The sequence below is a fragment of the Pseudomonas sp. FG1 genome, from assembly GCF_034313875.1.
In the GTDB taxonomy this organism is placed as follows: Bacteria; Pseudomonadota; Gammaproteobacteria; order Pseudomonadales; family Pseudomonadaceae; genus Aquipseudomonas; species Aquipseudomonas veronii.
Window position 1 is genome coordinate 5,824,967 of the sequence record NZ_JAVIWP010000001.1, and the last position, 461,373, is coordinate 6,286,339.

Annotated in this window: 413 protein-coding genes, 3 tRNA genes, 1 other RNA gene, 20 pseudogenes and 1 riboswitch (2 of these 438 only partly in view); of the genes and pseudogenes, 174 read left to right on the forward strand and 263 right to left on the reverse strand. The window is 61.1% G+C overall.

The window, feature by feature from the left end; translation table 11 throughout:
• Positions 1-205, forward strand: the 3' end of a protein-coding gene (gene dmeF, locus RGV59_RS26740) for a CDF family Co(II)/Ni(II) efflux transporter DmeF (RefSeq protein ID WP_102618557.1). The gene continues 716 nt to the left of window position 1, outside the view; the window shows 205 of its 921 coding nt (coding positions 717-921); its start codon lies beyond the left edge, outside the window; it ends in the stop codon at positions 203-205.
• A gap of 24 nt (positions 206-229) precedes the next feature.
• On the opposite strand, the gene RGV59_RS26745 is transcribed toward dmeF, so the two are convergent.
• From RGV59_RS26745 to RGV59_RS26770, 6 genes are all read right to left on the reverse strand, one after another.
• Positions 230-1,027, reverse strand: a complete 798-nt coding sequence (locus RGV59_RS26745; RefSeq protein WP_102618558.1) for a DNA/RNA non-specific endonuclease — start codon at positions 1,025-1,027, stop codon at positions 230-232.
• Positions 1,028-1,195: 168 nt separating this feature from the next.
• The gene (locus tag RGV59_RS26750; protein WP_102618559.1) at positions 1,196-2,161 is read right to left on the reverse strand and encodes a fimbrial protein; all 966 of its coding nucleotides are present in this window, start codon (positions 2,159-2,161) and stop codon (positions 1,196-1,198) included.
• 13 nt (positions 2,162-2,174) lie between these two features.
• Positions 2,175-4,724, reverse strand: coding sequence for a fimbria/pilus outer membrane usher protein (locus RGV59_RS26755; RefSeq protein ID WP_256580885.1), 2,550 nt, complete (start codon positions 4,722-4,724; stop codon positions 2,175-2,177).
• A 113-nt stretch (positions 4,725-4,837) separates the two neighbouring features.
• Positions 4,838-4,957 carry a hypothetical protein gene (locus RGV59_RS26760; protein ID WP_322247122.1) on the reverse strand — a complete coding sequence of 40 codons (120 nt, stop codon included), beginning with the start codon at positions 4,955-4,957 and terminating at the stop codon, positions 4,838-4,840.
• Between the two features lie 32 nt (positions 4,958-4,989).
• A complete protein-coding gene (locus RGV59_RS26765; RefSeq protein WP_322247123.1) occupies positions 4,990-5,517 on the reverse strand; it encodes a molecular chaperone in 528 nt (175 codons plus the stop codon).
• 94 nt (positions 5,518-5,611) lie between these two features.
• Positions 5,612-6,133, reverse strand: a complete 522-nt coding sequence (locus RGV59_RS26770) for a fimbrial protein (protein WP_017845895.1) — start codon at positions 6,131-6,133, stop codon at positions 5,612-5,614.
• A gap of 462 nt (positions 6,134-6,595) precedes the next feature.
• Here RGV59_RS26770 and arsA point away from each other — a divergent pair, with 462 nt between their 5' ends.
• A complete protein-coding gene (arsA, locus tag RGV59_RS26775; protein WP_126587174.1) occupies positions 6,596-8,356 on the forward strand; it encodes an arsenical pump-driving ATPase in 1,761 nt (586 codons plus the stop codon).
• A gap of 147 nt (positions 8,357-8,503) precedes the next feature.
• Here the strand turns inward: arsA and RGV59_RS26780 are convergent, their stop codons facing one another.
• A complete protein-coding gene (locus RGV59_RS26780; protein WP_017845893.1) occupies positions 8,504-8,779 on the reverse strand; it encodes a hypothetical protein in 276 nt (91 codons plus the stop codon).
• Positions 8,780-9,078: 299 nt separating this feature from the next.
• On the opposite strand from RGV59_RS26780, the gene RGV59_RS26785 reads away from it, so the two are divergent.
• Positions 9,079-9,309: a hypothetical protein gene (locus RGV59_RS26785; RefSeq protein ID WP_017845892.1), complete on the forward strand. Its 231-nt coding sequence runs from the start codon at positions 9,079-9,081 to the stop codon at positions 9,307-9,309.
• A gap of 221 nt (positions 9,310-9,530) precedes the next feature.
• On the opposite strand, the gene RGV59_RS26790 is transcribed toward RGV59_RS26785, so the two are convergent.
• The 3 genes from RGV59_RS26790 to RGV59_RS26800 form a co-directional block, all read right to left on the reverse strand.
• Positions 9,531-10,544, reverse strand: coding sequence for an isocitrate dehydrogenase (locus tag RGV59_RS26790; RefSeq protein ID WP_079444408.1), 1,014 nt, complete (start codon positions 10,542-10,544; stop codon positions 9,531-9,533).
• Positions 10,545-11,092: 548 nt separating this feature from the next.
• A complete protein-coding gene (locus tag RGV59_RS26795; RefSeq protein WP_017845890.1) occupies positions 11,093-12,337 on the reverse strand; it encodes a malic enzyme-like NAD(P)-binding protein in 1,245 nt (414 codons plus the stop codon).
• A 485-nt stretch (positions 12,338-12,822) separates the two neighbouring features.
• On the reverse strand, positions 12,823-13,053 hold the full coding sequence (locus RGV59_RS26800) for a hypothetical protein (protein ID WP_017845889.1): 231 nt from the start codon (positions 13,051-13,053) through the stop codon (positions 12,823-12,825).
• A 141-nt stretch (positions 13,054-13,194) separates the two neighbouring features.
• Here RGV59_RS26800 and RGV59_RS26805 point away from each other — a divergent pair, with 141 nt between their 5' ends.
• The gene (locus RGV59_RS26805) at positions 13,195-14,856 is read left to right on the forward strand and encodes a SulP family inorganic anion transporter (RefSeq protein WP_026139891.1); all 1,662 of its coding nucleotides are present in this window, start codon (positions 13,195-13,197) and stop codon (positions 14,854-14,856) included.
• Positions 14,857-14,916: 60 nt separating this feature from the next.
• Here RGV59_RS26805 and RGV59_RS26810 read toward each other — a convergent pair whose 3' ends face one another.
• From RGV59_RS26810 to RGV59_RS26820, 3 genes are all read right to left on the reverse strand, one after another.
• Positions 14,917-15,102 (reverse strand): ribbon-helix-helix protein, CopG family, encoded by a 186-nt coding sequence (locus RGV59_RS26810; RefSeq protein WP_017845887.1) that lies wholly within the window; start codon positions 15,100-15,102, stop codon positions 14,917-14,919.
• Between the two features lie 131 nt (positions 15,103-15,233).
• Positions 15,234-15,401, reverse strand: a complete 168-nt coding sequence (locus RGV59_RS26815; protein ID WP_017845886.1) for a hypothetical protein — start codon at positions 15,399-15,401, stop codon at positions 15,234-15,236.
• A gap of 295 nt (positions 15,402-15,696) precedes the next feature.
• On the reverse strand, positions 15,697-17,082 hold the full coding sequence (locus tag RGV59_RS26820; RefSeq protein ID WP_046483922.1) for a PLP-dependent aminotransferase family protein: 1,386 nt from the start codon (positions 17,080-17,082) through the stop codon (positions 15,697-15,699).
• A gap of 416 nt (positions 17,083-17,498) precedes the next feature.
• On the opposite strand from RGV59_RS26820, the gene RGV59_RS26825 reads away from it, so the two are divergent.
• Genes RGV59_RS26825 through RGV59_RS26835 form a run of 3 tightly spaced genes read left to right on the forward strand, consistent with a single transcriptional unit; the run spans position 17,499 to position 20,113 of the window.
• A complete protein-coding gene (locus tag RGV59_RS26825) occupies positions 17,499-18,524 on the forward strand; it encodes a TauD/TfdA family dioxygenase (RefSeq protein ID WP_126587175.1) in 1,026 nt (341 codons plus the stop codon).
• 28 nt (positions 18,525-18,552) lie between these two features.
• Positions 18,553-19,338 carry a sulfite exporter TauE/SafE family protein gene (locus RGV59_RS26830; protein WP_017845884.1) on the forward strand — a complete coding sequence of 262 codons (786 nt, stop codon included), beginning with the start codon at positions 18,553-18,555 and terminating at the stop codon, positions 19,336-19,338.
• Positions 19,339-19,360: 22 nt separating this feature from the next.
• Positions 19,361-20,113, forward strand: a complete 753-nt coding sequence (locus RGV59_RS26835) for an SDR family NAD(P)-dependent oxidoreductase (protein WP_046483925.1) — start codon at positions 19,361-19,363, stop codon at positions 20,111-20,113.
• Positions 20,114-20,437: 324 nt separating this feature from the next.
• Here RGV59_RS26835 and RGV59_RS26840 read toward each other — a convergent pair whose 3' ends face one another.
• Positions 20,438-21,379, reverse strand: coding sequence for an aromatic alcohol reductase (locus RGV59_RS26840; RefSeq protein ID WP_046483927.1), 942 nt, complete (start codon positions 21,377-21,379; stop codon positions 20,438-20,440).
• Between the two features lie 97 nt (positions 21,380-21,476).
• Here RGV59_RS26840 and RGV59_RS26845 point away from each other — a divergent pair, with 97 nt between their 5' ends.
• Positions 21,477-21,890 carry a winged helix-turn-helix transcriptional regulator gene (locus RGV59_RS26845; RefSeq protein WP_046483929.1) on the forward strand — a complete coding sequence of 138 codons (414 nt, stop codon included), beginning with the start codon at positions 21,477-21,479 and terminating at the stop codon, positions 21,888-21,890.
• Positions 21,891-22,094: 204 nt separating this feature from the next.
• Here the strand turns inward: RGV59_RS26845 and RGV59_RS26850 are convergent.
• From RGV59_RS26850 to RGV59_RS26875, 6 genes and pseudogenes are all read right to left on the reverse strand, one after another.
• Positions 22,095-22,173: transfer RNA gene (locus RGV59_RS26850), tRNA-Asn, on the reverse strand.
• A 199-nt stretch (positions 22,174-22,372) separates the two neighbouring features.
• Positions 22,373-22,756 carry a hypothetical protein gene (locus RGV59_RS26855; RefSeq protein WP_126587176.1) on the reverse strand — a complete coding sequence of 128 codons (384 nt, stop codon included), beginning with the start codon at positions 22,754-22,756 and terminating at the stop codon, positions 22,373-22,375.
• Between the two features lie 503 nt (positions 22,757-23,259).
• Complete coding sequence (locus tag RGV59_RS26860) at positions 23,260-24,273, reverse strand: IS110 family transposase (protein ID WP_126587177.1); 1,014 nt, start codon at positions 24,271-24,273, stop codon at positions 23,260-23,262.
• Between the two features lie 102 nt (positions 24,274-24,375).
• Positions 24,376-24,558, reverse strand: a pseudogene (locus RGV59_RS26865) (hypothetical protein); the annotation flags it as partial.
• Between the two features lie 175 nt (positions 24,559-24,733).
• Complete coding sequence (locus RGV59_RS26870) at positions 24,734-25,003, reverse strand: hypothetical protein (protein ID WP_260473907.1); 270 nt, start codon at positions 25,001-25,003, stop codon at positions 24,734-24,736.
• Between the two features lie 253 nt (positions 25,004-25,256).
• A complete protein-coding gene (locus RGV59_RS26875) occupies positions 25,257-25,901 on the reverse strand; it encodes a ParA family protein (RefSeq protein WP_260473908.1) in 645 nt (214 codons plus the stop codon).
• Between the two features lie 146 nt (positions 25,902-26,047).
• Here RGV59_RS26875 and istA point away from each other — a divergent pair.
• Positions 26,048-27,561 (forward strand): annotated as a pseudogene (gene istA / locus RGV59_RS26880) (IS21 family transposase).
• Positions 27,562-27,580: 19 nt separating this feature from the next.
• Positions 27,581-28,336 carry an IS21-like element ISPsy14 family helper ATPase IstB gene (gene istB, locus RGV59_RS26885; protein ID WP_057711072.1) on the forward strand — a complete coding sequence of 252 codons (756 nt, stop codon included), beginning with the start codon at positions 27,581-27,583 and terminating at the stop codon, positions 28,334-28,336.
• Between the two features lie 102 nt (positions 28,337-28,438).
• Here the strand turns inward: istB and RGV59_RS26890 are convergent.
• The 3 genes and pseudogenes from RGV59_RS26890 to RGV59_RS26900 form a co-directional block, all read right to left on the reverse strand.
• Positions 28,439-28,550: pseudogene (locus RGV59_RS26890) on the reverse strand (ParA family protein); the annotation flags it as partial.
• 122 nt (positions 28,551-28,672) lie between these two features.
• Positions 28,673-28,748: transfer RNA gene (locus RGV59_RS26895), tRNA-Asn, on the reverse strand.
• An 83-nt stretch (positions 28,749-28,831) separates the two neighbouring features.
• On the reverse strand, positions 28,832-29,716 hold the full coding sequence (locus RGV59_RS26900) for a LysR family transcriptional regulator (RefSeq protein ID WP_126586528.1): 885 nt from the start codon (positions 29,714-29,716) through the stop codon (positions 28,832-28,834).
• A 101-nt stretch (positions 29,717-29,817) separates the two neighbouring features.
• On the opposite strand from RGV59_RS26900, the gene lldD reads away from it, so the two are divergent.
• A complete protein-coding gene (gene lldD, locus RGV59_RS26905) occupies positions 29,818-30,960 on the forward strand; it encodes an FMN-dependent L-lactate dehydrogenase LldD (protein WP_126586527.1) in 1,143 nt (380 codons plus the stop codon).
• Positions 30,961-31,263: 303 nt separating this feature from the next.
• On the forward strand, positions 31,264-32,190 hold the full coding sequence (locus tag RGV59_RS26910) for a GGDEF domain-containing protein (RefSeq protein ID WP_126586525.1): 927 nt from the start codon (positions 31,264-31,266) through the stop codon (positions 32,188-32,190).
• A 21-nt stretch (positions 32,191-32,211) separates the two neighbouring features.
• Here RGV59_RS26910 and RGV59_RS26915 read toward each other — a convergent pair whose 3' ends face one another.
• The 5 genes from RGV59_RS26915 to RGV59_RS26935 form a co-directional block, all read right to left on the reverse strand.
• The gene (locus RGV59_RS26915; RefSeq protein ID WP_186355089.1) at positions 32,212-32,982 is read right to left on the reverse strand and encodes a TenA family transcriptional regulator; all 771 of its coding nucleotides are present in this window, start codon (positions 32,980-32,982) and stop codon (positions 32,212-32,214) included.
• Between the two features lie 78 nt (positions 32,983-33,060).
• Entirely contained in the window at positions 33,061-35,523 is a 2,463-nt protein-coding gene (locus tag RGV59_RS26920) for an EAL domain-containing protein (protein WP_126586523.1), read from the reverse strand.
• 71 nt (positions 35,524-35,594) lie between these two features.
• On the reverse strand, positions 35,595-37,412 hold the full coding sequence (locus RGV59_RS26925) for an ABC transporter ATP-binding protein (protein WP_046382588.1): 1,818 nt from the start codon (positions 37,410-37,412) through the stop codon (positions 35,595-35,597).
• Positions 37,405-38,007 (reverse strand): DsbA family protein, encoded by a 603-nt coding sequence (locus RGV59_RS26930; protein WP_169883702.1) that lies wholly within the window; start codon positions 38,005-38,007, stop codon positions 37,405-37,407. Before RGV59_RS26930 ends, RGV59_RS26925 begins: the two co-directional genes overlap by 8 nt.
• A 36-nt stretch (positions 38,008-38,043) precedes the next feature.
• Complete coding sequence (locus tag RGV59_RS26935) at positions 38,044-38,985, reverse strand: rhodanese-related sulfurtransferase (RefSeq protein WP_017845867.1); 942 nt, start codon at positions 38,983-38,985, stop codon at positions 38,044-38,046.
• 86 nt (positions 38,986-39,071) lie between these two features.
• Between RGV59_RS26935 and RGV59_RS26940 the strand changes: the two are divergent.
• Positions 39,072-39,194, forward strand: a pseudogene (locus tag RGV59_RS26940) (outer membrane lipoprotein carrier protein LolA); the annotation flags it as partial.
• A 17-nt stretch (positions 39,195-39,211) separates the two neighbouring features.
• Here RGV59_RS26940 and RGV59_RS26945 read toward each other — a convergent pair.
• Together RGV59_RS26945 and RGV59_RS26950 are read right to left on the reverse strand one after the other, a co-directional pair.
• Entirely contained in the window at positions 39,212-39,505 is a 294-nt protein-coding gene (locus RGV59_RS26945) for a BolA family protein (RefSeq protein ID WP_026139887.1), read from the reverse strand.
• A 6-nt stretch (positions 39,506-39,511) separates the two neighbouring features.
• Positions 39,512-40,030, reverse strand: coding sequence for a DUF2059 domain-containing protein (locus tag RGV59_RS26950; protein ID WP_010567461.1), 519 nt, complete (start codon positions 40,028-40,030; stop codon positions 39,512-39,514).
• A gap of 193 nt (positions 40,031-40,223) precedes the next feature.
• Between RGV59_RS26950 and RGV59_RS26955 the strand changes: the two genes are divergently transcribed.
• Complete coding sequence (locus tag RGV59_RS26955; RefSeq protein WP_017845865.1) at positions 40,224-41,612, forward strand: class II fumarate hydratase; 1,389 nt, start codon at positions 40,224-40,226, stop codon at positions 41,610-41,612.
• Between the two features lie 516 nt (positions 41,613-42,128).
• Here the strand turns inward: RGV59_RS26955 and RGV59_RS26960 are convergent.
• The 3 genes from RGV59_RS26960 to pap form a co-directional block, all read right to left on the reverse strand.
• Entirely contained in the window at positions 42,129-43,085 is a 957-nt protein-coding gene (locus RGV59_RS26960) for a DMT family transporter (RefSeq protein ID WP_017845864.1), read from the reverse strand.
• Positions 43,086-43,193: 108 nt separating this feature from the next.
• The gene (locus RGV59_RS26965; protein WP_046483950.1) at positions 43,194-44,378 is read right to left on the reverse strand and encodes a thiolase family protein; all 1,185 of its coding nucleotides are present in this window, start codon (positions 44,376-44,378) and stop codon (positions 43,194-43,196) included.
• A 92-nt stretch (positions 44,379-44,470) separates the two neighbouring features.
• On the reverse strand, positions 44,471-45,988 hold the full coding sequence (pap, locus tag RGV59_RS26970; protein WP_017845862.1) for a polyphosphate:AMP phosphotransferase: 1,518 nt from the start codon (positions 45,986-45,988) through the stop codon (positions 44,471-44,473).
• A gap of 141 nt (positions 45,989-46,129) precedes the next feature.
• Between pap and mnmC the strand changes: the two genes are divergently transcribed.
• From mnmC to RGV59_RS26995, 5 genes are all read left to right on the forward strand, one after another.
• The gene (gene mnmC / locus RGV59_RS26975; RefSeq protein WP_126586521.1) at positions 46,130-48,115 is read left to right on the forward strand and encodes a bifunctional tRNA (5-methylaminomethyl-2-thiouridine)(34)-methyltransferase MnmD/FAD-dependent 5-carboxymethylaminomethyl-2-thiouridine(34) oxidoreductase MnmC; all 1,986 of its coding nucleotides are present in this window, start codon (positions 46,130-46,132) and stop codon (positions 48,113-48,115) included.
• A 284-nt stretch (positions 48,116-48,399) separates the two neighbouring features.
• The gene (locus RGV59_RS26980) at positions 48,400-50,172 is read left to right on the forward strand and encodes an N-acetylglutaminylglutamine amidotransferase (RefSeq protein WP_046382581.1); all 1,773 of its coding nucleotides are present in this window, start codon (positions 48,400-48,402) and stop codon (positions 50,170-50,172) included.
• Between the two features lie 3 nt (positions 50,173-50,175).
• Complete coding sequence (ngg, locus tag RGV59_RS26985; protein ID WP_126586519.1) at positions 50,176-51,921, forward strand: N-acetylglutaminylglutamine synthetase; 1,746 nt, start codon at positions 50,176-50,178, stop codon at positions 51,919-51,921.
• Between the two features lie 75 nt (positions 51,922-51,996).
• Positions 51,997-53,181 (forward strand): osmoprotectant NAGGN system M42 family peptidase, encoded by a 1,185-nt coding sequence (locus RGV59_RS26990; protein WP_102618589.1) that lies wholly within the window; start codon positions 51,997-51,999, stop codon positions 53,179-53,181.
• Between the two features lie 59 nt (positions 53,182-53,240).
• Positions 53,241-53,468, forward strand: a complete 228-nt coding sequence (locus RGV59_RS26995; protein ID WP_003236706.1) for a YheU family protein — start codon at positions 53,241-53,243, stop codon at positions 53,466-53,468.
• Between the two features lie 9 nt (positions 53,469-53,477).
• Here the strand turns inward: RGV59_RS26995 and csrA are convergent, their stop codons facing one another.
• Positions 53,478-53,675, reverse strand: coding sequence for a carbon storage regulator CsrA (gene csrA, locus RGV59_RS27000; RefSeq protein ID WP_017845857.1), 198 nt, complete (start codon positions 53,673-53,675; stop codon positions 53,478-53,480).
• A gap of 169 nt (positions 53,676-53,844) precedes the next feature.
• Complete coding sequence (locus RGV59_RS27005) at positions 53,845-54,660, reverse strand: SDR family oxidoreductase (protein WP_126586517.1); 816 nt, start codon at positions 54,658-54,660, stop codon at positions 53,845-53,847.
• A 331-nt stretch (positions 54,661-54,991) separates the two neighbouring features.
• Between RGV59_RS27005 and RGV59_RS27010 the strand changes: the two genes are divergently transcribed.
• Positions 54,992-55,144: a DUF3309 family protein gene (locus RGV59_RS27010; protein ID WP_010208879.1), complete on the forward strand. Its 153-nt coding sequence runs from the start codon at positions 54,992-54,994 to the stop codon at positions 55,142-55,144.
• Positions 55,145-55,198: 54 nt separating this feature from the next.
• Here the strand turns inward: RGV59_RS27010 and RGV59_RS27015 are convergent, their stop codons facing one another.
• From RGV59_RS27015 to RGV59_RS27035, 5 genes are all read right to left on the reverse strand, one after another.
• Positions 55,199-57,286 (reverse strand): LTA synthase family protein, encoded by a 2,088-nt coding sequence (locus RGV59_RS27015; RefSeq protein ID WP_046382577.1) that lies wholly within the window; start codon positions 57,284-57,286, stop codon positions 55,199-55,201.
• 414 nt (positions 57,287-57,700) lie between these two features.
• The gene (locus RGV59_RS27020) at positions 57,701-57,892 is read right to left on the reverse strand and encodes a PLDc N-terminal domain-containing protein (RefSeq protein ID WP_010567448.1); all 192 of its coding nucleotides are present in this window, start codon (positions 57,890-57,892) and stop codon (positions 57,701-57,703) included.
• A 67-nt stretch (positions 57,893-57,959) separates the two neighbouring features.
• Positions 57,960-58,490, reverse strand: coding sequence for a hypothetical protein (locus RGV59_RS27025; protein WP_046483965.1), 531 nt, complete (start codon positions 58,488-58,490; stop codon positions 57,960-57,962).
• A 41-nt stretch (positions 58,491-58,531) separates the two neighbouring features.
• Positions 58,532-59,047, reverse strand: a complete 516-nt coding sequence (locus RGV59_RS27030; protein ID WP_126586515.1) for an ankyrin repeat domain-containing protein — start codon at positions 59,045-59,047, stop codon at positions 58,532-58,534.
• 111 nt (positions 59,048-59,158) lie between these two features.
• Complete coding sequence (locus RGV59_RS27035) at positions 59,159-60,985, reverse strand: long-chain-acyl-CoA synthetase (RefSeq protein ID WP_126586513.1); 1,827 nt, start codon at positions 60,983-60,985, stop codon at positions 59,159-59,161.
• Positions 60,986-61,380: 395 nt separating this feature from the next.
• Here RGV59_RS27035 and RGV59_RS27040 point away from each other — a divergent pair, with 395 nt between their 5' ends.
• Positions 61,381-61,659 (forward strand): DUF3509 domain-containing protein, encoded by a 279-nt coding sequence (locus RGV59_RS27040; RefSeq protein ID WP_016970113.1) that lies wholly within the window; start codon positions 61,381-61,383, stop codon positions 61,657-61,659.
• A gap of 55 nt (positions 61,660-61,714) precedes the next feature.
• Here the strand turns inward: RGV59_RS27040 and RGV59_RS27045 are convergent, their stop codons facing one another.
• The 4 genes from RGV59_RS27045 to aroC all read right to left on the reverse strand — a co-directional run bounded on the left by RGV59_RS27045 (position 61,715) and on the right by aroC (position 65,026).
• Positions 61,715-61,981, reverse strand: coding sequence for a response regulator transcription factor (locus RGV59_RS27045; protein WP_017845849.1), 267 nt, complete (start codon positions 61,979-61,981; stop codon positions 61,715-61,717).
• A 210-nt stretch (positions 61,982-62,191) separates the two neighbouring features.
• Entirely contained in the window at positions 62,192-62,722 is a 531-nt protein-coding gene (locus tag RGV59_RS27050) for an acireductone dioxygenase (RefSeq protein WP_017845848.1), read from the reverse strand.
• Positions 62,719-63,882, reverse strand: coding sequence for an MFS transporter (locus RGV59_RS27055; protein WP_017845847.1), 1,164 nt, complete (start codon positions 63,880-63,882; stop codon positions 62,719-62,721). Before RGV59_RS27055 ends, RGV59_RS27050 begins: the two co-directional genes overlap by 4 nt.
• A 52-nt stretch (positions 63,883-63,934) precedes the next feature.
• Positions 63,935-65,026: a chorismate synthase gene (aroC, locus tag RGV59_RS27060; protein WP_126586511.1), complete on the reverse strand. Its 1,092-nt coding sequence runs from the start codon at positions 65,024-65,026 to the stop codon at positions 63,935-63,937.
• A gap of 142 nt (positions 65,027-65,168) precedes the next feature.
• Between aroC and RGV59_RS27065 the strand changes: the two genes are divergently transcribed.
• Positions 65,169-66,131: an alpha/beta hydrolase gene (locus tag RGV59_RS27065; protein WP_126586509.1), complete on the forward strand. Its 963-nt coding sequence runs from the start codon at positions 65,169-65,171 to the stop codon at positions 66,129-66,131.
• Between the two features lie 99 nt (positions 66,132-66,230).
• Complete coding sequence (locus RGV59_RS27070; RefSeq protein WP_017845844.1) at positions 66,231-67,037, forward strand: hypothetical protein; 807 nt, start codon at positions 66,231-66,233, stop codon at positions 67,035-67,037.
• 105 nt (positions 67,038-67,142) lie between these two features.
• Here the strand turns inward: RGV59_RS27070 and prmB are convergent, their stop codons facing one another.
• Positions 67,143-68,051 carry a 50S ribosomal protein L3 N(5)-glutamine methyltransferase gene (prmB, locus tag RGV59_RS27075; RefSeq protein ID WP_017845843.1) on the reverse strand — a complete coding sequence of 303 codons (909 nt, stop codon included), beginning with the start codon at positions 68,049-68,051 and terminating at the stop codon, positions 67,143-67,145.
• A 240-nt stretch (positions 68,052-68,291) separates the two neighbouring features.
• On the opposite strand from prmB, the gene RGV59_RS27080 reads away from it, so the two are divergent.
• The 5 genes from RGV59_RS27080 (at position 68,292) to RGV59_RS27100 (ending at position 71,072) form a co-directional block, all read left to right on the forward strand.
• Entirely contained in the window at positions 68,292-68,882 is a 591-nt protein-coding gene (locus RGV59_RS27080; RefSeq protein WP_026139885.1) for a cysteine hydrolase family protein, read from the forward strand.
• Between the two features lie 140 nt (positions 68,883-69,022).
• Complete coding sequence (locus RGV59_RS27085) at positions 69,023-69,343, forward strand: hypothetical protein (RefSeq protein WP_046382569.1); 321 nt, start codon at positions 69,023-69,025, stop codon at positions 69,341-69,343.
• Between the two features lie 75 nt (positions 69,344-69,418).
• Positions 69,419-69,976, forward strand: coding sequence for a Smr/MutS family protein (locus tag RGV59_RS27090; RefSeq protein ID WP_017845840.1), 558 nt, complete (start codon positions 69,419-69,421; stop codon positions 69,974-69,976).
• Positions 69,977-70,054: 78 nt separating this feature from the next.
• The gene (folE, locus tag RGV59_RS27095) at positions 70,055-70,600 is read left to right on the forward strand and encodes a GTP cyclohydrolase I FolE (protein WP_017845839.1); all 546 of its coding nucleotides are present in this window, start codon (positions 70,055-70,057) and stop codon (positions 70,598-70,600) included.
• Positions 70,601-70,700: 100 nt separating this feature from the next.
• Entirely contained in the window at positions 70,701-71,072 is a 372-nt protein-coding gene (locus RGV59_RS27100; protein WP_017845838.1) for a glutathione S-transferase N-terminal domain-containing protein, read from the forward strand.
• 16 nt (positions 71,073-71,088) lie between these two features.
• Here the strand turns inward: RGV59_RS27100 and RGV59_RS27105 are convergent.
• From RGV59_RS27105 to RGV59_RS27120, 4 genes and pseudogenes are all read right to left on the reverse strand, one after another.
• Positions 71,089-71,214, reverse strand: a pseudogene (locus RGV59_RS27105) (outer membrane lipoprotein carrier protein LolA); the annotation flags it as partial.
• A complete protein-coding gene (locus RGV59_RS27110; RefSeq protein ID WP_046483978.1) occupies positions 71,184-71,501 on the reverse strand; it encodes a hypothetical protein in 318 nt (105 codons plus the stop codon). The gene RGV59_RS27110 and the pseudogene RGV59_RS27105, both read right to left, overlap by 31 nt.
• Entirely contained in the window at positions 71,498-72,823 is a 1,326-nt protein-coding gene (locus tag RGV59_RS27115; protein WP_126586507.1) for an acyclic terpene utilization AtuA family protein, read from the reverse strand. Before RGV59_RS27115 ends, RGV59_RS27110 begins: the two co-directional genes overlap by 4 nt.
• A 1-nt stretch (position 72,824) precedes the next feature.
• A complete protein-coding gene (locus RGV59_RS27120) occupies positions 72,825-74,117 on the reverse strand; it encodes a CitMHS family transporter (RefSeq protein ID WP_102618018.1) in 1,293 nt (430 codons plus the stop codon).
• A 111-nt stretch (positions 74,118-74,228) separates the two neighbouring features.
• On the opposite strand from RGV59_RS27120, the gene RGV59_RS27125 reads away from it, so the two are divergent.
• Entirely contained in the window at positions 74,229-75,125 is an 897-nt protein-coding gene (locus RGV59_RS27125) for a LysR family transcriptional regulator (protein WP_102618019.1), read from the forward strand.
• 42 nt (positions 75,126-75,167) lie between these two features.
• Here the strand turns inward: RGV59_RS27125 and RGV59_RS27130 are convergent, their stop codons facing one another.
• Together RGV59_RS27130 and RGV59_RS27135 are read right to left on the reverse strand one after the other, a co-directional pair.
• The gene (locus RGV59_RS27130; protein ID WP_017845833.1) at positions 75,168-75,770 is read right to left on the reverse strand and encodes a glutathione S-transferase family protein; all 603 of its coding nucleotides are present in this window, start codon (positions 75,768-75,770) and stop codon (positions 75,168-75,170) included.
• Between the two features lie 10 nt (positions 75,771-75,780).
• Complete coding sequence (locus RGV59_RS27135; protein WP_126586505.1) at positions 75,781-76,947, reverse strand: PLP-dependent aminotransferase family protein; 1,167 nt, start codon at positions 76,945-76,947, stop codon at positions 75,781-75,783.
• Between the two features lie 81 nt (positions 76,948-77,028).
• Between RGV59_RS27135 and RGV59_RS27140 the strand changes: the two genes are divergently transcribed.
• The 3 genes from RGV59_RS27140 to RGV59_RS27150 all read left to right on the forward strand — a co-directional run bounded on the left by RGV59_RS27140 (position 77,029) and on the right by RGV59_RS27150 (position 79,684).
• Positions 77,029-77,463, forward strand: a complete 435-nt coding sequence (locus tag RGV59_RS27140; RefSeq protein WP_046382563.1) for a MarR family winged helix-turn-helix transcriptional regulator — start codon at positions 77,029-77,031, stop codon at positions 77,461-77,463.
• A 196-nt stretch (positions 77,464-77,659) separates the two neighbouring features.
• Complete coding sequence (locus RGV59_RS27145) at positions 77,660-78,991, forward strand: NCS2 family permease (RefSeq protein ID WP_167331342.1); 1,332 nt, start codon at positions 77,660-77,662, stop codon at positions 78,989-78,991.
• Positions 78,992-79,057: 66 nt separating this feature from the next.
• Complete coding sequence (locus tag RGV59_RS27150; RefSeq protein ID WP_126586503.1) at positions 79,058-79,684, forward strand: LysE family translocator; 627 nt, start codon at positions 79,058-79,060, stop codon at positions 79,682-79,684.
• On the opposite strand, the gene RGV59_RS27155 is transcribed toward RGV59_RS27150, so the two are convergent.
• The 8 genes and pseudogenes from RGV59_RS27155 to uraH form a co-directional block, all read right to left on the reverse strand.
• Positions 79,674-81,308: a hypothetical protein gene (locus RGV59_RS27155; protein ID WP_322247124.1), complete on the reverse strand. Its 1,635-nt coding sequence runs from the start codon at positions 81,306-81,308 to the stop codon at positions 79,674-79,676. The two genes, RGV59_RS27150 and RGV59_RS27155, sit on opposite strands and share 11 nt — an antisense overlap.
• Positions 81,305-84,943, reverse strand: coding sequence for a dermonecrotic toxin domain-containing protein (locus tag RGV59_RS27160; RefSeq protein WP_322247125.1), 3,639 nt, complete (start codon positions 84,941-84,943; stop codon positions 81,305-81,307). The genes RGV59_RS27155 and RGV59_RS27160 overlap by 4 nt, the downstream gene beginning before the upstream one ends.
• Before the next feature lie 588 nt (positions 84,944-85,531).
• Complete coding sequence (locus tag RGV59_RS27165; RefSeq protein ID WP_126586500.1) at positions 85,532-87,877, reverse strand: T6SS phospholipase effector Tle1-like catalytic domain-containing protein; 2,346 nt, start codon at positions 87,875-87,877, stop codon at positions 85,532-85,534.
• Positions 87,865-88,377: a DUF3304 domain-containing protein gene (locus tag RGV59_RS27170; protein WP_126586498.1), complete on the reverse strand. Its 513-nt coding sequence runs from the start codon at positions 88,375-88,377 to the stop codon at positions 87,865-87,867. Before RGV59_RS27170 ends, RGV59_RS27165 begins: the two co-directional genes overlap by 13 nt.
• Before the next feature lie 154 nt (positions 88,378-88,531).
• Positions 88,532-89,494: an IS30-like element ISPsme1 family transposase gene (locus tag RGV59_RS27175; RefSeq protein ID WP_017846754.1), complete on the reverse strand. Its 963-nt coding sequence runs from the start codon at positions 89,492-89,494 to the stop codon at positions 88,532-88,534.
• A gap of 78 nt (positions 89,495-89,572) precedes the next feature.
• Positions 89,573-90,304: a DUF4123 domain-containing protein gene (locus RGV59_RS27180; RefSeq protein ID WP_322247126.1), complete on the reverse strand. Its 732-nt coding sequence runs from the start codon at positions 90,302-90,304 to the stop codon at positions 89,573-89,575.
• 291 nt (positions 90,305-90,595) lie between these two features.
• A pseudogene (locus tag RGV59_RS27185) lies at positions 90,596-90,703 on the reverse strand (IS110 family transposase); the annotation flags it as partial.
• 129 nt (positions 90,704-90,832) lie between these two features.
• Complete coding sequence (gene uraH, locus RGV59_RS27190; RefSeq protein ID WP_017845823.1) at positions 90,833-91,186, reverse strand: hydroxyisourate hydrolase; 354 nt, start codon at positions 91,184-91,186, stop codon at positions 90,833-90,835.
• 31 nt (positions 91,187-91,217) lie between these two features.
• Between uraH and RGV59_RS27195 the strand changes: the two genes are divergently transcribed.
• From RGV59_RS27195 to RGV59_RS27225, 7 genes are all read left to right on the forward strand, one after another.
• Entirely contained in the window at positions 91,218-91,355 is a 138-nt protein-coding gene (locus tag RGV59_RS27195) for a hypothetical protein (protein WP_185833601.1), read from the forward strand.
• 221 nt (positions 91,356-91,576) lie between these two features.
• Entirely contained in the window at positions 91,577-92,503 is a 927-nt protein-coding gene (gene puuE, locus RGV59_RS27200) for an allantoinase PuuE (protein WP_126586496.1), read from the forward strand.
• Positions 92,500-93,015 (forward strand): 2-oxo-4-hydroxy-4-carboxy-5-ureidoimidazoline decarboxylase, encoded by a 516-nt coding sequence (gene uraD, locus RGV59_RS27205; RefSeq protein WP_126586494.1) that lies wholly within the window; start codon positions 92,500-92,502, stop codon positions 93,013-93,015. The genes puuE and uraD overlap by 4 nt, the downstream gene beginning before the upstream one ends.
• Positions 93,016-93,056: 41 nt before the next feature.
• The gene (gene alc, locus RGV59_RS27210) at positions 93,057-94,058 is read left to right on the forward strand and encodes an allantoicase (protein ID WP_017845820.1); all 1,002 of its coding nucleotides are present in this window, start codon (positions 93,057-93,059) and stop codon (positions 94,056-94,058) included.
• A 141-nt stretch (positions 94,059-94,199) separates the two neighbouring features.
• Positions 94,200-94,703, forward strand: a complete 504-nt coding sequence (locus RGV59_RS27215) for an ureidoglycolate lyase (RefSeq protein WP_126586492.1) — start codon at positions 94,200-94,202, stop codon at positions 94,701-94,703.
• A gap of 51 nt (positions 94,704-94,754) precedes the next feature.
• A complete protein-coding gene (locus RGV59_RS27220; RefSeq protein WP_104902724.1) occupies positions 94,755-96,038 on the forward strand; it encodes a urate hydroxylase PuuD in 1,284 nt (427 codons plus the stop codon).
• Positions 96,039-96,539: 501 nt separating this feature from the next.
• Entirely contained in the window at positions 96,540-97,325 is a 786-nt protein-coding gene (locus RGV59_RS27225; RefSeq protein WP_104902723.1) for an outer membrane protein OmpK, read from the forward strand.
• A 46-nt stretch (positions 97,326-97,371) separates the two neighbouring features.
• Here RGV59_RS27225 and RGV59_RS27230 read toward each other — a convergent pair whose 3' ends face one another.
• Entirely contained in the window at positions 97,372-98,526 is a 1,155-nt protein-coding gene (locus RGV59_RS27230) for a patatin-like phospholipase family protein (protein WP_126586490.1), read from the reverse strand.
• A 30-nt stretch (positions 98,527-98,556) separates the two neighbouring features.
• The gene (locus RGV59_RS27235) at positions 98,557-99,492 is read right to left on the reverse strand and encodes a lipid A biosynthesis lauroyl acyltransferase (RefSeq protein ID WP_046382554.1); all 936 of its coding nucleotides are present in this window, start codon (positions 99,490-99,492) and stop codon (positions 98,557-98,559) included.
• 119 nt (positions 99,493-99,611) lie between these two features.
• On the opposite strand from RGV59_RS27235, the gene minC reads away from it, so the two are divergent.
• From minC to RGV59_RS27270, 7 genes are all read left to right on the forward strand, one after another.
• Positions 99,612-100,349: a septum site-determining protein MinC gene (minC, locus tag RGV59_RS27240; protein WP_017845814.1), complete on the forward strand. Its 738-nt coding sequence runs from the start codon at positions 99,612-99,614 to the stop codon at positions 100,347-100,349.
• Positions 100,350-100,549: 200 nt separating this feature from the next.
• Complete coding sequence (gene minD, locus RGV59_RS27245) at positions 100,550-101,362, forward strand: septum site-determining protein MinD (protein WP_003209098.1); 813 nt, start codon at positions 100,550-100,552, stop codon at positions 101,360-101,362.
• 3 nt (positions 101,363-101,365) lie between these two features.
• Complete coding sequence (gene minE / locus RGV59_RS27250; protein WP_003175252.1) at positions 101,366-101,620, forward strand: cell division topological specificity factor MinE; 255 nt, start codon at positions 101,366-101,368, stop codon at positions 101,618-101,620.
• A gap of 96 nt (positions 101,621-101,716) precedes the next feature.
• Positions 101,717-102,352 carry an RluA family pseudouridine synthase gene (locus tag RGV59_RS27255; RefSeq protein WP_015885133.1) on the forward strand — a complete coding sequence of 212 codons (636 nt, stop codon included), beginning with the start codon at positions 101,717-101,719 and terminating at the stop codon, positions 102,350-102,352.
• A gap of 161 nt (positions 102,353-102,513) precedes the next feature.
• Positions 102,514-103,803, forward strand: a complete 1,290-nt coding sequence (locus tag RGV59_RS27260) for a M18 family aminopeptidase (protein ID WP_046382553.1) — start codon at positions 102,514-102,516, stop codon at positions 103,801-103,803.
• A 143-nt stretch (positions 103,804-103,946) separates the two neighbouring features.
• Entirely contained in the window at positions 103,947-104,123 is a 177-nt protein-coding gene (locus RGV59_RS27265) for a hypothetical protein (protein WP_017845812.1), read from the forward strand.
• Positions 104,124-104,195: 72 nt separating this feature from the next.
• On the forward strand, positions 104,196-106,364 hold the full coding sequence (locus tag RGV59_RS27270) for a mechanosensitive ion channel family protein (RefSeq protein ID WP_104902721.1): 2,169 nt from the start codon (positions 104,196-104,198) through the stop codon (positions 106,362-106,364).
• A gap of 72 nt (positions 106,365-106,436) precedes the next feature.
• On the opposite strand, the gene RGV59_RS27275 is transcribed toward RGV59_RS27270, so the two are convergent.
• From RGV59_RS27275 to RGV59_RS27295, 5 genes are all read right to left on the reverse strand, one after another.
• Positions 106,437-106,658 carry an MbtH family protein gene (locus RGV59_RS27275; RefSeq protein ID WP_017845810.1) on the reverse strand — a complete coding sequence of 74 codons (222 nt, stop codon included), beginning with the start codon at positions 106,656-106,658 and terminating at the stop codon, positions 106,437-106,439.
• 82 nt (positions 106,659-106,740) lie between these two features.
• Positions 106,741-108,153: an aspartate aminotransferase family protein gene (locus RGV59_RS27280; RefSeq protein WP_046382551.1), complete on the reverse strand. Its 1,413-nt coding sequence runs from the start codon at positions 108,151-108,153 to the stop codon at positions 106,741-106,743.
• A 174-nt stretch (positions 108,154-108,327) separates the two neighbouring features.
• On the reverse strand, positions 108,328-109,095 hold the full coding sequence (locus RGV59_RS27285) for an N-acetylmuramoyl-L-alanine amidase (RefSeq protein ID WP_046382550.1): 768 nt from the start codon (positions 109,093-109,095) through the stop codon (positions 108,328-108,330).
• 124 nt (positions 109,096-109,219) lie between these two features.
• On the reverse strand, positions 109,220-110,539 hold the full coding sequence (locus RGV59_RS27290; protein WP_046382549.1) for an ATP-binding protein: 1,320 nt from the start codon (positions 110,537-110,539) through the stop codon (positions 109,220-109,222).
• The gene (locus RGV59_RS27295) at positions 110,539-111,219 is read right to left on the reverse strand and encodes a response regulator (RefSeq protein ID WP_046382548.1); all 681 of its coding nucleotides are present in this window, start codon (positions 111,217-111,219) and stop codon (positions 110,539-110,541) included. Before RGV59_RS27295 ends, RGV59_RS27290 begins: the two co-directional genes overlap by 1 nt.
• Positions 111,220-111,395: 176 nt before the next feature.
• On the opposite strand from RGV59_RS27295, the gene dsbD reads away from it, so the two are divergent.
• The 3 genes from dsbD to dsbG are packed head-to-tail and all read left to right on the forward strand — an operon-like array spanning position 111,396 to position 114,720.
• Positions 111,396-113,123 (forward strand): protein-disulfide reductase DsbD, encoded by a 1,728-nt coding sequence (gene dsbD, locus RGV59_RS27300; protein WP_126586489.1) that lies wholly within the window; start codon positions 111,396-111,398, stop codon positions 113,121-113,123.
• On the forward strand, positions 113,123-113,983 hold the full coding sequence (locus RGV59_RS27305) for a TlpA disulfide reductase family protein (protein WP_046382546.1): 861 nt from the start codon (positions 113,123-113,125) through the stop codon (positions 113,981-113,983). The genes dsbD and RGV59_RS27305 overlap by 1 nt, the downstream gene beginning before the upstream one ends.
• The gene (gene dsbG, locus RGV59_RS27310; protein ID WP_017845803.1) at positions 113,959-114,720 is read left to right on the forward strand and encodes a thiol:disulfide interchange protein DsbG; all 762 of its coding nucleotides are present in this window, start codon (positions 113,959-113,961) and stop codon (positions 114,718-114,720) included. The genes RGV59_RS27305 and dsbG overlap by 25 nt, the downstream gene beginning before the upstream one ends.
• A 114-nt stretch (positions 114,721-114,834) precedes the next feature.
• Here dsbG and RGV59_RS27315 read toward each other — a convergent pair whose 3' ends face one another.
• Together RGV59_RS27315 and RGV59_RS27320 are read right to left on the reverse strand one after the other, a co-directional pair.
• Entirely contained in the window at positions 114,835-127,731 is a 12,897-nt protein-coding gene (locus tag RGV59_RS27315) for a non-ribosomal peptide synthetase (RefSeq protein WP_126586488.1), read from the reverse strand.
• Positions 127,732-127,776: 45 nt separating this feature from the next.
• Positions 127,777-128,529, reverse strand: coding sequence for a thioesterase II family protein (locus RGV59_RS27320; protein ID WP_017845801.1), 753 nt, complete (start codon positions 128,527-128,529; stop codon positions 127,777-127,779).
• 303 nt (positions 128,530-128,832) lie between these two features.
• Here RGV59_RS27320 and RGV59_RS27325 point away from each other — a divergent pair, with 303 nt between their 5' ends.
• Positions 128,833-129,384: an RNA polymerase factor sigma-70 gene (locus RGV59_RS27325; RefSeq protein ID WP_017845800.1), complete on the forward strand. Its 552-nt coding sequence runs from the start codon at positions 128,833-128,835 to the stop codon at positions 129,382-129,384.
• Positions 129,385-129,420: 36 nt separating this feature from the next.
• On the opposite strand, the gene RGV59_RS27330 is transcribed toward RGV59_RS27325, so the two are convergent.
• Together RGV59_RS27330 and RGV59_RS27335 are read right to left on the reverse strand one after the other, a co-directional pair.
• Positions 129,421-130,209 (reverse strand): substrate-binding periplasmic protein, encoded by a 789-nt coding sequence (locus RGV59_RS27330; protein WP_102618026.1) that lies wholly within the window; start codon positions 130,207-130,209, stop codon positions 129,421-129,423.
• Positions 130,210-130,301: 92 nt separating this feature from the next.
• Positions 130,302-130,925 (reverse strand): TetR/AcrR family transcriptional regulator, encoded by a 624-nt coding sequence (locus RGV59_RS27335; RefSeq protein ID WP_046484016.1) that lies wholly within the window; start codon positions 130,923-130,925, stop codon positions 130,302-130,304.
• Positions 130,926-131,079: 154 nt separating this feature from the next.
• Here RGV59_RS27335 and RGV59_RS27340 point away from each other — a divergent pair.
• From RGV59_RS27340 to RGV59_RS27370, 8 genes and pseudogenes are all read left to right on the forward strand, one after another.
• Positions 131,080-132,857 (forward strand): annotated as a pseudogene (locus RGV59_RS27340) (acyclic terpene utilization AtuA family protein).
• A 75-nt stretch (positions 132,858-132,932) separates the two neighbouring features.
• Positions 132,933-134,549 (forward strand): geranyl-CoA carboxylase subunit beta, encoded by a 1,617-nt coding sequence (gene atuC / locus RGV59_RS27345; protein WP_126586484.1) that lies wholly within the window; start codon positions 132,933-132,935, stop codon positions 134,547-134,549.
• 529 nt (positions 134,550-135,078) lie between these two features.
• Positions 135,079-136,236 carry a citronellyl-CoA dehydrogenase gene (gene atuD, locus RGV59_RS27350; RefSeq protein WP_108524677.1) on the forward strand — a complete coding sequence of 386 codons (1,158 nt, stop codon included), beginning with the start codon at positions 135,079-135,081 and terminating at the stop codon, positions 136,234-136,236.
• Positions 136,233-137,000, forward strand: a complete 768-nt coding sequence (locus RGV59_RS27355; protein WP_102619012.1) for an enoyl-CoA hydratase/isomerase family protein — start codon at positions 136,233-136,235, stop codon at positions 136,998-137,000. The genes atuD and RGV59_RS27355 overlap by 4 nt, the downstream gene beginning before the upstream one ends.
• A pseudogene (locus tag RGV59_RS27360) lies at positions 136,997-138,265 on the forward strand (acetyl-CoA carboxylase biotin carboxylase subunit); the annotation flags it as partial. The gene RGV59_RS27355 and the pseudogene RGV59_RS27360, both read left to right, overlap by 4 nt.
• 282 nt (positions 138,266-138,547) lie before the next feature.
• Positions 138,548-138,910 (forward strand): annotated as a pseudogene (locus RGV59_RS31865) (biotin/lipoyl-containing protein); the annotation flags it as partial.
• Between the two features lie 73 nt (positions 138,911-138,983).
• The gene (locus RGV59_RS27365; RefSeq protein WP_017849401.1) at positions 138,984-139,526 is read left to right on the forward strand and encodes an exonuclease domain-containing protein; all 543 of its coding nucleotides are present in this window, start codon (positions 138,984-138,986) and stop codon (positions 139,524-139,526) included.
• Positions 139,527-139,590: 64 nt separating this feature from the next.
• Positions 139,591-139,875 (forward strand): pyrimidine/purine nucleoside phosphorylase, encoded by a 285-nt coding sequence (locus RGV59_RS27370; RefSeq protein WP_017849400.1) that lies wholly within the window; start codon positions 139,591-139,593, stop codon positions 139,873-139,875.
• A 65-nt stretch (positions 139,876-139,940) separates the two neighbouring features.
• Here the strand turns inward: RGV59_RS27370 and RGV59_RS27375 are convergent, their stop codons facing one another.
• Together RGV59_RS27375 and RGV59_RS27380 are read right to left on the reverse strand one after the other, a co-directional pair.
• Positions 139,941-140,747 carry an MOSC domain-containing protein gene (locus RGV59_RS27375; RefSeq protein WP_126586480.1) on the reverse strand — a complete coding sequence of 269 codons (807 nt, stop codon included), beginning with the start codon at positions 140,745-140,747 and terminating at the stop codon, positions 139,941-139,943.
• Positions 140,748-140,786: 39 nt separating this feature from the next.
• Positions 140,787-141,722, reverse strand: coding sequence for a chemotaxis protein CheV (locus RGV59_RS27380; protein ID WP_017849398.1), 936 nt, complete (start codon positions 141,720-141,722; stop codon positions 140,787-140,789).
• Between the two features lie 552 nt (positions 141,723-142,274).
• Between RGV59_RS27380 and RGV59_RS27385 the strand changes: the two genes are divergently transcribed.
• The 3 genes from RGV59_RS27385 to RGV59_RS27395 all read left to right on the forward strand — a co-directional run bounded on the left by RGV59_RS27385 (position 142,275) and on the right by RGV59_RS27395 (position 144,553).
• Positions 142,275-142,724, forward strand: a complete 450-nt coding sequence (locus RGV59_RS27385) for a hypothetical protein (RefSeq protein WP_173677847.1) — start codon at positions 142,275-142,277, stop codon at positions 142,722-142,724.
• Between the two features lie 279 nt (positions 142,725-143,003).
• Complete coding sequence (locus RGV59_RS27390; RefSeq protein WP_017849396.1) at positions 143,004-143,897, forward strand: sensor histidine kinase; 894 nt, start codon at positions 143,004-143,006, stop codon at positions 143,895-143,897.
• A complete protein-coding gene (locus tag RGV59_RS27395; RefSeq protein ID WP_017849395.1) occupies positions 143,894-144,553 on the forward strand; it encodes a response regulator transcription factor in 660 nt (219 codons plus the stop codon). The genes RGV59_RS27390 and RGV59_RS27395 overlap by 4 nt, the downstream gene beginning before the upstream one ends.
• Here the strand turns inward: RGV59_RS27395 and yegS are convergent.
• The 19 genes from yegS to RGV59_RS27490 all read right to left on the reverse strand — a co-directional run bounded on the left by yegS (position 144,512) and on the right by RGV59_RS27490 (position 162,204).
• Complete coding sequence (gene yegS / locus RGV59_RS27400) at positions 144,512-145,432, reverse strand: lipid kinase YegS (RefSeq protein ID WP_046382530.1); 921 nt, start codon at positions 145,430-145,432, stop codon at positions 144,512-144,514. The two genes, RGV59_RS27395 and yegS, sit on opposite strands and share 42 nt — an antisense overlap.
• Positions 145,433-145,605: 173 nt before the next feature.
• On the reverse strand, positions 145,606-145,998 hold the full coding sequence (locus tag RGV59_RS27405; protein WP_046484827.1) for a DUF2802 domain-containing protein: 393 nt from the start codon (positions 145,996-145,998) through the stop codon (positions 145,606-145,608).
• Positions 145,999-146,481 (reverse strand): chemotaxis protein CheW, encoded by a 483-nt coding sequence (locus RGV59_RS27410; protein ID WP_017849392.1) that lies wholly within the window; start codon positions 146,479-146,481, stop codon positions 145,999-146,001.
• Positions 146,482-146,561: 80 nt separating this feature from the next.
• Positions 146,562-147,374 carry a CheW domain-containing protein gene (locus RGV59_RS27415; protein WP_126585466.1) on the reverse strand — a complete coding sequence of 271 codons (813 nt, stop codon included), beginning with the start codon at positions 147,372-147,374 and terminating at the stop codon, positions 146,562-146,564.
• Positions 147,374-148,162: a ParA family protein gene (locus RGV59_RS27420; protein ID WP_017849390.1), complete on the reverse strand. Its 789-nt coding sequence runs from the start codon at positions 148,160-148,162 to the stop codon at positions 147,374-147,376. The genes RGV59_RS27415 and RGV59_RS27420 overlap by 1 nt, the downstream gene beginning before the upstream one ends.
• 50 nt (positions 148,163-148,212) lie before the next feature.
• On the reverse strand, positions 148,213-149,100 hold the full coding sequence (gene motD, locus RGV59_RS27425; RefSeq protein WP_017849389.1) for a flagellar motor protein MotD: 888 nt from the start codon (positions 149,098-149,100) through the stop codon (positions 148,213-148,215).
• On the reverse strand, positions 149,097-149,237 hold the full coding sequence (locus RGV59_RS27430) for a hypothetical protein (RefSeq protein ID WP_158243623.1): 141 nt from the start codon (positions 149,235-149,237) through the stop codon (positions 149,097-149,099). The genes motD and RGV59_RS27430 overlap by 4 nt, the downstream gene beginning before the upstream one ends.
• Before the next feature lie 5 nt (positions 149,238-149,242).
• Positions 149,243-149,983 (reverse strand): flagellar motor protein, encoded by a 741-nt coding sequence (locus tag RGV59_RS27435; RefSeq protein ID WP_017849387.1) that lies wholly within the window; start codon positions 149,981-149,983, stop codon positions 149,243-149,245.
• The gene (locus tag RGV59_RS27440) at positions 149,983-151,107 is read right to left on the reverse strand and encodes a protein-glutamate methylesterase/protein-glutamine glutaminase (RefSeq protein ID WP_046382527.1); all 1,125 of its coding nucleotides are present in this window, start codon (positions 151,105-151,107) and stop codon (positions 149,983-149,985) included. The genes RGV59_RS27435 and RGV59_RS27440 overlap by 1 nt, the downstream gene beginning before the upstream one ends.
• A gap of 48 nt (positions 151,108-151,155) precedes the next feature.
• On the reverse strand, positions 151,156-153,411 hold the full coding sequence (locus tag RGV59_RS27445) for a chemotaxis protein CheA (RefSeq protein ID WP_126585467.1): 2,256 nt from the start codon (positions 153,409-153,411) through the stop codon (positions 151,156-151,158).
• A gap of 11 nt (positions 153,412-153,422) precedes the next feature.
• Positions 153,423-154,211 carry a protein phosphatase CheZ gene (locus RGV59_RS27450; protein WP_017845401.1) on the reverse strand — a complete coding sequence of 263 codons (789 nt, stop codon included), beginning with the start codon at positions 154,209-154,211 and terminating at the stop codon, positions 153,423-153,425.
• A gap of 18 nt (positions 154,212-154,229) precedes the next feature.
• Entirely contained in the window at positions 154,230-154,604 is a 375-nt protein-coding gene (locus RGV59_RS27455) for a chemotaxis response regulator CheY (RefSeq protein WP_003192908.1), read from the reverse strand.
• Positions 154,605-154,772: 168 nt separating this feature from the next.
• Positions 154,773-155,513 (reverse strand): RNA polymerase sigma factor FliA, encoded by a 741-nt coding sequence (fliA, locus tag RGV59_RS27460; protein ID WP_017845400.1) that lies wholly within the window; start codon positions 155,511-155,513, stop codon positions 154,773-154,775.
• Positions 155,510-156,343 (reverse strand): flagellar synthesis regulator FleN, encoded by an 834-nt coding sequence (gene fleN / locus RGV59_RS27465; protein ID WP_003192912.1) that lies wholly within the window; start codon positions 156,341-156,343, stop codon positions 155,510-155,512. The genes fliA and fleN overlap by 4 nt, the downstream gene beginning before the upstream one ends.
• A 105-nt stretch (positions 156,344-156,448) precedes the next feature.
• Positions 156,449-157,765, reverse strand: a complete 1,317-nt coding sequence (gene flhF / locus RGV59_RS27470; RefSeq protein ID WP_126585468.1) for a flagellar biosynthesis protein FlhF — start codon at positions 157,763-157,765, stop codon at positions 156,449-156,451.
• Positions 157,766-157,776: 11 nt separating this feature from the next.
• A complete protein-coding gene (gene flhA / locus RGV59_RS27475) occupies positions 157,777-159,891 on the reverse strand; it encodes a flagellar biosynthesis protein FlhA (RefSeq protein WP_017845398.1) in 2,115 nt (704 codons plus the stop codon).
• A gap of 263 nt (positions 159,892-160,154) precedes the next feature.
• Positions 160,155-160,616 carry a DUF6392 family protein gene (locus RGV59_RS27480; protein WP_017845397.1) on the reverse strand — a complete coding sequence of 154 codons (462 nt, stop codon included), beginning with the start codon at positions 160,614-160,616 and terminating at the stop codon, positions 160,155-160,157.
• A complete protein-coding gene (locus tag RGV59_RS27485) occupies positions 160,616-162,082 on the reverse strand; it encodes an S-type pyocin domain-containing protein (protein WP_126585469.1) in 1,467 nt (488 codons plus the stop codon). The genes RGV59_RS27480 and RGV59_RS27485 overlap by 1 nt, the downstream gene beginning before the upstream one ends.
• Positions 162,079-162,204 (reverse strand): hypothetical protein, encoded by a 126-nt coding sequence (locus RGV59_RS27490; RefSeq protein WP_256580924.1) that lies wholly within the window; start codon positions 162,202-162,204, stop codon positions 162,079-162,081. The genes RGV59_RS27485 and RGV59_RS27490 overlap by 4 nt, the downstream gene beginning before the upstream one ends.
• Before the next feature lie 446 nt (positions 162,205-162,650).
• On the opposite strand from RGV59_RS27490, the pseudogene RGV59_RS31870 reads away from it, so the two are divergent.
• Positions 162,651-162,812 (forward strand): annotated as a pseudogene (locus tag RGV59_RS31870) (DUF6124 family protein); the annotation flags it as partial.
• Between the two features lie 105 nt (positions 162,813-162,917).
• On the opposite strand, the gene RGV59_RS27495 reads toward RGV59_RS31870, so the two are convergent.
• From RGV59_RS27495 to RGV59_RS27665, 35 genes are all read right to left on the reverse strand, one after another.
• Entirely contained in the window at positions 162,918-163,121 is a 204-nt protein-coding gene (locus RGV59_RS27495; RefSeq protein WP_017845394.1) for a cold-shock protein, read from the reverse strand.
• Positions 163,122-163,499: 378 nt separating this feature from the next.
• Complete coding sequence (gene flhB, locus RGV59_RS27500; RefSeq protein WP_017845392.1) at positions 163,500-164,636, reverse strand: flagellar biosynthesis protein FlhB; 1,137 nt, start codon at positions 164,634-164,636, stop codon at positions 163,500-163,502.
• A gap of 3 nt (positions 164,637-164,639) precedes the next feature.
• Positions 164,640-165,425 (reverse strand): flagellar biosynthetic protein FliR, encoded by a 786-nt coding sequence (gene fliR / locus RGV59_RS27505; protein ID WP_017845391.1) that lies wholly within the window; start codon positions 165,423-165,425, stop codon positions 164,640-164,642.
• A 4-nt stretch (positions 165,426-165,429) separates the two neighbouring features.
• On the reverse strand, positions 165,430-165,699 hold the full coding sequence (fliQ, locus tag RGV59_RS27510) for a flagellar biosynthesis protein FliQ (RefSeq protein WP_003175300.1): 270 nt from the start codon (positions 165,697-165,699) through the stop codon (positions 165,430-165,432).
• A 4-nt stretch (positions 165,700-165,703) separates the two neighbouring features.
• The gene (gene fliP / locus RGV59_RS27515; protein WP_126585470.1) at positions 165,704-166,447 is read right to left on the reverse strand and encodes a flagellar type III secretion system pore protein FliP; all 744 of its coding nucleotides are present in this window, start codon (positions 166,445-166,447) and stop codon (positions 165,704-165,706) included.
• Positions 166,447-166,890, reverse strand: a complete 444-nt coding sequence (gene fliO, locus RGV59_RS27520; RefSeq protein WP_026139822.1) for a flagellar biosynthetic protein FliO — start codon at positions 166,888-166,890, stop codon at positions 166,447-166,449. Before fliO ends, fliP begins: the two co-directional genes overlap by 1 nt.
• A gap of 1 nt (position 166,891) precedes the next feature.
• Positions 166,892-167,359: a flagellar motor switch protein FliN gene (fliN, locus tag RGV59_RS27525; protein ID WP_017845388.1), complete on the reverse strand. Its 468-nt coding sequence runs from the start codon at positions 167,357-167,359 to the stop codon at positions 166,892-166,894.
• Between the two features lie 56 nt (positions 167,360-167,415).
• The gene (fliM, locus tag RGV59_RS27530; protein ID WP_017845387.1) at positions 167,416-168,384 is read right to left on the reverse strand and encodes a flagellar motor switch protein FliM; all 969 of its coding nucleotides are present in this window, start codon (positions 168,382-168,384) and stop codon (positions 167,416-167,418) included.
• Between the two features lie 9 nt (positions 168,385-168,393).
• Positions 168,394-168,894, reverse strand: coding sequence for a flagellar basal body-associated protein FliL (fliL, locus tag RGV59_RS27535; protein ID WP_017845386.1), 501 nt, complete (start codon positions 168,892-168,894; stop codon positions 168,394-168,396).
• Between the two features lie 290 nt (positions 168,895-169,184).
• Positions 169,185-170,561, reverse strand: a complete 1,377-nt coding sequence (locus RGV59_RS27540) for a flagellar hook-length control protein FliK (protein ID WP_102618113.1) — start codon at positions 170,559-170,561, stop codon at positions 169,185-169,187.
• Between the two features lie 98 nt (positions 170,562-170,659).
• Positions 170,660-171,004 (reverse strand): Hpt domain-containing protein, encoded by a 345-nt coding sequence (locus RGV59_RS27545; protein WP_017845384.1) that lies wholly within the window; start codon positions 171,002-171,004, stop codon positions 170,660-170,662.
• Positions 171,005-171,034: 30 nt separating this feature from the next.
• On the reverse strand, positions 171,035-172,753 hold the full coding sequence (locus tag RGV59_RS27550) for an ATP-binding SpoIIE family protein phosphatase (protein WP_102618112.1): 1,719 nt from the start codon (positions 172,751-172,753) through the stop codon (positions 171,035-171,037).
• Positions 172,750-173,055 (reverse strand): STAS domain-containing protein, encoded by a 306-nt coding sequence (locus tag RGV59_RS27555; protein WP_017845382.1) that lies wholly within the window; start codon positions 173,053-173,055, stop codon positions 172,750-172,752. Before RGV59_RS27555 ends, RGV59_RS27550 begins: the two co-directional genes overlap by 4 nt.
• 118 nt (positions 173,056-173,173) lie before the next feature.
• Positions 173,174-173,623, reverse strand: a complete 450-nt coding sequence (gene fliJ, locus RGV59_RS27560; protein WP_017845381.1) for a flagellar export protein FliJ — start codon at positions 173,621-173,623, stop codon at positions 173,174-173,176.
• A gap of 3 nt (positions 173,624-173,626) precedes the next feature.
• The gene (fliI, locus tag RGV59_RS27565) at positions 173,627-174,985 is read right to left on the reverse strand and encodes a flagellar protein export ATPase FliI (RefSeq protein ID WP_017845380.1); all 1,359 of its coding nucleotides are present in this window, start codon (positions 174,983-174,985) and stop codon (positions 173,627-173,629) included.
• Complete coding sequence (fliH, locus tag RGV59_RS27570; protein WP_017845379.1) at positions 174,975-175,739, reverse strand: flagellar assembly protein FliH; 765 nt, start codon at positions 175,737-175,739, stop codon at positions 174,975-174,977. The genes fliI and fliH overlap by 11 nt, the downstream gene beginning before the upstream one ends.
• A 10-nt stretch (positions 175,740-175,749) precedes the next feature.
• A complete protein-coding gene (gene fliG, locus RGV59_RS27575; protein WP_010563975.1) occupies positions 175,750-176,769 on the reverse strand; it encodes a flagellar motor switch protein FliG in 1,020 nt (339 codons plus the stop codon).
• Entirely contained in the window at positions 176,762-178,540 is a 1,779-nt protein-coding gene (fliF, locus tag RGV59_RS27580; RefSeq protein ID WP_017845378.1) for a flagellar basal-body MS-ring/collar protein FliF, read from the reverse strand. The genes fliG and fliF overlap by 8 nt, the downstream gene beginning before the upstream one ends.
• Before the next feature lie 16 nt (positions 178,541-178,556).
• A complete protein-coding gene (gene fliE / locus RGV59_RS27585) occupies positions 178,557-178,886 on the reverse strand; it encodes a flagellar hook-basal body complex protein FliE (protein ID WP_046382518.1) in 330 nt (109 codons plus the stop codon).
• Between the two features lie 131 nt (positions 178,887-179,017).
• Positions 179,018-180,394, reverse strand: a complete 1,377-nt coding sequence (locus RGV59_RS27590) for a sigma-54-dependent transcriptional regulator (protein WP_017845376.1) — start codon at positions 180,392-180,394, stop codon at positions 179,018-179,020.
• A 6-nt stretch (positions 180,395-180,400) separates the two neighbouring features.
• Positions 180,401-181,612: a sensor histidine kinase gene (locus RGV59_RS27595; RefSeq protein WP_126585528.1), complete on the reverse strand. Its 1,212-nt coding sequence runs from the start codon at positions 181,610-181,612 to the stop codon at positions 180,401-180,403.
• Positions 181,613-181,723: 111 nt separating this feature from the next.
• The gene (locus tag RGV59_RS27600) at positions 181,724-183,199 is read right to left on the reverse strand and encodes a sigma-54 dependent transcriptional regulator (protein WP_017845374.1); all 1,476 of its coding nucleotides are present in this window, start codon (positions 183,197-183,199) and stop codon (positions 181,724-181,726) included.
• Positions 183,200-183,369: 170 nt separating this feature from the next.
• Positions 183,370-183,666, reverse strand: a complete 297-nt coding sequence (locus RGV59_RS27605; RefSeq protein WP_057003867.1) for a hypothetical protein — start codon at positions 183,664-183,666, stop codon at positions 183,370-183,372.
• Positions 183,667-183,690: 24 nt separating this feature from the next.
• Positions 183,691-184,095, reverse strand: a complete 405-nt coding sequence (fliS, locus tag RGV59_RS27610) for a flagellar export chaperone FliS (protein WP_102618111.1) — start codon at positions 184,093-184,095, stop codon at positions 183,691-183,693.
• A gap of 140 nt (positions 184,096-184,235) precedes the next feature.
• Positions 184,236-185,639 carry a flagellar filament capping protein FliD gene (gene fliD, locus RGV59_RS27615; RefSeq protein ID WP_126585471.1) on the reverse strand — a complete coding sequence of 468 codons (1,404 nt, stop codon included), beginning with the start codon at positions 185,637-185,639 and terminating at the stop codon, positions 184,236-184,238.
• 80 nt (positions 185,640-185,719) lie between these two features.
• The gene (locus tag RGV59_RS27620; RefSeq protein WP_126585472.1) at positions 185,720-186,070 is read right to left on the reverse strand and encodes a flagellar protein FlaG; all 351 of its coding nucleotides are present in this window, start codon (positions 186,068-186,070) and stop codon (positions 185,720-185,722) included.
• 73 nt (positions 186,071-186,143) lie between these two features.
• On the reverse strand, positions 186,144-187,559 hold the full coding sequence (locus RGV59_RS27625; protein ID WP_057003863.1) for a flagellin: 1,416 nt from the start codon (positions 187,557-187,559) through the stop codon (positions 186,144-186,146).
• A 277-nt stretch (positions 187,560-187,836) separates the two neighbouring features.
• A complete protein-coding gene (locus tag RGV59_RS27630; protein ID WP_126585473.1) occupies positions 187,837-188,766 on the reverse strand; it encodes a ketoacyl-ACP synthase III in 930 nt (309 codons plus the stop codon).
• A 279-nt stretch (positions 188,767-189,045) separates the two neighbouring features.
• Positions 189,046-190,647 (reverse strand): flagellar hook-associated protein 3, encoded by a 1,602-nt coding sequence (locus RGV59_RS27635; RefSeq protein ID WP_057003861.1) that lies wholly within the window; start codon positions 190,645-190,647, stop codon positions 189,046-189,048.
• Positions 190,648-190,661: 14 nt separating this feature from the next.
• Positions 190,662-192,704 (reverse strand): flagellar hook-associated protein FlgK, encoded by a 2,043-nt coding sequence (gene flgK / locus RGV59_RS27640; RefSeq protein ID WP_102618108.1) that lies wholly within the window; start codon positions 192,702-192,704, stop codon positions 190,662-190,664.
• Positions 192,705-192,714: 10 nt separating this feature from the next.
• Positions 192,715-193,980: a flagellar assembly peptidoglycan hydrolase FlgJ gene (gene flgJ, locus RGV59_RS27645; RefSeq protein WP_017845365.1), complete on the reverse strand. Its 1,266-nt coding sequence runs from the start codon at positions 193,978-193,980 to the stop codon at positions 192,715-192,717.
• A gap of 4 nt (positions 193,981-193,984) precedes the next feature.
• Positions 193,985-195,073 (reverse strand): flagellar basal body P-ring protein FlgI, encoded by a 1,089-nt coding sequence (locus tag RGV59_RS27650; RefSeq protein ID WP_162231513.1) that lies wholly within the window; start codon positions 195,071-195,073, stop codon positions 193,985-193,987.
• Between the two features lie 27 nt (positions 195,074-195,100).
• Positions 195,101-195,796, reverse strand: a complete 696-nt coding sequence (flgH, locus tag RGV59_RS27655; protein ID WP_017845363.1) for a flagellar basal body L-ring protein FlgH — start codon at positions 195,794-195,796, stop codon at positions 195,101-195,103.
• Positions 195,797-195,849: 53 nt separating this feature from the next.
• Entirely contained in the window at positions 195,850-196,635 is a 786-nt protein-coding gene (gene flgG / locus RGV59_RS27660) for a flagellar basal-body rod protein FlgG (RefSeq protein ID WP_017845362.1), read from the reverse strand.
• A 67-nt stretch (positions 196,636-196,702) separates the two neighbouring features.
• Entirely contained in the window at positions 196,703-197,443 is a 741-nt protein-coding gene (locus RGV59_RS27665; RefSeq protein WP_026139820.1) for a flagellar basal body rod protein FlgF, read from the reverse strand.
• Positions 197,444-198,039: 596 nt separating this feature from the next.
• Between RGV59_RS27665 and RGV59_RS27670 the strand changes: the two genes are divergently transcribed.
• Positions 198,040-198,828, forward strand: a complete 789-nt coding sequence (locus tag RGV59_RS27670) for a hypothetical protein (RefSeq protein WP_126585474.1) — start codon at positions 198,040-198,042, stop codon at positions 198,826-198,828.
• A 43-nt stretch (positions 198,829-198,871) separates the two neighbouring features.
• Here the strand turns inward: RGV59_RS27670 and RGV59_RS27675 are convergent, their stop codons facing one another.
• Positions 198,872-200,455 carry a sigma-54-dependent transcriptional regulator gene (locus RGV59_RS27675; RefSeq protein ID WP_102618106.1) on the reverse strand — a complete coding sequence of 528 codons (1,584 nt, stop codon included), beginning with the start codon at positions 200,453-200,455 and terminating at the stop codon, positions 198,872-198,874.
• Positions 200,456-200,711: 256 nt separating this feature from the next.
• Between RGV59_RS27675 and phhA the strand changes: the two genes are divergently transcribed.
• From phhA to RGV59_RS27690, 3 genes are all read left to right on the forward strand, one after another.
• Positions 200,712-201,503 carry a phenylalanine 4-monooxygenase gene (phhA, locus tag RGV59_RS27680; RefSeq protein WP_046382503.1) on the forward strand — a complete coding sequence of 264 codons (792 nt, stop codon included), beginning with the start codon at positions 200,712-200,714 and terminating at the stop codon, positions 201,501-201,503.
• Positions 201,504-201,608: 105 nt separating this feature from the next.
• Positions 201,609-201,965, forward strand: coding sequence for a 4a-hydroxytetrahydrobiopterin dehydratase (locus RGV59_RS27685; RefSeq protein WP_017845357.1), 357 nt, complete (start codon positions 201,609-201,611; stop codon positions 201,963-201,965).
• Complete coding sequence (locus tag RGV59_RS27690) at positions 201,965-203,161, forward strand: amino acid aminotransferase (protein ID WP_126585475.1); 1,197 nt, start codon at positions 201,965-201,967, stop codon at positions 203,159-203,161. Before RGV59_RS27685 ends, RGV59_RS27690 begins: the two co-directional genes overlap by 1 nt.
• Before the next feature lie 130 nt (positions 203,162-203,291).
• Here the strand turns inward: RGV59_RS27690 and RGV59_RS27695 are convergent, their stop codons facing one another.
• Positions 203,292-204,101, reverse strand: coding sequence for a UDP-2,3-diacylglucosamine diphosphatase (locus RGV59_RS27695; RefSeq protein ID WP_017845355.1), 810 nt, complete (start codon positions 204,099-204,101; stop codon positions 203,292-203,294).
• 137 nt (positions 204,102-204,238) lie between these two features.
• Here RGV59_RS27695 and RGV59_RS27700 point away from each other — a divergent pair, with 137 nt between their 5' ends.
• The 3 genes from RGV59_RS27700 (at position 204,239) to RGV59_RS27710 (ending at position 206,381) form a co-directional block, all read left to right on the forward strand.
• Complete coding sequence (locus RGV59_RS27700; RefSeq protein WP_126585476.1) at positions 204,239-204,991, forward strand: AraC family transcriptional regulator; 753 nt, start codon at positions 204,239-204,241, stop codon at positions 204,989-204,991.
• A gap of 96 nt (positions 204,992-205,087) precedes the next feature.
• Complete coding sequence (locus RGV59_RS27705; RefSeq protein ID WP_126585477.1) at positions 205,088-205,972, forward strand: DMT family transporter; 885 nt, start codon at positions 205,088-205,090, stop codon at positions 205,970-205,972.
• A 127-nt stretch (positions 205,973-206,099) separates the two neighbouring features.
• Positions 206,100-206,381: a hypothetical protein gene (locus RGV59_RS27710; RefSeq protein ID WP_017845352.1), complete on the forward strand. Its 282-nt coding sequence runs from the start codon at positions 206,100-206,102 to the stop codon at positions 206,379-206,381.
• Positions 206,382-206,422: 41 nt separating this feature from the next.
• Here the strand turns inward: RGV59_RS27710 and RGV59_RS27715 are convergent, their stop codons facing one another.
• Positions 206,423-206,710, reverse strand: coding sequence for a SelT/SelW/SelH family protein (locus tag RGV59_RS27715; RefSeq protein ID WP_017845351.1), 288 nt, complete (start codon positions 206,708-206,710; stop codon positions 206,423-206,425).
• Positions 206,711-206,794: 84 nt separating this feature from the next.
• On the opposite strand from RGV59_RS27715, the gene RGV59_RS27720 reads away from it, so the two are divergent.
• Positions 206,795-208,984, forward strand: a complete 2,190-nt coding sequence (locus RGV59_RS27720; RefSeq protein WP_126585478.1) for a patatin-like phospholipase family protein — start codon at positions 206,795-206,797, stop codon at positions 208,982-208,984.
• Between the two features lie 136 nt (positions 208,985-209,120).
• Here the strand turns inward: RGV59_RS27720 and RGV59_RS27725 are convergent, their stop codons facing one another.
• Together RGV59_RS27725 and recQ are read right to left on the reverse strand one after the other, a co-directional pair.
• The gene (locus tag RGV59_RS27725; protein ID WP_017845349.1) at positions 209,121-209,555 is read right to left on the reverse strand and encodes a MarR family transcriptional regulator; all 435 of its coding nucleotides are present in this window, start codon (positions 209,553-209,555) and stop codon (positions 209,121-209,123) included.
• Between the two features lie 121 nt (positions 209,556-209,676).
• Positions 209,677-211,803, reverse strand: coding sequence for a DNA helicase RecQ (gene recQ / locus RGV59_RS27730; RefSeq protein WP_017845348.1), 2,127 nt, complete (start codon positions 211,801-211,803; stop codon positions 209,677-209,679).
• A gap of 275 nt (positions 211,804-212,078) precedes the next feature.
• Between recQ and RGV59_RS27735 the strand changes: the two genes are divergently transcribed.
• The 3 genes from RGV59_RS27735 to RGV59_RS27745 all read left to right on the forward strand — a co-directional run bounded on the left by RGV59_RS27735 (position 212,079) and on the right by RGV59_RS27745 (position 216,673).
• Positions 212,079-212,666 carry a YecA family protein gene (locus RGV59_RS27735; RefSeq protein ID WP_017845347.1) on the forward strand — a complete coding sequence of 196 codons (588 nt, stop codon included), beginning with the start codon at positions 212,079-212,081 and terminating at the stop codon, positions 212,664-212,666.
• A 20-nt stretch (positions 212,667-212,686) separates the two neighbouring features.
• Complete coding sequence (locus RGV59_RS27740; protein WP_026139819.1) at positions 212,687-213,070, forward strand: YbaN family protein; 384 nt, start codon at positions 212,687-212,689, stop codon at positions 213,068-213,070.
• A gap of 132 nt (positions 213,071-213,202) precedes the next feature.
• Positions 213,203-216,673: a PAS domain-containing hybrid sensor histidine kinase/response regulator gene (locus tag RGV59_RS27745; protein WP_017845345.1), complete on the forward strand. Its 3,471-nt coding sequence runs from the start codon at positions 213,203-213,205 to the stop codon at positions 216,671-216,673.
• An 8-nt stretch (positions 216,674-216,681) separates the two neighbouring features.
• Here the strand turns inward: RGV59_RS27745 and rmuC are convergent, their stop codons facing one another.
• Positions 216,682-218,046: a DNA recombination protein RmuC gene (gene rmuC / locus RGV59_RS27750; protein WP_164887036.1), complete on the reverse strand. Its 1,365-nt coding sequence runs from the start codon at positions 218,044-218,046 to the stop codon at positions 216,682-216,684.
• A gap of 175 nt (positions 218,047-218,221) precedes the next feature.
• Positions 218,222-218,545: a hypothetical protein gene (locus tag RGV59_RS27755; protein ID WP_032804218.1), complete on the reverse strand. Its 324-nt coding sequence runs from the start codon at positions 218,543-218,545 to the stop codon at positions 218,222-218,224.
• Positions 218,546-219,002: 457 nt separating this feature from the next.
• Between RGV59_RS27755 and RGV59_RS27760 the strand changes: the two genes are divergently transcribed.
• The 4 genes from RGV59_RS27760 to RGV59_RS27775 all read left to right on the forward strand — a co-directional run bounded on the left by RGV59_RS27760 (position 219,003) and on the right by RGV59_RS27775 (position 222,171).
• Positions 219,003-219,308 carry a hypothetical protein gene (locus RGV59_RS27760; RefSeq protein WP_102618102.1) on the forward strand — a complete coding sequence of 102 codons (306 nt, stop codon included), beginning with the start codon at positions 219,003-219,005 and terminating at the stop codon, positions 219,306-219,308.
• A 443-nt stretch (positions 219,309-219,751) separates the two neighbouring features.
• Positions 219,752-219,976 (forward strand): hypothetical protein, encoded by a 225-nt coding sequence (locus RGV59_RS27765; RefSeq protein ID WP_017845341.1) that lies wholly within the window; start codon positions 219,752-219,754, stop codon positions 219,974-219,976.
• A 280-nt stretch (positions 219,977-220,256) separates the two neighbouring features.
• Positions 220,257-220,739, forward strand: a complete 483-nt coding sequence (locus tag RGV59_RS27770) for a hypothetical protein (RefSeq protein WP_017845340.1) — start codon at positions 220,257-220,259, stop codon at positions 220,737-220,739.
• A 145-nt stretch (positions 220,740-220,884) separates the two neighbouring features.
• Positions 220,885-222,171 (forward strand): OmpP1/FadL family transporter, encoded by a 1,287-nt coding sequence (locus tag RGV59_RS27775; RefSeq protein WP_026139818.1) that lies wholly within the window; start codon positions 220,885-220,887, stop codon positions 222,169-222,171.
• Between the two features lie 64 nt (positions 222,172-222,235).
• On the opposite strand, the gene RGV59_RS27780 is transcribed toward RGV59_RS27775, so the two are convergent.
• The 14 genes from RGV59_RS27780 to cobO all read right to left on the reverse strand — a co-directional run bounded on the left by RGV59_RS27780 (position 222,236) and on the right by cobO (position 233,576).
• Positions 222,236-222,787, reverse strand: coding sequence for a glutathione peroxidase (locus tag RGV59_RS27780; RefSeq protein ID WP_017845338.1), 552 nt, complete (start codon positions 222,785-222,787; stop codon positions 222,236-222,238).
• A 34-nt stretch (positions 222,788-222,821) separates the two neighbouring features.
• On the reverse strand, positions 222,822-222,944 hold the full coding sequence (locus RGV59_RS27785; protein ID WP_256588351.1) for a hypothetical protein: 123 nt from the start codon (positions 222,942-222,944) through the stop codon (positions 222,822-222,824).
• Entirely contained in the window at positions 222,941-224,140 is a 1,200-nt protein-coding gene (locus RGV59_RS27790; protein WP_162231515.1) for an MFS transporter, read from the reverse strand. The genes RGV59_RS27785 and RGV59_RS27790 overlap by 4 nt, the downstream gene beginning before the upstream one ends.
• Positions 224,141-224,203: 63 nt before the next feature.
• Positions 224,204-224,608: a MarR family winged helix-turn-helix transcriptional regulator gene (locus RGV59_RS27795; protein ID WP_017845335.1), complete on the reverse strand. Its 405-nt coding sequence runs from the start codon at positions 224,606-224,608 to the stop codon at positions 224,204-224,206.
• Positions 224,609-224,650: 42 nt separating this feature from the next.
• Complete coding sequence (locus tag RGV59_RS27800) at positions 224,651-225,379, reverse strand: adenosylcobinamide-GDP ribazoletransferase (RefSeq protein WP_046488297.1); 729 nt, start codon at positions 225,377-225,379, stop codon at positions 224,651-224,653.
• A 2-nt stretch (positions 225,380-225,381) separates the two neighbouring features.
• The gene (gene cobC, locus RGV59_RS27805; protein WP_102618100.1) at positions 225,382-225,957 is read right to left on the reverse strand and encodes an alpha-ribazole phosphatase family protein; all 576 of its coding nucleotides are present in this window, start codon (positions 225,955-225,957) and stop codon (positions 225,382-225,384) included.
• A complete protein-coding gene (gene cobT / locus RGV59_RS27810) occupies positions 225,954-227,009 on the reverse strand; it encodes a nicotinate-nucleotide--dimethylbenzimidazole phosphoribosyltransferase (protein WP_102618099.1) in 1,056 nt (351 codons plus the stop codon). The genes cobC and cobT overlap by 4 nt, the downstream gene beginning before the upstream one ends.
• On the reverse strand, positions 227,006-227,527 hold the full coding sequence (cobU, locus tag RGV59_RS27815) for a bifunctional adenosylcobinamide kinase/adenosylcobinamide-phosphate guanylyltransferase (RefSeq protein ID WP_102618098.1): 522 nt from the start codon (positions 227,525-227,527) through the stop codon (positions 227,006-227,008). Before cobU ends, cobT begins: the two co-directional genes overlap by 4 nt.
• A 91-nt stretch (positions 227,528-227,618) precedes the next feature.
• Positions 227,619-229,070 (reverse strand): cobyric acid synthase, encoded by a 1,452-nt coding sequence (locus tag RGV59_RS27820; protein WP_102618097.1) that lies wholly within the window; start codon positions 229,068-229,070, stop codon positions 227,619-227,621.
• Positions 229,067-230,056 carry a threonine-phosphate decarboxylase CobD gene (cobD, locus tag RGV59_RS27825; RefSeq protein WP_017845329.1) on the reverse strand — a complete coding sequence of 330 codons (990 nt, stop codon included), beginning with the start codon at positions 230,054-230,056 and terminating at the stop codon, positions 229,067-229,069. The genes RGV59_RS27820 and cobD overlap by 4 nt, the downstream gene beginning before the upstream one ends.
• Positions 230,049-230,957, reverse strand: a complete 909-nt coding sequence (gene cbiB / locus RGV59_RS27830; protein ID WP_046382488.1) for an adenosylcobinamide-phosphate synthase CbiB — start codon at positions 230,955-230,957, stop codon at positions 230,049-230,051. The genes cobD and cbiB overlap by 8 nt, the downstream gene beginning before the upstream one ends.
• Positions 230,954-231,604 carry a 5,6-dimethylbenzimidazole synthase gene (gene bluB, locus RGV59_RS27835; protein ID WP_017845327.1) on the reverse strand — a complete coding sequence of 217 codons (651 nt, stop codon included), beginning with the start codon at positions 231,602-231,604 and terminating at the stop codon, positions 230,954-230,956. Before bluB ends, cbiB begins: the two co-directional genes overlap by 4 nt.
• Entirely contained in the window at positions 231,601-232,968 is a 1,368-nt protein-coding gene (locus RGV59_RS27840) for a cobyrinate a,c-diamide synthase (protein ID WP_102618096.1), read from the reverse strand. Before RGV59_RS27840 ends, bluB begins: the two co-directional genes overlap by 4 nt.
• Entirely contained in the window at positions 232,965-233,576 is a 612-nt protein-coding gene (cobO, locus tag RGV59_RS27845; protein ID WP_046382485.1) for a cob(I)yrinic acid a,c-diamide adenosyltransferase, read from the reverse strand. The genes RGV59_RS27840 and cobO overlap by 4 nt, the downstream gene beginning before the upstream one ends.
• Positions 233,577-233,655: 79 nt before the next feature.
• Positions 233,656-233,900, reverse strand: a riboswitch (cobalamin riboswitch).
• 99 nt (positions 233,901-233,999) lie between these two features.
• On the opposite strand from cobO, the gene RGV59_RS27850 reads away from it, so the two are divergent.
• The gene (locus RGV59_RS27850; protein WP_102618095.1) at positions 234,000-235,313 is read left to right on the forward strand and encodes a PQQ-dependent sugar dehydrogenase; all 1,314 of its coding nucleotides are present in this window, start codon (positions 234,000-234,002) and stop codon (positions 235,311-235,313) included.
• A gap of 133 nt (positions 235,314-235,446) precedes the next feature.
• Here the strand turns inward: RGV59_RS27850 and RGV59_RS27855 are convergent, their stop codons facing one another.
• The 5 genes from RGV59_RS27855 to RGV59_RS27875 form a co-directional block, all read right to left on the reverse strand.
• The gene (locus RGV59_RS27855) at positions 235,447-235,983 is read right to left on the reverse strand and encodes a C40 family peptidase (protein ID WP_017845323.1); all 537 of its coding nucleotides are present in this window, start codon (positions 235,981-235,983) and stop codon (positions 235,447-235,449) included.
• Positions 235,984-236,127: 144 nt separating this feature from the next.
• Positions 236,128-236,757, reverse strand: a complete 630-nt coding sequence (locus tag RGV59_RS27860) for a C40 family peptidase (protein ID WP_046382483.1) — start codon at positions 236,755-236,757, stop codon at positions 236,128-236,130.
• A 212-nt stretch (positions 236,758-236,969) separates the two neighbouring features.
• Positions 236,970-237,674 carry a DnaA regulatory inactivator Hda gene (hda, locus tag RGV59_RS27865; protein ID WP_017845321.1) on the reverse strand — a complete coding sequence of 235 codons (705 nt, stop codon included), beginning with the start codon at positions 237,672-237,674 and terminating at the stop codon, positions 236,970-236,972.
• Positions 237,675-237,877: 203 nt separating this feature from the next.
• The gene (locus tag RGV59_RS27870) at positions 237,878-238,951 is read right to left on the reverse strand and encodes an AI-2E family transporter (protein ID WP_046488315.1); all 1,074 of its coding nucleotides are present in this window, start codon (positions 238,949-238,951) and stop codon (positions 237,878-237,880) included.
• 43 nt (positions 238,952-238,994) lie between these two features.
• Positions 238,995-240,035 (reverse strand): DUF2066 domain-containing protein, encoded by a 1,041-nt coding sequence (locus RGV59_RS27875; RefSeq protein WP_102618094.1) that lies wholly within the window; start codon positions 240,033-240,035, stop codon positions 238,995-238,997.
• A 355-nt stretch (positions 240,036-240,390) separates the two neighbouring features.
• On the opposite strand from RGV59_RS27875, the gene purM reads away from it, so the two are divergent.
• The 7 genes and pseudogenes from purM to RGV59_RS27910 all read left to right on the forward strand — a co-directional run bounded on the left by purM (position 240,391) and on the right by RGV59_RS27910 (position 248,927).
• Positions 240,391-241,449, forward strand: coding sequence for a phosphoribosylformylglycinamidine cyclo-ligase (purM, locus tag RGV59_RS27880; protein ID WP_017845318.1), 1,059 nt, complete (start codon positions 240,391-240,393; stop codon positions 241,447-241,449).
• Positions 241,449-242,099, forward strand: a complete 651-nt coding sequence (purN, locus tag RGV59_RS27885) for a phosphoribosylglycinamide formyltransferase (protein WP_017845317.1) — start codon at positions 241,449-241,451, stop codon at positions 242,097-242,099. The genes purM and purN overlap by 1 nt, the downstream gene beginning before the upstream one ends.
• An 8-nt stretch (positions 242,100-242,107) precedes the next feature.
• Positions 242,108-242,821 (forward strand): DUF3108 domain-containing protein, encoded by a 714-nt coding sequence (locus RGV59_RS27890; protein WP_017845316.1) that lies wholly within the window; start codon positions 242,108-242,110, stop codon positions 242,819-242,821.
• A 278-nt stretch (positions 242,822-243,099) separates the two neighbouring features.
• Positions 243,100-243,288: a hypothetical protein gene (locus RGV59_RS27895; protein WP_017845315.1), complete on the forward strand. Its 189-nt coding sequence runs from the start codon at positions 243,100-243,102 to the stop codon at positions 243,286-243,288.
• Between the two features lie 381 nt (positions 243,289-243,669).
• A pseudogene (locus RGV59_RS27900) lies at positions 243,670-245,594 on the forward strand (IucA/IucC family protein).
• Positions 245,584-246,795 carry an MFS transporter gene (locus RGV59_RS27905; RefSeq protein WP_102618093.1) on the forward strand — a complete coding sequence of 404 codons (1,212 nt, stop codon included), beginning with the start codon at positions 245,584-245,586 and terminating at the stop codon, positions 246,793-246,795. The pseudogene RGV59_RS27900 and the gene RGV59_RS27905 overlap by 11 nt, the downstream one beginning before the upstream one ends.
• A gap of 11 nt (positions 246,796-246,806) precedes the next feature.
• On the forward strand, positions 246,807-248,927 hold the full coding sequence (locus RGV59_RS27910) for a TonB-dependent receptor (RefSeq protein ID WP_102618092.1): 2,121 nt from the start codon (positions 246,807-246,809) through the stop codon (positions 248,925-248,927).
• 66 nt (positions 248,928-248,993) lie between these two features.
• Here RGV59_RS27910 and RGV59_RS27915 read toward each other — a convergent pair whose 3' ends face one another.
• The 13 genes and pseudogenes from RGV59_RS27915 to RGV59_RS27960 form a co-directional block, all read right to left on the reverse strand.
• Positions 248,994-249,539: a DUF2058 domain-containing protein gene (locus tag RGV59_RS27915; RefSeq protein WP_017845310.1), complete on the reverse strand. Its 546-nt coding sequence runs from the start codon at positions 249,537-249,539 to the stop codon at positions 248,994-248,996.
• A gap of 25 nt (positions 249,540-249,564) precedes the next feature.
• Positions 249,565-250,398: a nucleoside triphosphate pyrophosphohydrolase gene (gene mazG / locus RGV59_RS27920; RefSeq protein WP_017845309.1), complete on the reverse strand. Its 834-nt coding sequence runs from the start codon at positions 250,396-250,398 to the stop codon at positions 249,565-249,567.
• 153 nt (positions 250,399-250,551) lie between these two features.
• A pseudogene (locus RGV59_RS31875) lies at positions 250,552-250,686 on the reverse strand (hypothetical protein); the annotation flags it as partial.
• Positions 250,679-250,762, reverse strand: a pseudogene (locus RGV59_RS27925) (nucleoside triphosphate pyrophosphohydrolase); the annotation flags it as partial. The pseudogenes RGV59_RS31875 and RGV59_RS27925, both read right to left, overlap by 8 nt.
• 153 nt (positions 250,763-250,915) lie before the next feature.
• Positions 250,916-251,050, reverse strand: a pseudogene (locus RGV59_RS31880) (hypothetical protein); the annotation flags it as partial.
• Positions 251,043-251,126, reverse strand: a pseudogene (locus RGV59_RS27930) (nucleoside triphosphate pyrophosphohydrolase); the annotation flags it as partial. The pseudogenes RGV59_RS27930 and RGV59_RS31880, both read right to left, overlap by 8 nt.
• 152 nt (positions 251,127-251,278) lie before the next feature.
• Positions 251,279-251,398, reverse strand: a pseudogene (locus RGV59_RS31885) (hypothetical protein); the annotation flags it as partial.
• Positions 251,399-251,630: 232 nt separating this feature from the next.
• Entirely contained in the window at positions 251,631-253,874 is a 2,244-nt protein-coding gene (gene relA / locus RGV59_RS27935; protein WP_017845308.1) for a GTP diphosphokinase, read from the reverse strand.
• 134 nt (positions 253,875-254,008) lie between these two features.
• A complete protein-coding gene (rlmD, locus tag RGV59_RS27940) occupies positions 254,009-255,361 on the reverse strand; it encodes a 23S rRNA (uracil(1939)-C(5))-methyltransferase RlmD (RefSeq protein ID WP_046382479.1) in 1,353 nt (450 codons plus the stop codon).
• Complete coding sequence (gene cysM, locus RGV59_RS27945; protein WP_017845306.1) at positions 255,361-256,263, reverse strand: cysteine synthase CysM; 903 nt, start codon at positions 256,261-256,263, stop codon at positions 255,361-255,363. Before cysM ends, rlmD begins: the two co-directional genes overlap by 1 nt.
• A gap of 106 nt (positions 256,264-256,369) precedes the next feature.
• Positions 256,370-262,240: an NEL-type E3 ubiquitin ligase domain-containing protein gene (locus RGV59_RS27950; RefSeq protein WP_126585479.1), complete on the reverse strand. Its 5,871-nt coding sequence runs from the start codon at positions 262,238-262,240 to the stop codon at positions 256,370-256,372.
• A 71-nt stretch (positions 262,241-262,311) separates the two neighbouring features.
• On the reverse strand, positions 262,312-262,902 hold the full coding sequence (locus RGV59_RS27955) for a tRNA-uridine aminocarboxypropyltransferase (RefSeq protein ID WP_126585480.1): 591 nt from the start codon (positions 262,900-262,902) through the stop codon (positions 262,312-262,314).
• A gap of 6 nt (positions 262,903-262,908) precedes the next feature.
• Positions 262,909-263,802: a LysR family transcriptional regulator gene (locus RGV59_RS27960; protein ID WP_017845303.1), complete on the reverse strand. Its 894-nt coding sequence runs from the start codon at positions 263,800-263,802 to the stop codon at positions 262,909-262,911.
• 149 nt (positions 263,803-263,951) lie between these two features.
• Between RGV59_RS27960 and speB the strand changes: the two genes are divergently transcribed.
• The 4 genes from speB to RGV59_RS27980 are packed head-to-tail and all read left to right on the forward strand — an operon-like array spanning position 263,952 to position 268,273.
• The gene (gene speB, locus RGV59_RS27965; protein WP_017845302.1) at positions 263,952-264,902 is read left to right on the forward strand and encodes an agmatinase; all 951 of its coding nucleotides are present in this window, start codon (positions 263,952-263,954) and stop codon (positions 264,900-264,902) included.
• Entirely contained in the window at positions 264,902-265,324 is a 423-nt protein-coding gene (locus tag RGV59_RS27970; protein WP_057003843.1) for a YybH family protein, read from the forward strand. The genes speB and RGV59_RS27970 overlap by 1 nt, the downstream gene beginning before the upstream one ends.
• Positions 265,325-265,345: 21 nt before the next feature.
• Positions 265,346-266,857, forward strand: coding sequence for a purine-cytosine permease family protein (locus RGV59_RS27975; protein ID WP_126585481.1), 1,512 nt, complete (start codon positions 265,346-265,348; stop codon positions 266,855-266,857).
• Positions 266,858-266,890: 33 nt separating this feature from the next.
• A complete protein-coding gene (locus RGV59_RS27980) occupies positions 266,891-268,273 on the forward strand; it encodes a sodium:solute symporter (protein WP_126585482.1) in 1,383 nt (460 codons plus the stop codon).
• A gap of 158 nt (positions 268,274-268,431) precedes the next feature.
• On the opposite strand, the gene RGV59_RS27985 is transcribed toward RGV59_RS27980, so the two are convergent.
• A complete protein-coding gene (locus RGV59_RS27985) occupies positions 268,432-268,554 on the reverse strand; it encodes a PA1414 family protein (protein ID WP_017737772.1) in 123 nt (40 codons plus the stop codon).
• Positions 268,555-268,693: 139 nt separating this feature from the next.
• On the reverse strand, positions 268,694-269,587 hold the full coding sequence (gene ptrR / locus RGV59_RS27990) for a putrescine utilization regulator PtrR (protein ID WP_046382475.1): 894 nt from the start codon (positions 269,585-269,587) through the stop codon (positions 268,694-268,696).
• Positions 269,588-269,692: 105 nt separating this feature from the next.
• Here ptrR and RGV59_RS27995 point away from each other — a divergent pair, with 105 nt between their 5' ends.
• Positions 269,693-270,910: a YbfB/YjiJ family MFS transporter gene (locus RGV59_RS27995; protein ID WP_126585483.1), complete on the forward strand. Its 1,218-nt coding sequence runs from the start codon at positions 269,693-269,695 to the stop codon at positions 270,908-270,910.
• Here the strand turns inward: RGV59_RS27995 and RGV59_RS28000 are convergent.
• Both RGV59_RS28000 and RGV59_RS28005 read right to left on the reverse strand, forming a co-directional pair.
• Positions 270,822-272,264: an NCS1 family nucleobase:cation symporter-1 gene (locus RGV59_RS28000; RefSeq protein WP_104902685.1), complete on the reverse strand. Its 1,443-nt coding sequence runs from the start codon at positions 272,262-272,264 to the stop codon at positions 270,822-270,824. The genes RGV59_RS27995 and RGV59_RS28000 overlap by 89 nt on opposite strands.
• A 372-nt stretch (positions 272,265-272,636) precedes the next feature.
• Positions 272,637-273,473: a S1 RNA-binding domain-containing protein gene (locus tag RGV59_RS28005; protein ID WP_028617391.1), complete on the reverse strand. Its 837-nt coding sequence runs from the start codon at positions 273,471-273,473 to the stop codon at positions 272,637-272,639.
• 322 nt (positions 273,474-273,795) lie between these two features.
• Here RGV59_RS28005 and RGV59_RS28010 point away from each other — a divergent pair, with 322 nt between their 5' ends.
• The 3 genes from RGV59_RS28010 to RGV59_RS28020 all read left to right on the forward strand — a co-directional run bounded on the left by RGV59_RS28010 (position 273,796) and on the right by RGV59_RS28020 (position 275,839).
• Positions 273,796-273,975: a hypothetical protein gene (locus tag RGV59_RS28010; RefSeq protein WP_003193095.1), complete on the forward strand. Its 180-nt coding sequence runs from the start codon at positions 273,796-273,798 to the stop codon at positions 273,973-273,975.
• Positions 273,976-274,183: 208 nt separating this feature from the next.
• A complete protein-coding gene (locus tag RGV59_RS28015) occupies positions 274,184-274,906 on the forward strand; it encodes a TorF family putative porin (protein ID WP_017845294.1) in 723 nt (240 codons plus the stop codon).
• Positions 274,907-274,972: 66 nt separating this feature from the next.
• A complete protein-coding gene (locus RGV59_RS28020; protein WP_126585484.1) occupies positions 274,973-275,839 on the forward strand; it encodes a DUF6279 family lipoprotein in 867 nt (288 codons plus the stop codon).
• Between the two features lie 34 nt (positions 275,840-275,873).
• On the opposite strand, the gene RGV59_RS28025 is transcribed toward RGV59_RS28020, so the two are convergent.
• Both RGV59_RS28025 and RGV59_RS28030 read right to left on the reverse strand, forming a co-directional pair.
• The gene (locus RGV59_RS28025) at positions 275,874-276,263 is read right to left on the reverse strand and encodes a transcriptional regulator (protein ID WP_126585485.1); all 390 of its coding nucleotides are present in this window, start codon (positions 276,261-276,263) and stop codon (positions 275,874-275,876) included.
• Positions 276,264-276,477: 214 nt separating this feature from the next.
• Positions 276,478-277,824 (reverse strand): DEAD/DEAH box helicase, encoded by a 1,347-nt coding sequence (locus RGV59_RS28030; protein WP_017845291.1) that lies wholly within the window; start codon positions 277,822-277,824, stop codon positions 276,478-276,480.
• Between the two features lie 193 nt (positions 277,825-278,017).
• Between RGV59_RS28030 and RGV59_RS28035 the strand changes: the two genes are divergently transcribed.
• The 6 genes from RGV59_RS28035 (at position 278,018) to RGV59_RS28060 (ending at position 284,399) form a co-directional block, all read left to right on the forward strand.
• A complete protein-coding gene (locus RGV59_RS28035) occupies positions 278,018-279,307 on the forward strand; it encodes a mechanosensitive ion channel family protein (RefSeq protein ID WP_017845290.1) in 1,290 nt (429 codons plus the stop codon).
• Between the two features lie 440 nt (positions 279,308-279,747).
• Positions 279,748-280,971 carry an iron-containing redox enzyme family protein gene (locus RGV59_RS28040; protein WP_260473866.1) on the forward strand — a complete coding sequence of 408 codons (1,224 nt, stop codon included), beginning with the start codon at positions 279,748-279,750 and terminating at the stop codon, positions 280,969-280,971.
• 12 nt (positions 280,972-280,983) lie between these two features.
• Positions 280,984-281,298 (forward strand): Rieske 2Fe-2S domain-containing protein, encoded by a 315-nt coding sequence (locus tag RGV59_RS28045; RefSeq protein ID WP_017845288.1) that lies wholly within the window; start codon positions 280,984-280,986, stop codon positions 281,296-281,298.
• 8 nt (positions 281,299-281,306) lie between these two features.
• Positions 281,307-282,488, forward strand: a complete 1,182-nt coding sequence (locus RGV59_RS28050) for a hypothetical protein (protein ID WP_126585486.1) — start codon at positions 281,307-281,309, stop codon at positions 282,486-282,488.
• A gap of 11 nt (positions 282,489-282,499) precedes the next feature.
• On the forward strand, positions 282,500-283,717 hold the full coding sequence (locus RGV59_RS28055; RefSeq protein WP_046382467.1) for an ATP-grasp domain-containing protein: 1,218 nt from the start codon (positions 282,500-282,502) through the stop codon (positions 283,715-283,717).
• A gap of 4 nt (positions 283,718-283,721) precedes the next feature.
• Entirely contained in the window at positions 283,722-284,399 is a 678-nt protein-coding gene (locus RGV59_RS28060) for a phenylalanine--tRNA ligase beta subunit-related protein (protein WP_017845285.1), read from the forward strand.
• A 37-nt stretch (positions 284,400-284,436) separates the two neighbouring features.
• Here the strand turns inward: RGV59_RS28060 and RGV59_RS28065 are convergent, their stop codons facing one another.
• The 4 genes from RGV59_RS28065 to RGV59_RS28080 all read right to left on the reverse strand — a co-directional run bounded on the left by RGV59_RS28065 (position 284,437) and on the right by RGV59_RS28080 (position 287,065).
• Positions 284,437-284,853, reverse strand: a complete 417-nt coding sequence (locus RGV59_RS28065) for an Lrp/AsnC family transcriptional regulator (protein ID WP_017845284.1) — start codon at positions 284,851-284,853, stop codon at positions 284,437-284,439.
• Between the two features lie 68 nt (positions 284,854-284,921).
• On the reverse strand, positions 284,922-285,797 hold the full coding sequence (locus RGV59_RS28070; protein WP_017845283.1) for a carboxylate/amino acid/amine transporter: 876 nt from the start codon (positions 285,795-285,797) through the stop codon (positions 284,922-284,924).
• Positions 285,798-285,999: 202 nt separating this feature from the next.
• Positions 286,000-286,599: an FMN-dependent NADH-azoreductase gene (locus RGV59_RS28075; RefSeq protein WP_046489439.1), complete on the reverse strand. Its 600-nt coding sequence runs from the start codon at positions 286,597-286,599 to the stop codon at positions 286,000-286,002.
• Positions 286,600-286,750: 151 nt separating this feature from the next.
• The gene (locus RGV59_RS28080; RefSeq protein ID WP_026139816.1) at positions 286,751-287,065 is read right to left on the reverse strand and encodes a hypothetical protein; all 315 of its coding nucleotides are present in this window, start codon (positions 287,063-287,065) and stop codon (positions 286,751-286,753) included.
• 49 nt (positions 287,066-287,114) lie between these two features.
• Between RGV59_RS28080 and RGV59_RS28085 the strand changes: the two genes are divergently transcribed.
• The 5 genes from RGV59_RS28085 (at position 287,115) to aqpZ (ending at position 292,217) form a co-directional block, all read left to right on the forward strand.
• Entirely contained in the window at positions 287,115-288,038 is a 924-nt protein-coding gene (locus RGV59_RS28085) for a LysR family transcriptional regulator (protein WP_017845280.1), read from the forward strand.
• A gap of 14 nt (positions 288,039-288,052) precedes the next feature.
• Complete coding sequence (locus tag RGV59_RS28090; protein ID WP_046489437.1) at positions 288,053-288,856, forward strand: alpha/beta fold hydrolase; 804 nt, start codon at positions 288,053-288,055, stop codon at positions 288,854-288,856.
• A gap of 3 nt (positions 288,857-288,859) precedes the next feature.
• Positions 288,860-289,423, forward strand: coding sequence for a peptidylprolyl isomerase A (locus tag RGV59_RS28095; protein WP_017845278.1), 564 nt, complete (start codon positions 288,860-288,862; stop codon positions 289,421-289,423).
• A gap of 83 nt (positions 289,424-289,506) precedes the next feature.
• Complete coding sequence (locus RGV59_RS28100; RefSeq protein WP_046382464.1) at positions 289,507-291,339, forward strand: ABC transporter ATP-binding protein; 1,833 nt, start codon at positions 289,507-289,509, stop codon at positions 291,337-291,339.
• A gap of 176 nt (positions 291,340-291,515) precedes the next feature.
• A complete protein-coding gene (aqpZ, locus tag RGV59_RS28105) occupies positions 291,516-292,217 on the forward strand; it encodes an aquaporin Z (RefSeq protein ID WP_046382463.1) in 702 nt (233 codons plus the stop codon).
• Between the two features lie 12 nt (positions 292,218-292,229).
• On the opposite strand, the gene RGV59_RS28110 is transcribed toward aqpZ, so the two are convergent.
• The gene (locus RGV59_RS28110) at positions 292,230-293,354 is read right to left on the reverse strand and encodes a GNAT family N-acetyltransferase (protein ID WP_126585487.1); all 1,125 of its coding nucleotides are present in this window, start codon (positions 293,352-293,354) and stop codon (positions 292,230-292,232) included.
• Positions 293,355-293,638: 284 nt separating this feature from the next.
• On the opposite strand from RGV59_RS28110, the gene RGV59_RS28115 reads away from it, so the two are divergent.
• Positions 293,639-294,961 (forward strand): putative porin, encoded by a 1,323-nt coding sequence (locus RGV59_RS28115; protein ID WP_017845274.1) that lies wholly within the window; start codon positions 293,639-293,641, stop codon positions 294,959-294,961.
• A 120-nt stretch (positions 294,962-295,081) separates the two neighbouring features.
• Here the strand turns inward: RGV59_RS28115 and RGV59_RS28120 are convergent, their stop codons facing one another.
• From RGV59_RS28120 to aceK, 5 genes are all read right to left on the reverse strand, one after another.
• A complete protein-coding gene (locus tag RGV59_RS28120) occupies positions 295,082-295,315 on the reverse strand; it encodes an anti-sigma factor family protein (RefSeq protein ID WP_017845273.1) in 234 nt (77 codons plus the stop codon).
• A complete protein-coding gene (locus tag RGV59_RS28125) occupies positions 295,309-295,923 on the reverse strand; it encodes an RNA polymerase sigma factor (RefSeq protein WP_017845272.1) in 615 nt (204 codons plus the stop codon). Before RGV59_RS28125 ends, RGV59_RS28120 begins: the two co-directional genes overlap by 7 nt.
• Positions 295,924-296,008: 85 nt before the next feature.
• A complete protein-coding gene (locus RGV59_RS28130) occupies positions 296,009-297,130 on the reverse strand; it encodes a beta-ketoacyl-ACP synthase III (RefSeq protein ID WP_017845271.1) in 1,122 nt (373 codons plus the stop codon).
• A 228-nt stretch (positions 297,131-297,358) separates the two neighbouring features.
• Positions 297,359-301,270 (reverse strand): ATP-dependent RNA helicase HrpA, encoded by a 3,912-nt coding sequence (hrpA, locus tag RGV59_RS28135; protein WP_126585488.1) that lies wholly within the window; start codon positions 301,268-301,270, stop codon positions 297,359-297,361.
• Positions 301,271-301,340: 70 nt separating this feature from the next.
• Entirely contained in the window at positions 301,341-303,062 is a 1,722-nt protein-coding gene (gene aceK, locus RGV59_RS28140; protein ID WP_046489433.1) for a bifunctional isocitrate dehydrogenase kinase/phosphatase, read from the reverse strand.
• 257 nt (positions 303,063-303,319) lie between these two features.
• On the opposite strand from aceK, the gene RGV59_RS28145 reads away from it, so the two are divergent.
• On the forward strand, positions 303,320-304,216 hold the full coding sequence (locus tag RGV59_RS28145) for a DMT family transporter (RefSeq protein WP_017845268.1): 897 nt from the start codon (positions 303,320-303,322) through the stop codon (positions 304,214-304,216).
• A 32-nt stretch (positions 304,217-304,248) separates the two neighbouring features.
• Here the strand turns inward: RGV59_RS28145 and RGV59_RS28150 are convergent, their stop codons facing one another.
• Positions 304,249-305,109, reverse strand: a complete 861-nt coding sequence (locus RGV59_RS28150) for a DMT family transporter (protein ID WP_046382460.1) — start codon at positions 305,107-305,109, stop codon at positions 304,249-304,251.
• Between the two features lie 426 nt (positions 305,110-305,535).
• Between RGV59_RS28150 and RGV59_RS28155 the strand changes: the two genes are divergently transcribed.
• Both RGV59_RS28155 and RGV59_RS28160 read left to right on the forward strand, forming a co-directional pair.
• Positions 305,536-306,327, forward strand: coding sequence for a CPBP family intramembrane glutamic endopeptidase (locus tag RGV59_RS28155; RefSeq protein ID WP_102617639.1), 792 nt, complete (start codon positions 305,536-305,538; stop codon positions 306,325-306,327).
• A gap of 73 nt (positions 306,328-306,400) precedes the next feature.
• The gene (locus RGV59_RS28160; RefSeq protein ID WP_079444491.1) at positions 306,401-307,966 is read left to right on the forward strand and encodes a methyl-accepting chemotaxis protein; all 1,566 of its coding nucleotides are present in this window, start codon (positions 306,401-306,403) and stop codon (positions 307,964-307,966) included.
• A gap of 218 nt (positions 307,967-308,184) precedes the next feature.
• Here RGV59_RS28160 and RGV59_RS28165 read toward each other — a convergent pair whose 3' ends face one another.
• Positions 308,185-308,877: an alpha/beta family hydrolase gene (locus RGV59_RS28165; protein WP_046382458.1), complete on the reverse strand. Its 693-nt coding sequence runs from the start codon at positions 308,875-308,877 to the stop codon at positions 308,185-308,187.
• A gap of 79 nt (positions 308,878-308,956) precedes the next feature.
• Between RGV59_RS28165 and ccoN (RGV59_RS28170) the strand changes: the two genes are divergently transcribed.
• The 14 genes from ccoN (RGV59_RS28170) (at position 308,957) to hemN (ending at position 323,137) form a co-directional block, all read left to right on the forward strand.
• Positions 308,957-310,381, forward strand: coding sequence for a cytochrome-c oxidase, cbb3-type subunit I (ccoN, locus tag RGV59_RS28170; protein ID WP_017845263.1), 1,425 nt, complete (start codon positions 308,957-308,959; stop codon positions 310,379-310,381).
• A 10-nt stretch (positions 310,382-310,391) separates the two neighbouring features.
• Complete coding sequence (ccoO, locus tag RGV59_RS28175) at positions 310,392-311,000, forward strand: cytochrome-c oxidase, cbb3-type subunit II (RefSeq protein WP_017845262.1); 609 nt, start codon at positions 310,392-310,394, stop codon at positions 310,998-311,000.
• Between the two features lie 3 nt (positions 311,001-311,003).
• Positions 311,004-311,210: a cbb3-type cytochrome oxidase subunit 3 gene (locus RGV59_RS28180; RefSeq protein WP_017845261.1), complete on the forward strand. Its 207-nt coding sequence runs from the start codon at positions 311,004-311,006 to the stop codon at positions 311,208-311,210.
• Positions 311,207-312,154 carry a cytochrome-c oxidase, cbb3-type subunit III gene (gene ccoP / locus RGV59_RS28185; protein ID WP_017845260.1) on the forward strand — a complete coding sequence of 316 codons (948 nt, stop codon included), beginning with the start codon at positions 311,207-311,209 and terminating at the stop codon, positions 312,152-312,154. Before RGV59_RS28180 ends, ccoP (RGV59_RS28185) begins: the two co-directional genes overlap by 4 nt.
• A 483-nt stretch (positions 312,155-312,637) precedes the next feature.
• Complete coding sequence (gene ccoN, locus RGV59_RS28190) at positions 312,638-314,080, forward strand: cytochrome-c oxidase, cbb3-type subunit I (protein WP_017845259.1); 1,443 nt, start codon at positions 312,638-312,640, stop codon at positions 314,078-314,080.
• On the forward strand, positions 314,080-314,688 hold the full coding sequence (gene ccoO / locus RGV59_RS28195) for a cytochrome-c oxidase, cbb3-type subunit II (RefSeq protein ID WP_017845258.1): 609 nt from the start codon (positions 314,080-314,082) through the stop codon (positions 314,686-314,688). Before ccoN (RGV59_RS28190) ends, ccoO (RGV59_RS28195) begins: the two co-directional genes overlap by 1 nt.
• Before the next feature lie 6 nt (positions 314,689-314,694).
• Positions 314,695-314,880 (forward strand): CcoQ/FixQ family Cbb3-type cytochrome c oxidase assembly chaperone, encoded by a 186-nt coding sequence (locus tag RGV59_RS28200; RefSeq protein WP_016775513.1) that lies wholly within the window; start codon positions 314,695-314,697, stop codon positions 314,878-314,880.
• A complete protein-coding gene (ccoP, locus tag RGV59_RS28205; protein ID WP_017845257.1) occupies positions 314,877-315,854 on the forward strand; it encodes a cytochrome-c oxidase, cbb3-type subunit III in 978 nt (325 codons plus the stop codon). Before RGV59_RS28200 ends, ccoP (RGV59_RS28205) begins: the two co-directional genes overlap by 4 nt.
• A gap of 343 nt (positions 315,855-316,197) precedes the next feature.
• Positions 316,198-317,613, forward strand: a complete 1,416-nt coding sequence (gene ccoG / locus RGV59_RS28210; RefSeq protein ID WP_017845256.1) for a cytochrome c oxidase accessory protein CcoG — start codon at positions 316,198-316,200, stop codon at positions 317,611-317,613.
• A gap of 15 nt (positions 317,614-317,628) precedes the next feature.
• A complete protein-coding gene (locus tag RGV59_RS28215; RefSeq protein ID WP_017845255.1) occupies positions 317,629-318,168 on the forward strand; it encodes a FixH family protein in 540 nt (179 codons plus the stop codon).
• Between the two features lie 115 nt (positions 318,169-318,283).
• Complete coding sequence (locus RGV59_RS28220) at positions 318,284-320,734, forward strand: heavy metal translocating P-type ATPase (RefSeq protein ID WP_046382457.1); 2,451 nt, start codon at positions 318,284-318,286, stop codon at positions 320,732-320,734.
• Between the two features lie 22 nt (positions 320,735-320,756).
• Positions 320,757-320,975: a cbb3-type cytochrome oxidase assembly protein CcoS gene (gene ccoS / locus RGV59_RS28225; protein WP_057003824.1), complete on the forward strand. Its 219-nt coding sequence runs from the start codon at positions 320,757-320,759 to the stop codon at positions 320,973-320,975.
• Complete coding sequence (locus RGV59_RS28230) at positions 320,968-321,651, forward strand: sulfite exporter TauE/SafE family protein (RefSeq protein WP_017845252.1); 684 nt, start codon at positions 320,968-320,970, stop codon at positions 321,649-321,651. Before ccoS ends, RGV59_RS28230 begins: the two co-directional genes overlap by 8 nt.
• Positions 321,652-321,754: 103 nt before the next feature.
• Complete coding sequence (hemN, locus tag RGV59_RS28235; protein WP_017845251.1) at positions 321,755-323,137, forward strand: oxygen-independent coproporphyrinogen III oxidase; 1,383 nt, start codon at positions 321,755-321,757, stop codon at positions 323,135-323,137.
• A 5-nt stretch (positions 323,138-323,142) separates the two neighbouring features.
• On the opposite strand, the gene RGV59_RS28240 is transcribed toward hemN, so the two are convergent.
• Positions 323,143-323,640 carry a hypothetical protein gene (locus RGV59_RS28240; RefSeq protein ID WP_126585489.1) on the reverse strand — a complete coding sequence of 166 codons (498 nt, stop codon included), beginning with the start codon at positions 323,638-323,640 and terminating at the stop codon, positions 323,143-323,145.
• A 155-nt stretch (positions 323,641-323,795) separates the two neighbouring features.
• Here RGV59_RS28240 and fnr point away from each other — a divergent pair, with 155 nt between their 5' ends.
• Together fnr and RGV59_RS28250 are read left to right on the forward strand one after the other, a co-directional pair.
• Positions 323,796-324,530, forward strand: a complete 735-nt coding sequence (gene fnr, locus RGV59_RS28245; protein ID WP_017845249.1) for a fumarate/nitrate reduction transcriptional regulator Fnr — start codon at positions 323,796-323,798, stop codon at positions 324,528-324,530.
• A gap of 81 nt (positions 324,531-324,611) precedes the next feature.
• Entirely contained in the window at positions 324,612-325,160 is a 549-nt protein-coding gene (locus RGV59_RS28250; RefSeq protein WP_126585490.1) for an adenine phosphoribosyltransferase, read from the forward strand.
• A 70-nt stretch (positions 325,161-325,230) separates the two neighbouring features.
• Here RGV59_RS28250 and recR read toward each other — a convergent pair whose 3' ends face one another.
• The 4 genes from recR to dnaX all read right to left on the reverse strand — a co-directional run bounded on the left by recR (position 325,231) and on the right by dnaX (position 329,557).
• Positions 325,231-325,833, reverse strand: a complete 603-nt coding sequence (recR, locus tag RGV59_RS28255; RefSeq protein ID WP_017845247.1) for a recombination mediator RecR — start codon at positions 325,831-325,833, stop codon at positions 325,231-325,233.
• Between the two features lie 66 nt (positions 325,834-325,899).
• The gene (locus RGV59_RS28260; protein WP_104902655.1) at positions 325,900-326,934 is read right to left on the reverse strand and encodes an NADP-dependent oxidoreductase; all 1,035 of its coding nucleotides are present in this window, start codon (positions 326,932-326,934) and stop codon (positions 325,900-325,902) included.
• A gap of 171 nt (positions 326,935-327,105) precedes the next feature.
• Complete coding sequence (locus RGV59_RS28265; RefSeq protein WP_017527493.1) at positions 327,106-327,444, reverse strand: YbaB/EbfC family nucleoid-associated protein; 339 nt, start codon at positions 327,442-327,444, stop codon at positions 327,106-327,108.
• 43 nt (positions 327,445-327,487) lie between these two features.
• Positions 327,488-329,557, reverse strand: coding sequence for a DNA polymerase III subunit gamma/tau (gene dnaX, locus RGV59_RS28270; protein WP_126585491.1), 2,070 nt, complete (start codon positions 329,555-329,557; stop codon positions 327,488-327,490).
• Between the two features lie 133 nt (positions 329,558-329,690).
• On the opposite strand from dnaX, the gene RGV59_RS28275 reads away from it, so the two are divergent.
• Together RGV59_RS28275 and RGV59_RS28280 are read left to right on the forward strand one after the other, a co-directional pair.
• The gene (locus RGV59_RS28275) at positions 329,691-330,452 is read left to right on the forward strand and encodes a substrate-binding periplasmic protein (RefSeq protein ID WP_126585492.1); all 762 of its coding nucleotides are present in this window, start codon (positions 329,691-329,693) and stop codon (positions 330,450-330,452) included.
• A 51-nt stretch (positions 330,453-330,503) separates the two neighbouring features.
• Positions 330,504-330,875 (forward strand): VOC family protein, encoded by a 372-nt coding sequence (locus RGV59_RS28280; protein WP_057003821.1) that lies wholly within the window; start codon positions 330,504-330,506, stop codon positions 330,873-330,875.
• Here RGV59_RS28280 and RGV59_RS28285 read toward each other — a convergent pair.
• Positions 330,789-331,754, reverse strand: a complete 966-nt coding sequence (locus RGV59_RS28285; protein ID WP_126585493.1) for a DMT family transporter — start codon at positions 331,752-331,754, stop codon at positions 330,789-330,791. The genes RGV59_RS28280 and RGV59_RS28285 overlap by 87 nt on opposite strands.
• 102 nt (positions 331,755-331,856) lie before the next feature.
• Between RGV59_RS28285 and RGV59_RS28290 the strand changes: the two genes are divergently transcribed.
• Positions 331,857-332,726: a LysR family transcriptional regulator gene (locus RGV59_RS28290; protein WP_017845241.1), complete on the forward strand. Its 870-nt coding sequence runs from the start codon at positions 331,857-331,859 to the stop codon at positions 332,724-332,726.
• Positions 332,727-332,733: 7 nt separating this feature from the next.
• On the opposite strand, the gene RGV59_RS28295 is transcribed toward RGV59_RS28290, so the two are convergent.
• Both RGV59_RS28295 and RGV59_RS28300 read right to left on the reverse strand, forming a co-directional pair.
• Positions 332,734-333,324, reverse strand: a complete 591-nt coding sequence (locus RGV59_RS28295) for a hypothetical protein (RefSeq protein ID WP_104902651.1) — start codon at positions 333,322-333,324, stop codon at positions 332,734-332,736.
• 1 nt (position 333,325) lies between these two features.
• The gene (locus tag RGV59_RS28300; protein ID WP_126585494.1) at positions 333,326-334,372 is read right to left on the reverse strand and encodes an N-acetylmuramidase family protein; all 1,047 of its coding nucleotides are present in this window, start codon (positions 334,370-334,372) and stop codon (positions 333,326-333,328) included.
• Between the two features lie 341 nt (positions 334,373-334,713).
• On the opposite strand from RGV59_RS28300, the gene RGV59_RS28305 reads away from it, so the two are divergent.
• On the forward strand, positions 334,714-336,090 hold the full coding sequence (locus RGV59_RS28305; protein ID WP_026139811.1) for an AAA family ATPase: 1,377 nt from the start codon (positions 334,714-334,716) through the stop codon (positions 336,088-336,090).
• The gene (locus RGV59_RS28310) at positions 336,087-336,812 is read left to right on the forward strand and encodes a retron system putative HNH endonuclease (RefSeq protein WP_232590389.1); all 726 of its coding nucleotides are present in this window, start codon (positions 336,087-336,089) and stop codon (positions 336,810-336,812) included. The genes RGV59_RS28305 and RGV59_RS28310 overlap by 4 nt, the downstream gene beginning before the upstream one ends.
• Positions 336,813-337,112: 300 nt before the next feature.
• Here the strand turns inward: RGV59_RS28310 and ffs are convergent.
• From ffs to RGV59_RS28340, 6 genes are all read right to left on the reverse strand, one after another.
• Positions 337,113-337,209: signal recognition particle sRNA small type (gene ffs / locus RGV59_RS28315), an RNA gene on the reverse strand.
• 133 nt (positions 337,210-337,342) lie between these two features.
• Positions 337,343-338,512, reverse strand: coding sequence for a zinc-binding metallopeptidase family protein (locus RGV59_RS28320; protein WP_017845236.1), 1,170 nt, complete (start codon positions 338,510-338,512; stop codon positions 337,343-337,345).
• Between the two features lie 117 nt (positions 338,513-338,629).
• Positions 338,630-340,996, reverse strand: a complete 2,367-nt coding sequence (ligA, locus tag RGV59_RS28325; protein WP_104902649.1) for an NAD-dependent DNA ligase LigA — start codon at positions 340,994-340,996, stop codon at positions 338,630-338,632.
• A gap of 86 nt (positions 340,997-341,082) precedes the next feature.
• Positions 341,083-341,946 carry a cell division protein ZipA gene (zipA, locus tag RGV59_RS28330; RefSeq protein ID WP_017845234.1) on the reverse strand — a complete coding sequence of 288 codons (864 nt, stop codon included), beginning with the start codon at positions 341,944-341,946 and terminating at the stop codon, positions 341,083-341,085.
• A 259-nt stretch (positions 341,947-342,205) separates the two neighbouring features.
• Positions 342,206-345,694, reverse strand: coding sequence for a chromosome segregation protein SMC (smc, locus tag RGV59_RS28335; protein ID WP_126585495.1), 3,489 nt, complete (start codon positions 345,692-345,694; stop codon positions 342,206-342,208).
• 2 nt (positions 345,695-345,696) lie between these two features.
• Entirely contained in the window at positions 345,697-346,356 is a 660-nt protein-coding gene (locus RGV59_RS28340; RefSeq protein WP_017845232.1) for a GntR family transcriptional regulator, read from the reverse strand.
• A gap of 280 nt (positions 346,357-346,636) precedes the next feature.
• Here RGV59_RS28340 and xdhA point away from each other — a divergent pair, with 280 nt between their 5' ends.
• The 4 genes from xdhA to guaD all read left to right on the forward strand — a co-directional run bounded on the left by xdhA (position 346,637) and on the right by guaD (position 352,821).
• Positions 346,637-348,082 (forward strand): xanthine dehydrogenase small subunit, encoded by a 1,446-nt coding sequence (xdhA, locus tag RGV59_RS28345; RefSeq protein WP_017845231.1) that lies wholly within the window; start codon positions 346,637-346,639, stop codon positions 348,080-348,082.
• Complete coding sequence (gene xdhB / locus RGV59_RS28350; protein WP_322247128.1) at positions 348,075-350,474, forward strand: xanthine dehydrogenase molybdopterin binding subunit; 2,400 nt, start codon at positions 348,075-348,077, stop codon at positions 350,472-350,474. Before xdhA ends, xdhB begins: the two co-directional genes overlap by 8 nt.
• Positions 350,475-350,664: 190 nt before the next feature.
• On the forward strand, positions 350,665-351,504 hold the full coding sequence (xdhC, locus tag RGV59_RS28355) for a xanthine dehydrogenase accessory protein XdhC (RefSeq protein ID WP_017845229.1): 840 nt from the start codon (positions 350,665-350,667) through the stop codon (positions 351,502-351,504).
• Between the two features lie 12 nt (positions 351,505-351,516).
• Positions 351,517-352,821: a guanine deaminase gene (gene guaD, locus RGV59_RS28360; protein WP_126585497.1), complete on the forward strand. Its 1,305-nt coding sequence runs from the start codon at positions 351,517-351,519 to the stop codon at positions 352,819-352,821.
• Between the two features lie 127 nt (positions 352,822-352,948).
• Here the strand turns inward: guaD and RGV59_RS28365 are convergent, their stop codons facing one another.
• Positions 352,949-353,713: a GntR family transcriptional regulator gene (locus RGV59_RS28365; protein ID WP_046382440.1), complete on the reverse strand. Its 765-nt coding sequence runs from the start codon at positions 353,711-353,713 to the stop codon at positions 352,949-352,951.
• A gap of 226 nt (positions 353,714-353,939) precedes the next feature.
• On the opposite strand from RGV59_RS28365, the gene RGV59_RS28370 reads away from it, so the two are divergent.
• Positions 353,940-355,130: a benzoate/H(+) symporter BenE family transporter gene (locus tag RGV59_RS28370; protein WP_046489409.1), complete on the forward strand. Its 1,191-nt coding sequence runs from the start codon at positions 353,940-353,942 to the stop codon at positions 355,128-355,130.
• Positions 355,131-355,167: 37 nt separating this feature from the next.
• Here the strand turns inward: RGV59_RS28370 and RGV59_RS28375 are convergent, their stop codons facing one another.
• Positions 355,168-355,512 (reverse strand): YggL family protein, encoded by a 345-nt coding sequence (locus RGV59_RS28375; protein WP_046382438.1) that lies wholly within the window; start codon positions 355,510-355,512, stop codon positions 355,168-355,170.
• 237 nt (positions 355,513-355,749) lie between these two features.
• On the opposite strand from RGV59_RS28375, the gene dacB reads away from it, so the two are divergent.
• Positions 355,750-357,210, forward strand: a complete 1,461-nt coding sequence (gene dacB / locus RGV59_RS28380; RefSeq protein WP_079444502.1) for a D-alanyl-D-alanine carboxypeptidase/D-alanyl-D-alanine-endopeptidase — start codon at positions 355,750-355,752, stop codon at positions 357,208-357,210.
• 57 nt (positions 357,211-357,267) lie between these two features.
• Here the strand turns inward: dacB and RGV59_RS28385 are convergent, their stop codons facing one another.
• Both RGV59_RS28385 and rlmKL read right to left on the reverse strand, forming a co-directional pair.
• On the reverse strand, positions 357,268-359,652 hold the full coding sequence (locus RGV59_RS28385) for a diguanylate cyclase (protein WP_126585498.1): 2,385 nt from the start codon (positions 359,650-359,652) through the stop codon (positions 357,268-357,270).
• A 139-nt stretch (positions 359,653-359,791) separates the two neighbouring features.
• On the reverse strand, positions 359,792-362,062 hold the full coding sequence (rlmKL, locus tag RGV59_RS28390; RefSeq protein WP_017845222.1) for a bifunctional 23S rRNA (guanine(2069)-N(7))-methyltransferase RlmK/23S rRNA (guanine(2445)-N(2))-methyltransferase RlmL: 2,271 nt from the start codon (positions 362,060-362,062) through the stop codon (positions 359,792-359,794).
• 530 nt (positions 362,063-362,592) lie between these two features.
• On the opposite strand from rlmKL, the gene rmf reads away from it, so the two are divergent.
• On the forward strand, positions 362,593-362,808 hold the full coding sequence (gene rmf, locus RGV59_RS28395) for a ribosome modulation factor (protein WP_002553055.1): 216 nt from the start codon (positions 362,593-362,595) through the stop codon (positions 362,806-362,808).
• A 124-nt stretch (positions 362,809-362,932) separates the two neighbouring features.
• Here rmf and RGV59_RS28400 read toward each other — a convergent pair whose 3' ends face one another.
• From RGV59_RS28400 to sctC, 5 genes are all read right to left on the reverse strand, one after another.
• Positions 362,933-363,961: a quinone-dependent dihydroorotate dehydrogenase gene (locus RGV59_RS28400; RefSeq protein ID WP_017845221.1), complete on the reverse strand. Its 1,029-nt coding sequence runs from the start codon at positions 363,959-363,961 to the stop codon at positions 362,933-362,935.
• Positions 363,962-364,047: 86 nt separating this feature from the next.
• Positions 364,048-364,509 carry a transglycosylase SLT domain-containing protein gene (locus RGV59_RS28405; protein ID WP_126585499.1) on the reverse strand — a complete coding sequence of 154 codons (462 nt, stop codon included), beginning with the start codon at positions 364,507-364,509 and terminating at the stop codon, positions 364,048-364,050.
• A 7-nt stretch (positions 364,510-364,516) separates the two neighbouring features.
• Complete coding sequence (locus tag RGV59_RS28410; RefSeq protein WP_026139810.1) at positions 364,517-364,894, reverse strand: winged helix-turn-helix domain-containing protein; 378 nt, start codon at positions 364,892-364,894, stop codon at positions 364,517-364,519.
• Positions 364,895-365,062: 168 nt separating this feature from the next.
• Complete coding sequence (locus tag RGV59_RS28415) at positions 365,063-365,278, reverse strand: FliM/FliN family flagellar motor switch protein (RefSeq protein WP_017845218.1); 216 nt, start codon at positions 365,276-365,278, stop codon at positions 365,063-365,065.
• 14 nt (positions 365,279-365,292) lie between these two features.
• Positions 365,293-366,759: a type III secretion system outer membrane ring subunit SctC gene (gene sctC, locus RGV59_RS28420; RefSeq protein ID WP_126585530.1), complete on the reverse strand. Its 1,467-nt coding sequence runs from the start codon at positions 366,757-366,759 to the stop codon at positions 365,293-365,295.
• Positions 366,760-367,032: 273 nt separating this feature from the next.
• Between sctC and RGV59_RS28425 the strand changes: the two genes are divergently transcribed.
• The 5 genes from RGV59_RS28425 (at position 367,033) to cobA (ending at position 372,735) form a co-directional block, all read left to right on the forward strand.
• Complete coding sequence (locus RGV59_RS28425) at positions 367,033-368,259, forward strand: CmpA/NrtA family ABC transporter substrate-binding protein (RefSeq protein ID WP_126585500.1); 1,227 nt, start codon at positions 367,033-367,035, stop codon at positions 368,257-368,259.
• Positions 368,260-368,272: 13 nt separating this feature from the next.
• Entirely contained in the window at positions 368,273-368,848 is a 576-nt protein-coding gene (locus RGV59_RS28430; RefSeq protein WP_017845215.1) for an ANTAR domain-containing response regulator, read from the forward strand.
• A gap of 235 nt (positions 368,849-369,083) precedes the next feature.
• Positions 369,084-370,295, forward strand: a complete 1,212-nt coding sequence (locus RGV59_RS28435; protein WP_017845214.1) for a nitrate/nitrite transporter — start codon at positions 369,084-369,086, stop codon at positions 370,293-370,295.
• Positions 370,295-371,965 (forward strand): bifunctional protein-serine/threonine kinase/phosphatase, encoded by a 1,671-nt coding sequence (locus RGV59_RS28440; RefSeq protein ID WP_126585501.1) that lies wholly within the window; start codon positions 370,295-370,297, stop codon positions 371,963-371,965. Before RGV59_RS28435 ends, RGV59_RS28440 begins: the two co-directional genes overlap by 1 nt.
• Before the next feature lie 26 nt (positions 371,966-371,991).
• Entirely contained in the window at positions 371,992-372,735 is a 744-nt protein-coding gene (gene cobA, locus RGV59_RS28445) for a uroporphyrinogen-III C-methyltransferase (protein ID WP_126585502.1), read from the forward strand.
• Between the two features lie 60 nt (positions 372,736-372,795).
• On the opposite strand, the gene RGV59_RS28450 is transcribed toward cobA, so the two are convergent.
• The 8 genes from RGV59_RS28450 to ppsA all read right to left on the reverse strand — a co-directional run bounded on the left by RGV59_RS28450 (position 372,796) and on the right by ppsA (position 380,895).
• Complete coding sequence (locus tag RGV59_RS28450) at positions 372,796-373,779, reverse strand: OmpA family protein (RefSeq protein WP_017845211.1); 984 nt, start codon at positions 373,777-373,779, stop codon at positions 372,796-372,798.
• 107 nt (positions 373,780-373,886) lie between these two features.
• A complete protein-coding gene (gene sigX, locus RGV59_RS28455; protein WP_017845210.1) occupies positions 373,887-374,477 on the reverse strand; it encodes an RNA polymerase sigma factor SigX in 591 nt (196 codons plus the stop codon).
• 87 nt (positions 374,478-374,564) lie between these two features.
• Positions 374,565-375,389, reverse strand: coding sequence for a mechanosensitive ion channel family protein (locus RGV59_RS28460; protein ID WP_017845209.1), 825 nt, complete (start codon positions 375,387-375,389; stop codon positions 374,565-374,567).
• A 2-nt stretch (positions 375,390-375,391) separates the two neighbouring features.
• Complete coding sequence (locus RGV59_RS28465; RefSeq protein ID WP_005790375.1) at positions 375,392-375,637, reverse strand: hypothetical protein; 246 nt, start codon at positions 375,635-375,637, stop codon at positions 375,392-375,394.
• Between the two features lie 86 nt (positions 375,638-375,723).
• Positions 375,724-376,719, reverse strand: a complete 996-nt coding sequence (locus tag RGV59_RS28470; RefSeq protein WP_017845208.1) for a zinc transporter ZntB — start codon at positions 376,717-376,719, stop codon at positions 375,724-375,726.
• Positions 376,720-376,744: 25 nt separating this feature from the next.
• Positions 376,745-377,236 carry a ribonuclease E activity regulator RraA gene (rraA, locus tag RGV59_RS28475; RefSeq protein ID WP_017845207.1) on the reverse strand — a complete coding sequence of 164 codons (492 nt, stop codon included), beginning with the start codon at positions 377,234-377,236 and terminating at the stop codon, positions 376,745-376,747.
• 188 nt (positions 377,237-377,424) lie between these two features.
• Positions 377,425-378,414: an alpha/beta fold hydrolase gene (locus tag RGV59_RS28480; protein ID WP_126585503.1), complete on the reverse strand. Its 990-nt coding sequence runs from the start codon at positions 378,412-378,414 to the stop codon at positions 377,425-377,427.
• A 105-nt stretch (positions 378,415-378,519) separates the two neighbouring features.
• Positions 378,520-380,895 (reverse strand): phosphoenolpyruvate synthase, encoded by a 2,376-nt coding sequence (gene ppsA / locus RGV59_RS28485; protein ID WP_026139809.1) that lies wholly within the window; start codon positions 380,893-380,895, stop codon positions 378,520-378,522.
• Positions 380,896-381,073: 178 nt separating this feature from the next.
• On the opposite strand from ppsA, the gene RGV59_RS28490 reads away from it, so the two are divergent.
• The gene (locus RGV59_RS28490; RefSeq protein WP_017845204.1) at positions 381,074-381,892 is read left to right on the forward strand and encodes a pyruvate, water dikinase regulatory protein; all 819 of its coding nucleotides are present in this window, start codon (positions 381,074-381,076) and stop codon (positions 381,890-381,892) included.
• Between the two features lie 110 nt (positions 381,893-382,002).
• Here RGV59_RS28490 and RGV59_RS28495 read toward each other — a convergent pair whose 3' ends face one another.
• Entirely contained in the window at positions 382,003-383,427 is a 1,425-nt protein-coding gene (locus tag RGV59_RS28495; protein ID WP_046489386.1) for a PLP-dependent aminotransferase family protein, read from the reverse strand.
• Between the two features lie 160 nt (positions 383,428-383,587).
• On the opposite strand from RGV59_RS28495, the gene RGV59_RS28500 reads away from it, so the two are divergent.
• From RGV59_RS28500 to RGV59_RS28520, 5 genes are read left to right on the forward strand one after another with little or no spacing between them, the layout of a single operon-like run.
• Positions 383,588-384,481 carry a DMT family transporter gene (locus RGV59_RS28500; RefSeq protein WP_162231523.1) on the forward strand — a complete coding sequence of 298 codons (894 nt, stop codon included), beginning with the start codon at positions 383,588-383,590 and terminating at the stop codon, positions 384,479-384,481.
• 23 nt (positions 384,482-384,504) lie between these two features.
• Positions 384,505-386,367, forward strand: a complete 1,863-nt coding sequence (moeB, locus tag RGV59_RS28505; RefSeq protein WP_126585504.1) for a molybdopterin-synthase adenylyltransferase MoeB — start codon at positions 384,505-384,507, stop codon at positions 386,365-386,367.
• A gap of 23 nt (positions 386,368-386,390) precedes the next feature.
• Entirely contained in the window at positions 386,391-387,305 is a 915-nt protein-coding gene (locus RGV59_RS28510) for a PLP-dependent cysteine synthase family protein (protein WP_126585505.1), read from the forward strand.
• A gap of 37 nt (positions 387,306-387,342) precedes the next feature.
• The gene (locus RGV59_RS28515; protein WP_017845199.1) at positions 387,343-388,335 is read left to right on the forward strand and encodes a serine O-acetyltransferase; all 993 of its coding nucleotides are present in this window, start codon (positions 387,343-387,345) and stop codon (positions 388,333-388,335) included.
• 2 nt (positions 388,336-388,337) lie between these two features.
• Positions 388,338-389,066: an alanyl-tRNA editing protein gene (locus RGV59_RS28520; protein WP_126585506.1), complete on the forward strand. Its 729-nt coding sequence runs from the start codon at positions 388,338-388,340 to the stop codon at positions 389,064-389,066.
• A gap of 73 nt (positions 389,067-389,139) precedes the next feature.
• Here RGV59_RS28520 and RGV59_RS28525 read toward each other — a convergent pair whose 3' ends face one another.
• From RGV59_RS28525 to RGV59_RS28575, 11 genes and pseudogenes are all read right to left on the reverse strand, one after another.
• Positions 389,140-390,171, reverse strand: coding sequence for a DUF4200 domain-containing protein (locus RGV59_RS28525; RefSeq protein ID WP_126585507.1), 1,032 nt, complete (start codon positions 390,169-390,171; stop codon positions 389,140-389,142).
• Positions 390,172-390,359: 188 nt separating this feature from the next.
• The gene (gene prpD / locus RGV59_RS28530) at positions 390,360-391,844 is read right to left on the reverse strand and encodes a 2-methylcitrate dehydratase (RefSeq protein ID WP_017845196.1); all 1,485 of its coding nucleotides are present in this window, start codon (positions 391,842-391,844) and stop codon (positions 390,360-390,362) included.
• Between the two features lie 199 nt (positions 391,845-392,043).
• A pseudogene (locus RGV59_RS28535) lies at positions 392,044-392,226 on the reverse strand (PrpF domain-containing protein); the annotation flags it as partial.
• Between the two features lie 257 nt (positions 392,227-392,483).
• Positions 392,484-392,666, reverse strand: a pseudogene (locus RGV59_RS28540) (PrpF domain-containing protein); the annotation flags it as partial.
• Positions 392,667-392,923: 257 nt separating this feature from the next.
• Positions 392,924-393,106, reverse strand: a pseudogene (locus RGV59_RS28545) (PrpF domain-containing protein); the annotation flags it as partial.
• Between the two features lie 256 nt (positions 393,107-393,362).
• Positions 393,363-393,476, reverse strand: a pseudogene (locus RGV59_RS28550) (PrpF domain-containing protein); the annotation flags it as partial.
• A 271-nt stretch (positions 393,477-393,747) separates the two neighbouring features.
• Positions 393,748-394,938, reverse strand: coding sequence for a 2-methylaconitate cis-trans isomerase PrpF (prpF, locus tag RGV59_RS28555; protein ID WP_322247129.1), 1,191 nt, complete (start codon positions 394,936-394,938; stop codon positions 393,748-393,750).
• Positions 394,939-394,949: 11 nt separating this feature from the next.
• Positions 394,950-397,544, reverse strand: coding sequence for a Fe/S-dependent 2-methylisocitrate dehydratase AcnD (gene acnD / locus RGV59_RS28560; RefSeq protein ID WP_046489377.1), 2,595 nt, complete (start codon positions 397,542-397,544; stop codon positions 394,950-394,952).
• A gap of 129 nt (positions 397,545-397,673) precedes the next feature.
• Entirely contained in the window at positions 397,674-398,801 is a 1,128-nt protein-coding gene (prpC, locus tag RGV59_RS28565) for a 2-methylcitrate synthase (protein ID WP_017848473.1), read from the reverse strand.
• Positions 398,802-398,842: 41 nt separating this feature from the next.
• A complete protein-coding gene (gene prpB, locus RGV59_RS28570; protein ID WP_017848474.1) occupies positions 398,843-399,736 on the reverse strand; it encodes a methylisocitrate lyase in 894 nt (297 codons plus the stop codon).
• Positions 399,733-400,455, reverse strand: a complete 723-nt coding sequence (locus tag RGV59_RS28575) for a GntR family transcriptional regulator (protein WP_017848475.1) — start codon at positions 400,453-400,455, stop codon at positions 399,733-399,735. The genes prpB and RGV59_RS28575 overlap by 4 nt, the downstream gene beginning before the upstream one ends.
• Before the next feature lie 272 nt (positions 400,456-400,727).
• On the opposite strand from RGV59_RS28575, the gene RGV59_RS28580 reads away from it, so the two are divergent.
• From RGV59_RS28580 to RGV59_RS28605, 6 genes are all read left to right on the forward strand, one after another.
• Positions 400,728-401,276, forward strand: coding sequence for an ATP-dependent zinc protease (locus RGV59_RS28580; RefSeq protein ID WP_026140213.1), 549 nt, complete (start codon positions 400,728-400,730; stop codon positions 401,274-401,276).
• A gap of 5 nt (positions 401,277-401,281) precedes the next feature.
• Positions 401,282-402,814, forward strand: a complete 1,533-nt coding sequence (locus RGV59_RS28585) for an inactive transglutaminase family protein (protein ID WP_046382414.1) — start codon at positions 401,282-401,284, stop codon at positions 402,812-402,814.
• Positions 402,814-403,800: an alpha-L-glutamate ligase-like protein gene (locus RGV59_RS28590; protein WP_017848478.1), complete on the forward strand. Its 987-nt coding sequence runs from the start codon at positions 402,814-402,816 to the stop codon at positions 403,798-403,800. Before RGV59_RS28585 ends, RGV59_RS28590 begins: the two co-directional genes overlap by 1 nt.
• A gap of 99 nt (positions 403,801-403,899) precedes the next feature.
• The gene (gene pabB / locus RGV59_RS28595; protein ID WP_046489374.1) at positions 403,900-405,243 is read left to right on the forward strand and encodes an aminodeoxychorismate synthase component I; all 1,344 of its coding nucleotides are present in this window, start codon (positions 403,900-403,902) and stop codon (positions 405,241-405,243) included.
• Positions 405,244-405,470: 227 nt separating this feature from the next.
• Positions 405,471-405,773 carry a type II toxin-antitoxin system HigB family toxin gene (locus RGV59_RS28600; RefSeq protein ID WP_046489372.1) on the forward strand — a complete coding sequence of 101 codons (303 nt, stop codon included), beginning with the start codon at positions 405,471-405,473 and terminating at the stop codon, positions 405,771-405,773.
• The gene (locus tag RGV59_RS28605) at positions 405,773-406,129 is read left to right on the forward strand and encodes a helix-turn-helix domain-containing protein (protein ID WP_017848481.1); all 357 of its coding nucleotides are present in this window, start codon (positions 405,773-405,775) and stop codon (positions 406,127-406,129) included. Before RGV59_RS28600 ends, RGV59_RS28605 begins: the two co-directional genes overlap by 1 nt.
• Positions 406,130-406,244: 115 nt before the next feature.
• Here the strand turns inward: RGV59_RS28605 and thrH are convergent, their stop codons facing one another.
• Positions 406,245-406,862: a bifunctional phosphoserine phosphatase/homoserine phosphotransferase ThrH gene (thrH, locus tag RGV59_RS28610; RefSeq protein ID WP_017848482.1), complete on the reverse strand. Its 618-nt coding sequence runs from the start codon at positions 406,860-406,862 to the stop codon at positions 406,245-406,247.
• 152 nt (positions 406,863-407,014) lie between these two features.
• On the opposite strand from thrH, the gene RGV59_RS28615 reads away from it, so the two are divergent.
• The 3 genes from RGV59_RS28615 to RGV59_RS28625 all read left to right on the forward strand — a co-directional run bounded on the left by RGV59_RS28615 (position 407,015) and on the right by RGV59_RS28625 (position 410,422).
• The gene (locus tag RGV59_RS28615; protein WP_017848483.1) at positions 407,015-407,749 is read left to right on the forward strand and encodes a phosphoadenylyl-sulfate reductase; all 735 of its coding nucleotides are present in this window, start codon (positions 407,015-407,017) and stop codon (positions 407,747-407,749) included.
• A gap of 408 nt (positions 407,750-408,157) precedes the next feature.
• Positions 408,158-409,687 (forward strand): NCS1 family nucleobase:cation symporter-1, encoded by a 1,530-nt coding sequence (locus RGV59_RS28620; RefSeq protein WP_126585508.1) that lies wholly within the window; start codon positions 408,158-408,160, stop codon positions 409,685-409,687.
• A gap of 12 nt (positions 409,688-409,699) precedes the next feature.
• Positions 409,700-410,422 (forward strand): aspartate/glutamate racemase family protein, encoded by a 723-nt coding sequence (locus RGV59_RS28625; protein WP_017848485.1) that lies wholly within the window; start codon positions 409,700-409,702, stop codon positions 410,420-410,422.
• Positions 410,423-410,437: 15 nt separating this feature from the next.
• On the opposite strand, the gene RGV59_RS28630 is transcribed toward RGV59_RS28625, so the two are convergent.
• The gene (locus tag RGV59_RS28630; protein WP_017848486.1) at positions 410,438-411,361 is read right to left on the reverse strand and encodes a LysR family transcriptional regulator; all 924 of its coding nucleotides are present in this window, start codon (positions 411,359-411,361) and stop codon (positions 410,438-410,440) included.
• A gap of 126 nt (positions 411,362-411,487) precedes the next feature.
• Between RGV59_RS28630 and RGV59_RS28635 the strand changes: the two genes are divergently transcribed.
• Complete coding sequence (locus RGV59_RS28635; RefSeq protein ID WP_017848487.1) at positions 411,488-412,234, forward strand: 3-oxoacyl-ACP reductase family protein; 747 nt, start codon at positions 411,488-411,490, stop codon at positions 412,232-412,234.
• An 18-nt stretch (positions 412,235-412,252) separates the two neighbouring features.
• Here RGV59_RS28635 and RGV59_RS28640 read toward each other — a convergent pair whose 3' ends face one another.
• Positions 412,253-412,942: an HAD-IA family hydrolase gene (locus RGV59_RS28640; protein WP_017848488.1), complete on the reverse strand. Its 690-nt coding sequence runs from the start codon at positions 412,940-412,942 to the stop codon at positions 412,253-412,255.
• A 90-nt stretch (positions 412,943-413,032) separates the two neighbouring features.
• Positions 413,033-414,001, reverse strand: a complete 969-nt coding sequence (locus RGV59_RS28645; RefSeq protein WP_057003798.1) for an NAD-dependent epimerase/dehydratase family protein — start codon at positions 413,999-414,001, stop codon at positions 413,033-413,035.
• A gap of 93 nt (positions 414,002-414,094) precedes the next feature.
• Here RGV59_RS28645 and RGV59_RS28650 point away from each other — a divergent pair, with 93 nt between their 5' ends.
• From RGV59_RS28650 to RGV59_RS28675, 6 genes are all read left to right on the forward strand, one after another.
• Positions 414,095-414,979, forward strand: coding sequence for a LysR family transcriptional regulator (locus RGV59_RS28650; protein ID WP_126585509.1), 885 nt, complete (start codon positions 414,095-414,097; stop codon positions 414,977-414,979).
• A gap of 54 nt (positions 414,980-415,033) precedes the next feature.
• A complete protein-coding gene (locus RGV59_RS28655) occupies positions 415,034-415,612 on the forward strand; it encodes a DUF4337 domain-containing protein (RefSeq protein ID WP_017848491.1) in 579 nt (192 codons plus the stop codon).
• A 77-nt stretch (positions 415,613-415,689) separates the two neighbouring features.
• The gene (locus RGV59_RS28660) at positions 415,690-416,349 is read left to right on the forward strand and encodes a M24 family metallopeptidase (protein ID WP_046489354.1); all 660 of its coding nucleotides are present in this window, start codon (positions 415,690-415,692) and stop codon (positions 416,347-416,349) included.
• Positions 416,350-416,367: 18 nt separating this feature from the next.
• Complete coding sequence (locus RGV59_RS28665; protein ID WP_017848493.1) at positions 416,368-416,721, forward strand: gamma-glutamylcyclotransferase family protein; 354 nt, start codon at positions 416,368-416,370, stop codon at positions 416,719-416,721.
• Between the two features lie 93 nt (positions 416,722-416,814).
• Complete coding sequence (locus RGV59_RS28670) at positions 416,815-417,150, forward strand: hypothetical protein (RefSeq protein ID WP_046382401.1); 336 nt, start codon at positions 416,815-416,817, stop codon at positions 417,148-417,150.
• 77 nt (positions 417,151-417,227) lie between these two features.
• On the forward strand, positions 417,228-418,268 hold the full coding sequence (locus RGV59_RS28675; protein WP_057003797.1) for a DMT family transporter: 1,041 nt from the start codon (positions 417,228-417,230) through the stop codon (positions 418,266-418,268).
• Here the strand turns inward: RGV59_RS28675 and RGV59_RS28680 are convergent.
• Positions 418,265-419,857, reverse strand: coding sequence for a sensor domain-containing diguanylate cyclase (locus RGV59_RS28680; protein WP_126585510.1), 1,593 nt, complete (start codon positions 419,855-419,857; stop codon positions 418,265-418,267). The genes RGV59_RS28675 and RGV59_RS28680 overlap by 4 nt on opposite strands.
• A gap of 419 nt (positions 419,858-420,276) precedes the next feature.
• Here RGV59_RS28680 and RGV59_RS28685 point away from each other — a divergent pair, with 419 nt between their 5' ends.
• The 4 genes from RGV59_RS28685 (at position 420,277) to RGV59_RS28700 (ending at position 423,456) form a co-directional block, all read left to right on the forward strand.
• The gene (locus tag RGV59_RS28685) at positions 420,277-421,761 is read left to right on the forward strand and encodes a site-specific integrase (RefSeq protein WP_126585511.1); all 1,485 of its coding nucleotides are present in this window, start codon (positions 420,277-420,279) and stop codon (positions 421,759-421,761) included.
• A 529-nt stretch (positions 421,762-422,290) separates the two neighbouring features.
• Positions 422,291-422,545 carry a hypothetical protein gene (locus tag RGV59_RS28690; RefSeq protein WP_126585512.1) on the forward strand — a complete coding sequence of 85 codons (255 nt, stop codon included), beginning with the start codon at positions 422,291-422,293 and terminating at the stop codon, positions 422,543-422,545.
• Positions 422,546-422,547: 2 nt separating this feature from the next.
• Entirely contained in the window at positions 422,548-422,841 is a 294-nt protein-coding gene (locus tag RGV59_RS28695) for a hypothetical protein (RefSeq protein ID WP_126585513.1), read from the forward strand.
• A gap of 246 nt (positions 422,842-423,087) precedes the next feature.
• Positions 423,088-423,456 carry a Rap1a/Tai family immunity protein gene (locus tag RGV59_RS28700; protein WP_126585514.1) on the forward strand — a complete coding sequence of 123 codons (369 nt, stop codon included), beginning with the start codon at positions 423,088-423,090 and terminating at the stop codon, positions 423,454-423,456.
• Positions 423,457-423,739: 283 nt separating this feature from the next.
• Here RGV59_RS28700 and RGV59_RS28705 read toward each other — a convergent pair whose 3' ends face one another.
• Positions 423,740-424,294 (reverse strand): tyrosine-type recombinase/integrase, encoded by a 555-nt coding sequence (locus RGV59_RS28705; protein ID WP_126585515.1) that lies wholly within the window; start codon positions 424,292-424,294, stop codon positions 423,740-423,742.
• 155 nt (positions 424,295-424,449) lie between these two features.
• Positions 424,450-424,587, reverse strand: coding sequence for a multidrug transporter (locus RGV59_RS28710; RefSeq protein WP_126585516.1), 138 nt, complete (start codon positions 424,585-424,587; stop codon positions 424,450-424,452).
• A 441-nt stretch (positions 424,588-425,028) separates the two neighbouring features.
• Between RGV59_RS28710 and RGV59_RS28715 the strand changes: the two genes are divergently transcribed.
• The gene (locus RGV59_RS28715; RefSeq protein WP_126585517.1) at positions 425,029-425,895 is read left to right on the forward strand and encodes an AbiJ-NTD4 domain-containing protein; all 867 of its coding nucleotides are present in this window, start codon (positions 425,029-425,031) and stop codon (positions 425,893-425,895) included.
• 1,414 nt (positions 425,896-427,309) lie between these two features.
• Here the strand turns inward: RGV59_RS28715 and RGV59_RS28720 are convergent.
• From RGV59_RS28720 to RGV59_RS28755, 8 genes are all read right to left on the reverse strand, one after another.
• Entirely contained in the window at positions 427,310-427,522 is a 213-nt protein-coding gene (locus RGV59_RS28720; RefSeq protein WP_126585518.1) for a hypothetical protein, read from the reverse strand.
• Positions 427,519-427,836, reverse strand: a complete 318-nt coding sequence (locus RGV59_RS28725) for a hypothetical protein (RefSeq protein ID WP_126585519.1) — start codon at positions 427,834-427,836, stop codon at positions 427,519-427,521. Before RGV59_RS28725 ends, RGV59_RS28720 begins: the two co-directional genes overlap by 4 nt.
• A gap of 55 nt (positions 427,837-427,891) precedes the next feature.
• The gene (locus tag RGV59_RS28730) at positions 427,892-430,096 is read right to left on the reverse strand and encodes a hypothetical protein (RefSeq protein ID WP_126585520.1); all 2,205 of its coding nucleotides are present in this window, start codon (positions 430,094-430,096) and stop codon (positions 427,892-427,894) included.
• Positions 430,093-430,473 (reverse strand): hypothetical protein, encoded by a 381-nt coding sequence (locus tag RGV59_RS28735; RefSeq protein ID WP_126585521.1) that lies wholly within the window; start codon positions 430,471-430,473, stop codon positions 430,093-430,095. The genes RGV59_RS28730 and RGV59_RS28735 overlap by 4 nt, the downstream gene beginning before the upstream one ends.
• Entirely contained in the window at positions 430,473-430,799 is a 327-nt protein-coding gene (locus RGV59_RS28740; protein ID WP_126585522.1) for a hypothetical protein, read from the reverse strand. Before RGV59_RS28740 ends, RGV59_RS28735 begins: the two co-directional genes overlap by 1 nt.
• Positions 430,799-431,353 (reverse strand): hypothetical protein, encoded by a 555-nt coding sequence (locus RGV59_RS28745; RefSeq protein WP_126585523.1) that lies wholly within the window; start codon positions 431,351-431,353, stop codon positions 430,799-430,801. Before RGV59_RS28745 ends, RGV59_RS28740 begins: the two co-directional genes overlap by 1 nt.
• On the reverse strand, positions 431,350-431,634 hold the full coding sequence (locus RGV59_RS28750; RefSeq protein WP_126585524.1) for a hypothetical protein: 285 nt from the start codon (positions 431,632-431,634) through the stop codon (positions 431,350-431,352). The genes RGV59_RS28745 and RGV59_RS28750 overlap by 4 nt, the downstream gene beginning before the upstream one ends.
• Before the next feature lie 611 nt (positions 431,635-432,245).
• Positions 432,246-432,335: transfer RNA gene (locus RGV59_RS28755), tRNA-Ser, on the reverse strand.
• Positions 432,336-432,655: 320 nt separating this feature from the next.
• Between RGV59_RS28755 and RGV59_RS28760 the strand changes: the two genes are divergently transcribed.
• The 3 genes from RGV59_RS28760 to RGV59_RS28770 all read left to right on the forward strand — a co-directional run bounded on the left by RGV59_RS28760 (position 432,656) and on the right by RGV59_RS28770 (position 435,324).
• On the forward strand, positions 432,656-433,348 hold the full coding sequence (locus RGV59_RS28760) for a crotonase/enoyl-CoA hydratase family protein (protein WP_017848500.1): 693 nt from the start codon (positions 432,656-432,658) through the stop codon (positions 433,346-433,348).
• A 215-nt stretch (positions 433,349-433,563) separates the two neighbouring features.
• The gene (locus RGV59_RS28765; protein ID WP_017848501.1) at positions 433,564-434,310 is read left to right on the forward strand and encodes a lysophospholipid acyltransferase family protein; all 747 of its coding nucleotides are present in this window, start codon (positions 433,564-433,566) and stop codon (positions 434,308-434,310) included.
• Between the two features lie 42 nt (positions 434,311-434,352).
• The gene (locus tag RGV59_RS28770; protein ID WP_026140214.1) at positions 434,353-435,324 is read left to right on the forward strand and encodes a magnesium and cobalt transport protein CorA; all 972 of its coding nucleotides are present in this window, start codon (positions 434,353-434,355) and stop codon (positions 435,322-435,324) included.
• Here RGV59_RS28770 and RGV59_RS28775 read toward each other — a convergent pair.
• From RGV59_RS28775 to RGV59_RS28785, 3 genes are all read right to left on the reverse strand, one after another.
• Positions 435,302-436,045 (reverse strand): amidotransferase, encoded by a 744-nt coding sequence (locus RGV59_RS28775; protein ID WP_017848503.1) that lies wholly within the window; start codon positions 436,043-436,045, stop codon positions 435,302-435,304. The genes RGV59_RS28770 and RGV59_RS28775 overlap by 23 nt on opposite strands.
• Before the next feature lie 85 nt (positions 436,046-436,130).
• Positions 436,131-438,278 (reverse strand): 3-hydroxyacyl-CoA dehydrogenase NAD-binding domain-containing protein, encoded by a 2,148-nt coding sequence (locus RGV59_RS28780; RefSeq protein WP_126585525.1) that lies wholly within the window; start codon positions 438,276-438,278, stop codon positions 436,131-436,133.
• Positions 438,279-438,293: 15 nt separating this feature from the next.
• Positions 438,294-439,499 carry an acetyl-CoA C-acetyltransferase gene (locus RGV59_RS28785; protein WP_017848505.1) on the reverse strand — a complete coding sequence of 402 codons (1,206 nt, stop codon included), beginning with the start codon at positions 439,497-439,499 and terminating at the stop codon, positions 438,294-438,296.
• Between the two features lie 640 nt (positions 439,500-440,139).
• Between RGV59_RS28785 and RGV59_RS28790 the strand changes: the two genes are divergently transcribed.
• Complete coding sequence (locus RGV59_RS28790; RefSeq protein ID WP_126585526.1) at positions 440,140-440,946, forward strand: c-type cytochrome; 807 nt, start codon at positions 440,140-440,142, stop codon at positions 440,944-440,946.
• Position 440,947: 1 nt separating this feature from the next.
• On the opposite strand, the gene RGV59_RS28795 is transcribed toward RGV59_RS28790, so the two are convergent.
• The 14 genes from RGV59_RS28795 to RGV59_RS28860 form a co-directional block, all read right to left on the reverse strand.
• Positions 440,948-441,751, reverse strand: coding sequence for a transglutaminase family protein (locus RGV59_RS28795; protein ID WP_017848508.1), 804 nt, complete (start codon positions 441,749-441,751; stop codon positions 440,948-440,950).
• Positions 441,748-442,698 carry an alpha-E domain-containing protein gene (locus RGV59_RS28800; RefSeq protein WP_026140215.1) on the reverse strand — a complete coding sequence of 317 codons (951 nt, stop codon included), beginning with the start codon at positions 442,696-442,698 and terminating at the stop codon, positions 441,748-441,750. Before RGV59_RS28800 ends, RGV59_RS28795 begins: the two co-directional genes overlap by 4 nt.
• A gap of 4 nt (positions 442,699-442,702) precedes the next feature.
• Positions 442,703-444,112 carry a circularly permuted type 2 ATP-grasp protein gene (locus RGV59_RS28805; protein WP_046382394.1) on the reverse strand — a complete coding sequence of 470 codons (1,410 nt, stop codon included), beginning with the start codon at positions 444,110-444,112 and terminating at the stop codon, positions 442,703-442,705.
• Positions 444,113-444,559: 447 nt separating this feature from the next.
• On the reverse strand, positions 444,560-444,901 hold the full coding sequence (locus RGV59_RS28810; RefSeq protein WP_003193463.1) for a ribonuclease E inhibitor RraB: 342 nt from the start codon (positions 444,899-444,901) through the stop codon (positions 444,560-444,562).
• A gap of 213 nt (positions 444,902-445,114) precedes the next feature.
• A complete protein-coding gene (locus RGV59_RS28815; protein ID WP_046382393.1) occupies positions 445,115-445,351 on the reverse strand; it encodes a hypothetical protein in 237 nt (78 codons plus the stop codon).
• 103 nt (positions 445,352-445,454) lie between these two features.
• The gene (locus RGV59_RS28820) at positions 445,455-446,060 is read right to left on the reverse strand and encodes an START domain-containing protein (protein ID WP_104902629.1); all 606 of its coding nucleotides are present in this window, start codon (positions 446,058-446,060) and stop codon (positions 445,455-445,457) included.
• A gap of 40 nt (positions 446,061-446,100) precedes the next feature.
• Positions 446,101-446,355: a YkgJ family cysteine cluster protein gene (locus tag RGV59_RS28825; RefSeq protein WP_017848513.1), complete on the reverse strand. Its 255-nt coding sequence runs from the start codon at positions 446,353-446,355 to the stop codon at positions 446,101-446,103.
• A 162-nt stretch (positions 446,356-446,517) separates the two neighbouring features.
• Positions 446,518-447,009 carry a translation initiation factor 2 gene (locus RGV59_RS28830; protein ID WP_126585527.1) on the reverse strand — a complete coding sequence of 164 codons (492 nt, stop codon included), beginning with the start codon at positions 447,007-447,009 and terminating at the stop codon, positions 446,518-446,520.
• A 104-nt stretch (positions 447,010-447,113) separates the two neighbouring features.
• On the reverse strand, positions 447,114-448,553 hold the full coding sequence (locus tag RGV59_RS28835; protein WP_017848515.1) for a PLP-dependent aminotransferase family protein: 1,440 nt from the start codon (positions 448,551-448,553) through the stop codon (positions 447,114-447,116).
• A gap of 204 nt (positions 448,554-448,757) precedes the next feature.
• Positions 448,758-449,573 (reverse strand): OmpA family protein, encoded by an 816-nt coding sequence (locus tag RGV59_RS28840; RefSeq protein WP_046489324.1) that lies wholly within the window; start codon positions 449,571-449,573, stop codon positions 448,758-448,760.
• Positions 449,570-449,932 (reverse strand): DUF4398 domain-containing protein, encoded by a 363-nt coding sequence (locus RGV59_RS28845; protein WP_026140217.1) that lies wholly within the window; start codon positions 449,930-449,932, stop codon positions 449,570-449,572. Before RGV59_RS28845 ends, RGV59_RS28840 begins: the two co-directional genes overlap by 4 nt.
• Before the next feature lie 9 nt (positions 449,933-449,941).
• A complete protein-coding gene (locus tag RGV59_RS28850; protein WP_046382389.1) occupies positions 449,942-450,760 on the reverse strand; it encodes a substrate-binding periplasmic protein in 819 nt (272 codons plus the stop codon).
• A gap of 67 nt (positions 450,761-450,827) precedes the next feature.
• A complete protein-coding gene (locus tag RGV59_RS28855; protein ID WP_017848519.1) occupies positions 450,828-451,757 on the reverse strand; it encodes an electron transfer flavoprotein subunit alpha/FixB family protein in 930 nt (309 codons plus the stop codon).
• 2 nt (positions 451,758-451,759) lie between these two features.
• Positions 451,760-452,509 (reverse strand): electron transfer flavoprotein subunit beta/FixA family protein, encoded by a 750-nt coding sequence (locus tag RGV59_RS28860; protein WP_017848520.1) that lies wholly within the window; start codon positions 452,507-452,509, stop codon positions 451,760-451,762.
• Between the two features lie 530 nt (positions 452,510-453,039).
• Between RGV59_RS28860 and RGV59_RS28865 the strand changes: the two genes are divergently transcribed.
• Complete coding sequence (locus RGV59_RS28865) at positions 453,040-454,704, forward strand: electron transfer flavoprotein-ubiquinone oxidoreductase (RefSeq protein WP_017848521.1); 1,665 nt, start codon at positions 453,040-453,042, stop codon at positions 454,702-454,704.
• A gap of 180 nt (positions 454,705-454,884) precedes the next feature.
• Here the strand turns inward: RGV59_RS28865 and RGV59_RS28870 are convergent, their stop codons facing one another.
• Positions 454,885-455,778 carry an AraC family transcriptional regulator gene (locus tag RGV59_RS28870; protein WP_017848522.1) on the reverse strand — a complete coding sequence of 298 codons (894 nt, stop codon included), beginning with the start codon at positions 455,776-455,778 and terminating at the stop codon, positions 454,885-454,887.
• Positions 455,779-455,959: 181 nt separating this feature from the next.
• Between RGV59_RS28870 and RGV59_RS28875 the strand changes: the two genes are divergently transcribed.
• Entirely contained in the window at positions 455,960-457,012 is a 1,053-nt protein-coding gene (locus RGV59_RS28875) for an NAD(P)-dependent alcohol dehydrogenase (RefSeq protein ID WP_017848523.1), read from the forward strand.
• On the opposite strand, the gene RGV59_RS28880 is transcribed toward RGV59_RS28875, so the two are convergent.
• The 4 genes from RGV59_RS28880 to RGV59_RS28895 form a co-directional block, all read right to left on the reverse strand.
• Positions 457,013-457,816 carry an IclR family transcriptional regulator gene (locus tag RGV59_RS28880; RefSeq protein ID WP_046382387.1) on the reverse strand — a complete coding sequence of 268 codons (804 nt, stop codon included), beginning with the start codon at positions 457,814-457,816 and terminating at the stop codon, positions 457,013-457,015. It lies immediately after the preceding gene.
• A gap of 188 nt (positions 457,817-458,004) precedes the next feature.
• On the reverse strand, positions 458,005-458,973 hold the full coding sequence (araH, locus tag RGV59_RS28885; protein ID WP_046489319.1) for an L-arabinose ABC transporter permease AraH: 969 nt from the start codon (positions 458,971-458,973) through the stop codon (positions 458,005-458,007).
• Positions 458,974-458,982: 9 nt separating this feature from the next.
• Positions 458,983-460,485 (reverse strand): L-arabinose ABC transporter ATP-binding protein AraG, encoded by a 1,503-nt coding sequence (gene araG, locus RGV59_RS28890; RefSeq protein ID WP_126587407.1) that lies wholly within the window; start codon positions 460,483-460,485, stop codon positions 458,983-458,985.
• A protein-coding gene (locus RGV59_RS28895; RefSeq protein WP_104902625.1) for a substrate-binding domain-containing protein crosses the window boundary here: on the reverse strand, positions 460,482-461,373 show its 3' portion. Its footprint extends 95 nt past the window's final position; the window shows 892 of its 987 coding nt (coding positions 96-987); its start codon lies off the right edge, out of view; its stop codon occupies positions 460,482-460,484. The genes araG and RGV59_RS28895 overlap by 4 nt, the downstream gene beginning before the upstream one ends.

The following is a 461,373-nucleotide window of genomic DNA, read 5'->3' on the forward strand; positions in this document are numbered from 1 at the left end:
GGAGATCCGGGAGCTGGTGGAACAACCGGGCGACGCGACGATTACCGACTTGCACGTCTGGCAGGTAGGGCCCGGTGTGCATGCGGCAATCGTGAGCGTTGTCGGCCGCTCCACAGCGGATGCCGACAGCATTCGCGAGCGCCTCAAACCGGTGCATGAAGTGAGTCACCTCACCGTCGAGTTTCGCACGCTCGATGTGGCGTAGCGCGACGCCGGGTGACGCCCCCTCTTACGTGCGCCCTACTGACCCGGAGACCGGAAGATTACCGAGCAACTTCAGCCCGGTACTCTTCACGAACGCGTCATAGTCCATTGGCCGCTGGATGCGCGTCTGCGCGTTGGGCAGCACGTAAGCCCAGGCGCGTTTCGACGAAGCGTCGTACACCAGCTTGAACAGGCGCGTCGGCACCCAGACCTGGTTGTCGCCGATGGTGCCGTAGCCGGGGTCAAACAACGGGCCGGTGAACACAAACACATCACCGCCAGCGCGCTTGGCGAACTTGCGCACATCCGCCTCGACCTTGCTCCAGATCTTACGGTTGTTGGTAGGGTCTTGCGGCACCATGTTCGACAGTGCAAACGACTGCGCCATGGCATGGGCGTTCGGTGCGTCGGCGGCCGGCGACTGGTGGCCACGGTCGAAGGCCGGATGCTGGCTGTGGTAGTCACTCAACTCTGCACGGCCATCCTTGGGGATGCGCGGGTCGGGGTAGAACAGGTTGGTGCGCTCCTCGCCCTTGGCATCCTGCAATTGCTCGGCGTTCAGGCGCTCGACCACCACCAGCGGCGTCTTGCTGGTCTGCGAATAGAGCACCGCAAAATTGTCCGAACACAGGGCCAGGGGCCGCATGCTGGCGGGCACGGTGGCAGTGTTGATGGGTTTGGCGGCGGGGAAAAGATCGGCACAGCCATCAAAGGAGGCACGTTGTTCGGTGGCCGTGTAGAGGTCAGGCAGACTGCGGGCATGGGCCGCGGTCGAGAGTAAAACAAGGGCCGACAGCCCGACTGCAATGTTGCGTAGGTACATGTTCTAGATCTTTTGGCTGAGGATAAACCGACAACCATCAACGATGGTGCGGGGGCTGTTGACCGTGAAAAACCAGGTTAGTGCCGCAGGGCTGCGCCTGCTCTAGCCCCGGCATTACAGCAGAAAATTCCGACACCCCGCAGCGCTACGTCCGACCCTCGGGTTTGGTCAGTTGTAGGTCATGGTAAACGTCGCGGTGCTGTTGGCCTGGCCGGCGGTAACGCTGGCATCGGTCTGGTAGTAACGTGCCACCAACGGGATTGCATAGGGGCCGTCGCTGACCGTAGTGCCCGCGGCAATCGGCGTTCTAAGCGTGACGGGGGCATTGTTGTAGTAGAGCCTTACGCCAACCCCGGTTGCGGCGGTAGGAGACGCATTCAGTGCCAGCACCCCAGCAATCCCGGAGCTGTGGGCGTTGCCATCCAGGGCAACTTTGACCCGTGTATTGGCATCGCAATCGAGCGGGATGGAAAAGTTGATTTCATCTCCCGCGCTTCCCGGGCCGGTGAACTGGCTTCGCGGCACATTGCCCATGGGCACAGGGATGGACGTATTGGAGACCGAACAAGCGACGGGAATGATGGTATTGGTGCCGGACAGGCTGGCGTAAGCAGCATAAAAATAATTAACGATACTGCCTGAGGCGAGTCTTCCATTCGTCAGAACACCGGCCCCAACTGCCCCCGAAGTGGTTTTTACCAACTGCACGGTAATTCCGGGTTCAGGCAGCGCAACAGTGCTGGGCCCGTTAAAGTTGACATCGTAAGGCATAGCGCCGCCGAAGAATAATACACGAATCCCCACACCCGCTATATTGGTGTTGTATACGTTATTCCCATATGCACTGATGACTCTGAACTGTTCCATTGCAAAGCGATGCACATAATTCACACTGCAGCCGTAAAAATACCGGCCACCATTGTAGGCGCCGGTATTGGCGGTTGCCAAAACCGTGCCGATGGGAGTATCACGCTGGACAATCAACGTTCCAAAATTTACCGTTCGCGTCAACGCCGACGACACGCCATTGTAAAAACGGCACGATGCCAATGCGTTATTCGATAACACCGTTAAAGCCCATGCCGCACTGCCAAAACAGAAAAACCTAATCAGCGTCCGTTGTACACCCAGCATAAAAAGCCCTCGATTAATTGCATGACACCGATAACGTCCTGATGATTGAAAAAGGCTGCGACCCTTCAATGGATATCGGTAAAACAAAAGCTGCCGTGCATTGTTGGTCCGCTTGCTCGCCCCACTGAACCTTCACTTCACCCTGTTCCGGCATGCCGCTTAGATAAACCTCCCCTTCCAGGCCGACAATGCCGCTGCTGGCAAACGTCGTCGACTCTTGCACCAGCGTTGCGCTGGCGCCGAACGTGACGGGTTTTCCCTGATATGTGAGGGCCATCAGTACCCGGCTGCCGACGCGGGTCTGGAAATCCGCGAGCACCAAGGCGCCACGGGTCGGGATGACCGATTGGGTATTGGCCTCGATGTCGATGTCATCGGCCAGTGTTTCGGTGCTCAACGCAATGCGGTTGCGACGATAGGTGCTGACATGAGGAACCAGCGCATAACCGCGCCAATCGGTATTGACCCCAGTGTTGTTTTGCACTTTGACCCCGGCAGCGCCAGGCGCGCGCACCAGCGCCATGGTTTCGCCCTGGGGTTGGGAGAAGGTGATGCCGAACGGGTGCGCAACGACGCCACCCTGTGCGCCATAGTTGAGTTGTCGGGAGTGTCGCTCGTAGTTGTAACCGAGCTTGGTTTCCGCGTAAGCGCCTTTATACGTCGCGTGAGCATTGCCGCTGTTGCCTTGCCCTGGGCTGGCATAGCCCTGGCTGACGCTGTAGATCAGATTATCGTCCGGCAGCGTCGCGCCACTGAGCCCCAGTTCGTGGGCGGTCTTTCCCTGTGCATCGGTATTCAGGTTGTAATTCACCCAGCTATTACGCAGAGCACTCCCCAACGGCAACTGGATATTGAATGCCAGTTGCTGGTCATTGCGCTTGCGCCCGTTATACGCGGGGGTCTGCGTGTAGGCATAACTCAAACCGTAGGTCACGCCGCCCCGGCTCAGGTTATAACCGGCACTCAGGCTCCGTTCGTAACCGGTTTGTCGCCAGAAGTCCTGCTGATAGCCATTGATATAAAAGTTGCCGTATTCGCCCAGGGACTGGTTGATATTGAGTTGCGCACGGCTGCGCCGGTTATACAGGCGTCGCCAGTCATTGAAGTTGCCGGGGTCGATCTCATTGGCTTCCTGGAAATCGTAATAACCGCTGGTGGAATAACGGTAACCGGCCAGGGTGAACGTGGTGTTGGTGGCCGCGATATCCTTCGCATATTGAAAGCGCACCGACTGGCCATCGTGCCGGGAACCCTGGCGCAACTCGGTGCGGGCCTGGCTCACATCCATGGAAAGCGAGCCCCATTCGCCAAACCCGTGGCCGACGCCCAAGGACGTCGCCGAATACTTCGCCGAGGCAAGGACACCCGTGTACACGGTGGTGTCGCCGGGCAACCCGTAAATCAGCGTACCCTGGGCAAATGCGGGGGTGCTGCTCTTGCTCGCCGTCGAACGGTATTCGCCCGCGACCAGCGAATACTTGAAGCGCCCTTCCCGGACCATCACCGGCACCGCCGAAAAAGGCTGAATCGAGCTGCGCACGCTGCCATCGGCCTCAGTGATGGTGACTTCCATATCGCCGCTGGAAGACGTGGGGTACAAATCCGTGATTTCGAATGCGCCGGCGGGCACATAAGTCTGATAGATGATGTAACCGTTCTGGCGCACCGTCACCTGGGCGTTGCTGCGGGCGATGCCTCTCACCACCGGAGCGAACCCACGCAGGCTGTCGGGGTACATGTTGTCGTCCGAGGCCAATTGAATGCCCTGATACTGCACGCTGTTGAACAACTCCCCCGGCGTGAAGCTGTCCCCCACGACCAACTGGCTCTTCAACGAATGCACATCACGCTGAAGGTACGTATTGAGGCTGGCCCATTGGGCTCGGCTGTCACCTTGGGTGTAAGTCGAGTAGTTACGTAGCCGCCAGGCGCCCAGGTTCAACCCGCTGCGCAGGTTCAGGTAGTAATTGTCATCGCTGCCGGAACGCCCTTCGCGCCGGGTGTTCGCGCCGCTGAAACTGTAATTGAGCAGCGCGGCCGGCAGGCCTTGGTCCCACTGTTCAGGATCAATCTGCCCGCGTGCTTCACGGGTGAGCGCCGCTTGGGGAATGCTGATGTCCAGACGGCGCTGATGAAAGTTGAACACGCTGCCCGCATCTGGAATGTATGCCTGCAGGTTGCTGATGGGGGTTTCCTGGGGCAGTTCGCGCAACGCAGGAAACGCCTGCAACTTGACGCCCATCTCCTGTAATTGTCGTGGGGTAAGTTCAGGTTGCAACAGACCGTCCAGCGCAACGAAGTTAATATCGCGACTGGCTATTCGTCGGTCGTTCAAGTAGAGGTCCACTGAATAACTTCCAGGCAACTGCCCGCCCTGATTGGAGAATGCGTCGAGGTCGACCCACGTTTGTTCTGCATTGTCGATCTCCAAGGCACTGGCATTGAAATACTCACGCGCCAGCGCATTGGACGAACACAGCGTAATGCCTATCATGCATTTGAGTGCATGCGCGGCCAGCACCTTTAGTTTCAGGCGTAGCATTCCATTATTTATAGCGTTCATATAAGAAGCCCCGCAATCCGGGCAACACAGTGCCCGCCACCCCAACACCAAAGGGCGGTTGATCCAACGCATTAACGAAACAGGTAGCCGTTAAAACTAACAGCCCTTATGAATTAGAGTGGCGCACTGGCCTGCGGCGTAATACCGCCATAATCATTGATGGCTTGCCAACTGACGGCTCCACTTGCACCTTCCGGCATCGACCAGGCCAATGTACTTTTGGGAGCAACCATACCGGCATCGTTAATAACCTGGTCACCCACGCTCACGCGAAAAAAGACACGTGATACGCCGTAGGGTTGTTGACCTGCAACGCTTTACCTACCCGCGTAAAGACCAGTGCCTTATAAGCATTCAGCGACTCTCCTGGCATTCCCGGCGGGCGATAGAAGAGTTTTATCCGACTCTTCACAGAAATCAGCAGTTGGTTTTCTTCGGTTTTTTCCGAGGCGGGAATCGACTTGATATTCACCCAGAACACCGACTCTCTGTCCTGCGGAAAATCCCCTCCGGTGCGAATGATGCGCAGCACATTCTCCTGCTCGGCATCCAGCCGAAACAGCGGCGGCGTCATGATAAACGGCGCCTTGCCAGGTGCAGTCTGCGCCCCGTCATCAACCCATGACTGAATCAGATACGGTTTGGTCTTCTCGGTGTTTTTCACCGAAATCGAGGCTTCTTTCCTTGAGCCGTCGTACACCACCCGCGTGCCCCCCACCACCACACCCGCAATAGCCGTATGCACCGTACCGACCAGCAGGCCGGCGGTTAACATGTATTTCAGCCACCCCATCGACGTATCTCCTACCGACGCTTTGCTCAAGCCTGCACGTGAGCAAACCCACTTGTTGAGAAGGCCGAGCAGCGTGCCCGGCCTGTCTTAGTGATCAGTTATAAATAACTGTGAAATCACTGACGGCGTTGCCGGAACCGGCCACCACTGGAGCGGTTGCCACATATTTGGCGAAGAAGTTGAAGGTGGTGTCGGCTACCGGAGAAAGAGGCTTGCTGACGGACGGGGAGCCCACGGGAATCAACGTAGCGGCATCCCCCTCATACACACCGATCGCCACACCCTCGGCGGTTCCAGCCCCACTCGTCAGGGCAATCAAACTGCTGTTATTCCCGTCGGTCGGGCCATCAAACTTTACGACCGCGCTGGTGGCCGTGGCCGGGCAGTTAGTCAGGACGATATCGAACCGGGTCGGGGCTGCGGTATCGCCGACATTGGCCAATGCCGTTGAACTGACCGTCCCCATTGTCACCGTCTGATTGGCAGTACCGGGTGTAACAGTACACGCGGCATCGGTGATCGTACCGGTGAAGTTAATAGTGCCGTCCGCCGCATGGCTGAGCGCCGAAAATGCAGAGCACGCCAACAATGTGCATACGATTAATTTTTTATTCACACGACTATTCCTTATCACGTCAAGTTATGCAGGCATTCAACTAACTACTGGGGAGCAAGTCTCAATGCCAACCTTTTTCTAGAGCAAACAGCTCCACAGGCGGATGACTGTCAGCCAGCTCGTCTTTGCTTTTCAGATTTGCCCTCTTGTTGTGAGAGAGCGGCGTCGATGATCAAGGCTTTTTAAAGAAATACCTACGTCGAAAAATCGGCGTGTGCTGTGGGGCTTTTCTCTGTTTTCCAATTATTTGAATTGCAGCACGCTCGACGATGTGATCCGCAGGGCAAAAACCAGCCAAACAGGCTGTTCACTTGGGCTGTGGATTACTGCCCTCTTCCGACAGAACACTCCTCTATCAGGACGGTAAAAATTACCGTTTGATTGATATGACCCCATTGGCGATTCTGAACATCGGTCTAAACTGCAAAACCCAGTCATGCTCCGCAAGGGAGTCAGCGCGCCATGCAGCCCACCCTCAAATTGCTCGATCAACCCACCCGATATATGTTCTTCACCGGCAAGGGCGGTGTCGGCAAAACGTCGGTCTCAACCGCGGTATCACTCGCACTGGCCGAGGCCGGCAAGAAGGTACTGCTGGTCAGCACGGACGCCGCCTCGAACCTTGACGAGATGCTCGGCGTCGAGCTGAGCAATCAGCCTGTCGCGGTGCCGCACGTGCCTGGAATGTTCGTGCTCAATATCGACCCAGGGACCGCAGCAATTGACTATCGGGCCCGGGTGATCGAGCAAATGGGCGACCATGCCCGCGATGAAGACATCGCCTTGGTGCGTGAGCAACTCTCCGGGGCATGCACGACCGAAATCGCAACCTTCGATGAGTTCTCCCACCTGCTGTCGCAGGGCAGCGCGGCGTATGACCACATCGTGTTCGATACCGCGCCCACGGGGCACACGCTCAGATTGTTGAGCCTGCCAAAAGCGTGGAGCGGCTTTCTAAAAGGCAACGATCGTGGCGCATCATGCCTGGGGCCGCACTCGGGCTTGAAAATGCAGGAGCAGTTGTTCAATCAGGCATTGGTGGCGCTCAATGATCCAGCCCTGACCACCGTTGTTCTGGTGACGCGCCCTGATAAAGGCGCGCTCAGCGAGGCTGCACGCTCCAGCGACGAACTCCGTGAACTGGGCTTGAACCACCAGCGCCTGGTGGTCAATGCTGTATTTAAACGCAGCGACTTGAATGACCCGATCGCCGCCGCGATCGAAGCTATGGGCCAGCAAGCGCTCGACGAGATGCCCGCGTCACTGCGCCAGCTTTCAGCCGACTACATCCCACTCAAGGCCGTGGATTCGGTTGGCTTGCCCGCGCTTCGCGCACTGCTGACACCCGAGCTTGCTGTCCCAGCCAGCATTGCAAACCCAGTACCGTCGCGCCTGGAATATCCCGCACTCGCGGAATTGATCGCCGAGTTAGCCCACGACCAGCGCGGCCTGATCATGGTCATGGGCAAAGGCGGTGTGGGCAAAACCACCATTGCCGCCGCCATCGCCCTGGGACTGGTACAGCATGGCAAGTCCGTACACCTGAGTACGACAGATCCTGCGGCGCATCTGGCGGTCACCCTCAATGCCGATGTGCAGGGACTCAGCGTCGGCCGCATCGACCCTAAGGTCGAGACCCAAAAATACGTGGACAAGATCGTCGCCTCCCGCGCGCCAAGCCTGACGGAAGACGAAACCGCCTTGCTCATCGAGGATCTGCAATCCCCGTGTACCGAAGAGGTCGCGGTGTTCCACGCATTTTCCCGCGTGGTTGCGCAAGCCAGAAGCGCGTTCGTGGTACTCGACACGGCCCCCACAGGTCACTCCCTGCTCCTGATGGACGCCACAGGCGCCTATCACCGCCAGATGGTTCGCGAATTCAAAGGCAAAGCCTCGGACCACATCGTCACGCCGTTGATGCGCCTGCAAGATGCCGACTACACCAAGATCATCCTCGTCACGCTGCCCGAAGCCACCCCGGTGTCGCAGGCGGCAGCGCTGCAGGATGACTTGCGCAGGGCCGACATCGAACCGTTTGCCTGGGTGGTCAATAAGTCGTTGCTGGCCACCGATACGACAGACCCGCTGCTACGAGCGCGCCTGGATAGCGAGCGCAAACAAATGGTGAGAGTGGCCGAAGAAACCAACCATGCTGTCATCGTAGTGCCGTGGACGGCGGAGCCGCCGGTTGGCGTCGCCGGGTTGAAGCGCTTGCTGGATTGAAGTGTCGCTCGGCTTGCTCACACCGTGCGCCTGGATGACTGGAACGACACCAGCAAAAAAGCCTGCATGGCTGCAGGCTTTTCTCTATCTGGCACGACCTGGCTGCGCTCAGCCAAGCGTACTGTCGATCAGAGCCGTGACTGCCCGTCAGTCTTCAGACCCTGCTCTCAGCACCGAGACAAAGCGTTCCAATGAAGGATCTTGCTCAGCGTGCCGCTTAATCCGGCCGATGAACATCCACTCATATTCCGCCCAAAAAACCCGAGCAGTCTTGGGGGCTTTGCAGTCGAATACAACTTGATAGATCCCTGTTTCTCGCTGCCGAACGACGACGCATTGCTCAAGGCCAACCAACAGTCGCTGCCCTGGCTCCAGGGGTGGAGCATTCAGCGCAAGGCGTTTCTCAATTGCTGTTTTGCGCATGATGACTGTCGTCCTTAAAATTCAGAAACCTTATGCATTGAATCAAAAGCAAAGCCAGCCGCATGGCGGTGTGCCTTGAACGCCAGGGCATCGGGCGGACCCGCGTGGCTCAGGCGCTTCGACAGCTCTGCACACGACTATCCTCCACTGGATCATATGTGCATAATATTATCATGCAGTGATAATAGAAAGGCAATCGACGTCGCCCTGGCCTCAGGCCCGGACGAGGTCTTTTGATTGATTGCCAGGAGGCAGAGACATGCATGAAAGCAGCACTACGTGAGCGCTTGGAGACCCGTATGAAACGTGAAGACGTAAAAACCAAATACGCTGAAGGCATTCAGTTTGATACCCATTTGATTGCCAACCCGGCCAACACCCAGGAGTGGATCGTCTTCTTTAAAAAGGATGCCGGAAGAAGCTTCTTCCTAGTCAATGACAACGAAGAAATCGAACCTTTTCGGTACCTTGATGATTTGATTCATGAGCTGCGCGAAATCGGTATCAAGGTAGCTGAAATTCATTTCTGAATTGTTTCCTTGGCACCTCGCGCATCTACAAGTGCGATCGCAGCAAATAATGATGTTGGATTAACGTCTATTAACGCCAACGTTACGGCAACAAAAGACTGCTGGAGGACTCGAGTATCGGAAGGTTTTCCAGCCAGCGGCCCTACGGGCAGGTCCGCGTGGAGCACACGTAGAAAGTCGCCAGCTCGCAGTGAGCTGGCGCGCGTTTCCTGACGCTCTACTCAGGCACGCAAGTAGGCCACCAAGGCATCGGCGAAGGACTCAGTGGTACCGGCCCCGCCCATATCGGGTGTCACTTGGTCACGGGAGTTTTCCAGAACAACGCGGATAGCGGTACGAATGCGCGTGCCCTTGTCCACCATGCCCAGGTAATCAAGCATGTCTGCGGCGGCCAATAACAATGCACACGGGTTCGCGATGTTCTTGCCGGCGATGTCCGGTGCCGAACCGTGGACCGCTTCGAAGATGGCTGCATCGGCACCGATGTTGGACCCCGGCGCCAAGCCCAACCCACCGACCAGGCCTGCGCACAGGTCTGAAAGGATGTCGCCAAACAGGTTGGTGGTGACGATGACATCGAATTGATGGGGATTCATCACCAACTGCATACAGGCATTGTCGACGATCATCTCGTGGAATTCGATTTCCGGATAATCCTCGGCGACCTCACGCGCCACGTCAAGGAACAGCCCGGAGCACGACTTGATGATGTTGGCCTTGTGTACCGCGGTCACTTTTTTGCGACCTTTGCTACGAGCCAGCTCGAACGCGTAGCGCACGATGCGTTCGGAGGCTGTGCGTGTTACGCGAATGCTTGCCAGAGCGACTTCGCCGTCTTCCGAAATACTTTGCCCTTCTGGCAGGTACGCCCCTTCGGTATTTTCACGCACCGTGATGATATCGATACCTTCGAAGCGCGAACGAGTGCCGGGGAAACTGATCGCCGGTCGGACGTTGGCGTAGAGATCGAAGTGGCGGCGAAGGTGGACGTTGATCGAGGAGAAGCCGCGGCCAATCGGCGTGGTCAGAGGGCCTTTGAGTGCGACGCCGTGTTTGGCGATCGTATCGATGGACGCGGGCGGCATCAGCTGCCCATGCTGCTGCAAGGCCTCCAAGCCGGCCTCAACGAAGTCGTACTGAAGATTGCAGTCAAGGGCATCGAGTACGCGTAGCGTCGCTTGCATGATCTCAGGGCCGATGCCGTCACCCTTGATGATTGCGATGGTTTTGCTCATGGTCTCTTCCTTAACAGCGCTGTGTCAGCCTGCTGTATTGATGGGGTCACTGAGACTGGTGTCACGAGTCTGCTGATAGGCATTGACTGTCTGACGGCTTTCACCGCGGCAGAGTGCTATGTTTCATCCTCCGCGCCGTGACCGCGCAGGTCATTGCGGATCAATTGACGAGCGACCTGAACGGGTGTCAGCTCTCGCTATGGATGCGGCGGTTACAGGTGAGCGCCCGGATCAAGCGTGCAGTCATTTGCTCCATCGATGACGCGCATAACATTAACATACAATGCTAATTCCACGTGGTAGAAAGCAGCGTTTTCCGGATGATACCAAGGTCTTAGAACGCCTGTGCGTGACAGGGTGAGATCGCTTTTAGGCAGGCATAAAAGGAAGACGGGTTGTGGCTCGGATCATTCAAGAACGGATGATCTTGCAAATGGCGGGCTGTCGATGTTCAGGGGCTGCGGCGGCCGGATGTCCGCCGAGTGCGACAGCTGCCAACCGTGCAAAAGGTCGTGCAACTGCCGCACATCAGCCTGATTGACCTCCGCTTACAGCGGGTAGTGCGCCGGGTAATGCAGCTTCGCAACACCGGTGTCGATAGCGGCCTTGGCCACTGCGCCGGCGATTGCCCCGAGCAGGCGAGCATCGAGCGCTTTGGGGAGAATGTAATCGCGCCCAAACTCAAGCTTGTCGACGTTGAACGCTCGCAGCACTTCCACAGGGGTTGGCTCTTTGGCCAATTGGCGCAGTGCTTCCACTGCCGCAATTTTCATCGCTTCGTTGATCCGGGTTGCCCGAACATCCAGGGTGCCGCGGAAGATGAATGGAAAGCCCAGAACGTTATTGACCTGGTTCGGGTAGTCGGAGCGACCGGTCGCCATGATCAAGTCATCACGCGTGGCCATGGCCAACTCGTAGCTGATTTCAGGATCGGGGTTCGAGCAGGCAAACACGATCGGCTTGGGAGCCATCGCCGCCAGCGCTTCAGCCGGAAGCAGATTGGCGCCAGACAACCCCACGAACACATCGGCACCGTTCATGGCTTCCATCAACGTGCGCGGGCCACCGTCGTTAACGAATTGTGCTTTGTATTGGTTGAGGTCTTCGCGCGCCGAGTGGATGACACCGGTGCGATCGACCATGTACAGATTGCTTTTTTGCGCGCCAAGGCTGAGCAGCAGGCGCATGCACGCCGTGGCTGCGGCACCGGCGCCGAGGCAGACGATTCTCGCGTTCTCCAGCGTTTTGCCCTGAATCTCCAGCGCATTGAGCATGCCGGCCGCGGTGACGATGGCGGTGCCGTGCTGGTCGTCATGGAAGACCGGGATGTTGCACTGTTCGATCAGTGCGTCCTCGATTTCAAAGCACTCAGGGGCTTTGATGTCTTCCAGATTGATCCCACCAAAGGTGTCGGCGATACGCACGACGGTGTCGATAAAAGCCTGGGAACTCTCGGCATTGACTTCGATATCGATCGAGTCGATACCGGCAAAACGCTTGAACAGCAACGCTTTGCCTTCCATGACCGGCTTACTGGCCAAGGGGCCCAGATCGCCGAGACCCAAAATGGCCGTACCGTTTGTGATCACGGCCACCAGATTGCCTTTTCCGGTAAAGCGATAGACGTTCTCCGGGTCCTTCGCGATTTCGCGAACGGGCTCGGCCACGCCAGGGCTGTACGCCAGTGCGAGTTGAGCGGCGGTATCGGCAGGCTTGGTCAGCGCGATGCCGATTTTTCCTGGGGTCGGGAATTCATGGTAATCCAGTGCAGCCTTCTTGAAGTCGGTAGTCATGCGAGCCCCTAATTAGACGTTGATTACAATATTATGTTAACACTATTATAATACAAGGCAACGAGGTCCTGAGCCACAGACCAGGATCGAGTTGCCGGCTTGAATGCTGTTGACGAAGGGGTTTGTCAGCCAGCAGACCAACGCTATTGGCCCTAAGACTTCAGGGCGGGCCTGTATTTTTTGGCCAATAGAGCCCTCCTATGCTTGAACCCGTTTAGGCCACCTTGCGTGGCCTTTTTTTGCGCGCTCGAAAGCCCGGCGCGCTACGCACCAAGCACGACACACTAGGACTCGGGGGTTTGCTTATCGCGTCTTGGAGCCGCCCTACGCACTTCGACAATCGCGTAAGGGCGTCGACGCGGCTCATGGGGCCGGATCAGCGTTGATCCGTGTCAGGCGATCGCGAAAAAGGATGGGGGGCGTCGATTCTTTCTTTAACAGAACTCAATCTTTACTGACCTGCTCAACGTTTCTGAGGGTGGCTGTCAGAAATGTACTTCGGCAGATTTGATACCCAGCTCGCGAAGCTCATGGATCAGATCATCGAGGCGTCCAAATGACTCCACTTCCTCGTTGTCATTGACCAGAAAATAGCTTCTCCCGGCATCCTTTTTGAAAAGAATGATCCACTCGTGCGTGTTGGCCGGGTTGGCTATCACATGCGTGTCAAAGTGCATGCCTTCCCCGTGTTTGGTTTTGACATCTTCGCGTTTCATGCGCGGTCTCCGAGCATAGGGTTCAGCTCTCTGAGCACTGAATCTAGAGCGTCGCCGGTGTTGTACCGAGGCTAGGCCAATTGCTTTGCTATTATCATAACGTGTGAATAGTATGCACATGCCACCAGAACGAGGCTAGTCATGATTGCGATACGAGAAGCTTGGAAAGCGGGCTTGTTAGGGCGCGAGCATTGGCTTGGAAATATCGTCTCAGGGATCATCGTCGGCGTCGTGGCGCTGCCCTTGGCCATGGCATTTGCGATCGCCTCCGGCGTCAAGCCGGAACAGGGGATCTACACGGCCATTGTGGGTGGTTTGCTGGTTTCGCTGTTCGGCGGAAGCCGGCTGCAGATTGCGGGCCCCACAGGCGCATTCATCGTCATTCTGGCCAGCGTGACAGCCAAGTACGGCGTTGATGGCTTGCAGGTCGCGACAATGATGGCCGGGGCAATTTTATTGCTGCTCGGCATCACCAAACTTGGCGCACTCATCAAGTTCATCCCTGACCCGGTGATTGTGGGATTCACCGCCGGCATCGGGGTGATCATTTGGGTCGGGCAATGGAAAGACTTTCTGGGCTTGCCGAAAATCAGTGGCGAGCACTTCCACCAGCGGCTGTGGCACCTCATCCAGGCATTCCCCAACCTTCATGTACCCACGACACTGTTGGCCCTGCTGAGCCTGGCGCTGGTGATCCTTGCACCTAAACTGCCGGGTTTAAAGCGTGTTCCCGGCCCGCTGATCGCGATGGTCGTGGTCACGGCATTACATGCCTATTTTCAGTTCGACGGCGTGGCCACGATCGGCAGTGCATTTGGGGGCATTCCTCAAGGCCTTCCCCAAATCGGCCTTCCAGCAATAACGCTGCCCCAGGTCATTGAGTTGATTGGCCCTGCGTTTGCAATCGCGATGCTTGGGGCTATCGAGTCACTATTGTCGGCAATTGTCGCCGACGGGATGGCCGGCACCAAACATGACTCCAATCAGGAGTTGATCGGACAAGGCATTGCCAACCTGGTCACCCCTCTGTTCGGTGGCTTCGCTGCGACAGGGGCGATCGCTCGAACGGCCACCAACATCCGCAATGGCGGCAATAGCCCAATCGCGGGTATTGCCCACTCCCTCACGTTGATTTTGCTGATCTTCTTTCTGGCGCCGCTGGCTTCGGATATCCCGCTTTGCGCATTGGCGGCGATCTTGTTCGTGGTCGCTTACAACATGAGCGAACTGAAGCACTTCAAGCGCATGGTCAAACGCGCGCCCAAAGCCGACGTTGCCATCCTGCTAATCACCTTCGGCCTGACCGTTTTCAGTGACCTGACGATCGCCGTGAACATTGGGGTGATTCTCGCCATGCTGCAATTCATGCGTCGCATGGCGTCCTCTGTCGAGGTACAGCTAATGGTCGAAGATGAGCTGGAGGCAGAGTTGCGTACAAATGGACATGCACATCTTCCTCCCGGTGTTTTGGTCTACACCATCGAGGGGCCTCTGTTCTTTGGCGCCGCAGAAACCTTTGAACGTGTTTTGGCGCAAACGCACACCGATCCCAGAACGTTGATTATTCGCCTGAAGCGCGTGCCGTTCATGGACATCACGGGCTTGCAAACGCTGCTCGAAGTCATTGAGCAACTGCACAAGCGCGGCATTGTCGTAAAGCTGTGTGAAGCCAATGAGAAAGTGCTTGGCAAACTCGACCGGGCCGGGATTCTTCAGGTGCTCGGTTCACAGCATTATCATGCGGACTTCAATGGCGCACTGGTCAGTCATACCCAGATCAACGAGAGTCAGGGCGAGACGTAGGAGACAGTGAATGACGCGCGATGAGCAGGCACTTGTCGTGCCCGCTCATACAGGGATGAATTACTTGGCATTGGCCGCAATTTTGCTTTTGGTCGCGTAGGACACGCCATGCGTCTCGAGATAGTCCCGAATCAGCTGACGAACGACCTGAGAAGGTGTCAGGTCCTGAGACGCGCAAAGCTCCTCAAGGGCTTTTTTCTTGACGGGATCAATGAGCACAGTCAGTCGTGCAGTCTTGTTTTCCATGGAATTGCCTGTCGCCTAAATCGATCAATGATAATCAAATTATAATAGCAGGGCATTCATTTGTCACCGCTTAGGTTCGCCGCTGCACTGTTCGATCCGAAAGCCCGAGCACCTTCGAAAACACATGGTGGTCACGTAGCGGGGGCGATTACCAACTCCGACGGAAATCCTTTCTCCATCATCGAATGAAGCTCAAATGCGCTGGTGGTCTTGAGTTTCGTGCCTTCACCAAACAGCAGCGGTAAAGGCCTGGCCGGATCGTATGCTGTTGCTTGTAGGGTTTTGCTCGCCGGAATCATGCCCTCCCCCCTCCGCCATATGGCTAAAAAAAAACGCCAACGGCAAAGAAAGCCATCCGACGATGGGCAGCCAGATCACACGAACGCTAAAAAACCGCGAGGCCGAATGGGTGACTGGCCGCGCAAGGTTTTGGGCGAGTCGTATCATGAAAGGACTAGGCTGACATCCGGTTTGCCAACTCTCGCGGCAGAGAAGGTGAGCCGAGGAACGTCGCACGAGCGGCGCTCAATCTTGAGAGCGCAAAAGACCTCAAGACAATCGCCTTCAGGCCTCCCGCCGACCTCCCCACAACAATCAATAAAACAACCGCGGCTCCGGCGCAGCCAGCAGGCTGACCAACTTGGTCAACGCAAACCCCAACTCCGCACGGCTAGGGCCCATCAGGGCGATGCGTACCCCACGGGTGCTGGCGCTGCGCTGGGCCAGGAACTGGCTGCCACTGACCACGATCACGCCGTTGGCGCGCGCGAGGTTGGCGAACTCGTCGCTGGTCCAGGGCTCGGGCAATTCGAGCCACACATGGAAGCTGTTGGGTTGGGTGCGAATGTCGTACGAGCCCAGTAGCTGCCGCGCCAGGCGCTGGCGCTCCGCGGCTTCCTCCTGCTGCACCCGCACCAATTGCGCCCCACGGCCACTGGTGATCAGGTTGCTGGCCAATTGAGCCATCAACGGCGACGGCATCCACACACTGCTGCGCACCATGGACGACAGCCGCGATAGGGTTTGCGGCGGCGCGTACAGGTAACCGATGCGCAGGGCCGGTAACAAGCTCTTGGACAGGCTGGTCAGGTATACCGAGCGCTCCGGGGCATAGGCCGACAACGGTTTGTGCGCGGGGCGTGTCTCAAGAAAGCCGTAGATATCATCATCGATGATGTACAGGTCAAACTCGCGGGCGATCTCGGCGATTTCCAGGCGACGCGATTCGGGCATGATCGAGTTGGTGGGGTTCTGGTGCGTGGCCACCGTCACCAGCAGCGTGGGCCGGTGCTCGATGCACGCGGCCCGCAGCGCCGCCGGTACCAGGCCGTACTCATCGACCTGCACCCCGTGCAGGCGACGGCCTAGGCTGTGGGCCAGGGAGATGATCCCCGGATAGCAATATTCCTCACACAGAATCATATCGCCGACGCTGGACAGGCCGCCGATGGCCACCAGCAAGCCGTGTTGGGCACCGGCCGTCAACACGATCTGTTGGGCGTTGGCGTCCGGCAGGCAGCGCTGCACCCACAACGCCCCGGCCTCCTTATGCACGGAATGGCCGCCGTCGGTGACGTAATCCAGGATCGACCCCAACTCGGGCGCCTGCGCCAACTCCTCGATTGCTCCTCGCAGCCAGTCGCTCATGCCGGCGTCGCAGGGCTTGATGATCGACAGGTCTATCTGCCCGGTATCTACCTTGGAGGCAACGCCGAGTCTGGCCACCGGCGCCAAGACACCGCGGGTCGGCAGCACGAAGGTGCCTCGCCCCACTTCCCCGATCACCAGGCCGCGCTTGGCCGCCTCGTCGTAGGAGCGGCCGATGGTGCCCGGCGTCACTTTCAACGCCTCAGCCAGCTCCTTGAGGGTAGGCAGGCGCTCGCCCGCGGCCAAGTGCCCGGAAGCGATGTCACGCGCCAGTGCGTCGGCGATCATCAAGTAAACCGGCTGGCCATGGCCGCTGTATTCAGGAACCCACATAGGAACGACACCAGAAACAACTGAAGCGCGAAATCCTACCATGAAATTTTTCATAAGCGTAATCGCACAACAATCGACTCAATATTAGTCGATTCAAAACATTACACCGATCAAATGCATGTCATTTATTTTCTACCGAAACACAAGACTTCAGCCGTCACCGCAAGGCAACGCGACCGAATTTTGCACGGAGCATCTGCACCATAGGGGAGGGAAAGTGCAGTCCGGCAGCAGCTGCTGCAGATTTTATTGCCAATTAAAATCAATAAAATCATCAGGTTATGATCAGTCAAGCGAAACAATGTCAATTTAGGTATCAAAAACATATTGAGTCGATTTATTTCAAGGAATTAGAATTATTGCATCGATTCAATATTTTTTACCCATCCACATCAAAATATGGAACTTCACCTGAAATGGAAAGCGCAAACCTCAAGACCGCAGTCGACGCCACCACAGCCCTGGAAATCCGACTGCCTTGGGTCATAGCCAGCGCCTGGCAAGCGGTGCTGAATCAGACGCCACTTGAGTTCGAACACAACCGGGACATCTACTTCCAACTCAAAGAGCAGGCGCAGGACGTGCTGGGCACGACGCTGACCGAGCAGATTCGCTCCTTTGTCGATAACCCGCAGTTGGCCGCGCTGACCATCCGCAACTGCCCTCGTGATCGGGACACACCGCCAACGCCCTACTCCGGGGTCTTGAGCCCGCGCAGCACACCCATCGCCTGCCTGGTCAGCCTATCGATTCACAGCTTGCTAGGCATTAACCCAGTGGTATACGAAGGCGAGAATGACGGCCGTCTGTTCCGCCACGTGATCCCGTCGCGCAACGCTTCGAGCCAGAAAAGCTCCCACGGGTCGCGCCTGCGCTTCTCCTACCACGTCGACAATCCAGACCTCCCGCTATCTTCGGAAAACGTCGACACGCTCTCCTGCTGCCCCGAATACCTGTCGTTCTTCGGCATGCGCTGTGACCCACGCATCAACACGACGCTGGTCAATGTCGACGAGCTGGTGGCTGCACTGCCTGCCAGCACGGTTAGTGAACTGACCGCGCCACAGTTCGTGATTCATCGCCCCGACTCCTTCACCAGCAACCGTCGCAAGACCGCCGAGCTACCCGTGCTGGTGCGCGGCTTGAGCGGCGAATGGCTGTGCCGCATGGACTGCGAAAACACCCACGCAATTAGCCTCAAAGGCGAGTGCGCGCTGAACACACTCAAAGCACTGCTCAACTCTCGCCAGTTCGATGAGCCACATCTGCTGCTGCCCGGCGACTTCATGATCTTCAAGAACCAGCGCGTGCTGCACGCCCGCGACGGTTTCGAGCCGCAGAACGACGGCGCTGATCGCTGGCTGATCCGTCTGTTCGCGGTCAACGACCTGACCCGTGTGCGCCACAGCCGCGCCGACCACCTTTACGAAGTCCTTTCCTGACCGCCACATTGACTAAACAGGTACCACCATGGAATTACTCGGATCGTTCTGGGCCCAGCACTGGATACTGGCCATCATGCTGCTGGGCACAATCGCTTTTGTCGCCGGCTTCGTAGACAGCATTGCCGGGGGGGGCGGGCTGTTCCTAGTGCCTGGTTTCCTGCTGGTGGGGCTGCCGCCGCAGGTAGCGCTGGGCCAGGAAAAGCTGGTCAGCACCCTAGGCACTCTGGCCGCCATCCGCAACTTCTTCGCCAACAGCAAGATGGTGTGGAAAGTGGCTCTGGTGGGCGTGCCGTTCGCGCTGCTGGGCGCTTACATGGGCGCCCACCTGATCGTGTCGATTTCCCCGGAAACCGTGGGCAAGATCATCCTGGCGCTTATCCCTCTTGGCATCTTGATCTTTCTCACGCCCAAGGACCGGCCGGTACAAGAGCACACACTCAGCAACCGCATGCTCTTCACCGTAGTGCCCCTGACCTGCTTGGTCATCGGTTTCTACGACGGCTTTTTCGGGCCGGGTACTGGCAGCATGTTCATCATCGCCTTCCACTACCTGCTGAAGATGGACCTGGTGTCCAGCTCGGCCAACTCGAAAAGCTTCAACTTCGCCTCCAACATTGGCGCGCTGGTCGCCTTCATTGTGGCCGGTAAGGTGGTGTACCTGCTGGCCCTGCCCCTAGTGGCCTGCAACATCCTGGGCAACCACATAGGCAGCGCCCTGGCCATCCGTAAAGGTAACGATGTTGTGCGCAAGGTGCTGGTGCTTTCGATGCTTTGCCTGTTCGCCAGCCTTGGCGTGAAGTACCTGGCTTGATTCAACCCTCAAGGAGAACCTGATGAAAACTGCATTTGTGACCGGCGCTTCCGCTGGCTTCGGCAAGGCCATCTGCCGCGCATTGATCGCTGACAATTACCGCGTGATCGGCGGCGCCCGCCGCGCAGATAAATTGGCGGAACTGAAGCGCGAACTGGGCGAGCACTTCATTGCCCTGCCCCTGGACGTGACAGACGCCGCCTCGCTGGACGCGGCTTGCGAATCGATTCGCGACGCGTCGCTGCACATCGACCTGCTGGTGAACAACGCCGGCCTGGCACTGGGTATCGACCGCGCCCAGAGCGCCGATGCCAAGAACTGGGAACGCATGATCGCCACGAACGTCACCGGCCTGGCCATGGTCACCCACAAGCTGCTGCCGGCCATGGTGGAAGCTAACAACGGGCTGATCATCAACATCGGCTCCATTGCCGGCACGTATCCCTACCCGGGCGGCAACGTATATGGCGCCAGCAAGGCCTTCGTTAAACAGTTCAGCCTGAACCTGCGCGCAGACCTCGCAGGCACCAGGGTACGGGTCAGCAACATCGAGCCGGGGCTGTGCTCGGGCACGGAATTTTCACTGGTACGCCTGGCCGGTGACCAGGACGCGGTGAACGCGCTGTACCGCGACGTGGAGGCAATCCGCCCTGAGGATCTGGCCAACACGGTGGTGTGGATCGCAGGCCAGCCGCCGCACGTGAACATCAACTCGGTGGAAATCATGCCGGTAGCCCAGAGTTACGCTGCGCTGAACATCGCCCGCAACCTGTAGCCCGGGCATGCCGGTGGCTGGCACCAGGGCAGGGATTTATGCCGGGCCAAGCGTTGCTATAACGCGCCACTACCCATGAAGGAGTCTTATGGATACCGCGCGACACCGCCAATACCCAGCTCACTTTCCGGTAGTCGCCCGTAAGTGCAGCTTTACCAGGTGAAACGACTGCAGTGACTTTCATGGGGCTTACCTCTGAATCGAAGGATCAGAGACAGCTTCATGCAAATCACGCTGGGCGCTTTGGTTGTTGGGTCAACCCTGTCTAGTCCTGAAATAGGTGTAAACCTATTTCAGGACTAGACATCTGGCAGCCCCTCCCATTCACTTCAGGTTCTGCTCAATCCAACCGGCCGTCGTCGTCAGATCAATACCGTGTGCGGCGTTGAAGGTCTGACTCTTATCCCAAGCGACTCCTTTACCTTCAGCGAACACAGCCCGGTACTTGCTTAGCTGGTCATTCGGAGCAGCATCGAGATCGTTCTTCAATTTGGGAACGCTCCATTCGATGCGAGATACCGTGCGGTTGAGTCTTGCATCAATCGCATCCGCCAACTGTGCGTAGGTCAGAGTGTCTCCGGCCACGAAGACCACCTGATTGGCAAGGCGAGGCTTGGCGAACACAATCTTCGCCGTCAGCATCCCTATATCTTCTGGCGTAGTAACGGTGACCTGAGTATCCCAACTGCCTAGCGCATGAACAGTGTTTTTTGCCAGGTCAACCACGCCAAACGCTGGCTCGAACAAGAAGCTTGTAAACATCCCTGTGGAGACGATGATCCATTCGGTTGTGCGCTGCGCACGCAGTAGTTCACGGACCTCAAGTTGCTCATCAAACAAATCCTGCGCACTGCCTTTGCCAATCACGTCGTAGTCCACGCCAAACTGCCACGGCACGTAGCGTTTTACACGTGCCTGAAGCACAGCACGGGTGAGTTTCAGCTGGGTGCCGGCACCGGCGATAAAACCTACGCAACTGATGATCGTGTCGAATCGGGCGAAATGCTCGGCAAGCTCCTCAACTGAATCGTTAATGACGTCAGCCTGCAAAATGGATACGCCTAACCCACGGAGTTCTTCAATGGCCTGCGCTTTAGAAGCGTCTTGAATCACGGCCACGGGTGGACGCAGAAGCACGCTAAGACGAACGCCTGCATCCTTCTTGTTTGGCACAGCCCTGGCCAACTCGCGCAGCACGGACATGCCGAGTTCACCGGCCCCCAGCACCAGAATGTTGTCGGTTTCCACTGGTTTTGGCGCTTGCATGAATGTTCTCCAATGTGCAGATCAACGTGAGTGAGCGTTATCCTGTCACCATTGGAGCCTGCCCATAAGTAGGTACACGAGTGATCCTGGGGGGCGAATGGACAACGAAGAAATCATTAGGCAGTCGCAAGCTGCATGCGAAGCGCTCAGCGCAGAAGATGATGGTTTGAAGCGGGAAGTTCTCACCCATGCAGGTAATCGCTGGTCGCTGGGAATCGTCCACACACTAGGAGTGGAGGGACGGCTGCGGCATGCGGAGATAGCCAGGCGCATGAGTGGCGTGACGCAGCGGATGTTGACCCGCAGCTTGCGCCAGCTGGAAAGAGACGGCCTGGTTCTACGCCGGGATTACAACGAGGTGCCGCCACGTGTCGACTACGAATTATCCGAGCTGGGACGGGGCCTGCTAGCGCGGATGATTCCATTGTGGATGTGGGTAGCAGAGAACGCCGAAGGTTTTCGCGATGCTCGTATTCTCTACGATTCTGACATTTCGAATGATATTAAGTGACAGCTTCTGGCTGATCTCTGCCTGTCGCGACTGACAGTTTTACCCGGCCTGTCTTTGGTTGAAACGACTGCGGCGACTTTCATGATATTTACCTCTGAATCGTAGGATTTGAGATGCATTCATGCTGGTCACGCTGTGCGTTTTGATCGCCCCGGGAAATCCAAGGCCAAAAAAAGCCTGCATCGCTGCAGGCTTTTCTCTATCTGGCTCACGACCTGGACTCGAACCAGGGACCCAATGATTAACAGTCATTTGATCGCAACGGTGCCACGGAAGAACGTGGTAGAGATGTAAGGATGCTGCGTAGCGTGAGCCGCATGAGCGAGCACGCCAGGAAAGTTAGTCGTGTTGGATTAGCTTGTCAAAGCGTGGCAAAGCAATGAACTGCAGGAAAAGGAGGCGGCCGAAGTCAGCTCATGGACCGGCGCGCGCCCCTGTGTTTCGATGGCAGAACATTCACGTAAACACCACTCGGCCCAGCGTCACTGACGCGACTTGCAGCTTACAACTGAAAATCCTCGAGCAAGCACTTCAAACCCTGTGCCTCCATAGTCTTTCAGCCTGTATTTAACGCCCTCAAGCTGATCAGCTGAGACATCTTCCATTTCAAGTTCGCTTAAGTAAAAACTTCCACACACATCAGGAACTTTTAAGCGACGAACCCCCGTAAACGCTAAAACAACTTCAAACTCCGACTGTTCAGACGCATAAAGCATCTCCAGACTAACCTTGTAAGTTTCAATTGCCTCTCCCGTATTTTCACGCTGCAAGCTGAGCCCCTGCATCAGATTTAGATTATAAAAATCAAAATCGGAAATAATGGAAAGCTTTTCAACGCCCTCAAAAGCCCTTTCAACTGCCCGCATATTTCCTCCTCGTCATCAGGACGCATATCAGGCCTGATCCCTTAGCATTCTAATATCTCTCCAAACCTGAAGCGGAGCAAAAGCAGCAAAAGGAGACACCCATTAGCCGGTCTCAAGTCAAGGCTAAAAGCCAACTCGCCCTGCAGCTTTTAACTGTAGGGTTTCCCTTTGTCTCAACCTGCTCGGTTGAACCCGTCGTACCCGTTTTCTCATCAATGGCTACGACCGAGTCGTGCCTGACACCCATATGGATCAAGCGGTAGCAACACAACACGCACCGCCCTGGCAGTGAACTGCCCCAGAGAAACGTTGGTACCGCCAATGTGTCCAAAACGTGTCACAGAACTGTGGCTCGTGCGCAAAGCGCACGTCCAGTCTCTACTGGCTCACTTAGCGGACGACCCGGTTACAACGCACTCAGGCGGTGATGATCGGACGCCACTCGGATTTTTGGCTCACGTCCAGTCCCCTTTCGGTTGCCCGATCATCACCTGACTCGCCCTTCAGGCGAAACAGCGTTTAGCGTCAAAAGGCTGCTTCTCCTTAAGGATGTGGTAGGTCGCTCGCGCTAGCTTGTGAGCCAGTGCTTTAGTCGCCACCACGCCATTGGTCTTGGCTTTCTTTTTCTCAAAAAAACGTTTGGCATCGTCACTAAATCGCCGCGCAAAATTGGCCGCTTCAATAAAGGCCCAGATCAGGTACGCGTTACCGTTTTTGGCGTTGCCTTCACCCTTCTTTTTGCCGTTGGAGTAGCGCGCACTTTTTACGCACCGAGCATAGGAGGCAAAGTGACCGACCTCTGCAAAACGTCCTATGTCACCGGTTTCCAACATGATGACTGTTGCCAGTACTTCACCGACGCCTGGCATCGTTTTTAGCAACAAATACTCAGGTCGTAATTTGGCCTGTTGAAGCAGTCGCGCTTCAAGCCCGGCGATCTGCGCTTCAAGCGTCTGGATGACCGCCACATTGGCGTTCATTGCCAAAGCCACATCTGTTGGCAGGCCCAGCCTGTCAACGGATGCGGCAGAAAAGCCTTTGATTTCATTGCAGCTAAAACCATGGCCGAACTGGCGTGCGGCAATGTTCTCGACAGCCAGGATATGCTGGGTTCTTGTGCGCACCAGTTGAATGCGTTTACGCGCCAAGTCTCTCAACGCACGCTCCTGAGGCGGATGAATATAGCCCGTCGGTAGAATCCCGAGTCGCAGCAAATGCGCGAGAAATACCGCATCATCCTTGTCGTCTGAATGCTTCAAACCGTCGTAGCGCCTCATCGCCACCGGGTTTGCCAGTTTAACGTCCATGCCCGCGGCCATAAGGCCATCGACCAGCCAATACCAGTTGTACGTCGACTCGACCACCACACCGACCAACTCGTCACGGTGTGGTTCGAGCAGTGAGAGGATCGGCGTGAGCTCATTGGGACAGCGTCGGCTCACCAAGACTCTGTCCGTTTCGTCGGTTACCACGACAACGCTGTTGTTCGAATGCAGGTCTATGCCACAGAATTTCATCACGGCCTCCTCAGCAAAAGTCTAAGTTCGCACGTTGAATTTTGCGCCACCTCCGTGAGGTGGGGAGGCCGGCCAGATGATTCTCAGTTTTATTTAAATTCCGATCAGGCCGCTGTTGGAAAGGTCGTTGCTGGAATTCGCCGACAGGTTATTGGTAGCACACGGCGCGCCGGCGTTAAGCAGATCTTCACCGGCTATCAGGTTCGGATTGTTACCGGCGATCAACCCGCCCCTCGGCGCGAGGCGATTGTCGGCCCGGGCTAGATAGAGCACCGGCACTAGGATTTGCGCGTCATCTACCTCGTTCTTCCTTTCTCCATAATTACTACTCACTTAACTTCTTAGCCAATGTAGTCTTCATTAGCTTTAACGTTCGATTCCCTTCCTTAAAACCCTCATTTAGAGCGAGTATGGCCTGCGACTTATCGAAAATATAGCCAGCTAAAAAAATTGATTCAATTTATTCAATTGCATGAATGACAACCGATTCCTCCTCAGCCTTTAGAAGCGCTAACAGAATACGCAGAGCCCGCTCATCATTCGAGTCCCCAAGGGACTCCGCGCACCGACCTCGCCACATTTCAGACTTCACTGAAAGCGCATACTCAAGTTCACCCCAACTCAAACTATCAAACTGAGAGATTTTGGAGGCTGCGATATCAATACCTACATCCGACCAATAATCTTCTGACCCTATCGAATCCAGCAAAAATTCATACTCTTTAAACATATTTCACCTATCAAAATTTCGTTGGATCCGTGCATCCTCTGCCACAAGGATAGCCAGCAGTAACGCGATCCCCCACCTTGATCACCTCAACTTTAACACCGTTAACTGTCGTTTGATGCAACGAGGCACCATCGGATCTAGTCGCGAGCGCCGGGCCATTTCCGGTAGCCCGAACAGCACTCATAGTTTGCGCTGTAGTGGTCTAATGAAACCGGACACCCATTTAGGCGAGAATGCTCGCCAGAACGAGGTGTCAGATGACCAAACAACGCCGTACCTTTTCCCCTGAATTCAAACGCGAGGCGGCCGGGATCGTGGTCTGGATCATCTGGACCTTCGGATGATCAGAAAAAGTTTCGGTTAGCGTGTGATAGATCAGGTTTGCATCGTTGGTTGCATCAAGCTTGTTGATCACGACATTCAACATTGGCGTCTCTGCACCCAGCGCTGCCAACGGCTCAAGATCTCGATAGAGCTGGAGCATTCCACGCTGAAACTCTCGTGCAGTCAGCATATCCGGGGTGATGGGCGAAATAGCCATTTGTGCCCCAAGCAAGGCCATCTCCAGCACGATGGAGCGAGCTCCTTGGGTATCGATCAGAATCAGATCAAAGTCCTGCTCGAAAGCCGGCAGCAGATTCTTGAGACGAAGGCGCCCGTCAGCAGCATGGAGCAACAAATTTCCCAGCTGATTGAACGGATCATTGGAATGGATCAATGAGAGATTAGGAATGCAGGTCTGCGAAATGACCTGGTCGGCCCGAGTCTCGTTATTCGCGATCAGTTGATAGGTTCCACCAGGCGCCTCATGCGATAGCGCATAGAATGAGGACAGAGACGGCTGATTATCCAGATCAATGAGCTGCGGATTCCACGGGCATCCGGCCACCCATTCCATGAACATCCGGCCACTGATTCCACGATGATCCGGCCACCCGTTCCACGGCCATCCGGCCACCCACAAGGCAGGCAGCAACGCAGGATTAATTCACTACCATCGACCTCTTTTATCGAAGCAGAGAGGTCGTCGTGGAGCGGTTATCCATGCGTAAAATTAAGGAAGTGCTACGTCTCAAGTTTGAGGTCGGCCTATCTGCTCGCCAGATCGCTGTCAGCTTGCAGGTGGGTCGCGCAACTATCGGTGAGTACCTCAATCGCTTTGCTGCCAGCGGGCTGACTTGGCCGTGTGCGGCGAGCGAGGCGCAGTTGCAGCAGCGTCTTTTTCCGCCACCACCCGACGTCCCCAGCGATCAACGTCCGATGCCGGACTGGACTCATGTCCACGCAGAGTTGCGCCGCCCCGGCGTAACCCTGGCCCTGCTTTGGCAAGAATATCGACTCGCCCATCCGCAAGGCTTCCAATACAGCTGGTTCTGCGAGCACTACCGGCTCTGGGCCGCCAAGGTCGACGTGGTCATGCGCCAGGAACATCGCGCCGGCGAAAAGCTGTTCGTCGATTACGCGGGTCAGACCGTGCCGATCATCGACCGGCGAACCGGAGAGATCCGCCAGGCCCAGATCTTCGTCGCCGTCCTCGGCGCCTCCAGCTACACCTTCGCCGAGGCGACCTGGTCGCAGAAACTGCCCGACTGGCTGGGCTCGCATGCCCGCTGTTTTGCTTTTTCGGCGGCACCGCACAGATCCTGGTGCCCGACAATCTGCGCAGTGGCGTGACCAAGGCGCACCGTTACGAGCCCGATATCAACCCCAGCTACCGCGATCTGGCCGAGCACTACGGCGTCGCCGTATTGCCCGCTCGCTCACGAAAACCCAAGGACAAAGCCAAGGTCGAAGTCGGTGTTCAAGTGGTCGAGCGCTGGATCCTGGCGGTGCTGCGCAATCGGCAGTTCTTTTCGCTGGGTGAACTCAACACCGCCATCGGACTGCTGCTGGATCGCCTCAATCAGAAGCCCTTCAAGAAACTGCCCGGCTCACGCCGCTCGGCCTTCGAGACCATCGACCAACCCGCGCTGCAACCGCTACCAGAACATCCGTATGTCTACGCCGAATGGAAAAAGGTGCGAGTCCACATCGACTACCACGTCGAAGTCGACGGCCATTTTTACTCCGTGCCGTACCAACTGGTGAAACACCAACTCGAAGTACGCCTGACCGCGCAGACCGTCGAGTGCTTCCACGCCAACCAGCGCGTGGCCAGCCATCTGCGCTCGCCGCACAAAGGCCGCCACACTACCCACACCGAGCACATGCCCAAAAGTCACCGCGAACACGCCGAGTGGACGCCCCAGCGGCTGATCCGCTGGGCTGAGCAGACGGGCCCGAATACGGCCGGTGTCATCGCCTACATCCTCGAACGCCGAATCCATCCGCAGCATGGCTTCCGCGCCTGTCTGGGCATCCTGCGCTTGAGCAAACAGCACGGCGAAGAGCGGCTGGAAGCCGCTTGCCAACGTGCGCTGGCCCTAGGCGCATGCAGTTACAAGAGCCTCGAATCGATCCTGCGCCAAGGCCTGGAACGGCTACCTCTTGCCCAGCAAAACCTGCCGTTACTGCCCGATGAACATATCAATCTGCGCGGCCCTGGCTACTACCACTGACTGAAAAAGGAGCACGAACATGCTGCCTAACCCGACCCTCGACAAGCTGCAAATCCTACGCCTGCACGGCATGATCAAGGCGCTTGGCGAACAACACGCAACGCCCGACATCAACGATCTCAGCTTCGACGAACGCCTCGGCCTGATGGTCGACCGCGAGCTGACCGAGCGCGAAGACGCCCGCCTGACGACTCGCCTCAAAGCCGCACGACTGCGCCATAACGCCTGCCTGGAAGACATCGATTACCGCAGCCCTCGTGGCCTGGACAAGGCGCTGATCCTGCAACTGGGTAGCGGCCAGTGGCTGCGCGATGGCCTGAACCTGATCATCGGCGGGCCGACGGGCGTAGGCAAAACCTGGCTCGCCTGCGCGCTGGCTCATAAAGCTTGCCGCGACGGTTACAGCGTGCGCTATCTGCGCCTGCCGCGCTTGATGGAAGAACTGGGCCTGGCACACGGCGACGGCCGCTTCGCCAAGCTAATGGCCGGCTACGCCAAGACCGACCTGCTGATCCTGGATGACTGGGGCTTGGCGCCGTTTACCGCTGCTCAGCGGCGCGACATGCTTGAACTGCTGGACGACCGCTACGGCAACCGCTCGACGCTGGTAACCAGCCAGATGCCGGTGGACAAATGGCACGCACTGATCGGCGATCCGACCCTGGGCGATGCGATCCTCGACCGGCTGGTACATAACGCTTATCGGATCGAACTGAAGGGCGAATCGATGCGCAGACGCGCAACGAAATTGACGGCGACAGAGACTTCAGACTAACAATGCAAGCCTGCGTCGCTGCGCTCCGACTGCCCGGCCGGATGAGCGTGGAATAGGTGGCCGGATGTTGGTGGGCTGGGTGGCCGGATGGCGTGGAATGCGCATCAATGAGCAGGGTGCGGATCCCTGCATCGGCGCAGAACGCGCCCAGATTGACGCCGACCGTGGTTTTACCCGGCCCGCCTTTGGTTGAAACGACTGCAGCGACTTTCATGATATTTACCTCTGAATCGTAGGATTAGAGACGCATTCATGCTGGTCACGCTGTGCGCTTTGATCACCCCGGAAAAATCCAAGGCAAAAAAAAGCCTGCATCGCTGCAGGCTTTTTCCTATCTGGCTCCACGACCTGGACTCGAACCAGGGACCCAATGATTAACAGTCATTTGCTCTACCAACTGAGCTATCGCGGAATTCACCGTATGTTACTGATTAAAAAGGACAAGTCAAGCACTACCTGGCATTGCCGAACGCAATCGGATAACCCGTTCGGCTTTTACCCTGCATGGGCCATTTCCTTGGCCAGGTCCAGCCAGGCGCGCGCTGCGGGTGGCAGGTGAGCGCTGGCGCGCCAGGCCAGGGCGATGTGCCAGTCGGTGTGGGGTTCGTCCAAGGGGATCAGGGCGATGCCGGCGTGCTGGTGCTTGTGCGCGAGCATGCGTGGCAGGAAGGCGACGCCCAGCCCTGCCGCCACCAGGTCGACGATGAAGTCGATCTGCCCACTACGGGCGGTGACGCGTGGCGTCACGCCCTTGCGTTCGCAGGCGGCGAGGATTAATGCGTTCAGGGCAAAACCGGCTTCGAACAGAATGAACGGTGAATCCGCGAGGTCGGTGAAGTCGATGCGCTTGCGCCGCGCGAGCGCATGGCTCATGGGCAGCACGGCCATCAGCGGCTCATTGCGCACGGGCTGGTAGTCGAAGCCATCGTCTACCGGCAGCAACAGGGCCGCCAGGTCGACCTCCCCGGCTTCCAGGCATTCGTGCAGTTTTTTGCTGCCGTGCTCGGTGAGTTCGATATCGATGTCCGGGTAGCGGTTGCGGTAGGTGGCGAACATAGACGCGAACAACACGCCGCATCCCACCGGCGGCAGGCCGATGCGCAGCACGCCGCGCTTGAGGTCGCACAGGTCGTTGATCTCGGCGACCAGATCGCTGCGTTCGGCGAGCAGCACCAGGGCGCGGCGGTAGGCAATTTCGCCTGCGGCGGTAAGTTCGTTCTTGTGTCCAAGACGATTAAGCAGCGGCGCGCCCAGTTCTTCTTCCAGGGTCTTGACGGCCTTGCTCACCGTCGACTGGGTCAGCGACACCACCTGCGCCGCCTGGGAAAACCCGCCCTGGCGCACCACCTCAACGAAGACACGCAGTGTTCTCAGGTTCATCGGTATTCCTTTTGCGACTGGGCACTAGCGATAAAAGTTGTTTTTATCATGCCAGAAGTTTGCTTACCGTAACCCCCCTTTGCCCTGTGGAGTCACTGCTCATGATCATTTCGTCGGCATCCGATTACCGTGCCGCCGCCAAGCGCAAGCTGCCGCGCTTCCTGTTCGACTACATCGACGGTGGCGCCTACGCCGAACACACGATGCGTGCCAACAGTTCGGACCTGGCCGAGATCAGCCTGCGCCAACGCATTCTGCGCAACGTGGATAGCCTGAGTTTGAAGACCACGCTGTTCGGTCAGGAACATGCCATGCCGATCATCCTCAGCCCCGTTGGCTTGACCGGTATGTACGCACGGCGCGGCGAGGTGCAGACGGCCAAGGCGGCGGCCAACAAGGGGATTCCCTTCTGTCTGTCGACGGTGTCGGTGTGTTCGATCGAGGAAGTGGCGTCGCAAAGCGCGCAGTCGATCTGGTTCCAGCTCTATGTGCTCAAGGACCGCGGCTTTATGCGTAACGCGCTGGAACGGGCGCAGGCCGCCGGGGTGACGACGCTGGTGTTCACCGTCGATATGCCGACGCCGGGCGCGCGTTACCGCGACGCACACTCGGGCATGTCCGGGCCGTATGCCTCGGCGCGCCGGATGCTGCAAGCCGTCACCAAGCCACAATGGGCCTGGGATGTCGGCGTGCTGGGCCGCCCGCACGACCTGGGCAATATCTCCAAGTACCTGGGCAAGCCCACCACCCTCGAAGATTACGTCGGTTGGCTGGCCAACAACTTCGACCCGTCGATCAGTTGGAAAGACTTGGAGTGGATACGCGAGTTCTGGAAAGGCCCGATGATCATCAAGGGCATCCTCGACCCGCAGGACGCCAAGGACGCAGTGAGCTTCGGCGCCGATGGTATCGTGGTCTCCAACCATGGCGGCCGCCAGTTGGACGGCGTGCTCTCCACCGCCAAGGCACTGCCGCCCATTGCCCAGGCAGTCGGCGATGACCTGACGGTGCTGGTGGACTCCGGCATCCGCTCCGGGCTCGACGTGGTACGCATGCTCGCCCTGGGCGCCAAGGCATGCCTGTTGGGACGTTCGACCGCCTATGCGTTGGCCGCCGATGGCCAGCACGGGGTGGAAAACCTGTTGGATATCTTCGCCAAGGAAATGCGTGTGGCCATGACGCTGACCGGCGTGACGTCGATCGAGCAGATCGACGCCACCACGCTGGTTCAGTACGGCGGGTAAACCGCCGTCACCTGCCAAATAACTGACATCCTTTCGCCATGGCTGTTTTTTACCCCATAAACAGCCTTTGATTTATAAGGATTTTATTCAAAATAAAACAAAGTGGCATGAATCTCGCTCTAGCCCTTTCAAGCAGGTTAAGCGATGACAAGACGTGTGGCAGTGCCCAAGGGTTATAACCCCTGGCAAAGCGGTTTAAACTGTTTCCAATGTTTTACGGAACTGAAGGAACAGTAAGACGCTTGGCACTCGCCACTCTCATCGAGCCTGTAAGACAGCTAAGTGCTTAGAGGCCGACTGCTTATGAAAACCCCGCCCCAGCTCCACGCAATTGACTTCGACAGTGCCAAATTGCAACGCCTGGGCTTTAGTCAGCCATCCCCTCTCTCGCACCGCCCCACCACGGTTGCTCAACTGCGCCAACAACTGGGCCTGCAACTGCAGACCAGCCTGGAACCGCAACGCATCCTCGGTCTGTTCTTTCGCGAGATCCAGCGCCTGGTGCCCCTGGACGCTCTGCACTACAGCCATCAGGCCAGTGACCTGCGCCTGGAATTCGGCCATCGCGGCCATCATTCGGTGAGCTACGCCTTGAGCCATGAAGGCGAACATCTGGGCGAGCTGGTATTCCGTCGCAACCAACGCTTGATGGAAGAAGAACTGAGTCAACTCGAATCGCTGCTGGCCACCCTGCTCTACCCGATGCGTAACGCCCTGCTCTATCGCGCCGCGACCCGCAGCGCCCTGCGCGACCCGTTGACCGAAACCGGCAACCGCATCGCCATGGACCAGACCCTGCAGCGGGAAATCGACATGGCGCGGCGACACTCGACCCCGTTGTCCCTGCTGATGCTCGACATCGATCACTTCAAACGCATCAACGACACTCACGGCCACGCGGCCGGCGACAAGGTACTGCGCGTCGTGGCTGCGTCGATCAAGGGCCAGTTGCGCAATGTGGACATGGTGTTCCGCTTTGGCGGGGAAGAGTTCCTGATCCTGCTCTCCAACACCGGCCGGGATGCGGCGGCGGTCGTCGGCGAGCGCCTGCGCCAGGCGGCACAGGCCCAGGAATATTGGGCGGATGACATACGCATCGATCTGACGGTGAGTCTGGGCTGCTCGACGTTGTTGCCTGCCGAGTCTGCCGAAAGCCTGTTGCGTCGGGCCGACAGCGCCTTGTATGTGGCCAAGCGCGAAGGTCGCAACCGCTTGGCAATGGCGGGGTAAACCCCCGCCACGCGTTTTACATCACGCTTCGCTGGCGACGCGCACCAGGCGCTCGCGAACAGGCGCGGCCGCCGGTTTGTCTTTCTCCAGGCGCATGCAGTTTTCCAGGAACAGGTACATGTAGTTGTAGCTCTTGCACACGGCCTGGCGCAGCTCTGCCTGCAGTTGTCGGCTGGGGTTCGTACCGGCCAGGGTGCAGACGATTTCCAGCGCTTCCCAAGGGTGGGCGTCGTCGTACTGGGCATGCATCTTCAGCCACTTCATCGCGCGCTTGCGGTCTTCCTCGGGGAAGGCTGCCGCATAAACGCCGGTGGAGCACACCAACGCGGACCACTCCCCCGTCGCGCCCTCGATAGCATAGTTGGTGGCGGCGATCGCAACGATCAACGAATCGGCCGAACTGGTGTGCCAGCACCAATGGCTCAGTGCATGCAATTCCGGGGGTACGTTCTGTGCTTGCAGGTCTTCGAGGCTGACGCCGTGGGCGCGGGCCCAATGCAGCCAGTAATCGGCGTGGTTCAATTCCACCCGAATATTGCGCATCAGCCAACGCCGCGCCATATCCTCGCCAGGATGACGGGCAAACTTGGTCTTGGTGAGGTTCTGTGCCATATATAAGGCAAACTGTTCGACCACCGGCCAGCCACCGATCAGGTATTGGCGCATGGTCTTGGCGCTCAGCGTGTTATCACGCATGCGCTGATACAGTTCGTGTTCGACAACTCGGCGCTTGCTCTCGCTACAGTCCTGGATCAATTGCTGAGCCCAGGCGGGGTAACTCGAGGCTTCCATAAGCGGGCCGGTTCGGTTGAAGGTGTCGATCACTGTAAGGCTCCTTTTTAAGTGTGATTGTACAGACCAGCAAATGTTTCAGCGGAATGTGCCGGGCGCCTTGAATAACAGAGGCTGCGGCCGCACAGGTCGACACTGCAAACTATCAAAGGTAAACAATTGCGGGCGTTCAATCACATAGCCCTGAGCGTAATCCACACCAATCTCAAGCAATGCCTGTTCGATGTGCGGCGTTTCAACAAACTCAGCAATTGTGCGCTTACCCATGACGTGGCCGATGTGGTTGATCACTTCGACCATGGCGCGGTTAATCGGGTCGTCCAGCATATCCTTTACGAAACTTCCATCGATCTTCAGGAAGTCTACAGGTAAATGTTTCAGATAAGCGAATGAGGACATTCCGGCGCAGAAGTCATCCAGTGAGAAATGGCAACCTAAGGCTTTGAGTTCATTAATAAAGCGAATCGCACTGCCCAAATTGGCAATAGCGCAGGTCTCAGTTATTTCAAAACAAATCATTTCTGGCGGAACACTGTAAGCCGCGAACTTCTCGCGCAAAAAACCGAGAAAAGCGTCATCACCAATCGTTATGCCTGACAGATTAATCGCACACATTGCCATGGGCCGGCCCGGACGCTCATGCATGCAACGGGCAATCAGGTTGAACACGTTGTCCACCACCCAGCGATCCAGGGAACTCATCAACCCGTAACGTTCGGCGGCCGGAATGAAACTGTCGGGCAGAATGATGCGGCCGGCCTCGTCATGCAGGCGCAGGAGGATTTCAATGTGCCCATTGTCGGCGTCGGTGGGCCCCAGGGGCGCGATTTCCTGGGAGTACAGGCAAAAGCGGTTTTCTTCCAGGGCCATGTGCAGGCGCTGCACCCAGGCCATCTCGCCAAAGCGCAAGGACAGCTCGGAGTCGTCCGCGTGGTAGACCTGCACGCGGTTGCGGCCCTTTTCCTTGGCCATGTAGCAGGCCATGTCGGCGGCGCGCAGCGACGTTTCCAGGGTGGTCGGCACCTGGGAGATATGCACCAGGCCAATGCTGACGGTGGTCATGAACGGCCGGCCCTTCCACACGAAATGCAGGTTCTGCACCGTGTGGCGCAGGCTTTCGGCGATTTTTTCCGCCACCGACGCCGGGCAGTTCTCCAACAGGATGCCGAACTCGTCGCCCCCCAGTCGCGCCAGGGTGTCACCTTCACGCAGATCCGATTGCAGCAGTGCGCAGATATGCCGCAACAGCTCGTCGCCTGCCGCATGGCCGCAGGTGTCGTTGACCAGCTTGAACTGGTCCAGGTCGAGGAACATCAAGGCATGCCGCCCGCTGTGCTCACGCGCGACTTGTTGCAGCACCTGTTCCAGGCGGAACTCGAACTCGCGACGGTTGGCCAGGCCGGTCAACGCGTCATGGGTCGCTTGCCACGACAGGTTGGCGATGTACTGACGTTCCTGGGTCATGTCGTGCAGCACCAGCACCGCGCCGCTGACTTTGCCGGCGCTGCGGATCGGCGCGCCCACCAGGGTCACCGAAACAGTGCTGCCATCCAGACGCTGGATGGTTTTGGAGTGTTCGCTGCCGCCGCTCAAACGGCCCTTGGTGATGTGCTCGATCAGCGCAAAACCATCGGGCTGAGCATTTTCATCCAGCAGGTTGAACAGTGCCGCCAGGGGCAGGCCCTGGGCATGGGCCGACGTCCAGCGCGTCAGGGCCTCGGCGGCCGGGTTCATGTAGGCAATGGCGCCATCGACATCGGTGGTGATCACCCCATCGCCGATCGACTCCAGGGTGATCTGTGCCCGCTCCTTCTCCACTTGCAGGGCATCGGCGAACGCGTGCCGCTGCGCCAACAACTTGTGGGTACGCAGCAGCGCCAGGGCGATCAGGCACAAGGCCGTGGCCAGGTTGGTGATCAGCAACAGCCGCAGGACGACGCGCGAGCCTTCACCCAAGGCATCGCTGAACGCCTTGGCCGCCGGCGTCACGCCGTCGTTGATGGCAAAGATATGCGCCTTCCATTGCCGCACATCGTCGTCATGGACCTGACCCGCGGTGATCGCCTGGTGCATAGACCGGGCCAAATCATCCAGCTGGACCAGGTAGGCATCGCCCACGGTCCACAGTTCGATGGCTTTTTCCAGGTAGCTGAAATGGCGAAAGTTGAGGTACAGCCAGATCACGCTGGAGACGTCGTCCGGGTGGTTGCCACCCTTGATGATCCCCAGGCGCGCCGCCTTGAGGTCGGGGGCTGGATTGTCCAGGGCGACACGCAGCTCATGCCCGCCCTGGGGCACGGCAATGGCTTGCTGGTATTTGAGGTAGGTGGCTTCGTCGCGATTATCGGCGTACAGCGTCAGATAGTAGATGGCGTCTTTCTGGCCCTTGGACCACAGGCTTTCGCCGCCCACATAGACGCGCACCGCTGAAAGCACATACAGACTGACACAGCCTAATAATGCCTGGAACAATACGACGGCAATAAAGGGCCAGACAATGCCCAACAACCTTGGCGTTCCGAGAGTCCGCTTCTGCTTCATGAAGTCCCTTGCACATGCACAGCTGAATACGCACGCGAACATCCGCTCCTAATAGCACAGCGTAGGCTAAATCAACGCACTTGTTGCAAGTGCCCGTAAAGTTTGGCGTACAAGCCACCCTCCGCGATCAGTTGCTGATGGTCGCCGTCCTCGGCGATATGCCCACCGTCGAACACCAGCACCCGATCAGCTTGTTTCACCGCCGAAAGCCGATGGGCAATGATCAGTGTAGTCCGCCCACTGAGAAACCGCGCCAACGCCTGGTGCAGGTTGTACTCGGTGGCGGCGTCCAAGGCCGAGGTTGCCTCATCCAGGATCACCACCTTCGGCTCGGCCAAGACCATGCGCGCAATCGCCAGCCGTTGGCGCTGGCCGCCGGAAAAGCGCACGCCAGAGCGCCCCACCACACTGTCCAGGCCCAGGGGCAACGCCTTGACGGTCGCCTCCAACTGGGCGATTTCCAGGGCCTGCCAACACGCCTGGTCACTGCGGTTGCGGCCCATGGTCAGGTTGGCACGCACGGTATCGTTGAACAGCGCGGGGTGTTGCAGCACCACCGCGACGTGCTCGCGGATGGTCTCCAGGCCGATTTCCTGCTGGGTTGCACCACCGAAACGAATACTGCCGGCCTGCGGTGTGTACAGCCCCAGCAGCAGTTGCACCAGGGTACTTTTACCGCCGCCGCTGGCGCCGACAATCGCGACCTTCTCACCAGGTTCGATGCTGAGGTTCAACTGGTCGAGCACCCGCTCTTCGCCATAGCCGAACGTCAGGCCACGCACGTCGATGCCGACCGTTTCGCGCCCAGTGAACGGGTCTGCGCCGCCGACATATTGCGGCTCATCGGCACGGGCGAGCAGCTCGTTGATTCGCGTCAGCGCCCCGCCCGCTGCGTAGTAGGCATATTGCAGGTTCAACAACTGCTCCACCGGGCCGATCATGAACCACAGGTAGCTGAACACGGCGAGCATCTGGCCGATGGACAGGTCGGAAAACAGCACGGTGAGCATGGCCGCCGCGCGAAAAATATCGATGCCGAACTGGAACAGCAAACCGCTGGCGCGGCTGGAGGCGTCGGTTTTCCATTGGGAGTGGATCGCATAGTCACGCACTTCCTGGGCGCGCTGGCCGAGGCGCCCGAGGAAAAAGCCCTGGCGATTGCCGGCGCGCACTTCCTGGATGGCGTCGAGGGTTTCGGTCAACGCCTGGGTGAAGCGCGAGGTGCTGTCGTTTTCCAGTTTTTTCAGGTGTTTGACGCGCTTGCCCAACTGCACCGTGGCATAGATCACCAGCGGGTTGAACAGCAGGATCAGCAACGCCAGTTGCCAGTGCATCCACACCAGAATCGCCGAGGTGCCGACCAGGGTCAGCATGGCCACCAGGAAACGGCTGAGGGTTTCGCCGACGAATTTGTCCAGCGTGTCCAGGTCGGTGACCAGGTGCGTGGTGACGGTGCCGCTGCCGAGGCTTTCGTACTCGCCGAGGGAAATACGCTTGAGCCGCTCGATCAGACGCACGCGGATGCGGTAGACGATGTCCTTGGCCAGCCGCGCAAACAAGCGCGCCTGCACCACGTTGAACACCAGCGCACCACAGCGCAGGGCCAGCGTCACCAGCAGCATCAGGCCGATATAACCGGCGGCTTTCTGCCAGCCCAGGGGCAGCGCGTGGTTCATTACCTTGAGCGCGGCATCGCCATGGCCCAGCAGCACTTCGTCGACCAGCAAGGGCAACAACAGGGGGATGGGCACGCTGCAGAGGGTCGCCAGTACGGCGACACCATTGGCGATCCACAGGGATTTCTTGTGACGCAAGGCCAGGCGGCGGATTTCCGCCCAGGTCAGTCGATCGACGCGGTGGGAGGGCTCTGTGTCAGGCTGATCAGGCACAGGCGGCTCGCTCCAGCCAGCGGCCGAGCAGCGGTGACAGCTCAGACAGCGGCTGGTAGCCATTGGTCAGCAAGGCCAACTGGCCATTGCGCTCGGCCAGCAACGTCGGAAAACCGGCGATCCCCAAATCCTGCACCCAGGTGAAATCGGCGGCGGTGGCGGCGTGCTGCTCAGCACGGTCAAACGCCCCGGCGAACTCGATACGCGGTATGCCGGCTTTTTCCGCCAGCTCCACCAGAATACTGGCGAGGGTCACGTCGCGCCCCTCGACATAAAACGCATGCTGGATCAGCCCCAGCAGCTTCCACGCGCAATCCGGCGCCAGGCTGCGTGCGGTGACGATGGCGCGGCACGCCGGCTCAGTGTCGTAGACAAAACCGTCGGGCAGCGCGCCTTCATGCTTGAACGTCTGCCCGGTGGCGTCGGTGACCGCCTGCCAGTGTTCCAGGATATAGCGCCGGGTCGACGGGTCCAGCGCCGCGCCGCTGCCGGTGCGCAAGCCGCCCACCACCAGGTGCAGCTCCACGCCGGCCGCCCGGGCCTGCTCGACCAACGCCTCGGCTACCGGAGCAAAGCCCCAGCACCAGGAACACATCGGGTCCATTATGTAGAGCAGGCGCGCGGACATGGTTCAGGCCTCGGAAGGGGTTTGCTTGTAGTTGTAGCCAATCGGGTGCGGCATATTGCGAGCCTTGGCCAGTTCAATCTGCTTTTGCCGGTCGATCGCGCTGCGGCGGGTTTTCTCCGGCAGCTTATCCCAGCAATGCGGACAACTGATGCCCGCCACGTAGTGCTCGGATGCGCGGTCTTCCACACTAACCGGTGTGCGACAGGCATGACATTGATCGTAGTCGCCTTCGCTCAAGTCGTGGCGCACAGTGACGCGGTTGTCGAACACAAAGCAGTCGCCCTGCCATTTGGTCTCGGCCTGCGGTACCTCTTCGAGGTACTTCAGGATGCCGCCCTTGAGGTGGTAAACCTCATCGAAGCCTTCGCTGAGCATATAGCTGGAGGCCTTCTCGCAACGAATGCCGCCAGTGCAGAACATGGCGACTTTCTTGTGCTTGGCCGGGTCGAAGTTGGCTTTGATGTAGTCGGGAAATTCGCGAAAACTGGTGGTTTTCGGGTCGATCGCGCCTTCAAAGGTGCCGATGGACACCTCATAGTCGTTACGCGTATCGATCAACAGCACTTGCGGGTCGCTGATCAGCGCGTTCCAGTCCTGCGGCTCGACATAGGTGCCGACTTTTTTGTTCGGGTCGACGCCTTCGACGCCCAGGGTCACGATCTCTTTCTTGAGCTTGACCTTGGTGCGATAGAACGGCTGCTCGTCGCAGTACGACTCTTTGTGGTCGATATCGACCATGCGCGGGTCGTTCTTCAGCCAGGCCATCAAGCCATCAATGCCTTCGCGGCTGCCGGAAACGGTGCCGTTGATGCCTTCTTCGGCGATCAACAAGGTGCCTTTGATGCCGTTGTCGACCATCGCCTGCAGCAAGGGCTCGCGCAGGGCGACGTAATCTTCGAGGGTGACGAACTTATACAGTGCCGCCACGACAATCGGTTGAGTCATGGGTGTTCTCTCCAGGTGGCTACCCTCGTAAGGGGTGAACCGGATGCAAAAAAAACGCGCCGGCTAAGCGGCGCGTTGCGGATTCTATCAGGGATGAACCGTTAACTGTAGGAGCGAGCTTGCTCGCGAAGGTCGTGAACGATGACACGGATAACCTGACGCCCAGCGGCGCTCTGAGTTTTTTCGCGAGCAAGCTCGCTCCTACAGTAGATTCAACATCAACCCGTCAATGGCCGCCAGCGCAGGTCGGCGAGGCCGGGGCTGCGTCGGTTTTCGCCCATTCCTCAGGCGTATAGGTATGCAGCGCCAGCGCATGAAACTCGCTCATCAGGTCACCCAGGGTGGCGTAGACCTTCTGGTGGCGCTTGACGCGGTTAAGCCCTTCGAACTGCTGGCTGACCAGCACGGCCTTGAAGTGGGTCTGCAACCCACGGCTGTGCATGTGGCTTTCGTCCAGCACGCTCAGGTGGTCCGGGCCCAGGGCGGCAAGCGCCGTTTCGATACGCTGTTGCATGGTCATTCCTGCTTACTTCTTCTTGGCCGGTGCGGCGGCTTTAGGTGTCAGCTCGTTGGTCATGTCTTCCAACAACTTGTTCACCACCGGCACGGCGCTTTCCAGCTTGGCCTGGGTCATCTGGGCCGATTGCTGGGTCAGTTGCGGCATTTTTTCCAGGACTTTCTTGCCCAGCGGCGACTGGTAGAAGGCAACCAGATCCTTGAGTTCGGATTCGCTGAAGTTGCTGGTGTAGAGCTTGACCATGTCCGGTTTCAGTTTTGGCCAGCCGATGGCCTGGTCCAGGGCGGCGTTGGCCTTGGCCTGGTAGCTGTCCAGTACGGACTGCTTGGCGGCAGGCGCTTTGGTCTGTTCGAAACGCTGGGCGAACATTTGCTGCACTTGCATGTACACCGGGGTCCCCAGCTTGTCAGCGTGGGCCAGGGTAAGGAAGGCTTCGGCACTGGCGTTGTGGCTGGCGGTATCGGCAAAAACCTGGCCGCTGGCGCAAACCAGAGCAACCGCGGTACAGATGGCACGAAGACGAGTCATCAAGTTTCCTTTTCTAGCAGGCGAGGTAAGACCCCAAGGGCGCCCATTCTGCGCCTAAAAAACGCCATGGCTCAACCCCACCGCTTGTCAGGCATGGATTTGCGGTGGATGAATCCGATGAAACGGCTTTTATGGAACCCCAAGGGCCGATCACGGCCTAAACTGCGCAAACGAACCTGAAGGAGTGTGCCCGATGAGCCGTATCGAAACCGACAGCCTGGGAGAAGTCCAAGTCCCGGATGACGCTTACTGGGGCGCGCAGACCCAACGCTCGCTGGTGAACTTCGCCATCGGTGAGCAGCGCATGCCCCTGGCGGTGTTGCACGCCCTGGCCCTGATCAAGAAAGCCGCCGCCCGGGTCAACAGCCGCAACGGCGACCTGCCCGCCGACATCGCACGCCTGATCGAACAGGCCGCCGACGAAGTGCTCGACGGCCAGCATGACGACCAGTTCCCGCTGGTGGTGTGGCAGACCGGCAGCGGCACCCAGAGCAACATGAACGCCAACGAAGTGATCGCCGGGCGTGCCAACGAGCTGTCGGGCAAGACGCGCGGCGGCAAGAGCCCGGTGCATCCGAACGACCATGTGAACCGCTCCCAGAGTTCCAACGACTGCTTCCCCACCGCGATGAACATCGCGGCGGTGCAGGCGGTCAACCAGCGACTGTTGCCAGCGATCACGCACCTGTCCGGCGGGCTGGCGGAATTGTCGGCGCGGCATATGAAGCTGGTGAAGACCGGTCGCACCCACATGATGGATGCCACGCCGATCACCTTTGGCCAGGAACTCTCGGCGTTCATCGCCCAGCTCGATTACGCCGAACGCGCGATCCGCAGCGCCCTGCCCCAGGTGTGCGAGCTGGCCCAGGGCGGCACCGCCGTCGGCACCGGGCTCAATTCGCCCCATGGCTTTGGCGAGGCGATTGCCGCCGAGCTGGCAGCCTTGTCGGGTTTGCCGTTCGTGACCGCACCCAACAAATTCGCCGCCCTCTCCGGCCACGAACCGCTGGTGACGCTGCACGGCGCCCTGAAAACCCTGGCCGTGGCCCTGATGAAAATCGCCAACGACCTGCGCCTGCTCGGCTCCGGCCCGCGCGCCGGGCTGGCGGAAGTCAAACTGCCGGCCAACGAACCGGGCAGCTCGATCATGCCCGGCAAGGTCAACCCGACCCAGTGCGAAGCGCTGTCGATGCTCGCCTGCCAGGTCCTGGGCAACGACGTAACCATCGGCATTGCCGCCAGCCAGGGGCATTTGCAATTGAACGTGTACAAACCGGTGATCATCCACAACCTGCTGGAATCGATCCGCTTGCTGGCCGACGGCTGCAACAACTTCCAGGAACACTGCATCACCGGCCTCGAGCCCGACGCCGAACAAATGGCCGCGCACCTGGAACGCGGGCTGATGCTGGTGACCGCGCTCAACCCGCACATCGGCTACGACAAATCGGCGCAGATCGCCAAAAAGGCTTACGCCGAAGGCCTGACCCTGAGGGAAGCCGCGCTGGCCCTGGGCTACCTCACCGACGAACAGTTCGACCAATGGGTACGCCCGGAAAACATGCTGGAGGCCGGACAATAAGCGCATAGCACGTGCTTTTGCTTTGCTCTTGATCTTGATCTTGATCTTGATCTTGATCTTGATCTTGATCTGCTTTTGATCTTAGGCGCCCCGTTAAACCACGCTGGCCGAACGCAGGTTTGAATCCGTGGGTAACCCGGCAGGACGCCGGGTTAGCCGTCCTGGGCCAGGGATGGCCCATGACGGCGGCCCACGGATTCAAGCCTGCGTTCGGGCACACCGAGCCTAGGCGAGGTGCCGAGTGGTGGGGCAAGAGCCCTTTTGGTTACTTTTGGGGCTCTTTTCCAAAAGTGACCCGCTGTAAGAGCGGAACCCATAGCAGCCGTTACCAAAGAAACGGATATGTACTCAACCCAAAAAAATGGTCGGCCCAGAGGCCGCCATCGGGGGCAAGCCCCTCCCACATTTGGAACGAGGTGAACCTGTTGGATATGTATCGGCTGTCAGGTCGCCATCGCAAGCAACCCCCCTCCCACACTTAGGCCCGCATACACCCGATAAAAACACCTGGGCCAATCAAGACACCAACCGCGCCCGCCGCGCCTTGAGCCCCGCAAACAACGACGGCGCCAACGCCACGGTCGCCGACCCCAACACCACCACCAACGCCCCCACATACCCCAGCGCATTGATCTCTTCAGCCTGCACAAAATCCGGCCACCACCACGCCGCCAGGGCCACCGCCACAAACGTCACCAAGGGCGTCAGCGCCAGGGTCGCACTCACCCGCGAGGCTTCCCAATGGGCCAGGGCCTCGGCAAATGCGCCGTAGGCCACCAACGTGTTCATGCAGCACGCCAGCAGCAGCCAGCCTTGCAGCGGGCTCAGCTGCAGGGCCTCCAGCGGATGCGCCCAAGGCGTGAGCAACACCGCGCACGACAGGTAGATCACCATCATCACCTGCAGCGAATTCCACACCGTCAGCAATTGCTTCTGGCCCAAGGCGTAGAACACCCAGATAGTAGTGGCGAGCAGAACCGTCAGTACCCCGGCGGTGTAGGTGCCCAGGGACGTCAGCAACTCCACCAGACGCTGGTTGAAGAACAGGCCAAAGCCGATGACCAGCACCACCAGGCCCAACACCTGGCCCAGGCTGAAGCGCTCTTTAAACACAAACACGCTGGCGACCATCAGGAAGATCGGCCCCATCTGCACCACCAGTTGCGCCGTGCCGGGGCTGAGCATGTTCAGACCCACCAGGTACAGCACGTAGTTGCCCACCAGCCCGCACACGGCCATCGCCACCAGCCAACCGCGGCGCGGCCCGAGCACGCGCAGGCTGGGCAAGCGCTTGACGGCGGCGAGGTAGACGAACAGGCAACTGCCGGCGACCGTCAGGCGAAACCAGGTGACGGTGATCGGGTCCATCACCTGCAACACTTGTTTGAGTTTGACTGGAAGAATGCCCCAGAGCAGCGCGGCCAGCAGGGTCAAGCAAAAGCCATAGACCCAGCGGCCGGAAGAGATGTGCATGAGTGCCCCAGAAGCCAGAGGAAGTGGAACCGGCATTCTAGGGGCAAGTACACGGATTGGGATACGGCACTGTGCAAGTGCGGGAGCCGGCCGGCCCCCACAGTGGGCTCAGCGCACAGCTTCGAACAGCCCGGTCGCCCCCATGCCGCCGCCCACGCACATAGTGACGATGCCGTAACGCAGATTACGCCGCTGCAACTCACGCACCAGGTGCCCGACTTGCCGCGAGCCGGTCATGCCGAACGGGTGGCCGATGGAGATCGAGCCGCCGTTGACGTTGTATTTGGCATTGTCGATTTCCAGGCGGTCGCGCGCATACAGGCATTGGGAGGCGAACGCTTCGTTGAGCTCCCACAGGTCGATATCCGCCACCTGCAAGCCCTTGGCCTTGAGCAACTTGGGCACCGAGAACACCGGGCCGATGCCCATCTCGTCGGGCTCGCAGCCAGCCACGGCAAAGCCACGGAAAAACGCCTTGGGCTTGAGCCCCAGGGCCAGGGCTTTTTCCAGGCTCATCACCAGGGTCATCGAGGCGCCGTCGGACAATTGCGAAGAGTTGCCCGCGGTCACCGAGCCGTCTTCGGCAAACACCGGCTTCAAGCCCTGGAGACTGGCCAGGGTGGTGTCGGGGCGGTTGCAGTCGTCGCGCTCGACCACACCGTCGAGCACCTGCACGGCGCCGCTGTTCTTGTCCTCGACGGCGTACTTGACCGCCATCGGCACGATTTCATCGTTGAACAAGCCATCGGCCTGGGCCTGGGCGGTGCGCTGCTGGCTTTGCAGGGCATACCGGTCCTGGTCCTCGCGGCTGACGTGATAGCGGCGCGCAACGATTTCGGCGGTCTGGCCCATGGGAAAATAGAGGCCCGGCACCTGCGCTTTGAGCAACGGGTTGATCAGGTTGTCGGTGTTGACGCTTTTCATGGTCAGGCTGATGGACTCGACGCCGCCGGCGACAATGATATCGCTGCAGCCCGAGGCGATCTGGTTGGCCGCGATGGCAATCGCCTGCAAGCCCGAGGAACAGAAACGGTTGAGGGTCATCCCCGCCGTGCCGGTGCCCAGTTGCGACAGCACCGCGACGTTGCGCCCGATGTTGTAGCCCTGAGCGCCCTCGTTGGAGCCCGCGCCGACGATACAATCTTCCACCGTGGCCGGGTCGATGCCGTTGCGTGTCAGCAGCGCGTTGACGCAATGGGCCGCCATATCATCCGGTCGGGTCTGGTTGAACTTGCCGCGAAAGGACTTGGCCAGGCCGGTTCGCACGCTGTCGACGATCACTACTTCACGCATGGGGCTACCTCGATCTTGTCGTTGTTGGGAGAGCACTCGAGAATAAATCCAGGCCCGCCCAACCGCGATGATCATTCACCCCGCCTATAGGCCTACTTCTTCTTGCCTTTCTGGTCGTGCTTGTCGGACTGGGCGAACGCCTCCTCCAACGCCAGGTTGATAGTGCGCAACACCTTGACCCGCGCCCAGCGCTTGTCATTGGCTTCGACCAGGGTCCACGGCGAGACCTCGGTGCTGGTGCGGTCGACCATATCGCCCACGGCGGCACGGTATTCGTCCCACTTCTCGCGGTTGCGCCAGTCGTCGTCGGTGATCTTGAAGCGTTTGAACGGGATCGCTTCACGGGCCTGGAAGCGCTCCAGTTGGGTCTGCTTGTCGATGGCCAGCCAGAACTTGACCACGATCACTCCGGCATCGCGCAGTTGCTCTTCGAAATCATTGATCTCGCCATAGGCGCGCATCGAGTCCATCGGGGTGCAGAAGCCTTCGATGCGCTCCACCAGCACACGGCCGTACCAGGAGCGGTCAAACACGGTGAACATGCCCCGTGCCGGAATCTGCCGCCAGAAACGCCACAGGTAAGGCTGGGCGCGCTCGTCTTCGGTGGGCGCGGCGATCGGCACGATGCGGTACTGACGAGGGTCGAGGGCTGCGGCGACCCGGCGGATCGCGCCCCCTTTGCCGGCCGCATCGTTGCCTTCGAATACCGTGATCAACGCGTGCTTGCGCATGCGCTTATCCCGCATCAGGCCGGAAAGACGCGCCTGCTCGGTGATCAACTGCTCTTCGTAGTCTTCTTTTTCCAGGCTCAGGGTCATGTCGAGACTGTTGAGCAGGCTCACTTGGTCCACGGCCGCCGGCAACGGCGCCGGGTTCATCCCGCTGACTTTGCCCTTGGGTTGTCTCAGGGCGTTTTGCAGGCCCTCGAGCAGAATCTTGCCGACGGTGAGACTGCGGTAATTGCTGTCGACCCCTTCGATCACATGCCAGGGCGCGTAGTCGCGGCTGGTGCGACGCAGCATACGTTCGCCGAAGTGAACGAACTTGTCGTAGGTCTTGGACTGCTGCCAGTCCAGCGGGCTGATCCGCCAACTGTGCAGCGGGTCGTCGGCCAGGGCCTTGAGCCGCGCCTTCATCTGTTTCTTGGACAGGTGAAACCAGAACTTGAAGATCACCGCGCCTTCGTCGCAGAACATCTTCTCCAGGCGTTCGGCGCCGGCGATGCCCTGGTCGAGCCGGGCGTCCTTGATTTCGCCCTGCACCCGGCTCTGCAGCATCTGGCTGTACCAGTTGCCGAAGAACACCCCCATGCGACCTTTTGCGGGCAACTGCCGCCAGTAACGCCAGGCAGGCGGGTGGGCCAGTTCTTCGTCGGTCTGCTGGTCGAAGGTACGCACTTCGATCAGACGCGGGTCCATCCATTCGTTGAGCAGTTTGACCGTCTCGCCCTTGCCGGCACCTTCGACGCCGTTGATCAGGATGATCACCGGGAAACGTTTCTGCTGTTGCAGCTCGAACTGCACTTCCAGCAAGGCTTCGCGCAGGGCCGGTACTTCGGTGTCGTAAGTGTCTTTGTCGATGGCATGACCGATTTCAGCGGATTCGAACATGAGCAGCTCCGTTTCAAGATCGCTCAAGACTAGCGGATTGAGCAGCAACACGCGGGAGGAAATTCCACGTGCGCTTGCCGTGGGTCAATTCATTGCCGGTTGATCGGCTAGAATGGCCACCTTGCCTTTGCCGAGTCGCCCATGAACCCTGTAACCCACGCCCAGCTCGACTGGGATGACCAAGGTCGCCCGCATTCGCGGGTCTTCGACGATGTGTACTTTTCCGACCAGTCGGGCCTTGAAGAAACGCGCTATGTGTTCCTCGAACAGAACCGTTTGCAGGCACGGTTTGCCGCCTTGCCGGCGGGCGGGCGCCTGGTGATCGGCGAAACCGGGTTCGGCACCGGGCTGAATTTTCTCTGCGCCTGGCAGTTGTTCGAACAACACGCGGTGGCCGGCGCGCGCCTGCATTTTGTCAGCGTGGAAAAATACCCGCTGAGCCACGCCGACCTGCAACGCGCCCTACTCCTCTGGCCGGAACTGCAGCCGTTCGCTGCGCAATTGCTGGCGCAGTACATCGCCATCCACCCAGGCTTCCAGCGCCTGGTGCTGGATAACGGCCGTGTGACCTTGACCCTGCTGATCGGCGATGCGCTGGAGCAGTTGCCGCAGTTGGATGCACAAATCGACGCGTGGTTTCTCGACGGTTTCGCCCCGGCGAAGAACCCCGACATGTGGACCGCCGAGCTGTTTGCCGAACTGGCGCGCCTGGCGGCCCCGGGGTCGACCATCAGCACCTTCACCAGCACCGGCTGGGTACGGCGCCTGATCAATGCCGCCGGGTTCAAGATGAAGCGCACGCCGGGCATCGGGCATAAATGGGAAATCCTGCGCGGTGAATTCCTCGGCTGGCCGGCCGAGACGCCGTTGCCTGCCGCGGGTAAACCGTGGTTCGCCCGCCCGGCGCCGCTGCACGGCGAACGCAGCGCCCTGGTGATCGGCGGCGGCCTGGCCGGCTGCACCACGGCGGCCAGCCTCGCCGCGCGCGGCTGGAACGTCAGCCTGCTGGAACGCCATGCCCACCTGGCCGAGGAAGCCTCGGGTAACCCGCAAGGGGTGCTGTACCTCAAGCTGTCGGCCCACGGCACCGCCCTTTCGCAATTGATTTTGAGCGGGTTCGGCCACACCCGGCGCCTGCTCGAACACCTGCACAGGGGCGTCGACTGGGACGGTTGCGGCGTGTTGCAACTGGCGTTCAACGCCAAGGAAGCCGAGCGCCAGGCACAGCTGGCCGCGGCGTTTGCGCCCGGTCTGCTGCAGCCGTTGGACCAGGCCCAGGCTCAAGCGCGCGCCGGGGTGGCGCTGGAACACGGCGGGCTGTTTTTCCCCGAAGGTGGCTGGGTACACCCGCCGGCCTTATGCGAATGGCAAGCCCGGCACCCGTTGATCAACGTGCTGACGCATCACGAGGCCCTTGAGTTGCAACGGGTCGACGGGCAATGGCAAGCCCTGGCCGGCGACACCCTGCTGGCCAGCGCCACGGTGGTGGTGCTGGCCGGCGCGGCCGAGATCAAGCGCTTCCCGTTCAGCGCCGAGCTGCCCCTCAAGCGCATTCGCGGGCAAATCACCCGCCTGGCGCAAACCCCAGACAGCCAGGCGCTGGCCACCGTGGTCTGTGCCGAGGGCTACGTGGCTCCGGCGCGCCTCGGCGAGCACACCCTGGGCGCCAGCTTCGACTTCAAGAGTGACGACCTGACGCCGACAGTCGCCGAGCATGTCGGCAACCTGGAGATGCTGCAGGAAATCTCCGTCGACCTGGCCCACCGCTTGAACGCCGACACACTGGCCGCCGATCAGCTCGAAGGCCGCGCCGGGTTCCGCTGCACCAGCCCGGACTACCTGCCGATTATCGGGCCGCTGGCCGATCGCGCCCTCTTCGACCAGGCCTACGCCGCGCTGCGCAAGGACGCCCGTCAGCCCCCCGAAGCCGAGTGCCCGTGGCTCGACGGCGTGTACATCAACAGCGGCCACGGCTCACGCGGCCTGGTGACCGCGCCGCTGTGCGCCGAACTGCTGGCGGCCTGGCTGGACGATGAACCCCTGCCGCTGCCCAGAAGCGTGGCCGACGCCTGCCACCCCAATCGATTCGCCGTGCGCGCGTTGATTCGCGGCACCGGCGGGTCATAACAACGGCGCGGTCAAGCGTCCGAGCGACACACTGTTGGCCCTCTTCAAACAGCCGGTCCACAACGGCAAACCGCGCAAAACTTGTATATTCACCAAGCCTATTTACCACCCGCAAATCCGCCGCCACACGCGGCGCAGGCTCACGTCCGAACAGTCAAGGCGGTTTGCCTTATAACAGATTGATCTAAAACTCCACTGATAGCCGTGTGTCAGTTTCTGGGTACGCGCCTTTTGGGCGTATTGAGTATTGACCCCTCCCCAACGGAAAAACCGGTAAGGAATTTATGTGCGGATTAGCTGGAGAACTACGTTTCGATGCCCAACCTGCCGACCTGGCTGCGATTGAGCGCATCACCCATCACTTGGCCCCACGCGGCCCCGACGCCTGGGGCTTCCATGCCCAGGGGCCGATTGCCCTGGGCCATCGACGCCTGAAAATCATGGACCTGTCGGACGGTTCTGCCCAACCGATGGTCGATGCACAGCTGGGGTTGTCCCTGGCCTTCAACGGCGCGATCTATAACTTCCCGGAACTGCGCCAGGAGCTCGAAGCCCTGGGCTACGCCTTCTATTCCGGCGGCGACACCGAAGTGCTGCTCAAGGGCTATCACGCCTGGGGCGAAGCTCTGCTGCCCAAGCTCAACGGCATGTTTGCGTTTGCGATCTGGGAGCGCGATGCCCAGCGTCTGTTCATCGCCCGTGACCGTCTCGGCGTGAAGCCTTTGTACCTGTCGCGCACCGGCCAGCGCCTGCGCTTTGCCTCGACATTGCCGGCCCTGCTCAAGGGCGGCGATATCAACCCGGTGCTCGATCCGGTGGCGCTCAACCACTACCTGAACTTCCACGCCGTGGTGCCCGCGCCGCGCACGCTGCTGGCCGGCATCGAAAAACTGCCGCCAGCCAGCTGGATGCGTATCGACGCCCACGGCAACACCGAGCAGAAAACCTGGTGGACCCTGCCTTACGGCCCGCGTGAAGATGAGCAGCACCTGACCCTCGAAGACTGGACCGAGCGCGTACTCGACAGCACCCGCGCAGCCGTGGCGATCCGCCAACGCGCCGCGGTGGATGTCGGCGTGCTGCTGTCCGGCGGTGTCGATTCGAGCCTGCTCGTCGGCTTGCTGCGCGAGGTCGGTGTGCAGGACCTGTCGACCTTCTCCATCGGCTTTGAAGACGCCGGTGGCGAACGCGGCGACGAGTTCCAGTACTCGGACCTGATCGCCAAGCACTACGGCACCCGGCACCACCAACTGCGCATCGCCGAGGGCGAGATCATCGAGCAACTGCCAGCGGCGTTCCGCGCCATGAGCGAGCCGATGGTCAGCCACGACTGCATCGCCTTTTACCTGCTCTCGCGGGAGGTGGCCAAGCACTGCAAAGTGGTGCAGAGCGGCCAGGGCGCCGATGAACTGTTCGCCGGTTACCACTGGTACCCGCAGGTGGACGGCGCCAGCGACCCGTATGCGGCGTACCGCGAAGCGTTTTTCGACCGCAGCCATGACGACTACGCAGCCACCGTCGCGCCGAAATGGCTGACCGCCAATGACGCCGCCGGCGACTTCGTGCGCGAACATTTCGCGATGCCGGGCGCGGACGCCGCCGTGGACAAGGCGCTGCGCCTGGACAGCACGGTGATGCTGGTCGACGACCCGGTCAAGCGCGTCGACAACATGACCATGGCCTGGGGCCTGGAAGCGCGCACACCGTTTCTCGACTACCGCCTGGTGGAACTGTCGGCCCGCGTACCGGGCAAATTCAAATTGCCCGATGGCGGCAAGCAGGTCCTCAAAGAGGCGGCGCGTCGGGTCATCCCGAGTGAAGTCATCGACCGCAAGAAAGGTTACTTCCCGGTGCCCGGCCTCAAGCATTTGCAAGGCGATACCCTGAACTGGGTCCGCGAGTTGCTGCTAGACCCGAGCCAGGACCGCGGCCTGTTCAATCCGGCCATGCTCGACCGCTTGCTCACCGACCCACACGGTCAACTCACCCCGCTGCGCGGCTCCAAGCTGTGGCAACTGGCGGCGCTGAACCTGTGGCTCAGCGAACAAGGAATCTGATCGATGAAACCTCTCGCAGCGGCTTACAGCCAACGCTTGCTCAAAGGCCAGGCGCCGACCTACGAGCGCCTGCAAGCGCGCCTGGCCGAAGACGGCAGCCCACTGGCCGCCGAGCCGATCGCGGTGCATTGCGGCTGGGGCCGGTTGTTGATCGGCCACACGTTTCCCGACCCGGCCAGCCTGGCCGAGGAACTGCTCAACGAGCAGGCCGGCGAGCGCGACATCGCACTGTACGTGGCGGCGCCCCAGCAGATCCTCGGGATCGACCCGCAGCAACTGTTCCTCGACCCGTCCGACACCTTGCGCCTGTGGTTCTCTGACTATCGTCCGTCGACCCGCGTGTTTCGTGGCTTCCGTATTCGCCGCGTCCAGACCGCGGCCGATTGGCAGGCGGTCAACCAGCTCTACCAGGGACGCGGCATGCTGCCGGTCGACGCCGAGCGCCTGACGCCCCGCCACGCGGGCGGCCCGGTGTATTGGCTGGCCGAGGACGAACACAGCGGCTCGGTGATCGGCAGCGTGATGGGCCTCAACCATCAAAAAGCCTTCCACGACCCGGAACACGGTTGCAGCCTGTGGTGCCTGGCGGTCGACCCGCACTGCACGCGCCCAGGCGTTGGCGAAGTGCTGGTGCGCCACCTGGTGGAACACTTCATGAGCCGTGGCCTGAGCTACCTGGACCTGTCGGTGCTGCACGACAACCGCCAGGCCAAGAGCCTCTACGCCAAGCTCGGCTTTCGCGCCCTGGCCACCTTTGCGATCAAGCGCAAGAACGGCATCAACCAGCCGCTGTTCCTCGGCCCGGGCCCGCAGGCGGGGTTCAACCCCTACGCGCGGATCATCGTCGAAGAAGCCCATCGCCGCGGCATCGACGTGCAGGTGGACGACGCCGATGCCGGCCTGTTCACCCTCAGCCATGGCGGGCGCCGCGTGCGCTGCCGTGAATCGTTGAGCGACCTGACCAGCGCCATCAGCATGACCCTGTGCCAGGACAAAAGCCTGACCCACAAGGTGCTCAAGGGCGCCGGATTGAAACTGCCGGCGCAACAGCGGGCGGGCAGCGCCGACGACAACCTGGAGTTCCTCGACCAACACCAGCGCATCGTGGTCAAACCGCTGGATGGTGAACAGGGCCAGGGCGTGGCGGTGGACCTGCAGACCATCGAAGAGGTGCAACAGGCTATTGAAGCAGCGCGTCAGTTCGACAGCCGGGTCTTGCTCGAAAGCTTCCACGAAGGCCTGGACCTGCGCATCCTGGTGATCGGCTTCGAGGTGGTCGCCGCGGCGATCCGCCGCCCGGCCGAAGTGGTCGGCGACGGCCAGCATTCCATCCGCGCCCTGATCGAGGCGCAAAGCCGCCGGCGCCAGGCCGCCACCGACGGCGAAAGCAAAATCCCGCTGGACGCCGAAACCGAACGCACCCTGCACGCGGCCGGTCATGACTACTCCAGCATCCTGCCCCGTGGCGCGCAATTGGCCGTGCGCCGCACCGCCAACCTGCACACCGGCGGCTGCCTGGAAGACGTCACCGGCATCCTCCATCCGACGCTGGTCGACGCCGCCGTGCGCGCCGCGCGTGCCCTCGACATCCCGATGGTCGGCCTCGACCTGATGGTGTCGGCCGCCGATCAACCGGAGTACGTGTTTATCGAAGCCAACGAACGGGCCGGGCTGGCCAATCATGAACCGCAGCCAACGGCAGAACGGTTTGTCGATTTGTTGTTTCCGCACAGTCAGCCCAGCGCCTGAACGAAGTATTGCCTGGGCCGGCGCCGCTCCACCCTCATCGAAACCATCGATGCCCTCAACCCATCAGGAGTTTCCATGACCCGAACCATTCCCGAACCGGACCTCAACTACCTGCAAAAAGTGCTGCTGGAAATGCTCGCCATTCCCAGCCCGACCGGGTTTACCGACACCATCGTGCGCTACGTCGCCGAACGCCTCGAAGAACTGGGCATCCCCTTTGAAATGACGCGCCGCGGCACCATCCGCGCCACCCTCAAGGGCCAGAAAAACAGCCCCGACCGCGCAGTGTCGGCGCACCTGGACACCATCGGCGCCGCCGTGCGCGCGATCAAGGACAACGGTCGCCTGACCCTCGCTCCGGTGGGCTGCTGGTCGAGCCGCTTCGCCGAGGGCAGCCGCGTCAGCCTGTTCACCGACAACGGCGTGATCCGTGGCAGCGTGTTGCCGCTGATGGCTTCAGGGCATGCGTTCAACACCGCCGTGGATGAAATGCCGGTGAGCTGGGACCATGTCGAACTGCGCCTGGACGCGTACTGCGCCACCCGCGCCGATTGCGATTCCCTGGGGATCGGCATCGGTGACTATGTGGCGTTCGACCCGCTGCCCGAGTTCACCGAGAGCGGGCATATCAGCGCGCGTCACCTCGACGACAAAGCCGGTGTCGCCGCGCTGCTCGCCGCCCTCAAGGCGATCATCGACAGCGGCGCCCCCTTGCTGATCGACTGTCACCCGCTGTTCACCATCACCGAGGAAACCGGCAGTGGCGCGGCCGCCGCCCTGCCCTGGGACGTCAGTGAGTTCGTCGGCATCGACATCGCCCCGGTCGCCCCCGGCCAGCACTCCAGCGAACACGCGGTCAGTGTGGCGATGCAGGATTCCGGCGGGCCGTATGACTATCACCTGTCGCGCCACCTGCTGCGCCTGGCGGCGGATAACGACCTGCCGGTACGCCGCGATCTGTTTCGTTATTACTTCAGCGACGCACACTCGGCGGTCACCGCCGGCCACGACATCCGCACCGCCCTGCTGGCGTTCGGGTGCGATGCGACCCACGGCTACGAGCGCACCCACATCGACAGCCTCGCGGCCCTCAGCCGGTTGTTGAGCGCTTACATTCTCAGCCCGCCGGTGTTCGCCAGCGACGCGCAACCGGCGCAAGGGTCACTGGATCGGTTCAGTCATCAGATCGAGCACGAGACCCAGATGGAGAGCGATACCCGCGTGCCGTCGGTGGACAGCCTGGTCGGCCAGAAGTCCTGACACTGGCAACAACGGTCCCGGCGCAGTAGCATCGCCGGGACTTAACCCCAGAGGCTTGTATGCTGATTCCCTACGACGCACTTGAAGTCGACACCCTGACCCGCCTCATCGAAGACTTCGTGACCCGCGACGGCACCGACAATGGCGACGACACGCCCCTGGAAACCCGCGTACTGCGCGTGCGCCAGGCACTGACCAAGGGCCAGGCATTGATCGTCTTCGACCCCGACAGCGAGCAATGCCAGTTGATGCTCAAGCACGACGTGCCCAAGCACCTGTTCGACTGAAGGTGCAGTTCAGGGATTGGGCAGCGGATGGCTGGCGGTGTCCTGGCGTTCGACGATCTTCTGGTACACCTCGGCGCGGTGGACCGACACCTCGGCCGGGGCTTGAACCCCGAACTTCACCTGGGAACCGTTGAGTTCGAGGATGTGCAAGGCGATGTCATCGCCGATGGAAATGATTTCGCCTACGGTGCGGCTTAAGACCAGCATGGCGGTTGTCCTTTTCGAGTGACAGGACCCCGACCTTGCGCGCTTGGGTGATGCTCAGCAACGGCTTGCGGTCAAATCAGGCACCACCTACAACAGTAGGTAACTTGCCTGACAGACCACATGTTTTTTTGCGCCGAGCCCCGCTCCGACATTTACGACCGTGCCCCACTCAGCCTTTAATCGCCTGGGCCTTGGCGCGCATTTTGTCGGCCATCACGGTCATCTCGTCATACAGCAACTGCGGTTTTTTCTGCTTCAACGCCCAAGCCATCCGCCCTTGCTCGTGGGGCAGGATCATGAACTCGCCCTCGGCCACCCGCTGATAGATGTAATCGGCGATATCCGCCGCCGAGATCGGCGAGCTTTCCAGCAGCTTGCCCACCTGCGCCTTCATCGCCGGGGTCGGCCCACGGAACGAGTCCAACAGGTTGGTCTGGAAGAACGACGGGCACACCACGTGAACCCCGATTTCCTGTTGTTTGAGTTCCACCAGCAGGCTCTCCGACAACGCCACCACGCCCGCCTTGGCCACGTTGTAGTTGCTCATCGCCGGCCCTTGCATCAGCGCCGCCATCGAGGCGATGTTGATGATGCGGCCCTTGCTCTTTTCCAGCAGCGGCAGAAAGGCCTTGCAGCCCTTGACCACGCCCATCAGGTTGATTGCGATCTGCCAGTCCCAGTCTTCCAGCGACAGTTCGGCGAAGAACCCGCCGGAGGCCACGCCGGCATTGTTGACGATCACATCGATCCCGCCCAGCTTGACCTCGCAGGCCTGGGCAAAGGCGGTGAGCTGGCTGTAGTCGCGCACATCGCAGCGCTGGACAAAGCCATCGCCACCCGCCTCGCGCACCAACCTGAGAGTCTCTTGCAAGCCTGGCTCGCTGACATCCGACAAGGCCAACTGCCAACCCTCGCGGGCCCAGCGCAGCGCGATTTCGCGACCCAGGCCGGACCCGGCACCGGTGATCATCATGCGATTTTGCATAGGAAAATAGCCTTGTGGTTCACAGAAGAAGTGATCGGCAGTGTAGCGAAGGTTTTTCCTACACCCACGCACCATCCAATTGATGAATGCCCCGAGCAAACCACGGGCCGGGTCGGATACCACGGCACGCCCTAAGTTCAATCTTTTTCAACTAAGCGCAGGCGTTCAGCGATGCATTTAAAGAAATAAGCAGGTCTTCGAAATGCTTTAAAAAAACACGGAATTTTCTGCGAAGCGGCACAGTCGGAGTTATTAAGGCGTCCGCGATTAAACCCACGGGCCTAACTTTAAACAACCGGTCCTTGCAGAAGGCCTATAAGGAAATACAATTATGAGCCTCATTTTAATCATCATCCTGATTCTCCTGCTGGTCGGCGGTTTGCCAGTGTTTCCACACTCCCGTAGCTGGGGTTATGGTCCGTCGGGTATTCTCGGCGTAGTCCTGGTGGTGCTGCTGGTGCTGTTGTTACTCGGCAAGATATAAACGCCGGACAAAAAAAGAGGCCTTCATGAAGGCCTCTTTTTTATTGCCGGTCAATCAGTCCGGCTTGCCATCGACAACACCGGCGGTGTTATCCAGCAAACTTTTGGTCGCGGTCTGCAGGAACGATTCGAGCTTCTGTTTCAGCCCTGCCTCGTCCGGCGATTCCGCGATCACTTTACCGGTCGGCTCGGCGCCCAGTTCGTATTCCCACAGCTTCGGTGGCATTTCCTTAGGCAATACCAGCACGCGGTCGCCGGTGACCAGCGCCACGGTCTGATCGCTGCCCGAAGGCTTGATCACGCCGAAACCCTTGTCGCCTTCCGGCAGGTTGAGCAGGTCACGCCCCCAGCACTGGTGCAGGGTGTCGCCACCCAGACGGCCCATGATGGTCGGCACGATGTCGATCTGGGTGCCCACGGTGTGGTCACGCACGCCGAACTTCTCTTGCATGCCCGGAGCAATCATCAGCATCGGCACGTTGAAGCGGCCCAGGTCCATCTCGGTGATCTGCTGCTCGTTGCCGAAACCGTGGTCGCCCACGATCACAAACAGGGTTTCCTTGAAGTACGGCTCCTTGCGGGCCTTTTCAAAGAACTGGCCGAGAGCCCAGTCGGAGTAGCGCATCGCCGTCAAATGCTCGTTGAGGCTGCCACGGTCGGTGACTTTCTCCACCGGCAACGGGGTCGGCAAGGCATACGGCGTGTGGTTGGACAGGGTTTGCAGCAGGGCGTAGAACGGCTTGCCGCCTTCACGCGCTTTCAGTTCTTCCAGGCCACGGTTGAACATGTCCTGGTCGGACACGCCCCAGGTTGGGTCGGAGAACACCGGGTCGACAAAGTCGTTGCGGCCGATGAAGTTGGTCATGCCCTGGTTGCTGAAGAAACCCGACTGGTTGTCCCAGGCGAAGTCGCCGTTGTAGACATACACGTCGTCAAACTTGCGCGCACTGAGCAGCTGCGGCAGGCCCGACAGCTTGTGGCTGCCTTCCGGGGTCTGCATCAGGTATTCGAAACCCGGCAGGTTCGGGAAGCACGCCATGGTGGCAAACATACCCTGGTGGGTGTGGGTGCCGTTGGAGAAGAAGCGGTCGAACAGCAGGCCTTCTTTGGACAGTTTGTCGAAGTACGGCGTGATATTGCCCGGACGCCCCAGGGCGCCCACCGAGTGACCGGCGAAGCTCTCCATCAGGATCACCACGACGTTCTTGATCGGCAGGGTTTTCTCGGCCGGTGGCGTGAAATCACGGCGCACGGCGGCGGTGTCGGTATCCACCAGCTTCTCTTGCGGCAACACCAGCATGTCGCGCACGGTCTGGGTGGCCAGTGGTTGTTCCAGGGTAGCCTTCCAGATGTTGGTGCGTTCTTCGGAGAAGCGCGACTTGGCCGCGGCGATCAACGACAACGTGCCATTGAGGCCCAATTGGTTGGCGAAGTTCGAGTCGGTGGTGTAGACGTCACCCCAACGCAGCGGCGGGCCCTGGCGCAGGGTGCCGCGAGCGGCGACCACGGCGACCAGCAGGCACACCACAAACACCGCGATGCGCGAATACCACGGCGCCACCTGGCGGGTGCCGATACTGCCGCCGCTGAACGGGCCGCGTGGGCGCGTCGCCCGGTCGGCGCCCTTGAAGGCCACGCTCAGAATCAGCGTGCCGACGGCCCAGGCCAGCAGGTAGCGCACCACCGGGAAACCGTACCAGAGCATGCTCATCACGGTTTTCGGGTCTTCCTTCACGTACTGGAAGACCAGGCCGTTGAGGCGCTGGTGGAATTCGCGGTAGAAGTCCATCTCCATCAGGCCCAGGAACAGCGCGATGCTGGAGGCAAGGGTCAGCCAGAAACGGAAGAACCCCCGCGCGGCCATGGCCCGCACGCTGAACAGTGACAGCAGCAAGGGGATCGTCAGGTACACCACCAGGCGAATGTCCAGGCGCAGGCCGTTGGCGAACGCTTCCAGGAAGGTCGAGGCCGGTGTGTCGAGGATCATCTCGCGGTTGTAGGCCAGCAGCGCCAGGCGCAGCAGGGAGAACATCACCATCATGACCAGTGCACAAAGCAGCGTGTATGCCAGATGGGATTTGACGGTCGGTTGCAGCAGGCGATTAGAAGCTCGCTGCTGATTCAGGGCGTCCGGGTTTGCCATGTCGTTTCAGGACCCATTGGAGGTTTAAGTTGCGAAAAAGAGTGCAGTGGCGTCCGGCCCTCGCCCAGGCTGGCTGGGGTAGGCGGTAAACGCGATGGCGCAAATGGTGCCCGATCACTGCCGGCAACGCCATTAATTACTGAACGCGTGCCGCAAACCTGCAACTGGCGGTGCTTGAGATAGAGCCGTTGCAGGGAGATAAAGCCGGCGAATTGTCTTGGATGAGATGTGAAAATTTCGTACAGCGAATATTTCGACACACAATATCAAGGCATTTGCTGAAACCATTGTGGGAGGGGGCTTGCCCCCGATAGCGGTGGTTCAGTCACTGTTGTAACGACTGATACACCGCTATCGGGGGCAAGCCCCCTCCCACATTTTCCGTGCCCGCTTCAGCTTGAGTGAAGCTTGCGCTCAGAACCGCACGTTGCCCCGCGGCCCGGCAATCGCCCAGATGATCAGGCCCAGGACCGGCAGCAGCAGGATCAACAGAATCCACAACACCTTGGCACCGGTGCTCGCGCCGCTTTTGAACACATTGATGATCGCCCAGATATCCAGCGCGAGGATGATCAGCCCGACCAGACCGTTGAAAGTGGAACCCATGGTGTCGCTCCTAAGTGAGGGCATGCCCTTGTAGGATAGCCAGCCCTGGCCGGGGTTCCGTTTTATTTCAGACGTGGACCGCGACCCGCAGGGCTTCCAGGGACGGTTCGCCGTGGATGCCGACTTCGGCGCACAGTTCCAGCACGCGCGGCAGGTCGTTGCCGAACACCAGCACGGCCTGGATCTCGTCATCCAGCGGCTGGCTGAAGTTCAGCAACACATAACCACCGTCTTGCGGGCTGAGCGCACTCATCTGGATCTGGATGCGATTGAGCGCGGTGAGGGCTTCGGTCTTGGCCAGTTGCTTGGGCTTGAGGTTGAACGCCACGCCGGGGCCGAACGAGGCGACGATCTGCGCAAACAGGTCGCCATAGGTGTCGGCCTGGAACAGCACCGTGTCCGGCAGGCTGCCGACCACCACCCACTCGCCCAGCGGAATCGGGAAAGTATCGTCGTAGTTGATGTCCGGGTTCGCCGCCAGAAAGGCCACCGGGTCGGCGTAGGCCTGCGCCGCTTCCTCGGCGATGCGCGCCACCTCGTCGTCGCCCATGACGCCGGCGCTGATTTTACGGATGAGTTCGACGAGGGCGTTTTTCATGAAGGGGTCCTGTGGCGGGCGGGTTTTCGAGGGCGCGTAGCCTACACCAGTTTCTGCAACTGCGCCGCCGTATCCACCGCGCCCATGGTCTGTGCCGCAGCCAATGCCGTGGCGCCCTGGGCGTCGGCAGTCTTGGGGTTGGCGCCCTGGCTGAGCAGGTAGTCGACCATTTCGACGCGGTTGAACATCGCAGCCATCATCAATGCCGTGCGGCCGTCGGACGACGACGCGTCAACCGGCGTGCCGCCTTCGATCAGCGCCTTGACCACGGGCAAGTTGCCCTTGAACGCCGCGCCGGCGATCGGCAGTTGATGCTTGTCGTTGGCGATCTGTGGGTCGGCCTTGAACTCCAGCAGCACTCTGACCGCGTCGGCGTGGCCGTGGTAAGCGGCCAGCATCAGCAAGGTGTCGCCATTGTGGTTACGCAGGTTGGCTGGCAAGCCCTTGGCCAGCAGCGCGGCAAGCAAGGCGGCATCGCCTCTGCGCGCGACGTCGAAGACCTGCTCGGCAAATTCGGCGGCTTCGTCTTCGGTCATTTGTTTGGCATGGTCTGACATGTGGGGGCTCCTTGTCGGGTACGGCTTCGGGTACTGAAGAGTAGGCGCCCAGTGTCGCGAGGGAGTTCCCCACTGTCATGGTTTTTTTGTCAACAGCCACCATAGGCAGAATCAATAGCGGAACTGTCCGCCCTGGATCTGCGCCAACAATTGCCCGGTGACCGGCACATAGCAATCCGAACCGGGCAGCCAGGCGTAGACCGGGTCGTTGCCGGCCTTGGCCGGGTCGAACGCTTCTTCCTTGAGCCGCACTTTCTGGTATTTGAACGTGCCCGTTGTCTCCATCTTCATCTTGATCCGCAGGAACAGCGGCACCGCATAGTGCGGCAACTGGCCATGAGCGAACTGCAGCAACTCGCGCATATCCAGGGCGGCCAGGGATTCGCTGGGAGTGATGGCGACCATGCCGGCGCGGCCATTGGTGTTTTCGATCTCGACACCGTAGGCCACCACTTCGGCGATCTGCGGGTGTTGCAGCAGGATGTTCTCGACCTCGGTGGTGGAAACGTTTTCGCCTTTCCAGCGATAGGTGTCGCCCAGGCGATCGACAAATTGCGCATGGCCGAAACCGATGCTGCGCAGCAGATCGCCGGTATTGAAGTAGCGGTCGCCCTTTTCGAACACATCGGTCAGCACCACCTTGCGGTTCTTTTCCGGGTCGGTGTAACCGTCGAACGGGGCCTTTTCATCGATCCTCGCCAGCAACAGGCCCTGCCCGCCCGTTTGCACCTTGCGCATGAAACCATCGGCGCCACGCAGCGGCTCACCGTTGTCGTGGGCGTAGTCCACCAGCGCCCAGCGCTGCAGGCAGAAGCCGATGGTGTTGTCGAAATTCAACACATTGGTGAAGCCGATATTGCCGTCACTCGCGGCATACAGCTCACAGATATGCTCGACGCCAAAGCGTTGCTTGAACTGCGCCCATACACCGGGCCGCAGGCCATTGCCGACCATCTTGATCACCCGGTTGTCACGGTCCTGGGCGCTGGCCGGCTGGTCGAGCAGGTAACGGCACAGCTCACCGACATAACCCAGGGTGGTCGCGTTGAACTTGCGCACATCGCCCCAGAACTGGCTGGCGCTGAATTTGCGGCGAATCGCGAACCCCGACGCGCCGACGATCGCCGAGCCCCAGCACACGCAAAGGCCGGTGGCGTGGTACAGCGGCAAGGTGCAATACATGACGTCGGCGGGGCCCATGTCGAGGGCGATGCTGGCGAAGCTGACCGCGGTTTTGGTCCAGCGGCCATGTTTCATGATGCCGGCCTTGGGCAAGCCCGTGGTGCCGGAGGTATAGATATAGAAGCACGGGTCGTTGAAAAAGATCTGCCGGGAACTGGCCGGGTTGTCCAGCGCGCACTCGGCGCTGGCCGCCATCAGGTCGACATAGCCGGCAGGCACCGCGCTGCTGGGTTGATCCGCGACAAACCAGGTGCGATCGGCCGCGATCACCACTTGATCGCGCACCGCTGTGTAGGCCTCCACCAACTCCGCCCCCACCACAATCGCCACCGGGTTGACCAGATTCAGGCTGTGTACCAGCGCCGCCTGGGTTTGCGAGGTATTGAGCATGGCGCAGATGCCGCCCAGCTTGGCCACGGCCAGCACGTTGAGCAGCAATTCGGGGCGATTTTCAATAAACAGCGCCACCACATCGCCTTTGCGGATGCCCTGGCTCTGCAGGTGGTGGGCGATGCGGTTCGCACGCTGGTTGGCATCGCGGTAACTGAGCACGCTGTCGCCGTACAACAACGCCGCGCCGTCAGGGTTGCGCAGAGTGGCTTGCTCGAAATGCCAGCCCAGGCCACAGGGCTGCGCGGGGTCGGTGACATTCGCGGCACGCATGCCGCGGACCACCCGTGGCAAGGCGCGGACGATGGCGGGCACCTTACGCAGCAGCATGCTCCAGGTAATCATGTCGTTTTGCGGATGGCGCATGGAGGAACGTCCTTTTTCTTATTCTTCGTCGGGGCCAGAAACTCCGGCATTTTTTGCAGGCAGGAAGCCAAATGCTCAGGGGAAAATACGCCAGCGGTTCTTCGACTGTACACGCGGGATTTGAAATGTTTTGTATCCCGAAGCCGCAACCGCCCCACAGGGAATTTTGCGACACATCGGCAGTCCCTATCAGTGACGAGGCGCCCGCCCGGCCGGATCGAGTAGCGCAAAATGCAGGATGCATGATGGCCATTCATGCAATTTGCACGAAATCAAAAATCCTGACTTTTTACAAGTTATTGATTTTTAAAGACTTTATATAAAAACGCGAGATGGCACAATCACTGCACCTATCACTCCATGCTTGCCAACTTGAGCCAACGGAGCTGATAGACATGAGCCTGATCCAAGATAAATTCGCCTCAGTATTCTCCCAATACGACGTCACCACTCAGCCACGCCCGGACGGCGGTATCCTGCTGACCCTGCGCAACAGCGAAGGCAAGCAGGTCAAGCGCTCGATCTCCTACCAGCAACTGCACACGGCCGATCAGCTCACCTGGGTGATCAGCGCCATTCGCCGCGACCTGGCCGAACAAGCCAGCGAACTGCCGCAGATTTCCATGCTGCAGAGCCAGAACCGCTTTGCCCTGCCGACTTACCATTCGGCCTAAGACACACAAAAAAGGGCCGCGACGCCATCCAGCGTCGCGGCCCTTTTTCATGGGTTCAGGAAAGGCCCAATCGGGCGGCTTCATTCATCGCTTGTACACGATTGCTGACTTGCAACTTGCCATAGATGTTACGCAGGTGGAATTTCACTGCGGCTTGGGACGTTTCACGAATCCGGCTGATTTCCCAGATGGTCTTGCCTTCGGAGGCCCAGCGCAAGATCTCCAATTCGGTCGGAGTCAGGGGCTTGCCGGACAAGGCCAAGCGTTTTCTGACATCGGTGGGCACGCTCAACGGCGCACCTGACGCCTCTGGATCACTCATCGCTTTCTCTCCTTATTGTTGGCTGATGCTTATCGCCTTTCGGATTCCTCCTATTGACAGGCGATACAAACATTAAGACCGGAGAGAGTTACATAATGGAGCGCGTCAAAGCGTAAGGCCGGCGATAAACAGCCAGGCCTTACAGATAAATAAGCTTCTTCCCACAACAACTTCCAACTCGTCGGGGTTGAAGATTCAAGTCGATTAAGCCTAGTCATCCAACCCAGGGAAACCAGCGGCGATATCGTCCCCGCTGAATTCAGGCACCCCGCCGCCTGCCGCATGGGACAGGCGCAGCGTCACAAAATGTGGGTGCTCGCCCATATCGAACCAATGGGGCATGCCGGCCGGGATCAGCAGCAGGTCATTTTTTTCACAGCGCACGCCGTACACATAGTCACCAATGTGCAAGGCAAACAGGCCTTGGCCGGCGATGAAAAAGCGCGCTTCATCTTCGCTGTAACGCCGTTCGGCAAGGAACTGATCGCGCAATGCCGCCTTCTGCGCAGGATCGCCGGGGGCATGCAGCACCTCGACGCAGGCGTAGCCGAGGGCGTCGATGCGTGGCTGGTACGCCGCGATCATGGTGGCGTCGTCCGCGCCTTTTTCAATAACGGCGGGCTGCCAGCGCTCGAATCGCACGCCATGCTCGGCCAGGGTCGACGCGATATCGTCGAAGTGGGTCAGGACTTTGTTCGGTGTATCCGGTGTGGCGACGTGGTAAACGGCTACATAACTCATAGGACGGTTCCTTGGTTCTGCTCGTGCAATCGAAAACCGATGATAAGGGCGGCGGCCAGGGCCGCGACGCTGGCGATACTGAAGGTCAGGGCCGGCCCCAACAGGTTCCAGCTGTAACCGGCGTACAGCGCGCCAAGCGCGCCGCCGGTGCCGGCCAAGGCCGCGTATAACGCCTGGCCCTGACCTTGCTGGCGGGCGCCGAAGCTGCGCTGCACAAAGGCAATCGCCGCCGCATGAAAACTGCCGAAGGTCGCCGCGTGCATCACCTGCGCCAGCAGCAGCACCCAGAAAAATTCCGCGAACGCGCCCAGCAACAACCAGCGCAGCGCCGCCAACAGGAAACTCGCCAGCAGCACCCGGCGCACCGAGAAACGCGTGAGGATGCGGCTCATGCCCAGGAACATCAACACTTCCGCCACCACCCCGAGGGCCCACAGCATGCCGATCACGCCACGGCTGTAGCCCAAGTGTTCCAGGTGCAGGGTGAGAAAGGTGTAATACGGGCCATGGCTCATTTGCATCAACGCCACGCAGGCGTAAAACGCCAGGACGCCGGGGCTGCGCAACTGCTTGAGGAAGCCCTCGCCCGCCAGGCGGGGGCCGTGGTTCGCCGGCTGCGCATTCGGCACCCACAGGCTGGCACCGATGATCCCGGCCATGATCACCACGACCACCACCGGGTAGATATCCAGGCTCAGCCAGTCGAACAGGCGGCCCATGATCACCACCGTGAGGATGAAGCCGATGGAGCCCCACAGGCGGATCTGGCTATAGCGCGAGGTCTGCTTATGCAGATGGGCCAGGGTGATCACTTCAAACTGCGGCAGCACCGCATGCCAGAAAAACGCATGCAGGGCCATGACCAGGGCCAGCCAGGCATAGGTCTTGCTGACGAAAATCAACGCAAAACTCACCAGCGTACACAGTGCGCCCACACGCACGATGGCCAGGCGCCGGCCGGTATAGTCGCCCAGCCAGCCCCACAGATTGGGGGCCACGCAGCGCATCAGCATGGGGATGGCCACCAGTTCGCCGATACGCGCGCTGGAGAACCCCAGGTGATCGAAGTACAGCGCCAGGAACGGCGCCGTGGCCCCCAGCAGGGCGAAGTAGAAGAGGTAGAAGCTGGAGAGTCGCCAGTACGGAAGTGCTGGAGTCATGCAAGAGGCCGCTTTGCGGCAAGGCGCGAGCAAGCTCGCGCGCCACACACCGTCACAACTGGCCCAGTACCGGAGTACTCACGCGCACATCGGCGTTTTGCCCACGGTTGCGCAGCAGGTGGTCCATCAACACGATCGCCATCATCGCTTCGGCGATCGGCGTGGCGCGGATGCCGACGCACGGGTCGTGACGGCCCTTGGTGATCACGTCCACCGGGTTGCCGTGTACATCGATCGAACGGCCCGGGGTGGTGATGCTCGACGTGGCCTTGAGCGCCAGGTGCGCAACGATCGGCTGGCCGGAGGAAATACCGCCGAGGATGCCGCCGGCATTGTTGCTGAGGAAACCCTGCGGGGTCAGTTCGTCGCGGTGCTCGGTGCCGCGCTGGGACACGCAGGCGAACCCGGCGCCGATTTCCACGCCTTTGACGGCGTTGATGCTCATCAGCGCGTGGGCCAGTTCAGCGTCCAGACGGTCGAAGATCGGCTCGCCGAGACCCGGTTTCACGCCCTCGGCGACCACGGTGATTTTCGCCCCGACCGAATCCTGGTCGCGGCGCAACTGGTCCATATAGGCTTCCAGGTCCGGCACTTTGTCCGGGTCCGGGCTGAAAAAGGCGTTGTCGTCGACGCTGTCCCAAGTCTTGAACGGGATTTCGATCGGGCCCAGCTGGCTCATGTAGCCACGGACGACGATGCCCTGGGTCGCCAGGTATTTCTTGGCGATGGCACCGGCAGCCACGCGCATCGCGGTTTCGCGGGCCGAGCTGCGGCCGCCGCCACGGTAGTCGCGCTCGCCGTATTTGTGGTGGTAGGTGTAGTCGGCGTGGGCCGGGCGGAACAGGTCCTTGATCGCCGAGTAGTCCTTGGACTTCTGGTCGGTGTTGCGGATCAACAGGCCGATGGCGCAGCCGGTGGTGCGGCCTTCGAACACACCGGAGAGGATCTCGACTTCATCGGGTTCCTGGCGCTGGGTGGTGTGGCGGCTGGTGCCGGGCTTGCGGCGGTCGAGGTCACGTTGCAGGTCTTCCAGGGACAGCTCGAGGCCGGGCGGGCAGCCGTCGACAATGGCGACCAACGCCGGGCCATGGCTTTCGCCCGCGGTGGTGACAGTGAACAGCTTGCCGAAGGTATTGCCGGACATGCAGGGCGCTCCGTGAAATCAGTTGTAATCACTCAGCGGTGATAACCAAGCGCACCAGTATACGCGGGCCAACCGACTAGTTCATCCTCGAAACCTTACCGGTAGACGTTGGTCGAACCGGCACCTCCTGAATAATGGCCCGATGATGCTTCGAGTTTTGCTGTTTACCCTCACCCTGTTCACTGCCGTAGCCCATGCCGCGTCCTCCGTGGTGTTGCAACGGCCCATCAGCCTCGACACCGGCAGCGGCGAGCTGTTCGGCTCGCTGCTGCTGCCGCAGTCCGACAAACCGGTGCCGGTGGTGCTGATCATTGCCGGCTCCGGCCCGACCGACCGCAACGGCAACAGTGCCGACGGCGCGCGCAACGACAGCCTCAAGCGCCTGGCGTGGGTGCTGGCCCGGCATAACATCGCCAGCGTGCGCTACGACAAGCGCGGCGTGGCGGCCAGCCTGGCCGCCACGCCCGACGAACGCGACCTGACCCTCGACGCCTACGTGGCCGACGCCGTGGCCTGGGGCAAGCTGCTCAAGGCCGACAAGCGCATGGGCCCGCTGATCGTCCTGGGCCATAGCGAAGGCGCGCTGGTGGCAGCCCTGGCGGCACCGCAACTCGACCCGGCCGGGGTGATTTCCCTGTCGGGCAGCGCCCGCCCGGTCGACCAGGTGATCCGCCAGCAACTGGCCGGTCACCTGCCCCCGGCCCTGCAGTTGCGCAGCAATGAAATCCTCGATCACCTCAAGGCCGGCCAAGTGGATACCGATGTGCCTGGCCCGCTTGAAGGGATTTTCCGACCCAGTGTGCAACCGTATCTGATCAGCCTGTTTCGCGCCGACCCGTCGGCCGCCTTTGCCAGACTGCGCATGCCCGCGCTGATCATCCAGGGCACCAACGATATCCAGGTGGGTGTGGGCGATGCGCGGCAATTGAAGAACGCCAAGCCCGATGCCGAGCTGACGGTGATCGAAGGCATGAACCATGTGATGCGTATCGTGCCCAAGGAGGTGAAGCAACAGTTGGCGTCCTACAACGACCCGCGATTGCCCCTCGCCGCCGAGCTGGAAACCTGCCTGGTTGGCTTTATCGACGGACTTCAGCCCCGTTAACCGACTAATTGCCTCCAGTACTGGGAAAAACGGCCGATAAGCCGAAAGTCGACAGCAAAAAGCCTGTCGACTGGCTGGGCTAGGACAGGATCGCGCCGCATGACTAACACCGAAGCAACACCAGAACCTACCGCCGACACCCCGGCGGAACACACCGAGGTCGTCGACGCGGCGCCCCTGCCGTGGGCGGACGTACAGGCCGAACATTTCAAAATGCTGCGCCTGGCGCCCCTGCCCACCGACCGCTCCACCGGGGTACGCCCCTTGCGGTTTGTGCAATTTGGCTATGTCGAACGCCACGACCACCATCACAGCCTGTTGCGCATGGTCATCCAGTTGCCGGGCCAACGGGTGCGCCGCGAGCAGAATCACCTGGATATCTGGGTCGATCACGCTAAACACCGTGTGCATTTCGGCCCGGGCAACAGCCTGGAAATCGAACCGGCCAACCGTGGCATCGGCCGTTTCCTGGTGGCCCAGGGCGCCGCGTGGGCGAAGAAGAAGTGGTCGCACTACCGCGTCGACGGGGTGGACCTGGCCAACAAGGACGCCCTCAACGAAGCCACACGCCTGCGCCGCGATCACTTCCTGCGTATCCAGGGCTTTGATGTGGCCTACGCCGACGTGCAGCATCTGAAGGGCAACGTGCAGCCCGGCAAGGTCAGCGACGTGCTCGATAGCTGGAACACCGAGAAAGTGCAGTTCGTGGAAATCCTCGAAGCCGCGCAAATGCTGCAACAGGCCGAGCAGAACCTGACGGAGCAGGAAGTGAAGCTGCGCAAGGAAGAGGAAAAGGTCACCAAGTTCAAGCGTGAGGACAGCGGGCTACGCTTCACCATCACCTGTCTGGTGGCGTTTACCGTGTTTCAGGCGGGGTTGTTGATCTGGATTGCCACCCATCGGTGATGTGGGAGCGGGCTTGCTCCCGATAGCGGTGCATCAGTCAATGCATTCAGTGACTGACACGCCCTCATCGGGCGCAAGCCCCCTCCCGCACGTCAGAGCGGTCGATTAAACCCGGGCGGCGAATACCGCCTGATGGTTGCGGCACTGCTCGGCCGTGAGCATGAACACACCGTGCCCGCCGCGCTGGAACTCCAGCCAGGCGAAGTCGACTTCCGGGTACAGCGCCTCGACATGCACTTGGCTGTTACCCACTTCGACGATCAACAAGCCCTTCTCGGTCAGGTGGTCCGCCGCTTCGGCGAGCATCCGCCGGACCAGGTTCAAGCCATCGTCGCCGCAAGCCAGGCCCAGTTCCGGTTCGTGCTGGTACTCGTCCGGCATGTCGGCGAAGTCTTCAGCGTCCACATACGGCGGGTTCGACACGATCAAGTCGAAACGCTGGCCCGGCAGCCCGTCAAAACCGTCGCCCTGTACGGTATACACACGCTCGTCGACGCCATGGCGCTCAATGTTCTGATTGGCCACTTCCAACGCTTCGAACGACACGTCACCCAACACCACTTCGGCGTCCTGGAACTCGTAGGCACAGGCGATGCCGATGCAACCGGAGCCGGTACACAGGTCGAGAATGCGTGCCGGCGGCTGGGCCAGCCAGGGTTCGAAGCGGTTTTCGATAAGTTCGCTGATCGGTGAACGCGGGATCAGCACGCGCTCGTCGACGATAAACGACATGCCACAGAACCAGGCTTCGCCAATCAAGTAGGCTGTCGGCACCCGCTCATGAATGCGACGGTGCAGCAGCCGTTGCAAGTGGGAAACTTCCTCTTCTTCCAGGTTGCAATCCAGGTAGCTGTCGGCAATTTCCCAGGGCAGATGCAAGGCGCCGAGCACCAATTGCCGGGCGTCGTCCCAGGCGTTGTCGGTACCGTGCCCGAAAAACAGCTCTTCCCCATGGAAACGGCTGACAGCCCAACGGATATGGTCGCGCAAGGTGCGCAGGCGGGAAGTGATCACGGGGGCAGACTCCTGGAAAAAACGACTGGCGATTCTAACAGCCTTCGTCTGTAGCGACGACGTGCGAAGAGCCTCAACCGTATGTCGGATTTCATCCAATTTGCCATCATTGCGTCAAACAACCGCACCGCTTGACACGGCTGCACGCCAGCAACGGCGTAGCTTACGATGGAAGCGATTCACAGAACCGCTCAGCCAGTGGACAATGGCGCAAAAGCCCCCCTCACAGGAGCCCCCAGAATGTCCGTTCCAAAGACGATGTTTCAAATCAGCGGTCGAGGTTATGCAGCGGCCAATCTCAGCCATGCGACCCTCGTGATCATCGACGCCCAGAAGGAATACCTCAGCGGTCCACTCGCCCTCGCGGGCATGGATGCGGCGGTGGGCAATATCAAGCAACTGGTCGCTGCGGCGCGCAACGCCGGTCGCCCGATCGTGCATGTGCGCCACCTGGGCACCGTCGGCGGCCTGTTTGACCCACAAGGCGAGCGCGGCGAATTCATTCCCGGCCTGGAGCCAATGGGCAACGAAACCATCATCGGTAAACTGCTGCCCAGCGCGTTCCACGGCACCGGCCTGGAAAAACACCTGCAGGACCTCGGCTCCCTGGACCTGATCGTCTGCGGCTTCATGAGCCACTCCAGCGTCAGCACCACCGTGCGCGCCGCCAAGAACCTGGGCTTTCGCTGCACCCTGGTGGAAGACGCCTGCGCCACCCGCGACCTGCCTTACAAGGGCGGTGTCCTGAGTGCCGAGCATGTGCAACAAACCGAAATGGCCATCATGGCCGACAACTTCGCCACCCTCGCCTTGACCAAAGACCTGATCTGATTGCCCCGAAATGAGCGGTGCGGCCGATTCGAGGCCCCGCTCATCTGCAAATGCCTGTCATTTGCTGCAATTACCTCTGGCGCCGGAACAACCTGTGTATCTTCCGGTCGAAGGGCCGATACCCTGGAGGAAAGGTCGGAATGAAGATATCCGATGGTTTTGATGCTCGTCGCTTGCGCCCCAAGGGCCCGAGCAACTGGCGTCTGCGCCTGGTAGCCGGCATTGCCGCGCTGCTGGCGATCATAGGTGTGCTGCTGGCGGTCGCCGGTGGCGCGGGCTTGTCGGGGCATTCCCCGGCGCTGGGCGAACTGAATGCCAGCCCCGGTGGCTCGGCGATGCTGTTGGTGGGCGGCCTGCTGGTGCTGTGGTTCGGCGTGTGGTTATGGCGCCGCAGCCGGCGGCGGATGCGCCAGCCGTTGTCGCTGAACATCGCCTCGCACCTGATGAAAAAGCACGACTGATGGCGCTTGGATAGCGTTTCCTGCGCCCCGGCCGCCGCGATTTAGGTAAACTGCCCGCCCCTCGCGGAGGCTGACATGCAAGACGACGATTTTTCCCTGTTCAAAAACGAGCTGCGCGGCGTCAAGCCGATCAAGCACGACCGCGCCGACACCGGCAAACCCAAGAGTGACCGAGCGCAGATCGCCAAGCTGCGCCAGGCCGCGACTGTACGCACTGACGCCACCACCGTGGACGGTCTGTCGGACCAGTTCGTGATTGACGTCGGCCCCGAAGACGAGCTGATGTGGGCCCGCGACGGCGTGCAGGAAAGCCAGATACGCAAGCTCAAGACCGGCCAGATCCCCTTCGAAGGCAGCCTCGACCTGCACGGCATGAGCGTGGAAAAAGCCCGGGAAACCCTCTGGGCCTTCCTCGCCGAAGCCACCCGGTTCGAGATCCGCTGCGTGCGCGTCACCCACGGCAAGGCCGTGCGCCTGGATGGCAAGCGGCCGATGATCAAGAGCCACGTCAACACCTGGCTGCGCCAGCATGCCCAAGTACTCGGCTTTACCTCCTGCCAGCCCCGCCACGGTGGCGCCGGCGCGGTGTATGTGATGCTCAAGCGCACCATGCTGGAAGGGCGCGACGAGTAACCCGTGCCATCGTCAGGCTTGCAGCGATGGGTCGGCCACCGTACCCTTGCGCTTTGCGAAAATCCCACAGGTAGTTTCATGTCCCTGGAACAGAATTACACCGCGATCCTCGGCCAACTCGGCGAGGACGTTACCCGCGAGGGCCTGCTCGACACGCCAAAGCGTGCCGCCAAGGCGATGCAGTACCTTTGCCGCGGCTATGAACAGACACTGGAAGAAGTCACCAACGGTGCCTTGTTCAGCTCCGACAACAGCGAAATGGTGCTGGTCAAGGACATCGAGTTGTACTCGTTGTGCGAACACCACCTGCTGCCGTTTATCGGCAAGGCCCACGTCGCGTATATCCCGAGCGGCAAAGTGCTGGGCCTGTCGAAGGTCGCGCGGATTGTCGACATGTATGCGCGCCGCCTGCAGATCCAGGAAAACCTCAGCCGCCAGATCGCCGATGCCGTGATGCAAGTGACCGGCGCCCTGGGCGTGGCCGTGGTGATCGAAGCCAAGCACATGTGCATGATGATGCGCGGTGTGGAGAAACAGAATTCGTCGATGATCACCTCGGTGATGCTGGGTGAGTTCCGCGAAAACGCGGCGACCCGCAGCGAATTCCTCAGCCTGATCAAATAACCGGTCGGGTAGGAAAAAGCCGGCGTTCATCGCCGGTTTTTTTTCGCCCCCACAAATCAAGTAAGATGCGGCCCTCTGTTCTGGGCAAGAGGTTTCAGCCATGTTCGTCAAAGCACTTCGAGTGGGCCTCGGCCACGTCATCATCGCGGGCGACTACATTACCCGTCCACGCAAAAAGCAGCGCCCCGCCGAGCAGCAAGCGCAGGTCAACGCGGCCGCCAAGGAACTGACCCTGTATCAGTTCCACGCCTGCCCGTTCTGCGTGAAGACCCGTCGCACCCTGCATCGCCTGAATGTGCCGGTAGCGTTGAAGGATGCGAAGAACAACGAACAGGATCGCCAGACCCTGCTGGAGCAAGGCGGCAAGATCAAAGTGCCGTGCCTGCGCATCGAAGAGAATGGCCAGACCACCTGGATGTATGACTCCAAGGTGATCATCGATTACCTGGACAAGCGCTTCGCCGCCGCCTGACAAACGCCCTCTCCTCTGTAGGAGCGAGCTTGCTCGCGAAAAACCTGAGGACGCCGCTGGGTGTCAGGTTCCCCTCGTTATCGTTGACGATTTTCGCGAGCTGGCTCGCTCCTACAGAGCGGGGATTTCCATGTCCAGTAATGCGGAGCCCAGGCACTTGCCATGGGCGTCCAGCGCCAGCGAACGGGTCACGCCGCCGCGCAAGATCCCCGGCAACACGAAGTTCAGCGCCTGCACGTTGGGCAATTCATAGCGTCGCACCGGCGCCGCCCCCGGCTCCAACAGCCCGGCGAAGAATGCCGCCACGCGCGCGGCCGTGAGCTGTTCGCAGAGCAGCGGATAATCCTCAGGGCGATAGGCAATGATCGAAATGTTCGAGGTGTCGCCCTTATCCCCGGTGCGGGAATGGGCCAGGGTATGCAGCTTCATGCTTCGATCCTCGGGTTGACGGCGTCACGCGGCAACAACAACGAGGCTACCGCCACCACCTGACGCACGCTCTTGCTGGCACCGCCGCCGCCGGACGGGCCGTTGGTGTAGAGGGTTTCCACTTCATTGCCGACCCGCACCGCTTCGCTGCGTTCCTCACAACGCGCAGCGACGCGCAGGCGCACTTCCCACGGCTCGACGCGGCTGCGCGGGCCGTGCAGCGAGTCCATGCCGATCAACTCGGCGCGCACGTCCTGCATCTTCACCCCCATCAGTTCCAGGCGCTTGAGCACCACCTCCCGCGCCAGTTGGGCGCGTGCGACGGCTCCCGGCCCGCCGTAGGACATCTGCCCCTCGCCGATCCAACCGTCCAGGTAACCCACGCTGACTTTCAACCGTTCCGGCCGCGCCCGTCCCGCAGCGCCCTGGGCGCGTACCCGGTCGACGCTTTCCTCGACAAAGCTCACCTGGGAAAAGTCGGCCGTCACGTCCGGCGTCAGATAGGCCGCCGGGTCGTGTACTTCGTAGATCAATTGTTCAGTACACGTAGCGCGGCTGACGCGCCCGCCCGACCCGCTCACTTTGGTGATCACGGCGTAGCCCTCGGCATCGATCTCGGCCAGGGGGAAGCCGAGGCGCGCCAGGTCGTCTACGTCCTTGAACCCGGGATCGGCGAAATAGCCGCCGCTGACCTGCCCCGCGCATTCGAGCAAATGCCCGACCAGCGTGCCACGCCCCAGGCGCAACCAATCGTCAGCCGCCCAGCCGAACGCAAACATCTGCGGCGCCAGAAATAGCGACGGGTCGGCCACGCGCCCGGTGATCACCACATCGGCCTCGGCGCGCAACGCCTGCAGAATGCCGTCGACGCCCAGGTAGGCGTTCGCGGAAATCAGCCGCGCACCCAGCGAGCCAAGGGTCTGGCCGTTATCCAACACCTGCTCGGGGCGCAACACGTCGAGCACATCATCGCCCACCACCGCCACGACCTTGAGGCTCAGGCCCAGCTCATTGGCAATGCGCCGCACTTCAATGGCCGCCGACACCGGGTTGGCCGCGCCCATATTGGTGATCACGCGCAAGCGCCGACGACCTGCCTGCTCACCGACAAAGGGCAGCACCCGGCGCATGCGCTCACTCAGCAACGGGTCATACCCGCCCTGCGGATCGCTGATGCGTGCCTGTTGCGCCAAGGCGATGGTGCGTTCGGCCAGGCATTCGAAGACCAGGTAATCGAGGTCGCCCTGTTCGGCCAGTTCCACGGCAGGTTCGATGCGGTCGCCGGAATAGCCGGCGCCGGAACCGATGCGCAAGGTTTTCATCTCAAAATACTCCCAGGAGCAACGCGGTCAGGGTCATCAACACCGACGCGGCGAACAGAAACGGAATAGTGAAGCGCTGGTGATCGGCCAGCTCGATCTTGCACAGCCCCACCAACAGGAAGGTCGCGGGGGTCAGCGGGCTGACCGGGAAACCGGTGGTGTGTACACCCAGCAACGACGCCTGGGCCACTTGCAGCGGGTCGACGCCCAGGGCCTTGCCGACTTCGGCGATCACCGGCATCACGCCGAAATAGTAGGAATCGGGGTCGAACAACATGCTCAGCGGCATGGAAATAAAGCCCACCACTGCCGGGATCAACTTGCCGTGGCCGGCCGGAATCTGCGCCACCGCCACTTCGGCAATCGCCTTGAGCATGCCGGTGCCTTGCATGATGCCGGTGAACACGCCGGCGGCGAGCAGGATACTGGCCATGGTCAGGGCGGTCTTGGCATGGGCGTCGATGCGTGCGCGCTGGGCGTCGACATCCGGGTAGTTGATGCACAGTGCGACCACGGTGCCGAGCATGAACATCACCACCGGGTCGACCCAGCCGGCGATCATCACCACCATCACCAGCACGGTGAGCATCAGGTTGACCCAGAACAGCCGCGGGCGTCGCAGCTTGATGTCGTCGTCGCTGAGCACCCGTTGCGGCACGGCATCCACCGTCGAACCGGCGCCCAGGCCAAGGCGTTTTTCTTCACGATGGCCGAGCCACCAGGCGCAGGCGAAGACAAAGATCAGGCCGACGATCTGCACCGGGATCAGCGGCTGGAACAGATCCGCCACCGGCACATGCAACGCCGCCGACGAGCGCAGCACCGGGCCGGTCCACGGCAGGAAGTTGACCCCGGCAGCCATCGCGCAGACGCAGGCGAGGATGCGTTTGTCGATGCCCAGCCGCGTATACAGCGGCAGCATCGCCGGCACCGTCACCAGAAACGTCACCGCGCCGGAACCGTCCAGGTGGACCAGCAAGGCGAGGGTCGCGGTGCCAACGACAATTCGTGTAGGACGCGTCCCTACCGTGCGCAGGATGCGATCAATGATCGGGTCAAGCATGCCGGCATCGGTCATGATCCCGAAAAACAGAATCGCGAACACAAACATGCCCACCACCGGGGCAACGTTCTTGATCCCGGTAATGATGAAGGCACTGGTTTGCAGGCCGAACCCGCCGAGCAGCGCAGCGATGATCGGCAAGGCGATCAGCGCCACCAGGGGCGAGAGGCGTTTGCTCATGACGGCAGCGAGCAAGCAAAGGATGGTAATGACACCCAGGGTAGCGAGCATGGGTTACTCCAGAGCGGCCTTGGTGGCCGGTTATTGTTTTCCCTGGAGTATTGGAAACGCGTTAGTCTTTGTAAATTGGAATATTCACCAGCTAGCGTTCGGAAAAACAAAATGAAGAACTCTATCCAACACATCCAAGCCTTCCTCGCTGTCGCGCGCACCGGCAGCTTTACCAAGGCAGCCAACGAACTGCATCTGTCGCCGTCCGCGCTCACCGTGCAGGTTCAGCAACTCGAGGACTGGCTCGGCGTCGCCCTGCTCGACCGCAGCCCGCGGCATGTCAGCATCACGGCCGCCGGCCAGGAAGCGCGCGGGCCGATGGAAAAGCTGCTGCTGGACCTGGACAACATCGTCACCGGCTCCCGCGACCTCGCGGCGTTACGTCGTGGCGTGGTGACCATCGCCGCCCTGCCCTCGGTGTGCGCCGGCGCCCTGCCGCCCGCGCTGCGCCTGTTTCGCGAACGCTTCGGCGGGATCGAAGTGCGCCTGCATGACCTGGTGGCCCATCGCATTCATGCCCAGGTGCGCTCGGGCGAGGTGGACTTCGGCATCGGCGTGCGCGCACGGCTGAACCACGGGCTGGCGTTCGTGCCGGTATTGAATGATCGGCTGTGCGCGTTCGTACCGCAGGATCATCCCCTCGCCCGCTATCCAGCGCTGACCCTGAAGCAACTGGCGGATCAGCCGATCATCCTGACCGGGCGCGACAGCAGTGTGCGCGAACACGTCGAAGCGCTATTTGATGAGACACGCCTGACGATGAACGCGGGGATGGAGGCCAACTACATGTCGACGGTGTTGGCGCTGGTGCGTCAGGGCTTGGGGATCAGTGTGCTGCCGGAGTCGGCGGCGGACAGCCTGGAGGGGTTGAAGCGCATCAGCATCGATCATCCCGGCGTGAACCGCGAGATCGGGTTGATCAGTCGCAACGCGATGGCGCTGAGCCCGGCGGCGCAGCGCTGTTTCGACTTGCTGCATGAAAAATTATCCGACACACCACTGAGCTAAATGCGGGAGGGGCTTGCCCGCTCCCACAATTGACCGAGTGAGTCAGTCGAGCATCGCCACATGTCTGGGATGGCTGGCCACACGCTTCAGCCATGCCTGCAGCGCCGGGTAAGGCGTCAAGTCAAAACCGCCCTCATGCGCCACGTGGGTGTAGGCATATAGCGCAATATCCGCAATCGAATACTGCTCGCCCACCAGGTACGGCGTGCTTTGCAGTTGGCGCTCCATGACCTTCAACGCCTTGTAACCGCCCTTGTGGGTGGTTTTGTATTCGTCGAGGCGATCCTCTGGCATCCCCAAGTACAGTTGGATAAAGCGCGCCACCGCAATGTACGGCTCGTGGCTGTACTGCTCGAAGAACTGCCACTGCAACACTTGGGTGCGCAAGCGCGGTTCGGTCGGCAGAAACTCGCTGCCATCGGCGAGGAAGTTGAGGATCGCATTGGATTCCCACAGGCAGGTGCCGTCTTCGAGCTCCAGCACCGGGATCTTGCCGTTGGGGTTCTTGGCCAGGAATTCGGCGGTCTGGGTGTCGCCCTTGAGGATGTCGACATCCACCCATTGATACGGGATGCCCAACAGGTTGAGCATCAATTTGACCTTGTAGCAGTTGCCCGACTTGTAATCGCCATAAACCTTGTACATGGGGCTCCCCTTATGCCGCTCGCGCGTGCTGTGCTTGACGGACCACCGCGGCCAGGCGCTTGAGACCTTCGTCCAGACGGGACGGGTCGATATGGCTGAAATTGAGCCGCAGTGAGCCAAGGTGCTGGTCCGGCTCGGAAAAGAACGGTTCACCGGGCATGAACGCGACGTTCTGATCGAGCGCAGGAGCCAACAAGGTGCGGGTGTCGAGCGGCTGTTTCAAGGTCAACCAGAAGAATAATCCGCCCTGGGGCACTTGCCAGTCGGCCAATTCGCCGAAATGCCGCTCGAGCGCCGCCTGAAAAGCATCCCGGCGCGCGCGATAGAAACCGCGCAGCTCGACCAGATGCTGTTGATATTTTTCGCTGCCGAGCCACTGCATCGCCTGCCACTGGCCGACGCGGTTAGTGTGCAGGTCGGCCGACTGCTTGAGCTTGAGCAAGTGCGGGAACAGGTCGGGGCTGGCGATCAGGTAACCGACGCGCAGGCCGGGCAACAAGGTTTTCGACACGGTGCCGGTGTAGATCCAACTGGCCTTTTTCAGGCGGCCGGCGATGGGCTGCGCGCTGCCGCCGTCGAAGGTCAGTTCGCGGTACGGTTCGTCTTCGATCAGGGTCACGCCGAACTCATCGAGCAGCGCCGCGACGGCTTCGCGCTTGGCCTCGCTGTAACGCACGGCCGACGGGTTCTGGAACGTCGGGATCAGGTAGATGAACGCCGGGCGGTAGCGTTCGAGACGTGAGCGCAACGCGGCCAGGTCCGGGCCGTCGGCTTCCAGTTGTACGGTGAGGCACTCGGCGCCGAACAGTTGGAAAATCTGCAAGGCCGCCAGGTAGGTCGGGCCTTCCAGGAGGATGTTCGTGCCCTTGTCGATATACAGCTTGGCCGCCAGGTCCAGGGCCTGCTGGGAACCGCTGACCACCAACACCTGGCTGGCCTGGCACGGCACACCCAATGCACGCGCCTCGGCGGCGAGCAATTCACGCAGCTGCGGCTCGCCTTCGCTCATACCGTATTGGCCGATGTTCACCGGCATGTCGTCCCAGTTCAACGCAGGCAACATCGCTTCGGCCGGCAGCCCACCGGCGAACGACATCATTTCCGGGCGCTGGGCCGCCGCGAGGATTTCACGGATCAAGGAGCTTTTGAGGCGCGTAACACGTTCTGAGAAGGCCATAGGGTCACCGGTAGCAAAGCCTGTGGGAAATACGTCAAACTGGTTGACCGAAATTACGACGACTTGCGTGGATACGTCAATATGCTTGACCTTAAAAACCAGACCAGCCAGCAAACCGCCATGGAAGCGTTCTTCTTCGGCTACCAGGCGTTCACCGCCAAGGCCGACGAAATGCTGGAGCGCCGTGGCCTGAGCCGGGTGCATCAGCGCATCGTATTTTTTATCGCGCGCTACCCCGGCCTGAGCGTGAAGGAACTGCTGGAATTGCTCGGCGTGAGCAAGCAGGCGCTGAACATGCCGCTGCGCCAATTGCAGGAAATGCACCTGGTGCAAAGCGTCGCGTCGGAGACCGACAAGCGCAAACGCCTGCTGGAATTGAGCGCCGAAGGTCTGCGTTTCGAGCAGTCCTTGCGCCGCGAACAGGTGAAGTTGTTGCAGCGCGCCTTCAATGAAGCGGGGGAAGCCGCGGTGAACGGCTGGCTGGCGGTCAATCAGGCGTTGAGTGCGGTGAATTAGCCTTTCATCCTTTTTTGCGCAGACAATCGAAAACATTATTTGCTTTTTTTGTATACAAAAGCATAATTCGCTTCGTGCGAGTTCCTGACCTATCAGTCAACAAACCCGCCAGTAACTCACAGCGCCTGCGCGCTGACCATAACAATAAAATGCTTGAGGAGTACTTGCTGTGGATAGCCGCAAATCCGAAGCCCCGCTGGACCTCGCCGCGCCGAACCTCTCCGCCGCCGACAGCGGTTGGCTCGAACGCCTGTTCAAACTGCGCGTGCATGGCACCACAGTGAAGACCGAGTTGATCGCCGGCCTCACGACGTTTATCACCATGGCCTACATCATCTTCGTCAACCCGAACATCATGGCCGATGCCGGTATCGATCACGGCGCCGCCTTTGTCGCCACGTGCATCGCTGCTGCGCTGGGGTGCCTGTTGATGGGCCTGTATGCCAACTGGCCGGTGGGTCTGGCGCCGGGCATGGGCTTGAACGCGTTCTTCACCTACACCGTGGTCGGGACCATGGGCTACACCTGGGAGACGGCCCTCGGCGCGGTGTTTATCTCCGGCGTGTTGTTCATGGTGCTGACGCTGTCGCGCATCCGCGAATGGCTGCTCAACAGCATTCCGGTGAGCCTGCGCCATGCGATGGGCGCCGGTGTCGGCTTATTCCTCGGGGTAATCGGCCTGAAAACCGCTGGCATCATCGTCGACAGCCCGGCCACCCTGATCAAGCTCGGTTCGCTGCACGAGCCGGCACCGTTGCTGGCGGCCATCTGCTTTCTACTGATTGCCATCCTCAGCTACCACCGGGTGTTCGGCGCGATTCTCATCAGCATCATCGCCGTGACCCTCGCCGGCTGGGGCCTCGGGCTGGTGCATTACAACGGCATCCTCTCCACCCCGCCGAGCCTGGCACCGACCTGGTTAGCCATGGACGTGATGGGTGTATTCAATGTGAGCATGATCAGCGTGGTGTTCGCCTTTCTGTTTGTACACATGTTCGACACCGCTGGCACCCTGATGGGCGTCGCGCAACGGGCCGGGCTGGTCAACCCCGACGGCAAGATCCACAACCTGTCCCGTGCGTTGAAGGCCGACAGCGCCTCCAGCGTGTTCGGCGCCATGGTCGGCGTGCCGCCGGTGACCAGCTATGTGGAAAGTGCCGCCGGTGTCGCCGCCGGCGGCCGTACCGGGCTGACCGCCGTGACCGTGGGCGTGCTGTTTGTGGCGGCGATGTTTTTCGCGCCGCTGGCGGGCATGATTCCTGCGTATGCCACCGCCGGCGCGCTGATTTATGTGGCGATGCTGATGATGGCGAGCATGGCCCATATCAATTGGGACGACGCCACCGACAGCATTCCGGCGATCGTCACCGCGATCATGATGCCGCTGACCTTCTCGGTCGCCGACGGGATCGCCCTGGGCTTTATCACTTACGTGGCGCTCAAGGCCGGCAGCGGCAAGTACCGCGAAATTTCCGTCAGCCTGTGGGTGCTGTGCGCGATCTTTATCGCGAAATTCATCTTCCTCTAGGTCGGCAACCCCCGAAGAAACCGCCTCACCGTTGGGTGAGGCTTTTGCGTGAAAGGAGCACTGTGAATGAACCTGGAAACCTGGCTGCTGTTCAGCGGCGCCGCGCTGGTGGTGATCCTGATCCCCGGTCCCCTGTCGTTGCTGATGATCAGCAACAGCTTGAACTACGGCCTGCGCCGTTCGTACCCGGCGTTCCTCGGCGGCGTGTTCGCCTCGATCTGCCTGTTGAGTGCCTCGGCACTCGGCCTGGGTGCGCTGTTGCTCGCGTCGGAACAATTGTTCAGCGCCTTGAAGATAGTCGGCGCGCTCTACCTGTTTTACCTCGCCTGGCAGAGCTGGCAGCAATCGCGCCAACCGGCCCACGGCGCAGTGGTGCCCCTGGCCGTCGCCACGCCGCGTTTTCGCGCCTTGTTTGGCCGTGCGTTTGTACTGGGCGCCAGCAACCCCAAGGACATCCTGTTCTTCGCCGCCTTCCTGCCGCAATTCCTCAGCAGCCAGCAGCCGTTTCTGCCGCAACTGCTGGTGATGATCGCCACCTGGTCCGTGCTCGACCTGTTGTGCAAGCTCGCCTACGGCCTTGGCGCCCACGGCGCGGCACGCTATCTGCGCAGCGGCAACGGCCAGAGCTGGTTCAACCGCACCAGTGCCGGGCTGTTCGGGGCGGCTGGCGCGGTCTCGCTGCTCAATGTCTGAGCGGGGTCACTTTGACAAAATACACGCTGGGGCGGACCGACCCCGTCGACTGCCACTGAATGCCGGCGGCGATCCGAACCAGACGGTTTTCCCGCAGCGCACTCTTGACCGCAGCCAACGCCAGCGAGGTCGGGTGTCTGATGATCGCGGCATTGAACCAATGGTCTGTCAGGCGGTTTTCCAACGGTACAGAGCCGCGCCCAAGCCAATGCAACGACACGTAGTACAGTTTGTTTGAACCGCAGCGCGAATGTGTCACGAGCAATTCATGGCTGGGCTTTTTGCCGCGCATGACCTGCAGTTCCTGCACGTCGAAGCCCTGCTGTTCGAGCACGCGCTTGACGGCTGCGCGCTGTGCAATCTCCCGCTGCGGCGCACGCGCGCGGCCGCCGGTGCGCAGGGTCGGGTCCAGGCCGGCGACGTTGAAGTCGACGCGAGTGAAGCCCGGTGCCTTGCCGTCGAAGCCGATATAGATCGATCGGCCGCTGCTTTCGGTGGGCCGCAGCATTCTCAGCAAATCATCGGTCTGGCCCAGCCGGTTGGCGGTGGGGGTCAACCAATTGTCCAGCGCTGCACGCACATTGAGCAGGTGGCTGGCCGTCGCCGAGCGAGAAGTATCGGCCAGTTCGACCAGCCGGGCGACGGCCATGCTGCGGCTATGGGTAGTAAGGTTCGGGAACGCCGTGGCGACAGATCGTTCCAACGGCGTGTCGAACAACGGCGCATGGAGCTGCCACTCGCCCGCCTGGGTGCGTGATACCGGGATGGGCTGTTCCTCCAGCGCAGTGTCTGTCCAACGCTCAAGGTCCGCCCGGGCCAGTGACACCAGCGGTTCATCCTTGGTAATGAATGCAAGGCCGCTCCAGGGCGCACTGTCCCCCGGCGCCAGCACCCGGTAATAGCCCACCCCCGATGCCGTCGGGCGGTCGTACTGGGCGCCGATATAGATGACATCGTAGGGAAACCCCGGCGGGTCCATATGCACATGAAACGTGCCGAACGCCGAGGAGCCAGGCACTTGGCCCGTGGGCACGCGCGCGCGCCAGGCGAACCACTCGGTGTTCGGCGCAGACGAGCGATAAATGCGGCTTTCCGTAGCGGCGCGCACCGTCGGTGGGCGCCAGTCCGGTGGCGGCGTCACGGGTGGACGCCATGGGTTGAGCACCCCGGAACTGGTGCCCGCGACCGGTTGCGGTGCATCCGCGCCGAGTAACCATTCCTTGGACTGGTGGATGTGCAAAATCAGTTCGTCCTGCCCCGGTGTCTGCGGGTTCTTCAGGCGGAACGCCGGTTCGTCTCCACGTCGGTAAAGGGGGTAAGTGTGGGTGTCGTCCGCCACAAAGAGCTCACCGTGTTTCACCTGCACGCCTGCCGTGTCCGGCCCTTTCAGCGCAACGGCGCCCTCAGGCACGCCGTTGATTTTGAAGCGTTCCAAGGCCTTGAGCCGAGTCACGGGCGGCGTTGCCACGCGGGAAACCCCGGCATCCGTCGCCATCCGTAAACGATGTAGCCGCCCCAGCACGGCCCTCAGCGCCGGCCGCGCGACACCTGCGCCGACACGTCCGACTTTCCTGGGGCCGGGGACAAAGTTCAGCAACACGTCGATCACCATAAAGGCGCTCATGAAACCCACATCGACCGCGTCCCGGGGGTCGCCGAAACGGTGATAACGCCGTGACACCAGCAGCAGCTCATGGAAGTCATTGAACGTCCCGTACAACGGCGAAAAAACCCCACCAGCGCCCGTGCGCGGGTATCACCCTGCTCATTCAGGCGCTGGTTCCGATAGTGCTCCAACGCCTTGCCGGAATGACTGGCCGCTTGAGTGCGACGTTGCAGCTCCTGCACGCTGGCGTGGTAGAGCAATGCCTGGGCGTTGCAGTGGGGCACGGCCACAAGCGCGAGCCAGTCCTGCGGAGCACTGGCGATCTGTTCAAGGGTCTGGGCTTCGATCTCCTCGAGCACCACCGCAGGTTCCAGGTGCTTGATGCCGAATGAGCGCACGAAGTCGATCCCCCGCCAGATGCCCTTCATCATGAAAAACGCCGGTATGGCTTTCAGCGTTTTGGCGGCCTGGGCGCGCGCATCGACCCCCTCCGGTGGCTGGGGGAGCGCCTCGAATGCCCAGCCCGGCGCGACCTGCCGCGCCAGTGTCTTGACGTTATCCGCTAACGCACCGATGCGGTTCAATGCAGCATGGGCCTGTTGCAAGCTGCCGTACTCGGTCAGGACCAGGGCCGGCGGCGCATCGGGCCAGTAAACCACGCACAGGTCGGTACGCGGGTCATGTACCGCGACGATCCCTGCGACATAGCGATCATGCTGCAGGGTGTGGCCGACCAGATGGACCACATACAACTGCAGCGGGTGCTGACTGCTCGACAGGTCCTGCGGCGTGCGTGCCGCCATCGCCGTCTTGAACAGGCTTTGTGCCGTTGCCGTCAGCCCCCGTTGCACCGCATCGAACAGGTGATATGCAGCGCCCGCTTGCAAGGCGCGATTCAATAACCCAGGGATACGTCCGTTGCTGAGCACACGGTCGGTTTCACGACGGGGATAATAAACTTGGTGGATCAGGGCATCGTAGCGGCCACCGATGTCCAGCGAAGACACCAGCCCGATCAAGTAAGCCGCATTGAGGCGCTGCTTCCACTCGGGTTGCAGATAACGCGCATGATCGAATCGCCACTGCGTCCAGGGTGCCAGCGGGTCCAGGTTATGCAGCGCCAGTTGCAGCAAGCTGAAGGAGGTGCGCGTCGCGGTCGGGGTCAGCACGATGCGGCGATCGCCCACGGCGCAGCCACTGGTCCAGCCACAGAAAGCGCCGTGGACATCATCGGGCATCTCGATCAACGCTTGGTCGATATCCAACTGCGGAAAAAAACCGTCCTCGCGCAAACGGGCGATCAAGGCGCGCCGGGCAAAGGTGTTCAGATCAGGCAGGCATTGCTCCAGCCGGCTTTTGAAGGCCAACGCGTTGCCCAGGTACAAGCGCAGCAAGCGCTTGAAGTGTTGACGCTGGGCCCGTGGTGCGTGCGCGAGCCAGGCGGGCAGGGTTTTCGCCTCAGACGCCGCCGTGCGCAGCAGCTCAATATTGGCCAGCGCCTGGCTCAGGGCATTATTGGGCGGGATCTTCAACTGCGCGTCCAGATCGACCATCAGCAGCGCGCGGCTCAGGTCGGCATCCGTCACTTCGCTGAACACCCGAGTGATGTCCTCGTTGCTGCGGTGTAAGCGGTCGTAGCTCCCCAGCAGTTTCTTGAGCGCGGCCAGCGCGGGCTTGCCGTTGATTTCAACGTAGCGCACGTCGAGTGTTTGCGCGGCGGCATGGGCGCGCAGGTCGGCGCGTTTATCGTGCTCGACGCAGCGCCACAACACCGAGTCGTCTGGGCTGTTCAGGCTTGCCTTGAGGCTGCGGGTCAACGCGTCCAGCCCGGCAAACGCCTTGATCCCACCCTCCACGCCGAAAGCGTAAAGCACCACCGGCAGTTGGCGCGACGAGCGCTCTGGCGCCGCAGCCGTGGTCACTACCCACACGTTATGGAGCGGGTAGAAAGCGTCCGGCGCGCTGCCCACCGCGATCGACAGCACTTGGGCAAGACTGCCCGGGCGACGGCTGGCCAACGGTTGGTCGACCACCTCGATCATCAGGTCGCGATGCGCCGTACTGATCAGCTTGAGGCGGTGTTGCAACTCCACCTCGCAACGCAGGGCCGCGGTTTGGGCCTGCATAAACAACGACACGCGCCTGGGCGTGCCCGCTCCCCCCGGACGTTCAGCCCAAAAAGCCAACTCAAGCAGCCGTTGCCCGGCATCTTGCATCAACGTATTCAACGCTTGGATATGCACGTCAATTTGGCTCATCAGCGACGCAATGACCCGATACGCCAGGGTATCCGCGCTGGGATCAGCCGGGACCAGCAGCGCGAGCAGCGCATCTTCGTAGCGTGCGACCTGACGCTGCGCCGTGTGCAGGGCCAGGCCGGAGGCCGTGCTGGCGAAGATGATTTCTGCGCCTCGGCGTTGCCGGTCCCACTTGAGTAATTGCGCGCCGATCACGCCAAGCCGAGCGCCGCCGACCCATTGCTGCCTCGCCCCTTCGACCGCGGCCAGAAACGGTGCGGCATCCGGCAGTCGAGGCCGCCCTTCGGAAAACACGTAGCCGTCATTCATCTTCGCCGCACACGCCAACTCGTTGCTCCATTGCCCACTCAGCAAGGCCTCGGCACCCAGCGCCAGCGCATCGGCCATCAGCGGCAGGCCGCGCATAAAGGCGCTCGTCGCAGACAAGGCAGCGGGGCGGTACACGTTATCGCGCCGACTTAACGGCAGGCACTGCCAGAGCGCGTGGAACCGCGACCGGTCCAGCGCCAGCAGGCCGTCCTGCAGGGCGGCGAAGGACGGGTACTCGTAGAAGTTGCGGCCCCCACCCGGCAGGTAAACCACATGCGGCGCATCGCTGGGGTCGCCCTCGCGATACAGATGCAGTGCCCCTGGGATCGCGACCGCCGATACCCCCGGCCACAGCAACTGGCCGACGCGCAGCGTAGCCCAAGCCCCGCCCGCACGTCGGCGCGCCTCGGCGCTGGGCGCATCGATCAGGGCCTGAACCATGGCGAATCCCGCACGCGATAGCTCGTCCAGTTGCCACGCCAAAAAGGCCCGGTCCGCAAACAGCTCCGTGTGCAACTCGACCCAGCGTTCCCGGCGTGTGAGCCAGGTGCCCTGCGCCAGGCAGTCCCAGTAGGCGCTCACCGCATGGGCGAGCCGCTCGAACAGCTGCAGCGCGACGACGCGGCGCAGGGCTTCCAGCGGCGTATACGGCAAGTGCCGTTCCGGCGCGTCTTTGACACTCAGGGCGGTGAATTGATTGACGTTGATCAGCACCGTCGGCAGAACCAGCAACGCCAGCGCCCGCTCGGTCAGGCTCTCGACTTTGCGCGGCGCGGCGGGCGGCTTGGGCTCGCTGAACAAGAGGTGGTCCGGGTCCATTTCGAACGCTTTGCGCAGCTCGGCGCGGATGACCGTCAAGACTTTCGGCGAACGGCCTATCAGCCGCGCCAGTGCGCGTGTCGCGGCGACGCAACGCGCGTCGGCAAGCGCAATTCGATTGATCAGGCGACTGGGGTGCGTGTAGGCGTTAATCCGCCGTATCAGTTGCTCGCGAATCGCCTGCGTTTGTACTTGGACGGCAAGGTCCGGGTCGTCGGCATTAACGGTGTCGGGTGAAGCACTCGCGTGATCGGGGGACGAGGTCATGGGGTTTTCTTCTGCATGAGGAAAACACCCAGCCTAGGCAGCGCCGCAGGGCAAAAGGCGCTAGATAGTTGCATGCGCAAGCGACATAAAAATCTATGGTCACCCCCATTTTTGCAATACTGATTAACGGGTGGTCCAGACAAAGCGTCAGCCAAGAGAGTTCGAATTCCCTACGGTTATTGAAGTCACCGAGTTCCTCGCGATATGTCAGCGCTTGAACATCCCCTCCGATATTGCTCCCATCGCAGAACATTGCGCAGTGGTTATCGAGCCGACGTCCATATATCTGGCAACTGCTCGCAGATCGACAGCAGGAAGTCGCTGATGACAATGCGATCCGCATTTTGCTTGAACAGCTACACAGCCCTGAAGGTTTGCCGCCCAAGGCCGACAGCGTCTGCCATTTGATCAATCAGCATCTGTTGGAACACCCTCAACTGCTCTGGCCAATTGGTTGGGCAGCCGAGAACAGTTGCGGGCTGATTGGGGTGGGAAGCGAGAAGGTGCAGCTCGATTATCAAAGCCATCAGTTGAAGTTGGAACTGAGGTTTGTAGGGTAATCGACCAGAATGATTTATTTTTCGCGTCTTAAACGACACTATCCGGTTCGAACAAGCTGCCCGTCTTGCGCAACATGGCGGTGGTTCGTTCCATGCGTCGGGCAAAGTCATCCAGTTCAATCTGATGCTTCTGCTCCGACGCGATCTGACCCACACGGCTGCTTGGTTGCAGGAGTTGTTCCGCGCCTGGCAAGAACGGTACCACTAGGCCAGTGGCCTTATCGATCACCTGGTAGCCGATGGTCGCCGCCCCAATGCCCGCCGCCAGTCCGCCAACACCACCTAATACACCACGGCGCTTGATGCCATACACCGTAGCCCCGGCAATCATCGCCACGCCCAATATGCGACCGGCCACTACGACTGGGGACAGATCACGGCTATTGTCATTGCCGAAATAGGTCATGCGGTAAAAGAAATAACCGGCCCACAACTCCCTCGACTTCAACTTGTCGTGCATGAACCAGGCCCGCGAGTCGTGTATCTGGTCATCGAACAACGCCACCAGTAGGGCCATCTCAGGGTCTGCACCGGACGTGCCTTGAGCATCACGGAACAGTTGCTTACTGCGCAGATCACCTGCCGTCTTGAGGGCGTCATGGTCCTTGGACTCGTCATTCTCGTTAAGTAAATAGATCGCATCGCGTAACACCACGTCGGTCACCGTGCCTTGCCAACTGGATTGCTCACGCTTCTGGCCGGTGTAGTCAGACTTGAATTCCTCGGCAGCTTGGCTGAGTTGGGTCTGATCAATCTGCGGTTCATAGATTCGTGGGCCGGGATACTGAGGGTTCTCCCGCCGCATTTTCACGGCATCAGCCTGGTCTTTTTTATACTGTTCGCGCTCAGTAGTTTCCTGATAGGGCGTCGCCTCTTTGGCTTGGGTGAAAAAAGGCTGGCGCTTATAGCTGTCGTTATTACCTTGAGGATCATTGACGTAACGACCAATACGCCAACCGGTGATCCAGCCCAGTTGATCGGCAAGGGTGTCTTCTACGGTGGTGTTCAGACGCAGCGGCTTATAGGCCGAGTCCTCGACGGATTTGTCAGCCGCAACACCTGGTAGGGTTTTGAGGCGCCAGGCGTTGAAACGATCCACTACATGGGGGCTCATATCGAACTCCTCTCTTGTATCTCGTTCCAACTTTCGCCACAACTTCTCCGAGCTATTATTAAACGTGTCCGGCAGTACCTCTTCTGGCACTTGCAGAGGGGCACCCGCTGCAAAAGCAGCGGCATACAAGTCGTGCAAGACAATCTGCGACACCAGCTCATGAGTACCTTCACGAGCTTTGCCCTGGTCATTTTTCGGGTAGCCGCCGCCCACATCCGAATGCACACCGGGGTACACCACTTCGTAGGTACTGGCCGGATACTGGCCGTTTTCGTTACGAATCGAATCCAACGGAAAGCATGAGCGTTGCTCGAAGCCCGCGACAAAATGCCGACAACACTTGACCAGTTCCGGGAACCGCTGCGCATCCGGTAGCAACTGGGTGTTATCGGCCCAGTCCATATGCCCAGCAAAGAATGGGGCTACATGGGCAATACCCACCGAGGCCACCGTGTCCAGCACGCCAAGAAACTCGACGCTGACAGGCAAGCCCAACAGTTCCTGTTTTGGCAGTTCATCCCCTTCTGGGGTGTCGAACAACTGACTCAACCAGGTAACAAAAGTGCGAGCCTCTGCCGCTCCCCGAGAGAAACCGTACACGTACAGTTTGACCGCCAGCACTTTAGGCTGGGCCTCGTCCTTGCGAGCGTGTAAAGGGGCCAGCAGCTCTTTCATGATTCGGCGGCGATTGCCTTCACCCAGAGCACTCATCAGCGGTGCCTTCCAGGTGCTCATGGCCTCGACCTTGGTCTTGGCGACAATGTCATCAATTCCGCTTTTATTGTTCAGAGCATAAGATAACGCGCTGGCCACCTGTACCAAGGCCCAGTTGATCCGGTCTTCCCCCCCAGTGGCATATTGCAGCCCGCTATCGCTGTAATCCAGTTCGCCAACTTCGGGGAATGGCGTGCCGACACCGGGCATGTAATACGAAAAATAACCCTGCCCCATCGCGTCTTTACCTCGTAGTGAGGCATGAAACAGCTTGGCGATATTAGTGGGATGCCCCTCCTGGGTGTCGCTCTTTTCGTTATTGTTGGTGCCATCGAAAAACAGACTGATATGCAGGCTATGACAACAGGTAAAACGCTGTGTGCGACGCCCTTGATCGTCACGTTTTTGTTGAAGCCGATTTTGCTCAGCAATTTGCTTATTGTAGTTATCTGTCACATCCGATGTTTTCGTCGGAAAACGCCCCGTAGCAGGAAAAACTGGCGGCCCCCAAGCTTTGTCTTTTGAATTATTGTTCACTTCGGACATACGGCCGGCTCCTTCATTTGCGAGGGTTCTTTAATCGGGTAATGCTCTGAGTTAAATGCCCAACATGAACTCGTAACCTTGATCTGGTTACAAACCAAAAAGTGTACCTTCAAGCCACATCGTTCCGTCCCAGGCCACTCTGGAATGTCCACGGTGGTGTTGTGGCGCTGATAGTTGGCTTTATGTTTAACCATAAAAGCTCTGAACTCGTCCGTTCCTAAAGGCGGCGTGGGCCCAAATGGCTCAGGATCGACCTCCCATTCAATCTGGGCCTTTAAGCCAGGACGCCATTTGACGGGCATGATGATGCAACACGAGCTTCCACCACCACCGTCCGCTCGGTAACCATTGACCGACATCCAGTTAATACCGTGCATGGTATGGTTGATGGCTTGCAGGTTTCCCCCAGCCATTTCATTGTTCGCTGAAGAACACCCAGATAACGCGAATCCCAACAAGTAAAACGCGACTTTTTGTGTTTTTTTTATTATCGATTGCATCGCTATCAACTTCCTTGCTGATCACCTTGATCGCGTAAACCATTCAAACCACTTGTGCATGCAATACACTCTTGTCCCAGCGCAAAGTGGCTATCCAAGCACCTAGGTTCTGCTTAAGTTCTGTTTCACATACTCGGTCAAATCGCCCCTGAATTCAACACATAAGTGCAACGCTCACCCCTGCATAAACTTCGTACGGCGTCTTCCAGCCCAGGCGTTTTCGCGGGCGTAAATTGATCTTCGTTACCACGCGACTGACCGCCTCGACGGTCAGCTTGCTGAAGTCGCCGCCCTTGGGAAAATACTGCCGGAGCAGGCCGTTGGTATTTTCATTAGTGCCTCGCTGCCAGGATGAATAGGGTTCTGCAAAAAAGACTTGGCACTGGCTCCGATGCGCAATGCGTTCATGCCCGGCAAACTCCTTCCCGTTATCCAGCGTCAGCGTGTGAACAGCATGCCCCTTGAGCAACAGATTGATCGCCCGCGTTACCTGCCGGCGCGTCCTGCGCTTGACCGGATAGGCGCTCAGGTAGCCGCTTTTACGATCAACCAGCGTGACCAGATTGCCGCCTACGCCATGCACCGTGTCACCCTCCCAATCACCTAGACGCTCGCGGGCTTCGACCTCAGCAGGGCGCTCGGTTATCGATACGCGATTACGCAACTGTCCGCGCCGGTCGTGGCTTCCGTAGCGTTTTCGGTACAGCTTCCTGCGGTGCCGCAAATACTTGTATAACTCGCCACCTGCGTGTTTGTCGGTGGCGATAAACCGATAAATCCACTCGTGACTGACCGCGCGCTCCGGCTGCTCTTGCTTCAGGCGCTGAGCAATCTGCTCCGGGCTCATACCGTGTTTTAGCCAGAGCGGCAGATAATGGCTGAACCACGTTAATGGCTTGCAGTGCTTGCGCGCCTGCGCTCGACGGGCATCACTTTCATGGGTCGCAGCAACCGCTTTGTAGGTCTTCTGGGAGCTGTTGCGGCGAACCTCACGACTGATCGTCGAGGGATGTACGCCAACCTGTTTCGCGATGCTTGCCTGGCTTTTTCCGGCGCTCAGACCGGCCTCAATCTGGTAACGTTGGCCCTGAGTCAGCTGCCGGTAATGCGTAGTCATCTGCGCTTGAATCCTTCGGTGTGAGAGCCTGGATTCTACCGGTGGCTGACTCTCTGCCTATCGTTTCAAACGTTGCACTTATTCTATGAATTCAGGGCCGAAATAATTTTCCTGACCCGCTTGCACAACAAGTGAGTGAATTAGCGCGAAACGCCGCTCTCGGCTCTCATCCAGGAAATCAAAGTTTTTGCCATTTAACAGTTGCTGTGCATCGCTGATACAACCCAGCAGGTCAAATTGTTGATCGTTCATTTCCACGAAGGGACTGACCTGGATATTGCTCTGATGGGTGAGCCTCGTGCCTTGTAACCACTGCGGCTGGTTATCCCGATCAAGCCAGCCCCAATAAGCAGCGGCTTGCAGAAACTCGGCGCGCTGCTGATCGGTGAGGATCGAGGACATCAGCAGGGGAAAGATGCGTGAGTCGTAATACCGTAACAAACCGGTTTGTCCACCCCAAGCCAATTGCGAAAACCCTTGCAGGGCTTTACTCAAAACTTCGAAGGGCAATGACGAGATCACCACCATTAGGCGGCCATCGGTGGCATGCTCCACCAACTGTTCCAGCCAGGCCTTATGTCGCCACTGCGTCAAGTCCAGACGCATCAACAGAGGGGCCTGATCCAACAGGTTTTGCTCTGACGTGCCGGTGAACAACGAGAACCAGGGGACTTTTGGCGTTAGCATCTCCAAGGCAGGCACAGCACGGTGGCTCCATCCTGCTTGGTCGAGCAGTAAGTCAATCTGGCTTATGCCAATGTGGGCGCAAACATGTTCGATCTGTTCTTGCCATTGAGTGGGCATCGTCATGTCCATATTCCCTCGATTAATTATCGCGGATCAGTCCGGTCGAGGTTCTCGCGTCGGCGGGCAGACGCTCAAACAATGCGCCAAAGGCTGCACACATAAAAATCGAGAGTAAATAGGACATTTCCCAAAGATGAGAGCCTAGTCATGCAAAATATTTCATGGCGATCACACTGGAAACTACTCCCTGATGCAATTGCCACAAAGCAGCACTGATGTACTTAGCGTGTCAGAAAGTCGATGAATGCGAGTCGCATATTTTTCAAGCGCGAACCGTTACAAGTAGGCAGAATTTTGGTGTGAGCATTTTCTGCGAAAGACCTCGCGGCCCAACTTATCCTCGCCGTGCAGGTGGAAAGTGTGTTTACCGAGACCGATACCGATCAGTGCTGACTCGCTCATGATGATGGCCTCCGAAAACAAAACACCCCGTGAAAGCGTAGCCCTCACAGGGTGTTGGGGGTGACCATCTCATTAGCCCGCAGTGTGGGCGGGCAAAAAAACCAACGAAGAGCGTCGAGGGGATGATGCTCAGCTACCGCGATAGGTGGAATAGCTGTAGGGCGAAATCAACAGCGGCACATGGTAGTGCTCCTGTTCGGCGCTGATGCCGAAGCGCAGCACCACCACGTCGAGGAACGCCGGCTCCGGCAATTGCACGCCGCGCGCCCGGTAATAGTCGCCGGCGCTGAATTGCAGTTGGTACACACCGCTGCGGTAGGCGTCGCCTTGCAGCAACGGTGCGTCGCAGCGGCCGTCGCTGTTGGTGACGGCAGTGGCGACCAGTTCCAGTTGCGCGCCGTCGACGCGGTACAGCTCAACCGTGATGCTGCTGCCGGGACAGCCGTGAGCGGCGTCCAAAACGTGTGTGGTCAAACGTCCCATGGCGTGTACGCGCCTCCCGAGGTCAGTAGAAATGAGTGCCGCACTTTTTCAGGGCAGCGAAAAAGCTGGTGCCGGGCCGATTAAGACACTTTTAAAAAAAATTGTACACAATAAAAATCACAAACCTTGCGATCCTTCCACTGGCCTGGCACGACCGGCCGATTCATGAGTCATCCTTGCTTTTAAACGACCTTTTGTCCATTAGCTGACCAGCCAGGCAAGTTTCTTGCTACACCCTTGAAGGTGAGCGTTGCGGAAAAAATGCAGAAATCCGGGCTTACAAAGTGGCGAATAAGTTGTATACAATCACTCATCGCTGTGACGCCACTCAGTCTTTTCACTGCCCGGCCGCCACACCCACCGCTACCACGCACAAGAAGGAAGACTGCAGTGAGCGCTGACTACCCACGCGACCTGATCGGTTACGGCAGTAACCCTCCTCACCCCCACTGGCCGGGCAAGGCACGCATTGCGTTGTCTTTTGTACTCAACTACGAAGAAGGCGGCGAGCGCAATATCTTGCACGGTGACAAAGAGTCCGAAGCCTTCCTTTCGGAAATGGTCTCGGCCCAGCCGCTGCAAGGCGAGCGCAACATGAGCATGGAGTCGCTGTACGAATACGGCAGCCGTGCCGGCGTGTGGCGCATCCTCAAATTGTTTAAAGCATTCGATATCCCGCTGACCGTCTTCGCCGTGGCCATGGCCGCCCAGCGCCACCCGGACGTGATCCGCGCGATGGTCGCCGCCGGCCATGAAATCTGCAGCCACGGCTACCGCTGGATCGACTACCAGTACATGGACGAGGCCCAGGAGCGCGAGCATATGCTCGAAGCCATCCGCATCCTCACCGAACTGACCGGCGAACGCCCGCTGGGCTGGTACACCGGCCGCACCGGTCCGAATACGCGGCGCCTGGTGATGGAGGAAGGCGGCTTCCTCTACGACTGCGACACCTACGACGACGACCTGCCCTACTGGGAACCCAACAACCCCACCGGCAAGCCGCACCTGGTGATCCCTTACACCCTGGACACCAACGACATGCGCTTCACCCAGGTGCAAGGCTTCAACAAGGGCGATGACTTTTTCGAGTACCTCAAAGACGCTTTCGACGTGCTCTACGCCGAAGGCGCCGACGCGCCGAAGATGCTTTCCATTGGCCTGCACTGCCGCCTGATCGGCCGCCCGGCGCGCCTCGCGGCGTTGCAGCGCTTTATCGAATACGCCAAGGGCCATGAGCAGGTGTGGTTCACCCGCCGGGTCGACATCGCCCGCCACTGGCACGCCACTCACCCTTATAAGGGTGCGGCGCAATGATCAGGTTCCAGACCGTCAAACCGTCGACCTTGAGCCGCGATGCATTCATCAGCGCCTTTGCCGACATCTACGAACATTCGCCATGGGTGGCCGAAAAGGCCTTCGACCTGGGGCAGGACGCTTCGCTCGACGAGATCGAAACCCTGCACCAGCGCATGCGCGATATCCTGCTCAGCGCCGATCACGCCACGCAACTGGCGCTGATCAACGCTCACCCGGACCTGGCAGGCCGTGCAGCCGTCCAGGGCCAACTGACCGAAGCCAGCACTCATGAACAAGCCGGCGCCGGTATTCACCAATGCACGGCCGAAGAGTTCTCACGCTTCACCGAGCTGAATGAGGCCTACAAGGCCAAGTTCAAGTTTCCCTTCATCATGGCGGTAAAAGGCAGCAACCGGCATCAGATCATCAAAGCGTTCGAAACGCGCATCCACCACCCGGTCGACACCGAGTTCAAGTGCGCGCTGGACGAGATCAACAAGATCGCGTTGTTCCGCTTACTGACCCTCTAAACGACCATCCCCAGCCACTCTATCCAAGGCAGACAAGAAGAATGAAAGCGCAACCCGTACCTTTCGAGAAGTTCGTCAACCTGGCCGACGCCCGCCTCGGCACCAAAATCATCTCGGTGACCGATGACTGGTTCGCCGACGCCAACCGCCTGTTCCAGCCAACCCCGGCTGTGTGGAAGGAGGGCGTTTTCGATGACAACGGCAAGTGGATGGACGGCTGGGAGTCGCGCCGCAAGCGCTTCGAAGGCTACGACAGCGCGGTGATCCGCCTGGGCGCACCCGGCTCGATCAAAGGCGTGGACATCGACACTTCATTCTTCACCGGCAACTTCCCGCCGTCGGCCTCCCTGGAAGCCTGCTTCCTCGCCTCGGGCGAGCCGGATGACAGCACCCAGTGGGTGGAAGTGCTGTCGGCCGTCGAGCTGCAAGGCAACAGCCACCACTACCACGCAATCAACCATGACCAGGCGTTCAGCCACCTGCGCTTCAACATCTACCCGGATGGCGGCGTGGCCCGTCTGCGCGTGTACGGTGTGCCGTTCCGCGACTGGTCCGCGGTGGGCGACAACGAACAGGTCGACCTGGCGGCGGCGCTGAACGGCGGTCGCGCCCTGGCCTGTTCCGACGAACACTTCGGCCGCATGGGCAACCTCCTCAACCCCGGCCGTGGCGTCAACATGGGCGACGGCTGGGAAACCGCGCGGCGTCGCACGCCAGGCAATGACTGGGTGATCGTCGCGCTGGGGCATGCGGGCGAGATCGAGAAAGTCATCGTCGACACCCTGCACTTCAAGGGCAACTACCCGGACACCTGCTCGATCCAGGCCGCGTTCGTGAAAGGCGGCACCGACAGCCAGATCGAAACCCAATCGCTGTTCTGGCGCGAACTGCTGCCGGCGCAGAAGCTGGAAATGCACGCCGAACACACCTTCGCCGAGCAGATCAAGGCGCTGGGGCCGATCACCCACATCCGCCTGAACGTGTTCCCGGATGGCGGTGTGAGTCGCCTGCGCGTCCTGGGCAAGGTCGCCAAGTCATGCTGAACCTGTAGGAGCGAGCTTGCTCGCGAAAAACTCAAGGACACCGCGTTCATTCAGGATGCACGCGTTATCGTTGATGACCTTCGCGAGCAAGCTTGCTCCTACAACGGTCCATCAATAACCCAACAGATTAAGAAGCCAGCCATGCGCACACTGATGATCGAACCCCTGACCAAAGAAGCCTTCGCCCCCTTCGGAGACGTGATCGAAACCGACGGCAGCGAGCACTTCATGATCAACAACGGGTCGACCATGCGTTTTCACAAGCTGGCAACGGTGGAAACCGCCCAGCCGCAAGACCACGCCATCATCAGCATCTTCCGCGCCGACGCGCTGGAAATGCCACTGACCGTGTGCATGCTGGAGCGACACCCGCTGGGCAGCCAAGCCTTCATTCCGCTGCTCGGCAACCCCTTTCTGATCGTGGTCGCGCCACTTGGCGATGCACCTGTATCAGGCTTGGTCCGCGCCTTCGTCACCAACGGCAGGCAGGGCATTAATTACCATCGCGGCGTCTGGCACCACCCGGTGCTGACGATCGAAAAGCGGGATGACTTCCTGGTGGTTGATCGCAGTGGCACAGGCAATAACTGCGATGAGCATTTTTTCAAAGAGGATGAGCGGTTGGTCCTCGCCCCCCACCAATAAGAGAAGGCCGGATCACCCGACAACAAGGGTGACAGGCGAGAGGTAAAGACTGTGGAAGCACATCTGTTGGAATGGCTGAACCTCAGCGTGCGCTGGGTTCATATGATCACTGGCGTGGCCTGGATCGGCGCGTCGTTTTACTTCGTCTGGCTGGAAAACAACCTCAACCGCGTCAACCCCAAGGACGGCCTGTCCGGTGACTTGTGGGCGATCCACGGTGGCGGTATCTACCACCTGGAAAAATACAAACTGGCCCCGCCGACCATGCCGGACAATCTGCACTGGTTCAAATGGGAAGCCTATTTCACCTGGATGTCGGGCGTCGCGCTGCTGTGCGTGGTGTTCTACCTCAACCCGACGCTGTACCTGCTCGCCCCCGGCAGCAGCCTGAGCGGCACCGAAGGCGTGTTGCTGGGCATCGGCTCACTGTTCGCCGGCTGGTTCATCTACTCCTTTCTCTGCGACTCGGCCCTGGGCAAACGCCCGGCCCTGCTCGGCTTGATCCTGTTCGTGCTGTTGATCGCGGCGGCATACGGCTTCAGCACAGTGTTCAGCGGCCGGGGCGCGTACCTGCATGTGGGGGCGATCATCGGCACCATCATGGTGGGCAACGTGTTCCGCATCATCATGCCGGCACAACGCGCGCTGGTGGCGGCGATCGCGGAGCAGCGCACGCCGGACCCGGCCCTGCCGGCCAAGGGCTTGCTGCGTTCACGGCACAACAACTACTTCACCTTGCCAGTGCTGTTCATCATGATCAGCAACCACTTCCCGAGCACCTACGGCAGCCACTACAACTGGCTGATCCTGGCGGGGATCGCCGTGGCGGCGGTGTTGGTGCGGCATTATTTCAACACCCGGCACAACAGCCAGAAATATGCCTGGACCTTGCCGGTGGGCGCGTTGGCGATGATTTGCCTGGCGTATGTCACCGGGCCCAAGCCGATCGCCGAAGTGGCCAAGGCACCGGCGGCCATCGAGTACCAGCCGTTGCCGGAGACCGCATTGGGCGGCGGCGAGAAACCCGTCGCACCGGCCGCCCCCGCTGCGGCACCCGTGCCGGCCCAGGCGACGGTCGACTTCGACAAGGTGCATGGGGTGATCCAGGCACGCTGCGCCGTGTGCCATTCAGCCAAGCCCACCAGCCCGCTGTTCAGCACCGCACCGGCGGGGGTGATGTTCGACACGCCGACGCAGATCCAGCAACAGGCCGCGCGCATTCAGGCGCAGGCCGTGGCGAGCCAGATCATGCCGTTGGGCAACATCACCCAGATGACCCAGCAGGAACGCGACCTGATCGGCACCTGGATCAACCAGGGCGCCCGCACGAACTGACTGACTCACACAGATCCCAATGTGGGCGGTTCTGAACGACCCGCCGTCGCCCACACTCATTGATTCCTTCGTCACAACAAAAACAATAACGAACAGGGAACGCCCACATGTACACCTTTGACCTGGGGACGGCCACGAGCCGTGCCCCATTCTCGCCCCACGCGCGCTCTAACAGCGCACTTGAGCCAAGGCTTTGGAGCCAGTATTCTCCGCGCCCGCTCGAATCGACTGAAAAAAAAAACAGCGAATGTAAAAGCTGACTGCAAGGCCAACTTATCCCGGCCTGCGGGCAGCGGCCCAAGTGCGCAAAAGCCCTCTGAATTCGACTGCAGCCGTTGCAGCCGACGGGGATTTTTTTGGCTTTTTTTACACCTTGGCGCAGCTCTTGCTAAAAGCATTAAAGCTGACCGAACAGACGATTTTTTCAGCGAACCAAAAGGCGCCACACCAGAGCGCCTGCTTAGAAGAAAAACCATAAAACTTTAACTCGGGAGCAACCGAATGAAACCTATGTTCAAAGGCCTGATGCTGGCGGGAACCCTGCTGGCGGGCGGCCAAGCCGTTGCCGGCGACTTGTTGCAGTGGCAGAACAACAGCCTGACGTACCTGTGGGGCAAAAACTTCACCGTCAACCCGCAGATCCAACAGACCGTCACGTTTGAACACGCCGATGCGTGGAAGTACGGCGACAACTTCTTTTTCCTCGACCGCATCTTTTACAACGGCAAGGAAGACGGCAACGTCGGCCCCAGTACTTACTACGGCGAGTTCAGCCCGCGTCTATCGTTCGGCAAGATTTTCGACAAGGACTTGTCCTTCGGACCGATCAAAGATGTATTGCTGGCATTCACTTATGAGTTCGGCGAAGGCGATAACGAATCGTACCTGCTGGGCCCGGGCTTCGACCTGAACATCCCTGGTTTCGACTACTTCCAGTTGAACTTCTACCAGCGCCAGACCGAAGGCAATCGCCCGGGCGACGGTGTGTGGCAGATCACCCCGGTGTGGTCATACACCCTTCCCGTGGGCAACTCCAACATCCTGATCGACGGCTATATGGATTGGGTGGTCGACAACGACAAGAACGCCCGTGGCACTTATCACGCCAACCTGCACTTCAACCCACAAGTCAAATATGACCTGGGCAAGGCGTTGAACTGGGGCGAGAAACAGCTGTACGTCGGTTTTGAATACGACTACTGGAAGAACAAGTATGGGATCGAAGATTCCGGCGCGTTCAAGACCAACCAGGATACGGCGAGCTTTTTGGTCAAGTACCACTTCTGACCACACCGCCGGCCTGATGGGGGAGCTGGCGTGCCTGCTCCCAAATTCAGCTAGGGGACAGCCCCAAAAACCGGGTTATCTCCTCGCGCTTGGCCAGCGCATCACTGCGCCCCAACTCGATCAACTCACTGCAATACCCCGCCTCGAACAGCAAGTAACTGAGCACCCCCGCCCCGCTGGTCTTGGTCGCACCTGGCCCGCGCAGGAACAGGCGCAACGCCGCGGGCAATTCCTGCCGATGCCGCGCCGCGATTTCATCGATCGGCTGACTCGGCGCAATCACCAGCACATCCACCGGCGCCAAGCCCCGGGCCGCGCTGTCGGCGGGCTGGAAATGGCTGAACTGGTTCAAGCGCTCCAGCAACTCGATATCGCTTTCCAGGCTGTCAATGAACGTGCTGTTGAGCATGTGCCCACCGATCTGCGCCAGGGTCGGCTGCTGGCCGGTGTAGGCGCGCTGCGAGGCGTGTTCATGCTCGACGCCGCGCGGGTTGCCGCTGACACCCACCACCAGCACGCGGCTGGCGCCCAGGTGCAAGGCCGGGCTGATGGGGGCCGATTGCCGCACCGCGCCATCGCCGAAATATTCCTGGTCGAGCTTCACCGGAGCAAACAGCAAGGGGATCGCCGAACTGGCCAACAGGTGTTCGACCGTGAGTCGGCTGGGCACACCGATACGCCGATGGCGCAGCCAGGCATCGATGGTGCCGCCGCCCTGGTAAAAGGTCACTGCTTGCCCGGACTCGTAACCGAAGGCCGTGACCGCCACCGCCTTCAGGTGTTTTTCGCGGATGGCCTGGTCGATGCCATCCAGGTGCAGCATCTCGTGCAGCAGATCCCGTAGCGGCGCGCTGTTGAGCAGCGCCACCGGGACCTGGGCGCCCAGGCCGAGCAGGCTGTGGAAACAGAAACGAGCGGCCTGGTGAATCACCCCCGGCCAATCGCTGCGCAGCACCAGGTGGCTGCGAAAGCCCTGCCAGAACGCCGCCAGACGCTCGATCGCCGCGCTGAAGTCCATGGCGCCGCTGGCCAGGCTCACCGCGTTGATCGCGCCGGCCGATGTGCCGACGATCACCGGAAACGGATTGGCCGCGCCCGGCGGCAGCAACTCGGCAATCGCCGCCAGTACCCCCACCTGATACGCCGCACGCGCCCCGCCGCCGGAAAGAATCAAGCCTGTAACCGGTTCAGCTGGGCGCATTGCGTCACTCCATGTAGAGAAAGGCGGGTCTTACCGACGGCGTTTTTCGTACAACCTGGGCTCACCCGGCGGCCGGCTCTTGAAGCGGCGATGGGTCCACAGGTATTGCTCGGGGCATTCGCGCACCGAGGTTTCGACCCACTGGTTGATGCGCAGGCAATCGATCTCATCGGTTTCGCCGGGGAAATCGCTCAACGGCGGATGGATCACCAGGCGATAACCGCTGCCGTCGGCCAGGCGTTCCTGGGTAAACGGCACCACCAGCGCCTTGCCCAGGCGGGCGAACTTGCTGGTAGCGGTCACGGTGGCGGCCTGGATGCCGAACAGCGGCACGAAGATACTTTGCTTGGCGCCGTAATCCTGGTCCGGCGCGTACCAGATGGCGCGGCCGGCGCGCAGCAGCTTGAGCATGCCGCGCACGTCTTCACGCTCCACGGCCAGGGAGTCGAGGTTGTGGCGCTCGCGGCCACGGCGCTGGATAAAGTCGAACAGCGGGTTGCCGTGCTCGCGGTACATGCCATCGATCGTGTGTTTTTGCCCGAGCAGCGCCGCGCCGATTTCCAGGGTGGTGAAATGCAGGGCCATGAGGATCACGCCCTTGCCGTCCAACTGAGCCTGCTTGAGGTGCTCCAGGCCTTCGACGTGGGCCAGCCGCGCCAGGCGCTGGCGCGACCACCACCAACTCATGGCCATTTCAAAGAAGGCGATGCCGGTGGAGGCGAAGTTTTCCTTGAGCAAATGTTTACGCTCTTGCGCGGACTTTTCCGGGAAGCACAGTTCCAGGTTGCGCGCGGCGATGCGGCGACGTTCGCCGGCCACGCGGTACATGCCCGCGCCCAGCAGGCGACCAATGGTCAGCAGCGCGCGGTATGGCAATTGAGTGACCAGCCACAACAGGCCGAGTCCCAGCCATAGCAGCCAAAATCGCGGGTGAAAAAATACAGCTCGAAAACGCGGGCGATCCATTACAGATTCCGGTAAAGACAAGGGCCGCGCATTCTACAACGGTTCGACTCGGCTTGCGGCCAGTGGTTGTTCTCGTTATAAGTCTCGACACTTTTCGTGACAAGCCGCTTTTGCCGACCATGAGCCAAACCGAACCGCTAGACCAAGATCCCGTGTTCCAGCTGAAAGGCAGCATGCTCGCCATTACCGTGCTGGAATTGGCCCGCAATGACCTCGACGCCCTGGACCGCCAGCTCGCCGCCAAGGTCGCCCTGGCGCCGAACTTTTTCAACAACGCGCCGCTGGTGCTGGCCCTGGACAAGCTGCCAGCCGGCCAGGGCGCAATCGACCTGCCGGGCCTGATGCGCGTGTGCCGCTCCCATGGCCTGCGCACCCTGGCGATTCGTGCCAGCCGTATCGAAGACATTGCCGCCGCCATCGCTATTGAACTGCCAGTACTGCCACCGTCCGGTGCCCGCGAGCGCCCACTCGATCCGCTGGCCGGTGAAGTGAAGAAAAAACCGGAAAAACCGCCGGAGCCAACGGTCAAGCCGACCAAGATCATCACCTCCCCCGTGCGCGGCGGGCAGCAGATTTACGCCCAGGGCGGCGACCTGGTGGTGATCTCGTCGGTCAGTCCGGGCGCGGAACTTCTGGCCGATGGCAACATCCATGTATACGGCCCCATGCGCGGACGTGCCCTCGCCGGCATCAAGGGTGATACCAAGGCACGTATTTTTTGCCAGCAGTTGACCGCTGAACTCGTGTCGATCGCAGGTCAGTACAAGGTTTCAGAAGATTTGCGCCGCGATCCACTGTGGGGCGCCGCGGTACAAGTCAGCCTGTCGGGCGATGTGTTGAACATCATCCGTCTTTAACGGATACTGCCGCATTTTCCAAGCATCTCTAGACTCTGATAGCACAGCGAAACCGGCAAGACTTGCGTAGGACTCATTTGAAGTTGGCGTTTCCACGCGGAAACCACCTCTTTTCCCTACAAAGGCTGTCCGCCTGCAGCGAGTTCCAAGAGATGTTTTTCGGGGGCTGAAAAGTCCTTTTTCCTTAGGGGTGAAACACCTTGGCCAAGATTCTCGTGGTTACATCCGGCAAGGGTGGTGTGGGTAAGACCACCACCAGCGCCGCTATCGGTACCGGCCTCGCTCTGCGCGGCCACAAGACAGTCATCGTCGACTTCGACGTCGGTTTGCGTAACCTCGACCTGATCATGGGCTGCGAACGCCGCGTAGTGTACGACTTCGTCAACGTGGTCAACGGTGAAGCCAACCTGCAACAGGCCCTGATCAAGGACAAGCGCCTTGAGAACCTGTACGTACTGGCCGCCAGCCAGACCCGCGACAAAGATGCGCTCACCAAGGAAGGCGTAGGCAAAGTCCTCGCTGAACTGAAGGAAACCTTCGAATACGTGGTGTGCGACTCCCCGGCCGGTATCGAAACCGGTGCTCACCTGGCGATGTACTTCGCCGACGAAGCCATCGTGGTGACCAACCCGGAAGTCTCCTCGGTACGTGACTCGGACCGCATGCTCGGCCTGCTGGCCAGCAAGTCCCAGCGCGCCGAAAAAGGCGAAGACCCGATCAAGGAGCACCTGCTGCTCACCCGCTACAACCCTGAGCGCGTCAGCAATGGCGAGATGCTCGGCGTTGAAGACGTCAAAGAGATCCTCGCAGTGACCCTGCTGGGTGTCATTCCCGAGTCCCAGGCGGTGCTGAAGGCCTCCAACCAGGGCGTCCCGGTGATTCTGGACGACCAGAGCGACGCCGGCCAGGCGTACAGCGACGCGGTTGATCGCTTACTGGGCAAGACCGTGGAACACCGCTTCCTCGATGTCAAGAAGAAGGGATTCTTCGAGCGTATCTTTGGAGGCAACTAAACAATGAAATTTCTCGACTTCTTTCGCGCCAACAAAAAGCCAAGTACCGCGTCGGTAGCGAAAGAGCGTCTACAGATCATCGTGGCGCACGAACGCGGCCAACGCAGCACCCCGGACTACCTGCCAGCCTTGCAGAAGGAACTGGTCGAAGTGATCCGCAAGTACGTCAATATCGGTAACGACGACGTACATGTCGCCCTGGAAAACGACGGCAGCTGCTCGATTCTGGAACTCAATATCACCCTGCCCGATCGTTGATCGAAAGGGCGGTCGCCACGGCGGCTCCGTCACCTTGATCCCTTTGCGGGAGCCGGGTGATCGAGCCGCCGTTGGCGTTTGTTACGAGGCTGTTTAATGCCGTTGTCCAACATCCATATCCTCTACCAGGATGCCGCCGTCCTGGTGGTGAACAAGCCGACTCTGCTGCTCTCGGTGCCCGGCCGCGCCGACGACAACAAGGACTGCCTGATCACCCGTCTGCAGGAAAACGGCTACCCAGAGGCCCGAATCGTCCATCGCCTGGATTGGGAAACTTCCGGGATCATTCTGCTCGCGCGGGACGCCGACACCCACCGCGAACTGTCCCGCCAGTTTCATGACCGCGAAACCGAAAAGGCCTACACCGCCCTGGCCTGGGGTCAACCGGAATTGGACAGCGGCAGCATCGACCTGCCCCTGCGCTACGATCCGCCAACCAAGCCACGCCATGTGGTCGACCACGAGTTCGGCAAGCATGCGCTGACCTTCTGGAAGGTGCTGGAACGTTGCGGTGACTGGTGCCGCGTCGAGCTGACGCCGATCACCGGGCGCTCGCACCAGTTGCGGGTACACATGCTTTCCATCGGCCACCCGCTGCTCGGCGACGGCTTGTACGCCCATGAACAAGCCCTGGCCGCCTGGCCGCGCCTGTGCCTGCACGCGAGCATGCTGAGCTTCACCCACCCGCAAAGCGGCGAGCGGCTGCGCTTCGAGTGCCCGGCCCCCTTCTAAAGCTGTAAACACCGTCAAATGTGGGAGGGGATTGCAGTGGGTCAGTGAACAAATGCAGTGACTGACACTCCGCCATCGGGGGCAAGCCCCCTCCCACATTTGTTTTGTGCACTTCTTGCCATCGAACGGTAAACTTGCGGCATTGCTGTCTGGAGCTATTTATGCGCGAAGCGTTGAATCAAGGCCTGATCGACTTCCTCAAGGCCTCCCCTACTCCTTTTCATGCCACTGCGGCCCTGGCCCAACGCCTCGAAGCGGCCGGTTACCAGCGTCTCGACGAGCGCGACACCTGGACCACCGAAGCCAACGGGCGCTATTACGTGACCCGCAACGACTCCTCGATCATCGCCTTCAAGCTCGGCCGCCACTCGCCGCTGCAGGGCGGTATCCGCCTGGTCGGCGCCCACACCGACAGCCCGTGCCTGCGGGTCAAGCCGCAACCCGAGCTGCAACGCCAGGGTTTCTGGCAACTGGGCGTCGAAGTCTACGGCGGCGCATTGCTGGCACCGTGGTTCGACCGCGACCTGTCCCTGGCCGGCCGCGTGACCTTCCGCCGCGACGGCAAGGTCGAAAGCCAGCTGATCGACTTCAAGCTGCCGATTGCCATCATCCCCAACCTGGCCATCCACCTGAACCGTGAAGCCAACCAGGGCTGGGCGATCAATGCCCAGACCGAACTGCCGCCGATCCTCGCGCAGTTCGCCGGCGACGAGCGCGTGGACTTCCGCGCCGTGCTCACCGAGCAGTTGGCCCGCGAGCACGGGCTGAACGCCGATGTGGTGCTCGATTACGAGCTGAGCTTCTACGACACCCAAAGCGCCGCCGTGATCGGCCTCAATGGCGACTTCATCGCCGGCGCCCGCCTGGACAACCTGCTGTCGTGCTACGCCGGCCTGCAAGCCTTGCTCACCAGCGAGACCGATGAAACCTGCGTGCTGGTGTGCAACGACCACGAAGAAGTCGGCTCCTGCTCGGCCTGCGGTGCCGATGGCCCGATGCTCGAGCAGACCCTGCGCCGCCTGCTGCCCGAAGGTGACGAATTTGTCCGCACCATTCAGAAATCGCTGCTGGTATCGGCCGACAATGCCCACGGCGTCCACCCGAACTATGCCGACAAACATGACGCCAACCACGGCCCGAAACTCAATGCCGGCCCGGTGATCAAGGTCAACAGCAACCAGCGCTACGCCACCAACAGCGAAACCGCCGGTTTCTTCCGCCACCTGTGCATGGCCGAGGAAGTCCCGGTGCAGAGCTTTGTGGTGCGCAGCGACATGGGTTGCGGCTCGACCATCGGCCCGATCACCGCCAGCCACCTGGGCGTGCGGACCGTCGACATCGGTTTGCCGACGTTCGCCATGCACTCCATTCGCGAACTGTGCGGCAGCCATGACCTGGCACATCTGGTGAAAGTGCTCGGCGCGTTCTACGCAAGCCGCGATCTGCCCTGATCCAAAGGCCGGATGCAGTTAAACATGTGGGAGCAAGCCCCCTCCCACATTTGGCTTTGCGTGGACCTGATCTATATCACCTGCATTTCCCGCAATCCCACCTAGACTTGTCAGTATTCCCACTCTGAGAAGGCCATCGCCTCATGATCACCATGTCCTCCTTCCACGCCATGCTCATCCCTATCCTGATCGGCATGATCATGCTCGCGGTCGGCTTCAATTTTCGTGACAAGCCCCTCGGCGTGTTCGGCATGTGGATCGGCATGCTGTTGATTCTGGGCACTGTGGTTTACAAGATCCTCGCTAAACTCGCTGAATAACAAATGCACTCGCATTGGGCATAGGGGCCTCGTACACTCGGTCAATTCGTCGTTTTCAAGGTTGACCGCCTCGTGCTTTCCCGTCTGCTTGCCCTGCCCTGCTGTTTGCTGATCGCTCTGCTTACCCTGCTCCCGCTCGCCCCGGCCCAGGCCATGGGTTTGCCCGGGCTGCTGGGTGGCACCAGCAAGCCGCAACCCCAGGCCGAGCTGCCGCTGGGGCAGTCGCTGGACGAGGTGATCAAGACCCTGGAAAACGACCAGCAGCGCACCCAGTTGCTGAACGACCTGAAAAAGCTGCGCCAGACCACGCAAAAGGCCCAGCCGGCCGCCGAACAAGGCGTGCTCGGGCTGATCGGCAGCACGCTGTCCGGCCTTGAGCAGCAGTTTTCCGGCGCCGACAGCCCACTGGGACGCTGGTCCGACGAAGTGGACATGGCCACGGATGAACTCAAGGCCTTGATGCTGCCGGCCAGCGAATGGCTGCCGATCATCTTCGGTTTTGCCCTGATCCTCGCCGTGTGGAGCCTGCTGGCTGCCGCGCTGATCTGGCTCAGCCACCGGGTGCGCGAGCGCTTCGGCCTGACCGAAGAACTGCCGCAACACCCGCGCACCTGGGACTTGCTGCGCTTCGCCCTGCGCAAACTGGGGCCGTGGCTGATCGCGCTGGTGATCACCGTGTACCTGAGTTACGCGCTGCCCTCGTCCCTGGGCAAATCCCTGGCGATGGTGCTGGCGTATGCGCTGGTGGTCGGCACCTGTTTCTCGGCGATCTGCGTGATCGCATTCTCCGTGCTGGACGGCCCCCATCGCCGTCACGCGTTGTATATCCTGCGGCGCCAGGCGTTCCGGCCGCTGTGGTGGATCGGCAGTTTCGCCGCCTTTGGCGAAGCCCTGGGCGACCCCAGGCTGGTCGCTGCGCTGGGCCAGCACCTGGCGCACACGGCGGCAACCGTCGCCAATGTGATGGCCGCGTTGTCCACCGGCGTGTTCATCCTGCGCTTCCGCCGGCCGATTGCGCACCTGATCCGCAACCAGCCGCTGTCCCGTCGCCTGACCCGCCGCGCCCTCAGCGACACGATCGAAATCATCGGCACCTTCTGGTACATCCCGGCCCTGCTGTTGGTCGGCATTTCACTGTTCGCCACCTTCGTCTCCGCCGGCGACACCAGCACCGCCTTGCGCCAGTCGCTGCTCTGCACGGTGTTGCTGGTGCTGTGCATGGTGATCAACGGCCTGGTACGCCGCCATGCCCTCAAGCCGCAACGCGGGCACAAGCGCCATGCGCTGTACTCCGAGCGCTTGAAGAGTTTCGTCTACACCCTCGCCCACCTGCTGGTGTGGCTGACGTTTATCGAGCTGGGGCTGCGGGTCTGGGGCCTGTCGCTGATCCGCTTCACCGAAGGCGACGGCCATGAAATCAGCGTCAAGCTGTTCGGCCTCGGCGGCACGCTGCTGTTTGCCTGGCTGATCTGGATTCTCAGCGACACCGCGATCCATCACGCCCTCACCCGTTCGCGCAAAGGCCTGGCCAACGCCCGTGCGCAGACCATGATGCCGCTGATCCGTAACGTGCTGTTCGTGACCATCTTCATCATTGCCGCCATCGTCGCCCTGGCCAACATGGGCATGAACGTCACGCCGCTGCTGGCCGGTGCCGGTGTGATCGGCCTGGCCATCGGTTTTGGCGCGCAGTCGCTGGTGGCGGACTTGATCACCGGCCTGTTCATCATCATCGAAGACTCCCTGGCCATCGACGACTATGTCGACGTCGGCGGCCACCTCGGCACGGTCGAGGGCCTGACCATCCGTACCGTGCGCCTGCGCGACATCGACGGCATCGTGCATACCATCCCGTTCAGCGAGATCAAGAGCATCAAGAACTACTCCCGTGAGTTCGGCTACGCGATCTTCCGGGTAGCGATCCCCTACAACATGGAAATCGACGATGCGATCAAGTTGATGCGCGACGTCGGCCAGAAAATGCGCAACGACCCGCTGCAACGCCGCAATATCTGGTCACCGCTGGAGATTCAGGGCGTGGAAAGTTTCGAGTCGGGCAGCGCGATTCTGCGGGCGCGCTTCAAGACCGCGCCGATCAAGCAGTGGGAGGTGTCGCGGGCGTTCAACCTGTCGCTGAAACGTCATCTGGACGAGGCCGGGCTGGACCTGGCCACGCCGCGCCTGAGTGTACAGGTGGTGACCGGCGCGTCGGGCGGGCTGGAGAAAGACAAGAACGCCTGAGTCCTGAGGGTCAATGTGGGAGCAAGCGGTCGAGCCCCACATTGGATCTTCGCTGATGTCAGTGTCGCGGGCTCAAGCCAGCGCGGTGCCGTCCATTTTCTGGCGCAGGCTCAACGGACGCATGTCGGTCCAGACCTCTTCAATGTAGGCCAGGCACTCCTTCTTCATGCCGCTCTTGCCCACGGTGCGCCAGCCTTCCGGCACGGCCTTGTAGTCGGGCCAGATCGAATACTGTTCTTCATGGTTGACCACTACCTGAAACAGGATGTCGTCGCGGTCGAATACTGAGGTCATTGCTGTTCTCCATCGCTCAAAGGCCGGCTGCGCACCACGCGCAGCGCTGATATCTGTAGGAACGTACCAGGCGGGTAAAAAATTAGAGGCTGGCGACCGCCGCAGCCAGGGCACGCCCGAAGATCTCGGCGACCTGGTCGATCTGGGCGGCGCTGATCACCAACGGCGGCAGGAAGCGCACCACGCTGCCATGGCGGCCGCCCAGTTCCAGAATCAGGCCGCGCTTGAGGCATTCACGCTGCACCAGCGGCGCCAGTTGGCGGTGGACCGGCGGGTGGCCCTGGATATCCGGCGCGCCGTTCGGGTCCACCAGTTCCACGCCGAGCATCAGCCCGCGCCCGCGAATATCGCCCAATTGCGCAAAGTCGCGCTGCAGGATGCGCAGCTGCTCCGCCAGGCGCTCGCCCATCGCCGCCGCATGGCCGGCCAGGTCGTGCTCCTTGAGGTAGCGCATCACCGCCGACCCTGCCGCCATCGCCATCTGATTGCCACGGAAGGTGCCGGCATGGGCGCCCGGCAACCAGGTGTCGAGCCAGTCGCGGTACACCACCACCGCCAACGGCAGGCTGCCGCCGATGGCCTTGGACATCACCACCACATCCGGAATGATGCCCGCGTGTTCGAAGGCGAACATCTTGCCGGTGCGCGCGAAACCGCTCTGAATTTCATCGACGATCAACGCCACACCCGCCTGCTCGGTAATCCGCCGCAGGCCGCGCAGCCAGTCGAGGTCCGCCGGGATCACGCCACCCTCGCCCTGCACCACTTCGACAATCACCGCCGCCGGCAACAGCACCCCGGCTTCCGGGTCGTTGAGCAGGTTTTCCAGATAATGCAGGTTGACCCGCACGCCTTGCGCGCCGCCCAGGCCGAACGGGCAACGGTAATCGTAGGGGAACGGCAGGAATTGCACGCCATTGCCGAGCAAGGCGCCCAAGGGTTTCTTCGGCCCCAGGCTGCCCATCAAGCTCAGCGCGCCCTGGCTCATGCCGTGATAACCGCCCTGGAACGACAACACCGTGCTACGCCCCGTGGCGGTGCGTACCAACTTCAACGCGGCTTCCACCGCGTCAGTGCCAGTGGGGCCGCAGAACTGGATTTTCGCTTCCTGCGCCAACGCGGCCGGCAACAGGCCGAACAGGTCTTGCACGAATTGATCCTTGACCGGGGTGGTCAGGTCGAGGGTGTGCAACGGCAGTTCGTCGCTCAACACCTGCTGGATGGCGGCGATCACCACCGGGTGGTTATGCCCCAACGCCAAGGTACCCGCACCGGCCAGGCAGTCGATGAAACGGCGGCCTTCCACGTCTTCCACGTAAATGCCCTTGGCGCGCTTGAGTGCCAAAGGGATGCGCCGCGGGTAGCTGCGGGCGTTGGACTCCTGCTGGCGCTGGCGTGCCAGCAGCGGGCTTTCGTCGAACTGGTAGAGCGTTTCCACGGGCGCCGGGCTGACCTGCACCCGAGCGTCTGCGATTTGGCTGGTAGCGACTGACATCTCTGGATCCCTCGATACGCGGGTGATGGTGACCAAACTGCCGATCCGTTGGCGTCTGGCCCAAGGGCCTGCGCGCGGATTGCCTGTTGTGGAAACGCACCAGCGTCGAATGGATTTAGGTGTTGTGGCGGTTAACAGACGGATCAAGCGCCGCCAATTGAGCCGCGCTCGCTGTCAAAGGCCCCGATACTTGTCATTCAGCGCATACAAAATCGCACACGTCTCAGCATCCAGGGCCCCACCGTAATCCCTGGGCCGAAAGTGCATTTGAAACGCACGGGTCCGCAGCTCGAACGCCTGGCGATTCTGCGCCGGTTTATACCCGTAGCGCTGAAACGCCCGCTCCACTTCCACCTCGGGCGGTAACCCGACACAAAAGCGGCGCTGATACATCGCCCGCGTTGCTTCATCGAACCAGGCCCCTACGCCCGCCTCGAACAGGCCGCGCCAAGGCAAGCGCGGCCCCGGATCGCTCTTGCGCCAGTACGCCACATCCGAATGCCCGAGGATGTCGCTCGGGCCGATGTGCGGGTAACGCGCGAGAATGTCGCGCAGCAGTTCGATCAATACCTCCACCTGCTCCCGAGGGTACGCAGGAAAGGTAAACACCCCGCCCTCATCCCGCGCCAGGTTGACGACCTCGATGCCGATCGCGCGGCTGTTGAGGTTGTCCCGCCCACCCCAGTGGCTCGCCCCGGCATGCCAGGCGCGCTGGCTCTCATCCACCAGGCGGAACACGCGCAACTCGTCGTAACCGGCGGCGCGGTAGCCGGGCTCGGCCGGATCAGGCAGCAGATAGTGCGCGCTGACGCCGTGTCGCGTCAGGGTGTGCAGGGATGACATAAAGGGCGCGGCGGTGTAATGCAGGACCACTTGCGCCACGGGCTCGCCGTTGCGTGCGTTGAAGTCCTTGGCGGGAAAACTGGTATCGATGACCAACATAAGAAGCGTCCTTTTCGGTACAGGCCGAGTCATTCGGCCCGTTCAAGCGCAAAACAATGACCGCCATCCTGAAGGGTTGAACGTCAGGCGGGCGGTAACTATTTGGCACACGAAAGAACGCGGGTCAGCGCCGCAGCGGCATGCCCAGATCGACCCGCAGGCCATCCGGCTGGCTGTCGAACGTCAACGAGCAGGAGCAGCGCTGGACGATCGCCTGCACAATCGCCAGGCCCAGGCCGCAGCCCTCGCTGTTGCCGTTGCGCCAGAAGCGCTGGGTCAGGTATTGCAGGTCTTCGCTGGCGATCTGTTTGCCGTGGTCGCGCACACGGAACACCACCTGATCGCCGGCCATCAACACACTCAGCTCCACCCGGGTATCGGCCGGGGTGTGGCGCAGGGCGTTGTCCAGCAGGTTGCGCAGGGCCGCGACGGCAAGGCCCACCGGCATTTCCAGCGGGGTATCGCTGAGGTCGTCCGGCAGGATCAGGTCGATGCGCTGGTTGTCGCCGGCGTTGGCATCCTGGATCGCCAGCCGTGCGACTTGCTCGGCACTCGACTGCACACCGTCGTCGAACGACAGGCTGCCCTCCACCCGTGCCAGCAACAGCAATTGCTCGAGGGTGCGGTGCAGGCGGTCGGCGCCCTCCTCGGCATGGGCCAGGGACTGGTCGCGGGCCGCGCCGTCGGTCATGCGCGCCACTTGCAGGTGGGTCTTGATCGCAGTCAGCGGGCTGCGCAGTTCGTGGGCGGCGTCGCCGGTGAGGCGGCGTTCGCGCTCGATGGTCTTGGCAATGCGCTGCAACAGTTGGTTCTGGGTGTCGAGCAGCGGTTTCAGCTCGCTGGGCAGCGGGTGGATCTGCAACGGTTCGAGGGAATCGGCGCTGCGCCGCATCAATGCATCGCGCATGCGATTGAGCGGCTGCAGGCTTTGGCCGATCCCCAGCCACAGCAGGCACAGGCAGCCCAACAACGCCACGCCGACCGGCACCGAGGCCGCCAGCAGGATCGACAGGTTCAACGCCTCGCGCTCCACCTGGCGGTCGGCGGTGGTAATGAACAGATCGCCACGGGCCAGGGTGAAGCTGCGCCACGCCGCGCCGTCGATGATCTGGTCGCGAAAACCGCTGCGATGGGATTCCAGCCCCTGGTCCGGCGTGGTGTGGCTGCGCGCCAACACTTCGCCGCGCAAGGAACTGACCTGACAGGCCATGCCGCCCGGCACGTTCAGTTGCTCGGCGCTGAAGTGCTTGCCCTCGGCGCTGCTCGCCAGGCCCGGCATCTGCTCCATCAAACCGGCGACCATACGCGCCGACGCGACCAGGCGCTGGTCGAGGGAGAACATCATCTGGTTGCGCAGATCGTTGAGCATCCAGGCCGCCGCCAGCGCCCAGATCAACACAAAAGCGGCGCCGAGCTTGAAGGTCAGGCGCAGACGCAGGCTCATCACGAAGCGCTCTCTCCACCATCCGCCGGCCCCAGGCGGTAGCCCAGGCCACGCACCGTTTCGACGATGCCGTTGCCCAATTTGCGCCGCAGATGGTGGATATGCACGTTGAGGGCGTTGCTTTCCAGTTCGTCGTTGAAGCCGTAGACGCTGTCTTTGAGCTGTTCGCTGGAGAGCACGCGACCCTTGTTGTGCAGCAGCGCCTGCAACAGCGCTTGTTCACGGCGGGAAAGGTCCACGGGCTGCCCGGCCAGCAGGGTTTCGCGGCTGCTCGGGTCGTAACTGAGGCGGCCGTGTTCGATCAGGTTGACGCTGCGCCCGGCCACGCGCCGCAGCAAGGTTTGCAGGCGCGCGGCGAGTTCGCGCAGGTCGAAGGGCTTGAGCAGGTAATCATCGGCGCCGGCTTGCAGGCCGTCGACGCGGTTGGTCACCGAATCCCGCGCGGTGAGGATCAGCACCGGAATTTCCAGGCCCTGGCTGCGCTGTTGTTGCAGCAACTTGAGGCCGTCTTCGTCGGGCAGCCCGAGGTCGAGCACCATGATGTCGAATTCGGCAGCCTTGAGCATCGCCCGCGCGGCGGCGGCAGTGGCCACGCGCTCGACGGTAAAGCCCTGGGCACCGAGGCCGGCCACGATGCCGCTGGCGATCAATTCGTCGTCTTCACAGACCAGTACGTGCATGCTGAACCCTTCATGAAAGATGGGGGGATTAGAAGACAGATCGATTAAGCGCGCATTATGCCGCCAAAGTTCGCAACATCAGATAATCCCTACGCTCTAGAATAGCGTCCGGTTAATCATCGGTTAATCAACACCACACATTGTGTGCCTCACTTGCATCGAACTAAGGCTTGACCATGCGGCATCTATTTACCTTACTGCTGATGTTGTTCGCGGGATTCGCCCAGGCTGCGCCGGGTAACCCGTTCGAGACCAAACCCGACTTCCTCCCGGTGGGCAAGGCCTTCACCTTGACGTCCGAACGCCTGGAGTCCGGCGAAACCCAGCTGTTCTGGCAGATAGCCGATGGTTATTACCTGTACCAACAACGCATGAAGTTCGACGGCCTCGCCGAAAAACCCGCGCTACCCGAGGGTGAAGCCCATAGCGATGAGTTCTTCGGCGAACAGCAAGTATACCGCCAAGGCCTCGAAGTGAAGATTCCGGCGGGGACGACCGGCCAGGTCAAGCTGGGCTGGCAGGGCTGTGCCGATGCCGGCCTGTGTTACCCGCCACAGTCAATGACCGTGGACCTGGGCGGCAACCCGGCCGTCACCGCCACCGCACAAGCCCAGGACCAGAGCCTGGCCAGCGGCCTGCAGCAGCGCAGCCTGGGGTGGAGCCTGCTGGTGTTCTTCGGCCTGGGCCTGTTGCTGGCGTTTGCCCCGTGTTCGTTGCCGATGTTGCCGATCCTCGCCGGCCTGGTGGTCGGCAGCGGGGCCAACCCGCGTCGCGGTTTTGCGTTGGCCGGCAGCTACGTGGTGTGCATGGCGCTGGTGTATGCCGCGCTGGGCGTACTGGCCGCGCTGCTCGGCAGCAACCTGGCGGCGCTGCTGCAAACCCCGTGGATACTCGGCAGCTTCGCGGCCTTGTTCGTGATCCTGGCCCTGCCGATGTTCGGCTTTTTCGAACTGCAACTGCCGGTGGCCCTGCGCGATCGCCTCGACAACGTCAGCCGCAACCAGAGCGGCGGCAGCCTGATCGGCGCCGGAGTGCTCGGCGCGCTGTCCGGCCTGCTGGTCGGCCCCTGCATGACCGCGCCCCTGGCCGGCGCCCTGCTCTACATCGCCCAGAGCGGCAACGCCCTGCACGGCGGGCTGATCCTGTTCGCCATGGGCATCGGTATTGGCGTGCCTCTGTTGCTGCTGGTGACCGTGGGCAACCGCTTCCTGCCCAAGCCGGGCACCTGGATGAACGTGCTCAAGGGCGTGTTCGGCTTCCTGTTCCTGGCCACCGCCGTGTTGATGATCCGCCCGGTGGTCGGGGAAAACCTGTGGCTCGGCCTGTGGGGCGCGCTGGCCATGGCCATGGCCTATTGCGGCTGGCGCCTGGCCCAGGATTTCGGGCGGGTCGCCATGCTGTCCGGCGCCGTTTCCGTGGTGCTCGGGTTGTGGGGCGGCTTGCTGCTGGTCGGTGCGGCAGGTGGCAGCGACGATGTGTGGCAACCGCTGAAGGTCTACAGCGGCTCGCGGATCAGCGGCGCGCCAAGTGCCCACGATGCGTTCATGACGATCAACGACCCGGCCGTGCTGCAAAGCCAGCTCGACAGCGCCAAGGCCCAGGGCCAATGGGTGCTGGTGGATTACTACGCCGACTGGTGCGTGTCATGCAAGATCATGGAAAAACAGGTGTTCGGCAAACCCCACGTAATGGACGCCTTGAAAGACGTGCGCCTGCTGCGCCTGGACGTCACCGCCGACAACGCCGCCAGCCGCGCACTGCTCGATCGCTACAAAGTGCCGGGGCCACCGAGCTTCGTATGGATCGGCCCGGACGGTGAAGAACGCCGCGCCCGGCGCATTACCGGCGAAGTCGATGCCGATACGTTCCTGCAACGCTGGACCCAGACGCGGGACGCCCGCTGATGCTGACCCTGACCATCGGCACCTTCGCCATCGCCCTGAATCACATCCTGCTGATCGGCGCGCTGATTCTTGCCACCCTGGTGGGCTGGCGCGTGGCCAAGCGTGGCGGGGAGAACCCGGAGTCGGTGCTGTTCAGCCTGTTCCTGCTGGGCATGTTGACGGCCCGCGTCAGCTTTGTGCTGATGTACTGGAGTTACTACCGCAACGACCCGCTGCAGATCGTCGACCTGCGCGACGGCGGTTTTCTCGCCTGGCCCGGCGTCATTGCACTGATCCTCGGCGCGCTGCTGTATGGCTGGCGCCGCCCGGCCCTGCGCAAACCGTTGAGTGCCGGGGTCATCACCGGCCTGCTGTTCTGGGGCATGACCAGCCTGTCGCTGAGCCTGTATGACAAGGGGTCGCGCCTGCCGGACATCACCCTGCGCAACGCCAATGGCGAAGTGGTGCAACTGGGCGATTACCAGGGTGGTCCGCTGGTGATCAACCTGTGGGCCACGTGGTGCCCGCCGTGCCGTCGGGAAATGCCAGTACTGGAACGCGCCCAACGCCAACGCCCCGACGTGACGTTCCTGTTCGTCAACCAGGCCGAAAGCATGCAAAGCGTCAGCACTTACCTGGCAACCCAAGGCCTGACCCTGGACAACGTCTTGTTCGACGCCAGCGGCCGCCTCGGCCAGGCCGTGGGTTCCATGGCCTTGCCGACCACGCTGTTCTACCAAGCCGATGGACGCCTGATCAACAGCCACCTCGGTGAACTGTCCCAGGCCAGCCTGGCCCGTGCCATGGAACCCTTCGACACCGCCCCTGCCGTCACGCCCCCTACAAGGAAACCGACATGCCCCGCCTCCGCCACCTGCTGACCCTGTTATCACTGAGCATGGCCGCCACCCTGGCCCAGGCCGAAGACTGGCCGGCCCCGATCAAACAGATCGAAGCCAAGGGCGCCAAGATCCTCGGCAAGTTCGACGCCCCCAGCGGCCTCACCGGCTACGCCGCGCAGTACCAGAACCGCGGCATGGCGCTGTACCTGAGCGCCGACGGCAAAAGCGTGCTCGCCGGCACCCTGTACGACGCCCAGGGCAATGACCTGAGCAGCGCGCCCCTGGAACAACTGGTGTACGCGCCGATGGCCAAGGAAGTCTGGGCGAAGATGGAAAAAAGCAGCTGGATCCAGGACGGCGACACCAACGCGCCGCGCACGGTCTACCTGTTCAGCGACCCCAACTGCCCGTACTGCAACATGTTCTGGGAACAGGCGCGGCCCTGGGTCAAGGCCGGCAAAGTGCAGTTACGCCACATCATGGTCGGCATCATCCGCCAAGACAGCCCAGGCAAATCCGCCGCCCTGCTGGCCAGCCCAGACCCGCAAAAAGCCCTGCAAGAACACGAAGCCGCCGGCAAGGGCAGCAAGTTGCAGGCTCTGGACAAAATCCCGGCGGCGATTGAAGCCAAGCTCGAGGCCAATATGAAGTTGATGGATGAGCTGGAGTTGTCGGCGACGCCAGCGATTTTCTATCTGGATGACAAGGGCGGCTTGCAGCAACAGCAAGGGGCGCCGTCGCCGGATAAGTTGGTAAAGATCCTTGGGCCGAAATAAGCGGCGTCTGGACTGACGCTATCGGGGGCAAGCCCCTCCCACATTTGAAGGCATGAACCCGGTCGAGTGTGGGAGGGGGCTTGCCCCCGATGAGGCCCATGCAGGCAACGAAAACTACAAGCCCTCCAACTCCGCCATCAAATCACTCAACCGATCCACCTTCTCGGCACTGATCGCTGTCGCCGCCAGCCCATCGATGTACTCGGCCAACTGCGCCACCGTGCTGCACTCGAACATCGCCCGCAACGGCACATCCCGTTGCAACGTCTTCTGCACGCGCGAGGCGATCTGCGTGGCCAGCAACGAGTGCCCGCCCAGTTCGAAGAAGTTGTCCTGCACGCCCACCCTTTCGACTCTCAGCACTTCGACCCAGATTGCGGCCAAGGTGGTTTCCAGCTCATTGCGCGGCGCCAGGTAGCCCTGGCTGTGCAGCTGGCCGATCTCCAGGGCCGGCAGGGCGTTGCGGTCGAGTTTGCCATTGGCGTTGAGCGGCAGGCGCTCGAGCCACAGCCAATGCAGTGGCACCATGTATTCCGGCAGTTCGGCGCGCAAGCGTTGTTTGATGCGCTCCAGGCACTCGCCAGGGTCGAGGGTGGTGTCGGCGGCCACCAGGTAACCGACCAAGTGTTTGCCGTTGACGCCCTCCTGCACGCCGACCGCCGCGTCGCGCACTGCCGCTTGTTCATGCAGACGCGCTTCGATTTCCCCCAGCTCGATGCGGTAGCCGCGGATCTTCACCTGATGGTCGATACGCCCGACGTACTCCAGCACCCCATCGCGGCGCCGCCGTGCCAGGTCGCCACTGCGGTACAGACGCTCGCCCGCGGCGCCGAACGGGTTGGGCACGAACACCTGGGCGGTGCGCAGCGGGTCGCTGACGTAACCGCGCCCTACGCCGGTACCGGCGACGCACAGCTCGCCCACCGCGCCCTGCGGCACCAACGCCAGCGCAGCGTCCAGCACGTACAAGCGGTTGTTGTCGGTCGGCGTACCAATCGGTAGGTAAGTGCCTCGGGTCGAGGCCAGGTCGACACGGAAGAACGCCACATCATCCGAACACTCCGCCGGACCATAAGCGTTGACCAAGCCAATCTCGGGGTAACGCAGCAACCACTGCTGCGCCAGCTCCGGCGGCATGGCTTCGCCGGTCGGCAGCATCCAGCGCAGGCCGTCCAGGCGGATGCGTGCCTCGGCCAGCATGCCCTGGATCAGCGACGGCACGCTTTCCAACACGCTGATGCCCTGGGCCTGCACATGGGCGAGCAAGCCCTGGGGATCGTGGGCGACGGCATTCGGCACGATATCCACCCGCGCGCCGAACAGCGGCGCGGCAAGGAACTGCCACACCGAAATATCGAAACTCTGCGAGGCGGTTTGCGCGATCACGTCCACCGGGCTCAGGTCCAGGTACGGCACCTTGCTCAACTGGTTGTTGAGCATGCCGCGCTGTTCGACCATCACGCCTTTGGGCTGGCCGGTGGAGCCCGAGGTATAGATCACATAGGCAAGGTTGTCCGGGCCACTGTAGATGCCGGGGTTTGCCCCACGAGCAGGCACCTCCTCCCACACCAGCAACTGGCATTCCACGCCTTGCAGCAGCTCAATGGCCTGCTCGCGACACGCCTCGGTACACACCAGCAACGGGGTGCGGCTCAGCTCGATAATCCGGCTCAGGCGCTGACCGGGCAGCCCCGGGTCGAGCGGCAGGTAACCGGCACCGGCCTTGAAGCTACCGATGATCATGCCGAGCAAATCGAGACTGCGCTCCGCCAGCAATGCCACCGGCTGGTCCAGGCCGACACCCGCGGCGATCAGTGCGTGGCCCAGGCCGTTACTGCGCCGGTTCAACTCGGCATACGTCCACTGTCGGTCGAGGCACGTGGCGACGATGCGTTGCGGATGCTGCGCCACCTGGGCTTCGAACAGCTCGATATAGCTGCGCTCCAGCGGGTAGGCGTGCTCGCTCCGGTTGCAGCCGTGTACCAGGAATTCACGCTCCTGCGCGCCCATCAATGGCAGCTCGGCCATGTCGCCATGAAAACCCTGCATCAGCGCCAGCAGCAGGCGCTTGAACTCACTCAACATGCCCTGCACGGTGCTTTCATCGAAGTAACGCTGGTCGTAGGACAGGTGCAAACCAAGCTCATCGCCCGGATAGCACACGGCCGTCAGCGGGAAGTTGGTGTGGGTGCGGCCGGAGTCCGAGGTGGCGTTCAGGCTTTGCGCACGGTCGAGTACCGAGACTTCCACCGGGGCGTTTTCGAACACGAACAGGCTGTCGAACAGCGGTTGGCCCTTGGGCAATTCGCTGTGTTCCTGAAGGGTCACCAGCGGCAGGTATTCGTACTCGCGCAGTTGCATATTGCTGTCGAGCAGGCCATTCAACCAGTGGCGCACGCTGCACTGTTGGCCCTCTTCGGGCAGCTTCACGCGCAGCGCGATGCTGTTGATGAACAGGCCGACGGTCCGTTGCATGTCCGGCATGTCCACCGGACGCCCGGCCACGGTGACGCCGAACAGCACGTCACGCTCGCCGCTCAAGCGCCGCAGCACCAGGGCCCATGCGGCCTGGGCAAAGGTGTTGACGGTCAGTTGATGAGCCTGGGCCAGTTCGCGCAGGTGTATACCGTCGCGGGCATCGAGGCGGGTGTAGCAATCGCCCACTACCATGCCGCCGCTGCCACCGGCGTGTTCGCGCAGGAACGGGCGGTCGCTGGGGATCGGCGTGGTGCGCTCGAAGCCCCGCAGGTTGTGCTGCCACCACTGGCGCGCCGCACTCAGGTTCTGGCGTTGCAGCCAGGCGATGTAGTCGCGATAACGCGGCGGCGTGGCCAGTTGCGCGTCGTGGCCTGCGCCGAGGGCCGTGTAGAGGTCGAAGAAATCATTCATCAACAGCGAACGGCACCAGGCATCGATGAGGATGTGGTGGTTGCTCATCATGAACCAGTAGCGCGCTTCAGCGACGCGGATCAGACGCAGGTGGAACGGCGCCTGGTTGAGCAAATCGAAACCGGCTTCGCGCTCGGCCTTGAGCAGCGCTTGCAGGCGCGGTTCCTGTTCGGCCTCGGCAACGGCGCGCCAGTCCAGGTACTCGATCGGCGTACTGCCGGGTTTGTGGATCACTTGCAGCATGTCCTCGCCGACGTTCCAGCAGAACGAGGCGCGCAAGGCTTCGTGACGGGCGATCACCGCTTGCCAGGCCTGGGCGAAACGCTCGGGGTCGAGGGCGCTGTCGATGCGGTAGCGGTCCTGCATGTAGTAGAGGCCGGTGCCCGGTTCAAGCAGGGTATGCAGCAGCAGGCCTTCCTGCATCGGGGTCAGCGGGTACACGTCTTCGATCGCACTGGCGGGCACCGGCAAGGCGTCCAACTGCGCCTGGGTCAGGCGCGCCAGGGGGAAGTCGGAAGGCGTGAGGCCGCCGGCGCCGTCCTTGAGGCAATGGGCGATCAGGCTATGCAGTTCGTCCAGGTAGGCCGCGGCCAACTCGCCAATCGTCTGCTGATCGTGGCGTGCGCGGCTGAAGGTCCAGCGCAGCACCAGTTCGCCGCCGTACACCTGGCTGTCGACACTCAGTTCGTTGGGCAGCGGCGCATCCGGGTCATGGGCGAGGCCGGCGGATTCCTCCAGCGGGTGGAACAGTGCATCGGCGCCGAAGCTCTGGTCGAACTGGCCGAGGTAGTTGAAGGTGATGTCGGCACTCGGCAGTGCGGCCATCGTCTGTTTGCACAGGTCGTCCGCCAGGTAGCGCAGCACGCCGTAGCCCAGGCCTTTGTGCGGCACGCCGCGCAATTGCTCCTTGATGGCTTTGATCGATGCGCCCTGCTCCGCCAGCGGCGTCAGGCGCACCGGATAGGCGCTGGTGAACCAGCCGACGCTGCGGGTCAGGTCGATCTCATCGAACAGGGTTTCGCGGCCGTGGCCTTCCAGCTGGATCAGCGCCGAGGCGTGACCGCTCCAGCGGCACAGCACGCGGGCCAGGGCGGTCAGCAGCAGGTCGTTGACCTGGGTGCGATAAGCGCTGGGGGCTTGTTGCAGTAACTGGCGGGTGCGTTCGGCGTCCAGGCGCACACTGAGCGTCTCGGCATCGCGATGGCGCAATGCGCCGTGCGGGCGCGCCACCGGCAAGGGCACCGCCGCACCGGCCAAGCGCTCCTGCCAGACGCACAATTCTTCGCGCAGGGATTCGCTGCCGGCATAGGCCTGCAAGCGGGCGGCCCAGTCGCGCAAGGCACTGGTCTTGGGCGGCAGGCTGACGGATTGGCCGTCGCTCAATTGGCGATAGACGTTTTGCAGATCCTCGAGCAACACACGCCACGACACACCATCCACCACCAGGTGATGGATCACGATCAGCAGGCGCTGCTGGCCTTGCGGGCCGTCCACCAGCAACGCGCGCAACAGCGGGCCGTGGGCCAGGTCGAGGCTGCGTTGGGTGTCGCTGAACAACGCGCTGCACTGCTGCAGATCACGCACTTGCGCCTGCATCAGCACGCCGCCCTCCGGCACGGCCAGGTATTCGGCGTGCCATTGCGCGTCGCGCCGGGCGAAGCTCAGGCGCAGCGCGTCATGCTGTTCCAGCACCGCCAGCAGGGCTTGCTCCAGGCGATGGGGATCGAGCAGTTGCAGCGGTTTAAGCACCAGCGCCTGGTTCCAGTGTTGACGCGCGGGAGTCTCTGTCTCGAAGAACCACTGCTGGATCGGCGTGAGCCCCGAGCGGCCGCTCAGCACGCCTTGCTCGGCGCTGACCTGCTCGGCGCGCGTGGCGACGGCGGCCAGGGTCTGTACGGTCTGGTGCTGGAACAAATCCCGCGGGCTGAAGTGAATCCCGGCCTGGCGCGCACGGCTGACCACCTGGATCGACAGGATCGAATCGCCGCCCAGTTCAAAGAAGTTATCGTCGAGACCGACCTGCTGCACGTTCAACACCGCGCACCAGATCGCCGCCAACGCCTGCTCCAGCGCGTTGCGCGGCGCCACGTAGTGTTGGCGATTCGCCTCGGCATCCGGCGGCGGCAAGGCGCGGCGGTCGAGCTTGCCGTTGGCGGTCAGCGGCATGCTGTCCAGCACGAGCCAATGGGCGGGCACCATGTAGTCCGGCAGTTGCGCTTTGAGGTGCGCCTTCAAGGCGTCGCGCAAGGGGCCGTGCTCGGCGTCGCTGGCCAGATAGGCCACCAGCTGTTTGCCGCTCGGCGAATCCAGCGCCAGCACCACCGCTTCAAGCACGGCGGGATGTTCGAGCAGGCGCGTTTCGATCTCGCCCAGTTCGATGCGGAAACCACGGATCTTCACCTGATGGTCGATCCGCCCGAGGTATTCCACCTGGCCATCGCTCAGTTGGCGCACCAGATCGCCGGTGCGGTACAGGCGACCGCCATGGGCCGCGAAGGGGTCCGCGACAAAACGCTCCGCGGTCATCCCCGGACGCTGGTGATAACCCTGCGCCAGCCCTGCCCCGCCGACGTACAACTCGCCGCTCGCGCCTTGCGGTACCAGGGCCAGGTCGGCGTCGAGAATATAGGCCACGCGGGCGCCGACGATGCTGCCGATCGGCACGCTGCCGACGCCCTCCGCCAAGTGCTGCGGTGCGAGGCCGGCCAGCGGCATCACCACGGTTTCAGTCGGGCCGTAGGCGTTGAAAAACACCTGCGGCTGGAACGCCGCGCGGATGCGCTGCAGGTGTTCGCCGGTCAGCGCCTCGCCGCCGGTGATGCACAACCGCACCGGCAAGGTCTGCCGCTGGGTCGCCAGCCATTGCGCCAACTGGCTGCCGTAGCTCGGGGTGAAGCCCAGCACATTGATGCGATGGGTGCGGATCAGCCCGCAGATCTGCTCGGCATCCCACTGGCCCTGGGCGCGCAATACCAGTTGTGCGCCGCTGAGCAACGGCACCAGCAAACGCTCGGTGGCGGCGTCGAAGTTGATCGAATAGAAGTGCAGCTCACAGTCATCCGGGCGCATGCCGAAACGCTCGATCACGGCCTGGCAGTGCATGGCGATTTCGCCGTGGCACACCACCACGCCTTTCGGCTTGCCGGTGGAGCCGGAGGTGTAGATCAGGTACGCCGGGTGTTGCGGCAGGCTGAGAAACGGCGGCTCACTGGCCGGGTAGTTCGCCAGCACCGGCAGGTCGTCTTCCAGGCACCAGCACGCCAGCGTCGCCGGCAGTTCACCGAGGGCGGCGAACATCGCTGCATCACTGAGCAGCAAGCCGATGCCGCTGTCTTCGATCATGTAATGCAGGCGGTCCAGCGGGTACTCCGGGTCCAGCGGCACATAGGCGCCGCCGGCCTTGAGAATCGCCAGCAGGCCGATGACCATTTCCAGGGAGCGCGGCAACGCCAGGCCGACCCGCACCTGCGGGCCGACGCCACGCTCGCGCAGCATCCAGGCCAGGCGGTTGGCGCGGGCATTCAGTTCGCGGTAGCTGAGGGTCTCACCGGCAAACGTCAGTGCCGGCGCGTCGGCACGGGTCAGTGCCTGCTGGTTGAACAGTGAGTGAAGGCACTGGTCGAGGCGCTGTTCAGCCGCGTCGCTCCCCAGGCTGCGCTGCAATGCGTGCTGCTCGTCGGCACCCAGCATCGGCAGTTCGCTGAGGCGTTGCTGCGGGTCGGCGATCAGCGCTTCGAGCAGGTTGCGCCAATGTTCGGCCATGCGCGCAACGCGCGGCTCATCGAACAAATCGGTGCTGTAGGTCAGGCAGCATCCCAGGCGATGGTCGAGGTCGGTGACTTCCAGGTTGAGGTCGAACTTGGTCGCACGCGCATCGTTGGCCAGGTACTCGACGCTCATCCCGCCCAGTTGGCGGCGCTGCTGGAATTCCCAGCGCTGCACGTTGCACATCACTTGGAACAGCGGGTTGTACGCCGCGCTGCGCGGTGGTTGCAGCGCTTCCACCAGATGGTCGAACGGCAGGTCCTGGTGAGACTGGCCCTCGATCACGGTGTGACGGACTTGCTCGAACAACTCACCGACGCTCATCTGCCCGTCGAGCCGGCAACGCAGTACCTGGGTGTTGAGGAAGGCGCCGATCAGCCCTTCGCTTTCCGGGCGAATCCGATTGGCCACCGGAGCGCCGATGCGCAGGTCGGTCTGGCCGCTGTAGCGGTAGAGCAACACCGCCAGGGTGGCGGTCATGCTCATGAACAGGGTCAGGCCGTGCGCAGCATTGAAGGCCCGAACGCGCGCGGCCAGTTCGTCGCTCAAATCAAAACGGTACAGCCCGCCGCGGTGGCTTTGCACCGGCGGCCGCGGGCGGTCGCCGGGCAGTTCCAGCAGCGGATGCTCATAACCCAATTGCGCGATCCAGTAATCGAGCTGGCGCTGGCGCTCGCCGGACTCCAGCCACTGGCGCTGCCACACGCTGTAGTCGAGGTACTGCACCGGCAGCGGCGCCAGCGGCGAGTCGCGCTCGTCGATGAAGGCTTCGTACAGCGCGCTGAGCTCACGGGCAAAGATGTCCATGGCCCAGCCTTCGGTGACGATATGGTGCAAGGTCAGCACCAGGTAATGCTCCTGCGCGCCGGCCTTGACCAGGCACACGCGCAACAGCGGCCCGGTTTCCAGGTTGAACGGCGTGTGCGCCTCGACATCGGCCAGCTGCTGCAAGCGTTGCTCGCATTCGAGGTGGCTCAGCGCCGAGAAATCCTGCCAGCCCATGCGCAGGCCGGTCTGCGCCGACACCTGCTGATGGGCCACGCCATCGACGCTCGGGAAGGTGGTGCGCAGGGTTTCGTGGCGCATGATCAAGGCCTGCAACGCGGCCTCGAAACGCCCCACGTCGAGCACCCCGCGCAAACGCGCCATGCCGCCGACGTTGTACGCCGGGCTGTCCAGCTCCAACTGCCAGAGGAACCACATCCGCTGCTGGGAATAGGACAGCGGCACCGGCCGGCTGCGGTCGACCTGGGCGATGGCGGTCTGTTGGTTGCGTTGGCCGGCGGCCTGGATCAGCCCGACCTGCTCGGCAAACGCGCCGAGTTCGCTGGCTTCGAACAGGGTGCGCAACGGCAGCTCGACGTCACACGCCTGGCGGGTGCGCGAGATGATTTGCGTGGCCAGCAACGAATGGCCGCCGAGGGCGAAAAAATCATCGCGCAGGCCGATCCGTGGCAGGCCCAGCACTTCGCGCCAGATCGCCGCAATCTGCTGCTGCAATGGGCTCTCGGGTTCAACGTGTTCGCGGGTTTGCCACACCGGCTCGGGCAGCGCACGGCGGTCCAGCTTGCCGCTCGGGCTCAGGGGCATGGCGTCCAGGCGCATCAGGTGCGCGGGCACCATGTATTCCGGCAGCGCGGCGGCCAGGGCGGCTTTGACGGTTTGGGCGTCGAGCGCGGCAGTGGCGGTGTAATAGCCGATCAATTGGTCATCGCGCACCAGCACCACGGCCTGGGCGATACCGTCGAGGGCCAGCAGGCGCGCTTCGATTTCTTGCGGCTCCACGCGAAAGCCGCGCAACTTGACCTGCTGATCGAGACGACCGAGGTAGTCGAGCACGCCGTCAGCGCTCCAGCGTGCGCGGTCACCGCTGCGATACAGACGGCTGCCCGGCGCGCCCAAGGGGTCGGCGACAAAACGCTCGGCGGTGAGCCCGGCGCGGCCGAGGTAACCGCGTGCCAGGCCGATGCCGCCGACGCACAGCTCGCCCGGCACTCCCGCTGGCAACGGGTTGAGCTGCTCGTCGAGCACGCGGCAGATCACATTGCCCAGCGGTCGGCCAATCGGCGAGCGCTCGCCATCCTCGGCGCGGCAGTGCCAATGGGTGACGTTGATCGCGGTTTCGGTCGGGCCATAACGGTTGTGCAACTGCACCGCCGGCAACCGCGCAAGCACACGGTCACGCAACTCGGCGGGCAAGGCTTCGCCGCCGCAGAACAGACGGCGCAGGCTGGTGCATTCGGCCGCCAACGGCTCGTCGATAAACAGCTGCAACAGCGGCGGCACAAAGTGCAGAGTGGTCACGCCATGGGCCTGCACCAGTTGCGCGATGCGCTGCGGGTCGCGCTGCTCGCCCGGCCCCGCCAACACCAGGCGGCAGCCGGTGATCAGCGGCCAGAAGCACTCCCACACCGACACGTCGAAACTGATCGGGGCTTTTTGCAGCAGCACGTCGCTGTCATTCAGCGCGTAGGTGGCCTGCATCCACTGCAAGCGCTCGGCCAGGGCCGCATGGGTGTTGCCCACGCCCTTGGGTTGGCCGGTGGAGCCGGAGGTGTAGATCACGTAGGCGAGGTGCTCGCCGTCCAGATGCAGGCCCGGCGGCTGGGTCGGCCAGCGGTCGAGGTGCAGGCTGTCCATGGCGATCACGCACACGTCTTCGGCCGTGGGTAATTGCGCCAGCAACGCGGTCTGGGTCAGCAGCAGGTGGACGCCGCTGTCCTTGAGCATGTAGGCCAGGCGCTCGGCGGGGTAATCCGGGTCCAGCGGCACGTAGGCGCCGCCGGCCTTGATGATCGCCAGCAGGCCGATCAACAGTTGCGGCGAACGCTCGGCGGCGATGGCCACGCACACGTCGGGGCCGACGCCTTTGTCGCGCAGGTAATGGGCCAGGCGGTTGGCCTGGGTGTGCAGTTGGGCAAAGCTCAGGCTGCCGCCCTGCCAGATCAGCGCGGTGCGGTCCGAGGTGTGTTGGTTGAGCTGTTCGGGCAACCATTGCCGGGCCGGCGCGCAAGGCGCTTCGCTCCAGGGCCGCTGTTCGTCGTGTTGCATCAACTTGAGGTCGCCGAGGGCCCGCTGCGGTTGCTCGCACACGGCGTGCAGCAGGTTGATGAAGTGCTCGGCCAGGCGTTGGATGGTGGTGCTTTCGAACAATTCGTCGGCGTAGTCGAACGCCAGGCTCAGGCGCCCGTTGCGGTCTTCTTCACTGTGCAATTGCAGGTCGAACTTGGCTTCGCGGCTGTGCCACGCCAGCTCTTCGGCGAGCAGGCCCGGCAGGCGACGCAAAGCGCCGAGGTCGCGCTGCTGATGGTTGAACATCACCTGGAACAGGCCCTGTTCACGGGCGTGTGGGAACGCTTCGAGCAGTTGTTCGAAGGGCAGATCCTGATGAGCCTGGGCGCTCACCGCCGCCTGGCGCGTGGCCGCCAACAGCTGGTTGAACGGCAGACGCCCGTCCAGCTCGGCGCGCAGTACCAGGGTGTTGATAAAGAAGCCGACCAGGCCTTGGGTTTCCTGGCGCGGGCGGTTGGCGCTGGGCACACCGATGCGGATGTCGCGCTGGCCGCTGTAGCGGTAGAGCAAGGTCTGGAACGCCGCGAGCAACAGCATGAACGGCGTCGATTGGTTGGCCTGGGCAGTCTGGCGAATCGCCGCGCTGAGGCTTGCGCCCAGACGCACGTTGTGGCGCGAAGCACTGTTGCGTTGCCGCGCCGCACGCGGGTGATCGGTGGCCAGGCTCAAGGCCGGGTGTTCGTCTCCCAACTGCGCCTTCCAGTACGCCAGTTGCCGCGGGCCTTCACCCTCGGCCAACCATTGGCGCTGCCAGTTGCCGTAGTCGGCGTATTGCACGGCCAGTGGCGGCAGTTGCAGGGGCTGGCCCTGGGACGCCGCGGCGTACAGGCGCGAGAACTCATCGATGAGGATATTCAGCGACCAGCCGTCGGCGATGATGTGATGCAGCGTCACCAGCAACTGATGGTCTTCGTCGTCCAGGCGCACCAGACTCACCCGCAGCAACGGGCCGTTTTCCAGGTCGAATGCGGTGTGCGCCTGTTCCTCGCGGATCTGCTGCGCCCGGGCTTCGCGCGCGGCGGCGGGCAGGTCGCCAAGGTCGATGACGTGCAAGTCGAATGCGCTGCTGGCCAACACCCGTTGGAAGGCTTGCCCATCCCGTTCGTAGAAGCGCGTGCGCAGGGCTGGGTGGCGCTGGATCAGCTGCGCGAAGCTGGCGCGCACCGCGTCTGCATCCAGCTCGCCGCGCAGGCGCAGGGCACCGGGGATGGTGTATGCGTAGCTCTGCGGGTCGAGTTGCCAGGTGATCCACAGGCGATTCTGTGCGAGGGATTGCGGCAGTTCATCCTCATGCGACAAGCACTGGATCGCGCCTTGGGCGACGCCGCCATCCTGCTGCAGCTGTGCCACATCGGCAGCGAAGGCCGACAAGGTCGGCGCTTCGAACAGCAGGCGCAGGTTCAGTTCCAGGCCCAGGGTTTCGCGCAGGCGCGCAACCACTTGGGTCGCGCTGATGGAGTTGCCGCCGAGCAGGAAGAAGTGGTCATCCGCCGCTACCGTGGCAACCTGCAACTGCTCGCACCAGATCGCCGCGATCTGGGTCTGCAAGGTGGACGCCAGCGCGACATCACTGGCCGCGTCTTGCAGACCGGGGAACTGCGCATAGCTGTCGAGGCTGCCATCGGCGTAACGCAACGCACATGCCGAACGCTGCAGCTTGCCGCTGGAGGTCTTCGGCAACGCGCCGGGGTTGAGCAACACCACCACGCACGGCGCCTCTTGATAGGCTTCGGCCACGGCTTGGCGGATCGCCGTGATCAGCGCTTGCGGCGCGAGGATTTTCTGCACGCTGCGGCTGATCTCAGCGGCGATACCGATGCCTTCCTGGCCCTGCTCATTCACCGCGAACGCCGCGACCCGGCCTTTGCGCACCACCTCCACTTCGCGCTCGATGGTCTGCTCGATGTCCTGCGGGTAGAGGTTGTGGCCGCGCACGATCAGCAGGTCTTTCAAACGCCCGGTGATGTACACCTCGCCCTCGCGGATAAAGCCCAGGTCGCCGCTGCGCAGCCAGGTGCGGCCGGCGTGCTGGACGAAGGTCTTGGCGCTGGCTTCGGGGTTGCGCCAGTAGCCGTGGGCAATGCTCGGGCCGCTGGCCCAGAGTTCGCCGACGCAGTTGTCAGGCAGTTCGCTCAAGGTGTGGGGATCGGCGATCAGCACCGCGTGGTCCGGCTGATGCGTGCCGCAACTCATGATCGCCGCGCCCGGCCCCGGCTCGGCGCGATTGGCGGCCAGCGCCTGCGCATCCAGGCGCAGGGCCGGGATGCCGTGGCCACGGCGGCCGCCGGCGACAAACAGGGTTGCTTCGGCCAGGCCGTAGGAGGCGAAGAAGTTGTTCGCGGTGAAACCGCACGGGGCGAACTTCTCGGCGAAGCGTTCCAGGGTGTCGAGGCGGATCGGTTCGGAGCCGGAATACGCCACGCGCCAGCGCTTCAAATCCAGGCGTTCCAGGGCCGATTCGCTGACCCGTTCGCTGCACAAGCGGTAGGCGAAATCCGGGCCGCCGCTGATGGTACCGCCGTATTCGCTGATCGCTTCCAGCCAGCGCAAGGGCCGGCCGAGGAAGTACGCCGGCGACATCAATACGCAGGGCACGCCGCTGAAGATCGGTTGCAGCAGGCCGCCGATCAGGCCCATGTCGTGGTACAGCGGCAGCCAGCTGACGATCACGTCATCCGGGTTCAGGTCGATGCCGAAACCGCGCCGGATCAGCAGTTCATTGGCGACCAGATTGCCGTGGCTGACCTGCACGCCCTTGGGCAAGGCGGTGGAGCCCGAGGTGTATTGCAGGAAGGCGATGTCGTCGGCTTGCACATCGGTGGCGACCCAGCGCTCGGCAAGCGCGCTGTCGAGGGTGTCGACCGCCAGCAGCGGCGGCGCGTTTTCGATCTGCGCCAAGTCGTCGCCGAGGCTGGCGATGGTCAGCAACAGGCGCGGTTCGGCGTCGGCGATGATCGACAGCAAGCGCGCCTGGTGATGGTGACGAGCGGACTCCGGCGGATAGGCCGGCACCGCGATCACCCCGGCGTACAGACAGCCGAAGAACGCCGCCACATAGTCCGGCCCGCTGGGGAACAACAACACGGCACGGTCGCCCAGGTCGGCGTTGGCCTGCAGGGCGGCGGCGATGGTACGGGCGCGCCGGTCGAGGTCGCGGTAGCTGAGGACCACGTTGTGTTCGGCGGACTCAGCGAGGAAACGCAGAGCGATCCGCTCCGGAGTCTGCGCGGCGCGGCGTTGAAGGGACTGGGCCAGGGTGCGGGGAAGTTCGAAGGCGTCCATCATGGGGGTTCCTGCCTGAAATCGGCTTACGGGAAAATCGGGAAGGGTTCAGCCGGCGGTCAGTCGCCGCGCCGCGCCATTGCGCCAGCGCGCCAGGTGTTCCTCGGCGTAGCGCCGCACACAGCGCAGCACCGCGCTTTCGTGCTGCACCAGAAAGAAGTGGTGGCCGTCGAACAGGTCCAGGGAAAACCCGCTGGCGGCGTCTGCCTGCCAGTCGAGTAACTGGTCGGCGCGCACGCTGTCCTGCTTGCCGCCGAACACATGGATCGGCATGCCCAGCGGCTCGCGTCGGCCGTAGGCGAAGCTGCCGCAGAGCAGGAAGTCGGCGCGCAGGATCGGCAGCATCAACTGCATCAATTCGCGGTTGGCCAGGGCTGCTTCGGCGGTGCCTTGCAGGTCGCGCAAGCGGGCGATCAGTTGCTCATCGGTCTTTTCGCGGGCGTACTCGCTGACGTCGCGCCGCGCCGGGCCGGCGGTGCCGGACGCAAACAGCGCCAGCGGCGCAGGCACGTTGCGCGCTTTGAGCGCGTGCGCCAGCTCGAACGCCAGCAGGCCGCCAAGGCTGTGGCCGAACAACGCGTAGGGGCCGTTCAGGTCACGACTGATTTCATCCGCCAACTGCGCGGCCAAGGCGCCGATGTCGCGTTGCAACGGCTCGTCCATCCGCATGCCGCGCCCCGGCAACTCCAGCGGGCACACCTGCAACCAGTCCGGCAGAACACGCCGCCAACGCACGTACACCATGGCGCTGGCCCCCGAATAAGGCAGGCAGAACAGGCGCAGTCGAGTCGGCGCGCTCATCGCTCGACGCCCCCCACCTGAAACGCGCCATATGCACGATAAAAACCCATCTCGCCCTCCTGCGGGTGCTGATCCTTGGCCGTTTTACCAACGAACCTGTCACCCAGAAGAACGGACGGCGTCGCCAAATAATTAGTCGTCGAGGACGAGCGAGACGGGGTTCACACCTTCAGCCCACGGACAAAATCAGTCAGACTTCTCATTTGACAATAATTATCATTCAGCATAATTTGTTGCCCGATGTGTAGGAGGCCTCAGCACGGACGCCCTCCCCTAACCTCTTTTGCGATCAAGGTGATTTCCATGACGGAACAAGTATCCACAGGCAGGTGCGACTCACCGCTGCTCCAGGCATTCGTCGATAATCGGCTGATTCTGGTAAAGATCGCAGCACGTATTACCGGCTGCCGCTCCCGGGCCGAAGACGTCGTGCAGGATGCCTACTTCCGGCTGCAATCGGCGCCGACGATCACCTCATCGTTCAAGGCGCAATTGAGTTATCTGTTCCAGATCGTGCGCAACCTGGCGATCGATCACTATCGCAAGCAGGCCCTGGAGCTCAAATATTCGGGGACCGAAGAGGAAGGCTTGAATGTGGTGATTCAGGGCGCGTCACCGGAAACTTCGCACATCAATTTCAACACCCTGGAGAACATCGCCGACGCCCTGACGGAACTGCCCCAGCGCACCCGCTACGCGTTCGAGATGTACCGCCTGCACGGCGTGCCGCAAAAGGACATCGCCAAGGAGCTCGGCGTCTCGCCGACCCTGGTCAACTTCATGATTCGCGATGCGCTGGTGCATTGCCGCAAGGTGTCGGGCAGTCACAGCGATACATTTGCACGGCGGCTCTGAAACTCGCCCCGTCGCGGAGCCTGGTCTCCCGAAACCTCAGGGCACCGCCGTCACATCGATGCGATAGGGCTCGAATATCTTCAACAGCTCGCCGTCATCACGCAAACGTTTGAGCAGGCCGGCAAACGCTACGCTGCTGATCGGCGCCTTGGGCCGCAGCAACGCGTAGTGGTGGTACACCTGGTCGACGCGCTCCGAGATCAGGAACTGGGCGGCCATGTCGACGTTGCGCGCCAGAAAATCACTCAGGTACGAGCGGGTCACCAGGGCGATATCGGCGCGACCGCGCGCAACCATCAGCAGGTTGCTGTCATGGGAGTAGGTCAACGTCGCGTTGAAGTGCTCGGTCATGAACTTGGGGTCGGCATTGAAGTTGGCGAAGGCGTAGTGATAACCGCTGAATACCGCCAGGCGCTTGCCGCCAAGGCTGGTGAAATAATTCTGGTCGCGATCGGGCTCACGCTGGGCGACGAAGATTTCGGCATCTTCCAGGCCCATATCGACCGTGGTGTGAGGAATCTTCTGCCAGCCCCAGTCGGGGTTTTCGAAAATCGCCACGTCGACCCGGCCCTGCTCGAAATCGCGAAAGCGTCGCGGGATCGAGGTCGGCACCAGCACGAACTGATAGTCGGTTTGCGAGGCGTTCAGGGCTTCGACCAACTGCGGCAGCAATCCGGTGTCGGCGCCCTGCTCGGGGCGCACGGTGTACGGCGGAAAATGCGCAGCGCCGATCCTCACCAATTGCGCAGCCGAAGCCGGCATCCACGCAACGGTGCCCAGTGCCCATAAAGTAAGTCCTGCAGCCAGTCGCCATGGCGAAAACATTAAGGCACACACCGTTTAACCTGCTGATGGCAATAAGCTAGGCGTTTTTGTCTGGCGAGACAACTTCCACCGGAAAATTAATAGCTTGCGCCTCAATCAGCCTTCAAAACCATCAACAACGCCTCTTCGGCCAACTGCTCGAGGGTCAAGCTGCCCTCGGCGCGGAACCAAGTGGTGGTCCAGGACAAGGCACCGGTGAGGAAGCGCCGGGCGATAAACACATCCCCCTTGATATAGCCGGCGGCCTTGGCCTCGCCCAGCACCTGCAGCCAGATCGCTTCATAGACATCACGCAAGGCCAGCACCCGGGCCTGGCCCTCGGCCGACAGCGAACGCCACTCGTACACCAACACCGCCATGGCTTCGCCACTGCCGCCCATGATCGACTGCAATTCGCAGCGAATCAGCGCCAGCACGCGCTCGCGCACCGTGCTCGCCTCTTCCAGCGACGCACGCATCAGCGCAGTGTTGTAGCGGATGGTTTCTTCCATCACCGCGCGCAGGATCTCGTCCTTGCTCTTGAAGTGATGAAAGATGCTGCCGGACTGGATGCCCACGGCACCGGCCAGGTCGCGCACGGTGGTGCGCTCGAAGCCCTTGTTGCGAAACAGGTGAGCCGCGGTTTGCAGCAACTTGCCCCGGGCACTGTCGGGGTCGGTCAATTGGCCGCCGTCGACCATGGCGCGCATCACCCGCAGGGCTTTGTGCTCATCCATGCTGCTCTCCTTTACGTCTGCTGACATCTTGGGCGGCAATTTAGGCCGTGCCTGCCAGCCAAGCAAGCGCTTGGCTGAAAACTTGTGTCCGGAGTTTACAAACCAAGCGCTTGCTTGGTAGTCTCGTCGCCAGCCATTCGAGGAAGGATTTCTCATGAGCAAGACGGTTCGCATCGGCTGCGCCAGCGCCTTCTGGGGCGACACCTGCACCGCCGCCGCCCAGTTGGTACACGGCGGCAAGCTGGACTATCTGGTGTTCGACTACCTGGCGGAAGTCACGATGTCGATCCTCGCCGCTGCGCGGATCAAAGATCCCCAGGCCGGCTACGCCACGGACTTTGTCGAGGTGCTGTCGCCGCTGCTGGCCGAAATCCAGCGCCAGGGCATCCGCGTGATCAGCAACGCGGGGGCATCCACCCCCAGGCCTGCGCCGCCGCCCTGCAAGCGGCCTGCGACGCGGCGCAACTGCCGCTGAAAATCGCCGTGCTGCTGGGCGATGACCTGCAGCCCCAACTCAAACACCTGCGCGACAGCGTCGACATGTTCAACGGCGCGCCGCTGCCGCCGTTGTGCGTGTCCGCCAATGCCTACCTCGGCGCGCCGGGCATTGTCCGCGCGCTTGAGCTGGGGGCGGATATCGTCATCACCGGGCGGGTGGTCGACAGCGCGGTGGTCAGCGCCGCGTTGGTGCATGAATTCAACTGGTCATGGCAGGACTACGACCGCCTCGCCCAGGCCGCCCTGGCCGGGCATATCATCGAATGCGGCGCGCAGTGTACCGGCGGCAACTTCACCGACTGGCGCGACGTGCCGGATTACGAGCACATCGGTTTTCCCATCGTCGACGTCAGCGCCGACGGCCAGTTCACCGTGAATAAAGTCGCGGGCAGCGGCGGGTTGATCAGCGAGCTGAGCGTGGCCGAACAACTGCTCTACGAAATCGGCGACCCGCGCGCCTACTTGCTGCCCGATGTGATCTGCGATTTCAGCCAGGTCAAATTGCAGCAGCAAGGCAAACACAGTGTGCGTCTGCACGGTGCCAAGGGTTTGCCGCCGACCGCTCAATACAAGGTCAGCGCCACTTACCCGGACGGCTTTCGCTGCACCGCCAGTTGCCTGATCGCCGGGATCGACGCGGTGGCCAAGGCCGAGCGGGTCGCCCAGGCGATTATCGACAAGACGTCGGAGCTGTTCAGCCAGCGCGGTTGGGCGCCCTACACCGAGGTGAACATCGAACTGCTCGGCAGCGAAGCCACCTACGGCGCGCATGCGCGACGCCGGGACTGCCGCGAGGTGGTGGTGAAGTTGGCGGTGCGCCACCCGAGCAAGCCGGCGCTGGTGCTGTTCGCCCGCGAAATCGCCCAGGCCGCCACCGGCATGGCACCGGGGCTGACCGGCATCGTCGGCGGGCGGCCGACGGTGTATCCGTTGATTCGACTGTTTTCGTTCCTGATCGATAAATCGTCCTGTGAGCTGGCGATTGATTTGCAGGGTGAACGCCACGCTTGCGCGCTCCCGGCCACCCACGCACTGGGCACGCCGGCGGCCGCCCTCGAACCGCCCAAACCCCAAGGCCGCGCCGATGCCAGCGTGCCCCTGGTGAAACTCGCGGTGGCCCGTTCCGGCGACAAGGGCAACCACAGCAACATCGGGGTGATTGCCCGCGACCCGGCGTACCTGCCGTGGATCGCCGAAGCCCTGACCCCGGCCGTGGTCGTCGACTGGATGGGCCACGTGCTCGACCCCGTCCACGGTCGCGTCGAACGCTGGTACCTGCCCGGCAGCCACAGCCTCAACTTCCTGCTGGAAAACGCCTTGGGCGGCGGCGGCATCGCCAGCCTGCGCATCGACCCGCAGGGCAAGGCCTTTGCCCAGCAGTTGCTGGAAATCCCCATCGCCGTGCCGCAGCACATCGCCGATCAACTCACGTAAAGGAGCGTTGCCGTGGCCTTCGACTCGATCTTCAAAGCCGACCTGCCGGATGTCCTCAAAGGGGAGTCATAAACCATGCCGGTGATCGAAACCCTGATCGACGCCCACAGCCCAGACTTCGTGCGCAACCGCGAAGCGCTGCTGGCGAGCCTGCAGCAACTGCGCCTGTTGGAGCAGAACCTGTTGAGCAAGGCGCTGGAAGCCAAGCCCAAGTTCGACAAACGCGGGCAATTGCTGCCGCGTGAACGCCTCAACCTGCTGCTGGACCCTGGCGCGCCGTTCCTGGAACTGGCCAGCCTGGCCGGCTACAAACTCCATGACGACAAGGACGGCAGCGCCGCCGGCGGCGGGTTGATCGCCGGCATCGGCTACGTCAGCGGCGTGCGCGTGCTGGTGGTGGCGAATAACAGCGCGATCAAGGGCGGCACCATTTCCCCCACGGGCCTGAAGAAATCCCTGCGCCTGCAACAGATCGCGATGGAAAACCAACTGCCGGTGGTGACCCTCGCCGAAAGCGGCGGCGCCAACCTCAACTACGCGGCGGAGATTTTCGTCGAAGGCGCGCGCAGCTTCGCCAACCAGGCGCGCATGTCGGCCATGGGCTTGCCGCAGATCACCGTGGTCCACGGCTCGGCCACGGCGGGCGGCGCGTATCAGCCGGGGCTGTCGGATTACGTGGTGGTGGTGCGCGGCAAGGCCAAGCTGTTCCTGGCCGGCCCGCCGCTGCTCAAGGCCGCGACCGGCGAAGTCGCCACCGATGAAGCACTGGGCGGCGCCGAGATGCACGCGCAAATCGCCGGCACCGCGGAATACCTGGCGGAAAACGATGCCGACGGGGTGCGGATCGTGCGCGAAATCGTCAGCCTGCTGCCGTGGAACGAGCGCCTGCCGTCGATGCCCAAACGCACGTATGCCGAGCCGCTGTACCCCATCGACGAACTGCTCGGGCTGATCCCCGACGACCCGAAAAAACCCTACGACGTCCGCGAAATCCTCGCACGCCTGGCCGACGGTTCGAACTTCCTCGAGTTCAAGGGCGAGTTCGACGCACATACCGTGTGCGGCCACCTGCACATCCAGGGCCGCGCCGTCGGCGTGATCGGCAATAACGGCCCGATCACGCCCAAGGGCGCCAGCAAGGCCGCGCAATTCATCCAACTGTGCGACCAGAGCCGCACGCCGCTGCTGTTCCTGCACAACACCACCGGCTTTATGGTCGGCACCGAGGCGGAACAGCAAGGCGTGATCAAGCACGGCGCGAAGATGATCCAGGCGGTGGCCAATGCCCGCGTGCCCAAACTCACCGTGGTGGTCGGCGGCTCCTACGGCGCCGGCAACTACGCCATGTGCGGCCGCGGCCTCGACCCGCGCTTCATCTTCGCCTGGCCCAACAGCCGCACCGCCGTGATGGGCGGCGCCCAGGCCGGCAAAGTGCTGCGCATCGTCACCGAAGCCAAACAACGGAAAGACGGCCTGACCCCCGACCCCAAGATGCTCGACATGCTGGAACAAGTCACCGCACAGAAACTCGACAGCCAATCCACCGCACTGTACGGCAGCGCAAACCTATGGGATGACGGCCTGATCGACCCACGGGATACCCGCACGTTGCTGGGGTTCCTACTCGATATCTGCCAGGAAGCCGACATGCGGACGTTGCAACCGAACAGCTTTGGCGTAGCACGGTTCTAAAGTCATCAAGACAACAAAACCCTGCTGTTGCTCTGCTTTTGCTCTGCTTTTGATTTTGATCTTGATCTTAGGCGCCCCGTCAAACCACGCTGGCCGAACGCAGGCTTGAATCCGTGGGTAACCCGGCAGGACGCCGGGTTAGCCGTCCTGGGCCAAGGATGGCCCATGACGGCGGCCCACGGATTCAAGCCTGCGTTCGGGCACACCAAGCCTAGGCGAGGTGCCGAGTGGTTGGGGCAAGAGCCCTTTTGGTTACTTTTGGGGCTCTTTTCCAAAAGTGACCCGCTGTAAGAGCGGAACCCATAGCAGCCGTTACCAAAGAAACGGATATGTACTCAACCCAAAAAAATGGTCGGCCCAGAGGCCGCCATCGGGGGCAAGCCCCCTCCCACATTTGGAGCGAGGTGAGCCCAATTTCGAGCGAGGTGAGCCCATTGGATATCTACCCGCTGTAGGACCGCCAGCAAACCAGCTCCCACAGATGGAGCCATGCACACCCGAAAAACGCCCACACGGAGAACAATAAAAAATGATCTTCACCCAAGAACACCAGGCACTGCGCCGCACCGTCCGCGCCTTCGTCGACCGTGAGATCAACCCCCACGTCGACGAATGGGAAAAAGCCGGCCGCTTCCCCATCCACGATATCTTGCGCAAGGCCGGCGACCTCGGCCTGCTGGGCATCTCCAAACCCGAACAATTCGGCGGCATGGGCCTGGACTACAGCTACTCCATCGTCGCCGCCGAAGAATTCGGCAGCATCCGCTGCGGCGGCATCCCCATGTCCATCGGCGTACAGACCGACATGTGTACCCCCGCCCTCGCCCGCTTCGGCTGCGACGCACTGCGCGAAGAATTCCTGCGCCCGGCCATCAGCGGCGAGCAAGTCGGTTGCATCGGCGTCTCGGAAGCCGGCGCCGGTTCCGATGTGGCCGGGCTGAAGACCCAGGCACGCAAGGACGGCGACGACTACGTGATCGACGGCAGCAAAATGTGGATCACCAACTCGCCGAGCGCCGACTTCATGTGCCTGCTGGCCAACACCTCCGACGACAAGCCGCACCTCAACAAGTCGCTGATCATGGTGCCGATGAACACACCGGGGATCAGCGTCAGCCCGCCCTTGGAAAAACTCGGCATGCACAGCTCCGAGACCGCCCAGGTGTTCTTCGACGGCGTGCGTGTGCCGCAACGCAACCGCATCGGCCATGAAGGTGCGGGGTTCATGATGCAGATGCTGCAATTCCAGGAAGAACGCCTGTTTGGCGCGGCCAATATGATCAAGGGCCTGGAGTCCTGCATCGACAGCACGATCGAATACTGCAAGGAGCGCCAGACCTTCGGCAAAGCGCTGATCGACAATCAGGTGATTCACTTTCGCCTGGCCGAACTGGCCACCGAAATCGAATGCCTGCGCGCCCTGGTCTACCAGGCCACCGAGCAGTACATCAAAGGCCAGGACGTGACGCGCCTGGCCTCCATGGCCAAGCTCAAGGCCGGGCGGCTGGGCCGCGAAGTCAGCGACAGTTGCCTGCAATACTGGGGCGGCATGGGCTTTATGTGGGACAACCCGGTGGCCCGCGCCTATCGCGATATGCGCCTGGTGTCGATTGGCGGCGGCGCCGACGAAATCATGCTGGGCATCATCTGCAAACTGATGGGCACCCTGCCGGGGAAAAAACCATGAACACCCTGCTGCTCGAACCCCATAACGGTGTGCTGCACATCACCCTCAACCGTCCGCAAAGCCGCAACGCGATGAGCCTGGAGATGGTCAATGAACTGCGCGCGGTGCTGGCGCAGTTGGACAATCAGGTGCGCGCGCTGGTGATCAGCGGCGCGGCCGGGCATTTCTGTGCCGGGGCGGACGTGAAAGACCTGCTCGGCGCCAGCGACAAGGCGCAATTGCAGACGCTGAACCGCGCGTTCGGCACCTTGCTGCAGGAAGTTGAAGCCGCGCCCCAGGTGGTGATCGTGGTGCTGCAAGGCGCGGTGCTGGGCGGTGGCTTTGGTTTGGCGTGCGTCAGTGATATTGCGCTGGCCGATCACCAGGCGCAGTTCGGCTTGCCCGAGACCAGCCTGGGCTTGCTGCCGGCGCAGATCGCGCCGTTTGTGGTCAAGCGCATCGGTCTGACGCACGCGCGCCGGCTGGCGCTGACGGCGGCGCGGTTCGACGGGGTCGAGGCTGAGCGCTTGGGCGTGGTGCATTTTGTCGAGCGCGATCCGCAGGCGTTGGCCGAACGCCTGGATGAAGTGCTGGGCCAGGTATTGCGTTGCGCGCCGGGGGCGAATGGGCGGACCAAGGCCTTGCTGCTGGCCAGCGCGGAGCAACCGCTGGGGCCGTTGCTGGATCAGGCCGCCGCGTGGTTCGCCGAGGCGGCGACGGGCGAAGAAGGGATCGAAGGCACCCAGGCCTTTGTGCAACAGCGCAAGCCACGGTGGGCCGAATGAACAAGATCCTGATCGCCAACCGCGGCGAAATCGCCTGCCGCATCCAGCGCACCGCCCAGGCCTTGGGCTACCGCACCGTAGCGGTCTACAGCGACGCCGACGCCCAGGCCGCGCACGTGCAGATGGCCGACGAAGCCGTGAATATCGGCCCGGCACCGGTGCAGCAGTCCTACCTGAATATCCCGGCGATTCTCAGCGCAGCTCAACGCACGGGTGCCGACGCGGTCCACCCCGGTTATGGCTTTCTCTCTGAAAACCCCGATTTCGCCCGCGCCTGCATAAACGCCGGGCTGACCTTCATCGGCCCCAGCGTCGAGGCCATCGAACTGATGGGCAGCAAGCGCCGGTCCAAACTCGCCATGCTCGAGGCCGGTGTCCCGTGCGTCGCCGGCTACCAAGGCAGCGCCCAGGACGACGCCACGTTGCAAATAGAAGCTGAACGCATCGGCTTCCCGCTGATGATCAAGGCCAGTGCCGGCGGCGGCGGCCGAGGTATGCGCCTGGTGCATCAGCGCGAACACCTGCAAGAGCAACTGCGCAGCGCCCGCTCCGAAGCCCTGAATGCGTTCGGCAGCGACGAACTGATCCTGGAACAGGCGCTGATCGAGCCGCGCCACGTCGAAATCCAGCTGTTCGGCGACAGCCACGGCAACCTGATCCACCTCGGCGAACGCGACTGCTCGGTCCAGCGCCGCCATCAGAAAATCATTGAAGAAGCGCCCTGCCCGGTGATGACCCCGGCCCTGCGCCAGGCCATGGGCGAGGCGGCGCTCAAGGCCGGGCGTGCGGTGAATTACGTCGGCGCAGGCACGGTGGAGTTCCTGCTCGACCGCGACGGCCGGTTCTACTTCCTGGAGATGAACACTCGCCTGCAAGTCGAACACCCGGTCACCGAACTGATCAGCGGCCTCGATCTGGTCGACTGGCAACTGCAAATTGCCGCCGGCCAACCGCTGCCGTTACAGCAAGCGCAGGTCAGCCTCAGCGGCCACGCCATGGAAGTGCGCCTGTACGCCGAAGACCCGGCCCAGGGCTTTCTGCCGCAAACCGGTGCGGTGCTGCGCTGGGAACCGGCCGCGGGCGTGCGGGTCGACCACGGCGTTCTCGAAGGTCAGCGCATCAGCCCGTTCTATGACCCGCTGCTCGGCAAGATCGTCGCCCATGGCGCCACCCGCGAGGAGGCGCGGCGCAAGCTGCTGCGCGCCGTGGAGGACACGGTGCTGCTGGGCGTGGCGAGCAACCAGCAGCTGTTGACCGACCTGCTCAAGCACCCGAAGTTTATCCACGGCGACTTCAGCACCGCGTTGATCGCCGAACACTTCAGCGAGATCCACCGCCCCCGCGCATCCGCCGAACAGTTGGCCCTGGCCGCCGCGCTGTTTTATCAACACAGCGCTCAGGCCCATGCCCCGGCCTTATCAGGGTGGCGCAACGGCGCTGACGTGCCGTGGAGCTATCAGTTGGCCGTCGACGATGCGGTCCAGGACATCACGGTCAGCGTCCTCGCCGACCATCACCTGCAGGCCAACGGCATCGACATCCGCCACCTCAGCAGCGACGGCCGCTGGGCCACCGCAGTGATCAACGGCATCCGCCGCCGCAGTGCCTACCACCTCGACGGTGCCCAGCTGTGGCTACCGGGCGTGAGCGTGACCAACCGCAACCACCACGTTGCCAACCGCCAGCCCCCAACCGGCGGCGGCAGGGTCGAGGCGCCGATGGACGGCGCCATCGTCGATGTGCGCGTGCGCACCGGTGAACGCGTCACCCAGGGGCAACTGCTGCTGGTGCTCGAAGCGATGAAAATAGAGCATCCGCTGAAGGCCGGCATCGACGGTGTGGTCAAGGCCGTGCAGGTCATGGCCGGCGATCAGGTGCGCAATCGCCAGGTGTTGCTGGAGATCGAATAAAGCCTGGGCGGAACTACGCGGCCGGGCTACGCTCTATCCCCATCAGGACGGGAAGAGTACGGGAATCTGCACGATGCCTCATTGGCTGATTATTGACCTTGAAGCCACAACGGATGACGGCGGCTGGCCCGTGACGGAGATGGAAGTCATCGAGATCGGCGCAAGCCTGGTCAACCGCCAGGGCCGCGAGTTGGATCATTTCCAGCGTTTTGTGCGACCGCAGCGGCGTCCATTGCTGACGCCCTTCTGCCGCAAGCTGACCCATATCAGCCAGGCGAACATGGACAGCGCCGCGCCCTTCGGCGATGTGTGGGCGCTGTTCGAGCGCTGGCTGGGCCAGCATCAGGCACACCTGGAAGGTTGGGCCAGCTGGGGCGACTATGATCGCCAGCAGCTCGAGCTGGAGTGGCAGCGCCATGGCCTGAGCAGCGCGCTGGCCCAAACGCCCCATATCAACCTCAAGCAACGCTTCGCCAAGGCCCGGCGCCTGGACAAGCCAACGGGGCTCAATAGCGCCCTGCAATTGGCGGGGATGCAGTTCAATGGCCAGCAACACCGGGCGCTGGAAGATGCGCGCAACACCGCACGCCTGTTACCGCTGATTTTGCCGGTCTAGGCAGCTCCCTTGCCCTTGGGCATACTGGCCGACCTTTCCAGACCCTTTTTCCGAGGATTCGCCCATGTTTAAAGTCAACGAGTACTTCGACGGCACCGTCAAGTCGATCGCTTTCGGCACCGCAGAAGGTCCGGCGACCATCGGCGTCATGGCCCCGGGTGAATACGAATTCGGCACTGCCCAGCGTGAAATCATGCACGTAGTGTCCGGCGCCCTGACCGTCAAGCTGCCCGACAGCAGCACTTGGGAAACCTTCGCCGCCGGCAGCCTGTTCCACGTTCCGGCCAACAGCAAGTTCCAGTTGAAGGTCGCCGTGGACACCGCTTACCTGTGCGAATACCGCGGCTAAGCAATTCCCGCGCGCGAAAAAAATGCCCGTCTCGCAGGAGACGGGCGTTTTTTTATGGGGGCGTATTATTCGAGGACAGTCACCGGCATGCCCACTTCCAGGCGGCCCACGCCATCGTTGACCAGGTTCTGGCCGAACATCGCGCCGTCTTCGGTCTTGCGATAGGCCTCCAGCGTCACGAAGGGTTCGCGGTCGGCACTGCGCTCGCCGGTCTGCGGGTCGATGGTGGTCAGAATGCAGCGTGAGCACGGCTTGACCACACGAAACTCGACATCGCCGATGCGCAGGCGTTTCCAGCCGTCTTCGGCGAACGCATCGCCACCGTCGATCACCAGGTTGGGGCGAAAGCGCAGCATTTCCATGGGCCGACCGACGTGCCGGGACAGGTCGTCCAGGGAGGCCTGGCCGATCAGCAGCAACGGGTAACCGTCGGCGAACGCGACCTGATCATCGTCCTTGCCATAACCGGGTTGTGTGGTGCGCGCGCGCTCCAGCGGGATGTGGACCAGCCGCGTCGGCTTGCCGATAAAGTCGCTGACCCAGGCGGCGGCGGCATCGCCCGCATCCGGCACGCGCAAGGTGTCGCGCCAGATGGTCACACCGCGCAGTTCAGCCTCGCTGCCGGGCAACGCCACGTCCAGCGCTGCGTAGCCAGGCGAACTGAGGGTCAGGCCACCGCTGCGGTTCCACAGCGCAGACAGCTGGCTCATCGTCGCCACGGCGCGCTGCGTCAAGAAACGCCCGCTGGCTTCGTCCACCAGCATCCAGCGTCGATCGCCATCCAACCCGAGCTTGTCCAGGCCGATCTGCTGCAACGTTTCGGCCTTGCCGGATTTCAAAGGGTAACGGTACAGCGCGCTGAGACGGAGCATGAGCCTGCATTCCTGAGGGGCAAAACCGTCACCCTAAGGTCAAGCCGACGCTTCGTCCAGCATCAGTCGCTGACGCACCACATCCACCAGCTTGTCCGGCTGGAATTTGGACAGGAAGTTATCGCACCCGACCTTCTTCACCATTGACTCGTTGAAACTGCCCGACAGCGAGGTGTGCAGCACCACGTACAGCTCACGCAGGCGTGGGTCATTGCGGATCTCGGTGGTCAGGCGGTAGCCGTCCATCTCAGGCATTTCGGCGTCGGTGAAGATCATCAGCAATTTGTCGGTCATCACCTGGCCGCTGTCGGCCCAGGCCTTGAGCATGTTCAGCGCCTTGAGGCCGTCACTGGCGATGTGCATCTTCACGCCCAACTGGCCCAGGGTGTCGCGCAACTGCGACAGCGCGACATTGGAGTCGTCCACCAGCAGCACTTCACGGCCACGGGCGCGCTCCAGTATCGGGTCATCGAGTTTATCGCGGGAGACCTTGGCGTTGTATGGCACGATCTCGGCGAGGACTTTTTCCACATCGATGATTTCCACCAACTGGTCATCGACCTTGCTGATGGCCGTGAGGTAGTGCTGGCGCCCGGCGCTGGTCGGCGGCGGCAGGATGGCTTCCCAGTTCATGTTGACGATGCGATCGACGCCGCCCACCAGGAACGCCTGCACCGAGCGGTTGTACTCGGTGACGATGATGGTGCTGTTGGGCCCCGGCACCAGCGGGCGCATGCCGATGGCCTGGGACAGGTCGATCACCGGCAGGGTCTGGCCGCGCAGGTTGACCACGCCGCACACAAACGGGTGGCGCTGAGGCATCAGGGTCAGCTTGGGCAGTTGCAAGACCTCCTGCACCTTGAACACGTTGATCGCGAACAGCTGCCGCCCGGCCAGGCGAAACATGAGAATCTCCAGGCGATTCTCACCCACCAATTGCGTGCGTTGATCTACGGTGTCGAGAATGCCGGCCATTAAAAAGCTCCTGATATGCGCGCAAGTCGCGCTAAGGGATTATGCAGTTCACTAGGCTTGTTATCGGCGGCAAGCGCCAGACCTTGACCCCTGTAAAATGCCACGTAAATCCATTGATGTCACACTGACATCATGCTTTACTTCGCTGGCCTCTTAATTCGGCAGAATAGCGACATTGCGCGACACTCACATCGACGCAAGGTTCCGCTATATAAGGGATTCCCCTAGGCACAATCAGGCCCAACCTGATATTCGCGATATCTAATTGCCATTAATGTGACGCCATTCTCATTGCATGAATGGAGTCAGGCTTTTGTTTGCCATCGCAAGCCCACGGCCCACGGGTCTTCAAGACACTCACCTGTCGGCAATCGAAGTTGCGCAATCGGCCCCGATGACGAGGGCAGTGTGCGCCTCGCATGATCATTCAAATAAACGTCCTACTAAAGTCTCAGAAGCGCCCTACAGATTTCAGTCATCTTTCAGCGGTAGTTTTACGCTATTCACGCAGTGCGACATCTCATCACCCGACCTTATGTTGCGGAGACTTGCATGATGAATAGTGCGAACGAGTGGCAAGCTGCACTTCCCGAATTCTTGCTGGAGGCCGAAAAGCTGCTGAACAAGTCGGAGGAGTGTCTGAGCCATCTGCATTTGATTCGTAACGACAGCGATGCCATCGACTGCATGAACTTCAGTCTCGCGACGCTCGCCGAAAAGGCCGACGATCTGGCGCTGCGGGCGATCAGCGAGTTTTCGCGGCATATCCAGTACCTGATTGCCAACGCGGCGAACCCGCTGCAACTGCACGATCAGGCCCTCGATGCCTTGCACAATTGTCTGACATTACTGGCGTGGCAACTGGAGCTGATCGACACCCGCACCGGTGAACTGAGTTTGGACGAAAGTGAACAAACTTCACTGATTGCGACGGTCACTCTCCAGATCCCGCAAAAGGACTTCGCCAACAAGCCTCAGCAGCGTCTGCACCATGTTTCATGAAAGACTGCGCCGTTAACCGCTAAGGTGTCGCTTTCATCTAGCGTCTTGCCCAAAAACGACAAGAATAACTAATGTGTCCTGCAATAAGTGGCGACAACCAAGTTGCCCGCGCTATAAAGCCAACCCATACAAAACAACCGCCAACATATAACTATTCTTAATAGGCATGCCCCCACTCCGTGCAAATGACGCCTGGCGACCAACGGTAAGCAAAGTGTTACCATGCCGCCCTCGAAGTGACCTAACGTCATGATGCATAAAACGTGAAAAGCATCCGCTATGTACGCCAGCCTCAAGTCACTCCTCGTCAAATCCGCTTCCCGCAGCAATGCCCGTCGACTGGTTCTCGTGTTGTGCCTGTGCTCACTGCTGCTGGGGCTGTGGGCCTACGCTCACTCCGCGCCCTTGCCATTGATGGTGTTGCTGATCAACGTGGCCACCCTGGTGCTGATGGGCCTGCGCCAGTGGAGCTCACGTAAATCGATCAAGTTCCAGCCCCAGGAACTGGCCGATCGCCTGTTGCAAGTCCAGGAAAACGAGCGGCACCGCCTCAGCCGTGAGCTGCACGACGATATCGGCCAATTGCTCACCGCCGCCAAGCTGCAAAGCGAATGGCTCAAGCGCCGCCTGCCGGAAGACCTGCAGGGCCAATGCACAGTGCTGTGCAACACCCTGAACGAGACCTTGGCCAAGGTGCGCGACGTGTCCGCCATTCTCAACCCGCGTCAGTTGGCCAGCCTCGGCCTGGAAGCCAGCCTGCGCGCGCACCTGCTCAAGACCCTGGGAAACACCTCGATTCATTGGAGCCTGGAATGCCAGCAACGGCTGACCGGCATTCCCGAAGAAATGGCCGTGGCCGCTTTTCGCATCACCCAGGAAGCGGTGACCAACATGCTGCGCCATGCCCAGGCGCAAAACCTGCTGGTTCGCCTGCAACGCCTGCCCCAGGGCCTGTCGCTGTTTATCAGTGATGACGGCCAGGGCTTTTCGCCCGCCAGCAACCCAGGCCTGGAAGGCCAACGGGGCATGGCGGGCATGTCCGAGCGGATTGATCAACTGGGAGGCACCTTGTCCGTCAGCAGCCAGCCAGGCAAAGGCACCCGGATCGACGCGCTTTTCCCCTGGGCGCCGCGCGCCCTCGAACGGGCCAGTCCCCTGAAGGTTCTCGAGTGACCCGCACTTTACTCCTGGTGGATGACCACGCACTGATCAGGGCCGGCGTCCGCGCGCTGGTCCTGGACATTCCCGGCTACACGGTGATTGGCGAAGCCAGCGATGGCGCGCAGGTGCTGGAAACATTCAGCGCCCTGCTGCCGGATATCGTGCTGCTGGACCTGTCGATGAAACACACCGGCGGCCTGGATGCGTTGCACCAGCTCAAGACGGCCTACCCCAAGAGCAAGGTGCTGATCCTGTCGATGCACACCGACCCGGAGCTGATCATGCGAGCCCTGGAGGCCGGCGCCCATGGCTACCTGCTCAAGGACACCAGCGCCAACGAACTGGAGCAGGCACTGCTGGCGCTGAGCAATGACGAGCGCTACCTGAGCCCGGCGATTGCCCACACCGTGATCAGCCAGGCGCTGGTACGCAATCAGGCCCCGTCCTCCCCGGTCGTCCACAACCACAACCTCACCGCTCGCCAGTTGGAAATCCTGCGCCTGGTGGTGCGTGGCAAATCCACCCGGGAAATCGCCCACGGCCTCGGGTTGAGCATCAAGACCGTGGAAGCCCATCGCTCGCAAATCATGAAGCGCCTGCAGATTTTCGATGTGGCGGGCCTGGTGTTATTTGCCGTGCGCGAGCAGATCATCAGCCTGGACGACTAAGGGCGAACCCGGCGGCAGGTGGACGCGCAGGGCCTTGGGCACGACCTCGAAATGCAGGTCATCGCCTTGCAGCGGTTCGCCATCCAGGTTGATATACAAACCTTGCGCGACCTTGATCTTGACCCACGGCAGGCGCGCGCGGACAAACATGGTGTCCAGGCCCCAGCCATTGTTCATCAGTTCACGCAGGGTGCCGACCACTTCCTGGGGGGCCGGCAAAATGCTGATGTCCAGCAGCCCATCGTCCGCCAGTGCGTCGGGACACAGCACATGCCCACCGCCCGCCTGGCGGCCATTGCCGATGCCCAGCGCGAGCAGCTCGCCTTTCCAATGGAAATCCGGGCCTTCCAGCTCGCCATACGCGGCCTTCAACTCACTGAAGCGCGACAAGCCGGTGAACAGATAGGCCGCGCCGCCCAGCACTTTCTTCAGTTCTTCGGAGGTATTGGCGGTGACCTGGCTGCCGAAGCCGCCGGTGGCCATGTTGAGGAATACTTGCCCGCCGACGCGGCCGAGGTCGATCGCCCTGGCCGGCACATCCAGCAACGCCAGGGCCTGGTCGGGCTGCAGCGGCACACCGGCGGCGCGGGCAAAATCATTGGCGGTGCCCAACGGCATCAGCACCAGGCTCGCATCGGTCCCGGCCTGGGCCATCGCCTCGGCCACATCGCGCAAGGTGCCGTCACCGCCGCCGGCAATGATGTGCGTGTACCCGCCGTCCAGGGCCTCGTTGACCAGCCGCTGCGCGTCGCCGCCCTCCCACGTCACCCGCACCGCCAGCTCCCAGCCCTGCTCACGCCGAGCCAGCACCGCAGCGCGCACGTCCTCGTTGAGGGCTTGCTTGCCGTGGAGGATCAACAGGGCTTTGTGGGTGGTCATGGGGGGCGTTCTCCTGGGGTCAAAGGTGCTTGAAGGATGTTGACCTTTGAGGAGATAAAAAAAGCCATCGGGTTTGCAATTTAATTGGCCAGGGGCGAGGCCAGGCCGCTTTCCTGTAAGCGCGGGCAAGCCAGCGCCTACAGTTGGATCGCTAGATACCCATCAGCGCGCAATCAGCTTTTGTGCAACTTGCTCATCAACTGCGCCTCAGCCTGGGTCAAGCCGCACGACTGCGTCAGCTCATCCACGGTCGCGCCCATGCCGACCAGCTTCGCCGCCTGGGCAAAAGACAGGCTGGACGGATCGCGCTGTTCAATCTGCGCCAGCTTGTCCGGCAACGGCCCGAGGATCGCGCGCAGTTCATGCACCTCATCCCCGACCCGCACCGCACTCTGCTGGAAGTGATCGACGCGCTTGGCCAACTCGACCACGCGCCGGTCACGCACGGCGTCGCGTTCGGCCTGTTGCACCGCCCACTCGCGTTGCTGGCGCACATAGCGCAGCAAAAACGCCAACGTCCCGGCCCACAACAGGGCCAGGACGATCACCGCTGCTTCAAGGAACAATCAGATGTTCTCCAGATCCGACCATTCTTCTTCGCTCATCATTTTGTCCAGCTCGACCAGAATCAGCAGTTCGCCGTTCTTGTTGCAGACGCCCTGGATGAACTTGGCCGACTCTTCGTTACCCACGTTCGGCGCGGTTTCCACTTCCGATTGGCGCAGGTAAACCACTTCGGCCACGCTGTCGACCATGATCCCGACCACTTGCTTGTCGGCCTCGATGATGACGATGCGGGTGTTGTCGTTGACTTCGGTCGGTATCAGACCGAAACGCTGGCGGGTGTCGATCACCGTCACCACGTTGCCGCGCAGGTTGATGATGCCCAGCACGTAGCTTGGCGCACCCGGAACCGGAGCGATTTCGGTGTAGCGCAGCACTTCCTGCACGCGCATGACGTTGATGCCGTAGGACTCGTTGTCCAGTTTGAAGGTAACCCATTGCAGGATCGGATCATCCAAACCTTGTGCGGACGCTGACTTATTCATACCCCTGACCCCTTCAAATGCCGTTGGACACGGCGTGTGTGCTTCTTTGGCCGCACAACCGTGCGGCCGATCTTGTTCAATTAACTGCGTTGCTGGCCCGGCATCGACTTGACCGCACCGCTGGCGATCAACTCGGCCAGTTCGGCGACGTCGAGCAACGCGCACATGTGTTCGATCACGGTGCCCGCCAACCAAGGGCGCTGGCCCCGTTGGCTGCGCCATTTGATTTCATTCGGGTCCAGGCGCAACGAGCGGCTGACTTGATGCACGGCCAGCCCCCACTCGTAGCCTTGCACCGAAATCACGTATTGCAAGCCCTGGCGGAAATCATCGCGGTAGCGGTCGGGCATCACCCAGCGCGCGGTGTCCAGCACCTTGAGGTTGCCGGCCTGGCTGGGCAGGATGCCGAGGAACCACTCCGGTTGCCCGAACAGCGGTGTCAGCTCCTGGCCTTCCAGGGAATAGATCGAGCCCAGGCACACCAGCGGCACCGCCAGGGTCAACCCGGCGACGTCGAACAGCAGGCATTCGAACGGCTCGGCGGCCCACGCCGGGCGGCCGTCGCCGGTGACCGGCGGCGGCGTGATGCTCGGCGGCAGGTGGACTTCAACCACCGGCTCGACCACCACGGGTACGACCGGCACAGGCGCAACCACTACAGGCGCAACCACGACCGGTGGACTCGGCACCATCACCTGCGCATCACGCGCCTGTTCTTCCAGCACCGCCAACTGGAATTCATCCAGTGTGCTTTGTGCGTCTACGGCGGGTTCGAGGACCAGCAGCGGTTCCGGCAGTTCTTCCTCGGTCGCGTCCTGCAGCAAGGCATCCAGGTAGGATTCCAGTGCCAGTTGCGGCCGCGTCTTGACCTTGAGTTCGACAGGACGGTTCATCACGCCACCTGCGCCACAAGCTGTTGCGACAGCAGGTGCTTGAGCAGCGCGCGGTACGCCAGCACGCCGCGACTCTTACCGTCGAACTGCGAAGGGGTCAGGCCGGCGCGGCTGGCGTCGCGCAGGCGCGTGTCCACCGGGATATAGCCTTGCCAGATGGTGTCCGGGTAGGCATCGCGCAGTACGCGCAAGGTGCCGAGGGACGCTTGGGTGCGGCGGTCGAACAACGTCGGCACGATGCTGAACGGCAGCGCCTGTTTGCGTGAGCGGTTGATCATCGCCAGGGTGCTGACCATGCGTTCCAGGCCCTTGACCGCGAGGTGCTCGGTCTGCACCGGGATCACCAACTGCTGGCTGGCCGCCAGGGCGTTGACCATCAGCACGCCGAGCAACGGCGGGCTGTCGATGATCGCGTAGTCGAAGTCCTGCCACAGTTGCGCCAGGGTCTTGGCGATCACCAGGCCCAGGCCGCTCTGCCCCGGCGACTGGCGCTCAAGGGTGGCCAGGGCGGTGCTCGACGGCAGCAGGGAAATGCTTTCATTGCTGGTGGGCAGCAGCAGTTGCCCGGGCAGATCGCTCGGCACGCTGCCCTTGTGCAGGAACAAGTCGTAGCAGCTGTGCTCCAGCGCGTCCGGGTCGTAGCCGAAATAGCTGGTCATCGAGCCGTGGGGGTCCAGGTCGACCACGACCACGCGCTTGCCCGCCTCGGCCAGCAAGCCGGCTAAGGCGATGGAGGTGGTGGTCTTGCCGACTCCACCTTTTTGATTGGCAACTGCCCAGACTCTCATTCGGTTGATTCCTCCCGGCGGGCACAGGCGCGACCGAGACAGTGCATAGGTTATTGAGCCGGTGACGGAGAATTGACGGAGCTTTGCCGTACCGGCGGCTTTGCAAGGGCCGGTGCAGTTTGTGTGCCAGCCCGCTTCAATGCCGCGTCCGGGGTTGCATTTGCCGTGCCGGTGCCGGTCAGGCTGCGGCGCACATCCAGGTTGCGCGAGACCACCAGCACCACCCGGCGGTTGCGGGCGCGGCCTTCCGCCGTGGCGTTATTGGCCACCGGCTGGAACTCGCCGTAGCCGACCGACGCCAGGCGACCGGGGTTCACGCCCTGCATCGCGAGCATCCGCACGATGCTGGCCGCCCGGGCCGACGACAGCTCCCAGTTGGTCGGGTACTGCGCGGTACTGATGGGGATATTGTCGGTAAAGCCTTCGACGTGGATCGGGTTTTCAAACGGCTTGAGGATCGCCGCCACCTTGTCGATGATGGTGAACGCCTGGTCGCTGGGCATGGCATCGGCGCTGGCGAACAGCAGGCTCGAATTGAGCTCGATCTCCACCCACAACTCATTGCCGCGCACGGTCATCTGGTTGGAGCTGATCAGGTCGCCGAACGCGGCGCTGATATCGTCGGCGATGCTTTTCAGCGGGTCGCCGGTGCCGCCCATACCGGCGGAGGTCTCATCGCTGTCGTTGACCAGCGGCTTGGCCGGGGTCACGGTCTTGGGCCGCTCTTCGCCGATCGGGATCGGCTTGAGCGAACGATCGGCGTCGTTGAACACGCCGATCAGCGCTTGGGAAATGACTTTGTACTTGCCTTCGTTGATCGACGAGATGGAGTACATCACCACGAAAAACGCGAACAGCAAGGTGATGAAGTCCGCGTAGGACACCAGCCAGCGTTCATGGTTGACGTGTTCTTCAGGCTCGCGACGGCGACGGCTCACAGACGATTACCTCCGCAAAACGAATCACCTGCAGGAGCGAGCTTGCTCGCGAAAAATCCGAGAGCAACGCGTTCATCCAGGATGCCCGCGTCATCGTTGACGATTTTCGCGAACAAGCTCGCTCCTACACGTTTCATGTACATCAATCCATGAAGCCCTGGAGCTTCAATTCGATGGAGCGCGGGTTCTCGCCCTCGGCAATCGACAGGATGCCTTCGAGCAACATTTCACGGTAACGCGACTGGCGCAGGGCAATCGACTTGAGCTTGCTGGCCACCGGCAACAGCACCAGGTTGGCACTCGCCACACCGTAGATGGTGGCGACAAACGCCACGGCAATGCCGCTGCCCAGTTGCGACGGATCGGCGAGGTTGCCCATCACGTGGATCAGGCCCATCACCGCGCCGATGATGCCGATGGTCGGCGCGTAGCCGCCCATGCTTTCAAAGACTTTGGCGGCGTTGATATCGCGGCTTTCCTGGGTGTAGAAATCCACTTCCAGGATGCTGCGGATCGCCTCCGGCTCGGCGCCGTCCACCAGCAATTGCAGGCCTTTGCGCGCGTAGCTGTCGGGCTCGGCATCGGCCACGCCTTCCAGGCCGAGCAGGCCTTCCTTGCGTGCGGTGAGGCTCCAGTTGACCACGCGGTCGATGCCGCCGGCCAGGTCGACGCGCGGCGGGAAAATAATCCAGATCAGGATCTGCATGGCACGCTTGAACGAACTCAAGGGCGACTGCAGCAATGCCGCGCCGACGGTGCCACCGATCACGATCAGCGCCGCCGGGCCGTTGGCCAGGGCGCCGAGGTGCCCGCCTTCGAGGTAGTTGCCGCCGATGATCGCGACAAACGCCATGGTGATGCCGATCAGACTCAGTACATCCATCAGAGGCAGGCCTCCACCAAATGCCTGCCGATATCGTCCAGGCTGTAGATCGCGTCGGCCAACTCAGCCTTGACGATGGCCATCGGCATGCCATAAATCACGCAACTGGCTTCGTCCTGGGCCCAGATCGCACTGCCGCCCTGCTTGAGCAGGCGCGCGCCTTCGCGACCGTCGGCGCCCATGCCGGTGAGCACCACCGCCAGAACTTTGTCGCCGTAGGACTTGGCTGCCGAACCGAAGGTGATATCCACGCAGGGTTTGTAGTTGAGGCGCTCATCGCCCGGCAGGATTTTGATCGCGCCACGGCCATCGACCATCATCTGCTTGCCCCCAGGCGCCAGCAGCGCCAGGCCAGGACGCAGGATGTCGCCATCCTCGGCTTCCTTGACGCTGATGCGGCACAGCTTGTCCAGGCGCTCGGCGAAGGCCTTGGTGAACGCGGCGGGCATGTGCTGGATCAGCACGATCGGCGCCGGGAAGTTGGCCGGCAGTTGGGTCAAGACCCGTTGCAGGGCAACCGGGCCGCCGGTCGAAGTACCAATGGCAACCAGCTTGTAGGCCTTGCGTTTCGGCGCCGGCGAATGGGCGCTTGGCGCAGGTGCCCGCACGGGGGCCGCGGCAGGCCGGGCAACTGCTGCCGGCGCCGGGCGACCGAACGCCGTGCTGGTGGGCGCCGCCGGAGCCGCGACCGGCGCAGGCGCCGGGGCGCTGAACAGGCTGCGACGGTTGCTGCGCGAAATGCTGTGGACCTTCTCGCACAGCATCTGCTTGACCTTCTCGGGGTTGCGCGAGATGTCTTCGAAATTCTTCGGCAGGAAGTCCACCGCACCGGCGTCCAGCGCATCCAGGGTGACCCGGGCGCCTTCGTGGGTCAGCGAGGAGAACATCAATACCGGGGTCGGACAGCGCTGCATGATGTGTCGGACTGCGGTGATGCCATCCATCATCGGCATCTCGTAGTCCATGGTGATCACGTCCGGCTTCAACGCAATGGCTTGATCAATCGCCTCTTTACCGTTGGTGGCCGTGCCGACCACCTGGATCGTTGGATCGGCGGAAAGAATTTCCGAGACGCGGCGGCGGAAGAAACCCGAATCGTCCACCACCAGGACCTTGACTACCATAAACACTCCGTTAGGCGGGGCAGGCAATACCGCCCTGCCCCACCAGAATCAAATACGCCGTGCGGCGTAACGCTTGAGCATGCTCGGAACATCGAGAATCAACGCGATACGACCGTCACCGGTGATGGTCGCACCCGACATGCCCGGGGTTCCCTGCAGCATTTTGCCCAAAGGCTTGATGACCACTTCTTCCTGGCCGACCAGTTGATCGACGACAAAGCCGATGCGCTGGGTGCCCACGGAGAGAATCACCACATGGCCTTCGCGCTGCTCTTCATGGGCGGCCGAGGCGACCAGCCAGCGCTTGAGGTAGAACAGTGGCAACGCCTTGTCGCGCACGATCACCACTTCCTGGCCGTCCACCACGTTGGTGCGCGACAGGTCGAGGTGGAAGATCTCGTTGACGTTGACCAGCGGGAAGGCGAAGGCCTGGTTGCCCAGCATCACCATCAGGGTCGGCATGATCGCCAGGGTCAACGGCACCTTGATGACGATCTTCGAGCCCAGGCCCTTGGTCGAATAGATATTGATCGAACCGTTGAGCTGGCTGATCTTGGTTTTCACCACGTCCATGCCCACGCCACGGCCCGACACGTCGGAAATCTCGGTCTTGGTCGAGAAGCCCGGCGCGAAAATCAGGTTGTAGCACTCGGTCTCGGTCAAGCGGTCGGCGGCATCCTTGTCCATCACGCCACGCTTGACGGCGATACCGCGCAGGATCGCCGGGTCCATGCCTTTGCCGTCATCGGTGATCGACAGCAGGATATGGTCGCCCTCTTGTTCCGCCGCCAGAATCACCTTGCCGTTACGGGACTTGCCCGCGGCTTCGCGTTCTTCCGGGGTTTCCACGCCGTGGTCGACGGCGTTGCGCACCAAGTGGACCAGCGGGTCGGCCAGGGCCTCGACAAGGTTTTTGTCGAGGTCGGTTTCTTCACCCACCAGTTCCAGGTTGATTTCTTTCTTGAGCTGGCGAGCCAGGTCACGAACCAGGCGCGGGAAGCGACCGAAGACTTTCTTGATCGGCTGCATCCGCGTCTTCATCACCGCGGTCTGCAGGTCGGCAGTGACCACGTCGAGGTTCGACACGGCCTTCTGCATGGCTTCGTCACCACTGTTCAGGCCCAGGCGCACCAAGCGGTTACGCACCAGCACCAGTTCGCCGACCATGTTCATGATGTCGTCCAGGCGCGCGGTATCCACACGCACCGTGGTTTCGGCTTCGCTGGCAGGCTTGTCGGCCGCGGCGGCGGCCGGGGCACGCGCGGCAGCGGCAGGAGCGGCGGCGGCCGGGGCCGGGGCCGGCTTGGCGGCAGCAGGTGCCGCGGCTTTGGCCGGTGCCGGTTTGGCCGCCACCGGGGCTGCCGTCGCCGCAGCGCCAGCGGCCACTTCGGCGAACTTGCCCTTGCCGTGCAATTCGTCGAGCAGGGCTTCGAATTCGTGATCGGAAATCAGCCCGTCGCCGGCAGGTGCGGCAGCGGCAGCAGCCGGTGCGGCAGCAGTTGCGGCGACTTCCGGCAAGGCATCGGCCGCAAAGGAGCCCTTGCCATGCAACTGGTCGAGCAACGCTTCGAATTCGTCGTCGGTAATGTCGGTGCCAGCGGCGGCGGTGGCTGCCGGAACTTGCGAGGTACTCGCAGGTGCTTGCGCCTCAGCCGCAGGTGCAACGGCGTCGGCAGCAAACTGGCCCTTGCCGTGCAACTGATCGAGCAGGGATTCGAATTCTGCGTCGGTAATGTCTTCGCCGGTCGGCGCGGCGGGCGCGGCAACTGCAGCGACCGCTTGCGGCGCTTCGGCTTCGGCCTTGACCGCATTGAGGGAGTCGAGCAGTTGCTCGAACTCGCTGTCGGTGACATCCGCTTCGGCTTCGACCACAGGCTCCGGAGCCGCTTCCACCACCGGCGCGGCCGCGGTGTCGGCAGGTTCCGCCAGACGCGCCAGGGCGGCCAGCAGTTCCGGGGTGGCTGCGGTGATCGGGGCACGTTCGCGAACTTCGCTGAACATGCCGTTGACCGCATCCAGCGCTTCGAGAATCACGTCCATCAGCTCCGAATCAACGTGACGCTCACCCTTGCGCAGGATGTCGAACACGTTCTCGGCGATGTGGCAGCACTCCACCAGCTCATGGAGCTGGAGGAAGCCGGCGCCCCCTTTTACAGTGTGAAAACCGCGAAAAATTGCATTGAGCAGGTTCGCATCATCCGGTCGGCTTTCCAGCTCGACCAGTTGTTCGGACAGTTGCTCTAAAATTTCGCCGGCCTCTACAAGGAAATCCTGAAGGATTTCTTCATCGGCGCCGAAGCTCATGGGTGTGCTCCTTAGAAGCCTAAACTGGATAACAGGTCATCTACGTCATCCTGACCTGACATAACGTCTTCACGTTTATCGGCATGAATCTGCGGACCTTCACCCTTGGCGAGATGTTTTTGTGGATCTTTTTCCGAGAGGATCGCTTCGCGGTCATGTTCGATGCCGGCAAAACGATCAACTTGGCCTGCCATAAGCACCAATTTGAGCAAGTTGCTTTCCACTTCGGTGACCAATTGGGTCACGCGCTTGATCACCTGACCGGTGAGGTCCTGGTAATCCTGGGCGAGCAGAATGTCATTGAGGTTGCTGGACACCGTGTGGTTGTCCTGTTCGCTGCGCGACAGGAAACCCTCGACCCGACGGGCCAACTCACGAAACTCCTCAGCCCCCACTTCCCGACGCATGAAGCGGCCCCAGTCAACGCTGAGCGCCTGGGCTTCGTTGGCCATGCCGTTGACCAGGGGCGTGGCGTTTTCCACCAGGTCCATGGTGCGGTTGGCCGCCGCTTCAGTCAGCCTGACCACATAGGACAGGCGTTCAGTGGCATCGGTGATTTGCGAAATTTCTTCAGCCTGGGGCATGTGCGGGTCAATCTGAAAATTGACGATCGCACTGTGCAGCTCGCGCGTGAGCTTGCCCACTTCCTGATACAGGCCGCGGTCACGGGTCTGGTTAAGCTCATGGATTAACTGCACCGCGTCGCCGAACTGGCCTTTTTCAAGGCTCTCGACCAGTTGGTGAGCATGCTTTTTCAGGGTCGACTCAAAGTCCCCCTGTGACGTTTCTTTATGCTCCATAGCTCCCCCGCGATGGCATTAGCCGTGGATGCGTTCGAAGATTTTTTCGATCTTCTCTTTCAAGGCCAATGCAGTGAATGGCTTGACCACGTAGCCGTTGACCCCGGCCTGGGCGGCTTCGATGATCTGCTCACGCTTGGCTTCGGCGGTCACCATCAACACGGGAAGGCTGCGCAGTTTTTCATCGGCGCGCACATGGCGCAGCAAGTCGATACCGGTCATGCCGGGCATGTTCCAGTCGGTTACCAGAAAGTCGATGCTCCCGCTGTTGAGGATCGGAATCGCCGTAAGGCCGTCATCCGCCTCGACCGTGTTGGTGAACCCCAGGTCACGCAACAGGTTTTTTATGATCCGCCGCATCGTTGAGAAGTCATCAACGATGAGGATTTTCATGTTCTTGTCCAATTCGACCTCCAAGCAGTCTTAAAACGCGTCCAGCACCTGGACGCGCCATTTCAATCAACAGGCGTTACACAAAAAGGACTGCCCAGGGCACCACGAAACTCACCCGCGAAAACCAAGGGCCTCGCGGTAGTGTCTGCAGTGTCCCCACACTGCCTGTCAGCGCGCGCGCCACTCTCCCAGGCGTCCCCGCAAGCGGGCTGCGCACTGGCTGTGCAGCTGGCTGACACGCGATTCGCTGACCCCCAGGACCTCACCGATTTCCTTGAGGTTCAGCTCTTCGTCGTAGTACAGCGCCAACACCAGTCGCTCACGCTCCGGCAGATTGGCAATCGCGTCCGCCAGCGCCCCCTGAAAGCGTTCGTCTTCCAGGTCGCGCGACGGTTCGAGATGAGCACTCGCGCCGTCCTCGTGCAGCCCTTCGTGTTCGCCGTCCTGCAACAGGTCGTCGAAACTGAACAGGCGGCTGCCCAAGGTATCGTTCAAAATCCCGTAATAATCGTCGAGACTCAATTGGAGTTCGGCCGCAACTTCGTGATCTTTAGCGTCGCGACCGGTTTTTGCTTCAATTGCACGAATTGCGTCACTGACCATGCGCGTATTGCGGTGTACCGAACGCGGCGCCCAATCCCCTTTACGCACTTCATCGAGCATCGCGCCACGGATACGGATACCCGCATACGTCTCGAAACTCGCACCCTTGCTCGCGTCGTATTTGGTCGATACTTCGAGCAGGCCGATCATGCCGGCCTGGATCAAGTCTTCGACCTGGACACTGGCGGGCAGGCGTGCCAGCAAGTGATAGGCAATGCGCTTGACCAGCGGCGCATAGCGCTCGATCAATTCGCCCTGGCGGTCACGTGCCGAATTTTTGTAAAGGTTATAGCCGCTGGCTGTCATAGCACCGGTCCTGCGCTCGTCTGATGCACCAATCGCTCGACGAAAAACTCCAGATGCCCCCGAGGGTTGGCGGGCAACGGCCAGGTATCGACCTTCTGAGCAATAGCCTTGAACGCCAACGCGCATTTCGAACGAGGGAACGCTTCGTAGACCGCACGCTGCTTTTGCACGGCCTTGCGTACACACTCGTCATAGGGAACTGCGCCGACGTATTGTAAGGCGACATCAAGAAAGCGATCAGTGACCTTGGTCAACTTGGCGAACAGGTTGCGTCCTTCCTGCGGGCTCTGGGCCATATTGGCCAGCACGCGGAAGCGGTTCATGCCGTAGTCGCGGTTGAGCAGTTTGATCAGGGCGTAGGCGTCGGTGATCGAGGTGGGTTCATCGCAGACCACCAGCAGGACTTCTTGCGCGGCGCGCACGAAGCTGACCACGGACTCGCCAATCCCGGCGGCGGTGTCGATCACCAGCACGTCGAGGTTGTCGCCGATATCGCTGAACGCCTGGATCAGGCCGGCATGCTGCGCAGGGCTCAAGTGGACCATGCTCTGGGTGCCCGAGGCGGCCGGCACGATGCGGATGCCTCCAGGGCCCTGCAGCAGCACATCGCGCAGCTCGCAACGACCCTCGATCACATCGGCGAGGGTGTGTTTGGGCGTGAGCCCCAGCAATACGTCAACGTTCGCCAACCCAAGGTCAGCATCCAGCAGCATGACACGACGGCCAAGCTCTGCCAGGGCCAGGGACAAATTCACTGACACGTTAGTTTTCCCGACGCCACCTTTGCCGCCGGTCACCGCGATCACCTGTACGGGATGCATGCTGCCCATTTTAATTCTTTACCTTGTCTTGCTTAGACGCAGGCTACATGGCTTGGCCGCGTGAATCGCTTGCAGACCATCGATGTAGATACATTTCATGGTGTTCATACTGCCTCAACCCACCCGCTTTGCCGGGTTGTGGTAAAGGTCAGCGAACATATCGGCCATCGCTTCCTCGCTAGGCTCTTCTTGCATTTGCACGCTGACGGCACGGCTGACCAGCTGATGACGGCGCGGCAGATGCAAATCATCCGGAATCCGCGGCCCGTCGGTCAGGTAGGCGACCGGAAGTTCATGACTGATAGCCAGGCTCAGCACCTCGCCCAGGCTCGCGGTTTCGTCGAGCTTGGTGAGGATGCATCCGGCCAGGCCGCAGCGCTTGTAGCTATGGTACGCAGCGGTAAGAACTTGTTTTTGGCTGGTGGTTGCAAGCACCAGGTAATTTTTTGCCTTGATGCCACGCCCGGCCAGGCTCTCCAGCTGCATGCGCAACGCCGGATCGCTGGCTTGCAGGCCGGCGGTATCGATCAGCACCACACGCTTGCGCAGCAACGGATCGAGGGCGTTGGCCAGGGACTGGCCCGGGTCGACGTGGGTCACCGACGCATTGAGGATGCGGCCCAGGGTCTTGAGTTGCTCCTGGGCACCGATGCGGTAGCTGTCCATGCTTACCAGCGCAATGTTCTGGGCGCCGTACTTGAGCACGTAGCGCGCCGCCAGCTTGGCCAGCGTGGTGGTCTTGCCCATGCCGGCAGGGCCGACCATGGCGATCACGCCGCCCTCTTCCAGGGGTTCGAGTTCCGGGGTGACGATCATCCGCGCCAGGTGGGCCAGCAACATGCGCCAGGCCTGGCGAGGTTCTTCGATTTCGGTGGTCAGCGCCAGCAGGTCGCGGGACAACGGGCCGGACAGGCCGATGCGTTGCAGGCGACGCCACAGGTTGGCCTGTTGCGGCTTGCTGCCTTGCAGTTGGGTCCAGGCCAGCGAACCGAGCTGCACTTCCAGCAGCTCGCGCAGGCCGTTGAGCTCAAAGCGCATCGAGTCGAACACACGCTGGTCGACTGCGGCGGCCGGGGCAGGCGCGGCAGGACGCGGCGGTTCGATGAACGTCGGCTCGACCAGCGGCTCGGCGGCGGTCAGCGGCAGGCCGGCGAACAACTGGCGATTGGTGGTCGCATCGCTGTCGCCGCGCATGCTCAGTTCGGCCTGGGCCGAGACAATGCGCGAGGCCGTCTTGCGCAGCTCGTCTTCAAGCTCCATGTTCGGGACACGCGGGGCCAGCGCCGAAGGGGTGTAATCCAGGGCAGCCGTCAGCTCGACACCGCCGGCAATACGACGGTTACCGATAATCGCAGCGTCGGCGCCCAGCTCGTCACGTACCAGTTTCATGGCCTGACGCATATCGGCGGCGAAAAAACGCTTTACTTGCATAACCCACTACCTCAGCCGTTGGGCCCTACTGTCGCGACGATAGTCACTTGCTTGTTGTCAGGGATTTCCTGATAAGCCAAAACGTGCAAATTCGGCACTGCCAGGCGTCCAAACCGCGACAACATCGCTCGGACCGGGCCTGCCACCAGCAGAATCACCGGCTGGCCCTGCATTTCCTGACGCTGCGCTGCTTCGATCAACGAACGCTGCAGTTTTTCAGCCATGCTTGGCTCCAGCAGAACGCCCTCTTCCTGGCCCTGTCCTGCCTTCTGAATACTATTGAGCAATATTTGTTCCAACCTTGGCTCCAAGGTGATCACAGGCAGCTCAGACTCAATCCCTACAATGCTTTGTACGATAGCGCGGGATAATCCAACGCGCACGGCGGCCACCAACGCGGCAGTATCTTGACTCTTGGCGGCATTGTTGGCGATGGCCTCGGCGATGCTGCGAATGTCGCGCACCGGCACCTGTTCGGCCAGCAGCGCCTGCAGCACCTTGAGCAATTGCGACAGCGACAGCACGCCCGGCACCAGCTCTTCGGCGAGCTTGGGCGAGGCTTTGGCCAGCAAACCCATTAGTTGCTGGACTTCTTCGTGACCGATCAGCTCATGGGAGTGCTTGTACAGAATCTGGTTGAGGTGCGTGGCGACCACGGTGCTGGCGTCCACCACGGTGTAGCCGAGGGACTGCGCCTGGCTGCGCTGGCTGACTTCGATCCAGACCGCCTCCAGACCAAAAGCCGGATCTTTGGCGGTTATACCGTTCAGCGTGCCGAACACCTGGCCCGGGTTGATCGCCAGCTCGCGGTCGGGGTAGATCTCCGCTTCGGCGAGGATCACGCCCATCAGGGTCAGGCGGTAGGCGCTGGGGGCCAGGTCGAGGTTGTCACGGATATGCACAGTGGGCATCAGGAAGCCCAGGTCCTGGGACAGCTTCTTGCGCACGCCCTTGATCCGCGCGAGCAATTGGCCGCCCTGGTTGCGGTCGACCAACGGGATCAGGCGGTAGCCGACTTCCAGGCCGATCATGTCGATCGGGGTCACGTCGTCCCAGCCCAACTCCTTGGTTTCCTGGGCGCGGGCCGGCGACGGCAGCAGTTCCTGCTGGCGCGCGATTTCTTGCTGGGCCTTCACCTTGACCAAGTTCTGCTTTTTCCAGAACAGGTAGGCGCCACCGGCGGCCATCGCCGCCATGCTCAAGAACGAGACGTGGGGCATGCCGGGCACAATGCCCATGATCGCCATGATGCCCGCCGCCACGGCCAGCGCCTTGGGCGAGGCGAACATCTGCCGGCTGATCTGCTTGCCCATGTCTTCGGAGCCCGACGCACGGGTCACCATGATCGCCGCAGCTGTGGATAACAACAGTGATGGCAATTGCGCCACTAAACCGTCACCGATGGTCAGCAGGGCGTAGACCTTGCCCGCATCGCCGAAGGTCATGCCGTGCTGGAACATCCCGACCGCTATGCCGCCGATCAGGTTGATGAACAGAATCAACAGGCCGGCGATGGCGTCACCGCGCACGAATTTGCTGGCACCGTCCATGGAACCGTAGAACTCGGCCTCCTGGGCCACTTCCAGGCGGCGCGATTTGGCCTGGTTCTGGTCGATCAGGCCGGCGTTGAGGTCGGCGTCGATGGCCATCTGTTTGCCGGGCATGGCGTCGAGGGTAAAGCGCGCGCTCACCTCGGAAATCCGCCCGGCGCCCTTGGTCACCACCACGAAGTTGATGATCATCAGGATCGCGAACACCACGATACCGACCACGTAGTTACCGCCGATCACCACCTCGCCGAAGGCCTGGATCACCTTACCGGCGGCGGCGTGACCGTCCTGGCCGTGGAGCATGACCACGCGGGTCGACGCCACGTTCAACGCCAGCCGCAACAGCGTGGCGATCAGCAGAATGGTGGGAAACACCGCGAAATCCAGCGGCCGCAACGCATAGACGCAGACCAGCAGGACCACGACGGACAAGGCAATGTTGAAGGTGAAGAACACGTCGAGCAGGAACGGCGGCATCGGCAACATCATCATTGCCAGCATCACCAGCAACAACAACGGCACACCCAGATTGCCCCGCGAGAGGTCAGTCAGGGTGCTGCGGGCCGTGCTGAGCATTTGAGAGCGATCTACCACCGGTACTCCTCGCGTTCCTTGAAGCAAAGTTTTGACGCCAGAGGGCGCCCTGAAGGCGGTATTGCAAGAAGCCTTCCAACTTTTGCTTGAGGTCACCGGATGAGGGAATTCATTTCAATTAAATATAGGCGTCCCCTTTTCACTTTTCGCCTCCGATCAGCCTCTCTGCCTGGATGGCCGAGTCCTGATGCCGGCCAGAAAAGACATTCGCTTGACTGGCTGGCAGTGCGCTCAGTTTGAGAAAACTAGGCGCGGAGAGTGAACACCAGCGTATTAACTTGATAGTTTTCCGCGTACTTAAATATCAGCTTGGCGTTCGGATACACCGAGGGCTCAAGCTCATACGCATCCCACCCCCCTGTTTTTCTGTTTAGAGGGAGTTTTGTCGGACCCTTTGACTCTAAAGGAACACCGAAGGAGGCCTTTACGTCAGCCTGACTCATCGATAAAGCCAGCGGCAGTGGCAGTTTTCCACGATATACAGACTGCCCCTCTACAGCCTTAACAAGAGTGATATATAGAGTTTCCAGGCGTTTGGAGTCAGCTGAAAAACTCAACTCAACTCCATCCTCTGGTTCAATATCCAGCCAGTCCCTTCCCTTATAAAGCTCTTGTAGAGGCATATTGGGGATGACACCCTCTGAGACTAAGGATTCATAGGGGCGCCCCAGGCTTTTGATCCACAGTGCAATCGTTGTGGCGTCCATTAGTACCACCCTTGTTTCTGGTTGAGTTGATGTAATTGCTCTCGGGCCGCCTCAATTTCAGCTTCAGGATAGCCTTCATCCAGTAACCCGCTCTTGATCGCATCGACATTGCTATTAACAGCCGCCCGTAGGTCGGCGACATCTTTGGCTTGCTTGGCCCTGGTACTGCGCCCACCGTAAGTTTCACTATGCTTCTGATGCACATGTGTCGGAATCGCGATGCCTGGAGCGTTCTTTAGATAATCCAACACCTGTTGACGCGGCATTTTGGCATCCAACTGAAGTAACGTTGCCTCCAGTACCTTTTGTGCAGGTATGTGGTCGATGTCCAGGCCATCTTTTCGACTCCGGCTCATTAGATCGGCCGCGCGACCAACCTCCAACGGGCTAACCATAGGCTTGGCAAATACCAAGTACAGCGGCGACATACCCGAGTCAGCAGGAAACGTAACGATCGTGTCCTGCCAGGTAACATCCTCTGCATCCCGACCTGGGTAGTGACTGATTGCCGAATCTTGCCCCACCGCAACCGGATGAACGAACAAATTATCCAAGCGTTCCGGTGTACCCGGATACGGGCTCGGCGCACTGACCACCGGCCCGTTGTTCGGCGTCCAAGTGATGCTGATGCCATCTAGCACCGCGACCATCGCGCTCTTGTCCGCATTCCAACTGGCTTGCGCAACAGACACACGATCAGCGCCACTTTCAGGCTTGGTATGTATGCCGTAGACGCGTAGTTCACCTGATTCATCCTGGCGAAACTGAAACCGCACTCGCGTACTGGCCGAGCGCATACCTGCCAGTTGTTCTGGGGTGTAGAGCGTCGAATCACCCATATCCCTTGGCCAAAAAGCCAGCAGCACGACGTTGAGTGCTGAACTGGCTCCGACCAGTCCTCGTATGGCCCAGGCGCCAAGGTCGCTGCCGAGTGTTCCGGCGACCCTCCCGACAGCGCCCGCAGTGCCGGTCGAAGCCATGACGGCCGTGGTGCCAAAGTTTGTCGCGTGTTCAGGGCTGGTTCCCGCCGCCGTGGAACCGACCGGCACCGAAACGCATGACTTGGCGAACACACACGCATCAGCGGCACGATTCATTACGCCGGGGGTGGATAAGTTGGAAACGGGCGGGTTGGGGGTGTTTGGTCCGGTCCAAGTGAAGGCGGCACGCTGGGGTTGTGTTTCGAACACCTGACACTTGAAGCGCTGGCAGGCGATCAGCTCCGGTGGCGGGTCGCATTTGCACAGACAGAGATCGCCCTCTAGCGCCGCTTGTTTGCCGCCCCAGTCTTCGTGCAGGTGAGGCCCAACGAGCGCGATGACGCCTTCAGTGCCGCATGCCGGACAAGCGACCCGGTCACCCTCCCTGGCGATCATTTGGCCGTTGAAGCTGGTGCGCTCCAGGCCACTGATCACTTTGCCGCCCGCCGTGGTCGTCGCGCCAGTGGTGATGTTGTAGCGCTTCACATCTGGCTCTCTACGCGATATCCAGGCTGCAGAAGGTCAGGGAGGCCATCGTCGTCCGCGTATTCCACCACCTGAGCCAGGTTTTGCAGGCTGCCGATCAGTGTGTTATCGGAGCTGTTCATGTCACTTCCTTTTTTGCGTGCAGAGGCCTCACACACCATCGTGGTGTTGAGTCGTGCAGAGGGGATCGCGCCGGGAATGGCGCCAGGAAGAGGCTGCTGAATGATGAAGGACCAAACAATTGACCGTTCGGCTAGGTGTTTGTAAAAACAGAAACTTCCGACAAGTGTTTGAAGTTGCTCCTAGGAAACTCGCTCTCTAGTCTCCGTACTTCGCTGCACACGCAGCGGGCGGGCGTCGCGGCCCATGTAAATTCAGGCGCAAAGTGCCATTGTCCGCTTTCAGTTGACGTTTTTTTATCGTCTACTGTGCGGCGCTATGGTGGCTGTGCGCGGGATACCTTCGGGTAAGCCGGTTTCCTGATTCCGGTCCGCGAACCTGCGTACAGCTGCCACCCCATCGCATCGCGGCGATCAGTGGCAGCTCCACTTAAATCAGGAGCGTCACAATGGTTAAACCAACCCCAAATCCCCCGCGCGGCACCAATACCCCACCCACCGTGCTCATCGACGGCATCAGCACCGAAGACCTGCTGGTCAACCTCACCGAAACCCTGGCTCGCGCCCACGCCCTGACCTGCGACTTCGCCTTTAATCTGGAAGGATCACGGGCATCCAACCCAGTGATCGTTCCCGCCGGTGGGAACGATCAACTTTTGCTTCAAGGGGGCAGAGCGCTGAGGGGCGCGGCGAAGGGATGCTATCAGTGGCGATCTTTATACAGGACGCACATTCTCGGCCTGCGGGCCTTTTTGGCCCTGCGTCACGTCGTATTCCACTTTTTGATTTTCTTCCAAACTTTTGAAACCGGTGCCGGTGATTGCTGAATAGTGGACAAACACGTCCGTGCTGCCGTCGTCGGGAGAAATAAAACCAAACCCCTTCTCCGCGTTAAACCATTTCACAGTGCCCGTTGCCATGGCCGTTCTCCGTACACTTCAATTAAGAACTTACACAGGTGTCGTCAGATCAGTTGAATGTCGCATGCATAGATGCCCGCCGGTCGATGGATCATCCAAAACTGCACTTTCTGCCCCTCCGAAAGCAGGCATCCATCCGAACTGCACAGATCTACCAACACATCGTCTCCCCCACTGTCCAACGCAATCGAACCCAATCCGGTCTGCTGGTCATAAGACTTAACCCGGCCTGTGAATAGCTGCATCGCCCCACTCCCGGCATTTTACTTCGCAGTACCTGAGGCAATAGAACCGCGAGAAGGCGAAAGTGACGACTGTCAAAGTTGACAGGTCAGGAAGGTTTACGACGAATGGCACGGTGCCAATTTGAACAGTTGGTCAGGAATCGCGCCGCAAATCCGGCGGAATCGGCAGGTCCTTGAGCGGATCGGGGCGCTTGCCTTTGCCGGCGCGGTACTGGCGGATCTGGTAGACGTAGGCCAATACCTGGGCCACGGCCAGGTACAGCCCGGCGGGGATTTCCTGGTCGAGGTCAGTGGAGTAGAAGATCGACCGCGCCAGTTCCGGCGACTCCAGCAACAGGATGTCGTTGGCCACGGCGATTTCGCGGATTTTCAGCGCCGTGAAGTCGCTGCCCTTGGCCAGCAGCATCGGCGCGCCGCCCTTCTCCGGGTCGTACTTGAGAGCCACGGCGTAGTGGGTCGGGTTGGTGATCACCACGTCGGCGTCGGGCACCGAAGCCATCATCTTGCGCTGGGACATTTCGCGCTGCAGTTGGCGAATGCGCTGCTTGACCTCGGGGCGGCCTTCCTGGTCCTTGTGTTCGTCGCGCACTTCCTGCTTGGTCATCAGCAGTTTCTTGTGGCTTTCCCACAGCTGGATCGGCGCATCCACGGCGGCGATCAGGATCAGCCCGGCGGCCATCCACAACGCACTCCAGCCCACCACTTGCACGCTGTGGATGATCGCCGACTCCAGCGGCTCATGGGCGATGCGCAGCAGGTCATCGATGTCGGAGGACAATACCACCAAGGCCACGAACAGAATCAGGATGAACTTGGCCAGGGCCTTGAGCAGTTCCACCAACGCCTTGGTGGAAAACATGCGCTTGAGCCCCGCCGCCGGGTTCATGCGGCTGAATTTTGGTGCCATGCTGCTCGCGGCGAACAGCCAGCCTCCAAGGGCGACGGGGCCGATCAGCGCGGCCAGGAGCAAGGTGATCAAAATCGGCTGCACCGCCAGGATCGCGATTTTCCCCGAATGCAGCAGGTACTGCCCCATGGCGCCGGGGCTGAGCAGCACTTCACGGGGCAAGCTGAAGTTGAGTTTCATCAACTCCATCAGGTCGAGCGCCAGGCCGCCGCCGTAGATCAGCAAGGCGCCGGCACCGGCCATCATCGTCGCGACGGTGTTGAGCTCTTTGGAGCGGGCAATCTCGCCCTTTTCCCGGGAGTCCTTTTTTCGTTTCTCCGTGGGGTCTTCTGTTTTGTCCTGACCACTCTCGCTCTCGGCCATGGCTCAGCGCGCCCGTGCCAGATCACGTAAGAACTGCAAGGCATCGCTCGCCAGCGGTTGATACTGATTGAGAATGTCGGCCATGCCGACCCAGAAAATCCCCATGCCCAACACCAGGGTCAACGGGAAACCGATAGAGAAGATATTCAACTGCGGCGCCGCGCGGGTCATCACCCCAAACGCGATGTTGACCACCAGCAGCGCGGTGATCGCCGGCAGCACCAGCAACAGCGAAGCGCCCAACACCCAACTGAGGCGCCCCACCAGTTCCCAGAAGTGATTGACCACCAACCCCGAGCCGACCGGCAAGGTGGTGAAACTTTCGGTCAGCACCTCGAACACCACCAGATGGCCATTCATGGCCAGGAACATCAAGGTCACCAGCATGGTCAGGAACTGCCCGATCACCGCCGCCGACACGCCGTTGGTGGGGTCGACCATCGACGCAAAACCCATACCCATCTGGATCGAGATGATTTGCCCGGCGATCACGAATGCCTGGAAGAACAGTTGCAGAGAGAAACCCAGCAGCGAGCCGATCAGGATCTGCTCGGCAATCAGCATCAGCGCACTGAGGTCCAGCGCATTGACCGCAGGCATCGGCGGCAAGCCCGGCACCAGCACCACGGTGATCGCCACCGCGAAGTACAGGCGGATACGCCGTGGTACCAGGGTGGTGCCGAACACCGGCATGCTCATCAGCACCGCCGTGACCCGGAACAGCGGCAAGATAAACGACGCCACCCAGGTGCTGATCTGGGTGTCGGTCAACGCCAGCAGCGACTGCACGCGGTCAGCCGATCAACTGCGGAATACTGCCGTACAGCTGCAGGATATATTCCATGAAGGTTTGCACCAGCCACGGGCCGGCGACAATCAACGTGACCAGCATCACCAGCAGGCGCGGCAGGAAGCTCAGGGTTTGTTCGTTGATCTGGGTCGCGGCCTGGAACATCGCCACCAACAGGCCGACCAACAGGCTCGGCACCACCAGCACAGCAACCATCATCGTGGTCAGCCACAACGCTTCACGGAACAGGTCGACGGCAACTTCTGGGGTCATAGCCCTACACTCCGCCGAAACTGCTGGCCAACGTGCCGATGATCAGTGCCCAGCCGTCCACCAGCACAAACAGCATGATCTTGAACGGCAACGAGATGATCAGCGGCGACAGCATCATCATCCCCATGGCCATCAGCACGCTCGCCACCACCAGGTCGATGATCAGGAACGGGATAAAGATCATGAAACCGATCTGGAACGCCGTCTTCAGTTCCGAGGTGACGAACGCCGGCACCAGGATCGTCAGCGGCGTCTGGTCCGGCGTGGCGATGTCGGTGCGCTTGGACAGGCGCATGAACAGCTCAAGGTCGCTGGAGCGGGTCTGCGACAGCATGAAGTCTTTGATCGGGCCTTGGGCCTTGTCGATGGCGTCTTGCGCCGTGAGCTTTTCCGCGAGGTAAGGCTGCAGGGCTTGCTGGTTCACCTTGTCGAAGACCGGCGCCATGATGAACAGCGTCAAGAACAGCGCCATGCCGGTGAGGATCTGGTTCGATGGCGTCTGTTGCAGGCCCAGGGCCTGACGCAGGATCGAGAACACGATAATGATGCGGGTGAAGCTGGTCATCAGCATGACAAACGCCGGGATAAAACTCAGCGCCGTCATGATCAGCAGGATCTGCAGGCTGACCGAATACTCCTGGGCCCCGGCCGCATTGGTGCCGAGCGTAATCGCCGGGATCGACAACGGGTCGGCGGCGAACGCCAATGGCGCGGCCAGCCACAGCATGAGCGTCAATAAAACGCGCATTACTTCTTATCCTTCTGATCCTTGCCCAGCAACTCCATCAGGCGTTGGGCGAATTCTGGCGTGGCGGCTTGGGTCGGGGCGACGTTGACCGGGGTCTTGAGCACATGCAGCGGGGTGATGCGGCCGGGGGTGAGGCCCAGCAGGATCTGTTCCTCGCCCACCTGCACCAGCACCAGCCGGTCACGCGGGCCGAGGGCGCGCGAGCCGATCATCTCGATGACCTGGGCGTTGCCCGGGCCAATGTTCTGCACCCGACGCATCAGCCAGGCCAGCACAAAAATCAGCCCGACCACCAGCAGCAGGCCCAGTACCAGTTGGGTCAACTGACCGCCGATACCGCTGCTCACCACCGGTGCCGCCGCCGCGGCCGCCTGCGCGACCGGTTCGGCCGCGAGGGCGCTCAATGGCAGCGCCAGCAACAGTCCCGCCATCGAATACTTCATGTCAGCGCAGCTTCTTGATGCGTTCGCTCGGGCTGATCACGTCGGTCAGGCGAATGCCGAACTTTTCGTTGACCACCACCACTTCGCCATGGGCGATCAGCGTGCCGTTGACCAGCACGTCCAGCGGCTCGCCGGCCAGGCGGTCAAGCTCGATCACCGAGCCCTGGTTGAGCTGCAGCAGGTTGCGGATGTTGATGTCGGTGCTGCCGACTTCCATGGAGATCGACACCGGGATGTCGAGAATCACGTCCAGGTTCGGGCCGTCGAGGCTCACCGGGTCGTTGTTCTTCGGCACGCTGCCGAATTCTTCCATGGGCAGGCGGTTACTGGCTGGCGCAGTAGAGGCATCGGCCGCCAGCAGCGCGTCGATATCGTCCTGGCCGACATCGCCGGTTTCTTCCAGGGCCGCAGCCCATTCGTCGGCCAGGGCCTGGTCTTCGGCGGAAGTGTTTTCGTGTTCGGTAGCCATTACATGTCCTCGGCGGAGCAAACATTCATAAATAGGGGTGCATCAATACGGGTGACTCAACGCCGGTTGATCGGCTCCACCACTTGCAGCGCCAGGTTGCCCTTGTGGGAACCGAGCTTGACCTTGAACGACGGCACGCCGTTGGCGCGCATGATCAGTTCTTCCGGCAACTCGACGGGAATCACGTCGCCCGGTTGCATGTGCAAGATATCCCGCAGGCGCAACTGACGACGCGCCACGGTGGCGCTCAGCGGCACGTCGACGTCCAGCAGGTCTTCGCGCAGGGCCTTGACCCAGCGTTCATCCTGATCGTCGAGGTCGGACTGGAAGCCGGCATCGAGCATTTCGCGCACCGGCTCGATCATCGAGTACGGCATGGTCACGTGCAGGTCACCGCCACCGCCATCGAGTTCGATGTGGAACGTCGACACCACAATCGCTTCGCTGGGGCCGACGATGTTGGCCATGGCCGGGTTCACTTCCGAGTTGATGTACTCGAAGTTGACTTCCATGATCGCCTGCCAGGCTTCCTTCAAGTCGATGAAGGCCTGCTCCAGCACCATCCGCACCACCCGCAGTTCCGTGGGGGTGAATTCCCGGCCTTCGATCTTGGCGTGACGGCCGTCGCCGCCGAAGAAGTTGTCCACCAGCTTGAACACCAGTTTGGCGTCGAGGATGAACAACGCCGTGCCGCGCAATGGCTTGATCTTGACCAGGTTGAGGCTGGTAGGCACGTACAGCGAGTGTACGTATTCACCGAACTTCATCACCTGCACGCCGCCCACCGCCACGTCCGCCGAGCGGCGCAGCATGTTGAACATGCTGATGCGGGTGTAACGGGCGAAACGCTCGTTGATCATTTCCAGGGTCGGCATGCGTCCACGGACGATGCGATCCTGGCTGGTCAGGTCATAACTTTTGACGCTGCCGGGTTCGGCAGCCGTTTCGGTCTGTACCAGACCATCGTCCACGCCATGCAGCAGCGCATCGATTTCATCCTGGGACAGCAGGTCTTGCACGGCCATGTGGTGATCCTACTGCAATACGAAATTAGTGAAGAGCGCCTGCTCGACCACCACTTTGCCGAGCTCTTTCTGGGCCACTTCCTGCACGCTGGCAGTGACCTTCTGGCGCAGCATTTCCTGGCCCACCGGGGTGGCCAGGTTGTCGAAGCTTTGCGCGGAAAACAACATCACCAGGTTGTTGCGGATCACCGGCATATGCACCTTGAGCGCATCGAGGTCTGCCTGGTTACGCGCCAGCAAGGTGATGCTCACCTGCAGGTAGCGTTGACGACCGTTCTGGTTGAAGTTGGCGACAAAGGCCGGAAGCATCGGTTCGAAGATTGCCGGTTGCTTGACGTTGCTGGCAGTTTCGGCGGCGGGCGCCGGTTTGCTCGCACTGCTGTGCATGATGTACCAAGTGCCGCCCACAGAGGCGCCGATGGCCAGGACCAGGGCCAGGACAATCAACAGGATAAGCTTGAGCTTACCCTTGCCTGCAGGTGCTTTTGCTGCGTCGTCGCTCTTCGCCATGCCAATAATCCGTCACTATTCGGGGATTCATAGATCTACGGAAAGGCAAGAGCAAGTGTTATGCCAGAGTTGTCAGGCAGAGCAGGACAGCGGCCATGCCACAGATCCATTGTGGGAGGGGGCTTGCCCCCGATAGCGGGGTTCCAGTCGACCGATCCGTTGACGGGCACACCGCCATCGGGGGCAAGCCCCCTCCCACCTTTGGATTGCGATCGACTCAGGCCAGGCTTAATGGTCGTGATCATCAGGGGCAAGCCCCCTCCCACACTCAGGCCGGTGTTGGCCCTGAATCAGGCGTAGTAGTCGACGGCGCTGGAGCCGATCACGGTGGACGTCACCGGCGCGACGGCCGCTGCCACTTCGGCGTGATCGGCAACGTCGCCGTTGTCACCCCGACCGCCACGGCCACTGATACCGTTCGCCTGGTTCTGTTGCTGTTGGCCCTGACCCTGGCCCTGCCAGCCGCGGGATTGGTCGGACACGTTGACGTCGACCTGCCCCATGCCCTGCTGGGCGAACATCTCGCGCAACCGGCCGGACTGGCTTTCCAGCGCGTCACGCACCACGGCGTGACCGCTCATGAACGTGACCTGGGCCTGCTGGTCCGCTGTCATGTTGACCTTGATATCCAGACGCCCGAGTTCGGCCGGTTGCAGCTGGATCTCTGCCGACTTGAGGTTGGCGCTGGACAGGTACATCACGCGGTTGACGATTTCCTCGGTCCAGCCGCTCTGGTGCATGGCCAGCGGTGCGTTGGTCACCGGCGGCAACGCGTTGGCGGTTTTCGGCGTGGCGGCCTGGGTCAGCGCGGCCAGGCGGTTGGCGAAGTCATCGACACGGGTGTCGCTGCTGGCACCCTTCAAATCCTTGAGGCCTTCTTCGATCAACCCGCCAAAGGCTTTGTCGCCGCCCTGGTCGGTGCTGTCCTTGCTGGCTTGCTGATCCACCATGTTAGCCAGGCCCGTGGCGAAGTTCTGCGCGACAGTCGGCTGGTCCTGGGACGTCGGCGCGGCTTTCTGCGGCGTCTGGCTGCTGGCCGACACATGGCCGCCCTGCTCCATCGCCAGGCGTACCGCCGGCAGGGCGTCCAGAGGGTCTGCCGCGGGATCGAAGGCTGGCTTGGCCGCATCGGTCACTGCCGGCGGTGTCGTGACCAGCGGCTGGGCCTTGTCATCCTTGGCGGCGGCCGGGGCTGGCGTTTCCACCGGCACCGGCACAGCAACTGGCGTGACCGTGACAATCAACGCGGGATCAACCACCGGCGCAACCGTCGGGTCTGCCGCAGGCTGCTGCGCCAAGGCCGGGTCGGCGGGCGGAGTTTGATCACTGCTGGCGCTGTCGGCCGGCTTGGCCGGCGGGTCGGCAGGCAAGGGTTTGCCGCTATCGGCAACCGCTGGCGTACCGGCGGCAGGTTTATCGTTGTTCGCGACAGGCTTATCGTTGCCGGCAACCGGTTTGGCACTCGCGTCGGCAGGCTTGTCGCGCATGGGTTTGGCCGAGTTGTCGTCGGCCTTGGCCGAGGGCTTCGAACCTTGGCTGGCGAACACCTGAGCAAAGCCAGGGCCCTTATCCCGGGGCTCCGCAGCCGCCGCCGGTGGATTGGCGGCAGGCGCTTGAGGCTTGGCCGCGGAGGCAGCCTGAAGGAGCGAATTAGGGGCGACTGGCATAGGTAAGGTCTCCACTGCATGGGGATCGGGGATGCAGTATCAGGAGATAGAGCAAGAGTCGGGCCAGCTCCTATCGAAAAGCCGTCCCGCGCCTGAAATTAAAGCTGGAAGCGCTGGCGCTCCGACTCATACAGCGGCTTGACCAGCGCAAACTCATGATCAATCTGATCGACCAAGGCCCCCAGGTCCGCCGCCGCCTCGACGGACTCAACCTCCAGGCGCTGGCACAAGTGCGCCAACCGCACCGCCCCGAGGTTGCCACTGCTGCCCTTGAAACTATGGGCGATAAGCGCCAATGCCTTGGCATCGTCGCGCGCCTTGCGCAGCGCTTCGACGCGCTTTTGCGAATCATCGAGAAAGGTATCGAGCAACTTGGGGTACTCGCCTTCCATGACTTCCTGCAAACCCGATAACACGTCCGGGTCCAGATGAACCTCAACCACTTGTTCGCTCCTTGATCAAGAATCGGCGGATTATGCCAGAGCCTCCCAGCAAAACTCCACGCAGACGCTACGCCCGCCGTCGGACCAGCGTACATCGCTGCTCAGTTGCCGTACCAGGCTCAAGCCGCGACCGGACAGGCGGTCGACATCCAGCGGGCGCGCCAGTACCTGTTCCACATCGAACCCGGGGCCGCTGTCTTCGATGCGCAAGCTCATCCTGCCGCCGGTAACGGTGGGCGCCACCTGCACCTGCACGCGCACATAACCGCTGTTGAGCTGCATCAGCCGTTCGTTGCGCTCGCGGTAATACTGCGCGAACCCTTTGGCATCGCGCTTGAGCCGCGAGTCCAGGCCCAGCACGCCATGCTCGAGGGCGTTGGAATACAGCTCGGCCATCACGCTGTAGAGCGCCCCGCTCTGCTCGCGCAGGCCGTGGATCTCGAGCAGCAGTTGCAACAGATAGGGCAGCGGGTTGTAACGCTTGAGGGTCTCGGCGCGGAATTCAAAACCCACCGACCAATCCAACGGGCACGACTGGCCGCTGTCGGCGTACAACGGCCCCGTCGCGCGCATCGACTGGCCGGCCTGCAGGGTGATTTCGACCATGCTCACATCATCCCGCACCTCACCGCGAAACGCCGCCAGAGCCTGCTCGATATCCTCGAACAGGCGGTCGGGCTCGCGATTGGCGGCAAACACCTGCTGCAAGCGCTCGGCGCCGAACAGCTGTTCGTTGGCGTCGGCGGTGTCCAGTACGCCGTCGGAGAGCAGAAACACGCGGTCGCCCAGGGCCATCGGCCAGACTTCGGTATGGTCCTCGAACGCCTGCGCCGACAGCACACCCAACGGCAAATGCCGTGACACCAACGGTGTCCGCTTGCCGGTGGCGACTTCATGTACATAGCCATCAGGCATGCCGCCATTCCAGACCTCCACCACGCGCCGCTGCGTGCTCAGGCACAACAGCGCGGCGCAGCAGAACATGTCCACCGGCAGGATGCGTTTGAGCTTGGCGTTCATCTCCCGCAGGATCTGCGTCAGCCCGTAGCCCTTGGCCGTCATGCCGTAGAACACTTCCGCCAACGGCATCGCGCCGACCGCCGCCGGCAGGCCATGCCCGGTGAAATCGCCGAGCAGCACATGCATATCACCCGCCGGCGTGTAGGCCGCCAACAACAAGTCACCGTTGAACAGCGCATACGGCGATTGCAGGTAGCGAATGTTCGGCGCCGCGTTGATACAGCCGGAATGGGCAACCTTGTCGAACACCGCCTTGGCCACGCGTTGCTCATGCAGCAGGTAGTCGTGGTGCTTGGCGATCAGGTCGCGCTGCTGCAATACCGTGGCCTGCAGGCGGCGCAGGCGGTCCATCGCATTGATCTTGGCCGCGAGGATCAGCGGGTTGTAGGGCTTGGGCAAGAAGTCATCGCCACCGGCATCCAGGCATTCGGCCAGGGCTTCGCTTTGGCGCAGGGAGGTGAGGAAGATGATCGGCACCAGGGCTTCGCCCGCCAGTTGCTTGATCCGGCGCGCGGCCTCAAAGCCATCCATCACCGGCATCAGGGCGTCCATCAACACCAGTTGCGGGCGTTCGCGGGCGAACAGGTCGACCGCTTCCACACCGTTGCTGGCGGTGAGCACTTGGTGGCCCTGGCGCCGAATGATGGTCGACAGCAACAGCAAGTCGGTGGCGCTGTCTTCGGCGATCAGGACGGTCAGCGGTTCGAGGACCGGAGCCAGAGCGCTCAATTGATATCGAACAGTTTATCGAAGTTGGATATCGCGAGGATCTTGCGCACGTCGGAGCTGATGTTGATCACCTGGACTTCCGCATCATCGCCCCCGGCATGATCGCGCAGCAGCAGGAGCATGCCCAGGGCCGAACTGTCCATGTAGGTGGTTTCCTTCAGGTCGACCACGTACACGTCCGGCACCTTGTAGAAACGCTCGTAGGCCTCACGAAAGATCTGGTGGCTGCCGAAATCGAACCGGCCTTTGATTGCAATCGTCAACTTCGTCCCATCCAGGGATACTTCTGACACGACTGACATGTGACTGCTTCCTTGTCATGGGTCTAGATAGAAGGTGTAGCAGGCGAATGGGCTATGGGCAACACGGCGAATCAAATATGGGAAAGCCCCCCTCCCACATTGAACAGCGGGCCTGGCGCTAGTAGGGATTCTGCCGCGGCAGGCGCTGGGACAACTCGTCGAGCAGCTTCTGCTCGCGCTTATCCTCGATCGCCCGCGCTTCGTCGATATAGCGCTGCACCAGCTTGCGCAAGCCTTCGACCCGGGCATAGGCCTGCTGCCAGCTCTCGCGGGCCTTGTCGAGGTTGTTCTGGTGCCAGGCCAGGCTCTGGCGCTGCTGGCCGACGGCAGTCTCAAGTTGGTTGAGAAAGCCCTGGTAGCCCATCAGCCACTGGCCGGACACGCCCTTGGTGCCGCGCTCGATCCACTGCTGCTGGTACTCGCCGCGAAAGCGCTCCAGGTCGCCGAGCTTGCTTTCTGCCAGGCGCACCTGGCCCTGGAAGTAACCCAGGCGCTGGACCGCGGTTTTTTCGGCCTTTTCGGCCATGTCCACCACCGGGGCCAGGCGTGAGGAGCGGCTGCTGGCCATGGCTTAGCCGCCTGGCGCGGGGGCGAAGATGGACTGCAGGTGTGCTTCGCTTTCGCCCATGCTGATGTTGTCGTTGAGGCCCTGGCGCAGGTAGGTGACCAACTGCGGTTGCAGGGCAATCGCCAGGTCGGTCTCACGATCGCCACCGGCCACATAGGCGCCGACGCTGATCAGGTCGCGACTCTGCTGGTAGCGCGACCACAGCTGCTTGAACTGCTGGGCGCGGGCCATGTGCTCGGGCGTAACCACCGATGGCATCACCCGGCTGATGGAGGCTTCGATGTCGATCGCCGGGTAGTGCCCCTCTTCCGCCAGGCGCCGCGACAGCACGATGTGACCGTCGAGCACGCCGCGCGCCGAGTCGGCGATCGGGTCCTGCTGGTCATCGCCTTCAGACAACACGGTGTAGAACGCAGTGATCGAGCCCCCGCCCGCCTCGGCATTACCGGCGCGCTCGACCAGCTTGGGCAGCTTGGCGAACACCGACGGCGGATACCCCTTGGTGGCCGGCGGCTCGCCAATGGCCAGGGCGATTTCCCGCTGGGCCTGGGCGAAACGCGTGAGGGAGTCCATCAGCAACAGGACGTTCTTGCCCTTGTCGCGAAAATATTCGGCGATGCGCGTGCAGTACATGGCCGCGCGCAAACGCATCAGCGGCGCATCGTCCGCCGGGGAGGCCACCACCACCGAACGCTTGAGGCCTTCTTCACCGAGGCTGTGCTCGATGAACTCCTTCACTTCCCGGCCCCGTTCGCCGATCAGCCCCACCACGATGATGTCGGCCTCGGTAAAGCGGGTCATCATGCCGAGCAACACCGACTTACCCACGCCGGTACCGGCGAACAGGCCCAGGCGCTGGCCGCGGCCGACCGTCAATAAACCGTTGATGCTGCGAATGCCCACGTCCAGCGGCTGGCTGATCGGGTTGCGCTTGAGCGGGTTGATGGTGGGGCCGTCCATTGGCACCCAGTCTTCGGCCTTCATGCCGCCCTTGCCGTCCAGCGCGCGCCCGGCGCCGTCCAGCACGCGGCCGAGCATGCTCATGCCCATGGGCAGGCGGCCGGTATCGGCCAGCGGCACCACGCGGGCACCGGGGGCGATGCCCGCCAGGCTGCCAACGGGCATGAGGAAAATCTTGCTGCCGGAAAAACCCATGACTTCGGCTTCGACCTGCACCGGGTGGTAGCTGTCGTCGTTGATCACCAGGCAGCGGCTGCCCATGGCGGCACGCAGGCCCTCGGCTTCGAGGGTCAGGCCGACCATGCGCAGCAGGCGCCCTTCGAGAATCGGCTGGCCGGGCAACCCGGTGGCCTCGATGTAACCGCCCAGGCGCTTGGCGAAGCTGGTGCGATCAAGGCGCATCGGCGGCGTCCAGGTCCACGCTCATGTCCGGTTCGGCCGGGTTCAGGAGCTGCTCGTGGACCTGATCCAGCAGTTGGGCCATGATCTGGCTGATGCGCGTCTCCACAGTGGCGTCGATGCGGCTGTATTCGGTCTCGACGCGGCAACCACCGGGCTGCAGATCGGCATCTTCGACGATGCGCCAGGTTTCTTCATGGCGCTCGCGCAGGGCTTTGACCTGTTCGAAATCCTGCGGGTTGATGTGCAGCCGCACATTGCCGACGCCCAGGGGCAGCAGCTTGAGGGCTTCGCGCATGACGCTTTCGATCTGGCTGGAGTCCAGCACCAGCTCACGCTGGATCACCTGACGGGCGATGTGCTCGACCAGCCCGACCATGGCTTTTTCGATCTGCGAATCCTGCTCGGCGATGGGCTCGAACAGGCTGCCCATCAGGCGTTCGAGGCTGGCCAGCTTGACGCTCAAGGCGACCTCGGCTTCCTGGCGGACCTTGAGCGTGGCGCTGCGAAAACCATCTTTTTCGCCAGCGGCGAAGCCTTCGTTGTAGGCCTCCTGGCGGATGCTTTCCAACTCTTCCAGGGTCAGTGGCTGGACTTCCTCCAGCGGCACTTCTTCCATTTCCGCCGGCAGTTCTTCCACAGGCTCGGGTTCAGGCTCCGGCACATGCGGATCGAAGCTGGGCAACGACCAGATGTCGAACCCGCCCACGTCCCGCGCGCGAATCAGATCGCTGGGCGTCTCATCTTTGTTCGACATGCGAGGCGCCTTAGATCATTTCTTCGCCGCCCTTCCCGCCGAGAACGATTTCTCCGGCTTCGGCCATACGGCGGGCAATGGTGAGGATTTCCTTCTGGGCGGTTTCCACGTCGCTGACGCGCACCGGGCCTTTGGCTTCCAGGTCGTCGCGCAACAGTTCCGAGGCGCGCTTGGACATGTTCTTGAAGATCTTCTCCTTGACGCCTTCGTCCGAGCCCTTGAGGGCCAGTACCAGCACGTCGGAGGAGACTTCGCGCAACAGCGCCTGGATGCCGCGGTCGTCGACATCGGAGAGGTTGTTGAACACGAACATGAGGTCTTCGATCTGGCCGGACAGGGTGTCGTCGATCTCGCGAATCGAGTCCATCAACTGGCCTTCGACCGAGCTGTCGAGGAAGTTCATGATGTCGGCGGCGCGCTTGATACCACCCAAGGTGGTGCGCGAAGCATTCGAGTTGCCCGAGAACTGCTTCTCGAGAATCGTGTTGAGTTCTTTCAGGGCCGCCGGCTGCACGGTGTTCAGCGACGATACGCGCAGGATGATGTCCAGGCGCACTTTATGGTCGAAGTGGCCGAGCACTTCGCCAGCCTGGTCCGGGTCGAGGTACGCCACCACGATCGCCTGGATCTGCGGGTGTTCGTAGCGGATCACGTCGGCGACGGCGCGCGGTTCCATCCATTTGAGGCTGTCGAGGCCGCTGGTGTTGCCGCCCAGCAGGATGCGATCGATCAGGCCGTTGGCTTTGTCTTCGCCGAGGGCCGAGGTGAGCATCTTGCGGATGTAGCTGTCGGAGCCGACGCCCAGGCTGGTCTGGTCGCCGACGATCTCGACGAACTCGCTCATCACCTGTTCGACCTGCTCACGGTGAACGTTGCGCATTTGCGCCATGGCCACGCCGACCCGCTGAACCTCTTTGGGGCCCATATGGCGCAGCACTTGGGCGGCGTCGGTTTCACCCAGGGACAGCAGCAGGACTGCGGCTTTGTCGACCTTGGTGAGTTTGGCAACAGCGGCTCGATTATCACTCATCTGCGTTAATCCACTCTTTCACGACCTGGGCCACACGGCCCGGGTCTTCTGCCACCAGACTCTTGATTGCGTTCAACTGAGCGTCATAGCCTTCGCTCGGGCTTGGCAACAGGATGCTTTGCGGGCCGCCGAGGCTGACGCGGTCGTTGGCCAGTTCGCCGTCCAGGCCGCCCATGCCACCCAACTCGACGTCGCCGCCAGCGAAGGCCGCCAGTTGTTTCTTGCCATTGCCGGTGATGTTGTTGAGCACCGGACGCAGCACGCCGAACACCAGCACCAGGATGAACAACACGCCCAGCACTTGCTTGACGATGTCCCAGAACCACGGCTGGGTGTAGAACGCCGCTTCGGCGATCACTTCGCCACGCTCGGCGGAGAACGGCATGTTGATCACGCTGACGCTGTCGCCACGGCTGGCGTCGAAACCGACGGCATCCTGCACCAGGCGGGTGAAGCGCGCCAATTCGTCGGCGCTCCACGGTGCGCGGGTGACGGCGCCGTCAGCGGCGTTGACCTTGACCTGGTCATCGACCACCACCGACACCGACAGGCGGTTGATCCGGCCCTGTTGCTGCTTGGTGTGGCTGATGGAACGGTCGAGTTCGAAGTTCTTGGTCGACTGGTTACGCTTGTCCGCCGGGTACGGAGCGAGCATCGGCTGGCCGGTGGCCGGGTCCATGATCTGTTGACCGTTGGCGTCCAACAGTGGCTGGCCGGGAGCGATGGCGCCCGCGGTCGCGGCGGCGCCGCCAGTGGTTTGCGGTGCCGAGGCCGGGGCCGGCGGCTGGTTGCTCAGGGCACCCGGTACGCCTTGCGGGCCGTTGCTGGCGGTGCGTTGTTCGCTGGTGGACTGCTCGCTGCGCAGGGCCGGCTGGTCCGGGTTGAATTGCTCGGAGGTCGACTCGACGGCACTGAAATCCACGTCGGCGGACACTTCAGCCTTGTAGCGGTCGTTGCCCAGCACCGGTTGCAGGATGTTGTGGACACGCTGGGTGAGCATGCTTTCCATGCGGCGACTGTAGTCGAACTGCTTGCCGGCCTGGGTCAGCGCTGAGTTTTCGGCCATGTCGGACAACAGGTTGCCCTTCTGGTCGACCACGGTGATTTGCGACTTGCTCAATTCGGGAACGCTGGTGGCCACCAGGTTGATGATCGCCAGTACCTGGCCAGGCTCCAGGGAGCGGCCGGAAAACAGTTCGACCAATACCGAGGCACTTGGCTTGCGCTCGTCGCGCACAAACACCGAACTCTTCGGAATCGCCAGGTGGACCCGCGCACCCTTGACGTTGTTGAGGCTGGAGATGGTACGCGCCAGTTCGCCTTCCAGGCCACGACGGTAGCGGGTGGCTTCCATGAACTGGCTGGTACCCAGGCCCTGGTCCTTGTCGAGGATCTCGAAACCGATGTTGCTGTCGGACGGGGTCACGCCGGCGGCGGCCAGCTTCATGCGCGCCCGGGCGACGTCATCGGCCTTGACCAGCAGTGCCCCGGAGTTGGGCTCCACGGTGTAGGCGATGTCGGCGGCGGCCAGGGTTTCCATGATCTGCTTGGAGTCCATACCGGCCAGGCTGCCGTACAGCGGCCGGTAATCGGGTTGCTGCGACCACAGCACCACAGCAAAACCAATCGCCACGCTGGCCGCCAGGCCGACCATCAGGCCCACCTGACGCAGCATGGTCATTTCCGAGAGGTTTTCCAGGAACGACAGGCCAAACAGCGGCGGCTTGCCGTCTGTCTTGGCGGGTACGTTGTCCACGACTGCTTCTGCCATGACTTAAATCTCGTCCTTAAACCGGCATCTGCATGATGTCTTGATAAGCCTGGACCAGTTTGTTGCGCACCTGGGTCAAGGCTTGAAAGGACACACTGGCTTTCTGCGAAGCGACCATCACGTCGGTCAGGTCCACGCCGCTCTTGCCGATTTCGAACGCGGTCGCCAACTGGTTGGAGGCTTGCTGGGTGTCACTGACTTTGTTGATGGCCTGGCCGAGCATATCGGCGAAACTGCTTTGGCCCAATTCCGGCGCTTGTGCGACGGATTTCGGTTGAGCCATGGCGTCCATTTGCATGGAGCGCATATCCAACATCAACCGATTGAACTCAATACCCTGGCTCATGACCTTCTCTCTCCGACGACCCGCAATTTTTTGACACTACGCAGCGGTTACTAGGGGTGGTAGCAACAAGGGTGCCAGCTCTGTATCAACCTGTAAGAAAAGGCGACAAAACTTGTCGGCCTTGTTACCGCTCAGATAGCAAACAGATAAGCTTCCACGTCCATCCCCGCATCCCGCATCTGCGCCAACTTGTAGCGCAGGGTGCGTGGGCTGATGCCCAGGCGCTCGGCCGCTTCTTTACGACGGCCGCGTTCGGCGCGCAGGGTGTCGATGATCATCTGGAATTCGCGGCGGCGCAGATCGTCGCCCAGGGCCCCGGCGGATTCGGCTTCGGCGACCAGCGGCGCGGGCGCCAGGCTCGGTAACGGCGCGGCGCCGCTGCCCATGGCCAGGCAGAAGTCCTGAGGCTGGATCAAGCCGCCCTGCTGCAGAATCAACGCACGCTGAATGGCGTTGTCCAGTTCCCGCACGTTGCCGGGCCATGGGTAGCCGATCAGGCATGCCTGGGCTTCGGCCGACAGCCGCGCCTGGGCGTGCTTCATTTTTTTGACGTGGTTGTTCAGCAGGCGCTCGGCCAGCGGGATGATGTCCGCCGGACGCTCGCGCAGTGGGCGCCAGGCCAGGGGGAATACCGAGAGGCGGTAGAACAAGTCTTCACGAAAGCGCCCCGCCGCCACTTCACCCGCCAGGTCGCGGTTGGTGGTGGCGACCACGCGGATATCCAGCTGGATCGGCTTGCGCGCGCCGACCCGCTCCACTTCACGCTCCTGCAGCACCCGCAGCAGTTTGGCTTGCAGACCCAGGGGCATTTCCGAAATTTCGTCGAGCAGGATGGTACCGCCGTCGGCCTGCTCGAACTTGCCCGCCTGGGCCGCGATGGCGCCGGTGAAGGAGCCCTTTTCGTGGCCGAACAGCGTGGCTTCGAGCATGTTGTCGGGGATCGCCGCGCAATTGATCGCGATAAAGGGCTGCTGGGCGCGCCCCGATTGCTGGTGGATATAGCGCGCCAGCACTTCCTTGCCGGTGCCCGACTCGCCGGAAATCAACACGGTGGAATCACTGCGCGCCACGCGGGCCGCGAGCTCCAGCAATTGTGCGCTGGCCGGCTCAAAAGCAATCGGGCCGTCTGCCTCGCCGACTGGAATCACCCCCAGGGCATGCCGCGCCACCAGCTCGATCAGCGCCTTGGGCTCGAACGGCTTGACCAGGTAATCCGCCGCGCCCTGGCGCATGGCATCCACTGCGCGCTCGACGGCGCCATGGGCGGTCATCAGCAGCACCGGCAACTGCGGCTGGCGTGCGCGCAGCAGTGCGAGCAACTGATGGCCGTCCATGCCAGGCATGTTCACGTCGCTGACCACCAGGCTGAAGGCTTCTTGCTCCACCGCCGCCAAGGCGTCCTCGGCAGAACCGACCGCCCGATAGTCATGGCCCGCCAGCAGCAGCGTGTCAGCCAATGCCTCACGCAGGGCACGATCGTCTTCCACCAACAGAACCTTGATAGCCATAGCCTTTTACTCCGCGCTTGCCGCGCATGAAAACAGCGGCAAGGTCATCAATGCACAAGTGCCACGCCCCAAGCGGGAACGCAGTTGCAATTCTCCCTGATGGGCGCGCGCCACGGCCTTGACCACCGTCAGGCCGAGGCCCGTACCGTTGGTCTTGGTGGTGAAAAACGGTTCGCCCAGGCGCTGCAGCACTTGCGGCTCGATACCGCTGCCGCTGTCGCTGATGCACAGGCGCAGGGTTTGCGCACGGGCGTACACATGCACCTTGAGCCGCGCACCGGGGCCGCTGGCCTGGGTCGCGTTTTCGATCAGGTTGAGCAGCGCACCCACCAGGGTGTCGCGGTTGCACAGCAATTCGCCTTGGTGACTGTCGCACTGCCAGCGCACATTGGCGTCCTGCACATGGGTGGCGGCCGCCGCTTGCAACGCCTGCATCAGGCCGGACGGCGTGATGCGGTCGGTCAGCGGCAATTCGCCGCGGGCAAACACCAGCATGTCGCGCACCTGGTGCTCCAACTCATGCAAGCGCTCCTTGAGGCGTCCGGCAAAACGCTGGTGGGTGTCGGCGGGCAATTGCTCATCAGTCAAATGACTGGCGTAGATCAACGCCGCCGACAACGGCGTGCGGATCTGATGCGCCAAAGAAGCGACCATCCTACCCAGCGACGACAAGCGCTCATGGCGCGCCAGTTGGTCTTGCAGGTGACGGGTTTCAGTCAGGTCGTTGAGCAGCACCAGTTGACCGGGCTCCGCGTCCAGGGAGCGAGTGGCGATGGACAAGCGGCGCCCATCCTTGAGGGAGATTTCATGGCCGTCATCTTCACGCGGCGCGAAGCAGCGGCTGATCACATGGCGCCACAGTTCGCCCTCCAACGGCAGCCCGAGCAGGTCGCAGGCGGCCGGGTTGGCTTCGCGCACACGGCCCTGGTCGTCGATGACGATCACACCGCCAGGCAACAGATCGAGCAGGTTCTGCAGACGGTTGGCCAAGCGCTCTTTCTCGGCCAGCTCTTCCATGCGCTGGGCACTGACCACCGCCAACTCGCCCTTGAGCTCGGAGACCCGCGCTTCCAGTAGGCTGTAGGAGTCGGTCAACTGGCTGGACATCTGACTGAACAGCGAGAACGCCTGCTCAAGGCCATGCCGGCCAAGCTGTTCGGCGGACGGGACAGGCCCCTGGAGTTCAGGGGCCGAAGGTAGTTGGGCGGCGTGGGGCATCATGCTCTCTCGCTTGGCTGACCGTCAGTTAAACGGAACGTTGCGAGGGCTGTAGCAATACCCGTGCCTAAAAAAAATACGCTTAGTTTTCAGTTAGTTGAAAAACAGGCGTCAATCATCTGCCTGTTCATCACCGTCTCGGCGGCTCATCCCGTACTTGCGCATCTTTTCCACCAGGGTGGTTCGACGGATACGCAGGCGCTCGGCCGCACGGGCGACAATGCCGTTGGCGTCGTCCAGGGCCTGCTGGATCAGCCCTTGCTCGAGGTTGCCGAGGTAGTCTTTGAGGTCCAGGCCTTCCGGCGGCAGCATCGCGTTGGCACCGAAGTCCGGGGTATGGCCGTTGAAGGCAATCCGCTCTTCCATGTCGCTGCGCAGGCTGTCCACCAGATGCTCGTCTTCTTCGTCGACGTAGCGGAATTTCTTCGGCAGCTCGACCACGCCGATCACACCGTAGGGATGCATGATCGCCATGCGCTCCACCAGGTTGGCCAGCTCGCGGACGTTGCCCGGCCAGCCGTGACGGCACAGGGACATGATCGCTGCCGAATTGAAGCGGATAGAACCGCGCTTTTCGTGCTCCATGCGCGAGATCAGTTCGTTCATCAGCAGCGGGATGTCTTCCACGCGCTCACGCAGCGGGGCCATCTCGATCGGGAACACGTTGAGGCGGTAATAGAGGTCTTCGCGGAAGCTGCCGACCTCGATCATGCTTTCGAGGTTCTTGTGGGTAGCCGCAATGATCCGCACGTCGACGCTCTGGGTCTTGTTGCTGCCCACGCGTTCGAAGGTGCGCTCCTGCAACACGCGCAACAGCTTGACCTGCATCGGCAGCGGCATGTCGCCGATTTCGTCGAGGAACAGGGTGCCGCCGTTGGCCAGCTCGAAACGCCCGGCACGGCTGGTGATCGCCCCGGTAAAGGCGCCCTTCTCGTGGCCGAACAGTTCGCTTTCGAGCAGCTCTGCCGGGATCGCCCCGCAATTGACCGGCACAAAGGGCCCGTCGCGGCGCTTGGAGTGATAGTGCAGGTTGCGCGCGACCACTTCCTTGCCAGTGCCCGACTCGCCGAGGATCAGCACGCTGGCGTCGGTATCGGCCACTTGCTGCATCATCTGGCGCACGTGCTGGATCGCCCGGCTGGTGCCGACGAGGCTGCGGAACAGGTTGGGTTCGCGATGACGACCGCGCTCACGGGCCTGGTCGTACATCTCGCGATAGACCTGGGCGCGGTGCAGGGAGTCGAGCAATTTGCTGTAGCTGGGCGGCATTTCCAGGGCGGACAACACCCGGCGGCGCTGGTCTTCCGGCAGGTCAAGCGAAGAAATATCGCCCATCAGCAACACCGGAAGGAACTCATCCCAGGTTGACAGTGTCTTTAACAAGCCCAGAACTGCGCCAGGAGCGTTTACCGTCCCGATCAGCACACAAATGATTTCACGGCTCGAGGACAACGAGCTGACCGCCTGCTGCCAATCATGGCTACCGCAGGGCAGATTTTCTTCGCCAAGAAAATTTAAAATCACCGCTAAATCGCGGCGGCGGACGCTATCGTCATCAATCAGCAGAATTTTGGTTTCACGCCACATGCAATAGCAACTTCCCTAGTAAAACGCTCTGCCCCAGAGTGAGGGCAATCTAGACGCTTGTAAGATTTCTTACCTTACTAGACGTCTGAAATCTGAAAACAGCACTAGTTAAGTCAAAAATGCTGGCACAGTCAAATATATGACGCACCGTTCGGATTAACTGAGCCCATTCAGCCGAACAAATGGTAAACCTTTGACGCACTTTCCGCTCGGTTGATCTGCGACATCTCTTCGAAAATCGCCTGGCGCTCACCGGTCGTCACCTCAAGCAACTGCTGGTACACCGCCAGCAAGCTCTCCAGCTTTTCCCGCAGGGCGTCCTCGTCCACCGGCGCTTCACTGAGTACCTGATCAATCACTGCGCGACAGCCCAGGTCCAGTTCGCCAACGGCTTCCCAGTTGCGCTCCGCCAGCGCGCCGATCAGGGCTTCGCGGGTTTCATCGATGCGTTGCAGTGCTTGGCTCATGATCAGTTCCTCAAGGCCGAGGCCTTACTGTGCGGCACCTTGTGGTGCGGCAATGCCATCCCAGCCTTCTTTGACGGTAATCAACAGACGAGCGACTTCGTCGATCATGTCGACATCGTTGTGCAAATTGGCTTCCATCAGACGGTTGGTCATATAGACATATAGACCGTCCAATTGCTGGACGTATTCCTTGTTGTCGCTTTTTTCCGCATCCAGGCCATCACGAAGGCCAATGAGGATGTCAGAAGCCTTGCCGAGCATCAGGCCCTTCTGAGCGATATCGCCACGCGCCAGGGCGCCCTTGGCTTGCGCCATACGGTCCAGACCGCCCTCCATCAGCATTTGCACCAGGCGATGCGGGCTGGCTTCGGAGATCTGAGCATGGGAATTGACCTTCTGATATTGGCGAAGGGCTCTCATGGGATTCATGTTTCTACCTCGTGACAGGCAACAGCTAGATGGGTTGCAGTAACCATTATGTCGACTGGATCGCAAAAAACTTTAACCCGCCGGCGCTATAAAGAACAAAGCCCAGGTCAATGGACCCGGGCTTTTTCACGCACATTCAATCAGCTGCTGCTTTTGGAGTTGCTCAGCGCACTGAGCGTACCAAGGATGCTGCTGCTCTGTTGCCGCAACTGCGCCACCAGCGTGTCCATGGCCGTGTACTTGCGGGTCAAGGCGTCCTGCATCGTCGTGAGACGACCATCCAGATCGGATTGTTGCTTGGTCAGGTCTTTCAGGCTGTCGGCCAACGACGTCGTGCGCGTCGCCAGAATCCCGGTGGAGGCCTTGGCGTAGCCATCGGTAGCCGCCGTCAGGCGCGCCAGCAAGCCGGTCTTGCCGCTGAAAATACTGTTGATGTCGGCAGCATTGGTGGCGACAGCCTTATCCCACTGCTTGCTGTCGATACTCAGCGCCCCGGTGTCCTGGTCGGTCGTGACGCCGAACTGCGCCAGAGACTTCAAGGTGCCGTTGCCGGACAGTGCGTTGAACTCGTTGCGGATCGCCGACTGCAAGGTACGCATGGTCGAGTCGCCGGTCAGGGTTGCGGCGATGGAGTTACCGGCAGCATCCTTGGTGACCTTGGTCTCGGCGTTCATGGCCTTGAGCAGAGCGTTGTAGGTGTCGACGAAGCCCTTGACCCCGGACTTCAGCGCGGTGGCGCTGGTGCTGACCGAGATGGTCATGGCTGTACGAGGCGGATTTTGACTCGCATCGTTGGCCGTGACCGTGGGCGACAGTGACAGCAATTTGATACTCACCCCACTGACCGCATCGGTGATGTTGTTGGAGGTGGATTCCGCAGGAATGTTATCGATGGTGTACTTGGCGTTCTGAGGCGGGTCGACCACGGTATAGCCGGTATCAATCCCGGAATTGCCCGACATCGTCAGGTCCGAACCTAACCCGCCCTTGGTGGACGTCAGGATCAGACGCGAACCATTGGAGTCGGTCAGGATGTTGGCACTCAGGCCTGCGGTGCTGAACTGCGAGTTGATCGAGTCGCGCACCTGTTGCAGGGTTGCGCCCGCCGGCACACTCAGATCGAAGTTCTTGCCCGACTGCGAGATGGTCAGCGTCTTTGCGCTGGTGGTGCTGTTGACGACCGTCGACTGGCCACCGGCAAAACTGGTGGTCGACAACTTCGAAGGCTTCGCCAACTGGTTGACGATCAGCGAAAAGCTGCCGTTCGACGCCCCCTGGTTGGCCGTCATGGTGGCGACTTTTTCATCCGAAGACGTGCCGGTCAAGCCACTGAAGCTGTTATCGGTGCCCATGCTGGTCAGCGCACCACGAAAGGCGTCCAGGGCTGCCTGGATCTTGCCGATCGACGACAGCTGGGTAGTTGCCTTTTGCGATTGGGTGTTGATCTGCGCCTGTTTCGGCGCTCGCTCGGCATCCACCAGGGATTTCACAATTGCCTGGGTGTCGAAGCCCGACCCCACGCCAGTAATCGTTGTACCCGCCATCATCTTTCTCCTTTACGGTGGCTGCCGTTATCTTGACGAAGAACACTTCAAGCCGTAACAGCAACAATTTTCATGCCAGCTCAAGCCTTGTCGTCAAACAATACGTGACTGGCGCTGGACAAACTTTGCGCCAGCTTCAAGGCCGTTTCCGAGGGAATCTGGCGGATCACTTCACCGGTGTCGGTGGCAATGACCTTGACCACAACCCTATGGGTGGAATCATCAATGGAAAAATCCAGATTACGCTGGGCCGCTTGTACGAATTCTTTAATATCGGTGACCGCTTTTTCCAGATCGCCCTTTTGGGGCTTGTCCGTGGCTGGCGCGGCCGGCTCAACCTTAGTCTTGTCTTTGTCAGCAACCACAGGTGCCACGGGGCCTTGAGGGGCCTGTGGCGGATAAGACAAGTTCAGTTTTACATTCATGTCCATGCCCAATCTCCTCTGATTGGAAAAGACGAAAGGGCACGTAAACGCGCCCCCCATCATTTACCCAGCGCCGTGATTACTGAAGCAGCTTCAGTACAGCGGATGGCAGTTGGTTAGCCTGCGACAGGATCGCGGTGGAAGCCGACTGCAGAGTTTGCTGCTTGGTCAGTTCAGCGGCTTCGGAAGCGAAGTCGACGTCCTGAACAGTACTACGGGCAGATGTAGTGTTTTTCTGGATGTTGGTCAGGTTATCCACAGTGCTGGTCAGACGGTTCTGAACAGCACCCAGGCCCGAACGGGAGCTGGAGATGGTAGCGATAGCCTGGTCGATCACGGACACAGCGTTCTGAGCCTTGGTGGCGTCAGTCACGTCGGTCTGCGATACGGAGGTCTTGGCCGAGGCAGCGGAAGTCGCGGCACCGAAGAGACCGGTCACACCAGCACCTTCCAGGGAGTAACCCTTGGAGGAGTTCATGTTCACAGCACCGGTAGCGATGATGCCGTCAGCCAGGGCAGTAGCAGTACCGTAGGTACCGGAACCGTCTTTGGTCGCAACAGTGATGGTACCGGCAGCGGTCGAAGCGCTGAAGGCCAGGTTTTCACCAGTGTCGGATTTAACCGACAGAGTGCCTTTGGATTCATCGTAGTTAACGCTGATACCCAGTTTGGCGGAGTTCGACTTCAGTTGGTCAGCCAGGCTGGCGGTATCTTTCACACCGACGAACGTGGTGGCTTGGCCGCCAACGGTCATGGTGAACGAAGCCGGAGCAGCAGCAGCACCCGCGCCGACAACGAACTGAGCTTCAGTGCTGGCAGTAGCGCTCAGGCCACCGACGGCGCCACTCAGTTGGGCAGCGATGGTTTTAGCGGAAGCAGCGGCAGCTACGGTTACGCTGGTAGACTGACCGTTACCAGTCACAGCGATTGCGCCACCAGCAACACCAGCACCAGGGGTGATGCCCAGGCTGTTGATCTGCTGCGAACCGATGTTGTTGGCAGCAACGTTGTCCAGGCTTACGTTGATGGTTTCGTTAGCGTTGGCGCCAACTTGGATAGCTTTAGTACCGTACGAACCGTCCAGCAGTTTCTGGCCGCCGAAAGTGGTGGTTTGCGAGATACGGGTCAGTTCCGAAGTCAGAGCCTGGTATTCGTCGTTGTTCGACTTACGGTCGTCGGTGCTCAGGGAGCCAGTAGCCGAAGACAGAGCCAGGGTACGCATTTTTTGCAGAATGTCGGTCGAAGCCTGCATTGCGCCTTCAGCGGTTTGCGCGATGGAGATACCATCGTTGGCGTTCTTGACTGCTTGACCCAGGCCGTTGATTTGGCTAGTCATGCGGGTAGCAATACCCAAGCCGGCAGCGTCGTCTTTAGCGCTGTTGATACGCAGGCCGGAAGACAGGCGCTGCATGGAAGTGGCCAGGGAGCTGCCAGCTTTGTTCAGGTTGCCCTGGGTAGTGATGGAAGCAATGTTGGTGTTTACTGTTAAAGCCATGACGAAATCCTCGTTGGATGGATACTGCGGCTTCCGGCCCTGGCAACCGCCGGGTGTGGCCTAGAGAACCTACGTAATAGTTATCGTCGTGGTAGCCGGTTGCTTGAGGAGTTTTTTGATTTTTTTTACTAGCACCGTGCCACCCCTTGTAATTCAAGGGCTTAGTCCGGCAAAAAGGCCTGATTTCATTGGTTTTTCTGGCGTCAAATAAAAAACGCCGATGATCGTTCGATCATCGGCGTCTTCATGCTTGAAGCGCGTGCAACCTATTCAGGTGTCACGGACGATAGAGAATCGCCGAGCCCCAGGACAGGCCCACCCCAAATCCGCTGATTGCCACGCGTTTCCAGGTGGAGTCCAGCGCGTGCTTTTCCAGCAGCAACGGAATGCTCGACGACACGGTGTTGCCGGTCTCGACCATGTCCTTGATGAATTTTTCCACTGGCGCATCTTCGAAACGCCGCGCCACGGCGTCGACGATCGCCGCACTGCCCTGGTGAATGCAGAAGGCATCGATGTCGTCGGCCTTGAGGTCCGACTCATCGAGCAGCGCGTGCAAGTGCGCCGGCACTTTGAGCAAGGCGAAGTTGAACACCTGGCGGCCATTCATGAAGAACACGCCATCGCTGACTTTCAAATGCGGTGCGCCGGAGCCGTCGGTGCCGAACTTGGCCTTGCCGAGCAACCACGAGGCATCTTCACCCATCCAGGTCGCAGTGGCGGCATCGCCGAACAGCATGGTGGTGTTGCGGTCTTCCGGGTCGACGATCTTCGAATACGGATCGGCGGTGATCAGCAGGCCGTTCTTCAGGCCGGTGGCCTCCATGAAGCCCTTCATCGCGTAGATGCCATAGACGTAGCCGGAGCAACCCAGGGAAAGGTCAAAGGCGGCGACGTGAGTCGGCAGGCCGAGCTTGTCCTGGACGATGGCGGCGGTGTGGGGCAAGCCCTCTTCGTCGCCGTTCTGGGTGACGACGATCAGCGCGTCGATGGACTCACGCTTCAACTGCGGGTTGTTGGCAAACAATGCATTGACCGCTTCGACACACAGGTCGGAGGTCTCCTGCCCAGCTTCCTTGCGCGGCAGGAATGCCGACCCGATCTTGCCAATGATGAACTCTTCATCCTTGGCGAATTTGGCACCCTGGGCGTAATTATCGATCCCGTCGGCCGGCACGTAACTGGCGATGCTTTTTATGCCAATCATTGTGGCTTCCCAATACTAAATAGCTGGAGAACACCCCTCGGACGACGCCTGGAGTGCTGACAATAAAGGGGATAACCCCATGACAATTTCGCTGAAAGCCGTCCCGCAAGGACCCTGTGACGACTTATCCTTTTCATACGATACAGTGAAGATGCGCTTTATGACTCACAGGTCACTCAATTTTGTGCGGTTTATGCAAAACCTTTGAACAATTGAGCCGTAAAAACGACAACGGCCCACCCTGTTTCCAGAGTGGGCCGCGGTGTTGTCACGCTGAAATCACATTTTGCTGAACAGGCTCAACTGGGAAATTTTAACGAAGGCCAGCTGTGAAGCCTGCAACATGGTCTGCTGCAGCGTCAGATTGATCGCCGCCTCTCCCATGTCGACGTTAGCCAGGTCACTCATGGTGCTGGTGTTGGCCAGACCGATGCTGGTGTTTTCGCCGGACTGAATATCCAGGGCGTTCCCCCGCGCACCGATGTCACCGCGCACGTTAGTGATCTGGGACATTGAGTTGGCCAAGTTGCTGATGGAGGCATCCAGCACGTCCTTGAGCTTGACCGTCGCCGCCGGATTACCGTCGGCCGGCAGCTCCAGCGCCTTGCGCAATTGGCCGAGGGTGTCCAGCGCATTCTGCGTTTTCTGGGTATTGGCACCGACGGAAAACTGATCGCCCGCTTGTGGCGTACCGCCGCTGATGTCAAACGTCACCCCGGCCGCCGTCAAGGTCGTACCGCCACCGGTATCACCGGTGGCAATGGTTTTGCTAGCGGCCGTGTAGGGCTGGGCGTACACCTCGTAGGCGGTCGCGCTGGTGAACTTGATCAGCGCTCCGCTGTTGCTCGGGAACGTGCTGGCATAGTCCGTCTGGTTGGACACGGTGGCCCCGTTCAATTGCGCAGTGGACGTGTTGCTTGGCGTGCGCGAGATACTGAACGTATCCGGCTTGGCTTCCAGGCTGAACGAGCGATCCTTGACCAGCGCATCGGAGTTGGCGCCCGGGGCAACATCCCCGAGGCCCATGGTGATGTCGAACTTCACCCCACGCAGTGCCACGCTGGTGCTGCCTTCCTTGGTGGCATCGAAGGTGCCGTTACCCGCAATCTCCGAGGTCACGTCAGTGCCGTTCTTATCGGACACCTTGTATTGGGTGCTGCTGGTAAAGGTCAGCTTGTACGGCTGGCCGTCGGCGAACTTGTTGGAGTAGTCGGCGCTTGAAGTCACCAAGCCGGCCGACAGCGCAACCTTGTTGTCATTGACCGTCGGCGGCACCGTCTGAGGCACAGGGGCAAGCCATGTGGCCTGGGTGCGACTGGTGTTGGCGGCGCCCTCCAGAATGGTCTTGCCGGTATCACCGGCGCTGATCTTCAACGTATTGGAGACTTGCAGGGTCAGCGGCGTTTCATCGCCTTGATAACTGTAAGTGCCGTCATTGTTGCGGCTGTAGGGCGGGGTCTGGGTCTTGGAACCGGAAAACAGGTAGTTGCCGGAAGAGTCCTTGCTGTTGAGCATGCCCAGGACCTGATCCTCGATCGCCCCGACTTCACTGGCAATCGAGCGGCGATCGGCATCGCTGATCGAGCCGCCGGCACGCAGGGCCAACTGAGTGGCGCGCTGCAAGGCGTCGTTGATCGAGCTGAGCACGCTTTCTTCGTTGGTCAGGGAGTTTTTCAGGCTGGTGATATTGCCATTGAACTGACCCAGCATGTCTTTCTGCTGTTGCAACAACAACAAACGGGCGGCCGCCACCGGATCATCCGCGGCGGTTTGCACACGCACACCGGAACTGGCCTGATCCTGGGCCTTCACCACACTGGAATAGTTATCCGAATACTTGGCGGAACTGGTTTCGAAATACTGCTGTGTAGAAATTCGCATCGTCCCAGACTCCCTTAAAGACTATTGATCAGCGTAGTGAAGGTTTCTTGCGCAGCCTTGATGATCTGCGACGACGCGGTGTAGTACTGCTGGAACTTGATCATGTCGCCCGCCTCTTCATCCAGGTTGACCTGGGACACCGAGTTGCGTGCGTTTTTGTTGGCCGTCAACAACGCGCCGGTGGCCGTGGTGTCAGTAGTGGCCGAGGCGGCCTTGGCCCCCACGGTGGACACCAGGCGGCTGTTGGCCGCGACCAGGCTCACCCCACCCCCGCTGCCATCGGCCAGACCGACCGAGGCCTTGGTCTGCAGATTGAGCAGTTCCTGGGCATTGCGGTTGTCCGACCTGCCGGAAGCATTGAAAGAGAACGTGGTGCTGTCGCCATCGGTCGGCGAGCCGCCGACGGTCGTATCGAAACCGAAGCTCGCGGCCGGTACGACGAGCGCACCACTGGCATCGCGCATCGGTACGTTGACGGTGATCTTGTTACCCTGGCCCGGCACAATCGTGCCGCTGCCTATCGAGTTGCCCTGAGCATCGTTGAGCGTGTAGGCCTGGGTACCGTCGGCTGCCGGCTTGCCGAAGACCATCTTCACCGGCATTGAGTGTTCAATCCCGGCGCGCAGTTGAGCGGTAGTCGCGCCGCCATGAATGTCGATCGGCAGCGTCAGGCTCGGTGGTGTGAAAGTGCCAGTCCCCTGATTGGTTTTACTGCTTTCGCCCAGTAAAGGCCCGGCAAACGCGATTTTATTGGAGTCCGTCATATCGGTGCCGATATGGGTGGCGCCAGTCGCGGTGGGGCTGACCTTGAAGCTATCGCCCGCCGCCATCGCCCCCTTGCCATCCAACGCCAAGGTGAACCCATCGATCACCGGCGGCGGCGTGGTGGTGACGTCGAACGCGCCCATGGCCTTGCCGTCGGAACGCACCACGGTGTAATTGTTGGCGCTGCTGAAGGTGACCTTATAGTCATAGGTCGACAGCTTGCTGGTATCGGCGATGCTCACATTCAGGTTGCCGGCACTGCTGTTACCCACGGCGCCCTGGCTGCGCTGGGCAATCGCTGTCGCGCTGTTGATGTCCTTGAACAGCGAGGTGCCGAAGTCGCCATTCAGGTCCAGGCCTTGGCCCAACTGATTGTTGACCGTATCGGCCGTCGCCAGGGCGATACGCCCCAGATCGTTGATCGCCGGCATCAGTGCATCACTGCGATAACGCAGCAACCCGCCGATGCTGCCGCCGGACAGCACGTTGCCCAGGTCCATAGAGGTCCCGCCGCCCGCGTTCATCTCAATGGTGTACTGGCTAGTGTCGCTCTTGCTCGGCACGGCGGAAATGCTGTTGGACTGGTCGCCCAGCACCAGGGACTGGCCCGAGCCGGTGCTGACACTGAACACACCGTTCTTTTCACTGGTGGTCACCCCTACCAGCTCATTGAGCGAGCGCACGGCCTCATTACGCGCATCCAGCAGATTGGCCGGCGCGGTGTTGGTCGAGCCCTGGACCTGACTGATCTGCTTGTTGAGCGAGGCAATCGAGGAGGTCAACTGATTGACCTGATCACTCATGGTGCTCAACTGGCCGTTGATCGACTCTTTCTGCTGGTTCAACTGGGAGGAGATCGAGTTGAACCGGTTGCTCAGGGTCTGCGCGCTGGTCAACAGCACCTGCCGGGCGGACGTGTCACTGGGGTTGGCGGCCGCGGTCTGCACCGCGGAGAAGAAAGCACTGAGTACCGAGGACATACCGGTGGTCTTGTCCGATAAGGTCTTGTCGACAGCGCTGACCTGACCGGCATAAGCCTTGGCATCGCTGTTGAGCGACGTGCTGTTCTGGTAGGCCGCGTCCAGGAATTCGTTATAGACCCGCCGCACATCCGCCAACGTCGTGCCACTGCCGATGAACACACCGCCGTACTGGTTCGAAGCGCTGGCGTTCTGAGTGGTCTGCTGACGCGAGTAGCCTGCGGTATTGGCGTTGGCGATGTTGTTACTTAAGACCGACAACGATCCTTGAGCGGCGTTGAGCCCCGACATCCCGATATTGAGCAAACTCATGGTTCAGACCTTATAAATGAGTGGTCGCGCCCGCGACAGCGTAGTTCTGGTAACTGTTCATCGTTTTTGCGATCTGCGAAATCTTGCTGGCGTAGTCCGGATCGGTGGCATACCCGGCTTTTTGCAACTCGCGCACAAACTGTTCCGGGTTGTCGGCTGACTTCACAACTTCTTTATAGCGATCATTGCTTTGCAACAACGTCACCAGGTCATGGAAGCTGTCCTGGTAGGAATCGTAGGAACGGAACTGCGCCGTTTCCTTGACCATCGCGCCATCGCGAAACTCGCTGGTGATCGCGCGGGCCTGGCCGCCCTGCCAGCTCTGGCCGGCCTTGATACCGAACAGGTTGTGGCTGCTGCTGCCGTCGTCGGCGCGCATCACCGACTTGCCCCAACCGGTTTCCAGGGCGGCCTGGGCCACCAGGTACTTCGGATCGACACCAATACGCGCCGCGGCAGCCTTGGCCATCGGCAACATGGTGGCGACAAATTCGTCCTGGGAACTGAAGGCTTTCTTCGCCGGCGCCAACGGCGGCTGGGCCACGGCGCGGCCGTAGACCTGCATGCGGCCGCTGGGCACGGCAAAACTGCGTGCGCTGCTGTTGATCACGTTGTCATCGGCGACGCTGTTACGCAGTGGCGCGCGATTGGCATCGATCGCGACCGGCGCGCTCGGCACGATGCCGGCGAGCAGTCGATCGGTCAGTTTGCTCGGCAAGGCGAGACGGCGCTGGTTCATCAGAGCCACGTCGTTGGTGTGAGCGCTGGCGCCTTCGGGGACTGCCACGCGGTAGGCCCACAGTGGGCGCTGGCCATTGGAGCGGCCCAGCGGCCCGGCCGCCTGGGTGCCGGCGGCGATTTCCGTCGGTACGTCGACTTTCTTCACCGGCTCAGCCGCCGCCGGGCCCTGCAAGGTGGCCGCCTGGGCGTCCACCGGCTTGTTCTTCTGCATCTGACGCATCAGCACGTCGGCCAGGCCGATACCCCCGCCTTCGCGGGACATCGAGACAGCCAACTGCTGGTCGTACATTTCCTGGTACTGCTTGGCGGCCGGAGTGTTCAGCGGATTGTCCTTGCCCAGGGCGTCGGTGGCCGAGCGCATCGACTTGAGCATCTCGCTGAGGAACAGCGACTCGAACTCCTGCGCCACTTTGCGCATGTTGCCGTCGCTGTTCTTGTCGGCGCCGACCTTGAGCTGGTTAAGCCGGTTCAGGTCGGAATAAGACCCCGAGTCCGCCGTGCTGCTGATCCCGCTGTTGCGCATATCCATGGCCATGGCCTCAGATCACAATCAGGTCGGCTTGCAAGGCGCCGGCCTGTTTCAATGCTTCGAGGATCGCCATCAAGTCGCCGGGCGCCGCGCCCACTTGGTTCACCGCGCGGACAATCTCGTCCAGGGTGGTGCCGGGGCCGAACTTGAACATTGGCTTGGCTTCTTGCTGGGCGTTCACCCGCGAGCGCGGTACCACGGCGGTCTGGCCATTGGACAACGGCCCAGGCTGGCTGACGATCGGGTCTTCGGTAATGGTCACGGTCAGGCTGCCGTGGGTCACCGCGGCCGGCGACACTTTGACGTTCTGGCCGATCACGATAGTGCCGGTGCGCGAGTTGATAATGACTTTGGCCACTGCCTGGCCGGGGTCGACCTCGAGGTTTTCCAGGATCGACAGGTAATCCACGCGCTGGCTTGGGTCCAGCGGCGCGGTGACCCGGACCGAGCCACCGTCGATAGCCTGGGCCACGCCAGGGCCGAGCATGTCGTTGATCTTGTCGACCACACGCTTGGCGGTGGTGAAGTCGGAACGGTTGAGGTTCAGGGTCAGGCTGTTGCCCTGGTTGAAGCCACTGGGCACGGTGCGTTCAACCGTGGCGCCGCCAGGGATGCGCCCGGCCGATGGCACGTTCACCGTAATCTTCGAACCGTCGCGGCCTTCAGCGTCAAACCCGCCCACCACCAGGTTGCCCTGGGCGATGGCGTAGACGTTGCCGTCGATACCTTTGAGCGGCGTCATCAACAGGGTACCGCCGCGCAGGCTTTTCGAGTTACCGATGGACGACACGGTAATGTCCACCACCTGACCCGGCTTGGAGAACGCCGGCAAGTCGGCACTGATGGACACGGCCGCGACGTTTTTCAGCTGCACGGTGCCCGAGCCCGACGGCACCTTGATGCCGAACTGCGAGAGCATGTTGTTGAAGGTCTGCAGGGTGAACGGGGTCTGGGTGGTCTGGTCACCCGTACCGTTAAGCCCGACCACCAGGCCGTAGCCGATCAACTGGTTAGAACGCACGCCGGAAATGCTGGCGATGTCTTTCAGGCGTTCAGCCTGGGCGACTGCGCTCAGGGACAGCAACAGTGCCGCCGCCATCAGCTGTTTGAATTTCAAAGTGGCCACCTAGAAAGGGAACAGCGGGCTAAGGAAGAAACGGTCGAACCAGCCCGGCTGACTCGCATCAGCAAACGAACCCGTACCCGAGTAGGTAATGCGCGCATCGGCAATACGCGTCGAAGGCACCGTGTTGTCGGTGGCAATGTCATCGGCACGGACCATGCCGGCGATGCGTACCAGCTCGTCACCACTGTTGAGGGTCATCCACTTCTCACCGCGCACGGCGATGATGCCGTTGGGCAATACATCGGCCACCGTCACGGTGATCGAACCGGTCAGGCTGTTGTTCTGTCCAGAGGAGCTCTTGCCGTTGGTGGCGCGGTCACCGCTGTAGCCTGCGCTCAAGCTCAAGTCACCGCTGCCCAAGGGGTTGTTGGTGTTCGGCACGGCACCAAACAACGAGGTCAGGCCAATACCGGTCTTGCTGGTCTTGCCCACCTGCGAGTTGGCGTTCTTGCTGGCCGTGGTCTTCTCGTTGAGGGTGATGGTGATGATGTCACCGACCCGGAACGCCTTGCGGTCGCTGTACAGGTTCTGTTCGAAACCGGCCTGGTAGATCGAGCCGTTATTGGCCGCCGCCGGCAGCGGTGTGCGTGGCAACACCGGCGCGTAGTACGGGTCATTGGGTTTTGGCGTCGGGGCGACACAGCCCGCGAGCACGGCAATCCCACTCAATGCCAGAACGGAAACATAGCGATTCATGACCCTAACCTCACGGTGTTGCAGGCGCCCTCAGGAGCGCCCCATAGACTTGATTACAGATTCTGCGTAACGAACGAAAGCATCTGGTCGGCGGTGGAAATCACCTTGGAGTTCATCTCGTAGGCACGCTGAGTGGTGATCATGTTGACCATCTCTTCCACTGTGCTGACGTTGGAGGTTTCCAGGGTGCTTTGCAGCGTGGTGCCGAAGCCGTTCAAGCCCGGGGTGCCGATTTGCGGCGCGCCACTGGAGGCGGTTTCCAGGAACAGGTTGCCGCCGATGGCTTGCAGGCCGGCCGGGTTGATGAAGTCGGCGGTTTGCAGGTTGCCGATCACTTGCGACGCCGGGTTGCCCGCCACGGTGATGGACACGGTGCCATCGTTGCCGACGGTGAAGGTCTGGGCATTGGCCGGCACGATAATGGCCGGTTCCAGGGAGAAACCGTTGGACGTGACGATCTGGCCGTTGGAGTCCAAGTGGAAAGAACCATCACGAGAGTAGGACGTCGTCCCGTCTGGTTGCAGGATCTGGAAGAACCCTTTGCCGTTGATCGCCATATCCAGAGGCTGACCGGTTTGCTGCAGGTTACCGGCCGTGAAGTTCTTCTGGGTGCCGACGATCTTCACACCGGTACCCAATTGCAGGCCCGACGGCAGTTCGCTGTCCTGGGTCGACTGGGCGCCTGGCTGGCGCTTGATCTGATAGAGCAAGTCCTGGAACTCGGCGCGATCACGCTTGAAGCCCGTGGTCGAAACGTTCGCCAGGTTGTTGGAGATGGTGGTCAGGTTGGTGTCCTGGGCGGACAGACCTGTTTTGGCAACCCATAGAGCCGGAAGCATGCTGTTCTCCTTCGTGCGCCTGTTTGTTGGCGCTGCGCCGCAAAATTAGTATTCAGTGAAACCGCTATCAGCTCATCGCCAGAACGCGGGTCATGGCCTGGTCGTCTTCTTTAGCGCTGTTCATCATCTTGATGTGCAGCTCGAACTGCTTGGAAAGCGCCAGCACCGCGGTCATTTCTTCCACCGCATTGACGTTGCTCGCCTGCAGGAACCCCGAGGTCAGCTTGACGTTCGCGTCGGCCTGGGCCGGCTGGCCGTCCTTGGTGTGGATGGTGCCGTCCAGGCCTTTGGTCATGTTCTTGAGATCGGGCTGGACCAGCTTGATCCGGTCCACTTCAGCCATCACCCGCGGGCCTTCACCCATTGCGCGGATGCTGACGGTGCCGTCGGCGCCTACTTCGATCTTCTGCTGCGGCGGCACGGCGATCGGACCACCGTTGCCCATGATCGGCATGCCATTGCCGGCCCGCAGCACGCCGAGCGCATCCACATTCATGCTGGCGCTGCGCACGTAGGCTTCGCCGCCATCGGGGGTTTGCACGGCCATCCAACCGTCACCACTGACCGCCACATCGAGGTCACGACCGGTTTCGATCATGGCACCCGGAGAGAAGTCGGTGGCAGGCCGCTCGGTCATGGCAAACGCCCGCGCCGGAAAGCTGTCACCGAACACCGGCATCGAGCGCGCCTGCTCAAGGTCACGCTGGAAGCCGTTGGTGGAAATGTTCGCCAGATTGTTGGCATGGGCCTTCTGCGCCAGAGCATTCTGGCTGGCGCCGGTCATTGCCACGTAAAGGTACTTGTCCACGCTCTATCCTCTTTCTGACGGACGTTTGCCGCCCACCGCTGTACTGATGAGGCTTAAGCAATTTGCGAACCAACTTTCAAAAAGTGCAGAAAGCCCAAGCGGGGCAAGGGTTTGCGGCAAGGCGTGAAAAAAGGCAGGCCCAGGCGGAGTCGAAAAAACGGCGGAGTTATGCCGCAGACGGCAACGGTTGGTGTCCCGCAGGCTTTTCCCGGCGCTCAAGCGCTACGCATGGGTGGAGCGCGGAGCACGCCGAACCGCTGAAACACTTGGCAAGCCACTGGGCACTTGCCTCCCCGTTGGTCACCTCAAAACGATGGGGCCGAGGTTTTGTTGTCCGACCATTACAAGCGCCAAAAAAACCATATGCCTGACGGCCCCGTAAATGCGTGAGTACATATGTAGCTGGCTTGTTTTTTATAAAACCCCGACAAAGCCAACTCCAAACAAGAATAGTCCGATAGCTTTTTACATTTACTGATCAAAACCCACTTGGCGTTCAAATACAGCACCCGTAACTTCGGTGCGACGCAAAGCGGTCACGACTACTTTCCGATCATTCGCACCTTATCAACTTATTATTTTCCAAGGATACTGAAATGCCTGGTATTGATAATGCACCCCATACGCACATGACGACAACTTGGCAAAAACAATTTTCTTATAACGAAATTCTAGACCGGTTCGAGCCATTAAGCAGCCTATCACCCGAACAACGGCGCGAGTTGGAGATACACCCGGAGCTGAATCCTAACAATAAAGAATACTGGGAAAGCCGAGCTGGGGAATACGATGCCGGGACACTGCCGCCCTGTTGCGACCTAGACCCGACGACCTCGGCGTTCCTGGAGCTGCTGGACAACATCCCCGGCAGGACCATCGAGACCGGCCTGGGCGTGTCCGCCAACGATGTACGCAGCGGCAAGTTTGGAGCGTTATCGCACAGCGCACTCAGGGAACTGGAAAAACTGGATAAGAACCAAAACTACCAATTGGTCTCCCGTGTTAAAGAGGAGAATGACTCAATGAGCGGATCATTGGCATGGTTCCCTGAAAACGGCGGCAGCCCCATTGAAATCGAAAGTTCTACAGAGGGAACGGTATTTCCGCCCAATGGCTCAGCGTTGCTTGAACATATCGACTTATCAATGCTTATACCCACCTATAACAACGAAGGGGTTTCTGCCAACGAACTGAGATCCGGAAAGTACGGGCGCCTTCCCCCAGAGATCAATCAGAGCCTTGAAAAACTGCAGAACCATAAAGACTACGCACTGACCACACTCTTTTCCCCCCCACCCAATGAAGCGCCTTACATGGCCTGGGTTGAGAAAAAAACAGATGACACCGTGCTCATCCATCAAGATCCAAGCTACGCGATGTATTGACGCCGCCGTGTCACCCCTCGCAGAAAAACCCTGGACATGGCGTCTATCGAGCAGCGTGTTCAGGGGTTTTGCCCTCTTTGCCCAAACCATAATCCCGCAACTTGTTGGCAATCGTTGTATGGGAAACGCCCAAGCGCTTGCCCAACTGCCGACTGCTGGGATGTTCGGCATACAGACTTTCCAGCACGGCCTTTTCAAACCGGCCGACGATGGCTTCCAGGCCGCCCTCCAGAGAGAAATCGCCAAGCGGCTGACGCACGCCATAGTCCGGCAGACGAATGTGTTCAGCCTTGACCGTCCCGCCCTCACACAGCGACACCGCCTGGAACAGGACGTTTTCCAGTTGCCGTACATTGCCCGGCCAGTGGTAATGGCTGAGCCGCTCCATGGCCGCCGAAGCCAGTTTGGGCAACGGGCAGCCGATCTGCCGGCTGGCTTGATCGAGGAAGTGTTCCACCAGCGGCGCCAGGCCATCGAGGCATTCGCGCAGCGGCGGGATATGCAGCGACAGCACGTTCAGGCGGTGATAAAGGTCCTGACGGAATTCGCCCCGCGCGCAGAGTTCCGAGAGGTCCACCTGGGTTGCGCAGATCACCCGCACATCCAGGTACACCTCTTCATCGCTGCCGACTCGGCGAAAGCCACCGTCCTGCAGGAACCGCAGCAACTTCACCTGCAGGCGCGCGCTCATTTCCCCGACGCCATCAAGAAATAGCGTACCGCCCGCCGTCAGCTCCAGCAGCCCCAGCTTGCCCTCGGCCCGTGCCCCCTCAAAAGCGCCGGGGCCGTAGCCGAACAGCTCGGTCTCGGCCATCGACTCCGGCAAGCCGGCACAATTGAGCGCCATCAACGGCGATTGGCCACGAGGGCTGGCCAAGTGACAGGCGCGGGCAAGCAGCTCCTTGCCGGTGCCGGTTTCGCCTTCTATTAGTAGCGGCGCATCCAGCGGCGCCATGCGTCGGGCCTCACGGACCACGGCAGCCATGACCTTGGAACTCTGGAAGATGCTGTCGAAGCCACGCAGCTCCTGCTTGCGCACATTGTAGATGCGCTCACCGACGCGGTCGGCACGGTGCAGGGTCAACACTGCGCCGGCCATGGCTTCGCTGTCGTCGTGTTCGGCGGATTGCAGCGGCGCGATGTCCGCCAGGAATACGTCACCCTTGACCTTGACCCGCAGGCCATTGATCCGCGATTTGCTCGCGCGCACCAGTTCCGGCAAGTCGAAATCCTCGGCGTAGCGCGACAGCGGAATGCCCGGCACCTCGTCCACCCGCACCCCGAGCAACTGCGCGGCCGCGCGGTTAGCGGCAACGATCGAGCCCCCCATGTCGATGGACAGCACCGGAAACTCCAGGGCCCCGAGCAATGCATTGAGTTCCATGTGCCGACGTTCGCTGGGCATGAGCCCCACACGCTTTACGCCAAACACCCCGGCAATCGCCTCGAACTGCGGGCGCAAGGCCTGGAATTGCATGTTCACCAGATTCGGACAGAACAGGTAGATGGCATTGCCATGCTCACCGCCGACCTCGCCCTTGGCGACGTTGACGCCGTACTCCACCAACAGGTTGAGAATGTCCCGCAGGATGCCGATGCGGTTCTGGCAATGCACTTTGATACGCATGAAAAGGCCCGAAGAAGGGTAGGCGCCGCGTCTTTTTGTCGCTGGGCGCAGATAGTCGTCAAGATTATGTGACAGTCAGCCGTCTTTTCACAGCCCGACGCATCAATGAACGGCCAATCCGTAACGAATACTTTACGAATATCGGTAAACTTTCCTACAGCACCCTTGCGCAGGCCGCTGGAATCTCACCCCAATCGGGTTATCAATACGTACATCGCAGGACATAACAAGAACGAATGCCTAGCAGGAGAGCCGTATGAAGCAGACGCACTACGTGGCCCGCGAGCCCGATGCGCAAGGTTTTATCCACTACCCGCCGGAAGAACACGCGGTGTGGAACACCCTGATCACACGCCAGTTGAAGGTGATCGAGGGCCGGGCCTGCCAGGAATACCTGGACGGCATCGACAAGCTCGGCCTGCCCCTGGACCGCATCCCGCAACTGAGCGAAATCAACACGGTGCTGGCCGAGACCACCGGCTGGCAAGTCGCCCGCGTGCCGGCGCTGATCCCCTTCCAGACGTTCTTTGAATTACTCGCCAACAAGCAGTTTCCGGTGGCGACTTTTATTCGCACCCGCGAAGAACTGGACTACCTGCAAGAGCCGGATATTTTCCACGAGATCTTCGGCCACTGCCCGCTGCTGACCAATCCCTGGTTCGCCGAATTCACCCACACCTACGGCAAGCTCGGCCTTGCGGCCACCAAAGAGCAGCGCGTGTACCTGGCGCGCCTGTACTGGATGACCATCGAGTTTGGCCTGGTGGATACGCCCGCAGGCCGGCGCATCTACGGTGGCGGTATTTTGTCGTCGCCCAAGGAAACGGTGTACAGCCTGTCGTCCGAACCCGAGCACCAGGCCTTCGACCCGCTGGAGGCGATGCGTACACCGTATCGCATCGACATCCTGCAACCGCTATATTTTGTCTTGCCCGAGCTCAAGCGCCTGTTCGATGTCGCCCAGGAAGACATCATGGGCATGGTCGAGCGCGGCATGCAGTTGGGTCTGCACGCACCGAAGTTCCCACCCAAACCCAAAGCGGCGTGAACCGTAGGTTTTGATACCAGGTGAATCTGTTCCCTGGCCCCGCGTTGCTTTAGGGTGACGCCACTGACGACCGTTTTCCAGACACTCGAATTCAGGACACCCCACATGACCACCTTGAACCAAGCCCACTGCGAAGCCTGCCGCGCCGATGCCCCGCAAGTCAGCGATGAAGAACTGCCGGTGCTGCTCAAGCAGATCCCCGACTGGAACATCGAAGTCCGCGATGGCGTCATGCAACTGGAAAAGGTTTTCCTGTTCAAGAACTTCAAGTTCGCCCTGGCCTTTACCAACGCCATGGGCGCCATCTCCGAAGCAGAAGGTCACCATCCTGGCCTGCTCACCGAGTGGGGCAAGGTCACGGTGACCTGGTGGAGCCACTCCATCAAAGGCCTGCACCGCAACGACTTCATCATGGCCGCGCGCACCGACGAAGTGGCCAAGGATGCCGAGGGCCGCAAATAATGCACTTCGATGCGATTGGCCGCGTGCCCGGCGACCCGATCCTCGGGCTGATGGACCTGTATGCCCAGGATGCCAACCCGAACAAGTTCGACCTCGGCGTGGGCGTGTACAAGGACGACCAGGGGCTGACACCGATCCTCCCTTCCGTGAAACTCGCCGAGCAGCGCCTGGTGGAGCAGCAAACCACCAAGACCTACATTGGCGGCCACGGCGACGCTGCGTTCGGCAGATTGATCAGCGAACTGGTGCTCGGCGCCGAGTCCACGCTGCTGCGCGCACACCGTGCCGGTGCGACCCAGACTCCAGGCGGCACCGGCGCCCTGCGCCTGAGCGCCGACTTTATCGCCCACAGCCTGCCCGGCCGCGGCGTATGGCTGAGCAACCCGACCTGGCCGATCCACGAAAGCATCTTCGCCAAGGCCGGGATCAAGGTCAGTCACTACCCTTACGTCGGCGCGGACAATCACCTGGATGTGAGCGCGATGCTGGCGACCTTGTCCACGGTGCCCGAGGGCGACGTGGTGCTGCTGCACGCCTGCTGCCATAACCCGACCGGTTTCGACCTGTCCCAGGCTGACTGGCGCCAGGTCCTGCAGATCGTGCGCGAGCGCCACCTGCTGCCGCTGATCGACTTCGCCTACCAGGGCTTTGGCGACGGCCTGGAGCAGGACGCCTGGGCGGTGCGCCTGTTCGCGAGCGAGCTGCCGGAAGTGTTGATCACCAGCTCCTGCTCGAAGAACTTCGGCCTGTATAGCGACCGCGTCGGCGCGCTGATCGTGTGTGCGGCGGATGCCGAAAAGCTGACGGATGTGCGCAGCCAGTTGGCGAATATCGCGCGCAACCTGTGGTCGACTCCGCCGGATCACGGCGCGGCAGTCGTCGCGACGATCCTCGGCGATGCCAAGCTGAAGGCACAGTGGAGCGACGAAGTCGAAGCCATGCGCTCGCGCATCGCACAGTTACGCGCCGGGCTCGTGGAGGCGCTCACGCCACACGGGCTGGCCGAACGCTTTGCACATATCGGCGCACAGCGTGGGATGTTTTCCTATACCGGCTTGAGCGCCGAACAGGTCAAGCAACTGCGCGAGAAACACAGCGTGTATATGGTCAGTTCGGGGCGGGCCAACGTCGCGGGGATTGATGCGACGCGATTGACGCTGCTGGCGCAAGCGATTGCAGACGTTTCGCACACTTAACCGAAGAAATGCAAAGCCCAATGTGGGAGGGGACTTGCTCCCGATAGCAATGGATCAGTCGCCAAATACAGTGACTGACACTGCGCGATCGCGAGCAAGCCCGCTCCCACTTGTTGGGCCGAGCAAGGCCTTAACCCGCGACCATCTCCGATTTCAGCAGCGCCTCTTTGGCCTGCGCATCCGCCAATCGATACAACTCGATATGCCCATCCCAGTGCTCGATCAACGCCGAGCACGACTCCACCCAATCCCCGCAGTTGAGGTAATCCACCTCGCCCACCTTGCGAATCTCCGCATGGTGAATATGCCCGCACACCACCCCATGCAATTCGCGCCGGGTCACTTCATGGGCGATGGCTTCTTCGAAATCGCTGATAAAGCTCACCGCCGTCTTCACCTTGTGCTTCAGATACGCCGACAGCGACCAGTAACCGTAGCCATACCGCGCACGCCAGTGATTCAACCAACGGTTCAACGTCAGGGTGAACTCGTAGGCCGAGTCGCCGAGGAACGCCAGCCAGCGGTGATAACGCGTGATCACATCGAACTGGTCGCCGTGGATCACCAGGAGGTGGCGGCCATCGGCGGTGACATGGATGGCTTCGTCCACCAACTGGATGTTGCCCAGGATCAGCTTGGAGTAGCGACGCAGGAACTCGTCGTGGTTGCCGGTGACATAGATCACCTCGGTGCCGCGCTTGGCCATGGTCAACAGGCGGCGGATCACGTTGGTATGGGCCTGGGGCCAATACATGCCGCCGCGCAGCTTCCAGCCGTCGATGATATCGCCCACCAGGTACACCTTGTCGGCGTGGTAGCCCTTGAGGAATTGCGCCAAGTGTTCGGCCTGGCAATCCCGAGTGCCCAGATGTACATCGGAAATCCACAGGGTACGAACCCGTTGCTTGCGGCTGGGTGTAGCGAATTCGGCACGGGTCATGGGCATCCCTCGACGGTGTTTTCGCGAGCTTGCGCCCTGGCGATTAATAGCCCATGACAGCTGTGCGTCAGTCTGATGACAGCGCCCGCCGATGGCGAAGCGTTGTAGACTGGCAACCTGCTGCCCAGGAGAGCGCGATGAGAGCGTCCCTCACGCTACGCCACTACATCGAAGCACCCATTGCCCACAGCCATGACCATGCGCAGTTGGTCTTCGGCCTGTCCGGGCACCTGGACCTTGAAGTGGAGGGGCGCGGCAGCCAGGTCCGCGAGAGCAGCGTGATGGTGTTGCCCTTCTCGGCCCACCACACCTGCGGCAGTCGCGATGGCAGCCGATGCCTGGTGCTGGACGTGCCCACCGAACACTGGGTGCTGCAATCGTTGGGCGAGCATGCCGATGCCAGCCGCCGCCTGCTCGACCAACCGGCGCGCCTGGTCCTGGATTCGCGGCAAAGCCAGTTGGTGCAATGGCTGGCGCACAGCCCGGTGGATGACCCGCTGATCGTCCAGCAAGGCGCGGTACTGCTGCTGGCCAGCCTCAATCATCCGCTGGCTCCCAGCGCGCCGGGCCGCCGCCTGCCCTATGCCGCGTTCAATGCACATATCGAACGGCACGCCGCCCACCCTCTGCAAGTCGCGGACCTGGCACGCCTCGCCGACCTGTCGGTGGCGCGCCTGCATGCCCGTTTCATCGCCGAGTGCGGGCAGACGCCCATGGACTTCATCCGCAGTCGCCGCCTGCATAAGGCCTTGGGCCTGTTAAGGGAAACGCCGTTGCCCATCGGCGAAATTGCCGAGCGCGTCGGCTATGCCTCGCAAAGCGCGTTTGCCGCAGCGATGCTGCGCGAATTCGGCGCCGCGCCCAGCGCGCTGCGGCGCACCACAAAATAGCGAGTCCTGCGCTAAAAATCGCCAGTCGGGCGACAGACACTCACGCCCCCAGCCTCTAGACTGCGCGCCTGTCACCCCGTTGGTTCAAGGATCGCAATGACTCCCCGCTCAGCCCTCGGCGCCCTGCATATCGGCGCATTGATGTTTGGCCTCACCGGCGTATTCGGCAAACTGGCGGCCGCCTCGCCGGCCATCATCGTGTTCGGCCGTGCCGCGTTTGCGGTGATTGCCCTGGCGATCTTTGCGCGGTTCGCCAGCAATGCGCCGTGGAAACAGCTGCAGATGCGCGACTGGCGCCGGCTGATGATCAGCGGTGTATTGCTGGCGGCGCACTGGGTCACGTTCTTCATCGCGGTCAAGGTCGCCGGCGTGGCCGTCGCCACCCTGGGGTTTACCGCGTTCCCGGCGTTTACCGTGATCCTCGAAGGCTTGATCTTCCGCGAGCGCATCCGCGCCAACGAAGTGCTGCTGGTGGCTCTGGTCACGGTGGGCCTGGTGCTGGTGACACCGGACTTCAACCTCGCCAGCCAAGCCACGGGCGGCCTGCTCTGGGGCATCGCCTCGGGGTTGCTGTTCTCCCTGCTGTCACTGAATAACCGCGCCAGCTCCGGGCGGGTTCCAGCGGTACAGGCGGCGCTGTGCCAGAACGTGGTGGTCGCGCTGTGCCTGCTGCCCGTGGCGGCGCCGGGGCTGGCGGATGTGCGCGCGCTCGACTGGCTGTGGATCGGCCTGCTCGGTGTGTTCTGTACCGGCCTGGCCCACAGCCTGTTTGTCGCCAGCCTCGCGGTGATCAAGGCCCGCACCGCGTCGGTGGTGTTCGCCATGGAACCGGTCTACGGCATCACCGTCGCCTGGCTGCTGTTTGCCGAAACCCCGACCTTGCGCATGCTGCTGGGCGGCGCGCTGATCATCGTCGCCATCGTGCTTTCCGGCCTGCTGGGCAGCGCCAGCCAGGCCAAGCAGCCGGCTGCAACGGCCTGATCTATACTCTGCCCATCCGCAACAGTGTGTCGTCGTCGACGGATAAAGACTTCTCGACGACAGCCAGGGTGTTTAACGGTGCTGCAAGCGAGTGGTCACGCCATTAACGCTATGCAGGAGTTGCATCATGGAAATTCTTATCAGCTTGCTGGTTCAGATCATCAGCGGTGCCGTCGGCGGTAATCTGGCGGGGATGACCAAGCAGAGCCTGGGCACCGGGCTCAATACCTTCCTCGGCGGTGTCGGCGGCCTGGTGCTGGGCCAGATCGTCTCGGCGCTGACGGGCACATCCGGCGGCGAAGCCATGGATGTGGCGACGGTCGGCAGCAACATCGTCGGCGGTGGCGTCGGCGGCCTGGTGCTGACGTGGGTCGTCGGTTTCATCAAGAGCAAGATGGCCGCCAAGTAGGGGCACATCGCCCGGTCACCGCCCCTGTGCGGCGGTGACCTTCACGCCTTGCGATCGTTGTGCCCCAGGTCGCGCTGCGGGTCGATCTGGTCGCGCACGCGCTGCTTGAGCACCTTGGCCTCCGGAAAGCCGCCGTCAGCCTTGCGCTCCCAGATCTGCACACCGTCGCAGGTGATGCGAAAAGCGCCGCCGGTAGCCGGCTCCAGCGCCACTTTGCCCAGGTCGTCGGCAAAGGTACTCAACAGTTCCTGGGCCAACCACGCGGCGCGCAACAGCCACTGGCACTGGGTGCAATAGGTGATGACGATCTCGGGTTTGTTCGGCGACATAATTTGACAGGTTCCTGGCGTAACGGGCTGGGAGGGTCGGGTGGCTATAATACCGGCCTTTATCGTCCAGCCCTGAGATTCATGATGCGCCGCCTGTTGTCCTGCCTGTTGCTGTGCCTGCTGCCCCTTCTTGCCGAGGCGGTTGAAACCCCACGCCCGAAAATCGGCCTGGTGCTGTCCGGCGGCGCCGCGCGCGGGCTGGCCCACATCGGCGTGCTCAAGGCCCTGGAGGAACAAGGGATTCATATCGATGCAATTGCCGGCACCAGCATGGGCGCGGTGATCGGCGGGCTGTACGCGTCGGGCTACAAGATCGATGAACTGGAAAAGCTCGCACTGGGTATCGATTGGCAGCAGGCACTCTCCGATGCGCCACCCCGGGAGGACGTACCGTTTCGCCGCAAGCAGGATGACCGGGACTTCCTGGTCAAGCAGAAACTCAGTTTCCGCGACGATGGCAGCCTCGGCCTGCCGCTGGGCGTCATCCAGGGCCAGAACCTCGCGCTGCTGCTGGAAAGCATGTTTGCCCACAGCAGCAACACGCGAAATTTCGACAAGCTGCCGATCCCCTTCCGCGCCGTCGCAACCGATATCACCACCGGCGAAAAAGTGGTGTTCAGCAAAGGCCACCTGCCCCAGGTGATCCGCGCCAGCATGTCGATCCCGGCCGTGTTCGCGCCAGTGGAACTCGACGGCCGACTGCTGGTGGACGGCGGCATGACCGATAACATCCCGCTGGACGTGGCGCGGGAGATGGGCGTCGACATCGCCATCGTGGTGGACATCGGCACGCCGCTGCGCTCGCGCAAGCAACTGGCCACGGTGGTGGACGTGCTCAACCAGTCCATCACCCTGATGACCCGGCGCAATTCCGAAGAACAACTCAAGGCCCTGCACCCCAAGGATGTGCTGATCCAGCCGCCTCTGGCCGCCTACGGCGTCACCGACTTCGGCCGCGCCAAGGACATGATCGACGCCGGCTACCGCGCCACCCGCGCCCTCGATGTGCGCCTGGCCCACCTGCGTCCCGCCGAGCCGATCGACCCGGAACTGGTGGCCGCGCGCGCGCCGGGCGAACGGACCCCGATCATCACTGCGATCAGCGTGGAGAACGACTCGAAAGTCAGCGAAGACGTGATCCGCTACTACATCCGCCAAACCCTCGGCGAGCCGCTGAACCTGAGCCGCCTGCAAGTGGACATGGGCACCTTGTATGGCCTGGATTACTTTGAACAGGTGCAATACCGCGTGGTGAAAAAAGGCCACGACAACACCCTGGTGATCAGCGCACGCGGCAAACGCAGCGGCACCGACTACCTGCGCCTGGGCCTGAACCTGTCGGACGACATGCGTGGCGACAGCGCCTTCAACCTCGGCGCCAGCTACCGCATGAATGGCATCAACCGCCTCGGCGCGGAATGGCTGACGCGGGTGCAGATCGGCGATCGGCAAGAGCTGTACAGCGAGTTCTACCAACCGATGGACACCGGCTCGCGTTATTTCGTCGCCCCTTACCTCAAGGCCCAGGCGCAGAACGTCGAACTGATTCTGGACAACGACCCCATCTCCGAATACCGCCTGGAACGCTACGGTTTCGGCCTGAACGTCGGGCGCCAGATCGGCAACAGTGGCGAGCTGCGTTTCGGCGTCGGCGAAGCCTGGGGCAAGGCGGATGTACGCATCGGCGACCGCGACCTGCCAAGCATGAGCTTCAGCGAAGGCTTCTACGAACTGAAGTACTCCTTCGACTCCCTGGACAACGTGTACTTCCCCCACACCGGCGAAGACATCGGCCTGGCTTGGCGCGAATTCGAACCGGGGCTGGGGTCCGATCAACGCTACCGACAATGGGAGTTCAAGCTGGACAAGGCCATGAGTCACGGCCCGGACACACTCGTACTGGGCGGCCGTTACGGACGCACCGTGGATAATACGGACGTGGTGACATCCAGCTTCCTGCTCGGCGGCGCACGGCAGCTGTCGGGCTTCCGCCAGGACGCGATCTCGGGACAGAACGTCAGCTTGATGCGCGCCGTGTACTACCGCCGCCTGACGCCGCGCTCATACTTGCCGCTGGATTTCCCGCTGTACCTGGGCGCGTCGCTGGAACGCGGACGGGCGTGGAACAACGACAATGAGTTCGACAGCGGTTATATCAATGCCGCGAGTATTTTCCTGGGCTTCGACACACCGTTGGGGCCGCTGAATTTCAGCTACGGGTTCAACGACGACAATCAGCAGGCGGTGTACCTGAACCTCGGCCAGACCTTCTGAAACGCTGACCGTAAAAACCAAGATGGGAGCTGGCTGGCTTGCGATGGCGGTATTTCAGTCGCCAGATCAATTGACTGAATGTCCGTTATCGCAGGCAAGCCAACTCCCACCTATTCGATCTCTGTTGCGCCTGACGTCAGGACTTTTCCAGATTCGCCAGAATGTGCCCATGCACGCGCATGCACACCCGCAGGTCCTCTTCATTCACGCCCACGAACAACTCATGGCGCAATGCAGTGGCGATGGTTTCAATCTGCTCGATCAACGGTCGGGCGCTGTCACACAGCAGGATGCGCTTGGCGCGCCGGTCTTCCACCACCGCCTGGCGCTGCACCAGCCCTTGGCTTTCCAGGCTGTCGAGCAAGCGTGCCAGTGTCGGCCCTTCGACGCCGACACTTTGTGCCAGCTCACGCTGCGTCGGCGCTTCTTCGAAACGCGCCAAGTGCAGCAGCACCAGCCAGCGTGCCTGAGACAAGCCCAGCCCCGCCAAACGGCGATCCAGTTCGGCGCGCCAACCTCGGGACATTTGCGCCAACTGCATGCCAAAACGGTGTTGATCGGTTAACGGCATAAAAAACTCATGGTTTAGACTGAAAACAAAGTATGACTAATTATTAGTCAGCTAAGCATGAGCCATGTCAGTAGGCAAGCGCTCGTCTGTACTGATTCGTTTCATCGTCGCAATTGGCACACTAAATTTCGAACTCAGACTGCAACGCGGCACGCACACAGTACAAAACACCCTCGGGAACCCGCCCCGTGAACAACGGTGCAATCTCCGCAACTGGTGGCAGTTCGCCTTCACCGTCCAGGAAGGCATCCTGGATTTCACCGAGCAAATCTTCTGGCAAATCAAGGGCCTGCTCTAACGACAACTGTTGCTTACCGATGGATTCGGCCAGCAGCGTGTAGACGTTTTTTTCCGAGCATTGCAACTGGCCAGCGATCTGGATCGGGGTCATGCCGGCCCGCGCCAGGCTGATCAATTCGTGGCGAATATCGGCAATTTCCTTCGGCGCTTCGGCCTGGCCGCCGAGCACTTCGAGGAAGGCCTGGCCATAACGTTCCAGCTTGCGCGCGCCCACGCCACTGACCCGGCCCATTTCGGCCAGGGTGGTCGGCTGCTCGCGCAACATCTCCAGCAAGGTCGAGTCGGGGAAAATAACGTAAGGCGGCACGCTGTGTTCCTGCGCCAGTTTGCGCCGCAGGGCGCGCAAGGCTTCCCACTGTTCACGCTCCTCGAAGCGCACCAGTTGGCTGGCCTGGCTGGTACTGCTCTTGGCGGTGGTCTGCGGCTTGAGGTCGCGGCGCAGTTCCAGGCTCACTTCCCCCTTGAGCAACGGCCGGCAACTGTCGTTCAGGCGCAGGCCGCCGTAGCCTTCAATGTCGATGTCCACCAGGCCGCGCGCGACCATCTGGCGGAACAGCGATCGCCATTCGCCTTCGGCACGGGCCTTGCCGACGCCGTAGACCGAGAGTTTCTCGTGGCCGAAGCTGCGCACCTTCTCGTTGTCCTTGCCCAGCAACACATCCACCAGATGGCCGACGCCATAACGCTGGCCGGTGCGGTAGATGGCGGACAAACCCTGGCGCGCCGGTTCAGTGGCATCCCAGGTTTGCACGCCGTCGACACAGTTGTCGCAATGGCCGCAGGGTTCGGGCATGTCTTCGTCGAAATACGCCAGCAAGGTCTGGCGGCGGCAACGCGTCTCTTCGCAGAGTGACAGCATGGCGTCGAGCTTGTGCTGTTCCAGGCGTTTGTGGCGCTCGTCACCTTCGGAGTTCTGCAGCATTTGCTTGAGCATCACCACGTCTTGCAGGCCGTAGACCATCCACGCATCGGCCGGCAGGCCATCACGCCCGGCGCGCCCGGTTTCCTGGTAATACGCCTCGAGGGACTTGGGCAGATCCATATGGGCCACGAAGCGCACGTTGGACTTGTCGATGCCCATGCCGAACGCGATGGTTGCCACCATGATCAGGCCTTCCTCGTTGAGGAAGCGCTTCTGATGATAGGCACGCAAGTCGTTGGGCAAGCCTGCATGGTAGGGCAACGCCGGATAACCCTGCTCGCACAGGAAGGCGGCCACTTCGTCGACCTTCTTGCGCGACAGGCAATAGACGATGCCCGCATCGCTGCGCCGCTCGGACAGGAACGCCAGCAACTGCTTGCGCGGCTGCTCCTTGGGCACGATGCGATAGAAAATATTCGGCCGGTCAAAGCTCGACAGGAAGCGCTCGGCGTTCTGCAAATGCAGGCGCTCGACGATTTCTTCGCGAGTGCGCTTGTCGGCGGTGGCGGTCAGGGCGATACGCGGGACGTCGGGGAACAGTTCCGCCAACTGCCCCAACTGCAAATATTCGCGACGGAAATCATGCCCCCATTGCGATACGCAGTGCGCTTCATCAATGGCGAACAGGGCGATTTCCAGGCTCTGCAAGAAGGCCAGCATGCGCGGCTGCACCAGGCGCTCGGGGGCCAGGTAAAGCATTTTCACTTCGCCGCGCTTGATACGCGCGGCCAGGTCGCGCTGCTGTTCGGCGCTGAGCGTGGAGTTCAATGCGGCGGCAGCAACGCCGAGTTCCTCAAGGGTCGCCACCTGATCGTCCATCAGCGCGATCAACGGCGAGACCACCACGGCAAGGCCGTTACGCAGCAACGCCGGCACCTGGAAACACAACGACTTACCACCGCCGGTCGGCATCAGGACGAGGGCATCACCGCCATTGGCCACGCGCTCAATGATCGCACCCTGGCGGCCACGAAAACTGTCGTAGCCGAAGATGTCCTTGAGGACGCGTTGAGCCTGCTCGAGCATGTAAAACTCCAAATATCGCCGAAATCCCTCCATACAGGCTGGCCGAAAAAGCGCGTATCTACGGAAAATAATCCGTAAGCGAAGTTTTCTCGGATTGGCGCTGGCCTGCAGGGGGCATCACAAAACGCGGCAGTATACCCGAGCGTCGGCCGGCAAAGGGCGCGGCTGACGAACAGCGGCCGCTATCTAAAACCGGCCAAATATGCAGTGTGGCTGGCCTGGGCGCTCAAGAAAGCCTAGAATTCAGCATCGTTTATTCCCAAGGTAGTCCTTCAATGTCCTTCGCTGAGCAACTAACCCGCCTGCAAGCCTTCCTCGACGCCGATGAGCTGCATGACGAGGCGCTGGACTACGTGGCCGCCCACGGCTACCTGACCGCCCTGTCGATTTCTTCCGACATCGTGCCGGACCGTGAGTGGATCGACGCCTTGTTCGCCGAAGAGCCTCATTACGCTGACGCCGCCCAGCGCGAAGAGATCGAAGCCACCCTGCTCGCCCTCAAGGCCCACATCGGTCGCCAACTGGCCTCCGACGAGGAATTCGAGCTGCCGTGCGACCTCGACCTGGGCGAAGAGCCGGACGACTCCGACCTGCGCGGCTGGTGCATCGGCTTCATGGAAGGTGTGTTCCTGCGCGAAGCCGCCTGGTTCGAAACCGCCGAAGAAGAAGTCAGCGAAATGCTGCTGCCGATCATGGTCGGTTCGGGCCTGTTCGACGACCAGCCGGAGTTCTCCGACATCGCCGCCGACGCCAATCTGATGGACGACATGATCGTACAGATCCCGGAAGCCCTGACCGCCCTGTACCTGCTGTGCAACGCCCCCGACGAAAAACCGGCGCTCCTCAAGCCACGTCACCACTGAGTCGCACGCCCGTGATCGCCATGGGCAAGCGCTCGCCGCTCCTGCGTTACGCACTGCTGGCCATCGGCTGGCTGAGCGTAGCGCTGGGGGTGATCGGCATCTTCCTGCCGGTATTGCCCACCACCCCCTTCCTGCTTCTTGCCGCCGCCTGCTTCGCGCGCAGCTCCCCGCGTTTCTATGCCTGGCTGGTGGAACACCCGCGCCTGGGCCCATGGATTCGTGACTACCTGGACGGCAATGGCATCCCGCTCAAGGGTAAGGTCTACGCCATCGGCCTGATGTGGCTGAGTATCGGTTTTTCCTGCTACCTGGTGCCTCTGCCGTGGGCCCGCGGCTTCATGCTGACCAGCGCGGTACTGGTGACGATCTACATCCTGCGCCAGAAAACCCTGCCGCCGCGCTGAGCCTCTTTAACACCGTGCCCTGCGACATTAGTGCTCACAAGACCTTGGTCGACACTGACTAATCCCCAGGCATCATGCGAGACTGTCCAACCGGGCCCGAAATGCCTGGGCGTGTTTCTGTCCGGAGTTACCATGACGCTGTCCAGCGGGCTGATCGCCGCCGTTGCCTTGGCCTATATGGCCATTATGTTTTCCATCGCCTTTTACGGTGACCGCCGCCATGCGCCGTTGCCACCGCGCATGCGTGCCTGGGTGTACAGCCTGTCGTTGGCCGTTTATTGCACCAGCTGGACCTTCTTCGGCGCCGTAGGCCAGGCGGCCGAACAACTGTGGGCGTTTATACCTATCTACCTGGGACCGGTGCTGTTGCTGGTATTCGCCCCCTGGGTCCTGCAAAAGATGATTCTGATCAGCAAGCAGGAAAACATCACTTCCATCGCTGACTTTATCGCCGCACGCTACGGCAAATCCCAGTCGTTGGCGGTGGTGGTCGCGCTGATCTGCATGGTCGGCGTGTTGCCTTACATCGCCCTGCAACTGAAGGGCATCGTACTCGGGGTGAACCTGCTGATCGGCGCCGGCGCGGATACCACCGGCACCCGCGCCCAGGACACGGCGCTGATCGTATCGCTGGTGCTGGCGCTGTTCACCATTGTCTTCGGTACGCGCAACCTCGACGCCACCGAACACCACCGCGGCATGGTGCTGGCGATTGCCTTCGAGTCGCTGGTCAAGCTGTTCGCGTTTCTCGCAGTCGGCGTGTTTGTGACCTACGGCCTCTACGACGGTTTCGACGACTTGTTCAGCCAGGCGATGTTGGCACCACGCCTGGAGGAATACTGGAACGAAACCGTCAACTGGCCAACGATGGTGGTACAGACCGGCGTCGCGATGATGGCGATCATCTGCCTGCCCCGGCAGTTTCACGTCACCGTCGTGGAAAACATCGACCCCCAGGATTTGCGCCTGGCCAAATGGGTTTTCCCTGCGTACCTGATCCTCGCCGCGCTGTTTGTCGTACCGATCGCCCTCGGCGGCAAAATGCTCTTGCCCGGCTCGGTGCTACCCGATTCCTACGTGATCAGCCTGCCCTTGGCTGAGGCCCATCCGATCCTCGCCCTACTGGCGTTCATTGGCGGCGCGTCAGCCGCCACCGGCATGGTGATTGTGGCGAGCATCGCGTTGTCGACCATGGTGTCCAACGACATGCTGCTGCCTTGGCTGTTGCGCCGCTCCAGCGCAGAACGGCCGTTTGAAGTATTCCGCCACTGGATGCTCTCGGTACGCCGCGTCAGCATTGTGCTCATCCTGCTGCTGGCGTATGTCAGCTACCGATTGCTCGGCTCCAGCGCGAGCCTGGCGACGATCGGCCAGATTGCCTTCGCCGCGGTGACCCAACTGGCACCTGCCATGCTCGGCGCGCTGTATTGGAAACCGGCGAATCGACGCGGCGTGTTTGCCGGCTTGGCGGCAGGCACGTTCCTGTGGTTCTACACCTTGGTCCTACCGGTTACCGCGAAAAGCCTGGGCTGGTCGCTCAGCCTTTTCCCCGGTCTGACCTGGTTGCATTCCCACCCGCTCGGCTTGCCCCTCACGTCGCTGACCCTGGGCACCGTGTTCTCCCTGGCGGGCAACTTCACACTGTTCGTCTGGGTTTCGATGCTTTCGCGTACCCGGGTGTCCGAACACTGGCAGGCCGGGCGCTTCATCGGCCAGGAAACCAGCCAACGCGCCAGCACTCGCTCCATGTTGTCGGTCCAGATCAGCGACCTGCTGAGCCTGGCGGCGCGCTTTGTCGGCGAAGAACGCGCGCAGCAGAGTTTTATCCGCTTCGCCTATCGCCAGGGCAAAGGCTTCAACCCCAACCAGAATGCCGATAACGATTGGATCGCGCATACCGAACGCCTGCTGGCGGGTGTACTCGGCGCCTCCTCGACTCGCGCAGTCGTAAAGGCCGCGATTGAAGGTCGGGACATGCTGCTGGAGGACGTAGTACGGATCGCCGACGAAGCCTCCGAAGTGCTGCAATTCAATCGGGCCCTGCTACAAGGCGCCATCGAAAACATCACCCAGGGCATCAGCGTGGTGGATCAGTCTCTCAAGCTGGTGGCGTGGAACCGCCGTTACCTGGAGCTGTTCAACTACCCCGAGGGATTGATCAGCGTCGGCCGGCCGATTGCCGACATCATTCGCTATAACGCCGAGCGCGGCTTGTGCGGACCGGGCGAGGCCGAAGTGCATGTGGCGCGACGCCTGCACTGGATGCGCCAAGGCCGCGCGCACACCTCCGAACGCCTGTTCCCGAATGGACGGGTGATTGAACTGATCGGCAACCCGATGCCCGGCGGCGGTTTCGTCATGAGCTTCACCGACATCACCGCGTTCCGCGAGGCCGAACACGCACTGACCGAGGCGAACGAGGGCTTGGAACGACGGGTCACCGAGCGGACACACGAGCTATCGCAGCTCAACGTGGCGCTCACCGATGCCAAGGGCGTGGCCGAGTCCGCGAACCAATCGAAGACGCGCTTTCTCGCAGCGGTCAGCCATGACCTGATGCAACCGCTGAACGCTGCACGCCTGTTCTCCGCCGCCCTCTCCCACCAGAACGACGGCCTGTCGAGCGAAGCCCGGCAACTGGTGCAACACCTCGACAGCTCGCTGCGTTCCGCCGAAGACCTGATCAGCGACCTGCTGGACATCTCACGCTTGGAAAACGGCAAGATCAACCCACAACGCCAGCCGTTCGTGCTCAACGAACTGTTCGACACCCTCGGCGCCGAATTCAAGGCGCTCGCCCAGGAACAAGGCCTGCGCTTCCGCTTGCGCGGCAGTCATTTGCGCGTGGACAGTGACATCAAGTTGCTGCGCCGGATTTTGCAGAACTTTCTGACGAATGCGTTCCGCTATGCCGACGGCCCAGTGCTGCTGGGTGTACGCCGACACCAGGGCGAGTTGAGCCTGGAAGTCTGGGATCGCGGCCCCGGCATTCCGCTGGATAAACAGAAGGTGATTTTCGAGGAGTTCAAACGCCTGGACAGCCACCAGACCCGCGCCGAAAAGGGCCTCGGCCTGGGCCTGGCGATTGCCGATGGCCTGTGTCGCGTATTGGACCATCGCCTGAGCGTGCGCTCATGGCCGGGCAAGGGCAGCGTATTCAGCGTGCGCGTGCCGCTGGCTCGCAACCAGACCAGCACACCGATCAAGACCGCGCAGGAAACCGGTCTGCCCCTGAGCGGCGCGCGGGTGCTGTGTGTGGATAACGAAGAAAGCATCCTGATAGGCATGCGCAGCCTGCTGACGCGCTGGGGCTGCGAAGTATGGACCGCCACCGACCAGGCACAGTGCGCGGCGCTGCTGGCCGACGGCGTGCGCCCACAACTGGCGCTGGTGGATTACCACCTGGACCACGGCGAAACCGGCACGGAGTTGATGGGCTGGTTACGCACACAGTTGGCGGAGCCGATTCCCGGCGTGGTCATCAGCGCCGACGGTCGTCCGGAGATGGTGGCGCAAGTGCATGCGGCGGGGCTGGATTATCTGGCCAAACCGGTGAAGCCGGCGGCGTTGCGCGCCTTGCTCAGCCGGCATTTGCCCCTTTGATCAGCCACCTATTCGGGCAGGTGCGCCACCCCGTCGGAGTCGGTCATTGCCCGCTCCAGCAGGTCGGCGGGCAAGCTCTTGCTGGCGCGGGCGCCGAGCAACCTTAACTGTTCGGTGCGGCTGACCAGATTACCGCGACCATCTGTCAGCTTATTCCGCGCTGCGCTGTAAGCCTTATCCAATTGCTGCAGACGGTTACCCACTTCATCCAGGTCCTGGATAAACAGCACGAACTTGTCGTACAGCCAGCCGGCGCGCTCAGCGATTTCCCGGGCGTTCTGGCTCTGGCGTTCCTGCTTCCACAGGCTGTCGATGACCCGCAGGGTGGCGAGCAAGGTGGTGGGGCTGACGATGACGATATGACGGTCGAAGGCTTCCTGGAACAGGTTGGGCTCAGCCTGCAAGGCCGCCGAAAAAGCGGCTTCAATCGGCACGAACAGCAACACGAAATCCAGGCTGTGCAAGCCCTCCAGGCGTTTGTAGTCCTTACCGGCCAAGCCTTTGACGTGATTGCGCAGGGACAGCACATGCTGTTTGAGCGCCGCCTGGCCGATCACCTCGTCGTCCGCCGCCACGTACTGCTGATAGGCCGTCAGGCTGACCTTGGAGTCCACCACCACCTGCTTGTCACCGGGCAACATGATCAGCACGTCCGGCTGGAAGCGCTCACCGTCCGGACCTTTCAGGCTGACCTGGGTCTGGTACTCGCGGCCCTTCTCCAGGCCGGCGTGTTCCAGCACGCGCTCAAGAATCAGTTCACCCCAGTTGCCCTGGGTCTTCTGGCCTTTCAGCGCACGGGTCAAATTCGTGGCTTCGTCCGACAGACGCAGGTTCAGTTGCTGCAGGCGTTCAAGCTCCTTGCCCAGGGAAAAGCGCTCGCGGGCTTCATTCTGATAGCTTTCTTCGACACGTTTTTCGAAGGACTGGATGCGTTCTTTCAAGGGATCGAGCAACTGTCCGAGGCGCTCCTGACTGGTTTCGGCGAAGCGCTGTTCGCGCTCGTCGAAAATCTTCCCGGCCAGTTCGGCGAACTGCGCCCGCAATTCGTCCCGCGAGCCCTGCAGGTCGGCGAGGCGTTGCTGATGGCTGTCCTGTTGCTCGCGCAGCTCCGCACGCAAGGCCGCCGACAACGCGTCAAGGCGACGCAGTTCGGCTTCCTTGGCGCTGCGGTCGAGGTTCCAGGCGTGGGCGGCGTCGCGGGCATTGTCGCGATCGATCTGCAGCAATTCGACTTCGCGGCGCACGGCGGCCAGGTCTGCCTGCTTGGCGGCGTTGGCCTGGCTGAGGTCGCTGATTTCGTCACGGCTGGCGTCCAGTTGGGCCGCCAACCCTTCCTGGGCCAGTTGCGCGGTGGTCAGGCGCTCTTCAAGCAATTCCCAGCCAGCCATGCGCGCGGCCAGACGGCGCTGGAGCTGCCAGCACACGGCCAATAACGGCACTGCCGCGCCAGCAAGTCCCAGGGCAATACTGGTCCAGTCAAAAGCCATAGCCATGTCTGCCATCACCGAAAAAGAGCAAGGTTAACCAAGCAAGGGGGTTGAGGACAGCTCAGTCTTCGACCTGGCCCAATTCACGCTGGGCGCGGCGGTCACCGGCACGGGCAGCCAGGCGCAGCAGTTCGTGGCCGATGCGGCGGTCGCGGGCATTGTCGCATTCGCGGCACATCAATTGGCCGAGTCGGCTTTGCGCTGCGACCACGCCATCACGGGCCGGCTGTTTGAGCAAGCGTCCGGCAAAATGTTTGATGTTGGTGCTGTGACCGAGACGCGGGCTGTCGAGCAACCACAAGGCCACTTTCAAGGAGAAACGTTTGGGTGGGGTAACAACCGGAGGGGTGTCGGTAACAGAAGATGATACTGAGCGAAACTTCATAAAGCACTGCGGGACAGAACGGAAGGCGCGCCACTCTACTCTTTTTTTCGTACAGGTAAAGCCGAAAAAACCCTGCACGCCCGTGCTAGAGCAAGCGCTCGGGACAATCCACAGAAGCTGTGGATAACTCAGTGGACAACCCACCTTTAACTCGCGCAAAGCCCCATGGAATGGGGGCCGCAGTCAAACTGACGATTTTTTCACCAATAAAAAAAAGCGATATTTTTCATTGACTTAAATTTTCATTACAGGCAAATGGGGCCAGATGGAAACACTTGACAGAACGGTGACACATACCGTGAACAATGTGTACAAGTCCCTTTGCTCCGGTTATATCGCCAAGGTTTTTTGATCCGACACGGCTTGAACATGTTACCGGCACGGCCAGGCAGGGACTTTTCAAATTCAATGCGGGTCGCCACACTGCCGCACCTACAACGCAACCATGTACGGGTCGATGAAAGGAATTCTGTTATTCACCGTGTTGCTGCTGGCCATTTGCGCGACCTCCCTGGGAATCAACGCCGCTCTGCCTTCGCCGGACGGCGCATTGTTTGCGATCGCGATCCTGCTCTCCGCCGCGTTCACCGCCGCCAGCCTGTGCATCGAGTTGGGCGAGGGCCGGATCAATGACATGGGCGACGTCTTGAAAATGATCGAGACCGGCCAGTCCCTGCGCCTGACCCTGGCCGCGTATGCGCTGGGCTGCTCGCTGGCGGCAGCGGTCACGGTGCTGGTGTATCACGGGATGCTGGAGGGCTGACTGAAGTTTTTTTACCGATACGCTTCCATTCCCCGTTTCGATCCGTTACTATCCGCGGCGTTAGTACCAAGCTGAAAGTCAATTCTGGTCGAACAACTCCCCTGAACAACACGGGATCGACCACCTTGATGGTTTCCAGGTATCACTTGCGACGACACAGCCTTTGAACAAGCAAAGGGTGTCGCGAAGTCTCAATACTCTGACCGAACCAACCTGCCAATTGATCAGGATCTTCACCCCGGGCCCAGAACCTTAGCCCCTGTTGTGTTGCCTGCCCTCCTAAGTACCTACCTGCCAGCCCAAGCGCGCCTAAACTATTAGCGCTTCAAACTGGCTGCTTTGTTCCAGTCGGGTTCTTCGTTCGATCAATAGTGATCGACGTCACTGGAACGTTTTAACGTTGCGCGGTTCTTAACCGTGTCATTTGTAGGAACACCCATAATATGTCCACTCAAATCCATACTCAGGACGCCATTCGCGCCCTCACCAACGCTTTTGCACCAATGAACTGCCTGATCATGGCCGCTCGCAAAGGCTGCTTCAGCTTCACCCTGGTCAACGAACACGGTATCGCTCGTCACAGCGAACGCCTGTACCCCGATCAATACTCCAGCGCAGAGCCGCTGCAGGCCGTGATCGAGCGTACCCGTCAGGCACTGATTGCCTGATCGACCGAAGTCGCCGAAACCCAAAAACCCTGTTTAAAAAGCAGGGTTTTTTATTGCCCGGTATTCAGGTTTTGAATATTTGCACTCAGCACGAATAGATATAAACGTTATAACTGAATAAAGAAGATGTTTTTAAAACAGTCCTTTACACCACGAATATGACACTACACTTCAACTCAAGCGGCATGATCCGCTTCCGACGGGCCTGAGATCCGATCCACCGCTGCCAAGCCCCCACCCGCTCAGGCTTCGTCGACCACTTTCACGGATAGAGGCGAGTATGGGTATCGCTGCCAGCGAATTGTGTCGTTATGTGATCAGGCCGACGCTTGTTTACCTCGGGCGCCACAACCAGACCGCTGAATCCCTGCTGCTGGGCATTGCCGCCAGCCAGTCGGAACTTGGCTCCGCCTTGCACGACCGTCGCGGCCACGGCCTCTACAGCATCTCCGACCAGCGTCACCGCGCCCTATGGGACACCTACCTGGCGCTGGACCCCGAACGCGCCAGCCTGGTACGCGGCCTGGCCAGCCAGCACGCCTTCCTTGGCGCGCCCCAGCTTGAGCTGACCGTCAACCTGCGTTATGCCACCGCCATCGCCTGGTTACTGGTGGAACAACAGCGCCCCGCCTTGCCCGAACCAGGTGACGTATTGGCCATGGCGCGTATCTGGAAAGAAATATTCCACCCTCAAGGCCGTCTTCGCGATTTCACCCACGCCTGGAAAACCTGTGTTTCATCCATGAATCAGGTGACCTGCTGATCGGGCAATTTACAAAATCCGGCAAAATGCGGCGATTTTGGTAGGATTGTCCTACAAAACAGCTCTATCTCCTGTGTTACAGCCTATAGCGCGATATGTAATTTGTTGATACTTTCCGCTGCGGTGATCACACGGAGTTCTAATAATGAAAAAAGTAATGCTCAAGACCACACTTAGCCTCGCCGTTGCCATGGCCTCTTCCTACGTCTTCGCAAGTGGCTTTGCCCTTAACGAACAAGACGTCGCCGGGATGGGTACGGGCTTCGCAGGACGCTCTTCTACTGCCGAAAACGCAAGCACTGTCTACGGTAACCCAGCCGGTATGGCTCGCCTGGAAGGCCAACAAATTACCGGCGGTTTCGCGGTGATCGATGCCTCCACCGATATCAAAGATGCCGGCGGCCGTTCCAGCGGGACCAACAAAGGCGACATGGTGCCTTTCACTGGCGTGCCTTTCGGCTTCTACACCAACAAACTCAACGATCAATGGTCTATCGGCTTCGGTGTTTATGCACCGTTCGGCCTGAAAACCGACTACGAAAGTGGTTTCCAGGGTCGCGGGTTTGGCAACAAGAGCGAAGTATCGGTCATCACCTTCCAACCGACTGTCAGCTACGCGTTCAATGATCGCGTTTCCATCGGTTTTGGTCCGACCATCAACCGTATCGACGGCACCCTGGAATCGCGGCCGAGCCTGGCTGGCCTGGGGATGCCAGGCGACAACAAAGTCAAAGTCAAAGGCGACGACACCGCCCTGGGCTTTAACGCCGGTATCCTGGTTCAAGCCACCGATACCACTCGCGTCGGCCTGACCTATCACTCGAAAGTGAAGTACAAACTCGAAGGCCACACCGACGTCACCAAAGCGTCCACGGTTCCATCGGGAGTGCTGGCCAATAACCGCTACGACGCCTCATTGAAAGTCGACACGCCTGAATCCTGGGACCTGTCGGTGACTCAAGACCTCAACGACGCCTGGAAACTGTATGCGGGTGCGACCTGGACTCGTTGGAGTCGCTTGAAAGACATCATCATCAAAAACGAAGGTGTGACAAGGACTAACGGAGGCGCACTGGCACCTGCGCTTGTCGGCACTATCACTGAACCGCAGAACTGGCACGACACCTGGGCTTACGCCTTGGGTACCTCGTATCAGCTCACCAAGCAGGTGGTACTGCGTACCGGCCTGTCCTTCGACCAGTCGCCAACCAACAACACCGATCGTTCGCCGCGCATTCCTACCGGTGACCGGACCATCTTCAGTGTCGGTATGGGTTACGCAGTGATGGATAACATGACCGTTGACCTGGCTTACTCCTACCTCAAGGAAGAGTCGGTCAAAGTCAACAAATCCAACGCGCTGGGTTCCTACAGCTCCAAATATGAAAACAGCGCCAACGGTTTCGGCCTGGGCGTGACTTACAAGTTCTGACCTGCTCGCGCATAAAAAGCCCCGCTCTCCGGCAAAGGAGGCGGGGCTTTTCAATGGATAACGATCAGGGTTTCGACGCCAACGCTGCCTCTACCGCCTTGAGCAAGTCCGGGCTGTCCGGCTTGGTCAGGCTGGAAAAATTGGCAATCACCTTGCCCTGGCGATCCACCACGTACTTGTAGAAATTCCATTTCGGCGCGCTGCTCTGCTGCGCCAGCACCTTGAACAGATGCACTGCGTCCGGCCCCTTGACCGCCTGCGGCTCGGTCATGGTGAAGGTGACGCCATAATTCACGTAGCAGACCTTGGCGGTTTCCTCGCCGGTCTTGGCTTCCTGCTTGAAGTCATCGGACGGCACACCAATCACTTCCAGCCCCTGGTCCTTATAGCGCTGGTACAGAGCCTCAAGGCCTTTGAATTGCGGCGCAAAGCCGCAGAAGCTGGCGGTATTGACGATCACCAAAGGCTTGCCGGCAAAGCGCTGGCACAGGTCGATGGATTCCTTGGCGCGCAACTTGGGCAACTGCCCCTCCAGCAACGGCGGGCAACTGGCGGCCATCGCCGCACCGCTAAAAGCAGCCATCAGGACGGGTACTGCAAGCCAGCGCATCTGCATGTCGTGTGTCCTTCAAAATAGTCAGACCACGAACTTAACAGATCGACATACCCAGTTGCATCAACGCCAGCCCACCGCGCTGCCAGCCCCACCACGCCAGAAGCAGCAGCAGCGTTGCCACCGCTGCCCCAACGAACCAATACCCATTGGAACTCATGCCGCCTCCATCTGCGTCTGCAACCGCGCCACCGGCCGCTCGCGCACCGGCCAGTTCAGGGCGGCGGCGAGCAGGCTCAAGAGAATCGCCACTTGCCAGATCAAATCGTAGTTGCCGGTTCGATCATAGACCACCCCGCCCAACCAGCCACCGAGGAACGAACCGAGCTGGTGGAACAGGAACACGATCCCACCGAGCATCGAGAGGTTTCGCACACCAAACAGCGTGGCGACCGTGCCGTTGGTCAGCGGCACGGTGGACAGCCACAGGAAGCCCATCGCCATACCGAACAGGTAGGCCGTGACTTCAGTCACCGGCGCCCACAGGAACAGCACGATCACCACCGCGCGCAACAGATACAAAGCGGTCAGCAGGCGCGGCTTGGACATGCGCCCGCCAAGCCAGCCGGCGGTGTAGGTGCCGGCGATATTAAACAGGCCAATCAAGGCCAATACGGTGGTGCCGGTAGTCGCCGGCAAATGCTGATCGACCAGGTAGGCCGGCAGATGCACGCCGATAAACACCACTTGGAAACCGCAGACGAAAAAACCGAACGCCAGCAACCAGAACCCGGAGTGAGAACAGGCTTCCTTCAGTGCTTCACGCAAGGTTTGCTGGCCAGCCATCACAGGCAGCGGCCGATCCTTGAGCATGCTCACCAGCGGCAGAATCAGCGCCACCATCAAGCCCAACGCCAGCAGCGCCGCCGACCAGCCCAACCAACTGATCAAACCCAGGGTGCCCGGCACCATGGCGAACTGGCCGAAAGAACCGGCGGCGCTGGCAATGCCCATGGCGATGCTGCGTTTTTCCGGCGGTACCGCACGGCCGACCACGCCCAGGATCACCGAGAATGAAGTGCCGGACAGGCCGATACCAATCAACAAACCGGCGCTCAACGACAGTGACCAGGCCGAGTCGGACATGCCCATCAATACCAGGCCGACGGCGTACAACACCCCGCCAACCAGCACGGCCTTGCTCGCCCCAAAACGGTCGGCCAGGGCGCCGGTGAACGGCTGCGCCAGGCCCCAGATCAGGTTCTGCAGGGCGATAGCGAAGGCAAACGTCTCACGGCCCCAGCCGAACTCGGCGCTCATCGGTGCCAGGAACAGACCGAAGCCATGCCGCACACCCAGCGACAACGCCAGGATCAGCGCACTTCCCACAAGAATCCAGCCACTGGTGCGCCACATCGAAGTCATTTCTTATTCTCCATTTACGGGTATATACCCGCTTGTAGTCGGACAAACCCTCGCTCAGGCAAGTTCATCCAGCAAGGCCAACAGGGTTTCGCGTTTTTCCGCGCCCAGCCGATCAATCAATTTCTGCTGCGCCGCTTCCCACGCTGGCAACGCTGCGGCCAGTCGTTCTGCACCGGCTTCGGTCAACAGCACCAGGCGGTTGCGCAGATCGTCGCCTTCGACCAACCGCACCAGGCCTTCGCCTTCCAGCACGCGCAGGTTGCGCCCCAAGGTACTGCGATCCAGGCCCATGGCGTCGGCCAGGCTGGAAATGCTCGGTTGATCGAGACGCTGCAAATTGCACAGCAGAGAATACTGGGCAACGTTGATCCCGAAGCCGTCGAGAGCGCCGTCGTAATGCCTGCTGACGCCACGGGCGGCACGTCGCAGGTTGGTGCATAAACATTGGGAGGCAAGCATGGAACGTGTATATACCCGCGATTAAGGAAATGCAAGCAAGTGTTACAGCGCCAATCCGACCACAACCGCCACTTCCAGCAGCTCCAGCAGGGCGCCAGCGGTGTCCCCGGTGGTGCCGCCGAGACGCCTGACCATCAGCTGACGCAAGCCGATAAAACACAGCGTCGCGAGCAGCACCGCGATCCCACCGCTGAAACCACCGATCAGCAGGCAGGCCAGGCCGCTGAGGATCAGCACCTGCTGGCCGACAATCCTTGGTAAGTGGTCCGACAATGCCTGGCCCAATCCTCCGGCACGCACATAGCGCGTGGTGAGAAACAGCGCGAGCATCGACGCACGCCCGATCAGTGGCGCGAGGATCAGTGCCGCGCCGTTGTGCTGCTCGATCAGCGCCACCAGGGCGGTGAACTTGAGCAGCAATACCAGGCCGAGGGTGACCACGGCGATCGGCCCGCTGCGCGGGTCCTTCATGATGGTCAGGGTGCGTTCGCGATCGCCAAACCCACCGAGCCAGGCGTCGGCGCTGTCCGCCAGCCCGTCCAGGTGCAAGCCGCCGCTGAGCAACACCCAGGCCGTCAGTAACAACGCGGCGTGCAGCAACAACGGCGCGCCCGCCAGCGCGAGGTTCAGGCCCCACAACAGCAGGCCGAACAACAGGCCCACCAGCGGATAAAACAGCAGTGAGCGCCCCAGTTCCTGCGGTTGCGGCATGCCCGGCAGACGAATCGGCAGGCTGCTCAGGAACTGCAGGGCGATCCAGAACGGCAGCATGTTCAGCGCCCTTCCTTCAACGCGCCGTCGGCCGCAACCTGCAGGCCGAACAGTGCGCCATGGGCGACTTCGACATTCAGCAGCTGCGCTCGGGGCAAACCGCGCGCCCGGGCCAGCAGCAGACGCATCACGCCACCGTGGCTGATCAACAACACACGCTGTCCGGCATAAGCCTGATGCAAGCGTGAGACCGCGCCGAGAACCCGATCGGAAAAGTCGCTGACACGTTCGCCGTCAGGTGGCGTGAAGCTATAGGGGTCGGCCCAGAACGCGCCCAGCCCGTCGGCGTCGGTCTCCATCAACGCCGCCGCGCTCTGCCCTTCCCAGGCGCCGAAGTGCAGTTCCTGCAGGGCCTTTTCCAGGCTCACCGGCACGTTGAGTGTTGCGCCCAGTTCTTGCGCGAACCGCGCACACCGCTGCAGCGGCGAACTGATCAATCGGTCCCATGGGCCCTGTCCGGCCACCGCAGCGCGCATCTGCGCCCAGCCGTTTGCGGTGAGCGCATCGTCGAGGCTGCCGCGCAGGCCACCGCCCAACTCGGTTTCGCCGTGGCGCAACAGGTCCAGGTGCAAGGTCATGCCGGGCGGTCCGCCACGGCGGCTTCGGCGAATGTCGCCATCTGCCCGTGCAGCGCGCAGGCCAGGCGCAGCAGCGGCACCGCCAACGCCGCGCCGCTGCCTTCGCCGAGCCGCAGGCCGAGTTCGAGCAACGGTTGCGCGTCGAGGCAGTGCAGCACGTGGCGATGGCCAGGCTCGGCGCCGCGATGGCCGAACACCAGCCACTCCCGGCACGCCGGGTTCAGCCGCGTGGCGACCAACGCCGCGACGCTGCAGATAAAGCCGTCCACCAGCACCACGATGCCGTCCTGGGCGCAGGCCAGATAGGCACCGACCAACGCCGCGATCTCCAACCCGCCGAGGTTGAACAGGGTGTGCAGCGCATCACCGCGTTGTGCGGCATGCACCGCCAGTGCGCGTTCGATGACAGCGACTTTGTGGCTGACACCTTGGGCATCCAAGCCGGTACCCGGCCCGGTCAAATCACTCACCGGGCAATCAAGCAAGGCACACGCCAACGCGCTGGCGGCGGTGGTGTTGCCGATCCCCATCTCGCCGCCGATAAACAGCTGCGCGCCGCTCGCCAACGCACGGCGCGCGCTGTCGCGACCGGCCTGCAGCGCCAGCCGCCCTTGCGCCTCGGTCATCGCCGGGCCGTTGACGAAGTTGGCGGTGCCCGCTGCGATATTCAGGTGACGCACGCCGGGCAGGTTCAGCGACGGCGTCACCGTGCCGAGGTCGATCACTTCCAACTGCGCCGCCAGTTGCTGCGCCAATACGCTGATGGCCGCACCGCCGGCGACAAAGTTATGCAGCATCTGCCCGGTGACTGCCTGGGGATACGCCGACACACCTTCGGCCACCACGCCGTGGTCGCCGGCAAAGATGGCGATCCACACCTGCTCCATCGCCGGTTTGACCTGGCCTTGCAGGCCGGCCAACTGCACCGCCAACGCTTCCAGGCGACCGAGGGAGCCGGCCGGCTTGGTCAATTGCTGTTGGCGCGCCAAGGCGTGTTGATACGCCGAAGCGTCGCTGGCCTTGCACGGGTTGAGCCACCAGGTTTCCGTCATAACGCAGTACCTTTCAAAGTCAGGGGCAGGCCGGCAACGGTCAGGACAACGCGCTGACACCGTTCGGCCAAGGCTTGATGCAGCCAACCGGCTTCATCCACATAGCGGCGAGTCAATTCGCCCAGCGGCACGACACCCAAACCGGTCTCGTTGCTGACAAACAGGATTTCACCTGGCAATGAGGCCAGGCTTTCGAGCAATTGGTCACGCTCAAAAGCCAGGCGCTCGGGGTTATCGAGCAGCAGCAGATTGGTCAGCCAGAGCGTGAGGCAATCCACCAGCAGGCAGCGCTCGGGCGCGGCGTTTTCGCACAGCACCCGTGCCAGTTCGATCGGTTCTTCGATCAGGCCCCAGTGATCCGGGCGGCGCTGGCGATGCAGGGCGACACGCTGGTTCATCTCACCGTCCAGCGGTTGGCTGGTGGCGATATAAATGACGGGCAACGCGCTGTCGCTGGCGAGCTTTTCCGCCAGGCGGCTCTTGCCGGAACGGGCGCCGCCGAGAATCAGTTGGAGCATGGGATGGCACCTCGGTATTCGAGCCGGGCTCGGTCAACGGTGGGAGCTGGCGTGCCAGCGATGCAGGCACCTCGGTGTCTCAGGCAAGCCCTCAAATCCCACACAACCTGCGCAACAGCGCAGTATCCAGATGCTGTTCCACCAGGTCGGCCAACCGTTCGATGTCGCGCTCGCGCAGGGCGTGGTAATCGACCGCCTGCACCGCCTGCACACCGGACCAGCGCAACAAGGCGCTGCACGCGGCCGGGGTTTCGAACACACCGTGCAGATAAGTCCCGAGGATTTGCCCGTCGGCGCTCTGGGCGCCGTCATGTCGGCCATCGTCCAGATGCACAGCAGGACGTTCCAGAGCCGCGCCGGACGTCACGCCCGCATGGATCTCATACCCACTGACCTCGGCGTCCTCCAGCAACAGGCGCCCACGCACATTGCGCAACTGCTTCTCTTGCGCCAGCGTCGTACTGAACGCCAGCAGCCCCAGACCGTCACTGGAGCCGGCCGGCCCCTCGAGCCCGAGCGGGTCATGCACCTGCTCGCCGAGCATCTGCAACCCGCCGCAAATCCCCAGCACCTTGCCGCCGTAGCGCAAGTGCCGCGCCACCGCGGTGTCCCAGCCATTGGCGCGCAGGTACGCGAGGTCACTGCGCACGCTTTTCGAGCCCGGCAGAATAATCAGGTCGGCGGCGGGAATCGGCTGGCCCGGGCCGACGAACTGCAAGTCCACCTGGGGATGCAGGCGCAGCGGGTCAAAGTCGGTGTGGTTGCTGATGCGCGGCAACACCGGCACGACCACCTTGAGCACCTCGGCCGCCTTGTCGATCTGACGCTGGTCGATGCCGTCTTCGGCCTCCAGGTGCAGGTCCATCACGTAGGGCAATACGCCGACCACCGGTTTGCCGGTGCGTGCTTCCAGCCAATCCAGGCCCGGCTGCAACAAGGCGATATCGCCGCGAAAACGGTTGATGATGAAGCCTTTGACCCGCGCCTGTTCGGTCGGCGAAAGCAATTCAAGGGTGCCCACCAGATGCGCGAACACGCCGCCGCGATTGATGTCGGCGATCAGCAGCACCGGGCAATCCACGGCCTCGGCGAAGCCCATGTTGGCGATGTCATTGGCGCGCAGGTTGATCTCCGCCGGGGAGCCTGCGCCTTCGACCATCACCACCGGGTAGGCGTCGCTCAAACGCGTGTGGGACGCCAGCACCGCCTGCATCGCGATGGCTTTGTAGTCGTGATAGGCCACTGCGTTCATGCTGGTCACGGCGCGGCCATGGATGATCACTTGGGCACCGGTGTCGCTGTTGGGTTTGAGCAGCACCGGGTTCATGTCGGTGTGCGGCGCCAGGTTGGCGGCCTGCGCCTGCACCGCCTGGGCGCGGCCGATTTCGCCGCCTTCGGCCGTCACCGCGCTGTTGAGCGCCATGTTCTGCGGCTTGAACGGCACCACCGCCACGCCCTGGCGCACCAGCCAGCGGCACAAGGCGGTGACCAGGGTGCTTTTACCGGCATCGGACGTCGTGCCTTGCACCATCAGCGTACTCATACCGCGTCCTTGTAGGCGATCAGGGCCTGTTCCAGGCGCTGCCAATCGGCGTCGGTGTCGGGCAGGCCGAAACGCAGGCTGCTGTCGTGGACAAACAGGCGCAGCAGAATGCCGCGCTGGGCCATGAAGTTGTGCATGCGTTCGGCGTGAGGGGTGATCAGCCATTGAAACAGGGCGCAGCCGCCCTGGGGTTGGAAGCCTTGGCGCTCGAGCAAATCGAACAAGCGCTGGCCGGCTTCCAGGCAACGGTTGCGTTGCCGGGTGTGCCCGGCGGTATCGCGCAGACACGCTTGACCGATCACCCGCGTCGGCCCGCTGACCGCCCACGGCCCGACCTGTTCGGCCAACAGTTTGAGCAACTTGCGCTCCGCCAGCACAAACCCCAGGCGCACACCGGCCAGGCCGAAGAACTTGCCAAACGAACGCAGCACGATCAGGCCGACCTGATGGGCCTGGCCGGCCAGGCTCAGGTGCGGCGTGACGTCCATGAACGCTTCGTCCACCACCAGCCAACCGCCGCGCTGGGCCAGCCGCGCATGCCAGTCGAGCAGCCGTTGCGGGGTCAGGCTCAGGCCCGTGGGGTTATTCGGGTTGACCACCACCAGCACGTCCAGGCTGTCGAGAAAGAAGTCGACCTCCTGCTCCTGCACTTCGCGCACCACGTAGCCGGCGCGACGCCAGGCCTCGGCGTGCTCGGCATAGCAAGGTGACAGCACGCCGACCTTGCCGCCCCGGCGCAAGCGCGGCAGCAGTTGGATCGCCGCCTGGGAACCCGGCACCGGCAATAAATGCGCGGTGCCGTAGTATTCGCTGGCGGCTTGCTCCAGACCGTCGTCGGTTTCCGGCAGACGCGCCCAGGCGCGCAACGGAATCTCGGGGACCGGCCACGGCCAGGGCGCCAGGCCGCTGGACAGGTCGAGCCATTCGGCCTCGGCAATCCCATATTCAATCGCCGCCTTACGCAGCCGGCCACCGTGCTCAAGCATACAATTGCCCCCCGACGCATAGGATCAGCAGCCACAACCATACGCCGCGCTGCACCAGTTGCCAGCCGCGGTCGATGGCGTCCGCATCCGCCGCCGGGCCTTCGCCCAGTGGCGGACGCTGGTGCAGCTCACCGTGATAGATCGCGGCACCGCCCAACTCGACGCCCAAGGCACCTGCCCCCGCCGCCATCACCGGACCGGCGTTGGGGCTGTCCCAGGTCGGGCCCTGACGGCGCCAGCATTTGATGGCCAGCCTGGTTTTACCGAGTACGGCGTAGGTCAACGCCACCAGGCGTGCCGGAATATAGTTCAGTACATCGTCGATCCTGGCCGCCGCCCATCCGAAACGCTCGAAGCGTTCGTTGCGATAGCCCCACATGGCGTCGAGGGTGTTGCTCAAGCGGTACAGCACCACGCCCGGCACACCCGCGACGACAAACCAGAACAGTGCGGCAAACACCGCGTCGCTGCCGTTTTCCAGCACCGATTCGGTGGCGGCGCGAGCGACTTCAGTGCGATCCAGTTCACTGGTCTGGCGACTCACCAGGTAACTCACGCGCCGCCGGGCTTCGTCCAGGTCATCGCGGCGCAGGGCCTGGGCCACCGGGATCACGTGCTCGCCGAGACTGCGCATGCCGAGGGCACAGTACAACGCGAGGATCTCCAGCACCCAGCCGATGTAAGGCGCCCACGACAACGCGGTGGCCAAAAGCGTCAACGGCACCACCGCAATAAACCAGGCGGTCACGCCGTGGCTGCGCCAGCCACGGCCACCGCTGTTGAAACGCTGCTCGATGCGCGCGGCGAAGTTGCCGAACGCCACCAGCGGATGCCAGCGCCTGGGCTCGCCCAGCAGCGCATCCAGCGCCACCGCAGCGACACACAGCAAGGCCACACTCATTGACGCACTCCCCAGGTATTTTCATACAACATGTCACTCAGCGGGCGCGGTTCGGCCCAGCCTTCGAGCTGCAACATCGGTGCCGGATAGAACGCTTCGACCGGCCCCAGGCACAACACCGCCAAGGGTTTCGCGCCGGGCGGCAAGCCCAGCAGGTCGGCCAGGGCCTGCGGTTCGAACAGCGACACCCAGCCCATGCCCAGGCCTTCGACCCGCGCGGCCAGCCACAGATTCTGGATCGCGCAGGACAGCGAGGCCATGTCCATTTCCGGCAAGGTACGCCGGCCGAAGATATGTCGCTCGCGCTCATCCATCAGCGCCGCCACCAGCACTTCGGCGCAGTCGTGGATGCCTTCGACCTTGAGCTTCATGAACGTATCGGAACGCTCGCCCAAGGCCTCGGCGGTGCGTATGCGTTCTTCCTCCACCAACTGTTGAATCCGCCCACGCAATAGGCGGTCGCTGATGCGGATAAAACGCCACGGCTGCATCAAGCCAACGCTCGGCGCCTGGTGTGCGGCCTGGAGCAAGCGCTGCAGCAGTTCGGGAGCCACGTCACCGCCGCTGAAGTGACGCATGTCGCGGCGTTCGGCGATGGCACGGTAGACGGCGTCGCGCTCGGCCTGGGGGAAAGCGTTGTCGGTCATGAGCCTATCGCGGGCAAGCCCGCTCCCACCGTGGATTCGTGCTGTGGCGCAGCGTGCGGTGCGACTCGCTCGGGCGCAAACAGCGCGGCCACGGCCCAGGGGTTGGAGGGGAAGTAAAAGTGAACGTAGGAAGCGGTCAGCCGCCCCTGTCGATACACCGCCTCGGCCCCGCGCCCACCATTGGGGCTCACGCCACGGGCAATGGGCACCCAGTCGGTGCTGGTCAGCGAGTGGTGATAGGTGTGCCCACGCAACACGCCTTCGGGCAATTCGACGCTTTGCAGAGCCAGCGCCGCGAGCTTCTTTTGCATCACCGCAGCGCCCTGCAACAGGCCGACCAGTCCGGCGCGGAGGCCGTCGACATCCGTGAGCGAATCCAGCAGATAGAGCATGCCGCCACACTCGGCGAGCAGCGGTTTACCGGCAGCGTGATGGGCACGGATCGCCTCCAGCATCGCGGTGTTTTCCGACAGTGCCTGGTGATGCAATTCCGGGTAACCACCGGGCAGATAGAGACTGTCGACTTCTGGCAATTGGCGATCATGGATCGGCGAGAAGAAGCTCAACTCGGCGCCCATCGCCCGCAGCAGATCGAGGCTGGCACCGTAAGTGAAGGCGAAGGCTTCGTCACGCGCGACCGCGATCCGCACGCCAGCCAGCAACGGTTCGGTGCGGGTTACCGGCGGTGCGGCAAAGGTGACCGGCGGCGGCAACGCAACCTCGCAACTGCTGCCCAACGCTTGGGCGGCGGCGTCCAGGCGCAGGTCGAGGTCATTCAGTTCGCTGGCTTGCACCAGGCCCAGGTGGCGGCTGGGCAATTCGATAGCAGTCTCGCGGGACAGCGCGCCATACCAGCGCAGGCCTTCGGTGAGGCTGCCTTCGAGCAATTGCGCATGGCGCAGGGTGCCGACGCGGTTGGCCAGCACGCCGGCGAACGGCAAGTCCGGCTGATAGCGTGCCAGGCCGAGGGCCAGGGCGCCGAAGGTCTGCGCCATGGCCGTGCCATCGATCACACCGAGCACCGGCACACCGAAGTGCCGCGCCAGGTCGGCGCTGGAAGGTGTGCCGTCGAACAGCCCCATCACGCCTTCGATCAGGATCAGGTCCGCCTCCCCCGCTGCTTCCCACAGTAGGCGGCGACTTTCCTGCTCGCCCACCATCCACATGTCCAATTGATACACCGGCGCACCGCTGGCGCGCTCGTGGATCATCGGGTCGAGGAAGTCCGGGCCGCATTTGAACACACGCACCTTGCGCCCCAGGTTGCGGTGCAAGCGCGCCAGCGCGGCGGTGACCGTGGTTTTGCCCTGGCCGGACGCCGGTGCGGCGATCAAGACAGCCGGGCAATGGCGGGGCTGATTCAAAGTTCGACGCCTTTCTGTGCCTTGATACCGGCCTGGAACGCATGCTTGAGCATGCCCATGTCGGTGACGGTGTCGCCCATTTCGATCAGTTCAGGCTTGGCGCCACGGCCGGTGACTACCACGTGCTGCATCGGCGGGCGGGCCTGAAGGTCGCTGAGGACCTGATCGAGGTCGAGGTAGCCGTGCTTGAGCGCGATGTTCAGCTCATCCAGCACCACCAGGCCGATGCTCGGGTCTTGCAGCAATTGGCGGGACACCGCCCAGGCGGCCTCGGCGGCCGCGATGTCGCGCTGGCGGTCCTGGGTTTCCCAGGTAAAGCCCTCGCCCATTACATGGAAACGCACTTGCTCGGGGAAACGGCGGAAGAACAGTTCTTCGCCGGTGCTGTTGCGCCCCTTGATGAACTGCACCACGCCACACTGCATGCCGTGGCCCATGGCGCGGGCCAGCATGCCAAACGCCGAGCTACTCTTGCCTTTGCCGTTGCCGGTCAGCACCAGCAGCAAGCCGCATTCGTTCGGGGAATTGGCGATGCGTTCATCGATCACGGCTTTTTTGCGCAGCATGCGCGCCAGATGGCGTTCGTCGCGCTCGGGGGAATCGGTCATGGCAGCTCTCCGTTGGGGCTGGACAAAAAACGGCGGGCAGGAAAAAACAACAACAGACAGCCAAGCATCGCCCACCGTGATGCTGTTGGATGATCCAGGCCGGTCTCCGGGCTCATGAGTGGCGCGCTAGAGCGCACGCCGACGGCGCGCCTTCCCATATCGCGGGCGATACAGTGGCAAACAGCACCGTCTTGACTCATTTACCGTTGCGGGGGCAGCGCCGGAATCGCGGCAGCACTGTGTACAAGTGCGCTCACTCACCGGCTTCCCTGTTTCACTCAGTCGACCCGTGGGTCACAGAGCACCTGGAACAAGCGGCGAAGGTTAGTGGGTTGGGGGTGGAGCGTCAATTAAAGCTGGCCTTGCACTTGAACCATCGCCGCATCGGGCGCCTCTACCCTTACAGGCATCCAGGAGAAAACCATGCATAAAACAAGACTCGCCTTACTGATCATGCTCGCGGGCACCCTCGCCGCCTGCGGCGAAAGCTCGACCCTGAAGGTATCCGACGGCACCGGGCCCTCGCCGCAATTGCCGGAGCCGAACAAGACCCTGATCCCCACCGTGAACATCGCCCCGGCCATCGGCTGGCCGGCGGGCACCCAGCCCACGGCCGCCGCCGGCACCCAGGTGGCGGCGTTCGCCGAAGGCCTGGACCACCCGCGCTGGCTGTATGTACTGCCCAATGGCGATGTGCTGGTGGCGGAAACCAACGCGCCGCCCAAGCCGGACGACGCCAAAGGCCTGCGGGGTTGGGTGATGCAGAAAGTCATGGGCCGCGCCGGCGCCGGCGTGCCGAGCCCGAACCGCATCACCCTGCTGCGCGATGCTGACCATGACGGGGTCGCGGAGACCCGCACCGTGTTCCTGGAAAACCTCAACTCGCCCTTCGGCATGACGCTGGTCGGCAATGACCTGTACGTGGCCGATTCGGACAAGCTGTTGCGCTTTCCCTATCAGACCGGCGAAACCGCGATCAAGGCCGCCGGCAGCAAGGTCATCGACCTGCCAGCGGGCAGCATCAACCATCACTGGACGAAAAACGTGGTGGCCAGCAAGGACGGCAGCAAGTTGTATGTGAGCGTCGGTTCCAACAGCAACGTCGCCGAGAACGGCCTGGAAGCGGAACAAGGCCGCGCGGCGATCTGGGAAGTCGACCGCGCCAGCGGCCAGCACCGTCTCTTCGCCTCCGGCCTGCGCAACCCGAACGGCATGGCCTGGGAACCGCAGAGCGGCAAGCTGTGGACGGCAGTGAACGAGCGCGACGAGATCGGCAGCGACCTGGTGCCGGACTACATCACCTCGGTCCAGGATGGCGCCTTTTATGGCTGGCCCTTCAGCTATTACGGGCAGCACGTGGATGTACGCGTCACACCGCAGAACCCGGACCTGGTGGCCAAAGCCATTGCGCCGGACTACGCCGTAGGCCCACATACCGCCTCGCTGGGCCTGACCTTCGCCGAGGGCAGCAAACTCCCGGCGCCCTTTATCAACGGTGCGTTTATCGGCCAGCACGGCTCGTGGAACCGCAAGCCGCACAGCGGCTACAAGGTGATCTTCGTACCGTTCGAGGGCGGCAAGCCGAAGGGGCCGCCAGTGGACGTGCTGACCGGGTTCCTCAACAGCGAAGAACAAGCCATGGGACGACCGGTTGGCGTGGTCATCGACAAGCAGGGTGATTTGCTGGTGGCGGACGATGTGGGGAATAAGGTGTGGCGGGTTTCTGCGGCTAAGTAACTATTACAAATGTGGGAGGGGCGGTGCGACGATTCGACTTGCCCACGATAGCGGTGGGTCAGTCACTGAATGCATGGACTGACACGCCCTCATCGGGAGCAAGCTCCCTCCCACATTTGGATCCTGGTTTGGCTTAGGGGTTGCGGGCCAAGTGCTCAGCCGGCAACACGCGCTTGGCGCTCAGGTAGGCGTTCTGCCAGTAGGCTTTGGACAAGGTGTCCAGCTTCACCGTACCGCCCGTCTGCGGCGCATGCACAAAGCGCCCTTCGCCGACATAGATCCCGGCATGGCTGACCTGCGAGCCGCCACCCGTGGCGAAGAACAGCAGGTCACCGGTTTGCAGGTTCTGTGCGCTGACGTCCTGGGCGCGCATCACGATCAGTTCGCGCGTGGTGCGCGGCAGGGAGATGCCCGCAGCATCACGGTAGACAAACCCGATCAACCCGCTGCAATCGAAACCGGAGTCCGGCGTATTGCCGCCCCAACGATAAGGCGTACCGACCAGGCCCAGCGCGCGGAACAGCACGTCTTCAGCGACCGGCGAACTCTGGCTGGAATAGTTGAACACTGGTTTAGGCTTGGCCGCTACGGGCGCAGGCTGCGGGCGGCTTGCGCAGGCGCTGAGCAGCGCGGCGCAAACAATGAGAATCAGGCGGGCCGAGGTCGACATGTGCAGAACAATCCTGGTCTGGATGCGGCTTTCGCTGCCGAACGCTGAAAACCAGAACGCGCAAGCATGGCTTGCGCGAACGGATTACAACAATGTCCAGAGATTCTAGCGCTTACACGTCAAACTTCAAGTATCACTTTAACTTTACTTGCTAGCGGTAATCGTCGTCGGGGCCATGGCGAGTGCGCGCTTGGCTTCGATGAAGGTTTTGCTCCAGTAGCTGTCGCCCAGGCTGTCGACTCGAACACCACCGCTGCGGCGGCTGCTGGAGTGGATAAACTGGTTATCGCCCAGGTAGATACCGGCGTGACTGACGCGACCGCGGCCACTGGTACTGAAGAAAAGCAGATCCCCAGGCTTGAGGTTGTTACGCGCGACCAACGGTGCATTCACGTTGATCATTTCGCGGGTGGAGCGTGGCAGGTTCATGCCAGCTTCTTCGCGAAACAGGTAACCGATAAAACCGCTGCAATCAAAACCGGCTTCAGAGGTACCGCCGAAACGGTAACGGGTACCGATCAGGGACATACCGCGTTCGAGGATGCTGTCGGCCAGAACGGGAAGCTGATAAGGCTTGTTGCCAGCGAAGGCGGCCAGTTCTTTTTCGGTTGCCAGCTCTTCCTCATAAACAGTGGAAGACTGCGCAGCAACGAATTTTGCCTGATTTTTATACTGTTGATTGTGCTGCTCGGCCACTTGTTGAGGGTGGGAGGCGCAACCAAACAACAGAGCGACAAGTGCGAGAGGCACGAGGGGTGCGAAGCGATTTAGCATGGGCACGACCGTGGCTGATGTGTAAAGAAGTCGAGACTATGCCTTCTATCACATCGATTTGCAAATTCAATCGTGATCCATGTGACTTACTGTTTGCGTTATGACATCTAAGCCCTTAATACCCTTTGCGCGTGTTTTGCGTGGTCAAGCCGGCCAAAACGCAGGTTTCCTGGCGCCTGAAATTTGCCGAAGCCCCGAAATACAAGGGCCGGCTACCAGCCGAGGGTTTCCTTGAGGAAGGGAATCGTCAGCTTGCGCTGGGCCTGCAAAGAGGCCTGATCGAGCTGCTCGAGCAAATCGAACAATGCGCTCATGCTGCGGGTGCCGCGGGTGAGGATAAAGTGCCCGACCTCGTCGGTGAGGTGCAGGCCGCGACGGGATGCACGCAATTGCAGGGCACGCAATTTGTCCTCGTCGGACAGCGGGCGCATCTGGAAGATCAGCGCCAGGGTCAGGCGCGACTTGAGGTCGGCCAGCTTGACCGGCAACTCACGGGGCGAGGTCGAAGCCGCGATCAACAGGCGGCGCCCGCTGTCGCGCAGGCGGTTGAACAGATGAAACAGCGCCTCTTCCCAATCCGCCTTGCCGGCGACGGCCTGCAGATCGTCCAGGCACACCAGTTCGTATTGTTCGAGGTTGTCGAAAATCCCGATCCCGCGGTCCATCAACTCCGCCAACGGCAGGTAAACCGCCGGTTCGCCCATCTGCTCGAAGCGCAGGCACGCGGCCTGCAACAGGTGGGTGCGCCCCACGCCTTGCTTGCCCCACAGGTAGATCAGGCTTTCAGTCCACCCGGCGTCGGCTTCGCAGAGCCGCTCGACATAGCCGAGTGCTGCGGCGTTGGCGCCTGGGTAGTAATTGATAAAGGTGGCGTCGTCACGCAGACGCACACCTAAGGGCAGCTGAATCGGTTTCATGCTGACTGAACGGCTCCGATCGAACCGTTAGTGGCCTCTGTGAAAAGTTTGCAAAGTTTATACCCGTGACGCCGGGCGCACAATGCAGCAGACCATAAGCAAAATCAAAGGTTTGCGTTAACTTGTTGGATTTACGCAAATTGTTTGACGCCACAGCGCCAGAAACAACAAACCCGGCCTGGGCCGGGTTTGTGACACCGCGATTACAAATCGGGGTCTTCAACGCCCCCGTACATATCCGAATCCTTGTACAGATCGTGGACATGACGCACCAGCACCATGATCACCGCCGCCACCGGCAGCGCGAGCAGGATGCCGGTAAAGCCGAACAACTCACCGCCAGCCAGGATCGCAAAGATCACTGCGACCGGGTGCAGGCCGATGCGATCACCCACCAGCAACGGGGTCAGCACCATGCCTTCGAGGGCCTGGCCGACCATGAACACCGCGACAATCCCGAGCATCGGGTACAGGTCACCGCCAAACTGGAACAGCCCGGCCACCAGCGCCGCACCGATACCGATCACAAAGCCCATGTACGGCACGATTGCGGCCAGACCGGCAATCAAGCCGATCAACAGGCCCAGCTCCAGGCCGATCGCCATCAAGCCGGCGGCATAGATAATCCCCAGGGCCAGCATCACCAGCAGTTGGCCGCGCACGAACGCCCCCAAGACCTCATGACACTCCCCGGCCAGGGACACGATGCGCGCTTCACGGTCACGCGGCAGCAGGCTGCGAATCTTGGCCATCATGATGTCCCAGTCCCGCAACAGGTAGAACGCCACCACCGGGATCAACACCAGATTGGTCAACCAGCCGATCAGCGCCAGGCTGGATGCCGTGGCCTGGCTGAGAACCACGCCGACGATGTCGGTGGTCTGGCCCATATGCTCGCTGATCGCAGCCTTGACCTTGTCGAACTTCCAGAAGCCATCCGCCAGCCCCAGCTTGGCCTGGGCCCACGGCATCGCCGTGTGCTGCAGCCAGTCGAGCATCTGCGGCGCCAGTTCATACAGACGGAACAGCTGCTTGGCCAGCATCGGTACCAGCACCAGCACCAACGCCGTGATGATCAGCGTAAACAGCGCAAACACCGTGACCACACCCAAAGTCCGCGACAGGCCGGCTTTCTCCAGGCGATCCACCACGGGATCGAACAGATAGGCGAGCAACAGCGCGACCAGGAACGGCGTCAGGATCGAATGCAGCAAGAACACAAAAACGCACAGCAGGACGATCCCGCCAAGCCACACCCAACGACGCGTATCCGCCATACACCACTCCATCTTTTATCGGCTGCTATATAAAGCAGAACATTTACCAGCGAAAACGCAGTTGCGCCTGCGGCTCAGGGGCGACGACCGGCTGCGTGCCGTCCACTGGCGGTTGCGCAGCCAGTGCTTCACCCGCAGGAATCTCCTGCAACCTGGCCAGGCTCAGTTGAGTACGCAACTGATCGGCGCTGCCATTGACGCGATACACAATACGATTGCCATCCACGCGCTGCGGCTGGCCGCCAAACGGCTCGAGCAAGTGGCCCAACGCGGCGTAGCGCTCCAGGGTCATGCCCTGCACTTCGAGCAATTGCTCGGTGCTCGCGCCCGGCTTGACCACAAAGCGCGGCGCCAGTTTCTGGCTGACCGCCAGCATCACGGCATCGGCCACGGCGGCGGTGTCGGCGCCTTGCGCGGTGCCCTGCTCGCTCTTGTCGCCCAACCACAGGCGCCATTTGGCCTGCCATTGGCTGCCCTCCTGGCGCGCATGCACTGCGAGCATCGCATCGGCGCCGTAGCGTTCCGAGGCTGCACGCAACGGCGTGGCGTCCGCGCTTTCGAGGTTGGGCGCGGTGGCGACCACCTGTTCATCCAAATCCCCCAACGGCAGGCGCAGCGGCAAGCCGCGATGTTGCGCCGCACGGCGCAGCGCCTGCGCGACGGTCTGGCCATCCCCGACCAGGTTGCTGCCGTCGGTGGAGTCATTCAGCCACCAACCCAGGATCGACGGCCGATTGCTGCCCCAGATCGACAAGCCGGCCTCACGCAAGGCGCGATCGGTGCTGACGGGGTCGAAATCCACTTGCAGGCTTTCCGGCGGGCCGGCGTCGTAGCCGTATTGCGTGATGATTTGTTGCGGGTCCTTGCGCACCGCCGCCAGGCCGGGGCCTTCGGCGGCCTTGGCGTCGCCAGTGAGGCGGATCACCAGAGTCTGTACGGCGCGCTGGGTCGCCTGGTCGCGTTCTTGCGGTGACTGGCTGCTGACCGGCTCCAGTACTTGATAAAGACCATTGAGGGTTTCGGCATGACTCGCCAGGCTGACCAACGACAAGCAGCCTACAAAAAACACATTACACAGACGCATGGAAGATTCCCGAACGACAAAATTAGCGGCTGGAACAGACCGCGTGATCTCGGTTTGCCAAGGCTGTGACCACAGCGATCGGTAAAACATTCACGGGGTCTCGGTAAGTTTTCCTACTGTCATAACGATAGCGGGTTCAAGGCTATACCTTAATACGGAGCTGGGCAGACCCGATTAGCATTTTTTTAACCGGCTTTTTTATCTATGTGGCTCTGCCCGTCGGCCCGAGGATGGCCGCTGACCCTCAAGCCTGATAAAATCGCGCGCCTTCGCAGACCGTCAATGGCTGGGCCTTTTCACAAGAGCCCTTGCCCAATCGGTCGTTACCCCTGAATCCCCCCTAAAGGCCTGGATCATGAGCAAGCAACCCTCCCTGAGCTACAAGGACGCCGGTGTAGACATCGACGCCGGTGAAGCATTGGTCGAACGCATCAAGAGCGTCGCCAAGCGCACTGCGCGCCCCGAAGTCATGGGTGGCCTGGGCGGTTTTGGCGCCCTCTGTGAAATCCCGGCCGGCTACAAACAGCCCGTGCTGGTTTCCGGCACCGACGGCGTGGGCACCAAACTGCGCCTGGCCCTGAACCTGAACAAACACGACAGCATCGGCATCGACCTGGTCGCCATGTGCGTCAACGACCTGGTGGTGTGCGGCGCCGAGCCGCTGTTCTTCCTGGACTACTACGCCACCGGCAAGCTCAACGTCGAAACCGCGACCCAAGTGGTCACCGGCATCGGCGCCGGCTGCGAATTGTCGGGTTGCTCCCTGGTCGGCGGCGAAACCGCTGAAATGCCAGGCATGTACGAAGGCGAAGACTACGACCTGGCCGGCTTCTGCGTCGGCGTGGTCGAAAAAGCCGAGATCATCGACGGCTCCAAAGTGGCTGCCGGCGACGCCCTGCTCGCCCTGCCGTCGTCCGGCCCGCACTCCAACGGCTACTCGCTGATCCGCAAGATCATCGAAGTGTCCGGTGCCGACATCGAAAACATCCAGCTCGACGGCAAGCCCCTGACCGACCTGCTGATGGCGCCGACACGCATCTACGTCAAGCCACTGCTCAAGCTGATCAAGGACACCGGCGCGGTCAAAGCCATGGCCCACATCACCGGCGGCGGCCTGCTGGACAACATCCCGCGCGTCCTGCCCAAAGGCGCCCAGGCGATTGTCGACGTGGCCAGCTGGCAGCGTCCTGCGGTATTCGACTGGCTGCAAGAGAAAGGCAACGTCAACGAAACCGAAATGCACCGCGTGCTGAACTGCGGCGTGGGCATGGTGATCTGCGTGGCGCAAGAGCACGTGGAAAGCGCGTTGAACGTGCTGCGCGAAGCCGGCGAACAGCCTTGGGTCATCGGCCAGATCGCCGCTGCCGCCGAAGGCGCGGCTCAGGTTGAACTGAAGAACCTTAAGGCGCACTGATGTCTGCAACCTGTGATGTCGTGGTGCTGCTCTCCGGCACCGGCAGTAACTTGCAGGCCCTGATCGACAGCACGCGCACCGGCGACAGCCCGGCGCGCATCGCTGCGGTGATCTCCAACCGCAGCGACGCCTATGGCCTGCAACGCGCCAGGGAGGCAGGCATTGCCACGCGCACCCTGGATCACAAGGCTTTCGAAGGTCGCGAGGCCTTCGACAGCGCCCTGGTCGAACTGATCGACGCCTTCAACCCCAAACTCGTGGTACTGGCCGGCTTCATGCGCATCCTCAGCGCTGATTTCGTGCGGCACTACGCTGGGCGGCTGTTGAATATCCACCCTTCCCTGCTGCCCAAGTACAAAGGCATGCACACCCATCAGCGCGCCCTCGACGCGGGCGACAGCGAGCATGGCTGCAGCGTGCATTTTGTCACCGAGGAACTCGACGGCGGGCCTCTGGTCGTACAGGCAGTGGTTCCGGTAGAGTCTGACGACTCGGCGCAGACGCTTGCGCAACGGGTTCATACACAGGAACACAGGATTTACCCGCTGGCTGTTCGCTGGTTTGCCGAGGGGCGGTTGATTCTTGGTAAACAGGGTGCATTATTGGACGGTCAGTTACTCGCGGCCAGCGGCCACTTGATTCGAACCTAGGAGATTTTATGCGTCGCGCCTTGCTCTTCGCTTTTGCGCTGTTCGCCTTGCCTGCGGTGCAAGCAGCAGATTTACATCCTTTCTCCGCCAGCTACACCGCCGACTGGAAACAGTTGCCCATGAGCGGTTCGGCCGAGCGTAGCCTGACCCACAATGGCGATGGCACCTGGACCTTGAACTTCAAGGCTTCCATGATGATTGCCAGCCTCACCGAAACCAGCGTGATCCAATTCGACAAGGACGCCCTGCAGCCGAAGAGCTACACCTTCGAACGCGGCGGCCTGGGCAAGGCGAAAAGGGTCAACCTGGACTTCGACCAGACCGCCAAGAAAGTCACCGGCTTTGAAAACAAAGACCCGGTCAACGTTGCCCTGCAAAGCGGCATGCTCGACAAGTCGACCTACCAGTTGGCGCTGCAGCGCGATGTCGCGGCCGGCAAGAAGAGCATGAGCTACAACGTGGTTGAAGGCACCGACGTCGACACTTACGACTTTCGCGTGATCGGCCCGGAAAAGGTCCAGACCAAAGCCGGCTCCATCGACGCGATCAAGGTCGAGCGCGTGCGTGACCCGACCCAAAGCAAGCGCATCACCCAGATGTGGTTTGCCAAGGACTGGGGCGGCATCCTGGTTGCCCTGCGTCAGGTGGAAACCGACGGCAAGGAATACAACATCATGCTGCAAGACGGTACGGTTGACGGTAAGTCTGTCAAAGGTAGCTGATTGCGCGGATGAGTCGAAGAAGAGCCTCGCACCACGCGGGGCTTTTTTTCGTCTGGATGTTGGGGAGTCGACGCCTGAGCCCGACGAGAACATGAAGCTTTTGTCATAAAACTCCGACGCCTGCGACGCAATGTCGCGGTTTACGGGGCCTGCGCGACTGTTACATGTTATGCAAAGGACTGTTGCATAAACGATCGGTTTACCTAGCAAGCTAACAAAACATATAACAAAAGCCTGCGACGACTTGCCGCAGATCCACCAGAGACTGGAGCAAGCAAATGACTGTAAAAGTGACTGAACGCGACGATGAACATATGTCCCACGAAGCCTTGGGCCATGGGATTCACATCTGGGACGTACACCAACAAGACCTGCTGGTCGGCATGTTTCATAACGAGAGCGACGCTCATAACTATAAAAACGAGCTCGAAACCCTTGAGATGAAACGCCAGGCACAAAGCTCCTGAAACGCTGAAATCAAGTAGACGCCAGCCCACGCAACGAGGCTATCTACACACGACAAACCCCGCCAACGAGCGGGGTTTGTCGCTTTCAACCGCGACCGTTTTCTTCTGAACCTCGACGCGTGTATTGAAAAATATACAGTTCACGCCGCGTCGGCCCACCGCCTGCACGCCAGCGGTAATCCGCTGAAGTAGCCTGATCCAGACACCTCCCCACTCTTTGACAGCGCTCTTTGGCCAGGCCGAATCGCACGCGAGCCCCTTCTCCCGCCCCTCCTGAATAAGCCTTTCAGAAAAAAGTAACAACAAATAGACAATTAGTAATGATTCTCTATACCATTCAGCCGCTTTTCATTCCGGTCCACGTATAGGGAATTCCACTAGATGCACGGGCAAAGTCGCACCCCGGAACAATCGTTGCTTGAACGCTGGGGCGAAGCACTCGCTACCCCGCCATTTCAAACTAACCACATCACTCTCGACGCTCTGATCAACACCCTGGCACCCGCTGCCGAGCGTAGCTTCCAACGCCTGATCCAAGCACTGTTTCGTGAAGGCCTGCTGGACCCCAGCACCCGCACCTACGACGAGCGAGGTCAATGCTGGCTGGTGCTGCCTGACCAGAGCCGCCTGCGTTTCGATCACCTGCTCCCCGGTCGCATGGCCAGCTGGGACCTGCGTGGCCGAGTGACGCTGCTGCGCGATGATCATCCTGACCTGAATATTCAATTCCCGTCGCAGTTATTGACGCTGCTCAACCGCCGCCTCGAATCACCTGCCGATCCGGAAGTCTTGGGCCGCCTCAACACAGAAATCGACGACAGCTTTGTCAACGATACGCTGTGCCTTGCCTTCCATGAGCAATGGACACTCAGGCTCCATGCGGCAATGGACCCGTCGCACCAGAGCAACCTGTTGAGCCACCTCAAGCATGACCCCAGCGTGACCAACCCGACTTCCACGCTTGAACAATGGGGCACGCTGGGCCATCCCTGGCACCCCAACTACAAGACCAAACTGGGTTTGAATACCGACCAGGTCATCGATTTCTCGCCTGAATTCGAAGCCCGCTTTCCGGTTTTCCTGTGCGCGTTGCATCGCCAGTTCGCCCATGTCGAAATGCTGGCTGGCACCGCCGATTACTGGCAATGGTGGCAACATCATTTCCCCCAAGCCGCTCGGCAACTGACCGCGCAACTGACCGCGCAGGGCCTTGAAGCCGGCGATTATCTGCCGTTGCCGGCTCACCCTTGGCAGGCGCGCCAAGAATTACCGCAATTGTTTGCCAACGAAATTGGCGACCGGTTGTTGGTACTGACCGATATCGTGGCGTTTACCGCCCACCCGACCATGTCGTTCAGGACCGTGCTACCTGAAGGCCGATGTGACGCACCGATGGTGAAGCTTCCGGTTTCATTGCGCCTGACCAGTGTGCAGCGGACTGTTTCACCGCGTTCTGCGCGCATGGGCCCGCGGATCAGCCATCTACTGCTGGCGATCCTGGAACGTGAGCCGGCGATCCAGCAGATCCTCAGCATCATCCCCGAGCGGATCGGCGTGCATTTCAAGCCGCAACCGGCCAATGATGAACACTCCCGCCACTTGGCCGTACTGTACCGCGACGCCCCCAGAGCCTGCTCCAGCCGGGCGAAATGGCCGTGCCAGTCGGCAGCCTGTTCGCCGTCGACCAGCACGGGCAGCCACTGCTGCGCCAATGGGTACGACTGAGCCAGGGCAAGGACGACGAGGACGCCCTGCTCGCCTTCTTTCGGGACTACGCCTCGATTGCCGTACCGGCACTGCTGGGCATGTATCTGCGTTATGGCGTGGCCTTCGAGGCTCATCAGCAGAACTCCTTCATGGTCATGGCCGCGGACGGGCGCCTGAGCCGCCTGCTACTACGTGATTTCGGTGACATCCGGATCGACCGCAAGACCTTGCACGCCCATGGCCTGGATATCGAATTGCACGACCCTAAAATGACCCTGTACGACGACGCCGGCTTCGTGCGCGACAAGCTGCTGCACACCGTATTCATGTGCCACTTGGGCGAACTGGTGCTGCTCAGCGCACGCCACTTCGACATCCCCCAAGCGCGGCTCTGGAATGAACTGTCGACGCAGGTCAGCCAGTGCTTCGACGACTTGCGCAGCGAGGTCGACCCCCAACGCTGGAAGACCGAACGCGAAGCCTTACTGGAGCAGGACTGGCCCGCCAAGTCGTTTATGCGCATGCGTCTGCTGGAGAGCCATGCCGATATCGTCGGGCGTTTGCCTAACCCACTGAGCGCCGCCGCCAATGCCGGCTAACAACAGCGCACTGCGGCTGCTGGTGGTGATTCAGTTGGTGTCGATGGGCGCCATGGAGATGAGCGGCCCTTTCTGGCCGCTGCAAATCCAGAAGCTGCTCGGCGTCGCCAATGCCCAGTACACCGGCCTGCTGTCCTCGCTGGTGTATGCCGGGCCGATGATGGCGGCAATGATCCTGACGCCCATGTGGGGGCGACTGGGTGACCGCACCGGGCACAAGCCCATGATCATTCGGGCGTTGCTGGCGTTGGCGGTATGCCAGGGCCTGGCCGCCGTTACCTTCGACCCTTGGCTGCTGGTGGCAATCAGGGTTGCACAAGGGGCGCTGGCCGGGTTTATCGCAGCGGCGCAAGCCTATGCGCTGGCCTGCTGCGGCGACGGCGGGCGTGGGCACATTCTGGCTCGACTGCAATCGGCGACTGCCGTGGGCTCGCTGGCCGGACCGGTGTTGGGTGGGTGGTTGATGGATGTCTCGGGCTTCGCACTGCTGTGCTACAGCGCCACCGCAGTGTGCGTGTTGTGCGCGGTGATCAGCCTGTTCTTGCCCAACGACACGCCCCAATCACGCCCAACACACAACGCAAAACCAAGCGCCCTGCCCGAAGGCTGGCTCGGTGCAATGCTGGGGATCATCGTTTTGATCCAGGCAGCCAAGATGATGCCCCAGCCGTTTTATGCCTTGTACGTCGCCGACGTGTTACACGCCCCCGCGTGGCTGATCGGCGCCAGCTATGCCGCCAGCGCACTGACTCTGGCGCTGTCCGCGCCGCTATGGGGGCGCCTGTTCGACCGGCATCAACCGGCTCACACGTTGCGCGTCGTCGAATGGGTCACGTGGTCCTGCGCCTTGACGCTGGCATTTACGGCGCTGGCCAGCGAATGGCTCGGATTCCTCGCCAGCCGGCTGTTATGGGGCGTTTGGCAGGGTGCGTTGCTGCCGGTCGCCTACACGTTGATCGCCAACACCGTTGTGCCCAGCCAGCAGGGCTTTGCCCTGGGCCTGGGCAACAGCGCCGCCAAAGCCGGCGCGCTGTGTGGTGTGCTGATGGGCGGCATCGGCATGGGAGTCGTGGGTCTGGCGCACAGCTTCTGGCTGGTTGCACTCACATATGCATTGGCCGCCCTGGGCATCCGCACCATCCGTTCGTTCACCCGAACACCTGAGACATCCAGTTTTTCTGTCAATACTTCTAATAACTGAAAGGCAAGGTCATGAAAAAAACACAACTGGCAGTTCTGCTGCCACTTCTAGGGTCGATTAGCGCGCCTGCCTGGGCCGATGAGATCGAAGGGACTCACGCCGCGCCCACCAACCTGCAACTACAGGCAACGGTAGTGTCGGCCACGCGCAGTGAAACCAGCATCGCGGCGATCCCAGGCTCGGTGCAGGTGATCAGCGAAGATCAGATCCGCCAGCAAGCGGGTGCCGGCCGCCGGGTCGCAGACATCCTCGGGCAACTGGTACCGGGCATCTCCCCCTCCAGCGGCGGCATGAGCAACTTCGGCCAGACACTTCGCGGACGCAACACCCTGATCCTGATCGATGGGGTGTCCCAGAACGCCACGCGCGACAACTTCCGCCAGCTCAACAGCGTCGCGCCGGAAAGTATCGAGCGTATCGAAGTCATTTCCGGCGCCAGCAGTGTCTACGGGGCGGGCGCGTCAGGCGGCATCATCAACATCATCACGAAGCGCAACAAAGGTGAAGACCTGGCGTTGAGCAGCAAGATCGGCATGACCACCGGGAACAACTTCAGCCATAAAGGTTTCTCCTACGAAGCGTTCCAAAGCGCCACGGGCCGCAACGGCCCAGTGGATTGGTATCTGTCGGCCAACACCGTGCAACGCAACGACCTGTTCGCCGGCAACGGCAAGCGCATCCCCCAGGACACGTCCCAGGGCAGCAACATGGACACCGACACCTACGACCTGCAGGGTCGCTTCGGCTACAAGCTGGATGACGACAAGAAAATCAATCTGTCGCTGCAAGACTACAAGGACGAGCAAGACACCCGTTACACCAAGAATCCCCGCATCACCAATACCGCAGTCGCTGTAAAAGGCCTGGACCTGGTCGATCAACCGTACACCCACAACCAGGCAGTGAACCTCAACTACGCCGATCAGGATTTCTACGGCCAGGGCTTGCAGGTCGAAAGTTATTGGCGGCGTGCCGACGCGTTGTTCTTCCCCGACCTGTCCCGGGGCCGCGCAGGCGTGTCCGACAACAACAGCGTGCAAGAGGTGTACGGCCTGCGAGCGGCCATCGACACGCAAATGCCGAACATCGGCGCGGCGACCGGCAACCTGGTCTGGGGTGCCGACTACGATCATGAAACCTCGCGTCAGCGTGGCGACCAATACCGGGTCAACGGCCTCACCTACACCAAGACCGGTACCACATTCGAAATGGGACCGGACATCCAGACCACCACCAAAGCCATCTTTGGCCAGTTGTCCTACGACATCGATGATTGGACCTTGCGTGGCGGCGTACGCCGCGAGTGGATCGAAAGCGACATTGCCGACAGCATCGCTTACGGCGAAATCGTCCAGACCGGTAAGCGCGCGACACTGCCAGGCGGCACGCTCAAATACGATGACACCCTCTACAACCTCGGGGCTGTGTATCACCTGAGCGAAAACCAGGATGTATTCTTCAACTTCAGCCAGGGCTTTTCCCTGCCGGACATCCAGCGCTTCCTGCGTGACGTCAACAGCACCTACGACATTCAAAAACTCAATGCCCAGGCCCTGAAGGTCGACAGCTACGAGCTGGGCTGGCGGGGTAATTGGGACAAGTGGCTGGCTAACGTCACCGCGTATGAAAACACCTCGGATGTCACTCAGTTCTACGATGCCAATGATCGTGTATTGCGCCTGGTGAACCAGAAAGAGCGTGTGCGCGGTATCGAAACCAGCCTGACGTACAACGTCACCGACCAATGGTCGGTGGGCGGTACTTATGCTTATGCCAAAGGCGAAACCCGCCAGAACGGCCAATGGATCGACTTGCCGGCGACACGTATCTCCCCCGCCAAGACGACCGCTTTTGTCGGCTATGACCACGGCGACTATAGCCTGCGCTTGCAAGGCATGCGCCTGGCCAACTACGACGCTGCGTTCAAAGACAACAACGGCCGCGATATCCAGGGTTACACGCTGGTCGACCTGCTGGGTTCAGTCCGGCTGCCGGTAGGTCGCCTGGAAGGTGCGGTCTACAACCTCAGTAACCGCAACTACCAGAACATGTTTGCCCAGGCCAACGCCCGCGCGCCCTACCCGAACGCCGAGGGTCGCACCTTCAGCATGAGTTACGCCGTGGATTGGTAACCGCCTGACACTGCCGGCCAAAACAACAAACCCCGCCTTTTGAGCGGGGTTTGTTGTTTTACAGCCTTACCACATCAGATCATCCGGGATCTGGTAGGCGGCGTAAGGATCATCCTCATCCGGCACCTGGCTTTCGGTGAGGATATTGAGCTGGACGATACGCTCCGGTGCGCGCTCCTGGATCTTCAGCGCCGCTTCGCGCGGGATCACCTCGTAACCGCCGGCGTGATGCACGATCGCCAGGGAGCCGTTGCTCAGCTTGTTGCGCATCAGCGTGTTGACCGACAGGCGCTTGACCTTCTTGTCATCCACGAAGTTGTAGTAGTCCTCGGTGGTCAGCTTGGGCAGGCGCGAGGTCTCGATCAGTTGCTTGACCTGGGCCGTGCGGGCCTTGGCCTCGGCTTTCTCCTGCTGCTGGCGGTTCAGCTCCTGGTCGCGCTTGACCTTCTCGGCCATGGCTTCCTGGGCCAGGCGTGCCTGGGTGTCATCGGCCTCGGCCTGGCCTTTGTGGACCAGACGTTGATGTTTCTGTTTCTCTTTGCCGACCTGCTTGGCCTGCTTTTGGTTGACCAGACCTGCTTTGAGCAACTGGTCGCGAAGGGAAAGGCTCATGGTGCTTACTCACTTAGGCAACTGCTCAACCGCAGCTGGACACGTTCTTTTCCTGGCGTTTGGCTTCGCCCCACAGGGCGTCCAACTCTTCGAGGGTGCAATCTTCCATGGATTGACGCGTATCGCGCAATGCCTGTTCGATAAATCGGAAACGTCGCTCGAATTTGGCATTGGCACCGCGCAAGGCGGTTTCCGGGTCGACCTTGAGGTGACGGGCCAGGTTGACCGCGGCAAACAGCAGGTCACCGACCTCATCGGCGATGGCCACTGCATCGTTATCGGCCATGGCTTCGAGTACTTCATCCAGCTCTTCGCGCACGTTATCCACCACCGGCAACGCAGCGGGCCAGTCGAAACCGACCTGGCTGGCGCGCTTCTGCAATTTGGCGGCACGGGACAGCGACGGCAAGGCGGTGGGCACATCGTCGAGCAGGGACAGTTGCTCGGGGGCGTCGGACTTTTCCGCGCGCTCCTCGGCCTTGATCTGCTCCCAACGCGTCTTGACCTGCTCTTCGCTCAACTGCGGGATATCCAGCGGCGCGTACAGATCGCCGGTGGGGAACACATGGGGATGACGTCGAATCAGCTTGCGGGTAATGCTGTCGATCACCCCGGCGAACTCGAAGCGCCCTTCTTCCTGTGCCAGCTGGCTGTAATACACCACCTGGAACAACAGGTCGCCCAACTCGCCTTGCAGGTGATCGAAGTCGCCGCGCTCGATGGCGTCGGCGACTTCGTAGGCCTCTTCCAGGGTGTGCGGGACGATGCTCGCGTAGGTTTGCTTGATGTCCCACGGGCACCCGTATTGCGGGTCGCGCAGGCGATTCATCAGGTGCAGCAGGTCTTCAAGTGAATACATCTTTCTATTCCCGATCAGGTATGAACACCGCCGATCAACTGTGGGAGGGGGCTTGCCCCCGATTGCGGTGGATCAACCAAGAATCTGGTACCTGACACTCCGCTTTCGGGGGCAAGCCCCCTCCCACCTTTCAGACTGTGTTCATCCAGATGCTCATGGGGTACGGTTGCGCCGCGTCTCGATGATGTTCGGCAACTGGGAAATCCGCCCCAGCAACCGCCCCAACGCGTCCAGCCCCGGAATCTCGATGGTCTGGGACATCAACGCGGTGTTGTCCTCCTGTTTGCTTGATGTCCCACGGGCACCCGTATTGCGGGTCGCGCAGGCGATTCATCAGGTGCAGCAGGTCTTCAAGTGAATACATCATTCTATTCCCGATCAGGTATGAACACCGCCGATCAACTGTGGGAGGGGGCTTGCCCCCGATTGCGGTGGATCAACCAAGAATCTGGTACCTGACACTCCGCTTTCGGGGGCAAGCCCCCTCCCACCTTTCAGACTGTGTTCATCCAGATGCTCATGGGGTACGGTTGCGCCGCGTCTCGATGATGTTCGGCAACTGGGAATTCCGCCCCAGCAACCGCCCCAACGCGTCCAGCCCCGGAATCTCGATGGTCAGGAACATCAACGCGGTGTTGTCCTCCTGTTTGCTTGATGTCCCACGGGCACCCGTATTGCGGGTCGCGCAGGCGATTCATCAGGTGCAGCAGGTCTTCAAGTGAATACATCATTCTATTTCCGATCAGGTATGAACACCGCCGATCAACTGTGGGAGGGGGCTTGCCCCCGATTGCGGTGGATCAACCAAGAATCTGGTACCTGACACTCCGCTTTCGGGGGCAAGCCCCCTCCCACATTCAGCCTGCATTCATCCAGATGCTCATGGGGTACGGTTGCGCCGCGTCTCGATGATGTTCGGCAACTGGGAAATCCGCCCCAGCAACCGCCCCAACGCGTCCAGCCCCGGAATCTCGATGGTCAGGGACATCAACGCGGTGTTGCTTGATGTCCCACGGGCACCCGTATTGCGGGTCGCGCAGGCGATTCATCAGGTGCAGCAGGTCTTCAAGTGAATACATCTTTCTATTCCCGATCAGGTATGAACACCGCCGATCAACTGTGGGAGGGGGCTTGCCCCCGATTGCGGTGGATCAACCAAGAATCTGGTACCTGACACTCCGCTTTCGGGGGCAAGCCCCCTCCCACCTTTCAGACTGCATTCATCCCGCTAATCATGGGGTACGGTTGCGCCGCGTCTCGATGATGTTCGGCAACTGGGAAATCCGCCCCAGCAACCGCCCCAACGCGTCCAGCCCCGGAATCTCGATGGTCAGGGACATCAACGCGGTGTTGTCCTCCTTGTTCGAGCGGGTGTTGACGGCCAGCACGTTGATCCGCTCGTTGAGCAGCACTTGCGACACGTCGCGCAGCAGACCGGAACGGTCGTAGGCACGGATGATGATGTCCACCGGATAGGTGAGCACCGGCACCGGGCCCCAGCTGACCTGGATGATCCGCTCCGGCTCGCGCCCGCCCAGTTGCAGCACCGAGGCGCAGTCCTGGCGGTGAATGCTCACGCCACGGCCCTGGGTGATGTAGCCGACGATGGCGTCGCCCGGCAGCGGCTGGCAGCAACCGGCCATTTGCGTCATCAGGTTGCCGACGCCCTGGATCTGGATATCGCCACGCTTGCCGGGCTTGTAGCCGGTGGCTTTGCGCGGGATCAGTTCCAGCTGTTCGTTGCCGCGTTCCGGCTCCACCAGTTGCTGGGCCAGGTTGACCAGTTGCGCCAGGCGCAGGTCGCCGGCACCGAGGGCGGCGAACATGTCTTCGGCGATCTTCATGTTGGCCTTTTCGGCCAGCTTGTCGAAGTCCACCTGAGGCAGGCCCAGGCGCGCCAGTTCGCGTTCGAGCAGGCTTTTGCCGGCGGCGACGTTCTGGTCGCGCGCCTGCAACTTGAACCAGTGGACGATCTTCGCCCGCGCCCGCGAGGTGGTGATGTAACCCAGGTTCGGGTTCAGCCAGTCGCGGCTCGGCGTACCGTGCTTGCTGGTGATGATCTCGACCTGCTCGCCGGTCTGCAGGCTGTAGTTGAGCGGCACGATACGCCCGTTGATCTTGGCGCCCCGGCAGTTGTGGCCGATCTCGGTGTGTACGCGGTAGGCGAAGTCCAGCGGCGTGGCGCCCTTCGGCAGGTCGATGGCGTGGCCGTCGGGGGTGAAGATGTAGACCCGGTCCGGCTCGATATCCACCCGCAGTTGTTCGGCCAGGCCGCCGATGTCGCCGAGTTCTTCGTGCCACTCCAGCACTTGGCGCAGCCAGGAGATCTTCTCTTCGTACTGGTTGGACCCGGCCTTGACGTCGGTGCCCTTGTAGCGCCAGTGCGCGCACACCCCCAACTCCGCCTCTTCGTGCATGGCGTGGGTGCGGATCTGCACTTCCAACACCTTGCCCTCGGGGCCGATCACCGCAGTGTGCAGCGAGCGATAGCCGTTTTCCTTGGGGTTGGCGATGTAGTCGTCGAACTCCTTGGGGATGTGCCGCCACAGGGTGTGGACGATACCGAGCGCGGTGTAGCAGTCGCGCATTTCCGGCACCAGCACGCGCACGGCGCGCACGTCGTAGATCTGGCTGAAGGCCAGGCCCTTGCGCTGCATTTTGCGCCAGATCGAATAGATGTGCTTGGCGCGGCCACTGATGTCGGCGTCGACGCCGGTAGCCTGCAACTCGGCGCGCAGCTGGCCCATCACGTCGGTGATGAAACGCTCGCGGTCGAGCCGGCGCTCATGCAGCAGCGTGGCGATCTGTTTGTATTGGTCGGGTTCGAGGTAGCGGAAGGACAAGTCCTCCAGCTCCCACTTGATATGGCCGATACCCAGGCGGTGCGCCAGCGGTGCATAGATGTCGAAGACTTCGCGGGCCACGCGGTTGCGCTTTTCGTCGTCGGCGGTTTTCACCGCTCGGATCGCGCAGGTGCGTTCGGCCAGCTTGATCAAGGCGACGCGCACGTCGTCGACCATCGCCACCAGCATCTTGCGCAGGTTTTCCACCTGGCCCTGGGTGCCCAGCACCATGGACTGGCGCGGGCTGAGGCTGGCGCTGATGGCGGCCATGCGCAGCACGCCGTCGATCAGCTTGGCCACCACGGAGCCGAAGCGCTGGCCCACGGTGGCCAACGGGATATGCCCTTCACGCACGCCGCGATAGAGCACGGCAGCGATCAGCGAATCCTGGTCGAGCTTGAGATCGGCGAGGATCTCAGCGATTTCCAAGCCGGTGCGAAAGCTCGAAGTGCCTTCGGCCCACAGGTTCTTGGCCGCATTGTCTTGCTGTTCAGACTCACGAGCGAACTCGCAGGCTGCTTTCAAGGCTTCACGGTCCAGTGCCGGGTCGACACTGATGGCATGATCCAGCCATGCCTCGAGATTGATACTGCCGTCGGTGTTGATCGGCTGGTGTGCTCTCACCTGTACCATCTTGCTTACCTTCCCTACGACGCACCTTCGATGCGCCAAAAATCATCGCTGACCTGCTTTATCACTAAAGCTCACACACTCCCTGGCAGGTCACGGCCCAGGAGAATGCAGGCCAGTCGGATTAAACGGGCATCCTAGCCCGCCTCAAATAACGCCATCGCCTCGACATGCGCGGTTTGCGGAAACATGTCGAGGATCCCGGCACGTTTTAGCCGGTAACCCTGCTTGACCAACTCAACCGTGTCCCGCGCCAGCGTCGCCGGATTGCAGGACACGTACACCAGGCGCTTGGCCCCCAGGCTGGCGAGCTTGCGCACAACCTCCAGGGCACCGTCGCGAGGTGGGTCCAAGAGTACCGCAGAAAAGCCCTGTTTGGCCCATTCCGCGTCAGTCAACGACTGGGACAAATCAGCCTGAAAAAACTGCACATTATGCAAATTATTGCTGACGGCATTCAGCGCCGCACGCTCGACCATGGCCTGCACGCCTTCCACCGCGACCACTTCGCGCACCTGGCGCGCAAGTGGCAGGGCGAAGTTGCCCAGCCCGCAAAACAGGTCCAGCACGCGCTCATCGGCTTGCGGCGCCAGCCATTCGAGGGCCTGGGCCACCATCGCCGCGTTGACCCCGGCGTTGACCTGGACAAAATCGCCCGGCCGATACGCCAGCTCCAGAGCCCACGGCTCCAACCGATAACCCAGGGCCTGGTCAGGCTCGACCGGCTCCGGCTGGCCCTCGCCATGCAGCCACAACTGGGCCTCATGGAAGGCGCAGAATTCTTTGAGGATCAGCAGATCGGCGTCGGACAACGGCGCCATATGGCGCAGCAATACGGCGATGGACGACCCGCTGAACAGCTCCACATGCCCCAATGCCTGCGGTTTGCTCAAGCGCCGCAGCATGTTGGGCAAGCGCTGCATGATCGGTTGCAAGGCCTGTACCAGCACCGGGCAATCGTCGATGGCGACGATGTCCTGGCTGGCCACGGCGCGAAAGCCCACTTCCAGGGTCTTGGCCTTGGCGTCCCAGCGCACCGCCACGCGGGCGCGACGCCGATAGCCCAGCTCCGGGCCACTCAACGGTGCCGCCCACGCCTGCGGTTCGACCCCTGCCACACGCGACAGTTGCTCGGCGAGCATGCGCTGTTTCAGGGCAAGTTGTTCAGCATGGGGCAGGTGCTGCACGCTGCAACCGCCGCAACGACCGAAGTGCGCGCACGGCGCCGGGCGCCGCAGTTCGCTGGGCTTGAACACACGCTCGGTGCGCGCCTCGACCACTTTGCCGTGGGCGCCCAATACCCGCGCTTCGACCTCTTCACCGGCCAGCGCACCGTTGACGAACCAGGTGCGGCCTTCAAAGAACACGATGCCACGGCCGTCATTGGCCAGGCGCTCGATGGTCAGGCGTTGCTTCTTGCCCACCGGAATCTGTGGGGTGCGGCTGCCGCCCGTCGGCTGGAAGCGCAGGCCTCTCTCATGCTTGGCCATCAGTTGGGTTCGTCGAAAATGCCGGTCGACAAGTAACGGTCGCCACGGTCACAGATGATCGCGACGATCACCGCGTTTTCCACTTCCTTGGACAATCGCAACATGCCGGCCACGGCGCCGCCGGAGGACACACCGCAGAAGATGCCTTCTTCACGGGCCAGGCGGCGCGTGGTGTCTTCGGCTTCACGCTGGGCCATGTCGATGATGCGATCCACGCGCGTGGCGTTGTAGATCTTCGGCAAATACTCTTCGGGCCAGCGGCGAATCCCGGGGATCGACGCGCCTTCCATCGGTTGCAGGCCGACGATCTGGATCGCCGGGTTCTGCTCCTTGAGGTAGCGCGAGTTGCCCATGATGGTGCCGGTGGTGCCCATGGAGCTGACGAAATGGGTAATCGTGCCCTGGGTCTGGCGCCAGATTTCCGGGCCGGTGGTGGTGTAGTGCGCCTCGGGATTGTCGCCGTTGGCGAACTGGTCCAGCACCTGACCACGGCCTTCGGCGGCCATGCGCTCGGCGAGGTCGCGGGCGCCTTCCATGCCTTCTTCCTGGCTGACCAGGACCAATTCGGCACCGTAGGCGGTCATCGCGGCCTTGCGCTCGGCGCTGCCATTGTCGGGCATGATCAGCACCATCTTGTAACCCTTGATCGCCGCGGCCATGGCCAGGGCGATCCCGGTGTTACCGGAGGTGGCTTCGATCAGGGTGTCGCCCGGCTTGATCTGCCCGCGCAGCTCGGCGCGCGTGATCATCGACAGCGCCGGACGGTCCTTGACGGAACCGGCCGGGTTGTTCCCTTCGAGCTTGAGCAACAGGGTATTGCTGGTTTCACCCGCCATGCGTTGCAAGCGGACCAGGGGCGTGTTGCCGACGCAATCGGCGATTGTAGGGTACTGCAAGGTCATGGCGTATTCGCAATCCAGACTGCGGGGCGAACATCATACCGGGAAAGCCTGGCGCGCCATATCACGCAAAGTGCGGTGCTTATGGCTTAAAGGCATAAGCACGCAATCAGCCGGTCACGAAGCGAGTCCATTCCTCGCGCGTCAGTTGCTCAATCAATTGCTCCTCGTCGTGCGCCCTCAAGGCTTGCACCTTACGCACCAGCAGCAGGTACGCGCCTTCGCTCATCTCCGCGCTTTCGACTTGCGCCTGCGCACGCTCCATTTCTCGATCGTATTGCCCAAGGCGCGCGTCGAACCGCAATCGGTATTTACGCGCCAGAAACTGCCGCCAGTATTCTGCTTGCACCAATAAAGCCGGCCAGTCGAACTGAGCTTCGGCGGCCACGATCATTCCGTGCATCCTGGTGATTGAGTTCGCATTGGGGCCACCCAGTGTCCTGGCCAAACGCTCTTCGAATCCAAGGGGTAAATCCAGGCTGTGCGCCAACGCAATGCGGCTGGCAAGGATCATGCTGCTCACCACATCCCACGTTTGATGGCGGTCGAAACGCAACACCATCTCATCGATGGCCTGCAACCGTTTCAGGGCTCGAAAGTAATTCAAGAGTGGCGCCGCATCACCGTCCGTGTCGCGGGCGAGCAGTTCGATCGGCAGGAACTCAAGCTCCAGCGCATTGAGTGATAACAGCCAGCCATCCACCCCGCGATTGAGCTCGAAGCGGTGCTGAAACAGGATCACGGCCAGTTGCTCGTTATGGGTTGCACTCTCGATCAACTGCCACACGCGGCGCGTCAGGTCTTCTCGCAGCGCCCGAAAGCCGGTGGCGATGAGCGACGGATAGGCCGCGATACATGCCAGCAACTCAAAAAAACGATCAGACATCGGGCGTTGCTGCAGTTGCGCCCAAAGTGCCTGGTAGTGGGGAACTTCAGCGAAAGGCAGCACCGCCAACCATGTGTCGGGGCGCGTGGATGCCGCTGCGGGCTGGGCGTCCAGGCCAAAATCGATATCCGCCTGCCCCGGCCACTCACGGTAGCGGCGCATCATTTGCAGGGAGCCCTGTGAAAGCGGGTTGCCTTGCAAATTCATCGCTCGATGAACATTTGGGTAAATGAACAAATCGAGGCTGGTCAAGATCGATATTCGATTGTCACGCAAATCAAAGACCTCCAGTGATCGCAAGATGGCGGCGCCAAGGGGCAGGCTTTCAATTTGCGTATTGCGCAGGTTAAGCACGCGCAACTTCGTCAACCCATGCAGCTTCAAACGCTGCCCCAGTCTCAGTGGGTTTACCGATAAATCCAGTGTCACCAGGCTGGTCATTTCAGCGAGCAGTATTACGTCCCCCAGTTGAAGCTTGAGCCGATTATTCGAGAGGTTGAGCAGCGATAAATAGCCCAGCTGTGCCAACCCGACGGGAAGGCGCTGCAGATGATTACCGTTGAAAAACACCCAGCGAAGCTGCGGAAAACACCTGAAAAAACTGGTTGGAATGGTTTCCAGCCGATTGTTTTTCAGGCTCAACAGTTTTACATGACCGAAATAGGCGCCCAGCGGCGGCAAATCATTTAATGCCAAGTCATCCAGGATGAGTTCATACGGTACCCCGCGAACGGAGTCTTCTTTAGCCCAGCAGCGCTGAATGCGCGCAGCCGCCTCACGTTGTGCGGGCAAGTCCTCGGGCTTACCCTGTCGGCACCATCGTTCAAGGTTGGCATTCAAGACGGCGCGCTCTCTGAACATGAAGTTGATCGCGCTTTCCCGCTCTCGGACGGAATCACTCAGGCCCTGGAGCAGCGCGAAGGCCTGCTCATCGGTTTTCGCCGGAAACAGCTGCCGCAGCTTGGCGACGTGTTCACGGTCCACCGGCCCCCAATGATCACCGCCGCTCAGCGGGTAACCCATGCGCCCATCCGCCAGGCGCCGTGGCGGGACGTACCAGGGGCGTCGCTGTGGGTCGAACAGGCTGAGGGCGCGTTGCGAACGCTGTTCGATCTCCCGGCGCAGCGCATCGTGGGTGTAGTGCAGCGCTTCACGTTCAGTCGACGGTAATGCGTCCAACAGCACCGCCAGGAACGCCCCGGGACGCCCGGTCGGTTGCCGTTCACCGTTCGCTTGAAGAATGTAGGCCTGATAATCCACGTCGACCGCTTCCAGTATCCGTCTGAGCGCGCCGTCGACCGGGCCGATGCTATCGATCAGGCGACCGCGCTCCCACACCTCGACCCGCAGGTGGTTCGGCCATCCGTCGATGTCCGGCAATGTATGCAGGATCAGTCTCGAGGTGTCTTCACTCGCTGCAGCCGGCAGATACAATCCCTCCAGCGCCCTGATCTTGCGCGCGACGCTCACCCGCCAACGCGCGGCCGACATCAGGCTCAAGGGGATGCGGCCGGCCTGCAGGCTGAGGCGCTCCTGCGCGGTGACGTCGCGCACCAGTTCTTCGGCGAGTGCCGCCGTCAAACTGGGAAAATCGCGCTGCAGCACCTGCGCCAATGGATCGCCCGATGGCTGCTGTTTTTGGCCCAGCGCCTTGAAAAATAGGCGCTCCATGTGAGGCCGGTTGCGCGCGACCTCGGCCTCGAGCACCGCGACCTGCTCGGCGCGGGTGGTCGCCGCCGGCCCCACCAACGTTTCGGCGCTTTCGACACCGACCTCGCCGAGCAGCCTGTCGAAAAAATCCCGCCCCGTATCCACGCCGGTGTTGATCCGTTGATGCCGCATGAAGCGCTCGACGGTCTCCACCACGATTGCCGGCGCGCGCTCATTGCGCAGATGTATCCGGCGCAGGACGTCCGCTGTCACCCCGCTGATCTGCTGAATCTGCTCAATGGCATCCGCCGGCACTGCGCGGGTAAACGGCCCCAGGCGCTGGAACGCCTTGGCGCCGTCCCACGTCAGCGGGTTTTCCCATTCGTGCCGCCAGGCGCCGGCACCGTTGTGGCTCAACAGCGGGGCATACGCATCGTTCAGGGACGGGTGCAATAGGCGCCATGGCTGCTCCGCCACCTTGAAATAAGCATCGTCCAGCCACAGGTAGCGCTCCGCCCCCAGGTGGTAAAGGCCAAGGGCATCGGGCTCTGCGGCGATACGGGCGGTATCGACGTGACTGACGTAGTGCGCGATCTCGCGCCGGTCGGGATAAAACGCGCCATCCGGCGCACGATGGCGCAACAGGGCGCGAGCGACCTGACGCCGAAAGTCGGCAACGCTGTGCTCCGCGCTCAAGCCGAGTAGACGCCGGTCATCGTCGGACAGCTGGCGCATGATCGCCAGATAGAAACCGTTGGCACCACTCAGCATGGCGCCGGTGCGCGACTCACGGTGGTAATACGGCGAAAATCGCCCTTGGCCCTGATCAATGACCACCACGCTGCGGTCCTGTGCCCCCTGCGAAACATAGGGCAGCGCTTGCGTGGCCGGGCTGACGAGCAACGCCTGGGCGCTGCCGTCGCGCAGCACGCTGTGGGCGAAATGCGCGGCCCAATCCTGGGTTTGCCGGTCGAATCGGCGCGGATGAAAAAGCCCATCGACGATGGCTTCGCGGCGCGTCACCAGGCGTGCGGCGCGCAATGCGTCATAAAGCGCCTCGGGTTGCAGTTGCGACTGCAGCAGCTGGGTTTGCTGATGCTCCGATAACGGGTGTTCGCGCAACACCTCGAGCAACCGCGCCATGCTCAGTTCGGGGTGCAAGGCCCGTAGTTGGGTAATCACCGCCGGTATGGGCTGGTCGGGGCTGACGCGCTCGGGCAACAATTTGAGTACCGATGCACTGGCACCCACCGCGTCAGCACGGCAGGTGTCGGCAAACCGCGTGAGCGCGTCAAACAGATCGTTCCTCAAGGCCTTGGCTTTCGTCGCCAATTGCTGGCGAAGCAACTGCGCGTCACCCGAAACAAGCGCCGGCACCAACGCCACAATGGCCTGTGCCACATGGGCGGTGAAGCGGCGCGGCGTGGCATAGGCGAACTCATGATTTTCCAGCGCGGTCAGCGTAACCACTGCCGTTGTCGCACGCGTTGCCTCCTTATTGTAGCGACGCACCTCCAGGCCCTGATGGTCTTCAATGCTCAACGACATTCCCGCCGGCCAACCCTCCAACTGAGTGAGCAGCGGCGCCATGACGTCCAGCGCGTCGACGGGCGCGGGGCGGCTGGGGTCGGCGTCTGCGGCCAGCCAATCGATCAGCCGGTCGGCGCGCAACCGATGCACGGCGTCGACCAAAGACGCCGACGCCGGCGCGCCCTCCCATACCTGGTTCAAGGTCTGTGCCGAGGTCGCGCTCGTTTCGAGCAAAATCTCGATTTGCCGTGGCAATACGTCCTGGCTGCCGAGCATTCTTTCGAGCACCTGCGGGCTCGACAGATGCCGGTGTTCAGGCACGGCGCTGTAGCGCTGGGACAAGCGTTGATACAAGTGCTGATGGCGACGCAGCACGCTGCGCCCCAAACGCGTATGCAATCGACCACTGATCAGTAAATCGGCAAGGTCGGCAAACCCCTGGAGCAATTCGGCAGGCTCGCCGAGCAGCGCCTGCCGCCCCCCTTCGACCAACGCTTGCTCCATCGCTATGAACATCGCAAACGCCCTCACCCGCCCCAACCCTTTTAACGCCCCCGGCACCGGGATCAGCAGCACATCGAGGATTTCACCGATCAGGGTCTGGAACAGCTCGATCATGGTGGGCATGAAACCGGGCGTCTGGTGCGCCAATTCCTGCAGATTGGCACGACTGCGCTCGCGATAGAAATCGTTCAGGCTCAGCGCCGGGGACTTTTGCACGACGTTGCGCACATAGCCGACTTTATCGACGATGTTGACGCTCGGAATGACACGGGCCAGCCAGTCGACCAGTTTTTCCAACCCCTCAAGGTCGCGACGCGGCTGCGCGGTTTTACCGATTTGCTTGAGCCGCGCACAGTCACGCAGCCACATGATCTGATACAGCCAATCGACCCGCCCCGCGCGGTAGGCCGCATGAAACTCCGCATGAAACACCTCGCAGGCTTGCCGATGGCTGGCATGATGACGCAGCGACCCGCCGGGGCGATTCGGGATAAAACTGAAAGCCCCCTTGCAACCGCTGACGGAAAAAACGATGTGGGGAATGCTCAAGCTGTCGCCGGGAGGCTGGCCGGCGTAATGCCCGACCAAGCCGATCGATTGTGGCAACCAACTGATGTTGTCCGTCCCATGGGGCACGAAAAGCAGCATTTCCTCTACGCGCTCCCAGCGCGCTTCTCCCGCCAGCGCACGTTTCACCTGCTGATATTTGTCCCGGTCGACGCGGCTGGCTTCGGTGTTTCTCAAGGCCTCGATGAGGGCGAACTCAAACTCGGCATTCGCCAACCGCATGATGCTGCTGCCCAGCGAGGCGTTGGCCTGCAGCGCCTGGTCGAGACGGCGACGCAGTTGCCCGCCGAGATCGAGCCGGCGCACCAGCGCAATGAATTCGCCGGCGGTCGCGTTGATGTTCCTGTCGAGGTAACTGGCATCGGCCAGGCCGGTGCGGCCGGGGTAGCTCCAGCCGGTCAGGCCGTCATAGTTCATACAGGCGGCGTCCCATAAGGTCACGCTAGAGATCTTGATCTCATCACCTTTCAATTCGCGCCGGACGCGACCGGAGTGCTTGAGGTAGCGGGTATTGATCTTCGCTACCTTGGGGTCGATGTACTGGCCGGTCAGGGTTATCAACGCGCTGCGCAACGACTCCAGGGCATGTAGCTCGAACGCTTCGGTGAGTTGGCGGATGCCCTGCTCCATGGTGTGCTGCGCATCGATCCAGGCCCTTTGCAGGCGCACGTACTCACGTTTTTCGGCAAGATCGAGCCCGCCGAGAAGGCCGTCGAACTCGGCTCTCAAGCCATCCAGGGCCTGCAGGACTGACCACTCCAGGCCGGCCATCAAGGGTGCGCGCTGCTGCGCGATAAAAGCGCTCAGCGTGTCCTGCGGTGTGGGGGTAATCGGCTCGCTCATGGCTCTGCTCCTGAAAAGCTCAGCCTATCGCCTCGCCGTCAGCGTCTCAGGTAGCTATGTAGCGCCATGGATCAGCTGTGGTTCTTGTCGAAAACCGCCAGCCCCATCGCCGCAATCTGGCCCTCGATCAACGCATCGAAGGGTTTGAGTAACGGCTCGAAAGAAGTGGGCGCCTCCAGCACCTGCAACGCCTGCACAATCGCCTCCACCGTCGACAAGGCGCCGGGGCCCGGCGCCTTGCGCAGCCGGTAGCGCGAGACGGCGCCCGCGGCCAGCGTCACCCTGGGCAGCGCCGCCAGCAGCGGGTTGAGGTGCAACAGCTTGCGCGCCTTGCGCCAGGTGCCGTCGGGGACCACCAGCAACAACGGCCCGTCGCTCGGCCCATAAGCCTGCAGCGGCTGGGCATCGTCTGCCGGAAACAACAGGCGCGCCTGATAGCCGGGCGGGTTCAGCAAGCTCGGCAGATCGTCGAATACCTCGCCCACCACCAACTGCGCATTGTTCAAGCCCAACGCCGCCAACCGCGCGGTATTGAGCGCATGGTTGACCTCGCTCGGGTGCTGCAGCAGCAACACGCGGGTGCGGCTGTCGAGGCTGGGGATCAGCGCGCACAGGCAATGGGTGGCGGGCCGCAGGCAACGGGAACACTGGGGTCTGGACATGGTTTTTCAGGCCTGGTTGAGCTGGGTTTTGAGCAAGTCGCGAAACGTCTGGATCAGCGGCTCGCGGCTACGGCCACGGCGCATGATCATCGAGAACGGCGCCTGGTAGCCGAAGGTCGCCGGCAGCAGCACGCGCAGGTCGCCCTTGTCGGCCCAGGCCTGGGCGTAGTGTTCGGGCAGGTAGCCGATGTAGGCGCCGGACAGCACCAGGATCAGTTGCGCCTCCATACTTTCCACGGTGGCGGCGCTGTGCTTGAAGCCGTGGCGCGCCAGTTCCGCCTGGCTCCAGTAGCCGCGCCCGACCATGCGCTGCTGGGTGATCACCTGTTCGGGGATGCGCCGCTCATTGAACAGCGGGTGCCGGGTGCTGCAATACAACCAGTGTTGTTCACGGTACAGCGGCATGTAGATCAGCCCGCTCATGCGGTTGGAGAACGCGCCGATGGCCAGGTCCAGGCGGTTGTCCTGCACACCCAGTTGCAGTTCGTAAGGGCTCAGCACCGACAAATGCAGGTGCACCGCCGGGTGTTCCAGGCTGTAGGCGCCGATCACCTCGGCGAACGGCAGGGCCTTGTCGCTGACAGTGGAGTCGAGCACGCCGAGCTTGAGTGTGCCGCGCAGCTCGCCTTTGAGCGCGGCGGCGTATTGCTCGAAACCTTCCAATTCGCCCAGTAGCCGCAGAGTCTCCTGATGGAACAACTCGCCCTTGCTGGTCAGGCTGAACCCGCCCCGGCCACGGTGGCACAGCACCAGGCCCAACGCCGATTCGAGCTGGCTCATATAGGTGCTGATCGCCGAGGTCGACAGGTTGAGCTCGTGCTGCGCATTGGCGAACCCCTGGTGACGCACGACGCTGACGAAGATGCGCAGGAGTTTCAGGTCAGGCAAGGCGTTGGCCATGGTCGGCTCCGGGGAGGTGATCGCAGTAGTCTACCTGCCGGCATTAGTTTAGAAAAATCTGAACTAAGTATTTGCCTCTGCCGATTCTTCCCACCCCGGGCTTTTCGCAGAATCGGCCGCTAATAAACACAACACGATGAGGCAATCCCGTGGACAAGATTTTCCACCAACCACTGGGCGGCAACGAAATGCCGCGCTTCGCCGGCATCGCCACCATGATGCGTCTTCCCCATTTGCAATCGGCCAAGGGCCTGGATGCGGCCTTTATCGGCGTGCCGCTGGACATCGGCACCTCGCTGCGCGCCGGCACCCGCTTCGGCCCCCGGGAAATCCGCGCCGAATCGGTGATGATCCGCCCGTACAACATGGCCACTGGTGCCGCGCCGTTCGATTCGCTGTCGGTGGCCGATATCGGCGACGTGGCGATCAACACCTTCAACCTGCTCGACGCCGTGCGGATCATTGAAGAAGCCTACGACGAGATCCTCGAACACAACGTCATCCCCATGACCCTGGGCGGCGATCACACCATCACCCTGCCGATCCTGCGGGCGATCCACAAAAAACACGGCAAGGTCGGGCTGGTCCACATCGATGCCCATGCCGACGTCAACGACCACATGTTCGGCGAGAAGATCGCCCACGGCACCACCTTCCGCCGCGCAGTGGAAGAAGGCCTGCTCGATTGCGACCGCGTGGTACAGATCGGCCTGCGCGCCCAGGGCTACACCGCCGAAGACTTCAACTGGAGCCGCAAGCAAGGCTTTCGCGTGGTGCAGGCCGAAGAATGCTGGCACCACTCCCTCGCGCCGTTGATGGCCGAAGTGCGCGAAAAAGTCGGTGGCGGCCCGGTGTACCTGAGCTTTGACATCGACGGCATCGACCCGGCCTGGGCGCCCGGCACCGGCACTCCGGAAATCGGCGGGCTGACCACTATCCAGGCGATCGAAATCATCCGTGGCTGCCAGGGCCTCGACCTGATTGGTTGCGATCTGGTAGAAGTTTCGCCGCCTTACGACACCACCGGCAACACCTCGTTGCTGGGCGCCAACCTGCTGTACGAAATGCTCTGCGTACTGCCCGGCGTGGCGCACCGCTGATGAGCACCCATGAGGTGTTGAAAGCGGCGGCCGACCTAGTGTCGGCCTTCGCACGCAACGACCGCGAAGCTTACTTCGGCGCGTTCAGCGCCGATGCCAGCTTCGTGTTCTACACCCTGCCCCAGCCTCTGCTCAGTCGCGATGCCTACCAGGCATTGTGGGACAGCTGGCGCCGGGACGAGGGGTTCGAGGTGCTGTCCTGCGTCTCGAGCAACGCCGTTGTCAGCCTGCAGGGTGATGTGGCGATTTTTATGCATGACGTGGCCACCGAGCTGCGCATGAACGGGGAGCAATTCAATAGCCAGGAACGCGAGACCATTGTCTTCAGACGGCAAGGGTTGGACGTACAACAAAAACAAGGCCTGTGGCTGGCCTGTCACGAACATTTGTCCGCTATGCCGGAAGGGCTGCCGCCCCCTTAGCCAATGTGATCGGAGCTGATCATGAATAATAAAAACAACGAAAACAGTATTCGCAAGATAGAAACCAACGGGGTCGAACAGATCCCGGACCATGAACGTACCGCCGGGCCCAAGGATCTGTTTCGCCTGATCTTCGGCGGTGCCAATACCTTTGCCACAGCGGTGCTGGGTGCCTTTCCGGTGCTGTTCGGCCTGTCGTTCCAGGCCGGTGTCTGGGCGATTGTGCTGGGCGTGCTGGTGGGTGCGCTGATCCTGGCGCCCATGGGCCTGTTCGGGCCGATCAATGGCACCAACAATGCTGTGTCGTCCGGGGCGCACTTCGGTGTCCACGGGCGGATCGTCGGCTCGTTTCTGTCATTGCTGACGGCGATTGCCTTCTTCTCACTGTCGGTGTGGAGTTCGGGCGATGCGCTGGTCGGCGGTGCGAAGCGGCTGATCGGCCTGCCGGAAACCGACCTGACCCTGGGCCTGGCCTACGGCGTGTTTGCCATCCTGGTGCTGACGGTCTGTATCTACGGCTTTCGCTTCATGCTGTGGGTCAACCGCATCGCGGTGTGGGCGGCGAGCCTGCTGTTTCTGTTGGGGATCTTCGCGTTCGCGCCGACCTTCGACAGCCACTTCGCCGGCAGCGTGGCCCTCGGCCAGAGCGGTTTCTGGGCCGCGTTTATCGGCGCGGCGCTGGTGGCCATGAGCAACCCGATCTCCTTCGGCGCGTTCCTCGGTGACTGGTCGCGCTACATCCCGCGTGAAACGCCGAAAATTCGCATCATGCTGGCGGTGGTCGCGGCACAGATCGCCACCTTGATCCCGTTCCTGTTCGGCTTGGCCACCGCGACCATCGTCGCGGTCAGGGCACCGGACTACATCGCGGCCAACAACTACGTCGGCGGCCTGCTGGCGGTGGCGCCGAGCTGGTTCTTCCTGCCGGTGTGCCTGATCGCGGTGATCGGCGGCATGTCCACCGGCACCACGTCGCTGTATGGCACGGGGTTGGACATGTCCAGCGTGTTCCCGCGCCTGCTGTCGCGGGTCAAGGCCACGCTGCTGATCGGGGTGATGTCTATCGCCTTCATCTTTATCGGACGTTTCGCCGCCAACCTGGTGCAGAGCGTGTCGACCTTCGCGGTGCTGATCATCACCTGCACCACCCCGTGGATGGTGATGATGATCATCGGCCTGATCGTGCGTCGCGGCTTCTACTGCCCGGACGACCTGCAGGTATTTACCCGCGGCGAACGCGGCGGGCGCTACTGGTTCAGCCACGGCTGGAACTGGCGCGGCCTGGGAGCCTGGATTCCGAGCGCGTGGGTGGGGCTGTGCTTCGTCAACCTGCCGGGGCAGTTTGTCGGGCCATTGGGCAACCTCGCCGAGGGCATCGATGTCAGCCTGCCGGTGACATTGGGGCTGGCCTCGGTGGTGTACCTGAGCTTGCTGCGCCTGTTCCCGGAACCGGCTGCCGTGTACGGCCCTACCGATCCACGCAGCGAACGCACGGACGTGCGCGCTGAACCGGCGCTGCAAAAAGCCGCCTGATTTCCATAAAAAAATAATCGGAGACCCGCCGTCATGGCTTTGGATTTATTCGTCGTCCTCATCTACGCCGCCGGCATGCTCGTGCTCGGCTATTACGGCATGCGCCGCGCCAAGACCCACGAAGACTACCTGGTCGCCGGGCGCAATCTCGGCCCGTCGCTGTACATGGGCACCATGGCCGCCACGGTATTGGGCGGCGCGTCCACCGTCGGCACCGTGCGCCTGGGGTATGTCCACGGCATCTCCGGCTTCTGGCTGTGCGCCGCGCTGGGCATGGGGATCATCGCGCTGAACCTGTTCCTGGCCAAGCCGTTGCTCAAGCTGAAAATCTTCACCGTCACCCAGGTCCTGGAAAAACGCTACAACCCCATGGCCCGCCAGGCGAGCGCAGTGATCATGCTGGCCTACGCGCTGATGATCGGCGTGACCTCGATCCTGGCCATCGGCACCGTGCTGCAGGTGCTGTTCGGCCTGCCCTTCTGGATTTCGGTGCTGCTCGGCGGTGGCGTGGTGGTGATGTACTCGACCATCGGCGGCATGTGGTCGCTGACCCTGACCGACATCGTGCAGTTCGTGATCAAGACCGTCGGCCTGATGTTTATCCTGCTGCCGATCTGCCTGTACCGCGTCGGCGGCTGGGACGAACTGGTGGCCAAGCTGCCAGCGTCGAACTTCAGCTTCACCGCGATCGGCTGGGACACGATCATCACCTACTTCATGATCTACTTTTTCGGCATCCTGATCGGCCAGGACATCTGGCAACGGGTGTTCACCGCCCGTGACGAAAAGGTCGCCCAGTACGCAGGCACTTTCGCCGGTTTCTACTGCATTCTCTACGGCCTGGCCTGTGCGTTGATCGGCATGGCGGCCCATGTGCTGATTCCCGATCTGGATAACGTCAACAACGCGTTCGCCGCGATCGTCAAAGTGTCGCTGCCCGATGGCATTCGTGGGTTGGTGATTGCGGCGGCGTTGGCGGCGATGATGTCGACGGCCAGCGCCGGCTTGCTGGCGGCGTCCACCGTGTTGACCGAGGACCTGCTGCCACGTTTGCGCGGCGGCAAGCAGTCGAGCCTGAACATCAACCGCCTGTTCACCCTGCTGACCGGTATCACGGTGCTGGGCATCGCGCTGGTGGTGAACGATGTGATCAGTGCCCTGACCCTGGCTTACAACCTGTTGGTGGGGGGCATGCTGATCCCGCTGATCGGGGCGATCTTCTGGAAGCGCGCGACGACTTCGGGGGCGATTACGTCCATGACCCTGGGCTTCGTGACGGCGTTGGTGTTCATGTTCAAGGACGGCTTGGACGCGAACACGCCGATCTACTACAGCCTGGCGGTGGCGTTGGTGAGTTTTGTCGGGGTGAGCCTGTTGTCGCGCCGGCCTGAAACGGAACCGGCGCGGGCCGCCTGAACAAGCACGCGGGAAATCAGGTTTTCTTCAGCGGGTGCGACGTCGGATGTCGCACTCGTTTTTTTTGCGTGGCGTACCACGCATCGCGAGGGCGGGTTTGCTTGCTCCCACACAAGCCCGTTCCTACATAGATTCTGCGGTGTTCCGACGACTGCGGTTCAACGCCGACGTGGACGACGCTGCTCATCATCCGTGCGAATGGGCACCGGCTGCAGCGGGGGCTCGATCAGGCCCAGCGCAACGCCAAGGTCGTGGAGCCAGGTTTGGATTTTCTCTTTCATGATTGCCCCCTTTGAGGGTAGTGCGGGTCGGCGGAAATTCTTTCGCCTCTTCCTACAAATAGTAGCCCTAACTCCTACACATTGCATGAACGAAACCACAACGAACTATTACCAAATTCATGCAAATACGACAGATCGGTCAGGCGATCGCCCGGCTATCTTGCAGGAACCCTGCCTGGCCTTCGCGCTGCAGTTCGATCCATGCGTTGAGATTAGCGCCGAGCATACCCTTTCGCCACATCAGCCAGGTGGTCGCAGTGGCAAAAGGCTCAGATAGGGGATGAACGGACACGCTGTCCTTGCCTGGCAGGCTGTCGAGCATGGATTCGGACATCAAGGCCACGCCGGAACCGGCGATCACGCAGGCGAGCATGCCTTGATAAGACTCGATCTCAATGGCACGGCCCATCGCCACGTGCTCGTGGGAAAACCACGTCTCCAAACGTCGACGATAGGAACAACTGCGTCGGAAGGTGAACACCGCACGGCCGGCAACATCCTGGGGGCCGAGTACTGGCGGGTGGTCGGCTTCGCAAATCAGCATCAGCTTTTCGTCGCACAAGGGCACACCGTCCAGGGACGCGATAGTCAGCGGGCCGTCGACCAGCGCCGCGTCGAGACGCCCGGTGATCAAGCCTTCGAGCAGCTCGCCGCTGGGCGCCGATTGCACCTGCAGATTCACCATCGGATACGCCTTGTGATAGCGCGCCAACAGTTTCGGTAAGTGAATCGCGGCGGTGCTGTACATGCTGCCCAGCACAAAGTCACCGGCCGGTTGCCCGCCTTGCACGGCACCGTGGGCTTCGTCGTGCAGCGCCAGCAGACGGGTGCTGTAGTCCAGCAACACTTTGCCCGCAGGGGAAAGCTGCAGGCGTTGACGTTCACGAACGAACAACTCGACGCCCAGTTGCTCCTCCATCTGCTTGAGCCGGGTCGACAGGTTCGATGGTACGCGGTGCAAGCGCTCGGCAGCGCGGGTGATGGAGCCCTCTTCCGCCACGGCCTGGAAAATGCGCAATTGACTGAACTCCATACCTTTCTCCAAAACTGAACAAGTTGCTCACTATTATTCATTTTTACAGAAAGTCAATCCACCTTAGCCTGCACGTCATTCGCTTTCCCGCAGGAAACCTTGCACATGTCGCCGTTGACTCGCCTCCTCGCCAGCTTTATCGCCCTGATGATGGCCATGGGCATTGGCCGCTTCGCCCTCACCCCGCAGATGCCACATCTGCTCAGCGAGGGGCAGATTGATCTGACCGGTGCCGGGCTGATCGCCGCCGCCAACTACCTGGGTTACTTCGTCGGCGCGGTGGATTCGATTTTCGCGCGCAGCCATCACCATGTACGCGGTCGCTTGTACGGCGGGTTGTGGTTGTGCGTGCTGCTGACCCTGGCGTCGTATTGGGCCCACGGGTTCTGGCCGCACCTGCTGTTGCGCTTCGGCACTGGCGTGGCCAGCGCCTGGGCGCTGGTGATGATCACCAGCCTCAGCCAACCGTTGGCGATTGCCGCCGGGCGGCCGCGCTTGGGTGCCCTGGTGTTTGCCGGGCCGGGCCTGGGGATTCTGTTGACCGGCCTGCTGGCGCTGGGTTCGAACCTGCTGGGACAAAGCTCCGCAACACTGTGGCTGGTCTACGGCGGGGTGGCGCTGCTGATGCTGTTGGCGATCCTGCCTTTCCTGCCTCAACCGAGCGTCACTGACGCGCCCGTCAGCGACGCGAGCAGCAATGCGAGCATCGCGCACCTGGGTTGGGTTTATTTCCTCTACGGCCTCGGCTACATCATCCCGGCGACCTTTCTGTCCCAAATGGCCAGCGCGCAGTTCAAGGGCGCCTGGCAGGCAGACCTGTTCTGGCCATGCTTTGGCCTGGCGGCTGCGCTCGGGGTGGTCGTGGCGAGCCTGCGCCGCAAGGCCGCGAACACAACCCGCCGCTGGCTGATGACAACCTTATGGTTGCAAGCGGCGGGCGTATTTACCTGCTTGCTCGGCAACGGCTGGGGCCTGGCGCTGGGCGTGTTGCTCTGCGGCGCACCGTTTCTGGCGTGTATGCAGTTGGTGATGGCACGCTTGCGCGAGGTGGCGCCCCACGGCTACCAGCGCAGCACTGGGGTGCTGACCGCGAGCTTTGCCATCGGACAACTGAGCGGCCCATTGCTCGCGTCGATGAGCAGCCACCTGAGCGGCGGCCTGCAACCGGCGCTGGTGATCGCCGGTTGCGGGTTGTTATTGGCCGGCGCGCTGTTGCTGCGCCCGGCCGCGGCAGTCAGCCAGCCATCAGCGGCGTTGGCACGCGAGCCTGTTCGCGCCGAGCGAGCACCAGGAAAAACAGCCCACCCAGGAAGCAACCGGTGAACCAGGCGAAGTTGGCCATGCCCTGCAAGGCCGGGGTGAACGTGATCGCGACACCCACCAGCGTCGCCGGCAACAGAGCCTTGACCGCCGTCCAGTTCACGCCGCCGTCGAAGTAATAACGCCCGCCCGGGCTGTCATCGAACAGCGCATCCACGTCGATCTGCTGTTTTTTGATCAGGTAGAAGTCCACCAGCAGAATTCCGAACAACGGCCCGATAAACGCGGCGAGGATGTCCAGGGTGTAGTGGATCATCAGCGGGTTGTTGAACAGGTTCCACGGGGTGATAAAGACTGAAGCCACCGCTGCAATCATGCCGCCGGCGCGCCAGCTGATTTTGCTCGGCGCAACGTTGGCGAAGTCGAACGCCGGGGACACGAAGTTGGCGACGATATTGATGCCGATCGTGGCCGTGACAAAGGCAAAGGCGCCCAGCAACACGGCCATGCTGTTGTCGATACGCGACACGGTGGCGATCGGGTCGTGGAGCATTTCACCGAATACCGGCAAGGTGCCCGAGACGATCACCACGGTCACCAGGGAGAACGCCAGGAAATTCACCGGCAACCCCCAGAAATTACCGCGACGCACATCCTGCATGCTGCGGCAGTAGCGGCTGAAATCGCCGAAGTTCAGCGTCGGCCCGGAAAAGTACGACACCACCAACGCCGTCGCCACAATCACCTGGCCGAAAGCCTGCCAGCCCGACAAGGACTTTTCCGCCAGGGTAAAGCTGATATTCGCCCAGCCCGCCTTCCACACGATCCAGCCGGCCAGGGCGAACATCACCGCGTAGACCACCGGCCCGGCCCAGTCGATAAAGCGCCGGATAGACTCCATGCCCGCCCAGAATACGGCCGCCTGCACCACCCACAAGCTGAGGAAACCAAACCAGCCCAGGTAGGACAGGCCAGCGAAGTGCGGCTCTGCATACACGGCCATCTGTGGGAAAAAGCGCAGCACCACGATGATCAGCGCACTCGACGCCAGATACGTCTGAATCCCGTACCACGCCACCGCGATCAAGCCACGTATCACCGCCGGAATATTCGCACCGAACACACCAAACGCCAGTCGGCAGATCACCGGGTACGGTACGGCCGCTTGCTGGCTCGGCCTGGCCACCAGGTTAGCGATCAATTGCACGATGCAAATGCCTGCGAGCAACGCAATCAGCACCTGCCAACTGGCCAGCCCGAGGGCGAACAGGCTGGCGGCGAAGACATAGCCGCCGACGCTGTGTACGTCGCTCATCCAGAAGGCAAAGATGTTGTACCAGGTCCACTTCTGCGGCAGTGGGCCCAGGTCCTGGTTGTACAGGCGCGGGCTGTAGCCTTTGGGCAATTGTTCGGTCATCGCTTGGCTCCTCGAAATACCCGCCTGCGCTGCCGTAACGGGATGCATACGGAAGGCGGCATGGTTTGTATACGAAAGAGTCAGCAGAATGCGTGCCAATGGCACACAATCCCCACGGGCCGGGGTGCCAAAGGGTGTATCGAGAGTTAGACCGGTGTATACCGCTCAGCAACGGTGCACGCCTTAATCCTGTACACAATCACTTGCACACCCGTTGTGCACACAGGTGCCTGACTGCGCAGCAAGCGGCGCTGAGGAATGTGGCCAAGTTGCTCAGGTCATCTGCGCCGTAGGCCGACAGAACAAGGATTTACGGGGCATCGGCACAGCTTCTGTAGGAGCGATTCGCTCCTACAGAAGAGCAAACCGCACTCAGCTCAGTTCAATGCGATCGGCATGAATCACAATCTGGCCCTGCTTGTAGAGCGCACCAATGGCCTTCTTGAAGTTGCCTTTGCTGACGCCGAACAAGTTGCTGATCACCGCCGGGTCGCTTTTATCGCTGACCGGCAGGCTGCCGTTGTTTTCGCGCAACTTGGCGAGGATCTTCGAGTTGAGGCTGGAAGCCGCTTCCTGGCCGACCGGTTGCAGGCTCAGGCTGATATTGCCGTCGGCGCGGATTTCCTTGATAAAGCCCTTCTCTTCCTTGCCCGGACGCAGGAACTTGAACACTTCGTTCTTGTGGATCAGGCCCCAGTGCTTGTTGTTGATGATCGCCTTGAAGCCCATGTCCGTGGCCTCGGCCACCAGCAGGTCGACTTCCTGGCCAACCTGGTAGTTGGCGGGCGTCTTGTCCAGGTAGCGGTCAAGGCGCGCGGTGGCGGTGATGCGCTTGGTGTGCTTGTCGAGATAGACATGCACCACGCAATATTCGCCAGCGGTCAATTGACGCTTTTCTTCCGAATACGGCAGCAACAGATCCTTGGGCAAACCCCAATCGAGGAAGACACCGATGCTGTTGACTTCCACAACTTTCAAACTGGCAAATTCGCCGACTTGAACTTTTGGTTTTTCAGTGGTGGCGATAAGTTTGTCATCGCTGTCCAGGTAAATGAATACGTTAAGCCAGTCTTCATCTTCACTGGGAATATCTTTGGGGATATACCGATTAGGCAAGAGGATTTCACCGTCTTGCGCACCATCCAGGTACAAACCAAAGTTAGTGTGTTTAACCACTTGCAAGCTGTTGTAGCGCCCGACTAAAGCCATTTCCAATACCCTCATTGCGTGGGCGGCATTCTACCCGAGTTGCGTCCGGCACGCGCGCACGCCTGAAAATTCGCGGGTTCGCATGGCATTCTACTGGCACCGCCCCACTCGTCTGATCAATCGGCTGAATTCCGCCGCGCCAGCGGCACCCGACAGACCGCGTGGTTTCGAGTTAAAACAGTAAGTTAGAGGCTTATTTCGACGACGAACTTCGCTGGTTTCAGCCAGCGCACTAAATACAAGGGGATATTTACCAAGCAATTGTCAAGCATTTCCTGTACGATGCCTGGCCAAGTTAATTTTCTACAGGTTAGTGGCCGCCATGCGCGTAAAAGCATCCAACAGCAAAGCAAAGCCAGCTCCCGCCGTCGAAACCAGCGAGTCGATCAACAGCCAGATCGCTGCGTTCCTCAAGTCCGGTGGCGAAATCCAGCAGATTGCCAAGGGCGTGAGCGGCCAGACTTTCGGCCCGTCCAAGCAGATCAGCCTGGGCAAGAAGTAAGCTGACCGCGCAACACACCTGGTCCCTAAGCGTCTTGCCAGCAAGGCGCTAGGACTAGAGCCCGAAACACCCCATTGCTTCTCCCTGCAACACAAAATCGACCAACGGGCCTCACCGCCCGGCATTCGCCGGTATGCTTGCACACGTCTAGCACGGGCATCTGCACGATTCCTTCCATTACTGCTCCTCGCTTTTCATGGAGTGAAGCATGCTCAAACCCTGTATTTTCCTGCTCGCCGCCCTCGCCGCCAGCCCTTTGGCCGAAGCGCAGATTTTCCAGCGCGAATTGGGCGACTTCGATCTGAAACTGGGCACCACGCCCAGCCGCAGCATGGCCCAGGGCCTGGTCAAGCCGACATCGCCGGGCAGCGACGCCTTCCACGGCGGCCTCGACCTGAGCCACGACAGCGGCCTGTACATCGGCCAGTTCTCACCGAACATGGGCCTGTCTTCGGCGAGCAACCTTGAAATCGACTCGTACATGGGGTTCAAACACCCCTTCGACCAGACGCTCGGCTACGAAGTGGGGTTGATCCACTACAGCTATCCCTCGCTCAGCCCCCTTGACAGCCAGGAGTTCTATGGCGGCCTGAACCTGCTGGGCAATCGCTTCGGCGCGTCCTTCAGCAACGACCCCGACCGCCAGGACAGCACCCTGTTCGCCGACCTTGGCGGCACACAGCCGTTCGGCATCGGCGTCAGCATGAAGTACACCACGCATCAACTGGGCAGCCCGGTCTCGGTGGACGGCGGTTCGATCCGCAGTTTCAGCGACTGGTCGGTGCAATTCTCACGGGCGTGGATGGGCGTTGACCTTGACCTGATCTACAGCGACTCCAGCCTCAACGGCGGCGACTGCTCGGCCTACTCCGGACACAATTCGCAATGCGATGGGCTGTTGACCTTGAAGGCAGCGCGGACGTTTTATTGATGGGCTGAACTGTCGCACCCAGCGCGGGTTCACATGCATTAACCCCCTCTGCGCAAGGACCCGCCCATGCTGAGCCGGCTCAACTTTCTGCTGCCATTCGTGATCCTGAGCCTGGTGCTTGGCGGCTGCAACCGCGTGGGTTTGGCCTACCGCAATCTCGACGTGATCATCCCGTGGACCCTCAGTGACTACCTGGACATGAACGCCGGGCAGAAACGCTGGTTCAACGACACCCTCCAGCAACACCTGGCCTGGCATTGCACCACGCAGTTACCAGGTTATCTGGACTGGCTCGACCGCCTGCAACAGATGGTCGACAACCATCAGGTCAGCGACAACGCCTTGCAGAGCCATACCGACGAAGCCAAACAGGCGGTGAGCGAGATCGCGCGCGCGATCACACCGTCGGCGGTCCACTTGCTGCGCGAGCTGGACGACCAGCAGGTCAAGGACATGAACGACGCCCTGGCCAAAGACCTGCGCAAACGCCAGGACGAATACCTGAAACCGCCCCTGCCGCGACAGATCCAGTCGCGTGCCGAGCGCATGAGCAAGCGCCTCTATGCGTGGATCGGGCCGCTCAGCGCCAGCCAGCAGCAACGGGTGGAGGCCTGGTCTGCGGAGCTGGGTGACCAGAACCAACAGTGGATCGACAACCGCGCCCGCTGGCAGGCGCAGTTCATCGACGCTGTGCAACAACGCCACGCCCCTGACTTTGCGCAGAAAATGCAACAATTGTTGGTGGACCGCGAACGCGCATGGACCCCGGAATATCGGCAGGCCGATGCCCAGACGGAAACAGCGGCGCGCAGCCTGATCGTGGATCTAATGGCGCAAAGCAGCGTACAACAACGCCAGAAACTGACGCACAAAATCGCGGGCGTGCGCAGCGATTTCAAGGCGCTCAAATGCCTCAACGCCGCCGCAGACTAGAACGTGGGAGCAACATCGCGCCCGCGCAGGCCCTTCAGGCAATCGCCGCCTTGGACGCCACGTCGTCGAACGTCGCCGGTTCCAGCGCATCCGCCTGCTCATCGAGCACCTGACGCGGGTGAGCGTGGCCCGGTATCGAGCTGTCGATCAACGCCAGCAATTGGGCCCCTCGTGGCGTCAGGATAAAGTTTTCACCACTACCACCCTCGTCCTCGGGCCGCGACTCGATAAACCCGCGCTTGAGCAACAGCGCCTCGTAATCCGCAGCGGTTGTTTTCAACACATCCAGATTGCCGGTGGACTCGCCCGCCATGACCTTCTCGGCGGCCTCCTGCTCGGCGTACTTACGCGGGGCAAAGCTGCCCTCGCCATTCTGCACTTCATGCAACAGCCGTTCGATCAGATCCCAGTTGTAAGTCGTCATCCTGATGCCTCCTGCGGGCCAAAAGGAAAAGCAGCCCGTTCAGAGTTGGGACACGTCTCGTCAGCGGCCGTTCAGCCGAATGGACAGGCGTCACTTCTGTGTACTTTCCAGACGTTCGCCGCCTCAACTGGGCGGAAAGAAGCTGCGGCCAAGGCAAAAAACCGCAGGCAAAAAAAAACCGGACAGCGTCCGGTTTTTTTATCGCGGCCCAGCCTTATTCGGCAGCCGGTGCTTCTGGCTTGCGGCGCTTGAGCGGCGCCATGCCGTCCTTGCTGACCAACGACAGGTTGTCGGTCTTCGGCCGGTTGGCGATCTTGCGCTTGGTCGGCGACTTGGCGCCGGCCTTCTTCTTGTCACCCTTGCCGTCGACTTTTTTCTTCTTCACGCCTACGGCCTTGCCCGAAGCCTTGACCTTCTTCGGCCCGGTGTAGGTGCCTTTGACTTCCTTGATGGTGCGGCGCTCGAACGACTGCTTGAGATAGCGCTCGATGCTCGACATCAGGTTCCAGTCGCCGTGGCAGATCAGTGAGATCGCCAGGCCATCGTTGCCAGCACGCCCGGTGCGACCGATACGGTGAACGTATTCGTCGCCGCTGCGGGGCATGTCGAAGTTGATGACCATGTCCAGGCCGTCGACGTCCAGGCCGCGCGCGGCGACGTCGGTGGCGACCAGGATCTTCACCCCGCCTTGCTTGAGGCGGTCGATTGCCAGCTTGCGGTCCTTCTGGTCTTTCTCGCCGTGCAGGACGAACGCCTTGTAGTCCTGCGCCACCAAGCGGCCGTAGATGCGATCAGCCGCAGCGCGGGTGTTGGTGAACACGATGGCCTTCTGATAGGTCTCGTTGGCCAACAGCCAGTTGAGGATCTGCTCTTTGTGGACGTTATGGTCAGCGGTGATGATCTGCTGGCGCGTGGTCGCGTTCAGGTCGCTGACGTTGTTGACCTGCAGGTGCTCGGGGTTGTTCAGGACCTTGGCAACCATGTCGCGCAGGGTCGAACCGCCGGTGGTGGCGGAGAACAGCATGGTCTGCTGACGATTCACGCACTCGGCCACCAGGCGCTGCACGTCATCGGCAAAGCCCATGTCGAGCATGCGGTCGGCTTCGTCGAGCACCAGCACTTCGACTTCCTTGAGGTCGAGGTTGCCGGCGTTGAGTTGCTCGATCATGCGGCCCGGGGTGCCGATGAGGATGTCCGGGACCTTGCGCAGCATGGCGGCCTGGACCTTGAAGTCTTCGCCGCCGGTGATCAGGCCGGACTTGATGAAGGTGAACTGCGAGAAACGTTCGACTTCTTTCAGGGTCTGCTGGGCCAGCTCGCGGGTCGGCAGCAAGATCAGGGTCTTGATGCTGACGCGGACTTTGGCCGGGCCGATCAGGCGGTTAAGAATAGGCAGGACGAAAGCGGCCGTCTTGCCACTCCCGGTTTGAGCCGTCACCCGCAGGTCACGCCCTTCGAGCGCGAGCGGGATGGCCGCTGCCTGCACAGGCGTAGGCTCGACAAATTTAAGCTCGGCCACGGCTTTGAGCAGGCGTTCGTGCAGGGCGAATTGGGAAAACACGGGTGCTACCTCGAAGAAATACAAAATATCAGCTGCATAGGGTAACGGTTTCGAGCGTCCAAACCGAGTTTCTTTACGCGAACAGGGCTAATCAGCTGCTTTTTTGTTAAGGCGTTTGTCTGTAACGCCAATGTAGCTGCTCTTAAATGCTCTAATCGACCGGTCTTGTCTTACAGAAGAATCGGTTTCACCCATGGATATCAAACAGCTCTGGCTCAACGTCAAAGACCTTTGGAACGCCCTCGATGAACACCCGCTGCTGCATTCCAGCCTGGGCTTGCTGGTGTTGTTGGTGGTGGCGCTGTTGCTCGGACGGGTGGCGCGTTACCTCATCCTGCATGCGGTCAAATTGCTCGGCCGGCAACCGGCCCTGCACTGGCTCAACGACCTGCGCCACAACAAAGTCTTCCACCGCCTGGCGCAGATGACGCCGTCGCTGGTGATCCAGTTCGGCCTGCACCTGGTGCCGGACCTGAGCAAGACCGCAACGCTGTTCATCGGCAACGTGGCGCTGGCGTTCACCATCCTGTTCGTGGTGCTGGCCATCAGTGCGCTGCTCAACGCCCTGCTGGACATCTATGCGCGCACCGAACATGCGCGTACCCGCTCGATCAAGGGCTATGTGCAGTTGGCGAAGATGATTCTGTTCGTGTTTGCCGCGATCATCATCGTCGCCACCCTGATCGACCGCTCGCCGCTGTTGCTGTTGTCCGGCCTGGGTGCGATGTCGGCGGTTATCTTGTTGGTCTACAAGGACACCTTGTTGTCGTTCGTCGCCAGCGTGCAGTTGACCAGCAACGACATGCTGCGGGTCGGCGACTGGATCGAAATGCCCCAGGTCGGCGCGGACGGTGACGTGGTGGACATCACCTTGCATACGGTCAAGGTGCAGAACTTCGACAAGACCATCGTCTCGATTCCGACCTGGCGCCTGATGTCCGAGTCGTTCAAGAACTGGCGCGGCATGCAGGCCTCCGGCGGGCGTCGGATCAAGCGCAGCCTGTTTATCGATGCCAGCGCCGTGCGCTTCCTGCGCGACGATGAAGAAGTCCGCATGACCCAGGTCCACCTGCTCACCGACTACATCAGCCGCAAGCAGGCCGAACTCAAGGCCTGGAACGAAGCCCAGGGCCAAAGCGCGCAGTTGTCGGCCAACCGCCGGCGCATGACCAACCTCGGCACCTTCCGCGCGTATGCCCTGGCTTACCTGAAAAGCCACCCGGACATCCAGCCGAACATGACCTGCATGGTGCGTCAGATGCAAACCACCGCCCAGGGCGTGCCGCTGGAAATCTACTGCTTCACCCGCACCACGGCGTGGTCGGATTACGAGCGGATTCAAGGGGATATCTTCGACTACCTGCTGGCGGTGCTGCCGGAATTCGGCTTGAGCCTGTATCAACAGCCGAGCGGCACGGACCTGCGCAGCGGGCTGTTCGCAATGACGCAGAACACCACGACCGCCCAAGCGCTGGAGCGCTGACAAGGCAGACGGCGCGGGGCTCGCGTGCCCCTCGCCGGTCGAATCACCACACGCCCCCGCGCCCAATCAGGCCTTGCGCTACAGGCCAGGCCAACTCGGTAAATAGCCGAGGAACATGTCTAGTTGCCGCACGCGGCAAAATCAAACCGACGCCGCAACTAAGAAAACTCTACCTATACGTTTAGTGAATTTCACTATTCAGGCACCCGGTTTTTAATCTGTTTTTAGAAAAACCAAAGCTATAGCATCTGGCCATCGAACAACTCTGTGAGAAGGCGTTACTTATGTTATGGACAACTAAGCTTTCAGATGATGCGGCACACTTTGTATTAAGTTCGGATGCGGAAGCATTGACTCATTACTGCGGTGCAACTGCCTTTTCTCAACCTCGCGACTTTTATACCGACAGCCCCTACCAGCGGCCTTCAAGGCCGCAGGACGTGACCGATTCGATTATCAGCAGTTGCCTGACAAGCGAGCAACTCTCACACAGCCAGCATCTTTTGGCGCAACGTTTATTATTGAATATCTATGAGCAAGACTTGGTCTTTTTACCCAAGCCGCCCATGGCGCTGGACCTCAAGGTATTCAAGGACTTTTATGACCCATTGCATGCCGCGTCGGGTAAAAAGATTCGTCCGTTATTGGAGCACTACCTCTACAACTGGCTCAAGGAAGAGGTGCACATCAACGGCCCCTGGTGCCTGGACGCCTTTGTCGCCCACACCGACAAGGTCTTGGACGATGTGGCCCGCTCCGATTCAAAACTCCATGAAGTCCTGACCACCAGCCGCCATCCCGAACGTGCCGCGCGGTTCTTCATGACGCAATGCGCCGGCGACTTCCTCAGTGAAGCCTCGGCCATGGCGCGCAATGTGCTGGGCAACAGCGGCGTGTACACCAGCGAGCTGTTCAAGATCCTGATCGACGAATACGGCTACGGCATCGACAAGAAAAAGCACAGCACCATTTTTGAAGACATGCTCAAAGACATGGACATGTCCCCTCACGTGCATCACTACTGGCAGTTCTATACCCCGGCCTCGCTGTCGCTCACCAACTACTTCCACTACGTGTCGGCCAACCATGGCGAGCTGTTCCGCTATATCGGCGCCATGTACTACACCGAAGCCACCTTGGCCCTGACCACCCAGCATCAGTCGCGCGCCATCAAGACCATCTTCAACGGCACGGTCTCCACCGAATACTTCGACGAGCACTCACACATCGATGTGCATCACGGAAGAATGGCCCTGCAACGCCTGATCCTGCCGATGATCAAGCAGTTCGGCAACGCGATCATCCCCGACCTTATCCGCGGTTTCGAGGAGTTCCGCTTACTGCAGGACATCGCCGACGAAGAGCTGTATGCCCATATCAAGTGGCATGACGAACTGGACGAACACCGTGCCCAAGCCAGCACCCTCAAAGGCCGCAAGCCGGTGGACCTGACGATCACCGAGCCTGAACACGAGCTTTCGGTGCTGCACACCCACCCCAACGACGAGCTGTTCTGGGTCGAGTCCGGCGAGCTGGATTTCGTCGCCAGCCCCGAACTGAGCGTGCGCCTCAAGGCCGGGGAAGGCGTGGTGATTCCCAAGGGCATGCTGCATGGCACCCGCGTCGTCAGCCCGTCCTGCACTTACACCGTCACGGCCATTTGAGGACGCCGCCCCATGAAAGCCATCAGCCTGAACCTCAGCCATACCCACTATGTGGCGGTGGAAGGGAAAACCTACTTTCTCAAGCGCCATGCACATTCGACTCAACTGCTGCCGACCGCCTGCCCCCATCGCGGCGGCCCGCTGCACATGGGGGAAGTGACGGGTGACGGGCAAAGCGTGATCTGCCCCTGGCACGACAACGCCTACAAGGTCTGCAACCTGGAAAAGAAGTCGCTGCCCACCGTTCGCGTCAGAAACCAGATCAGCACCGTCATTGGTGACACCGAGCGGTGCGTGCCTCTCCTTAAACTCTCTCGTTACGACTGATGGTGCCCATGAATAATAAATCGACCCTTGCTGCGTTTTATTCGATCGTGACCCTCTTCACCGGCCTGGACATGGCGATTGTGATTGCCATGGTCTGGTTCGGTCTGGAGACCACCGGCTCGACCTTCCTGGTGGGCGCCACCTTATGCGTGGCGACCGTGGTGCCGTATCTGTGCGAGCAGTACATCGGCCGGTTCTTCACCATTGAACTGAGCATGAAACGGCTGTTGTACATTCGCCTGACTGCGTTCGCCGCCGTGCTGGGACTGTCGTTTACCGACGCGGCGCTGTTGCCGATCGGTTTCCTGGCGATTGCCTTCGTGGTGGGAGTCACCGACTACTTCACCATCAGTACCCTGGAATCGAAAAACACCAAGCTGGTGCTGGCCGGGCTGACCAACAGCGACACCTCGGCGCGCTTGATGCAAACCTCCATCCAGATCGGGGCCTTTGGCGGTGCGCTGCTGGGCGGGGTGATTGTGGATGTGTTCACGGTCAACCAGACCCTGCAGATCATCAGCCTGGGGGCGATCCTGTCGTTGGCGGCGATTCTTTTTGTCGCGGCCACGCCCACCGCCGACGCCACCGAGCAAGTCGTCGACACCCACACGGCGCAGTCCCTACAGTTGCCGCGCAACCTGTACATCCTGATCATCGTGTTGAGCATGATCGGCTTCCATATCGGCGCCTTCAACAGCCTGGTGCCGATCGTGTTCCAGAAGCTCAACGAATGGAACGCCACCCTGTTTGGCGTCGCCAGCGGCCTGGCGGGCCTCGGTGCGTTCAGTGCCGCGGTGCTGCCACGGATCAAGCTCAACAGCTACAGCGCGATCCTGCTGGTGATCCTGGCCGACGTGGCAATCGTCTATTTCCATAACCTCTACGTGATGATGGCCGCCGCTTTCCTGCTGGGTTTCTGCATCAACAGCCTGCGCATCCAATTGCGTAAAACCCTGATCGAGTCGGCGCCCAACGCACGGATCGCCGACGTGATCGCCGCCAAAAGCTCGCTCTACTACCTGCTGGTCAGTGGCTCGGCGCCGATGATCCTGACGTTCTTCACCACCACAGGCTTCCTCGGCCTCGAAGGTGCGCGCGTGCTGATGATCGTCTCCGCCGCGCTGTTGGCCGCTGCCGTACTGGCGTGGAACCTCACCCCTGCCGTCGCGGCCACCGCCACCACAAAATAGGAGTACCTGCTTTGGAAACCGTACTGATCGTTGACCCGTTCTCCACAGGTAAACTCTACGCGCCCTTGCTCAAGGCTCAGGGCGTGAGGTGCTTTGCCGTGATTTCCACCGACAGCTTGCCCGCGCATTTCACCGATGACCTGATCAGGGAAAACTTCGAGGCGGTCTACCACTGGGAAGAGGGTTTGCTGGAGATCCTCGAACCGCTGTCACTGAGCGCCGTGATCGCCGGTTGCGAAACCGCGATCTACCTGACCGACTACCTCACCGAAGTCCTGCGCGTTCCCGGCAACAGCCGTGTCACCAGCGACCTGCGTCGCAACAAGTTCTCCATGCAGCACGCCCTGAAAAAACACGGGCTGGCGAACATCGAATCGCAACTGCTGAGCTCACCGACGCGCATTGCAGAGGTGGTTGCCACGCTGGATGACAAGACCACCTACGTGGTCAAGCCGCTCAATTCCGCCGCCACCGAAGGCGTGGTGTTTGCCCAAGGCCGGGCCGGCGTCAAGAGTGCCTTGGACACTGCAGCCTGGCAGCGCAAAAACGACTTGGGGGAAATCAACCTCGGTTTCATCGTGCAGCCGTTCGTGTCGGGCCCGGAATATGTGGTGGATATGGTCGCCTTTGACGGCGTGTACATCATTGCCTCGGTGTGCAGGTACACCAAGGTCCAGAGAAACGGCAGCATGTTTGTCTACGAAAGCCTGGACACCCTCGACCCCCGCGCCGAAGACCTGCAACCGCTGACCGACTATGCCCGCCAGGCGGCCGCGGCGCTGAGCATCGAGGTCGGCCCAATTCATATGGAGATCATCTGGTCTGCCCACGGCCCGGTGATGATTGAAGCCGGCGGCCGCTTGCATGGCGGCATCGCACCGCTGCTGTTTCAACAGGTATATCACCCGGATTTGCTCTCGCTGGCCATCGACAGCTACCTCGGCCGCCCACGCCCGCGCGCCGATGCAGTCAGCCAGATCAGCCACGGTCGGATCGGGTTCTTCTGCTCCGACGAACAACGTACCTTCGCCGCGCCCTCGCCGCAGGCCCTGCAGAGCGTAATGGAGGACGAGGCCTATTGCGGCCACCGTTACTTCATCCGCCCGGGCGACACCACGCCGGTCACGATCGATTTTGCCACCTGCCCGGGGCTGTTCTGGCTGCAACACCTCTCGGCGCCGCAACTGGACATCAGCAGCGCCAATCTACGTAAACAGCTGTGGTGTTAAGACCATGAAAAGTCGTTTGATCATCCGAAAGTCAGCCAGTGATCTGGGCATCAACAACGCGTGCGCGGCGGTTATCGAAGACATTACCGTGTCGGACGACCAGAGCTTCGTCAGTGTCCTGCAAAGCAACCTGAATCACGTTGCGTCCCACCTCAACGAGCTGGACTCCAACGTCATTTACGAAGGCTTTGCCAAGCAACTCAAGAAGCTCGGCTACGAAAACACCGTGAGCGCCAACGAGAAACTGTTGCGGCGCTTCATCGCCAAGGGCGTATACCCCATCAACAACATCGTCGATGCCTATAACGCCGTGGCGATCCGGCATGGGGTCAGCATCGGCGTACACACCTACCATCGGCGGGATGACATCTACGTCATGCGCTCGGAGGCGCCCAGGGCTTTCCGCCCGCTGTTCGCCAAGAAGGAGATTACGATTCCTGCGGGCGATATCGTCTATACCTGCGGTGACGTGCCCCTGGCGAGTATCGGCAAGGTCGACGCCGACGCCCATGACTTCAGGCTGACGAAGGACTCGTCGAGCCTGCTGGTGGTGGTGCTGGGTCACGACGATACGCCGTTGGCCTTCAACCAGGCCGTCATCGAAGAGTTCGTCGACACCCTGCGCCAGCGAATGCCGGCGTTGAGTCATCACTTTCTCGAGACCGTACACGATCACGCCTGAGGCTGGAACCGCGTCGCCGCTGCCGGAACAGCAGCGGCTACCGCCAGGCCTTGAGCACCGGGTTGACCACCACCTCGCGCACATGCTCGATCTTCAGCAAGTTGTCCTTGAACACCATCAGCTCTTCAAAGTTGCGGTATTTGACCTCGAGCATCATGTCGACGTCGCCGAACAGCGAATAAGCCTGAACCACTTCACGGAACTGGTAGATCTTCGGAAACACCAGGTGGCAGTTGCTGCCATTGAGCGTGAGCATCAAAAACGCCGATTGCTGGGCTTCCTCATCGGCGGCGACGTTGATGGTGAAGCCGAGGATAATGCCCTTCTCGATCAGTTTCTGAACCCGCGATTCCACGGCGGTTCGCGACTTGTGAACTTGTCGCGCCAGCTGCGCCAGGCTGACCCGGGAGTCGTCCTTCAAGGCAGCAATGATCTGTTCGTCAACCTTGTCCACTCTGCCGCCCCCACACTTTTCTCTTCTATAACAGACTTTCATTCCCGCTCACGCCTGCCCTGGGCCTATCACCTCGCAGACTGTACGCCAGGCCCGGGCTTTATGCCCAACCGACTGATCCACACTGCCGCCAGAATCACCAAGCCGCCCAGGGCCAGGCGGCCCAACGGCTCGTGCTGGTTCCAGATCAACAGGTTCAATAACAGCCCCACCGGCACATGCAGGTTGTTCATCACCGCCAGGGTTCCGCCGTTGACCAGGCACGCGCCCTTGTTCCACCAGTACATGCCCAGAGCCGTGCTGACCAGCCCGAGGAACACCAGCACGCCCCACTGTAGCGGCGCTTCGGGGAGGAAATCAGCCTTGCCGAACACCAGGAATGCCGGCAACACCACCAGCAGCGCACCGAGGTAGAAATAACCGAAACGCCGGTAGTGCGGCAGATCACTGGGGTAGCGCGCCACCAACTGCTTGTACATGACTTGCCCGGCGGCGTAGGTGAAGTTGGCCAGTTGCAGCAGCAGGAAGCCCCCAAGGAAGTGCGGGGTGACTTGATCGAAGCGGATGACCGCCGCACCCGCCACCGCGACCAGCGCGGCGACCAGGGCCCAGGGGTTGAAGCGTCGGTTGAGGGCGTCTTCGATCAGGGTCACATGCAGCGGCGTGAGGATAGTGAACAGCAGCACCTCAGGCACCGTGAGCACGCGAAAGCTCAGGTACAGGCAAACGTAGGTCACGCCAAATTGCAGCGCACCGATGACCAGCATGCCGCGCATGAAGGTCGGCTGCACCGAGCGCCAGCGCGTCAGCGGAATGAACACCAGCCCGGCCAGCAGCACGCGCACCAGCACCGCGAAGTAGCTGTCGACGTGACCGGCAAGGTATTCGCCGATCAAGCTGAAGGAAAATGCCTGTATCAGGGTGACAACCAGTAAGTAGCCCATGCGCGCCTCGTATCGAATGGGCGGGACATTAAAGGTTTTCGGCGGCTCACGAAACTCGGCGCAAAAAAAACCCGACCTCGCGATAGCGGCAGTCGGGCAGGAGCACTCAGGAGCAACAAGTGCAAAGGGAGGTTTTTACGCGGACTTGAAGGGTTTGCGTGGTGAGATATAAACACCGCGCGATTATGTGACGATTAAAGGATCACGCGACTTGCGCCAGCAACGCCTTGGCGTGGTTGATGCCTTTTTCCTGGAAGTCGCCGCTCAGGTTCACCCCTTCGGCGTGAATGAACGTCACGTCATGAATCCCGATGAATGCCATCACCTGACGCAGGTAAGGTTCCTGGTGATCGGAGCTTGCGCCGGTGTGAATCCCGCCCCGGGCGGTGAGCACGATGGCCCGCTTACCGATCAACAGCCCCTGGGGGCCGGTGGCGGTGTACTTGAAGCTCACACCTGCACGCAACACGTGATCCAGCCAGGCTTTGAGGGTGCTGGGGATGGCGAAGTTGTACATCGGCGCCGCCATCACCAACACGTCGGCGGCGAGCAATTCGTCGGTCAAGGTGTTGGAGCGATCCAGGGATGCCTGTTCGCTGGCGCTGCGCTGATCCGCCGGTTTCATCCAACCGCCGAGCAGGTTGGCGTCCAGGTGCGGAAGCGGGTTGAGCGCCACGTCGCGCACGGTGATCTGATCCGCCGGGTGCGCAGCCTGCCATTGGCTGATGAACTGCCGGGTCAGTTGGCGGGAGATCGAATCCTGCTGGCGGGCGCTGCTTTCGATGATCAGTACGTTGGACATGGCTGCGTAGGCTCCATCTGTAATTGCTGTAAGTCGATGGAGAAAAGATTAACCAGAGCCAATTCGATAAAAAAGCGCAAAAAACTGCTACAACCCATCTAGAAATTTGTTTATAAGCGGAGTATTGCTGTAGGCATGCTCCGCTGTCGCTTTATTTCGGTGCACATTCCAGTGCGATACGCATCTTGATGATCGCGCGGTTGAACTTGACGGTGGTGTTGGTGCTTTTGCCCGCCGGCACGCTGACAGTACGGCGACGGGGTGATTCCGGGCCGTTGGTGAAAGTCACCGAACACAGCGCGTCGCGCGTGCCGTAGTTGTTCAGTTGGATCGAACTGATATCACCGTCCACGTCGGACGCGGTGTAATCCACGCTCACGCCGTCGATCTTTTTTGTCACATCGATGGGGTAGGCAAACGCACTGAGCGGCAGCAGTGCCAGCACCACACAACACAATTTTCTCATTCGGCAGTCTCCAATAAGGACTGTCAGCTTAGGACAAGAGGAGCTCATCTTGAAAGCGCCCCGCGTTACCCTCGATCAATGGCGCACGCTGCAAGCCGTGGTCGACCATGGCGGCTTCGCCCAGGCGGCCGAAGCGCTGCACCGTTCGCAGTCCTCGGTGAGCTACACCGTGGCCCGCATGCAAGACCAGCTCGGGGTGCCGCTGCTGCGCATCGACGGGCGCAAGGCCGTGCTCACCGACGCCGGCGAAGTGCTGTTGCGCCGCTCCCGGCAGTTGGTGAAAAACGCCAGCCAACTCGAAGACCTCGCCCACCATATGGAACAGGGCTGGGAAGCCGAAGTACGCCTGGTGGTCGATGCCGCCTACCCGAATGCACGCCTGGTGCGCGCCCTGACCGCCTTTATGCCGCAAAGCCGCGGCTGCCGCGTGCGCCTGCGCGAAGAGGTGTTGTCGGGGGTTGAAGAGCTGTTGATCGAAGGCGTGGCCGACCTGGCGATCAGCAGCTTCAACATCCCCGGCTATCTCGGCACCGAGATGAGCAACGTGGAGTTTGTCGCCGTCGCTCACCCCGAGCACGCCTTGCACCGCATGAACCGCGAACTGAGCTTCCAGGACCTGGAAAGCCAGATGCAAGTGGTGATCCGCGACTCCGGGCGCCAGCAGCCGCGCGATGTCGGCTGGCTCGGCGCCGAACAGCGCTGGACCGTCGGCAGCCTCGCCACGGCCGCCAGTTTCGTCGGCAGCGGCCTGGGCTTTGCCTGGTTGCCCCGGCACATGATCGAGCGCGAACTCGCCGAAGGCGTGCTCAAGCAGCTACCCTTGGAGCAGGGCGGCAGCCGTCACCCTACGTTCTACCTGTACTCGAACAAGGACAAACCCTTGGGGCCAGCGACGCAGATCCTCGTGGAGCTGCTGCGCACATTTGACACCGCCCCCCTGGATGCGCCTTTCGCCGCACCGCAGCAAGCCTGAAACGGAGTTCATGCATGGCCTGGTTCGAACATGAAGGGTGCAGCCTGCATTACGAGGAATATGGCCACGGCACCCCGCTGATTCTGATCCACGGCCTGGGCTCCAGCAGCCAGGATTGGGAACTGCAGATTCCGGTGCTGGCCCGGCATTACCGCCTGATCGTGGTGGATGTGCGTGGCCATGGGCGTTCCGACAAGCCCCGGGAGCGCTACAGCATCAAAGGTTTCACCCTCGACCTGATCGCCCTGATCGAACACCTGGACCTGCCCGCCGCGCACGTGGTGGGCTTGTCCATGGGCGGCATGATCGCGTTTCAACTGGCGGTGGACGAACCGGCGCGGGTCAAGAGCCTGTGCATCGTCAACAGCGCGCCCGAGGTCAAGGTGCGCAGCGCCGACGATTACTGGCAATGGGCCAAGCGCTGGACCCTGGCACGCGTCCTCAGCCTGGCCACCATCGGCAAGGCCCTGGGCGACCGGCTGTTTCCCAAACCGCAGCAAGCCGACCTGCGCCGCAAGATGGCCGAGCGCTGGGCAAAAAACGACAAACATGCTTATCTCGCCAGCTTCGATGCAATTGTGGGCTGGGGCGTGCAGGAACGACTTTGCAGAATTACCTGTCCAACCCTGGTCATCAGCGCCGACCACGACTACACCCCTGTGGCGCACAAAGAAATCTATGTAAAACTGCTGCCCGATGCGCGGCTGGTGGTCATCGAAGATTCCCGCCATGCCACACCCTTGGATCAACCCGATGTCTTTAACGCTACCCTGCTCGATTTTCTAAAGACAGTCGAAACCACTACCCAGGATCACTGACCCATGCTGAAAAAAATCGCCTTCTTTGCCGGTTCCGTTCTGTTCGCTGCCAACCTGATGGCCGCCGAGCCCGCCAAGGCGCCCCACGTATTGATCTCCACCACCAACGGCGACATTGAAATCGAACTGGACCCGGTCAAGGCGCCGATCAGTAGCAAGAACTTCCTGGCCTACGTCGACAAGGGCTTCTACACCAACACGATTTTCCACCGTGTGATCCCGGGCTTCATGGTCCAGGGCGGCGGGTTCACCGCGCAGATGGCGCAAAAAGACACCAACCCACCGATCAAGAACGAAGCCAGCAACGGCCTGCATAACGTGCGTGGCACGCTGTCGATGGCCCGCACCTCGAACCCGGATTCGGCCACCAGCCAATTCTTCATCAACGTCGCGGACAATGCCTTCCTCGATCCAGGCCGCGATGCCGGTTATGCCGTGTTCGCCAAAGTGGTCAAAGGCATGGACGTGGTCGACATCATCGTCAACTCGCAGACCACCACCAAACAAGGCATGCAGAACGTGCCAATCGATCCTGTCCTGATCAAGTCGGCCAAGCGCATCGACTGAGGTCCGCAGGTAGTTCCGCGCGGCGCTCACAAGGCGCCGCGCGCCTTTGAACAGGAGAGCCCGCCGGGCGGGCGTCAACCCTAATGCTCTATCGTCGTTTCGAACAACTGATCGATATTTTCCGCGACGCGCCCAGCGCCGCCCCTCCCGATAAAGTCCTGCCCTTCTACCTCTACTACCTGCGTCAGGTGTGGCCGTGTTTCGCCGCGCTGTTGGTGGTGGGCCTGATCGGCGCACTGATCGAAGTCGCGCTGTTCAGCTACCTGAGCCGCATCATCGACCTGGCCCAGGGCACTCCGCCCGCGAACTTTTTCCAGATCCACAGCACCGAGCTGATCTGGATGGGCGTGGTCGCCCTGCTGCTGCGCCCGATCTTCGGCGCCCTGCATGACCTGCTGGTCCACCAGACCATCAGCCCCGGCATGACCAGCCTGATCCGTTGGCAAAACCACAGCTACGTGCTCAAGCAGAGCCTGAACTTCTTCCAGAACGACTTCGCCGGGCGCATCGCCCAGCGCATCATGCAAACCGGCAACTCCCTGCGCGATTCCGCCGTGGCGGCCGTGGATGCGATCTGGCACGTGGCGATCTACGCCATCAGTTCCCTGGTGCTGTTTGCCGAAGCCGACTGGCGCCTGATGATCCCGCTGGTGACCTGGATCGTCTGCTACAGCCTGGCATTGCGCTACTTCGTGCCGCGGGTGAAAGCGCGTTCGGTGATTTCCTCCGAGGCACGCTCCAAGTTGATGGGCCGCATCGTCGATGGCTACACCAACATCACCACCTTGAAGCTGTTCGCGCATACCCAATCCGAGCAGGAATACGCCAAGGAAGCGATCATCGAGCAGACCGAAAAAACCCAGTTGGCCAGCCGCGTGGTGACCAGCATGGACGTGGTGATCACCACCATGAACGGCCTGCTGATCGTCACCACCACCGGCCTGGCCCTGTGGTTGTGGACCCATTCGCTGATTTCCGTGGGCGCGATTGCCCTGGCGACCGGCCTGGTGATTCGCATCGTCAACATGTCCGGCTGGATCATGTGGGTGGTCAATGGCATTTTCGAAAACATCGGCATGGTGCAGGACGGCCTGAAAACCATCGCCCAGCCGCTGGCCGTGGTCGACCGCGACAACGCTCCACGCCTGACCGTGCCCCATGGTGAAGTGCGCTTCGAGCAGGTGGATTTCCACTACGGCAAGAAGAGCGGGATCATTGGCGGCCTGAACCTGACCATCGAGGCCGGTGAAAAAATCGGCCTGATCGGCCCCTCCGGTGCAGGCAAATCGACCCTGGTCAACCTGCTGCTGCGCCTGTACGACCTGCAAGGCGGGCGCATCCTGATCGACGGCCAGAACATCGCCGAGGTTGCCCAGGAAAGCCTGCGCGAACAGATCGGCATGATCACCCAGGACACGTCGCTGCTGCACCGCTCGATCCGCGAGAACCTGTTGTACGGCAAACCGGACGCCAGCGACGAAGAACTCTGGGCGGCCATACGCAAGGCGCGTGCCGATGAGTTCATCCCGCAGCTGTCGGACGCCGAAGGCCGCACCGGGCTGGATGCCCATGTGGGCGAGCGCGGCGTGAAACTGTCCGGCGGGCAACGCCAGCGCATCGCCATCGCGCGGGTGCTGCTCAAGGATGCGCCGATCCTGATCATGGACGAAGCCACCTCGGCGCTGGACTCGGAAGTCGAAGCGGCGATCCAGGAAAGCCTGGAAACCCTGATGCAAGGCAAGACGGTGATTGCGATTGCGCACCGCTTGTCGACCATTGCGCGGATGGACCGCCTGGTGGTGCTGGAGAAAGGCCAGATCGCCGAGACCGGCAGCCATGCCCAGTTGCTCGCCCACGGCGGGCTGTATGCGCGGCTGTGGCAGCACCAGACCGGAGGCTTCGTCGGCATCGACTGAAACTGCCGGGCCTATACAACTCAAAAGGTGGGAGGGGCTTGCTCCCACATGGGTGTCCTGGATTTGTGCCGCAACCGTGCTGTACTCAGTGCAGTGCCAAGACGGGCGCTGAAGTAAATCGCAGGGAGCATCACTGATTTACTGATTCGGTAGAGCGATCTATCAAGGACGGGTACATGTCTTTGTTCAAGCGTTCAGTCACAGAAGGTTTAGGTACGTTTTGGCTGGTGCTGGGCGGTTGCGGGAGTGCGGTGTTGGCCGCGGCGTTTCCCGCAGTCGGCATCGGATTGTTGGGGGTGGCCCTGGCCTTCGGGCTCACGGTACTGACCATGGCGGTCGCCATCGGGCACATCAGCGGTTGTCACCTCAACCCGGCGGTATCGGTGGGGCTGGTCGTGGGCGGCAGGTTTCCGGCCAGGGAGTTACCGGCGTACATCGTTGCCCAGGTCATTGGCGGCATTGTCGCCGCTGCGCTGTTGTATGTGATCGCCAGCGGCAAACCGGGGTTCGAACTGGCGTCAGGCCTGGCCTCCAACGGCTATGGCGAGCATTCGCCTGGCGGCTATTCAATGGCAGCGGGGTTTGTCTGTGAGCTGGTGATGACAGCGATGTTCGTGCTGATCATCCTCGGCGCCACCGACCCGCGTGCCCCGAAGGGCCTCGCCCCCATCGCCATCGGCCTGGCGCTGACCTTGATCCACCTGATCTCGATTCCCGTGACCAACACCTCGGTCAACCCGGCCCGCAGTACGGGACCGGCGCTGATCGTGGGCGGGTGGGCGATCCAGCAATTGTGGATGTTCTGGCTCGCGCCGATCCTCGGCGCGGTGATCGGCGGCGTGGTCTATCGATGGTTGGGCAAGGAGGAGCCGGCCTGAGGCAAAACGGGTTCAGCCCTGCCGATACGGCAGGGCTGCCCTCGCCTCTTCGGCATACGCCAGAATCCCCACCCGCTCGCGCTCCAGGAAGTCTTCGACGGCCGTCTTCAACCCTGGATGACGCAGGTAGTGCCACGACCGGGTGATCACCGGCTCGAACCCGCGAATCAATTTATGCTCGCCCTGGGCACCGGCATCGAAGCGCTGCAAGCCGTGGGCGATGGCGTAATCCATGCCTTGGTAGAAGCAGGTTTCGAAATGCAGGCGGTCGAATTCCGCCAGGCAGCCCCAGTAACGCCCAAAGAAGCTGTCGCCGCCGATCAAGCTGAACGCCATCGCGACCGGGCGTGTGCCTTGTTTGGCCAGCACCACGCGGATCGCTTCGGGCATGCGTTCGGCCAGCAGGCTGAAAAACGCACGGGTCAGGTACGGCGCCTGGCGGCGCACCGCGTAGGTGTTGGCGTAGCAGGCGTAGACGAAATCCCACTGCGCCTCGCTCAGTTCATGGCCTTGCAACCATTCGAACTCGATGCCCTGCCCCGCCACCTGTTCGCGTTCCTTGCGCATCTGTTTGCGCTTGCGCGAACTCAAGGCGTCAAGGAAGTCCTGGAAATCCCGGTAGCCGCGGTTCTGCCAGTGAAACTGACAGCCCAGGCGCGACAACCAGCCCGGCTGTCGGGCCAGGGCGTCATCCGCCAGCGGGTCGGTGAAGTTGATATGGGCGCTGGAGAGCCCTTCGATTTCCAGGTAACCGGGCAGGCTGCCGAGCAACTCGAAACCGTCTTCGGCGCTGGCGGCCAACAGGCGCGGGCCGCTGACCGGGCTGAACGGCACGGCGACCAACAGCTTGGGGTAGTAATCGATGCCGGCCCGCTCGCAGGCCTGCGCCCAGCCGTGGTCGAAGACGTACTCGCCAGAGGAATGCCATTTGCGATAACCGGGCAATGCCGCCACCAGCCGATCACCGTCCCAGTGCAGTAAATGCTCAGGCTGCCAACCCGAATGCGGGCCGAGGCTGGCGCTGTCTTCCAGCGCGCTCAGGAACGCATGTCGCACAAAGGGCTGGGCCTGCGGCACCAGGGCGTCCCAGGCCTGCGGGGCGATTTCGGACAGGCTGTCCAGGCGTTGCAGCGGCATCGGCATCCTCACTACTTCAGGGCGTGAAAGCCTCGCGAGTATCGCTTATCGCCGCTCCCGACACACCTCCAAATCGCCGGACAAGGCTCTAAACCAATAGTTCCGTTTATAAATAATTTGTCATCTACCTGACATCAGTTCGCCACTGCGCCGTCATAAACGATCGCGATACTGACGCCTGTTTTTAGCGCGCCTGGTTCTACCCCGGCAGTTATTTTTCCGTCCGTCATCGGTCGGTTGTGTCCTGGATGGTTTGCCATCCCTCCTCACTTTCGGAGATTGATATGCGTCTTGCTTCCACTAAAACTGCGGCGGCCCTTTGTGGCGGCTTGCTGCTGGCCCTGAGCGTTCCGGCCAGCGCTGCAGTCGACGCTAAATTGCTCGACATGCTCAAGGCCAACGGTCAAATCTCGGCATCGCAGTACACTGAACTGCAAGCTGAGCTGGCCAAGGATCAGAAAGAAAAGCAGATCGCACAGCAAGCTCAACAAGAGACCAACGAACAGATCGCGGCCACCGCGAAAAAAGCCAACGACCTGAGCGTGTTCGACCAGAAACTTGCCTGGGCCGCCAAGACCCAGTTCAAGGGTGACGTGCGCTTCCGTCAGGAAACCGTGAAGATCCAGGGCGAATCCAACAACGGTGGCCGTGACAAGGACCGTCAGCGTATCCGTGCCCGTCTCGGCGCCTACACCGAGATCAACGACCAGGTCGATACCGGCATTCGTATCGCCACCGGCAGCAGCGACGATGCCCGCTCCACCAACCAGGACCAGGACAACTACTTCGACAAGAAGTCGATCTGGCTGGACCTCGGCTACATCGACTACCACCCGAAGCAGATCAAGAACCTGCACGTCATCGGCGGCAAGATGCTCCAGCCATGGGTGAACATGGGCGACGTGATCTGGGATAGCGATATCAACCCGGAAGGTCTGGCCCTGACCTACAAATACCCGCTGGGTAGCAGCGCCGAGCTGTTCGGCAGCCTCGGTAACTACAACCTCAAGGACAACGTCGACGGCGACGGCGTGCAATTCCGCCACGACCTGCGCCTGACTTCCGGCCAGTTGGGCACGCGTTTCTCGGTGACCGACAACCTGAAAATGACCCTGGGCGGCAGTATCTACGCCTACCAGAACGACGAAAACAGCACCTGTACGAGCAGCACCACGCCTTGCGCACTGGCGGTCAACGGCAACTCGGCGAACGAACAATTCCGTCTGTACGAAGGTTTTGCCCAAGCCGACATCGGTGGCCTGGCCGTGCCGCTGGCGTTCTACGGTCAGTACGTGAAGAACAACGATGCTTCCACCGATCAGGACACCGCCTGGTTGCTGGGTGCCAAGTCCAAGGTGTTCGGTTTCAACCTGGACTACAACTACCGCGATACACAACGTAACGCTGTGGTAGGCGCCTTCACCGATTCGGACTTCGCCAACGGCACCACCGGTTCGCGCGGTCATAAGATGAAGGTCAGCTACGACATCGACAAGAACTTCGCCGTCGGCGCCACGTACTTCCTGACCAAGGCTGACTACGCCAGCCGCACGCAGCGTGATGCCAACACCAACACCCTGCAGTTGGATGCTGAAGCCAAGTTCTAACTGTAAGTGCGACACGCCTTGGGCCAGGATGGCCCGGGGTGGCTGTAACAGCCTGGCGTGGGTGAATCGGTCCCCATCATCCGTCCGATTCCCCCATGCGAGTCTGCCTTCCCCCCGCCGTTACTGATCCTTGCGCCGCTCGGCGGCCAGCCGTTCAGCCAAGGCATCCACATCCTGTACCGGCGCCTGCGGCATGATCCGCAATGTCGCCTGCAGCAAGCGCATCTGACGGATAAAACGCCGGCAATTAGGGCAGAACATCAAGTGATGACGCACCAGCAGCCGCTCGCGAAAGGTCAACTGACCATCGAGAAAGTCACTGGAACGCGCCACTTGCTCTTTACACGTCAACATTCGCCGGTTTCCTCAAAATGCTCCACCGTGGCGAAGACTTTAAGCCGTGCGCGATGCAACAGCACCCGCACATTGGAGAGCGAAAGCGTCAGAAGATTACAAATCTCCTCCAACTCCAGGCCCTGGCGTTCGCGCAGCACCAGTACGCTGCTTTGCAGTTCCGACAAACTCAGCAACGTATGTTCCAGGCATTTGCGCAGTTCGTCCTCCGTGAGCAGGGCTTCCGGGGTGTCCTGGTGCCAGGCAAAAGGGGCGACCGCCCAGTGACCGTCATCCGCGCTGAAACGCTCATCGCCGATCGTGCCGTGGGGCGAGGGCAAATCATCGAGCAACACTTCGCGACGATTCTGTTTGTAGCGGCTCTTGGCGGCATTGGCGGTGATGGTCAGCAGCCAGGTCTTGAGGCTGGAGCGCCCTTCGAACTTTGGCAGGTTGCGTACCACCGACAGCCAGGCGTCCTGTACCACTTCGTCGGCATGACGCTGACCGGCAATCGCATAGGCCACCGCGCGCATGGCGCTTTGGTATTGGCTGACCAATTCCTTGTAGGCCCGCTGCTCGCCCTTGAGCAAGCGTTCAAGCAGGTGCGCGTCGTCCGCTACTGCCATTCGAGACCTCGGTTTCCAAGTGAGAACGCGATCTGTGTGGGGCTGGTTTGCCAGCGCCCACATTTGACCGCGGCGAGCCGCAGGATCAGCGTTTGCGCAGGATCACGCTGCCGATCGAATAGCCGGCGCCAAACGAACTGAGTACCGCCACGGCGCCTTTGGGCAGGTCGTCCTGGTAAGTGTGGAACGCAATCACCGAACCCGCCGAGCTGGTGTTGGCGTAGGTGTCGAGAATCACCGGTGCTTCTTCCACCGTGGCTTCACGCCCCAGCAGCTTCTTCACGATCAGGTGGTTCATGCTCAGGTTGGCCTGGTGCAACCAGAAGCGCTTCACGTCGTTCACGTTCAACTGGTTTTCCGCCAGGTGCGTGCCGATCAACTCAGCGACCATCGGGCAGACATCCCGGAAGACTTTACGGCCTTCCTGCACGAACAGCTTGTCGGGCGCGCCGATGCCCTCTTCCGCCGCGCGGTTGAGGAAGCCGAAGTTGTTGCGGATGGTATTCGAGAACTTGGTCAGCAGCTTGGTGCTGACCACGTCGAACTGGTGCTCGGAGGTCGCCAGGTCAGCGCGCTCGAGGATCACCGCAGTGGCCGCGTCACCGAAAATGAAGTGGCTGTCGCGGTCGCGGAAGTTCAAGTGGCCGGTGCAGACTTCCGGGTTGACCATCAGGATCGCCCGGGCCTGGCCCAGCTTGATGCTGTTGGCGGCGTTCTGGATGCCGAAGGTCGCCGAGGAACACGCCACGTTCATGTCGAAGCCGAAACCGGCGATGCCCAGGGCTTCCTGGACTTCGATGGCGATGGCCGGGTAGGCGCGTTGCAGGTTGGAGCAGGCGACGATCACCCCGTCGATGTCGGCGGCGGTCTTGCCGGCGCGCTGCAGGGCCTGTTCGGCGGCGCCGATGGCCATCTGGCAGAGCACCGACCATTCGTCGTTGCTGCGCTCGGGCAGGCGCGGGGTCATGCGCTGCGGGTCCAGGATGCCGTCCTTGTCCATCACAAAACGGCTCTTGATGCCCGACGCCTTCTCGATGAAGGCTGCGCTGGACTCCGTCAGCGCCTGCACGTCACCGCGTTCGATGGCGGCGGCGTTCTCCGTGTTGAACTGCTGCACATAGGTATTGAAAGACTGCACCAGCTCTTCGTTGGAGATGCTGTTGGCCGGGGTGTACAGGCCAGTGCCGCTGATGACGACGTTATGCACGGTCGTTCCTCTAAATCTGTCAGGCAGAAGATATTGGTACCGTCGTACCAAACTGTAAGTCGTTTGATTCCGTCCAGCGGGCATCAAACTGGCAACGCTTTATTCCATCGCGCCGCGGCTGCACACCAGCCCATCACGACGCTCCCGGCATTTATAACCGCGAAGTTTGCCACAAACCTGGGGATTTGGCGCCATATCCCGGATAAGCGCCATTGCCCATTGGGGTGATCACGCTTCGACCAGGCTCCATTGCTTGCTCAGGCGCTTGTCGGAAATCGGCACCCGGGTGCCCAACTGCTGGGCAAACAACGACACCCGATATTCCTCCAACCACCAGCGATAGAGCGCTAGCTGGGGGTCGCGCTTGCCTTCCTGGGCATGCTTGTTCAAACGGTTCTGGTACTGCGCCCACAGGCCCGCCAGCTCGCCGCTCCACACCCGATCTTTTTGCACCTGGCTGGGCAGTTTTTCCAGACGCAGCTCGATCGCCTTGAGGAAACGCGGCAACTCCTTGAACCACTGCGCCGGAGTTTCGCGCACAAAGCCGGGATAAACCAGATTGCTCAGTTGCAGCTTGATATCGTTCAAGGCCACCGCCTGGGCCAGGTCGATCTTGCCTTTGAAGCGCTTTTGCAGGCCGTGCCAGAGTTTCAACACGTCCAGGGTCAAGCGCGCCAGGCGCTCGGCGTGTTCGGTCCAACCGCCACGCTTGCGCTCGGCCAGCGCCGCCAGCCCGGCGCCGTCACGCGGCAGGCTGGCTTCGCCTTCCAGCACGCAGCTGTCGAGGCTGGCCAGCAAAATATCTTCCACCAGCGCCTCGATGCGCCCCAGTTCGCGGTACATCAGGCCCAGCTCGGTCAGGCCGGGCAATTTGCCGCGCAGGAATTTTGCCGGTTCGGCCAATTGCTGCATCAGCAGGCGCTGCAAGGCCCGACGGTGCTGGAACTCGGCCTCGGCGGCGGTGGAGAAACGTCCTTCCTTGACCGTACCGTTTTCTTCCACCAGCGCCGGGTACACCGTCATCGACAGCCCGGCGATCTTTTGCTGGGTCTTCTCGGCCACCGCCGCGAACACCTTGGCTTCCACCGGCTGTTGGCTTTTTGCCGTTTGCGGCACGGCCAACGCGGCCTGGCTGGCCTCGGCAAAGCGCGCGGTCAGTTCGGCCAGGTCGCGGCCTTCGCCGAGAAACTTGCCCTGGCCGTCGACCACTTCCAGGTTCATCTTCAGGTGGCTTTCCACCTGTTGCGCGGCCTCGGCCCAGGCTTCATCGCTGACGCGCGCGCCGGTCATGCGCAGCAGTTCGCGCCCCAGCGCCTGGGGCAGCGAGCCCTGGGCGAATTCGATACGTTGCAGGGCGGCCCTGACGAAGTCCGGCACCGGCACGAAATTCTTGCGCAGGGCCTTGGGCAGGTTGCGCACCAGGGCGATGCACTTGGCTTCGATCACCCCCGGCACCAGCCATTCCAGGCGTTCGGCGGGCAACGCCGGCAACAGCGGCGCCGGCACGCGCAAGGTCACGCCGTCACGCGGGTGGTTGGGTTCGAAGTGGTAACTCAAGGCCAGCGCCAGGTCGCCCAGGTGCAGGGTGTCCGGGTAATGCGCGGCGGTGACTTCGCTGGCGTCGCGGGCCAGCACGTCTTCCTCGCGCATGATCAACAATTGCGGGTCTTTCTGGCTGTTGACCTTGTACCAGCTGTCGAACGTCGCGGTCTGGTGGATCTCCGCCGGCAAGCGCGCATCGTAGAACGCGTACAGCGTCTCTTCGTCGGCCAGGATGTCGCGCCGACGCGCCTTGGCTTCCAGCTCGTCGAGCTGCTCCAGCAACTGCTGATTGGCGGTCAGGCACTTGGCCCGGGACTGGATTTCGCCGCGCACCAGGCCTTCGCGGATAAACAGTTCGCGCGACACCACTGGGTCGACCGGCCCGTAATGCACCGGCCGGCGCCCGACCACGATCAGCCCGAACAGGGTGATCTGTTCGAACGCCACCACTTGGCCGCGCTTCTTCTCCCAATGCGGTTCGAAGTGGTTTTTCTTGATCAGGTGCCCGGCCAGCGGTTCGATCCAGTCGGCATCGATCTTCGCCACCATGCGTGCGTACAGCTTGGTGGTTTCGACCAGCTCGGCGGTCATCAGCCACTGCGGACGTTTCTTGCCGATGCCCGACGACGGGTGAATCCAGAAGCGCCGCTGACGCGCACCGAGGTAATCGCCGTCTTCGGTTTTCTGCCCGATCTGACTGAGCAGGCCCGACAGTACGGCTTTGTGCAGTTTCGCGAAGTCGGCCGGTTCCTTGTTGAGGCTCAGCTGCATGTCGCGGCAGATCAGGCTCAACTGGCGATGGGAATCGCGCCACTCGCGCAGGCGCAAGTAGTTGAGGAAGTTCTTGCGACACCAGTTGCGCAGCGGGCTGGCGGTCAGTGCCTGGCGTTGCTCTTCAAAGCCGCGCCACAGATTGACCAGCCCGGCGAAGTCCGAATCGGCGTCCTTCCATTGTGCGTGGGCCTGGTCGGCGGCCTGTTGGCGTTCCGGCGGGCGCTCGCGCGGGTCCTGGATCGACATGGCGCTGGCCACGATCAGCACTTCCTGCAGGCTGCCCAGCTTGGCGGCTTCGAGCAGCATGCGGCCCATGCGCGGGTCCACCGGCAAGCGCGCCAACTGGCGGCCCAGCGGGGTCAGTTGGCTGTTGCGGTCGACCGCCGACAGTTCTTGCAGCAGGTTGAAACCATCGCTGATGGCCTTGCCGTCCGGCGGTTCGATAAACGGGAAGTCGCTGATTTCGCCCAGGCGCAGGTGCAGCATCTGCAGGATCACAGCCGCCAGGTTGGTGCGCAGGATCTCCGGGTCGGTAAATTCCGGGCGGCCGATAAAGTCTTCTTCGCTGTACAGGCGGATGCAAATCCCCGGCTCGACCCGGCCGCAGCGGCCTTTACGCTGGTTGGCGCTGGCCTGGGAGATCGCCTCGATGGGCAGACGCTGCACCTTGGCGCGGTAGCTGTAGCGGCTGATGCGCGCGGTGCCGCTGTCGATCACATAGCGAATGCCCGGCACGGTCAGCGAGGTTTCGGCGACGTTGGTCGCCAGCACCACGCGCCGGCCCGGGTGGGACTGGAAAATGCGCTGCTGTTCGGCCGGTGACAGGCGCGCATACAGCGGCAAAATCTCGGTGTGCTTGAGCTGGGCCTTGCGCAGCATGTCGGCGGCATCGCGAATCTCGCGCTCGCCCGGCAGGAACACCAGCACGTCGCCAGGGCTGCGCCGCTCGCTGCGCTCGTAGGCGGCGATTTCATCGAGGGTGGCGAGGATCGCCTGGTCGACTGTCAAGTCGTCCTCGACGCGGTTGCCCTCCTCGTCCTGTTCCAGGGTCAGCGGGCGATACCAGGTGTCCACCGGGAAGGTGCGGCCCGACACTTCGACAATCGGCGCATCGTCGAAATGCTTGGAGAAGCGCTCCAGGTCGATGGTGGCCGAGGTGATGATGACTTTCAGGTCCGGGCGACGCGGCAACAGGGTTTTCAGGTAGCCGAGCAGGAAGTCGATGTTCAGGCTGCGTTCGTGGGCTTCGTCGACGATGATCGTGTCGTAGCGTTCGAGGTAGCGGTCGTTCTGGGTTTCCGCCAGCAGGATGCCGTCGGTCATCAGCTTGATCAGGGTGTTGGAATCACTCTGGTCTTCGAAGCGCACCTGATAACCGACCAGTGCGCCGAGCGGCGTGGCCAACTCTTCGGCAACCCGGCTGGCGACGCTGCGCGCTGCGATCCGACGTGGCTGGGTGTGGCCGATCAGGCCGTATTGGCCGCGACCGATCTCCAGGCAGATTTTCGGCAACTGGGTGGTCTTACCCGAGCCGGTCTCGCCGGCGATGATCAGCACCTGATGCTTGAGCAACGCCGCCTTGATTTCGTCGCGCTTGGCGGCGATCGGCAGGCTGTCGTCGTAGCGGATCAGCGGCAGGCTGGCGCGCCGCGCGGTGACCTGGGCGCAGGACGCCTGCATGCGCGTCACCCACTGCGCCAGCTTCTCCTCATCGGGCTTCTTGCGCAGCTCGAGCAACTGCCGCCGCAAACGGTGGCGGTCGGCGAGCATGGCGTGATCGAGGTTTTTCAGCAGTTGGTCGATAGCGGGCGCTTGGTCAGTCATCAGGTGCGTTTTGGTCGTCTATTTATGCAGGGGGCGGATTGTCGCAGAAAACCGCCGGCATGCGCGCCCCTCATTCGTTCTCGCGTTCCTTGCGCCGGTATGGAAACACATCAATGACCTTTCCGGCGCGAATCGCGTCCTGCAGGCCCTTCCAGTAGTCGGCATCGTACAACTCGCCGTGCAGTTGATCGAACAGCTTGCGCTGGCCGGCGTCGGCGAACAGGAACGGCGGGAACTCTTCGGGGAACACATCCAGCGGGCCGATGGAGTACCAGGGCTCCGAGGCCATTTCATCCTCCGGCGTGCGGGGCGCGGGGATGTGGCGGAAGTTGGCTTCGGTGAGGTAGCAGATCTCGTCGTAGTCGTAGAACACCACGCGGCCGTGGCGGGTGACGCCGAAGTTCTTCAGCAGCATGTCGCCGGGGAAAATGTTCGCCGCCGCCAGTTGCTTGATCGCCAGGCCATAGTCTTCCAGGGCTTCGCGCTCCTGGGCGGGGCTGGCGTTGTCGAGGTAGAGGTTGAGCGGGGTCATGCGCCGTTCGGTCCAGCAGTGGCGGATCAGTACGGTGTCGCCTTCGACGGCAACGGTGCTGGCGGCCACGTCGAGCAATTCGGCCAGGCACTCGGGCTCGAACTTGCTCAACGGAAAGCGAAAATCGGCGAACTCCTGGGTATCGGCCATGCGCCCGACGCGGTCGACGCTTTTGACCAGGCGGTACTTCTCGATCACGGTGGCGCGGCTGACGTTTTTCGACGGCGAGAAGCGGTCCTTGATGATCTTGAACACCGTGTTGAAGCCCGGCAACGTAAACACGCTCATGACCATGCCGCGGATACCGGGAGCCATGATGAACTGATCGTCGGTGGTGGCCAGGTGGTTGATCAGGGCGCGATAGAATTCCGACTTGCCGTGCTTGTAGAAGCCGATCGAGGTGTACAGCTCGGCAATGTGCTTGCCCGGCAGGATGCGCTTGAGGAAGCCGATGAACTCCGCCGGCACCGGCACGTCGACCATGAAGTAGGAGCGGGTGAAGGAGAAAATGATCGACACATCGGCTTCGTCGGTGATCAGCGCGTCGATCTGGATGCCCTGCCCTTCGCGGTGCAGCAGCGGAATCACGAGGGGCCACTGCTCGTCACGGGTGTAGATGCGTCCGACAAGGTAGGCCCCCTTGTTGCGGTAGAGCACCGAGGAAAACAGCTCGACCTTCAGCTCAGGGTCCTTGCACACCCAGTCCGGCAGGTTCTCGCGCAGTTGCACTTCGAGGCGGCGCAGGTCGGCCGGCAGGTCCGCGTAGGGCTCGCTGAAGCTGTAATCAGCGAAAATCTGCGCCAGCATGTCGGAAATTTTGCCGACTGGGGTGTAGACCCGGGTTTGCGCCGCCCTCGCCCGGCGCAGGCTCGGCCGCGTGGTGTGGACGAACATGCAGCCGTCACTGATCAGGTCATGGCTGAACAGGCCACAGAAGATCGAGTTGTACCAGGTCTCGGACAGCTCATCGTCAAAGCGCAGGTCGATCAGGCCGATGTAGGCGCTTTTCACCAACGGCCAGGCCTCGATGTCCATCAGGGTGGCGTCATCGAAGCTCGCCCGCAGGCGGCTCGTCACTTCGCTGACTTTCTCCTCATACAGGTTGATACGCGCCGCCGAAGCCGCCTGGCCCTGCTGCCACTGGGCCTTTTCGAAACGTTCACGGGCACCATCGGTGATCTGGCGGAAGTGCTCGCGGTAATCGTCGAAGCCATCGAGGATCATCTGGGCGATAGCGAGGGCGGGTGTGCGCTGCGACATGCGGGAAACCTCGGACGGGTATCTGGAAGCCCAGAGCTTAGCCAGTCAAGGGAGCCAGGAGAAGCAGTCATTTAGCATGCTAGTTTGTGGACTTTCGTTCATTTCGCAGATTTATGGGCGTTGCTGGAAACACTCAGCGCTGCCCCCCGCGCAAATTGGCCAGCAGAGGCCGGTGACGCGGTTTTTCCGGTAATCAGCGATTGTGTCGAGCCGGAGGCTGGGCAACACTCGCCGCCTTATTGATGTAGGAGTTTTCCGTGAGACCTGTCGACACCCTATACCTGCTGGGGCTGGCCGCGATCTGGGGCGCGAGTTTCCTGTTCATGCGTATTATCGCCCCGGAAATCGGCACGCTGCCGACCGCGTTCTTCCGCGTGTCGATTGCCGCCGCCGGGTTGCTGGTGATGCTCGCGGTGATGCGCGTGAACTGGGACTTCCAAGGCAAGTTCAAGACCATCCTGCTGCTGGGCGTGATCAACTCCGGCATACCCGCGACCCTGTACTCCGTGGCGGCCCAGGTGTTGCCGGCGGGTTACTCGGCGATCTTCAATGCCACCACGCCGTTAATGGGCGTGCTGATTGGCGGATTGTTTTTCAGCGAACGCCTGACGCCATCGAAAGTCGCCGGGGTGTGCCTGGGCCTGTTTGGCGTGGGCGTGCTGACCCGCGCCGGGCCGGTGGCGTTTGACCTGGAATTGTTGATGGGCGCGTTGGCCTGCCTGTTGGCCACCACTTGCTACGGCTTTGCCGGGTTTCTCGCGCGCCGCTGGCTGGATCAGCGCGGCGGGCTAGACAGTCGGCTCGCGGCCCTGGGCAGCATGCTCGGCGCGACCTTGTTCCTGCTGCCGCTGTTTGCCTACAGCGCCATCGTTCATCCGCCGGCAAGCTGGGGCGGCTGGCACGTGTGGTTGTCGTTGCTCGGGTTGGGGCTGATGTGTACGGCGTTTGCCTACGTCCTGTACTTTCGCCTGCTGACAGCCATTGGCCCGGTGCGATCGATGACCACCACCTTCCTGATCCCGCCGTTCGGGGTGCTGTGGGGTGCGTTGCTGCTGGATGAGCCGCTGTCGATGGCGCATCTGTATGGCGGGATATTGATCGCGGGGGCACTGTGGTTGGTGTTGCGGCCAGGGAAATTGGCCAAAGCGCTGTAGGAGCATGCCTGCCCCTACAGCGTGTCCGCTGGTTAGCGTTTACGGAACACAAAGACCAGGCCAATGATGATCAACCCCATCCCCAGTAAGCTCAACCACGCGAGCCGATTGCCAAAGATCAGGTAATCCATCACCGCCGTCACCGCCGGCACCAGGTAGAACAGGCTGGTGACATTGACCAGGTTGCCGCGGGCGATCAGGCGGTACAGCAACAGCGTCGCCAGCAGCGACACCACCAGGCCCATCCACAGCACCGGCAGGTAAAAACTGGCGGTGTGTTCAAAGTGGAACGGCTGGAACGGCACGAACACCGAGCACAACACCAACCCGGCCAGGTATTGCACGGGCAGCGTGCCCAACGGGTTATCGGTGATGCGCTTCTGCATGATCGAGCCGAAGGTCATGCTTGCCAGGGCCAGCAAACCGAACAGCATCCCGGCCAGGGACATCCGCGACAACCCGATGCCTTGGTACACCACCATGATCAAGCCGGCCAACCCCAAGCCCAGGCCGAACATCCGGCGCCAGGAACGCTGGCGCTCCATCAGCACCACGGTCAGGATCGGCTGCACGCCCATGATGGTCGCCATCATCCCCGGCGTGACGTTGAGGTCCAGGGCCAGCAGATAGAAAATCTGGTACGCCCCCAACAACACCAGCCCCGTCGCCGCCGCATACCACAGCGGCTTGCCGGGTTGTGGCAGTTTCAGCTTGAGGATCGGTACCAGCATCACCAGCCCCGCCAGGGCGATGGCAAAACGGATCAGCAAAAAGGCGAAGGGTGACGCATGGGCCAGGCCCAACTTGGAGAAAATCGCCCCGCTGCTCCACAGCAATACGAACAGGCTCGTCGAGGCCGCCGCGGCCACGGATTGTTTCGACATAACAGACATGGTTACCACCTGTAATCAGGCAAAAAAAGCCGATTCAGCCAAGCAAGGCTGAAACTCAGTAGGTTTTTTTCAGGTGGGCATAGGGGAACAGCAATCAGCTGATCAGCCCGAAATGCCAACACCCGGCGGTGATACGACTGCGTACACCGGCGTGCTACTGACAGGTGGGGGGTAGTGGCTGATCTGCGCAGGCTGCAGGTTCCCGCACGGCACGACCACAGCGCTGGACGCTGAATCGACTACCGCTATGCACAGGAATGCAGGCATGGGCTGATCTTTTGAGGAGGTGAAGACGCGGTGACTATAATCAACCGCCGACATATTTTGCAATCGCTCCGACAGCGCCCTTTTCGCGTGACGGCATTTTCATTTTGGCGCCGGAACCCACTCGCTATACTACCGAGCAGTTTTTTCCAAGGATGTCACATGAGCGCATTGCCCTGGGTGTATCTCGTCCTCCTGTCCATCGGCTATGCACTGGCGTTGGTCTACGGCCAACTGGGTGTGCTCGCGGCCATCTCCGTGGCGCTGTTGTTGATCGCCGGGTATGCGGTACGCCAACAACGTACCCCGTGGGCGCGCTACGTCGGCCATGGGTTGTTCATCGTCTTGGCCTTGGGCCTGGCGATGCACTGGCTGCCGGGGTTCTACAACGGGCGCGGTATCGCCCCCCAGCGTTTCAGCGCCGATGCCGTGCCCTTCTCGATGTACCTCAACCAGGACAAACCACTGATCGGTTTCTGGCTGTTGCTGGCCTGCCCGTGGATTGTGGCGCGGCGTTCATTGCGCCTGTCGATCTGCGTGACAGCCCTGGCGCTGGCCCTGACGGCCATCGCAGCCCTGGGCGGCGCGGCGTTGCTGGGAATCATCAGTTGGGCGCCGAAGTGGCCGGAGCAGGCGTGGCTGTGGGTGCTGAATAACCTGTTGCTGGTGACGCTGGTGGAAGAAGCGCTGTTTCGCGGCTACATTCAGGGCGGCCTGAGCCAGCGCCTCAAACACTTGCCCTACGGCGAAAACCTCGCATTGCTGCTGGCCTCGCTGCTGTTCGGCCTGGCGCACCTGAGCGCGGGCTGGCAGTGGGTGCTGCTGGCCAGCATCGCCGGGGCCGGTTATGGCCTTGCCTATCGTTTTGGCGGCCTGGGTGCGGCAATTGCCACGCATTTCGGCCTGAATTTGCTGCATTTCGGACTGTTTTCCTATCCAATGCTCGCCGGCTGATTATTACGAAAATAAGTTAAATAAATGATCGCCACCGCCGATACCCCTTGAAAGCCTTGCGGATTGAATAACCATGCGTAATAACCAACCCGTTACCCAGCGCGAACGTACCTTCCCCGCTCAGCAACGGTTGATCTCCACCACAGATGCCAAGGGTGTCATCACTTATTGCAACGACGCTTTCGTCGAAATCAGTGGTTTCTCCCGCGACGAACTGGTACGTGCCCCGCATAACCTGGTACGCCACCCGGACGTTCCGGCGGCTGTGTTCGCACACATGTGGTCCACGCTCAAGCAAGGCTTGCCATGGATGGGCATCGTCAAGAACCGCTGCAAAACCGGCGATCACTACTGGGTCAACGCCTATGTAACGCCGGTGTTCGACGGCAACCAGGTGATCGGCTATGAATCGGTGCGCGTCAAGCCCACCGCCGAGCAGGTCCGCCGGGCCGAAGCGCTCTACCACCGCATCAATCAGGGCAAGCCCGCCATTCCCCGGCGGGACAAGTGGCTGCCGGTGCTGCAGGACTGGCTGCCATTTATTCTGGTCAGCCAGTTGAGCTTCATGATTGGCGCATCGCTCAATTCTCAATGGGGCTTTGCCCTCGCGGCAGGGTTGTCGGTGCCGCTGGGCCTGCTGGGCCTGAGCTGGCAACAGCGCGGCCTCAAGCGTCTGCTGCGCCTGGCCGAACAGACCACCTCCGACCCGTTGATCGCGCAGATGTATACCGACAGCCGTGGCGCCCAGGCGCGACTGGAAATGTCGATCCTAAGCCAAGAGGCACGTCTGAAGACCTGTCTCACGCGCTTGCAGGACACCGCCGAACACCTCAACGAGCAGGCGGCGCAGTCCAACACCCTGGCGCACAATAGCTCCAGCGGCCTGGAACGCCAGCGTGTGGAAACCGAACAAGTGGCTACCGCGGTCAACCAGATGGCGGCGACCACTCAGGAAGTCGCCAGCCATGTGCAGCGCACGGCCGATGCCACCCAGGAAGCCAATCGCCTGACCGGGCGCGGCCGCGATATCGCCGGGGAAACCCGCGAGGCGATTCAGCGGCTGTCGGCCGCGGTTGGCGAGACCGGCGTGACGGTCACCCAACTGGCCAAGGACAGCGATGAAATCGGCGGCGTGGTCGACGTGATCAAAGGCATCGCCGACCAGACCAACCTGCTGGCCTTGAACGCCGCGATCGAAGCAGCGCGTGCCGGTGAGATGGGCCGTGGTTTTGCGGTGGTTGCCGATGAAGTCCGCCAATTGGCGCAGCGTACCGCTGAATCGACCGGGCAGATCCACACCCTGATCGCCAAGCTGCAGCAGACCGCCGCCGCTGCCGTACAAACCATGGACGCCGGGCATCGCCAGGCCGAAGAAGGCGTGGCGCGGGTGATGGAAGCGGACCAGGCACTGGTGGGCATCAGCGAAGCGGTGGCCAACATCACCGACATGACCACCCAGATCGCCGCCGCCACGGAAGAGCAAAGCTCGGTGGCCGAAGAGATCAGCCGCAATATCAGCACCATCGCGCTGTTGGCGGACCAGACCTCGGAACAGGCATTGAACTCGGCGCAGTTGAGTGAAGAGCTTACTGTTACCGCCAATACCCAGTATTCGCTGGTAGAGCGTTTTAACCGTTAAACCGCTATCGGGGGCAAGTCGAATCGTCGCACCGCCCCTCCCACATTTAACCGCGTACACGCCTTGGAATGCAGTCGAATGTGGGAGAGGGCTTGTTCCTTCCCACATTTAACCGCGTACATACCTTGGAATGTAGTCGAATGTGGGAGAGGGCTTGTTTCCTCCCACATTTAACCGCGTACACCTCATGTGGGAGGGGGCTTGCCCCCGATAGGGCCCTAACAGGCGCCGATAAACTGAGCCACTTGCACCGCCGCCGCCTCCAAATGCTGCTCATGGCTGAACCCTGAAGCCTTCAACGGTTTCAAATCATGATCCCCCGCCGCCAGCCACAGCACCTCGATGCTCGGTGACAAGTCATACCCCTGCACCGCGGCCCGATTACCCAAGGCATCGCGTTCGCCCTGCACAATCAATGTCGGCGTGTTCAACCCGGCCAAATGCGCGACTCGCGGCTTTTCCGGCTTGCCCACCGCATAGAACGGATAGCCCAGGCACACCAAGGCATCGGCCTCCAATTCATCGGCGAGCAAACTGGCCATGCGCCCGCCCATGGACTTGCCACCGATGGCCAGTTTCCCAGCGGCATGGCGTCGCACCTCGGCATACACCTCGCGCCAGCTTTCCAGCAGTTTCGGCGCGGGGTTGGGCGGGCGCTTGCCCCCGTCCAACCGGCGCTGGGCCATGTAGGGAAACTCAAAGCGCACCACATTGACGCCATGCCTGGCAAGGCGCGCAGCCATGTCGTTCATGAAAGATGAGTCCATCGGTGCGCCGGCGCCGTGGGCCAGGATCAGCGTCACAGGCGTATGCGCTGACGCACCCGAGGCGATATCCCACAGCCAGCCATGCTCCTGCACACACCGTGCCCATTGATCCCCGTCAATACTGGCCTTGTGCTCTTTGCCCATGCTTACCTCGCTTTTTAGTCTGCCTATAACTCCAGCCCAAGTGTCGCATCTGCTTGGGTTGAACCGTGGATGGGGAACCATGAACACTACTTTAAGTACCGCCTATAACTACAAGGTGGTCCGCCAATTCGCGATTATGACGGTGGTGTGGGGCATCGTCGGCATGGGGCTCGGGGTTTTTCTCGCGGCTCAATTGGTGTGGCCTGCACTCAACTTCGACTTGCCTTGGACCAGCTTCGGCCGCTTGCGCCCGCTGCACACCAACGCGGTGATCTTCGCCTTCGGGGGTTGTGCGCTGTTTGCCAGCTCCTTCTACTCGGTGCAGCGCACCTGCCAAACCCAGCTGTTCGCGCCGAAAGTCGCGCAGTTCTGCTTTTGGGGCTGGCAACTGGTCATTGTCCTGGCAGCGATCACCTTGCCACTGGGTTACACCAGTTCCAAGGAATACGCCGAGCTGGAATGGCCGATCGACATCCTGATCACTATCGTCTGGGTGGCTTATGCCATTGTGTTCTTCGGCACTGTGGCCAAGCGCAATACCAAGCACATCTATGTCGGTAACTGGTTCTTCGGTGCGTTCATCATCACCGTGGCAATCCTGCATATCGTCAACAACCTGGAAATCCCGGTCAGCCTGACCAAGTCCTACTCGCTGTACGGCGGTGCGACGGATGCCATGGTGCAGTGGTGGTATGGGCATAACGCAGTGGGTTTCTTCCTGACTGCCGGCTTCCTCGGGATGATGTACTACTTCGTACCCAAGCAAGCCGAACGTCCGGTGTATTCCTATCGCTTGTCCATCGTCCACTTCTGGGCGCTGATCACCCTGTACATCTGGGCCGGTCCGCACCACCTGCACTACACCGCGTTGCCGGACTGGGCACAGTCGTTGGGCATGGTGATGTCCCTGGTGCTGCTGGCACCAAGCTGGGGCGGCATGATCAACGGCATGATGACCCTCTCGGGCGCCTGGCATAAGCTGCGCAGCGACCCGATCCTGCGCTTCCTGGTCGTCTCGCTGGCGTTCTACGGTATGTCGACGTTCGAAGGGCCGATGATGGCCATCAAGACCGTCAACTCGCTGTCGCACTACACCGACTGGACCATCGGCCACGTACACGCCGGCGCGCTCGGCTGGGTGGCGATGATCTCCATCGGCGCGCTGTATCACATGATCCCGAAAGTCTTCGGCCGCGAGCAGATGTACAGCGTCGGCCTGATCAACGCGCACTTCTGGCTGGCCACCATCGGCACCGTGCTCTACATCGCCTCGATGTGGGTCAACGGCATCGCCCAGGGCCTGATGTGGCGTGCGATCAACGAAGACGGCACCTTGACCTACTCCTTCGTCGAAACCCTGGTGGCCAGCCACCCTGGCTTCGTCGTGCGACTGGTGGGCGGTGCGGTGTTCCTCAGCGGCATGTTGCTGATGGCTTACAACACATGGCGCACCGTGCGCTCGGCACAACCTGTCGAAGCCACCCCTGCCGCGCAGACGGCCTGAGGAGTCAGTGATGAAACACGAAACGATTGAAAAGAACGTCGGCCTGCTGATGCTGCTGATGGTGCTTGCCGTGAGCATCGGCGGCCTGACCCAGATCGTCCCGCTGTTCTTCCAGGACGTGACCAACAAACCGGTGGAAGGCATGAAGCCCTACACCGCGCTGCAACTGGAAGGCCGCGACATCTACATCCGCGAAGGTTGCGTACAGTGCCACTCGCAGATGATCCGTCCGTTCCGTGCCGAGACCGAGCGCTACGGGCACTACTCGGTTGCGGGCGAAAGCGTCTGGGATCACCCGTTCCTGTGGGGCTCCAAGCGTACCGGGCCAGACCTGGCGCGCGTCGGCGCACGCTACTCGGACGACTGGCACCGCGCGCACTTGTACAACCCGCGCAACGTAGTGCCTGAGTCGAAAATGCCGGCCTACCCATGGCTGGTGACGGCACCGCTCGACAGCAGCCACACCGAAGCCAAGCTCAAAGTGATGCGTACCCTCGGCGTGCCCTACACCGACGACGACATCAACGGCGCAGTGGCCAGCCTCAAGGGCAAGACCGAGATCGACGCGCTGGTTTCGTACCTGCAAGTCCTCGGCACCGCCATCAAGAGCAAGAGGTGAGCCATGGGATTTGAATTCGATGCGGGCACCATCCGCGGCCTCGGCACGCTAGTCGTCGCCATCGCCTTTATCGGCCTCTCGCTGTGGGTATTCAACAACCGACGCAATGCGGAATTCGAGCAGGCACGCCTGCTGCCGTTTGCCGACGAACCCACCGCCACCCCATCCGACGCTCAAGAAGCGCCTGCAACAAGGAGCAATCGGCCATGACTACCTTCTGGAGTACATGGATCTGCGTACTGACCATCGGCAGCCTGATCGGCCTGACCTGGCTGCTGTTCGGCACCCGCAAGGGCGAGACCAAGGGCAGTGTCGACCAGACCATGGGCCACGCCTTCGACGGCATTGAGGAATACGACAACCCGCTGCCTCAGTGGTGGTTCATGCTGTTCGCCGGCACCCTGCTGTTCGCCGTCGGCTACTTGATCCTCTACCCGGGCCTGGGCAACTGGAAAGGCGTCCTGCCGGGCTATGAAGGTGGCTGGACCTCGACCAAGGAATGGGACAAGGAAATGGCCAAGGCCGACGCCAAGTTCGGGCCGATCTTCGCCAAATTCTCGGCCATGCCGGTGGAAGAAGTCGCCAAAGACCCGCAAGCGCTGAAAATGGGCGGGCGCCTGTTCGCCTCCAACTGCGCGGTGTGCCACGGCTCGGATGCCAAGGGCGCGTATGGCTTCCCGAACCTGGCGGACAATAACTGGCGCTGGGGCGGTTCCGCCGAGGCGATCAAGACCACCATCATGGGCGGTCGCCACGCGGCGATGCCGGCCTGGGGCGAAGTGCTGGGCGAAGACGGTGTGAAAAACGTCGCCGCCTATGTGCGTCACGACCTGGCCAAGCTGCCACTGCCAGCCGACAGCGGCGCCGACCTGGTCGCCGGCCAAGCCACGTTCAACACCACCTGCGTGGCCTGCCACGGTCCGCAAGGCCACGGTGTCGAAGCCATGGGCGCGCCGAACCTGACCGCGCCAAGCGGCTTTATCTACGGCACCAGCCTGGCGCAATTGCAGCAAACCATTCGCCACGGCCGCCAAGGCCAGATGCCGGCGCAGGAAGTGCTGCAAGGCAATGACAAGGTTCACCTGCTCGCCGCTTATGTTTACAGCCTCTCCCACAACGCTGACGGCGCAACGCCGCAACGCCAGGCAGAGTAACGCTCCACCCCTGAACTGCCGCCCCTGATCCGGGGGCGGTAGCTCAACCCTCCTACGCGACCAAGTGTCGCACCCTTCCAAAGCACTGCTTTCCCCTCCTGCCATTCGGGTCTACGCTTGTCTGCACAGCGGATCGGTACAGACCGGTCGACGGTCGACTTGCACGCGCTGGGTTGCACACTTCTGCAGGGATGACAGGCGCAAAGGCTGGCAGCGACCGGCTGTCGTGCCACTGACCGTTCATCGCTTCAGCAGCGTGTCGACACACAGCGAGTCACCCGTCGACGCGTCACGCAAAAATTCCTGTCCGATCGATCAGTTTTTGATTTCGGATTTTGTCCTTACATCAAACATGGAAAGGGCGCAGAATCTGGCGTGGCACGCATTGACACAGGTCACCCTTGCGTTGCAATGGCACCTCGGTTTCTACATACTTGCGACCGATTTTTACCTATAAAAAAACCTAAACCGTGGAACCTTAGAATGAGCACAGCAATCAGTCCGACTGCTTATAACTATAAGGTAGTCCGCCAGTTCGCCATCATGACGGTGGTCTGGGGGATCCTTGGCATGGGGCTCGGGGTCTTCATCGCCTCGCAACTGGTCTGGCCGGAATTGAATTTCGGCTTGCCATGGACGACCTTCGGCCGCCTACGCCCGCTGCACACTAACCTGGTGATTTTCGCCTTCGGCGGATGTGCATTATTTGCCACCTCCTACTATGTCGTGCAGCGAACCTGCCAGACGCGACTGATTTCCGACGGCCTCGCCGCCTTCACCTTCTGGGGATGGCAAGCCGTGATCGTCGGGGCCGGCATCTCGTTGCCGCTGGGCTACACCACCACCAAGGAATACGCCGAGCTGGAATGGCCCATCGCCATTTTGCTCGCGATTGTCTGGGTGATCTACGCGGTGGTGTTCTTCGGCACCATCGCCAAGCGCAAGACCAAGCACATCTATGTGGGTAACTGGTTCTACGGTGCCTTCATCCTGGTGACGGCGATGCTGCACATCGTCAACCATGCGTCGTTGCCGGTCACCCTGTTCAAGTCCTATTCGGCCTACGCCGGAGCGACGGATGCGATGATCCAGTGGTGGTACGGCCACAACGCCGTGGGGTTCTTCCTCACCACCGGTTTCCTGGGGATGATGTATTACTTCGTGCCGAAACAGGCCGAACGTCCCATCTACTCTTACCGTCTGTCCATCGTCCACTTCTGGGCGCTGATCACCCTGTACATCTGGGCCGGTCCGCACCACCTGCACTACACCGCACTGCCGGATTGGGCACAGTCGTTGGGCATGGCGATGTCGATCATCCTGCTGGCGCCAAGCTGGGGCGGCATGATCAACGGCATGATGACCCTCTCGGGCGCCTGGCATAAGCTGCGCACCGACCCGATCCTGCGCTTCCTGGTGGTTTCGCTGGCGTTCTACGGCATGTCGACCTTCGAAGGGCCGATGATGGCGATCAAGACCGTCAACTCGCTGTCGCACTACACCGACTGGACCATCGGCCACGTACACGCCGGCGCGCTCGGCTGGGTAGCGATGATCTCCATCGGCGCGCTGTACCACATGATCCCGAAAATCTTCGGGCGTGCGCAGATGCACAGCGTCGGGTTGATCAATACGCACTTCTGGCTGGCCACCATCGGCACCGTGCTCTACATCGCCTCGATGTGGGTCAACGGCATTACCCAAGGCCTGATGTGGCGTGCGATCAACGATGACGGCACCCTCACCTACTCCTTCGTCGAAGCGCTGCAAGCCAGCCACCCGGGCTACATCGTCCGTGCCCTGGGCGGCGCGTTCTTTGCCTCCGGCATGCTGTTCATGGCCTACAACGTCTGGCGCACCGTGCGTGCCTCCGACCCTGCAGAAGCCGAAGCCGCCGCCAAGATCGCCGTTGTGGGAGCCCACTGATGAAGCACGAAGTAGTCGAGAAGAATATCGGCCTGCTGGCCTTCTTCATGGTCATCGCCGTGAGTATCGGCGGCCTGACCCAGATCGTTCCGCTGTTCTTCCAGGACGTGACCAACAAGCCGGTCGAAGGCATGAAACCGCGTACCGCCCTTGAACTGGAAGGCCGCGACATCTACATCGCCAACGGCTGTGTCGGCTGCCACTCGCAGATGATCCGTCCGTTCCGCGCCGAAACCGAACGTTATGGCCACTACTCCGTGGCCGGTGAAAGCGTGTGGGACCACCCGTTCCTGTGGGGTTCCAAGCGCACCGGGCCGGACCTGGCCCGTGTCGGCGGACGCTACTCCGATGACTGGCAACGCGCGCACTTGTACAACCCGCGCAACGTTGTGCCTGAGTCGAAAATGCCGGCGTACCCGTTCCTCGTGGAAAACAAGCTCGACGGCAAGGACACCGCGAAGAAGATGGAAGTCTTGCGCACCCTGGGCGTGCCCTACACCGACGAAGACATCGCCGGTGCAGCCGCAGCCGTGAAGGGCAAGACCGAAATGGACGCATTGGTGGCCTACCTGCAAGGCCTTGGCACCATCATCAAAAGCAAACGGTGATTCTTCATGGATATCGGGATGATTCGTGGCCTGGGCACCGTTGTCGTGATGGTGGCCTTTATCGGCCTGGCGCTGTGGGTGTTCAGCCCCAAGCGCAAGTCGGAGTTTGACGACGCAACCATGCTGCCCTTTGCGGATGACCCCGAAGCCATCAAGCACGTCGAGCAAGCTTCTAGGAGTAACAAAGAATGACTACGTTCTGGAGTCTGTACGTCACAGTCCTCAGTCTGGGTACCATTTTCGCCCTGACCTGGCTGCTGCTGTCGACCCGCAAGGGCCAGCGCGCCGAGCAAACGGACGAGACTGTCGGCCACTCGTTCGACGGTATCGAGGAGTACGACAACCCACTGCCGAAATGGTGGTTCATGCTGTTCGTCGGCACCATCGTCTTCGCCCTCGGCTACCTGGTGCTGTACCCCGGCCTGGGCAATTGGAAAGGCCTGCTGCCGGGCTACAACTACCTCGACAACGACAAGCAGACCGCCTTCGCCAACGGCCAGACCGGCTGGACCGGCGTGCATGAGTGGGAAAAGGAAATGGCCAGGTCGGACGCCAAGTTCGGGCCGATCTTCGCCAAATTCGCCGCGATGCCGATTGAAGAGGTTGCCAAAGACCCGCAGGCCCTGAAGATGGGCGGCCGTCTGTTTGCCTCCAACTGCTCGGTATGCCACGGTTCGGACGCCAAGGGAGCCTACGGCTTCCCTAACCTGACCGACGCCGACTGGCGCTGGGGCGGCGAGCCCGCGACCATCAAGGAAACCATCATGAAAGGCCGCCACGCGGTGATGCCGGCCTGGGCCGAAGTCATCGGCGAGCAAGGCGTGGCCGACGTGGCGGGCTTCGTGGTGACCAACCTCGACGGCCGCAAACTGCCGGAAGGCGCCAAGGCCGATGTGGCCAACGGCGGGAAACTCTTCGCCGCCAACTGCGTGGCCTGCCACGGCCCGGCCGGTAAAGGCACGCCCGCCATGGGCGCACCCGACCTGACTCACCCGGGCGCGTTCATCTACGGTTCAAGCTTCGCCCAACTGCAGCAGACCATCCGCTACGGCCGCCAGGGCCAGATGCCTGCACAGGAACTACTGCAAGGTAACGACAAGGTGCATTTGCTGGCCGCATATGTTTACAGCTTGTCCCATGGGGATAAGAAGGCTCAAGAGCAGTAAGCTTCATCAGAAACACAAAAGCCCCGTACAGTACAAACTGGCGGGGCTTTTTTCTGGCAGCTATACGGGCCAATGAAATCGATGCGTTGATCGCCGCTACTGCTCTGGTTCATGGGTTAACCCATGGGACGAATGACCGCTCCACGCGCAAAAACCGTCCATACTTCACAAGTCAATTGATCCACGTCACCTACACCATCAATTGATTTCCCCCAACGCGACCAAAGGTCGCACCCTTTGCGCGTCATCGGGGGCGTATCATTACGCCACTGCAAGACCCTTCATTTGACCCCGACCGGCACGTACTGGCCGAGGCAAATCTCCACCGCCGTGGGATGCAATGATGAGCAAGCAAATACCGGTACAAGACGTTACTCCACCTGCCAAAAACTCCAACAACGGTGTCGACCTCTACGCGTCGCGAGAGAAAATCTACACCCGCGCCTTCACGGGCCTGTTCCGCAACCTGCGCATGCTTGGCGGCGCCGGTCTGTTCCTGCTCTACTTCGGCACGGTGTGGCTGAACTGGGGTGGCCACCAGGCCGTGTGGTGGGACCTGCCGGAACGTAAGTTCTTCATTTTCGGTGCGACCTTCTGGCCCCAGGACTTCATCCTCCTCTCGGGCATCCTGATCGTCGCGGCCTTCGGCCTGTTCTTCATCACGGTGTACGCCGGGCGCATCTGGTGCGGGTATACCTGCCCGCAAAGCGTGTGGACGTGGATCTTCATGTGGTGCGAAAAAGTCACCGAAGGCGACCGTAACCAGCGCATCAAGCTGGACAAGGCGCCGATGGGCGCCAACAAGTTCCTGCGCAAGTTCAGCAAACACACGCTGTGGCTGCTGATCGGTTTTGTCACCGGCATGACCTTCGTCGGTTATTTCTCGCCGATCCGCGAACTGGTGTTCGACTTCTTCACCGGCCAGGCCGATGGCTGGTCGTATTTCTGGGTCGGTTTCTTCACGCTCGCCACCTACGGCAACGCCGGCTGGCTGCGCGAACAGGTGTGCATCTACATGTGCCCCTATGCGCGCTTCCAAAGCGTGATGTTCGACAAAGACACCCTGATCGTCTCCTACGACCCACGTCGTGGCGAAGTGCGTGGCCCGCGTAAAAAAGGCGCCGACTACAAGGCCCAGGGCCTCGGCGATTGCATCGATTGCACAATGTGCGTGCAGGTGTGCCCGACCGGCATCGACATCCGCGATGGCCTGCAGATCGAATGCATCGGCTGCGCCGCGTGTATCGACGCCTGCGACAACATCATGGACAAGATGGATTACCCGCGCGGCCTGATCAGCTACACCACCGAGCACAACCTGTCGGGGCAGAAAACCCACAAGCTGCGTCCGCGCCTGATCGGCTATGCGCTGGTATTGCTGGCGATGATGAGCCTGTTGGCCACGGCATTTTTCATGCGTCCGCTGGTGGGTTTCGACGTCAGCAAAGACCGTGTGCTGTACCGCGAAAACGCTGAAGGACGGATCGAGAACGTCTACAGCCTGAAGATCATGAACAAAGACCAGCGCGACCACACGTATGTGCTTGATGCTGCCGGGCTGCCGGACCTCAAGCTGCAAGGCCGCCGCGAAATCAAGGTGGCTGCCGGCGACATCGTCAGCATGCCGGTCGAACTGTCGAGTGCGCCGGAGCAATTGCCGTCGAGCACCAACGAGGTGAAATTCATCCTCAAGGATGCCGATGACGCCAGCGTCCACATTGAAGCCAAGAGCCGATTCATCGGCCCACAAGTTCGTTAACGAGAGAGCTGAACAATGCCCGTAGCCACTGCCGCAAGCCCCTGGTACAAGCACCTCTGGCCCTGGATCATCATTGGTATCCTGGCTTGCTCGGTGACCTTGACCTTGTCCATGGTGACCATTGCAGTGAACAACCCGGACAACCTGGTCAACGACAACTACTACGAGGCCGGCAAAGGCATCAACCGCTCCCTGGACCGCGAACGCCTGGCCCAGACCCTGCAACTGCGCGCCAAGGTGCATCTGGATGAGCTGACCGGTGAAGTCGAACTGCACCTCACCGGCTACAGCAACCCGAGCACCCTGGAACTGAACCTGATTTCGCCGACTCAGCCCGAGAAGGACCGCAAGATCAACCTGGCCCGCAGCGACAGCGAACCCGGTCGCTACATCGGCCAGGTCACCGACAAGGTCGAAGGTCGGCGCTTCGTCGAACTGCTCGGCGTGGAAGGCGACAGGACCTGGCGCTTGTTCGAAGAAGAACAGGTCAACCACGACAAGGACTTGCTGCTCGGGGATGAACCGCTGCAGGGTGCTGAAGACCTGAAGAAGTAAACAGGCTGCGCTTCACGCATCGCGGGCAAGCCCGCTCCCACATGGACACCGCGATCCACTGTGGGAGCGGGCTTGCCCGCGATGAGGCCCTACCCGCCACCAAAGATCTAACGCCATGACCACCCCAACCCCCTGCTACCACTGCGCCCTGCCCGTTCCACCCGGTAGCCGCTTCACCGCCGTGATCCTCGGCGAACGCCGCGAACTCTGCTGCCCGGGCTGCCAGGCCGTGGCCGAAGCGATCGTGGCGGGCGGGTTGGAAAGCTATTACCAGCACCGCAGCGAAGCCTCGGCCAACCCCGAGGCACTGCCGGTGCAATTGGTCGACGAACTGGCGCTGTACGACCGCGCTGATGTGCAAAAACCCTTCGTGCGCCATGATGGCGAACTGGCCGAAGCCACGCTGTTGATGGAAGGCATCAGTTGCGCAGCCTGCGGCTGGCTGATCGAAAAACACCTGCGCAGCCTGCCCGCCGTGGCCGAGGCGCGCCTGAACCTGTCCAACCATCGCCTGCAGGTACGCTGGGCCGACGGGCAACTGCCGCTGAGCCAACTGCTCAGTGAGCTGCGCCATATCGGTTACGCCGCCCACCCCTATCAGGCAGATCGCGCCGCCGAGCAATTGGCCGGCGAAAACCGTCTGGCCTTGCGCCAACTCGGCGTTGCCGGGTTGCTGTGGTTCCAGGCGATGATGGCGACCATGGCCACCTGGCCGGAATTCAATATCGACCTCAGCGCCGAACTGCACGTCATCCTGCGCTGGGTCGCGATGTTTCTGACCACGCCCATCGTGTTCTACAGCTGTGCGCCGTTTTTCAAGGGCGCCATGCGCGACCTGCGCACCCGCCACCTGACCATGGACGTGTCGGTATCCCTGGCCATTGGCGGGGCTTACCTGGCCGGCATCTGGACCGCGATCACCGGCGTCGGTGAACTGTATTTCGATGCGGTGGGCATGTTCGCGCTGTTCCTGCTGGCCGGCCGCTACCTGGAGCGGCGGGCCCGCGAACGCACGGCCGCCGCTACCGCGCAGTTGGTCAACCTGCTGCCTGCCTCATGCCTGCGTTTGAACGCTGAAGGCCAGAGCGAACGCATCCTGCTCCCCGAGCTGGCCCTGGGCGACCGCGTGCTGGTTCATCCCGGCGCCGTGCTGCCGGCGGACGGGGTGATTCTCGACGGCCAGTCGAGCATCGACGAATCCCTGCTCACCGGCGAATACCTACCGCAACCGCGTCAAGTCGGCGATGCGGTAACGGCCGGCACCCTCAACGTCGAGGGCGCGCTGACCGTCGAAGTGCGCGCCCTGGGCCATGACACGCGCCTGTCCGCCATCGTGCGCCTGCTGGAGCGGGCCCAGGCCGAGAAACCGCACCTGGCGCAAATCGCCGATCGCGCCGCACAGTGGTTCCTGCTCGGCTCGCTGGTCGCCGCCGTACTGATCGGCCTGTTGTGGTGGCAGTTGGACGCGTCGCGGGCGTTCTGGATCGTCCTGGCAATGCTGGTGGCGACCTGCCCGTGCGCGCTGTCGCTGGCCACGCCGACCGCCCTGACGGCCGCCACCGGCACCCTGCACAAACTCGGCCTGCTGCTGACCCGCGGCCATGTGCTGGAAGGCCTGAACCAGATCGACACGGTGATTTTCGACAAGACCGGCACCCTCACCGAAGGGCGCCTGGCGCTGCGTGCGATCCGCCCCCTGGGAGCGTTGAACAGCGACCAGTGCCTGGGCCTCGCCGCCGCCCTGGAAAATCGCTCAGAACACCCGATCGCCCGTGCCTTCGGGCGCGCGCCCCTGGCCGCCGACGAAGTGCTCAGTTCCCCCGGCCTCGGCCTGGAAGGCTGGGTGGGCGAACGTCAACTGCGCATCGGCCAACCGGGCTATGTGTGTGAACTCAGCGGCTGCCCGATCCCCGCCGCGCCGGATGAAGCCGGGCAATGGCTGCTGTTGGGCGACCGCGACGGCGCCCTCGCCTGGTTCGTCCTGGATGACCGCCTGCGCAGCGACGCCCCGGCCCTGCTGGCAGCCTGCAAGGCACGCGGTTGGCGCACGCTGCTGCTGTCGGGCGACAGTTCGCCGATGGTCGCCAGCGTCGCCGCAGAACTGGGCATCGACGAAGCCCACGGCGGCCTGCGCCCCGATGACAAGCTGCAAGTGCTGCAACAACTGCACAAAGAAGGGCGCAAAGTGCTGATGCTCGGCGATGGGGTGAACGATGTGCCGGTGCTGGCCGCCGCCGATATCAGCGTGGCCATGGGCTCGGCCACCGACCTGGCAAAAACCAGCGCCGACGCGGTGCTGCTGTCCAACCGCCTCGACGCCCTGGTGCAAGCGTTTACCTTGGCGCGGCGCACCCGTCGGGTGATCATGGAGAATCTGCTGTGGGCCGGGCTGTACAATGGCCTTATGCTGCCGTTTGCCGCGCTCGGCTGGATCACGCCGATCTGGGCCGCGGTCGGCATGTCCCTCAGTTCGTTGACCGTGGTGCTCAACGCCCTGCGCCTGACTCGCCTGCCGAGCGCGCCGACCGCCAGCGCCCCCTCAGTAACCCGCCCGTTGCCGGCTTGAGCCGCGCGGGCATGGAGTGCAGATGCCAGCTTTATACGTGATGATTCCGGCGGCGCTGCTGATTGTGGCCATCGCCATCTACATCTTCTTCTGGGCGGTGGACAGCGGCCAGTACGACGACCTCGACGGCCCGGCCCACAGCGTGCTGTTCGACGATCAGGACCCAAACCACCTGGCCGCCGTCGACGAGGCCAACAGCCCCGAGCCCCCGGCCGACCCGAAAGATCCGCCCCATGCTTGATCTGGCGCCGCTGCTGGTCTCCGCGCTGATCCTTGGCCTGCTGGGGGGCGGCCATTGCCTGGGCATGTGCGGCGGCCTGATGGGTGCGCTGACGCTGGCGATCCCCAAGGAACAACGCAGCCGCAGGTTCCGCCTGCTGCTCGCGTACAACCTGGGGCGCATCCTCAGCTACGCCACCGCCGGCCTGCTGCTCGGCCTGGCCGGCTGGGCCGTGGCCAACAGCCCGGCGGCGATGTTCATGCGCGTGCTGGCCGGCCTGCTGCTGATCAGCATGGGCCTGTACCTGGCCGGCTGGTGGAGCGGCCTCACCCGCATCGAAAGCCTCGGTCGCGGCCTGTGGCGGCACATCCAGCCGGTTGCCAACCGTTTGCTGCCGGTGTCCAGCCTGCCCCGCGCCCTGCTGTTGGGCGCGCTGTGGGGCTGGTTGCCGTGCGGGTTGGTCTACAGCACCCTGCTGTGGGCCGCCAGCCAAGGCAATGCGCTGGACAGTGCGGTGCTGATGCTGGCGTTCGGCCTGGGTACCTGGCCAGTGCTGCTGGCGACCGGGCTGGCCGCCGAACGCGTCACGGCATTATTGCGCAAACGCAGTGTGCGTACCGCCGGCGGCGTGCTGGTGATTCTGTTCGGTATCTGGACCTTGCCCGGCCCCCATCAGCACTGGCTAATGGGCCACTAAAAGGCCATGTGGCATAGCGCCGCTCCCCGTTGACGCAAATCAAGATGCCATATCCGCCACGCCCCTAGACTCGGCCGACTAGTCTATCCGGGGGAACGCCCGCATGCTCGACGCCATTCGTTGGGACAGCAACCTGATTCATCGCTACGATTTGGCGGGGCCACGCTACACGTCCTACCCCACCGCAGTGCAATTCGACAGCCAGGTCGGCTCCTTCGACCTGCTCCACGCCCTGCGCGACAGCCGCAAGGCTGCACGCCCGTTGTCGCTGTATGTGCACGTGCCGTTCTGCGCCAACATCTGCTACTACTGCGCCTGCAACAAAGTCATCACCAAGGACCGCGGCCGCGCCCAGCCCTACCTGCAGCGCCTGGAACAAGAGATCCAACTGATCGCCTGCCACCTCGATCCGAAACAGACCGTGGAGCAGCTGCATTTCGGCGGCGGCACCCCGACTTTTCTCAGCCATGACGAACTGCGCCAGGTGATGGCCTGCCTGCGCAAGCATTTCAACCTGCTCGATGACGATTCCGGCGACTACAGCATCGAGATCGACCCGCGCGAAGCCGACTGGGCAACCATGGGCCTGCTGCGCGAGCTGGGCTTCAACCGCGTCAGTATCGGCCTGCAAGACCTCGACCCGGAAGTGCAACGGGCGGTCAATCGCCTGCAAAGCCTGGAAGAAACCCGCGCCGTGATTGATGCCGCGCGCACCTTGCAGTACCGCTCGATCAATATCGACCTGATCTACGGCCTGCCCAAGCAAACCCCGATCAACTTCGCACGCACCGTGGAAGAAGTGATCAAGCTGCAACCGGATCGCCTGTCGGTGTTCAACTACGCGCACTTGCCGGAACGCTTCATGCCTCAGCGGCGGATCAACGCCGATGACCTGCCGTCCCCGGCGGCAAAACTGCAGATGCTGCAAACCACCATCGAACAGTTGACCGACGCCGGCTACCGCTACATCGGCATGGACCACTTCGCGCTACCGGACGACGAATTGGCCATTGCCCAGGAAGAAGGCACCCTGCAACGCAACTTCCAGGGCTACACCACCCACGGCCATTGCGACCTGATCGGGCTCGGGGTGTCGGCCATCAGCCAGATCGGCGATCTGTATTGCCAGAACACCAGCGACCTCAATAGCTACCAGAACGCCCTGGCCGACGCACAACTGGCGACCAACCGCGGCCTGGTCTGCACCACGGACGATCGGTTGCGGCGGGAAGTGATTCAGCAATTGATCTGTAATTTCAGCCTGACATTCGAGCAGATCGAACAGGCGTTCAATATCGATTTTCGCGGCTACTTCGACGAGATCTGGCCGCAACTCGAAACGATGGCCGACGACGGCCTAATCGAACTGGACGCACAAGGCATTCGCGTTCTACCGGCCGGGCGGCTGCTGGTGCGCTCGGTGTGCATGGTGTTCGATGCCTACCTGGAACATCAGAACCGGCAGCGCTTTTCGCGGGTGATCTGAAGGTTCTATGCCATCGCCAGGGAGGCCGCCTTCATGGCGTCTTCGCTGCTCAGGCCTTTCATGGCTTTGGCCAGCGAGGCTTGCGCGGTCACCAGGCTCGCCTGCAGTGCGCTGAGTGAGGCTTGCAGGTTGCTGGCCTTGACCCGCGCCTGGTCAGGCGTCAGGCCCGTGTCCGCCATCACTGCAGCCAGCTCGGCCTGTTTCTTGGCGATCTGCTCCTTGATCTGACGGATCATTTTCAGCGTCTGCTGAATGTTATCCGGCAAGCCACTCTCTTCGATATCGCTGTTGGCTTTCTTCGCGGTACCCGCAGCCTTCAATGCCGCTCCGGAAATAGTCACGGTCACGCCCTCGACCGCCTTGGCCGGACGCAGCGGCGCCGACGTGGCGTCCTCAAGTGCTTTGGCTGCCTTGGCTTCTTTAGCCTCCGCCACCAGGTCCTTGGGCTCGCGAACCGCCGGAACCGGCAGCTTGGCAGCAGAGTTTTCACCGATGGAAAGCATGATGTGAGCCTCCAGGCTCTAAGGGACACTGACTTGTATCGGCATCGATACAATAATCTTTATCCCGGCATCGGTTTTTCGTCCATGCTGGCCTCTTCTACCCACAGTGCGTTACCCTTATGTCTTATGTGTGTTTTCCCACAAGGATTTAAGAAATGTCCGAGCCCGTTAAGCTGCGCGCTAACAGCCAGGCCCATTGCAAGGATTGCAGCCTGGCCCCCCTCTGCTTACCACTTTCATTGAATCTGGAAGACATGGATGCGCTGGACGAAATCGTTAAACGTGGACGCCCACTGAAAAAAGGCGAGTTTCTATATCGCCAGGGCGACAAGTTCGATTCTGTCTATGCAGTACGTTCGGGTGCATTGAAGACCTTCAGCCTGAGCGACAGTGGCGAAGAGCAGATCACCGGCTTCCACCTGCCGAGCGAGCTGGTCGGGCTGTCGGGGATGGACACCGAGATTCATCCGGTGTCGGCTCAGGCACTGGAGACCACATCGGTGTGCGAAATTCCTTTCGAACGCCTGGACGAACTGGCCCTGCAACTGCCGCAACTGCGCCGCCAACTGATGCGTGTCATGAGCCGCGAGATCCGGGACGACCAGCAAATGATGCTGCTGTTGTCGAAGAAAACCGCCGACGAGCGCATCGCCACCTTCCTGGTCAACCTGTCGGCGCGGTTCCGTGCCCGTGGTTTCTCGGCCAACCAGTTCCGCCTGAGCATGTCGCGCAATGAAATCGGCAATTACCTGGGCCTGGCGGTGGAAACCGTGTCCCGGGTATTTACCCGTTTCCAGCAGAACGAACTGCTTGCCGCCGAAGGCAAGGAAGTACACATCCTCGACCCGATCCAGCTGTGTGCGTTGGCGGGCGGCTCCCTGGAGGGCTGATCCAGACACTTGCGGCCGCGCCAATCGGCCAGGCCGCAAGGTATACTTCGAGTCCGTTTTCCGCCCCTGGACTCTGCGACGATGACCTTCGATTCGTTCGACATCAAATCCCTGATCCGCCCTGTCATCGACTTCCCCAAGCCTGGGGTGATCTTTCGTGACATCACGCCGCTGTTCCAGTCGCCCAAGGCCCTGCGCCTGGTGGCCGACACCTTCGTCCATCGCTACGTCGAAGCCGATTTCAGCCATATCGGTGCGATGGATGCCCGGGGTTTCCTGATCGGCTCGATCATCGCCTACCAATTGAACAAACCGCTGATCCTGTTCCGCAAACAGGGCAAGCTGCCGGCCGACGTGTTGGCCGAGGGTTACCAGACCGAATACGGCGAAGCCTTCCTCGAAGTGCATGCCGACAGCCTGTGTGAAGGCGACTCGGTGCTGATCTTCGATGACCTGATCGCCACCGGCGGCACGCTGATCGCCGCAGCAAACCTGGTGCGGCGCATGGGCGCGAAGGTGTTCGAAGCGGCGGCGATTATCGACCTGCCGGAACTGGGTGGCACGCAACGCCTGGAAGATATGGAGATTTCGACGTTTTGCCTGACGCAATTTGCGCTGAGCGAGCGTTGAGGATTATCACCGACACCACTCAACCCATGTGGGAGCAAGCCCCCTCCCACACCTTGACCTGCCGCGTGGCTTAAAGCGCGATGGGTTTGCGACCGGCAAACGAATGCGCCAGGGTGCCGCCGTCCACCAACTCCAGCTCGCCACCCAGCGGCACACCATGGGCGATACGCGACGTGACCAGGCCTTTGTTGCTCAGCAGTTGGGCGATGTAATGCGCGGTCGCTTCACCCTCCACGGTCGGGTTGGTGGCCAGGATCACTTCAGTAAACGTGCCCTGCGCTTCGATCCGCGCCACCAGTTGCGGAATGCCGATGGCTTCCGGGCCCAGGCCGTCCAACGGCGACAGATGGCCTTTGAGCACGAAATAGCGCCCGCGATAACCGGTCTGTTCCACCGCGTACACGTCCATCGGCCCTTCCACCACGCATAACAGCGTGTCATCGCGACGCGGGTCGGCGCATTGCGGGCAGAGTTCTTCCTCGGTGAGGGTGCGGCACTGGCGACAGTGACCAACGCCCTCCATGGCCTGGCTCAAAGCCTGGGCCAACCGGGTGCCGCCGCTGCGATCACGCTCCAGCAGTTGCAGCGCCATGCGCTGGGCGGTTTTCTGGCCGACACCGGGCAAAGTGCGCAGGGCGTCGATCAGTTGGCGAATCAGGGGGCTGAAGCTCATGGGCGAAGGGTCCGACAAAACAACGAGACGCGGTTTATACCCGCGCCCCGGATTAGCGTCAAATGCTCAATCCTGCGCGACGCGCACCACCAACTTGCCGAAGTTGCGTCCTTCGAGCAAACCGATAAAGGCTTGAGGCGCGTGTTCCAGGCCGTCGACCATGTCTTCGCGGAACTTGATCTTGCCGTCGCGTACCCACGGCGCCATGGCGCTGAGGAATTCCGGCTGGCGATCGCCGTAGTCATCGAACACGATAAAGCCCTGGATACGCACGCGCTTGGTCAGCAAGGTGCGTTGCAGCGCCGGCAGTCGATCAGGGCCGCTGGGCGCTTCATGGGCGTTATAGCCGGCGATCAGCCCGCATAGCGGGATCCGCGCCTTGGGGTTGAGCAGCGGCAGCACGGCATCGAACACCTTGCCGCCGACGTTTTCAAAGTAGATATCCACGCCCTTGAAACAGGCCAGGGCCAATTCATTGGCGAAGTTCTCGCTTTTGTGGTCGATGCAGGCATCAAAGCCCAGCTCATCCACCACGTAACGGCACTTGTCGGCCCCGCCCGCGACACCCACCACGCGCAGGCCCTTGAGCTTGGCCACCTGGCCCACCACCGAGCCCACCGCACCGGACGCGGCCGCCACCACCAGGGTTTCGCCGGCCTTGGGCTGGCCGATGTCCATCAGGCCCATGTAGGCGGTCATGCCCGGCATGCCCAGCACGCCCAACGCCATCGACGGGCTGGCCAGACCGTTGGGCACCGGCATCAGGTTGCGACCGTCGCTAATGCTGTGGCTTTGCCAGCCGGTGGAGCCGACCACCAAGTCGCCCGCTTCGAATTTCGGGTTGCGCGACTGCTCGATACGGCTGACAGCACCACCCGTCATCACTTCGTCGATTTCCACCGGAGCGGCGTAGGACGGTGCATCACTCATGCGCCCGCGCATGTAGGGGTCGAGGGACAGGTACAGCGTCTTCAACAGGACTTGGCCGTCTGCCAGTTCCGGCAGGGTCACACGTTCGAGGCGGAAGTTTTCCGCAGTTGGCGCGCCGTGAGGGCGCGAGACCAGGACAATGCGCTGGTTAAGCATCAGTTCTTGAGGCATCGGGGGGGCTCCGTTATCGAGGGTCGAATTCAATGGCATCAAGTGCAGACACTGGCCAAGGCACCGAGGTTCGACAAAGTTACCCTTGCGTAGCCGCTACGCAGGGGAAAACAGCCAAAAAAAAATGCCAGGCGCGATGCCTGGCATTCCAGTCTAGCTAAGGCTGACCGATCAGAACGGCAGTTTCATGCCCGGTGGCAGTTGCATGCCAGCGGTCACGCCGGACATTTTGTCCTGGCTGTTGGCTTCGATCTTGCGCACTGCGTCATTGACGGCCGCGGCGAACAGATCTTCCAGCACTTCACGGTCGTCATCGCTGACGCCTTCGAGCAGGCTCGGGTCGATGCTCACGCGCTTGATGTCGTGACGACCGGTCATCACCACGCTGACCATATCGCCACCGGCTTTACCGGTGACTTCGGCGTTGGCCAGCTCTTCCTGCATCTTGGCCATCTTTTCCTGCATCTGCTGTGCCTGCTTCATCAGGCCGGCCATGCCACCTTTCATCATGGGAATCACCTCAAAAGTACGTGGATCAATAAGTAGCCCGGTGTCATGACGCCTGGGGCACCGGGGCTTCGACAGGTTCAATAGTATCGTGACGGACGACCGCGCCGAACTGTTGCATCAATTGTTGGATGAGCGGGTCACCGTGGATCGACTCCTCAGCCTCGCGCTGGCGATTGAGGCGTCGGCGGGTTGCGGCCTGGGCTGGGGTTTCCTGCTCGGGCTTGATCAACTCGATGGTGATACTCAGCGTGCGCTCATGATACTGGTTGAGGGCATCGTTGAGCCGGCGCTGCTGGGTCGCGTTGAACAGGGCGCTGTGGGCCGGGTCCAGGTGCAGCAACCAGTGGTCGCCCTCGATGGCGATCAGGGTGCAGTTGGCGGCGATGCTGCCGGTCATGCCGGAAATCGGCAGTTTCGGGAACAGCTCCAGCCATTGCAGGGCCAGGCCGGTGGCCGGCGCGGCAGCGGGTTCCGCTTCGGGCTCGGGGGCCGGCTCGGCGGTGTGTTCGCTGGCCAGTTCGTCCAGGTAGCTGTAGGCCGAATCGATATCCGGCTCGATGTAGTCTTCGTCCAGCGGCGGTTCGTCGTCCAAGTCGATGCCGGGCGTTGCAGCGTCCACCTGGGCGACGGTCGGCTCGGGGACGGGCGCACTGACCCATTCCGGCGCATCCGGTACCACGCTGTCCGGCATTGGCGTAGGCATCGGCGTCAGCTCGGGCTGCTCGCCGGCGGTTTCCAGCACGGGCTCCATGGCGGGCTGCAGCTCGACCTCGGGTTCAGCCTCTGCCGGGGCATTCCAGGGCAGGTCGACCACCGGGGCCGGTTCAGGCTCGACAACCGGCACCGGCGCGATCACCGGCGCGACAACCACCGGCTCAGGCACCGGCGCAACCGGCGCAGGCGCAACCGGCGCAGGCGCAGCAACCGCTGGCGCGACCACCGCCGCGCCAGCCACTGATTTGGCGGAATCAACTGTGGCCTGGCTGATCCCCACTGGCTTTAGCGGCTGTCTCGGCGCGTCCGTCGCGTCGGCGGGGCGGAAGGCCAGCATGCGCAGCAGGACCATTTCGAAGCCGCCACGCGGGTCTGGTGCGAGGGGCAAGTCCCGGCGACCGATCAGGCCCATCTGGTAGTAGAACTGCACGTCTTCGGCCGGCAACGCCTGGGCCAGGGCCAACACGCGGTCGCGGTCGCCGTGGCCGTTGTCGACGCCTTCGGGCAGGGCCTGGGCGATGGCGACGCGGTGCAGCACGTTGAGGATTTCCGAGAGCACACCGTTCCAGTCCGGGCCCTGTTCCGACAAGTGGCGCACGGCTTCGAGCAACGCCTTGGCGTCGCCTTCGATCAGCGCGTGCAGCACGTCGAACACCTGGCCGTGGTCGAGGGTACCGAGCATGGCACGCACATCGGCGGCCATGACCTTGCCTTCACCAAAGGCAATGGCCTGGTCGGTGAGGCTCATGGCGTCACGCATCGAACCATCGGCGGCACGGCCGAGCAGCCACAGCGCGTCGTCTTCGAACGGTACGTTTTCGACACCCAGCACGTGGGTCAAGTGCTCGACCACGCGCTCCGGGGTCATGTTTTTCAGGGAGAACTGCAGGCACCGCGACAAAATCGTTGCAGGGAGTTTCTGCGGGTCGGTGGTCGCCAGGATGAATTTGACGTAGGGCGGCGGCTCTTCCAGGGTTTTCAACAATGCGTTGAACGAATGACTGGAAAGCATGTGGACTTCGTCGATCAGGTAGACCTTGAAGCGGCCACGGCTCGGCGCGTACTGCACGTTATCGAGCAGCTCGCGGGTGTCTTCGACCTTGGTGCGGCTCGCGGCGTCGATCTCGATCAGGTCGACGAAACGCCCTTCGTCGATCTCGCGGCATACCGAGCAGGTACCGCAGGGCGTCGAGGTGATGCCCGTCTCACAGTTCAGGCACTTGGCAATGATTCGGGCAATGGTAGTCTTGCCGACACCGCGAGTACCGGTAAACAGGTAGGCGTGGTGCAGCCGTTGGCTGTCCAAGGCATTGATCAGAGCCTTGAGCACATGGGTCTGGCCGACCATTTCGCGGAACGAGCGCGGGCGCCATTTACGTGCAAGAACCTGATAACTCATCGAAAACCGTCGCAACTGAGAAGCGGAAGCCGGTAATGCTAGCGGAGCAAGGGGGAAATTGCATCCGGCACGCTTGCCTTATCTGCCTAAGATTGCCTGAGCGGCCCCGAAAAGGCCTGAACCCGGAGAGTGTATGCGCGTAGTCCTGGGCGCCTTATGGATGCTCACCACCGCCAGCCTTGCGGCGCCCGCGCCGTTGCGTTTCTCGGTTTCCGACAGTTGGGCGATGCCTATGGTGCAAGTGGAGGACGGCCAGCCCACCCAGGGTATTTTGTATGACCTGATGTCGAGCCTGGCCACCCAGGTCGGCCGCCCGGCCGAGTTCCACGTACTGGCGCGGGCGCGCATTGCCGCGGCCATGGCCCATGGCGACATCGATGTGCGCTGTTATGTCGCCCAGGCCTGGCTCGACAACCTGTCTGGCGACTACCTCTGGAGCCTGCCGTTGCTGGTCCAGCGCAACGTATTGGTCAGCATCCGCAACCAGCCGGTGCAATTGGCCCGGCTGGCGCCGCAGTCGATCGGAACGGTGCTCAATTACCGCTACCCCACGCTCGACCCATTGTTCGCCAAAGGCCAACTGAGGCGCGACGACGCCCGCAGCGAAGAACAAGTGCTGCACAAACTGGTGGCCGGGCGCTTCAAGTATGCGGTGAGCAATGAATGGATCGTCGACCGCTTCAACCAGCACCTGCCGATGGAACAGCGACTGCACAAAGTCGCCATCATCGAGGAGCAAAGCCTGGGCTGCGCCGTGCGCAACGACCCGGACCTGCCGGTGCAACAAATCCTGCGCACCCTGCTGCGGATGAAGATGTCAGGCGAAATCGACGACATCATCCAGCTGTACACCGGCGAAGACGCCGTGCCCCTGCACGCTCCTGACAAGAACTGACAGCGCCGCCTTTTAGACTGGGCTCAACCACCCCGTCCTCAAGGAGCCTCCATGAACGCCGTCGCCCAATACTTCCTGCTGTATGTCGACAGCCCCGCCACCAGCGCCAACTTCTACAGCCGCCTGCTGGACAAGCCACCGGTTGAATTGAACCCGACCTTTGCCCTGTTCATTCTCGATAATGGCGTCAAGCTCGGCCTGTGGTCGCGCCACAGCGTAGAGCCGGCCACCCAGGTCACGGGCGGTGGCGGCGAATTGGGTTTCCCCCTGCCCGACAACGCCGCCGTGGATGCCCTGCATGCCCAATGGCTGGCGCGGGGCGCCACGATCATCCAGTCACCGACCGTCCTGGACTTTGGCTACACCTTTGTCGCCCAGGACCTCGACGGTCATCGGTTGCGCGCGTTCTGCATGAGCAACTGAGCCGCGCCGCCAACGGCCTTCGAGGCTGATGGCCGCCACACTGGCGAGCACGATCATCGCGCCGAGCATCACCTGCCCGGCGACGTGCTCGCCCAGCAATATCGCCGCCATCGCCATGGCCACCGGCGGAATCAAGTACATCGCCACCGATGCACGGCTGACCTCAACATGCTTCAACACATAAGCCCAGGCCAGGTACGCCAAGGCACTGGGGAAAATGCCCAGCACCAGCACCGCCAGGTTTTCCGGCCAGGGCGCCTGCGCCACGGCGGCGGGCAGGCCTGGCACGTTCACGCAGAGCATCAAGGTGCCCGACCACACCATGTAGCACGCCAGGGTCAGCGGGCTGTAGCGGTGGGCATAGTGTTTCTGGATGGCGAAATACACGCTCCATGACACCGCCGCCAGCAGGATCACCAGGCCACGCGGGTCGATGCCACCTACGCCCTGCTCACCCCAGATCACCACCAGCACGCCAAGCAACCCCAGCAATACACAGCTCCAGCGCCAGACACTGACCCGCTCCCTCAAGCAAAAAAACGCGATCAGCACACTGAACAGCGGCGCCGACTGCGCCAATACACTGGACGCCGCCGCCGTGACCCATTGCTGCCCATAGTTGAGGCAAGTGTGATGCAGGAACACCCCGAAAAAACCCAGCACCAGCAACCACGGCACATCTCGCAGGCGCGGCCGACCGATATCCAGCACCAACGCGACGCCGCCCATAAACACTGAGGCGATCAAAAACCGCAGCAACGCCAGTTGACCCGGACTGTAGCTGCGCAGCCCCATGTGTACGCCAATCGGCGAATAGGCCCAGCAGAGGATCACGCTGGCGATGACTAGCGTAAGCTTTAGGCGTGACGGGGAATTCATCAACGGCATCCAGAAACAGAGAAGGAATGCCGCCAGTCTTGGCCGGGTCACGCCGTAGGACAATTAAGCGTTTCTGACTTCTGAAATCAGTGGAACTGAGCAATGGAAATGGCCCAACTGAAGATGGTGCGAGCCGTGGCGCAAACCGGCAGCGTGGCTCAGGCCGCGGCGCAATTGCATTGCGTGCCGTCGAACATCACCACGCGCATCAAACAGCTGGAAAGCGAATTGGGCACGCCACTGTTCATCCGTGCCGGACGCGGGCTGGCGATCAGCGCCGCCGGTGAAATCTTCCTTGATTACTGCGAACGCATCCTGGCCCTGGTGGACGAATCCAAACGCGCGGTGGACGCCAACGCTATCCCGCGGGGCACCTTGCGGATCGGCGCGGTAGAGTCCAGCGCCAGCGGCCGCCTGCCACCGCTGCTGGCGGAATACCATCGACGCTACCCCGACGTCAGCCTCGAACTGGTAACCGGCGCCTGGGGCCAACTGCTCGACGACCTGCAACACCACCGCCTGGACGTGGCGCTGGTGGCCGCCGGCAACAAACGCTCCAAACTCGAACACAGCGTGGTCTACAGCGAACGCCTGGTGCTGATCGCCAGCGCCTGCAGCGCACCGATCAAGCGTGCCGAGGACCTGGCAGGGCGAACCCTGCTCGTCTGGCCGCCTGGCTGCCCTTATCGCGCGGCCTTGGAAAACTGGGTCAAGCCCCATGACTTCAAGCCGACCATCGCCAGCTATGCCAGTTGGGGCACGATCATCGGCTGCGTCAGCGCGGGGATCGGCGTGGCGCTGGCGCCGGAGGGCATTCTGGCGCGCTATGAGCAGGCCAATCAGCTGGCGTCATACCGGTTCGAAGAACTGGCGGCCGTGGATAACCTGCTGTTCTGGCACAAAGACACCCAGCGACATCTGGCCCGGGATGCATTCGCCGGGCTGCTGCGCGAAACCTTCGGCCAACCCTGAGCGAACATCAGCTTTTCGGGGCAGCCAATCGCGCGTACTGATCCTGGCTGATCCAACCGATGAACGACCGATCCTGAGCATTGACGAACTCGACCTGGGCCCAGCCGTCCTTGAACGCCAGCACGCCGACCACATCCCCTTTGACGATATACGCACGCTTGGCCGCCTTGGCGCGCGGGGTCTTCAGCAAGTAGGCCTTGTCGGCGGACACGGTCACCAGGCCGATCCATGGCTTGTTGGCAGTCTGGCTCAGGTCCAGGCCGGTGGCGATTTCCGGCATCAATACACTGATGCAACCAGGATGCTGACGGCCCTGTTCGACGGTCAGGGTCACGCCGTCGGACGAAGGCGCCACGCTGCCGGGGTAGGCATCGTCAAGCCAGGTGGTCAACGCGTCGGGCTGGCCTTGCAGGTAGAACGCGCAACCACGGGTCACGCCCTCGCCCAGTTCTTCGGCGTAGAAACCTTCGACCTGATGCTCGGGCGTCACCGCCAGCATCAACCCTTCGTACTTGCCCGAATGCAACACAGCGGAACCGGCGAATACCGGCGCCACGGCACACCACGACAACACACCCATCGCGAGATAACGGATCATCTTATTTTTTCCTCTCAAGTGCGTCGTAGGCTTTTTTCATGAGGTCGTCATAGTTGCCGTAGTCCTCGCCGTTATAGTTACGGGCCATGGCGGTAAAGTCTTTGGCTTTCATGGCTTTCATCAATGCCGGGCTGTGGCTGCACAAGGCGAGGAAAGCCTTTAGTTGATTACCGGCATTAACTTTTAATGCGGCAACGAACTCAAATACGCTTGTGTAACCGCATGCCGCGAAATTGAACCCCATGATCTGAAACATGCCCCATGAGGCCGACATCAAGGCAGCTTCCTGATTCAGCGCAAATGCGGTGGCCATGGTTTCCCAGGCCTTGATCTGATCCTTGTTATTGACCTGCCACTGCGGCCCCGCCTTTCTGACGTAGGGGTACGACAGCAGCGGGTGCGCCTGGTCGTAGATACGCTTGGTGTACTTGCGAAACTGGTGCCCCTCAAAGGCGATCACCGGCAACTTGGCCGGGCCAAACCCGGAACGCCCACCCGATTCCACAGTGGCGAAGGCCCTGATGATATTGACGGAAATACCATTGCCCAGCTGCGTAGCGGCGTTCTGGAAGTCGCTATCGCTCAGGGTCATGCCCCCGTCGCACGTGGCCTGAAGTATCAACTGCCGATTGCGCCGCTCGGCCTCGACCATCGCGCGCATGCGGTCCAGGTACACATTGACCGTGGCCTGCACCGCATCGCCGCTGTTGTTGCCAAACACATTGAGAAAGCTCGGGATACGCATCGTCGGGAAGGCCTTCACCGGCACCTTCACCGCTTCCTCGATCAGGCTGTTGAACGTGCGACCGGTGGGGTCGATCACGCCATCGGGATGGGCGTACTTGAGATGACGGAACTGATACTGGCTGATGCACTGCACCAGTTGGCCGTCGCACTTGCCGTTTTCAGCCAACGGAAACCCCATCTTGGGGATGATCAAATTGAATAAATACTGAATGCACTGAACATCGGCGGGCAAGTTACGGGCTTTACCGGGCGAGCCAACTGAAGCACTGATAAGACGGGGTAACCCTTGCAGGCTTTTCATCACAGACATCCTTGTTAGTTAAAGAAGTGATAGCACTTCAATATCAAATCAGCGCCATTGTTATACTCTGAAACAAGTGGCCGGCGGAAACTAACAAGGTGGTTTGAGGTTGTCCAGCAGGGCTTTTAAAAGGTGTGAATTGGCTGTCGAACGATGGATAGCGGTTGGAATTATCTTCCGCCGATTATCTACCACCCTCAGGAACGCCCAGGATGCGAGGGAGTCATCCCCGCCAGCTTTACATAGCGCTTTCGTCATTTCTCTTTAGTATGCTGTACCCCCCCGGAATGCAGAGGGATAGATCCTATGCCTGGCCAGAGAATGAAATCGGAGAAACGACTGTGAGGCTCGACAAACTGCGCGTGCAGAATTACCGCTGCTTTGGAGAGTTCGAGATCGACTTCGACCCTCATCTGACCATATTGATTGCTTCCAACGGAGGCGGTAAAACCACCATTCTGGATGCTGCGCGAGTTGCTCTATGGCCTTTTGTAAAGGGTTTTGACCTCGGTAGCCAGACCGGAAAATCCGCGACAATTCAAATCGACGACGTGCGCCTCGCACACCTTGCCAGCGGCAACATGGAGCCTCAAATTGCCAGCGTCATCGAGGCCTGGGGTCCGTGGGGACCAGACGAACTTGAAAACAATTGGTTGCAGCAGCGCACAAGCTTGAAGAAGTCGACCAATACCCTTGGCGACACAGGCTCGAAAGCACTGACTGGATACAGCAAGTCTCTTCAGGAAAAAGTACGTCGCGATGAGCCCGTCGTGTTGCCGCTGATAACTTACTTAGGGACTTCCCGACTCTGGTTCGAGGGCCGTTTCACCTCCGCAGCGGCTCAAACCACTCTCGACAAAACTGAGTACTCTAGAACCTCAGGCTATCTGAATTGCCTCTCCTACTCTTCGAGCTTCAAAACTTTCACTGCATGGTATGGCTGGATCTATCGCAGCTATCGGGAAGCACAGGTGATCGCCCTCGAGCGCAACGCAGAGCTGTCCGACCTAGGCATTCGCTTCGGACAGATCATCAGGTCCATAAAAGAAGCCATTGACCGATTGATACAAGGCCCGACCGGCTGGCACAGCCTGGAATACAGTGAGAGCCATCAACAGCAACTGATCATGCATCACCCGGAACAAGGCATATTACCTGTAGAGATGCTGAGCGATGGACTGCGCAACGCCATTGCCATGGTTGCTGACCTTGCCTTTCGGGCCTGCAAGCTCAATCCGCACTTAGGGGACCAGGCACCCTCACAAACGCCCGGTATCGCCTTGATCGACGAAGTGGATATGTTTCTCCACCCTCACTGGCAACAGACAATCCTAGGGTCATTACGAGCAGCTTTCCCAGCCATGCAATTCATTGTGACCACTCATAGCCCACAAGTGTTGAGTACTGTGCGGCGCGAAAACATTCGAGTGATTGGCAAGGATGTGCATGGCAACTTGATCGCCTCTCCTCCACTGGCAATGACCTACGGTGAACCCAGCAGCAGTGTTTTACATAGCGTCATGCAGGTAGATCCGCAGCCACCCGTTATTGAAAAGCCCGAGTTGTTGCAACTCACCGAATGGGTGGACAAGGGGCGCTATGACGAGCAACCCGCAGTTGAATTGATGGAACGGCTGACAGCAGCACTGAGTGAACAGCATCCCCAACTGCAACGCCTACAGCGCAGCATCAAGCGGCAGCGGGCGCTTAAAAGATGAGGGCTATTCACAAGCGAGGCAACGGCCCTTATCAATTGAACAACTCACATGCAAATCCCCCCATCACAGCCAAAGCGGCGACGAGTCGCTGGGCGGGGTTCGGCTCTAAACAGCAAGTGCTTGGTTACCTGTTAGAGGAGCAATATGGCCTGTGTTGCTACAGTGAGATTCGACCCGATCTGATCGGACTAGGGTTGCATATAGAGCACGTCGAAAACAAAAGTCAGAATCCCCAACGCACATTCGATTACAGCAACCTGGCCGCCTCATCCTTGGATAGCGAGACCGATCTGCACACGTTCAAAGGCCAGGCGTCAGAGGTATTTGGCGGACATGCGCTTGGAAAATCGAGCACAGTCGATATCAATCGCTTTGTGTCCTGTCATCAATCCGATTGCAGCCGCTTCTTCGCGTACCTGTCCGATGGGCGCATAGTGGCCGCTGACGGACTGTCCGCACAGGAGAAGGACCGAGCCAAATACACCATTGACCTGCTCAATCTGAATAGCCCCTTTCTTCAGGAGTTGCGGTATCAGTGGTGGAGCGAATTGGAAGCGCTTTTCAACGAACATATTGATCAGGATATGAGCCTGCATTGCCTTGCAGGCATTGACCTTGCACCGAGAGGAACACAACTGAGCCCGTTCTTCAGCATCACACGAAACTTTTTTGGCAACATTGCTGAAGAGGTGCTGGAACAGGAAGCTCCTGATTTGAAGTAATCGAGGCCAGCCACTCAATCAACGACTCCGGCATCAGTAGAACGCGATAAAACTCCACCTCCCTGTATCTTCCCTCATCGTCAGTACGCAACGATTGCCGGGGCGATCCACTTTTGACTCAGGCACTCCCAGCCCTGTCGTTGAAGCGAAGCCCGATATTGGATGGTTTCCCGTTAGCACATTTTGAAAATAATGAAGTGTCCGTCACGCACTGCGCAATAAAACCTGGCAGATGACGAATCAAAGTTTTTGATTGGAAGCAGAAGGAGGTTACTACAAGGAGGAGCGTTATGGAGGCAACCCCACCAGCCACACCCCGGCACACAATGTTCCCGCTGTGGCTGCTGCCTTCCGGCTCTGACCAGGTTCACGGGTAATCGTTGCGGGGGGACCGATGGGGTCACCATAACGACGCTGGCCTCTCGGCAAGCCGCGCCATTGTACCGATCTGATCGGAAGTTACAACCGTTAGTACGGGATTAAAAAATGAAGAGGTTCAAGCACTTGCCCTAACCGTCCGGATCTCTCCTTCATGCCTGTGCCTGCAGGGCCTCATCTGCCCTGCCGCCCTCTTCCTGGATGACCAGGTGAATGAAGTGCAGCTTGGCGATCACTGCCGGTGGCAGTACGAAGGGGTAGAAATCCGGCTGGCCCATGGCGCGGGACAGTTCGTTGAGCATGCCGGCCAGTTCGATCCAGGCGTTGACGAATGAGAGGAACGCCGCGCCGCCGGGGTGTTCGGGGTCGTAGAGGGTGGTGCGGGGGAACGGCTGGTAATCCAGGTCCATTTCGCGGGCGCTCATGCCGAAGCCCAGGGCGGTGTCGACGGCGTCCATCATGTGCAGGTAATGCGCCCAGGTTTCGGCCCAGTCTTCCCAGGGGTGCATGGTGGCGTAGGCGCTGACGCAGGTGTGGTGCCAATCCGCGCGCGGGCCGTTCTGGTAGTGCTGGTCGAGGGCGTCGGCGTAACTGGCGCGTTCGTCGCCGAACAGGTGGCGAAACGCTGGAAGCCAGTGGCTGTTGGCGATCAGCCGATCCCAATAGTAATGGCCGACTTCATGGCGAAAGTGGCCGAGCAAGGTGCGGTACGGTTCGCGCATTTGCACGCGGATTTTTTCGCGGTGGGCGTCGTCGGCTTCCTTGATGTCGAGGGTGATCAGGCCGTTGGCATGGCCGGTGGTCGGCGCGTTGCCTTCCAGGTCGATGCCAACGAAGTCGAAGGCCAGGCCGTTGTCTTCGTCGACGCTTTTGGGCACGACCTGCAAACCCAGGCTGATCAGTTGCGCCACCAGCCGGCGCTTGGCGGTCTCGACCTTGCCCCAGCGCTCGGGGTTTTCTGCGATCGACAGGTCGGGAATGGTGCGATTCAGGCTGCACGCCACGCACAGCGCGGCGGTGCTGTGGGCGGGAATCAGCCAGTTGCAGGCGGCCGGGCTGTCGAGGTTGGCGCAGCGGCGGAAAGCGCCGGCGTCGGGGTTGTCGTCCAGCAGCCAAGTGTCGGCGACCGGGCCCGCGTGCAATGAAGACAGGCGGCTTTGTTGCGGTGGGTAGCCGAGCAGCGCCGAGCAGGCCAGGCATTGGCTGTTGCGAAAGAACAACGACTGGCCACACCGGCACTGCCAGACCTTGCTGTTGCGCGAGGATTCGGCCATGAACGGTGCGGCGATGCGCGAACTGAGTTGCTCGAAGAAGCGGTACATGGCGATCTCTCCCGGGGTGACGAAGACTAGATCATTTCGCGCCCGGGATCGTTCCACTTTCTTCGAAGGGCCGCTTCGCAGCCCAGCGGGAGCAAGCGCCCGCGCCACAGGAAGTTGTCAGACGGTGATATTGTGCCGAGCCAGAAAGTCCACGAAGGCGTCTTCGTCCAGAACCTTCAGGCCCAGTTCGCTGGCCTTGGCCAACTTCGAACCGGCACCCGGCCCGGCCACCACGCAATAGGTTTTCGCCGACACCGAACCGGCCACCTTGGCGCCGAGGCTTTCGAGCTTGTCCTTGGCCACGTCGCGGCTCATCCGCTCGAGCGAGCCGGTCAGCACCCAGGTGTGCCCCGCCTCCGGCAAACCTTCGATCACTTTTTTCGCGCTCTGCCAGTGCATGCCGAATTCCTCGAGTTGCTGCTCGATGGCCAGGGCACGCTGGGCGTGGTCGGGGTTATCGAAGAACTCGCGCACGGCCTTGGCCTGCTTCTCGGGCAGCGCCTGGCGCATATCGAGCCAGTCGGCCTTGATCACGCCTTCGAGGGAGCCGAACTTGTCCGCCAGTTTCTGCGCGGCGCCGGGGCCGACGCTGGGCACGTTGAGTTTGTCGAGCAAACCGCCGAGGGTGGTGCTGGCGGCGAACTCCGCGGCCAGGTCGCCTTGGTCCTGCAGTTGCAGGCCGCACTTGTCCGGCGCCAACAGCGCGCCGATCACGTCCTGGTTGTGGCGATCTTCAAAGAAGCTGTGGATCTCGTGCGCCACTTCCAGGCCCACGTCCGGCAGGTACGTCAGCACTTCCGGCAAAGCGCGCTGCACGCGCTCCAGGGACGCCAGGGAGCGCGCCAGCACCTTGGCGGTCTCCTCGCCCACGTCGGGAATGCCCAGGGCGTAGATGAAACGTGCCAGGGTCGGCGTCTTGCTGTGTTCGATGGCGCTGATCAGCTTCTTGCTGGAGACATCGGCGAAGCCTTCCAGGTCGATGATCTGTTCGTACTTGAGCATGTACAAATCCGCCGGCGAGGCGATGAGTTTTTCGTCGACCAGTTGCTCGATGGTCTTGTCGCCCAGGCCGTCGATGTCCATCGCCCGGCGCGAGACGAAATGGATGATCGCCTGCTTGAGCTGCGCCCCGCAGGCCAGGCGACCGACGCAGCGGTACACCGCGCCTTCGCTGACGGTTTCCTTGCCCTTGCTGCGCTTGACCAGTTGCGTGCGCTCGACGTGGGAGCCGCACACCGGGCAGCTTTCCGGGATATGCACCGCGCGGGCGTGTGCCGGGCGGCGCTCGGTGACCACCGAGACGACCTGCGGGATCACGTCCCCGGCGCGGCGGATGATCACCGTGTCGCCGATCATCAGGCCCAGGCGCGCCACTTCATCCATGTTGTGCAGGGTGGCGTTGGACACGGTCACACCCGCGACCTTGACCGGTTTCAGCCGCGCCACCGGGGTGACGGCGCCGGTGCGGCCGACCTGGAATTCCACGTCGAGCAGCTCGGTCAACTCTTCCATGGCCGGGAATTTGTGCGCGATCGCCCACCGCGGCTCGCGAGCGCGGAAACCCAGTTCGCGCTGGGAGGCAATGCTGTTGACCTTGAACACCACGCCGTCGATTTCATAGGGTAGGTTGCTACGCCGCTCGCCGATATCACGGTAGTAGTCCAGGCATTCCTGGATGCCCTTGGCCAGTTTCAGCTCATGACTGATCGGCATGCCCCACTTCTGCAGCTGCTGCAAATTGCCGATGTGGGTGTCGCTGATATCCGCCGTCACCTGGCCAATGCCGTAGCAGCAGAACTCCAGCGGGCGGCTGGCGGTGATTTTCGAATCCAGCTGGCGCAGGCTGCCGGCGGCGGCGTTGCGCGGGTTGGCGAAGGTCTTGCCGCCGACTTCCAGTTGCGAGGCGTTCAGGCGCTCGAAACCGGCCTTGGACATGAACACCTCGCCGCGCACTTCCAGGGTCGCCGGCCAGCCGCTGCCGTGCAGCTTCAACGGGATATTGCGCACGGTACGCACATTCACGCTGATGTCTTCGCCGGTGGTGCCGTCGCCCCGGGTGGCGCCGCGCACCAGTTCGCCGTTCAGATACAGCAGGCTGACCGCCAGGCCATCCAACTTCGGCTCGCAGCTGTATTCCACCGCGGCACCGCCACCAAACAGGTCGCCGGTCGGCAGGTCGAGGCCTTCGGTCACCCGGCGATCGAACTCGAGCATGGTGGTTTCATCGAAGGCGTTGCCCAGGCTGAGCATCGGAATCTCATGCTTGACCTGAGTGAACGCCGACAACGCCGCACCGCCGACCCGCTGCGTCGGCGAATCACGCGTGACCAGCTCCGGATGCTCGGCCTCCAGGGCCTTGAGTTCCTGGAACAAGCGATCGTACTCGGCGTCCGGAATGCTCGGCTCGTCGAGGACGTAATAACGGTAGTCGTGCTGATCCAGTTCAGCGCGCAATTCGAGGATGCGGGTGTGGGCGGCGGTCATGGGTGTTCTCTCATAAAGCAAAAGAGCAGCCGAAGCTGCTCAAATGTTGGTGCGCTTATTCTATCGACAACGCTTGAGGCCAAACCTCAGCGTTTCTGTGTCAGGGCGCGACGCTCGAACTCGACGATGCGCTGACGGTAGTGTTCGATGGTCTGGGCGGTCAGGACGCTGCGCTGATCGTCCTTCAGTTCGCCGTTGAGCTCCTGGGACAGCTTGCGTGCTGCGGCAACCATCACGTCGAAAGCCTGTTTCGGATGACGCGGACCCGGCAGGCCGAGGAAGAAGCTCACGGCCGGAGTGCTGAACAGGTCGATGTCGTCCAGGTCGAAGGTGCCCGGCTTGACCGCGTTGGCCATCGAGAACAGCACTTCGCCATTACCGGCCATGCTTTCGTGGCGGTGGAAGATATCCATCTCGCCAAAGCGCAGGCCGCTTTCCAGGATGTTCTGCAACAGTGCCGGGCCCTTGAAGCCAGCGGCGTCGCGGCAGATCACGCTGATCACCAGGACTTCTTCGGCGGCCGGCTGATCGTTCACCGACTGGCGCGGCGCACTCTTGGCCGGGCTCTCGTCAGGGAAATCGTCATCGCGGCTGCTGAAGCTCGGGCCGTCGTCCACGCCCAGGTTCAGGTCGCCCTGATGCGGCTCGGCGGCGGCGGCACTGCCACGTTTGCCACGCTTGGAAGACGGTTCACGGGCTTCGCGCACAGGGGCGCTCATGGACGGCAAGTCATGTTCGTCCAGTTGCGGTTCCTTGTGGGTATCCAGCACACGGGGCGGCCCCAGCAGCTCGGCGCTGCCGTCGTCGTCGGGCAAGTTGGACAGGTTGCGGTCCAGACGGAACTTGAGCTTGCCCTTGCCGCCGCGCATACGGCGCCAGCCATCAAAAAGAATACCGGCAATGACAATAATGCCGATGACGATCAGCCACTCGCGCAGACCGATTTCCATGTAATCCCGTGCCTCTAATAAAAAATGCTGAAAAATAAGGGGTTTAGCACCGTGCAAACCGCTTTAAAACGTGGCGCCAACTCTATGTTCTGACTGACGTTTTGCCCACGCATACGAAAAATTGACATTAAACTAGCACGACCAAAGATAACTTTACACCGTCTGTCAAAATGCCTTGAACAAATATGCCAATTTGCCACTTTCGTCAGACCGGTAAACCGCCCTACATCGCGCTGATAATCTTCGCTGCTGACATGGCTCAGGAATCCACCATCGCCATCGCCTCTTCGACATCCACCGCCACCAATCGCGAACAGCCCGGCTCGTGCATCGTCACCCCCATCAACTGATCCGCCATTTCCATGGCGATCTTGTTGTGGGTGATATAGATGAACTGCACGGTCTGGGACATCTCTTTGACCAGGCGTGCGTAACGTCCAACGTTAGCGTCATCCAGTGGCGCGTCAACTTCATCGAGCATGCAGAACGGCGCCGGGTTCAACTTGAAGATGGCAAACACCAGGGCCAATGCGGTCAGGGCTTTTTCGCCGCCGGACAACAAATGGATGGTGCTGTTCTTCTTGCCCGGAGGCCGCGCCATGATCGTTACCCCTGTATCGAGTAGATCTTCGCCCGTCAGTTCCAAGTAAGCGCTGCCGCCACCGAAAACTTTTGGGAATAACGCCTGTAAACCGCCGTTAATCTGATCAAAGGTATCTTTGAAGCGGTTGCGGGTTTCCTTGTCGATCTTGCGGATCACGTTTTCCAGGGTGTCCAGGGCTTCCACCAGATCGGCGTCCTGAGCATCCAGATAACGTTTACGCTCGGACTGTTGCTGGTATTCGTCGATGGCGGCGAGGTTGATCGCACCGAGTCGCTGGATACGCGCGGCAATCCGCTCAAGTTCTTCTTCGGCGTCTTTCTCGTTGGCCTGGGCGGTCAGGGTGTTGAGCACGCCGTGCAGGTCGTAGCCGTCTTCGAGCAGTTGGTCTTGCAGGGTTTTGCGCCGCACGGTCAGGGCCTGCCATTCCATGCGCTGTTGTTCGAGCTGGCCGCGAATCAGTTGGGATTGCTGCTCGGCCTGGGTGCGGCGTTTTTCCGCGTCGCGCAGTTCGCGGTCGGCGTCTTCCAGGGCGATTTGCGCGGTCTTGAGTTCTTCGTCGACGGTCATGCGCTTGTCGAGCAGTTCTTCGAGCTTGAGCCGCAACTCTTCCAGGGGCGCTTCGCCCTCCTCCAGGTTGAGGCTCAGTTGCTCACGCTTTTCGGTCAGGCGCTCGGACTGCATCTCCAGGCGCTCCAGGGCCTGGCGCGTGGAATCGTGCTGGGCGCGCAAGGAGCCGAGGCGCACCGCCAACTGGTGGGCGTGGTCCTTGTGCTGGCGCGCTTCCTGGCGGACCCGGTCGAGGCGTTCGCGCAGGCTGTCGCGCTGGGCCAGCAGCAATTCGCGCTGCTCGGTGTCGACGGCCATGCTGTCGAGGGCTTCCTGCAATTGCAGGCGCGCCTCGCCGATCTGTTCGTGTTCGAGGGCGCGCTGCTCGCCCATCTCGGCCACTTCTTCGTCGAGGCGTGTGCGGCGCAGGGTCAGTTGCTCGACCTTGGCCTTGCTCGCCGACAACTGGGCTTTCAATTCGCCCTGCTGGCGCGCTTCGTCCTGCAACAGGCGGCGCAGGTGTTCGCGGCCGGTCTCTTGCTGGCGCTGGGTGGCGCGCAGGGTCTGCAGTTCGGTTTCCAGGCTTTCCAGGGTGGCTTCGCGCTCTTCACGCTCGGCGATCAGCTTGACGATTTCCTGGCCACGGGCCAATACGCCACTTTCCGCCTCACTGGCGCGGCGCACCCGCAGGAAGTGGCGGCCGACCCAATAACCGTCACGGCTGATCAGGCTTTCGCCGGCGCCCAGTTGACCGCGCTGGGCCAGCGCCTGCTCCAGGGATTCCACCGGTTTGACCTGGCCCAGCCACGGCGCCAGGTCAAGCGCCGCCTCGACTTTATCCAGCAGGCTGCCCGGCACGCGCGCGCCATCGGCGGCGGGGCTGAGCAAGCGCAGATCGCCCTGGGCAAAACCGGCCAGGTCGAAGCCGGCAAAATCATCCACCAGCACCGCTTGCAGGTCGGCGCCGAGCACGGTTTCCACCGCCAGTTCCCAACCGGCCTCGACCTTCAAGCCCTCCGCCAGACGCGGGCGTTCGGCCAAGTGCTGGTCACGCAGCCATTCGGCGGTGCCGGTGCCAGGGTCCAACGCGGCCTGCTGCAAGGCTTCGAGGGACGCCAGGCGCCCGTTGAGCCGCTGCAGATCGCCCTGGGCCTGTTGCTGGGCCTGGGTCGCCTGTTGCAGTTGCTGACGCAATTGCTCCAGGCGCTCCACTTGCTGTTCTTCGCTGGCTTCCAGCTCTTCGAGGGTCATTTCGCTTTCGGCGAGTTGCTCGCTCAGCTCCAGGATCGCCGCGTCTTCCGGGTCGGCGGCGAGCAGCACACGCTCTTCCTGCAGGCGACGCTGGCGCTCGGCCAGGCGCTCCATGCTGGTTTCCAGTTGCTGGATGCGCGACTGCTGCACCTCAGCCTGGCGGCGCGGTTCGGCGGAGCGCAGGTTGAAGGTGTCCCACTGCTCCTGCCAGCCGTGCATGGTGGTCTCGGATTCTTCCAGAGTGGCGGCGGCTTCTTCGGCAGCGGCGCTGGTGACTTCCTGTTCGGGGGTGAGCATGTCCAGCTCTTCGCCGAGGGTCAGCAGCAAGGTGCGGTCGTGGCCGAGGTGGGACTCGGTCTCCAGGCGCGCGCGCTCGGCTTCCTTCAGATCGTCCTGCAACTGGCGCAGACGTTGCTGGCCGTGCTGGATGCTCTGTTCGACCCGGGCGATGTCGCCGCCCACCGAATAGAAGCGGCCCTGCACCAGATTGAAGCGCTCGGACAGGTCATGATGCCCATCGCGCAGGCGCTCGATGCTGGCGTCGGCGTTGCGTTGTTCGGCCACCAGGGCTTCGAAGCTGATTTCCTGGGTGCCGATGATCGCTTCGCGCTGGCCGACCTGATCGTTCAGCGCCTGCCAGCGCAAGGCCGACAGTTGTGCCTTGAGCTGACGCTCTTCGCCCTTGTATTCCTGATACTTCTCGGCGGCCTGGGCCTGGCGGTGCAGGCGCTCCAACTGGCGCTCCAGCTCTTCGCGCAGGTCGGTCAGGCGGGCGAGGTTTTCATGGGTGCGGCGGATACGGTTTTCGGTCTCGCGACGGCGCTCCTTGTACTTGGAGATGCCGGCAGCTTCTTCGATAAAGTTACGCAGGTCTTCGGGCTTGGCTTCGATCAGCTTGGAGATCATGCCCTGTTCGATGATCGAATAGCTGCGCGGGCCAAGGCCGGTGCCGAGGAAGATATCGGTGATGTCCCGACGGCGACACTTGGTGCCGTTGAGGAAGTAACTGTTCTGGCTGTCGCGCGTCACTTTGCGGCGGATGGAAATTTCCGCGTAGGCCGCGTATTCGCCGACCAGGGTGCCGTCAGAGTTGTCGAACACCAGTTCGATGCTGGCCTGGCTCACCGGCTTGCGGCTGGTGGAGCCGTTGAAGATGACGTCGGTCATCGACTCGCCACGCAGGTTTTTCGCCGAGCTCTCGCCCATCACCCAGCGCACGGCATCGATGATGTTCGACTTGCCGCAGCCATTGGGCCCGACCACCGCCGCCATGTTACTGGGGAAGTTCACCGTGGTCGGGTCGACGAAGGATTTGAACCCCGCCAGTTTGATGCACTTGAGCCGCACGCTTAGGCGTCCGCCAACGCAGCGATCACCAGCGAGCAACTGCGCTGGCCGTAGGCCGACAGCACCAGGCGAATCTGCGGCAGGTCACGGGCGAGCACGGCGGCGAGCAACTGCTCGAACAGCGCGAGGTATTCGCTCATGGAGGCCTTGCGTTGATCCAGGGCCAGGTAATAGGCGCGGTTCATCGCCGGCTGCAGGTTCTCGACGGTTTCCTGCAAATACGGATTGTTGGCGAAGGGGTACGCGGCACGCATCACATTGAAGCTTTCTGCGACGAAGGCGCGGATGTCCTGGCGTTCGAAATTGCTCACCAGGCGCTGCTGGATCTGCACGAACGGCGCCATGTCGGCCTGGGTCTGCCAGCCCTGCGCCACCGCATTGCCGAGCAGGATGTACAGCTCGGCCATCAACGTACACAGGCTCTGCACCTTGTGCGCGGTGAGTTCGGTGACGTGAGCGCCACGGCGCGGCAGGATCGCGATCAGGTGGCGACGTTCGAGGATCAGCAAGGCTTCACGCACGGAACCGCGGCTGACATTGAGTGCCAGCGTAACCTTCTGTTCCTGGATCCGTTCCCCAGGCTTGAGATCGCCGCGAATGATACGTTCGGCGAGGTGGTGAGCGATTTGCTCGGCGAGACTGTCCGGCGCCTTGAACGTCATGTTTTCCCTTCAAAATCTTCTATCGATACAAGCGCGCCAGTGTAGCGCAAATGCCCGCTGATGGCGCTCGGCCCACCTTCAAGAATTTGGCATGAAATAAGCATCGATGAACCGCCAGAAGCCCCCAAAAACGCCGGTTCCAGAAGACTGGACCATAATTGATAGGGTTGCGACCGCATTTTCTTGACCTTTAGGTCAGAAAATCATTGACCGAAAAGTCAGACATGACTAGATTCGGCGCAAAGCGGTTAACAACAATAATGAGTCTGCGAGGCCTTCCGTGATCCAGTTTTTACTTAACCAGGAACTCCGTAGCGAGCACGCCCTGGACCCCAACCTGACCGTGCTCAACTACCTGCGCGAGCATGTGGGCAAACCCGGCACCAAGGAAGGCTGTGCCAGCGGCGATTGCGGCGCCTGCACCGTGGTGGTCGGCGAACTGCACAGCGATGAGCAGGGCGAGCGGATTCGCTATCGCAGCCTGAATGCGTGCCTGACGTTCGTGTCGTCGTTGCACGGCAAACAGTTGATCAGCGTCGAAGACCTCAAGCACCAGGGCCAACTGCACAGCGTGCAACAGGCGATGGTGGAGTGTCACGGTTCGCAATGCGGCTTCTGCACCCCCGGTTTTGTGATGTCGTTGTTCGCCCTGCAAAAAAACAGCGACGCCCCTGACCGCGACAAAGCCCATGAAGCCCTGGCCGGCAACCTGTGCCGCTGCACCGGCTATCGCCCGATCCTCGCCGCCGCCGAACAGGCCTGCTGCAACAAACCCCAGGATCAGTTCGACAGCCGCGAGGCCCAGACCATCGCCCGCCTCAAGGCCATCGCGCCGACGCACACCGCTGAACTCAACAGCGGCGACAAACGCTGCCTGGTGCCGCTGACCGTCGCCGACCTGGCCGACCTCTACGACGCCTACCCCCAGGCCCGCCTGCTGGCCGGTGGCACCGACCTGGCGCTGGAAGTCACGCAGTTCCACCGCACGCTGCCGGTGATGATCTACGTCGGCAATATCGACGAGATGAAGCGCATCGAGACGTTCGACGATCGCCTGGAAATCGGCGCCGCCGCCGCCCTCTCCGATTGCTACACCGCGCTGCGCCACGAATACCCGGACTTCGGCGAACTGCTGCAGCGCTTCGCCTCCCTGCAAATCCGCAACCAGGGCACCCTGGGCGGCAACATCGGCAACGCCTCGCCGATCGGCGATTCGCCGCCGCTGCTGATCGCCCTCGGCGCGCAGATCGTGCTGTGCAAGGGCAACGTCCGTCGCACCCTGGCGCTGGAAGATTACTTCATCGACTACCGCGTCACCGCACGCCAGGACAGCGAGTTCATCGAGAAGATCATCGTGCCCAAGGGCCACACGCGGTTCCGGGCGTACAAGGTATCCAAGCGCCTGGACGACGATATTTCCGCGGTGTGCGCGGCGTTCAACCTGAAGATCGACGACGGTGTGATCAGCGACGCCCGCGTCGCCTTCGGTGGTATGGCCGCCACGCCCAAACGCGCACAGCACTGCGAAACCGTGCTGATCGGCGCACCCTGGAATGCCGCCACCGTGGAGCACGCCTGCGCCGCCCTGGCCGAGGATTTCACCCCGCTGTCGGACTTTCGCGCCAGCAAGGAATACCGCCTGCTCAGCGCGCAGAACCTGCTGCGCAAATACTTCATCGAGCTGCAAACGCCGCACATCGAAACTCGGGTGACCGCTTATGTCTAACCATCACGCCGTGGCAAAAACCCAGGCCGAACTGGCCGCGCTGTTTGCCCAGGACCTGACCTCCGGCGTCGGCCGTAGCGTCAAGCACGACAGCGCCGCCAAGCACGTATCCGGCGAAGCGCAGTACATCGACGACCGCCTGGAACTCCCCAACCAGTTGCACCTGTGTGCGCGCCTGTCCGACCGCGCCCACGCCAAAATCCTCAACATCGATACCGCGCCCTGCTACGCCTTCGACGGCGTGCGTATCGTCATCACCCACGAAGACGTGCCGGGGCTCAAAGACATCGGCCCGCTGCTGCCGGGTGATCCGCTGCTGGCCATCGACACCGTGCAGTTCGTCGGCCAGGTGGTGCTGGCCGTGGCCGCCCGCGACCTGGAAACCGCGCGTAAAGCGGCGCTGGCCGCAGTGATCGAATACGAAGACCTGGAGCCGGTGCTGGACGTGGTCGAGGCCTACCGCAACCAGCATTTCGTGCTGGACAGCCACACCCATCAACGCGGCGATTCGGCAACGGCGCTGGCGGCCGCGAAGCATCGCATCCAGGGCACGCTGCATATTGGCGGCCAGGAACACTTCTACCTGGAAACCCAGATTTCCTCGGTGATGCCCACCGAAGACGGCGGCATGATCGTCTACTGCTCCACGCAAAACCCCACCGAGGTGCAGAAGCTGGTGGCCGAAGTGCTCGACGTGTCGATGAACAAGATCGTCGTCGACATGCGCCGCATGGGCGGCGGTTTCGGCGGCAAGGAGACTCAGGCCGCCAGCCCGGCGTGCCTGTGTGCGGTGGTCGCGCGCCTTACCGGGCAGCCGACCAAGATGCGCCTGCCGCGCGTCGAAGACATGCTGATGACCGGCAAGCGCCACCCCTTCTATATCGAATACGACGTCGGCTTCGACGACAGCGGGCGCTTGCACGGCATCCAGTTGGAGCTGGCGGGTAACTGCGGCTGTTCGCCGGACCTGTCGAACTCAATTGTCGACCGCGCCATGTTCCACGCCGACAACGCGTATTACCTGGGCGATGCCACGGTCAACGGCCATCGCTGCAAGACCAACACCGCGTCCAACACCGCCTATCGCGGCTTCGGCGGCCCGCAAGGGATGGTCGCCATCGAAGAAGTCATGGACGCCATCGCCCGTCATCTGGCCCTCGACCCGTTGGCGGTGCGCAAGGCCAACTATTACGGCAAGACCGAGCGCAACGTCACCCACTACTATCAGACCGTCGAGCACAACCTGCTCGAAGAGATGACCGCCGAGCTTGAGGCCAGCAGCCAATACGCCGAGCGCCGCGAAGCGATCCGCCGCTACAACGCGCACAGCCCGATCCTGAAAAAAGGCCTGGCGCTGACCCCGGTGAAATTCGGCATTTCCTTCACCGCCAGCTTCCTCAACCAGGCCGGCGCGCTGATCCATATCTACACCGATGGCAGCATCCACCTGAACCACGGCGGCACCGAGATGGGCCAGGGCTTGAACACCAAGGTCGCGCAAGTGGTGGCCGAGGTGTTCCAGGTGGACATCGACCGCGTGCAGATCACCGCCACCAACACCGACAAGGTGCCCAACACCTCGCCGACCGCCGCCTCCAGCGGTGCCGACCTGAACGGCAAGGCCGCGCAGAACGCCGCCGAAACCATCAAGCAACGCCTGGTGGAATTTGCCGCGCGCCACTACGCGGTGAGCGAAGCGGACGTGGCATTCCACAACGGCCATGTGCGCGTGCGCGAGCAGATCCTGAGCTTTGAAAGCCTGATCCAGCAGGCGTATTTCGCCCAGGTGTCGTTGTCGAGCACCGGCTTCTACAAGACCCCGAAAATCTTCTACGACCGCAGCCAGGCGCGCGGTCGGCCGTTCTACTACTTCGCGTTCGGCGCGGCCTGCTGCGAAGTGATCGTCGACACCCTGACCGGCGAATACAAGATGCTGCGCACCGACATCCTCCACGACGTCGGCGCTTCGCTGAACCCGGCCATCGACACTGGCCAGGTCGAAGGCGGCTTTATCCAGGGCATGGGCTGGCTGACCATGGAAGAGCTGGTATGGAACGACAAGGGCAAGCTGATGACGAACAGCCCGGCCAGCTACAAGATCCCGGCCGTGGCCGACATGCCGTTGGATCTGCGCGTGAAGCTGGTGGAAAACCGCAAGAACCCGGAAGACACAGTGCTCCATTCCAAGGCCGTGGGTGAACCGCCGTTCATGCTCGGGATTGCTTCGTGGTGCGCGATCAAGGATGCGGTGGCGAGCCTGGGTGACTATCGTCACCAGCCGAACATCGATGCGCCGGCGACGCCGGAGCGGGTGTTGTGGGGCTGTGAGCAGATGCGGCAGTTGGCTGCTGCGAAGGCGGTTGAGGCTGAAACCGAGATGGCTTCGCTGTAAATCGAGGTGCTGCCATCGGGGGCAAGTCGAATCGTCGCACCGCCCCTCCCACATTTTTCACCTGTGAATACATTCAAGTATGGGAAGGGGCTTGCCCCTCCCACATTTTTGATCTGTGAATACATTCAAGTGTGGGAGGGGGCTTGCCCCCGATGACGGTAGAACTGACAACAGAAATGTTGAGGTAGACATGAACAACTGGATCAGCGCCCTCGCCAACCTGCAAAACCAGGGCGAACCCTGCGTGCTGGTGACCATCATCGAAGAGCTCGGCTCCACGCCGCGCAATGCCGGTTCGAAGATGGTCATCAGTGCCGCACACACGTTCGACACCATCGGCGGCGGGCACCTGGAATACAAAGCGATGCAGATCGCCCGCGACATGCTCGCCCGCGGCCAGCAACACACCCATCTGGAGCGCTTCAGCCTCGGCGCGAGCCTGGGCCAGTGCTGCGGCGGCGCGACCGTGCTGCTGTTCGAACCCATGGGCCAGGTGCAGGCACAGATCGCCGTATTTGGCGCCGGCCACGTCGGCCGCGCCCTGGTGCCGTTGCTGGCGAGCCTGCCGTGCCGGGTGCGCTGGATCGATTCGCGCGAGCAGGAGTTCCCGGAACACATCCCACCGGGCGTGCGCAAAATCGTCAGCGAAGAACCGGTCGACGAAATTGCCGACCTGCCCGCAGGCAGTTACTGCATCGTGATGACCCACAATCACGCGCTGGACCTGGAACTCAGCGCCGCCCTGCTCAAGCGCAATGACTTTGCCTACTTCGGCCTGATCGGTTCGAAGACCAAGCGCGTCAAGTTCGAGCACCGCCTGCGGGATCGCGGCGTCGACGCCGCACAACTGCAACGCATGCGCTGCCCCATGGGCCTTAGCGAGGTGAAGGGCAAATTGCCGGTGGAAATCGCCATCTCCATCGCCGGCGAAATCATCGCCACCTATAACGCCCATTTCGGCCAACACACCGCGAGCGCCGAACCCATTGCCCAACTGCTGCCGGCTTCGCGTCGCAGCCAAGCTATCTAAATTGAGATCACCATGCCTTCGACTCGCAAAGCCTACCGCGCCGCCATCCTGCACAGCCTCGCCGACCCCGCTGAAGTGGGGATCGAGGCGTCCTATGAGTATTTCGAAGACGGCCTGCTGGTCATCGACAACGGCCGGATCAGCGCCCTGGGCCACGCCCGCGACCTGCTGCCGCACCTGCCCGCCGAGGTCGAAATCACCCACTACCAGGACGCGCTGATCACCCCCGGGCTGATCGATACGCATATCCACCTGCCGCAAACCGGCATGGTCGGCGCTTATGGCGAACAGCTGCTGGACTGGCTCAACACCTACACCTTCCCCTGCGAACGCCAGTTCGCCGACAAGGCCCATGCCGAGGACGTCGCGGAGATTTTCATCAAGGAACTGCTGCGCAACGGCACCACCACCGCGCTGGTGTTCGGCAGCGTGCATCCGCAATCGGTGCAGGCATTCTTCGAGGCCGCCGAAAAACTCGACCTGCGCATGATCGCCGGCAAGGTGATGATGGACCGCAACGCCCCCGACTACCTGACCGACACCGCCGAATCCGGCTACCAGGAGAGCAAGGCGCTGATCGAACGCTGGCACGGCAAGGGCCGCCTGCACTATGCGGTGACGCCGCGCTTCGCACCCACCAGCACGCCGCAGCAATTGGCGCTGGCCGGGCAACTGCTGGGCGAATACCCCGACCTGTACATGCAGACGCACATCAGTGAGAACAAGCAGGAAGTCGAGTGGGTCAACGAGCTGTTCCCCGAGCGGAGCGGCTACCTGGATGTGTACGACCACTACCAGCTATTGGGCGAACGCTCGGTGTTTGCCCACGGCGTGCATCTGTGCGATGACGAATGCGCGCGGTTGGCGCAGACCGGCTCGGCAGTCGCATTCTGCCCGACCTCGAACCTGTTCCTCGGCAGCGGGCTGTTCAACCTGCCGATGGCCGAGAAGCACAAACTCAACGTGGGCCTGGGCACTGACGTCGGCGGCGGCACCAGCTTCTCGTTGCTGCAGACGTTGAACGAAGCCTACAAGGTCATGCAACTGCAAGGCGCGCGACTGAGCCCGTTCAAGTCGCTGTACCTGGCCACCCTGGGCGGTGCGCGGGCGTTGCGGTTGGAGGACAAGATCGGCACGTTGCAGCCGGGTACCGATGCGGACTTACTGGTGCTGGATTACAACGCCACGCCACTGCTCAGCTATCGCATGAAGCAGGCCAAGGACATTGCCGAGAGGTTGTTTGTATTGATGACGTTGGGGGATGACCGGGCGGTGTTGCAGACCTATGCGGCCGGTAATCTGGTCCACCAACGCTAATTTCAGATATGCCACAAACCCAAATGTGGGAGGGGCTTGCCCCCGATAGCAGTGGTTCAGTCAAAGCATCCAGTGACTGATACACCGCAATCGGGGGCAAGCCCCCTCCCACATTTTTTGATCGGGCTTAGAGTTTGACCGACGAACGCCCCGGCTTCTTGCTCTGCAACAAATGCGAGAACACCGCATGCAAATCATCCGACGCGCTTTCCTCGTCGAGGTTGAGCTTGCTGTCGATATGATCCATGTGATGCATCATCAAATTCACTGCCAGCGCCGCGTCCCGAGCTTCGATCGCATCGATCAACTGGCTGTGTTCATCGTAGGAACAGTGCGAGCGGTTGCCGCTTTCGTACTGCGCGATGATCAATGAGGTCTGGGACACCAGGCTGCGCTGGAAGCTGATCAGCGGCGCGTTTTTTGCCGCTTCGGCCAGCTTCAGATGGAACTCGCCGGAAAGGCGGATACCGGCACCGCGATCGCCGCGGGAGAAGCTGTCGCGTTCGTCGTTGACCATCTGCCGCAGCTCGGCCAACTGCTCCGCCGTGGCGTGCTGCACCGCCAGTTCCGTGATCGCCCGCTCGACCAGGCGCCGGGCCAGGAACACCTGGCGCGCTTCTTCGACACTCGGGCTGGCCACTACCGCACCGCGATTGGGCCGCAGCAGTACCACGCCTTCATGGGCCAGGCGCGACAGCGCGCGGCGAATGATGGTGCGGCTCACGCCAAAGATTTCGCCGAGTGCCTCTTCGCTCAATTTGGTACCGGGTGCCAGGCGTTGTTCGAGAATCGCCTCGAAGATATGCGCGTAGACGATATCGTCCTGGGTTCCGCTGCGGCCGGTCTTGCTGGCTCGCGGTTGTTTCTTGAGAGGTTGCAACTGTTCGTTCATGGGCACTCGGATCGGGAGAACGGCGGCGAATTAACGGTAATACGGCAACAAAGAGGCGCTGGCAAGTATCAGCTAAAATCAGCGCACATTGTACACAACCCCATGCGCCAACACACTGTACGGCTGTTTGCGAGCCCGGCTGTATTGCAATGAGTCGTTACGTTTGAGTTTAGGCTTGAATCTGCGCCTTCACTGGCAAACTCCCAGGTAAAAGGAACACCTCGCCATGACCGACGCCACCCAAGCGCCCTTGCGCCCACTGGCCGACACTTCTCCCTCGGCCATCGTCGCCGGTTTCATCGCCATGATGACCGGCTATACCAGCTCCCTGGTGCTCATGTTCCAGGCCGGCCAAGCCGCCGGTTTGACCAGTGCGCAGATTTCCTCGTGGATCTGGGCGATTTCCATCGGCATGGCGGTGTGCAGCATCGGCCTGTCCCTGCGCTACCGCACACCGATCACCATTGCCTGGTCGACACCCGGCGCAGCGCTGTTGATCACCAGCCTCGGCGGCGTCAGTTACGGCGAAGCCATCGGCGCCTACATCACCTGCGCGGTGCTGGTGACGCTCTGCGGACTGACCGGCAGCTTCGAAAAACTGGTCAGACGCATCCCGGCGTCGCTGGCGGCGGCCTTGCTGGCGGGGATTCTGTTCAAGATCGGCAGCGAGATTTTCGTCGCCGCACAGCATCGCACCGGCCTGGTTCTGGGGATGTTTTTCACCTACCTGCTCATCAAACGCCTGTCGCCGCGGTATGCGGTGCTCGCCGCGCTGGTGATCGGCAGCGTTCTGTCCGGGCTGATGGGGCTCCTGGATTTCAGCGGTTTTCACCTGGAAGTGGCAACGCCGGTCTGGACCACGCCGCACTTCTCGCTGGCGGCGACCATCAGCATCGGCATCCCACTGTTCGTGGTGGCGATGACCTCGCAGAACATGCCGGGCGTCGCAGTGTTGCGCGCCGATGGCTACAACGTGCCAGCATCGCCGCTGATCACCGCCACCGGCCTGGCCTCGCTGGTGCTGGCGCCGTTCGGCTCCCACGGCATCAACCTGGCGGCGATCAGTGCGGCGATCTGCACCGGGCCCCACGCCCATGAAGACCGTAACAAGCGCTACACGGCGGCAGTCTGGTGTGGCGTGTTCTACGGCATTGCCGGGGTGTTCGGCGCCACATTGGCGGCCTTGTTCGCAGCGCTGCCCAAGGAACTGGTGCTGTCGATTGCGGCGTTGGCGTTGTTTGGCTCGATCATCAATGGCTTGAGCATCGCCATGAATGAGCCGAAGGAACGGGAAGCGGCGCTGATCACCTTTATGGTCACCGCGTCAGGCTTGACGTTGTTTTCCATCGGGTCGGCGTTCTGGGGGATCGTGGCGGGGGTGTTGACGCTGCTGATTCTGAACTGGCGCAAGGCATAAAAAAACGGCGACCCTCAGGTCGCCGTTTTGTTTAGTATCACTTAGCCGCGTTGATCGGCTTTTCCGGATACCACACGTCCATCAACGGGCTGACTTCAGCCTTGGTCAGCTCGGAACGGGTTTTCAGCCAGGCGTCAACGGCAGCACGCTGCGCTTCGGAGACCGAGCCACGCTTCTGCAGGCAAACCAGACCGTAGTCATCGCCGCCGACATAGCCCAGACCGTTGGCTTCCATGGCTTCTTTGATGAACGCTTCGAGGAAAGCGTCGATAGCTTCTTCACTCAGGCCTTCGTTGAAGTCCAGGTTCAGTTCGAAACCCAGCTCTTGAAATTCATCAACGCACAGTTTTTTGCGCAGACGCTGGGAACGGTTAGTCGCCATTGGAACAATCCTCATAAGTAATAACGGGCGGCACTTTAGCAGCTTAAGGCAGCGATTGCCCGACTCTCTGGGACAGGCGGCGAAATGCCTGGAAAAAAAACCCCGATTAGCAGCTATCGTTCAGCTACAAGTGGTTCCAGCTTGGGGCATAATGCCGACACTTTCATGACTACTGAGGGATTTTCTTACATACCCCTCGCCTTTTTCACCCTCCTCAGCAGTAGGGTTTTATTCCTTATGATCAAATCTTTGCGTCCATTGCTCCTTGCCGGCGTTCTCCTGCCGCTGGCTTTTTCCGCCACCGCCACCCCGATCAATAACACCCTGCCACCCAACGTTGCACAGGCCCTGCAGAAGGCCAAGTTGCAGAACACCGCATTGTCCCTGGTGATGCTGCCGTTGAACGGCCCCGGCACCCCCACCGTCTTCAATGCCGACGTCTCGGTGAACCCGGCCTCCACCATGAAGCTGGTCACCACCTACGCAGCCCTGGAAATGCTCGGCCCCAACCACCAGTGGAAGACCGAGTTCTACACCGACGGCACCCTCAGCGGTGGCGTATTGCGCGGCAACCTGTACCTCAAGGGCGGCGGCGATCCCAAGCTGAACATGGAAAAACTCTGGCTGCTGATGCGCGACCTGCGGGCCAATGGCGTGCAGCAAGTCACCGGCGATCTGGTGCTGGACCGTAGCTTCTTTATCCCGCCGCAACTGCCGGAGTTCAATGACGACGGCAATGACGAGAACAAACCGTTCCTGGTCAAGCCCGATGCCTTGCTGGTCAACCTCAAGGCCCTGCGCTTCGTGACCCGCAACGATTCCGGACGCGTGATCGTGTCGGTCGAGCCGCCGATCGCCAGCATTCGCATCGACAATCAGGTCAAGGCGTCCAACGCCAAGCAATGTACCGGCGACGTGCGCTACAACCCGGTGACGGCGGCGGATGGCAGCATCACCGTGACCGTCAGCGGCCAGTTGGGCGATGGCTGCAGCTCGCAGACCTACTTGTCGTTGCTCGACCACGCCACGTACACCGCCGGCGCCGTGCGGGCGATCTGGCAGGAATTGGGCGGTACCATCCAGGGCCGTGACATCCAGGCACCGGTGCCCAAGGACGCCAAGGTACTGGCGCGGGCCTTCTCGCCGGACCTGGCGGAAATCATCCGCGACATCAACAAATACAGTAACAACACCATGGCCCAGCAGTTGTTCCTGAGCCTGGGCGCGCAGTTCCGCAACGACGCCGACGGCGACGATGCCAAGGCCGCGCAACGCGTGGTACGCCAGTGGCTGGCGAAAAAAGGCATCACCTCACCGCACCTGGTGATGGAGAACGGTTCGGGCCTGTCCCGTGCCGAACGCGTCAGCGCGCGTGAGATGGCGGCCATGTTGCAAGCCGCGTGGAGAAGCCCCTACGCCGCGGAATACATCAGCTCGATGCCAATCGCCGGCACCGACGGCACCATGCGTAAACGCCTGAAGACCACCGCCATGCGCGGTGAAGCCCACGTCAAGACCGGCACCTTGAACACCGTGCGCGCCATCGCCGGGTTCAGCCGCGACAACAACGGCAATACCTGGGTAGTGGTGGCGATCCTCAACGATCCGAAGCCGTGGGGTGCGTCGTCGGTGCTCGACCAGGTGCTGCTGGACCTGTACCGCCAGCCAAAGCTGGCGGCAGCGGCGCCAGTCCTCTAGACACCGCCACAACCTGTGGGCAAGCCCGCGCCCACAGGTTGTGTACGACGTCGACATTCACACCGGCAAGCGTTCCGCTTCGACCCGATCCCTGCCCGCCTGCTTGGCCACGTACACCGCCGAATCCGCGCGCAGCAGTAACCCGTCGATCCCCTCATCGACCCGCCAACTGGCCACCCCGAAGCTGGCGGTGACGACTCCCACCGTCCCCATCGGCGCATCGCGCAGCGCCCGCCAAAGCTCCATCGCCAAACCGTAGGCCTGGGCGCCGTCGGTGTTGGGGCACAACACCATGAACTCCTCGCCACCCAGGCGACAGAACACATCGGTGCGGCGCAAGCGCTGGCTGATGCGCTTGCACAGTTCCTGCAACACCGCGTCGCCAACCGCATGGCCGTACTGGTCGTTGATACGCTTGAAGTGATCGATATCCAGCATGATCACCGACAACGCCCCCGAGGTGCGATTGAGGCGGACCATCTCAGCCTTGAGACGATCCTGGAAATACCGACGGTTATGGATTCCGGTGAGGGCATCGGTGATGGACAGCGCGCGCAGTTCTTCTTCCACGCGCTTGAGATCGGAAATGTCCGACACATAGCCATGCCACAGCGTACCGCCGCCCGGCAGTTCTTCCGGCGTGGCCTCACCGCGAATCCAGCGCAGGCCCCGTTGCGGCAGTTGCACGCGGTACTCTTCGCGCCAGTGGCTCAATTGCAGCGCGGATAAGCGGATCGACGCACGCACCCGCTCGACATCCAGCGGGTGGATGCGCTCCAAGACCTGCGTTGCATCCCGTTGCAGCACCCCTGTGTCGATCTCATAGATATCGCGCATGCCATCGCTGGCGTAGACAAACCGCCACTTGTCCTGGGGTTCCAGAGTGAATTGGAAGATCCCGCCCGGGACATGGGCGCTGAGCTTTTTCAGCAGACGGTCGCGCACGGCCAGGGCCTCATAGGCGCGTTTTTGCTCGGTGACATCCAGGTACATCGCCAGGTGCCCGACCCATAAGCCATGGTCATCCAGCAACACGGTGCCCAACATATTCACCGTCAAACGGCTGCCATCCTCACGCACCAAGGTCCACTCGCGCGCCTCGTGCGGGCTGCCCGGGCTCTCCACCAGCATCGCCTGGCTCGGCGGGATTCGCCGGCCCAACGCAATGCTCAGACTCGCCGCACGCACATCCAGCTCCGCCGCCACATGCAGGCTCTCCAGGGTCGAGCGGCCGAGTATGTGCTCGGCCTTGAACCCCAGCATCTGCTCGGCACCGGCGTTGAAGGTGTTGATCACGCCGTGCAAGTCGGTGGCAATGATCGCAACCTGCGTCGCGGCGTTCAGCACACTGCGTAACTGGCCATGGGCGCTGCGCAGTTCCTGCTCGCGCAGGCGTAGCTGCACGGTACGCTGCTCCACCAGTTTCAAGGCGCGCTGACGCTGGCTGACCAACATATAGAGCAAGACACTGAGCAACAGGCTGAAGAGCCCGCCCACGGCCAGGATCGGGACCAACGACGAGCCGTTGCCCTGTTCGAACACCTGGCTGGGGCGCAGGTTCAGGGCGTAGACATGATCGCCGAGGGTGAGGCGACGCGCGGCGACCAGATCGCTGTCGGCCAGGGCATTGCTGGATTCGTACAACAGGCGCCCTTGCTGGTCGGAAGTGTCGACGATCTGCGTCACCAGATTATCGCGGTCCGACTTGGGCAAGCCGTCGGCCATCAACTGGCGCATGCTGATCACGGCCATCACAAAGCCGCAGGGTTCTGTTCCGCCCGGGGAGACGACCGGCGCGACCAATAACACCCCGGTGGCATAGGCCGGTTCCACCCCCACCAACTGCATGGGCTGGGACACGGCCAGCTTGCCGCTCGCTTGTGCGCGCTCCAGGGTCGAGCGCCGCAGCGGCTGGGCCAGCAGGTCAAAGCCCAGCGGCGAACCGAGCAGGCTTCGGGTCTGGCTGTACAGGACCGGCACATATTCATCGCGCTCCACCGCCGGGGCCAACTCACCGTGTGAATTCAGTTCCCGTATGCTGAACGGCAGACCGCGCTGACGCGATACGTCCTGTTCAAACTGAGCGCGCTGATCACGCATAACCCGCGGCGCCCAGGCATAGGCCCGGGAACGCAGCAGCAAAGGCTGGGCGAAACCGTCGAACTCGTCGCGGGACACATCATTGGAATTGACGAAGAAGCGTTGCAGGCTGGTCAGGCGTTGCTCCTGGTCCTCGAAACGCTCCTGCAGACGGGTGAATCGCTCATTGACCAACAGCTGGAAACGCTGGCGCCCCTGCTGTTGATAGAGGTCGGATGTCGCCCAGGCGACGATGATCGTCAAGGCGCTACCGCCCAGAAACACCACCAATGCCATCAACCAAGCCGATACCTGCTCATTGATAAAACCTAGGATCTTCGGGCGAACGGCTTGCAACGGCATAGGCAACACTCACAACGCCAGCGTGTGGGGGGATCACTTTGGCCGGACATTTAGTTATAGCGAGCGGCCCTCCGTTTGACCAGCGTAAAAAAGCCGCAAGACCGGATAATTCCAGGCTTGCGGCTGATGGGTGGAGCAATCAGCGAGCAGTGATTTTCCAGGCCCGATGGATCTTCGCGTTACGCGCAAAATCCGGGTCGAGGGTCTTGTCGCTGATCTCCTCGACCGCGTAGCGTTCGCTGAGGTTGTCCTCAAGCACGAACTTGCGGAAGTTGTTCGAGAAGTACAGCACGCCGCCCGGTGCCAGGCGCGCCATGGCGAGGTCGAGCAGTTGCACGTGGTCGCGCTGCACGTCGAAGATCCCTTCCATGCGCTTGGAGTTGGAGAAGGTCGGCGGGTCGATGAAGATCAGGTCGAACTCATCGCGACTGGCTTCCAGCCACGCCATCACATCACCCTGCTCCAGGCGGTTCTTGTCGGAGAAACCGTTGAGGGAGAAGTTGCGGCGCGCCCAGTCCAGGTAGGTCTTGGACAGGTCGACGCTGGTCGTGGTGCGCGCGCCCCCCTTGGCCGCATGCACGCTGGCGGTGGCGGTGTAGCAATACAGGTTGAGGAAACGCTTGCCGGCCGCCTCTTTCTGGATACGCATACGCATCGGCCGGTGGTCGAGGAACAGGCCGGTGTCGAGGTAGTCGGTGAGGTTGACCAGCAGCTTCACGCCGCCTTCGCTGACCTCGGTGAACTTGCCCTGGGCGCTCTGGCGTTCGTACTGCTTGGTGCCGCTCTGACGCTCGCGGCGCTTGACCACCACGCGGCTCTTGTCGATGTTCAGCGCCTGGGGAATGGCCGCCAATGCGTCGAACATGCGCGCGGAGGCTTTTTCCGGGTCGATGGATTTCGGCGCGGCGTATTCCTGCACATGAACCCAATCGTGATACAGGTCGATGGCCATGGAATATTCCGGCATGTCGGCATCGTAGACGCGGTAGCAATCCACGCCCTCACGCTTGGCCCACTTGCCCAGTTGCTTGAGGTTCTTTTGCAGGCGGTTGGCAAACATCTGCCCGCCTTCGCTCAGGCGCGCCTGTTCGACCACAGGGGCCGGCGCCGGTGCAGGTTTGATCGGGTTGCCGTTCTTGTTGTACTGACGCTCTTGCGGCTCGGTCGGGGCCTGGTCGTAGGCGGCTTGTTCACGTTCGGCCTGGCGCTGCTCCGGGGTGCGGCGCTCGCCGGTGACGAACTGGTCCGGGTTGACCTTGATCAGCAGCAATTTGCACGGCAAGGCGCCGTTCCAGAACGAATACTGCTTGTGACTGCGGATGCCCATGCGCTTGCCCAGGTCCGGCGCGCCGGTGAACACCGCCGCCTCCCAGCCCATGCACGCCTGGCGCAGACGCTCGCCGAGGTTCTGGTAGAGGTACAACAGGCTCGCTTCGTCGCCCAGGCGCTCGCCGTAGGGCGGGTTGCAGATCACCAGGCCTTTCTGGTTCTGGTCCGGACGCGGCTCGAACGTGCCGACTTCGCCCTGGTACACCTTGATCCAATGGCTGAGACCGGCACGCTCGATGTTGTTGCGAGCAGGCTGGATCAAGCGCGGATCGGCTTCGTAGCCACGAATCCACAACGGCGGCTTGTTCATGCCGATGGCAGCGCGCTCGCTGGCCTCGGTGTGCAGTTTCTTCCACAACGCCGGGACGTGACCGAGCCAGGTGGTGAAACCCCACAGTTCGCGATTGAGGTTGGGCGCCATATCGGCGGCGATCATCGCGCCTTCCACCAGGAAGGTGCCGACGCCGCACATCGGGTCGGTCAACGCGCCGCCTTCCGCAGCGATGCGCGGCCAGCCGGCACGGATCAGGATGGCTGCAGCGAGGTTTTCCTTCAACGGTGCGGCGCCCTGCTGCAGGCGGTAACCGCGCTGGTGCAGGCTGTGGCCGGACAGGTCGAGGGAGAGAATCGCTTCGCCACGGTCCAGGCGCAGGTGGATGCGCAGGTCCGGGTTGATCTTGTCGATGGACGGACGCTCGCCGGTCGGGGTGCGCAGCTTGTCGACAATCGCATCCTTGACCTTCAGCGCGCCGAAGTGGGTATTGTCGATGCCCGAGCCGTGACCGCTGAACTCCACCGCCAGGCTGCCGTCCGGGACCATGTGATCGGCCCAGTCGATATCCAGCACGCCATGGTAGAGGTCTTCGGCGTCCTTCATCGGGAAGCGCTTGAGGACCAGCAACACGCGGTTGGCCAGGCGCGACCAGAGGCACAGGCGGTAGGCGGTTTCCATGTCGGCCATGCCGCGCACGGCCGAGGTGTGCTCGCGGGCTTCCTCAAGGCCAAGCCCGACGGCTTCCTCGATCAGCAGGCCTTCGAGGCCCTTGGGGCAGGTGAGGAAGAGTTCAAAACGGTCCGACATGGGCAATCCAGGCTTTTCAGCAATAAATGAACGGGCGACGCATCGCCGGCTCGGTTTTCAATCAAGCACTTTTCTTGAAGAGTGCCCGCGTGGCACGAATGTGCCGTCCCACCCCGTCTGGCGGGCCTGTGGGCCTTGATTGACGGGGCAGAGAGATAAGTGATGCAACAAAAAGAAATATTCAGACCCTTCGTCGAATAATAACCGACTGCAACGGGCGGGCTTTTTCAGCAAGGGATTAAGCCATTCTCTTCGTAAGGCACATCATAGCCGGCTTTGCCCAATAAAAGGGGCGAAAAGCCATCCCAGCTTATGGCTATAACATCGTTATTGTTACGTGCTTATGACAAAACGATCATTGAATCCATGTGACCTATTGGTTAGAACTCAACACAGGTCAGCGCCACAACGACGCTGGCACATTGGCTCGCCACGCCGGCAGCGGGCCGCACCAACGGCAGAAAAACTCTGCCCGGCCTCAGACGAGGCCGAAGGATATCAAGACAGTCAACAAGTGAGGGAAACACCCTATGAGAAGACTTAAGCGTGATCCGTTGGAAAGAGCATTTTTACGCGGATATCAATACGGCGTTCATGGCAAATCCCGTGAGCTTTGCCCATTTACTCTACCGTCGGTACGCCAAGCCTGGATCAACGGCTGGCGAGAAGGACGCGGCGACAACTGGGACGGTATGACAGGCACTGCGGGCATCCACAGACTCAACGAACTTCACGCGGTCGGCTAATCAAGGGCATTCAATTCCGACACCAGCACGAATATAGCTAACGACTTAACCACGCACGCCCTATCCAGGCGGCGGGCTTCGGCCCAGGGGCTCCTCTTGAGGAGCCCTTTTTATTGGGCGTGTGTCAGGCCTTTTTGGGCAATGCCGCGATCGCGTCCACCGCCTCGCGAATCAGCGCCGGGCCTTTGTAGATAAAGCCGGAATACAGCTGCACCAGGCTCGCGCCAGCGGCGATCTTCTCGGCCGCGTGCTTGCCTTCGGTGATACCGCCGACCGCGATGATCGGCAAACGCCCGGCCAGCTCGGCGGCCAGCACCTTGACGATGTGCGTGCTTTTGTCACGCACCGGAGCGCCCGACAAGCCGCCCGTTTCGTCGCCATGGGCCAGGCCTTCAACACCGACACGGCTGAGGGTGGTGTTGGTGGCAATCACCGCATCCATGCCTGACTCCACCAGGGCCTGGGCGACCAGCACGGTTTCTTCATCCGTCATGTCCGGGGCGATCTTGATCGCCAACGGCACACGCTTGCCATGGCGCACGGCGAGGTCTTCCTGGCGCAGGCGCAAGGCTTCGAGCAATTGCTTGAGGGAATCACCGAACTGCAGGCTGCGCAGACCCGGGGTGTTGGGCGAGCTGACGTTCACCGTGACGTAGCTGGCGTGGGCGTAGACCTTGTCCAGGCAGATCAGGTAGTCATCCACCGCACGCTCCACCGGCGTGTCGAAATTCTTGCCGATATTGATCCCGAGGACGCCCTTGTACTTCGCCGCCTGGACCCGCGACAGCAGGTGATCGACACCGAGGTTGTTGAAGCCCATGCGGTTGATGATCGCCTCAGCCTCCGGCAGGCGAAAGATGCGCGGCTTGGGGTTGCCTGGTTGAGGGCGCGGGGTCACGGTGCCGATTTCGACGAAACCAAAACCCAACTGCGCAAAGCCATCGATGGCCGTACCGTTCTTGTCCAGGCCGGCAGCCAGCCCGACTGGGTTGGGAAAGTCGAGCCCCATCACCGAAACCGGCATTTTCGCCGGCGCCTTGCATACCAGGCCATTGAGCCCCAGGCGGCCACCGGCACCGATCAGGTCCAGGGACAGATCATGGGAAGTCTCCGGGGAGAGTTTGAACAACAGCTGGCGGGCCAGGGTATACATGGGCGGGCTAGACTCGGATGGCGGCGATAAGTGGCGGCGATTATAGCCGGGCTGGCGGCCTGCGTGCGAGGCGTGCCGCCCAATCGTCAGTAGCGATGCGCGACCAACGCTTCGTAACGGGCCCAGACCTTCTGTGCGTACTGCAAGCGCAACGCCTCACGCTGTGGACCAGGCCCCGGGCCTGCGTTATAGGCGCCGATGGCCGTCCAGTTATAGCCGAAGCGCTGAACGAACTCGGCAAGAATCGAGGCCCCGACCTCTATAGACAGGCACGGCTCACTCAACAGCCGGTCTTCGGTGATGCCTAGTTTGAGCAAGCGGGGCAAGTGAATGCTGTTGATCTGCATCAGACCGATATCGCGGGTGCCGTTGCGATTGTTGTAATTCATCGCGCCCGCACGGTAACCCGACTCTACGGCGGCAATGGCCTGCAGCAATTCCGGCTCAAGATCGTAGCGACTGGCCACCTCATCCCAACAATACGCCAGCGCCTTATTGCTGCCCATCAGCACTGCCAGTAACAGGCCCTTGCGCCACGCATTGCGCATCCCGGGGCTACCTGCCACAGGCCGAACAAACGGCGATGGGCGGCAATGAGGCGCGCTCGGCTGGCCGCACCGGGCATGTAAAGCGATAGCCCCTGCCATAGATCGTCTTGATAAACCCTTTGTCGGCGCGCAGATGTTTACGCAACGAATAAATGCAGCGTGTCAGCGATTCCTCCGACACCTCCCCCTGGCGCCAAGCCATTTCAAGCAAACAGTCTTTGGTCATCAGCGCACCACCGGACACCAACAACAAGCGCAGCACTTGCCATTCCTTGGGCGGCAACTGGATATCCACGCCCTCGCCGGTCAAGCGTCCATCGCCATGCAGGGTCCAGCGGCCAAAGACCAGGGAAATCGTCATCCCTCCATCATTCACCACGGCCATACACACCTCTGCATCCAACCACTGACATTGAAATCCTGATTTCCAGAAATGGCGCATACGCCGACTGCACGACTATAAAAAAGGCCTCCCCGAGCCACCCTAGGAGAAAGCCCATATCAGCAGGGCTTTCCGGAAGCGCCTTGTAAGAAATCTCACTGGAACTGATAACTAAGGCGATACCCACTCCTGGTAGACCTCAAGCAGCTCAACCCCCAGGCGGTCTTCCAACTGCACCAATTCGCCCAGAGCCAGTAACTGGCCGTTGACGCGCACTTCCACGCAATGGATGACCTCCGGTGCCAGCGGCAGCACTTTCCCCGGTGCAAACAACGCCAGCCGCTTGCGCGTGATCAGTTGTTCCTGCAAAAGAATTTCCAGATGCATGACGAGCGCCTACCTCATTGATCGACATCGCGAATCGACCGCACAAACGCACGTTGCACCCGTTCGTATTGCGGCTGAGTCAGCGGTGGCGGCCCGACGGTGCCATCCAGGGTCTTGAGCTCGTTGCCCACGGCCCGGGCCTGAATCACAAACAGCCGTACTTCGGCACGCTGGCCACGCGCAGTGGCACGCCCCTGCGCATCAACATCCCGGCGAAACCCGCCCAACCACAGGCGTTTCCCCTGCGGCATCCGAACGACACTGCTGACGCTGACCCTCCCGACCGCGGTCATTTTCTGACGCCGCCCCGCCTCGCCCATCTGGCGGTCATCCTCAAGGCTCAGCAGCATCTCGATCTCGTTCGCCTCGGCAAACCGCGGCAACGCGCTGACCTGGGTGCCATAGCGTATGGGTTTCCAGTCGGTGCGAGCGACGGCGGGCCCCGGCACGTAGAGTGTGTGGTTATCCTGGAACACCGCAGGAACGTTCTCCTGGGTGAGAATCACCGGCAGCGTCACCACCCGCGCGCGCCGTCGTCGCTCCAGCACGGCGATCTGCGCCATCAGGCGATTGTCCTCCAACGGCTCCAGCACCCGGGTCGCCGAAGTTGATGTGTGGGTTTCCTCGGCCCAGGCCTGGTCGATTTTCTTCAGTTCGTCACGGTCCACGTCCACCAGCCACAGCGAAACCTCGATGGAACGCTTGGGCACATCCAGCTCCGCCACCAATTGTTCGATAAAACGCACCTGGGCAGGCTTGCCCTTGATCAGCAGGCTGTTGGTATCCGGGTAAGGAATCACGGCCAGGCTCCTGTCGGCCAGCAAGCCGGGCGGCCGTTGCGCGGGGGCCTGTTGTTCGCGGGAAAGCACGGTCTCGATCAGCGACGCCATGCCCGGCACATTGACCTTTTCCTCGCCCATGACGTACTCGCGGTCCGCCACATGGGTATTGAGCACCTGCACCACGCCAAACGCCTGCTGGCCCACACGGAGCGCGGCCCGCTGGCGGTCCATCAATTGCGTAAGGTGCAGCACCTGGTCGACATAGTTCGCCGGCCCGGACACATAGAACATCCGGCCCCCGCTCTCCCGCAGCGGGTAGCGGGACTCATCGAGCCCCGAGCGACGCATGAACTCGCGCAGCCTTGAGACGGAAATATGCCGCAGCGTCACCGCCGAGCTCTTCGCTTCATCTGCTGCGTAGAGGTAGAGCACCTGCCCGTCGCTGTACCAGATCAGGTGATGCTGCTCGGCTACCGCCTCCAGCACCTGCTGTGCCCGGCTGAAATCGTAGGTTCCGTCAACGCGTTGCCGAGCCGCCGACCGGCTGACAACGACCGGCAGGCCAAGAGGCAGCGACAACGCGCTGAAAAACGTGTGCAGGCTTTCGTCCCGCGCCTGGTAAGTCTCACCCCGGGCAGACGCACAGCCCAGCATCAACACCGCGTAAAACAGCCAGCGGCACAGCCGATGGGCGGCCATCGTTGTCGGAGAATCAGCGTACACCGTGGGGTTTCCTGGGCAGTCTGGCATAGGGAAGCGGCCATACTGAAAGCCTGTGGCGTTTCAATCTTGATGGAAAGTTGACGGCGTAACACGCCGTTCCGCCCGTGGCATGTGCCTTGCTATGCACTCTGTATCAGAGCGCGCGCCAACGTCGGAGCGGGCTTACGGACAAAGGCGTCGTTACCCGCAATGGCTCGCGCCGCCATCTGAGGGAGCGACGCTTTTTTTTGAACGAAAAGGTAGGTTTTGATGAACGATTCGGACGGCAACAGCCCGATAAACGACCCGCTGGCTTGGGTCAACGGCAGTGACGCCCCGGAAAAGAGCAGCCTCGACCTGGGCTTCATGGCCTTGAGCGATTGCGCCTCGCTGGTGGTCGCGGCCACCCAGGGCTTCGCGCAACCCTATGGCTTGACACTGAACCTCAAGCGTCAGTCGTCGTGGGCCAACCTGCGCGACAAACTGGTCAGCGGCGAACTGGATGCCGCCCACAGCCTGTATGGGCTGATCTACGCCGTACACCTGGGCATCGGCGGCGTGGCCGCCACCGATATGGCGGTACTGATGGGGCTGAACCAGAACGGGCAGAGCATCAACCTGTCCCACGACCTGCAACAGCAAGGGGTGGTCACTCCTGAGGCACTGGATCGCCACGTGCACCAAAGCCGAACAAAACTGACCTTCGCCCAGACGTTTCCCACAGGCACCCACGCCATGTGGCTGTATTACTGGCTGGCGAGCCAAGGTATCCATCCATTGCAGGATGTGAACAGTGTGGTGGTACCGCCGCCGCAAATGGTGGCGCACCTATTGGCCGGGCGCATCGACGGTTTTTGTGTCGGCGAACCCTGGAGCGCCAGTGCGGTGAAGCAGAACCAGGGCTTCACTCTGGCGACCAGCCAGGCGATCTGGCCGGACCACCCGGAAAAGGTGCTCGGCTGCACCCAAGCGTTTGTCGACCAATACCCCAACACCGCCCACGTACTGGTGATGGCGATTCTGGAGGCCAGCCGCTTTATCGAGGCGAGCCACGAAAACCGCCGCTCCACCGCGCAGCTGCTCAGCGCCCGCGAGTACCTCGACGCGCCACTCGACTGCATCGAGCCGCGTCTGCTCGGGACTTACGACGATGGGCTTGGCAACCAGTGGCAAGATCCCCACGCACTGCGCTTTTTCGCCGATGGCGAGGTGAACGTGCCCTACCTCTCCGACGGCATGTGGTTCATGACCCAGTTTCGCCGCTGGGGCCTGTTGCGCGAAGACCCGGACTACCTCGGCATTGCCCGCCAAGTACAGCAACTGGAGCTGTATCGCCAGGCAGCCGATGCCGTCGGCGTCACCGCGAACGCCCAGGACATGCGCAGCAGCCAACTGATCGACGGCAAGATCTGGGATGGCTCCGCCCCCGCCGCCTACGCCCGCAGCTTCCGCCTCCATGCCCTGGCCGACCACACCAGCCGCCACGCCTTGCGCTGACAGGAGGACCGATATGTTGCGAATCCTGTTGATCAACGACACACCGCGCAAGGTCGGGCGCCTCAAGGCGGCACTGACCGAGGCCGGGTTTGAGGTGATCGATGAGTCGGGCCTGACCATCGATCTGCCTGCGCGCGTCGAAACGGTGCGGCCGGACGTAATCCTGATCGATACCGAGTCACCCGGCCGCGATGTGATGGAGCAAGTGGTGCTGGTCAGCCGCGACCGACCGCGTCCGATCGTGATGTTTACCGACGAACACGACCCGGACGTCATGCGCCAGGCCATCAAATCCGGCGTCAGCGCCTACATTGTCGAAGGTATCCAGGCCCAACGCCTGCAGCCGATCCTCGACGTGGCCATGGCCCGCTTCGAAAGCGACCAGGCCCTGCGCGCCCAGCTGCAGGCCCGCGATCAACAGCTGGCCGAGCGCAAGCGCATCGAACTGGCCAAAGGCATGCTGATGAAAATGAAGAACTGCAACGAGGAAGAGGCCTACACCCTGATGCGCCGCCAGGCCATGAGCCGCCAGCAGAAACTGATCCAGGTGGCGGAGCAGATCATCGCCATGAGCGAGTTGCTGGGCTAACCCTCCTCGACAGCGGCTACGGCAGATTGGCCCAGGACTTGCTAAGTATTCAACACAGGTAACCAACGGCGGTTGCCCCTTCACGACAAAGACGTCGCACACCCGGTTTGCCCTCGCGGACCCGGTGGCGGCGTTTTTTTGTTTTGGCCCTTTGACACGGGGCCGGTGGGGCGGCCGTAGCCGGCTGCTCCATCACCAGGCCTTCTTACAAGACTCCCAACCGTTGAGGTGCGTGATGAAATCAAGCTTCTGGAAATCCGGGCACACCCCGACCCTGTTTGCCGCGTTCCTGTATTTCGACCTGAGCTTCATGGTCTGGTACCTACTGGGCCCGCTGGCGGTGCAGATCGCCGCCGACCTGCACCTGACCACGCAACAACGCGGCCTGGTGGTGGCGACCCCCATCCTGGCAGGCGCGGTGCTGCGTTTTCTGATGGGCATGCTGGCGGACAGACTCTCGCCCAAGACCGCTGGGCTGATCGGCCAGGTGATTGTGATCGCCGCACTCTTCGGCGCCTGGAAACTCGGCATCCACAGCTATGAACAAGCCCTGTTGCTGGGGTTGTGCCTGGGGATGGCCGGAGCGTCCTTCGCGGTCGCCCTACCGTTGGCGTCCCAGTGGTATCCCGCGGAGCACCAGGGCAAAGCCATGGGCATCGCCGGCGCCGGCAACTCGGGCACTGTGTTCGCAGCCATACTGGCACCGGTACTCGCAGCGGCGTTCGGCTGGAGCAATGTGTTCGGTTTCGCCCTGATTCCGTTGATCCTGACCCTGATCATCTTCGCCTGGCTTGCGCGCAATGCCCCCGAACGCCCGAAGGCCAAATCCATGGCCGACTACTTCAAGGCCCTCGGCGACCGTGACAGCTGGTGGTTCATGTTTTTCTATAGCGTGACCTTCGGCGGCTTCATCGGCCTGGCCAGCGCCCTGCCCGGCTACTTCAACGACCAATACGGCCTGAGCCCGGTGACCGCCGGCTACTACACCGCCGCCTGCGTGTTCGGCGGTAGCCTGATGCGCCCACTCGGCGGCGCCCTGGCCGACCGTTTCGGCGGGATTCGCACGTTGCTGGGCATGTACAGCGTGGCGGCGATCTGCATCGCTGCGGTGGGTTTCAACTTACCCAGCTCCTACGCGGCCCTGGCACTGTTCGTCTGCACCATGCTCGGCCTTGGCGCCGGTAATGGTGCGGTGTTCCAGTTGGTGCCCCAGCGTTTCCGCCGTGAGATCGGCGTAATGACCGGCCTGATCGGCATGGCCGGCGGTATCGGCGGCTTCGCCCTGGCGGCGGGCATGGGTGCGATCAAACAAAGTACCGGCAGCTATCAACTGGCCCTGTGGTTGTTCGCCAGCCTTGGCGTACTGGCCTGGTTCGGCCTGCACGGCGTCAAGCGCCGCTGGAGAACCACCTGGGGCTCGGCTGCCGTGACCGCCGCGCGCGTCTGATGAGCCTGCACCTGAGCGTCGCCCAGGCCAGCACCATCGGCCCGCGCGCCGAGAACCAGGACGCCCTGCGCGTGGTCACGCCCCTGGCAGAGCTGGCCGCGAGCAAGGGTTACCTGTGCGCCATCGCCGACGGTGTCAGCCAATGCGCCGACGGCGGTCTGGCCGCACGCTCGACCTTGCAGGCGCTGGCCCTGGACTATTACGCCACGCCGCAAACCTGGGGTGTGGCCCAGGCGCTCGAACGTCTGTTGCTGGCGCAGAATCGCTGGCTGCGGGCCAATGGCGGTGGCCAGCCGTTGCTGACCACCCTCAGTGCCCTGGTGTTTCGCGGGCAACGCTTCACCTTGGCCCACGTCGGCGACTGCCGGGCGTATCGCTGGCTGGACGGCGAATTGCAGCGCATCAGCGAAGATCATGTATGGGAACAGCCGGGCATGCAGCATGTGCTCAAGCGCGCGCTCGGCCTGGATCAACACCTGGTGCTGGATTTTCTCGACGGCCAATTGCGCGAGGGCGAATGCTTCCTGCTGCTCAGCGATGGGGTGTGGGCGACTTTGGGTGATCACAGCATCAGTGCGATCCTGCGCGAGCAGACCGACCTCGATCTGGCGGTACACACCCTGGTCACCGCCGCACACCTGGCCGGCAGCCAGGACAACGCCAGTGCCCTGCTGGTACGCATCGATAAACTCGGCGCCGCGACCCTGGGCGACGCGCTGGTGCAATTGCAGCAATGGCCGCTGCCACCCGCGCTGAAAGCCGGGCAACAGTTCGAAGGCTGGCAGGTGGAAAGCGTATTGGCGCAAAGCCGCCAGTCGTTGCTGTACCGGGTCCGCGATGCCCAGCAGCAACCCTGGTTGCTGAAAACCCTGCCCCTCAGCCGTGACGACGACAACGACGCCGGTCAAGCCTTGCTGTCTGAGGAATGGTTTCTGCGGCGGGTGGCCGGGCGCGCGTTTCCTGAAGTACACGCGGCCAGCGGGCGTCAGCACTTGTACTACGTGATGCGTGAATATCCGGGGCAAACCCTGGCGCAGCTATTCCTGCAACAGGGCCCATTGCCCCTGGCGCAATGGCAATTCGTGGCCGAACGCTTGCTGCGGGCGGTGGGCCTGTTGCATCGTCGGCAAATACTGCACCGTGACATCAAACCAGAGAACCTGCTGCTGGGTGACGATGGTGAGTTGCGCGTACTGGATTTCGGCCTGGCCTACTGCCCGGGTCTCTCCGAGGATCGCGCGCATGTACTGCCCGGCACACCAAGCTTTATCGCGCCCGAAGCGTTCCAGGGCGACCGTCCCACAGCCCAACAAGACTTATACAGCGTAGGTGTCAGCCTGTATTACTTGCTGACTGGGCATTACCCCTACGGTGAAATTGAGGCTTTCCAACGGCCCAGATTCACCCAACCGGTCAGCGCCAGCCGCTACCGCCCCGACCTCCCGGACTGGTTACCACTCAGCCTCGAGCGCGCGGTGGCGGCTCAACCTGCACAACGTTATGAAACCGCCGAAGAATGGCTGCTGGTGCTGGAGCAGGCAGACCGACGGGAACTGAGTGTTCGCCCCCGGCCGTTGCTGGAGCGGGAACCCTTGAAGGTCTGGCGCACCCTGGGGTTGCTCTCGATGCTGATCAATCTGGCGCTTCTTTACTTACTCTTTCACCGCTGACGTCATCTCTAGACGAGGGAAAACACATGAACGCAAAAGTCTGGCTGGTGGGCGCGGGCCCTGGCGACCCGGAGCTGTTGACCCTCAAGGCGGTTCGGGCGATGAACTGCGCCGATGTGGTGCTGATCGATGATCTGGTCAACCCGCAGGTACTGGAACACTGCGCGGCAGCGCGGGTGATCACCGTCGGTAAACGTGGGGGCTGCCGCTCAACGACGCAGGACTTCATCCACCGCCTGATGTTGCGCTACGCCCGCCAGGGCAAGTGCGTGGTACGGCTCAAGGGCGGCGACCCGTGCATTTTCGGGCGCGGTGGCGAAGAGGCGATGTGGCTGCGCGAACGCGGCGTCGAAGTCGAGTTGGTCAACGGGATCACAGCCGGGCTGGCGGGCGCGACGAACTGCGCGATTCCACTGACCTTGCGTGGTGTCAGCCGCGGCGTGACGCTGGTCACAGCGCACACCCAGGACGACAGCAGCCTTAACTGGCGCGCGCTGGCGGAAGGCGGGACGACGCTGGTGATCTATATGGGAGTGGCGAAGCTGGAAGAGCTTCGTCAGCAGTTGCTGGAAGGCGGGATGGCCGCGGATATGCCCGTGGCGATGATCGAAAATGCCTCATTGCCGCAGCAGCGGGAGTGCCGTAGCCATTTGTCGCAGATGCACGAGGATGCGCAGGCGTTCGCCCTGAAGAGCCCGGCGATCCTGGTGATCGGCAGTGTCGCCGCCACCTCGCAAGCAGCGAGCGTCGCAGCGGCAGCCAGCGCCTGAGGCAAACTCCAGGCGAAAAAAAACCCGGCCGAAGCCGGGTTTTTTTCTACTACTCAGTAATTACTGAGCAGCTTGAGCTTCAACAGCAGCTTCTACGCGACGGTTGATAGCGCGACCAGCTTCAGTTGCGTTGTCAGCAACTGGGCGGGATTCGCCGTAACCTACCGAGGTGATGCGGCTAGGTGCTACGCCGTCTTTAACCAGAACTTGCTTAACAGCGTCAGCACGACGCTGGGACAGCTTCTGGTTGTAGGCGTCTGGACCCACGGAGTCAGTGTGACCAGCCACTTCTACGTGGGTAGCTGGGTACTGAGCCATGAAGTCAGCCAGGTTTTTCACGTCGCTGTAGCTGTTAGGCTTAACAACCGACTTGTCGAAGTCGAACTTAACGTCCAGCTCAACACGAACAACCTGAGCAACCGGAGCTTCTGGCTCTGCAACTGGCTCTGGAGCTGGTGCTGGGGTAGGAGCTGGAGCAACTGCGCCAGCGTTACCGCCGAAGTTCACACCCAGGCCGACCAGTGCGGAGTAATCCCACTTGCCGTTGTCCAGTGCGTAGTCAGCTTCAACACCGGCACGAGCGTACAGGTTGTTGGTGAAGTAGTACTTCACGCCAGTACCAGCGATGAGCTGGGTAGTTTGGTCGCGACCGCTGTGGCCATCAGCACGAACGTTGCCACGGCTCTGGTGACCGACACCGCCTTCTACGTATGGACGCAGGGAGTCGACGCCAGCTTGACCGAAGTGATACTGGGCCACGAGGCTGCTGGTATCGCCTTTGATCTTCTGGCTACCGGTACCGTCGTTCGAACGGGTGTGGTTGGTCTTGTCGTAGGACAAGTTCAACGACAGGTCGTCGGTCAGGAAATAACCAATGCGAGCGCCTGGGTTGAAGCCGTCTTCGATATGTTTGACGCTATCGTTGTACTGCTTCTTGTAGAACAGCTCGCCTTCAACTGCGCCTTGGCCTTGTGCCAGAACGCCGAAAGAAGTAGCGGCAATAAGAGAACCAATGGCCAAGCCCAAGGTGTTTTTCAGTTTCATCCGTTAAATCCCCATCTGGTGATTGTAAAGCAGTCCCACAAACCGGGGGACAACTCGGCGACAAGTCTAACAGAACTTGCCTACACGTAAGAGATATTTGCCACGCACTAAGTTTCAGTCTCGCCCGCAAATTTCTCACGTAATTTATCAAGAGCACGTTTGTAACGCATTTTTGTAGCACTCAAACCCATATGCATGATGTCAGCGATTTCCTGAAATTCCAGCTCTGCGACAAAACGTAGCACCAGAATTTCGCGGTCAATCGGGTTCACATGCACCAACCAGCGATCAAGTCCGCCCTTCTCCTCGGGTGCCGGCGTCTTTTCTTCAGACGCCTCCTCAAGGGGGTCCAGACTCAAGGCGTCCATCAAGCGACGCTTTCGCCGTTCCTTACGATACTGCGTGATGCACTCGTTGTACGTGATGCTGTAGAGCCATGTCTTGAACTTCGATTTGCCCTCGAAGTTCTTCAGGCCATACAACACCTTGAGCATCACTTCCTGACAGACATCATCCGCATCTCTATCGTTCCCTAAATACCTTGAACAAACGTTGAACAGAGTGCGTTGATATCTGCGCATCAATTCTTCGTACGCGCGTGTTACGTGAAACAGCTCCGTGTGTGCGCGCGCGACCAACTCCTCATCAGAGAGCTCACGGGGGTCATAGCGCGTGGACAGCGTTTGGGCTTTATTCAAAACAAGTCGTGCCGACAGTCAGGTCAATGTCCGCCACAGCCCGGTCACCCGGGTTCGCGGCGGCGTACATTAGCAGGGTTTGCCGGGTTAGCGGCTACTGACCTGCTGCTCCAGGAGAATCCGATTGGACAGCGACACCAGGTCGCCGTCATCGGTCAGCACAGTTGTCTTGACCGTACCGATCTCCTCGATTTGCCCCTCGACCTCGCCCACACGCACGTGCTGCCCTACCTGATACAACTCACGCACATAGATTCCCGCCAGAATCTGACCGGCAATTTCCCGACTTCCCAGACCCATGGCCAGCGCAACGGCCAGACCAACGGTAATCAAAACAATCACAATCACATGGTTGAGCAGGTCAGTCTTGACCTCCAACTGGCTGATCGCGACGGAAATACTGATGATGATCACCAGCCCCTGAGCGATTCGCCCCAGGCCTGCTGCGTAGTCCAGCCCGACGCCTTCAGCGGCCCCGCGTACCAGCCCGTTGGCCAATTGCGCAAGCAGAACGCCGACGAGAAGCACCAGCGCGCCGCCGAATACTTTCGGTAGATACAGTGCCAGCATGTCCAGCGTAGCTGAAACTCGCTCAAGGCCAAGGGATTGAGCCGCAGAAACCAGAAAAATCAACAAAACGAACCAGTAAACGATCTTGCCGATCAAGGTCGAGATCGGCACCTGCAGCCCGGCGCGGCCGAGCAGCTTGGTCAGGCCGGTGCCTGCCATCAAGCGGTCCAGACCGAGTTTGGCGAGCAGCTTGGACAGCAGGGTGTCGAGCAGCTTGGCCACGACAAAACCCAGCAATACCAGGACCAGCGCCCCAAACAGGTTGGGAATGAAATTCGCCACCTTGGTCCACAATGCGGTCATCGCGGTGACCAGGCTCTGGGTCCAGAGATCAAGTTCCATATTCAATCAGCCTTATCAGCAGTGCGAGCAAGAGGTTTACGACGGGAAACCGGCGAGACGTGGGCCGAACCATTGTTCAGGGCCATCATCAACGCCGGCAGCCAACGACCGAGCAGACCGAACAGATCCCCCGCCCCGACCTGACGGTTGGCGGTTTTCAACACGCGGCCCAGGCAGGCATCGTCATCCCGGTTGGATGGCGAAGCATTGAGCATGTCACGCAAAGACTGTTCGAACGGATCGTGCATAAAGACCTCTCGCAAGTGTTTTAAAAGACGAGGGTTAAATTCCTGAGGTCACATCGGCCCCTTCCTACGTTCAGGTCACATTCAGCTCAAACCCAGCGCAATCGTCGAAATAGCCACCATTGTCCGAGCGCCACCGAGACCATCAACAGGCAGGCAATCACAAATCCATAAGGACTGGCGGAGAACGGTATGCCCCCCACATTGATACCTAACAAGCCGGTCAGAAAACTCATCGGCAGGAAGATCCCGGTGATGATCCCGAAGCGGTACATTGTACGGTTCATGCGTACGCTCAAGCGCCGATCTTCGGCCTCCAGCACAAGCCCCACGCGCTCCCGGGTCAATTCGAGTTCTTCCAGGTAGCGGGTCAGGCTGTTGTTCAATTCGTTCCAATAGTCGGCATCGTCATCACAGAACCACGACAATTTGATCCGCGTCAGTTGGGCAAAGATATCCCGCTGCGGCGCCAGGAATCGCTTGAGCCCGGCCGCTCGCCGACGGATCTGCAAAATGCTGCCATGCTCCGGGGTATACCGTTCGTCGGTATCGAGTTTTTCTTCCTCTACGTCGACGATTTCAGACAGGTCGGACACCAGGTCCTGGACTTTGTGCGTCAGGTACTGCGCCATATACAGGATGAGTTCAGACGCGGTTTTTGGCCCCTTGCCATCCGCCAACTGCACCAGCAGCTCATCGGTGGCGCGCAGCGGGCGCAAACGCAGGGAAATCACCCGGCTGGCAGCGGCGAAGATACGCACCGAAACCATGTCTTCCGGCTCAGCGCCAGGGTTGAGGTTGACCCCGCGCAGGAACAGCAGGAGTTCCGCGTCCGGCAACGGCAACAGGCGCGGGCGGGTGTTCTCCTCCAGCAGCAGGTCACAGGCGAACTCACTCAAGCCACTGGCCTTGCGCAGCCAGGTCTGGGTTTGCGGGTGGCTGCGATCCCAATGCAGCCACAGGCTTTCCTGGGGCTGCAGTTGCAATTGGTCAAGCTCAGTTCGGGCAATCGAACGCGCACCGCCTTTACCATCCAGCACCAGGGCATGCACCAGGCCCCACTGCGCGTTTTCTTCCTCGAACATCCTCACCCCTGTCGGTTATTGCGGTTTATTCGGGCATTTTCAGCGGGCTGGGCGACACGATCACGCCATTATTGTCGGCGTAGATGTACTCACCCGGACGGAATGTCACACCGGCAAAGGTCACTGCCACGTTCAAATCGCCAATGCCGCGCTTGTCAGTCTTCATCGGGTGGCTGGCCAACGCCTGCACGCCGAGGTCGGTCTGGGCGACGACGTCGACATCCCGGATGCAACCGTAGATCACCAGCCCTTCCCAACCATTTTTCGCGGCTTTCTCGGCGATCATGTCGCCCAGCAGCGCGCGACGCAGGGAGCCACCACCGTCGACCACCAGCACCTTGCCGGCGCCTGGCTGGTCGGCCTGCTCCTTGACCAGGGAGTTATCTTCGAAGCATTTGATGGTGACGATCTCGCCGCCAAAGGAATCGCGGCCGCCGAAGTTGCTGAACATCGGCTCGGCCACCTGCACCAGTTCCGGGTAGGCGTCGCAAAGATCGGGAGTGACGTAGTGGTTCATTGAAAATTTCCTTTCTGTCAAAGACGTGTCTTTCGAAAGAGGCGCCGGCCGAAGCAGCAGCAAAACATCCCATCCGTTTCGCCGTTACGCAATAGCCACTGCGCGACTGAATATGACCAGAAGCATTTAACGCGTCATATCTTAGCCGCAACCAAAGACGAGCGAAACGCCCTTGGCAGAGCGCTGCGTCAAACTACGACCAATGCATCAGCCTGAGCACCCAACAATGGTGTCAGCGGATCTTTCAGCCATTGCGCCACCAACGGCCAGACCTCGGCCTGGGCCGCTTTGCTGACCAACATCTCCACATGCCCGAAATCCCCGGTAAAACCTTGTTGGCGCCCCAGGCGCAGGTATTGCCGCGGTGCGGAGCCGACTTGTTCGTACAGCTTGCGGCAGGCCCAGTCCGGGTCCTGCTGGTCGCCGGCGGCACTGACGACAAGCAGCGGCACGTCGACTTCCGCCAGGCCTTTCCACCAATCACGGCCGGCCTCGCCAAACCGGCCGAAGAGGCCATGCCAGCGCATGCTCTCGATCATCACGCCCACCGGCTCGTCCTCGGGGCCGCGCTTGAGCCGCGGGCCGGACAACTGGCCAAAGCGCTTCAGGAGCAAGCGAGCGCCCCACTCCAGCGGTGGAATTTTCAACGGCCAGTAGGTGCGACTGACCTGGCTGCCGAACAGCGCCACTGAAGCCACCGCCGGCGCACCGAGGTACTGGCCACCCAAGGCTGCCGCCAGGGTGGTGCCGCCAAGGGAATGCCCGATCCAGTGGGGAATCTGCGTGCTCTGTTCGCGCACGAACGCACCGATGGCCGGCAAATCGTAGCGGGCGTAGTCCGCGACCCGATTGCGGGTGTAGTCCTGGTTGCGCTTGGACAGGCCGTGGCCGCGCATTTCCGGTATCCACACATCGAACCCCTGGCGTGCCAGGTAGGCGCCCAGGCCGACACCTTTGGGCGAGTACCAGAAGCGCCGGTTGGAAAAGCTGCCATGTAACAAAATCACAGGGATGCCGCGGTTTTGCGCGACATCGGCCAGGCCCAGACGCGTCACGGCCAGCTCGACGGTGCCGTCGGGGCTGTTGCCGGGTTTGAGCCGGTACACATCTTCACTCAGGTCGCCACGACGTTCAGCGCTGATCAGGGCGACGGGAAACAGGTTGCTGCTGCTTTGCATAATGCTCTTGCACAAAAAAGGGCGGCGTCCGGAAGGAGTTCCGCCCTGTACAGATAAGAATGCCGGCCAACCTGACGATTGACCGGCACTTTTGACGCGTCGACCTTAGGCGGACGCTTGGCCTTCCGCCAGGAAGAACCAGGTTTCCAGCACCGAATCGGGGTTCAGCGAGACGCTTTCGATGCCCTGTTCCATCAGCCATTTGGCCAGGTCAGGGTGATCGGAAGGGCCTTGGCCGCAAATGCCGATGTACTTGCCGGCCTTGTTACAGGCCTGAATGGCGTTGGCCAGCAGCTTCTTGACCGCAGGGTTACGCTCATCGAACAAGTGCGCGATGATCCCCGAGTCGCGGTCCAGGCCCAGGGTCAGCTGGGTCAGGTCGTTGGAGCCGATGGAGAAACCGTCGAAGAACTCCAGGAACTCTTCGGCCAGAATGGCGTTGGATGGCAGCTCGCACATCATGATCACGCGCAGGCCGTTTTCACCACGGGACAAGCCGTTTTCGGCCAACAGGTCCACCACCTGGCTCGCTTCGCCCAGGGTACGGACGAACGGCACCATGATCTCGACGTTGGTCAGGCCCATCTCGTTGCGCACGCGCTTGAGGGCGCGGCACTCGAGCTCGAAGCAATCACGGAACGCTTCGCTGATGTAACGCGAGGCGCCACGGAAGCCCAGCATCGGGTTTTCTTCTTCTGGCTCGTAAAGCTTGCCGCCGATCAGGTTGGCGTATTCGTTGGACTTGAAGTCCGACAGACGCACGATGACCTTTTTCGGGTAGAACGCCGCGGCCAGGGTGCTGATGCCTTCCACCAGCTTCTCGACATAGAAGCCCACCGGGTCGTTGTAGCCAGCGATGCGCTTGTCGACGCTGTCCTTGATTTCCGGCGGCAGGCCGTCGTAGTTCAACAGGGCCTTGGGGTGGACGCCGATCATGCGGTTGATGATGAATTCCAGGCGAGCCAGGCCCACACCGGCGTTCGGCAGTTGCGCGAAGTCGAAGGCACGGTCCGGGTTGCCGACGTTCATCATGATCTTGAACGGCAGGTCAGGCATCGCATCGATGGAGTTTTGCTTGATGTCGAAGCCCAACTCGCCTTCGAAGATAAAGCCGGTATCGCCTTCGGCGCAGGATACGGTCACACCCTGGCCATCCTTGAGCAGTTGGGTGGCGTTGCCACAACCGACTACCGCAGGAATCCCCAGTTCACGGGCGATGATCGCCGCGTGGCAGGTGCGCCCGCCACGGTTGGTGACGATGGCGCTGGCGCGCTTCATCACGGGTTCCCAGTCCGGGTCGGTCATGTCGGAGACCAGTACGTCACCGGGCTGGACCTTGTCCATCTCGGACACGTCCTTGATGATCCGTACCTTGCCGGCGCCGATGCGCTGACCGATGGCGCGGCCTTCCACCAGCACAGTGCCGGTTTCCTTGAGCAGGTAGCGCTCCATGACGTTGGCCGAAGTGCGGCTCTTCACGGTTTCCGGACGCGCCTGCACGATGTACAGCTTGCCGTCGTCGCCGTCTTTGGCCCACTCGATGTCCATCGGGCACTGGTAGTGCTTCTCGATGATCATCGCCTGTTTCGCCAGCTCGCTGACTTCAGCGTCGGTCAGGCAGAAGCGCGCGCGCTCGGCCTTATCCACGTCGACGGTTTTCACCGAGCGACCGGCCTTGGCCTCGTCGCCGTAAATCATCTTGATGGCCTTGCTGCCCAGGTTACGGCGCAGGATGGCCGGGCGACCCGCTGCGAGGGTGCCCTTGTGTACGTAGAATTCGTCCGGGTTCACCGCGCCTTGTACGACGGTTTCGCCGAGGCCGTAGGCGCCGGTGATGAACACTACGTCACGAAAGCCCGATTCGGTATCCAGGGTGAACATCACACCGGCGGTGCCGGTTTCCGAACGCACCATGCGCTGCACGCCGGCAGACAGGGCCACCAGCTTGTGGTCGAAACCTTGGTGTACGCGGTAGGAAATGGCGCGATCATTGAACAACGAAGCGAACACTTCCTTGGCTGCGCGGATCACGTTTTCCACGCCGCGGATGTTGAGGAAGGTCTCCTGCTGGCCCGCGAAAGAGGCGTCGGGCAAGTCTTCGGCGGTGGCCGAGGAGCGCACGGCGACAGCCATGTCCGGGTTGCCGGCCGACAGCGTGGCGAACGCCGTGCGGATTTCTTCGTTGAGTTTCTCGGGGAACTCAGCTTCCATGATCCACTGACGGATCTGGGCGCCGGTCTTGGCCAGGGCGTTGACGTCATCGACGTCCAGAGCGTCCAGCGCGGCGTGGATCTGGGCGTTGAGGCCGCTCAGTTCGAGAAAATCACGGTAAGCCTGGGCGGTGGTGGCAAAACCACCTGGCACCGAGACGCCAGCGCCTGCAAGATTACTGATCATCTCGCCGAGGGATGCGTTCTTGCCCCCTACGTGCTCCACATCATGGACGCCGAGCTTATCGAGGGAAACTACGTACTCTACCAAGGTGATCTCTCCACTTTCTGTATTGGAAAAGCTCAGGACGCCGGCTGCTCAGTAGGAGCATTCGCCAGCGCTTGTGGCCTGGACCTGGAAAATAAGTGAGAATGCTGCCCACAGAGGGACGGCAAAATCGCGCCTATCATATCCAAGATTCGCCATCAGCTTAAGGCCCAGGGCTCAAATGAAACGATCTGCTTTCTTTATTTCCGACGGCACCGGCATCACAGCCGAAACACTGGGCCAAAGCCTGCTCGCGCAGTTCGAAAACGTTACTTTCGCCAAATTCACGCGGCCGTATATCGACAACGCGGATAAAGCGCGGGCCATGGTACAACAAATCAATCTGGCGGCAGAAAAAGACGGCTTTCGTCCGATCATTTTCGACACCATCGTCAATCAAGACATTCGTGAGATCCTTGCTACGTCCAATGGTTTCATGATCGACATTTTCTCGAGCTTCCTGGCGCCGCTGGAACAAGAGTTGAGTGAACATTCCTCCTATTCCGTCGGAAAGTCCCATTCCATTGGGCATAACTCCAACTACATGGAGCGTATCGAGGCGGTGAACTTCGCCCTCGACAACGACGACGGAGCCCGCACCCACTACTACGACAAGGCCGACATCATCCTGGTGGGCGTGTCGCGCTGCGGCAAGACCCCGACTTGTCTGTACATGGCCATGCAATTCGGCATCCGCGCGGCCAACTACCCGCTGACCGAAGACGACATGGAACACCTGACGCTGCCGACCGCCCTGCGCACGCATTCGCACAAGCTGTTCGGGCTGACCATAGACCCGGACCGCCTGACGGCCATCCGCAACGAGCGCAAGCCCAACAGCCGCTACTCCAGCTATGCCCAGTGCGAATTCGAAGTGCGCGAAGTGGAAAATCTGTTCCGTCGAGAGAACATTGCGCACATCAATTCCACGCATTTCTCGGTGGAAGAGATCTCGGCGAAAATTCTGGTGGAGAAAGGCGTCGAACGCCGCTTTAAATAATCTACTTATCTGAACCGACACCATCGCGAGCAAGCCCGCGCCCACAGGAAAATGCATTCCAAAGGTGGGAGCGGGCTTGCTCACGATGAACGATAATTCGGTGAACCCGCCTAAAGGTGGAAGCGCCCACCGCCCTGCCCCAACGCAGTGGCCAGCGCATCAAACCCCGCCCGCAACAACTGATCATCTCCCGACGTATTGCAGATACTCGCCCGGATAAACTGCGGCACTGCGGTCTGCCCCACGGCAAAAGCCTCGGCGGTGGCGATCAGGTAATTATTCTGCTTGAGTTCGGCCTCGATTTCCGACGCTCGCCAAGGCTCCGGGACTTCAATCCAGAAGTGCGGGCTATTGAGGTGCGTGCGGTATTCCAGGCCGGCCAACAGGTCCTGCACCAACGCCTTGCGCCGGCTGATCTCGTTGATCTGCTGACGCAGCAGATATTCCGCCGTGCCGTTCTCGATCCACTGGGTCGCCAGCTCCAAGGTCACCGGCGTGGCCATCCAGCAGGTCGAACGCAGCGCCGCTGAAATACGGCTGACCAATGCCGGCGGCGCATGCACATAGCCGACACGCAGCCCCGCCGACACGGCCTTGCTCAAGCTGCTGATCAAAATCGTACGCTCGGGCGCGAAATAGCTCAGGGGCGGCGGCCGGTCTTCCACCAACACACCGTGGGCTTCATCCTCAAGAATCAGCAGGTTGTGCTCACGACAGACTTTGACCAGCGCCTCGCGGCGTGCGACCGATAACACGGCAGTGGTCGGGTTCTGGATGGTGGGCGTGCAGTACAACGCCGAAACCCGGTGATTGCGACAGACTTCATCGAGTGCCCCGGGCAGCACACCTTCTTCATCCATCTCCAGGCCGATCAGGCGCACACCGAGCATGCGCGCGGCGGTGATCAGCCCTGGATACGTCAATTGTTCGGTGACCACCGTGTCGCCGGCGCGCAGCAGCGCCATCATCGCGCAGAGCAACCCGTGCTGGCCGCCGTTGACGCAAATGACCTGCTCGGGGATGGGATGAAAATCGCGCTGCACCAGCCACTGCGCGCCCGCTTCGCGGTAACGCGGCAGGCCGGCGTCCGGCGTGTAGGCACTGATGTCCTGGAGAAACTTGGCGTTGGTCGACAGGGTCTGGAAACTCTGCGCCAGGAACACCGTCTCCTGCCCCGGAATATGCATGTTGCGGCTCATGTCGAAGTATTGGCGCGGCTCCTCGCTGAAGTTGCGGAAACCTTCATCCCGTTGGCGCTCCATCCCACGCTTGCGCACGAACGTACCGTCACCTACCCGTGCCACCACCAACCCCAGGCGTTCCAGCTCGCCGTAGGCCCGGCTGATGGTGCCGATGGTCACCCCCAGATTGTCGGAAAGTACCCGATGGGGCGGCAGTTTCCGTCCCGGTTCAATCAGGCCCTCGAGGATGCCCCGTTCCATGACATCGGACAGACGCTTGTACTTGACGCCCTGCCCATTGGACAACCCCTCACGCATAATTGACACCATGTCAATATTTGTTTTGACAGCCATCTTTAGCCCTAATAGTGTGCTTTTACGGGTTCAATCGCCGAAAAAAATAACTCATTACAAGTTCAATATAGAGTTCAATTCCGGCTCAGGGAAGCAATAAACGATGCCAATGTCCGCCGTTCTCGAAAACGCTGCAAAAACCAAAACTCAAAAACAGTGGTTGGCCGGCCTGGTGACCAGTGTGATGTTTCTCATCGTTTGCCTGAGTTGGGGTACCACTTGGCTCGGCATCAAAATCGCCGTGGAGAGCGTGCCGCCGCTGACCTCCGCCGGCTTGCGCTTCCTGATCGCGTTCCCGCTGTTCCTGTGTTTTGCCATGGTGCGCCGCGAGCCGATCCTGTTCCCCCGGGAAAGCCGTTGGTTCTTCGTGTTCGTGACCCTGTCCTACTTCAGCGTGCCCTATTACCTGCTCAACTACGGCGAAATGCATGTTTCGTCCGGCCTCACCGCGCTGCTGTTCAGTTGCATGCCGGTGTTCATCCTGATTTTCTCCGCGCTGTTCCTGCGCGAGCGCATCTACTTTTCCCAGGTGGTCGGCATCGGTATCGGCTTCGGCAGCCTTTACATGATCATCAGGAGCCAGGGCCTGCACCTGGACCACGCCGAGTTCTTCGGGGTACTGGCGATTCTGAGCGCCGCGATCATGCATGCCTTGTGCTACGTCATTACCAAGCAAAAAGGCAGCGCCATCAGCGTGATCACTTACAACACACTGCCCATCGGGATCGCCGGGCTGATGCTATTCGTCGCCGGCCTGTGGTTTGAAACACCGACTTTCGAAGCCATCACCCTGCGTTCGTGGGGCGCCCTGTTCTACCTGGGCCTGGTCGCATCGGTGGGCGGGTTCATCGTGTATTTCATGCTGCTCAAGCGCCTGAGCCCGATCATCCTCTCGTTCGTGTTCATCATCTTCCCGGTGTTCGCGGTGATCATCGGCGCCTGGTACGAAGGCGTGGCGATTTCCCGCGACCTCATGCTGTATTCGGCCATTCTGCTGGCCGGTTTTGCGATCACCAAGTTGCCCATCGAAAAACTCATGGCCAAGAAAAATTGAGCCTCTTTGAACGCGAGAGAAACATGGACGTCCTCCGCCCAGAAGCCCTGGAACAGATCTATGCCCACGCCAGCCGCAGCTACCCCGAGGAATGCTGTGGCTTCGTCTTCGCCGACGGCAGCGTGTACCTGGGCCGCAATATCCAGAACGAGCTGCACCGCAAGAACCCCGAGATGTATCCGCGCAGCGCGGCCAATGGCTACACCTTTTCCGTGGCCGACACGCTGCTGCTGAACAAGGCACTTCGCAGCGACAACCCGGTGGTGGTGATCTACCACTCCCACCCTGACGTCGGTGCCTATTTCAGCGACGAAGACCAGGACAAGGCGCTGTTCATGGGCGAGCCGATCTACCCCGTCAGCTACCTGGTGGTGGATGTTCGCCAGGGCCAGGCCCTGGGCTCGAAGCTGTTTGCCTGGGATGGCAAGCATTTCGCCCTTCAACCCTTCAACGACCTGCACACGGAGTTGTCCATGAACGCTGTCTCTTTCCCCGACATTCTGGTTCGCGTGGCCAAGCTGCCGGAATCGACCCTTGAGGGCACCGGATCGACATTGCGCGAAGTCATTGAAAACCTCTGCGACAGCCACCCTCAGTTGCGTATGCACCTGTTCCACGAGAACAACAACCAGCTCAAGGAACACTTCCTGTTTACTGCTGAGGAAGCATTGATCGAGGCGGACGACCGGCTACCGGAAAAGGCCAGGATCGAAGTGTTGCTCGCCACCTCCGGCGGCATCGACGTCGACGGCCTGAGCAATGAAGAAGTGCAGCGTTACGTGCGCCATATCACCCTGCCCGGCGTCGGTCGCGAAGGCCAGTTGAACCTGAAAAAAGCCAAGGTGCTGATCATCGGCACCGGCGGCCTGGGCTCGCCCATCAGCCTGTACCTGGCGGCAGCCGGCATCGGCACCCTGGGGCTGGTGGATTTCGATGTGGTCGAAAGCAGCAACCTGCAACGCCAGATCGTCCACGGCAACAGCACCCTGGGCATGTCCAAGGTCGCGTCCGCCAAGCAACGCTTGCAAGACCTCAACAGCCACATCCAGATCAATGCCCACGACACCGCGCTGACCGCCGACAACGCTCTGGAATTGGTCGGCGCCTACGACTTGGTGATCGACGGCACCGACAATTTCGACACGCGCTACCTGGTCAACGACGCCTGCGTGCAGTTGGGCAAACCCCTGGTGTTCGGCGCCATCTACCGTTTCGACGGGCAGATCAGCGTGCTCAATTACAAAGGCGGGCCCTGCTACCGCTGCCTGTTCCCCAAGGCACCACCGGCGGAACTGGCGCCCAATTGCAGCGCCGGCGGAGTGATCGGCGTGCTGCCGGGGGTAGTCGGGATGATCCAGGCGACCGAGGCGATCAAGTTGCTGATCGGCATCGGCGAACCCTTGTCCGGCCGCTTGATGCGCTTCGATGCACTGGCGATGAAATTCAGCGAGATCCGCTTCAAGCGCCGCGCCGACTGCCCCTGCTGTTCGGAACTGCGCCACAGCGCCCCCCTCGCGCCGACAGTCTGCGCCGACGCCGCACCGAGCAAGCCCAGCCTGGCCGAAGAGCGCTACATCAAGCCGCGGGTACTCAAACAACTGCTCGAACGCCACAGCAGCGCCGACGTACTGTTGGACGTGCGCGACGCCAGCGAACTGGAGGTCTGCAAGTTGCCGGGCGTGGTGCATATCCCCCTCGCCGAACTGGACGGTCAGCTCGACAGCCTCAGCCGAGACAACACCCACTACCTGATCTGCTACGCCGGAACCCGCGCCGAGCAAGCGGCCAGCACCCTGCTGGCGGCCGGCTTCGCCAACACCAAAGTTCTGCAAGGCGGCATGAAACATTGGGTTCGCGACGTCGAACCCGATATGCCTTTGTACTGATCACGGCCCTGGGTAACGACCTGATGTTGCATAACTCAATTCTCGACGCCATCGGCCACACACCGATCGTGCGCCTGGCGCAGTTGTCCGAAGACCTCGGTATCGAGGTCTACGCCAAACTGGAATCGCTCAACCCCGGCGGCAGCCACAAGGCGCGCATCGCCTTGGGCATGATCCTCGACGCCGAGCGTCGCGGCGTGCTGATGCGCGACTCCGGGCAAACCATTATCGAACCCAGCGGCGGCAACACCGGCATTGGCCTGGTGATGGCTGGCAACGTGCTCGGCTACAAAGTGGTGCTGGTGATCCCGGATAACTACAGCCCCGAAAAGCAGAAACTGCTGCGCCTGTATGGCGCCAAGGTGGTGCTGTCGGACAGCCGCCTCGGCAACAATTCCCATGGCGAGAAATGCATGGAGTTGCAGTTGGAAAACCCCAGCTACGTGATGCTCAACCAGCAACGCAACGGCGCCAACCCGCAGACGCACCGCGACACCACCGCGCCGGAGATCCTCAGCGCCTTCGGTGAGCAGCGCGTGGACTACTTCGTCAGCGGCATCGGCACCGGCGGCCATATCACCGGCATCGGCGAAACCCTCAAGGCCGCCTGGCCGGCCCTGCGCGTGATGGGCGTGGAACCGGAGGAATGCGACCTGCTGAAAAACCAGCACGCACCCCACCATATCCAGGGCCTGTCGATCGGCTTGATCCCGAGCATCCTCAACCTGGACGTGCTGGACGGCATGCTCAAGGTGTCGCGCGTGGAATGCCTCGACATGATGAAACGCATCATGCGTACCGATGCCATCAGCCTGGGCCTGTCCTCGGCCGCCAATATGGTGGCCATCGCCAAGCTCGCCCCGGAGTTACCGCCCGAAACGGTGGTGTTGACCATGGTCTACGACAATGCCGACAGCTACCTGCCCAGTTTCGAATAACCGGTTATCCAACCATCCAGAATGCGGGGGTGCCTCCATGGGCGGCTTTATCGACATGCAACATCTGCACGATGAATTGCTTACCCACCTCATCAAGACCCTGACGCCCACGCAGATGAAGCAGCTGGAGCCGCACTTGGCGCCGTTGGTCCAGAGCGCCGCCCAGGCGGTGGCCGAGGACCTGATTGCCTACGCCTACCGCGACCCGGCGTCGCGCGGGCGCGGCGAGTTGATCCTGGAATCCTATGCCTCGTTCAAGGCGGTGCTGTTCTACCGGCTGGCGCACCGGGTGTGGCATTTTCCCGACCAGACCAACGGGATGTTTTCGCGCATTGCCCTCAAGCTCAGCAACCAGGGCAAGATCCTCTCCGGCGCGGAGATTCACCCGGCAGCACGCATCGGTCGGCGCTTTGTGCTCGACCATGGCTACGGCACGGTGATCGGTGAAACCTGCGAGATCGGCAACGACTGCTACATCCTCTGCGGCGTGACCCTCGGCGCTCGCGGCATTGCCAACAACCCCGACGGCAAGCGCCACCCGCGCCTGGGCAACAACGTCGAAATCGGCTCCGGCGCCCGCGTGCTCGGCTACGTGCAGATCGGCGACAACGTGTTCATCAGCCCAGCGTGCGTGATCACCCAGGACGTACCGGCGGGGACCAAGGTCAAGGTGGTCAACCAGATCCAATTGCAAAAGAACGACGAATCGGAGCACAGCAGCTACCTCGGCGCCTTCGCTCTCGATGAGCGCCTGCACGTGGTCGGCGAGATCAATGCCAGCCACAAGGTCACGGTGCTGGACGCCGACTTTCACCCGTTGCAGGGGCTGATGCTCGAACCCACGGTGAAAGAACGCCATCACCTGCAATTTCGCCTGCGCCACATCGAAATGGGCGACCGCCTGCCACGCCTGCCGCTGAACCTGAAAGTCTGCGGGCCGGAATTTGAAATCACCCTGCTTTCCCCCCCTGGCTTGAGCGCAATGGTGCGTCACCTGCTGCAAGCCAGCCCATTGATTGTCGGAGGTTGAACATGTCTGTGCACACCATGGAAACCCTGGCGCTGTTTGACAGCGCGCCCTACCAGAACGCCTTCAGCGCCCGGGTGATTGCCGTCAGCGAACACGGCATCGCCCTGGAGCACACGCTGTTCTACCCTACCGGCGGCGGGCAACCCGGCGACACCGGCCACTTCACCCTGGACGACGGCACGCGCGTGGACATCCTCGGCACGGTGCGCGACCCGGTGCAGCGCTCGATCATCTGGCACCAGGTGGAACACTGTCCCGAGCAGTTGAGCGCCGGGGCCCAGGTGGATGCCAGCCTCGATTGGGAACGGCGCTACCAGCACATGAAAATGCACACCTGCCTGCACCTGCTGTGTTCACTCATCGACGCCCCGGTCACCGGCTGCAGCATCAGCGCCGACAAAGGGCGACTGGATTTCGACCTGCCGGAAATGACCCTGGACAAAGACAGCATCACCCGCGATATCAACGCGCTGATCGAACAGGCTCATCAGGTGAAAACCCTGTCGATGCCCGCGTCGGAGTACGCAACCCTGCTGCAGATCACCCGCACCCAAGCGGTAGCTCCGCCCGTGATCCAGGGCTCGGTGCGCGTAATTGAAATTGCCGGAATCGATATCCAGCCATGCGGCGGCACCCATGTGATCAACACCGAAGAAATCGGCCGGGTGTTTTGCGAGAAGATCGAGAAGAAGAGCAAGCATAACCGTCGGGTTATTTTGCGCTTTGAATGAATGTTCAGCAGAACGGGGTCGATGCAGGTGCGGGCTTACCGCCCCACATTGACCCGTTTTTCTATCGCTGAACTTAACCCTTCAGCGCTTTGATCTGGTTATTCAGCTGCTCGATTTGCTTCTGCAGTTCGGAAATCACCTTGGAAAATTCAGCCATCATCTGGTCGATGCGTGTGCGAAGTTGCTCATTGTCGCGTGCGAGATCCTCGAGGGTACGAGGCGCCTGGTTTGATTCATCGGACCGGGCCGACGGGTTGCTTTCGTTGGACTGCGCCGCGCCTTGCTTGCCTTGACCCGAAGAAGCACCTTGATTGGCCTGACCCTGACCCTGCGCCGCACCTTGCTTGCCTTGACCGGAAGAAGCACCCTGATTGGCCTGCCCCTGACCCTGACCCTGCGCTGCGCCTTGCTTGCCCTGGCCGGAAGAAGCACCCTGATTGGCCTGACCCTGACCCTGCGCTGCGCCTTGCTTGCCTTGACCGGAAGAAGCACCCTGATTGGCCTGCCCCTGCCCCTGCCCCTGCGCTGCGGGAGGCATCCGGGTCTGGGGAGTATCCGCGCCCAACTTCTTACTCAAATCACCGATCTGGTCTTGAAGCCCTTTAACGACCGAATTGAAACCGGACTCCAACTTATTGAGCCTATCGCCCAGTTGCTTATTTTCGGCAGTCAAGCGCTCAAGGGAGGGAGGAGCATCCCGCCCGGCCCCTTGTGTATTGTCCATACGGCCGCGCGCTTCAGGCGACGTGCCGTTCTGCTTCGCCGCAGGATCACCACGAGTACTGGGGTTCGACGGTGCCGCCTCTTTTCCAGACGCTGCCTTCACCTTGGGGTGCTGCGCAAGCTGGTTCACTTGCTCCTGAAGCTTCATGATTTGCGGCGTTAACTTGGCGACCATCTGATCATACTTTTCGGCCAACTGTTTGTTCTGGCCAGAGAGGTGTTCCAGATGAGCGGGTACCGCGTTTTTTGCCGCAGACGACGCCTTGGCCAGAGGACTGTCAGGTACTCTGAGGCTCTCGTCGGCGCGACGGAGCCTGGCGTTCGGCGACATGTCATAGCCGACGGTGTTGGGCATTGGCGGGCGATTGTTTACGCTATTCATAAAAGGGCCTTTTCAGATTCAGGTGTTTGATCCACAAGCATCGCTTGCCAGATGACCCGCGCCTGCAGGGCATCTGACACCTGATTGGCTTCTATCTGAAAACGGTTCCGAAGATGTAGGACGCATCAATCGCAAAGTATGTCTGTGTCAAAACCTGCCCTTCGCGAGCGTGCGCAACCACGGCGCGGTCATATCACCCATAAATCCACAAAGCGATTCACCGGCGTGGCTTCAAGCCGCGCCTGATCCTTGCACAACGCAAAAATCTCGGCACTGCGCTGGGCCGTAAAGCGCGTCGCCAGGTTGGCCTTGAACTTGTCTTCCAGCAACGGAATACCGTCCACCCGGCGCCGACGATGCCCAATCGGGTACTCCACCGCGACCTGCTCGGTGTGGGTGCCATCGTTGAAGAACACCTGCACCGCGTTGGCGATGGAACGTTTGTCCGCCTCCAGGTATTCGCGGCTGTAGCGGGGCTCTTCGACGATCACCATCTTTTCGCGCAGCTCGTCGATGATCGGGTGCGCAGCGTGGAACTCATCTTCGTACTGCTCGGCCACCAGCGTGCCGAAGGCCAGCGGCACGGCGGTCATGTATTGCAGGCAGTGATCGCGGTCGGCCGCATTGGCCAATGGGCCGACCTTGGAAATGATCCGAATCGCCGACTCATGGGTGGTGATCACGATGCGTTCGATGTCGTGCAGGCGATCGACAACCTGCGGGTGCAAGGTCACCGCAGCTTCGCAGGCGGTTTGCGCGTGGAACTCGGCGGGAAAGCTGATCTTGAACAGCACGTTTTCCATCACATAGGTGCCGTAGGGTTGGGACAGGCTGAAGGTGCGCTTGTCTTCGGGCTTGAGCGCCAGGTCCTTGTTGGTGTGGCTGAACAGCACGTCGTAGAAGCCCCATTGCGGCGCGCTCAACACCCCGGGAATACCCATCTCGCCGCGCAGCGCGATGTCTGCCAGCCGCACACCGCGACTGGAGGCATCGCCCGCCGCCCAGGATTTGCGCGAACCGGCATTCGGTGCGTGCCGATAGGTACGCAATGCCTGACCGTCGACAAAGGCGTGGGACAGCGCCGACAGCAGTTGCTCGCGGTTGGCGCCCATCAGCTTGGCGGTGACCGCCGTCGAGGCGACTTTCACCAGCAGCACATGGTCAAGACCGACACGGTTGAAGGAGTTTTCCAGGGCAATCACACCCTGGATCTCGTGGGCCATGATCATCGCTTCCAGCACTGCGCGCACGGTCAGCGGCGCGTCGCCATTGGCCACGCGTCGTTGCGAGAGGTGATCGGCCACGGCGAGGATGCCGCCGAGGTTATCCGAGGGGTGGCCCCATTCGGCGGCGAGCCAAGTGTCGTTGTAGTCGAGCCAGCGCACGATGCAGCCAATGTCCCAGGCGGCCTTGACCGGGTCGAGCCGGAACGACGTGCCCGGCACCCGCGCGCCGAACGGCACCACCGTGCCCTCGACCAGCGGCCCCAGGTGCTTGGTGCATTCCGGGAACCGCAGCGCCAGCAGGCCGCAACCGAGGGTGTCCATCAGGCAGTTGCGCGCAGTGTCCAGCGCGGCTGGGGAGTCGATCCGGTAGTTGAGGACGTAGTCAGCGATGTCCTGCAAAACCTGGTCGTAGTCGGGGCGGGTGTTCTGGTCGACGTTGGCGCTCATGGCTGTTCTCCAAAGTGGGTGGGGGGTCAGTCCTCGGGCTCACGGTTACTGGAAGCAGATCTTCGATGCCTGCCTTGGAATAGAGATTCCTTGTGGGAGGGGGCTTGCCCCCGATGACGGCGGGTCAGTCAATGAATGTGTCGACTGGTACACCGCTATCGGGGGCAAGCCCCCTCCCACAGGGGATTGGTGTTGGGTTTTAGAACACGTCGCCTGGGACGCGTACAAAGCCTTCCATCAACACCCGCGCGCTATGGCTCATGATAGCCTTCTTCACCACCCATTCGCCGTTGACCTGGGTGGCTTCAGCGCCGACCCGCAAGGTGCCGGACGGATGCCCGAAGCGCACCGCGTTGCGTTCCACGCCGCCCGCCGTCAGCGATGTCCTGCAAAACCTGGTCGTAGTCGGGGCGGGTGTTCTGGTCGACGTTGGCGCTCATGGCTGTTCTCCAAAGTGGGTGGGGGGTCAGTCCTCGGGCTCACGGTTACTGGAAGCAGATCTTCGATGCCTGCCTTGGAATAGAGATCCCTTGTGGGAGGGGGCTTGCCCCCGATGACGGTGGGTCAGTCAATGAATGTGTCGACTGGTACACCGCTATCGGGGGCAAGCCCCCTCCCACAGGGGATTGGTGTTGGGTTTTAGAACGCGTCGCCTGGGACGCGTACAAAGCCTTCCATCAACACCCGCGCGCTACGGCTCATGATGGCCTTCTTCACCACCCATTCGCCGTTGACCTGGGTGGCTTCAGCGCCGACCCGCAAGGTGCCGGACGGATGCCCGAAGCGCACCGCGTTGCGTTCCACGCCGCCCGCCGTCAGCGATGTCCTGCAAAACCTGGTCGTAGTCGGGGCGGGTGTTCTGGTCGACGTTGGCGCTCATGGCTGTTCTCCAAAGTGGGTGGGGGGTCAGTCCTCGGGCTCACGGTTACTGGAAGCAGATCTTCGATGCCTGCCTTGGAATAGAGATCCCTTGTGGGAGGGGGCTTGCCCCCGATGACGGCGGGTCAGTCAATGAATGTGTCGACTGGTACACCGCTATCGGGGGCAAGCCCCCTCCCACAGGGGATTGGTGTTGGGTTTTAGAAGGCGTCGCCTGGGACGCGTACAAAGCCTTCCATCAACACCCGCGCGCTACGGCTCATGATGGCCTTCTTCACCACCCATTCGCCGTTGACCTGGGTGGCTTCAGCGCCGACCCGCAAGGTGCCGGACGGATGCCCGAAGCGCACCGCGTTGCGTTCTACGCCGCCCGCCGTCAGCGATGTCCTGCAAAACCTGGTCGTAGTCGGGGCGGGTGTTCTGGTCGACGTTGGCGCTCATGGTTGTTCTCCAAAGTGGGTGGGGGGTCAGTCCTCGGGCTCACGGTTACTGGAAGCAGATCTTCGATGCCTGCCTTGGAATAGAGATCCCTTGTGGGAGGGGGCTTGCCCCCGATGACGGTGGGTCAGTCAATGAATGTGTCGACTGGTACACCGCTATCGGGGCAAGCCCCCTCCCACAGGGGATTGGTGTTGGGTTTTAGAAGGCGTCGCCTGGGACGCGTACAAAGCCTTCCATCAACACCCGCGCGCTACGGCTCATGATGGCCTTCTTCACCACCCACTCGCCGTTGACTTGGGTGGCTTCAGCGCCGCCCGCCGTCAGCGATGTCCTGCAAAACCTGGTCGTAGTCGGGGCGGGTGTTCTGGTCGACGTTGGCGCTCATGGTTGTTCTCCAAAGTGGGTGGGGGGTCAGTCCTCGGGCTCACGGTTACTGGAAGCAGATCTTCGATGCCTGCCTTGGAATAGGGATCCCTTGTGGGAGGGGGCTTGCCCCCGATGACGGTGGGTCAGTCAATGAATGTGTCGACTGGTACACCGCTATCGGGGGCAAGCCCCTCCCACATTGGATGTGTATCGAGCCTTAGAACGCGTCGCCTGGGACGCGTACAAAGCCTTCCATCAACACCCGCGCGCTACGGCTCATGATGGCCTTCTTCACCACCCATTCGCCGTTGACCTGGGTGGCTTCAGCGCCGACCCGCAAGGTGCCGGACGGATGCCCGAAGCGCACCGCGTTGCGTTCTACGCCGCCCGCCGCGAGGTTGACCAAGGTCCCGGAAATCGCCGCAGCCGTGCCGATCGCCACCGCTGCGGTGCCCATCATCGCGTGGTGCAACTTGCCCATGGACAAGGCACGCACCAGCAGGTCGATATCGCCGGCCTTGATCGCCTTGCCGCTGGAAGCCACGTAGTCCGCAGGCGGTGCCACGAAGGCCACCTTTGGCGTGTGCTGACGCTGGGCGGCTTCGTCCAGATGCTTGATCAGGCCCATGCGCAACGCGCCATAGGCCCGCACCGTCTCGAACATCGCCAGGGCTTTCGGGTCGCCGTTGATTGCGCCTTGCAGCTCGGTACCGGTATAGCCCAGGTCTTGCGCGTTGATGAAGATTGTCGGGATACCCGCGTTGATCAGCGTGGCCTTGAAGGTGCCGACACCCGGCACCTCCAGGTCATCGATCAGGTTGCCTGTGGGGAACATCGAACCACCGCCGCCCTCTTCTTCAGCGGCCGGGTCCAGGAACTCCAACTGCACTTCGGCGGCCGGGAAGGTCACGCCGTCCAGTTCGAAGTCGCCGGTTTCCTGCACCGCGCCGTCGGTGATCGGTACGTGGGCGATGATGGTCTTGCCGATATTGGCCTGCCAGATCCGCACCACGGCCACGCCGTCGCGGGGCACGCGGGCCGGGTCGACCAGGCCCGCGCTGATGGCGAAGGAACCCACCGCCGCCGACAGGTTGCCGCAGTTGCCGCTCCAGTCGACGAACGGTTTGTCGATGGCGACCTGGCCGAACAGGTAGTCCACGTCATGCTCGGCGCGGCTGCTTTTGGCCAGGATCACGGTTTTGCTGGTGCTCGACGTGGCGCCGCCCATGCCGTCGATCTGCTTGTCATAGGGATCGGGGCTGCCGATCACCCGCAACAGCAGGGCATCGCGTGCGGCCCCCGGGACCTGCGCCGACTCGGGCAGGTCCTGGACGCTGAAAAACACACCCTTGCTGGTGCCGCCACGCATGTAGGTGGCGGGGATCTTGATTTGCGGTACGTGTGACATGGTTATCCTCTTCAGGCGGTCGCCGCCGATTCCAGGAAGTCCTGGGCAAAACGTTGCAACACGCCGCCCGCCTCGTAGATCGACACTTCTTCGGCGGTGTCCAGGCGGCAGGTCACCGGCACTTCGACACGTTCGCCATTCTTGCGGTTGATCACCAGGGTCAACTGCGCGCGCGGGGTGCGTTCGCCGACCACGTCATAGGTTTCGCTGCCGTCGATCTTCAACGTGTGACGGTCGGTGCCCGGCAGGAACTCCAGCGGCAACACGCCCATGCCCACCAGGTTGGTGCGGTGAATGCGTTCGAAACCTTCGGCGGCAATCGCTTCCACACCCGCCAGGCGCACGCCCTTGGCTGCCCAGTCGCGGGACGAACCCTGACCGTAGTCGGCGCCGGCGATGATGATCAGCGGCTGCTTGCGCTCCATGTAGGTTTCGATGGCTTCCCACATGCGCGTGACCTTGCCTTCCGGCTCGATGCGCGCCAGGGACCCCTGCTTGACCTTGCCGTTTTCGACGACCATTTCGTTGAACAGTTTCGGGTTGGCGAAGGTGGCGCGTTGCGCGGTCAGGTGGTCGCCCCGGTGGGTCGCGTAAGAGTTGAAGTCGACTTCCGGCAGGCCCATTTTCGCCAGGTATTCGCCGGCGGCGCTGTCGAGCATGATCGCGTTGGACGGCGACAGGTGGTCGGTGGTGATGTTGTCCGGCAGCACTGCCAGCGGGCGCATACCCTTAAGCGGCCGCGCACCGGCCAGCGCGCCTTCCCAGTACGGCGGACGGCGGATATAGGTGCTTTGCGGGCGCCACTCATACAGCGGCGCGACTTTCGGGCCGGTGTCTTCGTGGATCGCGAACATCGGGATATACACTTTGCGGAACTGCTCCGGCTTGACCGACGCCTTGACCACCGCGTCGATTTCTTCGTCGCTCGGCCAGATGTCTTTCAGGCGGATTTCCTTGCCGTTGGCGTCGAGGCCCAGCACGTCCTTCTCGATGTCGAAACGGATGGTACCGGCAATCGCATAGGCCACCACCAGCGGCGGCGAAGCCAGGAACGCTTGCTTGGCATACGGGTGGATACGCCCGTCGAAGTTGCGGTTACCCGACAACACGGCGGTGGCGTACAAGTCGCGGTCAATGATCTCTTGCTGGATCACCGGGTCGAGCGCACCGGACATACCGTTGCAGGTGGTGCAGGCGAAGGCCACCACACCGAAACCGAGTTTTTCCAGTTCGTGCCCAAGGCCGGCTTCTTCGAGGTACATGGCCACGGTTTTCGAACCGGGCGCCAGGGACGACTTGACCCACGGCTTGCGGCTCAGCCCCAGCTTGTTGGCGTTGCGCGCCAGGAGGCCGGCGGCGATCACGTTGCGCGGGTTGCTGGTGTTGGTGCAGCTGGTGATCGCGGCAATGATGACCGCACCGTCGGGCATTTGCCCCGGTACTTCTTCCCACTGGCCGGAGATGCCTTTGGCGGCGAGGTCGCTGGTGGCGACACGGGCGTGCGGGTTGCTCGGGCCGGCCATGTTGCGCACGACGCTGGACAGGTCGAAGGTCAGGCCGCGCTCGTATTTCGCGCCCTTGAGGTCGTCGGCCCACAGGCCGGTCTGGCGTGCGTATTGCTCGACCAGGGCGACTTGTGCGTCTTCACGGCCGGTGAGTTTCAGGTAGGCGATGGTCTGCTGGTCGATGTAGAACATCGCCGCGGTGGCGCCGTATTCCGGGGCCATGTTGGAGATGGTCGCGCGGTCGCCCAGGGTCAGTGCCGATGCACCTTCGCCGAAGAACTCGAGCCATGCGCCCACCACTTTCTGTTGACGCAGGAACTCGGTCAGCGCCAGCACCATGTCGGTGGCGGTGATGCCGGGTTGCAGCTTGCCCGTCAGCTCCACGCCGACGCTTTCCGGCAGGCGCATCCACGAGGCGCGGCCGAGCATCACGCTCTCGGCTTCGAGGCCGCCGACGCCGATGGCGATCACGCCGAGGGCATCCACGTGCGGGGTGTGGCTGTCGGTGCCGACGCAGGTGTCGGGGAACGCCACGCCGTCACGCACCTGGATCACCGGAGACATTTTCTCCAGGTTGATCTGGTGCATGATGCCATTGCCCGGCGGGATCACGTCGACGTTCTTGAAGGCTTTTTTGGTCCACTCGATAAAGTGGAAGCGGTCTTCGTTGCGGCGGTCTTCGATAGCGCGGTTTTTCTCGAACGCGTCCGGGTCGAAACCACCGGCTTCGACGGCCAGGGAGTGGTCGACGATCAGTTGGGTCGGCACCACCGGGTTGACCTGGGCCGGGTCGCCGCCTTGCAGGGCGATGGCATCGCGCAGGCCGGCGAGGTCGACCAGGGCGGTCTGGCCGAGGATGTCATGGCACACCACCCGCGCCGGGAACCAAGGGAAGTCGAGGTCGCGCTTGCGCTCGATCAGTTGGCTCAGGGAAGCATTGAGGGTGGCCGGGTCGCAACGACGCACCAGGTTTTCCGCGAGTACGCGGGAGGTGTAAGGCAAGGTGGCGTAGGCGCCGGGGGTGATTGCATCGACAGCCGCGCGGGCGTCGAAGTAATCGAGGCGGCTGCCGGGGAGCGATTTGCGAAATTCAGTGTTCATCGTCAGGACTCGGTCACGGTGATTACAAAAGGAACCCACTGATCCAGATTTGAAATGTGATTCAAATGTGGGAGGGGGCAAGCCCCCTCCCACCTTTTGACCTCATTTCAATCCTGGAATCGTCGGCCTTCAGCGACGTTCGATTGGCACGAACTTGCGCTGTTCGACGCCGATGTACTCAGCGCTTGGACGGATGATGCGGTTGTTGGCGCGCTGTTCGAACACATGCGCGGCCCAGCCGGTGAGGCGCGAGCACACGAAGATCGGGGTGAACAGCTTGGTCGGGATGCCCATGAAGTGGTACGCCGAGGCATGGTAGAAGTCGGCGTTGGGGAACAACTTCTTCTGCTCCCACATGACCTTGTCGATGGCTTCGGAGACCGGGAACAACACTTTGTCGTCCACTTCTTCGGCGAGCAGTTTCGACCAGCCCTTGATGACCTCATTGCGCGGGTCGCTGTCTTTGTAGATCGCGTGACCGAAGCCCATGATCTTGTCCTTGCGCGCCAGCATGGCGAGGGTGCCGTCGACGGCGTCCTCGGCCGACAAGAAGCGCTCGATCATTTCCATCGCCGCTTCGTTGGCGCCGCCGTGCAGCGGGCCGCGCAGCGAACCGATGGCGGCGGTGATGCACGAATACAAGTCAGACAGGGTCGACGCACAGACACGCGCGGTAAAGGTCGACGCGTTGAATTCGTGCTCGGCGTACAGGATCAGCGACACGTTCATCACTTTGACGTGCAACTCGCTCGGCGTCTTGCCGTGCAGCAGGTGCAGGAAGTGACCGCCGATGGAAGGTTCGTCGGTCACGCAGTCGATGCGTTTGCCGTCATGGCTGAAGCGGTACCAGTAGCACATGATCGCCGGGAAGGCAGCGAGCAGACGGTCGGTGACATCGCGCTGTACGCTGAAGTCCTGCTCCGGCTCGAGATTGCCGAGGAACGAGCAACCGGTACGCATCACGTCCATCGGGTGGGCGTCGGCCGGGATGCGCTCGAGCACTTCCTTGAGCGCCTGGGGCAGGTCACGCAGCTTGCTCAGCTTGGCGCTGTAGGCAGCCAGTTCGGTCTTGGTCGGCAATTCGCCGTACAGCAGCAGGTAGGCGACTTCTTCGAACTGCGCATCAGCGGCCAGTTCGCGCACGTCGTAGCCGCGATAGGTCAGGCCGGCACCGGCCTGGCCCACGGTGGACAGTGCGGTCTGCCCGGCCACCTGGCCACGCAGGCCAGCGCCGCTCAGTACTTTTGCTTCAGCCATGGTTACTCTCCAATTTTGTAGTTATCCGGGAGGCGCGTTCGTTACTTCTTGGCGGCGAACAGCGCGTCGAGCTTCTGCTCGAAGGTGTGGTAGTCGATGCGATCGTAAAGCTCCATGCGGGTTTGCATGGTGTCGATCACGTTCTGTTGGGTGCCGTCGCGACGGATCGCGGTGTAGACGTTTTCGGCGGCCTTGTTCATGGCGCGGAAGGCCGAGAGCGGGTACAGCACGATGGAAACATCGGCAGATTTCAGTTGATCGACGGTGTACAACGGGGTTGCACCGAACTCGGTAATGTTAGCCAGGATCGGCGCCTTTACCTTTGACGCGAACAGCTTGTACATGTCCAGCTCGGTGATGGCTTCCGGGAACACCATGTCGGCGCCGGCCTCGATGCAGGCGGCGGCGCGATCCAGGGCGGATTCCAGGCCTTCGACGGCCAGCGCATCGGTACGCGCCATGATCACGAAGCTGTCATCGGTGCGCGCATCCACGGCGGCCTTGATGCGGTCGACCATTTCCTGCTGGGACACGATTTCTTTGTTCGGGCGATGACCGCAGCGCTTGGCGCCGACCTGATCTTCAATATGGATGGCAGCGGCGCCGAACTTGATCATCGACTTGACGGTGCGTGCCACGTTGAACGCCGAGGAGCCGAAACCGGTGTCCACGTCCACCAGCAGCGGCAGGTCGCACACGTCGGTGATGCGGCGCACGTCGGTCAGCACGTCATCGAGGCCGGTGATGCCCAGGTCCGGCACGCCGAGGGAGCCCGCGGCCACCCCGCCACCCGACAGGTAGATCGCCTTGAAACCGGCGCGTTTGGCCAGCAGTGCGTGGTTGGCATTGATCGTGCCGACCACCTGCAATGGGTGTTCGCTGGCGACCGCGTCACGGAAACGCTGGCCTGGAGTGCGGTTGTTATTGGAACTCATGACTCACCTCGCTGAGTGGCTGTCTGGGGAGCACCGCCTGGGAAGTGGCGGGCGATATTGCGTTTGGAGGCGCCGATGTGACGACGCATCAACAACTCGGCCAGTTCACCGTCGCGATCGGCGATCGCGTCAAGAATACGGTGATGCTCGGCAAAGGCCTGGCGTGGACGATTGGGGGTTGCGGAGAACTGGATGCGGTACATACGCACCAACTGGTACAGCTCGCCGCAGAGCATTTGGGTCAAGGTGCGGTTGCCCGCGCCCTGGATGATCCGGTAATGAAAGTCGAAGTCGCCTTCCTGCTGGTAATAGCCGACACCCGCCTGGAACGCCGCATCCCGTTCGTGGGTATGCAGCACCTGGCGCAGTTCTTCGATCTCCGCATCGGTCATGCGCTCGGCGGCCAGGCGGCACGCCATGCCTTCGAGGGATTCGCGGATTTCATAGAGTTCGATCAATTCCGCGTGGCTCAACGACACCACGCGAGCGCCCACATGGGGCACGCGCACCAGCAGGCGCTGGCCTTCGAGACGGTGGATCGCCTCACGCAACGGGCCGCGGCTGATGCCGTAGGTGCGCGCCAGTTCCGGCTCGGAGATCTTGCTGCCGGGGGCGATCTCGCCTTTGACGATAGCGGCCTGTATACGCCTAAAGACATTCTCCGACATTGTCTGGGATTCTTCCGGGGAGACCACCGGAGCTTCCGATTGAACCAGCATATTGTCGACACCTTTAAAAGCAATGCCGCAAAAACTAGCCAATAAGCCCTACTTAGTCAAAGAATAAATCAACATTGTCGACAATCGTCTAATAACCGCCGTTGTAAGCAACAAGGACATGGCCGCCTGCCAGCGCTGGCGCCAAAAAAGCATCATGTTAGAATAGACGCCGCTTTTGCCTGACATCTCTTGATGAAACGGCGCACGAGGGAGCTTGCGCAGCAATGCCAGTCGCCTTGAATTGAACATCGCACTGCACCGCCTCAGGATTTATGAGACTCAAGCCCTTCCCCCGATTGTTTTGCCTACTGTTCATACCAGGACTTATGCCGGGGCTATGCGCTGCCGCCGAGAAGACCGTGTATGGCCTCAACGAATACGCCAAGCTGGCGGATATCGACCTGGAAGTGGCGGCCAAACTCGACACCGGCGCCAAGACCGCCTCGTTGAGCGCCCGCGATATCAAACGCTTCAAGCGCAACGGCGAATCCTGGGTACGCTTCTACCTGGCCATCGACACCGCCCATTCCCACCCCATCGAACGCCCACTGGCCCGCGTCAGCAAGATCAAGCGCCGCGCCGGTGACTACGACCCCGATGAGGACAAGAACTACACCGCCCGTCCGGTGATTGCCCTGGATATCTGCATGGGCAGCGCTTTACGCAGCATCGAAGTGAACTTGACTGACCGCAGCGCTTTCCAATACCCGCTGCTGATCGGCTCCGAAGCGTTGAAACGCTTTGATGCGCTGGTCGACCCCAGTCTTAAATACGCAGCGGGCAAACCTGCCTGCGCCGCCGACGCTCATACCGCCGAGTAAACCGAATGCGCTCTCTGACCCTGCACCTGAAAATCCTCATCACCCTCCTGGTGGTGCTGGGTATTTCGGTCACCGCCTACCAGATCTTCGTGCTGGGCATTCCCGTCACCGAGGACGCCACCGACGACTTGTGGAACATCGACGCCAAGGTCGAGTTCGTCGCCAACCCGAAAGACCCGGTGAAGATCCAGATGTTCGTGCCGCCCCTGAGCCGCGACTTCGTCAGCCTCAATGAGAGTTTCATCTCGAATAACTACGGGGTCAGCGTCAACCGCATCGATGGCAACCGCAAGGTCACCTGGTCGGCGCGCCGGGCCAAGGGCAAGCAGACCCTGTATTACCGCCTGGTGCTGACCAAGCGTTACAGCGGTGAAAAGGTCAAGATCAAGGGCCCGACCTTCCGCGACAGCATCGCCGTGGAAGGCCCGGAAAAAATCGCCGCCGAAGCCCTGCTCGCGCCGATCCGCCAGCACTCGGCCGATGTGGAAACCTTTATTACCGAAGCCATCAAGCGCACCAACAACCTCAACGACGACAACGTCAAGCTGCTGCTGGCGGGCGACCCCTCGACACCGCACAAGGCCAAGATCGTCGAACTGCTGCTGTCCATCGCCCACGTGCCGGTGGAAAAGGTCCACACCATCCGCCTCGTCGCCGACCAGCCGCAAACCCCGGAACTGTGGCTGCGCAGCTTCAATGGCAATGACTGGCTGTACTTCAACCCGGAAACCGGCGAACCAGGCCTGCCCGCCGACCGCCTGTTGTGGTGGACCGGCGATGAAAACCTGATCACCGTCGATGGCGGCAAGAAAGCCATGGTCACCTTCAGCCTGAACAACAGCGAAATGAACGCGATCCGCCTGGCCAAGCTGACCGACGAAAACACCGACGCCAACTTCCTCGAATACTCGCTGTACGGCCTGCCGCTGCAAACCCAGCAGACCTTCATGATCATGGTGATGATCCCGATCGGCGTGCTGGTGATCCTGATCCTGCGCAACCTGATCGGCCTGCAGACCCTGGGCACGTTTACCCCGGTGCTGATCGCCCTGGCGTTCCGCGAGACTCAGCTGGGCTTCGGGATTGTGCTGTTTACGATCATCACCGCGCTGGGCTTGTCGCTGCGCTCGTACCTGGAACACCTGAAGTTGCAGATGCTGCCGAGGCTGTCGGTGGTGCTGACCTTCGTGGTGGTGCTGATCGCGGCCATCAGCCTGTTCAGCCATAAACTGGGGCTGGAGCGCGGGCTGTCGGTGGCGCTGTTCCCGATGGTGATTCTGACCATGACCATCGAACGCCTGTCGATCACCTGGGAAGAACGCGGCGCCAGCCATGCGCTGAAAGTGGCGATCGGCACGCTGTTCGCGGCGTCCCTGGCGCACCTGATCATGAGCGTGCCGGAGCTGGTCTACTTTGTGTTCACCTTCCCGGCGATCCTGCTGATCCTAGTGGGCTTCATGCTGGCCATGGGGCGTTATCGCGGCTACCGCCTGACCGAGCTGGTGCGCTTCAAGGCCTTCCTCAAGGCTGACTCGTAATGTTCGGCTTCTGGAAGACCTGGAAGGCCCTGGAAGCGCGGGGCATCATGGGCATCAACCGGCGTAATGCGGACTACGTGCTCAAGTACAACAAGCGCAGCCTGTACCCGATCGTGGATGACAAGATCATCACCAAGGAACGCGCGCTGGCGGCTGGCATCCATGTGCCGGAAATGTACGGGGTGATTTCCACCGAGAAGGAAATCGACAAGCTCGACGAGATCATCCAAGGGCGCAGCGACTTCGTGATCAAACCGGCCCAGGGCGCTGGCGGTGACGGCATCCTCGTCATCGCCGACCGCTTTGAGGAGCGTTATCGCACGGTCTCCGGCAAGATCATCAGCCATGAGGAAATCGAGCATCAGATTTCCAGCATCCTCACCGGCCTGTACTCCCTGGGCGGCCACCGCGACCGCGCGCTGATCGAGTACCGCGTGGTGCCCGACCAGATTTTCAAGAGCATCAGCTACGAAGGCGTGCCGGATATCCGCATCATCGTGCTGATGGGCTACCCAGTGATGGCCATGCTGCGCTTGCCGACCCGCCAGTCCGGCGGCAAGGCCAACCTGCACCAGGGCGCGATCGGCGTGGGCGTCGACCTGGCCACCGGCCTGACCCTGCGCGGCACCTGGTTGAACAACATCATCACCAAACACCCTGACACCACCAACGCGGTGGATGGCGTGCAACTGCCCAACTGGGACGGTTTCATGAAGCTCGCCGCCGGCTGCTATGAGCTGTGCGGGCTGGGCTACATCGGCGTGGACATGGTGCTGGACCAGGAAAAAGGCCCACTGATCCTCGAACTGAATGCGCGGCCGGGGCTGAATATCCAGATCGCCAACGACTGCGGCCTGACCCTGCGCACCCATGCGGTCGAGGCACGACTGGAAACCCTGAAAGCTGCCGGCGTGACGGAAACGCCGGAAGAACGGGTGAAGTTCGTGCAGGCCATGTTCGGGCACATCCCCGCCGTCGAAGGTTGAGCCGGCCTTCGATCTGTCTATCCCCGACATCCCCTCTAGGACCAAATCCTACGGGGGTCTACAATCCCCTCCCCCACGCCATCAGCTGATCCACCCCGCATGTCGACCTGTTCCGTACACCCACTGCCCTACCGGGCCAACCCCGCCGAGTATTTTGCGGCGATTCGCCATGCCCCTGGCGCGGTGCTATTGGACAGCGGCCGCCCGACCGCCGAGCGGGGCCGTTATGACCTGCTCAGCGCCTGGCCCGAAGCGACGTTGGCGGTGCGGCCTGACGAAAGCGGCAGCGAGTTCCTGCAACGCCTGCGGGAAAACCTTACACAGTTGGGTGAGGCGGCATTGCCGGCTGGCTACGAGTTACCGTTCGTCGGCGGCCTGATCGGTTACCTGAGCTACGATTTCGGCCGGCACCTGGAACAGTTGCCGCACCGCGCGGTGGACGATCTGCACCTGCCGGACGCACGTTTTGGGCTGTACGCCTGGGCCCTGGTCAGCGATCACCAGGCGCAGACCAGCCAGTTGGTGTTTCACCCGACACTGGCCGATGGCGAGCGGCAGCGACTGATCAAGCTGTTCAGCCAGCCAGCCGCCGAGATAGCCGCCAACTTCAAGCTCCACGGCCCCATGACCCCCGACATCAGCGCCCAGACCTACGCGCAGGCCATCGCCCGCATCCACGACTATATCCGCGCGGGCGACTGCTACCAGGTCAACTTCACCCAGCGCTTTCGCGCAGCGTGCAGCGGCGATCCGTGGGCGGCCTACTGCGCCTTGCGCGAAGCCTGCCCGACGCCATTTTCCGGGTTCCAGAGCCTGCCGGATGACGGCGCGGTACTGAGCCTGTCGCCGGAACGTTTCGTCAGGATCAGCCAGCGCCAGGTCGAAACCCGCCCGATCAAAGGCACCCGCCCGCGCGGCCTGACGCCTGAAGAAGACGCCGCCAACGCCGCCGAACTGCTGGCCAGCCCCAAGGATCGTGCCGAGAACCTGATGATCGTCGATCTGTTGCGCAACGACCTCGGGCGCACCTGCCGCACCGGCTCGGTGAAAGTGCCGGAGTTGTTCAGCCTGGAAAGCTACCCCAACGTGCATCACTTGGTCAGCAGCGTCACCGGCGAATTGGCCGACGACAAGGACGCCCTGGATCTGATCGCCGGCAGCTTCCCTGGCGGCTCCATCACCGGCGCACCGAAGATCCGCGCAATGCAGATCATCGACGAACTGGAGCCAACCCGCCGCGGGCTGTACTGCGGCTCGCTGGTGTACCTGGACGTGCGTGGCGAGATGGACAGCTCCATCGCCATCCGCAGCCTGCTGGTCAAGGACGGCCAGGTGTGCTGCTGGGGCGGCGGCGGGATCGTCGCCGACTCGCAATGGCAGGCGGAATATCAGGAGTCGCTGACCAAGGTGCGGGTATTGTTACAAACCCTGGAAAGCCTGTAACGCAGCGCCCTTCCTGGCGTTGGGAGGCAACGCCCGGCCGCGGAAAAAACCTGAATCAGAACCGCTGTGGACGGCCTGTGAACCGGAGGATAGCGTCCGGTTTCGACCGTCCACCCGCCATCTGTGAAGGATCACATGAAGCGATTGCTTACTCGTCAGAAAATATTTCCAAGATTGCATCTGCACTTGCCAGAGCCTAACATCTCCCAAATTGGGAGGTTAGGATCATGCGGATAATCGCGTTCTCGACCTTACGTCTCTTCTGGGAGAGCCACCCAGCTTACATCGACGCCAAAACACCGCTGGTCGAGTTGTATCGCCATATGGAGAAGGCTGCATACCCAACGCCGCAAGCGCTCAAGGCGGAGCTCGGAACCGCGAGCATCCTCAAAGGCAGCAGGGTTGTATTCAACGTGGGCGGCAACCGGTATCGAGTGATCATGGCGATCAATTATCAGCGTCAGCTTGGGTTCATACGTTTCGTGGGAACCCACGCACAGTACGATCAGATCAACGCGGAGACCGTGTGATGAACATCAAACCCATACATTCCCAAGAAGACCTCACCGCCGCGCTCGCACGCGTCGAACAGATATGGGAAGCGCCAATCGGCTCGCCTGAGGGCGATGAGCTGGAAATTCTTGCGGTCCTCATTGAAAAGTATGAGGCCGAACATTATCCGATGCCGCCGTCGGACCCGGTGGAAGCCATCCGCTTTCGCATGGAGCAACTTGGCATGACGGCGCGCGACCTGGAGGCCTTCATCGGCACCAGCGGCCGGGTGTCCGAAGTGCTCAACCGCAAGCGCAAGCTGAGCCTGTCGATGATCAAGCGCCTGCATGAAGGCTTGAGCATCCCGTATGAGCGGTTGCTGGCAGGGGCTTAAGAACTCAGGCGGCTGTAGGCCCGCGCCCACATTCGACCGCGCTTCCAGAGGATAAACGCGGTCGAATGTGGGAGCGGGCTTGCTCGCGATGGGGCCGCCAACTGCGCGGAACGACTTACAGGCTCAACGGCCGGTTCGAAGCCTTGATGAACTCGTTCTTCAGCTCTTCAAACGTATGCACCGCCGGGAACTGCGGGAACTCGCGGATCACATTCTCCGGCGCATGGAACAGAATCCCGCGGTCGGCCTCGCCCAGCATGCTGGTATCGTTGTACGAATCGCCGGCAGCGATCACGCGGTAGTACAGGCTCTTGAACGACAGCACCGACTGGCGCTTGGGGTCTTTCTGGCGCAGTTGGTAACTGACCACGCGGTCGGTTTCGTCAGTGATCAGGCGGTGGCACAACAGGGTCGGGAACCCCAACTGGCGCATCAGCGGCTGGGAGAATTCGTAGAAGGTGTCCGACAGGATCACCACCTGGAAGCGCTCGCGCAGCCAGTTGACGAACTCGATGGCACCGTCCAGCGGCTTGAGGGTAGCGATCACTTCCTGGATATCGGCGAGCTTGAGCCCGTGTTCGTCGAGGATGCGCAGGCGTTGCTTCATCAGCACGTCGTAGTCGGGAATGTCCCGGGTGGTCGCCCGCAGGGATTCAATACCGGTTTTTTCGGCGAAGGCGATCCAGATTTCCGGAACCAGTACCCCTTCCAGGTCGAGACAGGCAATTTCCACGAGACACTCCTATTTGTATTGTTCAAGTCGAGCGAGCAAAAAGACTGCCGAACTCTAGCGATTCAAGGCGGCGGCCGCAACGCAGGGCGGATTTTGATACCATCACTCTCCTATAGAGCGCTCAGCGCCACTGACCTGTAGGAACCGTCCTGATGAACCAAGCCTTCGATGTCGTTGAACTCGCCACGACCTATGCCAACAAATCTGCCCAGGACATTCTCAAGCTGGCGTTCAGCCAGTTCGGCGATGACCTGTGGATTTCCTTCAGCGGTGCCGAGGATGTGGTGCTGGTGGACATGGCCTGGAAGCTGAACAAGAACGTCAAGGTGTTCAGCCTCGACACCGGCCGCCTGCACCCGGAGACCTACCGTTTCATCGAACAGGTGCGCGAGTTCTACAAGATCGACATCGAGCTGATCTCGCCGGACCAGAGCAAACTGGAACCCTTCGTCAAAGAGAAAGGCTTGTTCAGCTTCTACAAAGACGGCCATGGCGAATGCTGCGGCGTGCGCAAGATCGAGCCGCTGCGCCGCAAGCTCTCCGGCGTGCGCGCCTGGGCTACCGGCCAGCGCCGCGATCAGAGCCCCGGCACCCGCAGCCAAGTGGCGGCGCTGGAAATCGACACGGCCTTCTCCACCCCGGAGCGCACCCTGTACAAGTTCAACCCACTGGCGCAGATGACCAGCGAAGAGATCTGGAGTTACATCCGCATGCTGGAGCTGCCGTACAACAGCCTGCACGAGCGCGGTTTTATCAGCATCGGCTGCGAGCCCTGCACCCGCCCGGTGTTGCCAAACCAACACGAACGCGAAGGCCGCTGGTGGTGGGAAGAAGCCACGCAGAAGGAATGCGGGCTGCATGCCGGGAATCTCATCAGCAAGGCCTAAGCGCTGACGCAGTCAACCATGTGGGAGGGGGAGCAAGCCCCCTCCCACATTTGTTTTGTGCCGAGCGTAAAAATGTACACACAAATGTAACCATCGGTGCCATTTATGTGTGCAATCCATCGACCTTCGCACCAAAACGTAACATCTCCTCTCTGCCGCTGTTTATTCTCTAAACAGAGGTTCTGCCCCGTCAAAAATAAATACCTGTTCAAACGGTCAATTTATATCGCTTTGAATTCAGTCAGTTATTTATAGAACCTATAAAAACGAAATTAACCAAGGTTTTCATAGATCGAAAACTGGCACGTATGTGGCTTAAGGTGAAGTACTCTTTGTATACAATAAATACAAAACATACATACACTTTCCCGCTGCGGCTTTGCTGCAGCAGTGCTGGAGCCTGCCGGAATGCGTACACGCCTCTCGAACACCCTCGCACTGGATCTGCCCTCCTCCGCCCTCAACCCCGAGGCCGCGAGCCCCGGCCCGCTGGTACTCAGCCCGCGCCTGCACAACCGGGACCTGGCGCCGACCAAGGTCGAAGGCCGACGCTGGGGGCGCTACAGCATCTTTGCGTTATGGACCAACGACGTACACAACATCGCCAATTACTCGTTCGCCATTGGCTTATATGCGCTGGGCCTGGGTGGCTGGCAGATTCTGTTATCCCTGGGGATCGGCGCGGCGCTGGTGTACTTCTTCATGAACTTGTCGGGTTATATGGGGCAGAAGACCGGGGTGCCGTTTCCGGTGATCAGCCGCATCAGCTTCGGCATTCACGGCGCACAGATTCCGGCCTTGATCCGTGCGGTCATTGCGATTGCCTGGTTTGGTATCCAGACCTACCTGGCCTCGGTGGTGTTCCGAGTATTGCTGACGGCGATTCATCCGGGGTTTGCCGACTATGACCACAACTCGATCCTGGGCCTGTCGACCCTGGGCTGGGCGTGCTTTGTGACGATCTGGTTCGTGCAACTGGTGATCCTGGCCTACGGCATGGAGACCGTGCGTCGCTACGAAGGCTTCGCCGGGCCGGTGATTTTGCTGACCGTCGCTTCGCTGGCCGGTTGGATGTACTTCCAGGCCGACGGCCACATCGCCTGGTCGATCCGCGAGCCGCTCACCGGTGGCGAGATGTGGCGCAATATCTTTGCCGGCGGCGCGCTGTGGCTGGCGATCTACGGTACGTTGATCCTCAACTTCTGCGACTTCGCGCGCTCTTCGCCGTGCCGCAAGACCATCCAGGTCGGTAACTTCTGGGGCCTGCCGGTGAACATCCTGGTGTTCGCCGCCATCACCGTGCTGCTCTGCGGCGGGCAGTTCCAGCTCAATGGCCGGGTGATCGAAAGCCCGACCGAGATCATCGCGGCGATCCCCAATACGTTCTTCCTGGTACTCGGCTGCCTGGCGTTCCTGATCGTCACCGTGGCGGTGAACATCATGGCCAACTTCGTCGCCCCGGCCTTTGTGCTGAGCAACCTGGCGCCCAAGTACCTGAACTTCCGCCGCGCCGGGTTGATCAGCGCTGCCGTGGCGGTGCTGATCCTGCCGTGGAACCTCTACAACAGCCCGCTGGTGATCGTGTATTTCCTTTCCGGCCTGGGCGCGCTGCTCGGGCCGTTGTACGGGGTGATCATGGTCGATTACTGGCTGATCCGTAAAAGCCAGGTCGATGTGCCGCAACTGTACAGCGAAGACCCGAATGGCGTTTATTACTACAGCCGTGGCGTGAATATGCGCGCGGTGGCGGCATTTATTCCTGCGGCGGTGATCGCCATCCTGCTGGCGCTGTTGCCGGGGTTTGCCAGTGTCTCGCCGTTTTCCTGGTTGTTTGGCGCCGGTATTGCAGGGCTGTTGTACCGGCTGATCGCCAAGCGCCAAGCGTTCTACGCTGATGTCAGCGGTGAAAGCATTGCAGTCGATAACGTCAGTCATTAAAAAGGACATTCCATGCGTATCCTCGTGGTCAACGTCAACACCACCGAATCCATCACCCAGACCATCGCCGAGCAAGCGCGGTCCGTGGCCTCGCCGGGCACCGAGATTGTCGGGCTCACGCCGTACTTCGGCGCCGAATCGGTGGAAGGCAATTTTGAGAGCTACCTGGCGGCCATCGCGGTGATGGACCGCGTGATGGCCTACGACCAGCCGTTCGATGCGGTGATCCAGGCCGGGTATGGCGAACATGGGCGCGAAGGCCTACAGGAATTGTTGAATGTGCCGGTAGTGGACATCACCGAAGCGGCAGCCACCACCGCGATGTTCCTCGGCCACGCCTACTCGGTGGTGACCACCCTGGACCGCACGGTGCCGCTGATCGAGGACCGCCTGAAACTCGCCGGCCTGTATCAACGCTGCGCCTCGGTGCGGGCCAGCGGCATGGCGGTGCTGGAGCTGGAAGAACACCCGCTGGCGGCCATGGAGGCCATCGTGCGGCAGGCGGAACTGGCGATCCGCGAGGACAAGGCCGAGGTGATCTGCCTGGGATGCGGCGGCATGGCCGGGCTGGACGAACGCATTCGCCAGCGCACCGGGGTGCCGGTGGTGGACGGGGTAACGGCGGCGGTGACGATTGCCGAAGGGTTGGTGCGATTGGGGTTGTCGACGTCGAAGGTCAGGACCTACGCCACCCCGCGGCCGAAGACTGTCATCGGCTGGCCGCGCAGCCGATAGAACAGGTCGCGGCGATCAAATCGCGCTGAAGCGCTGCGCCAGTCCCGCGATTAAAAACTGCTCGAGGATGAAGTCGACAAACGCCCGGGTCTTGCCGGGCAGCAGTTTGTGTTCGGCGTAGTAGAGGGAGATGTTGCCGTCGTCGACGTACCAGTCGGGCAGCACCCGCACCACCGCGCCACTGTCGAGGAACGGCACTGCCATCGGCATGCTCACCAGCGCAATGCCCATCCCCTGGGCGCTCGCGCAACAGGCGGCCTCCGAGTCGCTCAGGGTCATGCGCGGCTTGAGCGCCAACGGACGCTGTTCGCGCTCGCGGCTGGTCAGTTGCCAGGAACGCACGCGGCCGGTTTGCGGGGAGCGGATCAGGATGCCCAGGCAGCGCGCCAAATCCTCGGGCGCCAGTACCGGCGGGCGTTGCGCCAGGTAATCCGCTGACGCCACCAACACCCGGTGCGCGGGCGTCAGCTTGCGTGCAACCACGCCCTGGGGCAGCTCAAAACCACCGCCGATGGCCGCATCGAAGCCCTGGCCGATCAGGTCGACCTGGCGGTTGTCAAAATGCCAATCCGGGCTGATATCCGGAAAACGCCGGACGAATTCCCCCAGCAACGGCATGACATAACGATTACCGAACACCGTGCCCATGCTGACCTTGAGCGTCCCCACCGGCCGCCCCTCGGCGCTGGCCAGGTTGGCCACGGCGTTCTGAATGGTGATGAGGCTGTCGCTGACTTCGGCGAGGAACCGCTTGCCGGCTTCGGTCAGGGTCAGGCGCCGGGTGCTGCGCTGGAACAGCCGCACCCCCAGCCGCGCTTCCAGCTTGGCGACACTTTTGCCCACCGCCGCCGGGGTCAGGCTCAAGCGCCGGGCCGCTTCGGCAAAGCTGCCGCCTTCGGCGCTGCGCACAAAGCATTCGATACTGCCGAAGCTCTCCATATCCGCCCACTCTAAACTTCTGGTTTACACAGACTATAGCAATCCGGGTCTACCGACAGCGGCGGGTGAGGTCGATACTCGGCTGCATCCACAAGGCATCCCGCCTTGAACAGTGAGGAGATCAACATGACTACCCAGAACCTCAGCGGCAAAGTTGCCTTGATTCAAGGCGGCTCACGCGGCATCGGCGCCGCCATCGTCAAGCGTCTTGCAGCACAAGGTGCGGCCGTCGCCTTTACCTACGTCAGTTCCGCCGCCAAGGCCGCAGAACTGCAGAACAGCGTGATCAGCGCCGGCGGCAAAGCCCTGGCGATTCAGGCCGACAGCGCCGATGCCACGGCGATTCGCAACGCGGTCAACGCCACGGTCCAAGCCTTTGGGCGCCTGGATATCCTGGTGAACAACGCCGGCGTGCTGGCCATCGCGCCGCTGGAAGACTTCAAACTGGAGGACTTCGACCAGACCCTGGCAATCAACGTGCGCAGCGTATTCATCGCCACTCAGGAAGCGGCCAAGCACATGGGCGAAGGCGGCCGCGTGATCAACATCGGCAGTACCAACGCCGAACGCATGCCCTTTGGCGGCGGCGGGCCGTATGCGATGAGCAAGGCGGCGCTGGTCGGCCTGACCAAGGGCCTGGCGCGGGACCTGGGGCCACGTGGCATCACCATTAACAACGTGCAGCCAGGGCCGGTGGACACCGACATGAACCCGGCGAACAGTGAGTTCGCCGAGAGCCTGATCGGGTTGATGGCGGTGGGCCGTTATGGCCATGTCGAGGAGATCGCCAGCTTTGTGGCCTACCTGGCCGGGCCGGAAGCGGGTTACATCACCGGGGCCAGCCTGACCATCGACGGTGGCTTCAGCGCATAACCGCCTGTAGGCGCCGGGTCAGGACATGGGCGGCAGGCCGTAGGCGGCGAGGTCGAAGTCCGCGAGTTTGCGGATGATCTGGTCGGCGTGGTGGTACTTGCTGTCGGCCATGGCTTCGTCGGGCACGGCGATGGCGGTCATCCGGGCCGCCTTTGCTGCGGTGACGCCGAACGGCGAGTCTTCAAACACCAGGCAATCTTGCGGCGCGATGCCCAGGCGCCGCGCGGCGGTGAGGAAGATGTCCGGCGCGGGTTTGGCGGCACCGACTTCCGGGTCGTCAGCCGTGACGATGGTGCCGAACAGGCCAAACCATTCGCGGTGCAGCGTGGTCTTGTGGCCAAAGGAGTTGCGCGACGAACTGGTGCCCACCGCAATCGGAATATTGTGCGCGTTCAGGTGCCGTACCAACGCTTCGGCGCCGGGCATGCCCAACGCCCTGGGGAAACGCTCGCTCATCAGCGGCTCACGGATTTCGAGGAACTCAGCCGCCGTGATCGGCAGGTCCAGCGCCTTGACCACGTAGTCGGCCAGGTCCTGGGCCCCGCGCCCGATGATGTGCTGTTTGATCCCCCAGTCATAGGTACGCCCGAAGCGTTCGGCGATGATCTGCGTCACTTCGGTGTAGATGCCTTCGGTATCCAGCAACAAGCCGTCCATATCGAAAATCACGGCCTTGATCGGACCGACTGCGCTACGCGGTGCATTCATCGTGACGAAACCCTGGAGGTAGGACTAAAAGGATTCAGCACAATAACGGCCCCGCTTGTCGGCAGGCAACCTTTTAGGCTGTGCGCCTGATCAGGCCGGCGTGGGCAGGCAGCCCAGGCTGGTCAATGCGGCCTCCACCGCGTGCTCCAACGGCGTATGGGGTTCGTGGCCCAGGGCCGCAAGCAAGCGTTGGTTATCCATACGCAACGGGGTTTGCCACAGATAACGCATCTCCTGTATCTCGCGAAAGGTCACGACAAACGGCGCAGCCAACTTCAACAGCCACCAGGGAAATACGCCTACACGCGGTTGCAGGCCCGTCCTGCGTAACACTACGCGCTGGATCGCCTGGCTCATCTGCGTGCCATCACTGTCCACGTGCCCGGCCATATGAAAGCAGGCAAAAGCGTCGAGGGCGGCGCGGCGCTCAATCAACTCGAGCATGGTGCGCGCCACATCCGGCAGGTAAGCCCATTGGTGGGCGACGCCTGGCGCACCTGGGGCGCTGACCGCGCGCACCGGTTTACCGGGTTTGACCAGGCCTTGGGAGAACCAGTTGTTGGCCGCTCCGGCGCCGAAAAAATCCCCGGCACGCACGATCACTACACGAGCGCCCTCGCGGGAAGACTGAAGCAAGCGCTGCTCCAGTTGCACACGTATCGCGCCCTTGCGGGTCAGCGGGTGCTGGGGTGAGTCTTCGGAAAGCACCGGGAACGCATCCGGCCCGAAGTTGTAGACCGTGCCGGGCAACACGATGGTCGCGCGCTCGGCGATGGCCGCAGCAATGGTGTTGTCGATCATCGGCAGCACCTGCTCGGCCCAATTGCGATAGCCCGGCGGGTTCACCCCATGGATGATCACCGCGCAGCCACGGGCGGCAGCGATGACGTCCTGGCGATTGAGCGCATCGCCTTTGAGCCAGGTATAGGCGGCATTCTGGCTACGGGCCTTGGCGACATCCCGGGTCAACGCACACACCTGCCAGCCCGCCACGCTCAACTGTCGCGCCACTTCGCCGCCGATACCGCCGGTTGCACCCAATACCAGTACCTTGCTCATCACCCGCTCCCACGTTGGTTGGAGTGGCCATTCTGTTCGTAGCCTGGCTATAGAGGAATTGCCGAAGACCATCCAGACGCTATACATTTACGCATGGCATTGAACATTGGCTGGGAGCTTTACCGATCGTTTCTTGGGGTACTCAAGGAAGGATCGCTGTCGGGGGCCGCACGGCAGCTCGGCATCACACAGCCCACCGTCGGTCGGCACATTGTCGCGCTGGAAACGGCCCTGGGCGTGGTGCTGTTCACTCGCTCCCCCACCGGCCTGCTGCCGACGGCAGTGGCTCACACCATGAGGGCCCACGCCGAGACCATGGAGCGCATGGCCGCCGCCCTGGAACGCAGCGCCTCCTCCCAGGGCGACGAAGTGCGCGGCGTGGTGCGTGTCTCCGCCAGTGAAGTGGTCGGCGTGGAAGTACTGCCGCCGATCATCACGCGGTTGCGCCAACAGCATCCTCAGCTCAAGGTCGAACTGGTCCTGACCAACCGTCTGAGCGACCTGCTGCAATTGGAAGCCGACATCGCCGTGCGGATGGTCCGCCCCAGCCAGGAGCAATTGCTGGCACAGCGCATCGGCCTGATCGAAGTCGGCCTGCACGCCCGCGACGATTACCTGCACCAGCACGGTACGCCGCAAGAGTTGAAAGACCTGACCGACCACGCGGTGATCGGCTACGACCGGGAAAACGCGTTTATCCGCAGCCTGGCCGTCAAAGGCTTCGAGCGCGGCACCTTCGCCCTCAGCAGCGACAGCGACCTGGCGCAACTGGCGCTGATCCGTGCCGGCGCCGGCATCGGCGGATGCCAGGTCAAGCTGGCCCAACAAGACACGCGCCTGCGTCGGGTGCTGCCGGAGGCATTCGCGCTCAAACTCGACACCTGGGTCACCATGCACGAAGACCTGCGCAACAGCCCGCGCTGCCGGGCGACGTTTGATGCGCTGGTGGCGGGTTTGCAACGTTACATACAGGATTGAGACAGCTTCGCTGAGGAACAATGAAAATTCCTCAATCCCTTCACAGCCGCCGCCATGACCGAAGCCTTCGAAGTCCCCAGCCCCCACGAAAAACACATCGAACACACCACCGAACATGCCCACGCGCGCGGCGACAATTTCGCCAGCCGCATTGCCGTGATGACCGCGCTGATGGCCACCCTTGGCGCCATGCTCAGCTACCAGGCCGGCTCCACCGAAAGCGAAGCGGCGATGGACAAGAACAACGCTGCCATTTTCAAGACCGAAGCCGCCAACCAGTGGAACTACTACCAGGCCAAATCCAGCCGGCAAAACCTGGCGGAACTGGCTACCCATATTCCCGGTGTGGACGCCGCGCATTACAAGGATGAGAGCGAGCGCTACAAGGGCCAGAAGGAAGACGTGCGCAAACAAGCCGAAAAGCTGGAGGCAACCTCACGGGAATGGGATCAGAAATCCGAAGAAGCCCTGCACCAGCATCACCGCTGGGCCCAGGCAATGACGGCGATTCAGATCGCGATTTCGTTGGCGGCGATCACGTTGTTGACGCGCAAGGAATGGTTGAAGCGCCTGTCGTATACGGCAGGCGGTGTGGCCTTGGTGCTGGGCGGCCTGGCGGGGTTGCATTTCTGATAATTTCGCTTGGGCGCCCAACACCTGTCGCTATATAGTAAACTGCATAACGCTAGCCACCGCACAAGGAGATACCGGTGTCCGCACAACCCAAAGAAGCCGTGGGCGCCGCCTACAGCATCGAATCCATGCGCTATGCCCAGGCCATGACCTGGCAGGCCATCGAACAACTGGCCCAACGCATCCGCCCCGGCATGCTCGAATCCGAAGCGCGCGAGTTGGGCAAACACGTCCTCGCCGACCTCGACATGCAGCGCATCTGGCACCCGCTGCTGGTGCGCTTCGGCGCCAATACCCTCAAGACCTTCAAGCAACGCTCCGACGGCGACCCGGTACTGGGTGAAAACGACATTTTCTTCATCGACATGGGCGCCGTCTGGCAAGGTCACGAAGGCGACGCGGGGGCCACCTTCAGCACCGGCACCGACCCGGACATGATCGCCTGCGCCAACGCGGCCAAAGCGCTGTTCGACCGCGTGCAAGCGCGCTGGAAAAACGACCAGGTCATCGGCCTCGAACTCTACCGCTACGCCGAGGCACAAGCCCAGGCCATGGGCTGGCAGTTGAACCTCGACATCAAGGGCCACCGCGTCAGCGACTTTCCCCACGCGATCCATCGTGGCGGCGACCTCGGCGACTTCGAGCACTATCCGAATGCAGGGTTGTGGATTCTGGAGATTCAGATCGCTCACCCGAGCAAGCCGTATGGCGCATTCTATGAAGACCTCCTCGCTTAATCGTTCAAAGGAACCAGAATGGAACGCTACACCGAATTTCCCGTGCTGTTGTTTTCCTACGGCACCCTCCAGGACAAAGCCGTCCAACTCGCCAACTTTGGCCGAGAGCTGACAGGCCAGCACGACGCCATGTTGGGCTACTCGAAAAACTGGGTAGAAATTACTGACCCGCAAGTGCTGGCCACCAGTGGCAAGACCCACCACCCGATCGTCGCGCCGAGCACCGAACAAGGCGCCAGCGTTGAAGGCATGGTGTTTCAGATTAGCGAGCAGGAGTTGGCGGCGGCGGATGCGTATGAAGTGTCCGACTACAAGCGAGTCAGCGTGGCGCTGGCATCGGGCCTCACAGCTTGGGTGTATGTGCAGGCCTGAACGATGGGCGATTGATTTCAATATGTTACAGGAGCGTTTAGAGTATCGCCCCCCGAGAATTGAATCTCGGGATTCAGTCCATGGAGTTACTCAGTGAAGTACGTCAGTAAAGTGGTTGCAGCAGCTGTTCTCGGTTTCACCCTCGCCGGCTGCACCGGCACCGCCATCAAATCCCCGCAATACGACAGCAGCCAATACACCGTGCTGGGTCACAGTGAAGCCAGCGCCACCGGCATCATGCTGTTCGGTGTTATCCCGATCGGCCAGAACAGCCGTTTCGTCCGCGCCCAGACGGCTGCCATCCAGGCAAAAGGTGGCGACGCGCTGATCAATACCGAAGTCCAGGAAAAATGGTTCTGGGCTTGGGTGCTGAGCGGTTACACCACCAAGATCTCCGGTGATGTGGTCAAGCTGAAAACTGCACACTAAGCCGGACGTTGCTCTATTTGCGCGGGATTTGACCTGAGCAAGCGACGTATCATGGGCCAACCTTTCGAGGATGGCCCATGAACCTCAGTATCCTTTACGCACTCGCCGCCGCCGCGCTGTTCGGCGCCAGCACCCCGCTCGCCAAAAGCCTCGGCCTGGGTCTCTCGCCCGTGCTGCTCGCAGGCCTGCTTTATCTCGGCAGCGGTGCCGGACTCGCCATCGTGCGCCTGATCCGCGATCGCGGCTGGACCCCCACCGGCTTGACCCCCTCCGAATGGCCCTGGCTGCTCGGCGCCATTGCGTTCGGCGGCATCCTCGGGCCCGTGGCCCTGATGTTCGGCCTGACCCGCACCTCGGGCGCCACCGCGTCGCTGATGCTCAACCTTGAATCGGTATTGACCGCGTTGATCGCCTGGCTTGTGTTCAGGGAAAACGCAGACCGTCGCATCGTCCTCGGGATGATTGCGATTGTGCTGGGTGGCGTGGCGTTGTCATGGCCCCAAGGCGGCGCCGACAGCCACGATTGGACCGGGCCGCTCGCCGTGGCGGTGGCCTGCCTGTGCTGGGGCATCGATAACAACCTGACACGCAAAGTGTCGGCCTCGGACGCATTGTTTATCGCCGGCGCCAAAGGCTTGATCGCGGGCGTGGTCAACTGCAGCCTGGCGCTGTATCTCGGCGCGCAGATCCCCGGCCTGGCGCAGCTCGCGCCGATCTTGCTGGTCGGGTTTCTCGGCTATGGCATCAGCCTGGTGCTGTTTGTGCTGGCCTTACGCGGGCTGGGCAGTGCGCGTACCGGCGCTTATTTCTCTACCGCGCCGTTCCTCGGCGCCGCGCTGGCCTTGCTGGTGCTGGGCGAGTCGGTGACCGGCGCGTTCTGGATTGCAGCCGCGCTGATGGCCGCCGGAGTGTGGCTGCACCTGACCGAGCGCCACGCCCATGCACATCAGCATGAGGCGACGGAACACGGGCATCGGCATGTCCACGATGAGCACCATCAACATGAACACCCGTTCGAGTGGGACCCGGCGATGCCGCACAGTCACGTGCATACCCATAGCCCGATCAAGCATAGCCATCCACATTTTCCGGATATTCATCATCGGCATCGGCATTAAAGGCTTGACCCGATAGCCACAGCCTCCCATCGAGCCTGCTCCGCTACCACCCGATTACGACCGCTTTGCTTGGCCTGATACAAAAGCTGATCAGCCCTCTCCAGCACAGCGGATATCGAATCGCCACCGGGATGCCATAGCGCGACGCCCATCGAAACGGTGATGTGCCCGACCGTTTCGATGTTGGCGGCATCGATCGAGGCACGCAGTCGCTCGGCGACATCCGTTGCAACCTGAAGCGAACTATTGGGTAACAACAACACGAACTCCTCGCCACCGACCCGACAAGGCAGGTCGTTGGACCGTGAATTCTGCTGCATGAGCCTCGCAATGGCGCGCAGCGTTTCATCGCCCACACCATGGCCAAATGTATCGTTCACGCGCTTGAAGTGATCGATGTCCATGGACACGACCGCGAACGCCTTGTAGACATCCTGCCAGCGCAACAGAACGTCCTGCATCGCCCGGCGATTGGCCAGCCCGGTCAACGCGTCGGTTTGCGCTTGCTGGTTGAGTTTGCCGATCTTTTCCTGCAGCAGGGTGGCGCCGAGCAGCAGCGCTCTGCGAATCTGCCAGCTTTCGAAATAGCGCGTCGGGATTGCACTGATACGTTCGTAGCTGTCCGGCGAATCCAGCCGTTTGGCGCAATCGGCAAGCCTGGACAACGGCACCGAGATTCGCGCGCCCAGCCACCAGATCAACACGATTCCGAACAGCGCCAGCGGCGCGATGCCCTGCGCCACCTTGGCCATGGTGTGTCGCAGGATGGCTTGGATGTTATCGAGCGGCTGCTGCGAGATCACCCCCCAACCGCTGATGGGCACCCTGGCGAAACCGGCGAGCATTTGCACGCCATCGGCATCTATCGCCTGCAATGTTCCCCCGTCGTGACTGAGCGCCGCGTCGTCGATCAACCCCTTTCCAGCGACTGTCCCGATGTGCTCGGGATCGGAGTGATAGAGCACCCGGCGGGCGCTGTCGACAAGATAGACATGCGCCCCGTCCTTGCGCACATTGGTGTCCATCAGCGCCTGGAGCGTATTCCTCTGCTCAAGTCGGACACTGCCCCCGATCAGCCCCAGGTACTCTCCTTTCGCGTCGAATATGGGGTGGCTGACAAAGACCACCAGATTGCCAGCCATGGACTTGAACGCGTTGCTGATTATCGGCACGCGAAGGCTGAGAGGCTCGCGGTGTTGCAGCGTGCGCCCATCGAGGTGGAGGTTTTCGGGAGCCGAGGCAATGATTGTCCCCGCCGCATCGGCGATCAACACGGAGTTGAAACTGGCGTCTTGCCCAAACAGTCGCTGGGCTTCCTCCGTCAAATTCTGCTTATCGCCAAACGCTTTGCCAATGACGAACGAGCTGTATTTCAATTTATCGAGGTCGGAATTGAGTACCTGCTCCACACTCCGAGCGATCCGAGAGGCGTAGGCCTTGTTCACTTCCAGCGCATTCTCGATCAACTCCTGCTTCTGAATCGTGAACGTCACCCAAAAACTGTTGGCCAGGGTTGCGATTGCCGAAAGCATTACAAAGATAAGAATCAGAATACGAAGGTTGAGTTTCGGCTTCGGTCGGGTGGTCATATTACGCAGTCCGGATGGGCGGAAGAATTGCAAACGATTCGATGCAGGATGAATCGTCCTTGTTTTCGCAGGCACCTCTTCGACCATCGTTGACCGAAGCAGCCCGTTTAACCAGCCTGGAAGCCCACCTGCCAATTCTGAACGCGCCGAGCGGGCGTGTCCGAAGGCTGACGGAAAAAAACAGCGTCAGTCCCACATTGGGCCTATATGACCTTTTTTTCAGCCGCAAGAAACCACAAACCCCCGACTTTCACTAGGAAAATCAGGGGTTTGTGTTTGCAGAATGTGGCGGTGAAGGAGAGATTCGAATTAACCGCACCTACAGGCCTTTAAACGCCGTAATACGGGGCCTACAGCTTGGATAGTAGTACAAACCAGTAGTACAATTTGCTGTATGCCCCCTCTCCCAGCGTGACCCCATGGCCGATAACTTGATCCAGAAACGCGGTGAATCCACATGGTATTGCAGACTTGCTGTGCCTGTTGATGTCCGAGCCGCGATGGGAGGCAAGACCGTTCTCATTCGCTCACTACAGACCGGCCTACGCTCCGAAGCCATGGAACGTCGCTTGGCGGTGCTAGCGGAATGGAAGGCTCAGATTGCACAGACCAGAGGGAAACGGGCTGCACGTGGGGATACGTGGAAAGAGCCCATAGCAAACGTGGCTCATGGATTTGCACAGGCCACACGCAAGCTCAAAACAGATGTTGCTCTTGGGGAAGCGGAGAAACCGTCTACTTTCGACACTGAGGAGGTAGCAGCACTATACCGAGGACTGTTTGACGACTCACCAGAGGGTAAGCAACGGCGGGAGAAGGCAGACCGGGTTTACGCCATGACAGGCGTAGACGGCGAACTGGCTAACATCGACTTCGCTACTGAGATGGCGCAACAGCTCATGGCGAAGGTATTCGGTGTAACGCAGCAACTATCGCCAATCGAGGAGGCAGAGGCACGGCAGATATTCGCGAAGCCGGACGCTCACAAACCGAGGTCACCAATTACACCCGCCAGACTCAAAGCATATCGAGAATTCCGGGAGAGCCGTGGGGGCGCTCCGAAACACGTGGACCAGCAGGTCGGCAAGATGGATAGGCTCTCGACCTTCCTAAAAGAAGAGGAGCTACCGCTTACCTTTGACACGGTGGATAAGTGGCTCAAGTCTTTGGATCGAGCGCCCGCGACATTAGCCCAGTACCTCATGGCAGGTACATCCTTTTGGAAGTGGGCAACAAAATACGATGCCGGGTGGCGCAGAGAGTTTCAGGATAAAGCTAACCCGTTCATGGCTCACGAGCTACCCCAGGGAGGAGGCTCTGAAATAGCAGGGTTGGACAGGGAGATATATACCCCTGAGGACGCCTGTAAGCTCCACCGGGCCGCATTGGAAAACGATGACAAGCCTCTCGCCGATCTGATCGCAATGGGCTGGTACACAGGCGCCAGGATCGAAGAGCTTTGCCGATTGACCAAGGAAAGCGTAATCACCGTCGAGGGTATCCGGTGCTTTGACTTCCCTAAAAGCAAATCGAAGGCGAGCAAACGCGTCGTTCCCATCCATCCAAACTTACTACCGATCATAGACCGCCTAAGCGCTGCTAGCCTGGACGGGTTCCTGATTCCCACTGACTCACAAGACCGTTACGGCAAACGTTCGCACGCAATCTCAAAAGCGTTCGGCAGACTCCGTACTAATGCTGGATTCTCGCGCCTGTATGTTTTCCATGGCTTCCGCCACACAGTAGTTACAGCACTGATAAGAGCGGATGTATCGGACGCGCTGGCTAAGGAATTGGTTGGGCACGAGGTGGGCAATGTCACCCACGATACATATTCAAAGGGTGCAAGCACGGCTCAGAAATTCGTAGCTATCAAGAAACTGCCCACCATCCCGAGCCATTAGCAGCTACGTCACTCGACGCAATTTCCTTTGTGACAAGCTGTATGCATACACAGCATAAGAGACAGAAATCCGACGCAAAACTGATCGCCCGCCCCCGTCCGTCAAAAAAATAGCCTTAGGCGAAAATTTTAGAAATTCAGTGATAAGTGGCTGAATGTAGTAACCATGCGGGTTACAAGGGTGTTTCACGGTTTATACACATTTCACCCACAGAGTTACCCACATGCAGTGCGTTGCTAAGCCTCCAAAAACGCACTATCTTGTGTTCAGACGCAAAAACAACCCTACATGTAGGGATTTGCGTTAGCCGTGCCCTAGCATGGGCAGGTAAGAAGACAGCGGGTGATTACGCTTCGTTTTTGCGGACAGAACGTAATCACTCGCTCACTCAAGCCAGCGGTTTGTTGTAACCCGACCTGAGAATCGGCATTAGAGCGAATCACTACCCCATCGTCAAACGATGGATTGTGAAACCTGCTCAACGGTGCCTTTTTCAGGCGGTCCCCCCACTGAAATAGGAATCATCGCAATGCCGAAAAATCCAAAGCAATCCTCACCGAAGGTGGCCAAATTGGCCTCCGAGATCCTGCGCGATCCGCACGCCTCTGACATCGCCAAGAGGTTCGCAGCGTCTACGTTGGCACAGGCCAATACCCCGAAACAAACCGGCATAAAAATAGAAGAGGAAGCAGGCAGAGTCCTTCAAAGCGAGAAATACAGCGAGAAGACCAAAATTCTTGCAGCATCGCTTGTCTCTCAGTCCAACAAAGCGCGGGGTAACTGATCATGACCATTCATGCAGTTGTAACCGTCGATTTGGACGGTGGCGTTACCTCATCAGCACGGAACACGTTTAACGAAGAGCTTAAGAAGGAAAAATACATCAAGCACAAGCTGACGACCCTTTGGACAGCACGGTATACGGAAGGCTGTACTAAAGCGAGCGCCCTTCAAGACGCTCGTAATTGTGTAGATAAGGCTGCTCGGATTGCCGGAATAACGAAATATGAAGCACTGGTTTCGCTTTCGGATGAAGCGCCCACTGAGTGGAAGAAACCAACCACCCTCTTAGGCGGTTGATCTATCAAGACCGAGCAACAGAAAGCCCCGCGCCAGCGGGGTTTTTCATTTCCGCATATCTATAATGAGACAAGGATTGAAGGCGCCATCCAGATATTTAGCTGCTTTGCTGTTATATATTGCAACGTTATATAGACACTTGTATGAGAGCCTGTATCTTACTGATTCTTATGGGTATTTATTCTGATGGCACCGGGCTATCCATGACGGTAATATCGGCTAATTACGCACCGATAGAGATTCGCCATGAAAGCAGGGATATTAGCTCTGGCTGCATTGGTCGGGATGAGCTGCACGACATCACAGGCATGGGCCGACACTGGAAACGAAATGGCAGAGAACTGCCGTGCTTTTCTTAAAGAAAAGACACCCAGAGAGCGATACTTTAATGCAGGAGTCTGCGCAGGATTTGTGAATGGGGTTACAGACACCCTGGTGCTGGCCCGTATAGCCAGCCCCGAAACTATCGCGATCTGTATTCCCGGTGAAGGGTTCACCATGGGGCAGGCAGCGAAGGTTCTCCTCAAATACCTTGATGATCACCCGGAAACTCTTCACGAGAATGCGTCGATGCTGGCACTTCAAGCCTATAGAGCGGCCTACCCCTGCAACTAATCAAGCTACTTAAGCTTATGGTTGCTACCCGCCGTTGAATAAGGATCGCAACTTGATAGGCGATTGGGGCTTCCTGGCTGAAAATAATCCTGGGCACAGATACTTGCCTGAGCTGTTAAACAGGCTGTGAGGACAGGTCAGGTAAAGCTGACTAAAGCAAAAATAAGATGTACCTGGGCGCCGCTGAGTTCGCTTCCGGCAGGCGCTGAGCCGAATGCTGTGGGCATTCATCAGAGACAACGAAGCCCGCTCATGGCGGGCATTGGGTGCAGTCAACGGGATGTTAGAATACAAACTCGTGGTACGTCGCATCAACCTCGGCTTGAGTGAGACCGATGTACACCATAGTGACGGCGGGACTGCTGTGGTTCAACACCCGGCAAATCTTCTCGATGGATACGCCGCCACTGTACATCAGCCAGCCACGAGTCTTCCGCATTGAATGTGTGCCGAGCTGGATACCAAGTTCATCACCCACAGACTTGAAGGCGTTAGCCACGGCAACGCGACTTACGGCCTTGCCCTTCGCACGGTTACTGTCTACTTCAAACAGGAATGTATGCGAGGGGTGAGCGACCTTGCGTCGTGCCACGATGGCCTTGGCGGAGCTGTTCAGGTCGATCTGTCGAGTCTTACCGGTCTTGGACTCCTTGATCACGAGCTTATCGCCAGCAACATCCTCAAAGGTGAGACTGAGCAAGTCGCTGATACGGAGGGCGGTGTTAACGCCAAACCGCCAGATGTCCGCATACAAAGAATTACCCCTCGCGTTCTTAGTCAGCTTGCGAGCGATCACCTCCGCCTCCCCCTCCGTCTTTACCGCCTCTACGATGTTCATCCTAATTTACACTCCATGCAATATTGGCAAGATGTGTTAATTAGAACATGACTCACTGAACGAAAGCAACGGATTTAAAGGCTTGGCTAATTTACACAATACTATTCTGTTAATTAGGAGGGTGGACGGGAAGGCAAAGCCCTCCCGCGCTAGGGCTACTTTTTCTTCTTGCCGCCCGTGGGCTTCTTGGGTGGCGGCTTGTCTTTTTCCTTTACCGTCTCCCTTGGTCTCTTCTCGGCCTCTTCCTTAGTCACGTATTCACCAGTGACTGCATCACGGTATCTCGTTGCCATGTTGGCTCCTTAATGGCACGTCGCCACGCCAGCGACCATACCGAGGCTAGTCCAGGGAATCAGGTTGGCAAGGTGGAAGAAACGAGTTTTCACGGTTTGTGTGCAGGGAACATGGGTTCATGGGGAGCTTGGGTGGGGCTGGGTGTTGCCGCTCCGTAGAAAAATGGCGATTCCGGCTCAAAACGGACGTTTTGATGTGAAAACCTCAATTGGAGTGCAGCCACCGTAAAAAGCTTAGCCACACTCTTCCACAAGCCACGGAAACACTGGGCTCCAGCCCTATTGCCTTAGAACTCCGTTCTTGGGGGAGCCACTCACGCGGGAGGTTTCCATGGGGTTTTGGGTAGGTATTGGGATGTTTCAACGGAGGTTTCTGTAACCATAGTCAGGCACTAAGCCATCAGTTACTATCTGCGCCATTGGCTACCGCAAGGGAATTGTATGTCTGACGAAATGAATCACTTGAGCTTTTCACAGCGGTTAGGTTTTGCACCGGCAGCAAAGGTGATTCAAAGTACATTCATAGACCAAGATCTTAGAATAGCGATATGGAATTGTCTTACTCAGACGTACTGGGCGACGTATGACCCTCCATATCGCGGATCTAGTCATGTACACGGTTCAAACTTTGAAGGTTTCTGTTTTACTTTGTACTCTAACTATTACAAGAGGACGGTAGACAGCATCCCGCTTAGCTGGTCAAACGTCCTTGCAGAGCTTAAAAATGACGTTCTCGCGGGGATATGGTATCAGGTGTACGACTTGATAGAGTTTATCGCGGATCATGCACCCGACGAATTTGATACCTACGACCTTTTCATTCAAAATTGTAACAAAGCACTTGAGCGCGAAAACTCTGCGTTTCGTTTCGTTTCTGGGAAAATCACCCCAATCACAACAAGCGAAGAAATAGCGTCAATCGAGCGAGCGATAGCTAACTCAGATCAGTATGCAGGCGTAAGAACACATCTGCAAACATCACTTGGATTCCTTACGGACAAGCTGACCCCCGACTACCGGAATTCGATTAAAGAGTCTATTAGCGCGGTTGAGTCACTAGCAAAGAAACTTGTCGGTGATGACAAAGCTACTCTGGGCCAAGCGCTGAAAGTATTGGAAAAGCATCACCACCTTCACTCAAGCCTCAAGACTGCCTTCTCCGCACTGTACGGTTACACCAACGATGCTAGCGGCATTCGTCATTCCCTAATGGATAACGAATCAGATCTTACTCAAGCAGACGCCCGCTTTATGCTGATTACTTGTTCAGCGTTCATCAACTTTGTTGTCGACAGCACAAAGAGTTAATCCGCCAATGGAGTGAGTCAACATCATACGTCACCGTATGGCTCCACCTAGTGCAGAGATGGTAACAGCGTGAGCTGTAAAGTTGATTCACTTCAAAGGCTATGCCACCTCCCGGTGGACGTATCGCCACAGGACTTCCAGTCCAACCGAAGCCATACATAAAGAAATCACCACAGAACCGCTTCTGCCCTTGATCTTGGATTTTTGTGCATAAAGGAATGCGTTCGCATTCAGCAGTTCATCGTCAGCGTTCGCTGACAGCTATTGCCATCACCTCCGGTGTATCAAGGTCAAGATCAAAAGCATTTTGGGTTGTGGTGATGCTGGATGTATTTACTGGTGGGCTGATCCAGAATCGGGACGATACGACTAACGTCACTCCAAGGGTGATTACACTCTAGTGCTTCGCACTGGCTTCTTTTCTTTCCGACGTTAATTGCTTTGATCTGTTCAGACCTCCGGTCTTTCTTCTTTCCGACGTTAATGAGTTCCTTGAAGGCGGAACTCTCGGAGTGCCTCGCCGTATGCTAAGTAATCTCCAGTTTCTCGTAACTCTTCGATGTGGCGCGGAACCTGTCTTAGCGGTGTATACGGCACAAGCGCAACATGGGAGTAGGCCAGCTTGGCCTCAATACGCGCTTCCTCCTCGTAACGTTCAAGCAGCTCTGGTCGTCGAATCAGATAGGTGAATAACCCGTGAGCAGCGTGGCGTGCAGCTGCTATCACGCGCTGGGCTTTCCGCCTTGCCATTCCAGCATCGAGAAGGGGCTGAACTACGAATGTACGCAAGTGAAGCGCCGCGGCAACCTCGTCCATGGATACGTTGCAAACGTTCCCAGACTGACCTGCGCTGTTGAGACAACTACCAAAAACGATGTCGTCAAACCACTGAGGGCGAGTACCCGGGAATGACAGTTGCGCAGTTATGTGGGCAATCGGATTGGATGTACTTCCAGGCTTTCGCCCACGCTTCGTCGGCGCCGGTTGGATTGATTCTGTGTAGTCAATAAGTTTGAAAACAAATGGTATTGCCATAGTTACGCTCCAGTAGTTTTTCATTTCATAGGCAGATGCCTCTGGTAATAGGGAGGGTCAAATTCCAGACAGCACAAAACCGACGCCTGACGTTGCACTAGTGCAAGTCGAGAACGTTCGATGTTGGGTTTTAGGAAGTTGGCGACAATACGCCTAATGACCCTATTTTGTCAAGATACTTTACACTTACAAGTTATTGTATGAGCCTAACTCACAAGCCCCTGTAGAGCGATTGCAGCGTCACGCTCAAGTGAAACCACCCATACAGTGGCGCCACGACTATCGACGCCTGTATGACGCCATACGGGCCTATGGAGCCTCTCTGAAAGTTCATAGGCGGCATGCAATGCCTCACTTGCGTCACGGTAAACTTGATTCATCATTCTCTCTCCTTACTTGCGGGTTGAACTCGGTAGTCGATAAATACTTCTAGTTGTGCCTGCTGCTCCAAGTGCCCAGCCAGAATACAATCAAGGATCATTGCCTTAATGGGTGGGAAAGAATTCAGTACGTCTTGTCCGTAGACCTCAACAACATATTCAGTCGCAGCGGCGTGGAAGTCTTGCTGTCCTGCAATATCTTCATATCTCATTTTTTCGCCTCATCTAGTTGCTGCATTAGTTGGATACTAACCTCAAGCGCTACCATCTTCCGAGTCTGGGAAACCTGATCAATCCTCCAAGAAATAAAGCCCTCCCTGATGCCCATAATTTGGCGCTGCATGGTCGCATCCAATCTAACTACAAGCTGGGCTTCTCGTTGCTGGGATTCTTGAGAAACCCTGGCAGCAAACTCTTTATTTGATACTTCGTTACGCACAATGCTATAGCCAGTCAAACCGAGATTTAACAGAACCATGAATATCAGCATCACAAGTAACTGCTTGATAATTTTTAAATCACGCACAGAGACTCCTTGGTCTATCTGGGTATAAAAGGGGAAAAGCCTGTTGTTAGCAGGCTTATTGAACTTCTTTAGGGGTGTAGGAACCAAAGATCTTATCAGTCACTACTTTTGCGATCTCATTAGCGTCAGCATCCGTTTTTACATTAACCGTGACATTATTTGTTACGGTAGTCGGTGCCGCACTGTTAGAGTTAGTCGTGTTATTGACGACTGTACCCCTAACAGGCTGCTCATCGGAAACCCACGCGCCACGACTACCGGGGGTGGCGCGTGAAGCCTGAGTCGTCGCGGTAGCGACAAGTTTGGCTATAGCGCTATCTGGATCACCGGCAGCGAGCAAATCTGCAAGGCGTTTGCCATAGTTTGGAATCCCGCCTGTATTCAAGCCGCCCAGAGATAGTTCAGGAGGTGTAATACTCAACGAGTCAGTAGCAACCACCCTCCCGGTAAATTCACCTTTGGAGTAGTCAGGCCTGTTAGTTAACCAGCCCCACAACTGACTAATAGGGTCAACCGACTTCTTACCACTTGCGTCAGACTTACCGCCATTAAAGGCGTATGGATCAACACCACTACCTTCAATCATGTACGCCGCCCCAACTTCTTCGGCCTTCTGTTGCGGAGTCTTCTCGGTGTTATCAGCATTCTTACCTGTCATCATATGCAACATTGAAGTTTGCAGCTTGACTAATACCACGTCGAAGTCCCGGAAAGCAGCTTGCAGACCTGAGGTCGATTCGATCAACTGTCGCTCGGCTGTAAGACGATCACCCAGCGCGGCAATCAACTCAGGATCGCTGTTTGTTTTCTCGGCCTGGAGGTACTTGTCGTTTTCCACACGGACAGCTTGTGCATCCAACGAGTGCTTATGCCTCTCAAGTAGTTCCGGTGATTGGGCAACGATATCTCGCATCCCCTGCTGAACCATTGCACCGTTAACTTTGCCATCGTGTTGAGCCTCCAATACGAAACCAGCCAACTTGTTAATATCACCTTTGTAACCAAGAGCTTTACCAATGGCCTGATACAAGATTGTAGTTAGACGCGTACCAAGTGCGTCTGTTAGTGGTCGAAGGTCTTGCCCCATGAATCGGTCTTTTGAGTACCCTTGGTTAAGCTGGAGAGCGGCAGAATACTGCTGCGTCTTGTCCAAGTTACCAATACGGAATACAGCAGCTTGATCTTTCTGGAGCTGGATGGCTTCTTCCAGTGTTTTTCCCTGAGCGCGAAAACCTTGAACCATGTTTGAATAAGCTACAGCCGATTCACGATCAATCTTCATTCCGAACTCTTGAGAATTTTGAATGTACGCCTCTTTGATCCGGATTCGCTCTTTATCGTTATTACCAGCAGCCATCAAGGTATTATCAAACTGTTGATTATCGGCTGCCGTCTCTTGGCGCTGCTTGATACGCTCACCCAAGTACCCAGCAGCCTCTGTAAGCGCGTATAACGCGGCACCAGCCGCTCCAATCCCGATAGTCAGTCCACTCAAGCCCAGACCCTGAGGCTCAGCCTGACGGGCCTGCCAAGAGGCGTGGCGTTCGGTTGCCATGGCATAGCGACCGGATGCCTGTTCGGTGCGTGTTGCGGCTCTGACTTCACGGGTAGCACTGGCAAGTTTTGATGCTTGATGGCGCTCGGCAAGTCGTACACCACGCTCACGAGCGGCAAGTAATCCGGCCTCCGCACGCTGCAACTTAGACTGATGTAGCGCAGCCTGTTGCTGTAGTTGAACTGTTCTTTCTTGACGGCGAAGCAAAACATCTTGCAGGCGAGCTTCTCGAATCTTTGACTGTTCAGCCGTGGCCTGCAACTTAGCTCGCCCAAGATCAACTTTAAGGGCTTCCTGTTGAGCCTTATGCTGTTTGGCCGACAACACTGCCGACGTGACTTGTTGTTTCAAAGATGCACTTTGCAAGAAGGCGTCTTCACGCTTACCATTGGATACTAACTTCTGCTCGGCAAGCTGGGTGGCGAACTGGGCGCGCTTGAGGCGAGCCAACTTCTGTTCTGTCGCTACCTGCTTAGCGAGACTCTTCTCAACTGCCGCATTCGCGGCTGTGCTGGCATCCCGTCTGGTGGTGATGTTAAACTTCTTATTCAGTGCCTTTTGCAGCGCTTCGGCTTGCTTGCCCACTCTTATCATAGAGGCTTCGGCTGTCTTCAACATACCCAGAAAGTGCTGTAAGCCAGAAGCATCGACTTTGAAAAACAACGAACCCGTAAGGCGTGCAATTTCTTCGTTGTGGGCACTCATTGGCTACCCCCACTGGCGAAACCATTCGGAAGCTGACGCTGTTCAAAGTACTCATTAAATGTACGATGGAATGCAGTGTTGTTTCGGCCAAAGCTTACATACTCAGCACTTGCAAGGGTGCTACCCTTGTTATTAATCAAGTACGCCTTGAAAGCATCTTGGACGGCCCGACCACCAGACAATGCAAAATAGACTGTACCGTCAGGAAGTCTTGCCCACTTGTAACTAAAGGCGATACCTGGAGAGATATAAGCTCTCAGGTGTTGAGACATTGCACAAACAAAGCCACGAACATTAGTTGAGGGGGCCATTGTGGTGATACTGTGGTATTGCTGTTCATTTTTCAGAACTTGTTTCGGCGTAACCAATCTTTCCATTAATGGTCCTTTGGCGGAACGAAAACCCAACTTCCTGCCGGAATGCCGTTCATACTAACAGGTAGCGTAAACGACCTTGCAATCAGTTCAGGATTTGCAGAGTTGAACTCTCGAAGAGCTTTAAAAATTACTGACTCGTTATAATCTGCACTACTCATAACTAAGGTCATCCCTGTAGATGCGTGTATGGCTTCTGGGGCGCTTTTAGCGGTTGGTTCTTGCACTGATGAGGATTCACTCTTAGTTACTGCCAAAGGCTCTTGTAGAAGCTCCTGTAATTTACCGGGGTTGTACTTGGTCAATAGCAACTTGGTCAAACCATCCATTAGCGTTTACCTCGGGCGGGAGTAGTCTTTACCACCTCTGTTGCCGGTGGCGCGGTGAAAGTCTCCCGGATCTGTTTTTCAACAAGAGCACGCTTTTCAGCAGCAGCTTTAGCCTGTTCACGCTCTTCGCGAGCAGCGTCAACACGAAGTTGTGCGTCAACTTGCTGTTGGATGAAGCTCTCGTTGTGAGATTCAATCTCTGCCTTGTAATCGTCCTCAACCTTTTGCAAGATTGCTGCAAGCATTGGTTTGACTTGGCTCTCTGGACGATTGAAGTAGATCTCAAAAGTGTTTGCATTAATCGCTACAGTGCCAATCGTTGTAAGCGTGTAGCCTTTGGCGGTGTATTCGATATATACCGGAATGAGGTCTTCTGCATACTTCACAAGAACGGCTTCAATGCCACCCTCGACATACCCACCTACAGGGCGCCCTGTTACAGGATCATTGCCGGCGAAGTGATTGATCCCACTCTTGCGGCCTCGGAATTGTTCCTCTGCTGCTGCCTTACGGGCTTGAAGTTCGGCTGTATCTACAGTTTTGAATAAGCTCATTGTGTCTCTCTCATTAGAATAATTGGTGCATCGGAATGGATTGCTTCTAAAACTTCTGGATTTAGAAAACTTCGCACGAGAGCCTCAAGCTCTTCGTAAGTTTTAGTGTCCCCAACATCGGTAAAAGTTACTTCCAACCTGCCGATGGTGATTGTTTTGTCTGCTCGCTTCTTACGACGATGGTCAGATGACTTGCAAGCGGCGCTGCAATACACGCCTCTGCTGTTTTTTGAATCGAATGGTTCACTGCATACAATGCAGTTTCGTTTTACTACGGCCATAGGCATGGCTCCTTTTGAACTAGGTGATTTACTGGTTAGTTTGGGTTTGATTGCTACTGAAACGCACTGAAGAATAGCGCGGACAAAAAGAAGGCGGGGTCAGCTTGAAGGCGCCCCGCCGTAGTTGTGTAACCGATGCTCTTTATGGTGTTGCGAATGAGGTGCCCATTTCGATAGTCAAGGGCGTGACCGACTAAGATCCTCACCTTAGCCTGACAGTTTCTCGGCCAACGCAACTGCTTAACGTTATGGACCGTTCCCACGGCGGCCAGTTTGAAACTCTTGGGAAGAGCCTCAAGGAGAAATTCAGGGGGTGTAGCGGGGAGAGGCGTAATAAAAACCTCTATCTTTACTTATTGTCGCACGACATACGCCACCTGTCAAGCATATTCGTAAAATAAAAGCAACTATTATCTATTCTGTGCGACGAACGGTAATTCCGACAGACGTGAACCGTCTTCTCTGGGCGCGAGAACATAGCTAGCTTGTGACGCAGGAGGGACAGGGTTACAGCGAAGGGTATGCGATACGAGGGGAGTAGTACAAATAAGTAGTACAAACGAAAAAGCCCGTGAACTCTAAGTAACTGAATTCACAGGCTTTTCTAAATGTGGCGGTGAAGGAGAGATTCGAACTCTCGATACAATTTCTTGTATACACACTTTCCAGGCGTGCTCCTTAAGCCACTCGGACACTTCACCGTATCTCGTCAAACCAGTTCAGTCTGTCGAGGCGCGCTAATGTAGTCGAAAGACTTGCTGATGGCAAAGGTTTTTTTCAGAATTTTCATGCGGTTAGACCGGTATTCCGTGACGGGCCAGGCGAGGGCGATGATTCTGCCATTCTCAGGCATCGGCGGCACGCGTCTGGGACGGTTGCTGCGCCCTGCCCCGGGCGGTTTACCGCCGGGTATAGAGGGAAAGCCTGACTGGCCAGTCAGTCACAGCGCTTTACCAGGCCGGGCGTGGTGAGTAACGTCTGCGCATGCACCTCTATAACAAATCCTACAAGGAACCACGTCATGAGTGAGTTGATCTCCTACCACCTGGAAGACGGTATCGCGACCCTGACCCTGAGCAACGGCAAGGTGAATGCCATTTCTCCGGCGGTGGTCAGTGCATTTAATGAAGCGCTGGATCAGGCCGAGAAGGATCGGGCGGTGGTGATCATCACCGGGACGCCGGGGATTCTGTCGGGTGGCTATGATTTGAAAGTGATGACCGCCGGCCCTAAAGAAGCGATCGGCCTGGTGACGTCGGGCTCGACGCTGGCGCGGCGCCTGTTGGCGCATCCGTTCCCGGTGATCGTCGCATGCCCTGGGCATGCGGTGGCCAAGGGCGCGTTCCTGCTGTTGTCGGCGGATTATCGGATCGGGGTCGAGGGCCCGTTCAGCATTGGCCTGAATGAAGTGGCGATCGGCATGACCATGCACCATGCAGGGATCGAATTGGCGCGCGATCGTCTGCGCAAGTCGGCGTTTCAGCGTTCGGTGATCAACGCCGAGATGTTCGACCCGCAAGGCGCATTGCAAGCCGGTTTCCTCGACAAGGTGGTGGCGCCGGAAGCGTTGCACACAGCGGCACTGGAAGCGGCGCGGCAGTTGAAGAAGCTCAATATGAACGCCCACAAGCAGACCAAATTGAAAGTGCGCAAAGCCCTGCTCGAAGCCTTGGATGAAGCAATCATCCAGGACCAGGGCCATATTTTGAGCTAAGCCGCCTGCATGTGCCGTATCAAAGCCCGACCTTGAGTCGGGCTTTTTCTTACAAAAACAACCGACTAATCCTTGGCCGCTCTAGTCTGCCCCTGCTGGCACTTATTGAAACATGTACTTAAACATCGCCTATCTCCTACCTCTATCGGGGCAATTGCCGAATACAGTGTACATCCGTACACTGCGCCACCTTTTGTCTCGATGGTGCCGTGTCGATGCTGTTTCTGTTGCGTATGTCGTTGATGGGCCTGCACTTTATCCTCGCCGGCGGCTTGGGCGTGTTGCTGGGGATCTGTCGGCCGTTCAACCCGGACAACAGCCGTCTGTGCGCGCGCCTGTATGCGCTGCCGGCGATGCGAATACTGGGGCTGCGCGTCAAGGCCGATGTCGATTCGCTGCGCAACAAACCCGGCAGTTGTCTGATCATCGCCAACCACCAGTCCAACTATGACCTGTTTGTGCTGGGCACCGTGGTGCCGCACCGCACCGTGTGTATCGCCAAGAAAAGCCTGAAATGGGTGCCGTTGTTCGGCCAGCTGTTCTGGCTGGCGGGCAACGTGCTGATCGACCGCGGCAATGCGTACAAGGCACGCCGCGCGATGCTCACCACCACCCGGACGCTGCAGCATAAGGACACGTCGATCTGGGTCTTCCCGGAAGGCACGCGCAACCTGGGCAAGGGCCTGCTGCCGTTCAAGAAAGGCGCGTTCCACATGGCGATTGCCGCCGGCGTGCCCATCGTGCAGGTGTGCGTGAGCAATTACGTCACCCATATGCAACTCAATCGCTGGAACAGTGGCGATGTACACATACGCTCGCTGCCGCCGATTCCTACCACCGGCCTGACTGTGGATGACATCCCGGCGTTGATGCAAGCCTGCTACGCGCAGATGGATGAATGCATCAAGGCGATGGACCACGAACTGCAAAGTGCCATAACAATAGAACTCGCTTCCAGCTAAGCTGCCCAACATCTGTTCCCCTGATAAGAAGTGATCGGCACCATGGGTAGAGTTGTTGCGGCCGCTGTTTACAGCGCCGGAAAGAAAGTTACCGATATCACCCTCGACGAAGGCGCGGCCTGGGCCGCCAAACCCGGGCATTTTGTCTGGATCGGCCTGGAAGAGCCCGACGCTCGCGAGCTGGGCAACCTGCAACGCCAGTTCAACCTGCATGAACTGGCCATCGAAGACGCCCTGGAAAAACACAGCCGCCCCAAGCTGGAAACCTTCGGCGACGCGCTGTTTATCGTCACTTATTCTCCGGTGCGCGAGAACGGCAAGCTGGTGTTTATCGAAACCCATATCTTTGCCGGCAACGGCTACATCATCACGGCGCGCAACGGGCACTCGGCGTCCTACGGTTTGGTGCGCCAGCGCTGTGAGGCACGGCCATTGTTGCTGGAGCATGGGGAAGATTTCGTACTCTATGCACTGCTGGATTTCGTCACCGAAAACTATCAGCCGGTCAGCGAGGCGATCCACGCCGAGATCGATGAGCTGGAGCGCAACGTGCTGTGCAGCTCACTCAATGAGCACGATATCCAGAACCTCCACAGCCTGCGCCGTGACGTGCTGAGCCTGCGCCGCTACGTGGCACCGATGGTGGAGATCAGCGAAGAGCTGCAGAAGCTGAGTTTTCCATTCATCGACAAGAACATGCGCCCGTATTTTCGTGATGTACAAATCCACGTCACACGGCAGATGGAAGACCTGGCCACCCTGCGCGACATCGCCAGCCAGACCATCGAGATCGGTGTGTTGCTGGAGGCGTCGCGCCAGAGCGTGGTGCAGCGCAAATTCGCCGCGTGGGCAGCGATCCTGGCGTTCCCCACGGCGGTGGCGGGGATTTACGGGATGAACTTCCAGAACATGCCCGAGCTGCAATGGCATTACGGTTATTTTGGCGTGCTGGGGTTCATCGCCGTAGGGTGCAGCGGCTTGTGGGCCAGCTTCAAGCGTTCGGGCTGGCTTTAACCTTGGCTTCAGGCTTGTGCGCAACGAAGCGCATCATCCACTCCGCCACGGTCACACCGTGGTGGTCGCGCTCGAGGCTAGCCACGCCATTCTTGTAGACCTTCTCGCCCAAGGTTGTCTGAAGAATCTCCAACAGCTCGCGGGAATAGTCGTGGATGAACTCGGGGTGCCCCTGGAAGCACAGCACCTGATCGCCGATGTGGTACGCCGCAAACGGGCAAAACTCGCTGGAAGCGATGACCGTGGCATTGTCCGGCAAGGTGGTCACCTGGTCCTGGTGGCTGATCAACAACGTCAGCTCCGGTACCTCAGGGCTCATCCACGGCGCCTTGGCATCGATTTTGTAATCGTGGATGCCCATGCCCCAGCCCTGGCCGGCGCGCTCGGTCTTGCCGCCTAGCAGCAACGCCAACAATTGGTGACCGAAACAGATGCCCAACAACTTGTCGCCGCGCTCATAGCGGTCGAGCAGGTAGGTTTTGAGCGTCTGAATCCAAGGATCGGTGCCAAACGAATCGGCCTTGCTACCAGTTACCAGATATGCGTCAAACACCTCGTCATCCGACGGGTATTCACCCTGCACCACGTTGTACACGACAAACTCGGCCGGGATCGGCTGCTTGGAGAACAGGCGCTTGAACATCTGCCCGTAACCTTGGTACTGATCGATCAAGCCTGGACGCAGGATATCGGTTTCCAGGATGCAGACGCGTAGCGACATAAAAAATACCTGACACGGCGATGGGAATATTGAACACCTCCAGAGCCTGCCTTGAAATGTACCTGCAAAGCAAGCCCCGCATCGATCACCGAAATACTTCACCCTGTGCGGCTTTCTGCAGCAACAACGCCGGCGGCGAGAAGCGCTCGCCATACTGCTCGGCCAGGTAGCGCGCCCGTGCAATAAAGTCGTTCAAGCCGTACTGGTTGATAAATTGCAAAGCGCCACCACTCCACGCCGCAAAGCCGATACCGAAGATCGAGCCGACGTTGGCGTCTGCGGTGGACATCAACACGCCCTCCTCCACGCAGCGCACGGTTTCGATGGCCTGGATAAACAACAAACGGTCGCGCACGTCCTGCGCTGAAATGCGTTGGTCGGGGCGTTCGAAGCGGCTTTTCAGTTCCGGCCACAAATACTTCTGCCCACCTGCGGGGTACTCATAGAAACCGCCCCCCGCCGCCTTGCCCATGCGCTGGTATTCGTTGACCAACAGATCAATCACCTGCGTCGCCGGATGGGTTGGCGCGGCTTTACCTTCGGCCTGCAGATCCTTGGCTGTCTGCTGTCGGATATGGCTCATCAGGCTAAGCGACACTTCGTCGGACACCGCCAGCGGCCCCACCGGCATACCGGCCTTGCGCGCTTCGGTCTCGATCATCGGCGCAGCCACGCCTTCGCCGAGCATGGCGATGCCTTCGTTGGTGAACGTGCCGAACACCCGCGAGGTGAAGAAGCCGCGACTGTCGTTGACCACAATCGGGGTTTTCTTGATTTGCAGGACGAAGTCGAAACCACGGGCCAGGGTTTCGTCCGATGTCTGTGTACCCTTGATGATTTCCACCAGGGGCATCTTGTCCACCGGGCTGAAGAAATGCAGGCCGATGAACTTGGCCTGATCCGGCACCGCCGTGGCCAGGCCGCTGATAGGCAAGGTGGACGTGTTGGAAGCGATCACCGCGTCCGGGCCGACCACGTTTTGCGCGGCCGCAGAGACCCTGGCCTTGAGCTCACGGTCTTCGAACACCGCTTCGATGATCAAGTCGCAGCCGGCCAGGTCGGCGTCAGACTGCGTAGGATGGATACGCGCCAAGGTGGCTTCGCGCTGCTCGGCGGTCAATTGCCCACGGCTGACCTTCTTGTCCAACAGTGTGGCCGAGTGCGCCTTGCCTTTCTCGGCGGCTGCGAGGTTGATGTCCTTGAGCACCACCTCAACGCCTGCACAGGCGCTGACATAGGCGATCCCCGCGCCCATCATCCCGGCACCGAGCACGCCGACCTTGCGCGTCAGGTAAGGCGCAAAACCCTCAGGGCGCGAACGCCCGGCGTTGATGTCATTGAGCTGGAACCAGAAGGTGCCGATCATGTTTTTCGCCACCTGCCCGGTGACCAATTCGGTGAAGTAGCGGGTTTCGATCAGGTGCGCGGTGTCGAAATCCACCTGGGCACCTTCCACCGCCGCGCAGAGAATTTTCTCCGGCGCCGGCAAGCAGCCATTGGTTTTGCTGCGCAGGATCGAGGGCGCGATGGCGAGCATCTGTGCGACTTTCGGGCTGGACGGCGTGCCTCCGGGGATCTGGTAAGCCTTGTTGTCCCAAGGCTGCGCGGCGTCGGGGTGGGCGAGAATCCAGGCGCGGGCCTTGGCCAGCAGTTCGTCGCGATCCGCTGCCAGCGCGTCGATCAAGCCCGCTTGCAGGGCCTGCCGTGGGCGGATCTTCTTACCTTCGAGCAAATACGGCAGGGCTTTTTCCAAGCCCAACAGGCGCACCATCCGCACTACGCCACCGCCGCCCGGCAGCAGACCCAGGGTGACTTCCGGCAGCCCCAGTTGTAGCGACTGGTCGTCCAGCGCGACCCGGTAATGACACGCCAGGCAAATCTCCCAGCCACCGCCGAGGGCAGCGCCATTGATGGCGGCGACCACCGGTTTGCCAAGGGTTTCCAGGCTGCGCAGTTGCGCCTTCAGTACCCGCACACTGTCGGAAAATTCCTTGGCCTGGGCCTTGTCGACCTTGATCAGTTCATTGAGGTCGCCCCCGGCAAAGAACGTCTTCTTCGCCGAGGTGATGACCACGCCGGCGATCCCGTCCTTTTCCGCTTGCAGCCGCGCCACGGTGGCCGCCATAGCCTCGCGGTACACAGCGTTCATGGTGTTGGCGCTCTGGCCGGGCATGTCGAGGGTCAGGACCACGATCTGGTCCTGGCCTTTTTCGTAACGAATGGCTTGGGTCATGACAATTCCTTGGGCTCAGAGGCGTTCGATAATGGTGGCGATGCCCATGCCACCGCCGACACACAGGGTGGCCAGGCCGTAGCGTTGTTGGCGCACTTCCAGTTCGTCGAGCAAGGTGCCGAGGATCGCGCAACCGGTAGCGCCCAGCGGGTGGCCCATGGCGATCGAGCCGCCGTTGACGTTGACCCGGGCGGCGTCGATGCCCATGTCCTTGATGAACTTGAGTACCACCGAGGCGAACGCCTCGTTGACCTCAAACAGGTCGATGTCTTCGACGCGCAGCCCGGCCTTGGCCAACGCCTTGCGCGTGGCTGGCGCCGGGCCGGTGAGCATGATGGTAGGGTCGGTGCTGGTGACCGCCGTGGCGACAATCCGCGCCCGCGCTTGCAGGCCCAGCTCGCGGCCCTTGGCCTCGGAGCCGATCAACATCAACGCGGCACCGTCGACGATACCGGAGCTGTTGCCGGGGGTGTGGACATGGTTGATCCGCTCGACATGGCTATAGACCCGCAGCGCGGTGGCGTCGAAGCCCATCTGCCCGATCATCTCGAAGCTGGGCTTGAGCTTGCCCAGGCCTTCGAGGGTGGAGTCGGCACGGATAAATTCATCGTGGTCCAACAGCACAAGGCCGTTCTGGTCCTGCACCGCGATCAGCGACTTATTGAAGGAACCGTCTGCGCGCGCCCGGGCCGCTTTCTGCTGGGAATGCAGGGCGAAGGCGTCGACGTCCTGACGACTGAAGCCTTCCAGGGTCGCGATCAAATCCGCGCCAATACCCTGCGGCGTGAAATGGCTGTGCAGATTGGTTTGCGGATCGAGCACCCAGGCGCCGCCATCGCTGCCCATGGGCACGCGGGACATCGACTCGACGCCACCGACCACCACCAGGTCTTCGAAGCCGGAACGCACTTTCATCGCGCCCAGGTTCACGGCCTCGAGGCCCGAAGCGCAGAAGCGGTTGACCTGGACACCGGCGACGCAGACGTCCCAGTCCGCCACCAGCGCAGCGGTCTTGGCGATGTCGGCGCCCTGGTCGCCCACGGGGGTGACGCAGCCGAGGACGATGTCATCGACCTGGCGGGTATCGAGGTCGCTGCGCCGGGCCAGCGCCGTCAACAAACCCGCCACCAGGTTTACCGGCTTGACGCTGTACAAGGCACCGTCAGCCTTGCCTTTGCCCCGGGGCGTGCGTATCGCATCAAAGATCAAAGCTTGGGTCATGACATCCTCGAACCGCTGTGCATGTGTGCCCTTACCTTAGGCCCGATTGACACGGTTTCAATGACGGATGCGCTCATTGCGTTTGACCCCCTCGCTCGGACGAACGGTAGCAGATGAGTGCAACCGTTTGATTAATCGTTTTAGCGGTCTAGCCAAGGCATTGGCGCCAAGATGGCGATAGGCCTCATACCTCTTTCAGTAAAAAATATGACAAGTTGATATGAAATGGATCTAAGCCACGCAGAACGAGGGCTCTAAGGTTCACTCAGTAGGAAGTTGCTGCCGGGTTTTGCTGGAGCAGCTGTAAGAAAAGCGACACGTCACGTTGCGATACTGAAATAAACCGGCACGCATTTGACGCTCAGGAATAACAACAAAAGGCAGTCAGCCATGTTCAAGCATTCGAAAATACGTCAGGCGGGACTTATTCTGTTCGCCACCACACTGATTCTGATCTTGCCCAACCTGACCAAGGTGCTTGGGTGACGAATCACACGCGCCATTCTGTACATCAGGCTTGCAGTTTTTGGCAGCTCCTGCGGGGACATTGCGTATAGCGGTCCCGTTGCAGGGGCTGCCGTTTTGCCTGGGAATTTTCCGGTATCTTAGGCGCCACTTCTTCTCGCACCGGGCCTCTCTCTTGAAATCGATCCTCGCCCTCTTCGCCTTGTTCCTCGCCCTGCCCGTTGCCGCCGCGCAGTTGACCATCGAGCTGGACCACACCAGCAAGACCTGGCAGACCGAAGACCTGCTCAAGCACCCCGATGCACAGACGGTGCATATCGTTGATGACGTTTCCTACAAGCGAAGCATGACGTATCGCGCAGTCCCGCTGGCGGTACTCCTACCGGGTCTGCAGACGGAAAACCATCTGCAGGCCATCGCGCTCGACGGGTTCGCCGCCGAACTGAGCGCCGCGCCTTTGCTGGAAACACACGGCGCCCGCGCCTGGCTGGCGGTGGAAGATCCCACCGATCCGTGGCCCGCGCTGGCCGCCGACAAGCCGAGTGCCGGGCCGTTCTACCTGGTGTGGACGAACCCTCAGGCCGGGCACATCAGCCCCGAGCAATGGCCGTTCCAGATCTCCGGGATCAAGCAGTTGAAGACGGTTGCCGAGCGTTTTCCGGCGTTGCTGCCCGATCCGAAGCTGGGTGCGAATGATCCGGTCAACCAAGGTTTTGCGCTGTTCCAGAAAAACTGCCTGGCCTGTCACCGCCTCAATGGGGCTGGCGATGCACAGGTAGGGCCAGACCTGAACATTCCCTACAACCCCACCGAATATTTCAGCGGCGATTTTCTCAAGCGCTATATCCGCGACCCACAAAGCCTGCGGCGCTGGCCCCAAGCGAAAATGCCGGCCTTCGCCGTCGGCGTGTTGCCCGAGAGCGAGCTGGCGTTGCTGGTGGAGTATTTGAAGCATATGGCCGGGCGCAAGCAGCAGCCCTGAGCTATTGCTGCTGCACCGAAACCAGCGGCGTCGGCGCCACCGACACCTTGGCATGCATCTGCTCATGCCCGCCGCCGCGCCGCATGCCGCGTACCGGGCAGGCGTCCAGATAATCCAGGCCCACGGCCAGTTTCAGGTGCCGCTCCGGCCGCGCCAGTTGGTTGGTCACGTCAAAGCTGTACCAGGCGTCGTCCAGCCAGGCTTCGGCCCAGGCGTGACTGGCCAGGTGCGTGCTGTCCTCGGTGTACAAATACCCCGACACATACCGCGCTGGAATCCCCAGGCTGCGCGCGCAGGCCAGGAACGCGTGGGTGTGGTCCTGGCACACCCCCGCACGCCCCGCGAAGGCCTGCGCGGCGCTGGTGTCGACCTCCGTGGCGCCGGGCGTGTAGACCATCGAGTGGTTGAGCGCGTGCATCAGGTCGATCAAGGCGCTGCGGTCGCGGCGCTGATGGCAATGCTGCTCGGCAAAGCGGCGCAGGGCTTCGTCGGGCTCGGTCAGCCGCGTACTGCGCAGGAACGGGTAGGCGGACTGGCTCTCGTGCTCAGCCTCGCGCAACTCGTCGATATCCACCTGGCCACGGGCACCGATGATGATGGCGTCGTGAGGCTCGTCCAGGGTCAGCACATGCAGGATATTGCCGAACGGGTCGACCTGGGCGCGCACCGGACGCGGTAGATCCAGTTGCCAACTGAGTACGTGCTGGCGTTCGCTGTCGTGGGGCGTAAGGCGCAGGTACTGGATGCTGGCGCGCACCTGATCGTCGTAGTGGTAGGTGGTTTCGTGGCTGATGGAGAGTCTCATGCCGCCTCCAGGTAGGAACTGTAGATGGCATCGCCCAACTGGCGGACCAAGGGAATAAAGTCGGTCAGCCAGGCATGCAGGCCTTCCTCGAGGATTTCGTCAATGGCGGTAAAGCGCAGGCGCGCATCCATTTCGGCGGCCAGGCGCTGGGCCGGGCGGCCGTTGAGGCCGGGCAGGCTGGCGAGGATCTGGTCGATCTCTTCGCTGCAGGCCCGCAGCGAACGCGGCACATCGGCGCGCAACAGCAACAGCTCTGCCACTTGCCGGGCGCCGGGGGCGTCGCGGTAGATCTCGGTGTAGGCCTCGAACGACGACAACGCACGCAACAAGGCACTCCACTGGTAGTACGCGTGGGCTGTGCCATCGCTGACCGCTTCGGCCTGGTCGCCAGCCATTTCATAGCGTGCGTCCAGCAGGCGCAGGGTGTTGTCGGCGCGCTCGATGAAAGTGCCCAGACGGATAAAGCGGAAAGCATCGTTGCGCATGATCGTGCCGTAGGTGGCGCCGCGAAACAGGTGCGAACGCTCCTTGACCCACTCACAGAACCGGCTCATGCCGTAGCGGCTCAAGCCTTGCTGGGCGATGTCGCGGATATCCAGCCAGGTGGCATTGATGTTTTCCCACATGTCGGCCGTGATTCGCCCACGCACCGCATGGGCGCTGGCCCGCGCAGCACCGAGGCAGCTGTAGATGCTGGCCGGGTTGGCCGCGTCCAGGGCGAAAAAGTGCAGCAGGCGTTCGGCGTGCAGCTCACCGTGTCGCGCGTGGTAGTCGTCCAGCGTGCCGGTGATCAGCAACGGCATGGCCAGTTCATGCAGGCCGTCGCCGCGCCCGTCCTGGGGCATCAGCGACAGCGAATAGCTGACGTCGAGCATGCGCGCGAGGTTTTCCGCGCGTTCGAGGTAGCGCGACATCCAGTACAGATCCGAGGCAGTTCTACTCAACATGGCATCAGTCCTCAACCACCCAAGTGTCTTTGGTGCCGCCGCCCTGGGACGAGTTGACCACCAGTGAACCTTCGCGCAGCGCCACGCGGGTCAGGCCGCCGGGCACCACGCGGGTTTCCTTGCCGGACAACACGAACGGGCGCAGGTCGATATGGCGCGGGGCGATACCGTTTTCGACGAAGGTCGGGCAGGTGGATAAACACAGGGTCGGCTGTGCGATATAGGCGTGGGGCTTGGCCTTGATACGCGCGCGGAAGGCTTCGATTTCCGCCGCCGTGGAAGCCGGACCGACGAGCATGCCGTAGCCGCCGGAGCCTTGGGTTTCCTTGACCACCAGGTGCGGCAGGTTAGCCAGTACGTGGGACAGTTCGTCGGGCTTACGGCATTGGAAGGTCGGAACGTTCTTCAAGATCGGTTCTTCATCCAGGTAAAAACGGATCATCTCGGTGACAAAGGGGTACACCGACTTGTCATCCGCCACCCCGGTGCCGATCGCGTTGGCCAACACCACATTGCCCGAACGATAGGCGGCAAGCAGGCCGGGGACGCCGAGCATGGAGTCCGGGTTGAAGGCCAGCGGGTCGAGAAACGCATCGTCGAGGCGGCGATAGATCACGTCCACGGCCTTGGGGCCGTCGGTGGTACGCATGAAAACGCGGTCATCGCGCACGAACAGGTCGGCGCCCTCCACCAGTTCCACGCCCATTTCCCGGGCGAGGAAGGCATGCTCAAAGAACGCACTGTTGAAACGCCCGGGGGTCAACACCACCACGCTGGGGTTATCCAGGGGGCTGGCGCTTTTCAGGGTGTCGAGCAGCAAGTTGGGGTAGTGGTCGATCGGCGCGATACGCTGGGCCGCGAACAGTTCGGGGAACAGGCGCATCATCATCTTGCGGTCTTCGAGCATGTAGCTGACGCCGCTGGGCGTGCGTAGGTTGTCCTCCAGCACGTAGTAAGTGCCGTCACCATCACGCACGAGATCGACACCGGAGATGTGGGAATACAGATCGCGGTGCAGATTCAAGCCCTGCATAGCCAACTGATACTGCTCGTTGGCCAGCACCTGTTCAGCGGGAATGATCCCGGCCTTGATGATGCGTTGTTCATGGTAGAGGTCGGCGAGAAACATGTTCAGCGCCTTGACCCGCTGAATGCAGCCACGTTCGACAATCCGCCATTCACTGGCGGGAATGCTGCGCGGGATGGTGTCGAAGGGAATCAGGCGCTCGGTGCCCTGCTCATCCCCGTAGAGGGTGAAGGTGATCCCGGCGCGGTGAAACAGCAAATCGGCTTCACGCCGGCGCTGGGCCAGCAGTTCAGCGGGGGTTTCGGCCAACCAGCGGGCGAACTCGCGGTAATGAGGGCGAACCTGCCCTGCCCCATCGTACATTTCGTCGTAATAAGTGCGGATCATGCCGTACTCCTTGTCACCCGGACGCAAGAATCATCGCAAGGCCCGTGCCAGCGGCATAAACACTTAAGAATCAGTGAGTTAAATAATAGCGGGGAGTTAAGCGCACCATCCTGGTGCGCGGAATGCCCGGTGTCTTGTCGCGCGCTTCATCACAATGCGGGCTTTGACTATCAACAGCATAGCCAGTGTTGATTTCACTGCCCGTCCCCCGGTGCGGATAATCACCGTCATCTGCTGAACAGGACTCGTCCTACAGCCTTACCCATCGAGCAATCGGTACCGTGTGATCTCGTGTATCGACCGACTCCTCCGGTCTTCCCTTTCGACCACCCCACTCGGGTGGTTTTTTTTGCCTGGAAATACCGCGCGAGTTGCGTCTGATTTCAGACGCCACAAACAAAATCGGCCGACCCAAAGGTCAGCCGATACGCTGTGTTTCTCATACTGCTACATGGGTAACCCACGCACCTCCTGCTTGACGCCCCATCCTTCGATGATCCCGCCCAGCGGCTCGACCACCGCTTCAAAGTCTTGCTCGAAGTCTCCTATGCCGTCGTAGGTTGCAAACATGATCTTGCTCAGTTCCAGGTACCAGGCGCCATCGTCGCGCGCGCTGACCTGGGCGTTCAGGGATTCGCCACGAAACCGACCCGCAGCCCTGCGCGCCCGTTCCTCGTCCGGGAAAATGGCGTAGAACTCGATGGGGTGGAACCGTGAAAAATCGAAGCCGCCTTCTTTCATGCGGCGCAGAACGTTGGTGCTGATGTCTTCTTGATAGGCTGTGCTCATGAAACGTCCTCCTCAAACCGATGGATAGACTTTCCGTGCTTCCCGAAGCCCACGCCTTACTGGCGCGGGTACTACGGCAATGACATCACCGCTGGAAAACAAGCATGTAGCTGACAAGACCAGACCTTAGCGATTCATTCGCTGATCTCACTTGCAGAGTAGCGCGAAGCTATCACCTCCACCAGAGGCGCTTGAATGGCAGACAGGGAATGTTCAGACGACGGGAGAGATGTCGAGGATCTGGATACTGTTCTGGTCTTTGAGGATCTTGACCGTCGGTTCGGGTTTACGGCCTTCCAGGTCATTGAGGTCCAGTTCGGCGGCCACCGGCACCAGCTTGTCGCGAATCAAGTGTGCCGCATCTTCGAGGCTGGGCTTGCGCTCGCAGGTGAACTGCTCCACGGACTGCACACCGTGATCATCAACGAAGGTAATCTGCCACTTTTGCATCGGTGCCTCCTCGATAAAGCCCGCGTGTGGGCTTACCTCTATCTGGACCTTGAGGGCTCGCTAAACGTTCCACTCAAGGTCGCAGGCACCGGGTCTGCCGCGCTTACTTCTCGGCGCGTTCCCTGAGGGCTTTCAAGGTGTTGAACGGGGCGTCCACCACGAACTTGTTGGCCAACCACGAAGGCACGCTGCCGCCTGGCTCGGTGTGTACCTGGTAGGTCACTTCGGTTTCGTTGGCACCTTTAGGCACCAGTTTCCAGAAGCCGTCGACCTGGGCCACGCGCACATAACCCTTCACTTCCGGCTGATAGGTCGGCACTTCCAGCAGGGTGCGGGTCACGCTGCCGTCGGCGGCCTTGGCCGTAGTGATTTCCAGGATCGAATCGCGGTCGGTCACTGGGAACGGGGCCTTGAATTGGGTGTAGGTCCAGCTCTTGACGCCCTCCTGCTTGAGCAGTTTTTGCGACTTGCAGTCATGAATCCAGGCGCAGGCACCGACCGCATCTTCCTGCAAGGCCTCGATCTTGGCCACGGGGGCCTTGATCACTGTCACACCGCGATACGCCTTGTACTTGGAACCGGCGACTTCGCTCAGCGACACCTTGATCCCGTCTTCATCCTTGGCGACTTGCCAATCCTCAGCCTGAGCAGTGGCAGCAAACAACACCGTAAAACCGCACAACACAGCCATTCGTTTCAGCGAAACCATTGTTGTATTCCTTATTGTTGAAGTTCCGATAGTAAAGCCATCAAGCCGCCGTCATCTGCTCCCACCAGCCGATCAACCTGATCGCATCGGCCTGGTCGGTGCCGCAGACCTCGATATCCGCCTTGAAATCACTGCACACCGCCGGCCGTTCCGGTTGCCCGAACAGCAGGCATAACTGTTCGACCGACAGGTGCAGGCAGCGTTCGCCCGCGGGTTTGCCGTGGGGCATTCCCGGCAGCGGTGAACTGATGGAGGGGGCGATGCAGCAAGCGCCACAGCCTTCACGGCATTTCATGAGCAACAGGTCCTCGACGGCTCAATAGGGAAGGCCGGGCTAGAGTACGCCCTTAAACAGCCGTTTTAAAATGGTCTAACAGGGGTTTTTCGCAGAAAATAAAAGTGACTGACCAGTCTGCGACAGATGGTCGAGTATCGACGTCACCTTCGCCGGAAAAGTTTATTGCTTGAATTCGAAATCCAGCGCCGCGCCTTCCACCTCACGCCGTTCTTCGTTGCGCAGTTGCAGCTTCATCTCATTGCTGAGCAGGCGACCGTTGATCTGGAATGCACTGTTGTCAGTCGGCTTTTCGCCAAACATCGGCGGCAACAACGGTACGTTTTTCGGCGCAGGCATACTGCCGATGGGCTGCAGGTGCCTGACCATGTCGGAAGGCAGGGACAAGTCCAACTGTGCCGGTGGCAAGTGGGTCTGGGCCACTTCGTGGGCGGACTTGGACTTGCTCGCAACCGGCGCGCGTTTTTTTGCCGATGCGTTTTTTTTGTTGGTCGCCGGGGCTTTTTTCGCCGGGGTCGGTTTTTTTGCGGGGGTTGTGTGCTCGGTAATCGCGGTCGGTGCGGGGTCCGCCACAGGCGTCGCCGCCAGCGTGACGCCGACGTGACTCAGGCTGAGCAGGCTAATCACTAAAACAGCGCGAAAAATAGAAGTCATATTGCCAACAGCATTAACGGCAGAAGGCCATATGCTCGCTTGTTGAGGGCAGCATGACAAGCGCGGTGATTGGCCAGCTATCAGAACTGGCTACTTGGCAAGCCTCACAAGCCGGCCGCTGTCTCCAGGCATAACTGACTGGCGAGCATCCCCAAAGTCATCAGCGCCCGCTCTGCCTCGCGATTCCACGGCGTGCCGCAGTTAAGACGAATACAGTGGTTGAACTGTTCCGTATTACTGAAGATCAACCCCGGTGCGATGCTGATGCCCTGCTGCAATGCACGCACGTGCAGTTCCTGGGTATTGACCCGCCCCGGCAAACTGACCCACAGGATAAAACCGCCGGTCGGACGGGTCATCTGGGTGCCTTCGGGAAAATACTGCTGAACCGCCAGTTGGAACGCGCTGAGGTTCTTGCGGTACTCCTGGCGGATGTAACGCAGGTGCCGATCGTAACCGCCGTTCTCCAGGTACGCGGCGACACCCATCTGGGTGACGCTGCACGCCGAATGGGTGCTGAACATCTGCAAACGCTGGATTTCCTGCTGATACTTGCCGGCGATCATCCAGCCGATACGCACGCCGGGTGACAGGGTTTTGGAAAAGCTCGAGCAATAAATCACGCGGTCGAGGCGATCGTAGGCTTTCAGGGCTTTGGTGCGCCCCAGTTCGAACATCAGTTCGCCGTAGATATCGTCTTCGACGATCTGGATATCGAAATCCGAGGCCAGGCGCAGCAAGTGTTTCTGCCGCTCCTCGGGCATGGTGCCGCCCAACGGATTGCTCAGGCGCGTGGTCAGCACCAGGGCTTTGATCGACCACTGGTTAGCGGCCAATTGCAGGGCTTCCAGGCTCATGCCGGTGGCAGGGTCGCTGGGGATCTCGATGACCTTGAGGCCCAGCAGATCCGCCAATTGCAGCAAGCCGTAATAGGTCGGCGACTCGGCGGCAATCAGGTCGCCCGGCCGCGTCAGCACCCGTAACGACATCTGCAGGGCATCGACGCAGCCGTGGGTGATCACCACTTCGGACGGGTCCACCACCACGCCGGCATCGCGCATGCGGATCGCCACCTGGCGGCGCAACGGCTCGAAGCCGGGGCTGAACATGTAGCTGAACGCCCGCGGGCTCTGGAAGCGCGTGACCTTGGCCAACTGCTGGTGCAGTGCGCGTACCGGCAAGTAATCCACACTCGGCACGGCCGCGCCCAGCGGGAATACGCCTTCGCGACGCGACTCCACCAACACTTGCTGAATGATGCTGCTGCGCGTCACCAACCCCGGGCGCTCGACCCGGGCGATATCCGGCGTCGGCGCCGTCAGCGCCGGTGTCTGGTGTACGTAATACCCGGACTGCGGCCGCGCGCGAATCAAGCCCTGATCTTCCAGGTTGGCGTAGGCCTGCAACACCGTGGCATGGCTGACGTTGAGCTGGGAGCTCATCTTGCGCACCGAAGGCACGCGCTCACCCGGTTGATAGACACCGCGCCGGATATCCTCAGCCAGTTGCTGGGCGATACGTTGGTAGAGCAACAGATTGGTCATGACGCAGCACTCGATTTCACGGCTATTTTATTTTTGTGTGAAACATACCGGCACAGTTTAGAAGTGTACGGGGACAGTTGCCACAATAGTCGAGCGCGAGCGGCAGTGATAGAAAAAACTGTAAGGGTGGCCTGAGGCGTTTCGGGCCCCCCGAAAAAAATGTGGGAGGGGGCCCCCCTCCCATATTTTGCTTGCGCCAGGCTCCTAGCGGGCGGCGCCCAACTGGCCCTTCGCGTCGGAGAACACGATCTCTACCCGGCGGTTCTGCGCGCGGCCGCGCTCGGAAGCATTGGCCTCCACCGGGTACTGGTCGCCATAGCCTTCGACCTGGATGCGCTTTTCGTCGATCCCCAGGTCCACCAGCACATCCGCCACCGATTGCGCGCGGTCGCGGGACAGTTGGAGGTTTTCCTGCTCGCCGCCGGTGCTGTCGGTGTAACCCTCGATACGCACGATGCGCTTGGGGTTCAGTTGCAGGAACTGGACGATTTTCAGCACGGTGCGGTTGGCCGAGTTTTTCAGTTCGGCTTCACCGGTGTCGAACAACACGTCGCCCAAGGTCATCACCAGGCCGCGATCGGTCTGGGTGGTGGCCAGGCTGGCGATCTGTTCCTCGAGCCATTTGCCCTGCTGCTGCACGCTGACCAGCTTGCTCTCGCGCAGGGCCAGTTGCAGGCGCTGGCGTTCCAGTTCGAGTTTGGCGCCACGTTCCTGATTGAGCGCCTGCTCGGTGTGTTCGCGGGCGATCGCGCTGTAGCGCTGGCTGAGGTAGGCGTAATGCACCACGTCGGCACCGCTGCCCCAATAGCTGGACAAGCGATCGGCACGGGCCAGGGACTCTCCGGCGCGGATCACGTCCTTGGGCGCGAAGCGCAGCACGTTGGCGTCTTCCTTGACCTTCTGGAAGTCGCTGCCCGCCTGTTGCAGGGCCTGCTCGCCATTCGGGTGGCTGGCGCAACCGCCCAGGGCCGCGCTGCCCAGCAGCACGACGCAACTCAAGCCACGGATCATCGGGCTCATTGGGCTTCTCCCAGCTGCAATTGCTTGCGCAGGCGGGTGATACGGGTATTGAGCACGTTCAGTTGTTCCTGACTCTTGCGGGTCAACACTTGGGCTTCGGCGAGACGCGCATCCAGCTCGGCCTGTTCGGCCTGCATGCGCGCGTTCTTGTAGGACTGGTCGGCCATATCAGCCTGAGCCTGGGCGAATTTGCCTTCAGCCAGTTTCAGTTCGGACGATTCATCGGAGTTGGCACCCACGGCGTTGGCTTGTTCCAACGCTTGCTGGGTGAGGCGTATTTGTTCATTCGGCGCAGGATCGGCTGCACATCCCGCCAGAGCAACGACGGCGAGGGCCGCTAAAAAAGGTCGAAAAATCACTGAAAATCCCTACTTTGTTGGGGTGCCGACGGGTTGTTGCAATTGCGCTTTCCAGCGCTCCAGATTGCGCTGCAGCGCAGCTTGCGCCACACCAGACCCGGACAATTCTGTCATCTTTTTCGCCAGCTGTCCGCGCAGCCAGGGGTCATTGCACGCGGAGTTGTGGGAAATCGCCAGGTACAGGCCAGGCTGATCGACGGGCACGTCGCGGGCGAACAGGTCATTGCTCATGCCCAGGGTCTCGGCCATGGCCATGCCGGAGTAACGCCCGGCGAGTACGTAGTCCACTTCCCCCAGCAGCAGTTTCTGAAACGCCGGAGTCAAGGTGGGCAGGCGTTGCAGGGTCAATTGCTGGGCGGCGAAGGTTTCAAAGTCGTGGCTCAACCGCGCCCGTTCCGACACCGCGCCCTGATGGCCGTGCAGGTCCGCGGCCGTGGCATAGGCCAGCGCCGAGTCCTTGCGGGTCCAGACCAGATAGTCGATCTGCACCAGCGCCGGGTGGAGGTAGTCGAGGGTTTCCAGCTCGCCGATATTCAACGGCGCATCGGCCAGCAGATCCATGCGCCCGCTGCGCACTTCGTCCAAGGCCTGGGAACGCTTGCCGCCATAGAGCAGGTCGATTTTCAGCCCGAGGTCCTGGGCCACTTGCTGCAACATGTCGGCGGTGGCGCCGATCAAGTGCGTGGGGTCCTGGGGATCGCGCCAGAGCAAAGGCGGAGCGTCCGGGCTGCCGGTAGCCACCAGGCGCTCGCATTTGCCGGCCGCCAGCGACAGGGTCGGCAGCAACAGTGTGAAACCCAGCAGTGTGGCCCAGGGGCGCAATTCCATGGCGAGGTGCTCCGATAATAAAAAGCCCGGTCAAAAGACCGGGCTCTTTATAAGTGAAGCGACTGGATTAGACCAGCTTCTCCAATTCAGGTACGGCTTCGAACAAGTCCGCCACCAGGCCGTAATCAGCCACCTGGAAGATCGGTGCTTCTTCGTCCTTGTTGATCGCTACGATCACCTTGGAGTCTTTCATGCCGGCCAAATGCTGGATCGCGCCGGAGATACCGACGGCGATGTACAGCTGTGGCGCAACGATCTTGCCGGTCTGGCCGACCTGCATGTCGTTGGGCACGAAACCTGCGTCGACCGCAGCGCGGGAAGCGCCGACGGCAGCGCCCAGCTTGTCGGCCAGGGCGTACAGGTGCTTGAAGTTGTCGCCGTTCTGCATGCCACGCCCGCCGGAAACGACGATCTTGGCAGCGGTCAGCTCAGGACGATCCGACTTGGCCAGCTCTTCGCCGACGAAGCTGGAAATACCCGCGTCGTGGGCCGCGGAGACGGCTTCAACGGCGGCCGAACCGCCTTCGGCGGCAACCGGGTCGAAACCGGTGGCGCGCACGGTGATGACCTTGACCGCGGCGGTCGATTGCACGGTGGCAATGGCGTTGCCGGCGTAGATCGGACGCTTGAAGGTGTCGGCGCTTTCGACCGAGATGATCTCGGAGATCTGGTCAACGTCCAGTTGCGCGGCAACCCGCGGCAGGATGTTTTTGCCGTTGGAGGTGGCAGCGGCCAGGATGTGGCTGTAGCCAGCACCCAGCTCGGCGACCAGAGGCGCGACGTTTTCCGGCAGTTGGTGAGCGTAAGCGGCGTTGTCGGCCAGCAGTACTTTACTCACGCCAGCGACTTTCGCCGCGGCTTCAGCCACGGCGCCAGCGCCCTGACCTGCAACCAGCACGTGGATGTCACCACCGATTTTCGCCGCGGCGGCCACGGTGTTCAGGGTGGCCGGAGCCAGTACCTTGTTGTCGTGTTCAGCGATTACCAAGATAGTCATGATTAGATTACCTTCGCTTCGTTTTTCAGTTTCTCGACCAGTTCAGCCACCGACTTGACCTTGATGCCCGCGCTGCGTGCAGCCGGCGCTTCGACTTTGACGGTCTTGTTGGTAGAGGCGGTGGAAACGCCCAAAGCATCCGGAGTCAGCACTTCCAGAGGCTTCTTCTTGGCTTTCATGATGTTAGGCAGAGACGCGTAGCGCGGCTCGTTCAAACGCAGGTCGGTGGTGACGATGGCCGGCAGTTTCAACGAAACTGTCTGCGCGCCGCCGTCGATTTCGCGGGTCACGGCAACGCTGTCGCCGCTCACTTCGACTTTCGAGGCGAAGGTGCCCTGGCCGTAACCGGTCAGTGCAGCCAGCATCTGGCCAGTCTGGTTGTTGTCGCTGTCGATGGCCTGTTTGCCGAGGATCACCAGCGATGGCTGTTCCTTGTCGACAACGGCTTTGAGCAACTTGGCCACGGCCAGGGAGGTCAGTTCTTCAGCGGACTCGACCAGGATGGCGCGATCGGCGCCCAGGGCCAGAGCGGTACGCAGCTGCTCTTGAGCAGTGGTCGGGCCGATGGTAACCACGACGATTTCAGTCGCCACGCCTTTCTCTTTCAGGCGCACGGCTTCTTCCACGGCGATTTCGCAGAAAGGGTTCATCGACATCTTGACGTTAGCGAGGTCGACGCCGGAATTGTCCGCCTTGACGCGAACTTTCACGTTGTAATCGACAACGCGTTTGACAGCTACAAGAACCTTCATGGATTCCTCGTTACTCTCCGGTGAAAAGAAAGTCGCCTAGGCGAACCTGGCGGTTGATGCTCATCGGCACACAAGGGCACCTTCAAAACCTTCGGCAAGTGACGCAGCGATGGAGAGTGATGACCGTTCGTCAGTGGTGACTGGGAGGTCATTCATGATCGCGACGTGTAAACTGCGCGCCAGCATTGGGCACGCGTCACTCTTTTTCGCCTTCGCCTGTCTTTAAAGGTGCTCTTGAAACCTACAGTCAGCCTACGGCGAGCGCAAAACCGACCGTATCTTGACCGGAACGCCTATTCTGGTCAATACGGCAAAATGGCCAGTCATAAGCCCCGTTGCTTTGATTTACCTAGCTTCCAAGCAATTCAAACAAACGTTTGTATTGGACGCTGAGAGTGGTGTAGATATAATGCGCCACCTAGAGAGAAAGGTGGTCATCCGCCTGCCCAGTGAACGCAGCGATGACGCTTACGACACCCAACCTCCACCCATTAGAAAAAAAGCCTGTGAGCCTGAGTAGGAGATAGCCTGTGGAACGCGAATACATGGAATTCGACGTGGTCATCGTCGGCGCTGGCCCGGCGGGCCTGTCTGCCGCCTGCCGACTGAAGCAGAAGGCCGCCGAAGCCGGTAAGGAAATCAGCGTCTGCGTGGTCGAGAAAGGCTCCGAGGTCGGCGCACATATCCTTTCCGGTGCCGTGTTCGAACCACGCGCCCTGAACGAACTGTTCCCGGACTGGAAAGAACTCGGCGCTCCGCTCAACACCCCGGTGGTGCGCGATGACATCTATGTCCTGCGCAGCGCCGACACCTCGACCAAGGTGCCTGACTTCTTTGTGCCCAAGACCATGCACAACGAAGGCAACTACATTATCTCCCTGGGCAACCTGTGCCGCTGGCTGGCCCAGCAGGCCGAGAACCTCGGCGTGGAAGTCTACCCAGGCTTCGCCGCGCAGGAAGCGCTGTTCGACGAAAACGGCGTGGTGCGCGGGATCATCACCGGCGACCTCGGCGTCGACCGCGAAGGCAAGCCGAAGGAAGGCGTCTACACCCCCGGCATGGAACTGCGCGGCAAGTACACGCTGTTCGCCGAAGGCTGCCGTGGCCATATCGGCAAGCAACTGATCCAGCGCTTCAAGCTGGACAGCGACGCCGACGCCCAGCACTACGGCATCGGCCTGAAGGAAATCTGGGAAATCGACCCAGCCAAGCATCAACCCGGCCTGGTGGTCCACACCGCCGGTTGGCCGCTGGACATCATGAGCAACGAGAACACCGGTGGCTCGTTCCTCTATCACCTGGAAAACAACCAGGTGGTGGTCGGCCTGATCGTCGACCTGTCCTACAGCAACACTTTCCTGTCGCCGTTCGATGAGTTCCAGCGCCTCAAGCACCACCCGGTGCTGGCCCAGTATCTGGAAGGTGGCAAGCGCGTCAGCTACGGCGCGCGCGCGCTGGCCAAGGGCGGCATCAACTCGTTGCCGAAGATGGTGTTCAAGGGCGGCGCATTGATCGGCTGTGACCTGGGCACCATGAACGTGGCCAAGATCAAAGGCAGCCACACCGCGATGAAGTCCGGCATGCTCGCCGCCGACGCCGTGGCCGAGCGCCTGTTGGCCGACGCCGAAGGCGGCGACGAGCTGACCAACTACGTCGACGCGTTCAAAGCCAGCTGGCTCTACGAAGAACTGTTCGCCACCCGTAACTTCGGCCCGGCGATGCACAAGTTCGGCCCGATCATCGGTGCCGGCTTCAACTGGTTCGACCAGAACATCCTCGGCGGCAAGATGCCGTTCACCCTGCACGACACCAAGCCGGACTACGCCTGCCTCAAGCTGGCCAAGGACTGCCAGAAGATCGACTACCCCAAGCCCGACGGCAAGCTGAGCTTCGACAAACTGAGCTCGGTGTTCATCTCCGGCACCAACCACGAAGAAGAACAGCCGTGCCACTTGAAACTCAAAGACCCGAGCATCCCGATCGGCACCAACCTGCCGCTCTACGATGAACCGGCGCAGCGCTACTGCCCGGCCGGTGTGTATGAAGTGGTGACCAAGGAAGACGGCGAGAAGCGCTTCCAGATCAACGCCCAGAACTGCGTACACTGCAAGACCTGTGACATCAAGGACCCTTCGCAGAACATCACCTGGGTCACGCCGGAAGGCGCAGGTGGGCCGACTTACCCGAATATGTAAAAGGGTTGCATGACCCAGGAGGCTCCCAGATCGGGAGCCTTTTTTGTGGCTGGCATCAACTCAATGTGGGAGGGGGCTTGCCCCCGATAGCGGTGGAACAGTCAGCACATCGATGGCTGACCCACCGTCATCGGGGGCAAGCCCCCTCCCACATTTTTAATCCCGTTGAGCCAGGGAGAATCAGGCAGCGCGCTCTTCGCCCGGGTTGCGCTCGAAGTAGCGCTTATATTCGCGGCTGAACTGCGACGTACTCTGATACCCCACCCGATGCGCCGCCTGTGCCACGCCCATGCCTTCCACCAGCAACAACTGCTGCGCCTTGAGCAAACGCAAACGCTTCAGATACTGCACCGGCGACAACAAGGTGCAGCGCTTGAAGTGTTCATGAAAGGTCGACGCACTCATGTGCGCGTAACCTGCCAACGTCTCGATATTCAGCGGCTCGGCGTAATGAGCATGCAGGTGATTCAACGAGGTGGCGATCCGCGAGAACTGCCCCTGCTGTTCCACCAACGCCCGCAACACATCGGCCTGGGGCCCGCGCAAGGCGGTGAAGAGTAATTCGCGCACACGCGCCGGGCCCATGATCCGGCTTTCCAACGGATCGTGCAGGCATTGCAACAGGCGCTCGACGCAACCGCGCATGGCGTCATCCAGCACCACCGAACTCATCGACTCCAAGGTCTGCGCCGTCGGCGGCGGCCCGGCCTGCATACCCATGGCCATCACCAATTCGCCCAGCACCACCCGGTCAATGCCCACCGTCACCCCCAGCAGCGGTGCGTCGGGCGCCAGGGCGAACGTCTCGCACTCGAACGGCACCGGCATCGCCTGGATCAGGTAGTGCCCCGCGCCGTACTCCAGGGTACGCGGGCCCAGGTACGCGACTTTGCTGCCCTGGGCGACGAACATCAGGCTCGGCTCATAGATCTGCGGCCCGCGTGCGACGTCGCAACTGGCGCGCAGCACCTGCACGCCCGGCAGGTGGGTCGGGGAGAAACCGTCGCAGGGCGTCAGCCGCTCGATCAAGGAAACCAGGGTGGCGTTGGCGTCGAGATGGCGGGTCAACAACATGGCAAAAAACTTCGCTAATAAGGGATGAGAGCATCATCGCAGGTCTGGCGCGCCGTGCATCCAAACCAGGCGTACTGCCGGACGAATAGGCATGAGACTCGGAGCAATCGCCATGGCCGCCTCCGGGGTCGGCGCGGAAAATGGCCCACCTCACTTGTCACTGCTTCTGCGAGGTTCACTCATGTACACCGCTATCGGTTATGCCGCCCAGTCGGCCACCACTCCCCTCGCCCCCATGTCGTTTGAACGCCGCAGCCCGCGCGCCGATGACGTGGCGATCGAAATTCTGTACTGCGGCGTCTGCCACTCTGACATCCACCAGGCCCGCAACGAATGGGGCATCGCTGTGTACCCGCTGATGCCGGGCCATGAGATTGTCGGCAAAGTCACCGCCGTCGGCGCCAGCGTCACCGCGCATAAGGTCGGTGATCTGGTCGGCGTCGGCTGCATGGTCGATTCGTGCCGCCATTGCGACGCCTGCCAAGCGGACCTGGAGCAATACTGCCTCGAAGGCCCGACCATGACCTACGCCACCCCGGACCGTGTGGACGGCAGCAACACCATGGGCGGCTACTCCGACAGCATCGTGGTCAGCGAACACTTTGTGGTGAAGATCCCGGCCAAGCTCGACCTGGCCAGCGCCGCACCGCTCCTCTGCGCCGGCATCACCACCTACTCGCCGCTCAAGCACTACGGTGTGAAGGCCGGCGATAAAGTCGGGATTCTCGGCATGGGCGGCCTGGGCCATATGGGCATCAAGTTCGCCAAGGCGATGGGCGCCGAAGTCACGCTGTTCACCCGCTCCGCGAGCAAGGCCGAGGAAGGCCGCCGCCAGGGCGCGGATCATGTGATCGTGTCCACCGACGCCGCGCAAATGCAAGCCGCCGCCGGACACTTCGACTTCCTGCTGGACACCATCCCGGTGCAGCACGACCTGAACCCCTACCTCGATGTGCTGCGCTTTGACGGCGTGCATATCCTCGTTGGCCTGATCGAGCCGGTGGACCCGCCCGTCAACGCCGCCAAGCTGGTGCTGGGGCGTAAAATGCTCGCCGGTTCGCTGATCGGCGGCATCGCCGAAACCCAGGAAGTCCTGGATTTCTGCGCCGAGCATGGCATCACCTGCGACATCGAAATGCTCGACATTCGTCAGATCAACGAGGCGTTCACGCGCATGATCGCCGGCGATGTGAAGTACCGCTTTGTCATCGACATGGCGACCTTGAAGGCCTGATCAGGCCTTCGCGCCCAACTCCGCAGACAGCCGCGCCGCAACCTGTTTGATCACAGGAATCAGCTCGGCCATTTTCTCCAGCGGCATGTAGGGCACGGTACTGGCGATGCTGATGCCGGCGACGATTCGCCGGCTGGCATCGCGCACCGGTGCCGCCACGCAGCGGATCGACGGTTCGTTGTCTTCCAGGTCGAACGCATACCCGCCCAGCACATACTCATGCATGCGCTGCTCGAACTGCGCCCAGGATTGCTCGGGGTGTTGCGGCCACTGCAGGTTTTTCCCTGCCGCCGGCTGGCTGACTTCGTACAGGCGCTGCCACTCTTCGACGCTGTCATCCAACAGCAACGCCTTGCCGATGCCGGTCCGCGCCAGCGGCATGCGATGGCCGACCCGCGAGCGCATTTCCGGACCGTTGCGCCCGGGGTTCTTGTGCAGGTAGAGCACGTCGTCGTCTTCGCGAATCGCCAGGTGGATGGTGTCGCCGGTCAGCGCCGACAACTCGTCCAGGTACGGCACCGCCAGGGTCACCAACGGCAACTCTTCGCGCGCCTGAAACCCCAGCTCGATCAGCTTCGGCCCCAGCAGGTAACCGACTTGCGGCACCACGCGCAGGTAGCGCTCCTCCACCAGGCAACTGGCCAGGCGGTGCGTGGTGCTGCGGGTGGTGCCGATGCGCCGGGCGATCTCTTTCAGATCCCGCGCACCGGCCGCCACCGCCTGCACCACGCCCAAGCCACGCAGCAAGGTCTGGGTGCCAGTGGGGGCGGCGTCTTTGACGGGGGTGTGGGCGGTTTCCTGCATATCGGGCCTATGTGGTGGTACGAAAACGAGCGGCATTATGGCAAATACCGAACCTCAATACAGTTGAGATCCAAATGTGGGAGGGGGCTGGCCCTCGATAGCGGTGTGCCAGTCTGCACATCTGTTACTGATAGACCGCCATCGGGGGCAAGCCCCCTCCCACACTTAGATCTTCACATGGCATGAATTCAGCGTTGTTTCATGCGATCGATCACCACCGCCAGCAGCAGGATCGAGCCGCGGATCACGTACTGGTAGAAGGTGTCGATGTTCTTCAGGTTCATTGCGTTCTCGATGATCGCCAGGATCAGCACCCCGGCGATCACATGGCGGATCATGCCGATGCCGCCGCTGAGCGACACCCCGCCCAGCACGCAAGCGGAAATCACCGTCAGCTCGAAGCCCTGGCCGATCATCGGCTGGCCCGAGGTCATGCGTGACGCGAGGATCACCCCGGCCAATGCGCCGATCAGGCCATGCACGGCAAAGATCAGGATCTTCGTGCGGTCCACGTTGACCCCGGCCAACAGCGCCGCTTCCGGGTTGCCGCCGATGGCCATGGTGTTGCGCCCGTAGGTGGTGTAGTTGAGCAGCCAGCCGAAGAACACAAAGCAGACGATGGTGATCAGGATCGGCACCGGCACGCCCAATAACTGGCCGTTGCCGAACACGAAGAACTGATCCTGGGACACTCCTACCGCCTTGCCGTCGGCAAAGATATAGGCCAGGCCGCGCACGATCTGCATGGTCGCCAAGGTGGTGATCAGCGCATTGACCCGCAGCTTGGCGATGACGATGCCGTTGATCAGCCCGACGATCAAGCCCATCAGCAGCGCCGCGCCGATGCCCAGCATGACGCTGTCGGTGTCGCGCATCACAATCGCGGCCACCACCCCGGCGCAGGCGATCACCGAACCGACCGACAAGTCGAAGTGCCCCGACGCCAGGCAGAACAGCATGGTGCAGGCGGCGATGCCTACGGTGGAAATCGCCAGGCCCAGCCCGCGCATGTTCAGCGGCGAGAGGAAGTTGTCGATCAGCAAGGCACACAGCAGGAAAATCGCCAGCGCCGCGAGCAGCATCGCCCAGTTGTCGAGCAGCGCGCGCAGGTCCACGGGTTTGCGTGCCGTCGGCAACGCGTTGTGTTGGGTCGTCATAGTCGTCTCTCAGTTCGCCAGGCCACGCGGCAAGGCCAGTTGCAGCAAGTTGGATTCAGTGGCGTGTTCGCGCCGTTGTTCGCCGCGCAAAGCGCCTTCACACAGCACCAGAATGCGATCGGAAACCCCCATCACCTCCATCAAGTCGCTGGACACCACAATCACCGCGATGCCGCTCGCCGCCAGGTCATGGATGATCTGGTAGATCTCCGACTTGGCGCCGATGTCGATGCCCCGCGTCGGCTCGTCCAGCAGCAGCACCTTCATCGGCATCGACAGCCAGCGGCCGAGAATGGCCTTCTGCTGATTGCCGCCGGACAGGTACATGATTTTCTGCGCAGCGCTCGGCGTCTTGACCTTCATCCCGCGGATTTGCTGCTCGGCGTTGCCCTGCTCCCAGCCCTCGCGCAGCAGCCAGCCGAACCGGGAATGGGCGCCGCGTGCGCTGATGTTGATGTTCTCGGCGACGCTGGCCAGCGGGATGATGCCCTCCTTCTTGCGGTCCTCCGGGCACAGCAGTACGCCGGCGGCGATAGCGTCGCGCGGCGAGCGCAATTGCAGCGCTTGCCCGCACAGTTCCAACTGCCCCGCCGTGGCGCGCTGCAAGCCGCTGAGCAGGCGAAACAGCTCGGTGCGCCCGGCGCCGACCAAGCCGAACAGGCCGAGGATCTCGCCCTTGCGCACCTCAAAGCTGACCGGTTCACGCAAGCCCGGGCCGAGCAAACCGTCGACCTTGAGCGCCACCTCGCCGTGTGCGCGCGGCCGATAGTCGTAAATGTCCTGGATATCGCGACCGACCATGCAGGTGACCAACTGGTCGTGACTCAGCGCACGCATGTCGTCGAAGGTACGCACGTAGCGGCCGTCCTTGAACACCGTGACCGCGTCGCAGATGCGGAACACTTCTTCCATGCGATGGGACACGTACAGCACCACTTTGCCCTCGTCGCGCAGGCGCGTGATGATCGCCATCAACCGGTCGATCTCACGGGCCGACAGGCTGCTGGTGGGTTCATCGAAGGCAATCACATGCGCGCCACGCGACAGCGCCTTGGCGATTTCCACCAGTTGGCGCTGGCCCAGGGACAGGCGCCCGAGCTTTTCCTGCGGGTCGATTTCATCGGCCAGGCCCTTGAGGCACGCCAGCGCCCGCTGGCGCAACTGGCTGCGGTTGACCACGCCGAAACGCGCCGGCAAATGCCCGAGGAACAGGTTCTCGGCGACGCTCATTTCCGGCACCAGATGCAGCTCCTGGTGGATCACCGCGACGCCGCTGGCAATGCTGTCGGCCGCGCATTTGAAGGCCATCGTCTGCGCGCCGATCTGCACGCTGCCGCTGCTCGGGACGTAGGCGCCGCCGAGGATCTTCAGCAGCGTCGACTTGCCCGCGCCGTTCTCGCCCATCAACGCGTGTACCTGCCCCGGGTGGGCGGTGAAACTGATGCTGTCCAGCGCCTTGACCCCGGGGAAGGTTTTGCCGATGCCGTCAAAGCGCAGTGCCGCTGCGGTCATTTCCACAGCCCGATCTTGGTCAGTTCTTCCTGGAAGTTGGCGCGGGTGATCAGCGTCACTTCGTCCATCGCGGTGTACTTCGGCGGTTCCTTACCGGTGGTGACCCACTCGTACATCATCAGCGCGGTGTTGTAGCCCTCGATGTGCGGACTGGGCAGCATCGAACCGAAGAAACCGCTGTTGGCTTTCTTCAACTCGCCAATGGCGTCGGTGCCGTTGATGCCGATGCCGATCACGTTGGCGGCTTTGAAGCCGGCGCTTTCGGTGGCGCGCACGCCGCCGAGCACGGTGTTGTCGTTCATGCCGCCGATGATCAGGTTCTTCGCGCCGCTGGGCAGCTTGACCAGGGCCGAGTTGGTGGCGTCCATGCTGCCGGGCACGTCGAGAGTCTTGAGCGCGGCGGTGAGGATATGGTCTTTGGGGATGCCGGCTTCTTCGAGGGATTTGATCGAACCGTCGGTGCGTTTTTTACCGGTGTCGAGCTCGTTGAAGGTGTTGATCACCGCGTAGGTGTCCTTCCAGTCCCAACCGCGCTTCTTCGCCTCGGCGGCCATCGCCGCGCCTTGCTTCTGGCCGACTTCGAACGCGGCCATGCCCAGGTACGGCACGTCTTCCATGAAATTGCCCTTGGCGTCGACGAAGCGATCATCCACGGCCATGACTTTCAAGCCGTTGACCTTGGCCTTGGCGACAATGGCCGGGCCGAGAGACACGTCCGGCGGGCAGATCACAAAGCCCTTGGCGCCGTTGGCGGCCAGGCTGTCGATGGCCGAGAGCGTCTTCTCGCCGTCGGGCACGGCGATCTTGATCACAGTGAAACCATGTTCCTTGCCGGCTTTTTCAGCGAAGGCCCATTCGGTCTGGAACCAGGGTTCTTCGGCTTGTTTG

Bases quoted from the DNA above. Each gene is read 5' to 3' on its own strand.
- RGV59_RS26745 (WP_102618558.1), bottom strand. From the start codon at position 1,027: ATGTACCTACGCAACATTGCAGTCGGGCTGTCGGCCCTTGTTTTACTC.
- RGV59_RS26750 (WP_102618559.1), bottom strand. From the start codon at position 2,161: ATGCTGGGTGTACAACGGACGCTGATTAGGTTTTTCTGTTTTGGCAGT.
- RGV59_RS26755 (WP_256580885.1), bottom strand. From the start codon at position 4,724: ATGAACGCTATAAATAATGGAATGCTACGCCTGAAACTAAAGGTGCTG.
- RGV59_RS26760 (WP_322247122.1), bottom strand. From the start codon at position 4,957: ATGGTTGCTCCCAAAAGTACATTGGCCTGGTCGATGCCGGAAGGTGCA.
- RGV59_RS26765 (WP_322247123.1), bottom strand. From the start codon at position 5,517: ATGGGGTGGCTGAAATACATGTTAACCGCCGGCCTGCTGGTCGGTACG.
- arsA (WP_126587174.1), top strand. From the start codon at position 6,596: ATGCAGCCCACCCTCAAATTGCTCGATCAACCCACCCGATATATGTTC.
- RGV59_RS26780 (WP_017845893.1), bottom strand. From the start codon at position 8,779: ATGCGCAAAACAGCAATTGAGAAACGCCTTGCGCTGAATGCTCCACCC.
- RGV59_RS26785 (WP_017845892.1), top strand. From the start codon at position 9,079: ATGAAACGTGAAGACGTAAAAACCAAATACGCTGAAGGCATTCAGTTT.
- RGV59_RS26790 (WP_079444408.1), bottom strand. From the start codon at position 10,544: ATGAGCAAAACCATCGCAATCATCAAGGGTGACGGCATCGGCCCTGAG.
- RGV59_RS26795 (WP_017845890.1), bottom strand. From the start codon at position 12,337: ATGACTACCGACTTCAAGAAGGCTGCACTGGATTACCATGAATTCCCG.
- RGV59_RS26800 (WP_017845889.1), bottom strand. From the start codon at position 13,053: ATGAAACGCGAAGATGTCAAAACCAAACACGGGGAAGGCATGCACTTT.
- RGV59_RS26805 (WP_026139891.1), top strand. From the start codon at position 13,195: ATGATTGCGATACGAGAAGCTTGGAAAGCGGGCTTGTTAGGGCGCGAG.
- RGV59_RS26810 (WP_017845887.1), bottom strand. From the start codon at position 15,102: ATGGAAAACAAGACTGCACGACTGACTGTGCTCATTGATCCCGTCAAG.
- RGV59_RS26815 (WP_017845886.1), bottom strand. From the start codon at position 15,401: ATGATTCCGGCGAGCAAAACCCTACAAGCAACAGCATACGATCCGGCC.
- RGV59_RS26820 (WP_046483922.1), bottom strand. From the start codon at position 17,082: ATGTGGGTTCCTGAATACAGCGGCCATGGCCAGCCGGTTTACTTGATG.
- RGV59_RS26825 (WP_126587175.1), top strand. From the start codon at position 17,499: ATGGAAAGCGCAAACCTCAAGACCGCAGTCGACGCCACCACAGCCCTG.
- RGV59_RS26830 (WP_017845884.1), top strand. From the start codon at position 18,553: ATGGAATTACTCGGATCGTTCTGGGCCCAGCACTGGATACTGGCCATC.
- RGV59_RS26835 (WP_046483925.1), top strand. From the start codon at position 19,361: ATGAAAACTGCATTTGTGACCGGCGCTTCCGCTGGCTTCGGCAAGGCC.
- RGV59_RS26840 (WP_046483927.1), bottom strand. From the start codon at position 21,379: ATGCAAGCGCCAAAACCAGTGGAAACCGACAACATTCTGGTGCTGGGG.
- RGV59_RS26845 (WP_046483929.1), top strand. From the start codon at position 21,477: ATGGACAACGAAGAAATCATTAGGCAGTCGCAAGCTGCATGCGAAGCG.
- RGV59_RS26855 (WP_126587176.1), bottom strand. From the start codon at position 22,756: ATGCGGGCAGTTGAAAGGGCTTTTGAGGGCGTTGAAAAGCTTTCCATT.
- RGV59_RS26860 (WP_126587177.1), bottom strand. From the start codon at position 24,273: ATGAAATTCTGTGGCATAGACCTGCATTCGAACAACAGCGTTGTCGTG.
- RGV59_RS26870 (WP_260473907.1), bottom strand. From the start codon at position 25,003: ATGTTTAAAGAGTATGAATTTTTGCTGGATTCGATAGGGTCAGAAGAT.
- RGV59_RS26875 (WP_260473908.1), bottom strand. From the start codon at position 25,901: ATGGAATGGGTGGCCGGATGCCCGTGGAATCCGCAGCTCATTGATCTG.
- istB (WP_057711072.1), top strand. From the start codon at position 27,581: ATGCTGCCTAACCCGACCCTCGACAAGCTGCAAATCCTACGCCTGCAC.
- RGV59_RS26900 (WP_126586528.1), bottom strand. From the start codon at position 29,716: ATGAACCTGAGAACACTGCGTGTCTTCGTTGAGGTGGTGCGCCAGGGC.
- lldD (WP_126586527.1), top strand. From the start codon at position 29,818: ATGATCATTTCGTCGGCATCCGATTACCGTGCCGCCGCCAAGCGCAAG.
- RGV59_RS26910 (WP_126586525.1), top strand. From the start codon at position 31,264: ATGAAAACCCCGCCCCAGCTCCACGCAATTGACTTCGACAGTGCCAAA.
- RGV59_RS26915 (WP_186355089.1), bottom strand. From the start codon at position 32,982: ATGGAAGCCTCGAGTTACCCCGCCTGGGCTCAGCAATTGATCCAGGAC.
- RGV59_RS26920 (WP_126586523.1), bottom strand. From the start codon at position 35,523: ATGAAGCAGAAGCGGACTCTCGGAACGCCAAGGTTGTTGGGCATTGTC.
- RGV59_RS26930 (WP_169883702.1), bottom strand. From the start codon at position 38,007: ATGTGTTCCTGGTGCTGGGGCTTTGCTCCGGTAGCCGAGGCGTTGGTC.
- RGV59_RS26935 (WP_017845867.1), bottom strand. From the start codon at position 38,985: ATGACTCAACCGATTGTCGTGGCGGCACTGTATAAGTTCGTCACCCTC.
- RGV59_RS26945 (WP_026139887.1), bottom strand. From the start codon at position 39,505: ATGACCATGCAACAGCGTATCGAAACGGCGCTTGCCGCCCTGGGCCCG.
- RGV59_RS26950 (WP_010567461.1), bottom strand. From the start codon at position 40,030: ATGACTCGTCTTCGTGCCATCTGTACCGCGGTTGCTCTGGTTTGCGCC.
- RGV59_RS26955 (WP_017845865.1), top strand. From the start codon at position 40,224: ATGAGCCGTATCGAAACCGACAGCCTGGGAGAAGTCCAAGTCCCGGAT.
- RGV59_RS26960 (WP_017845864.1), bottom strand. From the start codon at position 43,085: ATGCACATCTCTTCCGGCCGCTGGGTCTATGGCTTTTGCTTGACCCTG.
- RGV59_RS26965 (WP_046483950.1), bottom strand. From the start codon at position 44,378: ATGCGTGAAGTAGTGATCGTCGACAGCGTGCGAACCGGCCTGGCCAAG.
- pap (WP_017845862.1), bottom strand. From the start codon at position 45,988: ATGTTCGAATCCGCTGAAATCGGTCATGCCATCGACAAAGACACTTAC.
- mnmC (WP_126586521.1), top strand. From the start codon at position 46,130: ATGAACCCTGTAACCCACGCCCAGCTCGACTGGGATGACCAAGGTCGC.
- RGV59_RS26980 (WP_046382581.1), top strand. From the start codon at position 48,400: ATGTGCGGATTAGCTGGAGAACTACGTTTCGATGCCCAACCTGCCGAC.
- ngg (WP_126586519.1), top strand. From the start codon at position 50,176: ATGAAACCTCTCGCAGCGGCTTACAGCCAACGCTTGCTCAAAGGCCAG.
- RGV59_RS26990 (WP_102618589.1), top strand. From the start codon at position 51,997: ATGACCCGAACCATTCCCGAACCGGACCTCAACTACCTGCAAAAAGTG.
- RGV59_RS26995 (WP_003236706.1), top strand. From the start codon at position 53,241: ATGCTGATTCCCTACGACGCACTTGAAGTCGACACCCTGACCCGCCTC.
- csrA (WP_017845857.1), bottom strand. From the start codon at position 53,675: ATGCTGGTCTTAAGCCGCACCGTAGGCGAAATCATTTCCATCGGCGAT.
- RGV59_RS27005 (WP_126586517.1), bottom strand. From the start codon at position 54,660: ATGCAAAATCGCATGATGATCACCGGTGCCGGGTCCGGCCTGGGTCGC.
- RGV59_RS27010 (WP_010208879.1), top strand. From the start codon at position 54,992: ATGAGCCTCATTTTAATCATCATCCTGATTCTCCTGCTGGTCGGCGGT.
- RGV59_RS27015 (WP_046382577.1), bottom strand. From the start codon at position 57,286: ATGGCAAACCCGGACGCCCTGAATCAGCAGCGAGCTTCTAATCGCCTG.
- RGV59_RS27020 (WP_010567448.1), bottom strand. From the start codon at position 57,892: ATGGGTTCCACTTTCAACGGTCTGGTCGGGCTGATCATCCTCGCGCTG.
- RGV59_RS27025 (WP_046483965.1), bottom strand. From the start codon at position 58,490: ATGAAAAACGCCCTCGTCGAACTCATCCGTAAAATCAGCGCCGGCGTC.
- RGV59_RS27030 (WP_126586515.1), bottom strand. From the start codon at position 59,047: ATGTCAGACCATGCCAAACAAATGACCGAAGACGAAGCCGCCGAATTT.
- RGV59_RS27035 (WP_126586513.1), bottom strand. From the start codon at position 60,985: ATGCGCCATCCGCAAAACGACATGATTACCTGGAGCATGCTGCTGCGT.
- RGV59_RS27040 (WP_016970113.1), top strand. From the start codon at position 61,381: ATGAGCCTGATCCAAGATAAATTCGCCTCAGTATTCTCCCAATACGAC.
- RGV59_RS27045 (WP_017845849.1), bottom strand. From the start codon at position 61,981: ATGAGTGATCCAGAGGCGTCAGGTGCGCCGTTGAGCGTGCCCACCGAT.
- RGV59_RS27050 (WP_017845848.1), bottom strand. From the start codon at position 62,722: ATGAGTTATGTAGCCGTTTACCACGTCGCCACACCGGATACACCGAAC.
- RGV59_RS27055 (WP_017845847.1), bottom strand. From the start codon at position 63,882: ATGACTCCAGCACTTCCGTACTGGCGACTCTCCAGCTTCTACCTCTTC.
- aroC (WP_126586511.1), bottom strand. From the start codon at position 65,026: ATGTCCGGCAATACCTTCGGCAAGCTGTTCACTGTCACCACCGCGGGC.
- RGV59_RS27065 (WP_126586509.1), top strand. From the start codon at position 65,169: ATGATGCTTCGAGTTTTGCTGTTTACCCTCACCCTGTTCACTGCCGTA.
- RGV59_RS27070 (WP_017845844.1), top strand. From the start codon at position 66,231: ATGACTAACACCGAAGCAACACCAGAACCTACCGCCGACACCCCGGCG.
- RGV59_RS27080 (WP_026139885.1), top strand. From the start codon at position 68,292: ATGTCCGTTCCAAAGACGATGTTTCAAATCAGCGGTCGAGGTTATGCA.
- RGV59_RS27085 (WP_046382569.1), top strand. From the start codon at position 69,023: ATGAAGATATCCGATGGTTTTGATGCTCGTCGCTTGCGCCCCAAGGGC.
- RGV59_RS27090 (WP_017845840.1), top strand. From the start codon at position 69,419: ATGCAAGACGACGATTTTTCCCTGTTCAAAAACGAGCTGCGCGGCGTC.
- folE (WP_017845839.1), top strand. From the start codon at position 70,055: ATGTCCCTGGAACAGAATTACACCGCGATCCTCGGCCAACTCGGCGAG.
- RGV59_RS27100 (WP_017845838.1), top strand. From the start codon at position 70,701: ATGTTCGTCAAAGCACTTCGAGTGGGCCTCGGCCACGTCATCATCGCG.
- RGV59_RS27110 (WP_046483978.1), bottom strand. From the start codon at position 71,501: ATGAAGCTGCATACCCTGGCCCATTCCCGCACCGGGGATAAGGGCGAC.
- RGV59_RS27115 (WP_126586507.1), bottom strand. From the start codon at position 72,823: ATGAAAACCTTGCGCATCGGTTCCGGCGCCGGCTATTCCGGCGACCGC.
- RGV59_RS27120 (WP_102618018.1), bottom strand. From the start codon at position 74,117: ATGCTCGCTACCCTGGGTGTCATTACCATCCTTTGCTTGCTCGCTGCC.
- RGV59_RS27125 (WP_102618019.1), top strand. From the start codon at position 74,229: ATGAAGAACTCTATCCAACACATCCAAGCCTTCCTCGCTGTCGCGCGC.
- RGV59_RS27130 (WP_017845833.1), bottom strand. From the start codon at position 75,770: ATGTACAAGGTTTATGGCGATTACAAGTCGGGCAACTGCTACAAGGTC.
- RGV59_RS27135 (WP_126586505.1), bottom strand. From the start codon at position 76,947: ATGGCCTTCTCAGAACGTGTTACGCGCCTCAAAAGCTCCTTGATCCGT.
- RGV59_RS27140 (WP_046382563.1), top strand. From the start codon at position 77,029: ATGCTTGACCTTAAAAACCAGACCAGCCAGCAAACCGCCATGGAAGCG.
- RGV59_RS27150 (WP_126586503.1), top strand. From the start codon at position 79,058: ATGAACCTGGAAACCTGGCTGCTGTTCAGCGGCGCCGCGCTGGTGGTG.
- RGV59_RS27155 (WP_322247124.1), bottom strand. From the start codon at position 81,308: ATGAGCGCCTTTATGGTGATCGACGTGTTGCTGAACTTTGTCCCCGGC.
- RGV59_RS27160 (WP_322247125.1), bottom strand. From the start codon at position 84,943: ATGACCTCGTCCCCCGATCACGCGAGTGCTTCACCCGACACCGTTAAT.
- RGV59_RS27165 (WP_126586500.1), bottom strand. From the start codon at position 87,877: ATGTCCGAAGTGAACAATAATTCAAAAGACAAAGCTTGGGGGCCGCCA.
- RGV59_RS27170 (WP_126586498.1), bottom strand. From the start codon at position 88,377: ATGCAATCGATAATAAAAAAAACACAAAAAGTCGCGTTTTACTTGTTG.
- RGV59_RS27175 (WP_017846754.1), bottom strand. From the start codon at position 89,494: ATGACTACGCATTACCGGCAGCTGACTCAGGGCCAACGTTACCAGATT.
- RGV59_RS27180 (WP_322247126.1), bottom strand. From the start codon at position 90,304: ATGACGATGCCCACTCAATGGCAAGAACAGATCGAACATGTTTGCGCC.
- uraH (WP_017845823.1), bottom strand. From the start codon at position 91,186: ATGGGACGTTTGACCACACACGTTTTGGACGCCGCTCACGGCTGTCCC.
- RGV59_RS27195 (WP_185833601.1), top strand. From the start codon at position 91,218: ATGAGTGCCGCACTTTTTCAGGGCAGCGAAAAAGCTGGTGCCGGGCCG.
- uraD (WP_126586494.1), top strand. From the start codon at position 92,500: ATGATCAGGTTCCAGACCGTCAAACCGTCGACCTTGAGCCGCGATGCA.
- alc (WP_017845820.1), top strand. From the start codon at position 93,057: ATGAAAGCGCAACCCGTACCTTTCGAGAAGTTCGTCAACCTGGCCGAC.
- RGV59_RS27215 (WP_126586492.1), top strand. From the start codon at position 94,200: ATGCGCACACTGATGATCGAACCCCTGACCAAAGAAGCCTTCGCCCCC.
- RGV59_RS27225 (WP_104902723.1), top strand. From the start codon at position 96,540: ATGAAACCTATGTTCAAAGGCCTGATGCTGGCGGGAACCCTGCTGGCG.
- RGV59_RS27230 (WP_126586490.1), bottom strand. From the start codon at position 98,526: ATGCGCCCAGCTGAACCGGTTACAGGCTTGATTCTTTCCGGCGGCGGG.
- RGV59_RS27235 (WP_046382554.1), bottom strand. From the start codon at position 99,492: ATGGATCGCCCGCGTTTTCGAGCTGTATTTTTTCACCCGCGATTTTGG.
- minC (WP_017845814.1), top strand. From the start codon at position 99,612: ATGAGCCAAACCGAACCGCTAGACCAAGATCCCGTGTTCCAGCTGAAA.
- minE (WP_003175252.1), top strand. From the start codon at position 101,366: ATGAAATTTCTCGACTTCTTTCGCGCCAACAAAAAGCCAAGTACCGCG.
- RGV59_RS27255 (WP_015885133.1), top strand. From the start codon at position 101,717: ATGCCGTTGTCCAACATCCATATCCTCTACCAGGATGCCGCCGTCCTG.
- RGV59_RS27260 (WP_046382553.1), top strand. From the start codon at position 102,514: ATGCGCGAAGCGTTGAATCAAGGCCTGATCGACTTCCTCAAGGCCTCC.
- RGV59_RS27265 (WP_017845812.1), top strand. From the start codon at position 103,947: ATGATCACCATGTCCTCCTTCCACGCCATGCTCATCCCTATCCTGATC.
- RGV59_RS27275 (WP_017845810.1), bottom strand. From the start codon at position 106,658: ATGACCTCAGTATTCGACCGCGACGACATCCTGTTTCAGGTAGTGGTC.
- RGV59_RS27280 (WP_046382551.1), bottom strand. From the start codon at position 108,153: ATGTCAGTCGCTACCAGCCAAATCGCAGACGCTCGGGTGCAGGTCAGC.
- RGV59_RS27285 (WP_046382550.1), bottom strand. From the start codon at position 109,095: ATGTTGGTCATCGATACCAGTTTTCCCGCCAAGGACTTCAACGCACGC.
- RGV59_RS27290 (WP_046382549.1), bottom strand. From the start codon at position 110,539: ATGAGCCTGCGTCTGCGCCTGACCTTCAAGCTCGGCGCCGCTTTTGTG.
- RGV59_RS27295 (WP_046382548.1), bottom strand. From the start codon at position 111,219: ATGCACGTACTGGTCTGTGAAGACGACGAATTGATCGCCAGCGGCATC.
- dsbD (WP_126586489.1), top strand. From the start codon at position 111,396: ATGCGGCATCTATTTACCTTACTGCTGATGTTGTTCGCGGGATTCGCC.
- RGV59_RS27305 (WP_046382546.1), top strand. From the start codon at position 113,123: ATGCTGACCCTGACCATCGGCACCTTCGCCATCGCCCTGAATCACATC.
- dsbG (WP_017845803.1), top strand. From the start codon at position 113,959: ATGCCCCGCCTCCGCCACCTGCTGACCCTGTTATCACTGAGCATGGCC.
- RGV59_RS27315 (WP_126586488.1), bottom strand. From the start codon at position 127,731: ATGATGGACGCCTTCGAACTTCCCCGCACCCTGGCCCAGTCCCTTCAA.
- RGV59_RS27320 (WP_017845801.1), bottom strand. From the start codon at position 128,529: ATGAGCGCGCCGACTCGACTGCGCCTGTTCTGCCTGCCTTATTCGGGG.
- RGV59_RS27325 (WP_017845800.1), top strand. From the start codon at position 128,833: ATGACGGAACAAGTATCCACAGGCAGGTGCGACTCACCGCTGCTCCAG.
- RGV59_RS27330 (WP_102618026.1), bottom strand. From the start codon at position 130,209: ATGTTTTCGCCATGGCGACTGGCTGCAGGACTTACTTTATGGGCACTG.
- RGV59_RS27335 (WP_046484016.1), bottom strand. From the start codon at position 130,925: ATGGATGAGCACAAAGCCCTGCGGGTGATGCGCGCCATGGTCGACGGC.
- atuC (WP_126586484.1), top strand. From the start codon at position 132,933: ATGCCGGTGATCGAAACCCTGATCGACGCCCACAGCCCAGACTTCGTG.
- atuD (WP_108524677.1), top strand. From the start codon at position 135,079: ATGATCTTCACCCAAGAACACCAGGCACTGCGCCGCACCGTCCGCGCC.
- RGV59_RS27355 (WP_102619012.1), top strand. From the start codon at position 136,233: ATGAACACCCTGCTGCTCGAACCCCATAACGGTGTGCTGCACATCACC.
- RGV59_RS27365 (WP_017849401.1), top strand. From the start codon at position 138,984: ATGCCTCATTGGCTGATTATTGACCTTGAAGCCACAACGGATGACGGC.
- RGV59_RS27370 (WP_017849400.1), top strand. From the start codon at position 139,591: ATGTTTAAAGTCAACGAGTACTTCGACGGCACCGTCAAGTCGATCGCT.
- RGV59_RS27375 (WP_126586480.1), bottom strand. From the start codon at position 140,747: ATGCTCCGTCTCAGCGCGCTGTACCGTTACCCTTTGAAATCCGGCAAG.
- RGV59_RS27380 (WP_017849398.1), bottom strand. From the start codon at position 141,722: ATGGCCGGCATTCTCGACACCGTAGATCAACGCACGCAATTGGTGGGT.
- RGV59_RS27385 (WP_173677847.1), top strand. From the start codon at position 142,275: ATGATGAATAGTGCGAACGAGTGGCAAGCTGCACTTCCCGAATTCTTG.
- RGV59_RS27390 (WP_017849396.1), top strand. From the start codon at position 143,004: ATGTACGCCAGCCTCAAGTCACTCCTCGTCAAATCCGCTTCCCGCAGC.
- yegS (WP_046382530.1), bottom strand. From the start codon at position 145,432: ATGACCACCCACAAAGCCCTGTTGATCCTCCACGGCAAGCAAGCCCTC.
- RGV59_RS27410 (WP_017849392.1), bottom strand. From the start codon at position 146,481: ATGAATAAGTCAGCGTCCGCACAAGGTTTGGATGATCCGATCCTGCAA.
- RGV59_RS27415 (WP_126585466.1), bottom strand. From the start codon at position 147,374: ATGAACCGTCCTGTCGAACTCAAGGTCAAGACGCGGCCGCAACTGGCA.
- RGV59_RS27420 (WP_017849390.1), bottom strand. From the start codon at position 148,162: ATGAGAGTCTGGGCAGTTGCCAATCAAAAAGGTGGAGTCGGCAAGACC.
- RGV59_RS27430 (WP_158243623.1), bottom strand. From the start codon at position 149,237: ATGAAACGTGTAGGAGCGAGCTTGTTCGCGAAAATCGTCAACGATGAC.
- RGV59_RS27435 (WP_017849387.1), bottom strand. From the start codon at position 149,983: ATGGATGTACTGAGTCTGATCGGCATCACCATGGCGTTTGTCGCGATC.
- RGV59_RS27440 (WP_046382527.1), bottom strand. From the start codon at position 151,107: ATGGTAGTCAAGGTCCTGGTGGTGGACGATTCGGGTTTCTTCCGCCGC.
- RGV59_RS27445 (WP_126585467.1), bottom strand. From the start codon at position 153,411: ATGAGCTTCGGCGCCGATGAAGAAATCCTTCAGGATTTCCTTGTAGAG.
- RGV59_RS27450 (WP_017845401.1), bottom strand. From the start codon at position 154,211: ATGGAGCATAAAGAAACGTCACAGGGGGACTTTGAGTCGACCCTGAAA.
- RGV59_RS27455 (WP_003192908.1), bottom strand. From the start codon at position 154,604: ATGAAAATCCTCATCGTTGATGACTTCTCAACGATGCGGCGGATCATA.
- fliA (WP_017845400.1), bottom strand. From the start codon at position 155,513: ATGACAGCCAGCGGCTATAACCTTTACAAAAATTCGGCACGTGACCGC.
- fleN (WP_003192912.1), bottom strand. From the start codon at position 156,343: ATGGGCAGCATGCATCCCGTACAGGTGATCGCGGTGACCGGCGGCAAA.
- flhF (WP_126585468.1), bottom strand. From the start codon at position 157,765: ATGCAAGTAAAGCGTTTTTTCGCCGCCGATATGCGTCAGGCCATGAAA.
- flhA (WP_017845398.1), bottom strand. From the start codon at position 159,891: ATGCTCAGCACGGCCCGCAGCACCCTGACTGACCTCTCGCGGGGCAAT.
- RGV59_RS27480 (WP_017845397.1), bottom strand. From the start codon at position 160,616: ATGGACGCCACAACGATTGCACTGTGGATCAAAAGCCTGGGGCGCCCC.
- RGV59_RS27490 (WP_256580924.1), bottom strand. From the start codon at position 162,204: ATGAACAGCTCCGATAACACACTGATCGGCAGCCTGCAAAACCTGGCT.
- RGV59_RS27495 (WP_017845394.1), bottom strand. From the start codon at position 163,121: ATGGCAACGGGCACTGTGAAATGGTTTAACGCGGAGAAGGGGTTTGGT.
- flhB (WP_017845392.1), bottom strand. From the start codon at position 164,636: ATGGCCGAGAGCGAGAGTGGTCAGGACAAAACAGAAGACCCCACGGAG.
- fliQ (WP_003175300.1), bottom strand. From the start codon at position 165,699: ATGACCCCAGAAGTTGCCGTCGACCTGTTCCGTGAAGCGTTGTGGCTG.
- fliP (WP_126585470.1), bottom strand. From the start codon at position 166,447: ATGCGCGTTTTATTGACGCTCATGCTGTGGCTGGCCGCGCCATTGGCG.
- fliO (WP_026139822.1), bottom strand. From the start codon at position 166,890: ATGAAGTATTCGATGGCGGGACTGTTGCTGGCGCTGCCATTGAGCGCC.
- fliN (WP_017845388.1), bottom strand. From the start codon at position 167,359: ATGGCTACCGAACACGAAAACACTTCCGCCGAAGACCAGGCCCTGGCC.
- fliM (WP_017845387.1), bottom strand. From the start codon at position 168,384: ATGGCCGTGCAAGACCTGCTGTCCCAGGATGAAATCGATGCGCTGCTG.
- fliL (WP_017845386.1), bottom strand. From the start codon at position 168,894: ATGGCGAAGAGCGACGACGCAGCAAAAGCACCTGCAGGCAAGGGTAAG.
- RGV59_RS27540 (WP_102618113.1), bottom strand. From the start codon at position 170,561: ATGCCAGTCGCCCCTAATTCGCTCCTTCAGGCTGCCTCCGCGGCCAAG.
- RGV59_RS27555 (WP_017845382.1), bottom strand. From the start codon at position 173,055: ATGTCAGTCGTGTCAGAAGTATCCCTGGATGGGACGAAGTTGACGATT.
- fliJ (WP_017845381.1), bottom strand. From the start codon at position 173,623: ATGGCCAGCAGCCGCTCCTCACGCCTGGCCCCGGTGGTGGACATGGCC.
- fliI (WP_017845380.1), bottom strand. From the start codon at position 174,985: ATGCGCCTTGATCGCACCAGCTTCGCCAAGCGCCTGGGCGGTTACATC.
- fliH (WP_017845379.1), bottom strand. From the start codon at position 175,739: ATGTCGAACAAAGATGAGACGCCCAGCGATCTGATTCGCGCGCGGGAC.
- fliG (WP_010563975.1), bottom strand. From the start codon at position 176,769: ATGAGTGATAATCGAGCCGCTGTTGCCAAACTCACCAAGGTCGACAAA.
- fliF (WP_017845378.1), bottom strand. From the start codon at position 178,540: ATGGCAGAAGCAGTCGTGGACAACGTACCCGCCAAGACAGACGGCAAG.
- fliE (WP_046382518.1), bottom strand. From the start codon at position 178,886: ATGAGCCAGGGTATTGAGTTCAATCGGTTGATGTTGGATATGCGCTCC.
- RGV59_RS27590 (WP_017845376.1), bottom strand. From the start codon at position 180,394: ATGGCTATCAAGGTTCTGTTGGTGGAAGACGATCGTGCCCTGCGTGAG.
- RGV59_RS27595 (WP_126585528.1), bottom strand. From the start codon at position 181,612: ATGCCCCACGCCGCCCAACTACCTTCGGCCCCTGAACTCCAGGGGCCT.
- RGV59_RS27600 (WP_017845374.1), bottom strand. From the start codon at position 183,199: ATGTGGCGTGAAACCAAAATTCTGCTGATTGATGACGATAGCGTCCGC.
- RGV59_RS27605 (WP_057003867.1), bottom strand. From the start codon at position 183,666: ATGAGCCAAGCACTGCAACGCATCGATGAAACCCGCGAAGCCCTGATC.
- fliS (WP_102618111.1), bottom strand. From the start codon at position 184,095: ATGAATCCCATGAGAGCCCTTCGCCAATATCAGAAGGTCAATTCCCAT.
- fliD (WP_126585471.1), bottom strand. From the start codon at position 185,639: ATGGCGGGTACAACGATTACTGGCGTGGGGTCGGGCTTCGACACCCAG.
- RGV59_RS27620 (WP_126585472.1), bottom strand. From the start codon at position 186,070: ATGGACATGAATGTAAAACTGAACTTGTCTTATCCGCCACAGGCCCCT.
- RGV59_RS27625 (WP_057003863.1), bottom strand. From the start codon at position 187,559: ATGGCTTTAACAGTAAACACCAACATTGCTTCCATCACTACCCAGGGC.
- RGV59_RS27630 (WP_126585473.1), bottom strand. From the start codon at position 188,766: ATGATTGGCATAAAAAGCATCGCCAGTTACGTGCCGGCCGACGGGATC.
- RGV59_RS27635 (WP_057003861.1), bottom strand. From the start codon at position 190,647: ATGCGAATTTCTACACAGCAGTATTTCGAAACCAGTTCCGCCAAGTAT.
- flgK (WP_102618108.1), bottom strand. From the start codon at position 192,704: ATGAGTTTGCTCAATATCGGGATGTCGGGGCTCAACGCCGCTCAAGGA.
- flgJ (WP_017845365.1), bottom strand. From the start codon at position 193,980: ATGGCCATGGATATGCGCAACAGCGGGATCAGCAGCACGGCGGACTCG.
- RGV59_RS27650 (WP_162231513.1), bottom strand. From the start codon at position 195,073: ATGGCGGCGGCACTGTTGCTGTCCCTGAGCGCAGTCGCCCAGGCTGAA.
- flgH (WP_017845363.1), bottom strand. From the start codon at position 195,796: ATGAATCGCTATGTTTCCGTTCTGGCATTGAGTGGGATTGCCGTGCTC.
- flgG (WP_017845362.1), bottom strand. From the start codon at position 196,635: ATGCTTCCGGCTCTATGGGTTGCCAAAACAGGTCTGTCCGCCCAGGAC.
- RGV59_RS27670 (WP_126585474.1), top strand. From the start codon at position 198,040: ATGCCTGGTATTGATAATGCACCCCATACGCACATGACGACAACTTGG.
- RGV59_RS27675 (WP_102618106.1), bottom strand. From the start codon at position 200,455: ATGCGTATCAAAGTGCATTGCCAGAACCGCATCGGCATCCTGCGGGAC.
- phhA (WP_046382503.1), top strand. From the start codon at position 200,712: ATGAAGCAGACGCACTACGTGGCCCGCGAGCCCGATGCGCAAGGTTTT.
- RGV59_RS27685 (WP_017845357.1), top strand. From the start codon at position 201,609: ATGACCACCTTGAACCAAGCCCACTGCGAAGCCTGCCGCGCCGATGCC.
- RGV59_RS27690 (WP_126585475.1), top strand. From the start codon at position 201,965: ATGCACTTCGATGCGATTGGCCGCGTGCCCGGCGACCCGATCCTCGGG.
- RGV59_RS27695 (WP_017845355.1), bottom strand. From the start codon at position 204,101: ATGACCCGTGCCGAATTCGCTACACCCAGCCGCAAGCAACGGGTTCGT.
- RGV59_RS27700 (WP_126585476.1), top strand. From the start codon at position 204,239: ATGAGAGCGTCCCTCACGCTACGCCACTACATCGAAGCACCCATTGCC.
- RGV59_RS27705 (WP_126585477.1), top strand. From the start codon at position 205,088: ATGACTCCCCGCTCAGCCCTCGGCGCCCTGCATATCGGCGCATTGATG.
- RGV59_RS27710 (WP_017845352.1), top strand. From the start codon at position 206,100: ATGGAAATTCTTATCAGCTTGCTGGTTCAGATCATCAGCGGTGCCGTC.
- RGV59_RS27715 (WP_017845351.1), bottom strand. From the start codon at position 206,710: ATGTCGCCGAACAAACCCGAGATCGTCATCACCTATTGCACCCAGTGC.
- RGV59_RS27720 (WP_126585478.1), top strand. From the start codon at position 206,795: ATGCGCCGCCTGTTGTCCTGCCTGTTGCTGTGCCTGCTGCCCCTTCTT.
- RGV59_RS27725 (WP_017845349.1), bottom strand. From the start codon at position 209,555: ATGCCGTTAACCGATCAACACCGTTTTGGCATGCAGTTGGCGCAAATG.
- recQ (WP_017845348.1), bottom strand. From the start codon at position 211,803: ATGCTCGAGCAGGCTCAACGCGTCCTCAAGGACATCTTCGGCTACGAC.
- RGV59_RS27735 (WP_017845347.1), top strand. From the start codon at position 212,079: ATGTCCTTCGCTGAGCAACTAACCCGCCTGCAAGCCTTCCTCGACGCC.
- RGV59_RS27740 (WP_026139819.1), top strand. From the start codon at position 212,687: ATGGGCAAGCGCTCGCCGCTCCTGCGTTACGCACTGCTGGCCATCGGC.
- RGV59_RS27745 (WP_017845345.1), top strand. From the start codon at position 213,203: ATGACGCTGTCCAGCGGGCTGATCGCCGCCGTTGCCTTGGCCTATATG.
- RGV59_RS27755 (WP_032804218.1), bottom strand. From the start codon at position 218,545: ATGAAGTTTCGCTCAGTATCATCTTCTGTTACCGACACCCCTCCGGTT.
- RGV59_RS27760 (WP_102618102.1), top strand. From the start codon at position 219,003: ATGAAAGGAATTCTGTTATTCACCGTGTTGCTGCTGGCCATTTGCGCG.
- RGV59_RS27765 (WP_017845341.1), top strand. From the start codon at position 219,752: ATGTCCACTCAAATCCATACTCAGGACGCCATTCGCGCCCTCACCAAC.
- RGV59_RS27770 (WP_017845340.1), top strand. From the start codon at position 220,257: ATGGGTATCGCTGCCAGCGAATTGTGTCGTTATGTGATCAGGCCGACG.
- RGV59_RS27775 (WP_026139818.1), top strand. From the start codon at position 220,885: ATGAAAAAAGTAATGCTCAAGACCACACTTAGCCTCGCCGTTGCCATG.
- RGV59_RS27780 (WP_017845338.1), bottom strand. From the start codon at position 222,787: ATGCAGATGCGCTGGCTTGCAGTACCCGTCCTGATGGCTGCTTTTAGC.
- RGV59_RS27785 (WP_256588351.1), bottom strand. From the start codon at position 222,944: ATGAGTTCCAATGGGTATTGGTTCGTTGGGGCAGCGGTGGCAACGCTG.
- RGV59_RS27790 (WP_162231515.1), bottom strand. From the start codon at position 224,140: ATGTGGCGCACCAGTGGCTGGATTCTTGTGGGAAGTGCGCTGATCCTG.
- RGV59_RS27795 (WP_017845335.1), bottom strand. From the start codon at position 224,608: ATGCTTGCCTCCCAATGTTTATGCACCAACCTGCGACGTGCCGCCCGT.
- RGV59_RS27800 (WP_046488297.1), bottom strand. From the start codon at position 225,379: ATGCTGCCGTTCTGGATCGCCCTGCAGTTCCTGAGCAGCCTGCCGATT.
- cobC (WP_102618100.1), bottom strand. From the start codon at position 225,957: ATGACCTTGCACCTGGACCTGTTGCGCCACGGCGAAACCGAGTTGGGC.
- cobT (WP_102618099.1), bottom strand. From the start codon at position 227,009: ATGACGGAAACCTGGTGGCTCAACCCGTGCAAGGCCAGCGACGCTTCG.
- cobU (WP_102618098.1), bottom strand. From the start codon at position 227,527: ATGCTCCAACTGATTCTCGGCGGCGCCCGTTCCGGCAAGAGCCGCCTG.
- RGV59_RS27820 (WP_102618097.1), bottom strand. From the start codon at position 229,070: ATGAGTACGCTGATGGTGCAAGGCACGACGTCCGATGCCGGTAAAAGC.
- cobD (WP_017845329.1), bottom strand. From the start codon at position 230,056: ATGCTTGAGCACGGTGGCCGGCTGCGTAAGGCGGCGATTGAATATGGG.
- cbiB (WP_046382488.1), bottom strand. From the start codon at position 230,957: ATGAGTGTGGCCTTGCTGTGTGTCGCTGCGGTGGCGCTGGATGCGCTG.
- bluB (WP_017845327.1), bottom strand. From the start codon at position 231,604: ATGACCGACAACGCTTTCCCCCAGGCCGAGCGCGACGCCGTCTACCGT.
- cobO (WP_046382485.1), bottom strand. From the start codon at position 233,576: ATGACCGATTCCCCCGAGCGCGACGAACGCCATCTGGCGCGCATGCTG.
- RGV59_RS27850 (WP_102618095.1), top strand. From the start codon at position 234,000: ATGCATAAAACAAGACTCGCCTTACTGATCATGCTCGCGGGCACCCTC.
- RGV59_RS27855 (WP_017845323.1), bottom strand. From the start codon at position 235,983: ATGTCGACCTCGGCCCGCCTGATTCTCATTGTTTGCGCCGCGCTGCTC.
- RGV59_RS27860 (WP_046382483.1), bottom strand. From the start codon at position 236,757: ATGCTAAATCGCTTCGCACCCCTCGTGCCTCTCGCACTTGTCGCTCTG.
- hda (WP_017845321.1), bottom strand. From the start codon at position 237,674: ATGAAACCGATTCAGCTGCCCTTAGGTGTGCGTCTGCGTGACGACGCC.
- RGV59_RS27870 (WP_046488315.1), bottom strand. From the start codon at position 238,951: ATGGCGGATACGCGTCGTTGGGTGTGGCTTGGCGGGATCGTCCTGCTG.
- RGV59_RS27875 (WP_102618094.1), bottom strand. From the start codon at position 240,035: ATGCGTCTGTGTAATGTGTTTTTTGTAGGCTGCTTGTCGTTGGTCAGC.
- purM (WP_017845318.1), top strand. From the start codon at position 240,391: ATGAGCAAGCAACCCTCCCTGAGCTACAAGGACGCCGGTGTAGACATC.
- purN (WP_017845317.1), top strand. From the start codon at position 241,449: ATGTCTGCAACCTGTGATGTCGTGGTGCTGCTCTCCGGCACCGGCAGT.
- RGV59_RS27890 (WP_017845316.1), top strand. From the start codon at position 242,108: ATGCGTCGCGCCTTGCTCTTCGCTTTTGCGCTGTTCGCCTTGCCTGCG.
- RGV59_RS27895 (WP_017845315.1), top strand. From the start codon at position 243,100: ATGACTGTAAAAGTGACTGAACGCGACGATGAACATATGTCCCACGAA.
- RGV59_RS27905 (WP_102618093.1), top strand. From the start codon at position 245,584: ATGCCGGCTAACAACAGCGCACTGCGGCTGCTGGTGGTGATTCAGTTG.
- RGV59_RS27910 (WP_102618092.1), top strand. From the start codon at position 246,807: ATGAAAAAAACACAACTGGCAGTTCTGCTGCCACTTCTAGGGTCGATT.
- RGV59_RS27915 (WP_017845310.1), bottom strand. From the start codon at position 249,539: ATGAGCCTTTCCCTTCGCGACCAGTTGCTCAAAGCAGGTCTGGTCAAC.
- mazG (WP_017845309.1), bottom strand. From the start codon at position 250,398: ATGTATTCACTTGAAGACCTGCTGCACCTGATGAATCGCCTGCGCGAC.
- relA (WP_017845308.1), bottom strand. From the start codon at position 253,874: ATGGTACAGGTGAGAGCACACCAGCCGATCAACACCGACGGCAGTATC.
- rlmD (WP_046382479.1), bottom strand. From the start codon at position 255,361: ATGGCCAAGCATGAGAGAGGCCTGCGCTTCCAGCCGACGGGCGGCAGC.
- cysM (WP_017845306.1), bottom strand. From the start codon at position 256,263: ATGACCTTGCAGTACCCTACAATCGCCGATTGCGTCGGCAACACGCCC.
- RGV59_RS27950 (WP_126585479.1), bottom strand. From the start codon at position 262,240: ATGAGCGAGCCGATTACCCCCACACCGCAGGACACGCTGAGCGCTTTT.
- RGV59_RS27955 (WP_126585480.1), bottom strand. From the start codon at position 262,902: ATGTCCAGACCCCAGTGTTCCCGTTGCCTGCGGCCCGCCACCCATTGC.
- RGV59_RS27960 (WP_017845303.1), bottom strand. From the start codon at position 263,802: ATGGCCAACGCCTTGCCTGACCTGAAACTCCTGCGCATCTTCGTCAGC.
- RGV59_RS27970 (WP_057003843.1), top strand. From the start codon at position 264,902: ATGAGCACCCATGAGGTGTTGAAAGCGGCGGCCGACCTAGTGTCGGCC.
- RGV59_RS27975 (WP_126585481.1), top strand. From the start codon at position 265,346: ATGAATAATAAAAACAACGAAAACAGTATTCGCAAGATAGAAACCAAC.
- RGV59_RS27980 (WP_126585482.1), top strand. From the start codon at position 266,891: ATGGCTTTGGATTTATTCGTCGTCCTCATCTACGCCGCCGGCATGCTC.
- RGV59_RS27985 (WP_017737772.1), bottom strand. From the start codon at position 268,554: ATGAAAGAGAAAATCCAAACCTGGCTCCACGACCTTGGCGTTGCGCTG.
- ptrR (WP_046382475.1), bottom strand. From the start codon at position 269,587: ATGGAGTTCAGTCAATTGCGCATTTTCCAGGCCGTGGCGGAAGAGGGC.
- RGV59_RS27995 (WP_126585483.1), top strand. From the start codon at position 269,693: ATGTCGCCGTTGACTCGCCTCCTCGCCAGCTTTATCGCCCTGATGATG.
- RGV59_RS28000 (WP_104902685.1), bottom strand. From the start codon at position 272,264: ATGACCGAACAATTGCCCAAAGGCTACAGCCCGCGCCTGTACAACCAG.
- RGV59_RS28005 (WP_028617391.1), bottom strand. From the start codon at position 273,473: ATGGCTTTAGTCGGGCGCTACAACAGCTTGCAAGTGGTTAAACACACT.
- RGV59_RS28010 (WP_003193095.1), top strand. From the start codon at position 273,796: ATGCGCGTAAAAGCATCCAACAGCAAAGCAAAGCCAGCTCCCGCCGTC.
- RGV59_RS28015 (WP_017845294.1), top strand. From the start codon at position 274,184: ATGCTCAAACCCTGTATTTTCCTGCTCGCCGCCCTCGCCGCCAGCCCT.
- RGV59_RS28020 (WP_126585484.1), top strand. From the start codon at position 274,973: ATGCTGAGCCGGCTCAACTTTCTGCTGCCATTCGTGATCCTGAGCCTG.
- RGV59_RS28025 (WP_126585485.1), bottom strand. From the start codon at position 276,263: ATGACGACTTACAACTGGGATCTGATCGAACGGCTGTTGCATGAAGTG.
- RGV59_RS28035 (WP_017845290.1), top strand. From the start codon at position 278,018: ATGGATATCAAACAGCTCTGGCTCAACGTCAAAGACCTTTGGAACGCC.
- RGV59_RS28045 (WP_017845288.1), top strand. From the start codon at position 280,984: ATGAAAGCCATCAGCCTGAACCTCAGCCATACCCACTATGTGGCGGTG.
- RGV59_RS28050 (WP_126585486.1), top strand. From the start codon at position 281,307: ATGAATAATAAATCGACCCTTGCTGCGTTTTATTCGATCGTGACCCTC.
- RGV59_RS28060 (WP_017845285.1), top strand. From the start codon at position 283,722: ATGAAAAGTCGTTTGATCATCCGAAAGTCAGCCAGTGATCTGGGCATC.
- RGV59_RS28070 (WP_017845283.1), bottom strand. From the start codon at position 285,797: ATGGGCTACTTACTGGTTGTCACCCTGATACAGGCATTTTCCTTCAGC.
- RGV59_RS28075 (WP_046489439.1), bottom strand. From the start codon at position 286,599: ATGTCCAACGTACTGATCATCGAAAGCAGCGCCCGCCAGCAGGATTCG.
- RGV59_RS28080 (WP_026139816.1), bottom strand. From the start codon at position 287,065: ATGAGAAAATTGTGTTGTGTGGTGCTGGCACTGCTGCCGCTCAGTGCG.
- RGV59_RS28090 (WP_046489437.1), top strand. From the start codon at position 288,053: ATGGCCTGGTTCGAACATGAAGGGTGCAGCCTGCATTACGAGGAATAT.
- RGV59_RS28095 (WP_017845278.1), top strand. From the start codon at position 288,860: ATGCTGAAAAAAATCGCCTTCTTTGCCGGTTCCGTTCTGTTCGCTGCC.
- RGV59_RS28100 (WP_046382464.1), top strand. From the start codon at position 289,507: ATGCTCTATCGTCGTTTCGAACAACTGATCGATATTTTCCGCGACGCG.
- aqpZ (WP_046382463.1), top strand. From the start codon at position 291,516: ATGTCTTTGTTCAAGCGTTCAGTCACAGAAGGTTTAGGTACGTTTTGG.
- RGV59_RS28110 (WP_126585487.1), bottom strand. From the start codon at position 293,354: ATGCCGCTGCAACGCCTGGACAGCCTGTCCGAAATCGCCCCGCAGGCC.
- RGV59_RS28115 (WP_017845274.1), top strand. From the start codon at position 293,639: ATGCGTCTTGCTTCCACTAAAACTGCGGCGGCCCTTTGTGGCGGCTTG.
- RGV59_RS28120 (WP_017845273.1), bottom strand. From the start codon at position 295,315: ATGTTGACGTGTAAAGAGCAAGTGGCGCGTTCCAGTGACTTTCTCGAT.
- RGV59_RS28125 (WP_017845272.1), bottom strand. From the start codon at position 295,923: ATGGCAGTAGCGGACGACGCGCACCTGCTTGAACGCTTGCTCAAGGGC.
- hrpA (WP_126585488.1), bottom strand. From the start codon at position 301,270: ATGACTGACCAAGCGCCCGCTATCGACCAACTGCTGAAAAACCTCGAT.
- aceK (WP_046489433.1), bottom strand. From the start codon at position 303,062: ATGTCGCAGCGCACACCCGCCCTCGCTATCGCCCAGATGATCCTCGAT.
- RGV59_RS28150 (WP_046382460.1), bottom strand. From the start codon at position 305,109: ATGTCTGTTATGTCGAAACAATCCGTGGCCGCGGCGGCCTCGACGAGC.
- RGV59_RS28155 (WP_102617639.1), top strand. From the start codon at position 305,536: ATGAGCGCATTGCCCTGGGTGTATCTCGTCCTCCTGTCCATCGGCTAT.
- RGV59_RS28160 (WP_079444491.1), top strand. From the start codon at position 306,401: ATGCGTAATAACCAACCCGTTACCCAGCGCGAACGTACCTTCCCCGCT.
- RGV59_RS28165 (WP_046382458.1), bottom strand. From the start codon at position 308,877: ATGGGCAAAGAGCACAAGGCCAGTATTGACGGGGATCAATGGGCACGG.
- ccoN (WP_017845263.1), top strand. From the start codon at position 308,957: ATGAACACTACTTTAAGTACCGCCTATAACTACAAGGTGGTCCGCCAA.
- ccoO (WP_017845262.1), top strand. From the start codon at position 310,392: ATGAAACACGAAACGATTGAAAAGAACGTCGGCCTGCTGATGCTGCTG.
- RGV59_RS28180 (WP_017845261.1), top strand. From the start codon at position 311,004: ATGGGATTTGAATTCGATGCGGGCACCATCCGCGGCCTCGGCACGCTA.
- ccoP (WP_017845260.1), top strand. From the start codon at position 311,207: ATGACTACCTTCTGGAGTACATGGATCTGCGTACTGACCATCGGCAGC.
- ccoN (WP_017845259.1), top strand. From the start codon at position 312,638: ATGAGCACAGCAATCAGTCCGACTGCTTATAACTATAAGGTAGTCCGC.
- ccoO (WP_017845258.1), top strand. From the start codon at position 314,080: ATGAAGCACGAAGTAGTCGAGAAGAATATCGGCCTGCTGGCCTTCTTC.
- RGV59_RS28200 (WP_016775513.1), top strand. From the start codon at position 314,695: ATGGATATCGGGATGATTCGTGGCCTGGGCACCGTTGTCGTGATGGTG.
- ccoP (WP_017845257.1), top strand. From the start codon at position 314,877: ATGACTACGTTCTGGAGTCTGTACGTCACAGTCCTCAGTCTGGGTACC.
- ccoG (WP_017845256.1), top strand. From the start codon at position 316,198: ATGAGCAAGCAAATACCGGTACAAGACGTTACTCCACCTGCCAAAAAC.
- RGV59_RS28215 (WP_017845255.1), top strand. From the start codon at position 317,629: ATGCCCGTAGCCACTGCCGCAAGCCCCTGGTACAAGCACCTCTGGCCC.
- RGV59_RS28220 (WP_046382457.1), top strand. From the start codon at position 318,284: ATGACCACCCCAACCCCCTGCTACCACTGCGCCCTGCCCGTTCCACCC.
- ccoS (WP_057003824.1), top strand. From the start codon at position 320,757: ATGCCAGCTTTATACGTGATGATTCCGGCGGCGCTGCTGATTGTGGCC.
- RGV59_RS28230 (WP_017845252.1), top strand. From the start codon at position 320,968: ATGCTTGATCTGGCGCCGCTGCTGGTCTCCGCGCTGATCCTTGGCCTG.
- hemN (WP_017845251.1), top strand. From the start codon at position 321,755: ATGCTCGACGCCATTCGTTGGGACAGCAACCTGATTCATCGCTACGAT.
- RGV59_RS28240 (WP_126585489.1), bottom strand. From the start codon at position 323,640: ATGCTTTCCATCGGTGAAAACTCTGCTGCCAAGCTGCCGGTTCCGGCG.
- fnr (WP_017845249.1), top strand. From the start codon at position 323,796: ATGTCCGAGCCCGTTAAGCTGCGCGCTAACAGCCAGGCCCATTGCAAG.
- RGV59_RS28250 (WP_126585490.1), top strand. From the start codon at position 324,612: ATGACCTTCGATTCGTTCGACATCAAATCCCTGATCCGCCCTGTCATC.
- recR (WP_017845247.1), bottom strand. From the start codon at position 325,833: ATGAGCTTCAGCCCCCTGATTCGCCAACTGATCGACGCCCTGCGCACT.
- RGV59_RS28260 (WP_104902655.1), bottom strand. From the start codon at position 326,934: ATGCCTCAAGAACTGATGCTTAACCAGCGCATTGTCCTGGTCTCGCGC.
- RGV59_RS28265 (WP_017527493.1), bottom strand. From the start codon at position 327,444: ATGATGAAAGGTGGCATGGCCGGCCTGATGAAGCAGGCACAGCAGATG.
- dnaX (WP_126585491.1), bottom strand. From the start codon at position 329,557: ATGAGTTATCAGGTTCTTGCACGTAAATGGCGCCCGCGCTCGTTCCGC.
- RGV59_RS28275 (WP_126585492.1), top strand. From the start codon at position 329,691: ATGCGCGTAGTCCTGGGCGCCTTATGGATGCTCACCACCGCCAGCCTT.
- RGV59_RS28280 (WP_057003821.1), top strand. From the start codon at position 330,504: ATGAACGCCGTCGCCCAATACTTCCTGCTGTATGTCGACAGCCCCGCC.
- RGV59_RS28285 (WP_126585493.1), bottom strand. From the start codon at position 331,754: ATGAATTCCCCGTCACGCCTAAAGCTTACGCTAGTCATCGCCAGCGTG.
- RGV59_RS28290 (WP_017845241.1), top strand. From the start codon at position 331,857: ATGGAAATGGCCCAACTGAAGATGGTGCGAGCCGTGGCGCAAACCGGC.
- RGV59_RS28295 (WP_104902651.1), bottom strand. From the start codon at position 333,324: ATGATCCGTTATCTCGCGATGGGTGTGTTGTCGTGGTGTGCCGTGGCG.
- RGV59_RS28300 (WP_126585494.1), bottom strand. From the start codon at position 334,372: ATGAAAAGCCTGCAAGGGTTACCCCGTCTTATCAGTGCTTCAGTTGGC.
- RGV59_RS28310 (WP_232590389.1), top strand. From the start codon at position 336,087: ATGAGGGCTATTCACAAGCGAGGCAACGGCCCTTATCAATTGAACAAC.
- RGV59_RS28320 (WP_017845236.1), bottom strand. From the start codon at position 338,512: ATGTACCGCTTCTTCGAGCAACTCAGTTCGCGCATCGCCGCACCGTTC.
- ligA (WP_104902649.1), bottom strand. From the start codon at position 340,996: ATGACCGCCGCCCACACCCGCATCCTCGAATTGCGCGCTGAACTGGAT.
- zipA (WP_017845234.1), bottom strand. From the start codon at position 341,946: ATGGAAATCGGTCTGCGCGAGTGGCTGATCGTCATCGGCATTATTGTC.
- RGV59_RS28340 (WP_017845232.1), bottom strand. From the start codon at position 346,356: ATGACGTTCAAGGCGCCGGACAGTCTCGCCGAGCAAATCGCTCACCAC.
- xdhB (WP_322247128.1), top strand. From the start codon at position 348,075: ATGTCTAACCATCACGCCGTGGCAAAAACCCAGGCCGAACTGGCCGCG.
- xdhC (WP_017845229.1), top strand. From the start codon at position 350,665: ATGAACAACTGGATCAGCGCCCTCGCCAACCTGCAAAACCAGGGCGAA.
- guaD (WP_126585497.1), top strand. From the start codon at position 351,517: ATGCCTTCGACTCGCAAAGCCTACCGCGCCGCCATCCTGCACAGCCTC.
- RGV59_RS28365 (WP_046382440.1), bottom strand. From the start codon at position 353,713: ATGAACGAACAGTTGCAACCTCTCAAGAAACAACCGCGAGCCAGCAAG.
- RGV59_RS28370 (WP_046489409.1), top strand. From the start codon at position 353,940: ATGACCGACGCCACCCAAGCGCCCTTGCGCCCACTGGCCGACACTTCT.
- RGV59_RS28375 (WP_046382438.1), bottom strand. From the start codon at position 355,512: ATGGCGACTAACCGTTCCCAGCGTCTGCGCAAAAAACTGTGCGTTGAT.
- dacB (WP_079444502.1), top strand. From the start codon at position 355,750: ATGATCAAATCTTTGCGTCCATTGCTCCTTGCCGGCGTTCTCCTGCCG.
- RGV59_RS28385 (WP_126585498.1), bottom strand. From the start codon at position 359,652: ATGCCGTTGCAAGCCGTTCGCCCGAAGATCCTAGGTTTTATCAATGAG.
- rlmKL (WP_017845222.1), bottom strand. From the start codon at position 362,062: ATGTCGGACCGTTTTGAACTCTTCCTCACCTGCCCCAAGGGCCTCGAA.
- rmf (WP_002553055.1), top strand. From the start codon at position 362,593: ATGAGAAGACTTAAGCGTGATCCGTTGGAAAGAGCATTTTTACGCGGA.
- RGV59_RS28400 (WP_017845221.1), bottom strand. From the start codon at position 363,961: ATGTATACCCTGGCCCGCCAGCTGTTGTTCAAACTCTCCCCGGAGACT.
- RGV59_RS28405 (WP_126585499.1), bottom strand. From the start codon at position 364,509: ATGCGCAATGCGTGGCGCAAGGGCCTGTTACTGGCAGTGCTGATGGGC.
- RGV59_RS28410 (WP_026139810.1), bottom strand. From the start codon at position 364,894: ATGGCCGTGGTGAATGATGGAGGGATGACGATTTCCCTGGTCTTTGGC.
- RGV59_RS28415 (WP_017845218.1), bottom strand. From the start codon at position 365,278: ATGCATCTGGAAATTCTTTTGCAGGAACAACTGATCACGCGCAAGCGG.
- sctC (WP_126585530.1), bottom strand. From the start codon at position 366,759: ATGGCCGCCCATCGGCTGTGCCGCTGGCTGTTTTACGCGGTGTTGATG.
- RGV59_RS28425 (WP_126585500.1), top strand. From the start codon at position 367,033: ATGAACGATTCGGACGGCAACAGCCCGATAAACGACCCGCTGGCTTGG.
- RGV59_RS28430 (WP_017845215.1), top strand. From the start codon at position 368,273: ATGTTGCGAATCCTGTTGATCAACGACACACCGCGCAAGGTCGGGCGC.
- RGV59_RS28435 (WP_017845214.1), top strand. From the start codon at position 369,084: ATGAAATCAAGCTTCTGGAAATCCGGGCACACCCCGACCCTGTTTGCC.
- RGV59_RS28440 (WP_126585501.1), top strand. From the start codon at position 370,295: ATGAGCCTGCACCTGAGCGTCGCCCAGGCCAGCACCATCGGCCCGCGC.
- cobA (WP_126585502.1), top strand. From the start codon at position 371,992: ATGAACGCAAAAGTCTGGCTGGTGGGCGCGGGCCCTGGCGACCCGGAG.
- RGV59_RS28450 (WP_017845211.1), bottom strand. From the start codon at position 373,779: ATGAAACTGAAAAACACCTTGGGCTTGGCCATTGGTTCTCTTATTGCC.
- RGV59_RS28460 (WP_017845209.1), bottom strand. From the start codon at position 375,389: ATGGAACTTGATCTCTGGACCCAGAGCCTGGTCACCGCGATGACCGCA.
- RGV59_RS28465 (WP_005790375.1), bottom strand. From the start codon at position 375,637: ATGCACGATCCGTTCGAACAGTCTTTGCGTGACATGCTCAATGCTTCG.
- RGV59_RS28470 (WP_017845208.1), bottom strand. From the start codon at position 376,719: ATGTTCGAGGAAGAAAACGCGCAGTGGGGCCTGGTGCATGCCCTGGTG.
- rraA (WP_017845207.1), bottom strand. From the start codon at position 377,236: ATGAACCACTACGTCACTCCCGATCTTTGCGACGCCTACCCGGAACTG.
- RGV59_RS28480 (WP_126585503.1), bottom strand. From the start codon at position 378,414: ATGCAAAGCAGCAGCAACCTGTTTCCCGTCGCCCTGATCAGCGCTGAA.
- RGV59_RS28490 (WP_017845204.1), top strand. From the start codon at position 381,074: ATGAAACGATCTGCTTTCTTTATTTCCGACGGCACCGGCATCACAGCC.
- RGV59_RS28495 (WP_046489386.1), bottom strand. From the start codon at position 383,427: ATGGCTGTCAAAACAAATATTGACATGGTGTCAATTATGCGTGAGGGG.
- moeB (WP_126585504.1), top strand. From the start codon at position 384,505: ATGGACGTCCTCCGCCCAGAAGCCCTGGAACAGATCTATGCCCACGCC.
- RGV59_RS28510 (WP_126585505.1), top strand. From the start codon at position 386,391: ATGTTGCATAACTCAATTCTCGACGCCATCGGCCACACACCGATCGTG.
- RGV59_RS28515 (WP_017845199.1), top strand. From the start codon at position 387,343: ATGGGCGGCTTTATCGACATGCAACATCTGCACGATGAATTGCTTACC.
- RGV59_RS28520 (WP_126585506.1), top strand. From the start codon at position 388,338: ATGTCTGTGCACACCATGGAAACCCTGGCGCTGTTTGACAGCGCGCCC.
- RGV59_RS28525 (WP_126585507.1), bottom strand. From the start codon at position 390,171: ATGAATAGCGTAAACAATCGCCCGCCAATGCCCAACACCGTCGGCTAT.
- prpD (WP_017845196.1), bottom strand. From the start codon at position 391,844: ATGAGCGCCAACGTCGACCAGAACACCCGCCCCGACTACGACCAGGTT.
- prpF (WP_322247129.1), bottom strand. From the start codon at position 394,938: ATGTCACACGTACCGCAAATCAAGATCCCCGCCACCTACATGCGTGGC.
- acnD (WP_046489377.1), bottom strand. From the start codon at position 397,544: ATGAACACTGAATTTCGCAAATCGCTCCCCGGCAGCCGCCTCGATTAC.
- prpC (WP_017848473.1), bottom strand. From the start codon at position 398,801: ATGGCTGAAGCAAAAGTACTGAGCGGCGCTGGCCTGCGTGGCCAGGTG.
- prpB (WP_017848474.1), bottom strand. From the start codon at position 399,736: ATGAGTTCCAATAACAACCGCACTCCAGGCCAGCGTTTCCGTGACGCG.
- RGV59_RS28575 (WP_017848475.1), bottom strand. From the start codon at position 400,455: ATGCTGGTTCAATCGGAAGCTCCGGTGGTCTCCCCGGAAGAATCCCAG.
- RGV59_RS28580 (WP_026140213.1), top strand. From the start codon at position 400,728: ATGAGACTCAAGCCCTTCCCCCGATTGTTTTGCCTACTGTTCATACCA.
- RGV59_RS28585 (WP_046382414.1), top strand. From the start codon at position 401,282: ATGCGCTCTCTGACCCTGCACCTGAAAATCCTCATCACCCTCCTGGTG.
- RGV59_RS28590 (WP_017848478.1), top strand. From the start codon at position 402,814: ATGTTCGGCTTCTGGAAGACCTGGAAGGCCCTGGAAGCGCGGGGCATC.
- pabB (WP_046489374.1), top strand. From the start codon at position 403,900: ATGTCGACCTGTTCCGTACACCCACTGCCCTACCGGGCCAACCCCGCC.
- RGV59_RS28600 (WP_046489372.1), top strand. From the start codon at position 405,471: ATGCGGATAATCGCGTTCTCGACCTTACGTCTCTTCTGGGAGAGCCAC.
- RGV59_RS28605 (WP_017848481.1), top strand. From the start codon at position 405,773: ATGAACATCAAACCCATACATTCCCAAGAAGACCTCACCGCCGCGCTC.
- RGV59_RS28615 (WP_017848483.1), top strand. From the start codon at position 407,015: ATGAACCAAGCCTTCGATGTCGTTGAACTCGCCACGACCTATGCCAAC.
- RGV59_RS28620 (WP_126585508.1), top strand. From the start codon at position 408,158: ATGCGTACACGCCTCTCGAACACCCTCGCACTGGATCTGCCCTCCTCC.
- RGV59_RS28625 (WP_017848485.1), top strand. From the start codon at position 409,700: ATGCGTATCCTCGTGGTCAACGTCAACACCACCGAATCCATCACCCAG.
- RGV59_RS28630 (WP_017848486.1), bottom strand. From the start codon at position 411,361: ATGGAGAGCTTCGGCAGTATCGAATGCTTTGTGCGCAGCGCCGAAGGC.
- RGV59_RS28635 (WP_017848487.1), top strand. From the start codon at position 411,488: ATGACTACCCAGAACCTCAGCGGCAAAGTTGCCTTGATTCAAGGCGGC.
- RGV59_RS28640 (WP_017848488.1), bottom strand. From the start codon at position 412,942: ATGAATGCACCGCGTAGCGCAGTCGGTCCGATCAAGGCCGTGATTTTC.
- RGV59_RS28645 (WP_057003798.1), bottom strand. From the start codon at position 414,001: ATGAGCAAGGTACTGGTATTGGGTGCAACCGGCGGTATCGGCGGCGAA.
- RGV59_RS28650 (WP_126585509.1), top strand. From the start codon at position 414,095: ATGGCATTGAACATTGGCTGGGAGCTTTACCGATCGTTTCTTGGGGTA.
- RGV59_RS28655 (WP_017848491.1), top strand. From the start codon at position 415,034: ATGACCGAAGCCTTCGAAGTCCCCAGCCCCCACGAAAAACACATCGAA.
- RGV59_RS28665 (WP_017848493.1), top strand. From the start codon at position 416,368: ATGGAACGCTACACCGAATTTCCCGTGCTGTTGTTTTCCTACGGCACC.
- RGV59_RS28675 (WP_057003797.1), top strand. From the start codon at position 417,228: ATGAACCTCAGTATCCTTTACGCACTCGCCGCCGCCGCGCTGTTCGGC.
- RGV59_RS28680 (WP_126585510.1), bottom strand. From the start codon at position 419,857: ATGACCACCCGACCGAAGCCGAAACTCAACCTTCGTATTCTGATTCTT.
- RGV59_RS28685 (WP_126585511.1), top strand. From the start codon at position 420,277: ATGGCCGATAACTTGATCCAGAAACGCGGTGAATCCACATGGTATTGC.
- RGV59_RS28690 (WP_126585512.1), top strand. From the start codon at position 422,291: ATGCCGAAAAATCCAAAGCAATCCTCACCGAAGGTGGCCAAATTGGCC.
- RGV59_RS28695 (WP_126585513.1), top strand. From the start codon at position 422,548: ATGACCATTCATGCAGTTGTAACCGTCGATTTGGACGGTGGCGTTACC.
- RGV59_RS28700 (WP_126585514.1), top strand. From the start codon at position 423,088: ATGAAAGCAGGGATATTAGCTCTGGCTGCATTGGTCGGGATGAGCTGC.
- RGV59_RS28705 (WP_126585515.1), bottom strand. From the start codon at position 424,294: ATGAACATCGTAGAGGCGGTAAAGACGGAGGGGGAGGCGGAGGTGATC.
- RGV59_RS28710 (WP_126585516.1), bottom strand. From the start codon at position 424,587: ATGGCAACGAGATACCGTGATGCAGTCACTGGTGAATACGTGACTAAG.
- RGV59_RS28715 (WP_126585517.1), top strand. From the start codon at position 425,029: ATGTCTGACGAAATGAATCACTTGAGCTTTTCACAGCGGTTAGGTTTT.
- RGV59_RS28720 (WP_126585518.1), bottom strand. From the start codon at position 427,522: ATGAGATATGAAGATATTGCAGGACAGCAAGACTTCCACGCCGCTGCG.
- RGV59_RS28730 (WP_126585520.1), bottom strand. From the start codon at position 430,096: ATGAGTGCCCACAACGAAGAAATTGCACGCCTTACGGGTTCGTTGTTT.
- RGV59_RS28735 (WP_126585521.1), bottom strand. From the start codon at position 430,473: ATGGAAAGATTGGTTACGCCGAAACAAGTTCTGAAAAATGAACAGCAA.
- RGV59_RS28740 (WP_126585522.1), bottom strand. From the start codon at position 430,799: ATGGATGGTTTGACCAAGTTGCTATTGACCAAGTACAACCCCGGTAAA.
- RGV59_RS28745 (WP_126585523.1), bottom strand. From the start codon at position 431,353: ATGAGCTTATTCAAAACTGTAGATACAGCCGAACTTCAAGCCCGTAAG.
- RGV59_RS28750 (WP_126585524.1), bottom strand. From the start codon at position 431,634: ATGGCCGTAGTAAAACGAAACTGCATTGTATGCAGTGAACCATTCGAT.
- RGV59_RS28760 (WP_017848500.1), top strand. From the start codon at position 432,656: ATGAGTGAGTTGATCTCCTACCACCTGGAAGACGGTATCGCGACCCTG.
- RGV59_RS28765 (WP_017848501.1), top strand. From the start codon at position 433,564: ATGCTGTTTCTGTTGCGTATGTCGTTGATGGGCCTGCACTTTATCCTC.
- RGV59_RS28770 (WP_026140214.1), top strand. From the start codon at position 434,353: ATGGGTAGAGTTGTTGCGGCCGCTGTTTACAGCGCCGGAAAGAAAGTT.
- RGV59_RS28775 (WP_017848503.1), bottom strand. From the start codon at position 436,045: ATGTCGCTACGCGTCTGCATCCTGGAAACCGATATCCTGCGTCCAGGC.
- RGV59_RS28780 (WP_126585525.1), bottom strand. From the start codon at position 438,278: ATGACCCAAGCCATTCGTTACGAAAAAGGCCAGGACCAGATCGTGGTC.
- RGV59_RS28785 (WP_017848505.1), bottom strand. From the start codon at position 439,499: ATGACCCAAGCTTTGATCTTTGATGCGATACGCACGCCCCGGGGCAAA.
- RGV59_RS28795 (WP_017848508.1), bottom strand. From the start codon at position 441,751: ATGAGACTCTCCATCAGCCACGAAACCACCTACCACTACGACGATCAG.
- RGV59_RS28800 (WP_026140215.1), bottom strand. From the start codon at position 442,698: ATGTTGAGTAGAACTGCCTCGGATCTGTACTGGATGTCGCGCTACCTC.
- RGV59_RS28805 (WP_046382394.1), bottom strand. From the start codon at position 444,112: ATGATCCGCACTTATTACGACGAAATGTACGATGGGGCAGGGCAGGTT.
- RGV59_RS28810 (WP_003193463.1), bottom strand. From the start codon at position 444,901: ATGAGCACAGCCTATCAAGAAGACATCAGCACCAACGTTCTGCGCCGC.
- RGV59_RS28815 (WP_046382393.1), bottom strand. From the start codon at position 445,351: ATGCAAAAGTGGCAGATTACCTTCGTTGATGATCACGGTGTGCAGTCC.
- RGV59_RS28820 (WP_104902629.1), bottom strand. From the start codon at position 446,060: ATGGTTTCGCTGAAACGAATGGCTGTGTTGTGCGGTTTTACGGTGTTG.
- RGV59_RS28825 (WP_017848513.1), bottom strand. From the start codon at position 446,355: ATGAAATGCCGTGAAGGCTGTGGCGCTTGCTGCATCGCCCCCTCCATC.
- RGV59_RS28830 (WP_126585527.1), bottom strand. From the start codon at position 447,009: ATGACTTCTATTTTTCGCGCTGTTTTAGTGATTAGCCTGCTCAGCCTG.
- RGV59_RS28835 (WP_017848515.1), bottom strand. From the start codon at position 448,553: ATGACCAATCTGTTGCTCTACCAACGTATCGCCCAGCAACTGGCTGAG.
- RGV59_RS28840 (WP_046489324.1), bottom strand. From the start codon at position 449,573: ATGAGCCCGATGATCCGTGGCTTGAGTTGCGTCGTGCTGCTGGGCAGC.
- RGV59_RS28850 (WP_046382389.1), bottom strand. From the start codon at position 450,760: ATGGAATTGCGCCCCTGGGCCACACTGCTGGGTTTCACACTGTTGCTG.
- RGV59_RS28855 (WP_017848519.1), bottom strand. From the start codon at position 451,757: ATGACTATCTTGGTAATCGCTGAACACGACAACAAGGTACTGGCTCCG.
- RGV59_RS28860 (WP_017848520.1), bottom strand. From the start codon at position 452,509: ATGAAGGTTCTTGTAGCTGTCAAACGCGTTGTCGATTACAACGTGAAA.
- RGV59_RS28870 (WP_017848522.1), bottom strand. From the start codon at position 455,778: ATGTTGTTGACCCGCCATCTCGACGCCAACGCCACCCTGGTTTCCTTG.
- RGV59_RS28875 (WP_017848523.1), top strand. From the start codon at position 455,960: ATGTACACCGCTATCGGTTATGCCGCCCAGTCGGCCACCACTCCCCTC.
- RGV59_RS28880 (WP_046382387.1), bottom strand. From the start codon at position 457,816: ATGCAGGAAACCGCCCACACCCCCGTCAAAGACGCCGCCCCCACTGGC.
- araH (WP_046489319.1), bottom strand. From the start codon at position 458,973: ATGACGACCCAACACAACGCGTTGCCGACGGCACGCAAACCCGTGGAC.
- araG (WP_126587407.1), bottom strand. From the start codon at position 460,485: ATGACCGCAGCGGCACTGCGCTTTGACGGCATCGGCAAAACCTTCCCC.